Source organism: Mycolicibacterium boenickei, from assembly GCF_010731295.1.
In the GTDB taxonomy this organism is placed as follows: domain Bacteria; phylum Actinomycetota; class Actinomycetes; order Mycobacteriales; family Mycobacteriaceae; genus Mycobacterium; species Mycobacterium boenickei.
Genome location: NZ_AP022579.1, coordinates 2,213,902 through 2,667,404, shown reverse-complemented (window position 1 = coordinate 2,667,404; position 453,503 = coordinate 2,213,902). Strand labels below are relative to the sequence as shown.

General features: G+C 67.0%; 448 protein-coding genes, 7 tRNA genes, 6 pseudogenes and 2 riboswitches (2 of these 463 only partly in view). Of the genes and pseudogenes, 237 read left to right on the top strand and 224 right to left on the bottom strand.

What is annotated here, in order from left to right; translation table 11 throughout:
* Nucleotides 1–272 carry the 5' end (the start) of a lytic transglycosylase domain-containing protein gene (locus G6N57_RS12675; RefSeq protein WP_077742816.1) on the bottom strand. The gene continues 460 nt to the left of window position 1, outside the view, so the window shows 272 of its 732 coding nt (coding positions 1–272); its start codon is at nt 270–272; the stop codon falls past the left edge of the window.
* 210 nt (nt 273–482) lie between these two features.
* On the opposite strand from G6N57_RS12675, the gene efeU reads away from it, so the two are divergent.
* The 3 genes from efeU to efeB are packed head-to-tail and all read left to right on the top strand — an operon-like array spanning nt 483 to nt 3,899.
* Nucleotides 483–1,430 carry an iron uptake transporter permease EfeU gene (gene efeU / locus G6N57_RS12670; RefSeq protein WP_077742815.1) on the top strand — a complete coding sequence of 316 codons (948 nt, stop codon included), beginning with the start codon at nt 483–485 and terminating at the stop codon, nt 1,428–1,430.
* Entirely contained in the window at nt 1,427–2,599 is a 1,173-nt protein-coding gene (efeO, locus tag G6N57_RS12665; RefSeq protein ID WP_077742814.1) for an iron uptake system protein EfeO, read from the top strand. Before efeU ends, efeO begins: the two co-directional genes overlap by 4 nt.
* Nucleotides 2,580–3,899 (top strand): iron uptake transporter deferrochelatase/peroxidase subunit, encoded by a 1,320-nt coding sequence (gene efeB, locus G6N57_RS12660; protein ID WP_077742813.1) that lies wholly within the window; start codon nt 2,580–2,582, stop codon nt 3,897–3,899. The genes efeO and efeB overlap by 20 nt, the downstream gene beginning before the upstream one ends.
* A gap of 9 nt (nt 3,900–3,908) precedes the next feature.
* Here efeB and G6N57_RS12655 read toward each other — a convergent pair whose 3' ends face one another.
* From G6N57_RS12655 to mfd, 4 genes are all read right to left on the bottom strand, one after another.
* A complete protein-coding gene (locus G6N57_RS12655) occupies nt 3,909–4,724 on the bottom strand; it encodes a serine hydrolase family protein (protein WP_077742812.1) in 816 nt (271 codons plus the stop codon).
* A gap of 139 nt (nt 4,725–4,863) precedes the next feature.
* Nucleotides 4,864–5,928, bottom strand: coding sequence for a nucleoside triphosphate pyrophosphohydrolase (locus G6N57_RS12650; RefSeq protein ID WP_077742811.1), 1,065 nt, complete (start codon nt 5,926–5,928; stop codon nt 4,864–4,866).
* 196 nt (nt 5,929–6,124) lie between these two features.
* Nucleotides 6,125–6,838, bottom strand: coding sequence for a hypothetical protein (locus tag G6N57_RS12645; protein ID WP_235680587.1), 714 nt, complete (start codon nt 6,836–6,838; stop codon nt 6,125–6,127).
* Nucleotides 6,839–7,002: 164 nt separating this feature from the next.
* A complete protein-coding gene (gene mfd, locus G6N57_RS12640; protein ID WP_077743233.1) occupies nt 7,003–10,635 on the bottom strand; it encodes a transcription-repair coupling factor in 3,633 nt (1,210 codons plus the stop codon).
* Nucleotides 10,636–10,703: 68 nt separating this feature from the next.
* Here mfd and G6N57_RS12635 point away from each other — a divergent pair, with 68 nt between their 5' ends.
* The gene (locus G6N57_RS12635) at nt 10,704–11,270 is read left to right on the top strand and encodes a hypothetical protein (protein ID WP_077742810.1); all 567 of its coding nucleotides are present in this window, start codon (nt 10,704–10,706) and stop codon (nt 11,268–11,270) included.
* Between the two features lie 81 nt (nt 11,271–11,351).
* A complete protein-coding gene (gene lysA / locus G6N57_RS12630) occupies nt 11,352–12,692 on the top strand; it encodes a diaminopimelate decarboxylase (protein ID WP_077742809.1) in 1,341 nt (446 codons plus the stop codon).
* A gap of 6 nt (nt 12,693–12,698) precedes the next feature.
* Here the strand turns inward: lysA and G6N57_RS12625 are convergent, their stop codons facing one another.
* From G6N57_RS12625 to G6N57_RS12615, 3 genes are all read right to left on the bottom strand, one after another.
* Nucleotides 12,699–13,022: an ArsR/SmtB family transcription factor gene (locus G6N57_RS12625; RefSeq protein ID WP_019343773.1), complete on the bottom strand. Its 324-nt coding sequence runs from the start codon at nt 13,020–13,022 to the stop codon at nt 12,699–12,701.
* Complete coding sequence (locus G6N57_RS12620; protein WP_077742808.1) at nt 13,015–13,464, bottom strand: SRPBCC domain-containing protein; 450 nt, start codon at nt 13,462–13,464, stop codon at nt 13,015–13,017. Before G6N57_RS12620 ends, G6N57_RS12625 begins: the two co-directional genes overlap by 8 nt.
* Nucleotides 13,465–13,554: 90 nt before the next feature.
* Nucleotides 13,555–14,148 carry a TetR/AcrR family transcriptional regulator gene (locus G6N57_RS12615; protein WP_070944701.1) on the bottom strand — a complete coding sequence of 198 codons (594 nt, stop codon included), beginning with the start codon at nt 14,146–14,148 and terminating at the stop codon, nt 13,555–13,557.
* 85 nt (nt 14,149–14,233) lie between these two features.
* On the opposite strand from G6N57_RS12615, the gene G6N57_RS12610 reads away from it, so the two are divergent.
* The 8 genes from G6N57_RS12610 to pth all read left to right on the top strand — a co-directional run bounded on the left by G6N57_RS12610 (nt 14,234) and on the right by pth (nt 20,347).
* Nucleotides 14,234–14,305: transfer RNA gene (locus G6N57_RS12610), tRNA-Gln, on the top strand.
* A 142-nt stretch (nt 14,306–14,447) separates the two neighbouring features.
* The gene (glmU, locus tag G6N57_RS12605) at nt 14,448–15,833 is read left to right on the top strand and encodes a bifunctional UDP-N-acetylglucosamine diphosphorylase/glucosamine-1-phosphate N-acetyltransferase GlmU (RefSeq protein ID WP_234815861.1); all 1,386 of its coding nucleotides are present in this window, start codon (nt 14,448–14,450) and stop codon (nt 15,831–15,833) included.
* Nucleotides 15,834–16,030: 197 nt separating this feature from the next.
* Nucleotides 16,031–17,011 carry a ribose-phosphate diphosphokinase gene (locus G6N57_RS12600; protein WP_065463105.1) on the top strand — a complete coding sequence of 327 codons (981 nt, stop codon included), beginning with the start codon at nt 16,031–16,033 and terminating at the stop codon, nt 17,009–17,011.
* Entirely contained in the window at nt 17,012–17,374 is a 363-nt protein-coding gene (gene arsC / locus G6N57_RS12595; protein WP_065463104.1) for an arsenate reductase (glutaredoxin), read from the top strand.
* Nucleotides 17,371–18,015, top strand: a complete 645-nt coding sequence (locus tag G6N57_RS12590; RefSeq protein ID WP_077742806.1) for an LpqN/LpqT family lipoprotein — start codon at nt 17,371–17,373, stop codon at nt 18,013–18,015. The genes arsC and G6N57_RS12590 overlap by 4 nt, the downstream gene beginning before the upstream one ends.
* Nucleotides 18,016–18,055: 40 nt before the next feature.
* Nucleotides 18,056–18,928 (top strand): oxidoreductase, encoded by an 873-nt coding sequence (locus G6N57_RS12585; protein ID WP_077742805.1) that lies wholly within the window; start codon nt 18,056–18,058, stop codon nt 18,926–18,928.
* A 169-nt stretch (nt 18,929–19,097) separates the two neighbouring features.
* Entirely contained in the window at nt 19,098–19,751 is a 654-nt protein-coding gene (locus G6N57_RS12580; RefSeq protein WP_077742804.1) for a 50S ribosomal protein L25/general stress protein Ctc, read from the top strand.
* A gap of 20 nt (nt 19,752–19,771) precedes the next feature.
* On the top strand, nt 19,772–20,347 hold the full coding sequence (gene pth, locus G6N57_RS12575) for an aminoacyl-tRNA hydrolase (RefSeq protein ID WP_036447900.1): 576 nt from the start codon (nt 19,772–19,774) through the stop codon (nt 20,345–20,347).
* 4 nt (nt 20,348–20,351) lie between these two features.
* On the opposite strand, the gene G6N57_RS12570 is transcribed toward pth, so the two are convergent.
* The gene (locus tag G6N57_RS12570; protein WP_077742803.1) at nt 20,352–21,437 is read right to left on the bottom strand and encodes a metallophosphoesterase; all 1,086 of its coding nucleotides are present in this window, start codon (nt 21,435–21,437) and stop codon (nt 20,352–20,354) included.
* A gap of 70 nt (nt 21,438–21,507) precedes the next feature.
* Nucleotides 21,508–22,542 (bottom strand): 4Fe-4S binding protein, encoded by a 1,035-nt coding sequence (locus G6N57_RS12565; protein WP_077742802.1) that lies wholly within the window; start codon nt 22,540–22,542, stop codon nt 21,508–21,510.
* A gap of 108 nt (nt 22,543–22,650) precedes the next feature.
* On the opposite strand from G6N57_RS12565, the gene G6N57_RS12560 reads away from it, so the two are divergent.
* Entirely contained in the window at nt 22,651–23,178 is a 528-nt protein-coding gene (locus G6N57_RS12560; protein WP_077742801.1) for a DUF6611 family protein, read from the top strand.
* A 386-nt stretch (nt 23,179–23,564) separates the two neighbouring features.
* Here the strand turns inward: G6N57_RS12560 and G6N57_RS12555 are convergent, their stop codons facing one another.
* The 3 genes from G6N57_RS12555 to G6N57_RS12545 form a co-directional block, all read right to left on the bottom strand.
* Nucleotides 23,565–24,131, bottom strand: a complete 567-nt coding sequence (locus G6N57_RS12555; protein ID WP_322790676.1) for a DUF4189 domain-containing protein — start codon at nt 24,129–24,131, stop codon at nt 23,565–23,567.
* 114 nt (nt 24,132–24,245) lie between these two features.
* Complete coding sequence (locus tag G6N57_RS12550; protein WP_077742799.1) at nt 24,246–25,880, bottom strand: fatty acyl-AMP ligase; 1,635 nt, start codon at nt 25,878–25,880, stop codon at nt 24,246–24,248.
* A 413-nt stretch (nt 25,881–26,293) separates the two neighbouring features.
* On the bottom strand, nt 26,294–27,262 hold the full coding sequence (locus G6N57_RS12545) for a 4-(cytidine 5'-diphospho)-2-C-methyl-D-erythritol kinase (protein ID WP_077743231.1): 969 nt from the start codon (nt 27,260–27,262) through the stop codon (nt 26,294–26,296).
* A gap of 55 nt (nt 27,263–27,317) precedes the next feature.
* On the opposite strand from G6N57_RS12545, the gene G6N57_RS12540 reads away from it, so the two are divergent.
* Together G6N57_RS12540 and G6N57_RS12535 are read left to right on the top strand one after the other, a co-directional pair.
* The gene (locus G6N57_RS12540; RefSeq protein ID WP_077742798.1) at nt 27,318–28,181 is read left to right on the top strand and encodes a serine/threonine-protein kinase; all 864 of its coding nucleotides are present in this window, start codon (nt 27,318–27,320) and stop codon (nt 28,179–28,181) included.
* An 80-nt stretch (nt 28,182–28,261) separates the two neighbouring features.
* Nucleotides 28,262–29,752 (top strand): amino acid permease, encoded by a 1,491-nt coding sequence (locus tag G6N57_RS12535; protein WP_077742797.1) that lies wholly within the window; start codon nt 28,262–28,264, stop codon nt 29,750–29,752.
* Between the two features lie 81 nt (nt 29,753–29,833).
* Here G6N57_RS12535 and rsmA read toward each other — a convergent pair whose 3' ends face one another.
* The 3 genes from rsmA to G6N57_RS12520 form a co-directional block, all read right to left on the bottom strand.
* The gene (rsmA, locus tag G6N57_RS12530; RefSeq protein ID WP_077742796.1) at nt 29,834–30,745 is read right to left on the bottom strand and encodes a 16S rRNA (adenine(1518)-N(6)/adenine(1519)-N(6))-dimethyltransferase RsmA; all 912 of its coding nucleotides are present in this window, start codon (nt 30,743–30,745) and stop codon (nt 29,834–29,836) included.
* A complete protein-coding gene (locus tag G6N57_RS12525; protein ID WP_077743230.1) occupies nt 30,742–31,869 on the bottom strand; it encodes a resuscitation-promoting factor in 1,128 nt (375 codons plus the stop codon). Before G6N57_RS12525 ends, rsmA begins: the two co-directional genes overlap by 4 nt.
* A 92-nt stretch (nt 31,870–31,961) precedes the next feature.
* Nucleotides 31,962–32,816, bottom strand: coding sequence for a TatD family hydrolase (locus tag G6N57_RS12520; RefSeq protein ID WP_077742795.1), 855 nt, complete (start codon nt 32,814–32,816; stop codon nt 31,962–31,964).
* Between the two features lie 24 nt (nt 32,817–32,840).
* Between G6N57_RS12520 and metG the strand changes: the two genes are divergently transcribed.
* The 5 genes from metG (at nt 32,841) to G6N57_RS12495 (ending at nt 39,314) form a co-directional block, all read left to right on the top strand.
* Nucleotides 32,841–34,388: a methionine--tRNA ligase gene (gene metG, locus G6N57_RS12515; protein WP_077742794.1), complete on the top strand. Its 1,548-nt coding sequence runs from the start codon at nt 32,841–32,843 to the stop codon at nt 34,386–34,388.
* 1 nt (nt 34,389) lies between these two features.
* The gene (gene gdhA / locus G6N57_RS12510) at nt 34,390–35,739 is read left to right on the top strand and encodes an NADP-specific glutamate dehydrogenase (protein ID WP_077742793.1); all 1,350 of its coding nucleotides are present in this window, start codon (nt 34,390–34,392) and stop codon (nt 35,737–35,739) included.
* Nucleotides 35,740–35,843: 104 nt separating this feature from the next.
* Nucleotides 35,844–37,037: an NAD(P)/FAD-dependent oxidoreductase gene (locus tag G6N57_RS12505; RefSeq protein WP_077742792.1), complete on the top strand. Its 1,194-nt coding sequence runs from the start codon at nt 35,844–35,846 to the stop codon at nt 37,035–37,037.
* The gene (locus G6N57_RS12500) at nt 37,034–37,978 is read left to right on the top strand and encodes an RNA polymerase sigma-70 factor (RefSeq protein WP_077742791.1); all 945 of its coding nucleotides are present in this window, start codon (nt 37,034–37,036) and stop codon (nt 37,976–37,978) included. The genes G6N57_RS12505 and G6N57_RS12500 overlap by 4 nt, the downstream gene beginning before the upstream one ends.
* Nucleotides 37,979–38,069: 91 nt before the next feature.
* On the top strand, nt 38,070–39,314 hold the full coding sequence (locus tag G6N57_RS12495; protein ID WP_097926457.1) for an aminodeoxychorismate synthase component I: 1,245 nt from the start codon (nt 38,070–38,072) through the stop codon (nt 39,312–39,314).
* Here G6N57_RS12495 and G6N57_RS12490 read toward each other — a convergent pair.
* Both G6N57_RS12490 and rsmI read right to left on the bottom strand, forming a co-directional pair.
* On the bottom strand, nt 39,303–39,668 hold the full coding sequence (locus G6N57_RS12490) for a hypothetical protein (protein WP_077742790.1): 366 nt from the start codon (nt 39,666–39,668) through the stop codon (nt 39,303–39,305). The genes G6N57_RS12495 and G6N57_RS12490 overlap by 12 nt on opposite strands.
* A gap of 63 nt (nt 39,669–39,731) precedes the next feature.
* Nucleotides 39,732–40,568, bottom strand: a complete 837-nt coding sequence (gene rsmI, locus G6N57_RS12485; protein ID WP_077742789.1) for a 16S rRNA (cytidine(1402)-2'-O)-methyltransferase — start codon at nt 40,566–40,568, stop codon at nt 39,732–39,734.
* A 24-nt stretch (nt 40,569–40,592) separates the two neighbouring features.
* On the opposite strand from rsmI, the gene G6N57_RS12480 reads away from it, so the two are divergent.
* Both G6N57_RS12480 and G6N57_RS12475 read left to right on the top strand, forming a co-directional pair.
* Nucleotides 40,593–42,143 carry a dolichyl-phosphate-mannose--protein mannosyltransferase gene (locus G6N57_RS12480; protein WP_077742788.1) on the top strand — a complete coding sequence of 517 codons (1,551 nt, stop codon included), beginning with the start codon at nt 40,593–40,595 and terminating at the stop codon, nt 42,141–42,143.
* Between the two features lie 111 nt (nt 42,144–42,254).
* Complete coding sequence (locus tag G6N57_RS12475) at nt 42,255–43,508, top strand: IS30 family transposase (RefSeq protein WP_077739882.1); 1,254 nt, start codon at nt 42,255–42,257, stop codon at nt 43,506–43,508.
* A gap of 81 nt (nt 43,509–43,589) precedes the next feature.
* On the opposite strand, the gene arcA is transcribed toward G6N57_RS12475, so the two are convergent.
* Nucleotides 43,590–44,798: an arginine deiminase gene (gene arcA, locus G6N57_RS12470; protein WP_077742787.1), complete on the bottom strand. Its 1,209-nt coding sequence runs from the start codon at nt 44,796–44,798 to the stop codon at nt 43,590–43,592.
* Between the two features lie 33 nt (nt 44,799–44,831).
* Here arcA and soxR point away from each other — a divergent pair, with 33 nt between their 5' ends.
* Both soxR and G6N57_RS12460 read left to right on the top strand, forming a co-directional pair.
* Entirely contained in the window at nt 44,832–45,263 is a 432-nt protein-coding gene (soxR, locus tag G6N57_RS12465) for a redox-sensitive transcriptional activator SoxR (RefSeq protein WP_065463085.1), read from the top strand.
* A 34-nt stretch (nt 45,264–45,297) separates the two neighbouring features.
* Nucleotides 45,298–45,894 (top strand): alpha-ketoglutarate-dependent dioxygenase AlkB, encoded by a 597-nt coding sequence (locus G6N57_RS12460; RefSeq protein WP_036447879.1) that lies wholly within the window; start codon nt 45,298–45,300, stop codon nt 45,892–45,894.
* Nucleotides 45,895–45,900: 6 nt separating this feature from the next.
* Here G6N57_RS12460 and G6N57_RS12455 read toward each other — a convergent pair whose 3' ends face one another.
* The gene (locus tag G6N57_RS12455; RefSeq protein ID WP_077742786.1) at nt 45,901–46,575 is read right to left on the bottom strand and encodes a DUF5642 family protein; all 675 of its coding nucleotides are present in this window, start codon (nt 46,573–46,575) and stop codon (nt 45,901–45,903) included.
* A gap of 29 nt (nt 46,576–46,604) precedes the next feature.
* Nucleotides 46,605–47,288 (bottom strand): DUF5642 family protein, encoded by a 684-nt coding sequence (locus tag G6N57_RS12450; RefSeq protein ID WP_077743229.1) that lies wholly within the window; start codon nt 47,286–47,288, stop codon nt 46,605–46,607.
* Between the two features lie 151 nt (nt 47,289–47,439).
* Here G6N57_RS12450 and G6N57_RS12445 point away from each other — a divergent pair, with 151 nt between their 5' ends.
* Both G6N57_RS12445 and G6N57_RS12440 read left to right on the top strand, forming a co-directional pair.
* On the top strand, nt 47,440–47,709 hold the full coding sequence (locus G6N57_RS12445; protein ID WP_234815777.1) for a hypothetical protein: 270 nt from the start codon (nt 47,440–47,442) through the stop codon (nt 47,707–47,709).
* A 144-nt stretch (nt 47,710–47,853) separates the two neighbouring features.
* Entirely contained in the window at nt 47,854–48,555 is a 702-nt protein-coding gene (locus G6N57_RS12440; protein WP_077742785.1) for an envelope biogenesis lipoprotein LpqN, read from the top strand.
* Here the strand turns inward: G6N57_RS12440 and G6N57_RS12435 are convergent.
* Genes G6N57_RS12435 through G6N57_RS12420 form a run of 4 tightly spaced genes read right to left on the bottom strand, consistent with a single transcriptional unit; the run spans nt 48,545 to nt 51,607 of the window.
* Nucleotides 48,545–49,396 (bottom strand): shikimate 5-dehydrogenase, encoded by an 852-nt coding sequence (locus G6N57_RS12435; protein ID WP_077742784.1) that lies wholly within the window; start codon nt 49,394–49,396, stop codon nt 48,545–48,547. The genes G6N57_RS12440 and G6N57_RS12435 overlap by 11 nt on opposite strands.
* Before the next feature lie 8 nt (nt 49,397–49,404).
* Nucleotides 49,405–50,406 carry an acetyltransferase Pat gene (locus tag G6N57_RS12430; RefSeq protein ID WP_077742783.1) on the bottom strand — a complete coding sequence of 334 codons (1,002 nt, stop codon included), beginning with the start codon at nt 50,404–50,406 and terminating at the stop codon, nt 49,405–49,407.
* A 32-nt stretch (nt 50,407–50,438) separates the two neighbouring features.
* On the bottom strand, nt 50,439–51,188 hold the full coding sequence (modA, locus tag G6N57_RS12425) for a molybdate ABC transporter substrate-binding protein (protein WP_077742782.1): 750 nt from the start codon (nt 51,186–51,188) through the stop codon (nt 50,439–50,441).
* Between the two features lie 11 nt (nt 51,189–51,199).
* Complete coding sequence (locus tag G6N57_RS12420) at nt 51,200–51,607, bottom strand: TOBE domain-containing protein (protein ID WP_077743227.1); 408 nt, start codon at nt 51,605–51,607, stop codon at nt 51,200–51,202.
* 142 nt (nt 51,608–51,749) lie between these two features.
* Between G6N57_RS12420 and G6N57_RS12415 the strand changes: the two genes are divergently transcribed.
* Nucleotides 51,750–53,207: an aldehyde dehydrogenase family protein gene (locus G6N57_RS12415; protein ID WP_077742781.1), complete on the top strand. Its 1,458-nt coding sequence runs from the start codon at nt 51,750–51,752 to the stop codon at nt 53,205–53,207.
* A gap of 13 nt (nt 53,208–53,220) precedes the next feature.
* On the opposite strand, the gene G6N57_RS12410 is transcribed toward G6N57_RS12415, so the two are convergent.
* The 3 genes from G6N57_RS12410 to G6N57_RS12400 form a co-directional block, all read right to left on the bottom strand.
* A complete protein-coding gene (locus tag G6N57_RS12410; protein WP_077742780.1) occupies nt 53,221–53,775 on the bottom strand; it encodes a hypothetical protein in 555 nt (184 codons plus the stop codon).
* On the bottom strand, nt 53,772–53,987 hold the full coding sequence (locus G6N57_RS12405; protein ID WP_234815776.1) for a hypothetical protein: 216 nt from the start codon (nt 53,985–53,987) through the stop codon (nt 53,772–53,774). The genes G6N57_RS12410 and G6N57_RS12405 overlap by 4 nt, the downstream gene beginning before the upstream one ends.
* A gap of 199 nt (nt 53,988–54,186) precedes the next feature.
* Nucleotides 54,187–54,924, bottom strand: a complete 738-nt coding sequence (locus G6N57_RS12400) for an SDR family NAD(P)-dependent oxidoreductase (RefSeq protein WP_077742778.1) — start codon at nt 54,922–54,924, stop codon at nt 54,187–54,189.
* 154 nt (nt 54,925–55,078) lie between these two features.
* Here G6N57_RS12400 and G6N57_RS12395 point away from each other — a divergent pair, with 154 nt between their 5' ends.
* Nucleotides 55,079–55,891, top strand: coding sequence for an enoyl-CoA hydratase/isomerase family protein (locus G6N57_RS12395; protein ID WP_077742777.1), 813 nt, complete (start codon nt 55,079–55,081; stop codon nt 55,889–55,891).
* Here G6N57_RS12395 and G6N57_RS12390 read toward each other — a convergent pair.
* Together G6N57_RS12390 and G6N57_RS12385 are read right to left on the bottom strand one after the other, a co-directional pair.
* A complete protein-coding gene (locus G6N57_RS12390) occupies nt 55,885–56,499 on the bottom strand; it encodes a TetR/AcrR family transcriptional regulator (protein WP_077742776.1) in 615 nt (204 codons plus the stop codon). The genes G6N57_RS12395 and G6N57_RS12390 overlap by 7 nt on opposite strands.
* Nucleotides 56,500–56,547: 48 nt before the next feature.
* On the bottom strand, nt 56,548–57,384 hold the full coding sequence (locus G6N57_RS12385) for a helix-turn-helix transcriptional regulator (RefSeq protein WP_077743226.1): 837 nt from the start codon (nt 57,382–57,384) through the stop codon (nt 56,548–56,550).
* Nucleotides 57,385–57,471: 87 nt separating this feature from the next.
* On the opposite strand from G6N57_RS12385, the gene G6N57_RS12380 reads away from it, so the two are divergent.
* Nucleotides 57,472–58,434 carry an SDR family oxidoreductase gene (locus tag G6N57_RS12380; RefSeq protein ID WP_077742775.1) on the top strand — a complete coding sequence of 321 codons (963 nt, stop codon included), beginning with the start codon at nt 57,472–57,474 and terminating at the stop codon, nt 58,432–58,434.
* Here the strand turns inward: G6N57_RS12380 and G6N57_RS12375 are convergent.
* On the bottom strand, nt 58,394–59,254 hold the full coding sequence (locus G6N57_RS12375; protein WP_077742774.1) for a helix-turn-helix domain-containing protein: 861 nt from the start codon (nt 59,252–59,254) through the stop codon (nt 58,394–58,396). The two genes, G6N57_RS12380 and G6N57_RS12375, sit on opposite strands and share 41 nt — an antisense overlap.
* 138 nt (nt 59,255–59,392) lie before the next feature.
* Between G6N57_RS12375 and G6N57_RS12370 the strand changes: the two genes are divergently transcribed.
* Together G6N57_RS12370 and G6N57_RS12365 are read left to right on the top strand one after the other, a co-directional pair.
* Nucleotides 59,393–60,310 (top strand): alpha/beta hydrolase family protein, encoded by a 918-nt coding sequence (locus G6N57_RS12370; RefSeq protein WP_077742773.1) that lies wholly within the window; start codon nt 59,393–59,395, stop codon nt 60,308–60,310.
* 43 nt (nt 60,311–60,353) lie between these two features.
* On the top strand, nt 60,354–61,811 hold the full coding sequence (locus tag G6N57_RS12365; protein WP_077742772.1) for a glycosyltransferase family 39 protein: 1,458 nt from the start codon (nt 60,354–60,356) through the stop codon (nt 61,809–61,811).
* Between the two features lie 13 nt (nt 61,812–61,824).
* Here G6N57_RS12365 and G6N57_RS12360 read toward each other — a convergent pair whose 3' ends face one another.
* Together G6N57_RS12360 and G6N57_RS12355 are read right to left on the bottom strand one after the other, a co-directional pair.
* Entirely contained in the window at nt 61,825–62,457 is a 633-nt protein-coding gene (locus G6N57_RS12360; RefSeq protein WP_077742771.1) for a TetR/AcrR family transcriptional regulator, read from the bottom strand.
* Nucleotides 62,450–63,703 carry a cytochrome P450 gene (locus tag G6N57_RS12355; protein WP_077742770.1) on the bottom strand — a complete coding sequence of 418 codons (1,254 nt, stop codon included), beginning with the start codon at nt 63,701–63,703 and terminating at the stop codon, nt 62,450–62,452. Before G6N57_RS12355 ends, G6N57_RS12360 begins: the two co-directional genes overlap by 8 nt.
* A gap of 640 nt (nt 63,704–64,343) precedes the next feature.
* Between G6N57_RS12355 and G6N57_RS12350 the strand changes: the two genes are divergently transcribed.
* A complete protein-coding gene (locus tag G6N57_RS12350; RefSeq protein WP_234815775.1) occupies nt 64,344–66,764 on the top strand; it encodes a polymorphic toxin-type HINT domain-containing protein in 2,421 nt (806 codons plus the stop codon).
* Between the two features lie 5 nt (nt 66,765–66,769).
* Nucleotides 66,770–67,174: a hypothetical protein gene (locus tag G6N57_RS12345; protein ID WP_077742768.1), complete on the top strand. Its 405-nt coding sequence runs from the start codon at nt 66,770–66,772 to the stop codon at nt 67,172–67,174.
* A gap of 324 nt (nt 67,175–67,498) precedes the next feature.
* On the opposite strand, the gene G6N57_RS12340 is transcribed toward G6N57_RS12345, so the two are convergent.
* The 5 genes from G6N57_RS12340 to G6N57_RS12320 form a co-directional block, all read right to left on the bottom strand.
* Nucleotides 67,499–67,571: transfer RNA gene (locus G6N57_RS12340), tRNA-Ala, on the bottom strand.
* Nucleotides 67,572–67,626: 55 nt separating this feature from the next.
* Nucleotides 67,627–68,838 (bottom strand): divisome protein SepX/GlpR, encoded by a 1,212-nt coding sequence (sepX, locus tag G6N57_RS12335; RefSeq protein WP_077742767.1) that lies wholly within the window; start codon nt 68,836–68,838, stop codon nt 67,627–67,629.
* Nucleotides 68,839–69,060: 222 nt separating this feature from the next.
* Nucleotides 69,061–69,714, bottom strand: coding sequence for a GNAT family N-acetyltransferase (locus G6N57_RS12330; protein ID WP_077742766.1), 654 nt, complete (start codon nt 69,712–69,714; stop codon nt 69,061–69,063).
* Between the two features lie 46 nt (nt 69,715–69,760).
* Nucleotides 69,761–70,999: a molybdotransferase-like divisome protein Glp gene (gene glp / locus G6N57_RS12325; protein WP_077742765.1), complete on the bottom strand. Its 1,239-nt coding sequence runs from the start codon at nt 70,997–70,999 to the stop codon at nt 69,761–69,763.
* Between the two features lie 51 nt (nt 71,000–71,050).
* A complete protein-coding gene (locus G6N57_RS12320) occupies nt 71,051–71,980 on the bottom strand; it encodes a UTP--glucose-1-phosphate uridylyltransferase (protein ID WP_077742764.1) in 930 nt (309 codons plus the stop codon).
* Nucleotides 71,981–72,019: 39 nt separating this feature from the next.
* Between G6N57_RS12320 and G6N57_RS12315 the strand changes: the two genes are divergently transcribed.
* The 4 genes from G6N57_RS12315 to G6N57_RS12300 all read left to right on the top strand — a co-directional run bounded on the left by G6N57_RS12315 (nt 72,020) and on the right by G6N57_RS12300 (nt 76,704).
* Complete coding sequence (locus G6N57_RS12315) at nt 72,020–72,607, top strand: 5-formyltetrahydrofolate cyclo-ligase (protein WP_077743225.1); 588 nt, start codon at nt 72,020–72,022, stop codon at nt 72,605–72,607.
* Nucleotides 72,608–72,625: 18 nt separating this feature from the next.
* Nucleotides 72,626–73,861 carry a PucR family transcriptional regulator gene (locus tag G6N57_RS12310; RefSeq protein WP_077742763.1) on the top strand — a complete coding sequence of 412 codons (1,236 nt, stop codon included), beginning with the start codon at nt 72,626–72,628 and terminating at the stop codon, nt 73,859–73,861.
* A 126-nt stretch (nt 73,862–73,987) separates the two neighbouring features.
* Nucleotides 73,988–75,820: an amino acid permease gene (locus G6N57_RS12305; RefSeq protein WP_077742762.1), complete on the top strand. Its 1,833-nt coding sequence runs from the start codon at nt 73,988–73,990 to the stop codon at nt 75,818–75,820.
* The gene (locus G6N57_RS12300) at nt 75,817–76,704 is read left to right on the top strand and encodes a universal stress protein (RefSeq protein ID WP_077742761.1); all 888 of its coding nucleotides are present in this window, start codon (nt 75,817–75,819) and stop codon (nt 76,702–76,704) included. The genes G6N57_RS12305 and G6N57_RS12300 overlap by 4 nt, the downstream gene beginning before the upstream one ends.
* Nucleotides 76,705–76,793: 89 nt before the next feature.
* On the opposite strand, the gene G6N57_RS12295 is transcribed toward G6N57_RS12300, so the two are convergent.
* The gene (locus G6N57_RS12295) at nt 76,794–77,492 is read right to left on the bottom strand and encodes an HNH endonuclease family protein (protein ID WP_077742760.1); all 699 of its coding nucleotides are present in this window, start codon (nt 77,490–77,492) and stop codon (nt 76,794–76,796) included.
* Between the two features lie 126 nt (nt 77,493–77,618).
* Between G6N57_RS12295 and G6N57_RS12290 the strand changes: the two genes are divergently transcribed.
* The 3 genes from G6N57_RS12290 (at nt 77,619) to mscL (ending at nt 79,271) form a co-directional block, all read left to right on the top strand.
* Nucleotides 77,619–77,942 (top strand): FmdB family zinc ribbon protein, encoded by a 324-nt coding sequence (locus G6N57_RS12290; protein ID WP_077742759.1) that lies wholly within the window; start codon nt 77,619–77,621, stop codon nt 77,940–77,942.
* Nucleotides 77,943–78,011: 69 nt separating this feature from the next.
* A complete protein-coding gene (locus G6N57_RS12285) occupies nt 78,012–78,671 on the top strand; it encodes an SAF domain-containing protein (RefSeq protein ID WP_077742758.1) in 660 nt (219 codons plus the stop codon).
* 135 nt (nt 78,672–78,806) lie between these two features.
* A complete protein-coding gene (mscL, locus tag G6N57_RS12280) occupies nt 78,807–79,271 on the top strand; it encodes a large-conductance mechanosensitive channel protein MscL (protein ID WP_036447851.1) in 465 nt (154 codons plus the stop codon).
* Between the two features lie 70 nt (nt 79,272–79,341).
* Here mscL and G6N57_RS12275 read toward each other — a convergent pair whose 3' ends face one another.
* The 7 genes from G6N57_RS12275 to rpmF form a co-directional block, all read right to left on the bottom strand.
* Nucleotides 79,342–79,977, bottom strand: coding sequence for a porin MspA (locus G6N57_RS12275; RefSeq protein WP_077742757.1), 636 nt, complete (start codon nt 79,975–79,977; stop codon nt 79,342–79,344).
* 386 nt (nt 79,978–80,363) lie between these two features.
* Entirely contained in the window at nt 80,364–80,522 is a 159-nt protein-coding gene (locus tag G6N57_RS31665) for a hypothetical protein (protein ID WP_097926249.1), read from the bottom strand.
* 146 nt (nt 80,523–80,668) lie between these two features.
* Entirely contained in the window at nt 80,669–81,247 is a 579-nt protein-coding gene (locus tag G6N57_RS12270) for a MogA/MoaB family molybdenum cofactor biosynthesis protein (protein ID WP_077742756.1), read from the bottom strand.
* Nucleotides 81,244–82,617 carry a S1C family serine protease gene (locus tag G6N57_RS12265; protein ID WP_097926248.1) on the bottom strand — a complete coding sequence of 458 codons (1,374 nt, stop codon included), beginning with the start codon at nt 82,615–82,617 and terminating at the stop codon, nt 81,244–81,246. The genes G6N57_RS12270 and G6N57_RS12265 overlap by 4 nt, the downstream gene beginning before the upstream one ends.
* 197 nt (nt 82,618–82,814) lie before the next feature.
* Nucleotides 82,815–84,287 carry a HAMP domain-containing sensor histidine kinase gene (locus G6N57_RS12260; RefSeq protein WP_077742754.1) on the bottom strand — a complete coding sequence of 491 codons (1,473 nt, stop codon included), beginning with the start codon at nt 84,285–84,287 and terminating at the stop codon, nt 82,815–82,817.
* 4 nt (nt 84,288–84,291) lie between these two features.
* Nucleotides 84,292–84,978, bottom strand: a complete 687-nt coding sequence (locus G6N57_RS12255) for a response regulator transcription factor (protein WP_077742753.1) — start codon at nt 84,976–84,978, stop codon at nt 84,292–84,294.
* 147 nt (nt 84,979–85,125) lie between these two features.
* Complete coding sequence (rpmF, locus tag G6N57_RS12250) at nt 85,126–85,299, bottom strand: 50S ribosomal protein L32 (RefSeq protein ID WP_065020615.1); 174 nt, start codon at nt 85,297–85,299, stop codon at nt 85,126–85,128.
* A 228-nt stretch (nt 85,300–85,527) separates the two neighbouring features.
* On the opposite strand from rpmF, the gene G6N57_RS12245 reads away from it, so the two are divergent.
* From G6N57_RS12245 to G6N57_RS12215, 7 genes are all read left to right on the top strand, one after another.
* Nucleotides 85,528–87,225 (top strand): acyclic terpene utilization AtuA family protein, encoded by a 1,698-nt coding sequence (locus tag G6N57_RS12245; RefSeq protein ID WP_077742752.1) that lies wholly within the window; start codon nt 85,528–85,530, stop codon nt 87,223–87,225.
* A complete protein-coding gene (locus tag G6N57_RS12240) occupies nt 87,222–88,370 on the top strand; it encodes an acyl-CoA dehydrogenase family protein (RefSeq protein WP_077742751.1) in 1,149 nt (382 codons plus the stop codon). The genes G6N57_RS12245 and G6N57_RS12240 overlap by 4 nt, the downstream gene beginning before the upstream one ends.
* Entirely contained in the window at nt 88,367–89,962 is a 1,596-nt protein-coding gene (locus G6N57_RS12235) for an acyl-CoA carboxylase subunit beta (RefSeq protein ID WP_077742750.1), read from the top strand. Before G6N57_RS12240 ends, G6N57_RS12235 begins: the two co-directional genes overlap by 4 nt.
* Before the next feature lie 42 nt (nt 89,963–90,004).
* A complete protein-coding gene (locus G6N57_RS12230; protein WP_077743224.1) occupies nt 90,005–91,942 on the top strand; it encodes an ATP-binding protein in 1,938 nt (645 codons plus the stop codon).
* Nucleotides 91,939–93,096 carry an acyl-CoA dehydrogenase family protein gene (locus G6N57_RS12225; RefSeq protein WP_077742749.1) on the top strand — a complete coding sequence of 386 codons (1,158 nt, stop codon included), beginning with the start codon at nt 91,939–91,941 and terminating at the stop codon, nt 93,094–93,096. Before G6N57_RS12230 ends, G6N57_RS12225 begins: the two co-directional genes overlap by 4 nt.
* An 8-nt stretch (nt 93,097–93,104) precedes the next feature.
* Nucleotides 93,105–93,875, top strand: coding sequence for an enoyl-CoA hydratase family protein (locus G6N57_RS12220; RefSeq protein WP_077742748.1), 771 nt, complete (start codon nt 93,105–93,107; stop codon nt 93,873–93,875).
* Between the two features lie 264 nt (nt 93,876–94,139).
* Complete coding sequence (locus G6N57_RS12215; protein WP_133118361.1) at nt 94,140–95,348, top strand: hypothetical protein; 1,209 nt, start codon at nt 94,140–94,142, stop codon at nt 95,346–95,348.
* Between the two features lie 3 nt (nt 95,349–95,351).
* Here the strand turns inward: G6N57_RS12215 and G6N57_RS12210 are convergent, their stop codons facing one another.
* Both G6N57_RS12210 and G6N57_RS12205 read right to left on the bottom strand, forming a co-directional pair.
* Nucleotides 95,352–95,825: a nitroreductase/quinone reductase family protein gene (locus G6N57_RS12210; RefSeq protein ID WP_077742746.1), complete on the bottom strand. Its 474-nt coding sequence runs from the start codon at nt 95,823–95,825 to the stop codon at nt 95,352–95,354.
* A gap of 10 nt (nt 95,826–95,835) precedes the next feature.
* Nucleotides 95,836–96,438, bottom strand: a complete 603-nt coding sequence (locus tag G6N57_RS12205; RefSeq protein WP_077742745.1) for a TetR/AcrR family transcriptional regulator — start codon at nt 96,436–96,438, stop codon at nt 95,836–95,838.
* A gap of 61 nt (nt 96,439–96,499) precedes the next feature.
* On the opposite strand from G6N57_RS12205, the gene G6N57_RS12200 reads away from it, so the two are divergent.
* From G6N57_RS12200 to G6N57_RS12185, 4 genes are all read left to right on the top strand, one after another.
* Nucleotides 96,500–98,695, top strand: coding sequence for a molybdopterin-dependent oxidoreductase (locus G6N57_RS12200; protein WP_077742744.1), 2,196 nt, complete (start codon nt 96,500–96,502; stop codon nt 98,693–98,695).
* Nucleotides 98,685–99,497, top strand: coding sequence for a nuclear transport factor 2 family protein (locus G6N57_RS12195; RefSeq protein ID WP_234815774.1), 813 nt, complete (start codon nt 98,685–98,687; stop codon nt 99,495–99,497). The genes G6N57_RS12200 and G6N57_RS12195 overlap by 11 nt, the downstream gene beginning before the upstream one ends.
* A 15-nt stretch (nt 99,498–99,512) precedes the next feature.
* Nucleotides 99,513–100,460 (top strand): NADP-dependent oxidoreductase, encoded by a 948-nt coding sequence (locus G6N57_RS12190; RefSeq protein ID WP_077742743.1) that lies wholly within the window; start codon nt 99,513–99,515, stop codon nt 100,458–100,460.
* 211 nt (nt 100,461–100,671) lie between these two features.
* A complete protein-coding gene (locus tag G6N57_RS12185) occupies nt 100,672–101,118 on the top strand; it encodes an ester cyclase (protein ID WP_077742742.1) in 447 nt (148 codons plus the stop codon).
* A 100-nt stretch (nt 101,119–101,218) separates the two neighbouring features.
* Here the strand turns inward: G6N57_RS12185 and G6N57_RS12180 are convergent, their stop codons facing one another.
* Entirely contained in the window at nt 101,219–101,569 is a 351-nt protein-coding gene (locus tag G6N57_RS12180) for a MerR family transcriptional regulator (RefSeq protein ID WP_077743222.1), read from the bottom strand.
* A gap of 134 nt (nt 101,570–101,703) precedes the next feature.
* On the opposite strand from G6N57_RS12180, the gene G6N57_RS12175 reads away from it, so the two are divergent.
* The 5 genes from G6N57_RS12175 (at nt 101,704) to G6N57_RS12155 (ending at nt 107,078) form a co-directional block, all read left to right on the top strand.
* Nucleotides 101,704–102,123, top strand: coding sequence for an Hsp20/alpha crystallin family protein (locus G6N57_RS12175; protein ID WP_077742741.1), 420 nt, complete (start codon nt 101,704–101,706; stop codon nt 102,121–102,123).
* 663 nt (nt 102,124–102,786) lie between these two features.
* Nucleotides 102,787–103,146: a J domain-containing protein gene (locus G6N57_RS12170; protein WP_077742740.1), complete on the top strand. Its 360-nt coding sequence runs from the start codon at nt 102,787–102,789 to the stop codon at nt 103,144–103,146.
* Nucleotides 103,147–103,563: 417 nt separating this feature from the next.
* Nucleotides 103,564–105,594 carry an alpha/beta hydrolase family protein gene (locus G6N57_RS12165; RefSeq protein WP_077742739.1) on the top strand — a complete coding sequence of 677 codons (2,031 nt, stop codon included), beginning with the start codon at nt 103,564–103,566 and terminating at the stop codon, nt 105,592–105,594.
* A gap of 40 nt (nt 105,595–105,634) precedes the next feature.
* Complete coding sequence (locus tag G6N57_RS12160; RefSeq protein WP_077743221.1) at nt 105,635–106,396, top strand: SDR family oxidoreductase; 762 nt, start codon at nt 105,635–105,637, stop codon at nt 106,394–106,396.
* Nucleotides 106,397–106,493: 97 nt separating this feature from the next.
* The gene (locus G6N57_RS12155) at nt 106,494–107,078 is read left to right on the top strand and encodes a DUF1707 SHOCT-like domain-containing protein (protein ID WP_077742738.1); all 585 of its coding nucleotides are present in this window, start codon (nt 106,494–106,496) and stop codon (nt 107,076–107,078) included.
* Nucleotides 107,079–107,126: 48 nt separating this feature from the next.
* On the opposite strand, the gene G6N57_RS12150 is transcribed toward G6N57_RS12155, so the two are convergent.
* The 8 genes and pseudogenes from G6N57_RS12150 to G6N57_RS12115 form a co-directional block, all read right to left on the bottom strand.
* Complete coding sequence (locus G6N57_RS12150; RefSeq protein ID WP_077742737.1) at nt 107,127–107,660, bottom strand: hypothetical protein; 534 nt, start codon at nt 107,658–107,660, stop codon at nt 107,127–107,129.
* Between the two features lie 264 nt (nt 107,661–107,924).
* Nucleotides 107,925–109,505, bottom strand: a complete 1,581-nt coding sequence (locus G6N57_RS12145) for a hypothetical protein (RefSeq protein WP_133118360.1) — start codon at nt 109,503–109,505, stop codon at nt 107,925–107,927.
* Nucleotides 109,506–110,314: 809 nt separating this feature from the next.
* Nucleotides 110,315–111,802, bottom strand: a complete 1,488-nt coding sequence (locus G6N57_RS12140) for a hypothetical protein (protein WP_077742735.1) — start codon at nt 111,800–111,802, stop codon at nt 110,315–110,317.
* A gap of 615 nt (nt 111,803–112,417) precedes the next feature.
* Nucleotides 112,418–113,569, bottom strand: a complete 1,152-nt coding sequence (locus G6N57_RS12135; RefSeq protein WP_077742734.1) for a PE-PPE domain-containing protein — start codon at nt 113,567–113,569, stop codon at nt 112,418–112,420.
* Nucleotides 113,570–113,641: 72 nt separating this feature from the next.
* Entirely contained in the window at nt 113,642–114,322 is a 681-nt protein-coding gene (locus G6N57_RS12130; protein WP_133118359.1) for a hypothetical protein, read from the bottom strand.
* Between the two features lie 64 nt (nt 114,323–114,386).
* Nucleotides 114,387–115,268, bottom strand: a pseudogene (locus G6N57_RS12125) (hypothetical protein).
* A 131-nt stretch (nt 115,269–115,399) separates the two neighbouring features.
* Nucleotides 115,400–117,388, bottom strand: coding sequence for a VWA domain-containing protein (locus tag G6N57_RS12120; protein ID WP_077742732.1), 1,989 nt, complete (start codon nt 117,386–117,388; stop codon nt 115,400–115,402).
* On the bottom strand, nt 117,381–118,796 hold the full coding sequence (locus tag G6N57_RS12115; RefSeq protein ID WP_407665968.1) for a sigma 54-interacting transcriptional regulator: 1,416 nt from the start codon (nt 118,794–118,796) through the stop codon (nt 117,381–117,383). Before G6N57_RS12115 ends, G6N57_RS12120 begins: the two co-directional genes overlap by 8 nt.
* A gap of 146 nt (nt 118,797–118,942) precedes the next feature.
* Here G6N57_RS12115 and G6N57_RS12110 point away from each other — a divergent pair, with 146 nt between their 5' ends.
* Both G6N57_RS12110 and G6N57_RS12105 read left to right on the top strand, forming a co-directional pair.
* The gene (locus tag G6N57_RS12110; protein WP_077742731.1) at nt 118,943–120,799 is read left to right on the top strand and encodes an LpqN/LpqT family lipoprotein; all 1,857 of its coding nucleotides are present in this window, start codon (nt 118,943–118,945) and stop codon (nt 120,797–120,799) included.
* Between the two features lie 36 nt (nt 120,800–120,835).
* A complete protein-coding gene (locus G6N57_RS12105) occupies nt 120,836–121,849 on the top strand; it encodes an alpha/beta hydrolase (protein ID WP_077742730.1) in 1,014 nt (337 codons plus the stop codon).
* 178 nt (nt 121,850–122,027) lie between these two features.
* Here the strand turns inward: G6N57_RS12105 and G6N57_RS12100 are convergent, their stop codons facing one another.
* The 6 genes from G6N57_RS12100 to sfnG all read right to left on the bottom strand — a co-directional run bounded on the left by G6N57_RS12100 (nt 122,028) and on the right by sfnG (nt 129,087).
* A complete protein-coding gene (locus G6N57_RS12100) occupies nt 122,028–122,888 on the bottom strand; it encodes a hypothetical protein (RefSeq protein WP_077742729.1) in 861 nt (286 codons plus the stop codon).
* Nucleotides 122,889–123,164: 276 nt separating this feature from the next.
* Entirely contained in the window at nt 123,165–124,727 is a 1,563-nt protein-coding gene (gene purH / locus G6N57_RS12095) for a bifunctional phosphoribosylaminoimidazolecarboxamide formyltransferase/IMP cyclohydrolase (protein ID WP_077742728.1), read from the bottom strand.
* Nucleotides 124,724–125,353: a phosphoribosylglycinamide formyltransferase gene (gene purN / locus G6N57_RS12090; protein ID WP_077742727.1), complete on the bottom strand. Its 630-nt coding sequence runs from the start codon at nt 125,351–125,353 to the stop codon at nt 124,724–124,726. The genes purH and purN overlap by 4 nt, the downstream gene beginning before the upstream one ends.
* 9 nt (nt 125,354–125,362) lie before the next feature.
* Nucleotides 125,363–126,871, bottom strand: a complete 1,509-nt coding sequence (locus tag G6N57_RS12085; RefSeq protein ID WP_077742726.1) for a cell division protein PerM — start codon at nt 126,869–126,871, stop codon at nt 125,363–125,365.
* A 60-nt stretch (nt 126,872–126,931) separates the two neighbouring features.
* Nucleotides 126,932–127,822, bottom strand: a complete 891-nt coding sequence (locus tag G6N57_RS12080) for a DUF5336 domain-containing protein (protein ID WP_077742725.1) — start codon at nt 127,820–127,822, stop codon at nt 126,932–126,934.
* A 134-nt stretch (nt 127,823–127,956) separates the two neighbouring features.
* Nucleotides 127,957–129,087: a dimethylsulfone monooxygenase SfnG gene (gene sfnG, locus G6N57_RS12075; RefSeq protein ID WP_077742724.1), complete on the bottom strand. Its 1,131-nt coding sequence runs from the start codon at nt 129,085–129,087 to the stop codon at nt 127,957–127,959.
* Nucleotides 129,088–129,217: 130 nt separating this feature from the next.
* On the opposite strand from sfnG, the gene G6N57_RS12070 reads away from it, so the two are divergent.
* Complete coding sequence (locus G6N57_RS12070; RefSeq protein ID WP_077742723.1) at nt 129,218–130,066, top strand: LLM class F420-dependent oxidoreductase; 849 nt, start codon at nt 129,218–129,220, stop codon at nt 130,064–130,066.
* 113 nt (nt 130,067–130,179) lie between these two features.
* Here the strand turns inward: G6N57_RS12070 and G6N57_RS12065 are convergent, their stop codons facing one another.
* Complete coding sequence (locus G6N57_RS12065; protein WP_077742722.1) at nt 130,180–131,706, bottom strand: acetyl-CoA acetyltransferase; 1,527 nt, start codon at nt 131,704–131,706, stop codon at nt 130,180–130,182.
* Between the two features lie 263 nt (nt 131,707–131,969).
* Here G6N57_RS12065 and G6N57_RS12060 point away from each other — a divergent pair, with 263 nt between their 5' ends.
* Together G6N57_RS12060 and G6N57_RS12055 are read left to right on the top strand one after the other, a co-directional pair.
* A complete protein-coding gene (locus G6N57_RS12060) occupies nt 131,970–132,584 on the top strand; it encodes a TetR/AcrR family transcriptional regulator (RefSeq protein WP_077742721.1) in 615 nt (204 codons plus the stop codon).
* Nucleotides 132,585–132,626: 42 nt separating this feature from the next.
* A complete protein-coding gene (locus G6N57_RS12055; RefSeq protein WP_077742720.1) occupies nt 132,627–134,495 on the top strand; it encodes a S9 family peptidase in 1,869 nt (622 codons plus the stop codon).
* A gap of 61 nt (nt 134,496–134,556) precedes the next feature.
* Here G6N57_RS12055 and sucD read toward each other — a convergent pair whose 3' ends face one another.
* Nucleotides 134,557–135,459 carry a succinate--CoA ligase subunit alpha gene (gene sucD, locus G6N57_RS12050; protein WP_077742719.1) on the bottom strand — a complete coding sequence of 301 codons (903 nt, stop codon included), beginning with the start codon at nt 135,457–135,459 and terminating at the stop codon, nt 134,557–134,559.
* A 12-nt stretch (nt 135,460–135,471) separates the two neighbouring features.
* A complete protein-coding gene (gene sucC / locus G6N57_RS12045) occupies nt 135,472–136,635 on the bottom strand; it encodes an ADP-forming succinate--CoA ligase subunit beta (RefSeq protein ID WP_077742718.1) in 1,164 nt (387 codons plus the stop codon).
* A 272-nt stretch (nt 136,636–136,907) separates the two neighbouring features.
* Here sucC and G6N57_RS12040 point away from each other — a divergent pair, with 272 nt between their 5' ends.
* From G6N57_RS12040 to G6N57_RS12030, 3 genes are read left to right on the top strand one after another with little or no spacing between them, the layout of a single operon-like run.
* The gene (locus G6N57_RS12040) at nt 136,908–138,023 is read left to right on the top strand and encodes a M23 family metallopeptidase (protein ID WP_077742717.1); all 1,116 of its coding nucleotides are present in this window, start codon (nt 136,908–136,910) and stop codon (nt 138,021–138,023) included.
* On the top strand, nt 138,024–138,707 hold the full coding sequence (locus G6N57_RS12035) for a hypothetical protein (RefSeq protein ID WP_077742716.1): 684 nt from the start codon (nt 138,024–138,026) through the stop codon (nt 138,705–138,707). It abuts the gene before it with no gap.
* A gap of 40 nt (nt 138,708–138,747) precedes the next feature.
* Complete coding sequence (locus G6N57_RS12030; protein ID WP_133118358.1) at nt 138,748–139,656, top strand: hypothetical protein; 909 nt, start codon at nt 138,748–138,750, stop codon at nt 139,654–139,656.
* Here the strand turns inward: G6N57_RS12030 and G6N57_RS12025 are convergent.
* Nucleotides 139,646–140,848 carry a cytochrome P450 gene (locus G6N57_RS12025; RefSeq protein ID WP_077742714.1) on the bottom strand — a complete coding sequence of 401 codons (1,203 nt, stop codon included), beginning with the start codon at nt 140,846–140,848 and terminating at the stop codon, nt 139,646–139,648. The genes G6N57_RS12030 and G6N57_RS12025 overlap by 11 nt on opposite strands.
* A 205-nt stretch (nt 140,849–141,053) precedes the next feature.
* Here G6N57_RS12025 and G6N57_RS12020 point away from each other — a divergent pair, with 205 nt between their 5' ends.
* The 5 genes from G6N57_RS12020 to G6N57_RS12000 are packed head-to-tail and all read left to right on the top strand — an operon-like array spanning nt 141,054 to nt 145,596.
* On the top strand, nt 141,054–142,013 hold the full coding sequence (locus G6N57_RS12020; protein ID WP_077742713.1) for an ABC transporter substrate-binding protein: 960 nt from the start codon (nt 141,054–141,056) through the stop codon (nt 142,011–142,013).
* Complete coding sequence (locus G6N57_RS12015; protein ID WP_077742712.1) at nt 141,992–142,879, top strand: ABC transporter permease; 888 nt, start codon at nt 141,992–141,994, stop codon at nt 142,877–142,879. Before G6N57_RS12020 ends, G6N57_RS12015 begins: the two co-directional genes overlap by 22 nt.
* Nucleotides 142,876–143,622, top strand: coding sequence for an ABC transporter ATP-binding protein (locus tag G6N57_RS12010; RefSeq protein WP_077742711.1), 747 nt, complete (start codon nt 142,876–142,878; stop codon nt 143,620–143,622). The genes G6N57_RS12015 and G6N57_RS12010 overlap by 4 nt, the downstream gene beginning before the upstream one ends.
* Nucleotides 143,606–145,198, top strand: coding sequence for an FAD-dependent oxidoreductase (locus G6N57_RS12005; protein WP_077742710.1), 1,593 nt, complete (start codon nt 143,606–143,608; stop codon nt 145,196–145,198). The genes G6N57_RS12010 and G6N57_RS12005 overlap by 17 nt, the downstream gene beginning before the upstream one ends.
* A complete protein-coding gene (locus G6N57_RS12000; RefSeq protein ID WP_077742709.1) occupies nt 145,195–145,596 on the top strand; it encodes a 4Fe-4S dicluster domain-containing protein in 402 nt (133 codons plus the stop codon). Before G6N57_RS12005 ends, G6N57_RS12000 begins: the two co-directional genes overlap by 4 nt.
* A 148-nt stretch (nt 145,597–145,744) precedes the next feature.
* Here G6N57_RS12000 and pcrA read toward each other — a convergent pair whose 3' ends face one another.
* Entirely contained in the window at nt 145,745–148,081 is a 2,337-nt protein-coding gene (gene pcrA / locus G6N57_RS11995; protein WP_077742708.1) for a DNA helicase PcrA, read from the bottom strand.
* 19 nt (nt 148,082–148,100) lie between these two features.
* On the opposite strand from pcrA, the gene G6N57_RS11990 reads away from it, so the two are divergent.
* The gene (locus tag G6N57_RS11990; RefSeq protein WP_372514707.1) at nt 148,101–148,394 is read left to right on the top strand and encodes a chorismate mutase; all 294 of its coding nucleotides are present in this window, start codon (nt 148,101–148,103) and stop codon (nt 148,392–148,394) included.
* Nucleotides 148,395–148,397: 3 nt separating this feature from the next.
* On the opposite strand, the gene G6N57_RS11985 is transcribed toward G6N57_RS11990, so the two are convergent.
* Complete coding sequence (locus tag G6N57_RS11985; RefSeq protein WP_174814477.1) at nt 148,398–150,455, bottom strand: SGNH/GDSL hydrolase family protein; 2,058 nt, start codon at nt 150,453–150,455, stop codon at nt 148,398–148,400.
* Nucleotides 150,456–150,487: 32 nt separating this feature from the next.
* Complete coding sequence (locus G6N57_RS11980; RefSeq protein WP_077742706.1) at nt 150,488–151,936, bottom strand: NAD-dependent succinate-semialdehyde dehydrogenase; 1,449 nt, start codon at nt 151,934–151,936, stop codon at nt 150,488–150,490.
* A 50-nt stretch (nt 151,937–151,986) separates the two neighbouring features.
* On the opposite strand from G6N57_RS11980, the gene pgi reads away from it, so the two are divergent.
* Nucleotides 151,987–153,636, top strand: a complete 1,650-nt coding sequence (gene pgi / locus G6N57_RS11975) for a glucose-6-phosphate isomerase (RefSeq protein WP_077742705.1) — start codon at nt 151,987–151,989, stop codon at nt 153,634–153,636.
* Nucleotides 153,637–153,642: 6 nt separating this feature from the next.
* On the opposite strand, the gene G6N57_RS11970 is transcribed toward pgi, so the two are convergent.
* Nucleotides 153,643–154,056: a hypothetical protein gene (locus G6N57_RS11970; protein ID WP_234815772.1), complete on the bottom strand. Its 414-nt coding sequence runs from the start codon at nt 154,054–154,056 to the stop codon at nt 153,643–153,645.
* Here G6N57_RS11970 and G6N57_RS32210 point away from each other — a divergent pair.
* Entirely contained in the window at nt 154,055–154,180 is a 126-nt protein-coding gene (locus tag G6N57_RS32210) for a hypothetical protein (RefSeq protein ID WP_268951060.1), read from the top strand. The two genes, G6N57_RS11970 and G6N57_RS32210, sit on opposite strands and share 2 nt — an antisense overlap.
* A gap of 333 nt (nt 154,181–154,513) precedes the next feature.
* Here the strand turns inward: G6N57_RS32210 and G6N57_RS11965 are convergent, their stop codons facing one another.
* Nucleotides 154,514–155,263, bottom strand: a complete 750-nt coding sequence (locus tag G6N57_RS11965) for an SDR family oxidoreductase (protein WP_077742704.1) — start codon at nt 155,261–155,263, stop codon at nt 154,514–154,516.
* A 44-nt stretch (nt 155,264–155,307) separates the two neighbouring features.
* The gene (locus tag G6N57_RS11960) at nt 155,308–156,162 is read right to left on the bottom strand and encodes an Fpg/Nei family DNA glycosylase (protein ID WP_077742703.1); all 855 of its coding nucleotides are present in this window, start codon (nt 156,160–156,162) and stop codon (nt 155,308–155,310) included.
* Nucleotides 156,163–156,202: 40 nt separating this feature from the next.
* Here G6N57_RS11960 and G6N57_RS11955 point away from each other — a divergent pair, with 40 nt between their 5' ends.
* On the top strand, nt 156,203–157,948 hold the full coding sequence (locus G6N57_RS11955) for an FUSC family protein (RefSeq protein WP_077742702.1): 1,746 nt from the start codon (nt 156,203–156,205) through the stop codon (nt 157,946–157,948).
* Here the strand turns inward: G6N57_RS11955 and G6N57_RS11950 are convergent.
* Both G6N57_RS11950 and cobF read right to left on the bottom strand, forming a co-directional pair.
* Entirely contained in the window at nt 157,919–158,302 is a 384-nt protein-coding gene (locus tag G6N57_RS11950; protein WP_036447798.1) for a phage holin family protein, read from the bottom strand. The two genes, G6N57_RS11955 and G6N57_RS11950, sit on opposite strands and share 30 nt — an antisense overlap.
* A gap of 6 nt (nt 158,303–158,308) precedes the next feature.
* Nucleotides 158,309–159,067, bottom strand: coding sequence for a precorrin-6A synthase (deacetylating) (gene cobF, locus G6N57_RS11945; protein WP_077742701.1), 759 nt, complete (start codon nt 159,065–159,067; stop codon nt 158,309–158,311).
* 124 nt (nt 159,068–159,191) lie between these two features.
* Between cobF and G6N57_RS11940 the strand changes: the two genes are divergently transcribed.
* Complete coding sequence (locus tag G6N57_RS11940) at nt 159,192–160,463, top strand: diiron oxygenase (protein ID WP_077742700.1); 1,272 nt, start codon at nt 159,192–159,194, stop codon at nt 160,461–160,463.
* Here G6N57_RS11940 and G6N57_RS11935 read toward each other — a convergent pair.
* Nucleotides 160,447–161,634, bottom strand: a complete 1,188-nt coding sequence (locus tag G6N57_RS11935) for an MFS transporter (RefSeq protein WP_407665967.1) — start codon at nt 161,632–161,634, stop codon at nt 160,447–160,449. The genes G6N57_RS11940 and G6N57_RS11935 overlap by 17 nt on opposite strands.
* Nucleotides 161,635–161,695: 61 nt before the next feature.
* Between G6N57_RS11935 and G6N57_RS11930 the strand changes: the two genes are divergently transcribed.
* A complete protein-coding gene (locus tag G6N57_RS11930; protein WP_077742698.1) occupies nt 161,696–162,559 on the top strand; it encodes an LLM class flavin-dependent oxidoreductase in 864 nt (287 codons plus the stop codon).
* 62 nt (nt 162,560–162,621) lie between these two features.
* Here the strand turns inward: G6N57_RS11930 and G6N57_RS11925 are convergent.
* A pseudogene (locus tag G6N57_RS11925) lies at nt 162,622–163,874 on the bottom strand (IS30 family transposase).
* 197 nt (nt 163,875–164,071) lie between these two features.
* Between G6N57_RS11925 and G6N57_RS11920 the strand changes: the two are divergent.
* The gene (locus G6N57_RS11920; RefSeq protein ID WP_077742697.1) at nt 164,072–165,307 is read left to right on the top strand and encodes an MFS transporter; all 1,236 of its coding nucleotides are present in this window, start codon (nt 164,072–164,074) and stop codon (nt 165,305–165,307) included.
* On the opposite strand, the gene G6N57_RS11915 is transcribed toward G6N57_RS11920, so the two are convergent.
* The gene (locus G6N57_RS11915) at nt 165,281–165,685 is read right to left on the bottom strand and encodes a DUF5709 domain-containing protein (RefSeq protein ID WP_077742696.1); all 405 of its coding nucleotides are present in this window, start codon (nt 165,683–165,685) and stop codon (nt 165,281–165,283) included. The two genes, G6N57_RS11920 and G6N57_RS11915, sit on opposite strands and share 27 nt — an antisense overlap.
* A gap of 103 nt (nt 165,686–165,788) precedes the next feature.
* On the opposite strand from G6N57_RS11915, the gene G6N57_RS11910 reads away from it, so the two are divergent.
* Nucleotides 165,789–166,769 carry a threonine ammonia-lyase gene (locus G6N57_RS11910; RefSeq protein ID WP_077742695.1) on the top strand — a complete coding sequence of 327 codons (981 nt, stop codon included), beginning with the start codon at nt 165,789–165,791 and terminating at the stop codon, nt 166,767–166,769.
* A gap of 61 nt (nt 166,770–166,830) precedes the next feature.
* On the opposite strand, the gene G6N57_RS11905 is transcribed toward G6N57_RS11910, so the two are convergent.
* The gene (locus tag G6N57_RS11905) at nt 166,831–167,994 is read right to left on the bottom strand and encodes an acyl-CoA dehydrogenase family protein (protein ID WP_077742694.1); all 1,164 of its coding nucleotides are present in this window, start codon (nt 167,992–167,994) and stop codon (nt 166,831–166,833) included.
* An 83-nt stretch (nt 167,995–168,077) separates the two neighbouring features.
* Here G6N57_RS11905 and G6N57_RS11900 point away from each other — a divergent pair, with 83 nt between their 5' ends.
* The 6 genes from G6N57_RS11900 to rnhA all read left to right on the top strand — a co-directional run bounded on the left by G6N57_RS11900 (nt 168,078) and on the right by rnhA (nt 172,243).
* Nucleotides 168,078–168,668 (top strand): TetR/AcrR family transcriptional regulator, encoded by a 591-nt coding sequence (locus G6N57_RS11900; protein WP_077742693.1) that lies wholly within the window; start codon nt 168,078–168,080, stop codon nt 168,666–168,668.
* Nucleotides 168,669–168,801: 133 nt separating this feature from the next.
* Nucleotides 168,802–169,095, top strand: coding sequence for a hypothetical protein (locus G6N57_RS11895; RefSeq protein ID WP_036447792.1), 294 nt, complete (start codon nt 168,802–168,804; stop codon nt 169,093–169,095).
* A gap of 169 nt (nt 169,096–169,264) precedes the next feature.
* Nucleotides 169,265–169,591 carry a hypothetical protein gene (locus G6N57_RS11890; protein ID WP_065463007.1) on the top strand — a complete coding sequence of 109 codons (327 nt, stop codon included), beginning with the start codon at nt 169,265–169,267 and terminating at the stop codon, nt 169,589–169,591.
* Between the two features lie 48 nt (nt 169,592–169,639).
* Complete coding sequence (locus G6N57_RS11885; RefSeq protein WP_077742692.1) at nt 169,640–171,034, top strand: acyl-CoA dehydrogenase family protein; 1,395 nt, start codon at nt 169,640–169,642, stop codon at nt 171,032–171,034.
* A 36-nt stretch (nt 171,035–171,070) separates the two neighbouring features.
* On the top strand, nt 171,071–171,709 hold the full coding sequence (locus tag G6N57_RS11880) for a VOC family protein (protein ID WP_077742691.1): 639 nt from the start codon (nt 171,071–171,073) through the stop codon (nt 171,707–171,709).
* A 66-nt stretch (nt 171,710–171,775) separates the two neighbouring features.
* Entirely contained in the window at nt 171,776–172,243 is a 468-nt protein-coding gene (gene rnhA / locus G6N57_RS11875) for a ribonuclease HI (protein WP_077743218.1), read from the top strand.
* Here the strand turns inward: rnhA and G6N57_RS11870 are convergent.
* Nucleotides 172,232–174,508: an ATP-dependent DNA ligase gene (locus G6N57_RS11870; RefSeq protein WP_077743217.1), complete on the bottom strand. Its 2,277-nt coding sequence runs from the start codon at nt 174,506–174,508 to the stop codon at nt 172,232–172,234. The two genes, rnhA and G6N57_RS11870, sit on opposite strands and share 12 nt — an antisense overlap.
* 125 nt (nt 174,509–174,633) lie before the next feature.
* On the opposite strand from G6N57_RS11870, the gene G6N57_RS11865 reads away from it, so the two are divergent.
* Both G6N57_RS11865 and G6N57_RS11860 read left to right on the top strand, forming a co-directional pair.
* Nucleotides 174,634–175,251, top strand: a complete 618-nt coding sequence (locus tag G6N57_RS11865; RefSeq protein WP_036447787.1) for a cutinase family protein — start codon at nt 174,634–174,636, stop codon at nt 175,249–175,251.
* 23 nt (nt 175,252–175,274) lie between these two features.
* Entirely contained in the window at nt 175,275–176,195 is a 921-nt protein-coding gene (locus G6N57_RS11860) for a carbohydrate kinase family protein (protein WP_077742690.1), read from the top strand.
* Here the strand turns inward: G6N57_RS11860 and pdxR are convergent.
* Entirely contained in the window at nt 176,186–177,613 is a 1,428-nt protein-coding gene (gene pdxR / locus G6N57_RS11855) for a MocR-like pyridoxine biosynthesis transcription factor PdxR (protein WP_097926223.1), read from the bottom strand. The genes G6N57_RS11860 and pdxR overlap by 10 nt on opposite strands.
* A 79-nt stretch (nt 177,614–177,692) precedes the next feature.
* Here pdxR and G6N57_RS11850 point away from each other — a divergent pair, with 79 nt between their 5' ends.
* Both G6N57_RS11850 and gjpA read left to right on the top strand, forming a co-directional pair.
* Nucleotides 177,693–178,328 carry a pyridoxamine 5'-phosphate oxidase family protein gene (locus G6N57_RS11850; protein ID WP_077740569.1) on the top strand — a complete coding sequence of 212 codons (636 nt, stop codon included), beginning with the start codon at nt 177,693–177,695 and terminating at the stop codon, nt 178,326–178,328.
* A gap of 1,019 nt (nt 178,329–179,347) precedes the next feature.
* The gene (gene gjpA, locus G6N57_RS11845) at nt 179,348–180,787 is read left to right on the top strand and encodes an outer membrane porin GjpA (protein ID WP_077740568.1); all 1,440 of its coding nucleotides are present in this window, start codon (nt 179,348–179,350) and stop codon (nt 180,785–180,787) included.
* Nucleotides 180,788–180,857: 70 nt separating this feature from the next.
* On the opposite strand, the gene G6N57_RS11840 is transcribed toward gjpA, so the two are convergent.
* Both G6N57_RS11840 and G6N57_RS11835 read right to left on the bottom strand, forming a co-directional pair.
* Complete coding sequence (locus G6N57_RS11840; RefSeq protein ID WP_234815764.1) at nt 180,858–182,117, bottom strand: hypothetical protein; 1,260 nt, start codon at nt 182,115–182,117, stop codon at nt 180,858–180,860.
* 51 nt (nt 182,118–182,168) lie between these two features.
* Nucleotides 182,169–182,447 carry a hypothetical protein gene (locus G6N57_RS11835; protein ID WP_133118348.1) on the bottom strand — a complete coding sequence of 93 codons (279 nt, stop codon included), beginning with the start codon at nt 182,445–182,447 and terminating at the stop codon, nt 182,169–182,171.
* 10 nt (nt 182,448–182,457) lie between these two features.
* Here G6N57_RS11835 and ku point away from each other — a divergent pair, with 10 nt between their 5' ends.
* On the top strand, nt 182,458–183,336 hold the full coding sequence (gene ku, locus G6N57_RS11830) for a non-homologous end joining protein Ku (protein WP_077740567.1): 879 nt from the start codon (nt 182,458–182,460) through the stop codon (nt 183,334–183,336).
* A 1-nt stretch (nt 183,337) separates the two neighbouring features.
* Here ku and G6N57_RS11825 read toward each other — a convergent pair whose 3' ends face one another.
* Both G6N57_RS11825 and G6N57_RS11820 read right to left on the bottom strand, forming a co-directional pair.
* The gene (locus G6N57_RS11825; protein ID WP_234815763.1) at nt 183,338–183,640 is read right to left on the bottom strand and encodes a hypothetical protein; all 303 of its coding nucleotides are present in this window, start codon (nt 183,638–183,640) and stop codon (nt 183,338–183,340) included.
* A gap of 173 nt (nt 183,641–183,813) precedes the next feature.
* Nucleotides 183,814–184,290: a glucose-6-phosphate dehydrogenase gene (locus G6N57_RS11820; protein ID WP_077740565.1), complete on the bottom strand. Its 477-nt coding sequence runs from the start codon at nt 184,288–184,290 to the stop codon at nt 183,814–183,816.
* Nucleotides 184,291–184,475: 185 nt separating this feature from the next.
* Between G6N57_RS11820 and G6N57_RS11815 the strand changes: the two genes are divergently transcribed.
* From G6N57_RS11815 to G6N57_RS11790, 6 genes and pseudogenes are all read left to right on the top strand, one after another.
* Nucleotides 184,476–185,267 carry an SDR family oxidoreductase gene (locus tag G6N57_RS11815; RefSeq protein WP_077740564.1) on the top strand — a complete coding sequence of 264 codons (792 nt, stop codon included), beginning with the start codon at nt 184,476–184,478 and terminating at the stop codon, nt 185,265–185,267.
* An 8-nt stretch (nt 185,268–185,275) separates the two neighbouring features.
* Nucleotides 185,276–186,352: an NAD(P)H-dependent amine dehydrogenase family protein gene (locus G6N57_RS11810; RefSeq protein WP_077740563.1), complete on the top strand. Its 1,077-nt coding sequence runs from the start codon at nt 185,276–185,278 to the stop codon at nt 186,350–186,352.
* A 24-nt stretch (nt 186,353–186,376) separates the two neighbouring features.
* Nucleotides 186,377–186,643: a hypothetical protein gene (locus tag G6N57_RS11805; RefSeq protein WP_077740562.1), complete on the top strand. Its 267-nt coding sequence runs from the start codon at nt 186,377–186,379 to the stop codon at nt 186,641–186,643.
* A 54-nt stretch (nt 186,644–186,697) separates the two neighbouring features.
* Nucleotides 186,698–186,928, top strand: coding sequence for a hypothetical protein (locus tag G6N57_RS11800; RefSeq protein ID WP_077740561.1), 231 nt, complete (start codon nt 186,698–186,700; stop codon nt 186,926–186,928).
* 93 nt (nt 186,929–187,021) lie between these two features.
* A complete protein-coding gene (locus G6N57_RS11795; RefSeq protein ID WP_077740560.1) occupies nt 187,022–188,248 on the top strand; it encodes an Nramp family divalent metal transporter in 1,227 nt (408 codons plus the stop codon).
* Nucleotides 188,249–188,659, top strand: a pseudogene (locus G6N57_RS11790) (gamma-glutamylcyclotransferase family protein); the annotation flags it as partial.
* A gap of 5 nt (nt 188,660–188,664) precedes the next feature.
* Here the strand turns inward: G6N57_RS11790 and G6N57_RS11785 are convergent.
* Nucleotides 188,665–189,762 (bottom strand): glutamate--cysteine ligase 2, encoded by a 1,098-nt coding sequence (locus G6N57_RS11785; RefSeq protein ID WP_077740558.1) that lies wholly within the window; start codon nt 189,760–189,762, stop codon nt 188,665–188,667.
* Between the two features lie 62 nt (nt 189,763–189,824).
* On the opposite strand from G6N57_RS11785, the gene G6N57_RS11780 reads away from it, so the two are divergent.
* The 8 genes from G6N57_RS11780 to hchA all read left to right on the top strand — a co-directional run bounded on the left by G6N57_RS11780 (nt 189,825) and on the right by hchA (nt 196,994).
* Nucleotides 189,825–190,640: an LLM class F420-dependent oxidoreductase gene (locus G6N57_RS11780; RefSeq protein WP_077740557.1), complete on the top strand. Its 816-nt coding sequence runs from the start codon at nt 189,825–189,827 to the stop codon at nt 190,638–190,640.
* A 43-nt stretch (nt 190,641–190,683) separates the two neighbouring features.
* Nucleotides 190,684–191,985 (top strand): NAD(P)/FAD-dependent oxidoreductase, encoded by a 1,302-nt coding sequence (locus G6N57_RS11775; protein WP_077740556.1) that lies wholly within the window; start codon nt 190,684–190,686, stop codon nt 191,983–191,985.
* On the top strand, nt 191,979–192,716 hold the full coding sequence (locus G6N57_RS11770; RefSeq protein WP_165777784.1) for a DUF1365 domain-containing protein: 738 nt from the start codon (nt 191,979–191,981) through the stop codon (nt 192,714–192,716). Before G6N57_RS11775 ends, G6N57_RS11770 begins: the two co-directional genes overlap by 7 nt.
* Nucleotides 192,713–193,981, top strand: a complete 1,269-nt coding sequence (locus G6N57_RS11765) for a class I SAM-dependent methyltransferase (protein WP_097926221.1) — start codon at nt 192,713–192,715, stop codon at nt 193,979–193,981. Before G6N57_RS11770 ends, G6N57_RS11765 begins: the two co-directional genes overlap by 4 nt.
* Nucleotides 193,982–193,989: 8 nt before the next feature.
* Complete coding sequence (locus tag G6N57_RS11760) at nt 193,990–194,757, top strand: DUF1295 domain-containing protein (protein WP_077741912.1); 768 nt, start codon at nt 193,990–193,992, stop codon at nt 194,755–194,757.
* Nucleotides 194,758–194,759: 2 nt separating this feature from the next.
* Complete coding sequence (locus tag G6N57_RS11755; RefSeq protein WP_165777783.1) at nt 194,760–195,341, top strand: sigma-70 family RNA polymerase sigma factor; 582 nt, start codon at nt 194,760–194,762, stop codon at nt 195,339–195,341.
* Complete coding sequence (locus G6N57_RS11750) at nt 195,338–196,039, top strand: anti-sigma factor (protein WP_097926220.1); 702 nt, start codon at nt 195,338–195,340, stop codon at nt 196,037–196,039. The genes G6N57_RS11755 and G6N57_RS11750 overlap by 4 nt, the downstream gene beginning before the upstream one ends.
* Before the next feature lie 70 nt (nt 196,040–196,109).
* Nucleotides 196,110–196,994, top strand: coding sequence for a glyoxalase III HchA (hchA, locus tag G6N57_RS11745; RefSeq protein ID WP_077741910.1), 885 nt, complete (start codon nt 196,110–196,112; stop codon nt 196,992–196,994).
* Between the two features lie 6 nt (nt 196,995–197,000).
* Here hchA and G6N57_RS11740 read toward each other — a convergent pair whose 3' ends face one another.
* The 4 genes from G6N57_RS11740 to G6N57_RS11725 are packed head-to-tail and all read right to left on the bottom strand — an operon-like array spanning nt 197,001 to nt 201,323.
* Entirely contained in the window at nt 197,001–197,510 is a 510-nt protein-coding gene (locus G6N57_RS11740) for a DinB family protein (protein ID WP_077740553.1), read from the bottom strand.
* Between the two features lie 60 nt (nt 197,511–197,570).
* The gene (locus G6N57_RS11735; protein ID WP_077740552.1) at nt 197,571–197,990 is read right to left on the bottom strand and encodes a hypothetical protein; all 420 of its coding nucleotides are present in this window, start codon (nt 197,988–197,990) and stop codon (nt 197,571–197,573) included.
* A gap of 1 nt (nt 197,991) precedes the next feature.
* On the bottom strand, nt 197,992–200,826 hold the full coding sequence (locus G6N57_RS11730; RefSeq protein ID WP_174814557.1) for an MMPL/RND family transporter: 2,835 nt from the start codon (nt 200,824–200,826) through the stop codon (nt 197,992–197,994).
* A 2-nt stretch (nt 200,827–200,828) separates the two neighbouring features.
* Complete coding sequence (locus tag G6N57_RS11725; protein ID WP_097926219.1) at nt 200,829–201,323, bottom strand: MmpS family transport accessory protein; 495 nt, start codon at nt 201,321–201,323, stop codon at nt 200,829–200,831.
* A gap of 250 nt (nt 201,324–201,573) precedes the next feature.
* On the opposite strand from G6N57_RS11725, the gene G6N57_RS11720 reads away from it, so the two are divergent.
* The 3 genes from G6N57_RS11720 (at nt 201,574) to G6N57_RS11710 (ending at nt 204,979) form a co-directional block, all read left to right on the top strand.
* A complete protein-coding gene (locus G6N57_RS11720) occupies nt 201,574–202,047 on the top strand; it encodes a MarR family winged helix-turn-helix transcriptional regulator (protein ID WP_097926218.1) in 474 nt (157 codons plus the stop codon).
* A 131-nt stretch (nt 202,048–202,178) separates the two neighbouring features.
* On the top strand, nt 202,179–202,640 hold the full coding sequence (locus G6N57_RS11715) for an SRPBCC family protein (RefSeq protein WP_077741906.1): 462 nt from the start codon (nt 202,179–202,181) through the stop codon (nt 202,638–202,640).
* A gap of 224 nt (nt 202,641–202,864) precedes the next feature.
* Nucleotides 202,865–204,979: a hypothetical protein gene (locus tag G6N57_RS11710; RefSeq protein ID WP_133118347.1), complete on the top strand. Its 2,115-nt coding sequence runs from the start codon at nt 202,865–202,867 to the stop codon at nt 204,977–204,979.
* A 19-nt stretch (nt 204,980–204,998) separates the two neighbouring features.
* Here G6N57_RS11710 and G6N57_RS32205 read toward each other — a convergent pair whose 3' ends face one another.
* Together G6N57_RS32205 and G6N57_RS11705 are read right to left on the bottom strand one after the other, a co-directional pair.
* Nucleotides 204,999–205,124 carry a hypothetical protein gene (locus G6N57_RS32205; RefSeq protein ID WP_268951032.1) on the bottom strand — a complete coding sequence of 42 codons (126 nt, stop codon included), beginning with the start codon at nt 205,122–205,124 and terminating at the stop codon, nt 204,999–205,001.
* A 53-nt stretch (nt 205,125–205,177) separates the two neighbouring features.
* Nucleotides 205,178–205,897, bottom strand: a complete 720-nt coding sequence (locus G6N57_RS11705) for an IclR family transcriptional regulator (protein WP_077740550.1) — start codon at nt 205,895–205,897, stop codon at nt 205,178–205,180.
* Between the two features lie 218 nt (nt 205,898–206,115).
* On the opposite strand from G6N57_RS11705, the gene G6N57_RS11700 reads away from it, so the two are divergent.
* Nucleotides 206,116–206,967: a DAPG hydrolase family protein gene (locus tag G6N57_RS11700; protein WP_077740549.1), complete on the top strand. Its 852-nt coding sequence runs from the start codon at nt 206,116–206,118 to the stop codon at nt 206,965–206,967.
* A 139-nt stretch (nt 206,968–207,106) separates the two neighbouring features.
* Here G6N57_RS11700 and G6N57_RS11695 read toward each other — a convergent pair whose 3' ends face one another.
* Genes G6N57_RS11695 through G6N57_RS11680 form a run of 4 tightly spaced genes read right to left on the bottom strand, consistent with a single transcriptional unit; the run spans nt 207,107 to nt 209,527 of the window.
* Complete coding sequence (locus G6N57_RS11695; RefSeq protein WP_077741905.1) at nt 207,107–207,385, bottom strand: cytochrome C oxidase subunit IV family protein; 279 nt, start codon at nt 207,383–207,385, stop codon at nt 207,107–207,109.
* Nucleotides 207,386–207,390: 5 nt separating this feature from the next.
* Nucleotides 207,391–207,999, bottom strand: coding sequence for a cytochrome c oxidase subunit 3 family protein (locus G6N57_RS11690; protein WP_077740548.1), 609 nt, complete (start codon nt 207,997–207,999; stop codon nt 207,391–207,393).
* Nucleotides 207,996–208,802 carry a hypothetical protein gene (locus tag G6N57_RS11685; RefSeq protein WP_097926217.1) on the bottom strand — a complete coding sequence of 269 codons (807 nt, stop codon included), beginning with the start codon at nt 208,800–208,802 and terminating at the stop codon, nt 207,996–207,998. Before G6N57_RS11685 ends, G6N57_RS11690 begins: the two co-directional genes overlap by 4 nt.
* Nucleotides 208,799–209,527 (bottom strand): hypothetical protein, encoded by a 729-nt coding sequence (locus G6N57_RS11680; RefSeq protein ID WP_077740547.1) that lies wholly within the window; start codon nt 209,525–209,527, stop codon nt 208,799–208,801. Before G6N57_RS11680 ends, G6N57_RS11685 begins: the two co-directional genes overlap by 4 nt.
* A gap of 252 nt (nt 209,528–209,779) precedes the next feature.
* Here G6N57_RS11680 and G6N57_RS11675 point away from each other — a divergent pair, with 252 nt between their 5' ends.
* From G6N57_RS11675 to G6N57_RS11660, 4 genes are all read left to right on the top strand, one after another.
* A complete protein-coding gene (locus G6N57_RS11675; RefSeq protein ID WP_077741903.1) occupies nt 209,780–210,454 on the top strand; it encodes a TetR/AcrR family transcriptional regulator in 675 nt (224 codons plus the stop codon).
* Nucleotides 210,455–210,620: 166 nt separating this feature from the next.
* Nucleotides 210,621–210,693: transfer RNA gene (locus G6N57_RS11670), tRNA-Arg, on the top strand.
* Between the two features lie 189 nt (nt 210,694–210,882).
* Nucleotides 210,883–211,824, top strand: a complete 942-nt coding sequence (locus tag G6N57_RS11665) for an oxidoreductase (RefSeq protein ID WP_077740546.1) — start codon at nt 210,883–210,885, stop codon at nt 211,822–211,824.
* On the top strand, nt 211,811–212,335 hold the full coding sequence (locus tag G6N57_RS11660) for a hypothetical protein (protein ID WP_077740545.1): 525 nt from the start codon (nt 211,811–211,813) through the stop codon (nt 212,333–212,335). The genes G6N57_RS11665 and G6N57_RS11660 overlap by 14 nt, the downstream gene beginning before the upstream one ends.
* A 17-nt stretch (nt 212,336–212,352) precedes the next feature.
* On the opposite strand, the gene G6N57_RS11655 is transcribed toward G6N57_RS11660, so the two are convergent.
* Nucleotides 212,353–212,781 carry a rhodanese-like domain-containing protein gene (locus G6N57_RS11655; protein WP_077740544.1) on the bottom strand — a complete coding sequence of 143 codons (429 nt, stop codon included), beginning with the start codon at nt 212,779–212,781 and terminating at the stop codon, nt 212,353–212,355.
* A gap of 104 nt (nt 212,782–212,885) precedes the next feature.
* Here G6N57_RS11655 and G6N57_RS11650 point away from each other — a divergent pair, with 104 nt between their 5' ends.
* On the top strand, nt 212,886–213,599 hold the full coding sequence (locus G6N57_RS11650; protein WP_077740543.1) for a DUF1326 domain-containing protein: 714 nt from the start codon (nt 212,886–212,888) through the stop codon (nt 213,597–213,599).
* 55 nt (nt 213,600–213,654) lie between these two features.
* Here G6N57_RS11650 and G6N57_RS11645 read toward each other — a convergent pair whose 3' ends face one another.
* On the bottom strand, nt 213,655–214,473 hold the full coding sequence (locus tag G6N57_RS11645) for a mycofactocin-coupled SDR family oxidoreductase (protein WP_077740542.1): 819 nt from the start codon (nt 214,471–214,473) through the stop codon (nt 213,655–213,657).
* Between the two features lie 313 nt (nt 214,474–214,786).
* Between G6N57_RS11645 and G6N57_RS11640 the strand changes: the two genes are divergently transcribed.
* From G6N57_RS11640 to G6N57_RS11625, 4 genes are all read left to right on the top strand, one after another.
* Nucleotides 214,787–215,014, top strand: a complete 228-nt coding sequence (locus G6N57_RS11640) for a hypothetical protein (RefSeq protein ID WP_036447756.1) — start codon at nt 214,787–214,789, stop codon at nt 215,012–215,014.
* Nucleotides 215,015–215,127: 113 nt separating this feature from the next.
* On the top strand, nt 215,128–216,342 hold the full coding sequence (locus G6N57_RS11635; protein WP_077740541.1) for an acetyl-CoA acetyltransferase: 1,215 nt from the start codon (nt 215,128–215,130) through the stop codon (nt 216,340–216,342).
* Nucleotides 216,339–217,790: a carotenoid oxygenase family protein gene (locus G6N57_RS11630; protein ID WP_077740540.1), complete on the top strand. Its 1,452-nt coding sequence runs from the start codon at nt 216,339–216,341 to the stop codon at nt 217,788–217,790. The genes G6N57_RS11635 and G6N57_RS11630 overlap by 4 nt, the downstream gene beginning before the upstream one ends.
* Before the next feature lie 34 nt (nt 217,791–217,824).
* The gene (locus G6N57_RS11625; protein WP_077741902.1) at nt 217,825–218,697 is read left to right on the top strand and encodes a winged helix-turn-helix transcriptional regulator; all 873 of its coding nucleotides are present in this window, start codon (nt 217,825–217,827) and stop codon (nt 218,695–218,697) included.
* On the opposite strand, the gene G6N57_RS11620 is transcribed toward G6N57_RS11625, so the two are convergent.
* Nucleotides 218,660–219,832 (bottom strand): Cmx/CmrA family chloramphenicol efflux MFS transporter, encoded by a 1,173-nt coding sequence (locus G6N57_RS11620; RefSeq protein ID WP_077740539.1) that lies wholly within the window; start codon nt 219,830–219,832, stop codon nt 218,660–218,662. The genes G6N57_RS11625 and G6N57_RS11620 overlap by 38 nt on opposite strands.
* Nucleotides 219,833–220,358: 526 nt before the next feature.
* On the opposite strand from G6N57_RS11620, the gene G6N57_RS11615 reads away from it, so the two are divergent.
* Nucleotides 220,359–220,808 carry an Hsp20/alpha crystallin family protein gene (locus G6N57_RS11615; RefSeq protein WP_036447751.1) on the top strand — a complete coding sequence of 150 codons (450 nt, stop codon included), beginning with the start codon at nt 220,359–220,361 and terminating at the stop codon, nt 220,806–220,808.
* Here G6N57_RS11615 and G6N57_RS11610 read toward each other — a convergent pair.
* Complete coding sequence (locus G6N57_RS11610; RefSeq protein ID WP_163646625.1) at nt 220,805–221,410, bottom strand: GNAT family N-acetyltransferase; 606 nt, start codon at nt 221,408–221,410, stop codon at nt 220,805–220,807. The two genes, G6N57_RS11615 and G6N57_RS11610, sit on opposite strands and share 4 nt — an antisense overlap.
* Before the next feature lie 2 nt (nt 221,411–221,412).
* Nucleotides 221,413–221,847 (bottom strand): hypothetical protein, encoded by a 435-nt coding sequence (locus tag G6N57_RS11605; RefSeq protein WP_077740537.1) that lies wholly within the window; start codon nt 221,845–221,847, stop codon nt 221,413–221,415.
* 19 nt (nt 221,848–221,866) lie between these two features.
* On the opposite strand from G6N57_RS11605, the gene G6N57_RS11600 reads away from it, so the two are divergent.
* Complete coding sequence (locus G6N57_RS11600; RefSeq protein WP_065516566.1) at nt 221,867–222,319, top strand: cupin domain-containing protein; 453 nt, start codon at nt 221,867–221,869, stop codon at nt 222,317–222,319.
* Here the strand turns inward: G6N57_RS11600 and G6N57_RS11595 are convergent.
* From G6N57_RS11595 to G6N57_RS11540, 12 genes are all read right to left on the bottom strand, one after another.
* On the bottom strand, nt 222,294–223,067 hold the full coding sequence (locus tag G6N57_RS11595) for a VOC family protein (RefSeq protein ID WP_077740536.1): 774 nt from the start codon (nt 223,065–223,067) through the stop codon (nt 222,294–222,296). The genes G6N57_RS11600 and G6N57_RS11595 overlap by 26 nt on opposite strands.
* Nucleotides 223,068–223,129: 62 nt before the next feature.
* Nucleotides 223,130–224,164 carry an acyl-CoA dehydrogenase family protein gene (locus G6N57_RS11590; RefSeq protein WP_097926216.1) on the bottom strand — a complete coding sequence of 345 codons (1,035 nt, stop codon included), beginning with the start codon at nt 224,162–224,164 and terminating at the stop codon, nt 223,130–223,132.
* Entirely contained in the window at nt 224,164–225,327 is a 1,164-nt protein-coding gene (locus tag G6N57_RS11585) for an acyl-CoA dehydrogenase family protein (RefSeq protein ID WP_077740535.1), read from the bottom strand. The genes G6N57_RS11590 and G6N57_RS11585 overlap by 1 nt, the downstream gene beginning before the upstream one ends.
* Complete coding sequence (locus tag G6N57_RS11580) at nt 225,324–226,247, bottom strand: acyl-CoA dehydrogenase family protein (RefSeq protein WP_077741901.1); 924 nt, start codon at nt 226,245–226,247, stop codon at nt 225,324–225,326. The genes G6N57_RS11585 and G6N57_RS11580 overlap by 4 nt, the downstream gene beginning before the upstream one ends.
* Nucleotides 226,248–226,252: 5 nt before the next feature.
* Nucleotides 226,253–227,407, bottom strand: a complete 1,155-nt coding sequence (locus G6N57_RS11575) for an acyl-CoA dehydrogenase family protein (protein WP_077740534.1) — start codon at nt 227,405–227,407, stop codon at nt 226,253–226,255.
* A 32-nt stretch (nt 227,408–227,439) separates the two neighbouring features.
* On the bottom strand, nt 227,440–228,591 hold the full coding sequence (locus G6N57_RS11570; RefSeq protein WP_077740533.1) for a CaiB/BaiF CoA transferase family protein: 1,152 nt from the start codon (nt 228,589–228,591) through the stop codon (nt 227,440–227,442).
* A complete protein-coding gene (locus G6N57_RS11565) occupies nt 228,588–229,508 on the bottom strand; it encodes an SDR family NAD(P)-dependent oxidoreductase (RefSeq protein WP_077740532.1) in 921 nt (306 codons plus the stop codon). The genes G6N57_RS11570 and G6N57_RS11565 overlap by 4 nt, the downstream gene beginning before the upstream one ends.
* Nucleotides 229,505–230,347 carry a TauD/TfdA dioxygenase family protein gene (locus G6N57_RS11560; protein ID WP_077740531.1) on the bottom strand — a complete coding sequence of 281 codons (843 nt, stop codon included), beginning with the start codon at nt 230,345–230,347 and terminating at the stop codon, nt 229,505–229,507. Before G6N57_RS11560 ends, G6N57_RS11565 begins: the two co-directional genes overlap by 4 nt.
* Nucleotides 230,344–232,197, bottom strand: a complete 1,854-nt coding sequence (locus G6N57_RS11555) for a flavin-containing monooxygenase (RefSeq protein ID WP_077740530.1) — start codon at nt 232,195–232,197, stop codon at nt 230,344–230,346. Before G6N57_RS11555 ends, G6N57_RS11560 begins: the two co-directional genes overlap by 4 nt.
* The gene (locus G6N57_RS11550; protein WP_077740529.1) at nt 232,194–233,366 is read right to left on the bottom strand and encodes an LLM class flavin-dependent oxidoreductase; all 1,173 of its coding nucleotides are present in this window, start codon (nt 233,364–233,366) and stop codon (nt 232,194–232,196) included. The genes G6N57_RS11555 and G6N57_RS11550 overlap by 4 nt, the downstream gene beginning before the upstream one ends.
* A gap of 65 nt (nt 233,367–233,431) precedes the next feature.
* Nucleotides 233,432–234,847 (bottom strand): aromatic ring-hydroxylating oxygenase subunit alpha, encoded by a 1,416-nt coding sequence (locus G6N57_RS11545; RefSeq protein WP_077740528.1) that lies wholly within the window; start codon nt 234,845–234,847, stop codon nt 233,432–233,434.
* Entirely contained in the window at nt 234,847–235,692 is an 846-nt protein-coding gene (locus G6N57_RS11540; RefSeq protein ID WP_077740527.1) for an SDR family NAD(P)-dependent oxidoreductase, read from the bottom strand. Before G6N57_RS11540 ends, G6N57_RS11545 begins: the two co-directional genes overlap by 1 nt.
* 153 nt (nt 235,693–235,845) lie before the next feature.
* Between G6N57_RS11540 and G6N57_RS11535 the strand changes: the two genes are divergently transcribed.
* From G6N57_RS11535 to G6N57_RS11515, 5 genes are read left to right on the top strand one after another with little or no spacing between them, the layout of a single operon-like run.
* Nucleotides 235,846–237,456, top strand: coding sequence for an SMP-30/gluconolactonase/LRE family protein (locus G6N57_RS11535; protein ID WP_077740526.1), 1,611 nt, complete (start codon nt 235,846–235,848; stop codon nt 237,454–237,456).
* Between the two features lie 4 nt (nt 237,457–237,460).
* The gene (locus tag G6N57_RS11530) at nt 237,461–238,198 is read left to right on the top strand and encodes a GntR family transcriptional regulator (protein WP_077740525.1); all 738 of its coding nucleotides are present in this window, start codon (nt 237,461–237,463) and stop codon (nt 238,196–238,198) included.
* 18 nt (nt 238,199–238,216) lie between these two features.
* A complete protein-coding gene (locus tag G6N57_RS11525) occupies nt 238,217–239,773 on the top strand; it encodes an AMP-binding protein (protein ID WP_077741900.1) in 1,557 nt (518 codons plus the stop codon).
* Entirely contained in the window at nt 239,773–240,546 is a 774-nt protein-coding gene (locus G6N57_RS11520) for an SDR family NAD(P)-dependent oxidoreductase (protein WP_077740524.1), read from the top strand. Before G6N57_RS11525 ends, G6N57_RS11520 begins: the two co-directional genes overlap by 1 nt.
* Complete coding sequence (locus G6N57_RS11515; RefSeq protein WP_077740523.1) at nt 240,543–242,015, top strand: acyl-CoA synthetase; 1,473 nt, start codon at nt 240,543–240,545, stop codon at nt 242,013–242,015. The genes G6N57_RS11520 and G6N57_RS11515 overlap by 4 nt, the downstream gene beginning before the upstream one ends.
* 9 nt (nt 242,016–242,024) lie before the next feature.
* Here G6N57_RS11515 and G6N57_RS11510 read toward each other — a convergent pair whose 3' ends face one another.
* On the bottom strand, nt 242,025–243,098 hold the full coding sequence (locus G6N57_RS11510) for an NAD(P)H-dependent amine dehydrogenase family protein (RefSeq protein ID WP_077740522.1): 1,074 nt from the start codon (nt 243,096–243,098) through the stop codon (nt 242,025–242,027).
* 102 nt (nt 243,099–243,200) lie between these two features.
* Between G6N57_RS11510 and G6N57_RS11505 the strand changes: the two genes are divergently transcribed.
* From G6N57_RS11505 to frdD, 13 genes are all read left to right on the top strand, one after another.
* Nucleotides 243,201–243,932 (top strand): hypothetical protein, encoded by a 732-nt coding sequence (locus G6N57_RS11505; RefSeq protein WP_097926215.1) that lies wholly within the window; start codon nt 243,201–243,203, stop codon nt 243,930–243,932.
* A 56-nt stretch (nt 243,933–243,988) separates the two neighbouring features.
* Nucleotides 243,989–244,591 carry a TetR family transcriptional regulator gene (locus G6N57_RS11500; RefSeq protein ID WP_077740521.1) on the top strand — a complete coding sequence of 201 codons (603 nt, stop codon included), beginning with the start codon at nt 243,989–243,991 and terminating at the stop codon, nt 244,589–244,591.
* A gap of 151 nt (nt 244,592–244,742) precedes the next feature.
* On the top strand, nt 244,743–246,272 hold the full coding sequence (locus tag G6N57_RS11495) for a nitric oxide reductase activation protein NorD (protein WP_077741898.1): 1,530 nt from the start codon (nt 244,743–244,745) through the stop codon (nt 246,270–246,272).
* On the top strand, nt 246,269–247,069 hold the full coding sequence (locus G6N57_RS11490; protein WP_077740520.1) for a CbbQ/NirQ/NorQ/GpvN family protein: 801 nt from the start codon (nt 246,269–246,271) through the stop codon (nt 247,067–247,069). The genes G6N57_RS11495 and G6N57_RS11490 overlap by 4 nt, the downstream gene beginning before the upstream one ends.
* Before the next feature lie 15 nt (nt 247,070–247,084).
* Complete coding sequence (locus tag G6N57_RS32200) at nt 247,085–247,216, top strand: hypothetical protein (RefSeq protein ID WP_255740330.1); 132 nt, start codon at nt 247,085–247,087, stop codon at nt 247,214–247,216.
* Nucleotides 247,213–247,947, top strand: coding sequence for a hypothetical protein (locus G6N57_RS11485; RefSeq protein WP_077740519.1), 735 nt, complete (start codon nt 247,213–247,215; stop codon nt 247,945–247,947). Before G6N57_RS32200 ends, G6N57_RS11485 begins: the two co-directional genes overlap by 4 nt.
* A 19-nt stretch (nt 247,948–247,966) precedes the next feature.
* Nucleotides 247,967–248,386, top strand: coding sequence for a hypothetical protein (locus tag G6N57_RS11480; protein WP_077740518.1), 420 nt, complete (start codon nt 247,967–247,969; stop codon nt 248,384–248,386).
* A gap of 8 nt (nt 248,387–248,394) precedes the next feature.
* Nucleotides 248,395–249,615, top strand: coding sequence for a cytochrome P450 (locus tag G6N57_RS11475; RefSeq protein WP_077740517.1), 1,221 nt, complete (start codon nt 248,395–248,397; stop codon nt 249,613–249,615).
* A 165-nt stretch (nt 249,616–249,780) separates the two neighbouring features.
* Nucleotides 249,781–250,026 carry a hypothetical protein gene (locus tag G6N57_RS11470; RefSeq protein WP_234815762.1) on the top strand — a complete coding sequence of 82 codons (246 nt, stop codon included), beginning with the start codon at nt 249,781–249,783 and terminating at the stop codon, nt 250,024–250,026.
* A 9-nt stretch (nt 250,027–250,035) separates the two neighbouring features.
* The gene (gene frdA / locus G6N57_RS11465; protein WP_077740516.1) at nt 250,036–251,778 is read left to right on the top strand and encodes a fumarate reductase (quinol) flavoprotein subunit; all 1,743 of its coding nucleotides are present in this window, start codon (nt 250,036–250,038) and stop codon (nt 251,776–251,778) included.
* 1 nt (nt 251,779) lies between these two features.
* The gene (locus G6N57_RS11460) at nt 251,780–252,523 is read left to right on the top strand and encodes a succinate dehydrogenase/fumarate reductase iron-sulfur subunit (RefSeq protein ID WP_077740515.1); all 744 of its coding nucleotides are present in this window, start codon (nt 251,780–251,782) and stop codon (nt 252,521–252,523) included.
* The gene (locus G6N57_RS11455) at nt 252,520–252,894 is read left to right on the top strand and encodes a succinate dehydrogenase/fumarate reductase transmembrane subunit (protein ID WP_077740514.1); all 375 of its coding nucleotides are present in this window, start codon (nt 252,520–252,522) and stop codon (nt 252,892–252,894) included. The genes G6N57_RS11460 and G6N57_RS11455 overlap by 4 nt, the downstream gene beginning before the upstream one ends.
* The gene (frdD, locus tag G6N57_RS11450; protein WP_234815761.1) at nt 252,891–253,250 is read left to right on the top strand and encodes a fumarate reductase subunit FrdD; all 360 of its coding nucleotides are present in this window, start codon (nt 252,891–252,893) and stop codon (nt 253,248–253,250) included. The genes G6N57_RS11455 and frdD overlap by 4 nt, the downstream gene beginning before the upstream one ends.
* A 54-nt stretch (nt 253,251–253,304) precedes the next feature.
* Here frdD and G6N57_RS11445 read toward each other — a convergent pair whose 3' ends face one another.
* The 5 genes from G6N57_RS11445 to G6N57_RS11425 form a co-directional block, all read right to left on the bottom strand.
* The gene (locus tag G6N57_RS11445) at nt 253,305–253,754 is read right to left on the bottom strand and encodes a type II toxin-antitoxin system Rv0910 family toxin (RefSeq protein ID WP_077740512.1); all 450 of its coding nucleotides are present in this window, start codon (nt 253,752–253,754) and stop codon (nt 253,305–253,307) included.
* Between the two features lie 3 nt (nt 253,755–253,757).
* Entirely contained in the window at nt 253,758–253,937 is a 180-nt protein-coding gene (locus G6N57_RS11440; protein WP_036447720.1) for an antitoxin, read from the bottom strand.
* Nucleotides 253,938–254,005: 68 nt separating this feature from the next.
* Nucleotides 254,006–256,381 carry a cation-translocating P-type ATPase gene (locus G6N57_RS11435; RefSeq protein ID WP_077740511.1) on the bottom strand — a complete coding sequence of 792 codons (2,376 nt, stop codon included), beginning with the start codon at nt 256,379–256,381 and terminating at the stop codon, nt 254,006–254,008.
* 66 nt (nt 256,382–256,447) lie between these two features.
* Entirely contained in the window at nt 256,448–257,563 is a 1,116-nt protein-coding gene (locus G6N57_RS11430) for an MBL fold metallo-hydrolase (protein WP_077740510.1), read from the bottom strand.
* 1 nt (nt 257,564) lies between these two features.
* Nucleotides 257,565–258,299, bottom strand: coding sequence for an enoyl-CoA hydratase (locus tag G6N57_RS11425; RefSeq protein WP_077740509.1), 735 nt, complete (start codon nt 258,297–258,299; stop codon nt 257,565–257,567).
* A 26-nt stretch (nt 258,300–258,325) separates the two neighbouring features.
* On the opposite strand from G6N57_RS11425, the gene G6N57_RS11420 reads away from it, so the two are divergent.
* Nucleotides 258,326–259,798 carry a carboxyl transferase domain-containing protein gene (locus tag G6N57_RS11420; RefSeq protein ID WP_077740508.1) on the top strand — a complete coding sequence of 491 codons (1,473 nt, stop codon included), beginning with the start codon at nt 258,326–258,328 and terminating at the stop codon, nt 259,796–259,798.
* A gap of 67 nt (nt 259,799–259,865) precedes the next feature.
* Here the strand turns inward: G6N57_RS11420 and G6N57_RS11415 are convergent, their stop codons facing one another.
* A complete protein-coding gene (locus G6N57_RS11415) occupies nt 259,866–261,860 on the bottom strand; it encodes a YhgE/Pip domain-containing protein (RefSeq protein ID WP_077740507.1) in 1,995 nt (664 codons plus the stop codon).
* Nucleotides 261,861–261,874: 14 nt separating this feature from the next.
* Entirely contained in the window at nt 261,875–262,615 is a 741-nt protein-coding gene (locus G6N57_RS11410) for a P-loop NTPase family protein (RefSeq protein ID WP_077740506.1), read from the bottom strand.
* Between the two features lie 221 nt (nt 262,616–262,836).
* Nucleotides 262,837–263,009, top strand: a riboswitch (M-box (ykoK) riboswitch).
* A 278-nt stretch (nt 263,010–263,287) separates the two neighbouring features.
* On the opposite strand from G6N57_RS11410, the gene G6N57_RS31660 reads away from it, so the two are divergent.
* The 3 genes from G6N57_RS31660 to G6N57_RS11400 all read left to right on the top strand — a co-directional run bounded on the left by G6N57_RS31660 (nt 263,288) and on the right by G6N57_RS11400 (nt 267,027).
* The gene (locus tag G6N57_RS31660; RefSeq protein ID WP_097926213.1) at nt 263,288–263,461 is read left to right on the top strand and encodes a hypothetical protein; all 174 of its coding nucleotides are present in this window, start codon (nt 263,288–263,290) and stop codon (nt 263,459–263,461) included.
* Between the two features lie 132 nt (nt 263,462–263,593).
* On the top strand, nt 263,594–266,275 hold the full coding sequence (gene mgtA / locus G6N57_RS11405) for a magnesium-translocating P-type ATPase (protein ID WP_077740505.1): 2,682 nt from the start codon (nt 263,594–263,596) through the stop codon (nt 266,273–266,275).
* Nucleotides 266,276–266,334: 59 nt separating this feature from the next.
* Nucleotides 266,335–267,027: a hypothetical protein gene (locus tag G6N57_RS11400; protein WP_077740504.1), complete on the top strand. Its 693-nt coding sequence runs from the start codon at nt 266,335–266,337 to the stop codon at nt 267,025–267,027.
* Here G6N57_RS11400 and G6N57_RS11395 read toward each other — a convergent pair.
* A complete protein-coding gene (locus G6N57_RS11395; protein ID WP_077740503.1) occupies nt 267,024–267,425 on the bottom strand; it encodes a hypothetical protein in 402 nt (133 codons plus the stop codon). The genes G6N57_RS11400 and G6N57_RS11395 overlap by 4 nt on opposite strands.
* A gap of 147 nt (nt 267,426–267,572) precedes the next feature.
* On the opposite strand from G6N57_RS11395, the gene G6N57_RS11390 reads away from it, so the two are divergent.
* Nucleotides 267,573–268,649, top strand: a complete 1,077-nt coding sequence (locus G6N57_RS11390; protein WP_077740502.1) for an asparaginase — start codon at nt 267,573–267,575, stop codon at nt 268,647–268,649.
* Between the two features lie 14 nt (nt 268,650–268,663).
* Here the strand turns inward: G6N57_RS11390 and G6N57_RS11385 are convergent, their stop codons facing one another.
* Nucleotides 268,664–270,280 carry an AMP-binding protein gene (locus G6N57_RS11385; protein WP_077740501.1) on the bottom strand — a complete coding sequence of 539 codons (1,617 nt, stop codon included), beginning with the start codon at nt 270,278–270,280 and terminating at the stop codon, nt 268,664–268,666.
* Nucleotides 270,277–271,974, bottom strand: coding sequence for an AMP-binding protein (locus G6N57_RS11380; protein WP_077740500.1), 1,698 nt, complete (start codon nt 271,972–271,974; stop codon nt 270,277–270,279). The genes G6N57_RS11385 and G6N57_RS11380 overlap by 4 nt, the downstream gene beginning before the upstream one ends.
* Before the next feature lie 59 nt (nt 271,975–272,033).
* On the opposite strand from G6N57_RS11380, the gene G6N57_RS11375 reads away from it, so the two are divergent.
* Nucleotides 272,034–272,873 carry a helix-turn-helix transcriptional regulator gene (locus tag G6N57_RS11375; protein WP_036447694.1) on the top strand — a complete coding sequence of 280 codons (840 nt, stop codon included), beginning with the start codon at nt 272,034–272,036 and terminating at the stop codon, nt 272,871–272,873.
* A gap of 9 nt (nt 272,874–272,882) precedes the next feature.
* Here the strand turns inward: G6N57_RS11375 and G6N57_RS11370 are convergent, their stop codons facing one another.
* Nucleotides 272,883–273,293: a hypothetical protein gene (locus G6N57_RS11370; RefSeq protein WP_036447693.1), complete on the bottom strand. Its 411-nt coding sequence runs from the start codon at nt 273,291–273,293 to the stop codon at nt 272,883–272,885.
* An 82-nt stretch (nt 273,294–273,375) separates the two neighbouring features.
* Between G6N57_RS11370 and G6N57_RS11365 the strand changes: the two genes are divergently transcribed.
* From G6N57_RS11365 to G6N57_RS11355, 3 genes are read left to right on the top strand one after another with little or no spacing between them, the layout of a single operon-like run.
* Nucleotides 273,376–274,494 (top strand): epoxide hydrolase family protein, encoded by a 1,119-nt coding sequence (locus tag G6N57_RS11365; RefSeq protein WP_077740499.1) that lies wholly within the window; start codon nt 273,376–273,378, stop codon nt 274,492–274,494.
* Nucleotides 274,495–274,512: 18 nt separating this feature from the next.
* Nucleotides 274,513–275,820 carry a DUF1214 domain-containing protein gene (locus tag G6N57_RS11360; RefSeq protein ID WP_077740498.1) on the top strand — a complete coding sequence of 436 codons (1,308 nt, stop codon included), beginning with the start codon at nt 274,513–274,515 and terminating at the stop codon, nt 275,818–275,820.
* 8 nt (nt 275,821–275,828) lie between these two features.
* Nucleotides 275,829–276,236, top strand: a complete 408-nt coding sequence (locus G6N57_RS11355) for a FixH family protein (RefSeq protein ID WP_077740497.1) — start codon at nt 275,829–275,831, stop codon at nt 276,234–276,236.
* Between the two features lie 22 nt (nt 276,237–276,258).
* Here G6N57_RS11355 and G6N57_RS11350 read toward each other — a convergent pair whose 3' ends face one another.
* The 3 genes from G6N57_RS11350 to G6N57_RS11340 are packed head-to-tail and all read right to left on the bottom strand — an operon-like array spanning nt 276,259 to nt 281,924.
* On the bottom strand, nt 276,259–278,109 hold the full coding sequence (locus G6N57_RS11350) for an ABC transporter ATP-binding protein (RefSeq protein ID WP_077740496.1): 1,851 nt from the start codon (nt 278,107–278,109) through the stop codon (nt 276,259–276,261).
* The gene (locus G6N57_RS11345; protein ID WP_174814476.1) at nt 278,106–280,007 is read right to left on the bottom strand and encodes an ABC transporter ATP-binding protein; all 1,902 of its coding nucleotides are present in this window, start codon (nt 280,005–280,007) and stop codon (nt 278,106–278,108) included. Before G6N57_RS11345 ends, G6N57_RS11350 begins: the two co-directional genes overlap by 4 nt.
* A gap of 36 nt (nt 280,008–280,043) precedes the next feature.
* Nucleotides 280,044–281,924 carry an ABC transporter ATP-binding protein gene (locus tag G6N57_RS11340; RefSeq protein ID WP_077741897.1) on the bottom strand — a complete coding sequence of 627 codons (1,881 nt, stop codon included), beginning with the start codon at nt 281,922–281,924 and terminating at the stop codon, nt 280,044–280,046.
* A gap of 105 nt (nt 281,925–282,029) precedes the next feature.
* Between G6N57_RS11340 and prrA the strand changes: the two genes are divergently transcribed.
* Both prrA and G6N57_RS11330 read left to right on the top strand, forming a co-directional pair.
* Nucleotides 282,030–282,740 carry a two-component system response regulator PrrA gene (gene prrA, locus G6N57_RS11335; RefSeq protein ID WP_003884623.1) on the top strand — a complete coding sequence of 237 codons (711 nt, stop codon included), beginning with the start codon at nt 282,030–282,032 and terminating at the stop codon, nt 282,738–282,740.
* A gap of 4 nt (nt 282,741–282,744) precedes the next feature.
* Nucleotides 282,745–284,085, top strand: a complete 1,341-nt coding sequence (locus G6N57_RS11330) for a sensor histidine kinase (RefSeq protein WP_077740494.1) — start codon at nt 282,745–282,747, stop codon at nt 284,083–284,085.
* Between the two features lie 56 nt (nt 284,086–284,141).
* Here G6N57_RS11330 and arfC read toward each other — a convergent pair whose 3' ends face one another.
* The 4 genes from arfC to G6N57_RS11315 all read right to left on the bottom strand — a co-directional run bounded on the left by arfC (nt 284,142) and on the right by G6N57_RS11315 (nt 286,474).
* Nucleotides 284,142–284,774 carry a channel accessory protein ArfC, sunset domain variant gene (gene arfC / locus G6N57_RS11325; protein WP_097926212.1) on the bottom strand — a complete coding sequence of 211 codons (633 nt, stop codon included), beginning with the start codon at nt 284,772–284,774 and terminating at the stop codon, nt 284,142–284,144.
* Complete coding sequence (arfB, locus tag G6N57_RS31655) at nt 284,771–284,926, bottom strand: channel accessory protein ArfB (RefSeq protein WP_029110268.1); 156 nt, start codon at nt 284,924–284,926, stop codon at nt 284,771–284,773. The genes arfC and arfB overlap by 4 nt, the downstream gene beginning before the upstream one ends.
* An 11-nt stretch (nt 284,927–284,937) precedes the next feature.
* Nucleotides 284,938–285,993: a channel-forming protein ArfA/OmpATb gene (arfA, locus tag G6N57_RS11320; RefSeq protein ID WP_077740492.1), complete on the bottom strand. Its 1,056-nt coding sequence runs from the start codon at nt 285,991–285,993 to the stop codon at nt 284,938–284,940.
* A gap of 118 nt (nt 285,994–286,111) precedes the next feature.
* Nucleotides 286,112–286,474, bottom strand: coding sequence for an FKBP-type peptidyl-prolyl cis-trans isomerase (locus tag G6N57_RS11315; RefSeq protein WP_075919266.1), 363 nt, complete (start codon nt 286,472–286,474; stop codon nt 286,112–286,114).
* Between the two features lie 31 nt (nt 286,475–286,505).
* Between G6N57_RS11315 and G6N57_RS11310 the strand changes: the two genes are divergently transcribed.
* Nucleotides 286,506–286,754, top strand: a complete 249-nt coding sequence (locus G6N57_RS11310) for a DUF2630 family protein (RefSeq protein ID WP_077740491.1) — start codon at nt 286,506–286,508, stop codon at nt 286,752–286,754.
* Nucleotides 286,755–286,766: 12 nt separating this feature from the next.
* The gene (locus G6N57_RS11305; RefSeq protein ID WP_077740490.1) at nt 286,767–288,323 is read left to right on the top strand and encodes a phytoene desaturase family protein; all 1,557 of its coding nucleotides are present in this window, start codon (nt 286,767–286,769) and stop codon (nt 288,321–288,323) included.
* 8 nt (nt 288,324–288,331) lie between these two features.
* Here G6N57_RS11305 and G6N57_RS11300 read toward each other — a convergent pair whose 3' ends face one another.
* A complete protein-coding gene (locus G6N57_RS11300; protein ID WP_077740489.1) occupies nt 288,332–289,111 on the bottom strand; it encodes a TetR/AcrR family transcriptional regulator C-terminal domain-containing protein in 780 nt (259 codons plus the stop codon).
* Nucleotides 289,112–289,159: 48 nt separating this feature from the next.
* On the opposite strand from G6N57_RS11300, the gene G6N57_RS11295 reads away from it, so the two are divergent.
* Nucleotides 289,160–289,585 carry a nuclear transport factor 2 family protein gene (locus tag G6N57_RS11295; protein WP_234815759.1) on the top strand — a complete coding sequence of 142 codons (426 nt, stop codon included), beginning with the start codon at nt 289,160–289,162 and terminating at the stop codon, nt 289,583–289,585.
* A 13-nt stretch (nt 289,586–289,598) separates the two neighbouring features.
* Here the strand turns inward: G6N57_RS11295 and G6N57_RS11290 are convergent, their stop codons facing one another.
* Together G6N57_RS11290 and G6N57_RS11285 are read right to left on the bottom strand one after the other, a co-directional pair.
* Nucleotides 289,599–290,027: a MarR family winged helix-turn-helix transcriptional regulator gene (locus G6N57_RS11290; protein WP_077740487.1), complete on the bottom strand. Its 429-nt coding sequence runs from the start codon at nt 290,025–290,027 to the stop codon at nt 289,599–289,601.
* Nucleotides 290,017–291,471 (bottom strand): MFS transporter, encoded by a 1,455-nt coding sequence (locus G6N57_RS11285; RefSeq protein WP_077740486.1) that lies wholly within the window; start codon nt 291,469–291,471, stop codon nt 290,017–290,019. The genes G6N57_RS11290 and G6N57_RS11285 overlap by 11 nt, the downstream gene beginning before the upstream one ends.
* A gap of 132 nt (nt 291,472–291,603) precedes the next feature.
* Here G6N57_RS11285 and G6N57_RS11280 point away from each other — a divergent pair, with 132 nt between their 5' ends.
* Together G6N57_RS11280 and G6N57_RS11275 are read left to right on the top strand one after the other, a co-directional pair.
* Nucleotides 291,604–293,364, top strand: coding sequence for an amidohydrolase (locus G6N57_RS11280; protein ID WP_234815758.1), 1,761 nt, complete (start codon nt 291,604–291,606; stop codon nt 293,362–293,364).
* 29 nt (nt 293,365–293,393) lie between these two features.
* A complete protein-coding gene (locus G6N57_RS11275; RefSeq protein ID WP_174814475.1) occupies nt 293,394–293,858 on the top strand; it encodes a YbaK/EbsC family protein in 465 nt (154 codons plus the stop codon).
* Between the two features lie 55 nt (nt 293,859–293,913).
* Here G6N57_RS11275 and G6N57_RS11270 read toward each other — a convergent pair whose 3' ends face one another.
* From G6N57_RS11270 to pdxH, 4 genes are all read right to left on the bottom strand, one after another.
* On the bottom strand, nt 293,914–295,218 hold the full coding sequence (locus tag G6N57_RS11270) for a citrate synthase (RefSeq protein WP_036447678.1): 1,305 nt from the start codon (nt 295,216–295,218) through the stop codon (nt 293,914–293,916).
* Nucleotides 295,219–295,308: 90 nt separating this feature from the next.
* A complete protein-coding gene (locus G6N57_RS11265; RefSeq protein ID WP_077740485.1) occupies nt 295,309–295,980 on the bottom strand; it encodes a TetR family transcriptional regulator in 672 nt (223 codons plus the stop codon).
* 81 nt (nt 295,981–296,061) lie between these two features.
* Nucleotides 296,062–297,369 carry an MFS transporter gene (locus G6N57_RS11260; RefSeq protein ID WP_097926211.1) on the bottom strand — a complete coding sequence of 436 codons (1,308 nt, stop codon included), beginning with the start codon at nt 297,367–297,369 and terminating at the stop codon, nt 296,062–296,064.
* Complete coding sequence (gene pdxH / locus G6N57_RS11255; RefSeq protein WP_077740483.1) at nt 297,369–298,004, bottom strand: pyridoxamine 5'-phosphate oxidase; 636 nt, start codon at nt 298,002–298,004, stop codon at nt 297,369–297,371. Before pdxH ends, G6N57_RS11260 begins: the two co-directional genes overlap by 1 nt.
* A gap of 95 nt (nt 298,005–298,099) precedes the next feature.
* Between pdxH and G6N57_RS11250 the strand changes: the two genes are divergently transcribed.
* The 8 genes from G6N57_RS11250 (at nt 298,100) to G6N57_RS11215 (ending at nt 304,533) form a co-directional block, all read left to right on the top strand.
* Nucleotides 298,100–299,218 (top strand): citrate synthase 2, encoded by a 1,119-nt coding sequence (locus G6N57_RS11250; protein ID WP_077740482.1) that lies wholly within the window; start codon nt 298,100–298,102, stop codon nt 299,216–299,218.
* The gene (locus G6N57_RS11245; RefSeq protein WP_234815757.1) at nt 299,194–299,829 is read left to right on the top strand and encodes a maleylpyruvate isomerase family mycothiol-dependent enzyme; all 636 of its coding nucleotides are present in this window, start codon (nt 299,194–299,196) and stop codon (nt 299,827–299,829) included. The genes G6N57_RS11250 and G6N57_RS11245 overlap by 25 nt, the downstream gene beginning before the upstream one ends.
* A gap of 121 nt (nt 299,830–299,950) precedes the next feature.
* Nucleotides 299,951–300,403 (top strand): VOC family protein, encoded by a 453-nt coding sequence (locus tag G6N57_RS11240; RefSeq protein ID WP_077740480.1) that lies wholly within the window; start codon nt 299,951–299,953, stop codon nt 300,401–300,403.
* A 108-nt stretch (nt 300,404–300,511) separates the two neighbouring features.
* The gene (locus G6N57_RS11235; RefSeq protein WP_077740479.1) at nt 300,512–301,054 is read left to right on the top strand and encodes a GNAT family N-acetyltransferase; all 543 of its coding nucleotides are present in this window, start codon (nt 300,512–300,514) and stop codon (nt 301,052–301,054) included.
* Nucleotides 301,055–301,138: 84 nt separating this feature from the next.
* The gene (locus G6N57_RS11230) at nt 301,139–301,756 is read left to right on the top strand and encodes an ECF transporter S component (protein ID WP_077740478.1); all 618 of its coding nucleotides are present in this window, start codon (nt 301,139–301,141) and stop codon (nt 301,754–301,756) included.
* On the top strand, nt 301,753–303,255 hold the full coding sequence (locus tag G6N57_RS11225; RefSeq protein WP_077740477.1) for an ABC transporter ATP-binding protein: 1,503 nt from the start codon (nt 301,753–301,755) through the stop codon (nt 303,253–303,255). The genes G6N57_RS11230 and G6N57_RS11225 overlap by 4 nt, the downstream gene beginning before the upstream one ends.
* Nucleotides 303,252–303,995, top strand: coding sequence for an energy-coupling factor transporter transmembrane component T family protein (locus G6N57_RS11220; protein WP_077740476.1), 744 nt, complete (start codon nt 303,252–303,254; stop codon nt 303,993–303,995). The genes G6N57_RS11225 and G6N57_RS11220 overlap by 4 nt, the downstream gene beginning before the upstream one ends.
* Nucleotides 303,982–304,533 (top strand): AAA family ATPase, encoded by a 552-nt coding sequence (locus G6N57_RS11215; RefSeq protein ID WP_077740474.1) that lies wholly within the window; start codon nt 303,982–303,984, stop codon nt 304,531–304,533. Before G6N57_RS11220 ends, G6N57_RS11215 begins: the two co-directional genes overlap by 14 nt.
* Nucleotides 304,534–304,535: 2 nt before the next feature.
* Here the strand turns inward: G6N57_RS11215 and G6N57_RS11210 are convergent, their stop codons facing one another.
* Nucleotides 304,536–306,194: a 4Fe-4S binding protein gene (locus G6N57_RS11210; protein WP_077740473.1), complete on the bottom strand. Its 1,659-nt coding sequence runs from the start codon at nt 306,192–306,194 to the stop codon at nt 304,536–304,538.
* Between the two features lie 29 nt (nt 306,195–306,223).
* The gene (locus G6N57_RS11205; RefSeq protein WP_077740472.1) at nt 306,224–307,240 is read right to left on the bottom strand and encodes an AurF N-oxygenase family protein; all 1,017 of its coding nucleotides are present in this window, start codon (nt 307,238–307,240) and stop codon (nt 306,224–306,226) included.
* A gap of 122 nt (nt 307,241–307,362) precedes the next feature.
* On the opposite strand from G6N57_RS11205, the gene map reads away from it, so the two are divergent.
* From map to G6N57_RS11185, 4 genes are all read left to right on the top strand, one after another.
* Nucleotides 307,363–308,127 (top strand): type I methionyl aminopeptidase, encoded by a 765-nt coding sequence (gene map, locus G6N57_RS11200; RefSeq protein WP_077740470.1) that lies wholly within the window; start codon nt 307,363–307,365, stop codon nt 308,125–308,127.
* Between the two features lie 22 nt (nt 308,128–308,149).
* Nucleotides 308,150–309,256, top strand: coding sequence for a phosphoserine transaminase (gene serC, locus G6N57_RS11195; RefSeq protein ID WP_077740469.1), 1,107 nt, complete (start codon nt 308,150–308,152; stop codon nt 309,254–309,256).
* An 80-nt stretch (nt 309,257–309,336) separates the two neighbouring features.
* Nucleotides 309,337–310,152 carry a septation protein SepH gene (gene sepH / locus G6N57_RS11190; RefSeq protein WP_077740467.1) on the top strand — a complete coding sequence of 272 codons (816 nt, stop codon included), beginning with the start codon at nt 309,337–309,339 and terminating at the stop codon, nt 310,150–310,152.
* 156 nt (nt 310,153–310,308) lie between these two features.
* Nucleotides 310,309–311,220, top strand: coding sequence for a class I SAM-dependent methyltransferase (locus G6N57_RS11185; protein ID WP_077740466.1), 912 nt, complete (start codon nt 310,309–310,311; stop codon nt 311,218–311,220).
* A 12-nt stretch (nt 311,221–311,232) separates the two neighbouring features.
* Here the strand turns inward: G6N57_RS11185 and G6N57_RS11180 are convergent, their stop codons facing one another.
* The 3 genes from G6N57_RS11180 to G6N57_RS11170 are packed head-to-tail and all read right to left on the bottom strand — an operon-like array spanning nt 311,233 to nt 312,778.
* Nucleotides 311,233–311,508 carry a DUF2537 domain-containing protein gene (locus G6N57_RS11180; protein WP_077740465.1) on the bottom strand — a complete coding sequence of 92 codons (276 nt, stop codon included), beginning with the start codon at nt 311,506–311,508 and terminating at the stop codon, nt 311,233–311,235.
* Between the two features lie 20 nt (nt 311,509–311,528).
* Nucleotides 311,529–312,350 carry a TrmH family RNA methyltransferase gene (locus tag G6N57_RS11175; protein ID WP_077740464.1) on the bottom strand — a complete coding sequence of 274 codons (822 nt, stop codon included), beginning with the start codon at nt 312,348–312,350 and terminating at the stop codon, nt 311,529–311,531.
* Nucleotides 312,347–312,778 carry an Rv0880 family HTH-type transcriptional regulator gene (locus G6N57_RS11170; RefSeq protein WP_077740462.1) on the bottom strand — a complete coding sequence of 144 codons (432 nt, stop codon included), beginning with the start codon at nt 312,776–312,778 and terminating at the stop codon, nt 312,347–312,349. The genes G6N57_RS11175 and G6N57_RS11170 overlap by 4 nt, the downstream gene beginning before the upstream one ends.
* Nucleotides 312,779–312,863: 85 nt before the next feature.
* On the opposite strand from G6N57_RS11170, the gene G6N57_RS11165 reads away from it, so the two are divergent.
* From G6N57_RS11165 to G6N57_RS11150, 4 genes are all read left to right on the top strand, one after another.
* Nucleotides 312,864–313,127, top strand: a complete 264-nt coding sequence (locus G6N57_RS11165; RefSeq protein WP_077740461.1) for a DUF2530 domain-containing protein — start codon at nt 312,864–312,866, stop codon at nt 313,125–313,127.
* A 9-nt stretch (nt 313,128–313,136) separates the two neighbouring features.
* On the top strand, nt 313,137–313,589 hold the full coding sequence (locus G6N57_RS11160) for an SRPBCC family protein (protein WP_077740460.1): 453 nt from the start codon (nt 313,137–313,139) through the stop codon (nt 313,587–313,589).
* A 116-nt stretch (nt 313,590–313,705) separates the two neighbouring features.
* Nucleotides 313,706–315,145 carry an FAD-dependent oxidoreductase gene (locus tag G6N57_RS11155; RefSeq protein WP_234815756.1) on the top strand — a complete coding sequence of 480 codons (1,440 nt, stop codon included), beginning with the start codon at nt 313,706–313,708 and terminating at the stop codon, nt 315,143–315,145.
* Nucleotides 315,142–315,888 carry an alpha/beta fold hydrolase gene (locus tag G6N57_RS11150; protein WP_077740457.1) on the top strand — a complete coding sequence of 249 codons (747 nt, stop codon included), beginning with the start codon at nt 315,142–315,144 and terminating at the stop codon, nt 315,886–315,888. Before G6N57_RS11155 ends, G6N57_RS11150 begins: the two co-directional genes overlap by 4 nt.
* A 12-nt stretch (nt 315,889–315,900) precedes the next feature.
* Here the strand turns inward: G6N57_RS11150 and G6N57_RS11145 are convergent, their stop codons facing one another.
* The gene (locus G6N57_RS11145) at nt 315,901–316,695 is read right to left on the bottom strand and encodes a DUF3027 domain-containing protein (RefSeq protein ID WP_077741894.1); all 795 of its coding nucleotides are present in this window, start codon (nt 316,693–316,695) and stop codon (nt 315,901–315,903) included.
* A gap of 141 nt (nt 316,696–316,836) precedes the next feature.
* On the opposite strand from G6N57_RS11145, the gene G6N57_RS11140 reads away from it, so the two are divergent.
* Both G6N57_RS11140 and G6N57_RS11135 read left to right on the top strand, forming a co-directional pair.
* Entirely contained in the window at nt 316,837–318,447 is a 1,611-nt protein-coding gene (locus G6N57_RS11140; RefSeq protein WP_234815765.1) for an MFS transporter, read from the top strand.
* Nucleotides 318,444–318,956: a DUF2771 domain-containing protein gene (locus G6N57_RS11135; protein ID WP_077740456.1), complete on the top strand. Its 513-nt coding sequence runs from the start codon at nt 318,444–318,446 to the stop codon at nt 318,954–318,956. The genes G6N57_RS11140 and G6N57_RS11135 overlap by 4 nt, the downstream gene beginning before the upstream one ends.
* On the opposite strand, the gene G6N57_RS11130 is transcribed toward G6N57_RS11135, so the two are convergent.
* Together G6N57_RS11130 and G6N57_RS11125 are read right to left on the bottom strand one after the other, a co-directional pair.
* Nucleotides 318,953–319,969, bottom strand: coding sequence for a glutathione S-transferase family protein (locus tag G6N57_RS11130; RefSeq protein WP_077740454.1), 1,017 nt, complete (start codon nt 319,967–319,969; stop codon nt 318,953–318,955). The genes G6N57_RS11135 and G6N57_RS11130 overlap by 4 nt on opposite strands.
* An 85-nt stretch (nt 319,970–320,054) precedes the next feature.
* On the bottom strand, nt 320,055–320,465 hold the full coding sequence (locus G6N57_RS11125; protein WP_003884584.1) for a cold-shock protein: 411 nt from the start codon (nt 320,463–320,465) through the stop codon (nt 320,055–320,057).
* Nucleotides 320,466–320,627: 162 nt separating this feature from the next.
* Between G6N57_RS11125 and G6N57_RS11120 the strand changes: the two genes are divergently transcribed.
* The 4 genes from G6N57_RS11120 to G6N57_RS11105 all read left to right on the top strand — a co-directional run bounded on the left by G6N57_RS11120 (nt 320,628) and on the right by G6N57_RS11105 (nt 323,568).
* Nucleotides 320,628–321,020 carry a YccF domain-containing protein gene (locus tag G6N57_RS11120; protein ID WP_065460009.1) on the top strand — a complete coding sequence of 131 codons (393 nt, stop codon included), beginning with the start codon at nt 320,628–320,630 and terminating at the stop codon, nt 321,018–321,020.
* Complete coding sequence (gene moaA / locus G6N57_RS11115) at nt 321,017–322,090, top strand: GTP 3',8-cyclase MoaA (RefSeq protein WP_097926208.1); 1,074 nt, start codon at nt 321,017–321,019, stop codon at nt 322,088–322,090. Before G6N57_RS11120 ends, moaA begins: the two co-directional genes overlap by 4 nt.
* Complete coding sequence (locus G6N57_RS11110; RefSeq protein WP_077740452.1) at nt 322,091–322,354, top strand: MoaD/ThiS family protein; 264 nt, start codon at nt 322,091–322,093, stop codon at nt 322,352–322,354.
* 247 nt (nt 322,355–322,601) lie between these two features.
* Nucleotides 322,602–322,786, top strand: a riboswitch (cyclic di-AMP (ydaO/yuaA leader).
* A gap of 8 nt (nt 322,787–322,794) precedes the next feature.
* Nucleotides 322,795–323,568, top strand: coding sequence for a transglycosylase family protein (locus G6N57_RS11105; RefSeq protein ID WP_163646623.1), 774 nt, complete (start codon nt 322,795–322,797; stop codon nt 323,566–323,568).
* 3 nt (nt 323,569–323,571) lie between these two features.
* Here G6N57_RS11105 and G6N57_RS11100 read toward each other — a convergent pair whose 3' ends face one another.
* From G6N57_RS11100 to G6N57_RS11085, 4 genes are read right to left on the bottom strand one after another with little or no spacing between them, the layout of a single operon-like run.
* Nucleotides 323,572–324,000, bottom strand: coding sequence for a molybdenum cofactor biosynthesis protein MoaE (locus G6N57_RS11100; RefSeq protein ID WP_075919232.1), 429 nt, complete (start codon nt 323,998–324,000; stop codon nt 323,572–323,574).
* A 25-nt stretch (nt 324,001–324,025) separates the two neighbouring features.
* Nucleotides 324,026–324,511: a MogA/MoaB family molybdenum cofactor biosynthesis protein gene (locus G6N57_RS11095; protein WP_077740451.1), complete on the bottom strand. Its 486-nt coding sequence runs from the start codon at nt 324,509–324,511 to the stop codon at nt 324,026–324,028.
* Nucleotides 324,508–324,981, bottom strand: a complete 474-nt coding sequence (gene moaC, locus G6N57_RS11090) for a cyclic pyranopterin monophosphate synthase MoaC (RefSeq protein ID WP_077740450.1) — start codon at nt 324,979–324,981, stop codon at nt 324,508–324,510. Before moaC ends, G6N57_RS11095 begins: the two co-directional genes overlap by 4 nt.
* Before the next feature lie 2 nt (nt 324,982–324,983).
* Complete coding sequence (locus G6N57_RS11085) at nt 324,984–325,181, bottom strand: hypothetical protein (RefSeq protein ID WP_036447637.1); 198 nt, start codon at nt 325,179–325,181, stop codon at nt 324,984–324,986.
* 94 nt (nt 325,182–325,275) lie between these two features.
* On the opposite strand from G6N57_RS11085, the gene G6N57_RS11080 reads away from it, so the two are divergent.
* The 4 genes from G6N57_RS11080 to G6N57_RS11065 all read left to right on the top strand — a co-directional run bounded on the left by G6N57_RS11080 (nt 325,276) and on the right by G6N57_RS11065 (nt 331,080).
* Nucleotides 325,276–327,534 carry a helicase-associated domain-containing protein gene (locus G6N57_RS11080; protein WP_097926451.1) on the top strand — a complete coding sequence of 753 codons (2,259 nt, stop codon included), beginning with the start codon at nt 325,276–325,278 and terminating at the stop codon, nt 327,532–327,534.
* A 53-nt stretch (nt 327,535–327,587) separates the two neighbouring features.
* Nucleotides 327,588–329,015, top strand: coding sequence for an alpha/beta hydrolase (locus G6N57_RS11075; RefSeq protein WP_165777804.1), 1,428 nt, complete (start codon nt 327,588–327,590; stop codon nt 329,013–329,015).
* 71 nt (nt 329,016–329,086) lie between these two features.
* Nucleotides 329,087–330,736, top strand: coding sequence for a DNA repair helicase XPB (locus tag G6N57_RS11070; RefSeq protein ID WP_075919227.1), 1,650 nt, complete (start codon nt 329,087–329,089; stop codon nt 330,734–330,736).
* On the top strand, nt 330,733–331,080 hold the full coding sequence (locus G6N57_RS11065; protein ID WP_077740447.1) for a VOC family protein: 348 nt from the start codon (nt 330,733–330,735) through the stop codon (nt 331,078–331,080). The genes G6N57_RS11070 and G6N57_RS11065 overlap by 4 nt, the downstream gene beginning before the upstream one ends.
* On the opposite strand, the pseudogene G6N57_RS11060 reads toward G6N57_RS11065, so the two are convergent.
* The 4 genes and pseudogenes from G6N57_RS11060 to G6N57_RS11045 all read right to left on the bottom strand — a co-directional run bounded on the left by G6N57_RS11060 (nt 331,058) and on the right by G6N57_RS11045 (nt 334,771).
* A pseudogene (locus G6N57_RS11060) lies at nt 331,058–332,576 on the bottom strand (cytochrome P450). The gene G6N57_RS11065 and the pseudogene G6N57_RS11060 sit on opposite strands and share 23 nt — an antisense overlap.
* Nucleotides 332,577–332,664: 88 nt before the next feature.
* Entirely contained in the window at nt 332,665–333,009 is a 345-nt protein-coding gene (locus G6N57_RS11055) for a cupin domain-containing protein (protein WP_077740446.1), read from the bottom strand.
* A gap of 89 nt (nt 333,010–333,098) precedes the next feature.
* Nucleotides 333,099–333,821 carry a hypothetical protein gene (locus G6N57_RS11050; protein ID WP_077740445.1) on the bottom strand — a complete coding sequence of 241 codons (723 nt, stop codon included), beginning with the start codon at nt 333,819–333,821 and terminating at the stop codon, nt 333,099–333,101.
* Nucleotides 333,822–333,964: 143 nt separating this feature from the next.
* Nucleotides 333,965–334,771 carry a helix-turn-helix domain-containing protein gene (locus G6N57_RS11045; RefSeq protein WP_077740444.1) on the bottom strand — a complete coding sequence of 269 codons (807 nt, stop codon included), beginning with the start codon at nt 334,769–334,771 and terminating at the stop codon, nt 333,965–333,967.
* A gap of 83 nt (nt 334,772–334,854) precedes the next feature.
* On the opposite strand from G6N57_RS11045, the gene G6N57_RS11040 reads away from it, so the two are divergent.
* From G6N57_RS11040 to G6N57_RS11020, 5 genes and pseudogenes are all read left to right on the top strand, one after another.
* Nucleotides 334,855–335,763, top strand: coding sequence for an alpha/beta hydrolase (locus G6N57_RS11040; protein WP_077740443.1), 909 nt, complete (start codon nt 334,855–334,857; stop codon nt 335,761–335,763).
* 8 nt (nt 335,764–335,771) lie between these two features.
* The gene (locus G6N57_RS11035) at nt 335,772–336,614 is read left to right on the top strand and encodes an MBL fold metallo-hydrolase (protein ID WP_077741893.1); all 843 of its coding nucleotides are present in this window, start codon (nt 335,772–335,774) and stop codon (nt 336,612–336,614) included.
* Nucleotides 336,615–336,627: 13 nt separating this feature from the next.
* On the top strand, nt 336,628–337,350 hold the full coding sequence (locus G6N57_RS11030; protein ID WP_077740441.1) for a flavin reductase family protein: 723 nt from the start codon (nt 336,628–336,630) through the stop codon (nt 337,348–337,350).
* Entirely contained in the window at nt 337,347–338,474 is a 1,128-nt protein-coding gene (locus G6N57_RS32030; RefSeq protein ID WP_234815859.1) for an alpha/beta fold hydrolase, read from the top strand. The genes G6N57_RS11030 and G6N57_RS32030 overlap by 4 nt, the downstream gene beginning before the upstream one ends.
* A 152-nt stretch (nt 338,475–338,626) precedes the next feature.
* Nucleotides 338,627–339,661, top strand: a pseudogene (locus G6N57_RS11020) (YbfB/YjiJ family MFS transporter); the annotation flags it as partial.
* A 42-nt stretch (nt 339,662–339,703) separates the two neighbouring features.
* Here the strand turns inward: G6N57_RS11020 and G6N57_RS32025 are convergent.
* Complete coding sequence (locus G6N57_RS32025) at nt 339,704–340,636, bottom strand: LysR family transcriptional regulator (RefSeq protein WP_234815858.1); 933 nt, start codon at nt 340,634–340,636, stop codon at nt 339,704–339,706.
* A 116-nt stretch (nt 340,637–340,752) separates the two neighbouring features.
* Here G6N57_RS32025 and G6N57_RS11010 point away from each other — a divergent pair, with 116 nt between their 5' ends.
* Nucleotides 340,753–341,466 carry an SDR family NAD(P)-dependent oxidoreductase gene (locus G6N57_RS11010; RefSeq protein ID WP_077740436.1) on the top strand — a complete coding sequence of 238 codons (714 nt, stop codon included), beginning with the start codon at nt 340,753–340,755 and terminating at the stop codon, nt 341,464–341,466.
* Nucleotides 341,453–341,830: an SgcJ/EcaC family oxidoreductase gene (locus G6N57_RS11005; RefSeq protein ID WP_077740435.1), complete on the top strand. Its 378-nt coding sequence runs from the start codon at nt 341,453–341,455 to the stop codon at nt 341,828–341,830. Before G6N57_RS11010 ends, G6N57_RS11005 begins: the two co-directional genes overlap by 14 nt.
* Before the next feature lie 14 nt (nt 341,831–341,844).
* Here G6N57_RS11005 and G6N57_RS11000 read toward each other — a convergent pair whose 3' ends face one another.
* Nucleotides 341,845–342,231 (bottom strand): hypothetical protein, encoded by a 387-nt coding sequence (locus G6N57_RS11000; RefSeq protein ID WP_133118391.1) that lies wholly within the window; start codon nt 342,229–342,231, stop codon nt 341,845–341,847.
* A 115-nt stretch (nt 342,232–342,346) separates the two neighbouring features.
* Nucleotides 342,347–343,336 carry an LLM class F420-dependent oxidoreductase gene (locus G6N57_RS10995; protein WP_077740433.1) on the bottom strand — a complete coding sequence of 330 codons (990 nt, stop codon included), beginning with the start codon at nt 343,334–343,336 and terminating at the stop codon, nt 342,347–342,349.
* Between the two features lie 56 nt (nt 343,337–343,392).
* Between G6N57_RS10995 and G6N57_RS10990 the strand changes: the two genes are divergently transcribed.
* Both G6N57_RS10990 and G6N57_RS10985 read left to right on the top strand, forming a co-directional pair.
* On the top strand, nt 343,393–343,818 hold the full coding sequence (locus G6N57_RS10990; RefSeq protein ID WP_077740432.1) for a pyridoxamine 5'-phosphate oxidase family protein: 426 nt from the start codon (nt 343,393–343,395) through the stop codon (nt 343,816–343,818).
* A 4-nt stretch (nt 343,819–343,822) separates the two neighbouring features.
* Entirely contained in the window at nt 343,823–344,416 is a 594-nt protein-coding gene (locus G6N57_RS10985; protein ID WP_077740431.1) for a class I SAM-dependent methyltransferase, read from the top strand.
* A 1-nt stretch (nt 344,417) separates the two neighbouring features.
* Here G6N57_RS10985 and G6N57_RS10980 read toward each other — a convergent pair.
* The 4 genes and pseudogenes from G6N57_RS10980 to G6N57_RS10965 form a co-directional block, all read right to left on the bottom strand.
* Nucleotides 344,418–345,364 (bottom strand): annotated as a pseudogene (locus G6N57_RS10980) (LLM class flavin-dependent oxidoreductase).
* A gap of 3 nt (nt 345,365–345,367) precedes the next feature.
* Nucleotides 345,368–346,117 (bottom strand): SDR family NAD(P)-dependent oxidoreductase, encoded by a 750-nt coding sequence (locus G6N57_RS10975; protein ID WP_077740430.1) that lies wholly within the window; start codon nt 346,115–346,117, stop codon nt 345,368–345,370.
* On the bottom strand, nt 346,114–347,376 hold the full coding sequence (locus tag G6N57_RS10970) for an MBL fold metallo-hydrolase (protein WP_077740429.1): 1,263 nt from the start codon (nt 347,374–347,376) through the stop codon (nt 346,114–346,116). The genes G6N57_RS10975 and G6N57_RS10970 overlap by 4 nt, the downstream gene beginning before the upstream one ends.
* Nucleotides 347,377–347,388: 12 nt before the next feature.
* Nucleotides 347,389–348,651: a sulfotransferase family protein gene (locus G6N57_RS10965; RefSeq protein ID WP_077740428.1), complete on the bottom strand. Its 1,263-nt coding sequence runs from the start codon at nt 348,649–348,651 to the stop codon at nt 347,389–347,391.
* Nucleotides 348,652–348,709: 58 nt separating this feature from the next.
* Between G6N57_RS10965 and G6N57_RS10960 the strand changes: the two genes are divergently transcribed.
* Nucleotides 348,710–349,609 carry an IclR family transcriptional regulator gene (locus tag G6N57_RS10960; protein WP_077740427.1) on the top strand — a complete coding sequence of 300 codons (900 nt, stop codon included), beginning with the start codon at nt 348,710–348,712 and terminating at the stop codon, nt 349,607–349,609.
* Nucleotides 349,606–350,616, top strand: a complete 1,011-nt coding sequence (locus G6N57_RS10955; RefSeq protein ID WP_077740426.1) for a zinc-dependent alcohol dehydrogenase — start codon at nt 349,606–349,608, stop codon at nt 350,614–350,616. The genes G6N57_RS10960 and G6N57_RS10955 overlap by 4 nt, the downstream gene beginning before the upstream one ends.
* Nucleotides 350,617–350,619: 3 nt before the next feature.
* On the opposite strand, the gene G6N57_RS10950 is transcribed toward G6N57_RS10955, so the two are convergent.
* The gene (locus tag G6N57_RS10950; RefSeq protein WP_077741892.1) at nt 350,620–352,443 is read right to left on the bottom strand and encodes a S9 family peptidase; all 1,824 of its coding nucleotides are present in this window, start codon (nt 352,441–352,443) and stop codon (nt 350,620–350,622) included.
* Between the two features lie 67 nt (nt 352,444–352,510).
* A complete protein-coding gene (locus G6N57_RS10945; RefSeq protein ID WP_077740425.1) occupies nt 352,511–353,056 on the bottom strand; it encodes a TetR/AcrR family transcriptional regulator in 546 nt (181 codons plus the stop codon).
* 77 nt (nt 353,057–353,133) lie between these two features.
* Between G6N57_RS10945 and G6N57_RS10940 the strand changes: the two genes are divergently transcribed.
* On the top strand, nt 353,134–354,339 hold the full coding sequence (locus G6N57_RS10940; RefSeq protein WP_077740424.1) for an FAD-dependent monooxygenase: 1,206 nt from the start codon (nt 353,134–353,136) through the stop codon (nt 354,337–354,339).
* Between the two features lie 5 nt (nt 354,340–354,344).
* Here G6N57_RS10940 and G6N57_RS10935 read toward each other — a convergent pair whose 3' ends face one another.
* Nucleotides 354,345–355,010 carry a nitroreductase gene (locus tag G6N57_RS10935; RefSeq protein WP_077740423.1) on the bottom strand — a complete coding sequence of 222 codons (666 nt, stop codon included), beginning with the start codon at nt 355,008–355,010 and terminating at the stop codon, nt 354,345–354,347.
* A gap of 154 nt (nt 355,011–355,164) precedes the next feature.
* On the opposite strand from G6N57_RS10935, the gene G6N57_RS10930 reads away from it, so the two are divergent.
* Both G6N57_RS10930 and G6N57_RS10925 read left to right on the top strand, forming a co-directional pair.
* Nucleotides 355,165–355,587 carry a PPOX class F420-dependent oxidoreductase gene (locus tag G6N57_RS10930; protein ID WP_077740422.1) on the top strand — a complete coding sequence of 141 codons (423 nt, stop codon included), beginning with the start codon at nt 355,165–355,167 and terminating at the stop codon, nt 355,585–355,587.
* 9 nt (nt 355,588–355,596) lie between these two features.
* Nucleotides 355,597–356,043 carry a TIGR03618 family F420-dependent PPOX class oxidoreductase gene (locus tag G6N57_RS10925; RefSeq protein WP_179968389.1) on the top strand — a complete coding sequence of 149 codons (447 nt, stop codon included), beginning with the start codon at nt 355,597–355,599 and terminating at the stop codon, nt 356,041–356,043.
* Nucleotides 356,044–356,142: 99 nt separating this feature from the next.
* On the opposite strand, the gene G6N57_RS10920 is transcribed toward G6N57_RS10925, so the two are convergent.
* The 3 genes from G6N57_RS10920 to G6N57_RS10910 all read right to left on the bottom strand — a co-directional run bounded on the left by G6N57_RS10920 (nt 356,143) and on the right by G6N57_RS10910 (nt 360,955).
* Nucleotides 356,143–358,290, bottom strand: a complete 2,148-nt coding sequence (locus G6N57_RS10920; RefSeq protein WP_077740421.1) for a 3-hydroxyacyl-CoA dehydrogenase NAD-binding domain-containing protein — start codon at nt 358,288–358,290, stop codon at nt 356,143–356,145.
* A 15-nt stretch (nt 358,291–358,305) separates the two neighbouring features.
* Entirely contained in the window at nt 358,306–359,517 is a 1,212-nt protein-coding gene (locus tag G6N57_RS10915) for an acetyl-CoA C-acetyltransferase (RefSeq protein WP_044520379.1), read from the bottom strand.
* Nucleotides 359,518–359,848: 331 nt separating this feature from the next.
* The gene (locus G6N57_RS10910) at nt 359,849–360,955 is read right to left on the bottom strand and encodes an alkene reductase (protein ID WP_077740420.1); all 1,107 of its coding nucleotides are present in this window, start codon (nt 360,953–360,955) and stop codon (nt 359,849–359,851) included.
* Between the two features lie 55 nt (nt 360,956–361,010).
* Here G6N57_RS10910 and G6N57_RS10905 point away from each other — a divergent pair, with 55 nt between their 5' ends.
* The gene (locus G6N57_RS10905) at nt 361,011–362,177 is read left to right on the top strand and encodes a pyridoxal phosphate-dependent aminotransferase (RefSeq protein WP_077740419.1); all 1,167 of its coding nucleotides are present in this window, start codon (nt 361,011–361,013) and stop codon (nt 362,175–362,177) included.
* Here the strand turns inward: G6N57_RS10905 and G6N57_RS10900 are convergent.
* From G6N57_RS10900 to G6N57_RS10890, 3 genes are all read right to left on the bottom strand, one after another.
* A complete protein-coding gene (locus tag G6N57_RS10900) occupies nt 362,174–362,500 on the bottom strand; it encodes a WhiB family transcriptional regulator (protein ID WP_077740418.1) in 327 nt (108 codons plus the stop codon). The genes G6N57_RS10905 and G6N57_RS10900 overlap by 4 nt on opposite strands.
* Before the next feature lie 254 nt (nt 362,501–362,754).
* Nucleotides 362,755–364,281, bottom strand: a complete 1,527-nt coding sequence (locus G6N57_RS10895; protein ID WP_077740417.1) for an NCS1 family nucleobase:cation symporter-1 — start codon at nt 364,279–364,281, stop codon at nt 362,755–362,757.
* Between the two features lie 108 nt (nt 364,282–364,389).
* Nucleotides 364,390–365,085, bottom strand: a complete 696-nt coding sequence (locus G6N57_RS10890) for a GntR family transcriptional regulator (protein ID WP_077740416.1) — start codon at nt 365,083–365,085, stop codon at nt 364,390–364,392.
* Between the two features lie 156 nt (nt 365,086–365,241).
* On the opposite strand from G6N57_RS10890, the gene G6N57_RS10885 reads away from it, so the two are divergent.
* Both G6N57_RS10885 and G6N57_RS10880 read left to right on the top strand, forming a co-directional pair.
* Nucleotides 365,242–365,601, top strand: a complete 360-nt coding sequence (locus G6N57_RS10885; RefSeq protein ID WP_133118390.1) for a hypothetical protein — start codon at nt 365,242–365,244, stop codon at nt 365,599–365,601.
* A complete protein-coding gene (locus G6N57_RS10880; protein ID WP_077740414.1) occupies nt 365,598–367,142 on the top strand; it encodes a sensor domain-containing protein in 1,545 nt (514 codons plus the stop codon). The genes G6N57_RS10885 and G6N57_RS10880 overlap by 4 nt, the downstream gene beginning before the upstream one ends.
* Here G6N57_RS10880 and G6N57_RS10875 read toward each other — a convergent pair.
* A complete protein-coding gene (locus G6N57_RS10875; RefSeq protein ID WP_077741890.1) occupies nt 367,139–368,056 on the bottom strand; it encodes a TIGR03564 family F420-dependent LLM class oxidoreductase in 918 nt (305 codons plus the stop codon). The two genes, G6N57_RS10880 and G6N57_RS10875, sit on opposite strands and share 4 nt — an antisense overlap.
* A gap of 459 nt (nt 368,057–368,515) precedes the next feature.
* Here G6N57_RS10875 and G6N57_RS10870 point away from each other — a divergent pair, with 459 nt between their 5' ends.
* Together G6N57_RS10870 and G6N57_RS10865 are read left to right on the top strand one after the other, a co-directional pair.
* Nucleotides 368,516–369,838, top strand: a complete 1,323-nt coding sequence (locus tag G6N57_RS10870) for a hypothetical protein (protein WP_077740413.1) — start codon at nt 368,516–368,518, stop codon at nt 369,836–369,838.
* A gap of 473 nt (nt 369,839–370,311) precedes the next feature.
* Nucleotides 370,312–371,721 carry a hypothetical protein gene (locus G6N57_RS10865; RefSeq protein WP_133118389.1) on the top strand — a complete coding sequence of 470 codons (1,410 nt, stop codon included), beginning with the start codon at nt 370,312–370,314 and terminating at the stop codon, nt 371,719–371,721.
* Between the two features lie 57 nt (nt 371,722–371,778).
* Here G6N57_RS10865 and G6N57_RS10860 read toward each other — a convergent pair whose 3' ends face one another.
* The 4 genes from G6N57_RS10860 to G6N57_RS10845 all read right to left on the bottom strand — a co-directional run bounded on the left by G6N57_RS10860 (nt 371,779) and on the right by G6N57_RS10845 (nt 375,223).
* Nucleotides 371,779–372,222 (bottom strand): SRPBCC family protein, encoded by a 444-nt coding sequence (locus G6N57_RS10860; protein WP_077740411.1) that lies wholly within the window; start codon nt 372,220–372,222, stop codon nt 371,779–371,781.
* A gap of 82 nt (nt 372,223–372,304) precedes the next feature.
* The gene (locus G6N57_RS10855; protein WP_077740410.1) at nt 372,305–373,183 is read right to left on the bottom strand and encodes a universal stress protein; all 879 of its coding nucleotides are present in this window, start codon (nt 373,181–373,183) and stop codon (nt 372,305–372,307) included.
* Nucleotides 373,176–374,081 carry a universal stress protein gene (locus tag G6N57_RS10850; protein ID WP_077740409.1) on the bottom strand — a complete coding sequence of 302 codons (906 nt, stop codon included), beginning with the start codon at nt 374,079–374,081 and terminating at the stop codon, nt 373,176–373,178. The genes G6N57_RS10855 and G6N57_RS10850 overlap by 8 nt, the downstream gene beginning before the upstream one ends.
* 59 nt (nt 374,082–374,140) lie before the next feature.
* Nucleotides 374,141–375,223 carry a CaiB/BaiF CoA transferase family protein gene (locus tag G6N57_RS10845; protein WP_077740408.1) on the bottom strand — a complete coding sequence of 361 codons (1,083 nt, stop codon included), beginning with the start codon at nt 375,221–375,223 and terminating at the stop codon, nt 374,141–374,143.
* Between the two features lie 17 nt (nt 375,224–375,240).
* Here G6N57_RS10845 and G6N57_RS10840 point away from each other — a divergent pair, with 17 nt between their 5' ends.
* A complete protein-coding gene (locus G6N57_RS10840; RefSeq protein WP_077740407.1) occupies nt 375,241–376,908 on the top strand; it encodes an alpha-keto acid decarboxylase family protein in 1,668 nt (555 codons plus the stop codon).
* Nucleotides 376,909–376,920: 12 nt separating this feature from the next.
* On the opposite strand, the gene G6N57_RS10835 is transcribed toward G6N57_RS10840, so the two are convergent.
* Nucleotides 376,921–377,361, bottom strand: coding sequence for an SRPBCC family protein (locus tag G6N57_RS10835; RefSeq protein WP_077740406.1), 441 nt, complete (start codon nt 377,359–377,361; stop codon nt 376,921–376,923).
* Between the two features lie 32 nt (nt 377,362–377,393).
* On the opposite strand from G6N57_RS10835, the gene G6N57_RS10830 reads away from it, so the two are divergent.
* Nucleotides 377,394–377,741: a UBP-type zinc finger domain-containing protein gene (locus G6N57_RS10830; protein WP_077740405.1), complete on the top strand. Its 348-nt coding sequence runs from the start codon at nt 377,394–377,396 to the stop codon at nt 377,739–377,741.
* Here G6N57_RS10830 and G6N57_RS10825 read toward each other — a convergent pair.
* Both G6N57_RS10825 and G6N57_RS10820 read right to left on the bottom strand, forming a co-directional pair.
* Nucleotides 377,738–379,294 carry a phytoene desaturase family protein gene (locus G6N57_RS10825; protein WP_077740404.1) on the bottom strand — a complete coding sequence of 519 codons (1,557 nt, stop codon included), beginning with the start codon at nt 379,292–379,294 and terminating at the stop codon, nt 377,738–377,740. The genes G6N57_RS10830 and G6N57_RS10825 overlap by 4 nt on opposite strands.
* A gap of 49 nt (nt 379,295–379,343) precedes the next feature.
* Nucleotides 379,344–379,949: a TetR/AcrR family transcriptional regulator gene (locus G6N57_RS10820; RefSeq protein WP_077740403.1), complete on the bottom strand. Its 606-nt coding sequence runs from the start codon at nt 379,947–379,949 to the stop codon at nt 379,344–379,346.
* An 88-nt stretch (nt 379,950–380,037) separates the two neighbouring features.
* On the opposite strand from G6N57_RS10820, the gene G6N57_RS10815 reads away from it, so the two are divergent.
* Nucleotides 380,038–380,514, top strand: a complete 477-nt coding sequence (locus G6N57_RS10815; RefSeq protein WP_077740402.1) for a DUF2834 domain-containing protein — start codon at nt 380,038–380,040, stop codon at nt 380,512–380,514.
* Here the strand turns inward: G6N57_RS10815 and G6N57_RS10810 are convergent.
* The 3 genes from G6N57_RS10810 to G6N57_RS10800 are packed head-to-tail and all read right to left on the bottom strand — an operon-like array spanning nt 380,507 to nt 381,965.
* Nucleotides 380,507–381,106: a TetR/AcrR family transcriptional regulator gene (locus G6N57_RS10810; RefSeq protein ID WP_036447581.1), complete on the bottom strand. Its 600-nt coding sequence runs from the start codon at nt 381,104–381,106 to the stop codon at nt 380,507–380,509. The genes G6N57_RS10815 and G6N57_RS10810 overlap by 8 nt on opposite strands.
* Before the next feature lie 24 nt (nt 381,107–381,130).
* Nucleotides 381,131–381,373, bottom strand: a complete 243-nt coding sequence (locus G6N57_RS10805) for a hypothetical protein (protein ID WP_077740401.1) — start codon at nt 381,371–381,373, stop codon at nt 381,131–381,133.
* Between the two features lie 22 nt (nt 381,374–381,395).
* On the bottom strand, nt 381,396–381,965 hold the full coding sequence (locus G6N57_RS10800; protein WP_077740400.1) for a YdcF family protein: 570 nt from the start codon (nt 381,963–381,965) through the stop codon (nt 381,396–381,398).
* A 282-nt stretch (nt 381,966–382,247) separates the two neighbouring features.
* On the opposite strand from G6N57_RS10800, the gene G6N57_RS10795 reads away from it, so the two are divergent.
* The 3 genes from G6N57_RS10795 to G6N57_RS10785 all read left to right on the top strand — a co-directional run bounded on the left by G6N57_RS10795 (nt 382,248) and on the right by G6N57_RS10785 (nt 385,046).
* Nucleotides 382,248–383,159, top strand: a complete 912-nt coding sequence (locus G6N57_RS10795; protein ID WP_163646620.1) for a TIGR04222 domain-containing membrane protein — start codon at nt 382,248–382,250, stop codon at nt 383,157–383,159.
* Entirely contained in the window at nt 383,156–384,022 is an 867-nt protein-coding gene (locus tag G6N57_RS10790) for an MbnB/TglH/ChrH family RiPP precursor modification enzyme (protein ID WP_077740399.1), read from the top strand. The genes G6N57_RS10795 and G6N57_RS10790 overlap by 4 nt, the downstream gene beginning before the upstream one ends.
* Before the next feature lie 262 nt (nt 384,023–384,284).
* A complete protein-coding gene (locus G6N57_RS10785; RefSeq protein WP_407665982.1) occupies nt 384,285–385,046 on the top strand; it encodes a L,D-transpeptidase in 762 nt (253 codons plus the stop codon).
* A 26-nt stretch (nt 385,047–385,072) separates the two neighbouring features.
* On the opposite strand, the gene G6N57_RS10780 is transcribed toward G6N57_RS10785, so the two are convergent.
* The 4 genes from G6N57_RS10780 to G6N57_RS10765 form a co-directional block, all read right to left on the bottom strand.
* Nucleotides 385,073–386,083 carry a hypothetical protein gene (locus G6N57_RS10780; RefSeq protein WP_077740396.1) on the bottom strand — a complete coding sequence of 337 codons (1,011 nt, stop codon included), beginning with the start codon at nt 386,081–386,083 and terminating at the stop codon, nt 385,073–385,075.
* A gap of 128 nt (nt 386,084–386,211) precedes the next feature.
* Nucleotides 386,212–386,285: transfer RNA gene (locus G6N57_RS10775), tRNA-Phe, on the bottom strand.
* A gap of 41 nt (nt 386,286–386,326) precedes the next feature.
* A tRNA-Asp gene (locus G6N57_RS10770) sits at nt 386,327–386,403 on the bottom strand.
* 35 nt (nt 386,404–386,438) lie between these two features.
* A tRNA-Glu gene (locus tag G6N57_RS10765) sits at nt 386,439–386,511 on the bottom strand.
* 133 nt (nt 386,512–386,644) lie between these two features.
* Here G6N57_RS10765 and G6N57_RS10760 point away from each other — a divergent pair.
* A tRNA-Lys gene (locus G6N57_RS10760) sits at nt 386,645–386,720 on the top strand.
* A 181-nt stretch (nt 386,721–386,901) separates the two neighbouring features.
* Here G6N57_RS10760 and G6N57_RS10755 read toward each other — a convergent pair.
* Nucleotides 386,902–387,420 carry a CGNR zinc finger domain-containing protein gene (locus G6N57_RS10755; protein ID WP_234815909.1) on the bottom strand — a complete coding sequence of 173 codons (519 nt, stop codon included), beginning with the start codon at nt 387,418–387,420 and terminating at the stop codon, nt 386,902–386,904.
* 25 nt (nt 387,421–387,445) lie between these two features.
* On the opposite strand from G6N57_RS10755, the gene G6N57_RS10750 reads away from it, so the two are divergent.
* Nucleotides 387,446–388,855 carry an MFS transporter gene (locus G6N57_RS10750; protein WP_097926543.1) on the top strand — a complete coding sequence of 470 codons (1,410 nt, stop codon included), beginning with the start codon at nt 387,446–387,448 and terminating at the stop codon, nt 388,853–388,855.
* Between the two features lie 98 nt (nt 388,856–388,953).
* Nucleotides 388,954–389,304 carry a DUF732 domain-containing protein gene (locus G6N57_RS10745; RefSeq protein ID WP_077741888.1) on the top strand — a complete coding sequence of 117 codons (351 nt, stop codon included), beginning with the start codon at nt 388,954–388,956 and terminating at the stop codon, nt 389,302–389,304.
* A gap of 30 nt (nt 389,305–389,334) precedes the next feature.
* On the opposite strand, the gene G6N57_RS10740 is transcribed toward G6N57_RS10745, so the two are convergent.
* On the bottom strand, nt 389,335–390,345 hold the full coding sequence (locus tag G6N57_RS10740) for an oxygenase MpaB family protein (protein ID WP_077740394.1): 1,011 nt from the start codon (nt 390,343–390,345) through the stop codon (nt 389,335–389,337).
* 80 nt (nt 390,346–390,425) lie between these two features.
* Between G6N57_RS10740 and G6N57_RS10735 the strand changes: the two genes are divergently transcribed.
* On the top strand, nt 390,426–391,010 hold the full coding sequence (locus G6N57_RS10735) for a TetR/AcrR family transcriptional regulator (RefSeq protein ID WP_065512188.1): 585 nt from the start codon (nt 390,426–390,428) through the stop codon (nt 391,008–391,010).
* Between the two features lie 14 nt (nt 391,011–391,024).
* On the opposite strand, the gene G6N57_RS10730 is transcribed toward G6N57_RS10735, so the two are convergent.
* Both G6N57_RS10730 and G6N57_RS10725 read right to left on the bottom strand, forming a co-directional pair.
* Entirely contained in the window at nt 391,025–391,465 is a 441-nt protein-coding gene (locus G6N57_RS10730; protein ID WP_077740393.1) for a hypothetical protein, read from the bottom strand.
* Nucleotides 391,466–391,644: 179 nt separating this feature from the next.
* Nucleotides 391,645–392,100, bottom strand: coding sequence for a hypothetical protein (locus tag G6N57_RS10725; protein WP_077740392.1), 456 nt, complete (start codon nt 392,098–392,100; stop codon nt 391,645–391,647).
* A gap of 205 nt (nt 392,101–392,305) precedes the next feature.
* Between G6N57_RS10725 and G6N57_RS10720 the strand changes: the two genes are divergently transcribed.
* From G6N57_RS10720 to phoU, 4 genes are all read left to right on the top strand, one after another.
* Nucleotides 392,306–393,307: an acyl-ACP desaturase gene (locus tag G6N57_RS10720; protein WP_036391936.1), complete on the top strand. Its 1,002-nt coding sequence runs from the start codon at nt 392,306–392,308 to the stop codon at nt 393,305–393,307.
* Between the two features lie 47 nt (nt 393,308–393,354).
* Nucleotides 393,355–394,488 carry a tRNA dihydrouridine synthase DusB gene (gene dusB / locus G6N57_RS10715; RefSeq protein WP_077741887.1) on the top strand — a complete coding sequence of 378 codons (1,134 nt, stop codon included), beginning with the start codon at nt 393,355–393,357 and terminating at the stop codon, nt 394,486–394,488.
* A 238-nt stretch (nt 394,489–394,726) separates the two neighbouring features.
* Nucleotides 394,727–397,114 (top strand): LCP family protein, encoded by a 2,388-nt coding sequence (locus tag G6N57_RS10710; RefSeq protein ID WP_109552021.1) that lies wholly within the window; start codon nt 394,727–394,729, stop codon nt 397,112–397,114.
* A gap of 86 nt (nt 397,115–397,200) precedes the next feature.
* Nucleotides 397,201–397,872, top strand: coding sequence for a phosphate signaling complex protein PhoU (gene phoU / locus G6N57_RS10705; RefSeq protein WP_036447562.1), 672 nt, complete (start codon nt 397,201–397,203; stop codon nt 397,870–397,872).
* Nucleotide 397,873: 1 nt separating this feature from the next.
* Here the strand turns inward: phoU and G6N57_RS10700 are convergent, their stop codons facing one another.
* The gene (locus tag G6N57_RS10700) at nt 397,874–398,392 is read right to left on the bottom strand and encodes a MarR family winged helix-turn-helix transcriptional regulator (protein WP_077741886.1); all 519 of its coding nucleotides are present in this window, start codon (nt 398,390–398,392) and stop codon (nt 397,874–397,876) included.
* An 82-nt stretch (nt 398,393–398,474) separates the two neighbouring features.
* Here G6N57_RS10700 and G6N57_RS10695 point away from each other — a divergent pair, with 82 nt between their 5' ends.
* Nucleotides 398,475–399,449 carry a quinone oxidoreductase family protein gene (locus G6N57_RS10695; protein WP_077740391.1) on the top strand — a complete coding sequence of 325 codons (975 nt, stop codon included), beginning with the start codon at nt 398,475–398,477 and terminating at the stop codon, nt 399,447–399,449.
* Between the two features lie 12 nt (nt 399,450–399,461).
* Here the strand turns inward: G6N57_RS10695 and pstB are convergent, their stop codons facing one another.
* The 6 genes from pstB to G6N57_RS10665 all read right to left on the bottom strand — a co-directional run bounded on the left by pstB (nt 399,462) and on the right by G6N57_RS10665 (nt 405,222).
* Complete coding sequence (pstB, locus tag G6N57_RS10690; RefSeq protein WP_003884662.1) at nt 399,462–400,238, bottom strand: phosphate ABC transporter ATP-binding protein PstB; 777 nt, start codon at nt 400,236–400,238, stop codon at nt 399,462–399,464.
* A gap of 9 nt (nt 400,239–400,247) precedes the next feature.
* A complete protein-coding gene (gene pstA, locus G6N57_RS10685) occupies nt 400,248–401,162 on the bottom strand; it encodes a phosphate ABC transporter permease PstA (RefSeq protein ID WP_077740390.1) in 915 nt (304 codons plus the stop codon).
* Nucleotides 401,163–401,193: 31 nt separating this feature from the next.
* Nucleotides 401,194–402,246: a phosphate ABC transporter permease subunit PstC gene (gene pstC, locus G6N57_RS10680; protein WP_077740389.1), complete on the bottom strand. Its 1,053-nt coding sequence runs from the start codon at nt 402,244–402,246 to the stop codon at nt 401,194–401,196.
* A gap of 54 nt (nt 402,247–402,300) precedes the next feature.
* Nucleotides 402,301–403,428: a phosphate ABC transporter substrate-binding protein PstS gene (gene pstS / locus G6N57_RS10675; RefSeq protein WP_077740388.1), complete on the bottom strand. Its 1,128-nt coding sequence runs from the start codon at nt 403,426–403,428 to the stop codon at nt 402,301–402,303.
* A 121-nt stretch (nt 403,429–403,549) separates the two neighbouring features.
* Nucleotides 403,550–404,428, bottom strand: coding sequence for a mycothiol synthase (gene mshD, locus G6N57_RS10670; protein WP_097925811.1), 879 nt, complete (start codon nt 404,426–404,428; stop codon nt 403,550–403,552).
* Nucleotides 404,425–405,222, bottom strand: a complete 798-nt coding sequence (locus G6N57_RS10665) for a winged helix-turn-helix transcriptional regulator (protein ID WP_077741885.1) — start codon at nt 405,220–405,222, stop codon at nt 404,425–404,427. Before G6N57_RS10665 ends, mshD begins: the two co-directional genes overlap by 4 nt.
* A 163-nt stretch (nt 405,223–405,385) precedes the next feature.
* On the opposite strand from G6N57_RS10665, the gene lmeA reads away from it, so the two are divergent.
* From lmeA to G6N57_RS10625, 9 genes are all read left to right on the top strand, one after another.
* A complete protein-coding gene (gene lmeA / locus G6N57_RS10660) occupies nt 405,386–406,201 on the top strand; it encodes a mannan chain length control protein LmeA (protein ID WP_077740386.1) in 816 nt (271 codons plus the stop codon).
* Complete coding sequence (locus G6N57_RS10655) at nt 406,198–406,620, top strand: thioredoxin family protein (protein ID WP_077740385.1); 423 nt, start codon at nt 406,198–406,200, stop codon at nt 406,618–406,620. The genes lmeA and G6N57_RS10655 overlap by 4 nt, the downstream gene beginning before the upstream one ends.
* A 29-nt stretch (nt 406,621–406,649) precedes the next feature.
* On the top strand, nt 406,650–406,739 hold the full coding sequence (locus tag G6N57_RS32295) for an Ms5788A family Cys-rich leader peptide (protein WP_350222965.1): 90 nt from the start codon (nt 406,650–406,652) through the stop codon (nt 406,737–406,739).
* A gap of 90 nt (nt 406,740–406,829) precedes the next feature.
* The gene (locus tag G6N57_RS10650; protein WP_065457720.1) at nt 406,830–407,312 is read left to right on the top strand and encodes a DUF4395 domain-containing protein; all 483 of its coding nucleotides are present in this window, start codon (nt 406,830–406,832) and stop codon (nt 407,310–407,312) included.
* A gap of 47 nt (nt 407,313–407,359) precedes the next feature.
* Nucleotides 407,360–408,196, top strand: coding sequence for a sulfurtransferase (locus tag G6N57_RS10645; RefSeq protein WP_065457719.1), 837 nt, complete (start codon nt 407,360–407,362; stop codon nt 408,194–408,196).
* Nucleotide 408,197: 1 nt separating this feature from the next.
* Nucleotides 408,198–408,500: a DUF1416 domain-containing protein gene (locus G6N57_RS10640; protein WP_003884652.1), complete on the top strand. Its 303-nt coding sequence runs from the start codon at nt 408,198–408,200 to the stop codon at nt 408,498–408,500.
* Between the two features lie 227 nt (nt 408,501–408,727).
* Nucleotides 408,728–409,411, top strand: a complete 684-nt coding sequence (locus tag G6N57_RS10635) for a heme-binding beta-barrel domain-containing protein (protein ID WP_077740384.1) — start codon at nt 408,728–408,730, stop codon at nt 409,409–409,411.
* On the top strand, nt 409,411–409,662 hold the full coding sequence (locus G6N57_RS10630) for a hypothetical protein (RefSeq protein ID WP_077740383.1): 252 nt from the start codon (nt 409,411–409,413) through the stop codon (nt 409,660–409,662). The genes G6N57_RS10635 and G6N57_RS10630 overlap by 1 nt, the downstream gene beginning before the upstream one ends.
* A gap of 80 nt (nt 409,663–409,742) precedes the next feature.
* On the top strand, nt 409,743–410,174 hold the full coding sequence (locus G6N57_RS10625) for a hypothetical protein (protein ID WP_077740382.1): 432 nt from the start codon (nt 409,743–409,745) through the stop codon (nt 410,172–410,174).
* A gap of 254 nt (nt 410,175–410,428) precedes the next feature.
* On the opposite strand, the gene G6N57_RS10620 is transcribed toward G6N57_RS10625, so the two are convergent.
* Nucleotides 410,429–411,307 (bottom strand): aminodeoxychorismate lyase, encoded by an 879-nt coding sequence (locus tag G6N57_RS10620; protein WP_097925809.1) that lies wholly within the window; start codon nt 411,305–411,307, stop codon nt 410,429–410,431.
* Between the two features lie 32 nt (nt 411,308–411,339).
* Between G6N57_RS10620 and ygfZ the strand changes: the two genes are divergently transcribed.
* Nucleotides 411,340–412,434 carry a CAF17-like 4Fe-4S cluster assembly/insertion protein YgfZ gene (gene ygfZ, locus G6N57_RS10615; RefSeq protein ID WP_077740381.1) on the top strand — a complete coding sequence of 365 codons (1,095 nt, stop codon included), beginning with the start codon at nt 411,340–411,342 and terminating at the stop codon, nt 412,432–412,434.
* Nucleotides 412,435–412,699: 265 nt separating this feature from the next.
* Nucleotides 412,700–412,873, top strand: a complete 174-nt coding sequence (locus G6N57_RS10610; RefSeq protein ID WP_019342977.1) for a DUF3073 domain-containing protein — start codon at nt 412,700–412,702, stop codon at nt 412,871–412,873.
* 82 nt (nt 412,874–412,955) lie between these two features.
* Here the strand turns inward: G6N57_RS10610 and purM are convergent, their stop codons facing one another.
* The 4 genes from purM to G6N57_RS10590 all read right to left on the bottom strand — a co-directional run bounded on the left by purM (nt 412,956) and on the right by G6N57_RS10590 (nt 418,203).
* Nucleotides 412,956–414,047: a phosphoribosylformylglycinamidine cyclo-ligase gene (gene purM / locus G6N57_RS10605; RefSeq protein ID WP_077740380.1), complete on the bottom strand. Its 1,092-nt coding sequence runs from the start codon at nt 414,045–414,047 to the stop codon at nt 412,956–412,958.
* Nucleotides 414,048–414,131: 84 nt separating this feature from the next.
* Complete coding sequence (purF, locus tag G6N57_RS10600) at nt 414,132–415,676, bottom strand: amidophosphoribosyltransferase (RefSeq protein ID WP_077740379.1); 1,545 nt, start codon at nt 415,674–415,676, stop codon at nt 414,132–414,134.
* 252 nt (nt 415,677–415,928) lie between these two features.
* On the bottom strand, nt 415,929–417,629 hold the full coding sequence (aspT, locus tag G6N57_RS10595) for an aspartate-alanine antiporter (RefSeq protein ID WP_077740378.1): 1,701 nt from the start codon (nt 417,627–417,629) through the stop codon (nt 415,929–415,931).
* A gap of 184 nt (nt 417,630–417,813) precedes the next feature.
* Nucleotides 417,814–418,203: a sterol carrier family protein gene (locus tag G6N57_RS10590; RefSeq protein ID WP_077740377.1), complete on the bottom strand. Its 390-nt coding sequence runs from the start codon at nt 418,201–418,203 to the stop codon at nt 417,814–417,816.
* 18 nt (nt 418,204–418,221) lie between these two features.
* Between G6N57_RS10590 and G6N57_RS10585 the strand changes: the two genes are divergently transcribed.
* On the top strand, nt 418,222–419,430 hold the full coding sequence (locus tag G6N57_RS10585; protein ID WP_077740376.1) for an MCE family protein: 1,209 nt from the start codon (nt 418,222–418,224) through the stop codon (nt 419,428–419,430).
* A 78-nt stretch (nt 419,431–419,508) separates the two neighbouring features.
* On the top strand, nt 419,509–420,777 hold the full coding sequence (locus G6N57_RS10580; protein ID WP_077740375.1) for a hypothetical protein: 1,269 nt from the start codon (nt 419,509–419,511) through the stop codon (nt 420,775–420,777).
* Here G6N57_RS10580 and G6N57_RS10575 read toward each other — a convergent pair.
* From G6N57_RS10575 to G6N57_RS10555, 5 genes are all read right to left on the bottom strand, one after another.
* Nucleotides 420,698–421,348, bottom strand: coding sequence for an Rv0804 family intramembrane glutamic endopeptidase (locus tag G6N57_RS10575; RefSeq protein ID WP_097925808.1), 651 nt, complete (start codon nt 421,346–421,348; stop codon nt 420,698–420,700). The two genes, G6N57_RS10580 and G6N57_RS10575, sit on opposite strands and share 80 nt — an antisense overlap.
* On the bottom strand, nt 421,348–423,075 hold the full coding sequence (locus G6N57_RS10570) for an alpha/beta hydrolase (RefSeq protein WP_077740374.1): 1,728 nt from the start codon (nt 423,073–423,075) through the stop codon (nt 421,348–421,350). Before G6N57_RS10570 ends, G6N57_RS10575 begins: the two co-directional genes overlap by 1 nt.
* Entirely contained in the window at nt 423,072–425,390 is a 2,319-nt protein-coding gene (gene purL / locus G6N57_RS10565; protein WP_077740373.1) for a phosphoribosylformylglycinamidine synthase subunit PurL, read from the bottom strand. The genes G6N57_RS10570 and purL overlap by 4 nt, the downstream gene beginning before the upstream one ends.
* A gap of 132 nt (nt 425,391–425,522) precedes the next feature.
* A complete protein-coding gene (locus tag G6N57_RS10560; protein WP_077740372.1) occupies nt 425,523–425,870 on the bottom strand; it encodes a VOC family protein in 348 nt (115 codons plus the stop codon).
* Between the two features lie 15 nt (nt 425,871–425,885).
* Nucleotides 425,886–427,145, bottom strand: a complete 1,260-nt coding sequence (locus tag G6N57_RS10555; protein WP_077740371.1) for a M18 family aminopeptidase — start codon at nt 427,143–427,145, stop codon at nt 425,886–425,888.
* 50 nt (nt 427,146–427,195) lie between these two features.
* Between G6N57_RS10555 and G6N57_RS10550 the strand changes: the two genes are divergently transcribed.
* A complete protein-coding gene (locus G6N57_RS10550) occupies nt 427,196–428,221 on the top strand; it encodes a Dyp-type peroxidase (RefSeq protein WP_077740370.1) in 1,026 nt (341 codons plus the stop codon).
* Nucleotides 428,218–429,015, top strand: coding sequence for a family 1 encapsulin nanocompartment shell protein (locus G6N57_RS10545; RefSeq protein WP_077740369.1), 798 nt, complete (start codon nt 428,218–428,220; stop codon nt 429,013–429,015). The genes G6N57_RS10550 and G6N57_RS10545 overlap by 4 nt, the downstream gene beginning before the upstream one ends.
* 91 nt (nt 429,016–429,106) lie before the next feature.
* Here the strand turns inward: G6N57_RS10545 and purQ are convergent, their stop codons facing one another.
* The 3 genes from purQ to G6N57_RS10530 are packed head-to-tail and all read right to left on the bottom strand — an operon-like array spanning nt 429,107 to nt 430,663.
* Nucleotides 429,107–429,781 (bottom strand): phosphoribosylformylglycinamidine synthase subunit PurQ, encoded by a 675-nt coding sequence (gene purQ / locus G6N57_RS10540; RefSeq protein WP_075919130.1) that lies wholly within the window; start codon nt 429,779–429,781, stop codon nt 429,107–429,109.
* Complete coding sequence (gene purS / locus G6N57_RS10535; RefSeq protein WP_036450501.1) at nt 429,778–430,017, bottom strand: phosphoribosylformylglycinamidine synthase subunit PurS; 240 nt, start codon at nt 430,015–430,017, stop codon at nt 429,778–429,780. The genes purQ and purS overlap by 4 nt, the downstream gene beginning before the upstream one ends.
* Before the next feature lie 10 nt (nt 430,018–430,027).
* Entirely contained in the window at nt 430,028–430,663 is a 636-nt protein-coding gene (locus tag G6N57_RS10530; protein ID WP_077741884.1) for an ATPase, read from the bottom strand.
* 46 nt (nt 430,664–430,709) lie between these two features.
* Here G6N57_RS10530 and G6N57_RS10525 point away from each other — a divergent pair, with 46 nt between their 5' ends.
* Entirely contained in the window at nt 430,710–431,348 is a 639-nt protein-coding gene (locus G6N57_RS10525; protein WP_077740368.1) for an MBL fold metallo-hydrolase, read from the top strand.
* Between the two features lie 27 nt (nt 431,349–431,375).
* Here G6N57_RS10525 and G6N57_RS10520 read toward each other — a convergent pair whose 3' ends face one another.
* From G6N57_RS10520 to G6N57_RS10505, 4 genes are all read right to left on the bottom strand, one after another.
* Nucleotides 431,376–433,019 (bottom strand): FAD-binding dehydrogenase, encoded by a 1,644-nt coding sequence (locus tag G6N57_RS10520; protein WP_077740367.1) that lies wholly within the window; start codon nt 433,017–433,019, stop codon nt 431,376–431,378.
* A gap of 21 nt (nt 433,020–433,040) precedes the next feature.
* A complete protein-coding gene (locus G6N57_RS10515) occupies nt 433,041–433,745 on the bottom strand; it encodes a DUF2334 domain-containing protein (protein WP_036447521.1) in 705 nt (234 codons plus the stop codon).
* A gap of 79 nt (nt 433,746–433,824) precedes the next feature.
* Complete coding sequence (locus G6N57_RS10510) at nt 433,825–434,313, bottom strand: glutathione peroxidase (RefSeq protein WP_077740366.1); 489 nt, start codon at nt 434,311–434,313, stop codon at nt 433,825–433,827.
* 19 nt (nt 434,314–434,332) lie between these two features.
* Nucleotides 434,333–434,878 (bottom strand): TetR/AcrR family transcriptional regulator, encoded by a 546-nt coding sequence (locus tag G6N57_RS10505; RefSeq protein WP_077740365.1) that lies wholly within the window; start codon nt 434,876–434,878, stop codon nt 434,333–434,335.
* An 84-nt stretch (nt 434,879–434,962) separates the two neighbouring features.
* Here G6N57_RS10505 and G6N57_RS10500 point away from each other — a divergent pair, with 84 nt between their 5' ends.
* Nucleotides 434,963–435,409, top strand: coding sequence for a DoxX family protein (locus tag G6N57_RS10500; protein ID WP_077740364.1), 447 nt, complete (start codon nt 434,963–434,965; stop codon nt 435,407–435,409).
* Here the strand turns inward: G6N57_RS10500 and G6N57_RS10495 are convergent.
* Together G6N57_RS10495 and G6N57_RS10490 are read right to left on the bottom strand one after the other, a co-directional pair.
* Nucleotides 435,338–437,485, bottom strand: coding sequence for a S9 family peptidase (locus tag G6N57_RS10495; protein WP_077740363.1), 2,148 nt, complete (start codon nt 437,483–437,485; stop codon nt 435,338–435,340). The genes G6N57_RS10500 and G6N57_RS10495 overlap by 72 nt on opposite strands.
* Nucleotides 437,482–438,369 (bottom strand): phosphoribosylaminoimidazolesuccinocarboxamide synthase, encoded by an 888-nt coding sequence (locus G6N57_RS10490; protein ID WP_077740362.1) that lies wholly within the window; start codon nt 438,367–438,369, stop codon nt 437,482–437,484. The genes G6N57_RS10495 and G6N57_RS10490 overlap by 4 nt, the downstream gene beginning before the upstream one ends.
* A 30-nt stretch (nt 438,370–438,399) precedes the next feature.
* On the opposite strand from G6N57_RS10490, the gene G6N57_RS10485 reads away from it, so the two are divergent.
* Complete coding sequence (locus G6N57_RS10485; RefSeq protein WP_077740361.1) at nt 438,400–439,023, top strand: hypothetical protein; 624 nt, start codon at nt 438,400–438,402, stop codon at nt 439,021–439,023.
* Nucleotides 439,024–439,139: 116 nt separating this feature from the next.
* On the opposite strand, the gene G6N57_RS10480 is transcribed toward G6N57_RS10485, so the two are convergent.
* The 3 genes from G6N57_RS10480 to purB are packed head-to-tail and all read right to left on the bottom strand — an operon-like array spanning nt 439,140 to nt 442,360.
* Nucleotides 439,140–439,727 (bottom strand): DUF1707 SHOCT-like domain-containing protein, encoded by a 588-nt coding sequence (locus tag G6N57_RS10480; RefSeq protein WP_077740360.1) that lies wholly within the window; start codon nt 439,725–439,727, stop codon nt 439,140–439,142.
* A gap of 9 nt (nt 439,728–439,736) precedes the next feature.
* A complete protein-coding gene (locus tag G6N57_RS10475; RefSeq protein WP_077741883.1) occupies nt 439,737–440,939 on the bottom strand; it encodes a cytochrome P450 in 1,203 nt (400 codons plus the stop codon).
* A gap of 2 nt (nt 440,940–440,941) precedes the next feature.
* Nucleotides 440,942–442,360: an adenylosuccinate lyase gene (purB, locus tag G6N57_RS10470; RefSeq protein ID WP_075919394.1), complete on the bottom strand. Its 1,419-nt coding sequence runs from the start codon at nt 442,358–442,360 to the stop codon at nt 440,942–440,944.
* Between the two features lie 50 nt (nt 442,361–442,410).
* On the opposite strand from purB, the gene relZ reads away from it, so the two are divergent.
* A complete protein-coding gene (gene relZ / locus G6N57_RS10465; protein WP_075919119.1) occupies nt 442,411–444,135 on the top strand; it encodes a bifunctional ribonuclease/(p)ppGpp synthase in 1,725 nt (574 codons plus the stop codon).
* On the opposite strand, the gene G6N57_RS10460 is transcribed toward relZ, so the two are convergent.
* The gene (locus tag G6N57_RS10460; protein ID WP_077740359.1) at nt 444,132–445,571 is read right to left on the bottom strand and encodes an APC family permease; all 1,440 of its coding nucleotides are present in this window, start codon (nt 445,569–445,571) and stop codon (nt 444,132–444,134) included. The two genes, relZ and G6N57_RS10460, sit on opposite strands and share 4 nt — an antisense overlap.
* A gap of 10 nt (nt 445,572–445,581) precedes the next feature.
* Nucleotides 445,582–446,220 (bottom strand): TetR/AcrR family transcriptional regulator, encoded by a 639-nt coding sequence (locus tag G6N57_RS10455; protein ID WP_036447505.1) that lies wholly within the window; start codon nt 446,218–446,220, stop codon nt 445,582–445,584.
* Between the two features lie 127 nt (nt 446,221–446,347).
* On the opposite strand from G6N57_RS10455, the gene G6N57_RS10450 reads away from it, so the two are divergent.
* Complete coding sequence (locus G6N57_RS10450; protein ID WP_077741882.1) at nt 446,348–447,181, top strand: alpha/beta hydrolase; 834 nt, start codon at nt 446,348–446,350, stop codon at nt 447,179–447,181.
* 3 nt (nt 447,182–447,184) lie between these two features.
* Here the strand turns inward: G6N57_RS10450 and purD are convergent, their stop codons facing one another.
* Entirely contained in the window at nt 447,185–448,453 is a 1,269-nt protein-coding gene (gene purD / locus G6N57_RS10445) for a phosphoribosylamine--glycine ligase (RefSeq protein ID WP_077740358.1), read from the bottom strand.
* Nucleotides 448,454–448,562: 109 nt separating this feature from the next.
* Between purD and G6N57_RS10440 the strand changes: the two genes are divergently transcribed.
* A complete protein-coding gene (locus G6N57_RS10440; RefSeq protein WP_174814552.1) occupies nt 448,563–449,789 on the top strand; it encodes a cytochrome P450 in 1,227 nt (408 codons plus the stop codon).
* Between the two features lie 38 nt (nt 449,790–449,827).
* A complete protein-coding gene (locus tag G6N57_RS10435) occupies nt 449,828–450,457 on the top strand; it encodes a TetR/AcrR family transcriptional regulator (RefSeq protein WP_077740356.1) in 630 nt (209 codons plus the stop codon).
* 12 nt (nt 450,458–450,469) lie between these two features.
* Here G6N57_RS10435 and G6N57_RS10430 read toward each other — a convergent pair whose 3' ends face one another.
* On the bottom strand, nt 450,470–451,177 hold the full coding sequence (locus G6N57_RS10430) for a M15 family metallopeptidase (protein ID WP_077740355.1): 708 nt from the start codon (nt 451,175–451,177) through the stop codon (nt 450,470–450,472).
* Nucleotides 451,178–451,296: 119 nt separating this feature from the next.
* On the opposite strand from G6N57_RS10430, the gene G6N57_RS10425 reads away from it, so the two are divergent.
* The 3 genes from G6N57_RS10425 to G6N57_RS10415 all read left to right on the top strand — a co-directional run bounded on the left by G6N57_RS10425 (nt 451,297) and on the right by G6N57_RS10415 (nt 453,265).
* Nucleotides 451,297–452,172: an EspA/EspE family type VII secretion system effector gene (locus G6N57_RS10425; RefSeq protein ID WP_077740354.1), complete on the top strand. Its 876-nt coding sequence runs from the start codon at nt 451,297–451,299 to the stop codon at nt 452,170–452,172.
* Between the two features lie 68 nt (nt 452,173–452,240).
* Nucleotides 452,241–452,798, top strand: coding sequence for a sensor domain-containing protein (locus G6N57_RS10420; RefSeq protein ID WP_077740353.1), 558 nt, complete (start codon nt 452,241–452,243; stop codon nt 452,796–452,798).
* Nucleotides 452,799–452,809: 11 nt separating this feature from the next.
* Nucleotides 452,810–453,265 (top strand): hypothetical protein, encoded by a 456-nt coding sequence (locus tag G6N57_RS10415; protein ID WP_234815599.1) that lies wholly within the window; start codon nt 452,810–452,812, stop codon nt 453,263–453,265.
* A 26-nt stretch (nt 453,266–453,291) separates the two neighbouring features.
* Here G6N57_RS10415 and G6N57_RS10410 read toward each other — a convergent pair whose 3' ends face one another.
* Nucleotides 453,292–453,503: the end of a hypothetical protein gene (locus G6N57_RS10410; protein ID WP_077740352.1), read on the bottom strand. The gene runs 1,015 nt beyond the window's last position; 212 of the gene's 1,227 nt are visible here — the last part of the coding sequence; its start codon lies off the right edge, out of view; the stop codon is at nt 453,292–453,294.

The window sequence follows — 453,503 nt, the reverse complement described above, 5'->3', positions numbered from 1 at the left end:
TTCTCCACCTGGGCGACGCGCGCGGCGTAGGCGTAGGCCTCGAGGGCGTTGACCGGCATGCCCAGCGCGGGAGCCCGCTTCGCGGCCCACTCGGTCAGCTGATCTGCGGGTCTGCCCTTGGCATAGGTGTCGATCGCGGGCACCGGATCCCCGGCCGGCGGCGGCACACCCTCCGGAATTGGGGTCCCCAGATGCCACGAACAGCTGGATGCCAACAGCAGCGCTGTCGCAGCAATTACGGCGACAGCCCGCAGCCAACGCACTGGCGACACCGGACTCCCTCAACCCCGCTATATCTGATTCGCCATCGTCGCATGCGCGCCTATGAACGCGACGAGCGACGGGTCCGTGGCACAAGAACGCCAGGTGAAGTCGGATCGACCCACAGACCCCCCTGCTAAGGTGAGCCACGCCTTGCTATGGCAAGGCAAGGCTTACGCTTTTTTGTGGTGATTTCACCCCGGTCGAACGAGGACGCTTTGATGACTGCCATCTCGGACGTTCCGACCAGCACGCTGGCCGCGTCCAACGTCACGTCACAGGTGTTCGGCAGTGGCCTGATCGGTTTGCGGGAAGGTCTCGAAGCCGCCATCGTCGTGTCGATCCTGGTCGCGTTTCTGGTCAAATCCGAACGCCGGGACGCCCTCAAATGGGTGTGGCTCGGTGTCGGCGCCGCGATCGCCATGACCGTCACGGTCTTCCTGGTGATCCAGTTCGGCGAGAACACCATCAGCGGACTCGGCGCGGAAGCCATCGCCGGCATCGCCTCGCTGATCGCCGTCGTCATCGTCACCACCATGGTGCTGTGGATGAAACGGGCCTCGGCCTCGATGTCGGGCGAGCTGCGTAGCGAGATGTCGCAGGCGCTGCAGACGGGCGGCCTGGCGGTGGCGCTGCTGGCCTTCCTGGCGGTGGGCCGTGAAGGCGTGGAGACCGCGCTGTTCATGGTCGGCTACGCCGAGGCCGAGACGCTGTGGCCGCTGACGGGCCTGATCATCGGCGTGCTGATCGCCGCGGCGATCGCCTACGGCATGTATGCGGGCGCCGTCCGGATCAACCTCGCGAAGTTCTTCAAGTACACCGGCATCTTCCTGATCGTGGTGGCGGCCGGAATCCTCGCCTACGGCATCAAGGCACTGCAGACCGTGGGCTGGATCCCCGGGCTCAGCGCCAAGGCCTTCGACATGAGCGGTGCGTTCGACTGGTCTGCCTGGTACGGCGAGATCATCCAGGGCGTCTTCAACATCGATCCCACGCCGACCGTGCTGCAGTTCGGGGCGTGGCTGGCCTACATCGTCGTGGTGTTGGCGCTGTTCCTGAAGCCGATCCGGACCCCGGGGGCGGCCAGTGCTGCGACTTCGCCCGAGACTTCCTCCGAGCCGACCGTCGAGCCGGAGACCTCCACCGCATCCGAAAGGTCGACCAAGTGAAGATGACCCCTGCCGTCAAGACCGGATTCGCGGCGACCGCCGCGGTGCTGGCCGGCATCTCGTTGAGTGCCTGCCAGGCCAAGGAGGCCGACGGCGGCAGTGCAAGCGGTGACGGCGCCAAGGGCGCTCAGATCACCGTCGACGCCTCCGACACCGAGTGCAAGCTGTCGGGCACCACCGCGACGACCGGGCCGAGCACGTTCGTCGTCACCAACAGCGGCAACAAGGTCACCGAGTTCTACGTCTACGGCGAGGGCGAGCGGGTGATGGGCGAGGTGGAGAACATCTCCCCCGGGCTCAAGCGCCAGCTGATCGTTCAGCTCACCCAGCCGGGCACCTACCAGACCTCGTGCCGCCCCGGCATGGTCGGTGAAGGCATCCGCGGCAACTTCGAGGTGACCGGTGAGGCCGTCAAGGTCGACACCGAGGGCAAGTTCAAGGAAGCCGCCGACAGTTACAAGCGGTACGTGAACAGCCAGGTCGACGCACTGGTGCCTGCGGTCGAGGAGTTCGTCGCCGCCGTCAAGGCCAAGGACGTCGCCAAGGCCAAGGCGCTCTACCCGACCTCGCGCGTGTACTGGGAGCGCATCGAGCCGGTCGCCGAATCCTTCCCCAACGACCTCGACCCGCGAGTCGACCTGCGCGAGGCCGACCTCGAGCCCGGGCAGAAGTGGACCGGGTTCCACGCCCTGGAGAAGCAGCTGTGGGTCACCGGCCTGCAGCCCGACGCCAACGCACTCGGCGACCAGTTGATCGCCGACGTCAAGGAATTGCAGGCCGGCGTCAAGGCACCGGACTGGACCATCGACTCCACCCAGATCGCCGGTGGCGCACAGGGTCTGCTCGACGAAATCGCGATGAGCAAGATCAGCGGCGAAGAGGACATCTTCAGCCACACCGACCTGTGGGACTTCCGGGCCAACGTCGAGGGCTCGCAGACCGCGGTGGCGTCCGTGCGACCGATCCTCGACGAGCGCGACGCCGAGTTGGGCAAGCGGGTGGACCAGCGGTTCGCCGATGTCGAGAAGTTGCTGGAGAAGTATCGTGACGGCGACGGATTCGTCTCCTACGACAAGGTGACCGAGCCGCAACGTCAGGAACTGTCGCGCGCCATCGACGCGCTGAGCAAAGAAGTGAGCCAGGTGCAAGGTGTCATCGCCAAGCAGTGATTCTCCGGAATCCACCCCGGGTGCCGAGCAGTCCGCCGGGTTCTCCCGGCGCAAGCTGTTCGGCGCCGCCGGGGTCACCGCAGCGGTAGTCGGTGCGGCCGGCGCCGGGGCGCTGGCCGGCCGGGCTTCTGCGGCCAGCACTCCGCACGGTGCCCTGCAGGGGCCGGTGCCCTTCCGCGGCGACCGGCAGGCCGGCATCATCACCGAGGCGCAGGACCGCATGCACTTCTGCTCCTTCGACGTCACCACCGACAACCGCGACGACGTCATCGCCCTGCTCAAGCAGTGGACCCAGATGGCCGAGCGGATGACGCGCGGCGAGGAGACCGAGGTCGGCGGCGCCGTGGACGGCAATCCGTATGCGCCGCCGTCGGATACCGGTGAGGCGCTGGGCCTGCCGGCCTCGCAGCTCACCCTGACCATCGGATTCGGGCCGTCGTTCTTCCGCAAGGACGGCAAGGACCGCTTCGGCATCGCCGACAAGCAGCCCGCCGAACTCAAGGACCTGCCGAAGTTCCCCAACGAGACCATGGATCCGGCCCGCTGCGGGGGCGATATCTGTGTGCAGGCATGTGCGAACGATCCGCAGGTCGCGGTGCACGCGATCCGTAACCTGGCCCGCGTCGGGTTCGGCACCGTCGCGGTGCGGTACTCGCAGCTGGGGTTCGGCCGTACCTCCTCGACCACCCGGGACCAGGCCACCCCACGAAACCTGTTCGGGTTCAAGGACGGAACCAACAACCTCAAGTCCGATCAGACCGACCTGCTCGACAAGAACGTCTGGGTGGCCGAGGGCGACGGGCCTGCCTGGCTCACCGGCGGCAGCTATCTGATCACCCGCCGCATCCGGATGCGCATCGAAAACTGGGACCGCACCACACTTCTGGAGCAGGAACGGGTGATCGGGCGGCAGAAGGGCAGCGGCGCCCCCAACGGACTGCAGCAGGAGTTCGACGAGCTCGATTTCGAGATCACCGACGGCAAGGGCAATCCGAAGATCGACGTGGACGCGCACGTGCGGCTGGCCTCGGCGGAGCACCTGGGCGGCATCGAGATCCTGCGCCGCGGTTACAACTTCACCGACGGCTCGGACGGATTCGGGCACCTGGATGCGGGCCTGTTCTTCATCGCGTTCGTGCGCAGCCCCGAAAAGCAATTCATCCCGATGCAGCGGGAACTGGGCCGCAAGGACGCGCTCAACGAGTACATCACCCACACCGGGACGGCCATCTTCGCCTGCCCGCCCGGGCTGCGTGACGGTGACGCGTCGGGATACTGGGGTTCGACGCTGTTCGAGTGAACTCGGGGCTCAGCCCTTGGGACTGAGCAGGATCTGGCTGAGCCGGGTGGTGGTTGCGACTCCTTCGTCGTAACCTCCCTGCCCGTTGAGCCCGTTCATGATGGCCAGCGTGTAGCGCTGGTTGGGGCCGGCGAAGCCGACCGAGTTGATCACCCAGCCACCTTGCTCCTGCGACCATCCGTTCTTGTTGCCGGGGCTCATCGACGGGCCCGCGCCCCATACGCCCCACTGCTGGTCCCCGCCGACCTTCTGCATTTCGGAGACCACGGCAGACGCATCGGCCGGATTCAGTTGGGTCAGTGTGTAGTTCATCAACCGGTCGAGGTCGTTGGTGGTGGATTTCTGGAAACCCCAGTACGGGAAGATGTCACCGAATCCCGGCTGCGGGCGCAGGTCGGCCATGCCGTACCGCGGGAAGCCCGCGTTGAACGCCTTGTGATCCGGCCCGCCATACCGGGTCCACAACGCATCGGCGGCATCGTTGTCAGAGTTGCGCAGCATGTTCACCATGAGCTGCCGGTCGTTGCCCGACAGCCGCAGCGCGCCAGCCCGTTCGCGGGTCAGCAGGTCGACGACCATCGCCAGCTTGATGGTGGAGGCGGTCCAGATCATGGCGTTCGCATTGGCATTGGCGTACCGCGCGCCCGCGACGCGATCGCGCAACACAAAGCCGACGGTGCCGGGCCGCGTCGCGAGGTAGGCGTCCGCGGCGGCGATGCGCGAGCGCAGGTCACACCCGGTGGCCGCGCATTCGGCAGTGGCCTGCGGGGCCGCGATTCCCAGAGTGAGCACGAGGACGACGACCGCGATCCGCAGTACCCGCATGGGCCTCACGGTAGATCTCGCCGGCCCGATCCAACGTCCACACCGCCGGGGCATCCCGAGCCGAAACCGTGCCGTTGTGAGTTCGTGACGCGCGTTCGTAACCTGGTGGCGCAAAAACCGGCTCGAAATCGCCCTGGTGTTACGAGCGCCCCGGCTCGTCCCCGGCATCGTCGTCCTCGTCGTCCTCGTCGGGCTCCTCGTCCTCGGAGTCCTCTTCGTCAACCTCGTCGTGCTCCAGAAACTCCGGCTCCACAACCGCATCCGGCCAGTACGCCCGCCACTCGTCCTCGGTGATCGAGCCCAGCGGCGTCGCGTCGAGTTCCTCGGGCACGTCCTCGCCCCGGCGGCCCGCGGCGACGTCAGACTCCACCACCCGAACGGTGTCCATGAACTCCAAAACCGCACTGCGCAGGTCATTCTCGGCATCGACATCGGCCGAGACCTCCACCGAGGTCAGCTCGGCAGGCACCAGATCGGCAGGCAGCCCAGCCTGAGCCACCCGGGCGAGCACCTTCTGCGCCAGCGCCAGAGCCGGCTGCCCGGTGGGCACGTCATCCATCGACGAACCTCGGGCCTTCACCTTCTGCTCCTGGGCCTTGCGTTCCTCCCACTGTGCCAGCTGCTCGTCCAGTGAGATCGATTCTCCGGCAAGCACTGCCGGCACGCGGTTGCCGAGCTTGCGGACCAGCGAATCGGCGACGTCGTCGATGTTGAACGGGTGTACGGGCGCGTCCTCGGCGATGCGGGCGTGGAACAGCACCTGCAGCAGCACATCACCGAGCTCCTCGCGCAGCTCGTCGGCGTTGCCGCCGCGCACCGCGTCGAACAGCTCGTAGGTCTCCTCAAGCAGGTAACGCCGCAACGAATCGTGCGTCTGCTCGCTCTCCCACGGCCCGTCGGTGCGCAGCTTGTCCATCATCGCCACGGCGTCCACGATGCGCTCCCCCGCCTGTGCCCTGGGAGCCGCGATCAAGCGGTCCCCGGCCGCCAGACGGGCCTTGACCGCCGGATGCTCGGGATCGGACGACAGCAACACGGGCGCCGGGTTGCCTTCGTCGTCGCCGTAGATGGGCCGCGCCGCGGGCAACGTCCACGGCACCTTGATCGGCATTTCCTCGGTGTACTGCACATCGCCGGTCAGGAACTCGATCGCTTCCACCGGGATCAATGCGGGGCGGCGGGGATCGACGAGTACCACGGTCATCGGGCTCCACCCCCTCACCAATTCGACGAGATTTGCTGATCTCGGTTATACCAACACCTTGCCGGACTTCGACGTTCCTGGTGAGCAGGCCAAGGCCGCGATTCGCCGGCACCCGGGGGCCTTCGCACCGGGGGCCTTCGCACGGGATGGCCGCCCTGCCCAAAGGCAAGGCGGCCATCATGTCACAGGCCGTGGTTTACGACTCCGGCGGGAACTGGCCCTCCGGGACGACCCAGTGGCCCGGGGTCTCGTTGAAGAACGGGTTCGCGACCCCGTTCACCGAGGGCAGCGTCTTCAGCTGACCAGGCGGGATGCCGTAGAACGGATTCGCAACACCGTTGATGGTCGGCGAATTCATCAACTGCCCGGGTGCGATATTGCCGTTCGGCTGCCGGAAGAAATTGTCTACCTCGGGAAACCGGACCGTGGGCACGTTCACATCAGGAACGTTCACACTCGGCACGTTCACGTCAGGAACATTCACGCTGGGAACGTTCACATCAGGAACATTCACGCTGGGCACGTTCACATCAGGAACATTCACGCTGGGCACGTTCACATCAGGGACGTTGACACTGGGCACATTCACATCAGGAACGTTCACAGCCGGCACGTTCGCGTCGGGAACGTTCACAGCCGGCACATTCACATCAGGAACGTTGACACCCGGCACATTCACACCTGGCATGGCCGGCCCAGGAACTGGCGGCGGCTGCGGTACGTCCGGAACGGCGTTCGCGAGGCCCGTACCCAGGCCAAACGCTCCGAGGCCAAGTGCACCGGCCATTGAGGTGGTTACTGCGAACTTCTTGAAGTCCATGATCACTCCTTCGCCTTGCGTCACCGCGATCGATCCACCAAATAGCAGCAATCGCGTGATGTTCGGTTTGGGAAATTGCGTGACCGCCATATGTCCGACGACCCCGTCGCCTCTCATTCGGACGACAGCGCAATACCTTCTTGACTCCCCGTACGTATGTCGGATCCGGGCGCCTGCGCGTTAACAACGGTTCGGCGATTAGTCCGGCACGGACACCCAAAAAGCAGCGACGACCAGGCGATTGGTCCGAAGAATTAATCTGGGGAATTCAGTCCGGCGGTGACGTCGAAGGTGCTCTGTGTTTGTCCGTTGAGCACCAGCACCAATCCGGCCACCCACTGCACCAATTCAAGATCACGAATACGCGGCGCACCGACACCGTCACCGGCACGCGGCAACGGGACCTGGACCACCGAGGTGGTGGCCCGATAGTGCCCGCCCGGGTACATCCGCTTGAGCCGCAACTGGGCGGAGTCCGGCAGCACCATCGGAGACAGCTTCACCGTGGAGGCCGACACCGCACCGATCTCGGTGATCCCGTACTCGCGGCACAGCAGCCTCAACCGGGCCACCGCAACCAGACGTTGAGCAGGCTCGGGCAACGGGCCGTAACGGTCGACGAGCTCATCCACGACCGCCCGCACGGCCTCCTCGTCCGTGGCCGCCGCGAGCCGCCGGTAGCCCTCCAGCCGCAGCCGGTCACTGCCGATGTACTCCGGCGGCAGGTGTGCGTCGACCGGCAGATCGACCCGCACCTCCTTCGGCTCCTCCGGTGTGGCAACGGTTTTCCCGTCAGCCGCGGCCCGGTAGGCCTCGACGGCCTCGCCGACCAGCCGCACGTAGAGGTCGAAGCCAACTCCTGCCACGTGACCGGACTGCTCGACACCCAACACGTTGCCCGCGCCGCGGATCTCCAGGTCCTTCATCGCCACGGCCATACCGGCACCCAGCTCGTTGTTCTGCGCGATGGTGGCCAGCCGGTCGTATGCGGTCTCGGTCAGCGGCGAATTGGGCGGGTACAGGAAGTAGGCGTAGCCACGCTCGCGGCTGCGGCCCACGCGGCCACGCAACTGGTGGAGCTGGGACAACCCGAAGGTGTCGGCCCGCTCGACGATCAGCGTGTTGGCGTTCGAGATGTCCAGCCCGGTCTCGACGATGGTGGTGCACACGAGGATGTCGTACTCACGGTTCCAGAAGCCCTCGACGGTCTTCTCCAGCGTCTCCTCGTTCATCTGCCCGTGCGCGACGACGACCCGCGCCTCGGGCACCAGCTGACGGATCCGCGCCGCGGCCTGATCGATGGTGCGCACCCGGTTGTGGATGTAGAACGCCTGCCCGTCGCGCAGCAGCTCACGGCGCAGCGCGGCGGCCACCTGCTTGTCGTCGTGCGGACCCACGTAGGTCAGCACCGGGTAGCGCTCCTCGGGCGGGGTGAGGATGGTCGACATCTCGCGGATGCCCGCCAGGCTCATCTCCAGGGTGCGCGGGATCGGGGTGGCGCTCATGGTGAGCACGTCGACGTGGGTGCGCATCGACTTGATGTGCTCTTTGTGCTCGACACCGAACCGCTGTTCCTCGTCAACGATGATGAGGCCCAGGTCTTTCCACATCACCCCGGTCTGCAGCAGGCGGTGCGTGCCGATCACCACGTCGACCGACCCGTCCTTCATTCCTTCCATGGTGGCGCGCGACTCGGCCGGATCGGTGAACCGCGACAATCCCTTGACGGTCACCGGGAACCCCGCCATCCGGTTGGTGAAGGTCTGCAGATGCTGATCGGCCAGCAGCGTCGTCGGCACCAGCACCGCCACCTGTTTGCCGTCCTGCACGGCCTTGAACGCCGCGCGCACCGCGATCTCGGTCTTGCCGTAACCCACGTCGCCGCAGATCACCCGGTCCATCGGAACCGGCTTCTCCATATCGGATTTGACCTCGGTGATCGCGGTCAGCTGGTCCATGGTCTCGGTGAAGCCGAACGCGTCCTCCATCTCGTTCTGCCATGGAGTGTCAGGGCCGAACGCATGCCCGGGCGCCGATTGCCGTTTGGCGTACAGCGCCACCAGTTCACTGGCGATCTCCCGAACAGCCTTGCGGGCCTTGGTTTTCGTACTGGCCCAGTCGCTTCCGCCGAGCTTGGACAGCGACGGCGCCTCGCCGCCGACGTACCGCGACAGCTGATCCAGCGAATCCATCGGCACATACAGCCGGTCCGATCCGCCACCGCGTTTGGACGACGCGTACTCCAGCACCAGGTACTCGCGCCGGGCTCCGCCCACCACGCGCTCGGTCATCTCGACGAACTTGCCGATGCCGTGCTGATCGTGCACGACGAGGTCGCCGGCGGTCAGTGCCAGCGGATCGACGACGTTACGGCGTTTGGCCGCAAGCTTTTTGCCCTCTGAGGCCGTCACCCGGTTACCGGTCAGATCGGTCTCGGTGATGATGACGAGGTTGGCGCCGGGCAGGATCAGGCCGTCGTGCAACGGCCCCCTGAGCACCCCGACCACACCGGCCTTGGGCGCCTCGCCGGGCTCCAACATCCCTGCGGGCGTATCGGAATCACCCAGCTGCTCCACCACGCGGTGGGCTGTGCCGGTGCCCGGGGTGACCACCGCGGCGTATCCGCCGGTGGCCACGTGAGCCCGCAGCATGGCGAAGATCTCTTCGAGGCTCTGCTGACTGCGGGCCGAAGGCGCGGGCCGCAGATCGAGTTCGGTGGCCTTCCCGTCGGGCAGCTGGCTCAACGTCCACCACGGATGCCCGCCGGCCACGGCGTCTTCGCGCGCCTGCTCGAACGGGACGAATCCGGACGCGCCCAGCGCCTCGATGTCGATGGGCGCATCACCGCCGACCGCGGCCGTCGACCACGAGGCCTCGAGGAACTCCTGCCCGGTCTTGATCAGGTCGGCGGCCCGGGTCCGCACCTTCTCCGGGTCGCACACCAGCACCGGGGCGCCCTCGGGCAGGTGGTGCGTCAGCGTCGTCGGCTGCACGGGGTGCAGCAGCGGCAGCAGCGCCTCCATGCCGTCGACCGGGATGCCCTCGGCGAGCTTGGCCAGCATGTCGGGCACGCTGCCGGGCACGCTGTTCTCATGGGTGGGGTGCTCGGCGGCGAGCACCGCCGCGCGCTCACGCACATCGGCGGTCATCAGCAGTTCACGGCACGGCACGGCGACCACGTGCTGCACCGGGATCTCGGGAATCGAGCGCTGGTCGGCGATCGAGAACATCCGCATCTCGGAGATCTCGTCGCCCCAGAACTCGACGCGCACCGGATGCTCGGCGGTCGGCGGGAACAGGTCGAGGATGCCGCCGCGCACGGCGAACTCTCCACGTTTGCCGACCATGTCGACGCGGGTGTAGGCCAGGTCGACCAGCCGGGCGATGACCGCTTCGAACTCGGCCTCGGCACCGACGGTGAGGGTCACCGGTTCGGTATCGACGACGTCGGGAGCCATCGGCTGCAGCAGCGAGCGCGTGGTGGTGACCACCACGCGTAGCGGCGAACCCAGTGTCGCGTCCTCGGGATGGGCCAGCCTGCGCAACAGCAACAACCGGGCCGCGACGGTCTCCACACCCGGGGACAGCCGCTCGTGCGGCAGCGTCTCCCAGGACGGGAAGAGGGCGACGGCGTCGCCGACAACCCCGCGCAGCTCGGCGGTCAGATCGTCGGCCTCCCGGCCGGTGGCGGCGACCACCAGCAACGGACCCTGCTGGGCCAGCCCGGCGGCCACCAGCACGCGGGCACTGGCCGGCCCGACGAGCGCGAGATCGGCGGGCCGGTCGGCGGCACGGCGAAGGACGTCCTGCAGGGACGGATCGGTCAATGCCAGCTCGACGAGACCCGCAATCGGGGTCTGGACATGGTTGTGCCCCGGTGCGGTCATGATGACGGCCATTCTACGGGGCCGGGGATTCGGCTCCGTAGTGCTCTGTCCGGGGCGATCATGGAGCGATGAAGCGGTGGGCGGCAGCGCTCGTTGTGGTGCTGACGGCGGTGTTCGCGGTGATATGGCTCACCCGGGAGAAGCCGGAGGCCACGCCCGAGCAGGTGCCGACCCACCTCGGCCCCGACGGCGTTCCCGACTTCGCCGCCTACCCCGCCGTCGATCCCGCGCAGTACGTACTGCGCGAGGGCCAGGGGTTCCCGGTGCAGGGCTTCCGCACGCCCGACGGTTTCGTCTGCATGACCACCCAGCACCGGGCGATGTACGCCCTGGACTGCCGCGGGCCGTTCGTCGACGCCCCCGACGACGCCAACCTCGCGCACCTGTTCAGCTACGGCACCACCAACGGCGCGATCCCGATGAGCTTCACCCGCACCGAAGAACCCCTCAGCCCCGTCGACGGTCTCACCGAGGACGAGGCGCCGCTGCTGCCCGCCGGGCAACGCTTCGACTCGGGCAACGCCACCTGCATCCACACCGACGACATCCTGCTGGCCTGCCGGATGGCCGATCCGCAGAAAGGCAACGGGTTCATCGCCACCCGGACGGAGACGAAGTCGTTCGGTAGGAGTTGAGCCCGTCAGGATCCGACCCCGCAGCGTCAAGGAACCGTCAAGCCCGGTGACGCAGGCCCCGGCGGCGCCGACTGTGGAGTCATGACCTTGCTGGACATCCTGCCCTCACTTCGCGGCACCACCCGACCACGCCTCGATCCGAACATCTGGCCGCTGACCACGGGCGTCGACGAGCAGGGCCGCATCACCGTCGGACGGGTGCCTCTGACCGACATCGCCGACGAGTACCGCACCCCCGCCTACGTGCTGGACGAGACCGATTTCCGGACCCGCGCCCGGCGCTACCGCGCTGCCCTCGACCGGGCCGAGGTGGTCTACGCGGGCAAGTCGCTGTTGACCACCGCCGTCGCGCGCTGGGTCGCCGAGGAAGGGCTCGGCCTGGACGTGTGCTCAGCTGCCGAGCTGGCGACCGCGTTGGCCGGTGGGGTCGACCCGGCGCGGATCGTGATGCACGGCAACGCCAAATCGTGCGACGAGCTGCGCGACGCGATCGATGTCGGGGTGGGCCGCATCGTGATCGACTCACCGATGGAGATCACCTACCTGGCCGGTCTGGCGCGCCGGCCCCAGCCGGTGCTGATCCGGGTCACGCCCGACATCGACATCCACGGCCACCGGGCTGTCACCACCGGGGTGACGGACCAGAAGTTCGGCTTCGCCCTGGCCGACCACCGGGCCGCCCGTGCCGCGGCCCGCATCCTGGCCACCCCGAATCTCGATCTGGTCGGGCTGCACTGCCATATCGGCTCACAGATCACCGATCCCGCGCCCTACGGAGTGGCCGTGCGGCGGTTGATCGGCGCCATGGCCGACATCCGCGCCGAACACGGCCTGGTGCTGACCGAGCTCAACATCGGTGGCGGCCACGGGGTTCCGTACGTCCGCGGAGACGCGGCGCTCGACATCGGGACGTTCGCGGCCGTCGTCGACGATGAGCTGACCGCGGCGTGCGCGGCCGAACGCTTCCCGCGGCCGCGCCTGGTCGTCGAGCCCGGCCGCGCCATCAGCGCGCGGGCCGGGGTGACGCTGTACCGGGTGTGCGGGGTGAAGTCCCAGCCCGGAGGGCGCACGTTCGTCGCCGTCGACGGCGGCATGAGCGACAACCCGCGGGTTGCTCTGTACGGCGCGAAATACACCGTGGCCCTGGCAAATCGGCACCCGTTGGGACCGACCATGGTGGCCACCGTGGTCGGACGGCACTGCGAGGCCGGCGACGAGATCGTGCACGACGTCGAGCTGCCCGCCGACATCCATGCCGGCGATTTGCTGGCCGTGGCCTGCACCGGGGCCTACCAACACAGCATGGCCTCGACCTACAACATGGTGGGCCGCCCGCCGGTGGTGGCGGTGCGCGACGGCGCCTCGCGGACGTTGGTGCGCAGGGAGACGACGGCCGACCTGCTGATGCGGGACCTGGGCTGAGCGCCGTCAGCCGTCCTGCTCGACGGCATCCTTGATCCGTGCGAGCCGGCGTTCCCAGCCGGCGGCGATCCCGTCGAGCCGGCGCGCCACCTCGCTGAGCCGGGCTCCGACCGCCTCGTACCTGACCTCACGCCCCACCCTGGTGGCTGCCACCAGGCCGACATCGGTGAGCACCTTCAGGTGTTTGGCGATGGCCTGGCGGGTGATCGGGAGTTCGTCGGCCAGGGCCGACGCCGACGCGGGCCGCCGCCCGAGGGCGACGAGCACCTGCCATCGGCTGTCGTCGGCCAGCGCCGCGAAAACCTGTACCGGCGAGGCACTTTCAGGCATCGGCAGCGGCCCCCACCAGGTACTTCTGGGCGAGGCCGAGCTCGAGTGGCCAGCCGCCACTGTGGTCGTCGAACCGGGAGCGGCGGTTGGCCTCAGGCTCGTCGAGCGAGGCGAACCCGCTCTCGACGACCCGTAGCACCACGCCGGATGGCGCCGGGGTGATCCAGAATTCGACGAGCGTGGACGAGCTGTCGAGATCGTCGGCATCGATGTGCCAGCGGAAGGCCACATAGCGCGGCTCGTCCACCGCGACCGTCCGCAACGCGAACCGCCCGTGCGTGGGGTCGGTGACGATGGCGACGTCGCCGTCCCGCTCGATCTGGTGTTCGGTGATCCGCTCGTCGTTGATGTACCAGCCGGGCTCGCTCACCAGATCCCAGACGCGTTGCGCCGGTGCGTCGATGGTGATCTCGCGCTCGATGCGGTCGAAGTCGGTGGTCATATCGGGGTTCCTCTCTGGCCGGATTGCTGCAACCCAAGGGTTGCACATGAGGAACTCTTGCTGCAACCCCTGAGTTGCAGTTTGGTTGGCCTACTCCTCGTGCAGGACCGGATCCGACTCCAGATGGGTCAGCCCGTTCCAGGCCAGGTTGACCACGTGCGCGGCCACCACTTCCTTCTTGGGCTCGCGGACGTCGAGCCACCACTGCGCGGTCATCGACACCGACCCGACCAGGGCCTGGGCGTACAGCGGCGCGAGATCCGGGTCGAGCCCGCGGCGGGAGAAATCCCCGGCCAGGATCGAGGACACCTGGTTGACCGCGTCGTTGAGCAACGTGGCGTACGTCCCCGAGGTGATGGCCGCGGGCGAGTCCCGGATCAGGATGCGGAAGCCGTCGGTGTGCTCCTCGACGTAGGTCAGCAGCGCCAGCGCCACCCGCTCGACCCGCACCCGGGACCGATTGTTGGTCAGCGACGAGGTGATCCCGTCCAGCAGGGCCGACATCTCCCGGTCGACGACGACGGCGTACAGGCCTTCTTTGCCGCCGAAATGCTCGTAGACCACGGGTTTGGAGACATTCGCGCGCTGGGCGATCTCCTCGATCGAGGTTCCCTCGTAGCCCCGTTCGGCAAACAGCGACTTGGCGATCTCGATGAGCTGTTGTCGCCGTTCATTGCCGGTCATCCGGGCCCGGGGGGCCCGCACTTCCTTCTCGGGTGCTGCCACGCATATCAGGCTAGACCGTTCGACTAGAGTCTCTCCCGGACATTCCGTCGTGGTGTAATCGGCAGCACCTCTGATTTTGGTTCAGATAGTTCAGGTTCGAGTCCTGGCGACGGAGCTCACGATCCCGCGAACGACCGCAAAATCACACAAGGGCCGGCGTGTCGATGTACAGACACGGTCGCTCGGCGAAACAAGGGGATGATGTGTCGACCACCGAGGCCGCAGTCGTCGTACTGGCAGCAGGCGCCGGGACCCGAATGCGCTCGGACACCCCCAAGGTGCTGCACACCCTGGCCGGTCGCAGCATGCTCAGCCACGCCGTGCACACCGTCGCCAATGCCGCCGCCCAGCATCTGGTGGTCGTGCTCGGCCACGACCGGGAGCGCATCGCCCCCGCGGTCGGCGAGCTGGCCGACAAACTGGGCCGCAGCATCGACATCGCCATCCAGGACCAGCAGCTGGGCACCGGCCATGCGGTGGCCTGCGGCCTGAGCTCGCTGCCCGACGAATTCGCCGGCACGGTCGTGGTGACCTCCGGTGACGTCCCGCTGCTCGACGCCGGCACCTTGGCCGGGCTCATCGAAACGCACAGCGCCGCGACGGCCGCCGCCACCGTGGTGACCACCACCGTGCCCGACCCGACCGGCTACGGCCGCATCCTGCGCACCCAGGACAACGAGGTCATCGGCATCGTCGAACAGGCCGACGCCACCGAGTCGCAGCGCGCGATCCGGGAGATCAACGCCGGGGTGTACGCCTTCGACATCGCGGACCTTCGCTCGGCGCTGAGCCGCTTGAGCTCGAACAACGCCCAGCAGGAGCTGTACCTCACCGACGTCATCGCGATCGTGCGGCAGGACGGCCGGACGGTGCGGGCCATGCACGTCGACGACAGTGCCCTGGTGGCCGGCGTCAACGACCGCGTGCAGCTCGCCGACCTCGGCGCCGAACTCAACCGCCGCATCGTGGCCCGCCATCAACGCGCCGGTGTCACGATCGTCGACCCGGCCACCACGTGGATCGACGTCGACGTGACCATCGGCCGCGACACCGTCGTGCGCCCCGGCACCCAGCTGCTCGGCACCACCGAGATCGGGGCCGGCTGCGAGATCGGCCCGGACTCCACGCTGACCGACGTCGAGGTGGGCGACGGCGCATCGGTGGTGCGCACACACGGCCAGCTCGCCGTGATCGGGGCCGGCGCGACCGTCGGCCCGTTCACCTACCTGCGGCCCGGGACCATCCTCGGGTCCGACGCCAAGCTCGGCGCCTTCGTCGAGACCAAGAACTCCACGATCGGCACCGGCACCAAGGTGCCGCACCTGACCTACGTCGGCGACGCCGACATCGGCGACCACAGCAACATCGGGGCCTCCAGCGTATTCGTCAACTACGACGGCGAGACCAAGCATCGGACCACCATCGGTTCCCACGTGCGCACCGGCTCCGACACGATGTTCATCGCGCCGGTCACCGTCGGCGACGGCGCCTACACCGGAGCCGGCACCGTGCTGCGCGACGACGTTCCACCCGGCGCGCTGGCGGTGTCCGACAACGCGCAGCGCACCATCGAGGGCTGGGTGGAGCGCAAGCGTCCGGGCTCGGCAGCCGCCGAGGCGGCGCGCAAGGCCCGCAAGGAGTAGGTCGGCGACCACCCGGCCGCGAGCGTGGCGCGTGTGCACGGTATCCGTGGCAAATGCGTGCACGAACGCCACAGTCGGCACCGCTGGGCCAGGCAATCCGACGTTTCGTGTTGGCAATCTGGTAACCCGGCTACGAACTACCAGAAACGCTACGTACGATTGCTCCGTATCGATCCCCAACCGCGAAGGCAGCCATAGTGGCCACGGACTGGACCGACAATCGAAAAAACCTGATGCTGTTCTCCGGGCGCGCGCACCCGGAACTGGCGGAGCAGGTCGCCAAGGAACTCGACGTCGAGGTCACGGCGCAGACCGCCCGTGATTTTGCCAACGGCGAGATCTTCGTCCGGTTCGACGAGTCCGTGCGCGGCTGCGACGCGTTCGTGCTGCAGTCGCACCCGGCGCCGCTGAACCAGTGGTTGATGGAACAGCTCATCATGATCGACGCGCTCAAGCGCGGTAGCGCCAAGCGGATCACCGCGATCCTGCCGTTCTATCCGTACGCGCGCCAGGACAAGAAGCACCGCGGCCGCGAGCCCATCTCGGCCCGCCTGGTCGCCGATCTGCTCAAGACCGCCGGCGCCGACCGCATCGTCTCGGTCGACCTGCACACCGACCAGATCCAGGGCTTCTTCGACGGCCCCGTCGACCACATGCGCGCCCAGTCGCTGCTGTGTGGCTACATCGCCGAGAAGTACGCCGACACCGACGTCGTCGTGGTGTCGCCGGACTCCGGCCGGGTGCGCGTCGCCGAGAAGTGGGCCGACTCGCTGGGCGGAGTGCCGCTGGCCTTCATCCACAAGACCCGCGACCCGCTGGTGCCCAACCAGGTCAAGGCCAACCGCGTCGTCGGCGACGTCAAGGGCAAGACCTGCATCCTCACCGACGACATGATCGACACCGGCGGCACCATCGCCGGCGCGGTCAAGCTGCTCCGCGAGGACGGCGCCAAAGACGTGGTGATCGCCGCGACCCACGGTGTGCTGTCCGATCCGGCTGCCCAGCGCCTGGCCGAGTGCGGTGCCCGCGAGGTGATCGTCACCAACACGCTGCCGATCACCGACGACAAGAAGTTCCCGCAGCTGACCGTGCTGTCCATCGCGCCGCTGCTGGCCAGCACCATCCGCGCGGTGTTCGAGAACGGTTCGGTGACCGGACTGTTCGACGGGTCCGCCTAGATGGCTGGATCCGATGGGCGGCCCGCCGCCGTCATCTACCACAACCCCAAGTGCTCGACCTCACGCAAGACGCTGGACCTGTTGCGCGAGAACGGGATCGAGCCCGAGGTCGTGCAGTACCTGAAGACGCCGCCGACGCGTGACGAGATCAAGAAACTGATCGCCGACGCCGGGATCGACGTGCGGACCGCGGTGCGCAAGCGCGAATCCCTATACGCCGAACTCGGTTTGGCCGACGCGTCCGACGACGAACTGCTCGATGCGATGGCCGAAAACCCGATCCTGATCGAGCGCCCGTTCGTCGTCACCGGCAACGGCACCCGGCTGGCCCGGCCGATCGATTCGGTGCGCGAGATTCTGTGAAGCGGCTGCTCGCCACCGCCGCCGCGACGGCGGTCCTGGCTTCCGGCTGTGGCGCCGAAACGCCTGACTACAAGTCGATCTGGACCACGAGTTCGACGACTCCGGCCGCCCCCGCCGACAACCAGCCGGTGCCGCTGTGGCAATACCTGGAGGACTCCGGCGTCGTCGGTGAGCCCATCGCCCCCGAGAAGGTCCCCCACCTCACCATCACCATGCCGACCCCGCCGGGATGGCACACCTACAACAATCCGAACCTCGCTCCGGGGACCCGGATGATCGCCAAGGGCAACACCTACCCCACCGCGATGATGCTCGCCTTCACGTTGCACGGCGACTTCGACGTGCCCAAGGCCCTCAAAGAACACGGCTATGCCGACGCGCAGCTGTCGGAGAACTTCAAGCAGCTCAACGCATCCAACGCGGACTGGAAGGGCTTCCCGTCGGCGATGATCGAGGGCAGCTACGACCTCAACGGCAAGCGCATGCAGAGCTACAACCGCGTCGTCATCGCGAACGACGGGCTGCAACCCCCGCAGCGCTATCTCGTCCAGCTGACCGTGACCACCTATGCCGACGAGGCCGCGGCGCAGGGCCCGGACATCGAGTCGATCATCGCGGGCTTCAACATCGCCAAGAAGTGAAGCCGCGAGGAACTGCCTGCACGACCGTAGGGTGGTCAGCATGAGTGGATGGACCAGCGCCGACCTGCCCTCGTTCACCGGCCGCCGGGTGATCGTCACCGGCGCCAACAGCGGACTTGGCCTCGTCACCGCCCGGGAACTCGCCCGCGTGGGCGCCAAGGTCACCGTCGCGGTACGCAATCTGGAGAAGGGCACCGCAGCCGCAGAGACGATGACGGGCGGCATTGTCGAGGTACGCAAACTCGACCTGCAGGACCTGGCCTCGGTGCACGAGTTCGCCGACACCGTCGAGAGCGTCGACGTGCTCATCAACAACGCAGGCATCATGGCCGTGCCGCTCAGCCGCACGGCCGACGGCTTCGAAAGCCAGATCGGCACCAACCACCTCGGCCACTTCGCGCTGACCAACCTGCTGCTGCCCAAGATCTCCGACCGGGTGGTGACGGTGTCGTCGTTGATGCACTGGATCGGGCAGATCAGCCTGCGGGACCTCAACTGGAAATCGCGGCCGTACTCGGCGTGGCTGGCCTACGGGCAGTCCAAGCTGGCCAATCTGATGTTCACCTCGGAGTTGCAGCGCCGGCTGAACGCGTCCGGCTCGCAGGTGCGCGCGCTGGCCGCGCACCCGGGATACTCCGCGACCAATCTGCAAGGGCAGACCGGCAACAAGTTCGGCGAGCGGATGATGGCGACCGCCAACCGGGTTTTCGCCAGCGACGCGACGTTCGGTGCACGTCAGACGCTGTTCGCGGCGTCCCAGGACGTCCCAGGCGACAGCTTCATCGGGCCGCGGTTCGGCCAGTTCGGCCCCAGGCAGCCGGTCGGGCGCAGCCCGCTGGCCCGGCGGGTGGACACCCAGAAGGCGCTGTGGGAGCTGTCCGAGCAGCTCACCAAGACCACGTATCCGCTGTAGGCCGCAGGCTCCGATTTTCCGGAGCAGGTCCGCCTTTGCTACCCTGACCTGGCGTCACGGCGAGGGTGGACCTTATGGCCACCGTTATCGGCGGGAACTTCTTCAAGTGTTGCGCCCCTTGCCGTGCTGACGATCTGACCGCAGTACCGCAATTCAGAGGAGCAACATCATGGCCAAGGCCGCCGCAAAGAACATCCCCAACAAGCTGACCGCGACCGTGCGTACCCGCACCGGCAAGGGCGCCTCGCGCCAGGCCCGCCGCGACGGCAACGTGCCCACCGTGCTCTACGGCCACGGCACCGATCCCCAGCACCTGGAGATCAACGCCCGCGAGTTCGCCGCCGTGCTGCGCCACGCCGGCACCAACGCCGTGCTGACCCTCGACATCGAGGGCAAGGAGCAGCTGGCGCTGACCAAGGCTCTGGACATTCACCCGATCCGCCGCAACATCCAGCACGCCGACCTGCTGGTCGTGCGTCGTGGCGAGAAGGTCCACGTCGAGGTCACCGTCACCGTCGAGGGCGACGCCGCCCCGGGCACCCTGGTCACCCAGGACACCAACAGCATCGAGATCGAGGCCGAGGCCCTGTCGATCCCCGAGCACCTGACCGTGTCGATCGAGGGCGTCGAGGCCGGCACCCAGATCCTGGCCGGCCAGATCGAGCTGCCCGCCGGCGTTTCGCTGGTGTCGGATCCCGAGCTGCTCGTGGTCAACATCGTCGAGGCCCCGAGCGCCGAGGAGCTGGAGTCCGAGGGTGCCGGCGAGGCGGGCGAGGCCCCGGCCGAGGAGCCGGCCGCCGAGGCCACCGAAGCTGCCGAGTAATCAGGTAGGACATCGTCTAGATGGCCGAGCCGCTGCTGGTGGTGGGCCTGGGTAACCCCGGGCCCGCCTACGCCAAGACCCGGCACAACGTCGGGTTCATGGTGGCCGATGTACTGGCCGCCCGCATCGGCTCGGCCTTCAAGGTGCACAAGAAATCCGGCGCCGAGGTGGTCACCGGGCAGCTCGCAGGAGCTCCGGTGGTCCTGGCCAAACCTCGGTGCTACATGAACGAGTCCGGCCGTCAGGTCGGGCCGTTGGCCAAGTTCTATTCGGTGCCGCCCGGCCGGATCGTGGTCATCCACGACGAGCTCGACATCGACTTCGGCCGGATCCGGCTCAAGGTCGGCGGCGGCGAAGGCGGCCACAACGGGCTGCGTTCCGTGGCATCGGCTCTTGGCAGCAAGGACTTTCAACGCGTCCGCATCGGCGTCGGACGCCCGCCGGGCCGTAAGGATCCGGCGGCGTTCGTGTTGGAGGCCTTCAACGCCGCCGAACGCGCCGAGCTACCGACGATCTGCGAGCAGGCCGCCGACGCCACCGAGCTGCTGATCGCCCAGGGCCTGGAGCCCGCCCAGAACACCGTGCACGCCTGGTGATTCGCTACCAGGTGAACGGCTTTTCCAGGGTGAGCGTGCGCTCCGCAGCCGGGTACCAGCCCTGCGGAGCATGTTGGTCGGTGTGCAGATAGCACTGCACCCGTACCTCGTGGCTGCCGGGACGAAATGTGAGCAACCTGCTGATCGGCAGGGTCGTGATCGGCATGTGGTGGCGACTCAATGACGCCACATTCATGAAATAGGTTCCACCCCAGGCCTGCTCGATGTGAGTCTTGCCGCCGTGGGAATCGTCGGGGTTGGTATGGGTATGGCCGGCCAGCCACAGCGCGACCGCACCCGGATGCTCGGTGAGGTACCGCTCGAAAGCCCCGGAGTCCGGCTTACCGCCGACCCAGTACAGGTAGGACGCGCCCTGAGGCGTCCCCTCCGGGAACGGGCGATGGTAGTGCTCATAGAGTTTCCCGTCCGCGCCGCGGCGCACCCCCTCCCACTCCCCCGACGCCACCGTGGTGTCCTTGAGGACGTAGTGGTGCACCGTGATGACGATCGAATCACGGTTCTGTTCAACCATGTTCGCCCACCACTGGAACGTCTCGGCGGAGACCACCCCACCCGGGTTGCCGCCGAGCGTGCCCCGTCCGACGACCTGGGACGGCTCGTTGCGGTCGCTGAGCATCAGGAAGAGCAGATTGCCCACCCGGAACGAATAGCGTTCCCAGGTGCCGGTAACCGCATACGGCCGGGCATCGGCTTCGACGCCGGAGTGTGCGGTGTGCAGGCCCAGCGGATCGATCCACTTCTGCCACCACCACGCGTCGGGTTCGGAAAGACCGCTGCGGTCGTGGTTTCCGCACACCGAATACACGTCCTCGCGGCGGTGCTTGCGCAATGCCGAGAACTGCCGGCGGACCTCCCGCCCTTCGGCGTCGTCGGGCAGGCTGTGATGCGCGCCGGACATGTCACCGACGTCGACGGCGATGTCCCAGTCGAACGGCGGGCCACCTTGTGCTCCACCGAATTCAGACTGCCGGATGGCCTCGGCGAGGCTCTCCCGGCCGGACTGCCTGTCGGTTCCGACATGGGCATCGCCGAATGCCCACAGCCGAAAGTCACCCTGCTGTGTCGCCATCGTCGCGCCACGTTAGCCGTCCCGGCATATCGCGGTCGGGCGTTGCGCTCACGGTGATTCCAACGGCCGGTCAGACACCGCGGATTCCGCTGTCCACCACCTTGACGGTCTTGTGCGGGTACCGCTTCTCGGCGTGTGCCTTGGCCGCCGAGTTCGGCAGCACGTACAGCGTTTCGCGCTTGTCCTGCAGGGGTTTGAGCACCCGGTCCATGAACTCCTTGCGGTCGTCGAGGTAGGGCTCGATGACGTCCTCCCCCGCCGGGCACACCGCCAGGCAGTACGCCGCCTTGTAATTGGCCTTGAAGGACAGGCTCTGCCACATCGACGCGTTCTCCGAATCGCTGACCCGGGACCGGAAGTCGGCGGCATCGTCGCTGTCGGCGATGGTCTGTACCCAGTCGGTGAACCCACCCATGAACTCGCGGTAGTTGTGCACCGAGCAGGCCAGGAAGTCGAACTCGCCGTCCTTACCGATTGCCCCGACCGGGCAGGCCGCCACGCACAGCTTGCATTCCAGGCACGGGGAATAGTCCAGCGGCACCCCGTAACTGCTGATCGGCGTGCCGACCAGGATGGTGGCCAGCAGGATGAAGTTGCCGAATCTCGGGTGGATCACGTTGCGATGGATGCCCATCACCCCCAGCCCCGAGGCCACCGCGACGGGCTTGTGCGCCACCACCCAGATCCGCCCCGGATATCTGTCCATCTCCATCGGGAAGGTGGCCGAGGGATTCACCGCGCGGTGGCCGGCATCCTCCAGCGCACGGGTGATCCGGTGGGCAGCCTCGTTGATGATCTCCCCGCTGCGGTGGAACTCCTGGTTGGCCACGCTGCGGGTGGACGAGCGCACGTTGTCGCGGTTCATCTTCACCACGAGCGAGATGTAGCTGCGAACACCTGGCAGCGCGGCCTCGACGTGCTCGCGCTCGGAGGCCAGGGCGGGGTCGTCCACACCGGCGAAGGCGACGTCGTCGACCCCGGCGTCCAGGCACAACGTGCGCAGCCAGTCGGCGTCGATCACGTCCGGCACCGGAGCCTCCGAACGGGCGCGCACCGCGCGCACAGTCGGGTGGTCGGCCAGTCGTGGCGGGAGCTTCGGCGTCATGAGGCTGAGTATAGTTATCTATACTCAGCGCGCAAGGATGCGGTCCATGGGCGTAAAGAAACCGTTCGAGGCCGATGCGGGCGCCTTCGCAGCGGGTACACCGGAGGTATGGACGCGATCCGACTACTGAGTCCATTGCTCGACGGCTCTCGGGCGTGGGGTTGTGTGCAGGTCAGGCCCGGCCGCTTCGGCATCACCTACTACCGGCTTGTGGTGTACCCGCCCGGCCTGAGTACCTCCGAACGCCGCTTCGTCCGACTGGCCCGGGGCTGGCCGCTGTGGGGAATGTTCCTGTGGCTGCTGTGCCAGCTGTGGCTGGGCGGGCAGATGTCGCCGTGGCCTGCCTTCGGAGTGTCCACTGCGGTGTTCCTCGCCGCCGGAGCGGTGGCGCTCGGCCTGTCCGGCAGCGCATTCCACGGCGTGCGAACGCTGAGCGCGACGACGATGGCCGGCTGTGACGATCCCGGATCCGCAGCGGCCCGCGAGCGCCTGGTCGTGCTGGCCGTCGAGCTCTTACACGCCGACGAGTGCCTCGCCCGCGGCGACATCACCGCCGTCGACCACGAGCTGATCTGGTGGCGGGTCTACAACCGGATGTGCGCCGACAAGCCGGCAAACACCCAGCACAGCAACTGATGTCGGCCGTGCATCACCCCGCCGGAACCACAGTGGGCGGGCGCATCACGAAAGACACGCCCGCCCACCGAGGTTCGGTTCAGCGAAGGACTAGCGGCGAGCCCCCGGCATGCCCAGCCACGGAAACACCGGAATATTCGCCGGCGGCGCCGTCGTTCCCGGCCTGGCCTTGATCGAGGTGCTGCCATTCGTCGTGCAGATCGTCTTGGTGGCAGTGTCCTGGCAGGTCGGTCGGGCGTTCGCAACCGGAGCCGAAACGACCGATACGGCAGCCAAACTCGCCATCAAGAATGCAAACCCGCGACCAGTCATCATGCCCTTCCCTTTCCGCGCCATGACCACCCCCGAAGTCTCATGCGCTGCACGCGCCGACATCTGCCCGCTCATCACGGGCAGGCCGATACGACGACAGGGGAATCCGCATCGAGCGGGGTGTTGTTCGCCGCGGCCTTGTTGAACGCATCCTGACGAGCGGCCTCGACCGTCGCACCGGCACCGCCGGCCACCACGTGATTGCTGTCGCTCGCGACGGACACGATGCAGAGGTTGTCGTTGGTCACCTCGTCAGCGGTGCACTCCACACCTCCAGCGCTCTGGCAGGCCGCGATGACCGCCGCCGAGGCCTCTTCGCTCGTATCACCGGTAGCGGTGAAACCCGCTATGGTGTCGACGAATTCGCCCGTGCCGACAGCGGCAAAAATATCTTCGGGGTCCTCGACATAACCACCGGGACCACCCGCCCACGCGGTGCCCGCGGTAATCCCGGCAGCAATAACGCCCGCGCCGAGGATCGCCGAAACCCATCGGGATTTGGCCATTCCGATCCTCTCTTCAAAAGTGGTTTCCGCGACAGAATACGCAAACATTGCGTGAACGAAGGGCAAATTGACTGCGCTGTCATTGCATTTGATGCCGGCACAGGGTAATCGCCACGTCCGTATCGCGAAAAGCACACCAAAACCTGGTGTGTCGAGAGGGGTGCTCAGTCAGAAGCGCGCGAGCGTGCGCAAAGTGTTGCCCGCGAGCGGCGTGTCGGGCTGCAGACGCGCACGCTCGCGGTGCAAAAACTAGGTGACCAGGGAGACCGAGTTGGCGCGGCGCAGCTTGCCCGACGGAGTCTTCGGGATGCTGCCGGGTCCGAGCACCACGACATTGCGCGGACGCATGTCGACCTCGGAGACCACCTCGTGAGCCACCTGATGCTCGATCCGGCGGACCTCGGCCGGATCCTGCCACGCGTTGGACTCCACCGCGACGGCGAAGGTCTCACGCGAATGTCCGGCGTCCAGACGCACCGCGACGGCACAGCCGGGGCGCACGCCCTCGACGCGGCCGGCCGCTCGTTCGATGTCCGTCGGGTAGATGTTGCGCCCGGCCATGATGATCACGTCCTTGACGCGACCACACACGATGATGTTGCCCTCTTCGGTGATGTAGCCGAGGTCGCCGGTGTCGTACCAGCCGTGCTCGTCCTGGGCCGGCAGGAAACCGCCCATGGTGATGTAGCCGGGGGTCAGCGATTCGCCCCGCAGCTCGATGACGCCGACGCCGCGAGCGGGCATCACATCACCGTGCTCGTCGACGACGCGGGCCTCGAGGTCCTTCAGCAGCGGGCCGAGTGAGGCCAGCCGCTTGGTGTTGCCCTTGGTGGCGGGCACGGCGCGGCGCAGCGCGGCCAGCAGGTCGGCGTCGACCTCGTCGACCACCAGGCCCGCGTTGCACGGGGAGAACGACACCGCGAGGCAGGTCTCGGCCATGCCGTAGGCCGGCAGGATCGCCGACTCCGGAAGACCGAAGGGCTTGCCCGCGTCGAGCAGGTCCTCGACATCGGCCGGCTCCACCGGCTCGGCACCCGAGAGCGCGAACCGCAGCGTGGACAGGTCGTACTCGCCCGGCTTGGCCTGACGGCGCAACCGCTTGGCGAACAGCGCATAGGCGAAGTTGGGCGCCGCGGTCATGGTGCCCTTGTACTTGGTGATGAGCTTGGCCCACAGCAAGGTGTCGCGCAGGAAGTCCATCGGCGTGACCTTGACGAGCTCGGCGCCGAAGTACATCGGGATGGTCAGGAAGCCGACCATGCCCATGTCGTGGAAGCAGGGCAGCCAGCTCACCATGACGTCCTTGTCGACGTCGTACTCCGCACCGATGAACATCGCCTCGGCGTTGGAGTGGATGTTGCGGTGCGTGATCTGGACGGCCTTGGGCGACCCGGTCGACCCCGACGTCAGCTGCATCAGCGCCAGATCGTCCTCGCCGGTCTCCACCGGGTCGATCGGGTCGGCGGCCAGCAGGTCGGCGATCTTGACGACCTTGATGCCTTTTTCTTCGAGCACCGGGATGGCCACCAGGAACGGCTCGGAGACGATGACGGCGTCGGCCTCGATCATGCCGATCACGTTCATGGTGTCTTCGGCCCACACGGCCAGGTCGGTGCGCGGGGTCGGCTGGTGCAGCATGGTCAGGCTCGCGCCCCGCATCCACACGCCCTGCGCCGTCGGCGCGATCTCCACCGGGAAACCGGCCAGCACACCGACCGCGTCGCCGTGGCCGATTCCGGCGGCGGCCAGGCCGCCCGCGATCCGCCGGGCCCGCTCGTGAACCTCACCCCAGGTGTGGCGAACCGGCTCATGCGGCTCGCCGGTCACCATGCCACGCTTGCTCTCCCGAGCGTTGCGGAACATCTTCTCGGTGAATCTGCTCACGACGACCTCCTTGGCTTCCGCGGCGCGGGCACCGGCGACAGTGCGCCAGGTGCAGTTGCCCGGTTATCCATGCTCCGCCCGCTGTGCACCGCTTTTGGGTAGGCGCGCGCACACGATTGGGGAGCAGTTATGTCTCGAAAAGGTGATGCCCCGGTGCCGGGGATACAGCTTCGCGACCGCCCACCGTAACGGGCGGCGGGCGCATATGTCGCATCCGATGCAAGATCGCTAGCATTCACCGCCGCTCATCTTAAGAGACCCTTAAGTAACTGGCCAAACGCTCGCAATAATTGAGGCCTGCGTCACAGCCTCAGGCCGTACGCACCCTGTAGAGCGCCGTTTTCTACCCAGGGGTTGTCCAGCACAGTTTGCGCAGCCCTGACGTCGAAAACGGTGGGCGACAGCCGACCGCGTCAGGCCGAGGTGGAGGGCTCGGGGACGACCCTGGCCCCACTCACCGGACCGCTGGCCACCCGCACCGTGCGGCACACACCGGCCCCGGCCAGCTCCGCGCCGACGTCGACCGCCGACGTCGACGACGGGCACAGGAACGCACACGTCGGACCGGATCCGGACACGATGCCGGCCAGCGCACCGGCCTCCACCCCGGCGCGCAAGGTCCGGCGCAGCTCCGGATACAGGCTCAGCGCTGCCGGCTGAAGGTCATTGCCCAGCAGGGCGGCCAGTTCGGCCGGATCCCCGGACGCCAGCGCGGCCAGCACGGGCTCGGGTTCCTCGGCGCGCGGCGGGCCTCCGGTCGAGGTGTCCGCGCGCAGCCGATCCAGCTCGCCGAACACCTTCGGGGTGGAAAGACCCTTGTGCGCGAATGCCAGCACCCAGTGGAAGGTGCTGCGGGCCAGCACCGTGGCTAGCTCCTCACCGCGGCCTGTGCCCAGCGCCGTGCCGCCGTGCAGCGCGAACGGGACGTCGCTGCCCAACCGGGCGGCCAACGCATGCAGATCCCGCCGGGGCACGCCGAGCTCCCACAGCGTGTTCATCGCCACCAGGACCGCGGCGGCATCGGCGCTGCCGCCGGCCATGCCGCCGGCCACCGGGATCGACTTCTCGATGCTGATCGCCACGTCCGGCGACCGGCCCACGTGCTCGGCCATCAGCTCGGCGGCGCGCCAGGCCAGGTTGCGCTCATCGGTGGGCACCGACTCCACGCCCTCCCCCGCGACCGTCAGCGACAACATGTCGGCGTTGCGCACCGTTACCTCGTCCAACAGCGACACGGCATGGAACACCGTGGTGAGGTCGTGGTAACCGTCGTCGCGTACATCTCCGACGGCCAGGTACAGGTTCACCTTGCCGGGGACGCGCACGGTGACAGAGCCGGTGGGGACCCACTCGGACGCGGTACTGCCGTCGGATGCTGACACGGCCACGACACTATCGCCGCCAACCCGCGGTTGTCGGTGAACTTAAGCTGAGACGGTGCCCTCACCCGAGGTGATCGTCGCGGGATACACCGCGGTGGAAGTCGTGGGACGCGGCGGCTCAGCGGTGGTCTACCGGGCCACGAGCCCCGAAGGCGGCGCCGTCGCGCTCAAGGTTCTCGATGAACACCACCGCGGGCCCACCCAGCAGGCCCGGCTGCGGCGGGAGTTCGATCTCGCCGGCCAGCTCGACCATCCCAACATCGTCAGCGTCTACCAGGCCGGGCCGTACTGGCTGGCGATGGAGCTGGTTACCGGCGGAACCATCAGCGACCTGCCGGCCCTGCCGGTCGCGCGGGATCGGCTCACCGCGTTGGCCCAGATCGCGGATGCCCTCGATTTCGCCCACCGCCTCGGAATCGTGCACTGCGATGTGAAACCCGCCAACATTCTTGTCGATCAACCATTTTCGAGGGCAGTGCTGATCGACTTCGGCGTCGCTCACTCGGTGGCCGAGGATGTCGCGGTCCGGCTCTCCCACGACAGTGGCCGACTCACCCTGGACCCGGCCCGCAAGATCACCCGGCGAGGCCCGGAACCCGCCCCACAGGTCCAAGCCTCACTGCCCTACGCGGCACCCGAGTTGCTCACCGGTCGCGCCCCTTCGGCAGCCACCGACGAGTACGCGCTGGCCTGCACCACCGTCGAACTACTCACGGGCTCCCCGCCGTTTGCAGCAAACACCGCAATCAGCATGATCGAGCAACAATTACACCAGGCGCCACCCCGGATCTCGCGGCGCGCGGCTTGGATTCCGCGTGCGGTCGATTCGATATTGGCCAAAGCGATGGCCAAAGATCCTGATAGACGCTATGACTCAGGTAGAGAGTTCATCGAACTGATCACCCGGGCATTACGCTAGTTCTCAAACCGGCCACCCGTTACGCACGTTTTACACTCGCCGGGCATTCGACGACACAATCGATAGCTAACGTCCGCGAGATGTCATCAGCAATCGAGTACGACACATCGACACTCGCCCATGAGGACGAGGGTTACCACAAAGGCCTCAAACCGCGACAGCTGCAGATGATCGCCATCGGCGGCGCGATCGGCACCGGACTCTTCATGGGGGCAGGCGGTCGGCTGCACACCGCCGGACCCGGGCTGTTCATTGTCTACGCGGTGTGCGGGTTGTTCGTCTTCTTCATCCTGCGCGCACTGGGTGAGCTTGTGCTGCACCGGCCTTCGTCGGGATCGTTTGTGTCTTACGCCCGGGAATTCCTCGGCGAGAAGGCGGCCTACGTCGCGGGCTGGATGTACTTCTTCAACTGGGCGTGCACCTCCATCGTCGATGTCACCGCCATCGCGCTCTACATGCACTATTGGGGCGCGTTCAAGGCCATTCCACAGTGGACCATCGCACTGATCGCCCTGGTTATCGTGCTGACCGTCAACATGATCTCAGTGAAACTCTTTGGTGAGATGGAGTTTTGGGCTGCCTTGATCAAAGTGGTAGCCCTGGTTACCTTTCTGATCGTCGGGATCGTGTTTCTGGCGGGCCGGTTCACCGTAGAAGGTCAGGACACCGGATTCTCTGTGATCGCCGACAACGGCGGGTTGCTGCCCACCGGGCCGCTACAGCTGGTGATCGTCACCTCGGGAGTGATATTCGCCTATGCCGCAGTAGAATTGGTTGGAACCGCCGCCGGCGAGACGGAGAATCCGGCGAAGGTCATGCCGCGGGCAATCAACTCGGTGATAGTACGGATCGCCTTGTTCTATGTCGGATCACTCGTTCTGCTGGCCCTACTGCTGCCGTACACCAGCTATCAGCAGGGCACCAGTCCGTTCGTGACGTTCTTCGCCAAGATCGGGGTACCCGCGGCAGGCGACATCATGAACTTCGTGGTTCTGACGGCGGCGCTGTCCAGCCTGAACGCCGGCCTGTACTCCACCGGGCGGATCCTGAGGTCGATGGCGATGAACGGCAGCGCCCCGGGCTTCACCGCGAAGATGACCAAGCGCGGCGTCCCGTTCGCCGGCATCGCACTCACCGCAGGGTTCACCGTGCTCGGGGTGTTCCTGAACCTCGTGGTGCCCTCAGAGGCGTTCAACATCGCGCTGGATCTCTCGGCGCTGGGCATCATCGCGTCCTGGGCCACCATCGTGATCTGCCAGATCCAGCTGTATCGATGGTCGAAGAAGGGCATCCTGGCGCGACCGTCGTTCCGGCTGTTCGGTACGCCGTACACCAGCTACGCCACCCTGGTGTTCCTGATCGCGGTGACGGCTCTGATGTGTTACGAGAACTATTGGAACCTGGTCGCACTGCTGGTGATCGTGCCGGCCCTGATTGCCGGTTGGTACCTGGTGCGCGATCGAGTGACGCAGATGGCCACCGAACGGATCGGCTACACCGGCAACTACCCCGTGGTGGCCGAGACGCCGCTCATGGACGAGTTTCTGGACAAGGACCGGGCCCAGGACTGAGCGGCGCCGCACCAGAACAACGAAATGGCTGCCCCGAGTCGCTCGGGGCAGCCATTTCGTTGTTGTCGAGTATCCGACCCGCTAGGTGCGGGCCGTGTCGCGTTCGGATTGGCCGGCCGCGGCCTCGCCCTCAGCCTCCTTGGCCCGCTGCAGCAGGCGCACGAAGTCGGCGATGCCGAGCGTCTCACCACGGCGCGACGGGTCGATGCTGGCGGCCAGCAGCCGCTCCGCCGACTCGTTACCCGAACCCGCCCAATCGGCGAACGCGTTGCGGGAGGTCTTGCGCCGCTGCGCGAATCCGATGTCGATGAGCTTGAACACCTCATCGCGGAACGCGGCGTCCGTCGGCCACGGCGACGTCTCGTACCGGTCGATGCGGACCAGTCCGGAGTACACCCGCGGAATCGGCCAGAACACCGTCGGCGACACCATGCCGTGCCTGCGCACGTTTCCGTAGAAACGCACCTTGGCACTGGGGACGCCGTAGTCTTTGCCGCCCGGTTCGGCCGCCAGTCGCTCGGCCACCTCGGCCTGCACCATGACCATCACCGTCCGGATCGACGGGAACTCGGCCAGCAGATGCAGCAGCGCAGGAACCGCCACGTTGTACGGCAGGTTCGCCACCAGCGCCGTCGGCTGTTCGGTCAGATCAGACGGCATCAGGGTCAGGATGTCCTGGTTGATGACGGTGAGCCGGTTGATCTCGCTGTGCGAGTGATCGGCGATGGTGGCAGGCAATTGCTTGGCCAGCACCGGATCGATCTCCACTGCGGTCACCTTGGCGCCACGGTCCAACAGGGGCAGGGTCAGCGACCCCAGGCCCGGTCCGACCTCCAGCACATGGTCGCTCCGGTGAATCCCGGAGGCCGACACGATGCGCCGAACAGTGTTGGCATCATGAACGAAGTTTTGGCCAAAGGCCTTGCGTGGACGAAAGTCGATTTCTTTCGCCAAGCGTCGTATCTCGGTCCGCCCGAGCAGTCGAATAGTCAGCGCGCCCCAATCCTCCCACTACACACTGGCCAAGCTCCCCATCCCTGCCGGGCCTGTGTCACGGTAGCAATCGCAATCTGCTCTTCTCTTGTCGCCAGATCGGCCCTCGGAGCATACCGCAGACCACCCTGTCGCTCCCAGGTGTTTTGGTCGAATTGGACGCCGCCGTAGAACCCGTTGCCGGTGTTAATGGCCCAGTTACCACCCGCTTCACACTGCGAGAGGGCGTCCCAGGCGGCCCCGTTGGTAACCGGCGGAACTTCGGTGCCGGGCTTTGCTCCGACCCGCAGCACGCCGTCGCGCGCCGGGTCGATCACGACATTGGCTACTGGCAACCTGCCGGTCTCCACACCGTTCACCTTCGCCACCGCGTAGGTCACGTCCTGGGTGCCCGGGGCGCCGGGGTCCTCGACGACCTTGCGGCTCATGTTCAGCTCGGGATCTTCGATGCGCTTGTTGCCCGGGGCCAGCGGCACCCGTTCGGTGACCTTCTCGATCCGCATGCGGGTCACCTGGATCTGCATACCCTCCGTGACCGGTGTCGATGCCGCCGGAACCACGGTGTCGTTCTGCTCCAGCGGAGCACCCGCGGCCGCGAGCAGACCTGCCACGTTCGGGGCCGCCAGGTGCACCGACTGCACCTTGCCGCCGTCGTCGATCCGGACCGTCTTGGCGCTCACCACGGGCAGTGCCATCCCGCCCAGCGGCACCCTGCTGCCGCGGGACGCCGCAGCCGGCGCCTTGTCGGTCATCTTCAGCTGCGCCAGGGCCTCATCCACCGTCGAGGCGGTGGTCCACACCTGCTTGCTGTCATTGCCGTCCAGCGACAATTCCAGGGGCCGGCTGCGGCGCAGGACGATGGTGTCGGCCTGGTTCACGGTCTCGTCGGCGGCGGGGTAAAGATCATCGCGATCGCCTACGGAAAATCCGTTCTCCTCGACGACGTCGATCACCCGGGACTTCATCGTCGTCACCGTCATCGGCGCACCGTCGACGCTCAGCGTCACGGTCTTGTGCGATCCGACGGCGTATCCCCCGGCCGCGGTGAGCGTGACCAGAAGGGCGCCGACCACGCCGCGCAGCAGCGGCGATCGGGATTCATGAATTCGGTTGAGGGCGTCCATTATCACCAGCATTTCGGCTCGGACGGCATAGTTCACCGCCGGCGGTTGAGCTTTGATCACAAGACGGTAACGAAAAGGCCTAGCTCCGGCAACTAGACCGGCGGGCTCCCGTTAAGTCCGTACACCCGCGCCGCAGTGGCTGCGGTCTCGGACGCGACCTCCTCGGCGGGCCGGTCCAGCAACTCTGCGAGTGCCCGCACAGTGTATGGGAGGCAGTACGGCTCGTTCGGGGCTCCGCGGAACGGGTGCGGGGTCAGAAACGGCGCGTCGGTCTCCACCAAGAGCTGGCCCGACGGGATCACCCGGGCCGCTTCCCGCAGTTCAGCGGCGTTGCGGAAGCTGACCGTGCCAGAAAGGCTCAGCACCCAGCCGGCCTCGACACAAGTGTGAGCCATCTCCGGTCCCGACGAAAAACAGTGAAAGATCACTGTCTCCGGCGCCCCCTCGGCGCGCAGCACGTCGAGAACCTCGGCATCGGCGTCGCGGTTGTGGATCATCAACGGCTTCCCGGTGCGCTTGGCCAGGTCGATGTGCCACGCGAAACCCTCACGCTGCTCGGCGGGCGTCGCGCAGCCGTCCAACCGGCCCGGCCAGTACAGGTCCATCCCGGTCTCCCCGACCGCCACCACCCGCGGATGAACAGCCAGCCGCTCCAACTCGGCCTTGGCCGCGTCGTCGAGCACGTTGGCCCGGGTGGGGTGCAGCGCCACCGCCCCGAAAACCCGCTCATCAGCCTCGACGGCGGTGGTCACCCACCGTGCCGAGTCCAGATCATCGGCGATCGTGACCGCCTGGCCCACCCCGACGGCGGCCGCACGGTCCATGATCGCGCGGACATCCGCAGCGGTCTGCGCGCCGCAGGCGTCGAGATGGGTGTGTGCGTCGACCAGCGGAGCCAACGGCTCGGGGGCTGGCGGCTTCTCCCTGGCTGTGCGTTTCGAACCCACCGCAACACCATAAGGTGGGACCAAATGAGTGAGCCTTTCTACATAACTACGGCCATCGCCTACCCCAACGGTGCGCCGCACATCGGGCACGCCTACGAGTACATCGCCACCGATGCGATCGCCCGGTTCAAGCGACTCGACGGCTTCGACGTGCGCTACCTGACCGGTACCGACGTCCACGGCCAGAAGATGGCCGAGACCGCCGCCGCCGAGGGCATCTCGGCCGCGGAGCTGGCCAACCGCAACTCCGACGTGTTCCAGCGGCTGCAGGAGAAGCTCAACATCTCCTTCGACCGGTTCATCCGCACCTCGGACGCCGACCACTATGAGGCGTCCAAGGAGATCTGGCGCCGGATGAACGAGGCCGGCGACATCTACCTGGGTACGTACGCCGGCTGGTACTCGATCCGCGACGAACGGTTCTTCGCCGAGGACGAGACCACCGCCGGGCCCGACGGCACCCGCACCGCGATCGAGACGGGCACCCCGGTCACCTGGACCGAGGAGCAGACCTACTTCTTCCGGTTGTCGGCCTACGCCGAGCGCCTGCTGGCCCACTACGAGGCCCACCCCGAGTTCATCGGGCCCGATGTGCGCCGCAACGAGATCGTCAGCTTCGTCTCCGGCGGGCTGAAAGACCTGTCGATCTCGCGGACCACGTTCGACTGGGGCGTGCCGGTGCCCGACCACCCCGACCACGTGATGTACGTCTGGGTGGACGCGCTGACCAACTACCTGACCGGTGTCGGATTCCCGGACGTGGAGTCGGAGGCGTTCGGCAAGTACTGGCCCGCCAAGCTGCACATGATCGGCAAGGACATCATCCGGTTCCACAGCGTGTACTGGCCGGCGTTCCTGATGTCGGCCGGAATCGCACTCCCCGAACGGGTTTTCGCGCATGGCTTCATCAACGTCAAGGGCGAGAAGATGAGCAAGTCGGTCGGCAACGTAGTAGATCCGATCGCGCTCGTCGACACCTTCGGACTCGATCAGGTGCGCTACTTCTTCCTGCGTGAGGTGTCCTTCGGCCAGGACGGCAGCTACAGCGAGGAAGCCATCATCGGCCGGATCAACGCCGACCTGGCCAACGAGCTGGGCAACCTGGCGCAGCGCTCGTTGTCGATGGTGGCCAAGAACCTCGACGGCGTTGTGCCCGACCCGGGCACGTTCACCGACGACGACACGGCCCTGCTCAGTGCGGCCGACGCCCTGCTGGAACAGGTGCGCGCGCACTATGACGTGCCGGCGATGCACCTTGCGCTGGAAGCGATCTGGTCGGTGCTCGGCGCGGCGAACCGCTACTTCTCCGCGCAGGAGCCCTGGGTGCTGCGCAAGTCCGAGGATCCGGCCGACCAACAGCGGTTCGGTACGGTGCTGTACACGACGCTCGAAGTCGTGCGTATCGCAACACTGCTCACGCAGCCCGTGATGCCGGACTCGACGGCCAAACTGCTCGACCTGCTTGGCCAGCCGACCGACGCACGCGACTTCGGCTCGATCGGTACCCGGATCAAGCCCGGTACCGAATTGCCCGCTCCGACGGGGGTATTCCCCCGCTACCAGATGGACTGACATGGCTGGACTACACGAGAAACTGCAGGCGATCTACGAGGAAGTAGGGCAACGCAACGCCGGCGAGAAGGAGTTCCACCAAGCCGTTTACGAGGTGCTGACCAGCCTCGGGCCGGTGGTCGCCAAGCATCCCGAGTACGCCGACGGTGCGATCATCCGGCGGCTGTGCGAGCCCGAGCGTCAGATCATCTTCCGGGTGCCGTGGCAGGACGATTCCGGCGCCTCACAGATCAACCGCGGCTTCCGCGTGGAGTTCAACTCGGCCCTCGGACCGTTCAAGGGCGGCCTGCGATTCCACCCGTCGGTCTACCTCGGCATCGTGAAATTCCTTGGCTTCGAGCAGATCTTCAAGAACTCGCTGACCGGCCTGCCGATCGGCGGCGGCAAGGGCGGATCGGACTTCGACCCCAAGGGCCGCTCCGACGCCGAGATCATGCGGTTCTGTCAGTCCTTCATGACCGAGCTGTACCGCCACATCGGTGAGTACACCGACGTCCCGGCCGGCGACATCGGCGTCGGCATGCGCGAAATCGGTTACCTGTTCGGCCAGTACAAGCGGATCACCAACCGCTACGAATCCGGAGTGCTCACGGGCAAGGGCCTGACCTGGGGCGGGTCACAGGTCCGCACCGAGGCCACCGGATACGGCACGGTGTTCTTCGTCGACGAGATCCTGCGGTCGGGCGGGCAGTCCTTCGAGGGCAAGCAGGTCGTGGTGTCCGGCTCGGGCAACGTGGCGATCTACGCGATCGAGAAGGTGCATGCCCTGGGCGGCACCGTGGTGGCCTGCTCGGATTCCGGCGGCTACGTGCGCGACGACAAGGGCATCGACCTCGACCTGCTCAAGGAGGTCAAGGAACTGCGCCGGGGCCGCATCGAGGACTACGCCGAGGCGCGCGGCGGCGCGGCCGAGGTGGTCACCGGCCGCAGCGTGTGGGAGGTGCCGTGCGACATCGCGCTGCCCTGCGCCACCCAGAACGAGGTCTCCGGCGCCGACGCCACCACGCTGATCAAGAACGGCTGCCAGATCGTGGCCGAGGGCGCCAACATGCCGTGCACCCCCGAAGCGGTGAAGTTCTTCGAGGAGGCCGGGCTGAAGTTCGCCCCGGGCAAGGCGGCCAACGCCGGCGGCGTGGCCACCAGCGCCCTGGAGATGCAGCAGAACGCCTCGCGGGACTCGTGGAACTTCGACGACACCGAGGCGCGGCTGGCCGAGATCATGCGGCGCATCCACGACCGCTGCCTGACCACCGCCGACGAGTACGGCCAGCCAGGCAACTACGTGGCGGGTGCCAACATCGCCGGCTTCATCCGGGTGGCCGACGCCATGCTGGCGCTGGGGCTGGTCTGAGGCATACCCGCCGGTGATGTGGGTCACATAACCTCCGGCGCTGTCACAAACCCGGGACGCGCGGTGTCTTGAGGGCATAAGCCTTTGAGACAGGAGACGCTCCCATGACCGATAGAACTGCGCAGAACACCCGAGTCGTCGTGATCGGCGGAGGTTACGCCGGGGTGCTGGCGGCCAACCGGCTGCAGGGCACCCCGGGAGTGGCTGTCACGCTGGTCAATCCGCGGCCTGAGTTCGTCGAGCGCATCCGGCTGCACCAGTTGGCGGTCGGCGGTGACGACGCCACCGAGGACTACGACACGCTGCTGGGCAGCGGGGTCCGGTTGGTGGTCGACGGGGCCGATCACATCGACGCCGCCATCCGGCAGGTGCAGCTGACCTCCGGCGACGTCGTCGACTACGACTACCTGGTGTACGCCGTCGGCAGCACCGCGGGTGTGCCCGCCTCGGTGCCCGGCGCGGCCGAATTCGCTTATCCGCTTTCGGAACTCGAACAGGCCCAGCGGCTGAACGCCCGCCTGCAGGACGTGCCGCTGTCGGCCCCCGTGGTCGTCGTCGGCGGTGGCCTCACCGGCATCGAGGCCGCCGGCGAGCTCGCCGAGGCGGGCCGCGCCGTCACGCTGGTCACCGACGTGGTCGGGGCGTCGCTGGGCACCGGGGCGCGTCGTTCCGTCGTCAAGGCGCTGACCAAACTCGGTGTCTCGATCGTCGACGGACCCGAGATCCTGGTGACCGGGGTGGAACCCGACGCCATCACGCTGGCCGACGGCAACCGGCTGCCCAGCGCGGTGACCGTGTGGACCACCGGATTCGGGGTTCCCGGGCTGGCCGCGGCCAGCGGCCTGCGCACCGACGAGCTGGGCCGGCTGCTCACCGACGAAACACTCACCAGCATCGACGACGCGCGCATCGTCGGGGCCGGCGACGCCGCCTCGCCGTCGGGGATCCCGCTGCGGATGAGCTGCCAGTCGGCAGGCCCGTTGGGCGTGCAGGCCGCCAACACCGTGCTGGCGCGCATCGCCGGTGCCGAACCCACGGTGATCAACCAGGCCTTCGCCGGGCAGTGCGTGAGCGTCGGGCGGACCTACGGCACAGTGCAGCTCTGCCACTCCGACGACAGCCCGCGCCGCGTCTTCATCGGCGGGCGCACGGCCGCCTTCTTCAAGGAGCAGGTGTGCCGCGCGACCCTGACGTTCCTGCGCAAGGAGGGCGTCAAGCCGGGGACGTACTTCTGGTTCAAGGGCGACAACCGGGCCCGCCAGCTCGCTGAGGCCCAGCAGGGGACACTGGTCCGATGAGCACTCCCGGCGCAGATAACTCGATCTCGAATTCGACTGAACACGCCGAACGGTTCACGCTGCTGCGGCCGTTGTTGTTCACCATCGCCTACGAGATCCTCGGCTCGGCAACCGAATCCGACGATGTGCTGCAGGAGAGTTATCTGCGCTGGGCCGACGTCGACCTGGCGGCGGTGACCGACACCAAGGCGTATCTGGCCAAGTTGGTCACCCGCCAGGCCCTCAACGCGCTGCGAGCCGAATCGCGGCGCCGCGAGGAGTATGTGGGCCCGTGGCTGCCCGAGCCGCTGCTGCTGTCCCCGGACAGTTTCGGCAACGCGGGCGACCCGTCCGCGGATGTGGTTCTGGCCGAGTCGGTTTCGATGGCCATGCTGGTGGTGCTCGAGACGCTCACCCCGGACGAGCGTGCGGTGTTCGTGCTGCGCGAGGTGTTCGGGTTCAGCCACGACGAGATTGCCGCAGCCGTCGACAAGTCCGCCAGCGCGGTACGGCAGATGGCACATCGCGCGCGTGAGCACGTGCAGTCGCGGCGCAAGCGGTTCGAGCCCGTCGACCTCGAAGAGTCCAACCGGGTGACCGAGGAGTTCATGACCGCGGCGGCCACCGGCGACATGGACGGGCTGCTGGCGCTGTTGGCGCCCGACGCGGTGTACACCGCCGACAGCGGCGGCAAGGCCAGCGCGGCCCGGCGGCCCGTCGTGGGTGCCCAGAAGGTCGCGACGATGCTCATCGGCTTGTTCCGGGCGGGCGATCGGGTCCCGGGGCTCGCGTTCGAACGCGTCACCTGCAACGGCGAACCCGCGGTGTTGATCCGCAGCGACGCCGGACTGGAAGGGGTGTTCACCATCGAGGTCATCGACGGCAAGATCACCAACTTCTACGGCATGCGCAATCCGGACAAGCTGGCCGGCGTCGGCATCCCGCGGGTGATCAGCCGGTAGCTCTCTCCCCGCGAGCAGACGCAAAACTGCCCATTTTCACGCGAAAGTCGGCAGTTTTGCGTCTGCTCCCGGAAGGACGCAAGCTTGCTGCATGCGGATCGAGCGGCTCGGCGCCCTGGGCGATGCCCCGGCAGTGCTGCGCGGTGTCGCCGCGGCTGCCCGGGCCGCGGGGCTGGCGCCACCGGCCGCGGTGATCGGCGACTGGTTCGGCTCACGCGCGGTGATCGCGCCGTCGGTATCGGTGGCCCCGGCGGCGCCGGAAACCTGCTTCGAGGTGCCTCAGGACGCCGCAGGCCCGGCCGGCAGTGTGGGGGGCGGCTGGTTCGGATACCTCTGTTACCCGGACCCTGGCGCCGACGGCGCACCCCCGCGCGTCCCGGTGGCCGCGGGCGGCTGGTCGGACTGCGTGCTGCGCCAAGACGCCGACGGCCTCTGGTGGTTCGAAAGCCTCAGTGGCGCAGAACTTCCCGCCTGGCTGAGGGCATTCGAACCGGTTGAGCCACGCGATTACACCCTGGCCTGGGTGGCCCCGGATCGCGACGACCACCGCCGGGGCGTGCTGGCCTGCCTGGAGGCCATCGCAGCGGGTGAGGTGTACCAGGCTTGTGTGTGCACCAGATTCACCGGCCACATCGACGGCGAGCCGATCGATTTCTTCACCGAGGCAGTGGCCCGGACCGCACCGTCGCGGGCCGCCTACGTGGCCGGGGACTGGGGCGCGGTGGCGTCGCTGTCCCCCGAGTTGTTCCTGCGCCGGGCGGGCACCGCGGTCGCCTCCAGCCCCATCAAGGGCACGCTGCCGTCGTCGGCCGATCCGGCCGACCTACTGGCCTCCGTCAAGGACGTCGCCGAGAACGTCATGATCGTCGACCTGGTGCGCAACGACCTGGGACGGGTGGCGACCACCGGCAGCGTGACGGTGCCCGAGCTGCTCGCGGTGCATCCGGCGCCCGGAGTCTGGCACCTGGTTTCGACCGTCACCGCCGAGGTGCCCGTGCACGTGCCGACGAGCGCGCTGCTCGACGCCACCTTCCCGCCTGCGTCGGTGACCGGGACTCCGAAGCGGCGAGCCCGCCAACTACTGCAGCAGTGGGAACCGGACCGACGCGGAGTCTATTGCGGGACCGTCGGTTTGGCCTCACCCGTGGCGGGCTGCGAGCTGAACGTGGCGATCCGCACCGTGGAGTTCGGCTCCGACGGGTCGGCGGTGCTCGGTGTCGGTGGCGGCATCACCGCCGATTCCGACGTCGACGCGGAATGGGATGAATGCCTGCACAAGTCAGCGTCGATCGTCGAGTTGTCCGGTCAGACACACCGGCTTTCGTCAGGGGGCTGAGTCGGGCTGGAGTGCCGATCCCCACATCGCGACCCTCGCGTTGAACGCGCCGGTGTCCGGGGACTCGGGGTGCCAGGCGGAGATGTCGACGGCGACGGGCACGAAGCTGACGCCTTCATAGATGGGCACCGCTGAGTACATCTGCACCTTCCCCTCTCGGATGAGGGAAGCGACGATGTTGAGGTCGACATCCGCCTTCGCCGCCGCCGAGCCGACCGGGCAGTACACCACGTTCCGAACGTGATCCGGCCCGCCGAATTCGGCCGGCGTGAGAAACACCCGCTCCAATTGTCCCTGTGCACAAAGCTGTTCGGCCTTTTCCGCGGAATCGACCATCGAGAAATCCGGACCCATGTCGCCACCCTAACCGGCGTCTCGCACCGTCAGATGCACCAAATGTGCGACGGAGAACGGGCGTCAGTCCCGGGCGCGCAGCACGGCGTCGTAGAGCTCCCGACGCGACGGGGCCCCGGGGTTGGCCGCGATCACCTGCGCACAGGCGTCCTTCACCCGGATCCCGTCGGCCACCAGTTCCTCGACCTCGGCCACCAGGACGGGCAGTTCGACGGTGGGGGTGCCCCCGGCCAGCACCACGGTGATCTCCCCCAGCACACCGTCGGCGGCCCACTCCGCGAGCTCGCCCAGGCTGCCGCGGCGGATCTCCTCGTGGGTCTTGGTCAGCTCGCGGCACACCACGGCGCGCCGCGCCGGGCCCAGCACCTCGACGGCGTCGCGCAGGGTCTCGGCGAGCCGGCGCGGGGATTCGAAGAACACGGTGGTGCGCGGCTCGGCGGCCAGGGTCTGCAGCCAGGCCAGCCGCGCCGCGTGCTTGCGCGGGGCGAAACCCTCGAAACAGAACCGGTCGGAGGCCAGCCCGGACACCGCCAACGCCGTCGTCACCGCGCTCGGGCCCGGCAGGCAGGAGACCGGCAGGTCGGCCTCGGCGCAGGCCGCCACCAGCCGGTAGCCCGGGTCGTTGATCAAGGGCATGCCGGCGTCGCTGACCACGAGCACCGTCGCACCGGCCGCGATCTCCTCCACCAGGCCCGGTACGCGGGTCGCCTCGTTCTGGTCGAAGAAGCTCATGATCCGGCCCGCCGGCTGCACGCCCAGCGACTGGGCCAGACCACGCACGCGCCGGGTGTCCTCGGCCGCGACGATGTCAGCGGTCTGTAGCGCCTCGACCAGCCGCGCGGATGCGTCGTCGGGCCGGCCCAGCGGCGTGGCGCCGATCAGTAGTTTGCCGGGTGTCACGACCGACAGCCTACGATCGCTTGCGTGACCGCCACCGCCACCGAATCGCCGACGGCTGGTCGCTCGGTCCCGTTGATCAGCCCCGCGCCGCTGATCCCGGCCCCGGATTTCGGGCCGACGGACCGGCTGCAGGGCTGGCTGATGACGGCGATCATCACCGGATTGGCCGCGATCAGCCGGTTCCTGAATCTGGGCTCGCCGACCGATGCCGGCACGCCCGTCTTCGACGAGAAGCACTACGCGCCGCAGGCCTGGCAGATGCTGTTCAACCACGGCGTCGAGGACAACCCCGGCTACGGGCTCGTCGTGCATCCGCCGGTCGGCAAGCAGCTGATCTCGATCGGCGAGGCGCTGTTCGGCTACAACGGGCTGGGCTGGCGGTTCTCCGGGGCGCTGTGCGGCGTGGTGATCGTGCTGCTGGTGGTGCGGATCGCGCGCCGGATCAGCCGCTCCACCCTTGTCGGCGGGATCGCCGGGTTGCTGCTGATCGCCGACGGGGTCAGTTTCGTCTCGGCCCGCACCGCGCTGCTGGACGTGTTCCTCGTGGTGTTCGTGGTCGCGGCGTTCGCCTGTCTGATGGTCGACCGCGACGACGTCCGTCATCGCATGCACGTCGCGTTCATGGAGGGCCGCATCGCCGAGACGCCGTGGGGTCCCCGGCTGGGCGTGCGGTGGTGGCGGTTCGGTGCCGGGGTGCTGCTCGGTCTGGCCTGCGCCACCAAATGGTCGGGGCTGTACTTCGTCGCGTTCTTCGGCGTGATGACCCTCGTGCTCGACGCGATCGCCCGCAAGCAGTACCACGTGCAGGCCCCGTGGCGCGGCATGCTGCGCCGTGATGTGGGGCCGGCCGCGTACGTGTTCGGGTTCATTCCGTTCGCCGTCTACCTGGCGTCGTATGCACCGTGGTTCGCCTCCGAGACCGGCGTCGACCGTCACGAGGTCGGCCAGTCCATCGGCGAGAACAGCATCATCCCGCTGCCCGATGCGCTGCGGTCGCTGTGGCACTACACCTATGCCGCTTACCATTTCCACGCCGGGCTGACCAACGCCGACGGCAACCACCACCCGTGGGAGTCCAAGCCGTGGACGTGGCCGATGTCGCTGCGGCCCGTGCTCTACGCGATCGACAACCACGATGTGGCCGGGTGCGGGACGCAGTCATGCGTGAAAGCCGTGATGCTGGTGGGCACTCCGGCGATGTGGTTCATCGCGGTGCCCGTGCTCGGCTGGGCGCTGTGGCGGGCCGTGGTGCGCCGGGACTGGCGCTACGGCGTGGTGCTGGTCGGATACTCGGCCGGTTTCCTGCCCTGGTTCTTCGACATCGACCGGCAGATGTACTTCTTCTACGCGACCGTGATGGCGCCGTTCCTGGTGCTGGCGATCGCGCTGATCCTCGGCGACATCCTGTACCAACCGAAGCAGAACCCCGAGCGACGAACGTTGGGCCTGCTGGTGGTGTGCTTCTACGTGGCGCTCGTGATCGCGAATTTCGCGTGGCTGTACCCGGTGTTGACGGGTATTCCGATTTCCCAGTCGACCTGGAATCTGGAGATCTGGTTGCCTTCTTGGCGTTAGGGCGCGAGACCGTCGCGGGGGGCGGCGCATCGTTTTCTACCCAGGGGTCGCGATCGCACGCTTGAGTTCAAGGGGTCTACGCAACACACCTTCTGATTTGAGGAGTGTTGCATGGCTCGGGGTTCGTTCCAGTCGAGAAAGCGGTTGTTTTGGGAGCGGGTCCGCGAAGGCCTGTTGCCCGGGGATGCCGGTGTGGCCGTCGGCGTGTCAGCGACCTGTGGACGGCGGTGGTTTCGTCAAGCTGGCGGGGTGAAACCGCACGTGAGTAAGCCTTCGGGCACCGGTGCGCGTCGACGGTTGAGTTTGCAGGAGCGCATCGAGATCCAAGCCGGCGTCCACGCCGACGAATCGCTGCGTTCCATCGGTCGACGGCTGGGCCGACCGGCCTCGACGATCAAACGCGAGATCGACGAGAACACCGAACTGCGCACCCGCAAGAATCCACACAAATCGGGGTATCGACGCAAGCATGCCTTCGGGGCTCAACAGAGTGGAGCCTCGGCGAAAGTGGTCTACCGCGCGTTGTCTGCCCACGACCGATCCGCTGATCGGGCCAGGCGACCCAAACAACGCCGCCTGGCGCGCAATGACAGGTTGCGTCAGCAGGTGCAGAGTCGATTGGAGTTGCGGCACAGCCCGGCGCAGATCGCCCAGCGGCTGCGCATCGACTTTCCCGACGATCCGGAGATGTGGGTGTCACACGAAGCCATTTACCAGGCGATCTACGTGCAGGGACGGGGTTCGTTACGCCGAGAACTGCACCAGTGTCTGCGAACAAAACGGGCAATACGACGACCTCAACATCAGCCCGGAACTCGACGCAGCCGCATCCCGGACATGATCAACATCAGCCAACGCCCACCGGAGGTGGCCGACCGCGCAGTGCCCGGGCATTGGGAAGGCGATCTCATCATGGGCAGCACCGCCTCAGGCTCGGCGATCGGCACCCTGGTCGAACGCAGCACCCGGTTCGTGATGCTGCTGCACCTGCCCGACGACCACAGCGCCGAAAGTGTGCAAAACGCCATCGTCGCCAAGATCACCCAGCTGCCCGCGCACCTGCGCCGCTCGTTGACCTGGGATCAGGGCATTGAGATGTCCAACCACCGTGCCATCGCCAAAGCCACCGATCTCGACATCTACTTCTGCGATCCACATTCACCCTGGCAACGTGGCAGCAACGAGAACACCAACGGGCTACTGCGCCAATACTTCCCCAAAAGCACTGACCTGTCGGTCTACGGCGAGCACTACCTCGACTACGTCGCAGCCGAACTCAACGGCCGACCCCGCAAAACCCTTGAATGGAAAACCCCGGCCGAAGCACTCAACGAACTACTCTCAAAACCACCAGCTGTTGCGTAGACCGCTTGAAACCACCACGCTCGCCACAACCCAGGCGTGGAAAACCGCGCGAGGCCGTCGCGGGAGCGCGCACGCCAAGCCCTAGAGCAGGTCCCGCGCCGCCGGACACGACATGCAACGCGGCCCGCCACGGCCCGTGCCCAGCTCCGACGCCTCGATGGGCAGCACCTCGATACCTGAATCAGCCAGCCGGGCATTGGTTTCCGAGTTGCGCTCGTAGGCCACCACCACACCCGGCGCCAGGGCCAGGGTGTTGTTGCCGTCGTCCCATTGCTCACGTTCGGCGGTGACGGGATCGAGCCCGGTGTCGATCACCCGCAGTTGCTCGATGCCCATGGCGTCGGCGGCGGCCGCCACGAAAGGCACCTCGTCGTCGATCCGGATCCCGGCGTCGGTGCGGTGAATGGTGAACGCCGACAACGAGTCCACGATGTTGGGGTACATCACCACGGCATCGACGTCGACCATGGTGCACACGGTGTCCAGGTGCATCTGGGCCCGCTCCTGCCGGATCGGCACCGCCAGCACTGTGTGGGCCAGGTCGTCGTCGAACAGGCTGCGCGCCAGCGCCTCGGCGCCGGCCGGTGTGGTCCGCTCCCCCACACCGACGGCCACCACCCCGGGCCCGAGCAGCAACACGTCGCCGCCCTCGACGGGCGCCGACCGCGACTCGTAGGCCCGCCGGACACCGAGGAAACGCGGATGGTGGGCGTAGATCAGGTCGGTCAGTGACGTCTCGCGCACCCGGGCCGGGAGTGCGAGTGAGGTGATGGCCACGCGTGGGCCGATCCAGAACGACGAATCCCGGGTGAACAACAGATTGGGCAGCGGCTCGATCACGAAATCGCCGCCGTGGTGCATGAGCCGCACCAGTGACAGCTCGGCGCCGTGAAAGGGCACCTCGTTGAAAGTCATGCCGGCCATCAGGATGCGGGCCAGGTCTGCAGGCGGCAAGGTGCGCAGATAGGCCGAAAGTTCCTGGGCCAGTGGCACGCCCAGGCGACGGGCATCGACGGCGGCGGAAATGCCGTGCATCCGGGCGGCCCCACTGTGGGCCAGCGCCTCGGTCAGCAGGTCGGCCAGGAGCAGGACCTCCACGCCGCGCGAGCGCAGCACGGCGGCGAAGGCGTCGTGCTCGCGTTGCGCCTTGGCCACCCACGGCAGGCCGTCGAACAGCAGGGCGTCGTTGTTGCGTGGCGTCAGCCGCTGCAGCTCGGGACCCGGCCGGTGCAGGATCACGGCGCGCAGCGTGCCGACCTCAGAGTTGGAACCGAACGCCGCAGTCTCCACATGATGACGTTAACTCAACTATGGTTGAGGTGTATGGAGACGCACGAGTTAACTCCTGGAGAGATGTCGCTGCGCAGCGGCGTGGCAGTGTCAGCACTGCACTTCTACGAGCGCGAGGGCTTGATCGCAAGCCGCCGCACCTCGGGAAACCAGCGCCGCTACGCGCGCGAGACGCTGCGCCGCGTGGCGTTCATCCGGATGTCGCAGCGCCTGGGCATACCGCTGGCACGCATCCGCGAGGCCCTGTCCAGCCTGCCCGACGACCGGGTACCGACGAGCAAGGACTGGGCCAGGCTCTCGGCCGGCTGGCGCCAGGACCTCGACGACCGCATCCTGCACCTGCAACGGTTGCGCGACAACCTGACCGGCTGCATCGGCTGCGGCTGCCTGAGCCTCAAGACCTGCCTGCTGACCAACCCCGGCGACGTGCTCGCCGAGCAGGGCCCGGGCGCCTCCCGCCTCTAACGCAGTCGAACGTCTGTGCGATACACTCGCGCGCATGGAGCTGGCGTTGCAAGGCTCACTGTTCGAGCACGCTGAACGTCGTCGACTCGGCAACGGCGCCTGGGTGGAGTTGCGCTCGGGCTGGCTGCCCGACGCCGACTCGCTGTTCGAGGAGCTGATGGACGGGATCCCGTGGCGCTCCGAGGAGCGCGAGATGTATGACCGGGTGGTCGCGGTGCCGCGCCTGGTGAGCTTTCATCACCTGCTCAACGAGCCGGTGCCGCACCCACGGCTCAAGCAGATCCGGCGCAGGCTCAACGACACCTTCGGCGGTGAGCTCGGCGAGCCGTTCACCACCGCGGGCCTGTGCCTGTACCGCGACGGCAACGACAGCGTCGCCTGGCACGGCGACACCATCGGCCGCAGCCGCAGCGAGGACACCATGGTGGCCATCGTCGGGCTCGGCGCGACAAGAGTTTTCGCGTTGCGTCCGCGCGGTGGCGGTCACGCCCTGCGGCTGCAGCATCGCCACGGTGACCTGCTGGTGATGGGCGGATCGTGCCAGCGCACCTGGGAGCATTCGATCCCGAAGACCACGAGCCTGGTGGGTCCGCGGATCAGCATCCAGTTCCGCCCGCACGACGTGCGCTGAGGCTCGCTAGCCCCTCACGTCGGCGACGGCGGCGCTGAGCAGATCACGAGCCCGCTTGTCGTCCACCGGCGACACCGGCTTGCCCGGCTCCACCAGCGGGTTGGCGGTGACGATCACCATGAACGTGTCGAAACTGGCGACGTAGTTGAACAACTCACCGGTGCGCGCCTGGCCACCCATCACGGTCTGCACGATGCGGTGAGTCCCGATGGTGCGGGCCCCCTCGATCTGCGGGGCCTCGACCACGTCCACCTGACCGCGCACCCCGGGGCCCAGGAACTTCACCTTCTTGCAGTCGTCACCCGGGGCGTTCACCGGGACCGGCTCAGAGGTCTCGACGGCCAGCACGATGAACCGGTTACCCGCACCTTCGGCCGTGGTGGCGGCCATGTTGCCCTTGAGCCCCTCCGGCAACGACTGGCCCTCGGCGAATTTCGCGCAATCGGCAGGATCGACCTTCACCCCGGGCGGCATCTTGTGCGACGCCAGCATTTTCGGGTCGATCCCGGTGGGCGCCACATCGGTGACCTTGAACTCCGGGCCGAAGGTGGAGCGCACCTTGGCGACGTTGGCGATGTCCGCGTGGGCGGCATCCGACTGGTCCGATTGACCGCACGCGACCAATCCGGTGGCGCAGGCAAGGACGCCCGCGGTGGCGAGTAACACGTTGCGGTTCGACATCGCTGTCAAGATACCTGGGGTCCGTCAAGTTACCGGGAACGTAACGCCGAAACCGTTTTCACCAGCAGGTCGGAGGCGAACGATGGGTCGAGCGCGGGGTTCGGCGAGCCTGGGTCGGTGACCACGCTGACGAACACGTGATAGCCGGCGCCCAGATCCGCGGTGAACGTGTCGGCATGGGACCGGGTTTCGGTGCCCCCTTCGACGATCGTGGTGACGGCCGTGGACATCCCGGCGGTCACCGCATCCTCGATCGACGGCGCCGCGACGGCGGTGACGGTTCCGACGGAATGTCCGCCGGACACACTCCACTGCTCACACGGTGGGTCGCCGCGATCCGCGGGCACACCCGGCCCCAGCTTCGAGACGCCCGCGTACACGATGCCGCCGGGCCCCGATGCCGACCAACCCCGGGTTGGCTCGACTTCACGGGCGGCCAGCGCGCCGCAGGCGGCCGGGTCGGCCCGCCAGTCGGGGCCGAATCCCCACAGCGATACCGGGGTCGCCTGCGGCTCGATGGGTACCACCTCGTAACCGGGCGGCAAGTCCTGCCGCGCCCGCTCGATGCGGGCCGGGTTCACTGTGGCGGCATCGCCGGTGGTGCGCGACGCTGACGATGGCTGCACCGGCTCCGGTGCCTGCTGGGATCCGCATGCCACCCCGCAAGCCAGGGTGCACATCAGCAGGGCCGCCGGGACGGCGAAAGGGCGCACGGCGTTTTGATACCACAGCCCGCGTTTGCTGTCGAGGACGGTCACGAAGCCGCCTGTCAACTCATTTCTGGCCACCGGCAGTGCGACAAGGGTTGCGCTACAGCGGAATTTAATGACTGCAGGTCTGGTTGCCACAAATACGACATCCACGATGACGAGGGGCACCACCGTGTACGGATTGGCCGGAGCTGTGATGGCCGGCAGCGCGCTGTCGGCGTTGGCGGTGGGTTTTCCCGCGGCTGCACCAGCTGCGCCGTCAGGAGTCGGATCGGCGCAGGACACGGCGAACGAGTTGGAACGCCAGGGGTTCCAGGTGGTGATCTACCGCGCCGGGACGGCTCCGCTGGACCGGTGCACCGTGTCGTCGGTCCGCCCGGCTCAGGTCCTCGAACAGACGGTGTACCTGTCCGCGAATTGCTGACGGCCCCACCTGGGCCACCCCGAACATTTCACTGCGCAAACGATCGCGTTACCGGACTGCTCCTTCTGCCAGCCATTTGCCAGCAAAGCGTTTATCGTGCAGGTCAGTTGCGCCTCACCGGGGCGTCCAACCGATGGGAGACCGATGACCACGTCAATGAGGGCCGGCGGAATCGTCATCGCCGCCGTCGCGCTCGGGGTCATGTTGACCGGCTGCGGCGGCAAGACGGTGTCCGGCACCGCAACCGAGGCGACCGGGAGCAGCGAGACGAGCACCGAGACCACCAAGACCAAGGCCGATGAACCGAGCACTCCCTCGGCCGGGCACCAGTACACGATCGTCGACTACATCCGTGACAACAACATCACCGAGACGCCGGTGCACCGCGGCGATCCGGGCACACCCCAGCTGGACATGCCGATTCCCGAAGGCTGGGCGGACGCGACCTCATCGGCTCCCGAATGGGCCTGGGGCGCAATCGTATCCACCGATCCGGAGTTCGCCGCCGATCCGCCCTCGATCATCGCGCTGATGTCCAAACTGACCGGCGACGTGGACCCGGCCAAGATCCTGGAGTACGCCCCGAACGAGATCAGGAACCTTCCGGGCTACGAGAACCAGGGCGACGGGTCGGCAGACGAACTGAGCGGCTTCGATGCGTATCAGATCGGCGGCACGTACGTGAAGGACGGCGCCACCCGGTTGATCGCGCAGAAAACCGTGGTGATCCCCGGAGCCGACGGGCTGTTCGTGTTGCAGTTCAATGCCGATGGCACCGAGGATCAGATGGGCCCGTTGATGGACGCGACCGCGGCCATCGACGAGCAGACGGTCATCACGCCGTAGCAGGCTGCCGGGAGAAGGCCGACGCCGCGGCCACCTGCTCAGGCGTCGGCCGCACACCCGTGTAGCGCTCGAATTGTTCCGCGGCCTGCAGCGCGATCACCTCTGCGCCGGTGATGACCGGCAGGCCCGCGGCCCTGGCCGCGATGATCAGCGGAGTTTCGGCGGGCATCGCCACCACGTCGACCACGGCAACGGCCGCCTCGATGGTGGCCGGATCGAACGCGCTGCGGTGTTCGTCGGGCCCGTCAGCCATCCCGATCGGGGTCACGTTGACCAGGATCGGTGCCGTCAGCGAACCGACCTCGGGCGCATAGCCGTAACCGAGCGTCTCGGCCAGCGCCCGCCCGGCCTCGTTGTTACGCGCGACGACAGTGCCCTTGCGAAACCCCTTGTCCCGCAATGCTGCCCCCACCGCCTTGGCCATGCCACCGCTGCCCCGCATCAGCACCGCATCGTCGGGGTCCAACCGGTCGACGAGTTCCTGGACCGCCAGGTAGTCGGTGTTGGACGCGACGAGGTGGCCGCCGGGCACCGAGAGGTCGTTGACGATCGTGTTGACCGCGTCGATCGCCAGCGCCGACGGTTCGATCTCGTCGACGAGTGCCATGACGTCCTTCTTGAACGGCATCGACACCGAGCAACCCCGGATGCCCAGGGCCCGCACGCCTCCGATCGCCGCGGCGATATCGGTTGTGGTGAAGGCCTTGTAGAGGTAGTCCAGCCCGAGTTCTTCGTAGAGATAGTTGTGAAACCGGGTCCCGATGTTGCTGGGCCGGGCCGCCAGCGAGATGCACACCCTGGTGTCCTTGTTCAAAGGTGGCCTTCGGCCACTGGCGGTCATCGGCGGCGTCACTGGCTCACCGCCCGGATCACCTGGCGCGTCACGTCTGTGATCTTCGCCGCCAGCTCGGGTTCCAGGCTCAACGTGTCGATGGCGGGCACCGCGACGTCGGTGAGTACCACCCCGAGATCCTCACGCTCCCAGACCGCGCCGAGCCGGTCCAGGATGCGCCGCATGGCGTAGTTGTCACTCAGCACACGTGCGGTGAAGCGTTGAATTCCAAGGTAGTTCGCCGACACCACCAGTGCGTCCATCAGGAAGGTGCCGATACCGCGGCCCTGATAGTCGTCACCGACGGTGAACGCCACCTCGGCCGTCGTCGCGTCGTGTCCCTCGCGGACCACGCGGGCGTCGGCGACCACCGGCCCCAGCGCGCCCTCGGTCATCACCCAGACGAAATGGTCCGCGTAATCGACCTCGAACAGATACTCCAGCAGTGCCTTGGTCGGCTTGCGCACGGATTGGAATCGCCGGTAGAGGGTCTCGCTGGAGAACTCGACGGGCCCGTTCAGAGTGCGTTCGACGTCGCCGGGCAGCACCGGCCGTAGATAGAACCAGTCGCCGTTGCGCATCTGCACCGGGATCGGCGTGATGAACCCGGCCAGCCGCTGGCGGGCGATGCGAACCAACCGGTCGAACATTCCCGGCAGGTGAAGGATGACCTCGAATGCGTCGCGGTCACCCACCCAGCCGCTCACCGGATCGAGGGCGGTGACCGTGGCGGTGCGCGCCGCGTCGCGCAGCAGCGCGATCTCGCCGATGATCAGCCCGGGTTCCAGATCGGCGACGACGGCCTGGCCGTCGGCCGCCTCATGGACCACCCGGGTGCGCCCGGAGGCGATCAGCATGAAGGTGAGGGCCGGGTCACCCTGCCGGATCAGCACCTGGCCCGGCACCGCCGCCAGCGGCCGCAGCAGGGCGGTCAGCGGTGCCAGCACGGGCGGCCGACATCCGGCGAAGAATTCCAGTGCCGCCAGGTCGTCGGCGCTGATCTCGGTCAGATCGGCCACGGTCCCAGGCTACGGCGCCGCCGCGGGCTGGGTCAGGGCTTGGCGAATCCGGCCTTGGCGAGCGCCTTTTGGCCGGCCTCACCGGTCACCAGGTCGACGAAACGGTGTGCCAGTTCGGCTTGTGCGGACCCTTTGAGCACGGCGATGGGATAGCTGTTGACGGCCTGGGCGGCCTCGGGAAACGCCACGCTGGTCACCTTGTCTCCCGCTCCGGCGACGTCTGTGACGTAGACCAGACCCGCGTCGGCCTGTCCGCTGGTCACCTTGCCCAGCACGTCGGTGACCGAGGTCTCCTCACTCACCGGGGACAGTGTCACGCCGGTCGCCTTCTCGACCTTTTCGGTCGCGCCACCGCAGGGCACCGGCGGCGCGCACACCACAACGCTGGTGTCCGGCTTGGCCAGGTCGGCGAAAGACTTGATGCCCTTGGGGTTTCCCGGCGCGACGGCGATGGTCAGGGTGTTGGTGGCGAATGTGACCGGGGCACCCTCGACGAGATCCGCGGCCACCGCCTTGTCCATGTTCCGGGTGTCGGCCGAGGCGAACACGTCGGCGTCGGCCCCCTGGGTGAGCTGGGTGACCAGGTCCGAGGATCCGGCGAACGAGAACTCCACCGAGGCCCCCGGGTTGTCGGTCTTGAACTGCTCGCCGATCTCGGTGAACGCCGATTTCAGCGACGCGGCGGCGAACACCGTGATCGAGCCGCCCGCCGTGTTGTCGGACGAGGAGCAGCCCGCGATCAGGGCGGTCGCGCCGACCGTGCTGAGCGCCAAGGCGAACATCCGGGCTGGGTTCACGATTGTCCTTTCGGGGTTTCCACGATCACGGTCGTGGCCTTGACCACCGCGACGGCGATGCTGCCCGGAGCCAGGCCGAGTTCACGTACCGACTGGCTGCTCATCAGCGACACCACGGTGAACGGCCCGCACTGCATCTCCACCTGTGCCATCACCCCGTCGGCGATGACGTCGGTGACCAGCCCGGCGAAGCGGTTGCGCGCCGAGCTGCCGATGCCGAGCGGATCCTTGGGCGCCGCAGCGGCGTTGGCGCGGGCGAACGCCGCCAGCGCGGCGCCGTCGATCACCTTGCGCCCGGATCCGTCGAGATGGGCAGGCAGAGCCCCGTCGTCGATCCAGCGCCGCACGGTGTCGTCGCTGACCCCGAGCAGTTCGGCCGCCTCGCGGACCCGGATGTCTGGCACCGCGTCAGCGTATCCGCACCGCATCCGCCCAACAACCGCAAACACGGGGAAATAGCCGTGAGAGAGCCGCATATGCGGTCTTGACCGCCCCGGTTCCCGACTGCTAGGCAAGTGCTCAGCATTCGACGACGAAGGGAACCCTATGGAACTGCAGACGGTTTTGGAAGAGCTCCGCGACCGACCGGGCACGGGCGAGACCATCGCGGTCATCGACCCCGCGACCGAGGAACAGATCACCGAGTTCCGCGACTGCGGGCCCGACGCGGTCGACGAGGCCGTCGCCGCCGCGAAAGCCGCCTACCAGTCCGGGATTTGGACCGACGTCCCGGCCCGCCACCGCGCCAAGGTGCTCTGGAAGCTGGGCGATCTGATCGACGAGCACGCAGCGGAATTCGCCGAGCTGGAGTCGTTGGACGCCGGGATGCCCCCGATGCAGGCAGAGATGATCGTCTCCACCTGCGCGGAGTTCTTCCGCTACTACGCGGGCTGGTGCACCAAGCTCAACGGCAGCAGCTACCAGGTGCAGATGGAGGGCGGGGTCAACAGCAACTATTCCAACCTGCACGCCTACACCACCAAGGAACCGTATGGCGTGGTAGGCCTCATCTACCCGTGGAACGGCCCGCTGTTCAACGCCTGCGCCAAGATCGCCCCGGCCCTGGCGGCCGGCTGCTCCAGCGTCGTCAAGCCCGCCGAGGAGACCCCGCTGTCAGCGGTGCTGCTGGAGCGGCTGATCGGTGAAGCCGGCGTGCCGGACGGCGTGGCGAACTTCGTCATCGGATACGGCGCCACCGCGGGTGCCGCGATCACCGCGCACCCCGACGTGGAGAAGGTCGCCTTCACCGGCTCGACCGAGGTCGGCAAGCAGATCATGCGGGACTCCGCGGACAACCTGAAGAAGGTGACCCTGGAGCTGGGCGGCAAGTCCCCGGTGCTGATCTACGAAGATGCCGACCTCGACATGGCGATCATGATGGCCTCGATGGGCATCTTCGTGCACTCGGGGCAGGGCTGCGTGTGTGGATCACGAATCTTTGTGCAGCGCAGCGTTTATGAACGTGTGGTGCAGGGGATCGCGATGATCGGAGACAACCTGGTGCTGGGCGGCCCGAAGGACGAGGGCGCGATGATCAGCCCGCTCGTCAGCCAGAAGCAGCTCGACCGCGTGCTGGGCTACATCGACCAGGGCAAGCGCGACGGGGCCGAAATCGTTTCCGGCGGCTACCGATTGGACCGCAAGGGCTACTTCGTCAAGCCCACCGTCGTCACCAACGTCGACCCGGCCACCAGCTCGCTGTACAAGGAAGAGATTTTCGGCCCGGTGGTCACCATCCTCCCGTTCGACGATGACGACGAAGCCGTCGCGATGGCCAACGACACCAGCTACGGCCTGGCCGCGACCGTCTGGACCACCAACCTGGCGCGTGCGCACAGCCTGGGCAGGCGGCTGCAGGCCGGCATGGTGGGGCTGAACTGCCAGCTGACGTTCGACCACAACGTGCCGTTCGGCGGCTACAAGCAGTCCGGCGTCGGCAAGGAATTCGGATACGAGGGCATCGACGCTTATCTCAAGACCAAGTCGATCTGGGCGCAGCTGTAGCCCTTCGCCCCGATCACACCGAGAAGCGGATGGCGGCGAGCTCGAGGGCCTTGCCCTCGAGCCGCTGGCCCAGATAGATCTCAGCCTGGATGAGGCGCTCGCAGTGCCAGCGGATGTCCTCGGCATGCTCGCGAGATGCCGTGTAGCGCACCGCCATGGTGCTCACGTCGATGCGGCGGGTGTCGCGCACCCGCAGGTTCTCGGACACCAGGAAACCGTCTTCCTCGGCTGCCGTGATGGCCTCCAGCACCTGCCCGACGGCCAACCGGATGTCACGGCAGCCGTTCTCGGCGATCTCGGAGGCCTCACGCTGGATGTCGCCCTGCTTGCGGACCACCATCGCGTCGGCGTTGACCTGTTCACCCGCGACCTCATTGGCGGTACCCGACCACTCCGCCCCGCCGGGCGCGCAAACGTTCTGCCGGTGCCACTCGAACAGTTCCTCTGACTCGGCCGCCAACTGCCGCCAGCGCGCGGCAGCATCCGCGAGATACGTTGTGTCCCAACTCTCCAGCTGAGATCGAGTCAGCTCCCCACCCGATGGACCGGCGGCGGCTACATCATTCACATCAACTCCGCCAGACCTCCGGCGTGTTGTTCGTCGATCGCGGCGTAACGAAGCGCGGCCGCGGACAGATGCCCCGCCTGCGCCCTGACGCGACCCGACTGGGAGGCCCGCGCGGTGATCACCGCATCGTCCATCGCCGAGACACCCGTACTGCTCGGATAGCCCCCGGCATCCGGGCGGGCAGGCGATACCCCCAATTCGGCAGCGATCATCTCGCTGCTAGTGGCCCCCGCACGAAGCGCCCCCGGGTCCACTCTCAGATCGTTTGCCATAGCAATCCCCCAACTGGCCAATCTGCTCCCCGAGGCTAACGGAATCGGCTGAGTTGAGCCCAGGGGCTGAGCAAGTATGCCATTGCAAACTGGCGTCAACCAAGAGCGGGATGGTCGCCTTCCGGCCACCGGGCGGCCATCAGCCGGCCATCGTCAAGCCCCCACTGACACTGAGGACTTGGCCAGTAATGAAGCTGGCATCGTCGGAGGCGAAGAAGAGCACAGCTTTGGCGACCTCCTCAGGTTTCGCGACCCGGCGGAACGGGATGGCTCTGATGAGCCCGTCGCGGACCTTGTCCGGAAGCGAATCGAACAGCGGGGTGTCGGTCGGTCCAGGGCAAACACAGTTGACGTTGATCTGATGGCGGGCCATCTCGCGCGCGAGCGACTTGGTGAAGGCGATCAAGCCACCCTTTGTACCGGCGTACACCGTCTCCCCCAGACTGCCCACCCGCCCCGCATCACTGGCAATGTTGACGATCTTTGCCGTACCTCCCTCGGCGAGGATCGTTTCGAGGAAGGCATGCGTGAGCCGGACCGGCCCGAGAAAGTTCACCGCGACCAATCCCTGCCAGAGCGTGTCGTCATTGGACATGAACGGCTCGACCCGATCGAAGCCCGCCGCGTTGACGAGGACGGCGGGTGGACCGTGCACGGCCACGACGGCATCGCGCAGTGTGCTCACCGCCTCCTGGTCGGCCAGATCGACCACGTGCGCGGTGGCGTTCGCGCAGTCGTGCACCGTCCGGATGAGCCCTGCCTCATCGCGGTCGACGGCGGCCACGGTCGCGCCGGACTCCGCCAACGCGATCGCGATGGCCCGACCGATCCCCGAGGCCGCACCCGTGACCACAGCGACTTTGTTGTCGAATCGCATTACCTGACCTTCCGCTCTGCGGTGATGTGGACGCTGAGGCCACTATCGGACGCGCGCACGAGAAAATCAACCATTCGGTCGATAATTGACTTCAATGGTCGAAAAACCGTAAGTTCGGTTGAATCGCAGGTGCCATACGAAAGGGACAGTCCCCATGGATTTCTCCGACTACCAGCAGCTGACGCTGACCCGCCGGGACAACGGCGTCCTGCTGATCACCCTGAACCGGCCGGAGAAGTACAACGCGGCCGACGAAGGCATGCACACCGAACTGGCCAACATCTGGAAGGACGTGGCCGCCGACCCGCAGACCCGGGTCGCGGTGATCACCGGTGCCGGTAAAGCTTTCAGTGCCGGCGGGGACCTGGCCATGGTGGAGCGGATGGCCGGTGACTACGACCGGGTCTCACACATGCTCGGCGAGATGAGCGATCTGGTCTACAACATGATCAACTGCGACAAGCCGATCGTGTCCGCGATCAACGGCGTCGCGGTCGGGGCCGGCGCGGTGGCAGCCCTGCTCGCCGACGTTGCGATCATCGCCGAGGACGCCCGGATCGGCGACGGTCACGTCAAGCTGGGTGTGGCGGCCGGCGACCACGCGGCCATCATCTGGCCCCTGCTGGCCGGGACGGCGAAGGCGAAGTACTACCTGATGACCGGCGAGATGATCGACGGCGTCGAGGCCGAGCGGATCGGCATGGTCGCCAAAGCCCTTCCGCGCGAGGAGGTTCTGGACGAGGCGCTGCGGATCGCGGACAATCTGGCCACCGGCGCCCAGCAGGCGATCCGGCTGACCAAGCGTGCGCTCAACAACTGGTTGCGCAATGCAGGCCCGATCTTCGACCAGTCCGCGGCTTACGAGATGTTGACCTTTCTCGGACCGGACGTGGTGGAGGGTTACACCGCTCTTCGGGAAAAGCGCGCGCCGCACTTCCCGTCGGCGCGGCCGACGACCGGTCAGTAGAACAGGCACAGGGCCCGGTCGACGATCGCGGCGCGCAGTTCCGCGCGGTCGTCGTCGTGCATCCCCGGTCCGATCCAGACCGAGGACTGGTTGAGAATGCCGTGCAGGCACTGCAACGCGACATTGACGTCCGGACAGGTGAATTCGCCTTCGGATACGCCGCGCTGCACCACCTTGCGGAACACCGCGTCGTGACGGCGGCGCATGTCCTTCATCGGCTCGTCGAAGACCGCAGGCCAGCCCCGCGGCCACGAGAACACCGCAGCCACCTCGGGTGCGGTTTCGGTGAGGATGCGAATCTGTTCATCGATCACGGCCGCGAGATGCTCGCGAGCACCGGTATTTCCCAGGGCCTGCTCACGGACCGCCAGCCGCTGCAACACCTCCTGGGTGAGGGTCTCCAGCGCAGCGGACACCAAGGCATCCTTGGACGAAAAGTAGTGGTAGAGAGTGGCCTTGGCGATGTCAGTCTGCTCGGCGACGTCTTCCAGGCTCATCCCCTGATAGCCGGACTCGGTCAGGATTCGGGTGGCCGTCTTGACGATCTCGGCCTTACGCCGGTCACGGCGGCGCGCCACGCGACTGGAGCCCGCCGGCTGATCCTCCACGGTCCCATCCTAACCAGGGTGGGTCGACTACTCGACCACACGGACGAATTACGGCGACGGCACACCGACCACCGAAAGCAGCTGCAGCTTCTCGTAGCTCTCGCTGCCCGGCACCGCGGTGTAGACGAGGAGTGAGTGGGACTGCTCGGGGTCGAGCAGGATCTGGCAGTTCAGTTCGAGACTCCCGACCTCGGGATGCCGATAGCGCTTGATGTCTCGCGGTCTGATGCCGACCTCGTGCTGATTCCACAGCAGCCCGAACTCCTCGCTTTCGGCGGTGAGCAATTCGGCGAATCGAGCCGCCCTGGACCCTGGACCACGCAGTGCGAAGACGCCTCGAAGCCCGGAAACGTACATCCGCGAATAGAATTCGTGGTCCTCGCGCGGATAGAGGCCCCGCACCGACGGGTCGGTGAACCAGCGGTACCCGATGCTGCGCGACGGCCCGGTGTACCGGCACAGGTCTCCGACCAGGGCGACACCGAGCGGGGTCTGCCGCAGGGTCTCCCCCAGCTCGGTGACGATCTCGGCCGGGGTGTCGGTGAGCCGGTCGAAGATTCGCAGCATGCCGGGGCTGATGTGATCACTGCTCGCTCCACGCACCGGCGGTTGATGTCCGGCGAGGCGGAACAGGTGGTCCCGCTCGTCAAGGGACAGATGCAGCCCCTGTGCGATCGAGGCGATCATCTGCTCCGAGGGCTGCGGGCCGCGTTCCCGCTCCAGCCGCGAGTAGTAGTCGGTCGACATGTGGCACAGCGCGGCGACTTCCTCGCGCCGCAGCCCAGTCGTTCGGCGGCGTTGTCCACGTGGGAGCCCGACGTCCTCGGGCTGCAGCGCCCCGCGGCGGCGGACCAGGAATGCCGCCAGGCCGGCTCGATCGATCATGCCTGTCATCTTCTCCCGGGCCGGACCGCTGAGCCACGGATCGTCAGGCCGTGGATACGGCGGAGCCAGGTCGGCACTCTCGAGCACATGCCACATGCTGACGACATCACGATCGACGACCTGTCCGGAAAACGTGCGGTGGTGACCGGCGCGAGCGACGGTATCGGCCTCGGCATCGCGACACGCCTCGCCGCTGCCGGCGCCGACGTGGTCGTGCCGGTCCGCAATCCACGCAAGGGTGACGCGGCCGTCGCCACGATCCGCGAACGGCATCCGCACGCGAAGTTGACGCTGGAGGAGCTCGACCTGTCCTCGCTGGCCTCGGTGGCCGCGCTCGGTCAGAAACTGCGTGCCGAGGGTGCTCCGATTCACGTGCTCGTCAACAACGCCGGAGTAATGACCCCGCCCGACCGGCAGACCACCGGCGACGGATTCGAATTGCAGTTCGGCACGAACCACCTGGGCCACTTCGCGCTCACCGCCCACCTGCTGCCGCTACTCAGGGCCGGCCGGGCGCGGGTGACGTCGCAGACCAGCGTCGCCGCCCGCCGCGGGACCATCAACTGGGACGACGTGAACTGGGAGCACTCCTACGACGGCATGGCCGCCTACCGGCAGTCCAAGATCGCCGTCGGACTGTTCGGCCTCGAGCTCAGTCGTCGCAGTGCGGCCGCCGGCTGGGGCATCACCAGCAATATCGCTCACCCAGGCGTCGCCCCCACCAGTCTGCTGGCAGCGCGCCCGGAGGTCGGCCGCGCCAAGGACACCGTCGGCGTGCGGATGATCCGGTGGTTCTCGGCGCGCGGCCTCATCGTGGGTACCGTGGACAGCGCCAAACTGCCCGCACTGGTGGCTGCGGCGTCGGCCATCGCCAAGGACGGCGCGTTCTACGGGCCCCAGTGGCCGGGCCACGTCGGCGGCCCTCCTGGTGCACAGAAACTGTGGAAACCACTGCGCGACAACGAGAACGCGTCACGCCTGTGGACGGTGTCGGAGGAACTCACCGGTGTCACTTTCGCGTCGGACTGGACGCACTCCAACTGGCCATGATGCTCAACGCTTGCGCAGAAGGGGAATTCGGTTCGGCGGTGTATCCGACGAGGGACAGTCCCGGTGCCGCCGCTAATTCGAAAACGTTGTAGGTGAGCGTGAGATCACCGAACTCGGGGTGCCCGAACTTCTTGACGCCATGCCGGTGGGCGGTCACATTGTGGGCCGCCCAGCGGGTGCGGAACTCGATGCTCTGGGTGGCGAGTTCTCCGACGATCTGGGTCATGGCCGGCGAGTGAGGATCCCTGGCCGCCTCGGCCTGCAACAAGGAGACAGCTTCGTCGGCGCTGCGCCGCCATTCGGGAAATACCTGCGCTGCAGAAGAATCGAGGAAGATGAATCGGGCGAAGTTGGGACGCCCGACGGCCCTGTCGTACAGCGGTGAATACAGCAGCCGGCCCAGCGGGTTCGCGGCCAGGATGTCGAGGTTTCCGTCGAGCACGATCGCCGGGGAGCCGGACATGCCATCGATCAACGCCTGAACGCCCTCCGGCAGTTTGCGAACAGCGGCTCGCTTGTTCCGCGTCGGCGCGCGGGTGCCGGCTGCGGCGCGGACCAGGTTGAAGAAGTGAACCGTCTCGTCCTCCGAAAGCCGCAACGCCCTGCTGATCGCCTGCAGCACCTCGTCGGACACGCCCGTGACGTTGCCCCGCTCGATCTGCGTGTAGTACTCGGCGCTCACCCCGGCGAGCTGCGCGGCCTCCTCACGTCGCAAGCCGGGCACCCGGCGTCGCACGCCGGGGGCCAGCCCGACCTGTTCGGGAGTGATCTTGGCGCGCCGGGACATCAGGAACTCCCTGACGTCCTTCGCGATGTCCACACCCCAACAGTAGGGAAAGGCGGTGGGCATAGGGAGGGGTTGCCAGTACCCCCTATAAGCAGCGTCTCCCCGATCGCATCAGCAAGCCCATAGCGTGGGGATACAGACAGGTTCGTCCAACGGAAACGAGGTTACGAGATGCCCGAGAACAACGAAGCACAGGAAGCATTCGACGGCTTCGTCGAGTTGTGGACCACCGGTACCACGGCGGGCCGTCGCGCACCGGTGTTGCGCCGTCCCGACGAGGTGGGCCTGCCGTACGAGGACGTGGTGTTCCCGTCGATGGACGGTGTGCCCCTTGAGGGCTGGTTCATCCCCGCCGAGTCGGACCGGCTGATAATCCACAACCACTTCCTGCCTGGCAACCGCTACGGTTACCCGGGGCACCTGCCAGAGTTCAGCGGCCTCGGCGGCTTCGAGGTCAACTTCCTGCCGGAGTACAAGGCACTGCACGACGCGGGGTACAACGTCCTGGCCTACGACATCCGTAACCACGGCATGAGCGGTCAGGGCAACGGCGGCATCGCTGGTATCGGGTTGACCGAGTACCGCGATGTCATCGGATCGCTGCGCTACGCTGCGGCACGGCCGGATACCAAGAATATGAAAAAGGTGCTGCTGTCGGTGTGCCTTGGCGCGGACTCCACTGCCGTCGCGTGGTCGAAGCACCCGGAAGAGTTCTCCGAGATCCAGGCCATGGTCATGTTGCAGCCCGTGTCCGGTAGCTACATCGTCGAGGAGTTCGTGAAGGCCATCGGGATGCCGGACGGGTATGCCAAGTTCGACAAGGCCGTGCACGAACGCACCGGGTTCCACCTGGCCGAGCAGTCACCACTGGAGCACGTGAAGGCCGTGACGGTACCGACGCTGGTGGCGCAGGTTCACGACGACGTCATGACGCGACCGCAGGATGTGCAGGACATCTTCGACGCCCTCCCTGTAGAGGAGAAGGCCCTGCACTGGATCACCGGAACCGACCGCCGATTCGACGGCTACAACTACTTCGGAGTGCACCCCGAGGTTCCGATCGAATGGTTCGACAAGCACGTCAATTGACTACGACCAGGTCGCCGTGGCCCGGCCACTAACGTGGGCCTCTGTGACCACCGCCGACGTCGACAGACCTGCCGGTCAGCGCATATCGCCGTTCGCCGTGGGCGTTGTGCTCCCGATCAGCGCCGTCACCGCCTTATTGCATTGCATCGCAGGTGTATTGGACCAGCACTACTGGTTCGACGAGGTGTACATGGTGTCCATCGGTCGCAGTCATCTCGACTGGGGATCGGCCGATCAACCGCCGTTGACGCCCGCGCTGGCGGCGCTGGCGGATGCCGTCGCACCTGGTTCGCTGATCGTGCTGCGGCTGGCCGCCCTACTGGCGACCGCAGGGGCGGTCGTGGTGGCCGGCCTCATCGCCCGCGAGCTCGGATGTGACGGGCGGGCGCAGGGGCTCACGGCCGCCGCACAGGCCACCGCCGCCTGGTCCTCCTTGGTCGGGCATTGGCTGACGCCGTACTCACTCGAGCCCGTCCAGTGGCTGTTGTTGATCTGGCTGTTGGTGCGGTGGGTTCGGCTCCGCGAGGACCGACTGCTTCTCGCGGTCGGTGTCGTGGCCGGTATCGCGGCGATGACGAAGTTCCAGATTGTGTTGTTGGGTGTCGTGCTCATCGCGGCGATCGCGGCCGTCGGCCCGCGAGCACTCTTGCGTCGTCCGCTGTGGTGGGCGGGGCTGGGTATTGCTGTAGCGATCGCCATGCCGACGTTCATCTGGCAGTACCTCAACGGCTGGCCGCAATTGAAGATGGCCCCGGTCGTCGCGGGTGAGGCCGAGGCGCTGTACGGCGGTCGGCCGGGGATCGCCGTGCAGCTGATCGTGTTCGCGGGCGTGCTCGGTGTCGGCCTCGGCGCGTACGGGCTGTGGCTGCTGTTTCGGGTACCGGGGCTACGTGACTACCGCTTCCTCGGTGTCAGTTTCGTCGTGCTCTACGTGGTTTTCGTCGCCACCGCGGGCCGTCCCTACTACATCGTCGGCTTGTATGCGCCGCTGGCTGCGGTCGGTGCGCTGGGCCTGCAATGGCGCCGCGAGGCAGGGGCCCGTGTTTCCCGCTGGCTGGTGTGGCCGGTATACGCGGCAAGCGTCGCGCTGGCCGTCGGGGTACTGGTCGTCTCGACGACGGCCGTGCTCTCCGACATACCCCAGAAAATTGCGCAGCGCGCGGGCGACGTCTACCGCTCGTTGCCCGCCGACCGGCGTGAGCGCACTGCCCTGATCGGCGACTCCTACATCGTCGCGGCGTATCTCGACGGCTACGGGGATCGATACGGCCTGCCCACCGCATACAGCCTCAACCGCAGTTACGGCTACTTCCCGTCGCCGAGCGAAGATCAATCCGAAGCCCTCTACATCGGTAAGGAGCCCGGCGAACTTCGTCAGTACTTCGCAGACGTGCGCATGGCCGGCGACATCGGCGAGGACATGCACGCGTACCTACTGACCGGACGACAGCAACCGTGGGAGCTGATCTGGTCGCGGTTGCGCAATTTGACCGTGTCCTGAATCGGCTGCCCCGCTAGCGCTCCTGCCCGTGGATCGACAGCGACATCAATCTGGGATAGAGCACCGCCGGGCCCAACCATCGAGCAACGAAGTGGCGCAATGCGAGTCCCTGGCGCGGTTCTTGCCCAGGATCCGTCAGCATGGAATGCACGGTGCGCAAAGTCATCTCGGCAAGTTCACGGAGCGCGGCGGTGTCGAAGCCGTGCAGCTGCCAATCGACGTCGAGACGGTGAAAAACGGACAAGCAGAATGCTATTGCCGTGTCGGAGGTCAGCGAGACGACCGCTTCGCCCTCATCTCGCCGGGTCAGCAACCGCTCCAGCTGAGGATCACCGGAGAGGCTCTCGACTCCGAATGAAACGCTCTCGACCACGGCGGTGACCGGGTCGTTGAGCCCGCTGACATGATCTGCGACCTGGTCGATGAATCCGTTGACAGCGCGCATCGCGCTGGCGATGAGCAGGGCGTCGGCGTTCGGAAAGTAGCGGTACACCGTCTGGCGGGTGACTCCGAGTCTGCGGGCCACGTCGGCAAGTCGGATCGCCGGCCCATGTTCGGCGATCTCCTCGTCGACAGCGGTCAGGATGCGCGAAATGGCTTCCTCGTCCGATGAGGGCGTCAAACCCGCCCAGCCACGGCTACGCATCCGCCGTCACAAGTCTTTCGCTGGTGAATTGAATCGGAAGCGTTGTCGGACCGGTCATTCCCAGCAGGGATCTCCACGGGGCCGGGCCGACGCGTTGGGTGCCGGAGAGGCGGCGGGTGAGGACCGTGAGTGCTTCGGCCAGTTCGCGGCGTGCCAGGTTCGCACCCAGGCAGTAATGCGCGCCACCGCCGAACGTCAGGATTGCGGGGACGTCCTTGCGGGTGATGTCGAAGCGATCGGCATCGGTATAGATCGCTGGATCTCGGTTGGCGGCAAAGGTGTTCGCGAGGACGAAGGTTCCGGCCGGGAACAGATAGCCACCGAACTCGACATCCTCGACGGCGGCACGCGGCACGATGCAGGCCGCGGGCGAGTGGCGCATGCTCTCCTCCACTGCCTGCATTGCCAGCTCCGGATTGTCGCGCAGCTTGGCCCATTGGTCCGGATGCTCGCAGAGCACCTGAACCGATGCCGCCAGCTGGTTTCGCGTCGTATCCGTTCCCGCCATCAGGAAGCCGGCCACCAGCATGCGGAGTTCGTCCAGGTTCAGCCGGTCGCCGTCACTTTCAGCGCGAATGAGCTCCGACAGCAGATCATCGGTCAGATTGTCTCGGCGGGCGGCGACCATCCCGTCGACGTACGCGTCGAGTTCACCCCAGGCGCGCATGATCGCCGACTCATCAAAGTCGGCATCCGGCTGAAAGTTGAGGGCTTTGAAGACCTCTTCGGTCCAGTCCGCGAACAACTGCCAATCCCCGCGCGGCGCACCGAGCAACGCGCACATGATCGGGGTGGGGTAAGGACGCGCGATGTCGGTCACGACGTCGCACTCGCCGGAGTCCACCACCCGGTCGATCAGCCCGTTCATCACCTCGTGGATGGTGCCTTGGAGACGTGAGGTCGCGCGGGGCGTGAACGCCTTGGAAACCAGCTTGCGCAGCCGAACATGTGGTGCGCCGTCCAGGCCGAGGAGACTGGTCGTCATCTTGTCGTACAACGGACCTGAGGTGATGCCCTGCGCCGCCAGAGTGATTCCGGGCGGGAGGCGGAACCTGTTGTCGCGCAATATCTCGCGAGCCAGCTCGTAGGAAAGTATTTCCGGGCCGAGAGGTCCGATGGCAATGGGCGCGCGGGCTTGCGCCAGCCGGACATCTTCGAGGATGTCGTGCGGCGTGGCAGTGAGGCTGTACGTGAGCGTCGGAAGCCCAGCCTCGAAGACGTTGGGAGCGGCGCTGTTCACGTTCATTGACGTTCCTGTCTTTCGCGAGACCCACGCGGACACCAAAGCGACATAATTATCCGAAGCGTATGACCACTGCCGTCCGGACGTCAATGCCATCCCGCTTTATCGCCACCTAGGTCCACGCGTCCAACGACTAGGTCATACGTTTTTCCACTATGCGTCCGAACAGACGGACCGCAACGCTGGATGCGGGCGCGGCCACCGCGCCCCACGGTGAGACCGCCTGCGAGTACTCGCGCCTTCCGCCCCGGGAGCTTGGGCACGAGCGACGGGAATCAGCTACCCATCGAGGGCGTGTGAGCAAACACACATAGGACCTTAGCAGACCTGCATTTTTCGATGGCCCACATCACTACCTGCGGGTCGAGCGAACCCAGGATTCTTTGCTACCAACAAAGGTCCGCCGAGCCGATACCAGCACTCAGACAGCCTTAACTGGCAGTTGACGAGTGAGTATGCGCCGGATTACTGTCCCGAAATCACCTGGGAGCAGACGATGAACTGCCTCCAGACATGTTGCTGATCGGGGGATCACATGCGGCACAAACGAGGCGTTCCAACTCGTACAGCAAATTTCCTACCTGAAGATTGGCAAATACTCTGGCTCGGTTGGCCCGCACGGTGGCTAGCCATCGTGTGCGCGGTGGCGGTTACGCTCGGCGGGCTACACCTGATCGCACCCACTGCGGAGCAGGACAGCGACGCAGTGGCGGCGACTGCGGCGTCGGCGATTGAGGGGTTCGCCAATGCCGCAGTCGCCGCGTTCGATGACTCGGCGGTAGGTTCGGACCCTGCCTTGTCCCCGCAGCAGCGCCGAGCCGGACTGCCCGAGGACCCGGTGGCCGGTCTGACCTCACCAACAGCGGCCGGCCCCGTACAGGTGGTGCTGCCCGGTGGCCTCGGACCCGCTCAGCAGGCCGCCGGTGGCCAGGTGATCTATCCGAATGCCGGTGCAGGCTTTGACTTCCTGGCCGAGAACACCACCACCGGCACCCGCACGGTCGCGCGGATCAACGGTCCCGCTGGGCCGCGGATGATCACCACGTTCGTCCGCACCCCTGCTGACACGGTGATGCTGGCCCACACCAACGGCAACCTCACGATCAACCGGGCCACCCCGGCCGCCGAGACCATCGGCCTGTTCTCCCCGGCCGAAACCCGCGACGTCACCGGCGCTTTGGTACCGAGTTCGTATGTGGTCAAGCAGCTCGCCCCGCAGTTGTATGCGTTGGCCGAGGTGTTCGATCCTCAACCGGGCACCACGTGGCCGGTGTATGTCGACCCACCCCTGCACCTCGCCAGAGCCGGCGGGGCCGCACCCCCCGAGGGACTGTTCGATTCGGTCACCAACGCGGTCAACTCCGTCACCAACACCGTGACCTCGGCGGCCTCCACCGCGATGTCGGCCACCGTCTCCGGAGCGAAAGCTGTCGGCACATTCGTCAAAGAAAACCCGCTCGAATCGGCCATGCTCGTCGGCGGCGTCGCCCTCGCGCTCACCGGAGTCGGCGGACCCGCCAGCGCGGCCATGATCGCCTCGGCCACAGTCAACCTGGCCAGCGCCGGCGTGGACATCGCCGCAGCCGCCATGCCCGACAACCAAGCACTTGGCATCGCCTCCAACGTGCTCGGCGCCGCCTCCATGGTCACCCCGCAAGGCGCAACCAAAAAGGTCATCAAAGAAGGCGTTGAGCAAGCGGCCGAACAACTCGCCAAACACACCGCTGACATCGTCGACGTCGCCAAAGCCGCACCCACCCCACCAGCACAACTCGCCGACGAGGTGGCGGCAGCCCGCGCGGCGAAACCGCCCACCGTGCCGGGGTTGTCACCAAAGGCACCCAACGCGCCACCGACTGCGGGTAAAACACCGGAAATACCCTGTGCGGGACAGTCGTTCAGCCCCAATACGTTCGTGCTGCTGGCAGATGGCACCAGTCGCCCCATCGCAGAAGTCAGTATCGGTGATCTGGTGTGGTCAACCGACCCCGCCACCGGCCGGTCAGGACCCCAGACGGTTCAGGCGGTGCTCGTCAATCACGACACCGACCTGCTCGACCTCACCATCACCAACACCGCCGGTGAATCTGCGCTCGTCCACACCACTGAACGCCATCCGTTCTACAGCCCCAGTCGTGCGCAGAACCCGGTTCGTGGCCTGTCAGCCGTCACCACACCCAGTCAGGCCAACGGACCCGGCTGGACCGACGCGGCGGATCTTCGTTCCGGTGACGGCCTCTACACCCCCAACGGTGATGCCGCAGAGGTCAAGTCGGTTACACCCGTGGACGGTGACGCCCACATGTGGGACCTCACCATCGAGAACACGCATACCTTCTACGTCACGACCACGGCAGCGCCGGTCCTTGTCCACAACTGCCCGATGCCGGCCGACTACGGACCGAAGAGCCTGCCCGCCTGCACAAAGCTCGATTGCGGACACACCACCGAGGTGCCGTCGCTTGTTTACAACGAGAGCGTCGTGCCGGGACATTACAACCACAACCTTGACGCAATCGAGAACGGTCGCCCAGAGGTCCTGACGAAAGGCGATCCCAAAGACACCGTTCGACGCCGTCGACAAGCAACTGGACACTTGCCATCCGCTGGCGAGGGAAAGGTCAAACACGAGTACCCCTATGCGTCGTCGGAAGAGGGCGGCAGGGGCGCCCACGTCACGTCCCAGCTGCGCAGCGAATCGGATATCGAGGGCGACTTGGTTCGATCCCTCAGTCGCGATCAGAAGGTACGACCAGGCGATCGGTTCACGACGACATATCGGGGCACTGACGGGAAGACACGCTGCCCAGAGTGTGCGAACAAGCAACGCTACGATTCGCAGGACGCAAGCCGTCAAGGTGTCATTCAACCCTCCGTTCGTCAGCAGGGTTCAGCGGGCGGCACTCGGCAAGGCCAGAGCACGAACCCGACAAAGGCCAAATCCAACAAAAAGCCCGACCGTAAGAAGGTGAAGCAGAAACGCAAACAAAAGCATCAGGATAAGAAGAAGCAAAAGAAGAAAAATAAAAAGAGCAAGCAGAACCACAACAAGCCAAAGGGATAGACATCATGCCGGGTCCGAAGAACTTGTTGATTCTGGAGACGGAAGTATTTCCTGACTACCACCGGGTATACATCGAGGATTTCGACACTCCCGACGGCGCGGAATCTGGCGAGTCGGCTTGTACCTACACGGACCATTCTGTGCTGGTGAGGACTATCACCGCGGATGAAGCTATTGACAGCGACACCGATATTCGCGTGAGGATATACCAGGGAGCTTCCGAACAGCCTCTGGGCGAGCGCATATATTCGGGCGAATTGATGCTTGACAGTGGATATCTAGCGGTAGGCAATGCGGAGGATACGATCGCCAAGTGTCCCTTTGAGCCCGGTGAAACGATCCGCCTCCAGATCTTTGTAGACAGGCCGTCAGCAGCGCGTGAGGTCAACGTTCTCATAGATCCCAAATGATCCCCGCCAGCTGCGCCGCTGCACATATTCAGGAGGACCCAACGCTCTGGGCGCCGATGTGGCCTGTGAGATGACCGGATCGGCCGTCTGACCCGCGTCTCCAAAAATGCTGCGGGCGATCATCATTCCGCACCCCCGGCGGGCCGGCTAGAGGCCCGCGAACCGGACTCGCCTAGCTGGTTCCACGGCAGCTCCGCGTGCTGGGCACCCTCAAACACAGAAGGATCCATCCCGCTCCGCGCATCAGCGGGAGCTTCTCCGCAGCGGCGGCTTGTGGCCGAGTCAAAAAATGGCAGATCAGTTGCCTGACCTGCCATTTGAGAGTGGAGCTAAGGGGAATCGAACCCCTGACCTTCTCGATGCGAACGAGACGCGCTACCAACTGCGCTATAGCCCCTAATACCGAGTGGAAAGGCTACCAGGACTGCCCCCGGGAGACGAAACCGGCCGCCCTACTGCCCGGAAGCACGCGGTAGATCGTATTCGCGCGACATCGACCCGTACGACGCGTAGGCCAGATGCTCGAAGATCGGATCCTCGTCGTCGATGTCGAGGACCACTGCCCCGGGCCTGCGCAGCCGGGCCGGTACGACGTCGAGCTTGTGGTCGTCGGTGTTCTCCACGCCCAGCCTGGAGCGGGCCATGCGCTGCGCACGGCGACGCCTCAGCTGCTCCTCGATGCGCGTCTGACGGCGCAGGTAAGCCAGGTACAGCACGGTCAGCGTGCCGGCAGTGCCACACACCCACCAGGCCGACGGTGTCACCAGGAAGGCGGCTCCCGCCGAGAACAGCAACGTGGCGGCCAGCAGCGCGAGTACACGCTTGCGGAACCGGAACTTGCGGGCGCTGATCTCCGCGGCCTTCTTGGATTCGAACCGGCGTTGCCGGGTCGCGCCCAACGACGCGACGCGTGCCTCGGACTGGTCTTCCTCGACCGGCTCGTCCTCGGCTTCGGGTTCCAGGCCTGTCTCGTCGGCGACGTATTCGTACTCGTCGTCGGCGAAATCCTCCGGGTCCTCAGTCTCCTGGACCGGCTCAGGCTCCTCGGCCTCGTCGAGATCGACTGCGATCCGCTCGGTTTGGGCTTCCGACTCGACGGCGTCGAATTCCTCGACGGGCTCCTCGATCGTTTCTTCGACCGGTTCGTCGACCGCGACGGGCTCCGGCTCGGGTTCGGGCTCAGCCTCGGGCTCGGTCTCGAACTCCAATTCGAGTTCGGGCTCGCCGACTTCCTCGGGCGCCGCCTCGGCCTGAGCCGCCTTGGCCATCGCACCGACCGGCAGGGCACCGGAATCCTCGTCGACGATGTCGACGTCGAGGTAATCGGGTTCGGGGGTCTCGACACTCGCGGCGGCCACCACGACGGTGCGCTGCACGGTCGCGTGCACCCGCACTTCGGCAGGCGCCTCGTCCTCGAGGTCTTCATCGAGATCCTCGTCGAGGTGGTCGGCGCTTGGCCGCCAGTGCGGATCGCTGTGGTGCCCGGCGGCGGGGCCGCGTCGTAAGCGTTGTGCGTTGCGTCCGCTGTTGAGGACTCGGGTCGCCAGGGCGACGTCACTGGTACGACGGACCGAGTCGCGCTTGCTGATCAACATCGGAACCAAAACGAAAAGCCAGAGAACGACGAGGGAAATCCACAGCAGTGACTGGGGGATGCTTGGCATGACGCCTGCTCCTTTCCCCTTCAGGCTAGGTCTGTGACCAGCGCATCCATGGATGGCGCGCCGACACAATTACACACCTGTAATTCGATCGATACAAGCACCAACAGTCACATGTGTCACATTGGTAACAGCGGATGAGAGCCGATTCGCTGAGATTGCTTCCAGGGCTGTGGATCCGGCGAAATCACGACCGTGGGCGCAGTTTCGACACGGCGCGCCGGATCAGCACCAACTGGCCCGGCCGGCCGAAACCAGCGACTGGGCCGCCGAGTGCTTGAGCTCTTCCAACGTGACCGCCACCAGAAGATGGTCGCGCCAGGCGCCGTCCACCTCGAGGTAGCGACGCAGCAGCCCCTCCTCGCGGAAACCCACCCGCGCCAGCACGGCCCGGCTCGCCGCGTTCTCCGGGCGCACCGTGGCCTCCACCCGGTGCAGCTGCACGCCGTTGAAGCAGTGGTCGAGCCCCAGCGCGAGCGCACCGGTCGCCACCCCGCCGCCGGTCTTGTCGCTGGCCACCCAGTAGCCGATCCACGCCGACCGCAGCGCACCGTGCGTGACGTTGCCGATCGTCAGCTGGCCGGCGAACTGCCCGTCGAGCTCGATCACATAGGGCAGCATCCGCCCGCGCCGGGCCTCACTGCGCAGACCTGAGCAGATCGTCGGCCACGACGAAACAGCATGGCGGACATGCCAATCCACACCACTCACCGGCTCCCACGGCTCCAAGTGGGCCTGGTCGGCCAGCCGGATGCGGCTCCACACCGCGGCATCACGCAGCCGCACCGGGCGTAGCCGCACCACCCCGGCCGGAACCCGCAGCGGCCCGACCGGACCGGGCCAGCCCGGGTGAAAAGCGTTGGAGCGGAACAGGCTCATCCGCATTGTCGATTCGTCACACCGTCATTCATCGAATGAAGTCTTATCAGCCGCGCTGAGCCAGGAATGCCACATCCACGGTTTCGCCGGTGCGAACCTCGTCGACCTCACTCGGAATCACCACGAGACAGTTCGCCTCGGCGAGCGTGGCCAGCAGGTGGGTCGACGCGCCCGGCGCCCCGCCTAGGGCCTGGACCAGGTATTCGCCGGTGTCCTGGTCACGCATCAACTGCCCGCGCAGGTACCCCGTACGGCCGGCCACCGAGCTGATCGGGGACAGGGTGCGGGCCTGAACCATGCGGCGCATCGGCTGGCGCTTGCCCAGCGAGAGCCGGATCAGCGGGCGCACCATCACCTCGAACACCACCAGCGCACTTACCGGGTTGGCGGGCAGCAGGAACACCGGAACGCGGTCGCGGCCGAGCTGGCCGAAGCCCTGCACCGAGCCCGGGTGCATCGCGATCCGCGCCACTTCCATCTCGCCGAGTTCAGAGAGCACGGTGCGCACCGACTCGGCGGCGGCTCCGCCCACGGCACCGGCGATGACCACGATCTCGTTGCGATTGACTTGGCCCTCAACGGTTTCCCGTAATTCCCCGGGGTCGGTGCTGATGATGCCGACCCGGTTGACCTCGGCACCCGCGTCGCGGCCCGCCGCGGCCAGCGCATAGGAGTTCACGTCGTACACCTGGCCCGTGCCCGGATTGCGGGACACGTCGACGAGCTCACCGCCCACGCACATCACCGACAACCTCGGCCGCGGATGCACCAGCACCCGGTCCCGCCCGACCGCGGCCAGCAGACCCACCTGGGCCGGGCCGATGATGGTGCCCGCCCGGACCGCGACGTCGCCGGGTTGCACATCGTCACCGGTGCGCCGGACATAGGCGCCCGAGCGCACACTGCGCAGGATGCGGACCCGGCTCTCACCGCCGTCGGTCCATCGCAACGGCAGCACCGCATCGGCCAGAGTGGGCATCGGTGCGCCGGTCTGCACGCGCGCGGCCTGCCGCGGCTGCAACCGGCTCGGGGTGCGGGCTCCCGCCTCGATCGAGCCCATCACGGGCAGGCTGATCTCCCCGGCGCCGTCACCCACGGACAGCACGTCGACGCTGCGCACCGCGTAACCGTCGATCGCGGCCTGATCGAATCCAGGCATGGGTCGTTCGGTGACGACCTCTTCGGCACACATCAGGCCCTGAGACTCGGCGATGGCCACTCGCACCGGTCGGGGGGCCACCGCAGCAGCCGCTACCCGAGCCTGCTGTTCCTCCACCGAACGCACAACACGCCTTTCTATCTACGGGCCCCCGACTGCCGGACACCCGACGCGTTGCTAGCCGTCCTGTCCGGTCAGACCCAATCGTTCGACCAACCACCGCCGCAAATCGGGGCCGTAGTCGTCACGTTCCAACGCAAAGTCAACCGCAGCCTTCAGGTAGCCGCCGGGATTTCCCAGGTCGTGTCGGGCTCCGCGGTGCACGACGACATGGACCGGATGCCCCTCTTCGATCAGCAGCGCGATGGCGTCGGTCAGCTGGATCTCCCCGCCCACCCCGCGCGAAACCCGGCGCAACGCATCGAAGATCGCCCGGTCCAGGAGGTAGCGGCCGGCGGCGGCGTAGGGCGACGGCGCATCGTCGGACTTGGGCTTTTCCACCATGCCCTTGACCCGCAGCACGTTCGGGTTGGCCGCGTCGGGCACGGTCTCGACGTCGAAGACGCCGTAGGCACTGATCTCGTCTTCGGGCACCTCGATGGCGCACAGCACGGTTCCGCCGCGCTTGGCGCGAACCTTGGACATGGTCTCCAGCACACCGGTGGGCAGCACCAGATCATCGGGCAGCAGCACCGCGATCGCGTCCTCGTCGGGAGCCAGCGAGCCCTCGACGCAGCCGACGGCGTGCCCCAGGCCCAGCGGCTCGGCCTGCACCACGGATTCGACCTTGATCAGGGCCGGAGCGCGACGGACCTTCTCCAGCATCGTCTTCTTGCCGCGAGCCTCCAGCGTGCCCTCGAGCACCAGGTCCTCGACGAAGTGCGCGACGACGCCGTCTTTGCCTTCGGAGGTGATGATGATCAAGCGCTCGGCACCGGCCTCGGCCGCCTCGGCGGCGACCAGCTCGATGCCTGGGGTGTCGACGACCGGCAGCAATTCCTTGGGCACCGTCTTGGTGGCGGGCAGGAATCGCGTACCCAGACCGGCCGCCGGGACCACGGCCGTGTAGGGAATCGGCACCTCAGGTGCCTTGTGAGACGTGCTCATCGTTCACACCCTAGTGTCCGTTCTGAAAAGGTGGAGGGCGTGACCCCGCCGACAAAGACCGAGTTGAGAGCTGACGTTCTTCGGGCCAGACGGGCGCTGCCGGCCGACCGCCGCGACAGCGAGGCGCAGGCGCTTTGCCGCTGGCTGCCCTCGTTGGTGCGCGACGGGCAAACGGTGTGCGCCTATGTTCCCGTCGGCTCCGAACCCGGGTCGCAGGCGCTGTTGGACACCCTTCTGGAACTCGGTGTGCGCGTGCTGCTTCCGGTCGCCCGCAACGACGGCGACGGCCGCGGCATGCCGATGCAGTGGGGCCCGTACGAGCCCGGCACGTTGGTGGCGGCGGAGTTCGGCCTCCGCGAGCCCGCACCCCCGTGGTTGCCCGCCGGACGGATCGCGGACGCCGAGGTGATCCTCGTGCCCGCGCTGGCCGTCGACCGCAACGGGAACCGGCTGGGCCGCGGCGCCGGGTTCTACGACCGCAGCCTCATCTACGCCGCACCGCACGCGCGCCTGGTCGCGGTGGTGCGCGACGACGAACTGGTCGACGAGGTGCCGGCCGATCCCCACGACGTACGGATGACGCACGCGCTGACGCCGTCGGGCGGAATCGTGACGTTGCGGCGTTGAACGGTCCAGAATCGTCAGGTGGCCGATCCGGTGAGCGCTGACTTCAGTGGCCGCATGCAGCTGATCGTCGACGCGCTGGCTCAAACCCTGGACCGGGCCGTGCTGCTGGACGACGAGGAGCTGACCCCGATCACCCACAGCCGTCAGCTCGGCGAACTCGACGACGTGCGGGTCCACAGCGTGCTGCAACGCGAGACCCGCGCGGAGGTCAAGGCGGCGCTGTTCGAATTCGGCATCGGGTCGGCGGACTCGGCGCTGTGGATTCCGGCGTTCCCGCAACACAATCTGATGCCGCGGTTCTGTGTGCCGGTACGGTCGGCGTCCGAGCGGTTCGGCTACCTCTGGATCATCGTCCCCGAGGGGTCACTGCCCGAGCACGGCGAGCAGCTGGCCAAGCGGGCGGGTGCCGACTTGCTGGACATCCTCGACCGCCGCAACGCCGCGCTGCGCGCCGAAGAGTCCGCGCAGCAGGGCCTGCTGATGCGGCTGATCGCCGCCGAGGACCCCGGGCAGGCCCATGCGGTGGTCGCCGAACTGCACACCAGGTCGATGGCCGAGCCGCACGACGTGGTCCAGGTTTTCGCGTTCGAGCCAGGCGCTGACGGCGCGGGCGATCCGATAGATCGAGGCCTGGCGCTGCGGTTGCGGTTGACGGCCACCGACCGGACGCGCCGGTGGTACACCATGGCCGGATCCCCGACCACCGTCCTGGCGGTGTCGCGTTCCGACCCCGGTTCCCCCGCGACCGCCGAAACTGTTGCGGAGGCGGTCCGGGCCAGCTACGGAACCCGCCCAGAGATCGGGGCCTCCGGCGCTCCCCTGCCGATAACGCAAGCCGCCCTTGGGTTTCGGCAGGCGCGGCTGGCGCTGATGCTGGCCGGCGTCGGCGTGGGCAGCGTCCAGGTGGTCGACTGGTCCGCCCTCGGCTCGTGGCGCACGCTGGCGCTGCTGGGCCAGGCCTACGACCGGGACCGGCTCGGCGAGCTGGTCCACTCAGGCATCGTCAGCCTGATCGAGCAGGGTCGCGAAGACCTGCTCCGCACGCTCGAGACCTACCTGGCCAACGGCGGCGACGTGCGACGCACCTCCGAGGACATGTATCTGCACCGGTCCACGCTGTACTACCGGTTGGAGAAGCTGACCGAGGCCGTCGGCAGCGATCTCAGCGACGGTGAAACCCGTTTCGATCTGATGCTGAGCCTGCGCCTGGCGCGCCTGGCCGGGCTCTACCGGCCCGATTCGACAAGTGTCTGAACGGGCCGCGCGAGTTTCCTACAGTTTCGGCCCGATTTCGGCTCCGACGAGCCGCCGACGGGCATAGCGTTTCCCTTCTGGCCGTTTGTGAGCTGAGTCACATACCACGGAGGAGTCGGTACGCACATGGGTGAAACACCCGCCCTGAAAAAGGCGCTGAGTCAGCGACAACTGCGGATGATCGCGATCGGCGGCGTCATCGGCGCCGGACTGTTCGTCGGTTCCGGCGTGGTCATCGGCAAAACCGGCCCCGGTGTCTTCATCACCTATGCCCTCGCCGGGGTTCTGGTCATCATGGTCATGCGGATGCTCGCCGAAATGGCCGTTGCCAATCCGTCGACCGGATCGTTCGCCGACTATTCGCGCAATGCGCTCGGCAACTGGGCCGGCTTCTCGGTCGGCTGGCTGTATTGGTACTTCTGGGTGATCGTGGTCGGCTTCGAAGCCATCGCCGGCGCGAAGATCATCCAGTTCTGGGTCGACGTCCCCATCTGGCTGACGGCACTGATCCTGTTGATCGCGATGACCGCCACCAACCTGTTCTCGGTGTCGTCGTTCGGCGAGTTTGAATACTGGTTCGCCGGCATCAAGGTGGCCGCGATCCTGGCGTTCATCGGCCTGGGTTCGCTGTACGTCATCGGGTTGTGGCCGCACAAGGAGATGGACTTCTCGAACCTGACCTCGCACGGCGGCTTCTTCCCGCTCGGCGCCATGGCGGTCACGGTCGGTGTGGTGACGGTGATCTTCTCGATGGTCGGCGCCGAGATCGCTACCATCGCGGCCGCCGAATCTTCCGATCCCGAGCGCGCGGTGGCGAAGGCCGCCAACTCGGTGATCCTGCGCATCGCGGTGTTCTTCGTCGGTTCGGCGTTCCTGCTCGTGACGATCCTGCCGTGGAACAGCGAGCAGGTCGCCGCGTCGCCGTTCGTGTCGGCCTTCACCGAGATAGGCATCCCCTACGCCGATCACATCATGAACGCGGTGGTGCTCACGGCCGTGCTGAGCTGCTTGAACTCCGGGATGTACACCGCCTCTCGGATGCTGTTCGTGCTGGCGGCGCGCCGCGAGGCACCGCCACAATTGGTCTCGGTGACGCGGCGCGGCGTTCCAGCGGCCGCGATCCTGGCATCGTCGGTCATCGGTTTCCTGGGCGTGATCGCCTCGGCGTTCTCGCCGGACTTCATCTTCAAGTTCCTGCTGGATTCCAGCGGAGCGGTGATCCTGTTCGTCTACCTGCTGATCGCGGTCTCCCAGATCGTGCTGCGGTACCGCGCCTCGGCCGACACCCTCAAGGTCAAGATGTGGCTGTTCCCGGTGCTGTCCATCCTCACCGCGACGGCCATCTTCGCGATCCTGGTGCAGATGTTCGTGCAGGGCGGGGACAACCGGACCGCGCTGACCATGAGCTTGTTGTCGTGGGCCGTGGTGATCGTGCTGTTCGTGGCGAACCGCTGGTTCATCTCACACCGTCCCGAGGTGGCCGGCGTTTCCCCGGAGGCCGGTGCCGCGCATCCGCACCGCGTACTGGTGCTGGCCAATCAGACCGTGGAATCCACCGAGCTGCTCGACGAGCTGCGTCGCATCGGAGCCGACCGCGACACCGTCTATCAGGTGGTGGTGCCGGCCAGTCCGATCGACACCGGGGTGGCCGCCACGCACGGTCCTCTCGACATCTCGGAGGCCACCACCCGCGCGGCGCAGAACCGCCTCGATCAGACGCTGAACACATTGCGCTCCGAGCAGTTGCAAGCCGACGGCGAGCTGGGCGACTACCGACCGCTGCGGGCCCTGGCGCACGCCGTCGACACGTTCCGGCCCGACCAGATCGTGATATCGACACTGCCGCCGGAGGACTCGGTGTGGCACCGCTTCGACGTCGTCGACCGGGCCCGCGCCGACTACCAGATCCCGGTGACGCACGTGGTGTCGCGAGTGCGCACCGAGGAGCACGCGTCGTGACCATCCTGGCGGCGTTCAGCGCCAGCCGGCACAGCAGCGCACCGCTGAATCTGGCCATCCAGCTCGCCCGCACCACCGGCGAGCAGGTGATCGCCGCCGCGGTGGTGGAACGGGCCTGGCCACCGCGTGACGACCCGGTCGAGGGCGAGTACCTGGCGTACGTCCGCGCGCAGGCCACGCAGGCCTTGCAGCGCGCTGTCGCGGTGCTGCCCGTCGAGCTGGACGTCATCCCCGTCGTACACGAATCCACCTCGATACCAACAGGTTTGATGGAACTGGCCGATGCTCACCGGGCGACGTTGGTATCGGTCGGCTCGTCCTCATCGGGGATGATCGGCCGGGTCGCCCTGGGTAGTGTGACCGAGCGGCTGGTGCACACCGCCCGGGTGCCGGTCGCCTTCGCGCCCCGCGGGTACACCCAGACCGACGTCCCCATCGGCCGCCTCACCGCGGCCTACGGCGGAGAAGCCGACGTCAACGGGCTCATCCCGGCCACCGCCGAGCTGGCCGCAGCCTGGAAGGCCAGGCTGCGGATCGTATCGTTCACGGTTCGCAACACGGCCGCGTTCGCCGGCACCATCGAAACCTCGGCCGAGGAGTTGGTGGTCCAGCAGTGGTCACGGCGCACCATTGCCGAGATCACCAAGCAGCTCAAGGCTATTCGCGACCAGATGGCGGTTCCCGACGTCGACGTGGTGGTCGGTGCCGGCCACGATTGGAACGCCGCGGTGCAGAGCATCGGGTGGGAATCCGGAGACATGCTCGTGCTCGGTTCGGGTGCGGCGGCCCCAACCGCGCAGGTGTTCCTGGGCTCGGCCGCCGGCAAGATCTTGCGCCGGTCGCCGGTGCCGGTGATGATCGCGCCGCGATACAAGGCGGGCTAAGAGCCTCGGCGCCGCGGGGGTTTACACCTAGGATTCCAGTCACCATTGAGCAGGAATCCTCGGTTTAGAGCGCGGCACCGGCGCTGCGGCTAGCAGTCACCCAGCACCGCTTCCATCGCGTGTTTCTCTTTCGCCGAGACCCACAGTCCGTAGGTATTTTTCACGTCGACCTGACGGGCCACGAACTCGCAACGGAACGCCACGTTGGGCGGCAGCCAACTGGCCGCGTCGCGGAAGGCCTTGTCGAAATTGGGTTGGGCGGCCACGGCGATGAGGTTGCGTGGATCATTCGCGAAGTCCTTGCGCCGCTGCGGGTCCCAGGTCCGTGCGCCCTTGTACCAGGCGTCCGACAGCGACACCAGGTGATCGATCTGCACCGCGCTGGACGTGTCGGGCCCACGGGTGAAGGCGATCTCGACACCGGTGTACGGATCGTGCAGCACACCAGTGGCGGCATAACAGGTGCCGGGACGGACGGTCAGCCGAGCCAGGTCGCGACGCAGGATGTCGTCTCGGGTGTTGCAGCCGTTGTGACCGAACTCGACGTTGACGTCGTCGCTCCACGCCTCGCCAAAGCGGGACCGGGCGTAGTCGGTGTGGCGGTCCCAGCCTTTGACCGGCAGACCCGCCAGCAGCATGCGGGCATGGTCGAAGCCGGGGGTCCGCTGCGAGGGCCCGGGAGGCTGAGCGGAGGGCGGCGGCTGCGCTGAAGGCTGGTCGGCCGACCCGGCCTCCCGCGTGCGGGCCACCACGAGTACGGCCGCCACCGCCAGAATTACCGCCACCACGACCAATACCGCTAGCCTTCCGGTGCGCCGGCGCCTGCGGCCCGCGGGAATGACATGGCCCACGTAGCGGTTCTAGCACTTGAGCCGGTAGAGTGCTAACAAGTTTGACCAACTCGGAGGGTTTTCGTGCCTACCTATTCCTACGCGTGCACTGAGTGCGGCAATCGGTTCGATGCGGTGCAGGCCTTCAGCGACGACGCGCTGACCACCTGCCCCAAGTGCTCCGGCAAGCTGCGCAAGCTCTTCGGGTCGGTCGGAGTGGTGTTCAAGGGCAGCGGTTTCTACCGCACCGACAACCGCGAGTCGGGCAAGAGCTCGTCCAACGGCTCCCCCGCCAAGAGCTCGGAGAGCACCTCGTCGAGCACGTCCTCGGACTCGTCGTCCTCTTCCTCGTCGAGCAGCTCCTCCAGCAGCTCCAGCGCAGCGCCCGCCGCGGCAGCTTCGAGCTAGCCCGGGAGTTATCCACAGGACGGCGAATACGTCGTTCTCACACGGCCGTCGCGCGCCTACCGTTGCGCCATGGCCGAATCTCTCAACCCGCCACCCTGGCGCCGGCTGACTGCCGTTCGGCCCGATTGGACCCGGACGGTGGCCGCACGCCGCGCCGCCGCTGCCGGGCTGGTGGTCCTGGCCGCGATTACGGCCCTGCGCTCCGATCCACACGGCGAGTACACCGAGATCGCGGTGGCCACCCACGACCTGTCCCCCGGCGTCGCGCTGACCGCCGCTGACGTGCGGCTGGAACGCCGCAGTACGGCCACCCTGCCCGACGGCGCCCAGCGTGACGTGGCCCCGGTGATCGGTGCGACGCTGACCGCCCCGGCCCGCCGCGGCGAGGTTCTGACCGATGTTCGGCTGCTCGGGTCACGGCTGGCCGAATCGGCTGCGGGCCCGGATGCCCGGATCGTGCCGGTCAAACTCACCGACTCCGCCCTGCTCGATCTGATCCGCGCGGGCGACGTCGTCGACGTACTCACGGTGACCGGAGATCAGGATGGCAAGCAGCCGGCCCGACCGATCGTGGTGGCCTCCGGGGCCGTGGTGGTGCTCGTCTCGGAGAAGCCCCGAGGTGCCGGAGTGGGCAGCGATCGCGTGGCCCTGGTGGCGCTGCCCGCGCGCCCGGCGAATGAGGTGGCGGCGATCAGCCTGGTCCAGGCGGTTACACTGACCATCCACTGAGACTGGATCCCGCTGCCGGACAACATGATTCGTTCGTTACGAAGATGTTGACCGACAATCACCCAGGCATTCGGCCAACTCGGTTACTGTTTGCTTGTCGCACCGAAAACACCACACTGCAGGAAGGGTCCCCGCATGTTGAAGGGCTTCAAGGAGTTTCTATCTCGCGGCAATGTCATCGATCTTGCGGTTGCTGTGGTCATCGGCGCCGCCTTCACCGGATTGGTCACCGCCTTCACCGAGAAGGTGGTCCAGCCACTGATCGACCGGATCGGCGCCGGCCCGGGCAAGGAATACGGCATCCTCAAGATCTCACTGGGCGGCGACCCCGAGACGTTCATCGACTTCAACGCCGTCCTGTCCGCCGCCATCAACTTCATCCTGGTGGCTGCGGTGATCTACTTCGTCATCGTCCTGCCGTACAAGAAGCTGCGCGAACGCGGCGAGGTCGAACAGGCCCAGGACACCGAGCTGAGCATCCTCACCGAGATCCGCGATCTGCTGGCCGAGAACGGCAGCGTCGACACCGGCAAGCACGTGACCGGCCCAGGCACCGGTCCCAGCCCGGACACGGCCAAGCACACCAGTGCAGACCGCTGACGCGGCACACACCCCGCAAACGAAAGCAGCCCCTGGATTTCTCCAGGGGCTGCTTTCGTCGGGCTTCAGATCAGTTCATATTCCAAGGCTCGCCGTAGGTGGTGACGCTGTCACCGGTCGAGGCGATCAGCCGGGCGAACGGACGCAGCAGCACACCACCGGCCGCACCGGTCACGGTGCCGTGCGCGTTGGACACCGCCACACCGCCGGCCGGACCCTTGACGTCCACCGAGAAGGTGGCCACTTCCTGGATACCGGGGCCGTTGCCCAGGTCGGCGCTGATCGACACACCCGGGAACAGGTTCGGGGTGATCACGGACTCCAGGCCGAAGGGCGGGCCGGTGATGTCACCGTCGTCGATCAGGATGTTCGGGGTGGTGTAGGAGAAGTTGATCCCCACACCCAGCGACCAGGGGAAGCCGATCTGATAACCCAGCTCCAAGGTGCCCTCGAACTCATCGGCGCCCGGCCCGGCCACCACGTACTTGGCGCGACCGGAATGGAACCACTCACGGGTCAGCCGGTTGCGGTCCAGCGGGAACACACCGTTGAGGAAGGTGTCCCACTGCTGAACGGTCAGGGTCCGGTCCTGACCATCGACCAGGCTCAGTTCGTTGTCCAGACCCGCATGAGAAGTGCCTGTGCTCGTAAACAGCGCCGCGATGGTTGCCACCATCGCGACCAGCACCCGACTGAATGCCTTCATGTTCTCCCTAGCTATATCGCCGGCGTTCCCGGAGGCTCACCGTTTGTGGTCGGCTTCCCGGCCCCCGCAGACCGTATCGCCCCGCAAGACCTACATGTGACTGGGATTAGAAACCCCACACGTTGCTCTTACGTAATGCTCATCGTTGACACGAGGAACATAACGGCAGCCCACCGGTGCGGCAACGCAAGCACATATCCGCAGGGCTGCATACGGTCAATCGATCAAAATTTGCTGAAAAGTAGCTGGAAGATTGCGCGCGGCGCCACGACCCTGCGATTTGGGCCACCCGGCAATGCTGTGGTCCCGTTCGCCTCGGTAACGAACTGAGGTGCAGACCACAGTTGAGAACGGGAGTTTCCCACCGCTACAAGCCGTTCACCTATTCATTGATGGTGCGGCGGAATGTTGTTCCTCAGCCACCGGTCACGGTCGGCGTCGTCGTCCGGCGAAGCGGTGTCGCGTTCGTCGGGAGCGATGTCCGGGAGGGCCTCACCGAAGATCTTGTTAACTGCGTGGCGGGACGTTTTGTTCGCTTCTGGCATCTGCAATTCCCTTTGTGACGAAGATCACATCTGATCGTAGGCCCTACTGCGACAACCGTTAACCTGCTCTTAACCAGCACCGTCGTTCTGCCTAACAATCGCCTGGAAACAGAAACGGCGGCCGGTGGCCGCCGTTTCGTTTCTGTTCAGATCTCCAAACTTGATAGCTGGCCTATGACTTGCGCGGCCAGTGGCCCGAGGGTGGCCATCCCGTCGCGCACCGCGGCACGCGACCCCGCGATGTTCACCACCAGCGTGCTGCCCGAGACACCACACAGACCGCGGGACAACCCCGCATCGGGGATCCCGGCGGACAGCCCGGATGCCCGCAGCGCCTCGGCGATGCCCAGCAGTTCCCTGTCGAGGATGTCGAGAGTGGCCTCCGGCGTCACGTCGCGCGGCGTCACCCCCGTCCCGCCGACCGACACCACCAGATCGACGCCGCCGATCACCGCGGTGTTCAGCGCGTTGCGGATCTCGACCTCGTCAGCGGCGACGACGACGACACCGTCGACGACAAAACCGGCCTCGCCCAACAATTCTGTGACCAACGGACCGCTGTGGTCTTCCTCGCCATGTGCGGTGCGATCGTCCACGACGACGACGAGCGCCCGGCCCACCAACTCCCCTGGTTGTTCCATGCCTGCAACCGTATATCCGGCGACAGACAACGGTGTAGCCAGACGGAGTGTGGCCGTCTTGTCGGATCCGATCACCGTGCTCATTGCTCCGCCCTTCCGAGGGTGACCTCGATGGTCTGCGGCTTTCCGCCCTGGTCGAGGAATGTCAGCGTGACCTTGTCACCGGGGGCCTTGGACCGCACCGCGGCCACGAGGGCGTCAGCGCTGCCGATCACCCGGTCGTCGACCTTGGTGACCGTCACACCGCTGGGCAGGCCGGCGGCGGCAGCGGCGCCGCCGTTGGTGACCTCGACGATCTTGGCGCCGTCACTGGTCTTGTCGTTGGCCACCTGCACGCCGAGCGAGGCATGCGAGGCCGTGCCGTTCTGGATCAGCTCGTCGGCGATGCGCTTGGCCTGATCCACCGGGATCGCGAAGCCCAGCCCGATCGAGCCGCTCTGCGCCTGCGGCGAATCCCCGCCCATGGTGGCGATCGCCGAGTTGATCCCGACCAGCTCGCCGTTCATGTTGACCAGCGCGCCACCGGAGTTACCCGGGTTGATCGCGGCGTCGGTCTGGATCGCGTCGAGCACGGTGTTCTGGTTGCGGGTGTCACCGCCGGCCGCGACCGGCCGGTTCAGCGCACTGATGATGCCGGTCGTCACTGTGCCTTCCAGCCCCAGCGGGGACCCGATCGCGACGACGTCCTGGCCCACCCGCAGATTGGCCGACGAGCCGAGGGTGATGGGGGTCAGACCCGAGACATCCTGCGCGCGCACGACGGCGATGTCGCTGCTGGGGTCGGTGCCGACGACGGTGAACGGCTTGGTGGTCCCGTCGGAGAACGTCACCTTGGTCTGCGCGCCGGTCGGTGCCGCGCCGGGGACCGGCGCCGCGGCGGGCCCGCCCGGCTTGGCGGCCTGCACCACGTGGTTGTTGGTCAGGATCAGTCCGTCGCCGGTGAGGATGATGCCTGAGCCTTCCTCGGACGCGCGGCCCAGATCGGTCTCGAGCTTGACCACACTCGGCACAACCTTGGCCGCCACCTGCTCCACCGAGCCGGGGGGCAACGCCGCGGCGGGGACGGTCGGCGCGGCGCCGAGGCCCTGAGTACCCAGGCGCGGGTGGTCGTCGTGCACCAGGGTGGCGACACCGCCGCCGACGCCTGCCGACACCACGGCCACGGCGAGCGCCCCGGCAACCAGGCCGGCCTTGGAACGCTTCTTGGCCGGGACGGGCTGCGGGCTGGCCGGCACACGGTACGGGTCGTAGGGCGCCCGGTATGCCTGCTGCGGGATCTGGTGCTGCTGGGTCTGGTGCGTCGTGTGCTGCTGCGTCTGCTGCGGCTGTTGCCGGGCGTAGCGCCAGTCGTATGGCTGTTGCTGGTAAGGATCAGGCCGCGCACCGGCGTATCCGGGGGCAACGCCGCCGGAATGCTGCTCCGGCTGTTGGGGGTACCTCGGGTGGTTCGTCATTGTGCTGCGTGCTCTTCTCTTGTAAAAGGTCCACCACCGGCCAGTGACGCCGGCCCGGTCCGACCCGTTTGTCCAACCCTCGTGTCTCTCAGTCCGTTAAACGAACTCGTTGTCACTCAGGTTGCCCAGATGGGCTGAGAATCCACTTAGAGATCTCTGATCCATCCATGACTAGTCCCCCGACCGACTTAACTGTCTCACCTTTTCTCCGCGCCGACGGTGTCCCTACCGCCGGCCCGCGGCAACTGTGTCGCATCGCCATTCGGGATCGGCTGCCCCGGCAGCACCATGTGGAACGACGCCCCCGGTGGAGTGCCCCCCGGCACGGTTTCGTCAATCCGCAGTGCGCCACCGTGTTTGAGCACCACCTGCTGGACGATAGCCAACCCGAGGCCGGAGCCCGGCATCGCCCTCGCCGCATCCGACCGGTAGAAGCGCTCGAACACCAGCGCACGTTCCTGCGGCGGAATACCCGGCCCGTGGTCGGAGACCACCAATTCGGCATGCGTCGGGTCGACCTGATGCAACCGCACCCCGACGCGTCCGCCTGCCGGACTCCACTTGGCGGCGTTGTCGAGCAGGTTGAGCACGGCCCGGCCCAACCCGGGTGCGTCGCCGAACACCTGCCACCCGGTGACGTCGACATCGAATTCGATGTCGTTGCGGCGCCGCCGGACCCGTTCCAGGCTGCGGTCGACCACCTCGGACATGTCGACCGGCTCCGGCGTGATGCCGCCTGCGTCGTCACGGGTGAGATCGACAAGGTCACCCACGAGGGTGGACAGTTCCTCGATCTGCGCGATCACGTCCTGCTGCAGCCCGTCCATCTCGTCCTTGGGCAGCGGCGGTGCCCCGGGCGCCTGCGAAGCCATCAGCAGTTCGACGTTGGTGCGCAGCGAGGTCAGCGGCGTTCTCAGCTCGTGCCCGGCATCGGAGACCAGCCGGGACTGGCGTTCCCTCGATTCGGCCAGCGCCCGCAACATCATGTTGAACGCCTCGGTGAGCCGGGCCAGCTCGTCGCTGCCGACCACCGGGATGGGCCGCAGATCGTCGGTGCGGGCCACCCGCTCGGCGGCTTCGGTGAGTCTGCCCACCGGTCTGAGCCCGGCTCTGGCCACCGCGCCACCGGCCATCGCGGCCACCGCCACCCCGACGCCGCCGACGATGAGCAGCACGGTGCCCAGCCGTCTGAGCACTTGGACGGTCGGGGCCAGGCTCTTGGAGATCAGCAGGGAACTGCCGTTGGCCAGGTGCACCGCGAGCACCCGCTGGTGGTTGGCGGTGCGCAGGGACATCAGCAGCTCGCCGGAGATGACGTCCTTCTCGGGCTTGCCGAGCGGCAGCATCTGGCCCTGCTGATTCGCCGTGTAGATGGACCGGCCCGGGATCACCAGCATCGCGTTGACATCGGAGTACGCCGTGCCCTCGATCGCCTTCCCGGGGTCGGCGGCCAACGATCCGCTCTCAATGAGCAGCCGGGCCCGGCTGTGCAGCTGGTTGTCCAGGTCGTCGTACAGCGCGCGGGACACGACGGCGTAGACAGCGACGGCCATGAGCACGACCACCATGGCCACCATCGACATCGCGAGCATCATCACGCGCCAGCGCAATGACAGTGAGCTGGTGTTTCGGAGGTTGGCAGTCCGCCAGGTGTTTGCGTTGAGCGCCATCAAATCAAGGGGGTGTTTCGCGCAGCACGTAACCGACGCCGCGCACGGTGTGGATCAGCCGGGGCTCGCCTTCGGCCTCGGTCTTGCGGCGCAGGTAGCCGATGTACACCTCGAGGGCGTTCCCTGAGGTCGGGAAGTCGAATCCCCACACCTCTTCGAGGATGCGGCTCCGGGTCAGCACCCGCCGCGGGTTGGCGATCAGCATTTCCAGCAGTGAGAACTCGGTGCGGGTCAGGCTGATCTGACGCTGGCCGCGGGTCACCTCCCGGGTGACCGGGTCCAGGGTCAGGTCCGAGAACGACATCTTCTGCGAGTCGGCGCCGTCGTCGTTGACGGTTCGGCGCAGCAACGCGCGCATCCGCGCGAGGAGCTCCTCGAGCGCGAACGGCTTGGGCAGATAGTCGTCCGCGCCGGCGTCCAGTCCGGCGACCCGCTCGGAGACCGAGTCGCGGGCCGTCAACACCAGGATCGGTAGATCGTCACCTGTGCTTCGGAGCTGCCGGCACACCTCCAGGCCGTCGAGCCGCGGCATCATCACGTCCAGAACCACAGCGTCAGGCCGGTCATTGGCAATCGCCTCGAGCGCTTCTACCCCATCCTGGGCAAGCTCGACCGAATAACCATTGAAGGAAAGCGACCGGCGCAGGGATTCGCGCACAGCGCGATCGTCGTCAACGACAAGTATGCGCACAGGCACAGTCTCAACCCGCTATCTGAGAGAGGGCTGAGAGGCGCGCCGCAAATTCGCCGAGCGTTTTTGTGGAGCCTGAACAGCCCTGAGCACGACAAAAAGCGCTATCACGAGTGATAGCGCTTTTTGGGAAAGAGCTCTGAGGTTCTAGCGCTTGTCGAGGTCGACCAGGCCGAGACGAGCGGCCTTGAGCAGACGGCGCGGCACCTTGCGCTGCTGACCGGCGACATTGACGCCGACGAGACCGGTGGCCTCGGCCTTCCACTGCGCGCGCCGGCTACGGGTGTTCGCGCGCGACATTCTGCGCTTGGGCACAGCCATGACGTGCATCTCCTTGCTTTGGGGGTTGCCGCGCGCATCGCAGCGGCAGACGACTGCCCTACAGAGTAACGGTTGACCTGCGTCGGCTCCAAAACGTCGGGATTCCTGCTTCGATGACGTCAGCCTCACCCGTGCCGGCTCGCACAGGAGCACCCCTTGACGTGAGACCGGCGGTACCCGCTAACCTACCGGTTGGTTGGGTCCCTTTCAGCGTTGACGGGAGTACGCGTGCCACCAGTAGTACGGATCGGCAACTGTTCGGGGTTTTACGGCGACCGGCTCTCCGCGATGCACGACATGCTCACCGGCGGTGAGCTGGACTATCTGACCGGCGACTATCTCGCCGAACTCACCATGCTGATCCTGGCCCGCGACCGGGCCAAGAACCCTGACCGCGGCTACGCCAAGACCTTCCTGATCCAGCTGGAGCAATCGCTCGGGCTGGCGCTGGACAAAGGCGTGAAGATCGTGGCCAACGCCGGCGGGCTGAACCCGGCCGGGCTGGCCGCCGCGGTCCGGGCCCTGGCCGAGCGCCTGGGCCTCGACGTCAACGTCGCCCACGTCGAGGGCGACGATCTCGTGGGCCGCGCTTCCGAACTCGGGTTGGGCACTCCCCTGGCGGCCAACGCCTACCTGGGCGCGTGGGGCATCGTGGACTGCCTCAGTTCGGGCGCCGACGTCGTGGTCACCGGCCGGGTGACGGATGCTTCGGTGATCGTGGGTCCGGCGGCCGCACACTTCGGTTGGAAGACCACTGACTACGACGCACTCGCCGGGGCCGTGGCCGCCGGTCACGTGATCGAGTGCGGCACCCAGGCCACCGGCGGCAATTACTCCTTCTTCTCTGAAATCGCAGATCTGGCCCGGCCCGGCTTCCCCATCGCCGAGATCTCCGCCGACGGCTCGTCGGTGATCACCAAACACGCCGGCACCGGCGGGCAGGTCAGCGTCGGCACGGTGACCGCACAGCTGCTCTACGAGATCACCGGGGCTCGCTACGCCAATCCCGATGTGACGCTGCGGGTGGACTCTCTACAGCTGAGCCAGGACGGTCCCGACCGCGTCCGCATCTCCGGGGTGACGGGTGAAGCTCCGCCCCCGACGCTGAAGGTGTCGTGCAACAGCATCGGCGGCTTCCGCAATGCGGCCACGTTCGTCCTGACCGGTCTGGACATCGAGGCCAAGGCGGCGCTCATCCGCAGCCAGTTGGAGGCCGGCATCAAAGTCCGCCCGGCCGAACTGGATTGGACGCTGGCCCGCACGGATCACCCCGACGCCGATACCGAAGAGGCCGCCAGCGCGCTGCTGCACTGCGTGGTCCGCGACCCCGATCCCAACGTCGTCGGACGTCAGTTCTCCTCGGCGGGCGTGGAACTCGCGTTGGCGAGCTATCCGGGCTTCACCACCACCTCGCCACCGGGTGACGGTCAGGTGTACGGCGTGTTCGTTCCCGGCTACGTCGACGCCGGCGAGGTGCCGCACATCGCCGTGCATGCCGACGGCACCCGGATCGGTATCGCGCCGGCGACCGAAACCCTCGATCTGGCACCGGTGTCCGATCCGGACCTGCCCGAGGCGCTTCCGGCCGGCCCGACCCGGCGCATCGCCCTTGGCACGATCGCCGGCGCCCGCAGCGGCGACAAGGGCGGCTCGGCCAATGTCGGGGTGTGGGTGCGCACCGACGAGCAGTGGCGCTGGCTGGCCCACACGCTGACCGTCGACAAGCTTCGTGAATTGCTGCCCGAGACAGCCGATCTGCCGGTCACCCGGCACGTGCTGCCGAATCTGCGGGCCGTGAACTTTGTGATCGAAGGCATTCTCGGCCAGGGCGTGGCCTATCAAGCCCGGTTCGATCCACAGGCCAAAGGGCTGGGCGAATGGTTGCGCAGCCGTCATCTCGATATCCCGGAGGAACTCATCAAGTGAGCATCTGGACTTCGCCCGAGCGTGAGGCATTGCGTAAGACGGTGCGCAGCTTCGCCGAGCGTGAGGTGCTGCCCCACGCCGCCGGGTGGGAGCACACCGGCGAGTTGCCGCGCGAACTGCACCGCAAGGCCGGCGAGGCCGGGCTGCTCGGGGCCAACTTCCCCGAATCCGCCGGCGGTGGCGGCGGCGACGGGGCCGACGCCGTGATCATCTGCGAGGAAATGCATTACGCCGGTGCGCCCGGCGGCGTGTTCGCTTCGCTGTTCACCTGCGGCATCGCGGTGCCACACATGATCGCCTCGGGCGATGAGCGGCTGATCGAGACGTACGTCAAACCCACGCTGCGCGGCGAGAAGATCGGATCGCTGGCCATCACCGAACCGGGCGGCGGCTCCGACGTCGGGCACCTCACCACCAAGGCCACGCGAGACGGCGATGACTACATCCTCAACGGCGCCAAGACCTACATCACCTCCGGCGTGCGCGCCGACTACGTCGTCACCGCGTCGCGGACCGGTGGTCCGGGCGCGGCCGGTGTCTCACTCATCGTGGTGGACAAGGGCACGCCGGGCTTCGAGGTGAGCCGCAAGCTCGACAAGATGGGTTGGCGTTCAAGCGATACCGCCGAGCTGTCCTACACCGATGTGCGGGTTCCGGTGGCCAACCTGATCGGCGCGGAGAACTCGGGCTTCTTCCAGATCGCCGCGGCGTTCGTCTCCGAGCGCGTGGGCCTGGCCGTGCAGGCCTACGCCAGTGCGCAGCGCTGCCTGGACCTGACCGTCGAGTGGTGCCGTAACCGCGAAACCTTCGGCAAGCCACTGATCACCCGGCAGTCGGTGCAGAACACGCTGGCCGAGATGGCCCGCCGGATCGACGTGGCCCGGGTGTACACCCGCCACGTGGTCGAACGCCAGCTCGCCGGGGAACAGAATCTGATCACCGAGGTGTGCTTCGCCAAGAACACCGCAGTGGAGACCGGCGAGTGGGTGGCCAACCAGGCCGTCCAGTTGTTCGGCGGGATGGGCTATATGGCCGAATCCGAGGTCGAGCGTCAGTACCGTGACATGCGCATCCTGGGAATCGGCGGCGGCACCACCGAGATCCTGACGTCGCTGGCCGCAAAGACATTGGGGTTCCAGTCGTGACCACTCTCAAATCCGCCGTCGATCCCGGCTCCCCTGCGTTCGCGGAGGCCGCCGAGGTGATGGCCGCCAAGCTGGCCGAACTCGAGACCGAGCACGCCAAGGCCCTGGCCGGTGGCGGACCCAAGTATGTGGACCGCCATCACGGCCGCGGCAAGCTGACCGCCCGTGAGCGAGTTGAGCTGCTGCTCGATCCCGATGCACCGTTCCTGGAGCTGAGCCCGCTGGCGGCCTGGGGCAGTGATTTCGCCGTGGGCGCCAGCGTCGTCTGCGGTATCGGCCCTGTAGAAGGTGTCGAGTGCCTGATCGTGGCGAACGACCCCACCGTCAAGGGCGGCACCAGCAACCCGTGGACCCTCAAGAAGATCCTGCGCGCCAACCAGATCGCGATGGAGAACCGGCTGCCGGTGATCTCCCTGGTCGAGTCCGGTGGCGCCGACCTGCCGACGCAGAAGGAGATCTTCATCCCGGGCGGACAGATGTTCCGCGACCTGACCCGGCTGTCGGCGGCCGGCATCCCGACCATCTCGCTGGTGTTCGGCAACTCGACCGCAGGTGGCGCCTACATCCCGGGCATGTCCGATCATGTGGTGCTGATCAAGGAACGCTCCAAGGTGTTCCTCGCCGGGCCGCCCCTGGTCAAGATGGCCACCGGCGAAGATTCTGACGACGAGTCGCTGGGCGGGGCCGAGATGCATGCCCGCACTTCGGGTCTCGGTGACTATCTGGCCAACGACGAGCTCGATGCGATCCGGATCGGCCGGCGCATCGTGGCCCGGCTGAACTGGCGCAAGAAGGGGCCCGTTCCCGCGCCGGTGGTCGAGCCGCTGTTCGATCCCGAAGAGCTCATCGGCATCGTGCCCGCCGATCTGCGGATCCCGTTCGACCCCCGCGACGTGATCGCCCGCATCGTCGACGGCTCGGATTTCGACGAGTTCAAGCCGCTGTACGGGTCGTCGCTGGTGACGGGCTGGGCCACGCTGTACGGCTACCCGGTCGGGATCCTGGCCAATGCCCGCGGGGTGCTGTTCTCCGAGGAGTCGCAGAAGGCCACCCAGTTCATCCAGCTGGCCAACCGGTCCGACACCCCACTTCTGTTCCTGCACAACACCACCGGCTACATGGTGGGTAAGCAGTACGAAGAGGGCGGCATGATCAAGCACGGCTCGATGATGATCAACGCGGTGTCGAATTCGACGGTGCCGCACATCTCACTGCTGCTCGGCGCCTCCTACGGCGCGGGCCACTACGGCATGTGCGGGCGGGCGTACGACCCGCGCTTCCTGTTCGCCTGGCCGTCGTCCAAGTCCGCCGTGATGGGTGGCACCCAACTCGCCGGCGTGCTCTCCATCGTCAGCCGCGCTGCCGCCGAGGCGCGCGGCCAGCAGGTCGATGAGGCCGCCGATGCCGCGCTGCGCGCCGCCGTCGAAGCGCAGATCGAGGCCGAGTCGTTGCCGATGTTCCTGTCCGGCCGGTTGTACGACGACGGGGTCATCGATCCCCGGGATACCAGAACCGTGCTGGGAATGTGCTTGTCCGCCATTGCGAATGGCCCGATCGAGGGGACGTCGAACTTCGGCGTCTTCAGGATGTGAGAGAGGCCCGCCGATGAGCGCTTGCGCGAAGAGGAGACCAATTTGATTACCAGAGTGCTCGTCGCCAACCGCGGCGAGATCGCCCGCCGGGTATTCGAGACCTGCCGTCGTCTCGGCATCGGCACGGTCGCGGTGTACACCGAGCCCGACGCCGCATCCCCGCATGTCGCCGAGGCCGACGCGCGCGTGCGTCTCGAGGGCAACAACGGCTATCTCGATTCCGCGCAGATCATCGCGGCCGCCCGGGCCTCGGGCGCCGACGCCATCCATCCCGGGTACGGGTTCCTGTCCGAGAACCCGGATTTCGCGGCTGCCGTGATCGACGCCGGGCTGACCTGGATCGGCCCGCCGGTGAAGGCCGTGCAGGCCATGGGCTCCAAGATCGAGGCCAAGAAGATGATGGCCGCGGCCGGCGTTCCGGTGCTGACCGAGCTCGACCCGTCGACCGTGACGGCCGACCAGCTGCCGGTACTGGTCAAGGCCTCGGCCGGTGGCGGTGGCCGCGGCATGCGCGTGGTGCGCGAACTGTCGGACCTGGCAAGCGAAGTGGCCGCGGCCCAGCGCGAGGCGCAGTCGGCGTTCGGCGATCCGACGGTGTTCTGCGAGCGCTACCTGGCGGCAGGCCATCACGTCGAGGTGCAGGTGCTGGCCGATCAGCACGGCACCGTGTGGGCGGTCGGTGAGCGTGAGTGCTCGATCCAGCGCCGTCATCAGAAGGTGATCGAGGAAGCCCCGTCGCCACTGGTGGAGCGCACTCCGGGAATGCGCGAGAAGCTGTTCGACGCCGCCCGGCTGGCTGCCGAGGCGATCGGCTACGCCGGCGCCGGCACGGTCGAGTTCATGGCGGACGAGCAGGGCGACTTCTTCTTCCTGGAGATGAACACCCGCCTGCAGGTGGAGCATCCGGTCACCGAGGCCACCACCGGGCTCGATCTCGTCGAGCTGCAGATCCTGGCCGCCGACGGCGGACGACTGGACGCCACGCCCCCGGCATCCCACGGCTCTGCCATCGAGGTCCGCCTGTACGCGGAGGATCCGGCCAAGGGCTGGCAGCCGCAGGCCGGCACCGTGCACCGGTTCGACGTCCCCGGGCAGGTGCGTGTCGATACCGGTATCGAGGACGGCTCCGTGGTGTCGATCTTCTACGACCCGATGCTGGCCAAGGTCATCTCGTACGCCCCGACCCGCCGCCAGGCCGCCACCGTGCTGGCCGATGCGTTGGCCCGCACCCGGATTCACGGACTGCGCACCAACCGCGATCTGCTGGTCAACGTGCTGCGGCATCCGGCGTTCCTGGACGGTGCCACCGACACCGCGTTCTTCGACACGCACGGCCTCGACACCCTCGCCGCCCCGCTGGCCGATGCGGGCGCGGTGACGCTCTCGGGCATCGCGGCCGCATTGGCCGACGCCGCGCACAATCGCAGCACCGCACGCGTTTTCGGTGCGGCGCCCAGCGGATGGCGCAATCTCGCGTCGGGCTACCAGTCCCGGTCGTACCGCGACTCCGCGAGTGACGACGTTCCGGTGCGCTACCGGTTCACCCGCACCGGGGTCGAGCTGCCCGACGACGACGGGGTTTCCCTGGTCTCGGCCACGCCGAACCGCGTGGTGCTCTCGATCAACGGTGTCGAGCGGGCATTCGACGTGGCCCGGTATGGCGATCAGGTGTTCGTGGACTCCCCGCTGGGGCCCGTCCAGCTCACCGCCCTGCCCCGCTTCCCCGATCCGGACGACGCGGTCGCACACGGTTCGTTGCTGGCACCCATGCCCGGTTCGGTGGTGCGCGTCGGCGCTGCCGTCGGTGACACCGTCACCGCCGGGCAGCCGCTCATTTGGCTGGAAGCCATGAAGATGGAACACACCATCGCCGCACCCGAGGACGGGGTGCTGGCCGAACTCAATGTCGCCGCGGGACAGCAGGTCGAGGTCGGCGCCGTACTTGCCCGAGTAGAAACCCCTGAAGGAGAACAATCATGAGTTTCATCGAGACCGAAGAGCAGAAGGCACTGCGCCAGGCGGTGGCCGCAATGGTCGCCAACTACGGGCAGGACTACTACCTGGAGAAGGCCCGCGCCGGTCAGCACACCACCGAATTGTGGAACGAGGCAGGCAAAGTCGGGTTCATCGGGGTGAACCTCCCCGAGGAGTACGGCGGCGGCGGCGCCGGCATGTACGAGCTGTCCCTGGTGATGGAGGAGATGGCGGCCGGCGGTTCGGCGCTGCTGATGATGGTTGTCTCCCCCGCGATCAACGGCACGATCATCTCGAAGTTCGGCACCGAGGAGCAGAAGAAACGGTGGATCCCCGGCATCGCCGACGGGTCGATCACGATGGCCTTCGCGATCACCGAGCCTGACGCGGGTTCCAACAGCCACCGCATCACCACCACGGCCCGCCGCGACGGCAGCGACTGGATCCTCAAGGGCCAGAAGACGTTCATCTCCGGTATCGACCAGGCCCAGGCCGTGCTCGTCGTCGGCCGCACCGAGGATCACAAGACCGGCAACCTCAAGCCCGCGCTGTTCGTCATCCCCACCGACACCCCGGGCCTGAACTGGACCAAGATCGAGATGGAGATCGTCAGCCCGGAGAGCCAGTTCCAGGTGTTCCTCGACGATGTGCGGCTGCCGGCCGATGCGCTGGTGGGCTCGGAGGACGCCGCGATCGCGCAGCTGTTCGCCGGGCTCAATCCCGAACGGATCATGGGAGCGGCGTCGGCGGTCGGCATGGGCCGGTTCGCGATCAACAAGGCCGTCGAGTACGTGAAGACCCGGCAGGTCTGGAAGGTGCCGATCGGCTCGCACCAGGGCCTGTCGCATCCGTTGGCGCAGAACCACATCGAGATCGAGCTGGCCAAGCTGATGATGCAGAAGGCCGCGACCCTGTACGACTCGGGCGACGACTTCGGCGCGGCCGAGGCGGCCAACATGGCCAAGTACGCCGCGGGTGAGGCGTCGGTGCGCGCGGTGGATCAGGCCGTGCAGTCACTCGGCGGCAACGGTCTGACCAAGGAGTACGGCATCGCCGCCGCGGTCAACGCATCGAAGCTGGCCCGCATCGCCCCGGTGAGCCGCGAGATGATCCTGAACTTCGTCGCGCAGACCTCGCTCGGTCTGCCCCGGTCGTACTGAGGCGCCCGATGACCGCGTTGGTTCACTACTCGGTCTCCGGCAACGTCGCCCGGCTGACCCTGGACTCTCCGCACAACCGCAACGCGCTGTCCACAGCGCTGGTCGAGCAGTTGCTCCAGGGCTTCTCCGACGCCGCTGCCGAGCCCGGGGTCCGGGTGGTGGTGCTCGGTCATACCGGTGGAACCTTCTGTGCCGGAGCCGATCTCAGCGAAGCCGCCGGCCAGGATCCCGGGGACATCGCCGTGGGGCGGGCCCGTGAGATGACCAAGCTGCTCCGGACGATCCTGGAGTTGCCGGTCCCGGTGATCGGCGCGATCGACGGGCACGTGCGGGCCGGCGGGATGGGACTCGTCGGCGCGTGCGATCTCGTCGTCGCCGGACCACAGAGCACGTTCGCGTTGACCGAGGCGCGGATCGGCGTTGCACCGTCGATCATCTCGCTGACCCTGTTGCCGAAGTTGGCGCCCCGGGCGGCGGGACGCTACTTCGTCACAGGTGAGAAGTTCGGCGCCGCCGAGGCGGCCGAGATCGGGTTGATCACGCAGTCCGCTGACGACGTCGAGGGCGCGGTGGCCGCGCTGGCGGGTGAGATCGCGAAGGGTTCACCGCAGGGGCTGGCGACGTCGAAGGCGCTGACGACGGCATCGATTCTGCGTGGGTTCGATCGGGATGCCGAGGATCTGACCCGACAGTCCGCGCAGCTGTTCGTCTCCGACGAGGCCCGCGAGGGCATGATGGCGTTCCTGCAGAAGCGCCCGCCGAACTGGGTGACCGGCTGAGCCGAGCACGCTGCGCCGAACCGCTGGAACGGGTTGCAACCGCCGACCCCATTGATTGCATTCGCAAGTATCTAGGTTTTGAATTCTTACTTGCCCCTAGCATCGTCAGCGTGGCGACCATAAAGGAGCCAAAGGCTACAGAGTGCAGGTATGCAGTTAGCCGCACCTGCTAGCTTAAATTCATAATCAGCCGAATCGAATCCGCGACGGCGTCTAGTGCGGTTACCTTCCCGGTGTCAAACATCCCTCCGGAAGGAATCGCCGATGCATGCAGCGCTGAGGCCCTACGCAACGGCAGGCCTCGCACTAGCGGGGGCAGGCGTCATCGCCGTGTCCCCCGTCGCACCACCACCACCTACCCCGACACAGCTGTCAACCGCCGCAGTACAACTCTCCGCCGTCGTCGACCCCCTGACCCGTTGGGTTCAGGTCGCCAACGACACCGCCAGTAATGCCGGCGAGATCGCCACCCACTGGTTGAACAATCCATTGCCGCTGACACGGCAGGTGGTCACGAACTTGCAGACCTACGCCGGTTGGCTCGCCACCGGTATGCAGGGCGCCATTCCGGCGCTACAGAACTGGGCGACGGTGACGATGGTCGACGCGCTCGAGACCGCCGGAGAACAACTACAGGCCGGACAGCCCGCGCTCGCATCGGAAACCATCGCAAACGCGTTGTCCTCGGTCCTGTTCGCCGGATTCCCGCTCATGAGCCTGTTGAGCGTGCCCGGCACGATGATCGACCACCTCGAAACCGTGGTGCGGGGGGTCATCGGCATCTCGACCATGTCCACCCTCATGGGACTGGTCGTCAATACCCCGGGCACGGTGCTGAAGTCGCTGGGTAGCACCGCACAAACCGCACTCGATGCCTACGAGGCCGGCGACACCACCGGGGCGTTGTTCGCAATCGCCAATGCCCCGGCCGAGCTGACCGATGCCCTGATCAACAAGCCCGGCGGAATTCTGGATTACCGCAAGATCTTCACCTGCCAGTGCGTGGTCGTCGGCGGTCCGGTCGTCCAGTTGCTGCTCAAGCTGCCGGAACAGCTTGCCAAGCAGATCGCTCTGCCGCCCCCTGCCGCGGCTGCCACCACCTCCGCAGTAGCGGAGGTGGCCACGGAATCCCCCGGAACCGGTGATCCGGCGCCTGCCGCTGCCCCGGAACCCGCGGGGACAGTGCCCGAGGCCACCGCCGACGAGGACGTCGCTCCCGTGGAGGTCGTCAGTTCCAATGGCGCGACGGATCTTTCGGCAGGCAACAAGGCGGTTCCCGGCAAACTCGGCACCACATCGGTCCGCTCGGCCGACCAGGTACGCGCATCACTAGAGTCTGCCGGCAGCCAAATCGGCAAGGGAATCAACGATATTCGCGACAACGTCACCAAGTCCCTGAAGGGACTCAGTGGCAGCTCGGCGAAGTCCACACCGGGAAGCAGTTCGGCCGGCGGGGACGCCGAGACCGGCTGAGATTCAACCCTCCGGCCAGAGTTGGACGCGGATGACCACGCGCGTTTGCGCCGCCCGCGTGAGGTCATCCGCGTCGAACCGCCCCTGCGCAGCCCGGCGCACGTGGTGAAACCGCGCATCGCGGGGCCTGGTCGCCAGGAAGCTCTCGATGACCGCCAGGTTGGCCGCGCCGGTCGACGCCTCGGCATATCCACCAAAGCGTTTGCGCCCCAACAACACCGTGACATCGGCGCCACCGCGTAGGTTCTTCCACCAGGTGTTCTCGATTCCCGTGATACACATGATGGCCGCACCGTCGGCCACGTAACTGATCGGGATCTCGTAGCGTCGACCGGTGCGCCGGCCCGTCACGGTGAGGAGCATCATCGAGCCGCTCAGCCAGCCGTGCGCCGGGGACCGCAGCACGGTCTTGACCAGCGGAGTGACAGCCCGCACCAGCAGCCGCAGATAGGCCGGCGGGGCGGAACTTTCGCTCATCCTCGGTCGATCACCTGCCGTGTGCGGCGATGCCGTTGAGCAGCCTCTCCAGGGCGGCCATCGAATCCCGGCTCTCCCGTTCGGGATCCGAGGACCGGGCGACCGTCATCGCGGCCTCGCACATCGCGCCGTGCAGGAGGTGCGCGAGGGGTTCCACACGTTGTTCGGGAAGGTGACCGTCGGCGATCACCTGGGCCAGCCCCAGCCGTAGCAGTGACGTGACGTGCTCGTCCTCGAGGTCACGCATGGCCTCCCATCCCAGTACCGCGGGCGCGTCGATCAACGTGATGCGCTGAACTCCGGGATCGAGCACCGCCTCGAAGAACCCGCGACAGCCCCGTAGGAACCGCTGCCAACTGTCTTTGGTGCCACGGGCCGCACGGTTCACCGCTTCGCCGATCGCGCGCTGCTCGTTCTCGAAGACGGCGGCGAAGAGGCCTTTCTTACCCTCGAAGTGGTGGTACAGGGCACCTTTGGTCATGCCGGCGCGCTCCGCGACGTTGTCGACGAACGTGTTGTCGTAACCATCAGCGGCGAACCGCTCACGTGCCACCACCAGGATCTGATCGATGGTTGCGCGCGTGCGTTCGGCCTGGGTGCGCGGTCCGGGCATGCCGCCAATCTACACGATTCATACTTGAAGTACATACTTGGCGTATGTTAATACTCGAGGTATGCAAGTTCAACGGCACGTCTGCCCGCTCTGCGAGGCCGGATGCGGGCTTGAGAGCAGCGTGGACGCGGGTGAGGTCATCGCCATCCGGGGCAACCGCGACCACGTGTTGAGCCGTGGGCATCTGTGCCCGAAGGCGATCGGCCTCATGGAACTGCACCGGGATGCCGACCGGTTGCGAAAACCCTTGTTACGCAGGCCCAGTGGCAAACTCGTCTCGGCATCCTGGGACGAGGCGTTCGCCGTGATCGATCAGCGCCTCACCGCGATCATCGATCGCCACGGCACCGACGCCGTCGCGCTGTATCTGGGCAATCCCGTGGCGCACGACTTCGCGACGACGCTGTACGCCAGCACGCTGATGCGGACCCTCGGTTCGCGCAATGTCTACACCGCCAACACCGTCGACGCGATGCCGAAGTTCGTCTCCTGCCAGCTCATGTTCGGCGGCATGTATACCGTCCCGCTCCCCGACATCGACCGCTGCTCGTATCTGCTGATCCTGGGCGCCAATCCTCTGGTGTCGAACGGGAGTCTGCTCACCGCACCGGGAATGCGGGCTCGGCTCCGCGCACTGCGCCGCCGCGGGGGACGTCTGATCGTGGTCGATCCGAAGCGCACGCAGACCGCGCAGGAGGCCGACCGGCATTTCCCGATTCGCCCCGGAGCCGACGCCCTGCTGCTGTTCGCGCTGATCCACGTGCTGGCCGGTGAAAACCTGATCAACCTGCGGGGCCTGGAGGCCCACGTCCGCGACATCGAGACCGTCACTGCGCTGGCGCTGGACTTCTCCCCCGAAGCCGTTGCACCGCAATGCGGAATCGCGGCCGAAGAGATCCGCCGGCTGGCACGCGAGCTGGCGGCAGCGCCCGCCGCCGCCGTGTACGGCCGCACCGGTACGTGCACTCAGCGATTCGGCACCGTGACGAGCTGGCTGATCGACGTGCTCAACGTCCTGACCGGCAACCTGGACCGCCCCGGCGGAGCGATGTTCGCCACTCCGGCAGCCGATCTACGGCGGTTGAGTGGCCGGCCCGACGCCGCGATCGGGCGCTGGCACAGCCGGGTTCGCGGCGCTCCCGAGACGCTGGGTGAACTCCCGTTGGCCTGCCTGGCCGAGGAGATCGACACTCCCGGACCGGGACAGGTCAAGGCGCTCATCACAGTGGCCGGCAATCCAGCGCGGTCGGCCCCGGACAGCACGCGGCTGACTGCCGCGTTCGATCAGCTGGAACTGATGGTCAGCCTGGATCTGTATCGCAACGAGACCGCGACGCACGCCGACGTCGTGCTCCCGGCACCCTCGCCGCTCACGAAGTCCCACTACGACCTGTTCTTCGGCCACTTCGCGATCCGCAACACCGCGACATTCTCACCGCCGGTGCTGCCACCCGAGCCCGGCGACAGGCCGGACTGGCAGTCCCTGCTGCGGCTGATCGGAATCGTTGCGCGGCAGGGTGCCTCGGCCGATCTCGACCTGATCGACGACATGGTGGCGGGGTCACTCGCAAACACGCTCGGGGTCAGTCCAGATCCGGATGCGACGGCGCCGCGCGGGCCCGAACGTCTCCTCGACCTGTTGCTCCGGGCCGGGCCCTATCGCGATCGCGGCGAGCCGCTGACCGTCGCACGGCTGCGTGAGTACCCCGACGGGCTGGACTTCGGGCCTCTCACTCCACAGCTGCCCGCGGTGCTCAACACCCCGTCGGGGCTCATCGAGCTGGCCCCGGAACTGTTGGTGGAGGACGTCGCCCGGCTGCGGGACGACCTTCATGCACAGCATTCGAACGGGATGATCTTGATCGGCCGCCGCCATCTGCGCTCCAACAACTCGTGGATGCACAACCTGCCCACGCTTGCCAAGGGCCCCGACCGTTGCACCTTGCAAGTCCATCCCGACGACGTCGCACGCCTGGCACTGGGGCCGCACGCGACCGTGACGTCGCGGACCGGCGCGGTCGACGTCCCCGTGGAGGTCAGCGACGCCGTCACCCCCGGCGTGGTGTCCCTTCCCCACGGTTGGGGGCACGACGAACCCGAGGCGTCCGTGCACCTTGCCGGCCGACGGCCGGGCGTCAACAGCAACGTTCTGGCCGACGGCACGGAGCTCGACCCCCTGTCGGGGACGGCGGTGCTCAACGGCATCCCGGTCCAGATCCGCACCGCACCAGTGAGAGGAGAAGTCGATGGACACTGACCAGCTTGAGGTGCTGCGCGACAGCTTGCGCAGCTACGCCGAGGCCAAGAACCGGCACGACGTGGAGGCCATCGTCGCCGCCTACGCCCCTGACGGCAGCTATCTGGACCCCGCTGTCCGCCAGCCCGTTTCGGGTCATGCTCAACTGAGGACCTTCTACGAAGCGGTATTCCGGTCGATCCCCGACTACCGGGGTGAGTTCGACGGCGTGGCTTTCGGCGAAGACACCGCGGTGGCGTGGGGCCGGATGACGGGGACGGTGGGTGACGATCTTCTCGGGTTGCCCACCGCGGCGGGCAGCCGAATCGACGTACCCGTCACCTTCGTCTGCACGTTCCGCGATGGCCAACTGGTCAGCGACGTCGGCTATTTCGACCCCGAGCTGCTCCGCCGCCAAGCCGGTGTACGCGCAGCAGGCTCCGACGCCGAATCCTTCGTCGCGGGCTGGGCGAAGTTCTGGGCGTCGCCGGGAGACGCCAGCGGGGTTCACGACCTGGTCACCGACGATGTTGCCCTGCACTGGCCGGGCGCCACCGAGCCGGTACGCGGACGTGATGCGTACGCCGGCCGACTGGCCGCCGCCGTACAGCTCATCCCGGACCTGACCTTGTCGGTGGTCGAGTTCGCCTATCGCGACGGTCTTCTCATGCTCGCGTGGGAAGGCCGCGGCACGATCGCCGGGGAGCTCCGCCGGTGGCCCGGGGTCGACCGGTTTCGCCTGCACGGAAACCGAAGTGCCGAAACCACTGTCGTGTTCGACACCTCGGCCCTGTTGTCCGCCGTTCCCGCAGGCAATCGTTGACCCGAGGAGACCTTCATGCGCGCCATCATTCAAGACGAATGGGACGGTCCGGACTCTGTGCGCCTGGCCGAAACACCCGAGCCACGTCCCGCCCCCACCGAGGTGAAGGTCCGGGTCCACGCCGCGGGCGTCAACCCGGTCGACTACTACACAAGCCGCGGCCTGGCGTACAACCGGATGCTTGAGCTGCCTTTCATCCACGGTTGGGACGTGGCCGGGGTGGTCGAGGAGGTCGGCTACGGTGTCAGCCGATTTCAGGCGGGCGATCGCGTCTTCGGCATGCCCTGGTTTCCGCGGCAGGCGGGCGGCTACGCCGAGTTCGTCACCGCACCGTCGCGCCACTTCGCGTCAATCCCAACCGGACTGAGCTTCACCGAGGCAGCAGCGCTGCCGCTGGCGGGGCTCACCGCATGGCAGATGCTCGTCGACGTGGCCCAGGTGAGCTCCGGTCAGCTCGTGCTGGTCTCGGCCGCGGCAGGCGGCGTCGGCCATCTCGCCGTCCAGATCGCCAAGGCGCGCGGCGCGTACGTCATCGGCACCGCACGGGCCGCCAAGCACGACTTCGTTCGCAGTATGGGCGCCGACGAAGTGGTCGACTACACCACCACTCCGGTCCACGAGGTCGTCAGCGACGTGGATGCGGTGATCCAGATGTTCGGCGGGGATGCCGGGGTCAAAGCCCTGGAGTGTCTCCGTCCGGGCGGGGTCCTCGTCAGTGCCCAGGCCGCCTGGACGCCCGGTCTGTTCCCGCGGGCGAGAGAGTTGAACGTCCACGCGTACGACTACCTCGTCGAGCCCGATGCGGCCGGCCTGCAGTCCATCGCCGGCCTCGCGGCGGACGGACGACTGCGGGTCCATGTCGCCGCCCAGTACCCGCTGTCGGAGGCCGCGCAGGCGCTGAAAGTGATCGGCGAGGGCCGCACCAGCGGCAAGATCGTGCTGGATGTCGAGCCGGAGAACTGACTGGTCGAGCCCCGCCGTCCCTGGCCGAAGCGACGCCATCCGGCAGTGGCGGCGTCGCGAATCACACAGGTCAGCCACCACCCGCGCGGCGGCGGGTAATTCCCTGTGGCAGCACACGTTGCGACGCATCTGTCGCATCGCCGCCGGCGGTTCTACCGTTTTCTGTGCGGACGTACTCTGCCGTGCCGTATCCCCATGAAAGGTCGGAATCATGGCCGATGATCAGAACAAGGCGATTGCGCGACGCGTATGGGAGGTCTTCGCCTCCGGGGAGCTCAACGAGCTGGATGATCTCGTCGCCGAAGGCGCGGCCTACCACGACACCCAGGATCCGTTCGGGGATCAGCGCGGCCCTCAGCACATGAAGAGCCTGATCGACATGTACCGGAAGTCGTTCTCCAACATCAAGTTCGACATCAAGATGCAAATCGCCGAAGGCGACTACGTGTGCACCTTACTCGAGGCCCAGGGCGACAACACCGGCGAGCTCATGGGTCAGCCGGCCACCGGCAAGCACGCGCGGATCAACCTGACCGACACCACCCGGATCGAGGACGGCAAGATCGCCGAGAACTGGGTCACCTGGGACACGCTGGGGATGCTGCAGCAACTCGGGTTGATCCCGGCAGGAGCGCAGCAGCAGACGACACCCGCCTGAGCTTGTTGTCCGCCGGGTCCAGGGCCGGCCGCGGCCCTGGACCCGCACCCTGACTCGCATTGCCCGGCAACGAGCATTGCCGGGACCTGGCCGCGCAGCGTCATCGACGCTCGCGGCGGTGTGCGCTGCGCGGCTTCTGCGATCGCAGTCGCGCATTCTCCGAAGCGAGCTCGCCGTTGGTCGACGCCAGCTCGGCGTTGCGGTCCTGCAGCGGCAGAATCTGGGCGATGCCCGCGATGTTGACACCGTCGGCGACCAATTCGGCTATCCGCTGCAGCCGGTCGAGGTCGTCGTCGCTGTAGCGGCGGGTGCCGCCTTCCGTACGTGCCGGGGTGAGCAGTCCGCGCCGCTCGTACAGGCGCAGGGTCTGCGGGTCGATTCCGCTCAGCTCAGCGGCCACAGAAATGCCGTATACCCCACGCGCCGATCGCGTCACCGCATCGCTCTGCACGTCCAAACGTTTCCCTTCTCCCCGATTTGATGCACATTCATCCTTGCACGAGTCGAAAAGCAGTGCTATAAGAAACTTATGTCATCTGACACAGATATTCTGTGACCAGCAGAGTGGGTTAGGAGGCAGAGATCATGTTGATGCGTACCGATCCGTTCCGTGACTTCGATCGACTGGCCCAGCAGGTACTGGGCACCACGGCCCGTCCGGCGGTGATGCCGATGGACGCCTGGCGCGAGGGCGACAGGTTCATCGTCGAGTTCGATCTGCCTGGGGTGGACGTGAATTCGCTCAACCTCGATGTGGAGCGCAATGTGCTCACCGTGCACGCCCAGCGTCCCGAACTGGATCCCGACCGGGAACTCGTCTCGGCCGAGCGTGCGCGCGGAGTGTTCAGCCGGCAGCTGTTCCTGGGCGAGACGCTGGACACCGACGCGATCGAGGCCAACTACGCCGGTGGGGTGTTGCGGTTGACCATCCCGGTGGCCGAGAAAGCCAAACCGCGCCGCATCGAGATCACGAGCGAGACCGACAAGACCGCTATCAACGCCTGACGAGGCCCACCGCACCCGCGGGGCCCGGGACGCCGCATCCGGGAAAGGGGGTGAGTGACATGGCGCCCGATATCCAACCCGATATCCGTTGGGACCGCAGCCTGCTCGATGAGGCGGCGGCGATCGTGGAGGCCGAGTGGATACGCCTTCGACAGGATGAGGCCCTATGGGAGCGTGAACTCGCCGACCTGCTCGCCGAGGGGTCTGCGCCCCGGCCCCGCCCTGGCCAGCTCGGCACGCGGAGCGCTCGATGCCGGCGCCCACGCCCACCGATACCAGCACTGCGGCGGCGGCTGCGGCGGCGATGGCTGCCCGCACCGGTGTCGGCTACCCAGCGTTCACCTCCGCACCACCTCGTACTGGAACACGTTGCCAGGCAAGGGAGGTGACCTTCATTCGATAGATCATCGAGGCCACCGACGCCGGTGTCGGCCACACCTGTCAGATAGTGGCGTCACCGCGACCGACACCGACGCCGGATGTCGGTCCACGCACGCACCGCCACCGGTAGTGGCGCACCGAACGGGGCGCGTACACACGGCGTCGTGGCCCCACACCAACCACCCTCGCCCACGGGTGGCCGAAGAATCCATCCACCGCGGTGGCTCCCGGCTTCACACGAAAGCCCGGGAGCCACCGCCCCAACGCCGAGAGGTCGCAGCGATGGTGCGCACCCAGCTTGACCCTTACCAGGTGTTGGGCGTGTCACCAGCGGCCACCCAAGACGAGATCACCCACGCCTACCGCACCCGGCTACGTGCCCACCACCCCGACACCCGTCACGCACCGTCCACACACGCCGCCGACCAATACCTCCAGCAGCTCCTGGCCGCCTACGGGCAATTGCGCAACCCCTCCCGCCGCGCCGAATACGACCGCGCCAACGGCACACCGTCACGATCCATCCCCGCCGACAATCCGACCGCAGGCCACGTCTCGATCCCCGTCACCCACCGCCCGACCGCTGACGCCAGCCCAGCCGTGCCGCCCTTGCAGGTCGGCCCCGTGCGCCGTCACCGCTAACACCAAAGCGTGGCCACATACGTAGATCAACAAAGGGCGAGAGCGTCCCCCGCGCTCTCCTCGTACAGCGCCGGTTCACAACCAGAATCGTGATTGACGCGCCCGAACTCAGGGCAGTAACCAGAGTTCGCCAGAAAGGTGCGACGACCGCAACGAGACCGGCCAACTGACGACGGATCGCACAGCCGTCGAACCCCACGTACGACCACGGCGAATCACCCTGCTGCATAGAACATGCCCCTCGGTCGGCGACGGAGTCCGCAGCAGGAGGCTGGGCCGACTACACCCAAGATCGCCATCTCGGCAAATTTGCCCTCGGGGAAATAACTGTTGTTACATTATGCAAATATTTGTAGGCCACATCACACTCCGAAGGCGGCGACATTGACGTCACAGCCCACTCCTCCCCGTCTGTCCATGGCTAAGACCGCTGCCACCACGGCAGCGGTCATTGCTACTGCGGCGGCGTTGACCGCAGGCGTCGCGTCATCCGCGCCGGAGGCACTCGCGGCCCACAACCGCAGTGTGCAAGCGGATGTCGAGCTGACTGCCGGCGTCGGCCAGGTCCCCGATATCGTCGGGATCTACGGCGTGGGCCCGATCTTCTGGACCGCGCAAGCCCTCGGAATCACGCCTGAAAACGTGATCAAGGCCGCCGGCGGGCTGACCGGCAACACCGCATTGGCCGAAACGGTCGTCGGGCTGCTGAACTTCATCGACGCCGTGACGCCGATCGAGGCCGGCGTCAAGGGTCCGATGCCCAACGACGTGTACGACGGTGTCAATGGGCTGACCTACACCACCGACGCCCTGGCTCAGTTGCTCGGCATTCGCGACGGGTCCGTCATGGACAAGATTGTCGACTGGCTCGTCGGCAACGCGCCCATACTGAATCAGCGCCGCGACATCATTCTGTCCGAGAGCCTGGGCGGGCTCACCACATCGCTGGCCTACCGCGACATGATCAATGCGGTCACATCCGACAGCGACGACTGGAAGATCGGGGTCACCGGCCAGTGGCTGATCTTCGTCAACAATGTCAGCCGCCCTGGCGGCGGATTGTTCGCATTGGCAACACCTTTCACCAACTTGTTCGGGCTGAACCTCACCACGCCGGACGCTGGCAGCTATACCAACCCCGACAAGACCAAGGTCCTCAATACCTCGATCCTCGACATCACCTGGGCGTACAACCCGCTGTCGGACGCGCCCACCACGCTGAACCCGCTGGCCTGGGCCAACTCGGCCGCGGCGGGCGTGTTCCTGACGTACCTGTTGCCCGACGAGGACAACAACATCGGCGATCATGTTCTGCCGAAGCTGATCTCCGGCATCGCTGACGGTGTCAAGGTGATGGTCGACCCGACCGGGGGCCAGGGCACCTCGTTGATTCCGGGCCTGGGCAAGCTACTCGACAGTCTTGGCATCAAGCTGCTTGCATTCCCCGGCAAGGCCACCTACATAACGTACGACTCGGGCAATCTCCCGTTGCTCGAGCCGTTCCGGGTTGCCCCGCATCTGCTCAACCTGCTTCCGGGCGTTGACATCCCGACTCCGTTGACCGACAGCATCGAGCCTGCGCTGCGCAAGTTGGTGAACATGGGGTACCAGGACGTCAACCCCAACGACCTGGAGCGTACGTTCAACGAAGCTGGCGAGCAGGCCTATCTGTGGCACTCTCCGCTCACCTCGACGCAACAGCTGGCCGCCGGCGAAATCGTTTTCGACGCACTGATCGACGGCATTCAGGCCAATGCCCTGAACCCGGAAGCCTGGACTCCGACGCTGCCGGGCGCGGACTTCAAGCCGATCGTGCAGAACGCTTTGACGGTGGCGGCCGCCAAGGCGATGAGCGACGCCCTGGAGGCCGTGCAGAAGGGCGCCGACCCCGTCTTCGATGCGGTCGAGAAGGGGCTGGCTCCCGTCACGCACGCTCTCGATGACATCAACGCTCAGATGGAAGCGGCCATCGACGGAATGCTGAAGGTCAACGGCTCGACGGCCAACAAGCAGTCCGCGAAGCAGGCCATCACCTCTGGCCCGACCAGCGACAGCGTGCTGAAGACCCTCAGCCTCGATGCCCCCGCCGCCGATTCCGAAGACACCGAATCCAACGACGCCGACGCGAAGGACACGCCCGTCAAGGACGTCCTCAAAGGCCTTGGTGTGGACAAGGACTCGCTGCAGACCACGGCGAAGGCCCGGGCCAAGGCCCGCCATGCCGCTGACGCGAGCGATCCCATCAAGAAGTCGGTCAAGGAGACCGTCGCCAAGGTGCGCGGTGCGGTCGATGACACCGCGAAGGAAGTCAAGAACGCCGTCGACAATGCCGCCCAAGACGTGAAAGACGCCACCAGCGGCAAGAAGGACACGGAGAAGACGAAGAAGCCCACGACCAAGAAGGCCAAGGCTGACAAGGCCGACAAGAAGGAGAAGTCGGCGGCGTAATCGCTGACAGCCCCGGCGACGCGTCGGTAGCGTGGCCGATATGCCACGCACAGTGCTCGTCACCGGGGCGACCGGCACTCTCGGCCACCACGTGGTGCCTGAGGCGACAGCCGCCGGTCACCAGGTCCGCGCATTGAGTCGTCGGGACAGGGTCGGATACACCGGCGTGCATTGGCACCAGGCCGACTTGCTCGACCCAGACAGTTTGAATGGCGCACTCGACGGCGTCGACGTCGTCATCCACTGCGCCACCCAAGCCACCGGAAGCAAGGACATCAAGGCGGCCCGGAACCTGATCGAGGCTGCGCGACGCAAGGGCGTCGGGCACCTCATCTATATCTCGATCGTCGGCATCGACGACATCCCGCTTCCCTATTACAAGACGAAGTTGCGGGTCGAGCAGACACTCGAAACCTCTGGCGTCGGCTACACGATTCTGCGCGCCACCCAGTTCCACGAGCTAATCGAAAAGACGTTCTCGGTGCAGCGATTCTCACCCGTTTTGTGGACCCTGCGCGACGTCCGATTCCAGCCCATCGACACCCGCGACGTGGCGACACGACTGGTCAATTTGATCGATTCAGAGCCGTCCGGACGGGTACCCGACATCGGTGGGCCCAGCGTCCACACTCACCCAGAACTGGGACAGATGTATCTCTCAGCACACAACAGCGTGCGTCGGGTGGCCAGATTCACCATCCCCGGGCGCATCGTCGCCGGTTACAGGTCGGGAGCCAATCTGACCCCGGAAAACGCGGTCGACGGCGCGTCGTTCCAGGACTATCTGGACGCCCACGGATAGGACATCCGCGTCGGGCGGGGTTCACTGTCGCAACCGTGGCGACACAGTTTGGCCATCGGTCTTGCATGTGCCAGCGATCGTCGTAGGCTCGACAGCGATGAGCACTTCAGCGCCGCAGGGCAGGTCGATGCGGGCTGCCGACACCGACCGCATTCAGGTGGCGCAGCTGCTCACTGATGCTGCCGCCGCGGGCCGGCTGCCGATGACCGAGTATGAGGACCGGCTAGCAAAGGCCTACGCGGCTCAGACCTATGACGATCTGGCGCGGCTGAGTCGCGACCTTCCCGGTGCGGTCAACTGTTCGGCCGGCCATTGTCGCCCGGCCCCCTCGACGCTGCTGTTGGCGATCATGAGCGGGTTCGAGCGCCGTGGTCGGTGGAACGTGCCGAAGAAGCTGACGACGTTCGCACTCTTCGGCGGCGGAGTGGTCGATCTTCGCTATGCCGACTTCACCGCACCCGATGTCGACGTCCGTACCTATTCGATCTTCGGCGGGCAGACCATCCTGGTGCCGCCCGAAGTGAACGTGGATCTACATGGCGTCGGAGTGATGGGGAACTTCGATCAGAGCGTCAACGGCGACGGCACCGACGGCGCACCGCGTGTCCACATCCGCGGCTTCTCGTTGTGGGGCAGCGTCAGCGTCAAACGCAAGAAGCGCCGTAACCAGATCGACGAGTGAACGAAAAACGGGCGGGCCCGAAGGCCCGCCCGTTCTCATGCCGAACGATCAGTGGTTGCAGCTCGCGGCGGCTACACAAGTCAGCGACTTGTTCGTGTTGGACGGCTTGGCGCTCGACACCTTGGCGGTGGGTCCGTCCCCGGCGATGGCAGCGGGCACGGCGCCCGGCAGGTCCTTCTCGTCCGGGAGGATCTTGTTGCCCAGGTACTGCTTCGAGTACTTCTGCGTCTGGTTGTAGTAGTACTTGCCGGCGTTGACGTTCAGCTCGCCCTGGACCACCCCGTTGGTGCCCTTGCTGGGGTCCGCGTAGTTCGCCGTGCCGAAGTTGGTGTGGTAGACCTCGCCCAACGGGCTGTCGTCGAGTGTCTTGTTGACGCCGGGCGTCTGGTTGAACACCTTGTCGCCGACGGCCTGGGCGGCCCGCACTCCCGGTGCGGGGTTGTCGAAGGCCGGCCGGCCCACAGCGTCGCCCGACGCGCTGGAGTCAGCGGACGCCAACCCCGTCGGCAAGGCCACCGCCAACGCGCCGCCCGCGATGACGCCCCCAACCAATGTCCGCGCCCGCACCGAACGCTCAGACATCTTCCGATGTTTTGCCATGCCTGTAACCTCTCGTGATTGGCGTTGCGCCGCAGCTAAATTGGGCCTACCCGGCAGACATTGCCGCTGGCCCGCCAGCGAACCTAAGGCACCGCAGACGCCCGCGATAGGTAGTGGCGATGTTGTTCATTTGCTGTTCGGCACCCGATCATGAGAATTCACAGCTCGTACACAGGGACTCGCCACGTATGTGAAAACGCAACGGCCCCCTCCGGTTTGGAGGGGGCCGTTGCGTCAGATCAGGCGCTACTTGTCCTTGTTGTCCTTGGTGCCCTTGTTGTCATTGGTGTCGGAATGGGCGTTGCCGGCCTTGGCTGCCGAGGCGCTGTCGGTGTCACTCTTGGCGGTGCCACTCTTGGTGGCCTCTTGCTTGCTCGCGCCGGCCTTGGTGGTGGGCTTGAAGGCCTTCTCGAGGTTCTTCGCGGCCTTCTCGACGAACTTCTCGCCGGCCGACTGCTTCCGCTCAGTGACACGCGACTTGGGCTCGAACTTCTTGGAGGTCGTCGCACCAGCACCGCTGGTGGTGGTGGCAGAGTCATCCGTTGTGGCCTCGTTCGACTTCTCCTCGGCCGCAGGCTCTTTGACTTCCTTGACCTCTTTGGCGGTCTCGACCTTCGGGGTCAGGTCGAGGTCGAGCTTCGGCAGCTTGGGCAGCTCGAACTTCGGCGCCTCGGGCTTGGTGACCTCGACGGCCGGCGTGACGGGGACGGTGGTGCCCTCCTCGGCGGTCTCCTCGGCCGCGCCTTCCTCATCCGTGACGTCGACGGTCTTGACGACCTTCGACTCAGCGGGCGCCTCAAGCTGTTCCGCCAGCTTCTTGATCGGCGACTCGATGTCGAGCTTCGGCGTCGGCAGGCTCAAGAGCTTGCCGACGTTCGGCAGAGTCGTTGAGGTAACGCTGGATTCGGTTTCCGTCTCGGCGCCGGCTTTTTCCACTGCCGACAGGAGACTGACGCCGGCGGTGTCCTCTCCCTCTTCCTCTTCGGGCGGGGCCGTCAGCGCCTTCACGGTTTCGACGACGTAGTTGACGACGGCCGTGACGCCTCCATCGAAGAAGCTGTAGTTCAGCCCCTTCACCCACTCGCCCACCGCATCGTCGGGCAGGTTGTCGTTGATGATGCTGTAGGCCACCAAACTGGCACCACCGGAGAAGAATTCGTCGACGCGCTTCGACAGCTGCAGCTTCTGCGTCGGGTCGAACGCATCGACTGCGGCAGCGGCGGCCACCGAACCCAGGTACGCGAAGTCGGTGATGCCACCCTCGAAGAAGATGTTGTCGACGACGTCCAGGGGCAGGATGTTGTCGCTCAGGTAATAGGCCAGGCCGGTGAAACCGTCATGGCACACCGCGCCGGTGGCGGAGCAGTTGCCGGGGTCGTAGAAGTTCTCGTTGACCTTCTTACCGGCCGCGTCGTAGAACTGGACGTCGTCGCCCATGTCGCCGACGGTGGCAGCGACAAGCGTCCCGTTCACGTCTTTGTACAGGGGCTTTCCATCTGGACCGAGGAGAGCCGTGCCTGCGGGAGTGCCCTCCGGCGGATCCACCAGCTTGCCGTCCACGAGAACGTAGCCGGGGGACGGCAGCGGAACATAGCCCTGGTAGTAGTAGCCGCCGTAGCCATCGAGGAAGGAACCCAAGGCCCCTTCCAGCGAAAGCGCTACCAACCGGATCTGTTCCGCCGTCATGGTCCGCTGCGCGGGAGCTTCCGCGGTCGAAGCGGCCACCGTGATCTCGTCGCGGGGAACGAACAACGCAGGTGTCCCGGCAACAAGCGCGCCAGCGCTGAGAAGGGCGACGCCAGTGGTGACGAGCGGACGGACTGCCATGTGGGTGGGGCCCCTTTATCTCGAGCGTGAGCTGGATTCCTGAGAATCCGCGCAGGTACCTGCATAGAACCTTAAAAGTCCTTGAGAAGGGTAATTCCCGTCACCCCCTCCCGCAACCTCCATCTGGGCTGGACACGAGCCTCTGACACACCCCGGTCGGCGCCCTTTTCGTGGAGCGACTCCGACGGATTTTTCGATGCAGAACGAAGCATTCCCGCCGTGCGCAAGACCAGCTAATTACGAATACCGTTGCCGTCCACCCAACTGGACACAAAGACGCGGGTTAACGCCTGCGTAATCCGTCGCACAACGCCCCACCGAGCCGATCCGGCACACTCGCACGTGGGCCGAGTCGGCTCGGACCAAGACTCGTGGAGCGCCTGCCCATTTTCCTAGGTCAGCGCGCATGATGTCCCTACAGTGCCTACGCCGGGACCCGGCCACTCGGCCCCGTCCCGGGCGCCGCCCTCGCGGACCGGCCGAAGCCATTGCGGACCCGAACCGGCCGCCCACCAATTGCCCCACGAAAGTCGGCTAGGCCCGCGTCGCGAATGCGCTGCCGGCCGCCATTGATTCAAAAATGGCTCTCGGGGGAACGGCCAGGGCCTCGAGAGGCCAGGCGCCACCCTTTACGCACCGGTCAATAACTGCTGGTCACAGGCTCGCAGCGAACATCTGAGCGTGCTCGAATCCTGAGAAAAACCTGAGACTGCCCTCAGCGGCAATCGCCGACCCCAGGCCTAATTCGGCACCCAAAAACGCCATGGCCCCTGCCGGCGCGGCAGGGGCCATGGCGCGAGATCGGTTTGCTACTTGTCGCCGCCTTCTCCCGAGTCCGTGCCGGATCCGGTGGCCTTTTCCGCCGCTTCCTTCAGCTTGTTGAGGAACTTCTTGCCGTTGTAGTCACCCTTCGGCTTGCCGTTCTCAAAAAGGATGGGCGGCGCGACCTTATTTCCCGTCTTGGTATCGGCACCCGTGTTCACCTCGTCCTCCGCGGCAGGCTCTTTGTCCTTGACGGTGATCTTCGGAGTGATGTCGGGCTTCACCTCGGGGGTCTTCACCTCCGGCGCCTTGAACTCAGGCAGCTTCAGTTCCGGCGCCTTGAACTCGGGCAGCTTGAACTCAGGAGCCTCGGGGGGCTCGAACTTCGGAGCTTCCGGCGCCGGCGGAAGCTTGATGTCGAGCGGGGAGATTCCGGTGCCACCCTCGACCGGGTTCTCTGTTCCCTCAACGTCCTTGACGAGCGTGGACTCTGCGGGAGCATCCAGTTTCTCCGCCAGCTTCTTCCACGGGGACTCAGTGTCGAGCGTGGGCGTCGGTAAGCTGAGCAGCTTGCCGAAGTTCGGCAGTCCGGTAGAAGTGGGCGCGGTTTCCGTCTCGGTGGTGGTCTTGGCCAGCAGCACGGTGTCCTCGGAGCTCGAGTCGAATGTCTGCACCGGGTTGCCGTCGAGCGGATTGAGGAAGTTCGGATCGGGTGTCGGCGTGCCCTGCGCGATGGCATCCACCACGTAGGTGATCGCGGCAGTGATACCGGTATTGACGCCGTAACCGAAGAAGAACGAGTTGGTCAGTCCGTAGGCGTAACCATCCTGCGGCAGGTTGTCGAGCAGCAGGTTGCCGACGAGTTGCGTTGCGCCGCCTTCGAAGAAGTCATCGACGCGCTTGGTCAGGTCCAGTCGGCCAGTCGGGTCAACCGCATCGATGGCAACAGCGACGGTACGGACGACTTGATGCGCGAGTTCGGTGAAGCCGCCCTCGAAGAAGATGTTGTCGATATCGCCCAGCGGCAGGATGTTGTCGCTGAGGTAGTAGGCCAGCCCGGTGAATCCGTCCTGGCAGACCGCGCCGTCCGCAGTGCAGTTGCCGGGGTCGGGCTGTGTGACGATCTCGCCGTTCTCGTCGAGCTCGTAGACGGGTTTTCCGTCCTGGGTGTAGTACTGGGCACCGGGTTCGAGATCGGCTGTCGTGGCGCGGGTGCCATCCGCGTTGTACAGCGGGGTGCCGTTCGCATCGAAGAGGAACCCGCCCGTGTCTATGGCTGCGGCCGGTTTGGGGCTTTCGCCCGGGAACCAGAGACCGCCATAACCCTGGGTGAACGACTGCCAGGCACCCTGCACCGACAGTGCGAGCAGGTGGATCTGCTGTTGGGTCAACGTCTTGTGCGCCTCGACCGCTGCCGCGGTCGGGGAGGCAACGGTGACCGCACTGTGCGGGACGAATAGCGCCGGAGAGCCGGCGACGATCGCGCCAGCACTGACAAGTGCGACACCAGTGGTGACGAGCGGACGTACAGCCATGCAATGAGCCCCTTATCTAGAGGACGAAAAACGGCCGTTTCCGAGAATCCGCACCAATACCAGCGGCGACTTAGAAACTCCTGAGAATGCTATTGGGCAGTCAGTTCTCCTGCAACCGATAAGCGTCAATATTTCTCAGCTAATCCTGCGGGTGAGTCCGAGAGGCTCGACCGAGGGAAACCGAATGTAGCGACACAAACACTGGACACCACACGCCGAGGACGGCCCTGCCCCACCGCAGGTCAGACCATATTGGTCCGACCAGGTTCGCCGTCACGTCACCGACGTGCGGATTATCTGCACAATGGCTCGACCCCATCTGATTGCCAATGCAATGAATCGAAACTCAAAACCCCCGGGAAAGTTTCCATAAATGTTGCATTACGCAACAGTTGTATGGCCGAAGCCTGGGCGGCGGATGCTCGTCGCATCCGCTTATTCGAATGCAAACGAAGACGCTGCGCTTCGCCGCAATTGCGCGCGGGTTACGGCATTGTTCCGGGCCGGCATTTCGTCAGCCGGGCGTAGAAACACCGTCGTCGTCCGACGGTTCCTGCCGCGGTGTCGCCGCGGCCGCACCACGCCACTTCTTGGCCCACGCTCGCACGCCGTCGATCACGGGGCCGCTCGGCCTACTCGAAACCGAGGCGCGATCGCGCCCCAGGGCCTTCGGGGAAAGTCCGCGCTCTTGCGCAGCAGGGGACGCGTCGCCGCGACCGAAGCCTCGTCCGGCTCGGACTTCGGCCGGGTCGCAGATCCGCCGTCGCGCAAGATGTTCGCGCCCTCCTCGACCCCGGCGGTGAAGTCATGGACAAAGCGCTCGGTCTCCGTGCGCGTCGGGATCAGCCGGGCCGGGGTGTACTTCTGCGGGTTGGCCAACGGGTCGTTGTCGGGGTAGCCGTAATCGACCACGGCCCGCAACGCGGGGGTGGCCGCGTCGGCCAGCAGGTTGCCCGGCTCCCCCAACGCCCGCAGCGGTGAGACCAGCGGCAGGTTCTCGGACTCGTAGCCGACGTAGGTGGTGTCTTCGACCTTGCTGATCCGCACGGTCCCGTCAGCCGTCTGCCGCACCACGGTGCCACCCGAATCCAAGGTCGCGTGGCACGTGGCATCGCAATCACGCACATTGCCCTGGGCGTCGATCGGGAAATCGAGGCTGTCCTGGTTGAGCCGACGGTCTAGGTACGCCATCAACGAGTTGGCCATCGCGGGCGCGTTCCACAGGTAGGCCGGGACGTTGGAGTTGATGTCGTACTCGTAGACCACGTTGACCACCGGCACACCCGGGTCCGTAGGTGTCGGGATCGGATTGACCCCGAGCAGGGCGAAGAACGGCAGCCTCGTTCCGAATCCGCCGTTGGGGCTGGCCACGTTGTTGTCGAGGACATACAGCGTGGGCTGGCTGACCACCGGATCGTGGGTCAGCTTGCCGTAGGTCAGCAGCAAGCTCGCATTCGCCGCGCCCCAGCCCGAGGACAACACCACATTGTTGTCGTCATCGCTGTGCTCCTGGATCGCCTGGTAGATCCCGAACGGACCGGTGAAGAAGTTCGCGACGACGGGCTCGTCCTGCCCCTGCCGGTACAGCCCGCCGTAGAAATCGGCGACGCCGTCGCCGCCGGGGTTCGTCGAGCTCGCGCCGATGATGAGGGACGACAGTTGCACCGCGGTCATCGGCTGGATCGCCCCGAGTGCGGTCACCGTCACCAGCGCCATCCCACCCAGAAACGATGCCGGCACAGCGCGTCCACCCCAGCGTCGTGTCATGCCGCCGCCTCTCAGCCCAGTAGGAATGAGCAGAAGCTACCCGACGGCAAACGGCAGCGTCAGCAAATGCGGTCAGCGGGGCATGGCGATGCGCATGCCGGCCAGCATCACCTGGGCGTCGGCCATATAGGTCTTGTTGTTGGGTGCGGTGCTCTGCGCGAGCGCCACCACGTTCCACACTTTCGACCCGAGCGGCACCATCACCGACACCCCGGTCACGTAGATCGTCTTGCCGCCCTCGCTCGGCGGCACGGTGTAGTTGGCCATCACCGCCGGGAACCCGCAGATCTCGGCCGGAACCTGGGTGACGTTCTGGCCGCCGCCGGCTTGGAAACCCTGGATGCTGTCGTTCAGCAGATCCTTGGGCGACCGGTCGCCGTCGGTCGCGTCCCCGGTGGCCACCGACAGGGCCGGATTGGTCACACCGTCACTGAGCGACACGTTGCGAAGGACCAATTTGACTGCATCCTTTGCCAACTCGGGCACAGGTTCCCAGCCAGGCGGCTGCGCGATACGCACCCTGGGCTCGCCGGAAGCGGTCCCGGGCAGCTCGATCCACCGATCCGAATGCAGCTGCTCACATGTCTGAGCCTTGTATCCCGATCCGGGCGCGTTCGGGTCAGCCGAACCCGACGAATGTGAGGACGGTTCGAACCCGGCCTTCGCGGTGCCGTCGACCGTCGTCGAGCACCCGCTGAGTATCAGCCCGGCCGCCAGTACGACCGAACTCGCGACCCACTTCATGTCCCCCATCGCTGACAGAGACTACGCGAGCCCGCTCAGCACGAATATCCGGCGAGACCTGCGAAACGGTCGTTCACGGCCCGACCATACGACCATTTCGTCGGTTTCGCGGACTGGGTTGCCAACCCCTGGAGAGCAACGCCGTGCGGGCTTCCGTCACGATCGCCGTGGCGCAGTCCTCCTTGACGACGTGAATGACGTGCCAGCCCAGCCGCTGCAACACCCGATTGACGCGCACATCGAGGACATACTGTCGCCGGCTCGTCAGGTGCTGTTCGCCGTCATACTCGGCGCCGACCTTGAAATCCTCTCAACACATGTCGATGCGGCGGACATATGAGCCGTCGTGGTCATAGATCGTGAATTGTGTGGTGGGACGCGGCAGCCCGGCGTCGATGAAAAGCAGCCGCAGTCGGGTTTCTGGCAGCGACTCGGCACCGCCATCGACGAGCGGGAGCGCCACGCGCAGCCGTCGTAGCCCGCGTACACCGGGGTGGTGTTTGGCGATGAGCATGACGCCTTCGGCAGAGAAAGGGTGGGCATTCATGAGCGCATCGAGCCGCTCGACCGCTTTGCCGCGTGAGAGGTGACGGGCGAGGTCGAATGCCGTGCGCTCCACGGTGGTGACCGGGATACCCGCCACGTTGGTGACCTCGTCCTCATGCAGGGTTTCGGCGCGGACGATCAATCCGCGCTGACGTCTAGCGGTCCCGATGAGTTCGACCGGGGAATCGTTGTCCACCCATTTCGCCCCGTGAAGCGCCGAGGCAGCAATGCCGGCGACGACGGCGCCTGGCGAAGCGAGGGTCGCGCCGAGGATCCGGTCACGAAGGGACACCGCGTGACGCAACGGGACGTAGACGCCGTGATAGATCGGCCGATAGCGATGCCTCAGCTGAGATCTGGTCAGGTGGCCGGCGGCGACGGCAGCACTGCCGACGAACGGAATTCGCACACTTTCTTGGACGCACGCGGCACCGGTTCGGCTCCAACTTCATCGAGATCGACGAAATGGTCGATCTGTGCCCGGCGAAACGACCATTTCGCGGGTTTCGGCGCGGCCCGTCGCATTCGAGCAAAAACGAACTAGCGGCGACGCGAGCGCAGGTAGTCGCCGACCACGGCGGCACCCAGGCCATCCAGGTCAGGCACCACCACGCGGCCCTGCACCCGACGGGCCACCTGATCGATGAACCGGGCCAGACCCGGATCAGAGCCCAGCCGGAAGATCGTCACCTGCGCGCCGAGCCGGGCCACCTCGTCGAACCCACGCACGGTGTGACCGATGGTGCGTGGATGTGGTGGGTAGTCGAAGAAGACCTCAGAGCCGTTGCCGTCTCCGAAGTCCTCGAGGTGCGCGGTCGGCTCACCGTCGGTCACCACCAGCACGACCGGCTGGGCATTGGGATGACGACGAAGATGCCGCGTCGCCAGGGCCAGTGCGTGGTGCAGGTTGGTGCCCTGCTCGTACACCCCCTCCAGACCGGTCAGCTCGGCTGCGGTCACGGTGCGGGCATACCGGCCAAAGGCGATGATCTGCAACTCGTCTGAACGGAACCGCGTACTCACCAGATGGTTGAGCGCCAACGCGGTGCGCTTCATCGGCAGCCAGCGGTTCTCCATCACCATCGAGAAGCTGGTGTCCACCAGCAGTGCCACACAAGCCTGGGTGCGGGTTTCGGTCTCGGAGATCTCCACGTCCTCGACCGCGAACCGGATCGGCCGCTCGGCGATCCCGGTGCCCGCCTGCCGCAGGACCGCGTTGGTCACCGTGCGGGTCACGTTCCACGGCTCGGTGTCGCCGAACTGCCAGGGCCGGGTGGCCCCGGTCAGCTCCCCGGCCGCGCCGGCCCGGCGGGTGTCACGTTCCCCGTGCCGGCCCGAAAGCTGTTGCGCCACATCACGCAGCGCGGTCTGACCGAGCTGACGCATCGCCTTGGGCGACAGCCGCCATTGCCCGTCCGAGCCACGGTCGATGAAACCCTGGTTCACCAGGGCCTTTTCGAGCTCGGACAACGTGCGGGCATCGATCGCGGCCTCATCACCGAGTTGCCGGGCCAGCGCCTCCAGGTCCACGTCGTCCATCGACGCCCCGGAATAGCTCTGCGACAACGCGTCCGCCAGCTGCTCCAGCTCGGCGATGTCGGACAGCGCCTGGGCGCCCTCCCCCATGCCCAGCGGATCGCCGCCGGAGAAGCGCTCCGAGCCGCTCCAATCCTCGCCCGGCCGGGCCGCCTGCAGGTGCGCATCGAGCCGGTCCAGCGCGTTCATCAGCGACGGCGACCCGAATGCCTGCTGCGCCAAGGAATCCAGCTCGGCTCGCTGCTCGGCCGACAGGCTGTTGCGGAACCGCTGCGCGGCGGCGGCCCGCTTGGCCAACGAGTCCAGCAGCTCGTCGATGTTCTGCGGGCCCTCCGGGAAGAACTCTCCGTGCTTGTCCATGAAGTCTTGGAAGTCCTGCGGGGTGTCCTCCCCGCGGGCGTGCTTGTCCAGCAGTTCGTTGAGGTCGTCGAGCATGTCGTTGACCCGCTGCCGATCCTCGTCGGTGGCGTTCTCCAACGCCTCCTTCATGCCTGCGAAACGCTGATCGAGCATCTCCCGGCCCAGCAGATCCTTGATCTGCTCGTACTTCTGTCGCGCCTCGGGGCTGCGCCAGTCGTAGTCGGCCAGTTCCTGAACCGCCTTGGCCGGGGATGGCGAGAGCGCCTCCATCTGCAGTTCGCCGAACCGGGCGTCGTCGTCGAGCGCGCGGGCCAGCTCCTTGCGCTCGGCCAGCACGGCCTCGTCGAGCAGCTTCTTGATCTCCTGCAACGTGCCGTCAAGGTTGTGCCGCTGCAACAAATCCCGACGCTTGCGGTTGGCCTCGGCGGCCAGCCGGTCGGTGCCGCGCATCCCCTCGGTGCCGCGACGCATCAGCTCGGAGAGCGCGCGGCGCGGCGAGCTGCCCTCCATCACGCTCTGACCGATCTGCTCGAGTGCGTCGCGCAGATCGATCGGAGGTGCCAGCGGGTCGGGACCACCGGTGTATCGCGAATACCGCGAGGTGTGCCCGTGCCCCCGACCGGGATCAGCCATAGACCGTCTCGCCCTCCCCCGTCACCTTGTCCACGCGCTTGGCCAGATACAGGGCCTCCAAGGCCAATTCGATCGCTGCGGCGCGCTCACCGATCGACACCGCACCCAACCGCGAGGCGAGTGTGTCGACGACAGCCAGATCGGGCAGCGCGGCCAGGACGTCCTTGGCCGACACGCGCTCACCGGTGGTCACCGGTGAGCCCTCCTCGACGGCGGCCACCAGCGGCGCGACGTCGATACCGCCCAGCAGCCGCTGCGCGGTGTCGGCGGTGGCGCGTCGCAGCAGGTGCTCCAGCACCGCCTGCTCGCGCCCCTCCTCACCCGTCTCGAACTCCAATTTGCCTCGCAGCACATCGATCACCGTGGCCAGGTCGACCACGCGGGCCACCGGATCGTCCTCGCCGAGGATCGCCGAGCGGTGCCGCGCCGAGGCTGCCACCGTCTCGGCCGCGGCGATCGCGAACCGGGCCGATACACCGGAACGCTGGTCGATCGAGCTGGATTCCCGCAGATTGCGGGCGAACCGGGCCAGCACGCCGAGCAGATAATCGGGGACCTCGGCGGCCAACTGGGCCTCCTGGCGGATCACCCCGATCTCGTCGTCGATCTCCAGCGGGTAATGCGTCCGGATCTCGGCCCCGAACCGGTCCTTGAGCGGGGTGATGATGCGTCCGCGGTTCGTGTAGTCCTCCGGGTTGGCACTGGCCACGACGAGCACATCCAGCGGCAGCCGCAACGTGTACCCGCGGACCTGAATGTCGCGCTCCTCCATCACGTTGAGCATCGACACCTGAATCCGCTCGGCCAGGTCGGGCAGCTCGTTGACCGCCACGATGCCGCGGTGCGCCCGCGGGATCAGCCCGTAGGCGATCGTTTCCGGGTCCCCGAGGCTGCGGCCCTCGGCCACCTTGATCGGGTCGATGTCGCCGACGAGGTCGGCCACGCTGGTGTCCGGGGTGGCCAGCTTCTCGGTGTACCGCTCGCTGCGGTGCCGCCATTCGATCGGCAGATCGTCGCCGGAATCGGCGGCCCGGCGAATCGACTCCGGGGTGATCGGGCTGTACGGGTGCTCGCCCAACTCAGACCCGGCGATCACGGGCGTCCACTCGTCGAGCAGCCCGGTCAGCGCACGCAGCAGCCGCGTCTTGCCCTGACCGCGCTCACCCAGCAGCACCACGTCGTGCCCGGCGATCAAGGCCCGCTCAAGCTGCGGGATCACTGTGTCGTCGAAGCCCAGGATGCCCGGCCACACATCGCGACGATCCGCGAGCGCGGCCAGCAGGTTCTCCCGAATCTCAGCTTTGACGCCCCGCTCACGATGGCCGGAGGCACGTAGCTCACCGACGGTACGGGGCAGATCGCCGGAGCCGGCTGGCCGGCGACCATCGTTTTTGGGTTGGCTCACCACTCCACGCTACGACTGAATACGCGAGCACACATCGCCACCCGTCAGACTCGAGTCCTCGGGGCCGCTCGCGGCCGCGACCCGCCGCGTGTGACCACACAGCCCGACATAGTCGTTGTCCGAGCGCGTCGACCGGTAGTCTGCGCTCCATGCCGTTGGCTAGCGGTCAGGAATTCGCAGGGTTCACCATCGTGAAGTTGGTGGGCACTGGTGGCATGGGCGAGGTCTATCTGGCGTCCCACCCGCGGTTACCCCGCGAGGACGCTCTCAAAGTGCTGCCCATCAGCGTGAGCTCGGACAACGAATTCCGGCAGCGGTTCATCCGCGAGGCCGACATGGCAGCCACCCTGTGGCACCCGCACATCGTCGGCGTGCACGACCGAGGCGAGTTCGAGGGCCGGCTGTGGATCTCGATGGACTACGTCGACGGGCACGACGCCGCCAAGCTGCTGCACGACCAGTACCCCAAGGGCATGCCCGCCGAGGACGTCATCGAGGTCGTCACCGCCGTCGGCGACGCGTTGGACTACGCGCATCAGCGCAAGCTGCTGCACCGGGACGTCAAACCGGCCAACATCCTGCTCACCAGCAAACAAGGCGCCAAGCGCCGCATCATGCTGACCGACTTCGGCATCGCGCGTCGCGCCGACGAGGTCAACGGGCTCACCTCGACCAACATCACCGTGGGTTCGATGTCCTACACCGCGCCCGAGCAGTTGATGGGCCAGCCTCTCGACGGCCGGGCCGACCAGTACTCGCTGGCCGCCACCGCCTACCGGCTGTTCACCGGTACCCCGCCGTTCGCGCACAGCAACCCGGCCGTGGTGATCAGCCACCACCTGAACTCCCCGCCGCCCAAGCTTGCCGACACGAAACCCGAACTGGCCGTGTTCGATTCAGTGATGGCCAAGGCGCTGTCGAAGGATCCCAAGGACCGGTACGACACCTGCCACGACTTCGCCGTCGCGCTCGCCGAGGCGGCCACCGGCACCACGCCCGAGGTGCGCACCCCGGCGCCCGCTCACGAGCCGGCACCACCGACCACCCCGCTGATCATCCCGAAGCCGGCGAACCCGCCGGCCGCACCGCCGTCGCCGTCGAACCTCAGGCCCGCGTCCCCGTCGGAGCCACCGGTGTTCACCTCGTCGTGGGCGGGCAACGAAACCTCCTCCCGCAAACCTGTTGCGGCAGGCACACCCGTCGGGATGCAAGGCCTCGGCGGACCGGGCGGGCCGGGCGGACCGCCACCGACCAACTTCGGGCCGCCCCCGCTGCCGCACAACCCGATCCCGAAGAAGTCGAGCAACCGGCGCAACCTGCTGATGGCCGCCGGGGTGATCGGCGCGGCCGTTCTGCTGATCGGCGGCATCACGATGGCGGTGACCTCCGGCGGCGACAACGGCGGCGGCGGGGGCGAGACCACCTCCGCCGTCGCCACGGATACGTCCGACGCAGAAACGACGACCGCCCCCAAACCGGCGGGGCACGCGTTCACCATCGCCGACTACATCAAGCAGAGCGGCATCGTCGAAACCCCGGTCCACCGTGGCGATCCGGGCGCACCGGTGTTCACCATGCCGACGCCGCCCGGATGGATCGACGCCGGCCCCCGCACCCCGGCCTGGGCCTACTCGGCGATCGTCAACGACCCGGTGAACCCGACCGAGCCGCCCTCGGTGGTCTCGCTGATCTCCAAGCTGGCCGGTGACGTCGACCCCAACAAGCTGCTCGAATACGCGCCCAACGAGCTGCAGAACCTGGCCGACTACAAGCCCTCCGGCGACGTCAGCCGCGGAGAGATCAGCGGGTTCCCCACGGTCCACCTGGCCGGCACCTACGCCAAGGGCAACCAGCGTCGCGCGATCACCCAGACCACCATCGTGATCCAGGCGCCGGGCAACGTCTACGTGCTGCAGATCAACGCCGACGCCACCGAACGCGACAAGCAAGCGTTGACCGACATCAACAAGGCGATCGAGGCCCAGGCCACTATCGCCCTGCCCTGAGTCGGCCGCGTTCAGGTACCCGGTACCCTGAGTATCGTGAATTCGCTCGATTGGCGTAGCCGGCCGGCCACCGTGCACTTCGGCCCCGCATCTTTGCAGTCCAGGGCACTCGGCTGGACCACCGCGATCTTCGTCCGCCCATTGCTGGGTCTGCTGACCCTGATCGGACTGGGCATCAACCGCGTCGCCCCCGCCCTGCTGCAGCGCGCGCATCTGGACGTCATCGACCGGCCGCTGCGGGCCATCAAGCCGCTGCCGGGCACCGAGGTGACCCCCGTGGCGCTGCCCAACTGTCCGGCCGAATGGGTCGTCGCCCCCGAGGCCCGCGACTCCGATCTGGTGATCGTCTACCTGCACGGCTCGGCGCTGGTGACCCTCGGCCTGAACTCGCACCGCCGTTTCGTGTCGAAGCTGTCGGCCAGCACCGGGGCGCGCGTGCTCAACGTCGGCTACCGCCTGGCCCCGCAGGCCGACATCGACGATGCCGTCGCCGACGGGCTCGACGGCTACCGCCTGGCGTTGTCGCTCGGGTTCGAGCCCAATCGGATTGTGCTGGCCGGCGATTCGGCCGGCGGGCTGATGGCCGCCGACACCGCCATCGCCGCGCGCGACGCCGGACTGCCGGTCCCCGCCGCGCAGGTACTGCTCTCACCGTTGACCTCGTCCGACATGGATCTGAAATACCGTGCGCTGCAAGAGCACAAAGACGTGCTGTTCCCGTTCATGACGGTGAAGTTCATCTACGACGTGTTCGCCACGGTCAACGGCACCCGGCCCACACCGGTGATGCCGCCCGAGGCGGACCTGCACGGGCTCGGGCCGTTCCTGCTCCAGGTCGGCACGCACGAGATGCTGCTCAACGACACCTTCGCCCTGGCCGACAAGCTTCAGGCCGCCGGTGTACCGGCGTGGGTTCAGGTGTGGGACAGGGCAATGCACATGTTCCAGCTGAGCTTCGACATCAACCCCGATGCGCGCCACGCGGTCGAGGAGATCACGTCGTTCATCGCGTACGCGACCACCGAGGTCGAGGACGAGGCGAGCGCGTAGGGGTTGGCTTGGCGGGCGCGGCTTTCGCTTGCGCGCCTTGCCTTGCCTTGCCTTGCGCGCCGTTTTCTACCCCAGGGCTGCCGACAGCGTGGTTCAGCGACCCCTACGTAGAAAACCGTGAGCGGCTGCCGTGCGGGCATGCGCCGCTTTCTACCGCAGGGCCGCCGATAGCGTGGAATCACGACCCACAGGTAGAAATCGGCGAAGCACCACGGCGGGCGAATGCCTCTCGGACTCGGTGCAAGATGAACGCCCTGCTGTGTTCGACCACGACGCGGATGTCTATCCAGCCCTCGCGTTCGATGAGTTCATTACGGCCGATGTCATGCACCACCCGCAGGCGGTCCGTGGCGTGGTGCTTACCTTCGTAATCCAAGCCCACTTGGACGTCGTCGTAGCCCATGTCGATGAATGCCTCGTTGAAACCGTCGCTCACCCGAATCTGGGTACGCGGACGCCGATAGCCCGCGTCGATGAGGAGCAGCCGCAGCCAGGTCTCCCTCGGAGATTGACCACCCGGATCCATTAGATCGAGTGCTGTTCGGGCGCTTCGTATTCCGCGAAGGCCGCGATACCGGGCGGCCAGCTCGAGCACCGGGCCGGCCTCGACGCCAGTTGCGATCGCCAGCGCGTCGAGGTGGGCGACCGCCTCGTCACGGGGAAGGAATCGCGCGAGATCAAGCGCCGTGCGCAACGGTGTGGTGACGCTGAAATCGCCGATCTGGCAGATCTCGTCGGGCTTGATGCGTTCCTCGCGCACGATGACGCCGGGCTGACGACGCCCGTGTTCGGTGATCAGTTCCACCGGGGCATCGTCGTCCACCCATTGCGCGCCGTGCAGTGCTGCGGCTGCCCGGCCGGCGATGATCCCGCGACGACCCGTCCACAGCCATGCAGCCATGGTGTTGGCCTTCAGGGTTCGGCCGGCTTCCTTCGGCAGGTAGACCCGTGGATGCACCGTGGCGTATCGCCATCGCAGTTGGCTTCGGGTAAGGGTGCCCGCCGCGAGCGCTTCTGGTCCGATGAAAGGGGTGCTCATGGCCCCCGAGGATCGGCAGCATGTCCGACGGATTGATGGCGCCCTCAGGGATCTCGGCCCAGGGTGTGGATGAACTCCGCGCTGTGGATCACGCTGCTTCGCCGTTTTCCACCGTGGGGTCGTGACTCCACGCGATCGACAGCCGTGGGGTAGAAACCGGCGCAGACACCAGCGATGGCGATTCGCCGCTTTCTACCCTGGGGTCGCTAAACCACGCGACTCACAACCCAGGGGTAGAAAACGGCGCACCACAACGAGCCGAAACAGCACGCAAAACTAGTGCGCGAAATGCCTTGCACCGGTGAGGTACAGCGTGATGCCGGCAGCCTCGGCCGCGGCCGTCACCTCGGCGTCACGCACCGATCCACCCGGGTGCACGATCGCCTTGACGCCCGCGTTGGTCAGCGTCTCCAAGCCGTCGGGGAACGGGAAGAACGCATCGGAGGCGCCGACGGAACCGGGCACGCGGTCGCCCGCACGCTGCACGGCCAGTCCGGCCGCGTCGACGCGATTGACCTGTCCCATACCGACGCCCACGGTCGCGCCGTCCTTGGCGATCACGATCGCGTTGGACTTCACCGCGCGGCAGGCCCGCCAGGCGAACACGAGATCGCTCAGCGTCTGCGGGTCGGCAGGCTCACCGGTGGCCAGCGTCCAGTTCGCCGGATCGTCGCCCTCGGCGTCGAGCGCGTCCCGCTGCTGCAGCAGTACCCCGCCGCTGATCTGGCGCAGCTCGATGCCACCGACCAGAGGCTCGGAGGCCACCAGGATGCGGATGTTCTTCTTGCGGGCCAGGATCTCGACCGCACCGGCCTCGTATGCCGGGGCGATGATGACCTCGGTGAAGATGTCGGCGACGGTCTCGGCCATCTCCACACTGACCTCGGTGTTGGAGGCGATGACGCCACCGAACGCGCTCAGCGGATCGCACTCGTGCGCCTTGCGGTGCGCGTCGGCGACCGACTCGGACGAGATCGCGATGCCACACGGGTTGGCGTGCTTGATGATCGCCACACAGATCTCTTCGTGGTCGAACGCCGCCCGCCACGCCGCGTCGGCGTCGGTGTAGTTGTTGTAGGACATCTCCTTGCCGTGCAGCTGCTCGGCCTGGGCCAGTCCGGGCCACGCGGAGTCGTCGCGGTACACCGCGGCCTGCTGATGCGGGTTCTCGCCGTAGCGCAGCACGGCACTGCGCTGCCAGGTGCCGGCGAACCAGGCCGGCAGCGGCTGCGCGGGCTCTTCAGGCGCCAGCGTCGACCCCATCCAGCTCGCGACGGCCACGTCGTACTCGGCGGTGTGCCGGAATGCCAACGACGCCAGCTTCTTCCGCTCTTCGAGGGTGAACCCGCCGGCGCGGACTGCGGCCAGCACCCCGTCATAGCCCAGCGGATCCACGACCACAGCGACGCTCGGGTGGTTCTTGGCGGCCGCACGAACCATGGACGGCCCGCCGATGTCAATCTGCTCGACGCACTCGTCGACCAATGCCCCGGACTCGACGGTCTCGGAGAACGGGTACAGGTTCACCACCACGAGCTCGAAGGCCTCGACCTCGAGCTCCTGCAGGGCCGCAACGTGTTCGGGCTTGCGGGTATCGGCAAGCAGGCCGGCGTGCACACGGGGGTGCAGCGTCTTGACCCGGCCGTCGAGCACCTCAGGGAAACCCGTCACGTCTTCCACGGGGGTGACCGGAACGCCCGCGGCCGCAATGGTTTTGGCGGTCGACCCGGTGGAGACGATGGCCACGCCCGCCTCGTGCAGGCCGCGGGCCAGATCGGCCAGGCCGGTCTTGTCATAGACACTGATCAGCGCTCGCCGGATCGGTTTCTTCTCGCTCACCCTATGGTCGCCTTTCGTCCAGTCCAGGTCACGCCGCGGGTTGCCAGCGCGGCCAGCACATCCACCAGCAGTCGACGTTCGACCACCTTGATGCGCTCATGCAAAGTCTCTTCGGTGTCATCATCGAGCACCTCGACGGCCTGCTGGGCCAGAATCGGCCCGGTATCCATGCCGGAGTCCACGAGATGCACCGTGCAGCCCGTCACCCGCACGCCGTACGCCAACGCCTCGGGCACGGCATGCGCGCCGGGGAAGGCGGGCAGCAGCGCCGGATGGGTGTTGACGACCCGGCCGGGGAAACGGGAAAGGAATTGACCGCCCAGAATTTTCATGAACCCGGCCGAGACCACCAGGTCCGGCTCGTGTTCTGCGGTGGCCGCGGTGAGCGCGGCATCCCAGGCATCGCGGTCTTCATGGTCGCCCAGCCGCACGGTGTAGGACGGCACCCCGGCGCCTGCCGCGATGTCGACGGCGGCACATTTGCGGTCGGTTCCGACCGCAACCACGCGGGCCGGATAGTCGTCTGCGGCGGCGGCCAGTAGCGAGGCGAGCAACGACCCTGTCCCCGAAGCCAGCACTACCAGCCGTGCCGGTGCGCTCGGAGGCACATGTAACGGTTGCTGCACGCGAGCAGCCTAGTCGCCCGTACGGCGCGGCTGATCGCCGGTCACTGGGTCGTCGGGCATGTCGTCGACGATGAAGTGGTCCTCGGGATCGTCATCGAGGTTGTCATAGACCCGCGGGCGGGGCTCATGGACGGCTTCCTGCACGTCTTCGTACTCGACGTACGGGTCGACGTACTCGACGGGGTCGGCCTCCCTGACCTCCGGCTCGTCCGTCGGTTCCTCGGCCGACCACGAGACCAGGGGCTGGTCGGGTTCGAGCTCGGGTTCGGACTCCGCCTCGACGTCCTCGCCGTCATCGACCGGCTGATCCTCGTCGACGTCGTCCTCCTCGAACTGAGGCTCCGGCTCCGGCTCGGCCGGCTCAGGTTCGGGCGCGGCCACAGGTCGGGGCTTGCGGGTCAGCCCACCGGACATCGCCACGGTCAGCCCGCCGATCCCGGCGAACCACAGGAACACCGCAGGCGCGAACGTCGACTGGTCCACCCCCACGTCACCGAAATTGCCCAGCCGCCCACCACCGGCGTAGCCGAGCAGAGCCATCGTCGCCGCCGCCAGCGCCGACGCCACCAACAACTTGCCGGTGGCCGCCCCGATCGGCAGCGGACGCCGCGCACACTGCTGGCCCAGTGCGACCGCCGAGGCCGCGCCCACGATCAGCAGGGCCACCCAGATCGGACCGAGCGGCGGCGTGGGCACCGCGGCCAGCACCGGCACCGCGGGGATGTCGCCGCCGAACACCGTGAATGAGCTGAACGCCGCCAGCCCGACATGGGCACTGGATCCGACCGCGATGGCCGACGCGCCGACGATCACGTTCGGGATGTAGAGGATCGACAACAGCGTCAGGCTCAGCTGGCCGAACAGGCTGTCGGTGATCGCGAACAGGTCGTGCATCGTGCCCCAGTGCACCACCAGGGACACCGCCGTCACCGCTCCGGAAAGGCCGAACAGGGCCAGCACACCGGCGATCGCGGCGCGGAACGCCTCGGGCAGCCAGTCCGGCGCCTGCGAAGCGGCGAGCGTGCGTTGGCCGATCTTCGAGCCGACGCCGATCAGGGCACCGATCGCGTGCACGATGAGCACGCTGCAGAACGCACGGAGCGCGCTGGGAGTCTGGAGTTCGCTGATCACCGAGGCAGCGTCGTGGATGACGGCCAACAGGATGGCGGCGATCAGAATCGGTCCGCCCAGGGCTGAGGCGACGACCCAGCGGGTGACGAACCAGGAGGAATTGGGGGCGGTGGCCGCGGCCGTCGTGCGCGCCGTGCCCCAGATCATCGCCAGGACCGGCAGGAGGGGCATCACCCCGAGCTCACGGCCGCCGATCGACACCGGCACCTGGTGCACACCCAGCCACATGCTGGCGATCGCACCGAATGCGCCCGTCATGTCGCTGTTGGCGATCAGCAGCTGCAACAGCACAACCGCGGCGATGACGACCAGCGCGACGACCGATGGCCCGAATGCGACCCGGAGCAGCTCACGTGCCTGGCGGGTGCCGACTGGCCGGTTACTCACTTGCTGGGCTGCTCCTCGCAATGATCGGCGCGTGCGCGGGAAGCGCACGCGCCGATCAGCTTACGACGACGCAGGGCCTGATTGCTGTGAAGGCGACTGCTGTGCCTGCTGCTCGGCCGGGAAGGCAGTGGTCGGCGCCGACGCGCCCGACTGCTGCTGCGGCTGGCCGTAGGTGGGGTAGCCGGTCGGCGGGGTCGGCGGGCCGCTCGGCTGCTGCCCCTGCTGACCCTGCGGGGCCTGAACGGGGAAACCACCGGTGTTCGGGGCGCCGGAGTAGCCGCCGTACTGCGACGGGTATCCGGGGCGCTGCGGCTGAGCCTGCTGGTAGGGCTGGCCACCGTGCTGCGGCTGGTGCTGCTGACCGTAGTACTGCGACGGGCCACCGTACTGGCCGTACTGCGGCTGCTGATCGAACTGCGGCTTGGGGGCCGGAGGCGTGATGATGCCCGCCTCGAACAGGAGCGCGGCGATCGCGGCACCGGCCTGGACCAGGGTCAGCACGAGGATGACGTAGAAGCCCCAGTCGAGCACGGAGCTCATCTCGATCGTGAAGTAGATCGCCGACAGCAGCGCGAACGTCGAGATCACCGCGGCGATCGCGGTCCAGTTCTTCTGCTTCGGCAGCAGCGTGACACCGGCGACGAGTCCGGCCAGCACTGCGGCATCGATCGTCCAGCCGGTCGGGTCTCCGGTGGACACGACCTGCCCACCACCGGCGAGGCCGCTGAGGTCGAGCAGCGGGCCGAACCGCAGCAAGTAGACGAGCAGGCCGGCAACGGCCACGACGGCCAGCAGGATCTCGGGCAACTTGTTCTCACCGGGTTCCGCACCGGCCGGTGCGGCCGGAGCGGCGGGCACAGGAGCGGGGACAGCCTTGGCGAACTGCTGAGTTGCATCGAACTGCGAACCCGCCTGCGGCGGGTATCCGGGATTACTGGGCGGGTAGGTCATGACCTCTCCTGTGCTATCGAGCTTCGCGACGTGTGTTCACGCAGGCATGAATACCGACCACGTGAGCGATTCGAGCTTCCACGCTAGCGCACCCAACTGGGTGCCGGGCGCTCGTGTTTGATGTCAGCGAGGTCTCAAGCCGATACCAGGACGGGCGCGTCGGCGGAATCCGTTTCGGCGGACTCGATTTCGCGGACCAACGGCAGCACCTTCGCACCGAAGTACTCGATTTCCTCTTGGAAATGCAGGAATCCGCCCAAGATGAGGTCCACGCCACGTTTGCGGTACGCGGCAATACGTTCGGCGATCTGCTCGGGTGTGCCGATCAGCTGCGTGCGGAAGCCGTCGTTGTACTGCACGAGATCCTCGAAGCTGGAATCGGCCCACATGCCCTTCTTGTCACCGGTGGAGTTGCCGGCCTGTTGGACCGCGCCGCGGAAGCCCTCGACGGCAGGCTTGTTGGCCTTGGCGACGATCTCCTTGAGCGTCTCCTTTGCCTCTTTCTCTGTGTCACGGGCGATGATGAACCCGTTCAGCCCGAACTTCACCTCACGGCCTGCCTCGCGCGCATGGTCGCGTACCTCGACGACCTGTTCGGTGAGGCCATCGAAGTCTTTGCCGTTCGAGAAGTACCAGTCGGCGTAGTAGCCGCCGTTGCGCCGGGCCGCCGTCGAATTGCCGCCCTGGAACAGCTCGGGGTTGGGGCGCTCAGGTGTGTTGAGCGGCTTGGGCTTCAGGGTGAAGTCATGGATGCGGTAGAAGTCGCCGCGGAAATCCACGTCGTCCTCGGTCCAGATCTTGCGCAGCACCTGCAGGAACTCCGCGCTGCGGCGGTAGCGCTCGTCGTGTTCGAGCCAGGGCTCGCCCAGATGGGTGAACTCGTCTTTGAACCAGCCCGAGACGACGTTGACGGCGAAGCGGCCGTTGCTCAGATGGTCCGCGGTGGCACCGAGCTTGGCCAGCACCGCCGGCTGCCACAGCCCGGGGTGAACCGCGGCGATGACCTTCAGCCGTTCGGTGGCCAGCAACAGCGCCAGGCTGAAACTGGTGGATTCGTGCTGGTACTCGGCACCGTAGCTGGCCTCATAGCGAACCTGACTCAGCGCATACTCGAACCCGTTGTTCTCCGCGGTCTGCGCGAGCTTCTTGTTGTACTCGTAGTTCCAGTCGGTGCGCTGCTCGATATCGCTGGTGACCAGGCCGCCACTGACGTTGGGCACCCAGTAGGCGAACTTGACGTGGTCGGCGATGCGTTCAGTCGTCATGCCGGTGATCCCAGCAAACGCGTTGACGCACGTCGCGGGTATCGCTCGCGGTGAAGTTTTCTCCTTCCCGGACCGCCCAACGAGACGCACCGTCTTGCTACTCGGACTGAAACACGTTCTAATTCTGGTCATGGACTATGGGCTTGTTCTCTTCACCAGTGACCGCGGCATCGCCCCGGCCAAGGCCGCCAAGCTGGCCGACGATCACGGCTTCACCACGTTCTACGTGCCCGAGCACACCCACATCCCGATCAAACGCGAGGCCGCTCACCCCACCACGGGTGACGAATCCCTGCCCGACGACCGATACATGCGCACCCTCGACCCGTGGGTGTCGCTGGGCACCGCCTGCGCGGTGACGTCGCGGGTCCGGCTGTCGACGGCCGTCGCCCTGCCCGTCGAGCACGACCCGATCACCCTGGCCAAGTCCATCGCCACCCTGGACCACCTCTCCGGCGGTCGCGTGTCGCTGGGTGTCGGGTTCGGTTGGAACACCGACGAACTCGCCGACCACAACGTTCCCCCGGGCCGCCGCCGCACCATGCTGCGCGAGTACCTGGAAGCCATGCGCGCGCTGTGGACCGAGGAAGAAGCCTCGTACGAAGGCGAATTCGTGAACTTCGGGCCGTCGTGGGCCTGGCCCAAGCCCGTGCAGTCACACATCCCGGTGTTGGTCGGCGCCGCGGGCACCGAGAAGAACTTCAAGTGGATCGCGAAGTCGGCCGACGGCTGGATCACCACGCCGCGCGACTTCGACATCGACGAGCCGGTCAAGCTGCTGCAGGACACCTGGGCCGCGGCCGGGCGGGACGGCGCCCCGCAGATCGTGGCGCTGGACTTCAAGCCGGACCCCGAGAAGCTCGCCCACTGGCGTGAACTGGGCGTCACCGAGGTGTTGTTCGGCCTGCCGGACAAGTCCGAGACCGAGGTGTCGGCATACGTCGAGCGACTCGCGGGCAAGCTGGCTTCGCTGGTCTAGTTCTGGCGTTGCCGCATTAGCCGGCTGGCGCCGAAATCAACGCTATGGTCGCAGGAGTTCGAGGAGAACGACCATGGCGTTGATATCGTGGTGCGACGGGCGGATTTTCGCCGCTACGCCAGCGACGCGGCGTTTCGCTCGTCGCTGGACCGCACCACAATCGACGCCCCGAGCGGCTCACCGTCGGAGAGCAACGCCACCAGGTCCTCGTCGGTCGTCGTCGCCAGGAAGCGGCTGCCGTCGGAATCCAGGCGGCCGATGATGATGCCGGTGTGCGGAGTCCAGTCGTAGCGCACCGTGTAGGTCTCGATTGTGGCTGGGCCGTCGGCTTTTTCGGTGATGAGCACGCGGTCTTGAGCGTTGAACTCGTCCTGCAGAGCGGCGCTGTTGTCGGCCACCCAGTCGGCCGGTTCGGTGCCGTAGATACCGACCGAGTACTTGCTCGCGATCCCGCCGTTGCCGCCGACGAGCGCGAATTGGCCTGGCTTGTCGCGCATTTCATTGACGGCCTCGGCGATGCCGTGCATCGAATAGTTGTTGCCCGGGCCACCGAAGAAGGGCAGGCCACCGGTGAGGGTCAGGTCGCGTTGGTCATCGGGTGCCAGGCCGGTGCCGTCACAGATGTTGAACACCGGGAACGGGAAGCAGCTGTAGAGATCGAATGCCGCGATGTCGTCGAGGGTGATGCCGGCGACCCGCAGGGCCTCGTTCACCGCGATCACCGCGGCGTCGCTGTAGCCGAGTTCGGCGCGCTCGAGGAGCTTGATCTCCTTCATGTCGGCGTGCCCGCGCAGGTACACCCACTTCTCCTCGGGCACACCGAGTTTCCGGGCGGACGCGACCGACATCAGCAGTACCGCCGCACCCTGGTTGACCTGATCGCGCGCGACCATCATGCGCGGGTACGGGTCACAGATCATCCGGTTGCTCTCGGTGACGGTGGCCAGCTCCTGGGCCGAACGCTCCACCGGGGCGGACGAATACGGGTTCTTCGCGGCGACCTTGGAGAACGGCGCGAACAACTCGGCCATCGCCTGCCGGTAGTCCGCGACCGACAGCCCCTGCCGGGCCCGGCGCGCGTTCTCCAGCAGGCCGTACTGCACCGGAGCCCCGATCAGCCCGTGCTTGATCGTGTATTCATCGAAGATGCCGTCGTAGCCGTAGCCGCGGTCCTCCAGCTGACCGTCGATGGTCTCGGAATGGTCCGGTTTGTCGGCGCGCTTGGCGAAATGGCGCAGCGTCGAGGTGTTCTCCGAGCCGAACAGCAAGACCACCTCGGCCTCGCCCGCGGCAATGGCGGCCGAGAACTCGGTGACGAGATGCTGCGGGCTCTGGCCGCCGATCACCTCGAGGATGGCGCGGGCCGGCTCCGCCCCGACATTGCGTGCCACCGAGCGCGGGTAGTTGTTGGAAATCCCCAGCGTGGGCGTCTGGGGGCCGGAGATCTCGAACTGCCGCGTGCCTGCCACGGTGTCGATCGCCTGCGCCACCGCGGCAGGGTCGGCCCCGGTGTCGTGCAGGGCCGCCTTGGCCGCCTCGGTGGCCAGCTCGACCGAGGACATCCCGCGATAGCCATCGAGGTCGATGCGTTCGGTGAACTGCCCGACGCCGACGATGACTGGGGTGCGCGGATCGACCATGACAATCTCCTTGACGGGTGTTAATTCGCGAGGCTAACCGATTGAGGTTTCCCAGGCGAAATCGGTGGCTCGCATCGCCGATTTCCACCCCTGGGTCGCTCTCCGCGACTCTCTGCCGCCCTGGCGTAGAAAACCGCGACGTAGACACCGTCGACGCAGACCACACGACGCAAAACCGCCTCCCACCTGCACACCTTGACGACACTGTCACTTAGTGACACATTGGAGCTGTCACTAAGTGACAAGTTCTGGAGGTGAGGGCGATGAGCGAGAAACAGGAACAGGCGCGTCTCGCCGTGTCACGACACGCCTGCGCATTGTTCTGGGAGCGTGGCGTCGCCGGCACCAGCGGTGACGACATCGCCGCGGCCGCAGGGCTTTCCACCCGCACGATCTGGCGTTACTTCCGCGCCAAGGAAAGCTGCGTCGAACCGGTGCTGGCCAAATCGGCGGACCGGTTCATCGACATTCTCAACCGCTGGCCGCATGAGCTGTCATTGGCCGAACACCTTGCCGCCGACGGCCTCACGCACCCGATGGCACCCCAAGACGTCGAGGACGAGATCAGCGCGATGCGGATCGCCACCATGACCCCGTCCGAACCGGCCCTGCGCACGGCCTACCTGATGGTGCACGACCGCATGGAGCAGGGCTTCATCCCGGTGATCGCCGACCGCCTGCATCTACCCGTCGACGACCTCACCGTGCGGCTCTGCGCGGCCGCCGTCACCGGGGCGTTCCGCGTCGTCGACGAAGACGTCAGCGTCGCGGTGATCGTCGAAGGCAAGAAAGTCACCCAAGAGCAGGCGCTCGCCCTGATCGACCGGGCGATCCGGGACGCCACCAACGGCCGACTCGGTGGACCCGTCACGTCCTGATCACACCCGAAAGAGCTTGTCCGCACCCGCGAAAGGACTCTCATGGCGTTACCCGAACTCATCTCCGTCGAGGACTTCTTCAGCCCACCAGAGCGCACAGCCGCCAAGATCTCGCCCGACGGAACCAGGATCGCCTTTCTGGCGCCGTGGAAGAACCGCCTCAACGTGTGGATTCAGGACCTCGACGGCGATGCGTCACCACGCTGTGTCACCGCGGACGAAACCCGCAGCGTCTACATCTATTCGTGGACCGACGATCCGCGGTGGCTGCTCTACATGCAGGACAACGGCGGTGACGAGAATTTTCACGTCTACCGCATCGACCTGGACAACCCCGACGCCGCCGCCGTGGACCTCACACCGTTTCCGGGGGCCAGGGCGAGCTTCGACCTCGTCAAGGGCCGGCCGGGCAAAGCGATCGTGCAGACCAACAACCGCGATCCCCAACTGATCGATGCGTACGAACTCGACATCGCCACAGGGGAACTCACCCTCCTGGCTGAGAACCCCGGCAATGTCATCATGTGGCTGTGCGCCCCCAACGGTGATCTGTTCACCAATACGCTGACGGCCGACGGCGACGTCGAGATATCGCAATGGGACTCGGCCACAGCCTCATTGCGCTCCATCAAGGTCTACGACGGCACCGACTACCCGGTGGGCATCTTCCCCGTCGCCATCTCCCCGGACGGAACCGGCATCTGGCTCGGATCGAATGAGGGCAGCGACCGCACCCGGCTGGTCCGCATCGATGTGGCCACCGGCACGGAGACCGAGGTGGACAGCCACCCGACATTCGACCTCGGAAACCAGATGGTGTTGCCGTCACCGTTCATCCTCAGCGAGCGCACGGGTGAGCTGGTGGGTGCGCGTTACTACGGGGAACGCCAGGTGATCCATCCTCTCGACGCCAATTTCGGTGCGGTACTGGAGAACCTGACCAAACTGTCCGACGGTGACCTCGGCGCCATCTCGTCGGACGACTCCGGGCAGAGGTGGGTCGTCAACTTCACCCACGACCGCGACCCCTGGGCCACCTACCTCTACGACCACGCGACAGGCGAGAGCCGGCTGTTGTTCCGGCCGTATCCGAATCTGAATTCAGATTCATTGGCACCGATGACGCCGGTGACCATCCCCTCTCGCGACGGGCTCGACCTCCACTCGTATCTGACCCTGCCGGTCGGGGTCGACGCCACCGACCTGCCGATGGTCTTGCTGGTGCACGGCGGACCGTGGTCCCGGGATTGCTGGGGCTTTCAGCCCGATGTGCAGATGCTGGCCAACCGCGGATACGCGGTGCTACAGGTCAACTTTCGCGGCTCGACCGGCTATGGAAAGGCCTTTACGAAGGCGGCGATCGGCGAGTTCGCCGGCAAGATGCACGACGACCTGATCGACGCCGTGGACTGGGCGGTCAAGCAGGGCTATGCCGACCGCGACAAGGTGGCCATCTTCGGCGGTTCCTACGGCGGCTACGCCGCGCTCGTCGGAGTGACGTTCACCCCGGACGTGTTCGCCGCCGCCATCGACTATGTCGGCATCTCCAGCCTGGCCAACTTCATGCGCACGCTGCCGAATGTCGCGCGGCCGTTCCTGGCCACCAACTGGCACCTGTACGTCGGGGACCACAACGACCCCACCCAGGAAGCCGACATGCTGGCCCGCTCCCCCATCACGAAGGTCGATCAGATCCGCACGCCGCTGCTGGTGGTCCAGGGCGCCAACGACTCTCGCGTCGTCCAGGCCGAATCCGACAACCTGGTCGAAGCCCTGCGCAAGCGCGGCGTCGAGGTCGAATACATGGTCAAGGAGGACGAGGGGCACGGATTCCTCAACCCGGACAACCAGATCGACATGTACCACGCCGTCGAGCGGTTCCTCGCCGAGCACCTGGGCGGGCGGGTCTGACCGCCGAGTGCCGCAAACGAAAAGGCCCCCGCCGCAGCGGGGGCCTTTCCGTTGTAACGACTTACAGGCTTTCGAAGAGCTCGCGAGCCAGCTTGGCGGTCTCAGACGGCGTCTTGCCGACCTTCACGCCCGCAGCCTCAAGGGCTTCCTTCTTGGCCGCGGCGGTGCCCGACGAGCCGGACACGATGGCGCCGGCGTGGCCCATGGTCTTGCCCTCCGGAGCGGTGAAGCCCGCGACGTAGCCGACGACCGGCTTGGTGACGTTGGCCTTGATGTAATCGGCGGCACGCTCTTCGGCGTCGCCACCGATCTCACCGATCATCACGATGATCTTGGTCTCGGGATCCTTCTCGAACGCCTCGATGGCGTCGATGTGGGTGGTGCCGATGACCGGGTCGCCGCCGATGCCGATGGCGGTCGAGAAACCGAGATCGCGCAGCTCGTACATCATCTGGTAGGTCAGCGTGCCCGACTTCGACACCAGACCGATCGGGCCCTTGCCGGTGATGTTGTTCGGCGTGATGCCGACCAGCGACTCACCGGGGGTGATGATGCCCGGGCAGTTGGGGCCGATGATGCGGGTCTTCTGACCCTTGTCGACGTTGTAGGCCCACGCATAAGCGCTGTCCTGCACCGGGATTCCCTCGGTGATGACCACCAGCAGCGGGATCTCGGCGTCGATGGCCTCGATGATGGCGTCCTTGGAGAAGGCCGGCGGCACGAAGGCGATCGACACGTCAGCGCCGGTCTCCTTCATGGCCTCGGCGACCGAGCCGAACACCGGCAGCTCGATGTCGTTGCCGTCCTTGTCCTTGTGCGCCACCTTGGTGCCGGCCTTGCGCGCGTTGACGCCGCCGACGACCTGCGTGCCCGCCTTGAGCATCAGAGCGGTGTGCTTGGTGCCCTCACCGCCGGTGATGCCCTGGACGATGACCTTGGAGTCTTTGTTCAGAAAAATCGACATGTCAAGTGTCCCTTACTTATTCGCCAGCTCGGCGGCCTTGTCGGCACCGGCGTCCATCGTCTCGGCCTGGATCACCAGGGGGTGGTTGGCCTCGGCCAGGATGCGACGGCCCTCTTCGACGTTGTTGCCATCCAGGCGGACGACCAGCGGCTTGTTGGCCTCGTCACCGAGGATCTCCAGCGCCTGCACGATGCCGTTGGCCACCGCGTCACACGCGGTGATGCCGCCGAACACGTTGACGAACACGCTCTTGACCTGGCTGTCGTTGAGGATGACGTCCAGGCCGGCAGCCATCACGGATGCCGAAGCGCCGCCACCGATGTCGAGGAAGTTGGCCGGCTTCACGCCGCCGTGCTTCTCGCCGGCGTACGCGACCACGTCCAGCGTCGACATGACCAGTCCGGCACCGTTACCGATGATGCCGACCGCGCCGTCGAGCTTGACGTAGTTGAGGTCGTTCTCCTTGGCCTTGAGCTCGAGCGGATCGGTCGCGTCCTTGTCCTCGAACTCGGCGTGGCCGGGCTGCCGGAAGTCGGCGTTCGCGTCCAGGGTGACCTTGCCGTCCAGCGCCAGGATCTGGTCGTCGGGCGTACGCACCAGCGGGTTGACCTCAACCAGGGTGGCGTCCTCCTTGACGAACACCTCCCACAGCTTCTGGATGGTCACCGCGGCGGCGTCGAGCACCTCGGCGGGCAGGTGGCCCTGCTCGGCGATCGACCGGGCGAAGGCGAGGTCGACACCCTTGACGGCGTCGACGGGCACCTTGGCCAGCCGCTCGGGTTTGGTGGCGGCGACTTCCTCGATCTCCATGCCGCCCTCAACCGAGCACATGGCGAGGTAGGTGCGGTTGGCGCGATCGAGCAGGAAGGAGATGTAGTACTCCTCGGCAATGTCGCTCGCCTCGGCAACCAGCAACTTTTTGACGACGTGGCCCTTGATGTCGAGGCCGAGGATGTTCTGCGCGTGGGTCAGGGCGTCCTCAGGGGTGGCCGCGTACTTCACGCCGCCGGCCTTGCCGCGGCCGCCGACCTTCACCTGAGCCTTGATCATCACGGGCTTGCCGATTTCGGTGGCGATCGCCTTGGCGTCCTCTGCCGAGTCGGTCACCCGGCCCGGAGTCGTGGGGACGTTGTGCTTGGCGAACAGCTCTTTCGCCTGATATTCGAAGAGATCCATGTGCTTCCTAGATAGGCGTTGTCTGTCTGCGTTGACTTAAAACTGCCCGGTCCATATCTCCTGTGACGGGCCCGCTGGCACTTTATCCACCACCCAGTGATGGATTAGCATCGCCTCCGGCTCATGTGGTAGATCTCACCGCCCATGGGAGGTGATACGGATCACATTCCAGCGCGGAATAGACCCATAAGTTGCCACCATCATTGGGATTTGGTTAACGTGCCTCTGGTCCAGATAACGTTCAGGTCACGACGAAGAAGGATTCTCGAGTCTTGCCGCAGCATCGTTCGTCCGCAGCTCCGCGAGGGGTGCCGACGGACGCGCGCCGCCGCAGACGCCAGGTTTCCCCTGATGAGCTGAGCGCCGCCGAGGTCACGGACGTCATCCCGTTCAGCGCCTTCGAAGCCTTCGATGACCGTTCCGTACCGGACGATCGCGAGTCGGACGACCACGAATCCGGCGTGATCTACGCCCCCGAACTCGATGACATGGACGACACCGACGACTTGGTGCCCGTCCGTCTCGCCGTCCCCTCACGCTTCCGCCCGGACTCGGGCAGCGACCGCAGCTCGACGGCCCCGCGCGGAGCGCGGAATTCATCCCACGCCTACCGCGACAGCCACACCGACGTGAGCGACGGCGTCGCCGCGACGGACGTGATCAACCTGTCCGGCCGGCGCGGTGCCCACCGCAAGGAGCACGCCGGCGCCGTCAAGAGCCGCCTGATGATCGCCGCCATGGCCGCGGGTGCCACCGCTGCCGGCGCCTACTCGTTGGGTAACCCCACCGAGACCCAGGCGGACGACACCATCCTGGCTTCGGAGGGCACCCGCGTCGAAGGCGCTTCCGTCACCGGATCGGTAGACGGCATGCAGATCGTCTCGGTGTCCTCGACCGCCGACACCTCGGTACATGCCGAGGAGATCACCAAGGCCGCGGCCTTCGCGCAGGAGCGTGCCGAGCGCGAGGCCCGGCTGTCACGCCCGCTGTTCGTCATGCCGACGAAGGGCTATGTCTGGACTTCGAACTTCGGCTACCGCTGGGGCGTGCTGCACGCCGGTATCGACCTGGCCAGCCCGATCGGTACCCCGATCGTGGCGGTCTCCGACGGCGTCGTGATCGCCGCGGGCCCGACCGCCGGCTACGGCGCCTGGGTCAAGCTGCGCCATGCTGACGGCACCGTCACGCTCTATGGCCACATCAACACCTGGCTCGTCAGCGAGGGTGACCGCGTAATGGCCGGCGATCAGATCGCCACCGTCGGCAACCGGGGCTATTCCACCGGCCCCCACCTGCATTTCGAGGTTCTGCAGAACGGCACCAGCCGCATCGATCCGGTGCCGTGGCTGAACAAGAGAGGTCTCAGCGTCGGCAGCTATGTTGGCTGAGTGAGCGACGACGGGCAGTTGGCAGCCGATCACCCCGACGAAGACGACGACCGCACCCGCATCATCCGGCGCCAGCCGCAGGACCCCGTTTCCAAACCTGTGCCAGTCGCCGACGAACCGCACACCAGCATCATCCGGCGTCACCCCACGGGCGCCATTCCCACTGCAGCCGCCGCGGAACCCCAGACCAGTCTGATCGCCGGTACCACTGGCAGTGGACCGCAGACGGGCCTCATCGGCCCCGCGGACGACGATGCCAGGACGAGCTACGTGCCGCGTGCCCGGCCCGTGATCATCCCCCGCACGTCGGCGAGCATCAATCCGCGCACGTCGATCGTGGCGGCCACCTTCGCGATTCTCAGCGGCTGGGCCACCGGCGTCATCGCCACCGACCTGATCGCCGGCTGGTGGCGCACCGACCGATTGTTCTGTGTAGCCATCGGTTTCCTGGCAGCGATCTCGGCTGCAGCAACCATCGGAGGGCTCATCGCATTGTTGCTGCGGCGGCGGATGGGCCGGCTGCTGGTCGTCGTCGGCGCGGTGATCGGCCTGCTGATTTTCGCCAGTTTGTTCATCGCCGGGGCAAGACTGCACCCCATCGTCTACGCGATGCCGGTCCTTCCGGTAGCCGCCATCCTGTTCACGATGCTGCCTTCGACCGGCCGCTGGAGCGCGCGCCGATAGGCACCCGGCGGGGCCGGTGGTCCGCTGTTAGGTTTGCGTAGTGCGTCCAACTGCGCTGACCACGATCACCCTCACCTATATATGTGGCCTTCTCGGAATCGTCGCGACGCTGCGAGCGCTCCTCGTGGCCTGGTACACCTTCGGATACGGCTTCGGTACCGCCCCTTTGCGGTTCTGCCATTCGATCCTCAACCTCGTCCTGCTCGCTGCCGTGACCATCGCATTCTTCGCCGGTGCCGTGCTGTTGGGCCGCGGCGAACGTCGTGGCCGCACGCTGGTGATCGCGGCCAGTTCGGTGGTGATCGTGCTGACGCTTATCGAGCTCGCGGTGTGGATCGGCCCAGGTTTCGCGGCATGGACGAATCAAGGTGTGCTCGGTGTGACCCGCTGGGTCTGGTTGGCCCTGTCGATCGTCACGCTGGTCCTCGCTCTCCTCGCCGGAAACGAAACACCCAGCACCGCAGAGGATCCTGACGTTGTGGAGCCGCAGGGCCGGCCGGTGCTCAACCTGCTCGTCGCAGCCCTGGCTGTGGCGATGGCCGCTTACCAACTGTGGCTGGCCAAGAAGCAGTTCGACTACAGCTTGCTCTACATCACCGACCTGACGGACCTGCTGCCCACCACGCCGAGCGCGACGTGGACGCTGGCGATGTTCGAGCCGCTGTCCGCCTCTGTCGTCGCGGCGGCAGTGCTCTTCATCGGTGGGGTGCTGATGGCTGTCGGATTCCCCGCGGCACGCTTGGTCGTGATCGCCGGGTGCATCCTCACCGTGGCGCAGGGGATCTTCGGGTGGACCGACCTGGACCGGCTCTTCCACGAGATCGGGGCCTCCGAACTGGTGACGATCTTCGCGCCGCGGACCTCCTCGGTGGTCGTGCTCACGCTCACCGTGCCCGTCGTCACCGCGGTGCTGGCGGCAGTCGCACCGGTACGTACCGCTAGAACTTGACCGGTAGTCGCGCCCACCCGCGCACACTGGACGTGTGAGCCCGAAAAGCATTGGGGTAATCGACTTCCCAGTCCGTCCACCGCTTGAGCACCTCTTCGAACGCGACCCTGGCCTCCAGTCGGGCCAACGCCGAACCCAGGCAGAAATGCAGGCCCTGACCGAAGCTCAGGTGACCACCGGTGCGGTGGATGTCGAAGCGGTCGGGATCGGTGAACTTCGACTCGTCGCGGTTGGCCGATCCGTTGAGCAACAACATGTATGAGCCCTCGGGGATGGCCTGCCCGTAGTGCTCGACATCCTGCGCGACGTATCGGGCCTGCACCGGTGACGGCGGTTCGAAACGCAGCGTCTCCTCCACTGCGCCCGGGATCAGGCTCGGATCGGCGACGAGTTCGCGGCGCTGGTCGGGATGCTCGGCGAGCAGCTGCCCCATGAAACCGATGAGGCGAGCAGTGGTTTCATTGCCGGCGCCGGCGATCATCGCGGTGTAGGCGAGCACCTCGGTACGGGTCAGCGGCCGTGAGGTTCCGTCCGCCTCCTCTATCTCTGCGGTGAGCAGATCGGTCATCAGGTCGTCGGACGGATGCGACGCCCGCCATTCGATGTACTCGGCGAACATCGTGATGGCGTCCTGGAAGATGGTCGGGCTGACCCCGTCCGCGCTGGCATCGACGGACGCCACCGTGATGGCCTTGTCATTGCGGTCCCGGATGCTCTGCTGCTCCTCCTCCGGGATACCCAGCAGATAGCCGATGGTCCGCATCGGCATGAATGCGCCTAGGTCGGCGACGAAGTCCAGACCGTTCTGCTCGCGCAGGGGATCCAGTGCCTTCGCGCAGAACTCGCGCACCAGGCCCTCGACTGCCAGCATGCGACGCGGCGTGAAGACCCGCGACAACAATCTCCGGTGCAGATCGTGCAGGGGCGGGTCTTCGAACAGCAGGATGCCCGGCGGCACCTCGATGCCGCTGAACAGGATGTCGGCCGTCGTACCCCGGCCCGACCGGTAGGCCTGCCAATTGGGCAACTCCCGGGCCACGTCGTCCCAGCGGCTCAGCGCATAGAAGTTGTACTTCTCGTTGTAATACAACGGCGCCTCGTCGCGCATCCGCTTCCAGACCGGGTACGGGTCGTCGTCGATGTCGTTGTCGAACGGGTCGTAATAAAGCTCCACCGCCTGCTGCGTCGTCACCGATCACTTCCCCATCCACTGGTACCAAATAGTTGTTCCACCGTACTGTGCGGGTCGTCGGGCGGTCAATCTCCGGGTCACCGCGGCTCACAGCGTTTTAACAGTCAGGCTGAGCCAAACCGTCGCCCCGAGTTCGAGGCCGGGCGTCTACTGGGGCGGATTCGCGTGTGTGCTCACGCATTGAGACCCCCGGAGGCCCGCTCCCATGTTCAACCGCCTGCTGCGCACTGCCTTTGCGCTCACCCTCATCGCCACGGCCATCTCCTGCAGCAGCAACGACGACAAGGCCGACGGCTACACGCTGCGGATCGGCGCGACCTCGGTGACCGGCACTCCGGCAGGATCGCTGGGTTGGGGCGACAAGCAGGGCATCCTCACCGAGCAGCTGAAGTCCGCCGGGGTCGGCAAGATCGAGTACTCGTTCTTCCAGTCCGGCAGCGATGTCGCCTCGGCCCTGTTCGCCGGCGCCATCGACGTCGCCGCCATCGGCGACAACCCCGCCCTGCGAGCCCGCAGCCGCGACCCGAAAGTGGTTCTGCTGTCCCTTGATTCGATCAACGGCGACGCCTGGCTGGTGGGCGCCAAGGGCGGACCGACTGATATCAAAGGGCTGATCGGCAAGGACATCACCGCCCCGCAGGGCACCATCCGCGACCGCGCCGCGCGCCAACTGATCGACGCGGCGGGCCTGACCGGCCAGATCCAGGTGCGTGACGTACCGACGCCCGAGTCGATCGCCGGGCTGAGTTCCGGCAAGATCGACGCGGCGATCCTCACCGGCGCCAGCGCGGCCGAGCTGGAATCCAAGGGCTTCCCGATCATCGACAGCCTGTCGCGGCACGGCTTCGGCAGCACGGGCACCAACATCGCCCTCAGCTCCTTCACCGATGCCCACCCGGAGTTCACCGGCGCCTGGCAGGGGGCCGTCACCGCCGTCAACAAAGACATCACCGAGAACTTCGACGATTATCTGGCCTGGGTCGCCCAAACCGACGACACCGACCTGAAGTTCGTCCAGAAGTCCACCCGTGCCGAGGAATTCAACACCGAGCCGTTCCCCCAGGTCGGCGTGGATCAGCTCGATGCGGCCTACAAGTTCCTCAACGCCGACGGCTCGTTCGACAACGAATATTCGGTCCGGGAATGGGCCGGGGCCAAGTCGTGACCGCAGCCGTCGCCGCTGTCCGGGTCCCGCCCGCCGGCCCCGAACTCATCGAGGTCGTCGGCGGTCACCCGCGACGAAAAGGCCTGTGGGCACGCATCCCCCGGCCCGTGCGCCGGCTGATGAGCCCGGCGCTGATCTTGGCGGCCTGGACCATCGGCTCGACGACGGGCCTGCTCAACACCGACCTGTTCCCACCCCCGACAGAGGTGGCGGCCACCGCGTGGCGGCTGCTCGGCGACGGGCAACTCGCCACCCACGTCGGCGCGTCGGCCGTGCGGGTGCTGATCGGCACGGTGCTGGGCATCCTGATCGGTGTCCTCCTCGCGGTGGTGGCCGGGCTGACCCGCACCGGTGAGGACCTGCTGGACTGGACCATGCAGATCCTCAAGGCCGTGCCCAATTTCGCGTTGACCCCGCTGCTGATCATCTGGATGGGCATCGGCGAAGGCCCCAAGATCGTGCTGATCACCACCGGCGTGGCGATCGCGATCTACATCAACACCTATTCGGGGATCCGCGGCGTGGATCGGCAACTCGTCGAGATGGCGCAAACCCTGGAAGCGTCACGGCGGACCCTCGTCTCGCAGGTGATCCTCCCCGGTGCGATGCCGAATTTCCTTGTCGGCCTGCGCCTCGGGCTGTCCAGCGCGTGGCTGAGCCTGATCTTCGCCGAGATGATCAACACCACCCAGGGCATCGGCTACCTGATGTCACGCGCCCAGACCAACCTGCAGTTCGATGTCTCGCTGCTGGTGATCGTCATCTACGCCGTGGCCGGCCTGCTGTCCTACACCCTGGTGCGGGTCTTGGAACGGCTGCTGCTGTCATGGCGCAACGCGTTCGAGGGTCTCGGAGCTCCGGCATGAGCGCCGGCATCAGCACTGTCGTGGAGGTGCACGGCCTGACACGGGCATTCGGCGAACAACAGGTGCTCGAGAATCTCGAATTGCAGATCGCCGACGGCGAATTCGTCGCGATGCTGGGCCGTTCCGGATCCGGGAAGAGCACCCTGCTGCGGGTGCTGGCCGGGCTCGACGATCAGGTCACCGGATCGGTGCGGGTGCCCCGTTCCCGCGCGGTGGTGTTTCAGAATCCGCGGCTGCTGCCGTGGCGGCGCGCACTGGCCAACGTCACGTTCGCGCTGCCCGACTCCGGACCCGACGCGCCGAGCCGGACTGCCCGTGGCCGGGCCGCACTCGACGAGGTGGGGCTGACCGACAAGTCCAAAGCGTGGCCGTTGTCGTTGTCCGGCGGTGAGGCGCAACGTGTTTCGCTGGCCCGCGCGCTGGTCCGCGAGCCCGATCTGCTGTTGCTCGATGAGCCGTTCGGCGCGCTCGACGCGCTGACCCGGCTCAAGATGTACGGCCTGTTGCACGAACTCTGGTCCCGCAGGCACATGGCGGTCCTGCATGTCACCCACGACGTGGACGAGGCGATCCTGCTGGCCGACCGGGTGGTGGTGCTCTCTGGCGGACGGGTATCCCTCGACCGCCGCGTCGAGCTGCCCTTCCCTCGCTCCCGCAGCGATGAGGGCTTCGACGACCTGCGCAGGGCGCTGCTGGCCGAACTCGGCGTCCGAGAGGAGGTAGGCCATGACCGCTCCCGCTGAGCCTGATGCACTGAGCACCGACGTCCTCGTGATCGGTGGCGGCCCCGCGGCGACCTGGGCCGCGATCACCGCCGCCGAATCCGGGGCGCGAGTCATCCTGGTCGACAAGGGCTACTGCGGCACCAGCGGCGCGACGGCCGCAGGCGGCAACAACCTGTGGGCGATCGGGCCCGGCCCGCGGCGCGAGGATTCCGTGCGTGAGCGCGAACTGGCCGCCGGCCGGATCACCGACTCCGACTGGATGTTCCGGGTGCTGGCCACCTCGTGGGACCGCCTCGAGCACCTCTCCCAGTGGGGATACCCGTTCCCGATCGGTGCCGACGGCCGCGAGATGCGCAGCAGCCTGCAGGGTCCCGAGTACATGCGCCGCATGCGCCGCAAGGCCCACCGCAGCGGCGTGCGGATCCTCGACCACCACCCGGCACTGGAACTGACCGCCGATGCCGACGGCGTCGTCACCGGTGCCACCGGTATCGCCCGCCAGGACGGCGGCCGGCCGTGGCGGATCACGGCGGGCGCCGTCGTGCTGGCCACCGGCGGAACCGCCTTCCTGTCCGGAACTTTCGGCACCAACGTCGACACCGGCGAAGGTCTGCTGATGGCCGCCGAGCACGGCGCGCACCTGTCCGGCATGGAATTCTGCACCGCCTACGCGCTGGCCCCCGAGTGGGGCGTGCACACCAAGGGCCGAATGCTGCAGTGGGGCAGCTTCTATGACGAACGCGGTCGCCCGTTCACCACCCAGCGTGGGCTGAGCGGACGTCAGGACGCGCAGCGGGCACTGACCCGCGGTGAGCGCGTGTTCGCCCGGTTGGACCGGGCACCCGAACACATCCGGCAGACCATGCGTGACGCGCAGCCGAATTACTTCCTGCCGCTGGACAAGGCCGGCATCGACCCGTTCACCACCGCGTACCCGGTCCGGATGGTCTACGAGGGGTCGGTGCGCGGCACCGGTGGCCTGCGCCTCGTCGGGCCGGACTGTGCGACAACGGTTCCCGGCCTGTACGCCGCAGGGGACGCCGCGACCCGCGAGCTCATCACGGGGGCACTGTCGGGCGGTGGCAGCCGCAACGGCTCGTGGGCCATCGCCTCGGGCACCTTCGCCGGGCGCGGTGCCGCGGAGTTCAGCCGCGGCCGGCGAGGGCAGGTGAGCGAGCCCGTCACGATCACCCCGCGCTCACGTGTGGGCGCACCCAGCGTCGAAGAGGTGGTGGCCGCGGCGCAGTCGCACGTCCTGCCCCCGCTTCGCAGCTACCTGAAATCCGAAGTCCGGCTGCAAGAGTCCGCCGATGCCTTGGAAGCCGTGTGGCGTGACATCGCCGACGGTCTGGCCCCGGTGGCCGCGCGCGACATCTACAAACTGCGTCAGGCCGAAGCAATGGTCGCCGCGGCCCGCTGGATCACCGCAGCGTCCCTGGCCCGGCCGGAAACCCGCGGCCTGCACCGCCGCGAGGATCTGCCCGAATCAGATCACCGCTACGAGCACCGCATCCTGGTCGGCGGCCTGGAGCAGGTCTGGACCACACCCGATCCCGTGGCCCCGCGCCTCATCTCGTCGGAGGCCGTGGCGTGATCGAGATCGTCAGTGAGACGGCCTGCATCACATGCGACGTCTGCATCAAGGTGTGCCCCACCGACGTGTTCGACCGGGGCACCGACGGGATCCCTGTGATCGCGCGGCAGTCCGACTGCCAGACCTGCTTCATGTGTGAGGCCTACTGCCCCACCGACGCGCTGTACGTCTCGCCGGTCTCGGTACCCGTCGGCGCCGACAGCCCGCATGCTTCCGAATCCGCGGTCAGCGCAGCCGGATTGCTCGGCGGGTACCGGGAGATGGTCGGGTGGGGCGGCGGCCGCACACCCGGGTCGCGCCTGGACCAGAACCCGGTGCTGACGTCCATTCCCCCGCTGGCCGAGCCACGGCTGAGCGCCCCGGCGGCACTCGCCGAGAGCCCGTGGAATCACGCTTGAGGCTTGGCACCGGCCGCCGGCGGCGTCAAAGATTTTGACGATCTTCGCCAGGCGACTACGGCCGTCTCGGAGCGACGTGGCTTGGGTATGCGTGTTGGGTGAATGTGTCTGCCAGAAATTCGTCAAAGTTTTGACGCAGCCGCCCCGCCTAGAGCTTCTGCACCGGAGCGTGGTTGTGCATCAGCTTCACCCGGCCGGCACTGCCGAAGTCGATCAGTGACATCGCGGATTCGCCCACACCCGAGACTTCCTCGACGCGGCCCAGGCCATACTTGTCGTGGGTGACCCGGTCCCCCGGCTCCAGCGTGATCACCGGACGGTTGCGGGCGGGCACAGGACGTGACGGCGACGGCCGCGGGGTCCCGTACCGGCCGGCATTTCCGACCGGCGCACTCATCGACGACGGCTGCTCGATGCGCCGCCAGTTGATCAAGTCCTCTGGAATCTCGCGCAGGAACCGCGATTCCGGGTTGAGCATGGGCTGCCCCCACGACGACCGCACCTTGGCCCGCGACAGATACAGCCGCTTGCGCGCCCGGGTGATGCCGACGTACGCCAGCCGGCGCTCCTCGGACAACTCGTTGGGATCTCCGAGCGCCCGCATGTGCGGGAACATGCCGTCCTCCCAGCCGGTGACGAACACCGCCGGGAACTCCAGCCCCTTCGCGGTGTGCAACGTCATCATCGTCACCACGCCCGCACCGTCTTCGGGGATCTCGTCAGCGTCGGCCACCAGCGACACCCGCTCCAGGAACTGGGCCAGCACCCCGGTGTCCGGGATGTCCTCGTCGACCGGCTCACCCTCGCCCTGCTCGGCCAGTGCCCGGGCATTGGCCAGGTCGGTACTGAATTCGTGTGCGACGCTGACCAATTCGTTGAGGTTGTCCAACCGGGCCAGATCCTGCGGGTCACTGGAGGCCTCGAGCTCACGGCGGTAGCCCGTCCGCTCCAGCACGGCCTCGACCAGGTCGCCCAACTCGTCGTCGAGCTTGGCCCGCAACTGGTCCAGCATCTCCACGAAGCTCGCGATGGCCTTCTCCGAGCGGGTGTTGAGCATCGGCACCCGGCCCTCGGCGGCGGCCTGCAGCGCATCGTTGAAGCTGGCCCCGGTGTTCTCGGCGTACACCGCGACGCAGGCCTCGGCCCGGTCGCCGATGCCGCGGCGCGGCGTGTTGAGGATGCGACGCATGCTCACCGAGTCACCCGGGTTGTCCAGCACCCGCAGGTAGGCCACGATGTCGCGGATCTCGCGGCGCTCGTAGAACCGCACGCCGCCCACGACCTTGTACGGGATGCCGGCGCGGATGAACACCTCCTCCAGCGCACGCGAGGAGTTGTTGGTGCGGTAGAACACCGCGACGTCACCGTATTTGAGGCCTTCGCTGTCGGCGAGGGCGTCGATCTCCTCGGCCACGAAGCGGGCCTCGTCGTGCTCGTTGTCGGCGACATAGCCGACGATCAGCTCGCCCTCACCCTCCTCGGTCCACAGCCGCTTCTCGCGACGGCCCGTGTTGCGGGCGATCACCGAGTTGGCCGCGTTCAGGATGGTCTGGGTGGAGCGGTAGTTCTGTTCGAGCAGGATCGTCGTCGCGTCCGGGTAGTCGCGCTCGAAATCCTCGATGTTGCGGATGGTCGCGCCGCGGAACGCGTAGATGGACTGGTCGGCGTCACCCACCACACACAGTTCGGACGCCGCCACGCCCTCGTTCTCGTCGAGATGGTGACCCACCAACTCACGCACCAGAACGTACTGCGCGTGGTTGGTGTCCTGATACTCGTCGACCAGGATGTGGCGGAACCGGCGGCGGTAGTACTGGGCGATCTGCGGGAAGGCCTGCAGAATCCCGACCGTCTCGCCGATCAGGTCATCGAAGTCCAGCGCGTTGGCCGCACGCAACCGGCGCTGATACTCGCCGTAGACCTGGGCGATGATGCCTGCCATCTCCTCGGCGGCCTCCGAGGCCTCGGCCGCCGCCTGCTCCGGACCGATCAGCTCGTTCTTCAGGTTGGAGATGCCGTTGGCCAGCAGCCGCGGCGAGTACCGCTTGGTGTCCAGCCCCATGTCCTTGCCGATCATCATCAGCAGGCGCCGGGAATCGTCGGAGTCGTAGATCGAGAAGTTGGAGTTCAGCCCCGGCAGCAGCGAAGCCTGGTTGCGCAGGATCCGCACACACGTGGAGTGGAAGGTCGACACCCACATGTTGCGGGCCCGCGGGCCCACCAGCCCGACCACCCTCTCCCGCATCTCGGCGGCGGCCTTGTTGGTGAACGTGATGGCCAGGATCTGCCCGACCCCGACGTCACGCGCGGCCAGCAGATAGGCGATACGCCTGGTCAGCACCGCTGTCTTGCCCGACCCCGCACCCGCGACGATCAACAGCGGCGACCCTTGGTGCAGCACCGCCTGGCGCTGCTGAGGGTTCAAGCCGTCAAGAAGTTCATCAACATCTGCAGCAACTGTGGGGGCGACGGGGGAAGTGGTCATCTTGCGTTCAAACTTACCGCTGAGCGGGGACAGTTTTGCGCTGGCACGGGCCGACTGGGACTATCAGCTTGTGCCTGAGATCGATGACCTGCGTCGGGAGATCGACGAACTCGACGCCACCATCCTCGCCGCAGTCCAGCGCCGCGCCGAGGTCTCCAAGCTGATCGGCAAAGCCCGGATGGCCTCCGGCGGCACCCGCCTGGTGCACAGCCGTGAGATGCAGGTCATCGAGCGCTACAGCGTGCTGGGCCCCGAGGGCAAAGACCTGGCCATCCTGCTGCTGCAACTCGGCCGCGGCCGGCTGGGCCACTAACACCTACCGGCCCGGGGGCGGCGCGGGCGTCTTCAGCGAATCCAGCAGCCACGGCGTCAGCCACTGCACGGCTTCGGACGTCGGGTGCACGCCGTCGCTGCGCATCCGGACCCCGTTGATCTTCGCGGTGTACTTGCCGTCCGGGTTGAGCTTGGCGTTGAAGTCCAGCACCGACACGTTGGGCCGCTGCCCGACCACCGTCCGCAACATGGAGTTCCAGGCCTGCACCCGGCCGGGCTGATCCTCCGGATACAGGGTGCCGTCCGAGCGCTCACCGCGCCGGTTGTAGGGCGCCGTGGTCACCACCACGCGCGCCCCGGTCGAGCTCAGGATGTCCAGCGCGCGCTGCAGCTCACCCTTGAGATAGGCGTCGTAGGCCTCGTTACCGATGTGGGTCCACCGGCCACGCCAGGTGCGGTCGACGACCTCCCAGCGCCCGATCATCAACAACACGGTCTCGGGCCGGTCATGGGCGATCCGCTGGGCCCAGCGCTCCGGCCAGGAATCGCACTCGGGCTTCTGATTCAGCGTCTCCCCGGCCGACCGGTACGGGCCGCCCCGCGCGATACCGCAGCCGATCGTCGTGTAGTCGCTGAAGTGAAAACCGGGCGTGGCGGGCAGGTATCGCATCAGCGTCCAGGCCACCGAGTCGCCGAACACCGCGATCGACCGTGTGCCGGGAGGCAGCGCCGGCGCGGGACCCACCGGAACCGCCCGCTCGGCGCCGACATCCTGCTCGGACGCCGCCGCGGCCAGAACGTCCGGGCCCGCAGGCCGGGTCGGCACCCCGACCGGGACGACCGTCATCGTCACGACCGCGGCGGTGGCCACCGTGGCGGCGGCCAACCGCAGCATCGGGACGTGCTGTGGGCGCCAGTGCCGGACCGGCTGCTCGATCGCCCACCACGACACCCATGACACGGCGATCGTCACCGCGCACCGCAGCGCCAGCAGCGACCAGCCCTCGAGGCCGGTGCGCTCGCCGTTGAGGATCTGGAAGATCGGCCAGTGCCAGAGGTAGACGCCGTAGGAGATGACGCCGAGGGTGACGAGCGGGTACCAGGCCAGGACCCGGGCCACCCAGCCGTCCTGATCCAGCGCGACGGGTGCGACGACGAGCACCGCGCCCAGGGCCACCACGATCAGCAGGCCGTGGTGAAACTCGTCGGCGCTGCCGGTCGCGAAATGCGCGGCCAATGCCAGCACGGCCACCCCGACCACCGGCAGGATCCAGGCGATCCAGCGTCGCCACCGGGCCCGGATCAACGTGCCCGACATCGTCAGCGCCGACCAGTCACGCACCAGCAGAGCTGCGGCCGCGGCACCCAGCAGCAGGGCCTGGGCCCGGGTGTCGGTGCCGAAGTACACGCGGTTGAGTTCGGCGGGATCACCGGACATCCAGATCGACGCCGCGGCCGAGGCGACGACTCCGAGCACCGCGAGCACGAACACCACGAGGCGGACAGCGCCGGTCGAGCGGCGCCGCACCAGCAGTGCGGCAGCCAGCACCAGCAGCGGCCAGATCACGTAGTACTGCTCCTCGACCGCCAGCGACCAGGTGTGCTGCAACGGTGACGGAGGACTGCCCTGACTGAAGTAGTCGGTGTCGGCGGCGACGAACACCCAGTTCGCCATCCAGAAGAACGCCGCCACCGCGTCCTCGCGAAGCGAGGTCACCGCATCCGAGGAGAACAACGGACGGGCGATCACCACGGCCAGGGTCATCAGCACCATGGCGGGCAACAGGCGTTTGGCCCGGCGGATCCAGAACCCCTTGAGATCGATGCGCTCGGTGCGCCGGTACTCGTCGAGCAGCAGCGAGGTGATCAGGAATCCGCTCAGCACGAAGAAGACGTCGACGCCGATGAATCCCCCGGCCACACCCGGCACTCCGCCGTGGCCGGCCAGCACCAGAGCCACGGCGATGGCACGGATGCCATCGAGTGCGGGGATGTCGCGCCGGATCGAGGCACGCCGACGCCGGCTGGCAGCACGGACTGGCGCCGCAGTCACGTCATGCCCTCCCGTCTTGGCGTCCGAGCCCCAGAGTTTAGGGGGCATCGGGCGCCGAGCCGGGAAGGCGCGACGGAGCGCTAACGGGTTAGCGCAATATATTTCGTGTCGAGGTACTCGTCGATGCCCTCGATGCCGCCCTCACGGCCGAAGCCGGATTCCTTGATGCCGCCGAACGGCGCGGCCGCATCGGAGATGACACCGCGGTTGATGCCGACCATGCCGGACTGGATCCCCTCGGCCACCCGCAACGCACGGTCCAGCGACTGCGTGTAAACGTAAGCCGCCAAGCCGTATTCGGTGTTGTTGGCGGCAGCCACACCTTCGTCCTCGGTGTCGAAGCCGGTGATCGGGGCGACGGGACCGAAGATCTCCTCCTTGAGAATGCGCGCGTCGGCGGGCACATCGGCCAGCACGGTGGCCGGGTAGAAGTTGCCCGGCCCGCCCGGAGCGACGCCGCCGACCGCCACCGTCGCACCCCGCGACACCGCGTCGGAGACCAGTTCGGTGACGGTGGAGACCTGCTTGGAATTGATCAGTGGGCCCAACGTGGAGGTGGGGTCGATGCCTTTGCCGAGGGTGAACTCGCTCATCCGCTTGACGAGCTTGTCGGTGAACTCCTCGCGCACCGAGTTGGCGACGTGGAACCGGTTGGCCGCGGTGCAGGCCTCACCGCCGTTGCGCATCTTGGCCAGGATCGCGCCGTCGACCGCGGCGTCGACGTCGGCATCGTCGAACACGATGAAGGGAGCGTTGCCGCCGAGTTCCATCGAGGTGCGCAGCAGCTTGTCGGCCGACTGCTTCACCAGCGCCTTGCCCACCCCGGTCGAGCCGGTGAAGGTCAGCTTGCGCAGCCGGCCGTCGTCGACCAACGCCGAAGTCACCGCGCCTGGGTTGCTGGTCGGCAGCACCGAGAGCACACCCTTGGGCAGGCCGGCCTCGTCCATCAGCTTGGCCAGCAGCAGCATGGTCAGCGGAGTTTCCTGGGCGGGTTTGACGATCATCGTGCAACCCGCGGCGAAGGCCGGACCCATCTTGCGGGTGCCCATGGCCAGCGGGAAGTTCCACGGCGTGATGGCGTAGCACGGGCCGACGGCCTGTTTGGTGACGAGGATGCGCCCGGTGCCCGCCGGCGCCGGGGTGAAGCGGCCCGCGATGCGTACCGCCTCCTCGGAGAACCAGCGGAAGAACTCGGCGCCGTAGGCGACCTCGCCCTTGCTCTCGGCGAGCACCTTGCCCATCTCGAGAGTCATCAGCGCGGCGATGTCGTCGGCGCGTTCGGTGATCTTCTCGAACACCGAGCGCAGGATCTCGCCGCGTTTACGCGGCGCGGTCGCGGCCCACTCGGCCTGGACCGCGCATGCGGCGTCCAATGCGGCGACGGCATCGGCGGCGGTCGCGTCGGCCACCGTGGCCAACACCTGATCGTCGCTGGGATCCAGCACATTGAACGTCGAAGCGGCCTGGCGTTCCTCACCACCGATCCACAGACCCGTGGGCACGGATGAAATCAAGTCTTCAATGGCCATACATCCATCATGTACACCCTTCAACCCACCGCCGCACTAAGGTCAGCGGAATGAGTGCTGACATCACCGCAACCCCCGCATGGCAGGCATTGTCGAAGCACTACGACGCGGTCCGCGACATTCATCTGACAGACCTGTTCGCCGAGGATCCTCACCGCGGTACCGAACTCGCGCTGACCGTCGGCGACCTCTATATCGACTACAGCAAGCACCGCATCACCCGGAAGACCCTGGAACTGCTGGCGGATCTGGCGCGGGCCGCCGGGCTGGAGGCCCGCCGTGACGCGATGTTCGCCGGAGAGCACATCAACACCTCCGAGGATCGCGCCGTGCTGCACACCGCGTTGCGGTTGCCTGCCGACGCGTCATTGACCGTCGACGGCCAGAACGTGGTGGCCGACGTCCACGAGGTGCTCGACCGCATGGGCGGGTTCACCGACCGGCTGCGCAGCGGCGAATGGTCCGGCGCCACCGGCGAGCGCATCAAGACCGTGGTGAACATCGGCATCGGCGGTTCGGACCTCGGCCCGGTGATGGTGTACGACGCGCTGCGCCACTACGCCGACGCCGGGATCAGCGCCCGCTTCGTGTCCAACGTCGACCCTGCCGACCTGGTGGCGACGCTGGCTGATCTGGACCCGGCCACAACGCTTTTCATCGTCGCGTCCAAGACGTTCTCCACCCTCGAGACACTCACCAACGCCACGGCCGCGCGCCGCTGGCTGGTCGATGCGCTCGGCGAGGACGCGGTGGCCAAGCACTTCGTCGCCGTGTCCACCAACGCGAAGCTGGTGCAGGAGTTCGGCATCGACACCGACAACATGTTCGGCTTCTGGGACTGGGTCGGCGGGCGGTACTCGGTGGACTCGGCGATCGGGCTGTCGGTGATGGCCGTGATCGGCCGGGAGCGCTTCGCCGAGTTCCTGTCGGGTTTCCACCTGGTCGACGAGCACTTCCGCACCGCGCCGCTGGCCGAGAACGCGCCGGCGCTGCTGGGGCTGATCGGACTGTGGTACTCGAATTTCTTTGGCGCACAATCACGTGCGGTGCTGCCCTACTCCAACGACCTGTCCCGGTTCGCGGCGTATTTGCAGCAGTTGACCATGGAATCCAACGGGAAGTCGGTGCGCGCGGACGGCTCCGCCGTGAGTACCGATACCGGCGAGATTTTTTGGGGCGAGCCCGGCACCAACGGCCAGCACGCGTTCTATCAGTTGCTGCACCAGGGCACCCGATTGGTTCCCGCCGACTTCATCGGTTTCTCGGAGCCCACCGACGATCTGCCGACCGCCGATGGCACGGGCAGCATGCACGACCTGCTGATGAGCAACTTCTTCGCCCAGACCCAGGTGCTGGCCTTCGGCAAGACCGCCGAAGCCATTGCGGCAGAAAACACTCCAGCCGCCGTGGTACCGCACAAGGTGATGCCCGGCAACCGACCGACGACGTCAATCCTGGCAACCAGGTTGACGCCGTCGGTGGTGGGCCAGCTCATCGCCCTCTACGAACACCAGGTGTTCACCGAGGGAGTGGTGTGGGGGATCGACTCCTTCGATCAGTGGGGCGTCGAGCTGGGCAAGACCCAGGCCAAGGCGCTGCTGCCGGTGATCACCGAACCGGAATCACCTGCCAAGCAGTCGGACTCGTCGACCGATGCATTGGTGCGCCGGTACCGGACCGAACGCGGGCGCTCGGCCTAGCGCTACCTACGGACCAGGGATCGTCGCGCAGCCCACATTCGGGATACAGCCACTGGCGCCGCCAGGACCCGCGGAGCCGCCGGGGCCGTAAGGAATCTGACCACTGGCCCCACCGGGGCCTGCGGTGCCACCGGGGCCGTAGGGGATCTCACCCGTCGCGCCGCCAGGACCCGCCGCGCCTTCAGGGCCGTACGGAATCGAGCCGCTGGCCCCGCCCGGGCCCGCGGTCCCGCCCGGGCCACCCGGAATCTGGCCGCTGGCCCCACCGGGGCCTGCGGTGCCCATGTCGGCACACGGCGTCCCGTCGGCATTCGCGCACGGGGGCGGCGGCGGAGGATCAGCCACGGCGGCGGGAGCGAATGCGACCGCCCCAGCCGCAGCGCCTGCAAAGAACATCGAGGCAATCAGTCTTGAGGTCATGAAGGTGGGCTACCCAGGTTCGCCCGGTGCTGAAACCCGGGCCCAGGTGTGCATGCGGGTGGCCTGGCCGCGGCTGCTCGGTGTGTCGCGCGCCGGAACGGTGTACGAATCTGCCCGCCTGTGAGCGACTTTTCAGCGACAATCGCCCCATAAACACCGTGGGCCACACTGACCACAGCATCGATCAGTACTTGCGTGACAGCAGTGAGGTTCAGCCTCATCAGCACCAGATTTCTCAGTGCCCACCTGTCAGCGACAGTGTCGCTAGTAGCCGGGCACTGGACTGAAGTGACCGGTGAGGCCAATGGTGCACATGTACCGAAATCCGCCGGCGACAATGTGTTTGGTGATACCGATGTTGCTCAGGTGGCGATTGTCGCTGAAAAGTCGCTCACAGGCGGGCACATCGACCCCGGAAATCCGCCGCAGGAAAGTCCAGCCGGTGCGACACCTGCGACTACGCGAAGCGCTTGGTGTACTTCGGCGGCAGCAACCGCATCACCTGGGTCAGCGGCGCCCACGGCCAACGCGGCACGACCGCACGGCCCTTCTCCTTCTCGATGGCCTCGACCATCGCGCGCACACCGGTCTCGTTGTCGACCATCAGCATGGTGGTCGCCGACTTGGCGGTCATCTCCGACTCGATGTAGCCCGGCTCGATGACGGTCACCCGGATCGGCCCCTTGTCGTATTCGGCGCGCAGCGACTCACCGAGCGAGGTCATGCCGGCCTTCGACGCGCAGTAGGCGGCCTTGCCGCCGGGCACACCGGTGTTGCCCAGCACCGACGAGATCAACACCAGGTGGCCGGCGCCGGACTTCTTGAACATCTCAAGCGCCGTCTCGATCTGCACCAACCCGGCGATCAGATTGGTTTCGATGGTGGCCTTGTTCGCCCACGGCTTGCCCTCGCCCAACGGCCAACCCTTGCCGATGCCGGCGTTGACGATCACCCGATCGATACCGCCGAGTTCCTCGGACAGCTCGCCGAACACCCGCGGCACGGCCTCATGGTCATTGACGTCCAGCGCCGCCACCGCGACCTTGATGTAGGGGTGGCGGTCGGCCAGCTCGGCCTTGAGCTCGTCGAGCCGCTCGGTGCGGCGGGCACACAGCGCCAGGTCCCGGCCCTTGGCCGCGAATTGGCGGGCCATGCCCGCTCCCAGTCCGGAGCTGGCACCGGTGATGAGGATCTTCTGACGGGTCATCGCTGCAGGATAACCGAGTTAGACAACTGTCAAAAACGCGGCCGCTACTTCAGCAGGCGCGACATCCGCCGGTCGGCCAGCACCTTGCCGCCGGTCTGGCACGTCGGGCAGTACTGGAACGACTTGTCGGCGAAAGACACCTCCCGCACGGTGTCCCCGCATACCGGGCACGGCAGCCCGGTACGGGCATGCACGCGCAGGCCGGACCGCTTCTCCCCCTTGAGCGTCGCGGCCTGCTGCCCCACCGAACGCGTCACCGCGTCGGTGAGCACCGAGATCATCGCGTCGTGCAACGCGCCGAGTTGAGCGTCGGTCAGCTTGCCTGCGGTGGCGAACGGAGACAGCTTGGCCACGTGAAGGATCTCGTCGCTGTAGGCGTTGCCGATCCCGGCGATCACCTTCTGGTCGGTGATCACCGTCTTGATCCGCCCGGAATTGCCCGCCAACACGCCGGCCAGTCCGGCCGAATCCAGCGACAGCGCATCAGGTCCCAGCGACGCGATCTGCGGTACATCGAGCGGATCGGCGACCACCCACACCGCCAACCGCTTCTGCGTCCCGGCCTCGGTGAGGTCGAAGCCGACCCCCTCCCCCAGGTGCACCCGCAGCGCGATCGGCCCCTTGCCCGGCTTGAGCGGCGTCGGCGCCAACTTGTCCGACCAACGCAGCCAACCGGCCCGGGACAGATGCGTGATCAGGTGCCAGGGACCGACCTCGAGACCGAGGTACTTGCCCCAGCGGTTCGCGCCGGTCACGGTCTGGCCGTGCAACGCCGTCGTCGGTGGATCGAACGTCTTGAGCACCGACAACGCGGATACGTCGATCCGGGTGACCTCCCGGCCGGTCGCATGCCGGCGCAGATGATCGGCCAGCGCCTCGACTTCGGGCAGTTCAGGCATGGCTCCAGTGTGTCAGCGAAACGCCGAGCATGCTGTAGACATGTCCGACCGGCCTGCTCCCAGAGCGACCAACCCGATACGCAACATCTTCGTGCTCAACAGCGTGCCGCGCCGGTGGCCGTTCGCGTTGCGCGCCGGAATCTGCATGGCCGTACCCGTTCTGGTGGGCTGGCTGGCCGGCGACACCACGGCCGGATTGATCGCCACCATCGGCGGATTCACGTCGCTGTACGGCAGCGGCCGGCCGTACCTGAATCGCGGCGCGTACCTCGGCGTGGTCGCGGTGTGCTTCGCCGCGGCGGTGGCGCTCGGCGACTGGGCGTCGTCGACACCGTGGCTGGGCGTACTCACCGTGACCGTGATCGCCGTGGTCGCGACCCTGGTCTGCCACGCCCTGAGCATCGGCCCGCCCGGGGCCTACATGGTGGTGCTGGCCTGCGCGGCGGGCACCGGCACCCCGGCGACGCTGCACCTCAGCCCGGGCCATCACGCCGCCCTCGTCCTGGCCGGTGGGGCGTTCGCCTGGCTGGTGCACATGTCCGGCGCGTTGATCCGGCCCCGCGGGCCCGAGAAGGCTGCGGTGGCCGCGGCGGCCGCCGCCGTCGCCGACTACATCGAGAACCCTGCGGCCGAGACCCGGCACAAAGCGGCACTCCTGCTGCACACTGCGTGGGTCACCCTGGTCACCTATCAACCGGTACAGCCCAAACCCGACCAGGCGCTGTACCGGCTGCGGGTCGTCAACCGGCGCCTGCACGTGCTGTTCGCCGAAGCCATGCGCGCCGCCGACTCCGGCGAGCCGCCGGCATACGACGGCGCGGCCCTGGCCCGGCATCTGGCCACCGTGCCTGCCGACGCGGTCACCGATGAGCATGGCGCCGAAGGGATTCCGCTCGGCAGGCCCAGCGCGTTGCAATTGTTGCGCCGGGCAGTGACGCCGGGTTCGGTGTCACTACAACTGGCGGCGCGGGTCGGGATCGCGGTCGCGATCTCCGGTGTCATCGCCGTGCTGGTCTCCCAGGCCCTGACGATGACGCACGCCTATTGGGCGATGGCCGCCGCGGTGCTGATGTTGCACCAAGGATTCGACTGGCAGCGCACCGTGGCCCGGGGCGTGGAGCGGACGCTGGGCACCTGGCTCGGCCTCGGCGTCGCCGGTGCGATCCTCGCCCTGCATCCGCAGGGCCTGTGGCTGGCCCTGGTGATCGGCACGCTGCAATTCATCATCGAGATGTACGTGATGCGCAACTACACCCTGGCCGTCGTGTTCATCACCCCCGCCGCACTCACCATCGCGTCCGGCGGTCAGCCCGTCGAGGATCTCGGCGAACTGCTGCTCACGCGTGGCAGCGACACCCTGATCGGCTGCGCGGTGGCCCTGGCGGTCTACTGGTCCACCCAACGTCTGCGCCACCCGACCGGCCTGCGCACGGCCGTCACCGCCACGCTCGACGCGATCACCGCCACTCTGCCGCACCTGGCGGCCGACGATGCCACCTCCCCGGCGGCGCGTACCGACCGGCGAGATCTGCAGCTGCGGGCCATGGAACTGCTACCGGCCTACGACGCGGGTGTCGGTGGTTCAGCCTCGCAACGCCTTGGGGCCGAACGCATGTGGCCGACTGTCGTGGCCACCGAACAACTCGCCTACCGCACCTTGGCGGCCTGCTGGGGCGCCGAGCGTGACCGCGACACGGAGTCAGGCGCCGAGGCGGCCGCGGACACCGCGGCCGCGCTCCGGGAACAGGCGACGGCCCTACGCGAGAGCCTTGACGAACGACAGTAGCCAGCTGACCAGCGACAGCACGATGGCCGCCCAGATCGCGGTCCACCAGAACTGGTCGATGTGCAGACCCCAACCCGTGGTGTTGTCGGTGATCCACGACGTGATCCACAGCATCAGCGCATTGATCACGATGTGGATCAGGCCGAGCGTGAGGATGTACAGCGGGATCGACAGGATCTGCACGATCGGCTTGATGAACGCGTTGACCAGACCGAAGATGACCGCGACGAAGAAGATGATGCCGACCCTGGCGACGGTCGTGTCACCTCCGATGAAGTAGATCCCCGGCACGACGAGAGTGACCACCCAGAGCGCGAATCCGGTTATCGCGGCGCGCAGGAGAAATGAGCTCATGGCGGTCTAGTCTGCCGAGCGCAGCAGGTACGTGTCCATGATCCAGCCGTGGCGCGTCCTCGCTTCGGCACGCGCAGCAACGATTTCATCGCCGATCTCCCCGACCGTTCCCGCATACAGCAACTCGTCGGGCGTGCCGAGGTAGGCGCCCCACCAGATCCGGGTCTGCGGCGGGCACTGCTGAAACGAGCAGTCGGCGTCGAGCATCACCACGGCACTGCCGGTCAGTCCGTGCTCGCGCAACTGGCGCCCGGTGGTGATCAGCACCGGTTCGCCGACGTCGTTGAGCGGGATGCGATGCCGGGCGGTCAGCACCTGGATGGCGGTGATGCCGGGAATGACGTCGTATTGGATGTCGAGGTACTCGGCCACTTTTTCCAGGATGCGCAGCGTGCTGTCGTACAGCGACGGATCCCCCCAGGCCAGAAACGCCCCGGTGCCGTCGGGCCCGAGTTCGGTCTCGATGGCCGCCGCCCAGATCCGGGCCCGTTCGGCGTGCCAATCCGCCACGACCTGCCGATAGCCCGGTGCGTCGCCGGCCGCGGCGCGCGGCGGATCGACCAGTTCGACGAAGCGGTAGCCGGGTTCGGTGATGTACCGATCGCAGATCTGCTTGCGCACCGCGACCAGGTCATCGGCCGCGCCTCGACGCGGACCCTTGTCCATCGCGAAAAACACCTGCGTGTCGTTGAGCGCGGAAATAGCCTGTGCGGTGACGAAGTCCGGATCACCGGCCCCGATTCCGATGACGTGGATGCGACGCACTGTCGAAGGTTAACCGAACCGAAACCGGGTACCCGAAGTATCCGGTACCCGGGGTATTGACATCACACATTGTCGGTACCTACCGTCGGAGTGAGGGGGACCACAAACGAAGGGAACGTCAACGGTGACAACTTCGGTCAGACCCGGCGGAGGCTCGGCCCACGCGGAGCGGCGGGACGCATTCTCCGAACGCCTGCTGAAGGGCTCGGTTCGCAAGTCGTACGCGCCGGTGGTGGACATCGACTGGCAGGCGCCGATCGATCCGGACAAGTTCTTCCTGCCACCGAGGATCGTGTCGCTGTACGGAACCCCTTTGTGGGACAGCATGTCCCGCGAGGAGCAGATCGAGCTGTCACGCCAGGAACTGGCGAACACGCTGTCGGCGGGCATCTGGTTCGAGAACATCCTCAACCAGGCTCTGCTGCGCAAGATGATGCACCAGGACCCGACTTCTAACTCCACGCACTACGAGCTCACCGAACTCGGCGACGAGACCCGCCACATGGTGATGTTCGGCAAGGCCATCGACAAGATCGGGGCCAAGCCGGTGCGGCCGCGGCTGTATCAGCGGATGATCATCAACACGCTGCCGTTCTTCTTCCGCGGTTCGGTGCTGTGGGTGGCAGCGCTGGTCGGCGAGGAGATCTTCGACTCGCTGCAACGGCAGATGATGGACGACCCCGAGCTGCAGCCAATGGTGCAGCGCCTCATGCGCATTCACGTCACCGAGGAGGCCCGGCACATCCAGTTCGCCCGTGATGGCCTGCGTCAGCGCACTCCGTCGATGCGCTGGTACAAGCGGGCGTGGGTGGCCAACCTCAACGGCGTCGGCGGGTACTTCTTCCGGTACCTGTTCACCAACAAGGTCCAGTACGCACGCGTCGGCCTGAACGCCCGCGCTGCCCGCCGGATCGCGCGGGCCAGCGCCCACCGTCGCGAGGTACAGATCTCCGGGTTCGCCCCGCTGGCCGCCTTCCTCGAAGAGGTCGGGCTGATGGGCCGCATCGGCAGGCGCATGTGGCGGCGGTCCGGGTTCCTGCCCGCCAAGGCACCGCAGGCGCCGGCAGCCGGCGCCGGGGAGGCGGCAGCCTCCGGGGAGGGCGTCACCGAAGAGGTGTACGACGGGTACGCCATCCTCGACAACGGTGACGGCGATCGTCGGGTCCATGTGCGGCTGACCGGCCACCTCGACCCGATCGACGGCCAGTATCACTGGCGCGGAACGATTCTCGATGCCCCGAGCACCGTCGCGGCCGGGCCCGTGCGGCTCAGCATCGGAGCCCGCACCGTCGACGCCCGCATCACCGAACGCACCTCACAGGGCACGCACACGATCGCCGGCATCGGTGCGCCGCCGTTCGAACTCGACGAGGTGGAAGTCAGCGCCGCCGGGTAAGCACCGAGCGGCCGAGCAAGCCGGCCGCGAACACCGCCCCGGCGATGCCGGAGATCAGCAACGGCAGTTGGCCGGGCTGGCCTGGACCCACAGTCCAGAGCAGCCCGGCCCATATCCCGGCGCCCAGCACGGCAAATCCGCTGAGGCCCTGGAACACTCCTTGCGCACTGCCTTGCAGCCCGGAGCCGACCAACGAGGACACCCAGGCCTTGCTGACCCCGTCGGTGCAGCCCGTGAACAGTCCGTAGGACCCGATCAGCAGCCAGGCCACCAGCGGGTCGGTGGTCAGCCCCAGTCCGGCGTAGCCGATTGCGAAGAACACCAGGCCGAGGCCGAACACCGGTAGACGGCCGATCCGGTCGGCCAGCAATCCGGCCGGGAAGCTGGCCAGGGCGTAGACGGCGTTGTAGGTGACATAGGCCAGGATCACCTCGACGACCGAGAAGCCGATCTCGTTGAGCCGCAACAACAGCAGTGCGTCGGGAAAGTTCACCAGACCGAACGCCACCAGCACGGCCGTCACGCGCCAGTACCGTCCGGGCAGATCCTTCACATGGGCGAAGACCGGCTGGCGCTGTGTGACCGGATCCGAAGGTCGCTTCGCCCTTCCCTTTTCGGAGACCAGGAAGACCAGCGCGACGCTGAGCACCGCGGGCACCACGGCCACCCACAGCAGCAGGGCGATCTGGTGGTCGAGCATTTCGTAGGCCGCCAGCCCCAGCAGGGGGCCCACGACGGCGCCCATGGTGTCCATGGCCCGGTGGAATCCGAAGACCCGGCCGCGGGCGGCGTCATCGATACCGGCGACCAGCAGCGCGTCGCGCGGCGCGCCGCGAATGCCCTTGCCGAGCCGGTCCACCACGCGGCCGGCGAGCACACCCGACCACGCACTCGCGGCGGCGACCATCACCTTGCCCAGGGCCGCCATGCCGTAGCCGGTGGCGATCAGGGGGCGTTTGGAGAATCGGTCGCCGAGTGGGCCCGCCGCCAGCTTCGTCATCGCCGCGGCGCCTTCGGCAGCTCCCTCCACCGCCCCGACCACCGCGGGCGGGGCACCCAGCACGGCGGTCAGATAGATCGGCAGCAGCGGATAGAGGAGTTCACTCGCAGCGTCCTGCAGGAAGGACACGGCAGACAGCACCCGGACGTTGCGGGTCAGCCAGGCGGGCACCCGGTCATCATGCCTGCCCGATCCGCCCCACAGAACTAGAACACGTTCTAGTGTGTACGGCATGCGGTTCACCTACGCCGAAGCCATGACCGATCCCACCTACTACATCCCGCTGGCCCAGGCCGCCGAGGCGGCCGGCTATCACGCCATGACCATTGCCGACAGCGTCGCCTACCCATTCGAATCCGATTCGAAGTACCCGTACACCCCGGACGGCAACCGGGAGTTCCTCGACGGCAAGCCATTCATCGAGGCCTTCGTGATGGCCTCGGCGCTGTGCGCGGCCACCACCACGCTCAAGTTCAACTTCTTCGTCCTCAAGCTGCCGATCCGCCCGCCGGCCCTGGTGGCCAAACAGGTCGGCTCGCTCAACGCGCTGTTCGACAACCGGCTGGGGCTCGGGGTCGGCACCAGCCCGTGGCCCGAGGATTACGAGCTGATGGGTGTGCCGTTCGCGCGGCGCGGCAAGCGCATGGACGAATGCATCGACATCATCCGCGGACTGACCAGCGGTGATTACTTCGAGTACCACGGTGAGTTCTACGACATCCCCAAGACCAAGATGACCCCGGCACCGTCGAAACCGGTGTCCATCCTCGTCGGTGGACACGCCGAGGCGGCCCTGCGACGCGCGGCCCGCAACGACGGCTGGATGCACGGCGGCGGCACCGACGATCTCGACGTCCTCCTCAAGCGGCTGAACGAGATCCGGGCGGAGGAGGGCCAGACCGGCCCGTTCGAGGTTCACGTCATCTCGGCCGACGCGTACACGGCCGACGGCATCAAACGACTAGAGGACAAGGGCGTGACCGATGTGATCGTGGGCTTCCGCCTGCCCTACATCATGGGCGACGACCCCGAGCCGCTCGACCGCAAGATCCGCCATCTGGAGAAGTTCGCCGAGAACGTCATCGCCAAGGTCTAGCGGGTTTTCGTCACGCCGTTTTCCACTCCTGGGTCGTGGCTGAGGCGGTGGTTTCAAGCGGTCTACGCAACAGCTGGTGGTTTTGAGAGTAGTTCGTTGAGTGCTTCGGCCGGGGTTTTCCATTCAAGGGTTTTGCGGGGTCGGCCGTTGAGTTCGGCTGCGACGTAGTCGAGGTAGTGCTCGCCGTAGACCGACAGGTCAGTGCTTTTGGGGAAGTATTGGCGCAGTAGCCCGTTGGTGTTCTCGTTGCTGCCACGTTGCCAGGGTGAATGTGGATCGCAGAAGTAGATGTCGAGATCGGTGGCTTTGGCGATGGCACGGTGGTTGGACATCTCAATGCCCTGATCCCAGGTCAACGAGCGGCGCAGGTGCGCGGGCAGCTGGGTGATCTTGGCGACGATGGCGTTTTGCACACTTTCGGCGCTGTGGTCGTCGGGCAGGTGCAGCAGCATCACGAACCGGGTGCTGCGTTCGACCAGGGTGCCGATCGCCGAGCCTGAGGCGGTGCTGCCCATGATGAGATCGCCTTCCCAATGCCCGGGCACTGCGCGGTCGGCCACCTCCGGTGGGCGTTGGCTGATGTTGATCATGTCCGGGATGCGGCTGCGTCGAGTTCCGGGCTGATGTTGAGGTCGTCGTATTGCCCGTTTTGTTCGCAGACACTGGTGCAGTTCTCGGCGTAACGAACCCCGTCCCTGCACGTAGATCGCCTGGTAAATGGCTTCGTGTGACACCCACATCTCCGGATCGTCGGGAAAGTCGATGCGCAGCCGCTGGGCGATCTGCGCCGGGCTGTGCCGCAACTCAATCGACTCTGCACCTGCTGACGCAACCTGTCATTGCGCGCCAGGCGGCGTTGTTTGGGTCGCCTGGCCCGATCAGCGGATCGGTCGTGGGCAGACAACGCGCGGTAGACCACTTTCGCCGAGGCTCCACTCTGTTGAGCCCCGAAGGCATGCTTGCGTCGATACCCCGATTTGTGTGGATTCTTGCGGGTGCGCAGTTCGGTGTTCTCGTCGATCTCGCGTTTGATCGTCGAGGCCGGTCGGCCCAGCCGTCGACCGATGGAACGCAGCGATTCGTCGGCGTGGACGCCGGCTTGGATCTCGATGCGCTCCTGCAAACTCAACCGTCGACGCGCACCGGTGCCCGAAGGCTTACTCACGTGCGGTTTCACCCCGCCAGCTTGACGAAACCACCGCCGTCCACAGGTCGCTGACACGCCGACGGCCACACCGGCATCCCCGGGCAACAGGCCTTCGCGGACCCGCTCCCAAAACAACCGCTTTCTCGACTGGAACGAACCCCGAGCCATGCAACACTCCTCAAATCAGAAGGTGTGTTGCGTAGACCCCTTGAACTCAAGGGCCGGTCAACAGCCCAGGCGTGGAAAGCGGCGCGCATCGAACAATGAATTTGAGGGAACAGCGGCCGCGCCGTTAGCGTTGCACCGGCCGTTCTCGCCAACGCTGTCCGAGAGCTCCAATCAGTGAACCCTCGGAAAGCCTGCAAATGACGACCTCCCTCGAACGTCCCACCACGATGGACGGCCCGCCGTCGCGTGCCGTTGTCGCACCCGACCCGGCCGTGCGCCTGCTCGCGGTGTTCGCCCTGGCCCTCGGCGGCTTCGGCATCGGCACCACCGAATTCGTCGCGATGGGCTTGCTGCCCGACATCGCGACCGGCTTCGGCATCAGCGAGCCCACCGCGGGTCACGTCATCTCCGCCTACGCACTGGGTGTGGTGATCGGCGCACCCGTCATCGCCGCGCTCACCGCACGCTGGCCCCGCAAGGCCCTGCTGCTCACGCTGATGGCGGTCTTCACCCTCGGCAACCTGGCCAGCATGCTGGCGCCGACCTACCTGACCCTGGTGATCGCCCGCTTCGTCACCGGCCTGCCGCACGGCGCGTTCTTCGGGATTGCCGCGCTGGCCGCTGCCCACCTGATGGGTCCGCAGAACCGGGCCAAGGCCGTGGCCTACGTGCTCTGCGGTCTGACCGTCGCGACGGTGTTGGGCGTGCCGCTGGCCTCCTGGCTCGGCCAGGCCCTCGGGTGGCGCAGCGCATTCGGCCTGGTGGTCGGCGTCGGGCTGGTCACCTTGGCCGCGCAGTGGCTGTGGCTGCCCACGCATCTGCGGACCATGCACGTCACCAGTCCGCTCACCGAACTCGGCGCGCTGCGCCGGCCCCAGGTGTGGCTGGCGGTGCTGGTCGGCATGATCGGCTTCGGCGGCATGTTCGCGGTGTACACCTACATCAGCACCACGATGACCGATGTGACCGGCCTGCCCCGGTCGATGGTCCCCGTCGCGCTCATGGTGTTCGGCCTGGGCATGGTCGTCGGCAACCTGGTCGGCGGCCGGTTGGCCGACACCTCGGTGATCCGCGCGCTGTACCTGTCCCTGGGCTCGCTGGCGGTGCTGCTGGCAGCGTTCTCGCTGGGATCGCACAGCCCGTGGACCGCGCTGCCGCTGCTGTTCGGCGTAGGCGTGGCCGGCTCCGCCGTCGGACCTGCGTTGCAGACCCGGTTGATGGATGTCGCCCGCGACGCCCAGACGCTGGCCGCCGCGCTCAACCACTCCGCGCTCAACATCGGCAATGCCACGGGCGCCTGGGTGGGCGGCCTGGTGATCGCGGCCGGGCTCGGTTACACCGCCCCGGCCGCGGCCGGGGCAATCCTGGCCGTCGGCGGGTTGGTGGTGTTCACCGTGTCGGTGGCGTTAGAACGACGGACCGCCATCCGGTGATGACGGCGGGATGATGTGGACCGCGGCTTCCTCGGCGGAGGCCGCGCCGCCGTCGATGCCGACGTCGGTGCCGAGCAGCTCGGCCTCCTCGTCGGCACCGAAGCCCGCATTGGGGGCCACCAGCCGACCCGAGCGAAAATCCCCGACCTCGTCGTCGCCGGCCTGCTCGTCGGGATACGCGGAGTCGTCGAGCTGCATCGCGGGATCAGGCTCTTCCTCGGCCAGCAGCTCATCGAGGGTCTCGTGGTCCCGAGGCTCGCGCCAGCGGTCCGGCGGTGAATACCCCTCGTCGAGCAAGTCGTCGACGCCCCGATCGATGAGGGCGTCCTCCTGAGTCAACTGGTCGTCCTCATCGACGCTGTACCCGTCACTACTCATGTTTCAACGATAGCCACAGGTCGCGGAGCAATGATCAGAACTTGTGGATGGCCGAAGCCGCCGCGCCGCCCTGGTCCGCGCCGGGAACGTTACCGTTCTGTAGGTGCAGCGGACCCGGCTCGACACAGCACGAATCCGAGCGCTTCGCCATGTCATCGATCCGCTCTTCCTCGACACGCCGCTTTATCGCTGCGATGCGCTCGAGCCCGCTCTGGGCTGCTCAGTGAGCATCAAGCTCGAAACCGCCAACCCCGTCCGCAGCTTCAAGGCTCGCGGTACCGAGGTGGTCGCGACCCTGCTTGTCCAGAACGGACCACACGCCGTGGTGTGCGCCAGCGCGGGCAACCTCGGCCAAGCTCTCGCGTGGTCGGGCAGCAGCCGCGGACTAGATGTCACCGTGGTGGCCTCCCGGTTTGCACCCAGGGTCAAACTCGATCGCATCCGCGCACTTGAGGCCAAGTTGGAGCTCGTAGACGGTGATCACGAGATGGCCCGCGAGCGGGCGGCGGACATCGCCGTCAATCACCGCATCCGCCTGCTCGAAGACAGTTTGGACATCGAGACCTGCGAGGGCGCAGCGACCATCGGTTTGGAACTGGTGGAAAACCCTGGGTCATTCGACGTCGTGCTACTCGCCTTGGGCGGCGGCGCGATGGCGACTGGCGTGGGTCACGTCGTCAAGGAACTCGCGCCCGATGTCGAGGTGATCTGCGTCCAGCCGCAAGGTGCACCGGCAATGACACATTCATGGCATCAACGACGCGTTGTCACCACCGACTCAACCAACACCATCGCCGACGGCGTCGCCGGTCGGCGTCCAATCCCGGCGGTCCTGGACGACCTCCTCATCGTCGCCGACGACGCCGTCCTCGTTCAGGAAGCATCAATCATCGCCGGCATGCGCATGCTTCTCGACCATGGTGGCCTTGTCGTCGAGCCCTCGGCCGCGCTCGGTATCGCCGCGATCCTTGAAGACCGTGAGCGCTTCGCAGGCCGACACGTGGTCACCATCGTGTGTGGCAGCAACGTCGACTTGGACGCCTACCACCGCTGGATCGGTGTGCACCCCATCCACAGGTCTTGACGATTGCTCCGGGGGCCACCCGCGAGGTCGCGCCTACCTGAGCGCCTTTGCAGTTGGAAACTCACAGTGATCGACTGATGATTTCCTTCATGATTTCGCTTGTGCCGCCATAAATCTTGTTGACCCGCGCGGCCGCGTAGGCCCGCCCGATGGGGTACTCCATCATGTAGCCGTAACCGCCGAAGAACTGCACGCAGCGGTCGACCACGGCCACGCCCTTGTCCGCGGCGACCAGCTTGGCCATCGACGCGGTGGCCGGGTCATTGCGACCGTCGATGTAGGACTGGACGCAGTAGTCGACGGTCGTCTTGATCGACAGCACCTCGGCCTTGAGCTCGGCGAGAGCGAACCGGTTGTGCTGGAAGCCGATCAGCGGCTTGCCGAAGGCTTCGCGTTCCTTGGTGTAGCGGATCGCCTCCAGCACCGCGGCTTCGGCCATGCCCGAACACACGGACGCGATGGCCAGGCGCTCGCGGGCCAGCTGTTCCATCAGCTGGTAGAAACCCAGCCCCTCTTGTTCTCCGAGCAGGTTCTTCACCGGAACCCGCATATCGGAGAAAAACAATTCACGGGTGTCCTGGCCGTGCTGGCCGACCTTCTCCAGCACCCGTCCACGCTCGAAACCCGCCAGTGCGTCGGTGGTCTCCGCGACGATCAGTGAAATGCCCGCCGCGCCCTGCGCCGGGTCGGTCTTGGCGACGATCACCAGCAGATCACAATGGGTTCCGTTGGAGATGAACGTCTTCGATCCGTTGATGACGTAGTCGTCGCCGTCTCGCACCGCCGTGGTGCGCACCGCCTGCAGGTCCGAACCGGTGCCGGGTTCGGTCATGGCGATGGCCAGCACTGCCTCGCCGCTGATGATCTTCGGCATCCAGCGCTGCTTCTGTTCGGCGTTCGCGTAGGTGTCGATGTAGTGCGCGACGATGGGCGAGTGCACCACCCAACCCGATGCTGAATCGTGCGCCAGTGCCAGCTCCTCGGCGACCACGGCCGAGAAGCCGAAGTCCCCGCCGGCGCCGCCGTACTCCTCCGGCAGGTCCAGGCCCAGCAGCCCCGCGTCGCCGAGCTTGTTCCAGAACTCGCGGTCGACCTGATGGTTGCGCGCCCAGCGTTCCTGGTGGGGCGTGGCCTCCTTGCGGAAGAACTCCGCCGCGTGGCGACGCAGTTCGCGATGCTGATCGGTTTCCCAGGAAGCCCGGTAGTCGGGGAAAAGCTCGGACATCGTTGCTACCTCATCTTGGTCACAGTCACCGATTACGGTACAGATGTATCGTCGCAAAGTCAGATGTACCGGAGGAGTGCACCATGGTCAACCCGCGGGCCACAGCTGAGGACCTGACGGCGAAGGCCCGCATTCGCAATGCCGCGCTGGACCTGTATTCGAGGTCCGGACCGGACCGAATCTCCTTGCGCGCCATCGCCGCCGAAGCCGGCGTCACGCTCGGCCTGGTGCAGCACCACTACAAGACAAAGGCCGGGCTTCGCGAGGCCGTCGACCAGTTGGTGGTGGACCATTTCGAGGCAGCGCTCGCCGAGGTGCCCGATCCCGGCCGGCCTGCCGAACTCGCCGCCGCCCGTGACGCCGCCGTCCGCAGAATGCTGGAGGCGAACCCGCCGGTGGTCGATTACGTGCGCCGCGCCCTGCTGGATCCGACGGGTGAGAATCTGCATCTGCTCGGCGCCCTGGTGGACCTGACCGCACGGGAGGTCAGCGCGCTGCGGAGGTCGGGGCGCGCATCGACCAAACGTCGCGAGTCGATCCAGATCGTGGCGGTTCTGGTGCGCCAGATGGGCGAGATGCTGCTGGCACCGCTGGTGGATGCGGTGTGGGATCGCGTGGACAGCTCCGGCGCGGCAGGCAAACCGCGGCTGCGAATCGCCGTCGAGGAGAGCTGACCGACACCCTGAGAAATTCCGAAATTTCAGCTGAGAATTCTGGAATTTTCGAACGGGATTCCCAATTAAACGTATTAGGCAGTAGCCGGAAGTAGTGGGACTTCCGGTGCGGCCTGCAACGGAGGGTTGGGAAATGAAGTCATATACCATCGCCACACTAGCCGCGGGCGCGCTGGCCGCGGGAGCATTCCTCGGGGGCGTCGCCGCCGCCGCCCCGACCGGACAATCAGCCGAGCAAACCGTGAAAAGCCTCCAGACCAGCGGCTACCACGTCATCGTCAACCGCACCGGCGCCGCACCACTGGCCAACTGCACCGTGCTCGGCGTGCGCCAGGGGCAGACCATCGCCACCAACGACTCCAGGGGTGGCAGTTCGATCAACACCACTGTGATTTCGAAAACGGCATATGTAGATGTCGCGTGCTGAGTTGGGAATAAAAGAGGGCACACATTTGTTGGACGCGCTAACCCGAACATAGTTGTTCGGTGAAAATCAGTACCTGCAATCGGCCGCACAATGTGTGCGGCCGATTGTTTTTGTCCCGGACCCCAAGCAAGCCACGGACTTGTCGGTGGGTCGACGTACGGTTCCGAACATGAGTTCGATACTGGTCTCTGAGAGAGACATCGAGCGGACGATTGTCGGTGAGGCTCTCGATCACCTCAACGCCGCATGCAAGGAAATCGACGCGCTGTCGGTACACGCCCTGACCCGGTCGGAGCTCCACGAGGTTCTGAGCCGGCTCGATGCCGGGGAGAGACGCCTGGCCACCGCCCAACAACGGCTGCTCGGGCGGATGGTGGCCACCCAAACCGCGTCGCCGCCCCGGTTCGACCCGGCCGCCGTGCTGGCCAGGAGACTTCGGATTTCGCCGGCCGAAGCGCGGCAACGGATCGCGGCCGCCGACCAATCGCCGGACTGAGGTACACCCCGAAGTTCGGGAGCTCCCGCAGTGGGTACTCCACTCGCTGTGGCATTCGACCTCACCCCCACCGCGGCGCAGCATGACCTGGCCCGACGTACGCATGAGTTCGCCGAACAGATCGTCCGGCCGGTCGCCGCCGAATACGACCGGCGGCAGGAGTTTCCCTGGCCGGTGCTCGAAGAAGCCGCAGCCCAAGGCTTCTACAGTCCGCTGTTCTACCGCGACCTCATAGGTGACCCCACGGGGCTGTCCCTCCCGATGTTCATGGAAGAGCTGTTCTGGGGCTGCGCCGGGATCGGCCTGGCCGTCGTCATGCCGGCGCTGGCGCTGTCGGCGATCGGTCAGGCCGCCTCGCCGGAGCAGATGCTGCAGTGGGCGCCCGAATGCTTCGGAACCCCGGGCGACCTCAAGCTCGCCGCACTGGCGATCTCCGAACCCGAGGGCGGCAGCGACGTACGAAATCTCCGCACGTATGCCACCCGGAGCGGTCCGGGGCGCGACGCGGACTGGATCATCGACGGCCACAAGATGTGGATCGGCAACGGCGGCATCGCCCATGTGCACGTCGTCAACGCGGTCGTCGACAAAGACCTCGGCCACAAGGGCCAGGCCCTGTTCGTGGTGGAAGGCGGCACGCCAGGGCTGGAAATGGTGCGCAAACTCGACAAGCTCGGCTGTCGTGCCTCGCACACCGCCGAGCTCAAGTTCAACGGGGTCCGGGTTCCTGCCGGCAATCTGCTGGGCGGTCACGAGAGACTCGAACGGAAGCTGGCCCGAGCCCGCGAGGCGGTCGCGGGCGCCGCACACTCCGGTTCCGCCACCCTGGGAACGTTCGAACAGACCCGGCCGATGGTGGCTGCCCAGGCCCTCGGAATCGCCAGGGCGGCACTGGAATACGCCACCGAGTACGCGAACCGCCGGATCGCCTTCGGCAGCCCGATCATCGACAACCAGGGCGTCGCGTTTCCGCTCGCCGACCTGGCCACCCAGATCGATGCCGCTCGGCTGCTCACCTGGAGGGCGTCGTGGATGGCCGCCACCGGTGTCCCGTTCGAGCGCGGCGAGGGGTCGATGTCGAAGCTCGCCGCCAGCGAGGTTGCCGTCAGAACCACCGAGCGGGCCATCCAGACGATGGGCGGATGGGGTTATGTGACCGACCACCCTGTCGAGAAGTGGTACCGGGACGCCAAGCTCTACACGATCTTCGAGGGCACCAGCGAGATTCAGCGCATCGTCATCGCGAACGCTCTCGGCGCTGCCGACGGGAAGCCGCCGCTGCACGTCGACCTGGAGCCCTCCGGTGGGCCGTTGAACCGGTGGTTCGGTCGCGGCACACCGCTGCGCACCCGCGCGGCCGGTACCGCACTGTCCGCGAAAGACCACGTACCGGAGCCCGTCATGCGCCTGGCGATGAAGGTCCTACGCCCGCCGCGCCGGTGACGGCAGGCAGATCGAAGCCAGATAGATTCGACGTCCATGACCGTCACCGTCGACGAGTTCGAGGTCGCTGACGCACCGGACGCCTGGGAACGAGCGGGGTTTACCGTCGACACCGGTGCCGTCTGCCGGGTGGGGCATGTCCGGATTCGACTGGTCGGGCGCGACCGTGGCACCGGCATCGTCGGGTGGTCGTTGCGAGGCCTGCCACCGCAGGGGCCGTTCGATGATCTCGATGGCGTCCCGACGGTCCGATCGTCCGCCGCCACCGCCCAGCCGGCCACCCATCCCAACGGCGCCACCGCCATCGACCATGTCGTGCTGTTGTCCCCCGACTTGGGCCGCACAGTCTCGTCGCTGACGGCCATCGGCGTGGCTCCGCGCCGGGAACGTGACGCCGAACTCGGCGGACGACGGGTCCGTCAGGTCTTCTTCCGGTTGGGCGAGGTGATCCTTGAGGTCGTGGGATCGCCTGAGACCACGAGTGCCGGGCCCTCGACGCTGTGGGGCATCACCTACGTCGTCGACGACGTAGACGCGAGCGCCGCGTTCTTCGGCGACCACACCACCGGTGTCAAGGACGCCGTCCAGCCGGGCCGCCGCATCACCACGGTCCGGCACAAGGACTTCGGAATGTCTGTCCCGACTGCGGTGATCTCGGCTACCCCTGGCCGTTGACGTGTGTCGGGGCGCCGCCCGCCCGGCGCCGTTGCCTATCCTCAGCGGATGACCGACGCCGAATTCCTGAGCACCGACGTCGTGGTCATCCACACCGACGGCGGCTGCCGACCGAACCCCGGCCCCGGCGGTTGGGGTGCGGTGCTGCGCCACCGTGAGCGCGTTCGCGAGATGTACGGCGGGGATCCGGGGACCACGAGCAACAACCGGATGGAGCTGACCGCGCCCATCATGGCGCTCGAGGCGCTCACCAGACCAGTGGTGGTGCACCTTCACACCGACAGCACCTACGTCCGCAACGGCATCACCAAATGGGTGTTGGGTTGGGAACGCAACGGTTGGCTGACCGCCGCGAAGCAGCCCGTGAAGAACGTCGACCTGTGGCAGCGGCTGCAGGCCGCCTGCTCCCGACACCAGGTCGAGTGGTTCTGGGTGAAAGGCCACTCCGGCATCGCCGACAACGAACTGGCCGACGAACTGGCGACGCGGGGTCTGCTCGAAGCGGTCGAATGTTCCCGCGACCTAGTGCCCTGATTCCCACACCACGTCATCGGGCGTCTTGTCCGGCCGCAGACCGCGCCAACTGGGTTGGCGCAGCCGGTGATCCGAGGTGCGCTCGCTGTAGCGGACCTCGCCCACCAGCTCCGGTCGCACGAACGTGACCCCTTTGGCGTCGAGCTTCGGCAACGGCTTGTCGAAGGGCGAGTCGTCGGTGTGCAGCGGGGCCAGCATGCCTTTGAGCTTGGCCAGTTCCTTCTCGGTGAATCCGGTGCCGACGCGGCCGGCGAATTGCAGGCCATCGGGCCCGGGCACGCCGAGCAGCAGCGCCCCGATGCCGCTGCTGCGCCCGCCCTCGCCTTGGCGCCAGCCGCCGATCACGGCTTCCTGGGTGTTCCAGATCTTGTCCTTGATCCAGGACGCCGACCGTCGGCCCGGCTGATACGTCGAATCCCGTTTCTTGGCGACCACGCCTTCGAACCTGTGCTCGCGGGCGTGGACCATCGCCTCCGGACCGTCCCCGGGCAGCGGTTCCGGGACGATCAGTCCTCCACCGGCGGCCAACGCGTCCAACAGCTTTCGGCGATCGGAGTATTTGGCACGCAACAGGGAACGGCCGTCGAGCCACAGGATGTCGAACGCCCAGAACTCGACCCGGGTGGAGCGGGCCCGGTTCTGCATCTCGCCGAAACTGGGCACCCCATGCTCATCGAGTGCCACCACCTCGCCATCCAGCACCACGTGGTGGTCGGCGAGATCGGCTGCCAGCGCCTGCAATTGCGGATACTCCGCGGTGACATCGCGTCCGCGGCGCGACCGCAATTGCAGCCGGCCGTGCTCGGCCTCGACCAGTAGCCGGTAGCCGTCCCACTTGCCTTCGAACGCCCATTGCGTTGCCTTGAGTCTCTCGACGGACCCCTCGGTGGCCAGCATCGGCGCGAAGTCCTTGGGCTCGGGTGTGGCCGACTTCTGGTCCTTCATGCGGTGCGCCAGCCAGTTCTTTCCCTCGGTCTGGATCAGGGCGTAGCGACCGTCGATCTTCTCGCCGTGCAGCGTGATGATGACCTCGCCGTTGCGGTCCTCGGGGCTGTCGGTGACCCGGAACTTCTCCGTCTCGTATGTGCCGGTGTCCCAGATGACCATGTGGCCTGCGCCGTACTCCCCCTTGGGAATCGCGCCGTGGAAGGTCAGGTACTCGATCGGGTGGTCTTCGGTATGCACGGCAAGGTGATTCACCGCGGTGGTCTCCGGCAGATTCTTGGGCACCGCCCAGCTGACCAGCACACCGTCGCGTTCCAGTCGCAGGTCATAGTGCAGCCGCCTGGCGTGATGCTCCTGGATGACGAAGCGGTCGTTGTTGCCGGTTGCCGGAATTTCCTGAGGCACCGGCTCGGGAGTCTTGGCGGCATCGCGCATGCTGCGGTAGGTGGTGAGCTTGTCGGGACGCGGCGCATCCTCATCCAGTCCGGACAGCAGGTCACCGTCGTCGGAAACCCGTTGCAGCACTTCGTCGAACCGCAGGTGGCGCAGCTCCGGATCGGCAATCTCGTCCCACGTCCGTGGCGCGGCGACGGTCGGGTTCTCCCGCCCGCGCAGCGAGTACGGAGCGATCGTGGTCTTGGACCCGCTGTTCTGACTCCAGTCCAGAAAGATCTTCTGAGCCCGCACGCTGCGGGTCATGGTGGCGGTGACCAGCGTGGGCATCGACTGCTCGAGTTGTTGGGCCACCCGCTTCGCCAGCACCGAGGCACCGCGGGAGCTGATCGGCTCTGCCAGGGGCACATACAGGTGCAGTCCCTTGCTTCCGCTGGTGAGCGGATACGTCGTCAGCCCGATGTCACCCATCAGCTCACGCACCGCCTGGGCCACCTCGCACAACTGCGGCATGGTCACCCCCTCGCCCGGATCGAGGTCGAACACGATGCGGGTGGCCGGGCCCTGACTCCCATCGGCGCCGAATCGCCATTGCGGCACATGCACTTCGAGTGCTGCCTGTTGCGCGATCCAGGCCAGGCCCTCGCGGGTGTTGATGACCGGGTAGGTGGTGGTGCCGGATTTGTGCGCGATGGTGCCGCGCTCCAGCCAACCCGGCGCCGACGACGCCAACTGCTTCTCGAAGAACGATGCCTCGGCGACCCCATTCGGCCAACGCTTTCGGGTCACCGGGCGCCCGGCGATGTGCGGCAGCATCACCTCGGCAATGCTCAGGTAGTAGTCGAAGACCTCGGCTTTCGTGGTCCCGGTGGCGGGATAGAGCACTTTGTCCGGATTCGTCAGCCGAACCCGCTCATAGCGCTCCATGACGCCCGCCATATCGCAAACGTATACCCACATCTGAGACACAGACCCAGTCGACATGTGAGCATGGGCGGATGGCAGTGAATCGCGCGTGCAGTTTGCTCTTCCGATGGGCCGTAGCCATATCGATGCCCGCAGCGGCGGTTTTCACCGGTCCGGCGCCCGCGGCGTCAGCCGATCCGTGCTCGGACGTCGAGGTGGTGTTCGCCCGCGGCACGGGTGAACCACCCGGGATCGGCCGGGTGGGCCAGGCGCTGGTCGACCAACTCGGCCCGCGGATCGCGCCCCGCAGCCTCGGCGTGTACGCGGTGAACTACCCGGCCGGGCTCAACTTCCTGACCACCGCGGACGGCGCCAACGACGCCGCCGGGCACATCGCCTGGCTGGCCGACCAATGCCCCGGCACCCAGGTGGTGCTGGGCGGATTCTCCCAAGGCGCAGCGGCGGTTTCGATGCTGGCCGGTGTGCCGCCGATCGGTGACCGGATCGGCACGATCGGCTCGGCCCCCGCGTTGCCACCGCCCAGCGCCGACCGGGTCGCTGCGGTCGCGGTGTTCGGCAATCCCGGTAACCGGTTCGGCACCCCGCTGTCGAGCGCCGGGCAATTCGCCGGGCGAGCCATCGACCTGTGCAGCCCGGGCGACCCGATCTGTGTCGAGGGCGGGCGCCTCCGCGCCGCGCACAGTGCCTACGAGCTTCCGCCGTATCCAGATCAGGCGGCCGGGTTCATCGCCGGACGGGTCTAGCCCAACCCACCTACCATGGAGCCATGAGCCGGGCTCTGGTCATCGGCGAGGCGCTGATCGACGTCGTCGAGATCGACGGCGTGATCAGTGGCGAATACGTCGGCGGTAGCCCGCTCAATGTGGCCGTAGGCCTCGGCCGGCTGGGCCGCGGCGTCGACTTCCTCACCCACATCGCCGAGGACGACCGCGGCAAGCGCATTGTCGCCTACCTGGAAGACTCTGGGGTAGAACTGGTTTCAGGAAGTACGACTGCCGGTCGAACACCGACGGCAAGGGCGACCGTCGATGCCTCCGGGGCGGCCCACTACACCTTCGACATCGACTGGCAGCTGGCCGGCACGCCAGAGGTGGCCACGCCGCTGCTGGTTCATACCGGCTCGATCGCCACGGTGCTGGAACCCGGGTGTCGCGCGACCGCCGCGCTGCTGGACGCCTACCGCATGTCGGCCACCATCACGTTCGATCCGAATGTGCGCCCCGACGTGATTCAGGACGACGACATCGCCCGTGGGCGCATCGACCGGCTCGTCGAACGCGCTGACATCGTCAAAGTGTCCGAGGACGACCTGCGCTGGATGGACCCGAGGCACTCCCCCGAGCAGATCGCACGGGCCTGGTTGGAGGTCGGTCCCGCAATCGTCACGGTGACCTCGGGTGCGCGGGGTGCGTTCGCGGTATGCCGCGCGGGCACGGTGTCGGTTCCGGCGCGGCCGGTGCAGGTGGTGGATACCGTCGGAGCGGGCGACGCCTTCATGGCAGGTCTGCTCGATGCCGTGTGGTCGCGGGGGTTGCTCGGCGCGGACCGCCGCCGCGACCTGGGCCGGATCGGTACCGAGGACCTCGAAGGTGTGCTGCAGGCCGCGGCGCTGTCGGCGGCGTTGACGGTGGCTCGCGCCGGTGCCGACCTGCCGGATCTCGCGGCACGAGACGCTGCTCAGGGTTGACCGATCACTCCCGCGATGAGCTCGGCCACTGTATCGGCCTGAGTCTCGGGTAGGCGCGCGTAGCCACACACCAGGCCCTGGGCGCCGGCAACACCGGAGAAGTACGTGGACAGCGGCGACACGATGACACCCCGATCGCGCAGCGCCGCGGCGATCGCGACGTCGTCGCTCCCGTCGGTCAGCCGCACGACCATGTGCAACCCTGCCTCGACGCCCTCCAATGGCAGGCCCGGGCACCGTCGTCGGAGTGCACCGACGAGCGCCGACCGCCGCGCCGAGTAGGTGCGTGCGGCCCGGGCCAGGTGACGAGTCAACGCACCCGACTCGATGAACCGGGCCAACGCGAGAGTGGTTACCCCACAGACTGATTCACCGCTGCGCTCCAGCGCGTCAGCGACGGCATCCCGCAGCGCCGGCGGCGGCAGCAACCAGGCCACCCGCAGCGTGGGTGTGAGGATCTTCGACACCGTCCCGATGTAGGCCACGCATGCGCGGCCGTCGTCGATGCCGCGCAAGGCAGGCAGCGCCGAAACGTCGTAGCGGAACTCTCCGTCGTAGTCATCCTCGATCAGGAGTGCGCCGGCGCGGGCGGCCCACTGCACCAGACGCGCACGACGCGCTACCGGCAGCCGTGCACCGAGCGGATACTGGTGTGCCGGAGTGCAATACACGGCTGCGTCAGAATCGCGCAGCGATCCCGGATCGAGGCCGTCTCCGTCGACGGCCACTGCACGTATCCGAGCTCCGGACATCTCGAAAGTCCGCCGCGCCTCGTCGTAACCCGGTTCCTCGAACGCGATGCTGCGTCCGGCCAGTCCGGCCGCCACGGTGACCGTACGCAACGCCGAGGCCACACCGGGCACGATGATCAATTCGGTTGGATCGGCCACGATCCCGCGAGTGCGACGCAGGTGTCCGGCCAGCGCGATCCGGAGCGCGTCGTGCCCGTGCGGCCCGGCGGCGGCTGCAGGGACGGGTGAGGCCGCGGCCGCCCGCCAGGCACGCCGCCAGTCAGTGGCCGAGATCAGCTCCGGATCAGGGTGGCCCGGCGTGAGATCCCAGGCCGACGCCGGTGGACGAGGAGCCGCGGGCAATGCTGTCGCGGTGCCACCCGAGGTGACGTGCGAGGCCGCCCCCGCGTGGGCTGCGGTGTCGGCGCCGACGGCGATCCGCGTACCCGATCCGAGCCGAGCCGTGGTGTAGCCGGCCGCGGCGAGCTCGTCGTAGGCGTCGACCACGGACGAGCGGGCCACTGCGAGTTCGGCGGCCAGGCTGCGGGTCGAAGGCAGCGCGTCACCGGGACCGAGCCGGCCAAGCCGGATCTGCTCGATGACGGCCGTCGCGATGCGCTGCCGCAAGGGTGAGTCATCGGCGGGGAGCTGCAACGCCAGGTGCAGCTCGGGTGCGTGACGCGCCATGAGGCCACAATAGTGGTCTGGGCCTCTTACGCAGTTCTGGATCTTCTAGGTAGGCCGGAATTCCCTCAGAATTCGTGTTGTGAAGCAGATCAGGAGAGAACGCGAGCGCGCCCGCACCGAGCGGCACGACTTGGATGCGGTGCTCGATGCCGCGGCCGTGGGCACACTGGCGACAGTGCTGGACGGACAACCATGGGTGGTGCCCATGCTCTACGCCCGAGACGGTGACCGGATCATCCTGCACGGGTCGACCGGCGCGGGCGCGCTGCGACATGTCGCGGCCGGAGCGCCCGCCGCGTTCTGCGTGACGCTGCTCGACGGAATCGTGGTGGCGGACACGCTTTTCGATTCCACAGCCAACTACCGGTCGGCCGTCGTACGCGGACACCTGACCGTCATCGATCCGGCCGACGCGGCATACGCACTGGATCTGATGAGCGACGCCCTGATTCCCGGCCGCAGCTCGGAGGTGCGGCCCAGCACCAAGAAGGAGCTGTCCGCGACGCTCGCGATAGCACTGCCGATCGAGCCCGAGGGCTGGACCGTGAAGGTTCGCGATGCGCCGCCAGGCCGGCCGGAGGACGCGGCCGACTCCGGCGGATGGGCCGGCGTAGTGCCGCTGCGGACGGTGGCCGGCGATCCGATTCCGGCGCCCTGGGTCAGCGCGGACATCGATGCGCCCAAGTCGGTGCGCCGACTGGTGGAGCGCACCTGATCTGTCCGACTCAAATCAGCTGCCCGGGACCGAAGTTCGTTGCTGCGCGGCGCCTACCAGGCGTTGCCACGGCAGCGGCTTCGGCCTCTGGCGTGTACACCAAAAGCATTGCCCGGCAATCACGTTCGCACGCAAAGCTACGAGGACTCAGCGCCCGATTCATAGCCGCACTTGCATTCATAGCTCGGTCAGACCACTGTGCCCAGCCTCCGCGGCCGACTGAACAGTCGCATCAATTTGTTCAATTTCAAATGCACTTCTTCAATAGGAAATTAGCTGACAACTAACACAGACGCCATCCACATCTGCGCCAACCAACCGGTTGACGCAGATGAATCGCGCCCCATTCCGGGCGACGCCAGGGTCACCCATTTCGGGTGAGTGAACAGGTTCACGGCAGAGTAGAGCGCCACATCTCGGCGCGTCGAAAACCAGTGGCTATCTCATCCATGCCTATCAGCACAGCTCACATGCGTGATTATTTGTTTCAGCAATTCAAAAATGGCCCAGCCAGCAGGCCACTATCATTGCATTCGCAACGACTTCACTAACGATTCTAGTTTGCTGTTTCAGCCACCTCGGCCAACCGACCTGCCACTACCGCCGAGAACCGCATTCCGGCTCTTCGCCGAGAATTGACGCGCATAATCTATTTGCGGAATGTGCAACGGCTCAGGTTCTACTCAGGATATGTTCACCGTGTCCTAGATCACACCCTCGAGGGGGTTCGTCAATGCATGAGGCACTTCGTCCCTGTGCCAGTACCGGTTCCAGCCGTTCCAGCCCGTAATTGCGCGCTCGCCGACGGCGCCACTTAAACGCGTGACCACCGGCGCCACTGACTGAATCACCGGTGGGTACTGGCCTACTCCTCACGGTGATTCCGGTTGGCCCCCTTCCCCCGACTGAGAACCGAAGGGGGCCAACCGCCCAAACGCATTCTCACATTGTTTCATTCGCAGTCAACTGGTGGGCGTTGACTCCACCGCATCTCGACCTGTTTCCAGGGGGTTTCCCACATGCACGCAGCACTTCGTCCGTATGCCACCGCCGGGATTGCTCTGGTGGGGGCCAGCGTCATCGCCGTCACACCCGTCATCGCTCCGCCGGCTCCGCCCGACATCCAGGTCCCCAGGATCGCCGCAGCCGAAGTAGGGCTGACTGCGGCAACGGATGTCCTCAGCCGATGGGTCGAGGTGTTCAACACCGCTTCCGGCAACGCCACCAAGCTCGCTGACTTCTCCTTCGAAGCCCCCGCTACGGCACTGCAGCAGGTCATCGTCAACCAGGTCGGGTACATGGGAGATGTTCTCAATGACCCGGCCAACATCGGCAGCGTCTTCGAGCGCATCGGTGCCAACCTGCAGAAGGCGTTCTCATGGGCCACGATGCAGGGCCTGCCCGACGACATCAACGACCCCGGTTTGGTCCCGGTCTTGGCGCTGAGCAACGACCCAGTGCATACGCTCGTCGTGGCGCTCTTGCCGAGTTTCCTGCCGGAGGGGACACCTGAGTTCGTCACCCCGCTGGTCCATTTCCTGGCGTCACCGCTCAGCGGTGTCCTGATCGGTTTTGCCGGACCGCTGATCAGCCCGGCGGCGGCAGCCCTCAACAGCATCATGGCCGGGGATCTGCTCAACCTGCCCGCCAACGTCGTCGACGGGTTCTTCAACGGGGCCACCCTCAACCTCGATGCGCTGTTGCCGGCGATAAACGGAGCGGGCGTGTTGCCGGAAGGCACCACCTTCGACAAACTGGGGATCGCCTTCGGCGGGCTGCTCAGCCCAGGGACCACGGCGAACACGATCCCCTTCGGCACGCAAGTAGGCGAACCCGGCATCGGCGGCTCGGTCTTCAGCTCCCTTGATCTTGCGATCACGACCAATGCGCTGGGCTTCCCCTTCACCCTGCAAGCTCCGGGTGTGCCGGTCGGACCGATCGGGGCGCTGGCGAGCCTGTCACAGATAGTCGCGGGCGCGATCGGCTGGGACGGAGAGGGCAACCCCCTGACCCACATCAGCTTCCCCACCCTGCCGACCGGTTCGGAGAACACCGCACCGGTGAGTGCCCCGCTCTCAGCGGTCGCGGAAGCACCTGATGTGAACGCAACCACTCTCGCGCTCGATGCGCCGGCACCCGCACCAACCGAAGCGCCGATTACGGAAGCCGCGCCTGCCGAAGACGCTGCGGCACCGGCCGTCACCGCCACCGTCGCCGCAGCCGAGGACGAAGCCGACCGGCCGTCGGTGGTCGACGCCACCAACAAGTTCACGCCCAGATCACTCGTCGTCGACAAGGAGACCGGGTCGGCGCCCCGTGTCGCCACGGCCGCCAAGTCACTCGGCGGCGAGGCGAGCAGGGCCGCCAAGAAGATCGGTGATGACGTCAAGAAGGCGCTCGGCATCAAACCGAAAAAGGAAAAGAAGGCAGCGGCTCACAGCGTCGAGGGTGACAAGTAACCGCGACTGACAGCGGAAGCAGTGACCCCCTGATCCGCGATCAGGGGGTCACCGGTCGTGCGCCTGATTGTTACTCGTCACCACCGCCGCTGGCCGCGCCCGCCTTCTTCTCCGCCTTGGGCTTGCCGCCCAATGCCTTGCTCACTTTGTCACCGAAGTTCTTGACCGACTTCTGGACGTCAGTGCGCAATGACTTGACCGCGTCAGGGCCGCGGTGCTGCCGGTTCGCGTCGGGACCGAGCCTGCCGGGTTTGACCACCGGGCTGGTCTTGACGACATCCTCGCCCGCGTTGGACTTCGCCGTCTCGTCGTCTGCCGCTACGCCATCGCCTGCGGCCACGCCACCGCTGGCGCCGTCGGAGGCGCTGTCGGCGGCGACACCGGTTGACCCCGAGTCCTCGTCGGCCGGCCCGCTCTGCGCTCCGGCGATCTCACCGGTGTCGAGCGTGACGGACGCGGCTTTCAGATCGGGCGCATCTGCGACCGTCCGTGACAGCGGAGTGCTGAGCACCGGCGGATGGATGGCGTCGGCGATCGCTTGCCGGAACGCGAGCAGCCCCGGCACCAGACCACCCTCGGAACCGAGGATGCCGCCGATGCCGATATCGGGATTGCCGTTGAGGACGGTGTTCACCAAATCCGACGGGAAACTGATGACAGCGTTGGCGACCGCTTCGAAGTCACCTGCCTGAATCCCGTCATAGATCGCCTGTCCGGTGAGACCGATCTGCGCGACCGGCGCCAGCACGTTGATCAACAACGGGAACCCGACGTTGACGATGCCCCCGTTGACGGCGGTCTCGATCACCGACGCCGCGTTGACGAACGGGTTCTGCAACACCGCGATGACATCAGGGAGGTGCATCAGTGCACCGAGCGCTCCGCTCAACACGGGGGACAGGAACGCTGTCGCGAGCGCCAAAACACCCTCGTAGATATTGCCTTCCAGGATTCCGTACTGGATGGCGTCATGGATCTGCTGAGGCAAGGTGCCGACCCCGGTGGCGAAGCCGCTGACAAACGTGGTCGCGACCGTTGCGAACACGTCGGCACTGATCAGACCGTTCTCGGCGATCTTGCCCAGTATCGGCGCCGGGTTGGCGAGCACCGTCTCGGCGATGCCCCCGACGTTGGTCACGGTTTTGCTTATGACGTTGGCCCACAACTCGATTGGGTTGACCAGGGCATTCAGCTCTACAGGTACGGCCGACGATGGCATCGCCGGCACCTGGACATCCGGTGGCAGCGGCTGAATGGGTCCGACCGCGATGGCGCCTGCACCGACAAGCGCGACGCCTGCCAACAGATACGAACGAGCAACTGCTTCCATATTGATCCCCTGAGGGTAAGGCGGATGGATGGGAGCCCGGGCAAACAGAAGCTACCCGAGAAACAGCTGAACGAATTCATCTTGCCCGCGCCGCAGCACAAATAAGCCGCAGCCGATCACGGCTCGCAAACCGGATGTATTCAAAATACGCAGGTCGAGCAACCGGAATTCCGATACTGGCCAACTGTTGGCAGGCGAAGACATGTTAAGAGCGAAAATATTATCGGCGTCAAATACCTCGGCCGAGCGAGAGCGGACTGTCCCCGGCAGGCCGGCGGGAAAACCTTCCCAGCAACGTCGATGCCCCCTGCGGGTGACCGGGTAGGCCATACTGGCCTTTATGCGATCCATCTGGAAGGGTTCGATCGCCTTCGGCCTGGTGAACGTGCCGGTCAAGGTCTACAGCGCGACCGAGGACCACGACATCAAGTTCCATCAGGTCCACGCCAAGGACAACGGTCGGATCCGCTACAAGCGGGTCTGCGAGGTATGTGGCGAGGTCGTCGAGTTCCGCGACATCAACAAGGCGTTCGAGTCCGACGACGGCCAGATGGTGGTGATCACCGACGAGGACATCGCCACGCTGCCCGAGGAACGCAGCCGCGAGATCGAGGTCGTCGAGTTCATCCCGGCCGACCAGCTGGACCCGTTGATGTACGACAAGAGCTATTTCCTGGAGCCCGACTCCAAGTCGTCGAAGTCCTACGTGTTGTTGGCCAAGACCCTCGCCGAGACAGAGCGGGTGGCCATCGTGCACTTCTCATTGCGCAACAAGACGCGGCTCGCGGCGTTGCGCGTCAAGGACTTCAGCAAGCGCAACGTCATGGTGATCCACACGCTGCTGTGGCCCGATGAGATCCGCGATCCCGACTTCCCGGTGCTGGACAAGGAAGTCGAGATCAAGCCGGCCGAGTTGAAGATGGCCGGTCAGGTCGTCGAGTCGATGACCGACGACTTCAAACCCGACCAGTTCCGCGACGACTACCAGGAACAGCTGCACGAGCTGGTTCAGGCCAAACTCGAAGGCGGAGAAGCTTTCTCGGTCGAGGAACAACCGACCGAGCTCGACGAGACCGAGGACGTGTCAGACTTGCTGGCCAAACTCGAAGCCAGCGTGAAGGCGCGCGGCGGGGCGACCAAGGAGCCGGCCAAGAAGGCCCCCGCGAAGAAGGCCCCGGCCAAGAAGACCGCCGCCAAGAAAGCAGCGGCCAAGAAGTAGCTCAGCGGCGGCAATCCAGGTCCACGTACACCGTCGTGTATTGCAGATTCTGTCCGGGGTTGAACGACGTGATACCTGCGGCGCCAACGGGTATCTGCGGCCCCGTGACCGAACGCCCTTGGCGCACAGCGCTCACCGTGCAGTCGTCGATGGCCTTGGTGCCCACCTTGCTCAAGATCACCCGGTAGCCCTGCCCCTCGAGCTCGCTGATTGTCTGGCTCGCCGTGGACTCGGTGGGGGCGGCGGCCACCTGTGCCGCCAACGCCGTGCCCAGCCCACACAACCCGACGCCGGCGATGCACACGCTTCTCACGTTTCGTTTCACTGGGTTCAGCCCGTCCTTTCGGTTTCGGTGAAGTGGGCTAAACCTAAAACGGCGAATTCCCTTGTCGGACAATCTCATACCGAATCCACACCGGTTAACGCACAGTGAATACCGCCGTAATCTGGCGTTAACATGAGTGCTCGGAGGCGGCGCTAAACGCTCACGTCGACGCGCAAGGCCTCGTGCTCCTCCAGGATCCGGCGCAGCGCCGCGTCCATGGGATGAGCGGCTTCGAGGTCGTGGCTGCACCGGCGATCGACTGCGACGACCGTGCCCACGCGCAGCGGTGTGTGCTCGATCTGATCGACGAACGCGTCGAACATCGTGTGCGGGGTGGCCAGGTAATACAGATCGTGGTGGGCGTCGGCGAACCGGGCACCGTACATCAGCCCGCACTGGGTGATGACGAACAACTCCGACGCCGGGTGCACGTGGCCGGGATGTCCCAACTCCTCCTCGCCCCACACCTCTGCAGCCAGCCGGGCCTGGGCCAACCGGTCCTGCAGGTCATCGGTGCAGGCGAGCAGGCGGTGAATGAGAGGGCCCGCCGTCGACGGATAGCGGTCGACCCCGGGACTGAAGTACCGCGCGAAAACTTCGCCGAAGAAGTCGTATCGCTGCTGGGTCATCGCGGCTCCCCACCTTGAGCGGACCCCTCAATTGTGCGCCTGCCGCCACCGCCGCGGTGGCGCTTTGGGCGACGGGCCCACGACACGCGGATGAACCGCAAGACAACTAGAACGTGTTTCAGAAACCGCCCACGGCGGCCGACGCGCACTGCTAGCGTGGCGCCCGACTAGGGAACGGAGCGTACGTGATTCTCGATAGATTCCGATTGGACGACAAGGTTGCGATCGTCACCGGGGCCGGACGCGGCCTGGGCGCGGCGACCGCCCTGGCATTCGCGGAAGCCGGTGCCGACGTGCTCATCGCGGCCCGCACACAAGCCCAGCTCGACGAAGTGGCAAGCCAGATCGCCGCGACCGGGCGGCGGGCACATGTCGTCGCCGCCGACCTCGCCCACCCCGAGGCCACCGCCGAGCTCGCGGCCGCCGCCGTGGAGGCGTTCGGGAAACTAGACATCGTCGTCAACAACGTCGGCGGCACCATGCCGGCGCCCCTGCTGAACACGTCCACCAAAGATCTGCGCGACGCGTTCACCTTCAACGTGTCGACGGCGCACGCCCTGACCAGTGCCGCGGTGCCGCTGATGCTCGAGCACTCCGGCGGCGGCAGCATCATCAACATCACCTCCACGGTGGGACGCCTGGCCGGCCGCGGGTTCGCCGCGTACGGCACCGCGAAGGCCGCGCTCGCCCACTACACCCGGCTGTCGGCATTGGATCTGTGCCCGCGCATCCGCGTCAACGCGATCGCCCCCGGCTCGATCCTGACTTCGGCGCTCGACATCGTCGCGTCCAACGAAGCGCTGCGTGACCCGATGGAGAAGGCGACCCCGCTGCGCAGGCTCGGTGATCCGGCCGACATCGCGGCCGCCGCGGTATACCTCGCGTCCCCAGCCGGTAGCTATCTGACCGGCAAGGTGCTCGAGGTCGACGGTGGCCTGAACATGCCCAATCTCGATCTGCCCATCCCCGACCTCTGAGGAGAAGAATGACCATTCGCGTAGCCGCGGTCGGCACCGGAAACGTCGGCAAGCATGCGCTCAAGCAGCTCGTCACCAATCCGGACTACGAACTCACCGGTGTGTGGGTGTCCTCGTCGGCGAAGGCCGGCAAGGACGCCGGAGAGCTTGCCGGCCTTGATGTTTCGACGGGCGTGCTGGCCACCGACGACCTCGACGCGATCCTGGCCGGCAAGCCGGACTGCGTGGTCTACACCGCCCTTGCCGACAACCGGCTGCCCGAGGCCCTCGAGGACTACCGGCGCATCCTGGCGGCCGGCGTCAACGTGGTGGCCAGCTCCGCGGTGTTCCTGCAGTACCCGTGGCAGGTGCTGCCGGCCGAGCTGATCGAGCCCATCGAGACCGCCGCCGAAGCGGGCGGGGCGAGCATTTTCGTCAACGGCATCGACCCCGGCTTCGCGAATGACCTTCTGCCCCTTGCCCTTGCCGGCACGTGTCAGCAGATCGAGCAGATCCGGTGCATGGAGATCGTCGACTACGCGACCTACAACAGCGCCGCGGTGATGTTCGACGTGATGGGCTTCGGCAAGCCGATCGACGAAACCCCGATGCTGCTGCAACCCGGGGTGCTGACCCTGGCCTGGGGTTCGGTGGTGCGGCAACTGGCCGCCGGTCTCGGCATCGAACTCGACGAAGTTACCGAGGAGCACACCCGGGTACCGGCACCGGAGGACTTCGACATCACGGCCGGGCACATCCCGGCCGGCACCACCGCCGCCCTGCGGTTCGAGGTGCGCGGAATGCGTGATGGCAAGGCGGCGGTGGTGCTGGAGCATGTGACGCGGTTGCGCGACGACCTGTGTCCCGAGTGGCCCCAGCCCGCCCAGGAAGGCGGCTCATACCGAGTGGTGGTGACCGGCGAACCGTCCTACACGCTCGACCTGCGCCTGAGCAGTCCGAACGGCGACCACAACCATGCCGGCCTGGTGGCGACGGCGGCACGGGTGGTGAACGCGATCCCGGCGGTGGTGGACGCCAAGCCGGGCATCCGGACCACACTCGATCTGCCCTTGATCACCGGTCGTGGTCTGTACGCTGCCGGATAGAACCCCGCTGGAAGGAGCGCCGCGATGAAAATTCGCCTCACCACGCTGACCGGTTGTCTGATGGTCGGCGGTGCTTCCGCGGCGATCGCCCTGGCCCCGCTGGCCTCGGCCGAACCCAGCGCCCCGAGCGAGCCTCGCCTGCTTCCCCAGTGCGAGGTGACCGGAGGCAGTTCGGTCGAGGGCGGGCAGACCACCGAATGCGCGAGCGAGGGCAACGTGCAGATCGACTCGACCCCGCCGCAGCCCAGCTACGGAATGTTCCCCTGGGACGATGAATTCTTCGTGCTCTGACCAGCGCTGACAGCCCCTTTCAGACGTAGACTTACTCCAGGATCGGAGTAGGTCATGACGAACATGGTTCGGTGTCTGGCTGCAGTGCTCGCGGTGCCGTGTCTGGCGATTCTGACGGCCCCGGCCGGCTCGGCCGCACCGAAATGCACCAACACGACACCGACCACCACGCTGTGCCAGACCAATGGCAGCGCCCAGATCGTGACCTCCCCGCCTGCGCTGAACAACTACGGCCCCTGGTACGGACCGGTATTCGGCTTCGGAGGCATCGGCATCGGGTGGTGACACTCCCCATTGGGCGCCCCCGGCGTGGCTTGGCCAGGAGATTTCGGCTACCCTAACTTTTCTATTCGCAGACCCGGATAGAAGGTAGGGCCGTTGTTAGAGGACACCAAGGCGCGCGTGACCCCGAGCTGGGTGCTGCTCGGGCCGGCATTCGTCGCCGCAATCGCCTATGTCGACCCCGGCAACGTCGCCGCCAATGTGAGCGCGGGTGCGCAATTCGGCTACCTGCTGGTCTGGGTGATCGTGATGGCCAACGCGATGGCCGGCCTGGTGCAGTTCCTCTCGGCCAAGCTCGGGCTGGTCACCGGTCGCTCGCTACCCGAAGTCGTGGCCGCCCACACCCGCACCCCGACCCGCATCGCCTACTGGATCCAGGCCGAATTGGTGGCCGTCGCAACCGATCTCGCTGAAGTCGTGGGCGGGGCGATCGCGCTGCACCTCTTGTTCGACCTGCCGCTGTTGCTCGGCGGCATCATCACCGGCGCGGTATCGCTCCTGCTGCTGAGCGTGCAGAACCGCCGCGGCCAACAGGTATTCGAACGGGTGATCACCGGCCTGCTGATGATCATCGCGATCGGCTTTCTCACCAGTCTGTTCGTCGAGACTCCCCCGGCGGCCGAGGTGGCCGCCGGGCTGATCCCCCGCTTCCAGGGCACCGAAAGCCTGCTGCTGGCCACCGCGATGCTCGGCGCGACGGTGATGCCACACGCGGTCTACCTGCATTCCGGCCTGGCCCGCGATCGGCACGGCCACCCCGAGCCCGGTCCTGCGCGGCGACGACTGCTCCGCGTGACCCGCTACGACGTCGGGCTCGCGATGCTGCTGGCGGGCGCGGTGAACCTGGCCATGCTGCTGGTCGCGGCCACCAACCTGCAGGGTCGCGACAACACCGACTCCATCGAGGGCGCCCACGCCGCGGTCCGCGACACCCTGGGCCCGACGGTTGCCCTGCTGTTCGCCATCGGGCTGCTGGCCTCCGGCCTGGCCTCGACCTCCGTCGGCGCATATGCGGGCGCGATGATCATGCAGGGGCTGTTGCGTCGCTCCTACCCACTGCTGCTGCGCCGGATGGTCACCCTGATCCCGGCGCTGGCCGTGCTGGCCATCGGCGTCGACCCCAGTCGCGCCCTGGTGTTGTCCCAGGTCGTGCTCTCGTTCGGCATACCGCTGGCCCTGATCCCGCTGGTCCGGTTGACCAGTAACGCGGCGCTGATGGGCGACGACGTCAACCACCGCGTCACCACGGCACTCGGCTGGGGTGTGGCCGGATTGATTAGTGTGCTCAACGTGGTGCTGATCTATCTGACCGTCACGGGCTGAATGCTTCACCCGTACTTCGCCTACGGCTCGAATCTGTGCGTGACACAGATGGCCCGGCGCTGTCCGGGCGCGGTCGATCCGACTCCAGCCCGCCTCGACGGTCACAGCTGGCTGATCAACCAGCGCGGCGTGGCCACGATCGAACCGCTCGGCGCAGCCCATGTGCACGGGGTTCTGTGGCAGGTCACCGATCACGACCTGGCCGCACTCGACAGCGCCGAGGGAGTGCCGGTGCGCTATCGCCGGGACCGGCTGACCGTGCACACTGCCGGCGGCCCCGAGCCGGCCTGGGTCTACATCGACCATCGCGTCGAACCCGGGCCGCCCCGTCCGGGCTATCTGGAACGCATCCTGGCCGGTGCGGTACACCACGAGCTCCCGCACCCGTGGGTGGAATTCCTGCGGCGCTGGGCGCACTAGTCGCTGGTCACCGCGGCCGCCAATTCGCCTATCACGTCGGTGATCTCACTGCGCCGACGCCAGGCCTCGCGTTGCCGCATCGCGCCGTTGCCCTCGGCCGCAACGCGGGCAATTTCACCGCGGACCATCTCGTAGTCGCCCAACTGCACCAGGGCCGGCCGCACCGTTTCGACGAATCGGTCGAGCAGGTCCCGCGCCGGGACCGTCGACTGGTCCCCCAGCAGATCGATACCGTCGCCGTTCAGGCCGTCGTGAGCGGCCTTCCAGTGCGCTGCACGGATCTGGCTGTCCGCCAGACGCGGAACCGATTCGCCTTCGGCGTACCCACGCAGCGCCGTCATCACCCCGGCGCGGATCAGCGTGGCGGCAAGCACCGTTTCGGCGACCGTCGCCGGTACGTCGCACACCCGCACTTCCACCGTCGGAAAATTCGCCGACGGCCGGACATCCCAATAGATCATGCCGTCATCCAGCGCGGCGCCGGCCCGCTCCAGCATGGCGACGGCGGCGTCGTACTGTGCGGCCGAATCGAAATGCGGCGGAGGCCCCGAGCTCGGCCACCGCGACCACAGCACGCTGCGGAAGCTGGCGTAGCCGCTGTCGGTGTTGCGGTAGATCGCCGAGTTGGCGGTCAGCGCCAACAACACATGCAGCCACGGCCGCAGCCAGTTGCTGACGTGAATCGCAGCCTCGCGATCGGGCACCGCGACATGGACGTGGCAGCCACAGATGCCCTGCTCGTGGGCGATCATGCCGAACCGGTGAGCGATCCTGCGGTAGCGCGCGGTCGGCGTCACCGGGAATTTGTGCGGCACGGTCGGCGGCAGCCCGACAGCCAGCAGTTGCGCCCCGTTGGCCGCGGCCGCCTCGGTGGCGATCCGCCGCAACCGGTTCAGTTCGCAACGCAACGCACTGCTGGAGTCCATCACATCGGTCGTGGTTTCGACCTGGCAGCTGGTCAGCTCCAGTTGCAGGTCGACCCCGTGCGCGGCGGCGCTCGCGGCGACCTGTTTGTTACAGGCGACCGGCTCGCCGCTCTGTGGGTCGATGAGCAGGAACTCCTCTTCCACGCCCACCGTCGGGTGACTCGTCACGGCTCAGAATTGCCCACCGTAGACGCCCCCAAACCTGCAGGCGTCGTGCCTAAGATCGGGTGATGCCCAACGATTTCCGCTTTGGCGTCAGCCTGCGAGCCACCGGATCCCAGTCGCAGATCGCCGACGAGGCGCGGCGTGCCGAGGACCTCGGGTTCGACGTGCTCAACGTGCCCGATCATCTCGGTGCGCCCGCCCCGTTCCCGACCCTGACGGCGGTTGCCGCAGCGACCAGCACGTTGCGCGTCGGCACGTTCGTGCTCAATGCCGGCTTCTACAAGCCGGCATTGCTGGCCCGCGACGCCACCGCCCTGCGGGACCTGTCCGGCGGACGCTTCGACCTCGGCCTCGGCGCCGGCTATGTGCGCGAGGAGTTCGAGGCCGCCGAACTGCCGTTCCCCAGCGCACGCGACCGTATCGACTATCTGCGCCACACCACCGAGTATCTGCGCGAGCATGCACCCGACATCCCCATCCTCATCGCGGGCAACGGGGACCGGCTGCTGACCCTGGCCGCGCAGACCGCCGACATCATCGGCCTCACCGGGGGCGATCACGTCGACGGCGACCCGCTGGCCAACCGAATTGAGTTCCTGCGCAACGCTTCCGGAGACCGATTCGACGACCTGGAGCTCAACATCGCCATCACCGCGATGCCCGCGCCTGGCACCGAGATGCCCATCCTCAACGTCCCCCGCCATTTTCTGCCAGGGCTCACCGACGAAGAGCTGCTGCGCCATCCCGGAGTGCTCTCGGGTTCGGTCAGTGCCATGGCCGACCACATTCGGGGCCTGCGCGCCAAATACGGCATCACCTACATCATCGTGCAGATCGCCCACGCTGAGGCGTTCGGAAAGGTGATCGCCGAACTCCGATAAAAGTTCTTCCCATCCGGGCCGGGACCGACTCCGAATACCGGGTGTGGAACATATTCATCCCGGCGGGCGTGCCGTTGCGGTGATAGGCAGCGGTGTCGCGGGTCTGACGGCCGCACATGTCCTGTCGGCCCGTGACCGCGTCACCCTGCTCGAAGCCGACACCCGCTTCGGCGGGCATGCCCATACGCAGCACGTCGTCGAGGACGGTCACACCGTCGCGCTCGACACGGCTTTCCTGGTGCACAATGACCGCACGTATCCGACCCTGTGTCGGCTGTTCGACGAACTCGGGATCCGTACGCAGGACACCGACATGTCGATGTCCGTACGAGACGACGGCACCGGTCTGGAGTACGCCGGGGCGCGCGGCCTGGGCGGGTTGTTTCCCAGCTGGTCCAATGCGGGCCGGCCGCGCTATCTGCTGATGCTGGGCGAGATCACCCGATTTCACCGGCTGGCAACGCAATTGCTGCGACGTGAGGCTGCCGGAGACGAGCTGACCCTCGACGAGTTCCTGCACCGGCATGGGTTCTCCCGGTATTTCACCGACCGATTCATGACGCCGTTGGTCGCCGCCGTGTGGTCATGCCCGCCGGGTGAGGCACTGCGCTACCCGGCCCGGTACCTGTTCGTCTTCCTGCAGCACCACGGGATGCTGTCGGTGTTCGGCTCTCCGACCTGGCGCACGGTGGTGGGCGGGTCGGCCAACTATGTCGACGCCATCGTGTCCCGGCTGCCCGAGGCGATCACCGGCGCTCACGTGCGATCGGTGCGGCGATGCGCAGACGGCGTGCTGATCACCGTCGACGGGCAGCAGCCGCGGCGGTTCGATGCCGCCGTCATCGCTACCCATCCGAACCAGGCGCTGCTGATGCTCGACCACCCCAGCGAGAACGAACGTCGCATCCTCGGGGCCATCCCCTACAGCCTCAACCAGGCTCAGTTGCACACCGACGCGTCGGTGCTGCCACGCCTACCGAGGGCACGTGCTTCGTGGAACTACCTGATCGACCCCGTTGATCAGGCCGTCACCGTCAGCTACGACATCACGAGGCTGATGAGGCTGAGTGGCACTCGGCGTTACCTGGTGACCCTGGGCGGCACCCATCGAGTGGACCCCGCGAAGGTCGTGGCCGAGATGGTCTACGCCCATCCCACCTACACCACCGAATCGTTAGCCGCCCAACAACTCCTGCCTCACCTCAACGACGACCGGATAGCCTTCGCCGGGGCCTACCACGGCTGGGGATTCCATGAGGACGGCGCCGCATCGGGATTGGCGGCCGCGGAACGGCTCGGCGCCCGGTGGGCCGGCGGCACCGTTGTGGAGCCGCTGTCGTGCTGACCCCTGCGCTGTACCGGACCAGGATCACCCACGTCCGCCGCGCCCCCGTGCACCATCGCTTCAGCTACCGCGGTTACTGCTGGTACGTGGACCTCGACCGGCTACCGCAGTTGCCGCGCTGGCTGCGGGCGTTTGCCCGATTCGAGGCGGACGACCATTTCGCGGGCGGACCGAAAGACTCACTGCGCCAACGTGTCGACACATTCTTGTGGTCGCACGACGTGGATCTCGCCGGCGGTCGGGTGACCGCGTTGCTCCAGGCGCGGGTGCTCGGGTATGTGTTCAATCCGCTGAGCCTGTACTGGTGCCACGATGCCGCCGGCGCACTGCGATACGTGATCGCCGAAGTCCACAACACCTACGGCCGACGGCACGCTTATCTGCTTCCCGCCGGGCAACCCGCGCGGGTGCCCAAGCGCATGTACGTCTCACCGTTCAATGCCGTCGAAGGCTACTACCAGGTGCGGGCTCCCAAACCCGGCGAACACGTTGCCGTGACCGTTTCGCTGCACCGCCAAGGACATCCGCCCTTCGTTGCCACCCTGCGCGGTGATCGCAGGCCGGCGACCATCTGGGAAGTTCTGCGACTGCAATTGACCGCGCCGCTGGCGCCGCTGGCCGGAGCCCTCGCCATCCGGATCGAGGGAATCACGTTGTGGCTGCGCCGAGTGCCGGTCGTTCCCCGCCCCGCCGAAGAGTCCGTTACCGAGAACCGAGGAAGGTTACTGTGAACACCCGGACCGGAACGTCCCCCGCCGTCGACCCCACTCGCTGGCCAGACGTGGCACACCCACCACGTGGCCCGGTAGCCGCGATCTCCGGTGCGGTGGCCGACCGACTGCTGCGCCGAGCCGCCGCGACATTGCCGGTCCGCCTGGCGTTTCCTGACCGGACCGTGATCGGCGCGGCCGATCCGACACTACCCACCATGGTCATCGAGAGTCCGGAGGCCCTGGCCCGGCGGATCGGCTGCCACGGCCTGATCGGATTCGGCGAGTCCTATATGGCCGGTGAGTGGCATTCCGATGATCTCGTGGGGTTGCTCACCGAATTCGGCAGATCCATGGGTGAACTGGTTCCTGCTGCGCTACAACGGTTCCGGACCGTGACACTGCCTCGGTCACCACGCTCGGCGCACAACGACCCCGCTCAGTCCCGGCGGAACATCGCGGCGCACTACGACCTGTCGAACGAGCTGTTCTCGGAGTTTCTCGACGAGACGATGACGTACTCCAGCGCGCTGTTCCCGCAACTCCCCGGGACGGCAGCCGGACTGGCCGAGGCTCAGCGCCGGAAGATCGACCGCCTGCTCGACGCCGCGGGCGTGGGTCCCGGCAGCCGAGTACTGGAGATCGGTACCGGCTGGGGTCAACTCTGCATCCAGGCCGCCGAGCGCGGCGCCGAAGTCCGTTCGATCACCCTGTCGGCCGAGCAACAACGGCTGGCCCGGCAGCGAGTGGCGGCGGCCGGCCTGGCAGACCGGGTCCGTGTCGACCTGCTGGACTACCGCGACGCCGACGGCTGCTACGACGCAGTGGTGTCGGTCGAGATGGTCGAAGCCGTGGGATATCAATTCTGGCCCACCTATTTTCGAGCGCTGGACCGGCTCGTCATCCCCGGAGGGCGAGTCGCGATCCAGGCGATCACCATGCCGCACGACCGCATGCTGGCCTCACGCGGCACGCACACCTGGATCCAGAAGTACATCTTCCCCGGCGGGTTGCTCCCGTCGACCGAAGCGATCATCGGCCTCACCGAACGGCATACCCGGCTGCGCACCGTCGACATGATGTCGCTGCGGCCGCACTATGCCGAGACCCTGCGACTGTGGCGGGAACGTTTCGTCTCCCGCCGTGACGCAGTGACCGGGCTCGGTTTCGACGAAGTGTTCGCGCGCATGTGGGAGCTGTACCTGGCGTACTCCGAAGCGGGCTTCACCTCAGGCTATCTCGACGTATACCAGTGGACATTCGCCCCGACAGGAGGACACCGGTGAACCTGTTCATCGTCACCGTGGTTTCGCTGGCCGCCATCGCTGTCGTGCACGGGGCGACGTTCGTGATCGGCCGAGCGCTCGGGCGGTACAACGTCGTCGACGTGGCCTGGGGCATCGGGTTCATCGTGGTCGCCGCCGTCAGCGCCGTACTCGGATCCGGCGACCCCGGCCGGCGCATCCTGCTGTTGGTGCTCATCACGCTCTGGGCAGGCCGCCTGTCCTGGCACATGGTGGTCAAGTCCGCGGGCAAGGGGGAAGACCCCCGCTATCGGGAGCTACTGGATGGCAACTACTCGGCCGGTCACGTGCTGCGCAAGGTGTTCGTGATCCAAGGAGCGGCAACCTGGTTCATCTCGCTGCCGGTGCAGCTGTCCTCGACATTGGGGCCGACCCCAGCCGTCGTGCGACCGGTCCTGGTTGTGGGCGTACTGATCTGGGCCGTCGGGCTGGCATTCGAGGCGGTCGGCGACCATCAGCTGCGACGGTTCAAAACCGATCCCTCCCACCATGGCGCGATCATGGACCGCGGATTGTGGTCCTGGACCCGCCATCCCAACTACTTCGGCGACAGCTGCGTGTGGTGGGGACTGTGGCTGGTGACCATCTGCACCTGGCAGTCACTCATGACGGTGCTCTCCCCGGTACTCATGACGTACTTCCTGGTGTACGCGACCGGCGCCCGACTGACCGAGAAGCATATGGCAGGCCGGCCCGGCTTTGACGAATACTGCTCGCGCACTTCATTTTTCATACCCATTCCGCCGAGATGTGGATAAGCATGACGGCGCAGGCCCCGGTGGCTAGGCTGCTGTGGGTGACCGCCGAACTCGACGCGTTGCTGCGGCGGGTGGCCCGACGCGACGTCGACGCCTTCGCCGAACTGTACGACCATACGCGGTCCAGGGTGTTCGGCCTGGTCATCCGGGTTCTGCGGGACCCGGGATACAGCGAGGAAACCACCCAGGACATCTACCTCCAGGTGTGGCGCACCGCAGACAGCTACGACCCGGCAGCCGGATCCCCGACGGCGTGGCTGATGACGCTCGCACACCGGCGGGCAGTGGACAGGGTGCGTGCCGAACAAGCCGCCAGCCAGCGCGAATCGCGCTACGGGGCGTCCAGCGTGGAGTTGCCCGCCGATCAGGTCGCCGACTCGGTGATCACCCAGGATGAACAGCGCCGGGTGGCCGAATGCCTGTCCACGCTGACCGATGCCCAACGCGAGTGCATCCACCTCGCCTACTACGACGGATTGACCTATAGCCAGGTCTCGCAACGGCTGGCAGCCAACCTCGCCACCATCAAATCGCGGATGCGCGACGCCCTCCGCGGCCTACGCGATTGTCTGGGGGCCGCATGACCGAGCCACTTGACTCCGAACTTCTCGATCTGGCGACGCCGTACGCGCTGCACGCGGTGTCCGACAGTGAGCGCGCCGACCTCGAGCGGCGTCTGGCAGTCGCTGCTCCCGAGGTCGCGGCGCAATTCCGAGCCGAGGTGCGGGACGCGCGGGAGACCATGGCCCGGCTGGCGGGATCCACCGCCCTTGAGCCACCGGCGCATCTGCGCGAGCAGCTGCTGGCAGCGGTCTCGGTTCCCGAGCTGCGGCCGAGGGCGCGCTGGCGAAACGCGGCGCTGGCGGCCGCGGCAGCCGTCGTCGTCGCCCTCGCCGGCGTCGGCATCGGTATCGCGCTCAGCCCGCGCCCCCCGGCGACGACGGCCGAGCAGATCTTCGCCGCCCCCGACGTGCGAACCGTGTCAGGGGCCATACCAACCGGCGGCACCGCGACCGTGGTGTTCTCTCGCGAGCGCAACGCCGGCGTGCTGGTGATGAACGGTGTCACGCCGCCGCAAACCGGCACCGTCTATCAGATGTGGCTGCTGCGCGAGGGCGCAGCGACGTCGGCGGGCACCATGGACTCCGCCGCAGTCGCGCCGTCGACCACGGCGGTGCTACCGGATCTCGGCGACGCATCGGCGTTGGCCTTCACTGTCGAGCCGGGCGCCGGCTCGACCACACCAACCACGCCGATATTCGCCGAGCTGCCATTGCGGTGACACGCATGAGGTGGCTCAACGCCGGGTATCACTGACCTCACCGCACGAACCAAAGGAAGTGGTGAACGAGATGTCACACGACACAGACGACCTCAGCAAGGTGCCCACGCCCGATGAGGCCGAGGACAACGCCTACTTCCCGTCGCCCTACTCGTTGAGTCAGTACACCGCACCGAAGACCGACTTCGCCGGCGTCGAACACCCGGGCGCCTACACCGAGGGCCGGTGGAAGGTGCTGATGATCGCCGCTGAAGAGCGATATGTGTTGTGCCAGAACGGAAAGATGTTCTCCACCGGTAACCACCCGGTGGAGATGCTGCTGCCGCTGCACCATCTGATGCAGACCGGATTCGACGTCGACGTCGCGACCATCTCCGGGTACCCGGCCAAACTGGAGCTGTGGGCCATGCCCCACGAGGACGACGCCGTGCTGTCGACCTACGAGACGCTCAAACCCAAGCTCAAGCAACCCCGCAAGCTGTCGGAGGTGGTCGCCGATCTCAAACCGGGTTCCGACTATCTGGCGGTGTTCATCCCCGGCGGACACGGCGCCGTCGTCGGGCTGCCCGGCAGCACAGCGGTAGGCCAGACCTTGAACTGGGCTCTGGACCACGGCCGGTTCATCATCACGCTGTGCCATGGTCCGGCGGCCCTGCTGGCCGCCGGCCTCGGCAAACCCCGGTCACCGTTGGCCGGGTATTCGGTCTGCGTGTTCCCCGACTCGCTCGACGAGGGCCCCAACATCGACATCGGATATCTGCCCGGGCGGCTGCAGTGGCTCGTCGCCGACCTGCTGACCAAGCAAGGGCTCACCGTCGTCAACGACGAGATGGCCGGCACCGTGCATCAAGACCGCCGGCTGCTCACCGGCGACAGCCCACTGGCCTCCGATGCGCTGGGCAAGCTTGCCGTCAACTGCCTGCTCGACGCACTAGGGACGGCATCCAATTCCTGATCGGTCTCAGACGCCCACCCGCCCGTCGACGCGTTCGCGGATCAGGTCCGCGTGCCCGCAATGGCGCGCGTACTCGGCGATCATGTGCGTGTAGATCCAGCGCAAGCTGACCGCACCGCCCATGAACGCGACCGTGTCGTCGAGCCCGTGCGCCGCACAGTTGATCCGCGCCTGCGCCACCTCGTCCTGCCAGGTCTGCGCGGCGACCCGGAATGACGAGTGCGCGGTCACCTCGAAGCCGCCGTCGTGGCCGTCGGGATTCCGAGGACCGAAGATCGGTGGCGCGTCTTCACCTTTGAGCACTCTGCGGAACCAGTTTCGTTCCACTTCTGCCGCGTGCTGCACCAGGCCCAGCAAGGTCAACTCCGACGGTGGCACCGACGCCGAGCGCAGCTGCTCGTCAGTCAGGCCCTCGCATTTCAGGCCCAACGTGGCGCGGTAGAAGTCGAGCCAGCCCTCCAGTGTCGTGCGCTCGTCGGCATTCATGGGCGGCATCGGCCGCTGGTTCGACGTCATGCTCCGTGATGTTGCCAGCGCACCCGGACATCGCCGAATCGCCGACGCCGGATGACTCGGTTACGGGAGCCGCCGCTTCAGCCGTGCGCTGCGGAGTATCTGGACCGCCATGTTGGTCGAGGTGAGCATCGGGAAGACGCCGAGGAACGTGCGCTCCGACGGGGTGTGCCCGTGCAGCTGCTCGAGGCTGCCGAAGACGTAGAAGCATCCGATACAGAACAGGGTGGCCGGAACCGCGAGCGCAAAGACGCTGCCGCGGTCGGAGAGCACCTGCCGCGCGAGGCTCAGTTCGTCGTCCGAGAGGGGCTCGCGCCGGCGGACCTTGCGCAGCGTCGCAGGCAGGGTGCCGATGCCGAGTTCCGACGTGACGTGTGAGTGCCCCCGCATCCGCCTCGTGAACATGAACGCGACGACGGCGAACACCCAGATCAGTACGAAGGAGACGATCGACAGGATGCCGAACAGCGTCGACGTCGTCATGTCATGCCTCCTGTCGCTGTCGTTGCGGCGACCGCTGTCGCAAGGGGCGCTGCCGGATGAAGGTCGGCCACCAGAACCACGGCCCGAGGAAGCGCAACAGGCACGGCACGACGAACGAGCGCACGATCAGCGTGTCCAGCAGCAGACCGATACACACCGTCGAACCCACCTGACCGATGGTGCGTAGATCGCTGATCAACATGGCCAGCATCGTGAACGCGAACACCAGCCCGGCCGATGTCACCACGCCACCGGTGCTGCCCAGCGCGCGGATCAGCCCGGTGTTCAAACCGGCGCCCGACTCCTCCTTCACGCGGGAGATCAGCAGCAAGTTGTAGTCGGAGCCGACCGCGACCAGGATGATGAAGGTCAGCGGCAGCACCAGCCAGTGCAGGTGGAGGCCGATGATGTGCTGCCACACCAGGATTGACAGTCCGAACGCTCCCGCGTACGAGAACGCCACCGTGCCGGGAATGACCAGGGCGGCAACCAGGCTCCGGGTCAGATACAGCATGATCAGGAAGATCAGGACGAACGCGGCGATCGCCACGATCAGCAGATCGGAGGCCGCATAGGCCTTGATGTCCTTGTTGTTCGAGCCGGCGCCCCCGATATAGATCTTCGAACCGGCGAGCGAGGTCTCCTTGAGCGCGGCCTTGATCGCCTCCGGGAACTGTTCGACGTGGTCGATTCCTTCCGGCCCCATGGCATTGCCCTCGTGGGTGACGATGAACCGGGCGGCCTTTCCATCCGGCGACATCATCAACTGCATGCCGGTCTTGACGTCCTCGTTGTCGAATGCCTCCCTCGGGATGTAGAAGAAGTCGTCACTGCGGGACTGGTCGAAGTCGTTACCGACGTTGATCAGGTCGTAGTACGTCTGATCGGTCTGTGTGGTCTGCAGATGAGCCGGGCCGTAGTTGTTGGTGATCACACCCAGCAGGGACCGGCTGTCGGCCATCATCCGCTCCAACTGCGAGATCATCTGCGGCAGCAGCCGGTCGATGGCCTCGAAAGACGTAACCGCATCAGCGATCTGCGCATCGAGGCTGTCGATCCCGTCTAGGGAGTCGAACAGTGATCGCATGGCCCAGCAGGCTGGGATGTCGAAACAGTGTGGCTCCCAATAGAAATAGTTCTTCAATGGCCGCAGAAAGTCGTCGAGATTCGAGATCCCGGCGTTCATGTCATCGGTGACCTGCTTGAGGTTCTCCAAGGTGAGTACGGTCGAATGCAGTTCGTCGGCCATCTGCTGGGTCAGCCCGATCACCTTCTGCAGCACCTCGACCGAACGTGCCTGAATCTCGGCCTGCTTGTCGGTGTTCTGGTTCTGCTGCTCGTTGAACGGCAGCTGCTGACCGCTGCCACTGCCCTGGGTGGTGAACAGGTACGGAATCGTGGCGTGCTCCAACGGCCGCCCCAGCGGCCGGGTGATGCTCTGCACCATGGCGACACCGGGAAGCCGGATCAGGCTCTTGGCCACCCGGTCCAGCGAGATGAAGTCGGCCGAGTTGCGCATGTCGTGGTCGCTCTCGACCATCAGCATCTCACTGAACAGTTTGCTCTGCGAGAAGTGCCGATCGGAGGCTGCGAAGCCGAGATTGGCTGCGCCATCGGACGGTTGGTAGGCACGATCGTCGTAGCTGACCCGATAGGTCGGGACGAAGACCGCTCCGATCATCACGATGGCCGTGCTTGCCACGAAGACGGGTTTGGGCCAGCGCACCACACTGGTGGCGATCCGTCGGTACAGATGCCCCTTGGCCACCCTCCTCGGATCGAACAGACCGAAGAGACTGCCCAGGGTGAGTATCGCCGGCGCGAGCGTCAGCGCGGCGGCGATGGTGAACAGCATGCTGATGGCGACCGCCGGTCCCATGGTGTGGAAGTAGTCCAGCCGGGCCAGGCTCAGGCAATAACATGCGCCGGCGATCGTCAGACCCGAGCCGATGATGATGGGGGCGACACTGCGATAAGCGGTGTAGTACGCGTCTTCACGGCTTTCGCCGTCCTGCCTGGCCTCCTGATAGCGGCCCAGTAGGAAGATGCCGTAGTCAGTGCCTGCCCCCAGCGTCAGCGCCACGACGATGTTCACCGCGAACGACGACAACGGGATGATCCCGAAGTGCCCCAGCGTCGCGATGACGCCTTTGGCGACAAGCATTTCGATCAGCACACTGACCAGCGGCACCAGCAGGTTGGGAACCGAGCGGTAGACCACCAGCAGCATGATCACGATGAGGATGATCGTCAGGATCGTGATGTTGTTGAGGCTGGAGTTGGCGATCGTCAGGGTGTCCGCGGCCAACGGTGCCGCCCCGCTGACGTAGACCTTGAGCCCGGGAGGCGGGGTGTCGTCGGCGATGATGTCCCGTACCGCGTTGACGGACTCGTTCGCCTGGAGCTGCCCGATGTTTCCGGCGAGCCGCAACAGCACGAAAGTCGCCTTGCCGTCCACACTTTGGGCACCGGCCGCCGTGATGGGCTTACCCCACAGATCCATCACGTACTGCACGTGTTCGGGATCCTGCTTGAGCCGATTCATCAGATCGTCGTAGTAGCGGTGGTCGCCGTCGTCGAGCGGCCGGTCGGCTTCGAACACCAGCATGGTCAGGCTGGTGGAGGTGGACTCCTGGAACTTCTCGCCGATGCGCAGCATCGCCACCTGCGACGGTGCGTAGCTCGGGATCATCGACCCGGCGAGTTCCTCGGCGACCCGTTCGACCTGCGGGATGAACGTGTTCGTCGCGACAGCCAGCAGCGCCCAGAACACGATGATGGGCACGGCAAGAACGCGCACGGACCGCGCGACGAAGGGCCGGCCGGCCCGATGCATGCTCACGCGGACTTCACCCGGCAGGTGACGTCGGCTTCGGTATGGGTGGACGATTGTTCGTCGCGCACAACGCCGTTGACCAACATCCGGCACCCCACCTGACCTCCGTTGACCTGTGCCGACATGCTGCCGGACACAACCGTCAACGTCGTCGTCTCGGTATGCGTCCACGGCAGTTCGGTGAGGTCGACCTTGTGCGGATGCCCGTCGATGTCCACGTAGCTCAAGATTCCGCCGTCGCCGACCGACCCGAACAACTCATAGGTGAGCTGTTTGGGGGTGAACTGCTCGGGCGCCTGCGCGGCGAGTACCGACGGCACCGGTCCCGGCTCGGACATCTGATGCACCTTCCAGACCCCGAGCCCGCCCACGCCGAGGGCGACGACGGTGACCAGCGGCAGCCATCCGTTCTCCAGGATGGTCGGGCTTCGCGGCCTGCGCCCGATTGTGTTGGGTTCTCGATCGCCACGCCCGCTCGCGGGTTGCTCGCCGATCATGACGGAAATATATATCGCATATAGGAACCAATACTCAAGACGCCCGCAGTGCACCGCTCCACATTCACAGCATGTTGACAGGCGCTTCCCAAAGCGTGACACCGGCACGTGGCATCGCTACTTACCTGAATCAACAGTCTATTAAGCGAATCGCCCGGCGCGCCGCCGCCCCGGGCGGTCACGCGTCGATCCAATGTCGCGCGGTAAAGCAATGCCCTCATTTAGTTCCCATTGGTGATATAAATGATTTGTGACCAGCACACCCACCGACAGCAGCGTGGAAGCGGTTTCGGCGATGCTCGTGGCGAGCGCCGACCTGATGTGGCGGCATCTCGCCGACCGCAAGGAGTTGAGCGCGAGCGCGACACTGGTTCTGGTCCGCCTCAACCGTGAGGGCCCCATGCGCGTTACCGCGCTCGCCGAGGCGGAGGGTGCCAGCCAGTCGGGCATGACGCAGCTGGTGCAACGCCTGGAAAGCCAAGGGCTGCTGGAGCGCTGCAGCGATCCCGACGATGGCCGCGCCTGCCTGGTGAAGGTCAGCGAGGGCGGCCGCCGCCTGTGGGAGGAACGTGCCGTCGTCCGTAAGCAACGCATCGCCGAACTGTTGGCCGGATTGCCGGAGGAAGACCAGACAACGCTGTGGCTCGCCTCCCAAGTCGCGGCCCGGCTGGTCGATCAGATGCGCGAGATCGCAGACACCCCCGACGTCACCGACACGCTTTAGGGTGACGCCCGAGACCTTCACACGTCGACAATCACACCGGCGACCGTCGCGGCGAACCCCGGAAAGCACGTAGTCCTCGCCCGCATCGGTGCTACGTTGACGCCGATCCTCGGGAGGCGAACGCCATGGGCATGGAAGGCTCGGTCACGGTGCGGATGTCTGCACCGGCGGACCGCATCTGGGACCTCATCTCCGACGTGCGCAACACCGGCAAGTTCTCGCCAGAGGTGCTGGAAGCCGAGTGGCTCGGCGGCGCCACCGGGCCCGCACTCGGTGCCCGGTTCCGCGGACACGTCAAGCGCAACGAGATCGGCCCCGTGTACTGGACCACCTGCGAGGTGACGGCCTGCGAGCCCGGGCGTGAGTTCGGTTTCTCTGTGTTGATGGGAGATCGAGCCGCCAACACCTGGCACTACCAATTGACGCCCGCCGGCACCGAGACCGACGTCACCGAGACATTCCGGATGCCCCCGGGAGCCTTCACCTCCGTGTTCTCGGTTCTCGGTGGCCAGCTCCGACGTCGCCGCAATGTCCGCGACATGCGCACGACGCTCGAACGGATCAAGGCCGTCGTGGAGAGCTCGGGGCAGTAGGCGGCGTCAGCCCGACGAGCGCTTCGGTCCTAGTTGCGCGCGCTGTGGATCGATGAGAATTCCTCCAGAGTGCCGGCCCCGGTGGCGGCACCGCGCGGCATTTAGTTATGCTTAATATTGCTTATGCATACATAAGGGGGTCGCTCCTTGGCGCCCTTACATCTGGGAATCACGCGGTCGGGGAGTGATGTGACCAGGCACCGGTCATCATCGAGGAGAACGGCATGACTGCACTCATCCCCCCGCCTGTCGATTTGAGTTCTCTGCGGCCCGCCGAGCCGCTGACGCGGCGACGCAGGCTCATCCCCCGGTCCCGCCGAGGCAAAGCCGCTGTCGCCGGTGGACTGGTCGTGGTCCTCGTCGCCGGCTTCCTCGGCGCCGCGCATGAGGCCTCCCCAGGAGGCGCACTGTGGGGCGTCGCCGAGACCGTCTTCCCCGACCACACGCAGGACGTTGCCCTGACCGCCGTCGTCGACGACCTGAAGAAGGCGCAGGACATCCTCGGCAGCGGGCAGCAGCCCACAGCCGATCAGCTGACCGACGCGCGCACGGCACTGAATCAGGCCAAGCAGGGCCTGGACTACGTGTCCCCGTCTCCGCAGCGCACCAGCCTGCAGAACCTCTATCTGCAACTGACACAACAACTTCTGCAGTACACACCCGATTCGGTGCAGCAGCTGGTGGCGCTGCCCGCACCACCTGAGGCGCCACCTGAGGCGCCACCTGCGCCTGACGCGACGCTGACGAGCGGATCTGCCCCGACCTGGGGGTACGCGGGCTCGGGTGACAACGATTTCATCCCACCGCCACCCGGTGTGCCCGTCGAACCCGCCGCCGGCTGGCCCCAGCCCGTCGATCCTCCGTTGACTCCCAACCTCGGTTATCTGGGGTACTACGACCCGTCCTGGGGACAGCTCTACGGCTACAACTCCAATGACTGGTACAACTACGACCTCGGCGGCTACAACCGCTACGGCTTCGATTTCCTCGGCTACGACCGCTGGGGCTACGACCGCTGGGGGTACGACCGGTGGGGCTATGACCGCTGGGGGTACAACTGGGCCGGCTACAACTGGGCCGGCTACGACCGCCACGGCTGGGACCGCGATGGCTGGAATGAGTGGGGCCAGCGCCGCGACCACCCCGGTGACCCGCGCAGGCGGGACTGGTACGACCGCCACCACCCGTACCGGCTGTACTTCCAGTGGAAGTTCCACGTCCACAATCCGGTGTACCGCCGCGCGCAGTGGAACCGGGACCACGGGTTCAACCCGGATCGGTACCGGGACTGGAACCGGAACCGGGATTGGCACAATCCGCGCAATCGCGACTGGGCCCGCCTCCCCGACCCGGCCATCAAGGTGGACGTCCGCGTCTCCCTCCCGGTGGTGAACCTGAATACCTCACTGACGCAGTTCATCTCCACCGACAAGGCGACGCGCAGCTCTCAAGCGCTGATGAAGGACCTCGCGGACAAATCCGCCAGGGACTTCACCAAGGACCTCGCTCCTCGGCCGACCCTGCTCACCGGTCCGCCGTCGGTGTCGGCCTTGAAGGACCGGCCTGCCAAACCGGCCGAAAGCCAGGAAACATCTGTTGTTCCACCGGCATTGACGGCTTCTGCGCCGAAGACGCCGCCCTCCAAGGTGTCACCCGAGTTCACCGAACCCAAAGTTCCGCCCGCGCCCGCCTACACTCCCCCGGCGGTCGACAAAACTCGGGAGAAGCCGGAATCCAGGCCGGACAACGGGGCGCCGGAAACAGATCCCGACCGGTCCGCTGGGCAGAAGCCTGACCGCTCGAAGGCGGACGAACCGGAGCGCGCACGAGACCCGCAGGCCGACCCGAGACCGGAGAGCCCGTCCGATCCGGCGGTGACCCCACCGGACGCCCCGAAAGCGGACCGACCGTCCGGCCCTGAGGTGACACCGCCCCGCGAGGACTCAACGCCCCGCCGAGACAATCCGGTTCGTGAAGCACCGGCGCAGGACGCACCTGCACAGGAAGCGCCGGCCCAGGAGGCTCCGGCACGGCAGGCGCCGGTACGGGAGGAGCCACCCCGGCAGCAGCGCACGGCACCGGAACCCCCGGCACAGGCACCTGCGCCTGAGGCTCCGGTCTGGCAACCGCCCGCCCGGGAGGCACCTGTCCAACAGGCACCTGTTCAGCAGGCACCTGTGCGTGAGGCGCCGCCCCAACGCGAGGCACCCGCTCGCCAGAAGCCCGAGCGGCAGGCACCGCAGGAACGCCAGGCTCCGCGATCTGATCAGGGTCCGCGTCAGGCCCCTGAACAGCCGAAGACCAAGGGGCCCAAGTGCTCCTCATTCCCGATGTGCTGACCTCCGGCGTCGTACGCGGTCACTCACGCCTGCGCCGGAACAGCAGGTAGACCACGCGACCGACCAACCCGGGCGTCACCATCGCGACGACCAGCGCCGTCCCGCAATACGGGACGTCGCAGGAATGTTTGCCAGATCGCGCCATAACCTCGGTCGGTGCATCAGCGAAGGACAGCGCGACCTGGGCCGGCCGGTGGCTTACACCGGGTCGGTGTGCCCGGAGAGTGCGCGCAGCGCGGCGACGTAGGCGGCCTCGCGCCGGACGAAGCGCTGTGTCGGCGCGACGATGGTGATCGCTTGGGGTATCCCCTCGGGGTGTGGCAGCGCGATAGCCACGGCGCAGATCCCCAGATCGTGTTCTTCCCGGTCGAACGCGATACCGGTGTTGCGTACCTCGATGAGCTCACGCAGCACAGCATCGATGTCGGTGATCGTGTTCGGGGTGAACGCTTCCAAGTTGTCACCGAGCAGCTGTCGCGCCTGCGCGGGTGGGATCTGAGACAGCAGCGCCTTGCCGATGGAGCTGGCGTGCAGCGCGAACGTGCGGCCGACGACGGTCATGGTGGGGATGGCGTTGGTTGCGGTGATTTGCTCGATGATCAGCATCTCACCGCCGCTGAGGATGGCGAGGTCGACGTTCTCGTTGACTGCGCGCGCCAGCGCGATCAGGGCGCGGCGCATGGGGGCGACGAACTGCCTGCGGCTGTTCAGCCCCAGTTTGAGCACCCCAGGACCGAGTCGATACCCATCCACGCGGCCATTGCTGACGACGTACTGGCACGCCGCGAGCTCTTGAAGGACCCGATGGACCGTCGATTTCGGCAACCCGGTCGCTTCGGCGAGTTCACGCACGCTGAGTCCGCAACCGGTCTCCGCGAGCACGTTGAGGATCTGCGTCGCTCGGGTCAGAACCGACACATCTCACCTACCTCGTCGCAACGGGACCGCGGCAGGGTAAACACTCGTCGCGGCCTCCGTCCGCCACCCAACCTCGTCCGCAACCTGATGAGCTGACCGAGTCAATCACAAGAACCCCACAAAGGCTGGGCACATCCGGGCATTCGATAGCCCTCGACGCAATTCCGACGAGCCGAGCCAACCACCGATACACCGAACCGATGACACAAGGAGAGGCCGTGAACCCCATCACCTACTACGCCGTAGGCACGCAGAAACTCGTGAAGAGCAATGCTGAGCGGATCCGGAAGAAGCCGTATGCGAATTACTTCAACCCCGACGTGTTCGTTCCCGACGAGGTGCTCGACGCGTTGAAGGCACCACTGGACCCGGGGCAGGCGCTGGGCAAGTCCGCCGCGGACCTCAACAGGCTGCTGGAACCGGGCTACCTGGACGGCGAAACCGGCTACTGCGGGTTCGACGATGGAACGGGATACACGGCGAGCCTGGTGAAGTTCCCGGGTGCCACCGCAGAGATGTTCCGGTGGTGGTTCTGGTGGCATTCCTTTGAACCCGAACGTTATTCACTCTGGCACCCCTGGTGCCACGCCGATATCTGGCGCTCGGACCCCGACACCGAAACCGCACCCGGACTTTCCGACGTGCAGCGCTATGTCGGCTCAACCCACCACATCAACGAATACATCGGACAAGATCCCCTCGACATCGAGATCACGTTCATCGACCCAGCGCAGTGGGGATTGGACACCGACCGCTTCGACTCCGCCGGAATCAGCGGCCACGCGTGTGGCAACGTCCTGATGAAGGACTCACACATCCGGCTGGCCACCATGATCCACCTCATCCGTGACACCGACGACGGCTTCGAGCTGCGTTCGCGGTACTGGATCGGTGATGCCGCCGAGCCCCAACAGCCACCCGCGCCCGGTGTCCCCCAACTAACCGAGGTGGAGGGATTCAGCGGCGAGCGGCAAGCCTATGAACAGCTCATCCACGACCAAACCGAATTCACCCACCTCGCCACCTTCCTGCCCGCCATCTACCAGGAGTTCGGGCCCGAGAGGCGTTGAACATCGTGGCTGAGAACGTCGTCCTGACAATGCAATTGGACGGGCAGGTGGGCCGGTCCTCGTAGGCCCGAGCCTTTCCGCCCAAGCCAAACCGGCCGACTGACCGAAACGCGTTGCAGCCCAGTAGCAGTCAGTCGATTCAGATGGCGGCGAAGTACAGGCCCAACAGAAGCCCGAAGAGGGTGACCAGCCATCCGTGGGTGGTCACCTTGAGCCACGTGGGCGCGTGCCGGACCTCCATGAAGTGCCAGATCACCAGCTGCGCTTTGAATGCCGCAATCAGCAGCACGATTGTGGTGACCGTGGCGTTGAGATGGTGCGCCTGGCCGCCGTCACGAGCAGTCAGCCACGATGCCACGGTCACCACCGTGAGCAGCGCCCACACCAAGGTCAGCGGGTTGCGAAGATAGGCCGTCACACCGATCACCTCATCAAGTAGAGCAACGCGAACAGAACCAGCCACAGCACATCGACCATGTGCCAATACGTCGCGCCGGTTTCCACGAATCCGATTCGGGGCGTTGCCGACCCACGCAGGGAACGGATGACGAAGCTGAGGATCACCAGTCCGAGAAGCACGTGACACAGGTGCATTCCCGTCATCACGTAGTAGTACATGAAGAACAGGTTGGTCCCCGGGGTCATACCGGCCGTGATCTCGGGGACGTACTCGAACATCTTCAGCAATGGGAAGACCGCACCGCAGGTCAGTCCCAGGCAGAACAGCCGGTAGGCGTCAGCGGTCTTCCCCGACCGGGCCGCCGAAGTGCCCAGCGCGACGAAGAGCGAACTTGTCAGCAGCACAACGGTATTGACAATGCCGATATCGAGGTTCAGCTTCGACTGGCTTTGCAGGAATACGCCCTGATCTTGGCCGCGGTAGTACATGTAAGCCACGAAGTAGACGCCGAAGATGATCAGATCGCCGATGACGAAGAACCACATGCTCGACTCACCGGGCAGACGCCCGCGGACCTCCGCATTCTGCGAGTCGGCGGTGTCGGTGCTGAAATGCTCTGAGACCTCGGTCATGTGCCCGCCTTCGGCAGGTGATCGGCCGTGACCTGTTGCGGTTCGACCAGCCAAGAGTGTTCGAGTTCGTCGTCGGGCTGGTTCTTGATCGCTCGGTAGATGCAGACGTAGACGATGAATTGCCATGGCACGAACAGCGCCATCCCGAACCAGAACGTCATGATTCCGTTCCAGGCGAACGGACCCGATTTGGCGATCCACACGGGTGCGGCGATCAACTCTGACACGTACTGCCAAACGGTGTAGTAGCCCAGCCATTTCGGCAAGATGTTGTTCTCGTCCAGGATGATGGCCAGCCCGAAGGCCATCCACATCACGCAGAAGCATCCGAGCGAGCCGATGAACGCCAGGTAGCCGAAGTCATAGAGCATCGCCAGGACCGCCGGATCGTAGCCGGGGCGAAATGCTCCCAGTCCGAAGCAGAACAACGGGAAGAGCATGCCGACGATCGTGCCGGTGGTCGCGCCCATCATGAGGGTGTAGCGAAATACCGGGCTGACCGACATCCTCTTGATCTGGATGAGGTAACACGCATTGGACACCGGCCCCAGGCCGAACGTCAGCGTCAGGATGGCGCAGGCGATCAGCAGGTTGGGAGACTGCATGAATTCGACGATCTGCGATTGCGGGCTGCTCGGCGATCGTGGCGGCATCATCCCGCTCAAGGGAACGAAGACCAGACCGAACAGGGTGAAGAAGATCGGGACCGACCAGAACGCGATCCACTGATCCAGTTTCTTGCTCTCGCGCCACGGGGAACGCCCGGTCCCGCGTTGGGATGTCGTCGCCACGCTCTGGGTCATGCCAGAGCCTCCCGCTCTGCGCCCTGGCGTTGGACCACGCCCAGCAGAACGATGAACATCACGACGACGTACACGGCAAAAACGCTGAGCCGCAGGGTGAACGACAGAGCGCCGTTCCACGCGAGCGGTCCTGACGTGTGCAGGATCGCGAACGCGCTCGGCACCAGCAGCACAGCGGTCGCGATGTTGAAGTGCGCCACCCAGCGAGGAAAGATCGGCTCGGGCCGCGCGTCCAGGTAAATGCTGGCGGCCAGGCAGAGGTTCTGCACGATGATCGTGCCGACCGGCGCGATGAAGAAGAACCACGCCATGTCGTTGAGCAGGCTGATCAGCTGGGGATCGCGCTCGGGTCGAAACGCCGCCATGGCCCAGCAGTAGTCGGCGAGGATGAAGGCCGTCAGACCTACTCCGACGCAGATGACGTAGGCGTAGGTGAAAACACTGCTCGACGTGGCAGTTCGGGAGATCTGCACCGCGGTCACCGCGAAGAGCGGAACCAGCGAGCAGGCAATGAGATTGCACAGGATCGCAACGCCGAGTATCCCCGTGACATTCTCGGCGAAGAACGTCGCCACCTGTTCGGGTGTCAGCGCCGGCGACAACGGCGGGGAGAACACGGGGAACAGCAGGAACGCCAACACGAACAGCGCCGCCGCCGGCACGGTGGTCCACAGCAGGATCCGTTGCCCCCTGGTGTTCATCGCTACGGATGTCGTTGTCGCCATGGTCCTGCCTGTCTGGATTGCTGCAACCCGGTCGACCAATCGGCGACCTTCGTCGTCGGGGACGTCACCAGCTGGCGACTACACCGGTGTCCCTAGGTCTAGCACGCTCACTGACAGATGACAATGAAAACGAGCTTGCGCGGCTCAGCTCACGACTTGAAACCACGATCGATACCCACTTGAGCTTGCGGTATGCGCTCGGCGCGGCCTGAACCCGATGCCAAAACGGCCATCGTGTCGACCCAGATCTCAATGACACTCGTCAGCAAAAGCAGCTTCGTACTGCACAATGGACGGGTGCGAGACAGTGCGACGCAGCGCGAGGCCCAGCGTCGGCAGACGCGTGCCCGGCTGCTCGACGCCGCCATCGTGGAGTTTCAGCGTGCCGGCACCAACGCCGCAGACATCAATGCGATCGTCAAGGCCGCCGGCGTCGCCCGCAGCACCTTCTATTTCCATTTTCCGACCAAGGAACACGTGCTTCTGGAGTTGATCCGAAGGGATGAGGTGAGCCTCGCCGACGAACTGGGCCGGTTCCTCGACACTCACCATGACCTGCCGTCGGTGCTGACGACGATCATCAGCTCGGTGATGGCGCTCGAAAGTCGCTGGGGCTCAGCCCTGTTCCACGACGTCATCGGTCTGTACCTGTCACCTACCCGGCCCGAACGAGAACAGTGGACCAGCCACCCGATCTTCCTTCTACTGGCCGCCGAGATCGAGCGTGCGCGTATCCGCGGGGAACTCTACGACGACGTCGACGCCCACCACAGCGCAGCGTTCTTCCTCCTGGGTGTCTATGCCCTGCTCACCACCGTCGGGGAATCCCCATCCGAACGCGATGTGGCACTAGAGAAATTCGTGACCAGCACCCTGCGTAGCCTGCAGCCGGGCCCGCCCCATCGGGACTCTCGGTTGAACCGATGACCCCACCGCCACCCGGCGATGGCCAGTCACACACATCCGACACAGCTCATCAGGTGCCCCGCAACCAACACCAGCTGCGATAGACCCGATGCCACCGATTGGCCTTCGGCCAACTACCATGAGGCGTCCCTATGGGTTTTTCCGACGCCTATTTCGGTAGGTCCCGGCCCCCGTAGCTCAGGGGATAGAGCACGGCTCTCCTAAAGCCGGTGTCGCAGGTTCGAATCCTGCCGGGGGCACTTAACTACTGTATGACGTCGGGTGATGCTTGACGTTTCGTCTCCGGTTGACGCGTGACAGTGTTTCGGCTGATGCTTTACACCTGCTTCGGTTGATCCTTGACACTCGCTTTGGTGCCGCGCGAGTCCCCGATCTTGTCGGCAGACGCCAGTAACGTCAGCGCCAGATCGACGTCAGGGGGATGACTGGTGAACCGCACGGTGCAGTACTGGCGGCTTTTGCAGCCGGACGGTGCTGCCCTGCCCGGCAAGTTTCCGGCCGAGCAGGTGGTCCGGCAGCTCAGCCGGGCTGAGGCCGATGGCCTCAACCGCTACCGTCGCTGTTCCGACGGGATGCTGCTGATCGCACACGGCACGCGTGATGACCGGATGCTGATCCTCGACAAGGTGCGGCGGGAAAACCTGCCCAGCATCGGCAGCGCCGCGGGCGCCCGGCGCGCGATCGGGCTGACTCCTGATGAAGGTCTGCTGGAACCGACGTATTGCCTGTTCGGTGAGCGCAACATTGTTGCCATGCTGACCAGCGGTGACGGGCCCCGGGCGCGGCGGCTGGTCGACTATCTGGAACACAAGCTCGAGATCGCGGTGGGCATCGAGCCGGTGCTCACCCAGAACCTCGACCAGGCACTCGACGAGATGAGCGTGTCGCGGGTGGATGTGGCGATCCCGGCCGACCGGATCAATCGGGACCTCGTGGGCGGTGACTGGGTCCAGGCACTCGACGGCGCCCGCGCGCTCGCGCAGGACGGCGTCGTCCGCATCGGGATCTCGGTCGGCCGTCGGGGCACCGGGACACAGAAGGATGCGATCCGCCGGCGGATCCGCGAACTGGTCGACGCCCTGCGGGGTTCTGGCGCACTGTCGGAGTTCGAGAGCGCGCGCGTCGTCGGGTCGATCAGCGGCAGCCCGCAATCGGTCGACCTGCTCGAAGACAGGTTCGTGGAGAAGACCCAGGTCGATGCCGACCGGTTGAACGATCCGGAGCGGTCGACCACCTATGCGCGAGAGCTGTTGTTGCAGTCGCTGACTCGCAACCGTGAGTATCTGTTTTCGGCCGTGGCCGAGGTTCCCGACAACCCGGCACCGTTTGCCGATACCTTCACAGAAATCCCCGACGATGAACGCGGATAAGCGCCCGGTCGTGCAGTTCAGCCTGCGAGAAAGGCTGCAGCACAACTGGGTTCGCCATCAGTGGGCGGACTGGGCGCTGGCCTTGATTGGAGTCGGAGTCTGGCTGGCGCTGGGCCGGGCCGGTTGGCTGCCATGGGCTCTGACGGAGATACCCCACGACACCCGCCGTACCGCTTACCAGATCTTGGCCACGGTGGCCGCCACGATGGGCGGGTTCACCCTGACCAGCATCTCCATCCTGGTGAACCTGTTGCGGGCACCGATGACCACCGTGGACAAGCTCTTACCCACCGACGACAAACGCCGGGTGGGTACGGCGTTCATCTCGGCGCTGCCCACCCTGTTCGCGTTGTTCACAGTGGCGATTGTCGGCCTGATGACCGACGCCAATCTCGATACCGGTTACTGGCGGTTGCAGGCGACCATCATCGGCGCAGCCATCGCGGCCCTCGCGTCGCTGGCGCGGGTCGTGTGGATCCTGCGTCGTCTGCTCACCCTGTCCACCGACTGAGTCCAGCTGCCCGACGCTCAGTTCCCGACGAGGGGACGACCACTCGCCCGCCAGGCTTTCATCCCGCCCTCGAGTTCGACCACATCGGTGTAGCCCAGCGATTTCAGCGTCTCGGCGGCAGTGGTACTCATCGGCCCGCTTCGGCAGTAGACCGCGATCGTGGCGCCACGATCGGCGGGCAAGCGGCTGGATTGTTCGGCGATTCGATCGAACGGAATCGACAGGTCGGTGCCGGGGATGTCGCCTTCGTACGGCACGTGGACGTTGATGGTCAGCGTGTCGGATTCTCCTATGGCGGCGGCGAATTCGTCGGGATCGAGCAGTCGATGGCCGGTAACGCTCACCGCACCGGAGCTCGCGGGCGGCGGGGCGGCCGAGGCACCGCACGCCGCCAGCGACACCGCGGCAGCGACCGTCAACGCTCCGACACACATTCGCTTCAACATGCCCGAACGATACCCCCTGGGGGTACTTGCGCACCAGGCAGCACCGGTGCTACCTTCGCCGTGTCCATACCCCCCAGGGGTATCAAAGAGAAGGAGCAGGATCGATGACAACTTCGTCGACGCAGGTCGATTGGCATTTGCGCGGAGAATGGTTCGACGTGTGCAGCTGCAAGCTGCCCTGCCCGTGCAGCTTCGCCCAGGAGCCGACGCACGGAGATTGCTTGTTCACCCTGGTGTGGCACATCCGCGAAGGACATTACGGCGACACCGATTTGACGGGTCTCAGCGTGATCGCGCTCGGTGAGTTCGCCGGCAACATGTGGATCGGCGACCCGAACGCGACGATGAAGTTGATGTTCTACATCGACGACAAGGGCGATGGCGCTCAGCGTGACGCACTCGAGCGCATCTTCACCGGCAAGGAAGGCGGCTGGCCCGCCGAATTCGGCAGTCTGATCGAGGAACTGCGCGGTATCGAGTACGCCCCGATCAGTTTCGAGGCCGCAGACGACCTCGCCTACTGGCGCGCCGAGATTCCCGGCAAGGTCGACCTCAAAGTGGAGGCACTGACCGGTCCGACGGCTGACCCGAATCGCCGCGTCACCACCACCAACGCGCCGGGTGCAGAGGTCGGTCCCGGCCAGGTTGCGACGTGGGGCGTGGTCAAGGAAGACCACTCCGTGGGATTCGACTGGTCACATGAGCACAGTGGCGGATCGAGCAAGCACTTCCCGTTCGATTGGCGTCCCGAGTCCGAGGACGCCAACTCGACTGAGGCGCATGGGGAGACGCAGACCTCCTGCACCTGCGGCTGCTGAGGCCCACACCGCGGTCGGGCGGAGGCGCTGAGCCTCCGCCCGACCGCGGCGCATGTCAGTTCAGCCCGTTCGACAGGATCATCGACTCCCCGGTCTGCAGCCGACCCCGGTCCGACACCAGGTACAGCACGGCGTCGGCGACGTCTTGCGGTTCAAGCAGACCCGGCCGCGGCCGCCCCTGGGCGAACATCTCCTCAACGTCAGCCAAACCCGGGTTCTCCAGGTCCGGCCGGATCACCTTGTAGGTGGCCGGGTTGTGGATCATCGGCGTATTCACCCCAGACGGCAGCACCGCGTTGACCGTGATGCCGTACTCGGCGACCTCGAACGCCACCGATTTCACCAGGGCCACCACCCCGGCCTTGGCCGCCGCGTAGTGACCGGAGTTGGTGGCGCCGGTGCCCGCGACGATCGACGAGGTCGCCACGATGCGTCCGGCCCGGCGCTCGATCAGGTGGGGCAACACAGCCCGGAATGTGTTGAACACCCCGGTGAGGTTGACGTCGATCATGGTCTGCCACCGTTGCTCGGACATGGTCGCAATCGGCTCGCTGCTGGCGATCCCGGCGTTGGCCAGCACCACGTCGACCCCACCGAAGCGCGCGACCGCGGTGTCCACCACCGACTGCATGGCCGACAGGTCGCGGACGTCGGCGGTCACCGCCAGACACCGCCGGCCGAGCGCGGACACCTCCTCTACCGTGTGCTCCAGCTCGGCCGGAGTGGGCATCGGATAGTCGACGGATTCGATCGGCGCCGCGATGTCACACACCACGATGTCGGCGCCTTCGCGTGCCAACGTCGTGGCATGCGCGCGTCCCTGTCCGCGCGCCCCTCCGGTGATCAGAGCCGTTTTACCGTCCAGTGCGCCCACGGATATCCCCTTCTGCAGTTTCGGTCCTTCGTATAAAGACCCCGGCGCGGGCAAAATTCATCGGCCCTCCTGGCCACACCACCCGACCCAGCTGTCACAGCAGCCGACTGGCAACACTCCGAGAAGCTCCCCAGCACCCTTATTTTCCTTGGCAAATGAATTCAATGGCCTGACCGGGAAGAGCTCCCTGAGAGCAAATCCGCTGCCCGGCGAGGTTCCAGGCGATTCCCAGGAACATGATGAGATGCACTAATGTTATGTACAGACGGGGGTCTTGAGCTCGTACACAGCTAACAACCCGGAGGCGAGAAAGATGCGTTCGAAACTGAAGAAGGTCGCAGCAATCGGGCTGGGCACGCTGGCGGTGCCGGTCGGCGTGGCGGTTGCGGCAGCAGCTCCGGCTTCTGCCGGTCCTGAGATCTGCGCGACCGGACCGTACGGCTACGTCCAGGCCTGTGTCGAGGGTCCCGGCTGGGGCCGCTGGAACGGCTGGGACAACGGCTGGCACGGTCGCGGGCACGGCCACGGTCACGACGACTAAGCCGAACTAACCACGGGTAACGCCGTGGCGGGAATCCGAGTACGGATTTCTGCCACGGCGTTACTTGCTTTTGGGCCTCGAGTCACTCTCTTAGTTGTAGTAACGTCACCGCCATGGAAGGCGTCTGGATTCTCGGCGGTTACCAGAGCAATTTCGCCCGCAATCTGGCCCGCGAGCGCGTCGACTTCGCCGAGCTCAGCCGCGAGGTCGTCGACCACACCCTGAACAGCGCGCAACTCGACGCCCCAGGCATCGGGGTCGTCCACGTCGCAAACGCCTTCGGTGAGCTGTTCGCCGGTCAGGGGCACCTGGGAGCCATGCCGGCCACCGTGCATCCCGGCCTGTGGGGCACCCCGGCCTCCCGCCACGAGGCCGCGTGCGCGTCGGGCAGCATCGCGGTCCTCGCGGCCATCGCCGACCTGCGCTCCGGCGCCTACGACAGCGCCCTGGTCATCGGGGTGGAGCTGGAGAAGACGGTGCCCGGCGATACCGCTGCCGCCCACCTCGGCGCCGCGGCCTGGACCGGCCATGAAGCCGAGCAGGCCAAGTACGTCTGGCCATCGATGTTCTCCGAGGTCGCCGACGCCTATGACCAGCGCTACGGCCTGGATGCCGCACATCTCCGCGCCATCGCCGCCCTGAACTTCCGCAATGCCCGGGCCAATCCCAACGCCCAGACCCGCGAGTGGACGGTGCCCGATCCGATCGAGGACGACGACGAAACCAATCCGGTGGTGGAAGGCCGGCTGCGCCGTTTCGACTGCAGTCAGATGACCGACGGCGGGGCGGGCCTGGTGCTGGTCAGCGACTCCTATCTGGAGGCGCACCCCGGCGCCCGGCCGATCGCGCGCATCGACGGCTGGGGCCACCGCACGGTCGGCCTGGGCCTGCGCCAGAAGCTCGACCAGAGTGCCGAAGATCCGTACCTGCTGCCGCACGTACGCCATGCCGTGCTCGATGCCTTTGGCCGTGCCGGGGTAAGTCTGGACGATCTCGACGGGTTCGAGGTCCACGACTGCTTCACCCCCAGCGAGTACCTGGCCATCGACCACATCGGGCTGACCGGCCCCGGCGATTCCTGGAAGGCCATCGAGAACGGCGAGATCGAGATCGGCGGGCGGCTGCCGATCAACCCCAGCGGAGGGCTGATCGGAGGCGGGCACCCGGTCGGTGCATCCGGGGTGCGGATGCTGCTCGACGCGGCCAAGCAAGTCAGCGCGACTGCCGGGCCCTACCAGGTCGACGGCGCAAACACCTTCGGCACCTTGAACTTTGGTGGCAGCACCGCCACCACCGTCAGCTTCGTCGTGAGAGGCCTCAGCGCATGAACACCGAGATCGTGACCAAGTTCCTGTCCACGCTGCCCGAGGACGACACCCACCCCTACCGCACCGGGGCGTGGCGCCCGCAGACGACCGAGTTCGACGCCGACGATCTGCGGGTCATCGACGGCGAGATCCCATCCGACCTCGACGGAGTCTACCTACGCAACACCGAGAATCCGCTGCATCCGGCGTTCCAGACCTATCACCCCTTCGACGGGGACGGGATGCTGCACATCGTCGGGTTCCGCGACGGAAAAGCGTTCTACCGCAACAGGTTCATCCGCACGGATGGCTTCCTGGCCGAGAACGAGGCCGGCGGCCCGTTGTGGCCCGGTATCGCCGAGCCCATCGAACTGGCCCGGCGCGACCACGGCTGGGGCGCCCGCACACTGATGAAGGACGCCTCCAGCACCGACGTGACTGTGCACCGCGGGATCGCGCTCACCAGCTTCTACCAGTGCGGCGACCTGTATCGCGTCGACCCCTACACCGGCGACACCCTCGGCAAGGAGGACTGGGGTGGGGCCTTCCCCGCCGAATGGGGGGTGTCAGCGCATCCCAAGGCCGACGACGCCACCGGCGAACTGCTGTTCTTCAACTACAGCAAGCAGGCGCCGTACATGCACTACGGCGTGGTCGACGCCGACAACAAGCTGGTGCACTACGTCGACGTGGAACTGCCCGGACCCCGGCTGCCCCACGACATGGCGTTCACCGAGAACTACGTGATCCTCAACGACTTTCCGCTGTTCTGGGATGCCGCCTTCCTCGAGAAGAACGTGCACCTGCCGAAGCTGCACCGCGACATGCCATCCCGCTTCGCGGTGCTCCCCCGCCGCGGCACGGCCGCCGACGTCAAGTGGTTCGAGGCCGACACCACCTACGTCCTGCACTTCACCAACGCCTACGAAGACGGCGACGAGATCGTGCTCGACGGATTCTTCCAGGGCCATGCGGCACCCGCCCTGGCGCTGGACAAGATGCAGACCAGGCTGCACCGCTGGCGGTTCAACCTCGTCACCGGCCAGACCCGCGAGGAGCAATTGTCCGACAGCATCACCGAATTCGGCATGATCAATCCCGGCTACGCCGGGCGCGACTACCGCTACGCCTATGCCGCCACAGGCAAGCCGGGCTGGTTCCTGTTCGACGGACTGGTCCGCCACGACCTTCGCACCGGATCCGAACAGCGATACGCCTTCGAGGACGGGGTATACGGCAGCGAAACCGCGATGGCGCCGCGGATGGGTAGCCGCGCCGAGGATGACGGCTATCTGGTGACCATCACCACCGACATGAACGACGACGCGTCCTACTGCCTGGTGTTCGACGCCGCCCGGGTCCCAGACGGACCGGTGTGCAAACTCGTGCTGCCGGAACGGGTTTCCAGCGGCACCCACGCCACCTGGGCACCGGGTGACCAGCTGCGCCGATGGTTGGTGCGTGATTGACACACCGGCCGGCGGCACCAACGCCGTCGGGCAGATGCTGGCGCACGTCGGCGATGAGTGGACGCTGCTCGTGATGCAACAGGCGCTCTTGGGCGCCACCCGCTACGGGCAGTTCACGGCCCGGCTGCCGATCTCCAACTCGGTGCTGATCCGCCGCCTGGGTACCCTGACCGAAGGCGGTCTGCTGCAACGCAACCGGTATCAGGAACGCCCGCCGCGCGACGAATACCTGACCACGGCGCGGGGCCGGGCACTGTGGCCGGTACTGGTGTCGATCTGGGAGTGGGAACGCCAATGGGTCCTGGAGCACCGGGAGCCACTACCCGCGATGCGGCACCTGGGCTGCGGCGCGGATTTCAGTCCCGTGCTCACTTGTGGCACTTGCCGGGAGCCCACTGTGGCCGGCGACGTGACGGCCCGGTGGGGACCGAGCGGAGGCTGGTCGCGGTCACTGCCCGCGGTGACGACCCGGCGCCGGTCCGCCGATGACCGGCGCGACTCCCCGTCCGGCCTCTTTCCCCAGACCATGAGCGTGCTGGGCAACCGCTGGGCGTTCGCGATCCTGGTGGCGGCGTTCACCGGCACGTCCCGGTTCTCCGAGTTTCAACGGGTGCTGGCCGCCCCGCCGGCATCGCTCGCCGACCGCCTACAGACGTTCCGGGACAACGAGATTCTCACCACCTCCGACGGCGACCCCGAGTACCGGCTGACTCCGAAAGGATCGGCGTTCCTACCCGTGCTGCTGACGGCACTGGCGTGGGCGCAGCGATCGTTTCCGTCTGCCGAAGGTCCCGCGGTGATCCTCACCCACTCGCGCCGGGGCCACGCCTTTGCCCCGGTGCTGAGGTGCGATCGGTGCGGTGACCGACTCAGCGGGCCAACAGTGTCCGTTGTCGAACGGCCATGAGCACAGCCGCCAACATCGCAGCGCCGGTGAGTGCGACGCTCATCCACACCGGGCCCAGGGTGCCGGCCGGGCCGGCGAGCGATGCGGCGGCCAGCAGCGGTCCGCAGGTGGCCCCGATGTTGAGTGCCGCCGTGGCGTAGGAACCGCCCATGGTCGGCGCACTCGACGCCGCGTAGAGCACCCGGGCGATGAGCGTGCTCCCCACGGCAAAGGCGGACACCCCTTGGCAGAACACCAGGATCAGCACCGCCGCAGGATGGGTTGCCAATGCTGCCAGCGCAATCCAGCCGACGAGCAGCAGCGGACCGCCCACCGCCACGATCAGTCGGGGACGGTCGTCGGAGAACCTTCCCGCGATGGTGACACCGAGGAATGACCCAAACCCGAACAGCACCAGGACCCCCGGCACCCACAGCTCTCCCAGGCCCGCGCTATCGGTGACGATCGGTGCCAAAAAGGTGAAGGTGGCGAACGTGCCCGCGTTGACCAGGGCGGCCAGCAGCATGGCTGATCCCAGCGCCGGCGATCTGAGCTGGGCCAATTCCTCACGGAGCGAAGGGGAATCAGGCACACGTCCCGGATCCACTTCCGACGGTGCCGAAATCCCGCGCAGAATGCCCAGAGCAGCGGGCACGCACAGCAAGGCGACCGTCCAGAACGTCGCCCGCCATCCCAACACCGCACCGAGCATCGCACCTCCCGGAACGCCCGCGATCGTGGCGGCTGTGGTTCCGCCGAGCAGGATCGCCAGCGCCCGTCCCTTCCGGTCCGATGCGACGAGTGTGGCTGCCGTGCTCAGCGCCACCGCCAAGAAGCCGGCGTTGGCGAGTGCCGCGATCACGCGAGTGACGAAGAGGACGATGAAGTTCGGCGTCATCGCACCGACGACGTGACACAACGCGAAGGCGACCACACAGCCGAGCAGGCCGGCCCGCGGTGGCCAGCGACGCGCGAGCGCAGCCATGGACGGTGCGCCGACGACCATGCCGATCGCGAATGCGGAGGTCAGTCCGCCGGCCGCGCCGACCGTGACGCCGAGGTCGGCGGCAATGTCCGGAACGAGTCCGGCGAGCATGAATTCCGAAGTACCCATGGCGAAAACCGCCAGGGCAAGCAGGTACAGAGCAAGAGGCATCGAGGACTCCGAGGCGAGAGAACGAACAGGACACGTCTCGTCACCACGGTCAGCACCCAGGCGCGGAAGGACCGAAGAAAGTCAGGGGTTGCGGGGGCTGACGGTGTGACCGACAGCCCCCAACTCGTGCGCTTCCGGGCTCGACATGCCGCCACCTTACTCAACGCCCAGGGCGCAATGGCAACTGAAATTGCCTAAGCACTCCCGTGGTTGAGGTTGCTAGCTGCCACTCCCAACACCGCCGGTGCGCCTGCGACAGACTCTGGGAACCGCGATCGGCAGCCCCCTGGATGGCTGCCGCATTCCCCATCTAGGCCGCGGCGCGGCCGGCTACTTCGCGCCTGGATCGGCTACGCCAGTTGACTCTGCGTATCCGGCTGCGCACCGGTGACATGCGGAAATCGTTCAAAAATTCGACCTTCAGATTCTGGCACTCTCCCTTGCCGAGTGCTAATATCGGCGTTGCACAGTGATTGGCTGCCTGCCAGGGTGGCGGGCTCTGAGATGACATGGGAGGTGGATTACTGTGCTTCGTTTTGATCCGTTCAGCGACCTTGATGCTTTGACCAGGAGTTTGCTGTCAGGTGATTCCGGGTCAATGCGCACACCCAGGTTCATGCCGATGGACCTCTGCAAGATCGGCGACCACTATGTCCTGACGGCCGACCTTCCCGGTGTCGATCCGGGCTCGGTGGACGTCAACGTCGACAACGGCACGCTGACCATCTCCGCGCATCGGACCGCACGTTCCGAAGAATCCGCGCAGTGGCTGGCCAACGAGCGGTTCTTCGGCAATTTCCGACGACAGCTGTCACTCGGCGACGGCATCGAGACGTCGGCGATCTCCGCCACGTACGAAAACGGTGTCCTCACCGTCACGATCCCGATCGCCGAACGCGCCAAGCCTCGCAAGATCGAGGTGGCTCACGGCGCCGATCGCAAGTCGATCGAAACCAACACTGTCGATGCGGATTAACTGATCCCGCCACGGCGGTCCAGCCTGAACTTCAGGCTGGACCGCGCCGCGGGCCATTCGACATCCAGGATCGAGTAGACCACGGTGTCGCGGCGTGAGCCGTCGGGCGACAGCTGGTGGCTGCGCAGCACACCGTCCTGCTTGGCACCGAGGCGTTCGATCGCCGCGCGGCTGGCGAAATTGAAGAAGTGGGTGCGGAATTCCACTGCCACACAATTCAACTCATCGAAGGCATGGCCGAGCATCAACAGCTTGGTCTCAGCGTTGATGCCGGTGCGCCGCGCGGCAGCCGTGTACCACGTGTGCCCGATTTCCAGCCTGCGGTTCGGGCCGTCGACGTGTAGGTAGCTCGACGATCCGACCAGCTTGCCGCCGAGGTCGCGCACCACGAATGTCACGCCGTGATCGGCGGCTCGCAGTTCGAACATGCGCTGCACCCACGCGGCGGCACCGCCCGGCTGCGGCGTCATCGTGTACCAGAGCGACCCCAACTCACCGTCCGCAGCGGCAGCGTCGATCTCGGGGACGTGCCCGGACGTCAACGGCTCCAAGGTCACCCAGCGTTGCCCGGTCAATTCGACCGGTGTCACGAATTCACCCATCGCTACCTACCCAGCGTCGACAACAGAGACCACACCGAACACAACCCGGCCGACACCGCCAGCGCTCCCCCGAGATACAGCCCGTACCCCGCGGCCACCGAGCCCTTGACGTTGAGCAGGTAATACCACACCGTCAACGCCACCAGCGCCAGCGAAATCAGCAGTCCGGCAGCCGAAGCCCAGCGCTGCGACAGCCCACGTCCGGCCATCGCGCCGGCCACGATGAGGCTTGCCCCGAGCAGAACGATCAGCTGCCCGGCGCCGAATCCGCGTGGCAGCACGATGCTGCCCACCGCCCCGCCGATGGCATTGGCCCGGCCGCCGCCGTGGGCGCTGGTGGTCAGCCATGGCAACCAGGCCACCACCACGAGGACGGCGGCACACAGGGCGATCAGCCACCCCGGGGCCAGGCGCCAACCTGGACGCAGACGAACCATAGCGACGAGACTATCCGGTGTGACCGAACTACCCGACTGGGCCAGACGGCTCGATCTCGCCCCTCACCCCGAGGGCGGCTGGTACCGCGAGACCTGGCGCAGCGAACTGACGGTGAGCCAGGCCTCGCTGCCGACGGGCTACTCGGGGCCCCGCAGCGCCGGCACGGCGATTCTGTTTCTGCTGATGCCCGGCCAGCAGTCCGCCTGGCACACCGTCCGCAGCGCCGAGCTGTGGTTCCACCACCGGGGCAGCCCGCTGGTCCTGGAGATCGGTGAGCAAAAAGACGCCGCGACAAGCCTTCTACTGGGCCCGGACATCGCCGCCGGGCAGCACCCGCAACTGCTGGTGCCGCCCGGCCATTGGCAACGCGCCAAGCCCCGCGATGACGAGCCCGCCCTGGTCAGCTGCGTGGTGGTGCCGGGCTTCGACTTCGCGGACTTCGCGCTCAGCCCTGCAACGACGACAGATTGAACCCGGCCCCGGTCGGATCGGCCACCGCGGCCAGCCGTCCGTAGGGGGTGTCCTCGGCCGCACGCACGACCGAGCCGCCGTTGGCGACCACCAGCTCGATCGTCTTGTCCACGTCGTCGGAACCGAAGAACGTGGTCCACACCGACGGCGCTCCCTCGGGGATGAATGCCGATCCGTCCATCACCCCCACCAGCTCCTCGCCGTCGAATGAAGCTGTGCTGTAACGGAACTCATCGGTATCCGACACGGACTGAGTGGTCCAGCCGAACGCCGTCCGATAGAAGTCCAGAGCCTTGGCGTAGTCGCTGGTGGTCAGCTGGTGATACACCGGCGCGCCGGCCTCGTTGAACAGCGCGAAGCCGTCGTGCCCGCCCGGCTGCCAGATACCGAAGAACCCGTTGGCGGTATCGGTCATCATCGCCATCCGGCCCTTGGCCGGGATGTCCATCACGCCGCCGCAGTTGCTCCCGCCGGCTGCGATGACCGCCGCCACGGCGGCATCGGCATCGGCGGTGTGCAGGTAGGTGGTCCAGGCATCCGGGGCGTTCCACTGCGGGTCGTTGCGCATCAGGCCGGCCACCACATTGCCGTCGACGGATGCGGTGACGTAGCCGCCGTACTCGGGCCCGCCGGTCTCGTAGGTCCAGCCGAACACGGCACCGTAGAACTGCTGGGCACGCTCCAGGTCGGACGTGGTCAGGTCGATCCAGTTGGGGGCGCCCAGCGGCGCACTCTGACGGGTAACCACGATGGTGTCTCCTTCACGATGAGTGGTCGGTCGCTAGGTCTGACCACCCTCGTGCGGAAAACTCATCGGTAGCGCGCGGAGACCTTCGCCCGGTGCTCGGCCGGCGAGCCGAACAGCGACCGGTTGAGCGCCGCGCGCTTGAGGTAGACGTGCACGCCGCTCTCCCACGTGTAACCGATGCCGCCGTGCAACTGCATGGCCTTACCGGCCACCTCGACGGCGGCCTCGGTGACGTAGGCCTTGGCCATCGAGACTGCGCGGGGCTCCGGCAACGCGATCGCCGCATTCACCAGTTGCCGGGCCACCGCGATCGTCACGAGCATGTCCGCGCACGCGTGCTTGACGGCCTGGAACGAGCCGATCGGACGGCCGAACTGCTGACGGACCCCGGTGTAGGCCACTGTGGTGTCGAGCATGGTCTGTGCGACGCCCAGACTGTCGCACGCCACCGCGAGCGCGGCCCGCTCGACGAGCTTTCGCAGCTGCTCCTCGGCGTCGCCGTCGAACCGCCACACCGCGTCCTCGCCGACCTCGACCCCCTCGGCCGTCACGGTGGCGAGCCTGCGGGTCTCGTCGAGCACCGGCTGTTCGGTGACCGTCAGCCCGGGTGCGTCGAGGGCCACGTCGACCAGCACCGCGACCCCGTCGGCATCCCGGGCGGGCAGCAGCAGCCGCTGGGCTCCGGCCGCATCGGGCACAAACGCCGCACGACCATGGACTCGCCAGCCCAGCCTGGTGGTGGCCAGGTCGAAGGGCGCAGGCTCCCCCGTGCCAGGCAGGGCCAATGCAGCACGGGTGTTTCCGGCCACCACCGACTGCAGCAGCACGTCACGGGTGTCGTTGGACTGCACCGCATTCAGTGCACCGACGGCCAGCACCGCACCGCCCAGGTAGCCGGTCGTCGCGGCGGCTCGGCCCAGCTCCTCGCAGATCACCGCCACTTCGGCGACGGTGGCGCCGGCCCCACCGGCCGCCTCGGGCGCGTCCAGCCCGACCCACCCGGCCGAAACGAGCAGTGGCCAGTCAACGGTGTCCTTGGCCAGAAGATCGGCTGCTACCGAACGCAGTTCTTCGTGCAGCTCCGAAAATTCGCTCATCACACCGCACTCGGTTCTCGGGGCAGGCCCAGACCACGCTCACCGATGATGGTGCGCTGGATCTCGCTGGCTCCGCCGGGGATGGTCCATTCCCACGATCCGATGAAATCGAGCATCCAGGCGCCCGACTCCCAGCCACTGGAGGCCGGTTTGGCCAACACGGTGTGGGCGGCCAGCCCTCCGATCTCGGCACCGAATCCGGTCATCCGCTGCAACAGTTCGCTGTAGTACAGCTTGACGATCGACGCGTCGGCCGGGCCGGCCTGCCCAGCCTCGGTGCGCTCCACCAGATCTCGGCACAGCCCGCGCAGCCCGGCCAGTTCGATCTCGAACTGCGCCAACCGATCTGCCACCACGGGATCGTCGAGTGGCGCGGCGTCGAGCAGCCACTTGAACCCGGCATTGCCCAACCGCTCCGACAGTTCCAGCATGGTCATGCCGCGTTCGGCCCCGAGCGTGGCCTGGGCCACCTGCCAACCCTTGTTGAGCGGGCCGATCAGATTGGTCGCGGGAACCGCGACGTCGTTGAGGAAGATCTCGCAGAAATGCGAATCCCCGACGGCGTTTCGGATCGGCCGCACATCGATGCCAGGGGTGGTCATGTCCATCAGGAAGTAGGAGATGCCGTGCCGTTTGGGCGCATCCGCATCGGTGCGTGCCAGCAGCAGACACCAGTCTGCGTGCAGGGCACCACTGGCCCACAACTTCTGGCCGTTGACGATGAAGGTGTCGCCCTCGGTCCGTGCGGTGGTGCGCAGAGCGGCCAGATCAGACCCGGCCTCCGGCTCGGAGAATCCCTGCACCCAGATCTCGCCGTCGAGGATGGCGGGCAGGTGCCGTTGCCGCTGCTCGTCGGTGCCCGCGGCCAGCAGGGTGGAGGCGGCGTGATGGATCCCGACGAAGGCCAGCACCAGGCGCGGCGCATCGTGCGCGGCCAGTTCCTGATACAGCACGATCTGCTCGGCGACTCCCATGCCACCGCCCCATTCGTCCGGCCAGTGCGGCACCGCGTAGCCGGCGGTGTGCAGCTCGGCGAACCAGGATTTCTGGAACGACACGAACTCGTCGGCGCTGACACCGGTCTGAGTGGCGCGCCAGTCTTTCGGGATGTGGGCGGCGCACCAGTCCCGTACGGAGGCGCGGAACCCGTCGATGTCGCTCATGACGAGAACAACCCGGTGAGTCCGCGCCGGCCCAGTCGCGCGGTCAGCGTGTCGCGGGTCTTGGACACTCCGAAGGGCAAGCGGCGCAACGGCTGGCTGTAGCGCGACACCCACGACAGCGTGGTCTCATCGCAGAAGCCGACGGCGCCGTGCAACTGATGGCACACCCGGAAGACAACTTCGGCGGCCTCGATCGCAGCCAGCCGCAAGGCCAGCGCATCGTTGACCGCCTCGTCGGCCGAATTCGTGGCCAGGCTCCACAGTGTGTATTTGGCCAGCATGTCGACGCCGCTGCGCTCCACCTCGGCATCGGTCAGCTGGAACTGCACGCCCTGGAACGATGACAGCGACTGGCCGAACTGCTTGCGCAGGCTCACGTGTGCGACTGTCAGATCGATGGCCCGGTCCAGCATGCCGAGCAAGGTCCACGACGGAAGAGTCAGGGCCAGCGCCACGTCATTCGAGCCTGAACTGTCCGCGGCGGCCAGCTCGAGTGCGGTGGCGAACGACGGGCCCGACGCGCCGATGGCGGTCACGGTGCTACGCGCACCATCCAATGTGACTGCTGCCCAACGGTTGTCCAACCCCTGCAGCGCGGCCTCCGGAGCCTCGCCATCGATCACGACCAGACCGTCGACGTCCAGATCCGCCGGGCGCGCCAATCGCTCGGCGACCGGATAGGGCAGCGCCCAGTAACCGGCGCTGCGGCACACCGCGGCCGCGGCCTCCAATGAGTCCGCGTCGCCGCGCGGTTCGAGCTCGAACACACCCAGGCCGTCGAGCACGGGGGTGACCAGCCCGGCCCGGGTGTCCGGTTTGGCGTCTGCCTGGGCCAGCAGCTGATCACCGCCGGCAGCTTCGAACGCCTTCAGCGCCTCGCGGCCATACTCTTTCGCGTCATCGCTGAGATCCAGAATCATCGCCGTCACGCCTTTCCGGCCAGCATGGTCCGCGACAGCAGGATGCGTTGCATCTCGATGCTGCCGGAGGACACCGTCGACGCCTGCGAGTAGCGCCAGTGATCCTCGACTTCGGCGCGGAAGTACTCGGCCTCCGAACTTCCACCGCGGGGCACCGCCGCGGCGATCTCCATGAGCACCTCGGCACTCTCTTGGTCCAACCGCGTCACCGCGATCCGATATGCCGCGGAGTCACCAGGATTCACCCGCCCACCGGCCTGCATCGACACCACCCGGTAGGCCATCAGGCGGGCCCGGCGGCAGTGCGTGAGCATCCGCGTCCAGCGGCCCCGCAGCTCGGCCGGCAGCTGCTCCCACTTGTCGCCGAGCACTTCGGGAGCAGCCTGCAGCAGCCGCTCGCACCGCGCATAGCGAGCGATGCCGACCCGCTCGAAGGACACCACGTCCTGCACGATCGACCAGCCCTGGTCCACGGTTCCGAGCACATCGGCCTCGGTGACCTTTAGGTCGTCGAAGAACACCTCGTTGAGATGGTGCGGGCCCATCATGGTGCGGATTGGCCTCACCTGGATACCCGGTGCATCCATAGGCACCAGGAAGATCGTCATGCCCTGTTGTTTCTTCTCCCCTTTGGAGGTGCGGACCAGCAGGAAGATCCATTGCGCCATGGTGGCGTAGGAGGTCCAGATCTTCTGGCCGTTCACCCGCCAGCCGTCGTCCTCCCGACGGGCGAACGTGCGCAGCGAGGCCAGGTCCGAACCCGCCTCCGGCTCGGAAAAGCCCTGGCACCAGATCACTTCACCGTTGGCGATCGGCGGCAGATGCTTGCGCTGCTGTTCTTCGGTGCCGTGCCGCATGATGATCGGGCCCACCCAGTTGACGCCCATGTACTGGGCGCCGCGCGGCTCGTGGTGCGCCCACATCTCCTCGCGCACCACGGTCTGTTCCCACACTGACGCGTCGCTGCCACCGAACTCCTTCGGCCACGACATACACAGCAAGTGCTGCTGGGCCAGTGTCCGGCAGAACTGCTGCGCCACCGCCAGATCGGCGGGGTCATCGGTGAACGCGCCGAGGAAGTCGGCGGGCACCTGGTCGGCGATCAGCGCACGCAGGTCCCTGCGCAGCGTGTCGGCCGCCTCACCAAACTCGAAATCCACTCCAGGCCTTTCTGTTCCTGATCTGGTCCGCGCTAGCCGGCGATCTCGCGGGATCTCAGCTCGGCCAGGACCTCGGCGGTATCGGCCCCGAGTTCGGGCGCATACCCGGCGACGTGGCCCGGGGTCCGGGAGAACCAGGTCGGCACACCCGGCATCCGCACGCGTCCGTGCGGGGTGTCCACGGTCTCGAACAAGCCGACCGCATTGAGGTGCTCGTTCTCGAACAACGCATCCGGGGTCAGCATCGGTGCCGCAGGAATCTCCAGCTCCGCAAACAGATCCAGCCACTCCGCGGTCGTGCGCTCCTTGAGGGTCTGTGCCACCAGCCCGTACACGGTGTCGATCTGACGGGCCCGCTGTTCCAGTGTCGCGTATTCGGCGCTGTTCCAGGCGGGTTGTACCCGGTCGATGAAGGCGTTCCAGTGCTTGTCGTTGTAGACCAGCGCCGCGATGTGACCGTCCTTGGTCTCGTACGGCTTGCGGTTCGGCGTCACCGCGCGCGGGTACACCGCCGGACCCAGTGGGGGGTCGAACATGGCGCCGTTGGCATGTTCGACCAGCATGAAGGAAGCCATGGTCTCGAACATGCTGACCTCCACCTCCTGGCCCTCGCCGGTGCGTTCCCGGTGGAACAGCGCCATCGTGGTGGCGTAGAGCGCGGTCAGGCCGGCCACCTTGTCGGCCATGATGGTGCCGACGTAGGAGGCCTCACCGGTCAATTGCTGTTGCACGGCGGGCAATCCGCACTCGGCCTGGATGGTGTCGTCGTAGGCGGGGCGGTCGGCGTCGGGCCCGCGCCGCCCGTACCCGTAGCAGTTTGTGTAGACGATGCCCGGGTTGATGGCCGCCACGTCGTCGTAGCCGAAGCCCAGCTTGCTGATGGCCTTTGCCCGCATCGAATGGATGAACACGTCGGCGTCGCCGATCAGGGCACGCAGGTCTGCCTTGCCCTCGGGCGAGCGCAGGTCCAGCACCACACTGCGCTTCCCGCGGTTGACGTTGACGAACACGCCGCTCATGCCGGGTGCCGGGCCCACCGAGATGTAGCGGGTGTTGTCCCCCGCCGGCGTTTCGACCTTGATGACGTCGGCTCCCATGTCGGCCATGATCTGGGTGCAGTACGGCCCCATCACCATGGCGGTGAGGTCGACGACCCGAACACCCTGCAGTGGACCGGATCTCATGAGCCAACCCCCTCGGTTGCTCGCCCGAAGCTATAGCGGATGTGGTCGGCATGACCGTCGGGAACCACCGGGAAGATCACCGGCTCGGACAGGTCCCGGATCGCGTCGATCTGCTCGCCTACTTGTTCTACTGTCCAGGACGGTTGGTATACACCTGGTGACTCGGCGACGACGGCACGGGCGATCCGACCCGCGATCGCGACGAAGAATTCGCCGGTGACCGAGCAGGATTCATGCGCCAGCCAGCCGACGGCCGGGGCGACGAGGTCCGGGCCCATCGGCGGATACGCCGACGTGTCCAGGCCTTCGGCCATCCGGGTCACCGCGCCCGGGACGATCGCGTTGCACAACACACCGTCGCCGGCGCCCTCCAGTGCTACCACATTGCAGAGTCCCAGGATTCCGGCCTTGGCCGCCGCGTAATTGGCCACCTGGTGGTTGCCGTACAGCCCACCGATCGACGAGGTCAGCACCACTCGTCCGTACCCGGCCTCACACATCCGCGGAAATGCGGGGCGCACAACGTGAAACGCGCCGCGAAGATGCACGTCGAGTACGGCCTCAAAATCGTCGTGGCTCATCTCCTTGAGCGACGCGCGTCTCACCGTGCCCGCGTTGTGGATGAGGATGTCCACGCGACCGAACTGTTCGACGGCGGTGTCGATGATGGCCTGGCCGCCTTCGGGTGTCGCGACCGAATCGGTGGCGGCGACGGCTTGCCCACCGGCGGCGACGATTTCGTCGACCACGCTCTGGGCAGGCGCCGCGTCGGTGCCGTCGCCGGTGAGACTGCCACCGGGATCATTGACGACGACCTTCGCGCCCTTCGCCGCGAGCAGCAGCGCGTATTCGCGGCCCAGTCCCCGGCCGGCGCCGGTGACGACGGCGACGCGATCATCGAATCTGAGAGTGCTCAAGCGAAGGGCTCCTCGCCCTCGAGCTTGGTGCGCTGCAACAACCGCCCCGACGCCGGGTCGTACGGGGTGGCCCGGTGCATCGTTCCGGTGTTGTCCCAGATCACCAGGTCGCCGACGGTCCATTTGTGCCGGTAGGTGAAGTCGGGCTGGGTGGCCCAATCCCGCAGTCGCACCAGCAGTTCGGCACTCCTCCTGAAATCGATCGGACCGTTCGAGTCGACGATGTGTCGTGCGGTGGCACCGAGCACCAGCGACTTGCGTCCGGACTGATGCGTCCACACCAACGGCAGCTCCCGGTCACCGATCGCCATCATGCGACGCAGCGTCTTGGTGCTGGGTTCGGGGTCGTAGTAGAACAGCGTGTTCCACGCCGAGTGCATGACCCGCAGGCCCTCGATGTCGGCCTTGTCCGCGTCGGACAGGTCGTCGTAGGCGGCGTAGGTGTTGCAGAACTCGGTGTCGCCTTCTTCGGGGTTGCCGAGCGCCACGCTCTGCAACAAGGAGGCCAGGATCGGCACCTCGTTCATCGTGCCGTCGATGTGCCAGTAGAGCGAACCCTTGAGGTAATCCGCCTGCTTGTTCACCTCGGTGTCCAACGAGACCTTGTACAACTTCTCGCCTTGGTGCTCTGGAGCGAACGTGCCGAGGGTCTCGGTGAACGCGATCTGCTCGTCGTCGGTGAAGCCGATCTGCGGGAACACCAGCACTCCGCGTTGCTCCAAGAGCTCCCTGATCCGCCCGGCATGCTCGCCGCAGAGCAGCGTGGCCTTGTCTGCGCGGATCTCGGTTCCTATGCGCGGCTTGATGTCCCGCGTTTGCAGGGCCGTAGTGGTCGTCATGAGGTGAGCTCTAGTCCGTCGAGGTCACCCTTGTCCCGCCAGTCGGCAATGAGCTCGTCGAAGGCGTAGAACCCGGGCGAGTAGAAATCACCGAGGAAGGCACCGTTGCGCTCAGCGCCGCCACGGCCCTCGTTGTTGTAGTAGCCGGGCGTGCATGACAGTTCGAACGCCGAGTTGTCGATCGCCAGCTCACGGACCGTGGCCACCCAGGCGTCCTGCCCCTCCTGGCTGGGTTCCACCGTGGTGGCGCCACGGTTCTGGGCCTCGGCGATGATGTAGGCGATGTGCTTGGCCTGCTGTTCGAACATCGCTGTGGTGTTGGCCGAGACTCCGCCCTGGATGAAACCCATGAAGAACTGGTTGGGGAACCCGCGGCTGGTCATCCCGTGCAGGGTCTTGTAGTCGTTCTGCCAGTGGTCGAACAGCGACAGCCCGTCGCGGCCCACAATGTCGTCGATCGCGAACCGGCGGCTGATCTCGGTGGAGATCTCGAAGCCGCTCGCGAAGATCACGCAGTCGACCTCGTACTCGACACCGTCGGCGACGATGCCCTTCTCCGTCAGCCGTTCCACGCCCTTGGACGCCGAGACGTCGACGAGTTTGACGTTCGGACGGTTGAACGTGGCCAGGTAGTGCTCGCTGGAAGTTGGCCGCTTGCACATGAATCGGTAGTACGGCTTCAACGCCTCGGCGGTCTCGGGGTCCTCGACGATCTCGGCGACGTGGCGACGCAGCCGCTCCATGATCTTGAAGTCTTCTTCTTCCCGGAACGCCATGATCTGCTCGATGGTCACCTCGGCGGGGTTTGCGGTGGCAGCAATCCGGGCGGTCAGGTTGCGGCCCAGCTCGGTCCAGAAGTCGCACACCAGGTCCGGTTCACCGAACACCACGCCGACGAACGGCGACCAGTTGTGGAAGTTGCGCTTGCGCTCCTCCTGCCAGCCCGGCTGCAGGGATGCGGCCCACACCGGATCGGTCGGCGGGTTGGACCGCGCGTCGACCGAGGACGGCGTCCGCTGGAAGACGAACAGCTGCTGCGCGTCACGGCCCAGGTGCGGCACCAGCTGGATACCGGTCGCACCGGTACCGACGAGGGCGACCCGCTTGTCGGCCAGCTTGTGCAGGCCGCCGTCGGCATCACCGCCGGTGTATTCGTAATCCCAGCGTGCGGAATGGAATACGTGTCCCTCGTAGTCTTTGATGCCCGGGATACCGGGCAGCTTCGGGCGGTTGTAGGAGCCCTGCGCCATCACCACGAACCGGGCCCGGATGTCGTCGCCGCGGTTGGTCTGGATCTGCCAGCGCTGTGTCTCGTCGTCCCACCGCAGTTCCCGAACCTGGGTGGAGAACAGCGCACCGTCGTACAGCCCGAAGTGCTTCCCGATATTGCGGCAGTGTTGGAAGATCTCGGCACCGTCGGCGAACTTCTTGCTCGGCATGAAGTCGAGTTCTTCGAGCAGCGGGATGTAGCAGTAGGCATCGTTGTCGCACTGGATTCCCGGGAAACGGTTCCAGTACCAGACCCCACCGAAGTCTCCGGCCATCTCGATGACCCGGATCCCCTCGACACCCGCCTTCTTCAGATACGCCCCTGCCAGGAGGCCGGCGAAACCGCCGCCGAGGATGACGACGTCGGAATCCTCGGAGATCGGATCCCGTTCGCTCACCGTGGTGTACGGGTCGACCTCGTAGAAGTCGGCGAAGTCACCTTCCAGCTCCAGGTACTGGTCGCCGCCTTCAGGCCGCAGCCGCTTGGCCCGCTCGGCGGCGTACTTCTCCCGGATTGCGTCGATGTCGAAATCGGTGGGGGTATCGGTGGGCCCGCACGTGGTCGATTCGGGCGTCGTCATGCGTTGGCCTTCTCCGGCAGCGCGGCGGGGTGCAGCGGGGCCGGCATGTCGTGCACCGCGGGCAGCACCTCGGCCGCGAACAACTTGGTGGACTCCATCGCCTTCTCGTACGGCATGGTGCCGAACTGCGGAACGATGGTGACCTCGCAGAACGAGCAGGCCTCCTGCGCGGCCTTGAGCTTCTCGAACACCGTGTCCGGGGTGCCGATCAGCAGGTTGGACGCGTGGTATCCGGGCGGGCCGCCCTTCTTCTGGTTGCCGACCTCCGAGGCCAGCACCGCCGTCGCGCTCGCTTCACGGGCGGCGTACGCCTCATAGCCCTTGACACCCTTGAAGTTCGACGCGTCGGCGAAGCCGTAGTGCACGTTGACGTCCCGGTTGGCGGTCCAGATCCACTCTTCAGTTTGTGCAACCTCATCTTCGGAGCCCACGCAGTACATGAACATCACGTTCTTGGGCTGACACGGCCCCAGGCCCTCCTCGGCCCGGAAGGTGTTGACCTTGCGGACCTCTTCGCCGGCGTCGGTGATCGGCTTGTTGCCCACGAACAGCGGAACCATGCCGCGCCGCGACAGGATCTCCAGCGACTCGGCGGTCGAGGACGAGCTGTAGATGCGGTCGAACAGGTCGGTGCTGATCGGCTCGGGCCGCAGCGACATCTCCGGGAAGCTGAAGATCTTGCCGTCATAGGAGAACCGCTCACCGGAGAAGGCCAGCTTGAGGATGTCCAGCGTCTCGTTGAAGCGGTCGCGGCTCTCCTCCCGCGGCACACCGACCGCGGCGAACTCGCCCTTGGACACCCCGCGGCCCAGACCGATCGTGGTGTAGCGACCGTTGGAGACGATGTCGAGGTAGGCGATCTGGGTGGCCAACCTGATCGGGTTCCACCAGGGCACGACCGCCACGAACGTGCCCAGGCTGACCCGCTCGGTGCGTCCCGCGAAGTAGGTCAGAGCCTGAATCGGGTTGGGGGTCATGCCGTATGGCGTGCCGTGGTGCTCGGGGAACCAGATCCCGTCGAAGCCGAGCGGCTCGGCGAGGTCGCCCAGGGCCAGCGCGGCCTGGACGCACTTGTAGTCCGGCGTGGCCGGCGGGGTGGTGAAGTCACCGGCCAGCACGCGCTCCCAGTCGTGGGAGTTCTGCGCTCCTGTACCCAGATTGACCTTCATGTTGTCTCCTTACTCGGCGATTTGGGGGCAATGGGCGGCGGTGAGCGCCGCTAGATGCACCCAGATCACTGGATGTCTCGGGGCTCTCCGGTGCCCATGTACTTGGAAAGTTGGTAGTGCAGGTTGACCGTGCTGCGTTCGCGGTACGGATTGGGAAGAGTTCCGGGGAAGCCCGCGGATTTCATCCCCTGTTGCACCGCCGCCATGTTCGAGAAATCCTGCGGCAGCACCGACAGCCAGTTCGGTGAGTCCTTCGGGGTGTAGACCCACTCGGTCTGCGGCTCTTCACCTTTGGGGTACAGCTCGAAGACGGCGACCTCGAAGATGCACTTGTCCGGGTTGTAACTCGGATCCGGGCGTGCGCTGTAGCACAACGCACTGGTCAGGCCTTGTCCCACTTGGAAGTTCGGGAAGATCTGCCACGCCGTGCCGCTCTGGCCCAGGATGTCCGGCGGGATGGTCGGCCAGATCACGCCACGTGCCTCGTCGTCGCGACGAGCCGAGGCCAGCCAGTGCTGCAGCACCTCGTCGGCGGGGGTGCCCTCGGGCAGTTCGTCGACCAGGCGCTTGGCGGCGTTCACCAGTGTCTGCGTGGTGGTCGCGTTGGTCTCCTCCATGGTGTAGACCTGCATCTCGGCAGTGGAGATGCGCGGATCCCCGGTTCCCAGGCGGATTTTGGATTTGGTCTCGTCCATGCCTTTCGGCGCGTCGTAGCCGATGTTGCTGTGCTTGCCCTGCGCCTTCGCCCAGCCCTTGAACTCACCGAACTGGTTGAACTCCGGGTGCGTGGTGAACACGTGGTAGGTCTCGTTGAAGGCCTCCATCGCGACCTTCCAGTTGCAGTCGAAGTACAACCACTTGCGCCACTTGTAACGCATGTTCTCCAACCCGAACGGGTCGAGGATCTTGGCGGCCGGGTAGAGGTAGTCGATCAACGGCTCGCAGTGCGGGTCCATGTTGATGAACAGCCATCCGCCCCAGGTGTCCACCTGTACGGGCGCCAGGTGCGTGTTGCGTGGAGTGAGCTTGCCTTGCCAGTCGTCCTGTTCCCGGATGTGGGTGCAGGCGCCGTCGAGACCGTAGGTCCAGCCGTGGAATCCGCAGACGAAGGATTTCCGGGCCCGGCCGGTGGCGTTCTTGGCTCCCTCGGGGTTGTCGATGAGCTTGCGGCCGCGGTGCATGCAGACGTTGTGGTGGGCCGCAAACTCGTTCGGACCGGTTCGCACCACGATGATCGAGTCGTCGAGGATGTCGTACGTCAGGTAGTTGCCGACCTCGGGGATCTCCTCCACCCGGCCGACCTGCTGCCACACCTTGCGCCACAGCCGATCCCGTTCGGCGCGTGCGTAATCCGCGGAGATGTAGGCCTCGACTCCGATGGTCGTCGGCTGAGACAGATCCTCGGCGATGACTCCGGTCGAGTCGTCCGGGTCCGCGTCGACCTCCATCGCGGCGTCGAGATGGGATTCGGTGTGGGCCATTAGATCCTCCTGATGGCTTCGCGGAAGGATTCGTCCTTGAGGAACAGCGAGGTGCTGTCAGCGCCGAGATGGGTCCAGCGCAGGTTCAGCCCGCCGTCGACCAGGATGGTCTGGCCGGTGATATAGCTCGACAGATCAGACAGCAGGAACAGGATGGCGCCGGCCTGCTCCTCGGGCGTGCCGCGCCGGCCCATCGCGATCGCCCGCTGGTCCCGCTCAGGGTCGGCATCGACATAGGTTGCCGAGGCGGCGGTTTCGGTGACGCCCGGAGCAACGGCGTTGACGCGGATACCGGCCTCCGCGAGCTCGACGGCCATGGTTCGGGTGGCCGCCACGATCGCGGCCTTCGCGGTTCCGTAGGCGACGTGATACGGCGCGGTGTTCATCCCGCTGATCGAGGACACCGACACGATCGAGCCCGGCGTCCCCTGCGCCCGGAGCTCGGCGGCCACAGCCTGGCTCATGAAGAACATGGTTTCCAGGTTGGCGGTGAACAATTCGCGCCAGTCGTCCCGCGAGACCCGGGTGGCCGGCATCCAGGTGGACGGCGCCGCGCCGCCTGCGACGTTCACCAAGCCGTACAGCGTCCCCTCGGCGTCGCGTGCCACGTCCAGCACGGTGGCGATGCCCTCATCGGTGGAGGCGTCCGCGGCCACCGTCACCACGTTCAGTCCCTTGTCCGCCAGTGGTGCGACGTGGGTGTCGAGGTTGTCCTGCGACCGGCTTACTGCCACGACCGTGGCCCCGGCCTCGGCCGCCATCCGCGTGACCGTCGTGCCGATGCCGCCGCCGCCGGCGCCCGACACCACCACGACCCGGCCGTCCAAGCTCAGGGAACTGTCCATTCGCAACCCTTGCCGCTTAATTGTCCGGACAACAAATGAGGATCTTCATATTGGAGAACACTATTCCGCAGCACTTATTCAACCGTCAAGGGTCGATCAGAGGTTTATGACGACTATTGTCTGGACTACGGCGAGTTGCTAACGTCCGAGGTCATGAGCGCCCTATCGGCCGACCCTGGCACCGCCAACGCGAGGTACACCGCAAACCCGGCCGTGGCCGAGAACTGGACGCTGCAGCAGGTCACCGGCCCCAGCCGGCTGTTCGGCGCGAACGGCCTGCGCACCGGCCCGGATGGCCGCATCTACGTCGCACAGGTCACCGGCAGCCAGATCAGCGCACTCGACCTCGGGACTGGAGCACTGGAAACGGTCAGCGCCAAGGGCGGCGACATCATCGCCCCCGATGACGTGGCGTTCGACCCGGACGGCAACCTCTATGCCACCGAGGTGATGGACGGCCGGGTCAGCCTGCGCGCGGCCGACGGCACCACCCGCGTCCTGCGCGACGACGTCCCCTCGGCCAACGGCATCACCTTCCATCAGGGCAGGTTGTTCGTCGGCGAATGCCGCGAGGGCGGACGGCTCATGGAATTCGACCTCGCCGGCGGCGCACCGCGCATCCTGCTGGAGGACGTGCCCTCGCCCAACGCCATGGAGGTCGGCCCCGACGGGCTCCTCTACTTCCCAGTGATGGGCGCCAACGAGATCTGGCGCATTGATCCCGACGGCGGCGATCGCCAGGTGGTGGCCGGCGGGCTCGGGGTACCGGACTCGGTCAAGTTCGACGCCGACGGCCACATCGTCTCGACCCAGGTGGCCAGCGGCCAGGTGCTGCGCATCGACCCACGCAACGGCGAACAGACCCTGCTGGCCCAGCTGACCCCGGGCCTCGACAACTGCACCTTCGTCGACGGCCGGCTATTCGTTTCGAACTTCACCGGTGAGATCACCGAGATCCTGGCCGGCGGCGGCAAGGCGGTGCTGCCGGGCGGACTCAACTGGCCGCTGGATCTGGCGGTCGGCTCCGACGGAGCGCTCTACGTCGCCGACGGCACCTACTTCTACCGGGTCGGCCCCGACGGGGACCTGCAGACCGTCGCGATGCTGTTCTCACCCGGCTATCCGGGGTTCCTGCGCGGAGTGATCGCCTCGGGTCCGGGCGAATTCATCGTCACTACCGCCGCGGATACCGTGGCCAGGTTCCGCCCGGCCGGAGCCGAGGACGAGGTGTGCCAGGTGCTGGCCAGCGGCATCGACCAGCCCTACGGCGTGGCGCAGGCTCCGGACGGTTCCGTCGTGGTGGTGGAACAGGGTGCGGGCCGGCTACTTTCGGTGCGCGACGGCGCGGTCAGTGTGCTGGCGTCCGGTCTGGACACCCCTGTCGGTGTGGCGATCGGCCCCGACGGCGCACCGCTGGTGTCGGTGGCGGGCGCTGTTCTCCGGGTGAGCGGAGGGACTGCGCAACCGCTGGTTGACGGATTGCACACGCCGCACGGCATTCTCGTGCGCGGCGGTGTGCTCTACATCGTCGATGCGGGCAGTAAAGAAGTTGTCGAGTGCGAATTCGTATCGGCGGGCCGCACCACGATCGCCACCGGGCTGCCGGTCGGGCCGCCGCCCGGTGTGACCCCAAAGCCGCTCAAGGGCATGCCTCCGTTCTCCGGCCCGCAGGGCCCGTTCGCCGGGATCGCCGCGGGAGCCGATGGGACGCTCTACATATCGGGCGACGGCGACGGCAGCGTGCTGGCGCTGCGCAGAGGCTGACACCGTGACCATCACACCGGCGGACCATCGCTACCTGCAGGTCGCGCGCACCCTGCGCAAGGAGATCGTCGACGGGGTGTACCCGGTGGGCTCGCAGTTGCCCACCGAACACGAACTGTGCGAGCGCTTCGAAGTCAGCCGCTACACCGTGCGCGAGGCGCTGCGCCGGCTGCGCGACGACAACCTCGTCACCTCACGGCCCCGGGCCGGCACCACGGTCGCACCGCGGGCGGCGACGAATACGTATGCGCAGGACGTGGTCTCGATCAACGACCTGCTGGCTTTCGCTACCGGTGCGCAATTCACGATCGAGTCCAATGCCATGGTCACGATCGACAACGAGTTGGCCGGGCGCACCGGTCTCCCACTCGGCGAGCAATGGCTGGCCGTCCGCGGCTACCGGCAGTCCGACGACGATCCTGCGCCGGTCTGCCGCACCGAGTACTACATCAACCGCAGCTTCGCCGCCGTCGGGCGTCTGTTGCAGCGCCATTCCGGTCCGATCTTCCCGCTGATCGAAGATCTCTTCGGAGTCAGCATTGTCGAAGTGCACCAGGAGATCTCGGCGATCGTCACTTCGCCCGAGCTCGCCGCGGGCCTCAAGGTCAGTCCCGGCTCCGCGGCCCTGCAGATGCAGCGCACCTACACCACCTCCGACGGAGAAATCGCCCAGGTCACCGTCAACACCCACCCGTCCGACCGGTTCCGTCATTCCATGACGATGCGCCGGGTCAAGGGCTGAGGAACGGTGCGAAATCTGGTGCGACGGGACGAGGCCCGTGCGGCCGACGCCTACGCCCGCGGGCTATGGGTGTCCACCACCCTGGTCGACGCCCTGGCCGATGCGGCGCGGGACACCCCCGACCGGGCATTGGTGATCGACGGCGGCATCACGCTGACGGCCGGCGAACTCCAGGACCGGGCAACGGCTCTGGCGCTGCAACTGACCGAGTGGATGCCGACGGGCAGCGTGGTGTCCTTCATGCTGCCCAACTGGCACGAGGCCGCGATCATCTACCTCGGCGCCACGCTGGCCGGCATGGCGGTCAACCCGATCCTGCCGTCACTGCGCGATCGGGAACTGTGCTTCATCCTCGACGATGCGCAGAGCCGGGCGATCTTCATCCCCGCCGAGTTCGGTGGCCACGACTACGCAGCGATGCTCACCCGGGTGGTCAGCCAACTGGCCACGCCGCCGGAAGTGGTGGTGCTGCGCGGCGATCCTGGCCCGCACCACGCCTTCGACTCCATGCCGGCCGCACCGGACCGCGAACTACCCACGCTGAACCCGGACGACATCCGGATGATCATGTACACCTCGGGCACTACCGGCCGCCCCAAAGGGGTACTGCACAGCCACAACTCGATCAACGCGCTGATCCGCCAGCTGCGCGACCACTGGATGATCGACCCCGGCGACACCTTCCTGGTGCCCTCGCCCATCGCGCACATCGGCGGCTCCATCTACGCCTTCGAATGCCCGCTGCTGCTGGGCAGTACCGCGGTGCTGATGCAGCGCTGGAACGCCGAGGACGGCGTGGCACTGATGACCGAGCACCGGTGCACCCACATGGCCGGGGCCACGCCCTTCCTCGAGCAGTTGCTGGGAGCCGCCGAACGATCCGGTACCCGGTTGCCCGATCTCAAGGTGTTCATCTGCGGTGGCGCATCGGTACCGCCATCGTTGATCCGGCGGGCGTCGGGCTACTTCGACCGCGCCGTGGTCAGCCGGGTCTACGGCTCCACCGAGGTTCCGGTCACCACCGTCGGATCGCTGACTCCCGGAGGCGTCGAGCACGCCGCCGAGACCGACGGGCGCCCCGGGATCGCCGAGATCCGGCTGGTGTCCGGGGAGATCCGCGCCCAGGGTCCCCAGATGCTGCTGGGCTACCTGCATCCCGACGACGAGATCGAATCCTTCGACGAGAACGGCTTTTTCCGCACCGGCGACCTCGGCCGCTGGGTGGATGGCGACTACCTGCAGGTGACGGGGCGGGCCAAGGACCTCATCATCAGAAACGGCGAGAACATCTCCCCCAAGGAGGTCGAAGACCTCCTTGTCGGTCAGCTCGGCATCGTCGAGGCGGCTGTGGTCGGCCTGCCCGACGAGCGCACCGGGGAACGCGCCTGCGCGGTGCTGGTCACCACCGACGGCAGGCGCCCTGGCGTCACCGACCTGGGTCGGCTCCTGGCCGAGCACGGGCTGGCCCGGTTCAAAGCACCCGAGCGGGTGGAGATCTGGGATGCCCTGCCGAAGAACGACGCGGGCAAAGTGTTGAAGCATCAGATCCGAGCGACGCTGAAGGGGCACGACTAATGCAGGTTGCGATCGTCACCGGAGCCAGCAGCGGTATCGGTTTCGGCTGTGCCACCGCACTCGCCGAGGCAGGCATGGCAGTGCTCGGCACCGGCCGTGACGAAGACCGGCTCACCGAACTCGAACAGGCCGTGGGCGACCCGGAGCGCATCGCCACCGTGGCCGTCGACCTCACCGACGATGACGCCCCGCAGCGCATCGTCGAAGCCGCGTTGTCCCGCTGGGGCCGCATCGACTTCCTGGTCAACAATGCCGGCATCGGCAGCCCCAAACCCCTGCACGAGACCGACGACGAAACCCTCGACCGCTTCCTCGGGATCATGCTGCGGGCACCTTTCCGGTTGGCTCGAGATGTGCTGCCGCACATGGGGCCCGGATCGGCGATCATCAACGTCACCTCCACCTTCGCCGTCGTCGGCGGATTGCGCGGCGGCGCATACTCGGCGGCCAAGGGCGGGCTGACGGCGCTGACCACCCACATCGCCTGCCAGTACGGTGCGCAGGGCATCCGGTGCAACGCGGTCGCACCCGGTGTCACCGTCACCCCGATGGTCGAGCAGCGGCTCAACGATCCCGGCTTCCGCAAGATGCAGACCGAGATGACGCCGCACACCCGGCTGGGCCGGGTCGAGGACATCGCCGCCACCGTGGCCTTCCTGTGCTCGGAGGGCGGCAGCTTCATCAACGGGCAGACCATCGTCGTCGACGGCGGCTGGAGTTCGACGAAATACCTGTCGGAGTTCGCGCTCCACTCTGAATGGATTGCCCCATGAACGTTTTCGCGGTGCTCGAACAGGCCGCGGCCCGGTTCGGCGACCGGGGCGCGGTGTTCCTGGGCGAGCGTCAACTGCTCACCTGGGCGGAGTTGCGCGACCGCGTGTTGCGGCTCGCCACCTCGTTGAAGTCGCTCGGTGATCGCGGCACCCGCATCGCCGTCGCCAGCGAGAACCGGCCCGAGATCGTCGAGCTGATGTTCGCCATCTGGGCGGCCGAATGCGTGTTCGTGCCGATCAACTACAAATTGCATCCCCGCGAGATGGCCGACATCCTGGCCGATTCCGGTGCGGCCCAGGTCTTCGCGTCGGCCAAGATCGCCGACGACCTGGCCGCGGCCACCGACGTGCCCGTCGAGACGATCGGCAGTCAGGACTACTCGGGCCGGTTCGACTCCGAGCCGGCCGACCCGCCGACCACCGACCCCGGCGCCCTGGCCTGGCTGTTCTACACCAGCGGCACCACAGGTAAATCCAAGGGCGCCATGCTGTCCCACCGCAATCTGATGGCGATGACGGTGGCGCACCTGGCCGATTTCGACGACCCGGACGAGAACTGCAGCCTGATCCACGGTGCCCCGATGTCCCACGGCTCCGGTCTGTACATTCCGCCCTACGTGCTGCGCGGCGCCCGCCAGGTGGTGCCCGAATCCGCCGCGTTCGAACCCGACGAGTTCCTGGACCTGTGCGCCCATCACCCCGGCAGCAGCGCCTTTTTGGCTCCGACCATGGTGCAGCGCCTGATCCAGACCGGCCGTCCCCGCCCCGAGAACCTGAAAACCGTGGTCTACGGCGGCGGGCCGATGTACGTCGACAGCCTCAAGAAGTCGCTGGCCGCCTACGGCCCGATCTTCGTGCAACTCTACGGCCAGGGCGAGGCCCCGATGACGATCACCGGGTTGCGCCGCGCCGATCATGTCGGCGCTGACGACGCGACGCTGGGCTCGGTCGGGTACCCCCGCTCTGGCGTCGAGGTGGCCGTGCTGAACGACGACGGCACGCAAGCCGCCGTCGGGGAGATCGGTGAGATCGTCTGCCGCGGCGACGTCGTCATGTCGGGCTACTGGAACAACCCGACCGCCACCGCCGCCACACTCATGGACGGCTGGCTGCACACCGGCGACATGGGTTCCTTCGACGCCCGCGGCTACCTCACGCTGCGCGACAGGTCCAAGGACGTGGTGATCAGCGGGGGCAGCAACATCTACCCCCGCGAGGTCGAGGAAGCACTGCTCGAACACCCCGATGTCGTGGAGGCGGGCGTCGTCGGGGCGCCGGATGCCGACTGGGGTGAGGTGGTGGTCGCCTTTGTGGTCGGTGAAGTCTCCCCCGCAGTCCTGGACGCTCACCTGCTGGAACGCATCGCGCGGTTCAAGCGGCCCAAGCGCTACGAATTCATCGATGCGCTGCCCAAGAACAGCTACGGCAAGGTGCTCAAACGCGAACTGCGGGAGCGGCTGGCTCCTTAGCCCGAGCAATCACCACATCAGCCCGCGGATCAACGCGGTCGGCGGAATATCCTCGGCGGCAACCAATCCTGCCGGAGCATCACACACCCAGTCGATCGCGTTGACCACCCGCGCCGCGGTCGACAGACATCCGGCGTCGGTCACGTCGAGCGTCGGATGGGACAGCTCAGTGCTCACCTCGATGCGTGGCTCGCCCTCCACGGTCACCTTGTGCACGCCGGACTGGCCGTCGGGCGGATATTCCCAATCCGGCGCTGCCGCCGGAGTGAGCCTCGTGGTGTGCTCGACAGTGATGATCGGAACGCCGCTGCGGATGCCTTCGGCGGCGAATCGGGTGCCGGCCAATTGCCCTGGTTCGACGGTCATCATCGTGCACTCGATGCACTCGGTGGCGTACCACGGCTCGAACCGCTGACGAACCTCGTCGAGCTCCACGCCTAGATGATGGGCCAGATTGCGCACCAATCCGCCGAACATCGCCGTGATCACCCCCGGCTGGAATGCCATCGGCAGCTCGTCGTCCGGCGTGGTGCCGAAACCCATGGCGGTGCCAGTGTATTCGTAGTCGTCGTAGTTGCCGTAGTCGAAGATCTCCTTGACGGTCACCGACTCGGCTCGGGTGACCACACTGAGCGCTGCGTACACCGCGGTGTCCCCCGAGTAACCGGGATCGATGCCGTTGACATACAGCGAGGAGTTCCCGACCGAGCACGCCTCCGCAAGCGGTACCCGCAACCAATCGTCGGCCTGGTGCGGTGTCACCAGCCACACCATCGAGGTTCCGACGACATTGATCCCGGCCGCCAGGAACCGCGACATCTGCTCGATGGCCTCCATCGGCCGCGTCTCCCCCAAGGCTGTGTAGACCACGCAATCGGGCCCGAGCGCGATGAGCGCGTCGATGTCGTCGGTCGCGATGACACCCGTCGGCTCGACATGCCCGCACAGTTCGGCAGCGTCACGCCCGATCTTGTCCGGGCCGGAGGCATGAACACCGACCAGCTTCAGGTCGGGCCTGCCGATGATCGCCGCCAGCGAATGCCGACCGACATTGCCGGTGGAGAACTGGACCACTCTGCGCATCGTCAAACCTGCTCCAGTTCCCCCGAATGGTGGTGGAAAAGCCTTCCGGCCCGGTCGAGTAGCCGATTGACTACCGAATTTGGTTGACTATAGTCAGTCGTCATGAACTTGCCAACGCTGAACCTGCGGCGTAGCGGCGACAGGGTCGAGGCGGCCCACCCCTCGCCGAGCGGGCTCGACGAACACTTGGACGCCTCGCTGCGCGCACAGCGGCAGGCCGACAAATGGCTCATCTCCGGCAGCCTGCTCATCGGCACCGCAGCCCTTGGCATCTTCGGCCTGCCCCTGTTCCTCAGGGGGGTCTGGCTGCTTCGCAAGGCTCAGCGGGACGGGTTGTCCGTCCGGCCGATGCTGGTCACGCTGATCGGCTACCTGGTCATCATCGACGCCGCGATCAACACCGTCGGGTGGGCCCTCGACCTCGCCGCCAGCCACACCATTCTCGCCCGAATCCTGTTGAACGGCTGGGGCGCAATGTTCGACGCCGGATACTTCTGGCACTACAACGAACTGTGGATCGGCGGGGCCGCCGGGCCCGGCGAAAAGGCCATGGAAGTCGGGATGATCCTCACCGTCTTCACCATGCGGATCGCCGCGGGCATCGGCTTCCTGCAGATGAAGCGCTGGGGCCACCAGTGGATGATCATCACCTGCTGGATGGGCGTGCTCATCTGGTGCCTCTACGTGTTCAACATGACGATGTTCGCCGATGTCCGCTTCGCCGGCGTCGTACTACCGGTCGTCGGATGGTGGCTGTACGACATCTTCTACATCACCCCGTTCCTCGCGATCCCGTACCTGCATTCCGTCAACCGCGAGATCTTCTCCGACTAGTCCAATGACTTAACTCATTGACTGCAATCAGTTACTGAGCTAGAAAAGGGGGGATCATGACCCCACAGATCAAGCAGTCGGCGCGCGAGTTGCGCCGACTGCAGACGCGGGAACGGATACTCGGCGCGGCCGTCGCCGAGTTCCAGGCGTCGGGCATGGCCGGGGCGGACATCGGCGCGATCGTCAGTGCCGCGGGCGTTGCCCACGGGACCTTTTTCTTCCACTTCCCCAGCAAGGAACACGTGCTGCTGGAACTGGAACGCCGCGAAGAGACGCGCATGGCAGCCGAATTCGCGAGCTTTCTCGAGAAAGCACACGATCTCGCAACGGCGCTGACCGAGCTCGTCCGCCTGGTGGGCAGCCTGGAGCAACGGTTCGGGCCGCTCCTGTTCAAAGAACTCCTTGCGCTGCATTTCTCGCCGACACGCCCCAGCAAGGACGAATGGAGCGACCACCCGATGATCGTCCTGCTCCTCCGCGAGATCGAGCGCGCCCGGGGCCACGGCGAGGTACATCCCGAGGTCGACGCCTTCTACAGCGCCGCATTCTTCCTCCTGGGTATCTACGGCGTCCTGACCACCACTGCCAAGGGCCAACACCGCGACGCGATGCTGGCCAACTTGGTCATCACCGCACGACGAGGACTGGAGGTCCGATGAATCATCCCTTCTGCGAGGAGAACTGACGTGGCCGCCTGGATCTGGGAGATACTCCGCTACGTGGCCGCCTGGGGCGGCACCGGCTTGATCATCTGGTTCTGGTACTGGATGTTCTCCAACATCGGCACCTTCTGAAGGCGTGACGCAGCAGATGCCCGAACTCGACGAAGCCCACGCCATGGCGACCGAGCGCAGTTGCGCCGTCACCGCCGTGGCGTTGAGCGGCCAGCGCCGCACCGGCGCCCGCCTGGTCAGCGGGCAGCACCGCGGCTTCGGTCTGAGTTCCCTGCTCGATGTCGTGCACGTGCCCTATCCACCGCGTCGTGACTGGACCCGGCGAACGCTGACATGCGGTGTGGCACTGCAGTGCTCGCCATCCAAAGAGCGCATCCTCGACTATCGGCTCAACGAGCTCTCGACCCGCGAACTCGCCGCGCTCACCCTCGTCGAGGCCGGCGTCGCGCTGGGCTGGGTCGCCGAGAACTGGCCCGGACTACTGGCCGACCTGCGCTCGGCGCTTCCGCACCTGGAACCGGCCGGCGCGGACACGGACGCCAAAGAGATGCTGAACCGGGCCGTCGCCCTTGCGCGTACCTCTCAGCAGTTCGCCATCGACCCGCTGCTCGGCAGCCTGCCGCGGGCCTACACCCTGCCGCAGGGACTGTCCGACAAGCTGCGCCGTACCTTCGGACGGTTGCCGTGGACCACCAACCAGAAGCGTTCGCCGGCACCACACTCCGTCCCCGCCGGCGGGGACGGCGGGGTCCGCAACTCGAACTTGCCCCCACCGAGCCGGCCTCAGGACAACGACCTCGACATCACCCCCGACCACCGGCCGGGAATCCCCTACCCGGAATGGAACGCGTGGACGAACAGCTTCATGCCGGACCACGTCGCGGTTCTCGAGCAGGCCCGCTCCAGCCGCCACCGGCAGCCCGGCGCGGTCGCCGTCGACGTCCGGAAGTGGTTCGAGGAGAACACCCACCGGGCCATGAAGAACCGGCTGGAGGACGGCTCCGACCTCGACGTCGACCAGTACGTCAACCACTTCATCGACCTGACAACCGGTGAGGCGGTCGAACCGCGCCTCTTCCGTGAACTGTTGCCCGCCAACCGGGACGTGACAACCGCGCTGCTGCTCGACGGCAGCTCTTCGCTGGGTGTACACGGGGGCAGGATCTTCAAACTGGAGCTCGCCTGCGCCGACGCCCTGTCCCGCGCGATGACGTCGGCCCGGGAACGCCACGGCATCTTCACGTTCACCGGGAACACCCGCCATCGCGTGGAAGTCAGTTGCCTCAAGGATTTCGCGGACCGCCGTTTTGTCCCGCCCGGCAGTCTGGGCCTGTCCACCGGCGGCTACACCAGACTCGGTGCGCCGCTGCGGCATATGACCAGCCGCCTGCTCGACCAGCCTTCGGAGCGCAGGTTGCTCATCGTCATCGGGGACGGCCTGATCTCGGACGAAGGCTACGAGGGCCGCTACGCCTGGGCTGATGCCGCGCACGCTGTCGAGGAAGCCAACGATGCCGGCGTCTCCATGTACTACCTCGGCGTCGGGCCCGTCCGCGTCGATCCCCTGCCGGAAGTGTTCGGCCCCAAACGGTCCCAACGCATCCGCCGAATCGAAGAACTTCCCCGCGTCCTCGCGCACGTCCACCGGGAGCTGGTATCCGTATGACTGACACGTATTACGCCAACGCCAACGAGGTGCAGCTCTTCGAGCAGGCCTGCCGCCAGCGCCTACCGGTGATGCTCACCGGCCCGACAGGATGTGGCAAGACCCGCTTGGTCGAGCACATGGGACTGCTGCTCAGCCGTCCGGTCGTCACCATCAGCTGCCACGACGATCTGACCAGCTCGGACCTCGTCGGACGGTTCATGGTCACCGGCGGGGATGTGGTCTGGACCGACGGTCCCCTCACGCGGGCCGTCAAGGCCGGGGCGATCTGCTACCTCGACGAGGTCGTCGAGGCGCGTCACGATTCGTTGGCCGTCCTGCACTCGCTCACCGACCACAGGCGCACGCTCTACCTGGATCGTGCGGGCGAAGTCGTCCATGCGCCAGAGACTTTCATGCTGGTGTGTTCCTACAACCCCGCCTACCGCAGCTCACTCAAGGAGCTCAAACCGTCCTTCCGGCAGCGTTTCGTCACGCTGCCGATGCGGTACCTGCCGCCCGAACGCGAGGCAGAGGTGATCGTCGCCGAGACCGGCGTCGGACTGCCCACCGCACAGCGGCTGGTCCGGTGCGCCACCGCGATCCGTACCGCGGACGAGGCATTCCACTTCGAACCGCCCTCCACTCGGGTACTCGTCACGGCGGCACACCTGATCGCTGCCGGTGCAACGGAACTCGAAGCCGCGGAGGCCTGTGTCCTCGCCCCGCTGTCCAGCGACGGCGCCATCACCGAAGGGCTGCGGGAGGTCGCGTCCGCGTGCCTGTCCGCAGCCGATGCCGGCAGCTCAAGCGCCTAGGAAGGAATCGCCGCCATGGTGGATCAGAAGGAACGCAACCGCAAGAAGGCCCTCATCGTCCTGCAGATCGTCATCTACGGATACCTGCTGGCGATGTTCGGAATCCAGCTGTACATGTCGTTCACCCGAGGCTGGTGGGACCTGTGAACATCCCTCTGCTGAACCGCAAATCGGACGCCAAGGTCACGGCATCCGTGCCGGCAGAGGGTTCTCTCAACCTTGAGGAGCACCACGAACAATCCCGGCTGGCTCAGCGGCGGGCCGACAAGTGGATGATCGTCGGTGCGGCGCTGATGGGCATGTGGGCGCCTGGGCTCATCGGCTTCCCGATCTTCATGCGCGGCGTGTGGTTACAGCGCCAGGCGCTGCGCGCGGGATACTCCGTCCGGCCGATGATCGTCACGCTCATCGGATATCTCGTGCTGATCGACGGCATGCTCAACAGCCTCGGGTGGGCCCTCGACCTCGTCGCCAACCACACGCTGATCAACCGGGTGCTGATGGTCGGGTGGGGCGCCATGTTCGACGCCGGGTACTTCTGGCACTACAACGAACTGTGGATGGGCGGCGCCGCCGGGCCGGGCGAGAAGTCCATGGTGTTCGGCATGATCCTCACCGTCTTCGCGATGCGGTGCGCTGCGGCGATCGGCTTTCTGCAGATGAAGCGCTGGGGCCACCAGTGGATGATCATCACCTGCTGGATGGGCGTGCTCATCTGGTGTCTGTACGTGTTCAACATGACGATGTATGCCGACGTTCGTTACGCCGGCGTCGTGTTCCCGGTCATCGGGTGGTGGCTGTACGACATCTTCTACATCACCCCCTTCCTCGCGATCCCGTACCTACACACGGTGAACCGCGAAATCTTCTCCGACTGAACACATTCAAGGAGCACTCATGACCACCCCCGCGGAAACAACCGAAGAAAACACCGAGGACCTCCCTCCCGGCACCACGCCCTACTACGCGCGCATGCACAAGTGGATCAAGCGCGCGGTCCTGGTGTGCCTGGTCGCCCTCGTCGTCGAGGGCGCCTTCACCCTGCCCTTCATGGCGGTCTACTACGGCTATCCCACCTTGAGCCTGACCCAGATCTGCAGTGAGCTGCTCAAGGTTCGCTATTCCGACGACACCCTCGAATGCAAGGTGCCGTACCCGGCATTCGGGCCGCCCGAGGGCGCCGAGGGCAAGGACACCGCGCAGGACGACTGGGGTATCCAGCCGGTACCCAAGTACCACCGGATCGGATTCCGTGAGCTGGTGCGAATCCACCAGGAACGCGAGGCACGCCAAGCCGCCGAGCAACAGCACCCCTAGGAGCCCCCGTGCCGGAGTCACTCGAACGCCACGCGCAGAACTGGGATCTGCGCCACCAGGATTTCAACGACAACGACTTCCTGTACGACGTCTACTCGGTGATGCGACAGCAGTCGCCGTTCGCGCGCACCGACAAACCGTTTCTCAGCGCGACGCCGGCGGGCGCGTGGGTGGCGGTGCGCTATGCAGAGTGCGTCAAGATCCTGCAGGACTGGGAACACTTTTCCAGCAACCCGACGCCCGAGGGCGCCGAACAGCTCGCCGGGGATCTGGTGATCACCCTCGACCCGCCGCGACAGCAGAAGTTCCGCAAGGTCCTCAACCCGTACTTCTCTCCCGCGCGGATCAAGGCGCTCCGGCCCGAGATCGGCGCCGAGACCGACCGGCTCATCGACGATCTCATCGAGAACGGCTCCGGTGACCTGGCCCAGATCGCCTGGCGCCAGCCCGGAATCGTGTTCTTCAAGTATCTGCTCGGCATGCCGATCGAAGACGTCCCGCTGTGCGTCGAGCTGACCGACACTGCGCTCAACGGCGCCACCGAACAGGACCGGATGACCGCCTGGGGCGGGCTCTATCAGCACCTGCACGACGCCGTGACCGCGCGGATGGACCAGCCACCCCGTGACGACATGATCGACGTGCTGCTGTCCGCCGAGATCGACGGAGAGAAACTGTCCTTCGGCGACGTCGTGTCCAATGCCATGCTCCTGGTCCAGGCGGGTCTCGAGACCACCGCCAGCGCAATGTCTTTCGCCTACCACTATCTCGCCACCAACCCGGCCGAGCGCGACCGCCTGATCGGCGATCCCGACCTCCTCACCTTTGCAGTGGAGGAGTTCATCCGGTTCGCCGGGTCGATCCACGGCATTCCCCGCACCGTGGCCAAAGAGGTGGAACTGAACGGCTGCACGTTCTCACCGGGCGAGTCGGTCATCGTCAACTACGCCGCCGCCAACCGCGACGAAATGGTGTTCCCCGACGCGGCCCGATGCATCCTCGACCGGCGCGAGAACCGGCACCTCGGATTCGGCGCCGGCGTGCACCGCTGCCTCGGGTCCAATCTGGCTCGACTGGAGTTCCAGGTCGGCCTGGAGCGGGTGCTGTCCCGCATGCCTGACTTCACCCTCTCAGAAGACGAAGTCGCACGATTTCACGGCAACTCGGTCACCCGCGGATTCCGCTCGGTCCCCGTCACTTTCACGCCCGGTGGCCGGTCCACCATGTGACCTACCGGGTCGCGCAGTGGACGACGGGCAATGTCGTCACCGCTCGGCCTCAGCGGCCCGTCCAGCCCTCCGCGGGAGTTCGGCCGACGAGATATGGACGGGCGGGTTGACACAGGCATACCCTGATGTGATCTGGATCACTTATGCTGGACCCGAGGAGGCGGGATGATGACCGCCACAACGACACATTTCCCCAGCCAGAAGGCACCTTGCGGCCGCACCACCCAGGGCGATCACCACATCGAGAATGATGACGACGGCCTGAGCTTCGACGACTTCACGTTCGCCTGCGGTTGCCGCGAGACTCGGCACACGTACCACGACGGCTGCGTCAGCATCCGGACCATCAGGCACGACGGCAAAGTCCTACGAGACGAGCGCTGCGGCGAACATGAGGCCTTCGAAGTCTGAGATCAGCCGATGACGGCCTCACACGACATAGTGGTGATCGGCGGGGGCGGCGCCGGTCTGCGCGCCGCGATCGCCATCTCCGAAGCCGACCCGCGCTTGTCCGTGGCGATCGTGTCGAAGGTCTATCCGATGCGCAGCCACACCGTATCCGCCGAAGGCGGTGCGGCCGCCGTGGCCGGGGCAGACGACAGCATCGACGAACACGCCTACGACACGATTTCCGGTGGGGACTGGCTCTGCGATCAGGACGCCGTCGAGGCGTTCGTCGCCGAGGCGCCCCGTGAGCTCATGCAGCTCGAGCACTGGGGCTGCCCGTGGAGCCGTACCCCGGACGGGCACATCGCCGTTCGCGCCTTCGGCGGTATGAAGAAGCTGCGCACCTGGTTCGCCGCCGACAAGACCGGATTCCACCTGCTGCACACCTTGTTCCAGCGGGTGCTCTCCTATCCCGGCATCGCCCGCTACGACGAATGGTTCGCCACCACACTGCTTGTCGACGACGGCGCGGTTCGTGGCCTGGTCGCGATCGAGCTGGCCACCGGACGGATCGAGACGATCCTGGCCGATGCGGTGATCATGTGTACCGGCGGGTGCGGCCGCGTGTTCCCGTTCACCACCAACGCCAACATCAAGACCGGGGACGGGATGGCATTGGCGTTTCGGGCCGGTGCACCGCTCAAGGACATGGAATTCGTGCAGTACCACCCGACCGGGCTGCCGTTCACCGGGATTCTGATCACCGAGGCCGCCCGCGCGGAAGGAGGTTGGCTGCTCAACAAGGACGGCTACCGGTACCTGCAGGATTACGACCTGGGCACGCCCACGCCCGAGCCCAAGTTGCGCAGCATGGAGCTCGGCCCACGAGACCGGTTGTCACAGGCATTCGTCCATGAGCTGGACAAGGGCCGCACCGACGAAACACCTTACGGTCCAGTGGTTTACCTGGACCTGCGACACCTGGGAGCCAAGCTCATCGACGCCAAGCTGCCCTTCGTGCGGGAACTGTGCCGCGATTATCAGCACATCGACCCGGTGTCCGAACTGGTGCCGGTGCGTCCCGTCGTGCACTACATGATGGGCGGAGTCCACACCGATATCACCGGCGCCACTCCACTTCCCGGGCTGTACGCGGCCGGTGAGACCGCATGCGTCAGCATCAACGGCGCCAACCGGCTGGGTTCGAACTCACTGCCCGAGCTGCTGGTGTTCGGGGCCCGCGCCGGATACGCCGCGGCCGAGTACGTGTCCCGGGCCGGTTCCGCGTCCGCTTCGGTTCAGACGCAGGCGCGCGCCGAGGAACAACGCCTCGAGCAGGACCTGAGCCGGCGCACCGAACGCGGTGGTGAGCGCATCGCCGATATCCGTACCGACATGCAGAGCGTGCTGGAGACGGCGGCAGGCATCTACCGCGACGGGCCCGCCTTGACCAAGGCGGGCGAGCAGGTGCGAGAGTTGCAGGAGCGCTTCGCCAACGCCGGGATCGACGATCACAGCCACACCTTCAACACCGAGTTGCTGGCATTCCTGGAGCTCTCCGGGATGCTCGACATCGCCCAGACCATCATCGAATCGGCCTCTCACCGCACCGAATCCCGTGGGGCACACCAACGGACCGACTTCCCCAACCGCGACGACGCAGAGTTCCTCGCTCACACCATGGCCTATCGAGAGCCTGACGGCTCAGCGCGGATCGACCACCTTCCGGTCACGATCACCCGCTGGCCACCGGGCGAACGGGTATACGGGAGATGAGATGGCAGACCGAATTGTCATGGAAGTGGCCCGGTATCGACCAGAAACCGACAGCGAGCCGGTGTTCCAGTCCTACGACGTTCCGCTCACCCGGGAATGGGCGGTTCTGGACGGACTGAACTACATCAAGGACCGGCTCGACGGCACGCTGAGTTTCCGGTGGTCGTGCCGGATGGGGATCTGCGGCAGCTGCGGCATGACGGTCAACGGTGACCCGAAGCTCGCGTGCGCCACCTTCCTCGTCGACTACCTGCCGGGGCCGGTGCGGATCGAGCCGATGCGCAACTTCCCGGTGATCCGCGATCTCGTCGTCGACATCAGCGACTTCATGACCAAACTCCCCCGGGTCAAACCGTGGATCATCCGCGACGACGACGCTGCGCCGGAGGACGGCGAATACCGCCAAACGCCAGCCGAACTGGAGGAGTTCAAGCAGTTCAGCATGTGCATCAACTGCATGCTGTGCTACTCGGCGTGCCCTGTCTATGCACTGGATCCAGACTTCCTCGGGCCGGCGGCGATCGCGTTGGCCCAGCGGTACAACCTGGACTCCCGCGACGAAGGGGCCGAGGACCGTCGCGACGTGCTGGCCGCCGCCGACGGGGCGTGGGCCTGCACCTATGTCGGCGAGTGCTCGGTGGCCTGCCCGAAGGGGGTCGATCCGGCCGGCGCGATCCAGCGCTACAAGCTCACGGCGGCAACACATTCCGCGAAGAGCCTGCTGCTGCCGAGGGCCGCGCGATGACGACCTATCGACAGCCCGTCCCGCTCCTGTGGTGGCTCAAACGAGGTTCCTACCTGCGGTACATGCTGCGCGAGGCCAGCTGCGAGGCCGTGGCCTGGTCGGTGGTGTACCTGGGATTGCTGGTCTGGGCGCTCGGCAGCGGGCACTACGACTGGTTTCAGAACTTCAGCAGGCATCCGCTGGTGATCGCGCTGAACCTGGTGGTACTGGCTTTCCTGTTGTTGCACACCGTGACCTGGTTCGGCCTGGCCCCTCGCGCGATGGTCGTGCACCTGCGGGGCCGGCGGGTGCCCGCGGACGCGGTGCTCGCCGGGCATTACGTGGCATGGCTCGTTGTCTCGGCGGTGATCGCATGGGTGGTGCTGACGTGAGTGCGCCGGCCCGTAGGACGCCGGAACCGTTCTTCTGGCTGTTGTTCTCGGCCGGCGGCATGGTGACGGCGCTGACGCTGCCGGTGCTGATGCTGCTGTTCGGCGTCGTGTTCCCGCTCGGCCTGCTCGACGCACCTGATCCGGCACATCTACTCGCGCTGGCGCGCAATCCGCTGACCAGGATCGTGCTGGCCGGCATCTTCGTGCTCGGGTTGTTCCACTGGGCGCACCGGTTCCGCTTCATGCTCGAACACGGCCTGAAATTGGGCCGCTTCGATCGAGTGATCGCGGTGTGCAGTTACGGCACAGCGGTTCTGGGCTCGATCGCGGCGATCTGGGTGCTACTCACCCTCTGACGCCGAACAGTCCCCGGCGAACGCGAGGCTCGCGGGGACTGCTCGCACGAGAAACTACGACGACGCGTAGAGCGCCTTGAACTTGTTCAGCGACTGCTGGATATCGCCCTTGAGCGCGGCCGCGACCACCATGCCGATCGGCCCGAACAGGGCAGGCCCTCCTAGATGCACGTCGAAGGACACTTTCGCGCCCTCGCCGCCGTCAACCTGGGCCGGAGCGATCTTTCCGATCAGCTTGACCTTTACCCCGCCACGGCCATCGCCGTTGAGGGTCAGGGACTGCGGTGGCTTGTAATTCACCAGCGTCCACTTCACACGGTTCAGCATGCCCTTGACTTCGACGATCGAGTCGATGACCGTGCCCTTTTCCAGGGTCTCGGGCAACTTCGACCGCCAGGCGCGGTGGATGCTGAGCCACTCGTCGTACCGGGACAGATCAGAGGCGTACTCCCACGCCTTCTCCGGCGGCAATGGAACATCGACGGAGACAGACAATTTAGCCATAAGTTACTGCTGCGGTTCTTCCTTGTTGATGGCGTTCTTCGCCGCTTCCTGTGCCTTGTCGACCGCGCCGGAGTACTTGCCCTGCGTCTTCTCGTCGACGATGTCGCCGGCCTTGTCGATGGCCTGCTCTACCTTGTCCGCGTTCTGAGACAGAAGGTCCTTGGCCTTGTCCAGGAATCCCATTTTCCCACCCTATCTTCTCGACATTTCTCGGTGTTCAACCGAACCTCGCACATTGTCCTCGCTGCCAGCTATCTCCACAACCGGCGCTTCTCCCCCAGCACCATGCCCTGGACCCACCACAGCACCTCGATCAACCCGGCCCCGACCAGGCCGATGCCCAGCGCGATGCCGGTGACCTTGAGATTCGACGGATCCAGCATGAACAGCCGCTGAGCCAGTGGCAAACAGAAGATCAGCACATAGGCCAGACCCGAGATCGCGACCAGCGCCACGCGCCACCACTCATATGGCCGGGTCACCACCGACAGCACCCACAGTGAGGACACCAGCAACGTGATCAGTGCCGCCGTCGAGGCCTGGGTCTGCTCCACCGCGCTGGCTTCCCGGCCCTGATAGGCCACCAGGTAGGAGACGAAGGTGACGGTGCCCACCACCAGGCCCGAGGGCAGCGCCGCCGTCATCACCCGGCGCACGAAACCGGAGTGGGCCCGCTCGTTGTTCGGGGCCAACGACAGGATGAAGGCCGGGATGCCGATGGTGAACCAGGCCGCGATGGTGACGTGGATCGGCTGGAACGGGAACAACAGCGGGTCGGTGTCGAACAATTCAGCGGACAGTCCGGCCAGCCCGACCAGGATGGCCAGCAGCACCGAGTACACGGTTTTGGTGAGGAACAGGTTCGAGACCCGCTCGATGTTGCCGATCACCCGGCGGCCCTCGCCGACCACATAGGGCAGCGTGGCGAACTTGTTGTCCAGCAACACGATCTGTGCCACCGCACGCGAGGCCGAACTGCCCGACCCCATCGCGACACCGATGTCGGCGTCTTTGAGGGCCAGCACGTCGTTGACGCCGTCCCCGGTCATGGCCACGGTGTGCCCGCGCGACTGCAGGGCATGCACCATGGCCCGCTTCTGATCCGGACGCACCCGGCCGAACGTGGTGTACTCCTCCAGCGCGTCGGCCAGCTGATCCGGCTCGTGGGGCAGCTGCCGGGCGTCCATCGTCTCGCCGTGCAGTCCGAGCTTGCCGGCCACCGCGCCCACCGACACGGCGTTGTCCCCGGAGATCACCTTCACCGAAACATGCTGGGAAGCAAAGTAATCAAGGGTGTCACCGGCGTCGGGCCGGATCCGCTGCTCGAGCACCACCAGTGCGACGGGAGTGACGGTCCCCGGGGCCTGCGGGGCGTCGACCGCCAGATCGGACGACCCGACCAGCAGCACCCGCAGGCCCTTGGCGCCGATCTCCTCGGCCTGCTCGGCCACCGGCGAGCTGGAGTCCAGCAACACATCCGGGGCGCCGATCACCCAGTTGCCGTGCTCCCCGTAGGACGCGCCACTCCACTTGGTGGCCGACTTGAACGGCGCGGTCGCGGTGGCCGTCCAGCCCGGCGGCATCTTGTAGGCCTCTGCGATGGCCACCATGCTGGCGTTGGGCCGCGCGTCATCGGCGGCCAGCTGCGCCAGCACCTGGGCGACGTCATCTGCGGTGAAGGACTTCAAATCGCTGACCCGCATACCGTTTTCGGTCAGCGTGCCGGTCTTGTCGGCACACACCACATCGACGCGGGCCAGACCCTCGATCGCGGGCAGCTCATTGACCAGGCACTGGCGCCGGCCCAGCCGCACCACGCCGACCGCGAACGCGATCGAGGTCATCAGCACCAGACCTTCGGGCACCATCGGCACCAGGGCGCCCACCATGCGCAGCACCGCGTCGTGCCAGTCGGCGTGGGTGGTGAACAGCTGGGTGTAGATGGTGAGCAGACCGGCGGGCACCAGCAGGTAGGTGATGAACTGCAGAATCTTGTTGATGCCGTTGCGCAGTTCGGATTTCACCAGGGTGAACTTGGAGGCCTCTTCGGCGAGCTTGGCGGCGTAGGCCTCGTGTCCGACCTTGGTGGCCCGGTACGCGCCCGAGCCCGCGACCACGAAACTGCCCGACATCACCGCCTCGCCCACGCCCTTGACGATCGGATCGGCCTCACCGGTCAGCAGAGATTCGTCGACCTCGAGGTTGGATTCCTCGATGATCTCGCCGTCCACCACGATCTGATCACCGGGCCCGAGTTCGATGATGTCGTCGAGCACCACCTCACTGGGCAGCACTGCACGGCTACCGGATTCGCGGCGCACGGTGGGCTTGGCCTGGCCGACGATGGCCAGCTTGTCCAGGGTCTGCTTGGCGCGGATCTCCTGGATGATGCCGATCGCGCTGTTGGCGATGATCAGCAGGCCGAACGCGCCGTTGATCACCGACCCGGTGGACATCACGATCAGGAACAGCACACCCAGGATCGCGTTGATCCTGGTGAACACGTTGCCGCGGACGATATCCGAGATGCTGCGCGCGGCGCGCGTCGGGACATCGTTGCTCTTACCCTCGGCAACCCGCTGGGCCACCTCGGCTTCGGTGAGACCAGTGACATTGATCGTCGTCATACGCGCAAAGTCCTCGTCCCGTCTTCGGTCGTGATGATCAGACGTCAGTTTGCCACCCGGAGGCGGTCAGAACTCCCACCACGGATCGAGCGCCGCGGATTCGGCGTCCACCCGTTGCCCGGGACGCGGCACCGCGATCTGCACCCCCGCCGGGTCGGCGGCCGTCAGCAAGCGTCGCACCGGATCCGCCCACGGGTGCGGGGCCAGCCGGAACGTCGCCCAGTGCACCGGCACCAGCAGGCCGGAATCGGTCACGTCCAGGTGGGCGCGCACCGCTTCCTCGGGGTTCATGTGGATGTCGGGCCAACTCGGGTGATACGCCCCGACCGGCAGCAGGGTCAGGTCGAAAGGCCCGTATTCCGAACCGATTTCGGAGAAACTCTTGGTATAGCCGGTATCCCCGCCGAAGAACGCCCGATGCTGCGGCCCGATGATCGCCCACGATGCCCACAGCGTGGTGTTGCGCTGGAACAGCCGCCCCGAGAAGTGCCGGGCCGGTGTGCACACCAGGGTCAGCTCGCCGATCCGGTGGCTCTCGTTCCAGTCCAGCTCGACGATGCGGTCCTCGGGTATCCGCCACTTGCGCAGATGCGCCCCGATCCCCAGCGGCACCACGAACGGCGCGCGCTGCGTGCGGGCCAGGCCCAGCACGGTCTCGATATCGAGGTGGTCGTAGTGATCGTGGCTGATCACCACGGCGTCGACGGCAGGCAGCGCCTCCAGCGGCAGCGGAGGTTCGTGCAACCGTTGCGGGCCCACCACCCGCGACGGCGAACAGCGCTCGCTCCAGACCGGGTCGGTCAGCACCCGGTAGCCGTCGATCTCGATCAGCGCCGTGGAGTGGCCATACCAGGACACCGCGCACGCCTGACCAGCAGCGTCAGCCGACACGACAGGCTCGGCCAGCGGGATCGGACCGGGCGGCCGGCTGGCCGAGCGCGGGCCGAACATCTCGGCGATCAGCATGCGCCACTCCTCGGAGCTCATGCTGATACCGGGCGAGGCCGGCTCGATATTGACGAACACACCATCGGCGTACTGCGTGGACCGCTGTGCCACGGGGCGGATGTCGCGGGGCAGGGCGCCCACCGAGGCGTAGGTACCGTTCAGCGCGCGCAACAACCACCCGCCGGCCAGCAGGGACGCCGACCTGGCCCCGAACCGCAGCGCAGCGCCCAGCACGTCAGGCCCCGGTGAAGTTCGGCGGACGCTTCTCGATGCGGGCCACCTGCGCCTCGATGACGTCCTTGGACGCCCACGCCTTGTCGAACAGCTCCTTGTGCGCCGGCCACGATTCTTCGTAGGCGCCGTCGTCGTTGAGCACACGCTTGGCGTGCTGCAGCGCCAGCGGCGCGAACCCGGCCAGCTCGGCCGCCCACTTCTGGGCGTCGGCCAGGGTGCCGATGCGGTTGGCCATGCCGGTCTGCAATGCGGTCTCAGAGGTCAGCTTCTCGGCGCCGAGCAGCATGCCCCGCGCCCGGCCGTAGCCAACCAGCGAGGTCAGCCTGCGGATGCTCCAGTTGTCCAAGGCCAGGCCGTACTTGGCGACCGGGAACTGGAAGTAGGCCTCGGGGGCGACGACCCGCAGATCGCAGATCATGGACAAGATCACACCCGCGCCGATGGCCGGGCCGTTGATCGCGCCGATGACCGGCACAGGGGCCTTGTCGATCGCCAGGTTCAACGCCAGCGCCTTGTCGGGCAGCTTCTCGGCCATCCCCGCGGCGTCGGTGAGGTCGGCTCCCGAACTGAACACCGGACCGGCTCCGGTCAGCACGATGGCCCGGATGTCCTGCTCGGCGGCATGCTCGACCGCCTCCCGCAGGGCGTCGACAAGCTCGCAGTTCAGCGCGTTGCGCCGCTCTTCGCGTTGCAGTTCCAGGGTCAGGACACTACCGTCTCTGGTCACACCAATCATGTGGTCAGCCTATATACGCTCAAGCGGTGAGTCGGATCGGCGCCCGCGCGCTTCGTGATGCAGTGCTCGACGAGGGTTCGTTCCAGAGCTGGGACACCCCGCCCCTTGAAATCGCCCGTTCTGCGGACTACCAGCGCGAACTGGCCGAAGCGGCGGCGAAGACCGGGCTCGACGAATCCGTGCTGACCGGCGAAGGCACCATCTTCGGCCGCCGCGTGGCGGTGGTGGCCTGCGAGTTCGACTTCCTGGCCGGCTCGATCGGGGTGGCCGCCGCCGAGCGGATCACGGCCGCGGTGACCAGAGCCACAGCCGAGGGGCTGCCGCTGCTGGCCTCGCCGAGCTCCGGAGGCACGCGCATGCAGGAAGGCACCGTGGCCTTCCTGCAGATGGTCAAGATCGCCGCCGCCGTCGAACTGCACAAGCAGGCCCACCTGCCCTACCTGGTGTACCTGCGCCACCCCACCACCGGCGGGGTGTTCGCCTCCTGGGGTTCGCTCGGGCACGTCACCGCCGCCGAGCCGGGCGCACTCATCGGCTTCCTCGGCCCGCGGGTGTACGAGCACCTGTACGGCGAACCGTTCCCGTCCGGGGTGCAGACCGCCGAGAACCTGCACGCCCACGGTGTGATCGACGGGGTGGTGCCGCTCGCCCTGCTGCGCGACACCCTGGACCGCACGCTGCGGGTGATCTTGGACCCTCCTGCCTCGCCTCCGGCCGCCGTGGTCCCCGAACCTCTGCCCGAAGTGCCTGCCTGGGAGTCGGTGCTGGCATCGCGACGGCCGGACCGGCCCGGCGTCGGGTACCTGCTGCGGCACGGCGCCACCGACCGCGTGTTGCTCTCCGGCACCGAACGCGGCGAGGCCGCGACGATGCTACTGGCGCTGGCCCGCTTCGGCGGACAGCCCGCGGTGGTGGTCGGGCAGCGCCGCAGCGAAGGCGGGCTGGTCGGGCCCGGTGCACTGCGTGAGGCGCGACGCGGCATGGCCTTGGCGGCCGGACTGCAGCTGCCGCTGGTTCTGGTGATCGACACCCCGGGCCCGGCCCTGTCGATCGAGGCCGAGCAGGGCGGGCTGGCCGGCGAGATCGCCCGCTGTCTGGCCGAATTGGTCACGCTGAACACGCCCACGGTGTCGGTGCTGATGGGTCAGGGCAGCGGCGGGCCCGCGCTGGCGATGGTGCCCGCCGACCGGGTGCTGGCCGCCGCCAACGGCTGGCTGGCGCCGCTACCTCCCGAGGGCGCCAGCGCGATCGTCTACCGAGACACCGCACACGCCGCGGAACTGGCTGCCGGACAAGGGGTTCGGTCTGTCGATCTGCTGCGCAACGGCATCGCCGACGCGATCGTGCCCGAACATCCCGATGCCGCCGACGAACCACGGGCCTTCACGGCGCGGCTCTCGACGGCCATCGCAGGCGAGCTGGCCCGATTGCGTGCGGTGCCCGACGACCAGCGACTGCGGACCCGGCTCGATCGCTATCGGCGTATCGGGCTGGGCTGAGTTCGTCGTACGTAACGCCACGGCGAAAATCAGGCGGAAATCTCGCCGTGGCGTTACGCACGCGGCCTCACACTTCGATCGGCGGGTGCAACCTGTCCATCGTGTACTGCCGGTCTCTTCGCGCGGCCCACGAACTGCCCGCCAGCGACACCACCAGCACACCGAGCAGCACCGCGATCGCGATCCACAACCGGGAATCGATCCCGCCCACGATCAGCTGGCGAAGACCGTTGACCGCGTAGGTCATCGGATCGACCGGGTGCAGGATCTGGAACGGTTTCGCGGTGGTCTCCACCGGATAGATGCCGCCTGCCGAAACCAGTTGCAGCATCAGGAACGCCAGCGTCACCACCCGGCCGACCGACACCCCGAACAGCGCGTTGAACGCCTGGATCAGAGCCAGGAACGTGCCCGCGACCAACAGCAGGAACGCCACGGTGGCCAGCGGGTATTTGGCCTGCAGGCCGACCCCGAAGTGCACCACCACGTACATCACCACGACCTGGCAGAACACGATCAGCAGGGCGGGCCAGTAGGAGGCCAGCACCACCCGCAACGCCCCCAGCCCGTTGACCACCGGGCGGGACTGCAACGGCTTCAACAACATCCAGATGATGAGCGCGCCGATGAACAACGCCAGCGGCAGGAAGAACGGGGCGAAACCGGTGCCGAACGTGGCGGCCGGATTGTGCGTTTGGATGTCCAGCGCCACAGGTGCGGCCAGGGTGCGCGCCACCTCGGTGCGCTGCTGCGGGGTCCACGACGGGACCTGGGTCGAGCCCTCCTTCAACGCGGTGGCCAGTTGCTGATTACCCGCCTGTAGCTTCTCCGTACCGGCAGCGAGTTCGCCTGCCCCACTGGACAGTTGACGCCCGCCGTTGGCCAGCTGCACCAGGCCGCTGTTGAGTCGCTGGGCGCCGGTGTTGAGTTGGTGGGCGCCGTCCCGCAATTTGACGACGTCGGAGCGCAAACCGCCGGTGAGCGCCTTGGTGATGAACACCCGCAGTTTGCTGTTCGGATCACCCAGCTCGTTCTCCAGCTGGGCGGCGTTGTCGCGCAGCCGGATCAGACCCTCGTCGGTGGTGGGGTCCAGACCGCGCGCCTGCAGCAGCCGTTGCGCTCCGGCCAGGAACTCCCCCGTGTCGCGCACCGTGGGATCCGGGCTGTTGCGCAGGATCCCGACCGCCTGGTCCACGATCGCCGCGGCCTGGGCCTGGTCGATGTTCAACGCGGCGATCCGGTCGGTGGTCGAGCGCACGGCCCCCGAGAGCCGCTGCGCGGCCATGCCGACCTCGTTGGGGTCCAGGCCGAGCCCGCTGACCCGGTCCAGCACCGTGAGCAGCGGATCGGTGGCGGTGTCGACCGCCGTCGTCAGTTGCCGGGTGCCCGCGGCCAACTGGGAAGAGCCGTCCCGCGCGGTGACCAGACCCGCGGTCAGGGCGTCCGCCCCGGTGGACAACCGGTGCGCGCCGTCATTGGCCGCGGCACTCCCGTCGGCCAATTGCTGCGCGCCGTCGGCCGCCTTGATCAGACCGGCCCCGGCGTCGGTCAGCCCGGTCAGCACGGTGCCGACCGTGCGTTCGCCGATGTTCGCGTTGATCTGGTTGATCACCTCACGGGCCGCGTTCTGGCCGATGATCGAACCCAGGTAGTTGTTGGCGTCGTTGAACGTGAAGCGCACGTTGGCCTGGTGCGGTGATCCACCCGACGGCGAGGAGATGCTGGTGCTGAAATCCTCCGGCAGGGTGATCGAGAAGTAGTACTTTCCGCTGGCCACCCCGTCGGCCGCCTCCTGCGCCGAAACCCGGTGCAGCTGAAGCTGTCCCGAGTCCACCAAAGCATCGGCGACCTCGTCGCCCGCCTTGATCTGCTGGCCCTCGGCGACGGTGCCCTGATCCTCGTTGACCAACGCCACCGGGACCTTGTTCACCTCACCGAACGGGTTCCAGAACGCCCACAGGTACATCGCGCCGTACAGCAGCGGCAGCAGGATCACCGTGACGAGCGCGATCCGCGGCATCGTCCCGCGCGAGAAGCGTTTGAGGTCTGTGCCCAACGACATTCCGGCTAGCACGGCTACTTGCCACCTTTCTGCGAACCGGCCAACTCGGCCAGTGTGGTGTTGGGCACTGTCAGCTGCGCCCGTACCGCCGAAGCCAGATGGCCGGGCACGCCGTTGACCGTCGCGGTGATCACGGTTTGCTTCTCCCCCAGTGCGAACAGCCGCCCGAGCAGGATGTCCCGGTTGCGGTCGTCGGTGAGATGGTCGAGGTTGCCGACCACCAGCAGCGGCGGGGTTCCGGTGTTGGCCAGGGCGATACGCAGCAGGATCTGGTCGAGTTCGGTGAGCCCGTCGAAGTACGACGTCAGCGACGGCAGCGGCAGATCACCGAACACCGGCGCGCACATCGCGGCCAGCGCTTCGTCGTCCGCCCGGCCCACCAGCGTGTACCAGGGTGCGTCCCATCGACGTTGCTCGGTCACCAGGTCGCGTACCGTGACCGACTCCGACACCGTGTCGAGTTCGTCGATCCCGGCGAGCGCGGCGACGCGGAAGATATCGGCCGCCCGGGTACGCCCGAACACGGTCAGCTGCCCGCGCGCGGTTTTCATCCGCCCGGCCAGCGTCATCAGCAGCGCGGTGCGACCGGTACCTGCCGGCGCGACCAGCACCGTGACGCCGCCCTCCTCGATGTCGAGGTCGACCGGCCCGTACACCGGACCCCATGGCCCGCGCATGGCGATCGCGCGCGCGGTGATTGCCGGTGGCTTTCGCTCGTCCTCGTCGGTGTCCGGCTCGAGACTTTGCTCAGGCATAGGCACATCACAACACATCGAGCGGGTGCGCACAGGCAACCGCAAACCCCGGTTGCCTGCCGATTCTCGGGTGAACTCTGCGGAAACGCCCGGAGACTTTCGGTGACGACGGTCACGCTCAGCCCGTGACGTGTCATTGCCGAACTGACACAACCGATTTGGAGTCGGAGGTCCGACGGCGGACGTGTTGACAATCTCCCGGTGTAGGGTTTCTAATGAAAACCGCGCTTCGTTAGGTGAGGCTCCTACACGAACACAGGCCACTGATCCGACGACGTCGAGAGACGCCCAGGGTTAGGACAGGTCTTCCCGGCCTAAGGGATGACCCGAAGTGGCTTCCCACCTCTGGTGGGACACGTCGTGTAGTGCCAAAGCTCTGATGAGGAAGTGCTCGCGCCAGCCGGCGCGTTCGGCCATGTGGCCAACTTCCTCTTCAGCGTTTGTATCTGACGATCGCGTCAAGGCCAGCGCCCCGTGCGCCCGACAGCGAGGAGGTGACGACGACATGACGTCAAGTGACAGTCCGTATCCCAGTCCGATTCGAAAACGTCTGTCCATAAACACCTTTCCGCTGTCGATGACTGCGTAGACCCGCCACCCCGGACAACCCGCGGTGAGTGGTTGCCGCATGCCTACCGACACGGAGAGCTCCGATTCAGATGGAGTTGTCCCATGCAGCGCAACAGCTTTCTTCTTCGTACCCAAGGCCTGGTGAAGGGCCCGATCGCGTGGATCCACACCCGCGCGTCGCTGACCCCGCAGGAGCGGCACAACCTGAGGATGAGCAACACCCCGGTGGCGGTCCTGACCGCTTCCCTGGGCGGCGGCTCACATTCCGCTCGTTGAGCGGGTAGGCCAAATCAATTCGATCAGAACACCTTTCAATCCGAGCACCACCTCAAGTCCACCGAATCCGTCCTCCCCCAGGCGGTTCGGTGTGACTTGTGGTGCGCGCGCACCACCGACAGGAGCAGCCAGATGAACACCGCTGTCGAGCAGACCGCTCTGGCCCCCACCGGGCCCGCCGACCGCCTGTCCCTGCGAGCAGCCGCTGAGGCACACAACGAGCTGGACGTCACGCTGGCCAATGTCAGAGGCCACCTGGACGGCCTGACCATCGAGGATGCCGCCGAGCGGCTGGCCGACGACGGCCCCAACGAGGTCGCCCACGACAAGGCGCCGCCCGCCCTTCTCCAGTTCCTGGAGGCGTTCAAGAACCCGTTCATCGCGGTACTGATGGCGCTGGCCGCCATCAGTTCGGTCACCGACATCTACCTGCCGCTCCGAGCCGGGCAGGACGCGGACTGCACCGGCGTCCTGATCATCGTCACCATGGTCGCGCTCAGCGCCCTGCTGCGGTTCTGGCAGGAGTACCGCTCGGGCAAAGCGGCCGAGACGCTCAAGGCGATGGTGCGGAACACCGCGACGGTGCGGCGCCGGGCCAGCCCGGATGCCACACCCGAACTCATGGAAGTCCCGATGGCACAGATCGTCACCGGTGACATCGTCCAACTGTCGGCCGGCGACATGATCCCCGCCGACATCCGCCTGATCGATTCCCGCGACCTGTTCGTCAGCCAGGCAGCGCTGACGGGCGAGGCCCTGCCGGTGGAGAAGTACGACACCGCCGTCGCCGACGACGAGGCCGACCCGCTCGACCTGCCCGGCATCTGCTTCATGGGCACCAACGTGGTGAGCGGCACCGCGACCGCGGTCGTCGTATCGACCGGCGGACACACCTATTTCGGGTCGCTGGCCACCGCGATCGTGGGCTCACGCGCGGAGACGGCCTTCGACCGGGGCGTCAACAGCGTGAGCTGGCTGCTGATCCGCTTCATGTCGGTGATGGTGCCGATCGTGTTGCTGATCAACGGTTTCACCAAGGGCGACTGGCCCGAGGCGGTCCTGTTCGCGCTCGCCGTCGCGGTCGGGCTCACCCCCGAGATGCTGCCGATGATCGTGTCATCCAACCTCGCCAAGGGTGCCGTCGCACTGTCGCGTCGCAAGGTCGTGGTGAAGCGCCTCAACGCGATCCAGAACTTCGGCGCGATGGACGTGCTGTGCACCGACAAGACCGGAACCCTCACCCAGGACCGGATCATCCTCGAGCATCACGCGGACATCCGGGGCGACCGCGACGACAATGTGCTCGCCCTGGCCTGGCTCAACAGCTTTCACCAGAGCGGCGTCAAGAATCTGATGGACCGCGCTGTCCTGCACTTCGCCGAAGGAACACCCGAGGCGCTGCTCGCCGCCTCGGCCTACCGCAAGGTCGACGAACTTCCGTTCGACTTCGAGCGACGCCGGCTGTCCGTCGTCGTGCAGGACGTCGACCGCAATCACCTGCTCGTCTGCAAGGGAGCGGTCGAGGAGATGCTGGCGGTGTCCACCGAGTTGTGGGACGGCACGGCGGTCAGGCCGCTCACCGATGCCGACCGCGCGGCGCTGGGGGCGACGGCCCGCGACTACAACCGCGAGGGGTTCCGGGTGCTGCTGGTGGCCACCCGGGAGATCCCGCGCATTGCGCGCACACACCGGTACGGCGTCGAAGATGAGCGGGACCTCGTCGTCCACGGCTTTCTCACCTTCCTCGATCCGCCCAAGGAGACGGCAGCGCCGGCGCTGACGGCACTGGCCGAACACGGCGTCACCGTGAAGGTCCTCACCGGTGACAACGAGGTGGTCAGCGCCAAGATCTGTCACGAGGTGGGACTCGACCCCGGCCGGCCGGTTCTCGGCTCCCAGATCGACGCCCTCGACGACGACGAGCTCCGCCGCGTTGCCGACGAGACAACCGTGTTCGCGAAGTTGTCCCCGCTGCAGAAGTCGCGGGTGCTGCGGGCGCTGCAGGCCAACGGGCACACCGTCGGCTTCCTGGGCGACGGCATCAACGACGCCCCGGCGTTGCGCGATGCGGACGTGGGCATCTCGGTGGACACCGGCACCGACATCGCCAAGGAATCGGCGGACATCATCCTGCTCGAGAAGAGCCTGATGGTGCTCGAAGAGGGCGTGGTCAAGGGCCGCGAGACGTTCGGAAACATCATCAAGTACCTGAACATGACCGCCAGCTCGAACTTCGGCAATGTGTTCTCGGTATTGGTGGCCAGCGCCTTCATCCCGTTCCTGCCCATGCTGGCGATCCATCTGCTGATCCAGAACCTGCTGTACGACATCTCCCAACTGGCCCTGCCGTGGGACCGCATGGACAAGGAGTTTCTGCTCAAGCCGCGCAAGTGGGATGCCAGGAACATCGGCCGCTTCATGATCTGGATGGGACCGACGTCATCGATCTTCGACATCACCACCTTCGCGGTGATGTGGTACGTCTTCGCTGCCAACTCACCCGACATGCAGTCGCTGTTCCAATCGGGCTGGTTCATCGAAAGCCTGCTGTCGCAGACCCTGGTCGTGCACATGCTGCGGACCCAGAAGATCCCGTTCATCCAGAGCACCGCGGCGCTGCCGGTACTGCTGACGACCGGGGCGGTCTGCGTACTCGGGATCCTGATCCCGTTCTCGCCGCTGGGCGCGGCCGTCGGATTGCAGCCGCTGCCGTGGGCGTACTTCGGATGGCTGGTCGCCACACTGGTGTCCTACTGCGTTGTCGCCCAGACCGTGAAGACCATCTACATCCGCAAGTTCGGTCAGTGGTTCTGACCAGCTGAGATGCCATCGACCGCGGCGGGGGTCGTCGCGGTCGATGGCATTGTGGAGTTGTGGAACCTCTGTGGCAATTCGCAGGGAACTTCTGGTGGCTGATCTTCCCGCTGGGAGGAATGATCGGCGGCGGCATCCGGGCCGTGGCCGCAGCCAACGAGCGCCGGGCCCAACGGCGGCTGGAGCGTTACCGCATCAAGCAGCAGACGAAGGTCGAGATCGCCCGCGCCGCCGGAGCGGCCAAATCGGCGGACGCCGCATATCAGCGGGAACTGGCCAAGGTGCTCGCACAGCACGACCACACCAACGACCGGTGGCTCGACTACGAGATCGACATCGCCAAGTTGCTCGACTTCCCGCTGATGACCGATATGCGCGATCCGCTGACCATCGCATTCCACCGGGCCCGTGGCCGCGCGGACCTGCTGCGACCTGAGCGTCCCGAGGATCTGCGCGGTGACCGCGCGGCGCAGCTCGAGTACCGCGACGCGGTACACGACTACGTGACGGCGTTCGACATCGCCGAGGCCGAGGCGATTCGCAGGCGGCGCAGCGACTTCTCGGAAGCCGCCCAGGAACGCATCGCCCGGGCACAACAACTGCTGCGGCTCGCCTCCGATGACGGTGCGACACCGGATGAACGGCGCGGTGCCTATGCACGGGCACAGAAGGAGCTCGACGGGCTCATCGTGCTGCCGGGTACCACGCGGGCCAGTATTGAACGCAAGATCCTCGGAGAACTGGAGGCCTAGACCGACGGGCTGATCACCGAGCGGTGCCGGGTACGGACCGTCAACACCGCCGCGGCGATGGCGACTTCGAGCAGGGCCAGGTACACCGTGACGCTCATGAGCGCCGGCTGGGCAGGCATCGGGCCGGCTCCGGCGCCGTGGTGGTGCCCGGGCATCGGGGCGTGCAGAGCGATCATCGCGAGGTTCATCAGCGCCACCGCGCACCAGACCCCCAGCGTGCCGCGCGACCAGAGGTCACGTGCGCAGAACAGGCACCCGATGATCATCGTGCCAAGCACGGCACCCGCGAACAGATTGCCCGAATGGCCGAGCATGACCGCGTGCAACGCCGCCGAGCAGGCAGCCAGCGCGGCGCATGCCCGCCGTCCGAGGACAGCGGGCATACGACCGGTGGGCATGAACCAATCCTCGCAGCAATGTCGGCCGAACGTCGGCTTGTGTGCGAGAAATCAGCCAGATTTCGACAACAACGCGACACTCGGCACCGTGAACGGGGAGCGGGAAAACGCCCGTGCGTCTTCACCTGTCGCCGTAGCGTCTGCCCCATGACGTACTCCCCAGCCCGCCCCGCCTGGTCGCGACTGGCGATGGGCACATTCCTGCTCACGGTCGCGCTCACGGCGTGTTCGACCAACACGACTTCGCCTGAAGCGACGACAACCCCGGACGGCGCCAAGGGCGAATCGACAGCCGGCCGCGTCGTGGTGATCACCACCGGGGGGACCATCGCGACGAGCACCGATGCCAACGGCGTGCGCCGCCCGACCGTCAGCGGTGCGGACCTGGCGGCAGGCCTGGACGTCCAGGTCGTGGATGTCATGAAGAAGGACAGCTCGCAGCTGACCCCGGCCGACTGGGATGTGATCGGAACGGCCGCCAAGAAGGCCGTGGCCGACGGCGCTTCCGGTGTCGTCATCACCCACGGCACCGACACCATGGAAGACACGGCGATGTGGCTGGACGTCACCTACAACGGGCCTGCACCGATCGTGTTGACCGGGGCACAGCGTAGTTCCGACGCCCCGGATGCCGACGGGCCGACCAATCTGCGGAACGCGCTGACCGTGGCGTCCAGTCCGGCTGCCCGCGACCAGGGCGTGATGATCACGTTCGCCGGTGACGTGTTTCAGGCCTTGGGGACGCACAAGGTGAACACCCAGGATCTCCACGCGTTCGGCGGCACCGCGCCGATCGGATCGGTCGCCGAGGACACCTTCAAGCTGGACCACCCCGCGCAGCGGCCCTTCATCGCTGACGTACCGGCGGCCGGCGCCCCGCCGGTCAACGTCGTCGCGGCCTACCCGGGCGACGGCGCCGGGCCCATCGATGCCGCGGTGGCGGCCGGCGCGCGCGGAATCGTCGTGGAGGCACTGGGATCCGGCAACGCCGGTGAAGGTGTGGTCGACGCGGTGCGCCGGCACGCGCCGGCCGGCGTCGCCTTCGGCATCTCCAGCCGGGTCCCGGACGGAGAGGTCATCGCCGAATACGGTCCGGGTGACGACATGGTCAAGGCCGGCGCGGTGATGGTGCCCCACCTCCGGCCGAGCCAGGCCCGGGTGCTGATGATGGCGGCGCTGGCCGCCAAACAGCCGGTGGCGGAGGTGATCAAGCGCTGGGGCTGACCGGCTGCGTCAAGCTACTCGGGCCCGAGTCCGAGCAGCTTGACGCTCTCATCGCGCATGTCGACCTTGCGGATCTTGCCGGTCACCGTCATCGGGAACTCGTCCACGACAACGACATAACGCGGGATCTTGTAGTGGGCCAGCTTTCCGGAGGCAAACGCCCGTAGCGCCTCGGCGTCCAGCGGTGCACGGCCCGGTTTCATCCGGACCCAGGCACAGACCTCCTCGCCGTACTTGGCGTCGGGCACACCGATCACCTGGGCATCGTCGATGTCGGGATGGGTGTAGAGGAACTCCTCGATCTCGCGGGGATAGACGTTCTCCCCGCCGCGGATCACCATGTCCTTGATCCGGCCGACCACCGTGCAGTAGCCGTCCTCCCGCATCACCGCCAGGTCCCCGGTGTGCATCCAGCCTTCGGCATCGATGGCCTCGGCAGTCTTCGCAGGCTCGTCCCAGTAGCCGAGCATGACCGAGTAACCGCGGGTACAGAATTCACCGGGTTGCCCGCGCTCGACCGTCGCTCCGGTGTCGGGGTCGACGATCTTGACCTCGATGTGCGGATGGGCCCGCCCGATGGTGGCGGTACGACGTTCCAGATCGTCGTCGACGAGCGTCTGACACGACACCGGCGACGTCTCGGTCATGCCGTAACAGATCGCGACCTCGGCCATGTGCATGTCGGCCACCACGCGCTTCATCACCTCGACCGGGCACACCGAGCCGGCCATGATCCCGGTCCGCAGTGAGGACAGGTCGAATTGGGCGAAGTCGGGATGCCCCAACATGGCGATGAACATCGTCGGCACCCCGTACAGCGCGGTGCACTTCTCGGATTCGACGGTGGCCAGCGTGATGCCGGGATCGAATCCGGGGGCAGGGATCACGATGGTCGCACCGTGGGTCAGCGCCCCGAGGTTGCCCATCACCATGCCGAAGCAGTGGTAGAACGGCACCGGGATACACACCCGGTCGCCGCGGCCGAAATTGATCAGCCCGCCGACGAAGAACCCGTTGTTGAGGATGTTGCGGTGACTGAGCGTGGCACCCTTGGGGAATCCTGTTGTCCCCGAGGTGTACTGGATGTTGATCGGGTCGGTGTTGGAGAGCTCGCCTGCGCGCGCCCGCAGTTGTGCTTCGTCGGCCTGCTCGGTGTGCAGGCGATCCCAGTCCAGAGTGCCGAGGAAGATGATGTCCTTCAGTGCCGGACACTCCGCCTGTACCTCGGCCACCATCGTCACGTAGTCCGAGGACTTGAACGCAGTGGCCGACACCAGGGTCCGGATGCCGGATTGCTTGAGTACATAGGCCAATTCGTGGGTGCGGTACGCGGGGTTGATGTTGACCAGGATCGCGCCGATCTTGGCCGTCGCGAGCTGCAGCACCACCCATTCGGCGCAGTTGGGCGCCCAGATGCCGACCCGGTCGCCCTTCTCGACTCCCAAGGCCAAGAGACCTCGTGCCACCGCGTCGACGTCGTCGTTCAGCGCGGCGTAGGTCCAGCGCCGCCCGGTCTCCGCCTCGACCAGCGCGTCGGAGTCCGGCGCGGCCGCCACCATGCGCTCGAAGTTCGCCCCGATGGTCTCTTCGAGCACCGGAACGTCCGTGGGTCCGGCATCGTACGACTTCATCCCAGTAGATCCTCGTATCGGAATTCGGTGGAAATCGGTTCGCCCGCTTCATGAGCCGCGTCCTCACGCTTACGCAACTCGACCCGGCGGATCTTGCCCGAGATGGTCTTTGGCAGGTCGAAGAACTCGACCCGGCGCACCTTGAGGTAAGGCGCCAGATGGTCACGCGCGTAGGCCATGACGTCTTTCGCGGTGTCCGCGTTGGCTTCCCAGCCCTCGGCAAGCGCCACGTACGCCTTGGGCACCGACAGTCGGGTGTCGTCGGGCTGCGGCACCACCGCGGCCTCGACCACGGCCGGATGCTCGATCAGCACGCTTTCCAGCTCGAACGGCGACACCTTGTAATCGCTGGACTTGAACACGTCGTCGGTGCGGCCGATGTAGGTGATGTAGCCGTCCTCGTCCCGGCAGGCGACGTCGCCGGTGTGGTAGTAACCGCCTGCCATCACGGCCTCATTGCGTTGCGGGTCACCGAGATAGCCGGTCATCAAGTTGCGCGGATGCGCCGCCAGGTCCAGGCAGATCTCCCCCTCGTCGGCGGGCGTCGAGGTGATCGGATCCACCAGCACCACCGGGACGCCCGGCATCGGACGGCCCATCGAGCCGGGTTTCACCGGCTGGCCCGGGGTGTTGCCGATCAGCAGTGAGGTCTCGGTCTGGCCGAACCCGTCGCGAATCGTCAGCCCCCAAGCCTTTTCCACCTGGGCGATCACGTCGGGGTTCAGCGGTTCGCCGGCACCCAGGATCTCCCGCAGCCCCTCGGGCCGCTCCCCCAGGTCGGCCTGGATCAACATCCGCCACACCGTCGGCGGGGCGCAGAAGGTGTTGACGCGTGCCCGCCGCAACTGGCCCAACAGGGCGGCCGCGTCGAAGCGCGCGTAGTTGTAGACGAAGATCGCCGCCTCGGCGATCCACGGGGCGAAGAAACAGCTCCAGGCATGCTTGGCCCAGCCCGGCGAGCTGATCGCCAGGTGCACGTCGCCGGGTTTGACGCCGATCCAGGCCATCGTCGTCAGATGCCCGACCGGGTAGCTCACCTGGGAGTGCTCGACCAGCTTCGGCTTGCTGGTGGTACCGGACGTGAAGTAGATCAGCATCGGGTCGTCCACGGTGGTGCACGCCTCGAACCGACGCGATGCCGCCTCGTAGGCATCGGCGTAGCGATGCCAGCCCGCCGGGGCCTGGCCGACCGCGATGCGCACGTAGTCACCCGGCACCTCGGCGAACTTGACCGCATCGGCCGTGTTGACGATGACGAAGCGAGCCCCGCCGCGCGCGATGCGATCGGACAGGTCCGCAGGCCCCAGCGCCCCGGTCGTCGGCATGATGATCGCGCCCAGCTTGGCGATGGCCAGCATGGCCTCCCACAACTCGACCTGATTGCCGAGCATCAACAGGACCCGGTCCCCCTTGCCCACGCCGAGCCCCTGCAGCCAGGCCGCGACGCGGTCGGACCGGTCGGCCATCTCGGCAAAGGTCACCCGCTGTTCGGAACCGTCCTCCTCGACGATCCACAGCGCCGTGCGGTCGTTGCCCCTGGCGATCGCGTCGAACCAGTCGGTAGCCCAGTTGAAGGTGCCGCTGATCTGCGGCCAGGAGAACTCCTCGACGGCCGACGCGTAGTCCCCGATGCCCGCAACCAGCTGGTCACGGGCCCTGCGGTAGCGGTCTGTGTTGCTCGCGGCGCAATCCATGACAGTTATGCTCTACGTCACACCGACCCGCCCGCTACCCCCGAAAGTGTGTACCGACGATGCGCTCCTCGTTGCTCCGACCGCGTGACGCCGACGCAGTCCGCGCCGAGCTGCGCCGGATGGCCACCGACACCGGCCTGCCGCTGGCCTTCGGTGGGCAGGTGCACGAGGACACCCTGCTGCTGAGCGAGTTCTTCGGCACCAGGACCGGTGCCATGCGCGGGCTCGCGGTGCTGCCCCGCGCCGGGTTGGGCGGGGCCAGCGTGGTGTCCCGCCGCCCCATCTCGGTGCCCGACTACCGACGCGCCTCGACCATCACCCACGACTACGACGAGCCCGTGCTGTCCGAGGGCATCCGCTCGATCCTCGCGGTGCCGGTGGTCGTCGACGGCACGGCGCGGGCCGTGCTGTACGGGGCGCACCGCACCAGCGCCCCGATCGGCGGACGGACCGCCGCCGCGATGGTGGCCTCGGCACAACGGTTGAGCGAGGAGCTGCGGGTCCGCGACGAGGTGGACCGGCGTCTGCGGATGCGCGAGGCCGCGCTGACCAACTTCGCCGATCAGCCGGCGGATGCCGAACAGATCCGTGAAGTACACGCCGACCTGCGTCGGCTGGCCGCCGACACCCCGGACCTCGCCGGGCCGTTGCGTGACCTCGCCGACCGGCTGGCCGTCGCCCTGCGCGGCGACCCGCCGGCCAGCGCGCCGCTGACCGCCCGCGAGGTCGACGTGCTGGCACAGGTCGCCCTGGGCTGCACCAATGCCGAAGCGGCCCAGCGCCTTTCACTCAAGCCGGAAACGGTGAAGAGCTACCTGCGCAGCGCGGCGGCCAAGCTCGGGGCCCGCAACCGCCACGAGGCGGTCTCGAAGGCCCGGCGCCTGCGCCAGATCCCCTAGCCGGGGACGTCAGCCGGCGCGGCGCACCAGGCGTTCATAGCGCTGCCGGGCGGCCTGCGCGCTGCCGAGGCCCAGGCCGTATGCGATGCGCTGCCAGGTGAATCCGCGTTGATGTGCGACCAGCAGCAGAAGGGCTTCGAGTTCGTCTAGGTCGAGACGAACTTTCGGCATCAGCGTGAGCGCGGCCATCAGGTCGTCCTCATCGATGTCCGGCTCGCCCGGTTCCGGGCTGAACGTGCCCCCGGCCAGCGCCGCCACGATCCGGACGGCCTCGTGCGGTTCTGCCATGTGCGCGTTGACACTTCGGGCTCGCTTCTCAGCGGTGTCGGCGTGACGCTCCGCGATGCGGAACAGCCCGGCGTACTCGCGCTCAGCCCGCTCGCGGCTGGGGTTGGGCGGCTGCAGCGATTCGTTCGACATGCCCCAAGAATGGCTTTTAAACATTTTGTTGTCAACACAATATTGATATCGTTCATCGCGCCGGCACGACAGGATGGGCTGTATGACCCCGAGCGCCCAATCGATCAACCCATTCCACATCGCCATTCCCGACGCCGATCTCGACGACCTCAAGGCCCGGCTGAACCGGACCCGATGGCCCGAGGCGGAATGTGTCGAGGACTGGACCCAGGGCATCCCGCTGGACTACACCAAGGAGCTGGCGGCGTACTGGGCCGACGGGTACGACTGGCGTGCCCGTGAGGCCGCACTCAACCGGTTCGACCACTTCACCACCGAGATCGACGGTCTGGACATCCATTTCATCCATCAGCGGTCCGGACGTGAAGATGCCTTCCCGCTGCTGATCACCCACGGCTGGCCCGGGTCCATCGTCGAATTCCACAAGGTGATCGAGCCGCTGACCGAGGCCGGATTCGACGTGGTCTGCCCGTCGCTGCCCGGCTACGGGTTCTCCGGCAAGCCGACCACCGCGGGCTGGGGAATCGAGAAGATCGCGCAGGCCTGGGAAACCTTGATGACCCGCCTGGGCTACGAGCGCTACGGCGCGCAGGGCGGAGACTGGGGCGCCGCGGTGACGACGCAGATCGGCCGCAACGTCGGTTCGTGCGTGGGCATCCACGTGAACATGCCGATCGCCCAACCTCCGGCCGACGGCATCGGCGAGATGACCGAGGACCTGCAGAAGGCCCTGGCCCGGATCGACTACTACCGCAAATGGGATTCGGGCTACATGAAGCAGCAGTCCACCCGCCCGCAGACCGTCGGGTACGGCCTGGTGGACTCTCCTGTCGGCCAACTGGCGTGGATCGTGGAGAAGTTCTGGTCATGGATGGACTGCGACGGAGATCCCGAGAACGTGGTGTCCAAAGACGAGATGCTCGACAACGTCATGCTCTACTGGCTCACCGCGTCGGCGGCCTCGTCGGCCCGGCTGTACTGGGAGAGCCACAACACCTGGGGCGGCGGCGAATACGTCAGCCTGCCCACCGGGATCGCATCCTTCCCGCTGGAGATCCTGCGCGCCCCGCGCAACTGGTGCGAGACCGGCTACAACGTCACCCACTACACGACGATGCCGCGCGGGGGTCACTTCGCGGCGTTCGAGCAACCGGAGCTGTTCGTCGAAGATGTGACGACGTTCTTCAACACCGTGCGGTGAGGTATTAGCGTCGTGGGCATGGACCCGTTGGTACGTTCCCGTGCCGTCCAGGCCGTGATCTGGGGTATGCCCGCCGTCAACTTCGAGCTGTTGCGTCAGGCCGCGGCCGCAGTCGGGGCGGGCGACAACCAGGTGGTGTTCTGGTCGAAGCTGCCGGACTGGAAGAACCAGACCCTCACGCCCAATCCGGACACGCTCTACTTCTTCCCGTTCTACAACACCGAAGACGGTCCGGTTGTGCTGGAAATCCCGGCTGCAGAAGGCGGTTCGATCACCGGGTCGGTGGACAACGGCTGGCAGGAAGCTCTCGAAGACGTCGGCCCCGCAGGGGTCGACAAGGGCGCGGGCGGCAGGTACCTGATCCTGCCGCCCGGGTTCGACGGCGAGGTTCCCGACGGGTACATCCCGCTGCCGTCGGCGACGTACACCGGGTTCGGCGCGCTTCGGTCCAACATCGCGTCCAGCTCGGACGCCGATGTCGCCGCGGCAGCCGAATACGGCACGCGGATCAAGGTCTACCCCCTCTCCGGGCCCGAGACCACCAGCTTCATCGACGCCGTGGATTCGGTGTACGACAGCACGATTCCCTACGACATCCGCTTCTTCGAACTGCTCGATCAGTTCGTGCAACGCGAGCCGTGGCTGCAGCGGGACCGGGTGATGATCTCGATACTTGCCTCGATCGGCATCGAACACGGCAAGCTGTTCGAACCCAGCTCCGAGTTGAAGTCAGAGCTCGAGGCCGCAGCCGCCGAAGCGCACGACTGGCTCGACACCAACTACCCGCGGTTCTTCGCCTCGCCGTACTTCGACGGGACCCACTGGGCCGTGCCCGCCACCCCGGAGGTGGTGCAGGGCATGCAGACCGGATTCGCCGATCCCGCCGGCTACCCCGTCGACGAGCGCGGAATCCTCTACTCGTTCATCTACTTCAGCGCCAAACACCTCGGGCAAGGTCAGTTCTACGTGATGGCGATCGCCGACACCGACGGCAGGCCATTCGACGGTGCCGCCACCTATCGGCTACGCGTGCCCGCCGACCCGCCCGTGTCGCTGTACTGGTCGGCAACCGTGTACGACCGCGCCACCCACGCGCTGATCCGCGACCTGCCGTACGGCAGCCGGTCCTCACACCGGCCCGATCTCGAGACGAATCCCGACGGCTCCGTCGACGTCTACTTCGGCCCGTCCGCACCGAAGGACAAGGCGCCCAACTGGATCCCGACGAGCCCGGCCGGCGAGTTCGAGGTGCTGTTCCGGCTCTACGGCCCCAAGCCCGCACTGTTCGACAAGACCTGGGCGCTGCCCGACATCGAAAAGCTCTAGCCTGCACCATGAACCGCCTGCGTTGGCTTGGCGTCGCCGTGATCGTCGTCGCGGTGGGCGCCGGCATGCTGTGGCTGTTGTGGCCGCAACCGCGGGGCCCGATCGTCGCCGAAGCCACCGCGGGCCCCTACCTGGTGCGGCTGAAAGACGATCCACCGAAGGTCGGGGTCAGCCAGCTGACCATCGAGATCCTGGGCAGCGCAGGCGAAACCCCGACCCCGGATTCGGTGCGGTTCGAACCACGGATGCCGCAGATGGGACTGGCCGCGCCCGCCGTCGAGGCCACGCCCATCGGTAAGGACGACTACCGCGGCCAGGTCGACCTGCCCACGCCGGGGCGGTGGGACATCAACGTCCACATCGGAGCAGGGCCACAGAGCTACGACGCCGTCCTGCGCATCACCGCCACGCGATAGCAACCGCCCCGCCCGGCAGACGTCAGGCCAGGGAGTCGACCCAGGCCCGGTGCAGCGCCGCGTACGCCCCGTCGGCCCTGCCGATGAGATCGGCCGGGGCGCCGTCCTCGATGATGCGGCCGTGCTCGAGCACCAGCACCCGATCGGCGATCTGCACCGTGGAGAGCCGGTGCGCGATCACCAGCGCGGTGCGGTCGGCCAACACGGTTTCCAACGCGCGCTGCACCATTCGTTCGCTCGGGATGTCCAGGGAGGACGTCGCCTCGTCGAGGATCAGCACCGCCGGATCGGCCAGGAACGCCCGCGCGAACGCCACCAGCTGGCGCTGCCCCGCCGAGAGCCGGCCACCGCGTTTGGCGACATCGGTGTCATACCCGTCGGGCAATGCCGCGATGAAGCGGTCGGCACCGACCGCCGCGGCTGCCTCCCGCACCTGGGCGTCGGTGGCCTCGGGCCGTCCGAACCGGATGTTGTCGGCGACCGTCCCCGAGAACATGAAGTTCTCCTGGGTCACCATCACGACGTGGCGGCGCAGCTCGGACTGCGCGAGCTCGCGCAGGTCGACACTGTCCAGCGTCACCGATCCGGCCGTGGGGTCATAGAACCGGGCGATCAGCTTGGCAATCGTGGTCTTGCCCGCGCCGGTGGTGCCCACCAACGCCACGGTCTGACCGGCCGGCACCGTGAGCTCGAGCCCCGGCAACACCGGGCGGCCCGGCGTGTACTCGAACCGCACATCGTGAAACGCGATGTCGCCCTTGGGCTCGGGTAGTGCGACCGGAACCTCGGGGTCCGCGATGGCGGGCCGCTGTGCCAGCACCCCGGCCAGCTTCTCCAGAGCCGAGGATGCCGACTGGAAGGTGTTGAAGAACTGCGAGATCTCCTGCATCGGCTCGAAGAACATCCGCAGGTAGAGCAGGAACGCGGCCAGCGTGCCGATGGTCATCTCACCCTGCAGCACGCGGTAACCGCCGTACAGCAGCACCACGCCGGTGGTGAGGTTGCCGACCAGTTTGACCCCGGGCATGAAGACGGCCAGCAGTTTGAAGGTCTTCTCGTTGATCGCCCGGTACTCGTCGGCGACGTCGTCGAAGATCTCCTGGTTGCGTGGCTCGCGCCGGTAGGCCTGCACGGCCTTGATACCGGTCATGGTCTCGACGAACTGCACGATCACCAGGGCCGCGCTTTCGCGCACCAGCCGGTAGGTCTTGCCCGACTCGTTGCGGAACCACCACACCAGGCCGACCAGGATCGGGAATGCCGCCAGGCACATCAGGCCCAGCCGCCAGTCGAGCGCCACCAGCAGGATGGCCGTACCGAACAGCGTCAGCACCGCGGTGATCAGGCTGTCGAAGCCGGTCTCCAGCATGTCCTGGATGGCCTCGACGTCGTTGGTGGAGCGGCTGACCACCCGGCCCGAGGTGTAGCGGTCGTGGAAGGCCACGTCCAGCCGGCCGAAATGCCGAAACACCCTGCGGCGCAACTCCAACAGGACCCGCTGACCGACCCGGCCGGACCGGCGCAGGAAGAACATCCGGCTGACGGCCTGGACGATCACCACCACGCACAGCGTTCCGACGATCAGCATCAGCTCACGGGCCGGGCCGCCGTCGAGGATCGGCGGGATGCCGTGGTCGATGCCGCGCTGCACCAGGATCGGCACCGACAGCCGCGCAACGTTCTCCACGATGACCACCAGCGCCAGCGCGAAGACCGTCCACCGGTAGGGGTGCAGCAGCGACATGAGCAGTGCCCGGGCCTCACGGCGCCGCGGCACGCTTTCGTCGATCGGGAGGGCCGACGTGCCGGCCCCGGTGTCGTCGCCGTTGTCTTCCTCGTCGGTGACGCGTCCGCGCCACTCGGTAGTCGTCATCGGCGCTGCACCTCCGCATCCAGACGCGGGAGCCCGCCCACCTCGTCGATGGCCGAGCGTTCAGCGTGCCCACGTTGCAGGCGGCCCAACTCCTCCTCGTCCTCCCACTCACAAGTGCGCTCGCAGGCGTCGTCGAGTTCGTCGTCGGCGGCGAGCAGGTAGCGGTACTGCGGTACCTGCGCCAGTAATTGGGCATGCGTCCCGATGTGGGTGATGGTGCCGTCCTGCAACAGCGCGACCTTGTCGGCCAGCAGTACGGTCGACGCACGGTGCGCGACGATGATGCCCGTCACGCCGCGCAGGACCCGCCCCAGGGCTTCGGTCACCTTGGCCTCGGTGTGCACGTCCAGGGCCGAGAGCGTGTCGTCCAGCACCAGAATCTTGGGCGCCGCCAGGATCGCGCGGGCCAGCGAAAGACGTTGACGCTGACCACCGGACAGGCTCATGCCCTGCTCCCCGATCCGGGTGTCCAGGCCGAACGGCAGGTCGTAGACGAACTGCGCGGCCGCGATCTCGATGGCCTGGGCCAGCTGCTCGTCCGTCGCGTCAGCCCGGCCCAGCCTGAGGTTCTCGGCCACCGACATCGAGAACAGCGTCGGATCCTCGAATGCGGTGGCCACCGCCTGGCGCAGGACCGGCAGGCTCAGCTCTCGAATATCGCGGCCGTCGATCAGGATCGCGCCCTCCGTGACGTCGTACAACCGCGAGAACAGCGCGGCCAGAACGGATTTGCCCGATCCGGTCGCGCCGACCAACGCCACCGTCTCGCCGGGCTCCACGAGGAGGTCGATGTGACGCAGGGCCCAGTCCCCGGAACCGGCGTCGGGGAACTTGAACCCCACATCCCGTAGTTCCAGCCTGCCGCCGCGCGGCGGCTGCGACACCGGGCCGTCGACGATTTCGCTCGGGGCATCGAAGATCTCGGCGATGCGGTTGGCCGCGGTGAACGACTCCTGCGTCATCGACAACAGGAAACCCAACGAGGCGATGGGCCACACCAGCGACAGCATCATCGTGATGAACGCGACCAAGGTGCCCATCGTGACGTAGCCGTGCCCCGCCGCGTACGCGCCGAAGCCCAGCACCACGATCAGCGTGAGGTTGGGGATGACCTCCAGCAGGGTCCAGAACTTCGCCGACACGGTGACCCTGGCGAACTGGGTGTCGTAGAGCTGCGTGGCCTGCTCATCGAACCGGTCGAAAACGTAGTCCTCCCGGCCGAATGCCTTGACCACCCGCAACCCGAGCGCAGCCTCCTCGACATGAGTTGCGACGTGACCGGTCTGATCCTGCGCCAGGCGCGACAACCGGGTGTACTCCCGCTCGAAATGCAGCACCGTCAGCGTGATCGGCACGATAGACACCAGCACCACCACACCCAGCGGCCAGTACATGGCCAGCAGGATCGACGTCACCACGACGATCTGCAGAGCGTTGAGGATCAGGAACACCAGACCGAAGGACAGGAACCGGCGGATCGTGGACAGATCGTTCATCACCCGCGACAGCAGCTGCCCGGACTGCCAGCGGCTGTGGAAGCTCATCGGCAGGATCTGCAGCCGCGCATAGAGATCCTTGCGGATGTCGGCCTCGACGCCCATGGTGGCGCGAGCCACCATCCAGCGCCGGATGAACCAGAGCACCGCCTCGGAGATACCGACCGCCACCGCGGCCGAACCCAGGACCCACAGCCCGTGCGGATCCTGGTGGCGCACCGGACCGTCGATCACAGCCTTGGTCATCAGCGGGATCGCCACGGTCGCGGCCAAGCTGACCACCGCCACCACGACCATCACGATCCACCGGGTGCGGTACGGCAACAGGTATGGCAGCAGCCGCCGCAGATCTGAACTGGTCCGGATCCGCTTCGGTGACGGGGCGATCGCGGGTTGGCTCACTGGATCAATCTTCCCATCAGGGGCAAACGATTAACCTCACGCCGCGGAGACCTCCTCGGAGAACTGGGTGTCGTACAGCTCGGCGTACCGGCCACCGCGGGCGAGCAGCTCACGATGAGTACCGCGCTCGACGATGCGCCCGTCCTCGACGACCAGGATGAGGTCGGCGGCACGGACCGTGGACAACCGGTGGGCGATGACCAGCGACGTGCGCCCACCCAGCGCCTCGGCGAGGGCCTGCTGCACGGCGGCCTCCGAGGCCGAGTCCAGCGACGCCGTCGCCTCATCGAGCACCACCACCCGGGATCGTCCCAACAGCAGGCGCGCGATGGTCAACCGCTGCCGCTGCCCTCCGGACAGACGGTATCCGCGCTCACCGACAACCGTGTCCAAGCCGTCGGGCATCGCGGCGACCACGTCATCGAGCCGAGCCCGGCGCAGCGCCTCCCAGAGTTGGTGTTCTTCCGCATCGGGTGCGGCCAGCAGCAAGTTCGCGCGGATCGACTCGTGGAACAGATGCCCGTCCTGGGTCACCATGCCCACGGTGTCCTTGAGCGACGCGAACGTCACGTCCCGCACGTCGGCCCCGTTGAGCCTGACGGCACCGGAGTCGACGTCGTAGAGCCGGGCCAGCAGCGACGCGACGGTCGACTTACCCGCTCCCGACGATCCGACCAGCGCCACCATCTGGCCCGGCCGGGCCGTGAACGAAAGGCCGTGCAGCACCTCGTCACCGCCGCGGTCGTCCAGCGTCGCCACTTCCTCCAACGAGGCCAGCGACACCTTGTCCGCCGAGGGATAGGAGAAGCGGACATTGTCGAATTCGATCTCAACGGGCCCGGCCGGCACTCCAATGGCGTCGGGTTCCTCGGCGATCAGCGGCACCAGGTCGAGCACCTCGAAGACCCGCTCGAACGACACCAGCGCACTCGCGATCTCGACCCGCGCGTTGGCCAGTGCGGTCAGCGGCGCGTACAGCCGGGTCAGCAGCAGCGCCAACGACACCACCGCGCCCGCCTGCAGCTGCCCGCCGATCGCCAGCACCCCGCCGAGCCCGTAGACCAACGCCAGCGCGAGCGCCGACATCAGCGTCAGCGAGTTCATGAACGTCGCCTGCAGCATGGCCGTGCGCACCCCGATGTCACGCACCCGGTCAGCCCGCACCGCGAATTCGCCGGACTCCCGTTCCGGGCTGCCGAACAACTTGACCAGGGTGGCACCGGGGGCCGAGAACCTTTCGGTCATCTGCGTGTTCATCGTGGCGTTGTGGGTGGCCGCCTCGCGCGACAGCCCGGCCATCCGGGCGCCGATACGCCGGGCCGGCAACACGAACAACGGCAGCAGCGCCAGCGACAGCAGCGTGATCTGCCACGAGATGCTGAGCATCACGACCAGCGTCAGCGTCAGGGTGACCACGTTGGCGACGATGCCCGAGAGCGTGTCGGAGAACGCGCGCTGCGCCCCGATCACATCGTTGCCCAGGCGGCTGACCAATGCGCCGGTCCGGGTGCGCGTGAAGAACGCCACCGGCATGCGTTGCACGTGGTCGAACACCGCGGTGCGCAGATCCAGGATCAGGCCTTCACCGATGTTCGACGACAACCACCTGGTCAGCAGCGCCACCGCGGCCTCGGCGAGGGCCACCGCGGCGATCACGGTGGCCAGCAGCACCACCGTCGACGCCGGGCCGCCCCGCGTGATCGCGTCGACCACGCGGCCGGCCAGCACCGGCGTCGTCACCGTCAGCAACGCACTGACCACGCTGATCGCCACGAAACCACCGAGGGCGCGGTGGTGGCGCGCGGAGAACCGCCAGATCCTCGACAACAGCCGCCGGTCGGCCAGTGCGCGCAAATCACCGTCGCGCGCGTGCGCCTGCCGATACAGCGACTGCCTGGCCACCGTTTCCATACTCATGAGCATCACCGTAAAACCTGAACAATTATTGAGGTCAAAGACTTCCCGGGGACTTCCCTGGGTGCCTACGCGATACACCGCCCGCCATCGGGCAAGATGGCGGTTATGGATAGCGCAACCGGTGGCATGGCCTCGCCCCGGGTCCTCGTCGTGGACGACGACCCTGACGTGCTCGCCTCGCTGGAACGCGGGCTGCGGCTGTCCGGGTTCACCGTCTCGACAGCTGTGGACGGGGCCGAAGCGCTGCGCAGCGCCACCGAGACCCGCCCGGACGCGATCGTGCTCGATATCAACATGCCCGTCCTCGACGGCGTGAGTGTGGTGACGGCGCTGCGCGCGATGGACAACGACGTACCGGTCTGTGTGCTCTCGGCCCGCAGCAGCGTCGACGACCGCGTCGCCGGCCTGGAAGCCGGCGCCGACGACTACCTGGTCAAACCGTTCGTGCTGCAGGAGCTGGTGGCCCGGGTCAAAGCCCTGCTGCGCCGCCGCGGCGCGTCGGCCACCTTCTCGTCGGAGACCATCCAGGTCGGCCCGCTCGAAGTCGACATCCCGGGCCGCCGTGCCCGGGTCAACGGTGTGGACGTGGACCTGACCAAGCGCGAGTTCGACCTGCTGGCCGTGCTGGCCGAGCACAAGACCGCCGTGCTGTCCCGCGCGCAGTTGCTGGAACTGGTCTGGGGCTACGACTTCGCCGCCGACACCAACGTGGTGGACGTGTTCATCGGGTACCTGCGCCGCAAACTCGAAGCCGGCGGCGCGCCGCGGCTGCTGCACACCGTCCGCGGGGTCGGATTCGTCCTCAGGACGCAATAGCGAAATGAGACCGCTGACCCGGATCTTCCGCCGCACACCGTCGCTGCGGACCCGGGTCGCGTTCGCCACCGCCATCGGCGCGGCAATCGTCGTCGTCATCGTCGGCACCATCGTCTGGGTCGGCATCACCAACGACCGCAAGGAACGGCTGGACCGCCGCCTCGACGAGGCCGCAGGCTTCGCCATCCCGTTCCTGCCGCGCGGCCTCGGCGAGATCCCCCGCTCCCCCAGCGATCAGGATGCCGTGATCACGGTGCGCCAGGCCGGGAACGTCTCGTCGAACTCGACCATCGTGCTGCCGGAGCTTCCCGACGGCTACGCCGACACCTACATCGACGGGGTCCGCTGGCGGGTGCGCACCGTTCAGATCCCCGCCCCCGGCCCCATGTGGGTGGCAGTCGGCGCGACGTACGACGCCACCATCGCCGACACCAACAACCTGCACCGCAGGGTGCTCATCATCTGCGTGTTCGCCGTCGGCGCGGCCACCGTACTGGGTTGGGTACTGGCCGCATTCGCGGTCCGCCCGCTCAAACGGCTCGCCGAGCAGACCCGCGAGATCGAGGCCGGCGACGAGGCCCCCGATGTCGAAGTACGCGGGGCCAGCGAGGCCGTCGAGATCGCCGACGCCGTCAACGGCATGCTGCAACGCATCTGGAAGGAACAGGACCGCACCAAGGCGGCGCTCACCTCGGCCCGCGACTTCGCCTCGGTGTCGGCCCACGAGCTGCGCACCCCGCTCACCGCGATGCGCACCAACCTCGAGGTCCTGTCCACCCTCGACATGCCCGACGACCAACGCAAGGAGGTGGTCAGCGATGTCATCCGCACCCAGTCGCGCATCGAGGCCACCCTCGGCGCCCTGGAGCGCCTCGCCCAGGGCGAACTGACCACCACCGACGACCACGTCACCGTCGACATCACCGAACTGCTCGACCGCGCTGCCCACGACGCGATGCGCGTCTACCCCGATCTCGAGGTCTCGCTGGCACCCTCACCGACGGTGATCATCATCGGGCTGCCGACCGGCCTGCGACTCGCGGTGGACAACGCCATCGCCAACGCCGTGAAGCACGGCGGTGCCACCCGGGTGCAGTTGTCGGCCGTGAGCTCACGCGAAGGCGTGGAGATCGCCATCGACGACGACGGGGTGGGCGTACCGGAGGAAGAACGCGAAATGGTGTTCGACCGCTTCTCCCGGGGGTCGACGGCATCGCGGTCGGGCTCCGGGCTGGGCCTGGCGCTCGTGGCCCAGCAGGCCGAATTGCACGGCGGCACGGCCACTCTGGAGTCCAGCCCGCTCGGTGGGGCGCGCCTGTTGCTACGCCTTCCCGGCCCGCACTGAGCACAGATACAAAACGCCCGCCTCCGATTGCCGGAGGCGGGCGATCTGCGTTGCTGTTACTTCTTCTCGCGCTGGGATTTACCGCTGTCCCACCGGTTGAACCCGGCCTTCTCGGCGGTTTCGACGTCGGCGAACCAGATCTCGGCGATGGTCACCGAGTAGGACGGGCTCTCCGGCGAGTGATAGAGCATCGAATCCTCGTTGCCCTTGATCAGATAACCCGTCGGGGTACCCGCACCCGACACCCGGATCGAACCGGCGCCGTACGGCGTCTCCTCGACGACCTTGACGTCGTCGCCGGCTCCCGCGGCGGCATCGTCATCGGCAGCTTCATGGGCACCTCCGCCGGAGGCGAACTTGGCCGCCCCCGCCGCACCGGCGGCAGCGGCACCCGCCGCCGCCGCGCCTGCGCTGGTGACCTTCGGCAGCTGCGTGGTGGGCTCGTCGCCCGAGCTCACCTTCGGCAGCTTGGTCGTGGCGTCATCCGCGACAGCCGTTGCGCCACCGGCAGTTCCACCGCCGGTCGCCTTGGCGGCAGCACCGCCGGCCGCGGCCGCCGCATCGGGACGACGGCCCAGGGCGCCGTACACCGGCACCTCCCGCTTGACCCTGCGCAGGGTCAACGCCAGCGTCAACACCAGCCCGAGCACGAAGGCCAGGGCCATCAACCACCAGTTCACATCGTTCATCGCCGTGCTCCGATCTCACGCGAGCCGGGCAGTTCGGCGAATGCCTCTTCCTCGCTCGTGGGCTTGACGGTCACCACTGAAATCAGCCAGGCCACCAGGGACCCCACCACGAACGCGAGCAGATACCACAACCATTGGATTACGAAGTCCATGTCGAATCTCCCTAATTGACCGTGATCTCGACGCGGCGGTTCTGCGCCTTGCCTTCGGGGGTGTCATTGCTGGCGATCGGATTCGCCGAACCCGCACCGGACGACCTCACGTGGTCGGCGGCCAGCCCCTGCGAAACCAGATAATCGGCAACGGCTTTGGCGCGGTTGCCGCTCAGCGGCACGTTGATCGCATCATTGCCCGAGCTGTCGGTGTAACCGGTGACGGCCACCTGTGCGCCTGCGCAGGTCTTGAGCTTGTCGGCCACCTGCGACAGCAGCTGCTGCGATGCCGGAGCCAGGACGAACCCGTCGGTACTGAAGTTGATCGGGGTACGCAGCAGTGCGCTCACGTCACCTTGCAGCGCGGCGCAGGGCCCTGGCGTGCCACCCGGCGCACCAGGAGCACCAGGAGCCCCCGGCGCCGGAGGCGCGGGCGCAGCCGGAGCGGCTGCAATCTGAATGTTGTTGACCAGCTTGATGTTCGGCCATGCGGCCTTGGCAGCCGCCTCGACCGCATCGCGAACCTCCGCCGACGGGGCGGTACCGGTGAGCGTCACGGTGTCACCGTCGACGCTGAAATTGAAATCCGGAATGCCCTCGGCCGCGGCGTCGAACACCTTGCCCAGTGCCGACACGTCGGGGGTGCTCACACCCGGACGCAGATTGAGGTTGTCGACCAGATTGACGTCAGCACCGAACTTTCCGCGCAGCCAGTCCAGCAGCGAGGCTTTGGCGGCCGCGTCCGGCAGATCACCGGTGAGCGTGAAGTCATTACCGTTACGGGCAATCGACAATGGCGCGAACGAAAGGTTCGGCAAATTGACGTTGGGCGCGTTGACGTCCGGGGCATTCACGTCCGGTGCGGTCAACGTCGCCGTCGGATTCACATCCGGAAGCGTCACATCACCGTTCTTTTGCGAGCGGTCGAGACCGCCCCATCCGATCAGCCCCAGCAACAACGGAACTGCCGCCAGCGCCAACAACCAACCCAAGCCGGGTGGTCGTCGATATAACTTGGAGGCTGTTTGCCAGCCTGTGATTGTCCGAGATTCGTCCGAACCCGACATTTTTGGGCACTCCCTGAAGTCGACGAACAGTTATCTACAGCAGCGAAACAGGTTGACGGTAGCAGCAAATGGAAATTGACGGTTAGGTTCAGCGAATACTTTCCGAACCTATGGAACGTCAGCGAGTGGCGAGCAGATCGATCACGAAGATCAGCGTCTTGCCCGAAAGTCGGTGCCCCGAACCGGCCGGACCGTAGGCCTGTGCCGGCGGAATGACCAGTTGGCGGCGGCCACCGACCCGCATCCCGGGAATTCCGTCCTGCCAGCCCTGAATTAGGCCACGCAACGGAAATTCAATGGACTCGCCGCGATTCCATGAACTGTCGAACTCCTCACCGGTGTCGTATTCGACGCCCACGTAATGCACCTCGACGGTGCCGCCGGGCACCGCCTCGGGGCCGTCGCCGACCACCAGGTCGGTGATGACCAATTCAGCAGGGGCAGGTCCATCGGGAAACTCGATGTCAGGTTTTGTACTCACCTGATCAACGGTAGTCCGGCAGACTGGTTGTGTGGCCAAAGATCAAGACATCCTCGCCGAAGTTCACCGGCTCGTTGCCGAAGAGCAGGAGCTCCGGACCAAACTGCAACGCCGGGAGATCGACGAAACCGAAGAGCAGCAACGGCTGAGATCGCTGGAAGTCGCCCTCGACCAGTGCTGGGACCTGTTGCGGCAGCGCCGTGCGCTGCGTGACACGGGACAGGACCCCGGGCTGGCCCAGAAGCGCCCCGGCGACGAGGTCGAAGGTTATCGGGGCTGACCGGAGCGCGACGTGACGGATAAGGCGTTGGACGTCGTCATCATCGGCGGCGGGCACAACGGCTTGGTGGCCGCTGCCTATCTGGCCCGGGCGGGACGCCGGGTGCAGGTGCTCGAACGCCTCGACCACGTAGGTGGCGCAGCGGTTTCGGCTCATGCCTTCGACGGTGTCGATGCCCGGCTGTCGCGGTACTCGTACCTGGTCAGCCTGTTACCCCAACGCATCGTCACCGATCTGGGCGCCCGGATCCGGTTGTCGCGGCGCCGAATCTCGTCCTACACGCCGGATCCGGCCACCGGCGGCTCCGCCGGGCTGCTGATCGGCCCGCGGCCCACGTTCGATGCGATCGGTGCCGGTGCCGATGCGGCCGGCTTCAGCGATTTCTACCGACGGTGCGGGCTGGTCACCTCCCGAATCTGGCCCACCCTGTTGCAGCCGCTGTGCACCCGGTCGGAGATGCGCCGGAACGTGCTCAGCGGACAGGACGCCGAAACCGCAGCGGCCTGGGAGGCGCTGATCGACCGGCCCATCGGTGAGGCCATCTCCGCCGCGGTGTCGAACGATCTGGTCCGCGGGGTGATGGCGACCGACGCCCTGATCGGCACATTCGCCGGCATCGACGACCCGTCGCTGATCCAGAACGTGTGCTTTCTCTACCATCTGATCGGCGGCGGCACCGGCGACTGGGACGTGCCGGTCGGCGGGATGGGCGCGGTGAGCGGGGCCCTGGCGGCGGCGGCGACCGGCTTCGGCGCCGAAATCATCACCGGTGCAGATGTTTACGCGGTCGATCCGGATGGCGAGGTGCGCTATCGGCAGGCCGGGTCGGCCCGGTGCGTGGCCGCCGACCGGATCCTGGCCAACGTCACCCCCGCCGTGCTCGCCGATCTGCTCGGTGAACCGGCTCCCGCTACTGCCCCGGGCGCGCAGGTGAAGGTCAACCTGATGCTGCGCCGGCTCCCCCGGCTCCGGGACGAATCTGTCACGCCCGAACAGGCATTCGGCGGGACGTTCCACATCAACGAAACCTTCAGCCAGTTGGGCGCGGCCTACGACGAGGCGGCCGCCGGACGCGTCCCCGATCCGCTTCCCTGCGAAATCTATTGCCACTCACTGACCGATCCCAGCATCCTGTCCGACGACCTGCGCGCCTCCGGCGCGCAGACGCTGACCGTCTTCGGCCTGCACACCCCCCACTCATTGGCCGTTGGCGATCCCGACCGGATGCGTGACCGATTGACCTCGGCGGTGCTGAACTCGCTCAATTCTGTTCTGGCCGAACCTATCCAGGATGTTCTCCTGGAGGACGGCGCGGGCCGCCTGTGCATCGAGGCCAAGACCACTGCCGATCTGGAGCAGTCTCTGGGCATGACCGCGGGCAACATCTTCCACGGCGCCCTGCGGTGGCCGTTCGCCGAGGACGACGCTGCGCTGGAGACACCCGCACAGCGCTGGGGCGTGGCCACCGCCCACGACCGCATCCTGCTGTGTGGCTCCGGGTCGGTGCGCGGCGGCGCAGTCTCCGGCATCGGCGGGCACAACGCCGCGATGGCGGTGCTCGAAGGCTGAGCGACGACTCAGTCTCCATCGATGAGCTCGGCCAGCCCGTCCAGCACCCGCGCCAAGCCGAACTCGTATGCGTGCGTGGCACTGTAGGCCGCGTCGAAGGTCTGACCGGCCACCGTGCCGACGCGCGAGGCCAACGGGAACCTGTCCTCGTCGAGGACCCGCTCCAGCAGTGGCCCGACGCGTTCCCACCACTGCCCGTCACTCTGTCCGCTGTCAGCCGCCGCCCGGCGCGAATCGATCGCGATCCGGGCGACAGAGTTCACGAAACCCAGCACATACGTCAGCGCGGAATCCATGTCGAGGTCGGTAAGCCCGAGGGAATCGAACGCGCTCAGTTCATGCTCGTACTTGGCCATCATTCCCGGGCCGAGCGGCGGGCGGGTCGTGGGCAGGTAGGTGATCCAGGGGTGCCTCTCGAACATCGCGAGGTTCTCCTCGGCGATGACGGAAACCCGCTCCCGCCACGGCTTTCCGGTGAAGTCACGACGAGGCATCTGCCGGTACACGGCATCGACCATCAGGTCCAGCAGTTCCGCCTTGCCCGGCACATAGGTGTAGGTGGCCATCGTCGTCACGCCCAGTTGCTCGGCGACCGCCCGCATGGTGAGCGCATCCAGCCCGTCCGCGTCGGCGATCCGAATGGCGGCAGCGATCACCGCATCGACGGTCGTGCGCTGTTTCGGGCCGCGGGTGCGAGCACCCTGACCCGGCTCACGCCAGAGCAGCTCGAGCGTGCGAACCGGGTCGCCGCCGCTGCTGCGGTCTCCACCTGCGCGTTCCTTCACCATCAATTCTTCTCCGTACTATGTACAGTGTATTACGTACAGAATAAACCGATGCCGAGGAGAACCATGGTCACCATGCCGCAGGCCTGCGAATTCACCCCCACCACCGCCGATGTCGACTCGGTGCTGGCCTGGTTCGCGCACTACGACACACTGGCGGTCAACAAGGACGTCGAAGGCATGGCCGATCAGGCGATGTTTCCGCTCAACGAGGTCACCGACGGCAGCGCCGCGACGGTCGACCGCGCCGGGTTCATCGCCCAGATGACCGAACAGTTGGGCCAGAGCACCGATTTCGCGATGGAGTCCACGCGGACGCCGCATTTCATCAACGAGAACCTGGTGTTCGTCATCACCGACGCGACGTTCACCGCCGACGGGTTCAGCCAGCGGGTGCGCTACGGCGATCTGCTGGTCAAGTGCGACGGTGCGTGGAAGTTCCAGACGATGGTGCAGGGCGGGTGGGGCGAGAACTGATCGCCCCACCCGGCTACGGCGCGGTGATCTTGCGCAGGATCACCCGCAAGGCTTCGAGGTCCCCGGCGTCGAGCGCTGCGAGCGCGGGCGGCGCCGGGTCCTCGACCTGGTCGATACGCGCCAGCAGCGCGCGACCGTCGTCGGTGAGCGAGACCAGCTTGCTGCGCCGGTTGGCGGGGTCGACCTCACGCACCACCAGCCCACGCTCCTCGAGGTCGTTCACCGCGACCGTGGCCGCCGGGGCATCGACCGTCGCCGCGTAGGCCAACTGCTTAACGGTCAGCGGTTCGCGCGCAAGCCGTTTCAAGATGCGGATGCGGCTGAACGGAAGCCCGGTCCGCTCGATCACGGCCCGCCGCCAGCGGTCGCGGTGGTCGAACACCAACGCGGTCAGGCCGTGCCACACCTCATCGGCCAACTCAGGCTGCCGGTCACCGGACATGGGCCACCTCCGCGACATGGTGCTGACCGATCAGGGGCGCCAGCTTCTGCGCGGAGCGCAACGCCCACGGCGTGGTGGAGATGACGCCCAGCGCGAAGATCACCAAACCCAGTGCGGCACAGACGAACCACAGCGGGCGGGCGGCCGCGGCGAAATCCACCCCGGTCCCGGCCAGCGCCGCGCCGGCCACCGAACCGCACAGGGCCACACCGACACTCACCCCGACCTGGCGACTGGTGGAGGCCACCGCCGACGCCGCGCCCGCGCGGTCCAGCGGCATCCCGCTGACCGCCGTGGTGGTGATCGGGGCGTTGACCATCGAGAAGCCGATGCCGAACACCGCGAACATCACCAGCAGCTGCCACACCGGAGTGTCCCCGGTCAACCGGGTCAGCAGAATCGTCGCCACGGTGATCGTCGCTCCCGCGACCAGCAGCGAGGGCCTGCTGCCGTAGCGCCCCACCAGGCGGCCCGACAGCGGCGAGAAGATCAGCGCACCCACCGCGACCGGCAGGTAGATCAAGCCGGTGTGCATCGCCGAGTAGCCCCGTTCGGTCTGCAGGTACAGCGACATCATGAACAGGAACGCCCCGTACGCGGCGAACGCACAGACCGCGATCAATGTGGCCGAGGCGAACGGCACGCTGCGGAAGAACCGCAGATCGATAAATGGGTCCTTCCGCCGCGATTCGTAGCGCAGGAACGCCACCAGGGCGGTCAACGCGACCACTGCGACGCCCAGGGTGCGCGGGTCCGTCCAGCCGAATCCGGGGCCCTCGATGAGCACGAAGACCACTCCGAACAGGAAGGCCACACCCAGCGCCTGGCCGACCGGGTCCAGATCGCGCATCGTCGCCGACTTGGATTCGGGCACGAAGATCGCGGTGAGCACGACGGCCAAAGCGCAGATCGGCAGGTTGATCCAGAACACCGCACGCCAGTCCACGTATTGGATCAGCGCCCCGCCCACGATCGGGCCGAGGGCCATCGAGATGCCGACCACCCCGCCCCAGACACCGATGGCCCTGGCGCGTTCCACCCGGTCGGTGAACACCTGGGTGATGATCGACATCGCCACCGGGTTGAGCATCGAACCGCCGATGGCCTGCAGAAATCGGGCCGCGATGAGTGTCTCGATGTTGGGCGCCAGGCTGCACAGCAGCGAGGCCACCGCGAAGATCGTCAGGCCCAGCTGGAACGTCCGCCTGCGGCCGAACCGGTCGCCGGTGGCGCCGGCCAGCAACAGCAGCGAGGCCAGCACCAGCGTGTAGACATCGACGATCCACTGCAATTGCGACGGTGAGGCGTCCAGGTCGTCACGGATGCTCGGGATGGCGACGTTGACGATGGTGGCGTCCATCGACACGATCAGCAGGCTCAGACAGCACGAGACGAGGATGATCGCCTTGCGCCGTGCGCTGAGCGAGCTGACAGTTGCATTCACACAACTATTGTGAAACTACAACTATCTTTCGGGCAAGTCGAAATCCGCCGTCGCGGACGCGCACCCCGCTACAGTGATCGCCACCAGCAAACGCGGACCCACCCATCCGGACGACGACCGGAACGGAAGACCATGCGTGAACCGAGTGATCACCTGATGTCCCGCCGCCAAGCCTTGACCATGCTCGGCCTGCTGGGCGCGGCGCCGGTCGTGCTGGCCGGGTGCAACACCAGACCGAGTCGGCCATCCGCCGAGAGCGCCGAAGTCATCTTCCGCAACGGCACCGTCTACACCGTCGACCCGGCCAAGCCGAGGGCCGAAGCCGTCGCCACCCGGGGCAAACAGATCGTGCAGGTCGGAACGACCGATGAGGTCATGGCCCTGGCCGGACCGTCGACCAGGGTGGTCGACCTCGACGGCGGCATGCTGCTGCCGGGGTTTGCCGAAGGACACATCCACCCCATCGCCGGCAGTGCCATCACGCGTGGCGTCGACCTCCAGTTCGACACCCGCGATGCCATCCTCGACGCACTGCGCAACTACGCGCCCACGGTCGCCGGAGGCGGCCCGGTGCGCGGTTTCGGCTGGCGCTACGACGCGTTCCCCGCCACCGGACCCAGGCGCGAAGACCTCGACGCGATCTGGCCGGACCGCCCGGTGCTGCTGATCGCGATCGATGCCCACTCGGCGTGGGTGAACACCAAGACCCTCGAGCTCGCCGGGATCACCAAGGACTCCGCCGATCCGGTTCCGGGCTTCAGCGTGTTCCAGCGCGATCCGGACGGCACCCCGACCGGGTATCTCGTCGAGGTACCCGCGTACATGCAGGTACTGAATTCGGTGGTGCCGATGGACGAGGCGTTCGTCGCCGAATCGCTGACCCAGTGGGCGCCGAGGGCCTCGGAGGCCGGCATCACCTCGATGTTCGACGCCGGCGTCGAGATCATGCCGGAGGACAAGGCTTTCGGGCATTACCGCAACCTGGAGTCGGCAGGGAAACTGCCGTTCCGGGTGACCGGCAGCTACTACTACAACGACCCGAAGATCGACCCGCTGCCCAAGATCATCGCGCTGCGCGACGGCCCCCAGTCCGAACTCGTGCACGTCAACGTGCTGAAGATCGTGATGGACGGCGTGGACGCCGGACGCACCGCGGCGATGCTCGCACCGTACGCCGATCAGCCCGACACCAGCGGCCAATCGCTGTTCACCGCCGAGCAGGTCAACGACGTCGTCAAACGCGCCGACGCACAGGGTATCGACGTTCACGTGCACTGCATCGGCGATCGCTCGACCCGCATGACGCTCGACGCGATCGACGCCGCCATCGAGACCAACCCTCCACGCGACCGGCGAAACGCCATCGCACATCTGCAATGTGTTGACCCGCAGGATATTCCACGATTGGGCGCGCTCGGCGTCATCGCTCAGATCTCCGCCCAGTGGGCCACACCGGATCCGTACTGGCGCAACGTGACAACGGTCCGGCTCGGGCCGGAGCGGGCCAACCGCATGTACGCGTTCAAGTCGCTGGCCGACGGCGGCGCCCGCTTGTCGTTCGGCTGCGACTGGCCCGCCGCGAGCTACTACAGCACCTTCCGCCCACTCGAGGCGATCGAGATCGCGGTCACCAGACAGGAATTGGGCAAGCCCGACCAGGCGCCGCTGCCTCGTCCCGAGGAACGACTCAGTCTGGACCAGGCGATCGCCGCCCAGACCATGGGCCCGGCCTATCAACTGCGCCGCGAGGACGACCTCGGCTCCATCACAGTCGGCAAGCTGGCCGATCTGGTCGTGCTCGACAAAGACCTGACCGCGATTCCGCCGCACGAGATCCACCAGGCCGCGGTCAAGCTCACGATGATGAACGGTGTTGTCCGGCACGAGAAATAGCGCTGGACAACCAGGAGACAATCGTCACTGTGAACGAACGGAACTCACTCGTCGCCGCTGCTGTGGCCGCCGCGGGCATCGAACCGGCCATCAAGATCCTCGACGCCGACGCCAAGACGGCCGCCGCGGCCGCCCAGCAACTGGGCTGCGAGGTCGGGGCCATCGCCAACAGCCTGGTGTTCGAATGCGACGGCGAACCACTGCTGGTCATGGCCAGCGGCGCCGCCCGGGTGGACACCGGCGTCGTCGCCGATCATCTGGGGGCCACCGCCATCCGCAAGGCCGACCCCAAGCTCGTCCGGAACGCGACCGGACAGGTCATCGGTGGCGTGGCGCCGACGGGCCATCCGGCACCGCTGCGCACCGTCGTCGACCAGACGCTGGCGTCCTACCCGGTGATCTGGACCGCGGCAGGCACCGCCGATTCGGTCATGCCCCTGACCTACGCACAACTACTGGCCCTCACCGGCGGCGTCCCGCTCGCGGTGCGCTGATCCGGCATGGCAAAAGCCCGGGAGCGCAGTGCCCCCGGGCTTTCGTCAGATGATCTCAGCGCTTGTTGATGTCGACGTAGCCGCGCTCGGTGTAGCCGGTGTAGATCTGGCGCGGGCGGCCGATCTTGTTGGGCTCCGAGTGCATCTCCCGCCAGTGCGCGATCCAGCCCGGCAACCGGCCCAGCGCGAACAGCACGGTGAACATGCGCGTCGGGAAGCCCATCGCCCGGTAGATCACGCCGGTGTAGTAATCGACGTTCGGGTACAGCTTGCGCTCGATGAAGAAGTCATCGGTCAACGCGATCTCTTCGAGCTGCTTGGCGATGTCGAGCAGCTCATCGTCGCCGCCCAGCTTGCCCAGGATCTTGTCGGCCTGCTCCTTGACGATCCGCGCCCGCGGGTCGTAGTTCTTGTACACCCGGTGACCGAAGCCCATCAGCTTCACACCGTCTTCACGGTTCTTGACCTTCTTGACGAAGGTCTGCACGTCGTCGTCGCCGGTGCGGATCTTCTCCAGCATCTCCAGCACCGCCTGGTTGGCACCACCGTGCAGCGGGCCCCACAACGCGTTGATCCCGCCGGAGATCGAGGTGAACAGGTTGGCCTGCGACGAGCCGACCAGACGCACCGTCGAGGTCGAACAGTTCTGCTCGTGATCGGCGTGCAGGATCAACAGCATGTCCAGCGCCCGGACGATCTCGGGATCGACCTCATAGGGCTCGGCCGGGAAGCCGAACGTCATCCGCAGGAAGTTCTCGACCAACGTCAGCGAGTTGTCCGGGTACAGGAACGGCTGCCCCTCGGACTTCTTGTAGGCGTACGCCGCGATCGTCGGCAGCTTGGCCAGCAACCGGATCGTCGACAGCTCGACCTGCTTCTTGTCCAGCGGATCCAGCGAATCCTGGTAGTAGGCGCTCAACGCGTTGACCGCACTCGACAGCACCGGCATCGGATGCGCGTTGCGCGGGAACCCGTCGAAGAACCGCTTCAGATCCTCGTGCAGCAACGTGTGCCGCTGGATCTGGGTGGTGAACGCCTCCAACTGCTCGGCCGTCGGCAACTCACCATAGATCAGCAGGTAGCTGACCTCGATGAACGTGGAATTCTCGGCCAGCTGCTCGATCGGGATACCCCGATACCGCAGGATGCCGGCGTCGCCGTCGATGTACGTGATCGCCGACTTGGTGGACGCGGTGTTGACGAAGCCACCATCAAACGTGGTGTAGCCGGTCTTGGCCAGCAACGGACCAAGCGCGATGCCGTCGCTGCCCTCGGTGGCATGGACGATATCGAGATCAATCTCGCCACCGGGGTACTTGAGAGTGGCAAGCTCCTGCCCACTCGACGGGTTTTCGGCCACGGGAATCCCTTCATCGTCCTGGAACCGACAACTGCTCTACAAAAGGTAGTCGCAATCGATCGGCGCTGCCCGCGGGGGGTTACCAATGGGTTAGGAAAGGTGGCTGAGCGCGGGTTCGGGCACCTGCTGAACACCGGCCGCGACCGCCCGGAAATCGGCGTATGTCGCCTCGATCAGACCGACGATGTCATCCACCGTCACCGAACCCCAATTTGCCTGAGATCCCAGGTCAGCGATGGCGGTCATCAGGATCGACCCCCAGACCACGGCGGTCAGCTTGAGGCGGCGGTCGTCGCCGGGCACTCCCATCCGCTCGGCCAGCGCCTCGTTGACCGCGTCCACCCGGAACTCCGAAGCGGACTGCATCAGCGCCGGAGAAGAGGTGACGATGCGCGCCGAGGCCAACAGCCGATCCGACGTGAGCTGAGTGGGCGGCGCGGTCTTGGTCTTCAGGAACGCCTCCACGTGGGCCCGGTACAGCGCCTCGATATGCGGGATCCCGGGCGGCTGGGCGGCGAGCGCGACCGCGACGATCTCGATCACCTCGTCGACGAATGCCAGGACGACGGCATCCTTTGTGGCGAAGTAGCGGCTGAATGTGCGCGGCGACACATCCGCTACCGCGGCGATCTGTTCGACGGTGGTGTGCTCGAACCCCTGGCGGTCGCACAGATCGATGGCAGCCTCGATCAGCATCGCGCGGGTACGTTGTTTTTTGCGTTCACGCAAACCCGTCTCAGCCTGCCGCACAACGTCAACCACGAGATCGGATGCTAGCGCCCAAAGGACTGCTCTTCGGTCCTTTTCGGCAACTAAGTGGCGTTCAGTGCCATTCGCCGATGGTCATACTTTGTCCGGCTCGGACTGTTCTTGCGGCACACCCGCGCTCGTGCTCACCCGGTAGCGCACGAATGCCGGCACCGCCAGGGCCGCGATCACCACGCCGACGACCACGAGGGCACCGCCACCGGCTGCGGCGACCGTCGTGCCCACCGCCGCGGCCGCCGCCCCGTGCAGCGTGTCGGCCAACCGCGGGCCGCCCGCGACCACGACGGTGAACACGCCCTGCAGGCGGCCACGCAGCTCATCGGAGGCCGCCTGCTGCAGGATCGTCGACCGGAACGCGGCCGACACCATGTCGGCCGCACCGCCGATCGCCAAGAACGCCAACGCAATCCACAGCACCAAACCGGCGGAACCGCCCGCCGCCCCACCTGCGATACCGAAGCCGACCATCGCCACACCCCACACCAGGATCGCGACCACCACGGCCAGGCCCTGCCTGCGGATCCGCGGCAGCCAGCCCGAGAAGACGCCGCCTGCCACCGCTCCGACCGACATCGCCGCGGCCAGCAACGCCATGGCGGTGCCGCCCTCGACGGGCCCGCCGAAGCTCTCGTGCGCCATCTGGGGGAACAACGCGCGCGGCATGCCGAAGATCATCGCCACCAGATCCACGACGAACGACATCAACACCACCCGGTTGCCTGCCAGATAGCGGAAGCCGTCCAGCACCGCCGTCAGTCCCCAGCGAGAGGCGCCCTCCTCGGTGCTCACCGGCGGCATCGGCGCCAGCCGGAAGGTCGCCCAGATCGGTGCCAGACAGGTCACTGCATCAATCAGATACAGCGTCGACAGGTCCACCCAGTTCAGCAGGAACCCGGCCATCAGCGGCCCGACGATCGCGCCGAACTGCATGACCGTCATGTTCAGCGAGTTCGCCGCGGGAAGCTGCTCCCCCGGCAGCATGCGCGGGATGGCCGCCGAGCGCGTCGGGCTGTTGATGGCATAGAACGCCTGCTGCACACCCAGCAGACACAGCACCACCCAGACGTTGTTCAGCTCCAGCGCCGCCTGCAGCCACAACAGCACCGAGGCCCCGGCCAAACCGATCGAGGCGATGATCAGCAGCAGCCTGCGGTCCATCGCGTCGGCCCAGGCCCCGCCCCACAGCCCGAAGACCACCAGCGGCACCAGCGCGAACAGGCCGGACAACCCCACGTACGCCGAGTTCTCGGTGAGCACATACAGCTGCACCGGCACCGCGAAGATGGTCAGGTTGGCGCCGATGACGGTCGGGATTCCGGCCAGCCACAGCCGCCGGAAATCCGGTGTGCGCAGCGGCGTGGTGTCGGCGAAGAACCTACGCACTAGGGCTGTAGGCGCTCGGCTTGATTGCCGATCACGCGAATTCGGTTGTGCACCCGGTTCTCCCGGCCCTGCCAGAACTCGACGCTCTCCGGGGCGATCAGGTATCCGCCCCAGTTCGGCGGCACCGGGACCACATCGAAGGCGGCGAACCGCTCGGTCACCTCGGCGAACTGGGCCAGCAGTGCCTCCCGCGACGCGATCGGACCCGACTGCTGCGACGCCCAGGCGCCGAGCTGTGAACCTCGGGGGCGCTTGGACCAGTACGCCTCGGTGTCCTCACGGCTCACCTTGGTCACCGGCCCCCGCACGTGGACCTGACGCCCCAGGCCGTACCAGGGGAAGGTCGCCGAGGCGTAGGGGTTCGCGGCCAGCTGGGTCCCCTTGGCGGAGTCATAGTTGGTGTAGAACGTGATGCCGGTCTCGTCCATGCTCTTGCACAACACCGTTCGGGTGACCGGTCTTCCCTCGTCGTCCGTCGTCGCCACCACCATGGCGTTGGGCTCGGGCGCCCCGGCCCGGTACGCGTCGGCCAACCACGTACGCAGCAGGGTCAGCCAGCCGGTTTCCGGGTCCTCTCCGAGCCAGTCGACGTCCAGGTCGCCGCAGCCGTCCTTCTCGACGTAGTCCACGCGCATGGCAGCCAGGTCATGCTCGTGGTGATCGGGGGTGTGTCCAGAGGGTCTTGCCACCGCGGTAACGCTACGCCTGGAGTTGGTGCAAGAATCTGGCCATGCCAGCTGTACCGGAAGACTTCGTTGCCGGCCTCGAAGGCGTCGTCGCCTTCACCACCGAGATCGCTGAACCGGACAAGGACGGTGGTGCGCTGCGCTACCGGGGCGTGAACATCGAGGACCTGGTCGGCCACCGGGTCACCTTCGGAGACGTCTGGGGACTGCTGGTCGACGGCAGCTTCGGTACGGGTCTGCCTCCGGCCGAGCCGTTCCCGCTGCCGATTCACAGTGGCGACGTGCGGGTCGACGTCCAGGCCGGGCTGGCCATGCTGGCCCCAATCTGGGGCTACGCACCGCTGTTGGACATCGACGACGACACCGCGCGGGACCAGCTGGCCCGCGCATCGGTGATGGCACTGTCCTACGTCGCCCAGTCCGCCCGTGGCATCTACCAGCCCGCGGTGCCCCAGCGCACGATCGACGAATGCGACACGGTCACAGCACGTTTCATGACGCGCTGGCAGGGCGACCCCGATCCGAAGCATGTCGAGGCGATCGACGCCTACTGGGTCACCGCCGCCGAGCACGGGATGAACGCGTCGACGTTCACCGCCCGGGTGATCGCCTCGACGGGCGCCGATGTCGCGGCTTCCCTGTCGGGTGCGGTGGGCGCGATGAGCGGGCCGCTGCACGGCGGCGCCCCGGCCCGGGTGCTGCCGATGATCGAAGAGGTCGAGAAGACCGGTGACGCCCGCGCGGTGGTCAAGGGCATCCTGGATCGCGGCGACAAGCTGATGGGCTTCGGGCACCGCGTCTACCGCGCCGAGGACCCGCGGGCGCGGGTGCTGCGGGCCACGGCCCAACGTCTCGCGGCGCCCCGCTACGAGGTGGCCGCAGCGCTGGAGCAGGCCGCCCTGGCCGAGCTGCGCGAGCGCCGCCCGGACCGGGCCATCGAGACCAACGTCGAGTTCTGGGCCGCGGTGATCCTGGACTTCGCCCAGGTGCCCGCCTCGATGATGCCCGCGATGTTCACCTGCGGGCGGACCGCCGGGTGGTGCGCCCACATCCTGGAGCAGAAGCGGCTGGGCAAACTGGTCCGCCCGGCCGCCATCTACGTCGGCCCGGAACCACGCAGCGTGGAGTCGGTGGCCGGATGGGACAAGATCGCCACGTCATGATCGCCGGTCGCGACGTGTTCGCCTCTGCAGCACATGCTTTCGCCAGATTGGTGCAAGTGCTGCCGGCGGATTCGTTCGCTCGCCCCGGTTTGGGCGAGTGGGATCTGCGGGCCCTGGTGGGCCACACCTCGCGCTCGCTGATCACGGTCAGCACGTATCTGCAGTCCCCGGCGTCGACGGCCGATCTGGCCGGCCCGGTCGAGTACTACGCGGCCATGCGCGGGGTCATGTCCGACGCCGGCGCCGAGGCCATCATCGAGCGCGGCAGGCAGGCCGGGCGTGACCTGGGCTCCGATCCGGCCGCCGCGGTGGACGCGCTGGCGAGCCGGGCCCTGGACGACATCGACGACGCCGGAGACCCGTTGATCACCGTCATCGGTGGCTTCGGCATCCGGTTGAGCGGATACCTGCCGACCCGCATCTTCGAACTCGCCGTGCACAGCCTCGACATCGCCCGGGCCACAGGTCTTTCCGCCGACCTGCCGAAAGAGGTGCTGGAAGCGGCGGGCGTGCTGGCCACCCAGATCGCGGTGGAGCTGGGCGAGGGTGAGACCGTGCTGATGGCGCTGACCGGCCGCACCGAGCTGCCGCGGACCTTCTCCGTCACCTGATCTCTCTGAGCCGTTCGTGCGGATGTCAGACCCCGGTGGTTGCATGGGGCTTGTCCGGCGATGAGATCCGCCCGCCGCGCGGGTCTGCATTGAGTCCGCTCACCAATATCAGGAGAAAACAATGGCGATCGAAGTAACACCCGCAGTCACTCCGCACCTCGTTGTCGACGACGCCGCAGCGGCAATCGATTTCTACGTCAAAGCGTTCGGCGCCACCGAGTTGGGCCGGGTACCCGGGCCTGACGGCAAGCTCGTGCACGCCGCCCTGACCATCAACGGGTCGACGGTGATGCTCAACGACGACTTTCCCGAGTACAACGACGGCAAGCCGTCGACGCCCAAGGCCCTGGGCGGCACCCCGGTGACCATCCACCTGACCGTCACCGATGTCGAGGATAAGTTCGCCCGCGCCGTCGAGGCCGGTGCCGAGGTGGTCGCTGAGCTGGAAGATCAGTTCTGGGGCGACCGGTACGGCGTGGTGCGCGACCCCTTCGGGCACCAGTGGTCACTCGGGCAACCCGTCCGCGAGGTAAGCATCGACGAGATCGAACAGGCGATGAAGTCCGGGCAGTAGCCTCAGCCGCTCGGCTCTGCCTCACCGTCGCCGCTGTGTCGGTGAGGCAGGCCCGAGGGACCCGCGCGGCTACCCGGAAGTCGCGGCGGCCAGTGGCATCCTGAGCGGGTGATCGACGTCGTGGTGGCCGAGCCCGGCGAACTGAGCCCAGAGGTCCTGAGTTCGGCCGAGAAATTGGTCCGCGCGGCATTCGGCGACGCTTTCCGCGAGTACGACTGGCTTCACGGTGTCGACGGCGCACACGTGTTGGTCACCGAGGATCGCGAGTTGCTGGCGCATGCGGCTGTGGTGCCCCGCACGCTGCGTCACGCGGACAAGGTCTTCGACACCGGCTACGTCGAAGCTGTCGCTGTGCGCGGTGACCAGCAGGGCCGCGGCCTGGGCCGTCTGGTGATGGACCACACGGAATCGATCATCCGCACCGGACACGACATCGGCGCGCTCGACGCGGTGGAGAGCGCTGCCCAGTTCTATGCCGGCCGCGGCTGGCAACTCTGGATGGGCCCGACCCAGGCCGATACCCCTGACGGGGTCATCGACACGTACGACCCGGCCGACCGGATCTTCCTGCTCCCGACGGACGCCACGGCTCACGATTTCACGATGTCAGTGCCCCTGATCTGCGACTGGCGCGCGGGCGACCTCTGGTAGCCGGATTCTGGCCGGCTCCGCACCGTTCATACTGAGTGCCGCGCATTCCCGCGGATGCGCCATGCCGGAGCACGAAGGAGACCGATGGACGCCCAGCCGACCGACACCACGCCGGCTGCTCGCGCGCTGCGCTGGCGGGTCGTGGACATCGTCGTCGCCAGCGTCCTCGCGACCGCTGCCGGGTTGGTGTTCGTCGTGTGGAACATCGCGTCCAACCCGATCAGCGCACCGCTCAGCGCGCTGCTCCCCGGATTACAGGCGCTGCTCGCCGGTGGCTGGTTGTTCGCCGGTGTGCTCACCGCTCTGGTGATCCGCAAACCGGGCGCTGCCCTGTACGGCGAGCTCGTCGCCGCCACGGTGTCGGCACTGGTCGGCAACCAGTGGGGCGTGCTCACCCTCGAGTCAGGCCTGGTGCAGGGCATCGGCGCGGAACTGGTCTTCGCGGTGTTCCTGTACCGCCGTTGGGGATTGCCCGTCGCGCTGCTCGCGGGGGCTGTCGCGGGATTGGCGTTGGCCATCAATGACCTCATCCTGTGGTACCCCGGTTCGGCGAACACCTTCGCCGTGATCTACACCGTCTCGGCGATCGTCTCCGGCACGCTCGTGGCCGGCCTGCTGTCCTGGTTCGCGGTCCGAGGTCTGGCCAAGACCGGGGCGCTGAGCCGGTTCGCCTCGGGGCGGATCGGCCCAGACGCTCGATGAGTTCACCGCACGGCACCGGTGCCACCGTCACGGCGCACAACTGGGGTTGGAGCCACGCCGGTCGCGCCGCCTGGGCCGTGCGCGACCTCGAACTGCGGATCGAACCCGGCGAACGCGTGCTGCTCCTCGGTCCGTCCGGCGCCGGGAAATCGACTCTGCTGCACGGCATCGCCGGACTTCTCGGCGGGGCCGACGAGGGCCGACAGACCGGCAGCCTGCTGGTCGACGGGCGCCCGCCGAGTGAACAACGCCACCGGATCGGCATGGTGCTGCAGGATCCCGACTCCCAGGTGATCCTGTCCCGAGTCGGGGACGACGTCGCCTTCGGCATGGAGAACTTCGGCGTCGACCGCGAACAGATCTGGCCTCGCGTCCGCGCGGCATTAGACGCCGTCGGCCTGAATCTTGCTTTGTCCCAATCCACTTCGGAGCTGTCCGGCGGGCAGAAACAGCGCCTCGCACTGGCCGGGGTGATCGCCATGGATCCCGGCCTCATCCTGCTCGACGAACCCACGGCCAACCTCGACCCGGCCGGAGTCCTCGAAGTGCGGGATGCCGTGGCCGCATCGGTGGCGCGCACCGGTGCCACGCTCATCGTCATCGAGCACCGCACCGAGATGTGGCTGCCGGTCATCGACCGGGTGATCGTGCTGGGCGCCGACGGTGAAGTGGTCGCGGACGGAACCCCCGACCAGACCATCCGGCGCAACCATGACTACCTGGTCCGATCGGGCGTCTGGGTACCCGACACCCCGCTGCCCGAGATCGAGCGCCACCGTTATCGTGCAGCCGAATCACTGCTGCATGCAACAGATCTGGCGCTCGCGCACCCCGGCGATCCGCCGATGCACGTCGGGTTGAATTTCGAGATCACCCCAGGGCAGACCACGGTGATCACCGGCCCGAACGGGGCGGGCAAGTCGACCCTGGCCCTCACCATCGGCGGACTGCTGCCGGCGCCGTCCGGCCGGCTGGAGGCGGAAGCCGGCTTCGCCCCCTCCCCGTCGCGGCGCCAACCCATCAAGTGGCGGTCCAAGGAACTGCTCACCCGCATCGGCAGCGTGTTCCAGGATCCCGAGCACCAGTTCCTCACCGGCACGGTGCGCGACGAACTCGCGCTCGGCCCCAAGGCGATCAAGCTCGGCCACACCGAGATCAGCGCACGCACCGACGAACTCATGGAGCGACTGCGCCTGACCCAGCTCGCCGAAGTGAACCCCTACACGCTCTCCGGCGGAGAGAAGCGCCGCCTGTCGGTCGCCACCATGCTGGCCACCGCGCCCAAGGTGATCATTCTCGACGAGCCCACCTTCGGGCAGGACCGCCGCACCTGGGAAGAACTGACCCGGCTGCTGGCCGAGATCGCCGACGCCGGAACGGCCGTCGTCGCCGCGACTCACGATCTCGACTTCGCCGCCCTGCTCGCCGACGGCAGGATCGAGCTGCCGGACTGGGAGCCCACCACGGAGGCCGGGCCCACCCCGGGAACGACGGCATGATCAATCCGGTCGCACGACTGCTCACCGCCCTGATCATCGCGGCGGCGCTGGTGCTCTCGGTGGACTGGGTGTCGGCACTGACCGCGCTGGTCGGTGAGATCGTGCTGTTCGCCGCCATCGGGGTGAAGCTGCGCGCGGCGCTGATCCGGGGCGCCGTGGTCCTCGTCGCGGCCGCACTCACGGCCGTGACCATCCTGCTCTACGGGCAGACCACCGGGACCGTGTACTGGCACTTCTTCCTCGTCACGATCAGCGACGGGTCCATCGCGCTGGCGCTGGCCACCTTTCTTCGCGTGCTGGCCATCGCGCTGCCCTCGGTCATTCTGTTCATCGATGTCGAATCCACCGAGCTGGCAGACGGTTTGGGTCAGGTGTTGCGGCTGCCTGCCCGGTTCGTGATCGGAGCACTGGCCGGGCTGCGGATGGTCGGGCTGCTCGGGCAGGACTGGCAGTACCTCGGTTATGCCCGGCGGGCCCGCGGCGTGGCCGATCACGCCAGGGTGCGACGGATCGCAGGGCAGGCGTTCGCCCTGCTGGTGTTCGCCGTGCGACGCGGATCGAAGCTGGCCACCGCGATGGAAGCGCGCGGCTTCGGCGCCTACCCGGACCGGACCTGGGCCCGCCCATCTCCGTTCGGAGCGCGCGAATTCGCCTTGATCGCCGCGGGAATCGCCATCGCGGCGACCGCGATCGCGGTGTCGGTAGCGTGCGGAACATGGAACTTCATTGGCACTCGATGACATCCTGCGCCGCCTCGGCGCGGCGGCCACGACAGTCCTGATCGACGGCCGGTCCGGGTCGGGCAAGTCCACGCTGGCCGTCGAACTGCACAACGCGTGGGCCGGCAGTGTCGTCGTCCGGCTCGATGACATCTACCCGGGCTGGGACGGATTACTCTGGGCGGCCGATCATGTGCGGCACTCGCTGCTGGAGCCGCGGGCCGCCGGGAACACCGGACGCTGGCGGGAATGGGATTGGGCGACAGACGGACCCGCCGGCTGGCACACCGTCGAACCCGGACAACGACTCATCGTCGAGGGCATCGGCGCGCTCACCCCCGCCACCCGGGCTCTTGCGGACCTCGGTATCTGGGTGGACGCCGACGACGCCGAGCGCAAGCGCCGGGCACTGGAACGCGACGGCGATACCTACCGGCCGCACTGGGACCGATGGGCCGCCCAGGAGGAGGAATACATCATCCGGTTCCAGCCGAGGGTGTGCGCCGACCTGATCGCGCAGCCCACCACACGCGGATTCGAATTCACCGCGCGCGGTTGATCTCAGCGCAGCCCCGCCAGAACCCGTTGCCGCATAGTCGGTTTCGGTGCCGCCGCGGCGACCGCGACCATCTCGTCGACCGAGGTGAACTTGTCGCGCGGCCGGTCCTCGCCACCACGGGCGATCTCGGCGGCGTCGATCGCCTGCCACCCGGCGGCGTCGACCATCGCGGGCTGGCGGGTCCGCACCAGCTTCTCCAGCGCGGCGGCCTTGTGCACCGGATCGGTGAGGACACCGGCGTTGTAATCGTCGACCAGCTGGTGCACGGTCTGCGCCGCGCATGACTTGTTGGTGCCGATGAAACCGGTGGGCCCGCGCTTGATCCAGCCCGCCACGTAGGCACCCACCGCGTCACGGACGCGCCCGGCGTCGTTGGGCACGACGGCCGCGTCGTCGTCGAACGGCAGATCGGCAATTGCCTTGCCGCGGTAACCGATCGAGGTAAGCACCAGCCCGGCGTCGAGCGTGCGCACCTCGTCTGTCCCGGTGACACCGAACTCGATGCCACTCACGCGATCCTCACCGAGGACGCGCTGCGGGGTCAGCCGGTAGGCCAGCCGGATCCGCGGCCGGGTCAGCGGTGCGGAGGCGTTGCCGAGCTTGGCCAGGATCTCCAGCTTGTTACGTGTCAACGGGTCCGTCTCGCGGGCCAGATCCGCCGCCACCAACTGGTGATCGGCCTCGTCGAGCACGACGTCACAGCCGGCGGTCAGACCGATCAGCTCAGGCAGGGTGAAGGCCGACTCCGCGGGACCGCGGCGGGCCGCGATCACCACCTCGGAAACCTTCGAGGTACGCAGGGCCGCGAGCGCATGATCGGAGATGTCGGTGCGGGCCAACACATCCGGATCGGTGGTGAGGATCCGGGCCACGTCGAATGCGACGTTGCCGTTGCCCACGATGACCACCCGCTCGTGGCTCAGGTCCACGGGCAGATCGGTGAACTCGGGATGCCCGTTGATCCACGCCACCATCTCGGTGGCCGTCCCGGTGCCGGCCAGGTCCATACCGTCGATGGCGAGGCGACGATCGTTGGGCGCACCCACCGCGTACAGCACGGCGTGATGGTGCTCCAGCAGGTCGGCATGCGACAGGTGCTGGCCCACCTCGACGTTGAGGAAGAACTTGAACCCCGGTTGCTTGCCGATGACGTCGAACAGTCGCGTCACCCGCTTGGTGCTCTGGTGGTCCGGCGCGACGCCGGCGCGCACCAGCCCGTAGGGGGTAGGCAGCTTCTCGAAGACGTTGACCCGCACGCCCCGCTGCGTCAGCAACTCGTCGGCCGCGTACATGGCCGCCGGGCCGGAACCCACGATCGCCACCGTCAGCGGCGTGCCCCCGCGCGCCTCCACCTTCGGCGCCGCGATGACCGGCGCCAGCTTGGACGTCGGCGGCAGCTTGCCTTCGCGCTTCGGGTAGAAGGCCGCGTTGAGCTCGATGAACGGCAGCTGCTTCTCCGTCAGCCGGGTATCGGCCTCGATCGCGCCGACCGGGCACGCGCTGACGCACGCGCCACAGTCCACACAGGCATCGGGATCGATGTAGAGCATCTCGGCCGTCGCGAAGCCCGGCTCATCCGGTGACGGATGGATGCAGTTCACCGGGCACGCGTAGACACAGGACCCGTCGCTACAACACGACTGGGTGATCACATGGGGCATAACTAACCTTCGACCCTCCGGGGCGAGCTTTAGGCGACGGAGACCAGGTGCTCGCGCTGCGGCTCGCTACGGTAGCGGCTCGGCGGCCCGTCGATCTTGCAGATCCGCCACATCAGCTTGGCGATCGGGTTCATCAGGCCGGTGTCGTGGCACAGCATCCGGACGTCGCCGAACATGTCCCGCAGCATCTTGCGCGACTCGGGCGAACCGAAGAACAGCTCCTTGCGCACCGAACGCGGGATGTCGAATTCCTTCCAGAACGCACGCGGCGGCACGATGATGGCCGAACACAGGATGCGCATGGTCAGCGGCACGAACAGCGACAGGATCCAGCGCTGCCGGCGACGCAGGTTCGGCACCCGCTTGTGCAGGTACTGGTGCGCGAACGAGATGTGCCGCGCCTCCTCGGCGACGTGGATCGCCATGACCCGTTCCATGATCGGGTGCAGGGCCTTGCCCTCGCGCAGCACGTTCTTCTGCGTGTGGTCGATGGGCTCCTCGCCGGCGAGGACGCCGAAGAAGAACGGAATCGGCAGCGGGCCTGCGGCCAGCGGGATGAGCGGCTGCAGCCACTTGAGCAGCCGCGGCATGCCCGGCACATCCATGCCGATCCGGTTCACCATCTCCTGGAACATCAGGGTGTGGTTGCACTCCTCAACGGATTCGTGCAGGCAGTACCGGTATTCCGGCGAGCCGTTGGGCACCCAGAACGAGTACTCCATCAGGCCGCGGATGAGGATGTTCTCGAAGTGCAGGCCGACCTTGGCGACGTTGGCCTGGCGCCACATGCCGATCTGGATCTGCCGCTCGACCGGCTGGGCCTGATACCACGCGTGCCCACCCATCGGGTCGGTCGCAGGCAGGATCCAGCGCGGATCGTTCGGGGTCACCGCGAACTCCGGCGAATCCCACTCGATGTCCTTGTACGGGTTGAAGTTGCGCCGCACCGACCCCTCGGACAGCGTGGAGAGCATCTCGACGTACTGGGTGTCGTCGCTGACGTCCATGTTCTTGCGCCAACGCCTGACCATCTTGGTCCGAGCCATGTTGCAGACCTCTCTATACTCGTCTGAGGTTTACATCTACCCACTTGTTGTACAAACGGTACCGCAGGTATCGAGTAAAAGTCCATGCCTGATTCCATAAGTTTGCCGACAGGTAGCCGCCCGTGGTCAATCTGAAGACCGAAGCCCAGGTAGAGGCGATGGCCGCAGCCGGCGCTGTGGTGGCCGACACATTACGTGCGCTTGCTGCCGAGGCCGCCGCAGGCCTCACCACCACCGATTTGGACCGGATCGCGGCTGAGATCCTGGCCGCCAACGGCGCCACGTCGCCATTCCTCGACTACCACCCGCGCTGGGCGCCCAGGCCGTTCCCCGCAGTGCTGTGCGTGAGCGTCAACGACGCCGTGGTGCACGGCATCCCCGACGACACCGTCCTGGCCGACGGCGACCTGGTGTCGGTGGATTTCGGAGCGATCCTGAACGGCTGGTGCGGCGATGCCGCCCGCAGCTTCGTGATCGGCACACCGCGGCCGGCCGACGCCGCGTTGATCGAGGCCACGGATGCGGCGCTGGCCGCCGGGATCGCCGCGGTGCGGCCCGGCAACACGTTGGGCGACATCGGTCACGCGATCGCGTCGGTGGCCGCCGAGGCCGGGTACGGCCTGCTCGCCAACCACGGCGGGCACGGCATCGGCCGGACCATGCACGAAGCACCGCACGTCCCCAACTCGGGACGGCCCGGGGAGGGCATGGCCCTGCGGCCCGGCCTGGTGATCGCGATCGAACCGATGCTGATCGCCGACGGCAGCACGGGCTATGTCCACGACCCCGACGGGTGGACGCTGCGCAGCGCCACCGGAGCCCGCGCCGCACACAGCGAGCACACTGTGGCCGTCACCACTGCCGGCGCCCGAATTTTGACGCTGTAGCGGCCGACTTTAGGCTGGTCCCATGGCTGAACTGATCATCCCCGCCGACTTGTTGCCCCGCGACGGCCGTTTCGGATGTGGCCCCTCCAAGGTCCGCCCCGAGCAACTGACCGCGCTGGCCGCTGCCGGGGATCTGTTCGGCACGTCCCACCGGCAGGCGCCGATCAAGAATCTCGTCGGTCGCGTCCGCGACGGGCTGCGCGAGCTGTTCTCGGTTCCCGACGGCTACGAGGTGATCCTCGGCAACGGCGGCTCGACCGCTTTCTGGGACGCCGCGGCCTTCGGTCTGATCGACAAGAAATCGCTGCACCTGACCTATGGCGAGTTCAGCGCCAAGTTCGCCTCGTGCGTGGCGAAGAACCCCTTCATCGGCGACCCGATCATCGTCAAGACCGACCCGGGCACCGCGCCGGAGCCGCAGTCCGACCCGTCGGTGGACGTCGTCGCCTGGGCGCACAACGAAACCTCTACCGGTGTCGCGGTGCCGGTGCAGCGTCCGGCCGGCGATGCGCTGGTACTCATCGACGCCACCTCTGCCGCCGGCGGCCTGCCCGTCGACATCGCCGATACCGACGCGTATTACTTTGCGCCGCAGAAGAATTTCGCCGGTGACGGCGGCCTGTGGCTGGCCATCGTCAGCCCCGCGGCGCTGGCCCGGATCGAGGCGATCGGCGCATCCGACCGCTGGGTGCCGGACTTCCTGTCGCTGCCCATCGCGGTGGAGAACAGCCTCAAGAACCAGACCTACAACACCCCGGCCATCGCCACGCTGATCCTGCTCGCCGAGCAGCTCGACTGGCTCAACGGCAACGGCGGACTGGACTGGGCGGTCAAGCGCACCGCCGACTCTTCGCAGCGGCTGTACTCGTGGGCCGAGGCAGCGAGCTTCGCCACTCCGTTCGTCACCGATCCGGCGCTGCGCTCGCAGGTGGTCGGCACCATCGACTTCAGCGATTCGGTGGACGCGGCCGCGGTCGCCAAGGTGCTGCGGGCCAACGGGGTCGTGGACACCGAGCCGTACCGCAAGCTGGGCCGTAACCAGTTGCGGATCGGCATGTTCCCGGCCGTGGAGCCCGACGATGTGAGCGCCCTGACCAGCTGCGTCGACTGGGTCGTCGAAAACCTCTGAGTCGGCCCCTCTCCCGCCAGCGTGTCAGCCCGGTAACGGGCGGATAACGCAGTAGGGTTCGCGCAGGAGGTTTGGTCGGTATGCGAGAACTCAGAGTCGTTGGTTTGAACGTAGACGGCAGACGCATCATCTGTGAATCCGACGACTCCGCCAAGGACATGTTCAGCTTGCGTGTCGATGACCGGCTCCGCGCAGCGATGCGTGGTGACAAGGTCGCCTCGAATCAGACCGAGAGCGATGTAGAGGTGCAGAACGTGCTGCGACCCAAGGAGATTCAGGCAAAGATTCGCGCCGGAGCGTCGGTCGAGCAATTGGCCGAGGCCGCCGGGGTGCCTGTCGAGCGGGTCGAGCGGTTCGCCCATCCGGTGCTGCTGGAACGCGCCCGTGCGGCCGAACTGGCCACCGCGGCGCATCCGGTGCTGGCCGACGGACCGGCGGTGCTGACGCTGCTGGAGACCGTCACCCAGGCCCTGGTGGCGCGCGGCCTCGACCCCGATTCCATCGCCTGGGATGCCTGGCGCAACGAGGACAGCCGCTGGACCGTGCAGCTGGCATGGAAGGCCGGCCGGTCGGACAACGTCGCACACTTCCGGTACAGCCCGGGAGCTCACGGCGGCACCGTGGCCGCCTCGGATGACGCGGCCCGTCAGCTGATCAACCCCGATTTCGGTCGCCCGCTGCGCCCCGTCGCCGCAGTGCCGCACCTGTTCGACCACCACGACACCCACGAGGTCCAGGAAACGCCTGCCGCGGTGCCCGATCAGTTCAGCCGACCGGCCGAGCCGGAACCCGCGCCCGCTCCCCCGGCACCCAAGCGCAGCCGCAAGGCACGCCCGGCGGTGCCGGCCTGGGAGGACGTGCTGCTGGGCGTGCGGTCGTCCGGCACCCAGCCCTAGTCGCTTTCGAGCGATTTGTGCACGGTTTTCCGCGGTAGCCGCCGAAAATCGTGCACAAGACACAGTTAACCGAAGTGTGGCGAACGCGACCTCCAGCACGTGCACAAGTTAGTTATAGTAGCTAATAACTAGCCTTGCTATGCATTTGGAGGGGTCATGCCACGCACCGAGAACGACACCTGGGACCTGGCCACGGGCGTTGGCGCCACCGCGACCGGCGTCGCCGCCTCCCGCGCCCTGGCCTCCAACGCCACCGACCCGCTGATCTCCGACCCGTACGCCCGGCCGCTGGTCGACGCAGTCGGGGTGGACTACTACGTCCGCCTGGCCCAGGGTGACCTGGTTGCCGACGGCGCCGCCGAGCCGCTCGATCCGCAGGTGATCGCCGACGGCATGGCCATCCGCACCCGCTACTTCGACGATTTCTTCCTGACCGCTGTCCAAGCCGGCATCCGCCAGGCCGTCATCCTGGCCTCCGGGCTGGATGCCCGCGCTTACCGGCTGCCCTGGCCCGCCGGGATGACCGTATTCGAACTGGATCAGCCGGCCGTCATCGAGTTCAAAGGCCGGGCACTCGCGGATCTTGGCGCCGCCCCGGCCGCGGAGTTGCACGCCATCGGCATCGACCTGCGCCACGACTGGCCCGCCGCGCTGCGCGCACGTGGCTTCGACCCGCAAGCGCCGACCGCGTGGATCGCCGAGGGCCTGCTCGGCTACCTGCCGCCGGAGGCACAGGACCGGTTGTTCGACAACATCACCGCACTGAGCGCACCGGGCAGCCGGCTCGCCACCGACTGGATGGCCGGGCACTCCGAGCTGGCCGAGAAGCGGATCCGGACGCTCACCGAGCACCAGCGCGAACAGGGCCTGGAGCTGGACGACCTGTCAGACCTGATCTTCGAAGGCGACCGCAACGCCGTGGCGGACTACCTGACCGCTACCGGCTGGCAACCCGAAACCACGACGGCCGAAAAGATGTTCGCGGTCCACGGAAGGCCCTTCCGCCGCGACGAGGCCGTCGCCGGGCTGCTCGACGCCAACTACACCGCGGCAGAGCTGGTGGCCTGAGCCGCGGGGAGGTCAGGCCTGGGTCAACCCGATCGCGAGGAGCACCAGCCAGCCGCCGGCCACGCCGACGCCCGAGCCCAGCACGAACCAGCGCCACACCGGCCGCTGCCGCCAGCCCCACACCGTGGGGGCCAGGCCACCGACGGCCACCATGTTCAGCCCGATCGCCAGCAGCGGGTGTACCCGCAGCAGCCCGACGCCGAGCACCACGATCGCCGCGCCGAGCACCGCGGCCACGAACGCGGCCACCGTCAGGCCCGTACCCCACGGCGTCGAATCGTCGGTCACGGAGTCAATCTAACGCGACATCAGCTCCCGAGCCTGGCACGTTCGTAGAAGGCCAGCGCCGCGGCGGTGGCGACGTTGAGCGAATCGGTGCCACGTGACATCGGGATGCGCACCCGCACGTCGCTGGCCCGCATGGTGTGCTCGGTCAGGCCCGGCCCCTCCGCGCCGACCAGGATCGCCACCCGGTCGCCCTCGAGCTGCGACATGGCCTCGGACAGCGTCGCGGCAGCCGGATCGGGCGTCATCGCCAGCAGCCGAAACCCGTTGTCCCGCAACAGACCAAGATCACCGGGCCACGATGCGGCGCGGGCGAACGGCACCAGAAGGGCATGCCCCATCGACACCCGCACGGCCCGCCGGTACAGCGGATCGGCACATCCCGCGCCGAACACCACCGCGTCGACGGAAAGCCCGGCGGCGTTGCGGAAGATCGACCCGAGATTCTCGTGATCGTTGACGCCTTCGAGCACCGCCACTGTGCGCGCGCCGGAGATCACCTCGGCCACCGACAACTCCGGTGCCCGCGAAGCCGACGCCAGCACGCCCCGGTTGAGGTGGAACCCGACCGCGGCGGCCATCACGTCGGCGCTGGTCCGGTAGAACGGCACATCCACGCCCTCGAGGTCGGCGGCCAGTTCGGTCAGGCGCCTGTCGGTGCCCAGCAGCGCCCGCGGCACGAAGCGGGAGGCCAGCATGCGCTGAGCCACCAGGACGCCCTCGGCGATCACCAGTCCCTTGCCGCTGGGCAGATCGGGCCGACGGTCCACGCTGTTGAGATCGCGGAAGTCGTCCAACCGGGAATCGGCCGGGTCCTCGATATCGATTACCTGCAGCAGACTCACGCGCCTTCGAAAACCATCGCCGACATCAGATCGGTCGCAGTGACCAGGGTCTGCCGTTCATCGGGATCCAACCGGGACAGCTGCGCCTTGAGCCACTCCTGGCTCGCCTTGCGCTCGGCCTCGACCAGGGTCATCCCGGCCGGCGAGGCCGACACCACGACCTGGCGACCGTCCACCGGATGAGCCGCGCGAGCCACCAGCCCCAGCTCGGCCAGGGAGGCGATCACCCGGGTCATCGACGGCGGGCGCACCCGCTCACGCACGGCCAGGGCACCCGGCGTCATCGCACCCTCCTTCGCCAGGGTGGCCAGTGCCGAGAACTGGGTCAGGGAAACGGGGGATTCCGCACGCCGCGTACGTAATTGACGTGCCAGACGGACTACGGCCAGAGCCAGATCGTTCGCGAGACGCGCCTCCGGATCCTTCACATCGGAAATAGTACTGAGGCCGAGGGAGTAAAGGGCTAAAACCAAGACCAATGAATCCCCATCCCATCCGATACGTTGGTCACCGATGACCGAGGACACCAACGACGCGCCGGAGCCCCAGCCCCCGGCCCTGCCCGCCGCGCTGCTGGAACCGTGGCCGGTGATCGTCGTGATCGCCACCGGCTGGCTGATCGCCACCATCGTGGCCTTCACCGTCAGCGGTCTGCAACACTGGCGGCCGTTCACACTCGCCGGACTGGCAATCGGCGTTCTCGGCACGACCATCTTTCTGATCCAGCGCCGTGCCGTGCGCCGCGGATCCCGCGGCGCACAAAGCGGATTGACCTGAGGAGACACCATGGCCGCACCCCTGCTGCAAGCCACCATCGACATCGACGCACCGGTCGAAAAGGTGTGGGGGCTGATCTCTGACCTGAGCCGGATGCCGCAGTGGAGCCCGCAGTGCAGGTACATGAAGACCCTCGGCCCACTGCGTCCTGGAACCCGCACCTTCAATCTGAACCGACGCAAGTTCGTGTTCTGGCCCACCACGTCACGCCTCACCGAGGTCGTCGACAACAAGCGGCTGGCGTTTCTGGTGGAGGGCAACAACACCATCTGGAGCTACGAACTGGAACCGACCGACACCGGCACCCGGGTGACCGAATCCCGGCACGCCGAGAACGGCACCACGGCGGTGTCCAACGCTCTGGTCGGCGCGTTGTTCGGCGGAGTGCCCAGCTTCGAGGACGAACTGGTCGACGGCATGAAGGCATCGCTCGCGCGGATCAAGGCAGCCGCCGAGAACTGAGCCCGCACCGGCGCTGAATTCGTTGGCGCTCAGACTGTTTGCCATCAAAAGTATCTGTGACCTGTATCGATTCGGGTAGCTGACTACTCTAGGCGGCGCCTTCGTCCGGTCCGAGGATGACAGCCATGGTCAAACTCGGTGAGCATGCATTGGTTCTCGGCGGGAGTATCAGCGGCCTGTTCGCCGCCAGGGTGCTCTCTGACTTCTACGACACCGTCACGGTCGTCGAACGCGACGAACTGTCCGATGACCCGGTCCATCGCCGGGGTGTTCCGCAGGGCCGGCACGTGCACGCCCTGTTGGCGCAGGGAGCTCGGACGACCCGGGAGCTCTTTCCCGGGGTGCTCGACGACGTGGTGGCCGAGGGCGCCCCGGTCTGGGACGACGGCGAACTGTCGCGGTTCCACATCTGCTACGGCGGGCACCTCATGCTGCGGTCCGGCAAGGCGCCGGGCACCCCGGCCGACTACCAGGAGATGGCGCTCTACCAGCCGAGCAGGCCGTTGCTGGAATGCCACATCCGGCGCCGGCTGGCAGCCATCGACAACGTCACGATCCTCGGCGGCCAGGACGTGGCCGAACTGACCGCCACGGCGGATCGGGAACGGATCACCGGCGCGCGCGTCGTCGACCGCGCCACCGGGGCCGAACGGGAGCTGACCGCCGACCTCACCATGGACGCCAGGGGCCGCGCCGCACACACGCCGGCCTGCCTCGAACAGCTCGGCTACGGACGCCCGGTCGAGGACCGCATCGTCATGCACACCACCTACGTCAGCCAGGCCATGCGGATCCCGCCGGGTGCGCTCGAGGAGATGCTCGTCATCATCAGCCCCGTGCCCGGCCGGCCGACCGGGATGTTCCTGTTCAACTACGAGAACGACGTGTCGATCTTCACCGCCCACGGAATGCTGGGGCACGAGCCGCCGCGGGATCTGGCCGGGATGATCTCGTACGTCGAGGAATTCGCGCCTCCGCATCTGGTCGCTGCGCTGCGGGCGGGCGAGCCCGTCGCGCCGGTCGTCCAGCATCGGTTGCCGTGCAGCCAATGGCGGCGCTACGACAAGATGCGGCGATTCCCCGCCGGCCTGCTGGTCTGCGGCGACGCGATGTGCAGCTTCAATCCCATCTACGGACAGGGAATGTCGGTGGCCGCGATGGACGCGGTGGCGCTGCGTGAGAGTTTGCGCCGCGGCTCGGCGGACCTGCCCCGGCGGTACTTCCGCGCGGCGGCCAAATCAATCGGCTTGGCATGGGGCCTGGCCGCCGGATCTGATCTGGCCTTTCCCGAAGTGGAAGGACACCGCACCCGATCGATGCGGCTGACCGGCCGCTACGTCGAGCGGATCCTGGCCGCCTGCGAGACCGACGCCGACGTGCACGCGCAGTTCTTCAGGGTCACCGGGTTGGTCGACCCGCCGGCCCGGCTCTTCCATCCGACGTTCGTCTACCGAGTGGCCCGAGCCAATCACCGTCGCCGCCAACGTGGTTCGCAGCCGCGGCAAGAACCATTCGCCGCCCCTGAACTGGCGCGGCGTGATGGGATGCCTACATGACGATCGTCCTGGTGCACGGCAATCCGGAGACCGACGCGATCTGGGGGCCGCTCGTCGATGCTCTCGGTCGCGACGACGTGACGCGGCTGTCGCCGCCGGGCTTCGGCGCCCCGCTCCCCGACGGATTTCCGGCCACCTACCTCGCCTACCGGGACTGGCTCGAAGCGGAACTCGAAACCATCGCCGAACCCGTCGACCTGCTCGGTCACGACTGGGGCGGCGGCCACGTGATGAACCTCGTGATGCATCGCCCCGAACTCGTGCGCAGCTGGGCCAGCGACGTGGTCGGATTGTTCGATCCGGACTACACCTGGCACGACCTCGCCCAGGTGTGGCAGACGCCCGACGAGGGAGAGCAGTTGGTGGAGACCATGCTGGGCGGGTCGGTGGCAGACCGGGCCGCCCAGATGGCCGCGCTGGACATACCCCTCGACGTCGCGACATCCATCGCCTCGGCCCAGGGGCCGGACATGGGCCGGGCGATCCTGGCCCTCTATCGCTCGGCGCGGCAGCCCGCGATGGCCGAAGCCGGGCGCGGTTTGGATCGCGCGCAGGCGCGGCCCGGACTCTCGCTGCTGGCTACCGAGGATCCCTACATCGGTTCCGCCGAGATCCGGCAGCGCGCCGCCGAACGGGCCGGTGCCCGTACCGAAGTGCTCGAAGGACTCGGGCACTGGTGGATGGTTCAGGACCCCGAACGCGCCGCGGAAGTGCTCACCCGTTTCTGGGACAGCGTCGGCTAACGGCCGATCCCGTCACTCGGCGGTGTCGAGCACGCCGTCGTCGTACGGCTCGTACATCGGAGACCCGGTGCCCGGAGGCTGCGGCGTGTCCGAATGGGCCCCGCAGCCGTACTCGGCCTCGACCACATGCCCGTCGGCCGACAAGTCGTTGGCGCACACCCCGAACATCGCGCCCAGCGCGCCGCCGAGCGGCAGATAGAACCCACAATCGCGACAGACCCGGCGCGTCGAGCGGGCCATCGCCGAACCGGGCCCGTACTCGCCGTCGTGCCAGCGCTGCGCCGCCTGCGCCCGGCCCCACTCACTGAGCACCTGGCGCCGGCCGAGGCCGAGGCCGAGCGGCGCGTCGTCGATCAGCGGATCCCCGGTGGCCACGTACCCCGGAACCAGACGAGGATCGTTGGGCGGCGGGGCCAGCAGGTCGCCCGGCCCGAGATCGCCCGGACGGATCCGGTCCTGCCACGGCACCCACTGCGGTGCCAGCAGCGCTGTCGGACCCGGAACGAGGACCAGCTCGCTGATGGTCGCGTGATCGGCGCCCGGGTAGGCCGCCACCACGACAGCCCACTGCCAGCCGCGGTAACCAGGCAGGTCAGCGAGGAATCGGTGCGTGGCCGAGGCGGCATCTTCGATGCTCACGCCCAGGTATTCGCCGACGGCGCCCTCGCCGCTGAACTCGATCAGCGCCGCGCGCGCCTGCTCGGCGGCACCCGAAAGCAACGCCTCCTGTTCCGGCGACGGTGCCGCCGGGCCGGTCTCCCGGTCGGATTCGCAGGCCTGCTCAGCTGGTTCGGTCACGCTTTCCATCGCCTCCATAGTGCCTGATCGGGGCGACCCCGGGCCACACCGGTCGCCTGTCGGCCGCCGGCACCCCGGATAAGAGAGAATCAGGGGGTGACCTACTACCCGCCGCGGCCGCCGGCCGACCACGGCGCGGAACATCCCGGAATGGCCAACTATCCCAGCGATGAGACGCCGCGCCGGCCACGCAGGCACTCGGTGCCCAGCTCCAACCGCTGGCTGCCGCCGCTCGACGAGCAGCACACCGCCGCGCACTCCACGCCCGACGACGCGGCACAGCCCCGCGGGGTCGGGTCGGCCGCGGGCGAGCGGGTCACCGTCACCCGGGCAGCCGCCGCGCGCAGCCGCGAAATGGGTTCCCGGATGTACGGTTTCGTACATCGTGCGGCCACCGCCGACGGCGCCGACAAGTCCGGGCTGACGGCGCTGACCTGGCCGGTGGTGGCGAACTTCGCGGTCGATGCGGCCATGGCCGTGGCCCTGGCCAACACGCTGTTCTTCGCCGCGGCCAGCGGGGAATCCAAGAGCAAGGTCGCGCTCTACCTGCTGATCACCATCGCCCCGTTCGCGGTGATCGCCCCGCTGATCGGGCCCGCACTCGACCGCCTGCAGCACGGCCGCCGCATGGCCCTTGCCGCGTCGTTCGCGTTGCGCACCGTGCTGATCATCGTGCTGATCGCCAATTACGACGGCGCCACCGGGAGCTACCCCTCCTGGGTGCTCTATCCGTGCGCGCTCGGAATGATGGTGCTGTCCAAATCCTTCTCCGTGCTGCGCAGTGCGGTGACCCCGCGCGTGCTGCCCCCGTCGATCGACCTGGTCCGGGTGAACTCGCGGCTGACCACCTTCGGCCTACTCGGCGGCACGGTGGTCGGCGGCGGCATCGCCGCAGGCGCCGAGTACCTGTTCAACGTGGCCGAGTTGCCCGGCGCGCTCTACGTGGTGGCAGCCGTCAGCGTCGCAGGCGCGGTGCTGTCCATGCGGATCCCGAAGTGGGTCGAGGTCACCGAGGGCGAGGTGCCCACGACGCTGAGCTACCACGGTCAATCGGACGGCCATGGTGAGCTGCGCCGACACCCTGGTAAGCCCAAGGCCGAGCGTCAGCCGTTGGGCCGCAACACCATCACCGCGCTGTGGGGCAACTGCACCATCAAGGTGATGGTCGGGTTCCTGTTCCTCTACCCGGCGTTCGTCGCCAAATCCCACGAGGCCAGCGGCTGGGAACAGCTGCTCATCCTGGGCTTGATCGGGGCCGCGGCCGGGATCGGCAACTTCGGCGGCAACATCGCCGCCGCGCGGCTCAAGCTCGGCCACCCCGCGCAACTGGTGGTGCGGGCCGCCGCCGCGGTCACCGCCGTCGCCCTGGCCACCGCGCTGACCGGAAACCTTCTGGTCGCCGCCGGCGCGACCCTCGTCACCTCGGCCGCCAGCGCCATCGCGAAGGCGTCATTGGACGCGTCCCTGCAGGACGACCTGCCGGAGGCCTCGCGGGCCTCGGCGTTCGGCCGGTCGGAATCGGTGCTGCAACTGGCCTGGGTGGCCGGCGGCGCCACCGGGGTGCTGATCTATACAGACCTCACAGTCGGGTTCACTACCATCACGGCGGTGCTGATACTGGGCCTGGCGCAGACCATCGTGAGCTACCGCGGCGAATCATTGATTCCCGGCCTGGGCGGTAACCGCCCGGTCCACGCCGCACCCGAAGGCGGCAGTCATTCCGCCGCAGCCCCGACGACAGCACAGTGGGAGTCCCGATGAAACGCGCTCTGGCGGCCCTGGCCGCCGTGGTCGTGCTGGCGATCGCCGGCACCACGGCCGGGGTCTGGCGACTGCACAGTTCACACGGCGACCAGCTGCCGGAGATCAGTGCGTACTCGCACGGGCACGCGGTGCGGGTCGGGCCGTTCCAGTACTGCGAGGTACTCAACCTCGACGACTGCAAGGAACCGCGGGATGCCGGCGAGCTGCGTGTCACCAAGGAGAGCCCGGTCCAGCTCTCGGTGCCCAGTTCGGTCGCCCGGGCGCCGTGGCGGCTGTTGCGGGTGTACGAGAACCCGATCGACACGACGGTCACGTACTACGCGCCCAAGACGACGCTGGCCGTCACCATCCCGACGGTCGATCCCAACCGGGGCCGGCTCACCGGGCTGGCGGTCCAGATGCTGACCCTGGTGCAGGACCAGAACGGCGAGGAGTTCGCCCTGCCGCACGCCGAGTGGTCGGTCAGCACGGTCTGGCCGGACCGACAGCCGGCCGACGCGCGCTAACCCGCCGAGTGCCCGGCCGGTACCCGCTCCCCCTCAGGTGTCGGCCCCGGCGGAGTGCCGTCACCGAAAGGCCTGCCGCCCAACGATTCCCGACCGTGCGGCGTCAGCCAGTTGGCCAGGTCCGGCCCCTTGGGCACGATCTGTGTCGGATTGATGTCCGAATGCACGATGTAGTAGTGCTGCTTGATCTGGACGAAGTCGATGGTGTCACCGAAGCCCGGCGTCTGGAACAGGTCCCGCGCGTACGCCCAGAGCACGTCCATCTCGGCGAGCTTGGCCCGGTTGCACTTGAAATGACCGTGATAGACCGGGTCGAACCGGGCCAGCGTGGTGAACAGTCGCACGTCGGCCTCGGTGATGGTGTCGCCCACCAGGTAACGCTGGGTGCTCAGCCGGTCGGTCAGCCAGTCCAGCGCGGTGAACAACCGGTCATACGCGGCGTCGTAAGCCTCCTGTGAGCCGGCGAAACCGCACCGGTAGACGCCGTTGTTGACCTCGGTGTAGATGCGCTTGGCCACGGTGTCGATCTCGTCGCGCAACGGCTCGGGGTACAGCTGCGGGGCCCCCTCGCGTTGGTACGCCGTCCACTCGGTGGAGAAGTCCAGCGTCATCTGGGCGAAGTCGTTGGTCACCACCGCGCCCGTGGCGACCTCGACGATCGCGGGCACGGTGATGCCCTTCGGGTAGGACGGGTCCCGCTTGAAGTACGCATCCTGCAACCGCGGGATCTTGAGCTCCGGGTCGAGGCCGTCGGGGTCGAGGTCGAACGTCCAGCTGCGCGCGTCGTGGGTCGGTCCGCAAAAGCCAATGGACAGAACACTTTCCAGGCCAAGCAGCCGCCGCACGATGATGGTGCGGTTGGCCCACGGGCAGGCTCGCGCGACGATCAGCCGGTACCGACCCGGTTCCACGGGATAGCCGTCACGGCCATCGGCCGTGATCCTGGTGGTGATGTAGTTGGTGTCGCGGTTGAACTCACCGCTGCCGGTCGCGACGTAGGAGCCCTGGGTCATGAGCCCAGCATGCCCGTCGAGAGTTGGCTTGTGTTCGAGAAATCAACACATCCTCGAACACAAGCCGACGTTCGGCGCACGGGTACTAGGCGTCGAGCTCCTGCGCGACGGCCTTGACCACCTCGGACACCCGGCGCGCGACCTTGCGGTCGGGGTAGCGGCCCTTGCGCAGCTCGGGCTGCACGATGTCCTCGAGCAGCGTGATCATGTCCGAGACCATGCCGTGCAGCTCGTCGGGAGTGTGCTTGTGCTCGGGACGCTCGGCCTCGCGCCGGGCCCGGCTCAGGCTCGGCGGCGGGTCGATGAGCTTGAGGCTCAACGCCTGCGGGCCACGACGGCCTGCGGCGACGCCGAACTCGACACGTTGACCGGCCTTGAGGCCTTCGACACCCGCGGGCAACGCCGAGGACCGCACATAGACGTCCTCACCGTCCTCCTGGGACACAAAGCCGAAGCCCTTTTCGGCGTCGTACCACTTCACCTTGCCGGTCGGCACTGCACTCACCCGCTCGTCTTGTCAGAACTACATACACACATAAAGTTCGCGTCCCGTCAGCGCCGGGACGCGATGGAGCGATCTTACTCGGCCCTCCCCCGGTGCTTCACCCCTATTACTCGGTAGGCTTGAAACCACCTCTGGAAGAGAGATGCGCCGGTAATGCGAGTGATTCTGAACATCATCTGGTTGATCTTCGGCGGCCTGTGGCTGGCGCTGGGATACCTGCTGGCCGCCCTGATCTGCTTCGTGCTGATCATCACGATCCCGTTCGGGTTCGCCTCGCTGCGCATCGCCTCCTATGCCCTGTGGCCGTTCGGCCGCACCATCGTCGACAAGCCAGGGACCCGGCCCGGTGCGCTGGTCGGCAACATCATCTGGATCATCCTGTTCGGCTGGTGGCTGGCGCTCGGCCATCTGGTGAGCGCGGTGGCCATGGCCGTCACGATCATCGGAATCCCGTTGGCGCTGGCCGATCTCAAGATGATCCCGGTCTCGCTGGTGCCACTGGGCAAGGACATCGTCCCGGTCGACTCGCTGAAGGCCGCGGTATGACCCTGACCCCGCTCGGGCTGCCTTCGATACACCGCCCCGCCCCGCCTCTCGGCCCAGCGCCGACGACGGGGCCGCTGGTCGACACCTACGGCCGTGCCGCCACCGACCTGCGGGTCTCGCTGACCGACAAGTGCAATTTGCGCTGCACCTACTGCATGCCGGCCGAGGGGCTGGACTGGTTGCCCGGCGAGGCGCTGCTGAGCGCCGAGGAACTGAGCCGGCTGTTGCGCATCGCCGTCACCCGGCTCGGCATCACCAGCGTGCGGTTCACCGGTGGCGAACCGTTGGTGACCCGCCATCTGGAGGATGTGGTGGCCGCCGCGGCAGCGCTGCAGCCACGGCCGGAGATCACCCTGACCACCAACGGCATCGGGCTGGCCCGGCGCGCAGCCGGCCTCAAGCAGGCCGGGCTGAACCGGATCAACGTGTCGCTGGACAGCGTCGATGCCACCCACTTCGCCCGCATCACCCGCCGGGACCGGCTGGCCGACGTGCTCGACGGCCTGGCGGCCGCCAAGGCGGCCGGGCTGGAGCCGGTGAAGGTCAACGCGGTGCTCGATCCCATCTCGGGTCTCGACGACGTGGTGAACCTGCTCGGCTACTGCCTGGATCACGGATATCAGCTGCGGATCATCGAGCAGATGCCACTGGACGCCGGGCACACCTGGCAGCGCGGCACCGTGATCGACGCCGAGGCCATCCTGACCACCCTGGGCCGCCACTTCGACCTGCGGCCCGATCCGAAGCCGCGCGGCTCCGCGCCGGCCGAGCTGTGGCAGGTCTCCGCGAGCACCGACCACCCGGCAGGCACCGTCGGGGTGATCGCCTCGGTGTCGCACGCCTTCTGCTCGGCCTGTGACCGCACCAGGCTGACCGCCGACGGCCAGGTCCGCAGCTGCCTGTTCTCCACGGAGGAGAGCGATCTGCGCGGGCTGCTGCGCGGGGGCGCCGACGACGACGCCATCGAAGCAGCCTGGCGGACGGCGATGTGGGCCAAGCCCGCCGGGCACGGCATCAACGACCCGGACTTCGTGCAACCCGTGCGCCCGATGAGCGCGATCGGCGGCTAGATGACCGAGCACACCGTGGCCGTGACGGTCCGTTATTTCGCCGCTGCAGCCGCCGCGGCCGGAGTTGATACGGAAACGTTAGATTTAGCAAAGGATTCCACGATCGCGACGCTCGTCGAGCATCTCAGCGGTCGCGACGCCGAGCTCGCGCGAGTGCTAAAGCGCTGCTCATACCTGTCGGACGGGATGGCGGTCCGCGATATGGACAAGCCGGTATCAACGCATCAGACCATCGATGTGTTACCGCCCTTCGCCGGCGGCTAACGTGATTTGCATCACATAACGAAATGGTCACGAGCTGGCTACGGCGCGGTGGAGCGCCGCACCCACCTGCGACAACGCGAAAATAACCTGCACCTTTAAACAACTTTTAGAGTTTGCTCAGGGGCAAAACGCCCGAGGCCGCTAAAGGTGACGGGATTGCGGGCAGCAGTTACCGTTCATTCCCAAGTCAACGGACCCTAATCAGTTGACCTACCCCATACCGAAGCGCCGAGCTCCATCCATCGGGCAGGGGTTAACGACGAACAACAAGGATGGAGGCGGGGGACCCAACCGGTCCACCGATTTAATTCAGGACCAGGAGCCGCTTGCGGCCCCTTGGGGTGAAGCCGTCGCCGTTTCGACGACGCCGGCCGGGCTACCTCTCCAGCCCGAACCCGACAGCTGACCTCGTGGGCGCATACGAGAGGACCTTCACGCTTATGAGTGGACGGCATCGCAAGCCTGCTTCCGCATCCTCAGCAAAGAATGTCGCCAAGATCGCCTTCACCGGCGCCGTGCTCGGTGGAAGCGGCCTCGCACTGGCCGGACAGGCGATGGCCGCCACCGACGGCGAGTGGGACACCGTGGCTCGTTGCGAGTCCGGCGGCAACTGGGCGATCAACACCGGCAACGGCTACCACGGCGGGCTGCAGTTCTCGCCGAGCACGTGGCGTTCCAACGGCGGTGGCGAGTACGCCCCGGCGGCCTACATGGCCACCAAGGAACAGCAGATCGCCGTCGCCGAACGCGTGCTGGCAGGCCAGGGCAAGGGCGCCTGGCCGGTATGCGGCCGCGGCCTGTCGGGCTCCACCCCGCGCAACGTGGTCGCCGAGCCTGCTCCTGCCCCGCTGGATGCGCCCGCGGTCAACGGTGAACTGCCGCCGCCGCCCGAGGCTCCCGCCCCGGCTCCCGAGGCTGCCCCGATGGACGCCCCGCTGCCGCCCGCCCCCGAAGCGCTGCCGCCGGCCCCTGAGGCCCCGGCTCCCGAGGCCGCCCCGATGGACGCCGCGCTGGCCCCAGCTCCTGAGGCCGCCCCGATCGCCGACGCCGCGCTGCAGGTCCCGGCTCCTGAAGCCCCCGCTCCCGCCCCTGAGGCTCCGGCCCCGGCACCCGAAGCGGCTCCTGCCCCCGTGCAGCCGGTCAGCTACGTCGATCAGATCCAGCAGGCCATCGAGAACCAGGGCCTCGACGGCAACGTCGTCATCAACGGCTGAGTTTCAGGCCGAACCGACCCACTCGTCGGTGCCGTCGGAGAAGTACTGGTGTTTCCACACCGGTAGCCGCTCTTTGACGGTGTCGACGAGGTGGGCACAGGTTTCGAACGCCGCTCTGCGATGGTCCGCTGCCACAGCGGCCACCAGGGCGGCGTCTCCTATATGCAGGGTTCCGATGCGGTGACTGACCGCGATCGCGCGCACGCCGGTGGCCTGCGCGGCCACCTCGGCGGCCACCTCCTGCAAGGTTTGAAGAGCGTTGGGGTGCGCGGAATAGTCGAGCCGGGTGACCGAGCGGCCGCCGTCGTGATCGCGCACCACCCCCGAGAACCCGACCACCGCGCCGGCCGCCTCATGAGCCACCAGTGCCTCGTACTCGGTCAGCGAGATCGGCGTCTCGGTCAGTTCGACACGTACGACGGTTGCGCTCATATTTGTCTCCTCTTCGCGCAAGCGCTCATCGGTGCGACGGATGGTCCATTCCACTGAGCTGGTCCAGGGCATGCTCCAGCACTCCGGCCAGTACGCCCAGCCCGTCCTTCACCCCGCCGGGCGACCCGGGCAGGTTGACGATCAGGGTGCGCCCGGCGACGCCGCATACGCCACGGGACAACACCGCGGTGGGCACCTTGTGCGCGCCGGCCCGCCGGATGGCATCGGCCAGCCCGGGAATCTGATAGTCGAGCACCGACATGGTGGATTCCGGGGTCGCGTCGGTCGGTGAGATACCGGTGCCCCCGGAGGTGATGATCAGGTCGACGCGCTCCGACAGGGCCGCGCGTAGGGCATCGCCCACGGCGTGTCCGTCGGCGACCACCACCTGCTCGGTGACGTCGTATCCGCGGTCGGAGAGCCAGCTGACGATGAGGGGGCCGGTCCGGTCGTCGTACACCCCTGCTGCGGCACGGGTAGAGGCGATGATGACCCGCGCCGAACGCGTCACTGTGTTGTTCTTTCCCACAATCCCGTTTTACCGCCTTCTTTGCGCACCACTTTGATGTCGTCGATGCGTGCGGCGGGGTCGACGGCCTTGATCATGTCGTACAGCGTCAGGGCGGCGACGCTCACCGCGGTCAAAGCTTCCATCTCGACGCCGGTGCGGTCGGTGCTGCGCACGGTGGCGGTGATGGCCACCGCGGCATCGCGGATGTCGAAATCCACGTCGACGCCGGTCAGCGCCAGCTGATGGCACAGCGGGATCAGCTCGGGAGTCCGCTTGGCGGCCATGATTCCGGCCACCCGCGCGGTGGCCAGGGCATCGCCCTTGGGCAGGCCGCCCGAGGCGATCAGGGCCACCACGTCCGGCCGCGTGTGCAGGGTGCCCACGGCCGACGCGGTGCGTTTGGTGACGTCCTTGGCCGAGACGTCGACCATGTGTGCCGCGCCAGACTCGTCGAGGTGCGACAGTCCCACTGTTACCTGTTGACGACGGTGGCCGACTGGATGAAGGGCAGCTCTTCGGCCGGCAATGGGAAGGTCACGTCACCGAACGGGGACAGTGCGCCGGTGCGGTCGGTGGCGAGCTCGCTCACGGCGTGATCATCGCCATCGGAGAGCACGGGCCAGCCGTTGTCGACGTAATGGTTCTTCTTGTTGTCAGCCACGCTCCACATTGTGGCAGGCTCCTTCACCGGAGGCGAGACCGGCGGGGGAGAGCGCAGCGACCGGGGGGAGGTCCAGCGCGGGCTGCTTTACGCTGGTCAGGATATGACCGCCGCACAGACTCCCGGATTCCCGCTGGGTGCCTGGCTGTCCGACCTCGACGACAAGGGCCTCATCCGCCTGCTGGAACTGCGGCCCGACCTGAGCCAGCCGCCACCGGGAACCATCGCCGCGCTTGCCGCGCGCGCCACCTCACGTCAGTCGGTGAAGGCTGCCACCGATTCCCTGGACTTCCTGCGGCTGGCCGTCCTGGATGCGCTGCTGGTGCTGCACGCCGACACCCGCCCGGTCCCGGTGTCCGAGGTGAGCGACCTGCTGGGCGAGCGCGTCGGCGCCGATGATGTGACGACCGCGCTGGAGGATCTGCGCGAGCGGGCCCTGGTGTGGGGCGACGCGACCGTCCGGGTGGCGCCCGAGGCGGCCGCCGGTCTGCCCTGGTTCGTCGGCCAGGCCGCCGTCGAGGTGTCCGACCGCGGCGCCGACGAGATCGCCGCCCTGTTGGAGGGGCTCGACGAAGCCCAGAGCGATCTGCTGGCCCGGCTGCTGGAGGGCTCGCCCATGGGCCGCACGCGCGACGCGGCACCCGGCACCCCGCCCGACCGTCCGGTGCCGCGGCTGGTGGAGGCCGGGCTGCTGCGCCGGATCGACGACGAGACGGTGATCCTGCCACGGGTGGTCGGCCAGGTGATGCGCGGCGAGGCACCCGGCCCGGTGGAGTTGACCGCACCGGCACTCGAGACGACGTCGACGACGCCCGCCGATGTGGACGCGGTGGCTGCCGGTGCGGCCATCGACCTGCTGCGCGAGATCGACCTGATCATCGAAACCCTGGGCAGCACACCGGTTCCCGAGTTGCGCAACGGCGGTCTCGGGGTGCGTGACGTCAAACGCCTGGCCAAGACCACCGGCATCGACGAACCCCGGCTCGGGCTACTGCTGGAGCTGGCCGCGGGCGCGGGGCTGATCGCGGCCGGGATGCCCGAACCGGACCCGGGTGACGGCACCGGGCCCTACTGGGCGCCGACGGTGGCCGCCGACCGGTTCGTCGAGTCCTCCACCGCCGCTCGCTGGCACCTGCTGGCCGCAACCTGGCTGGACCTGCCGGCCCGCCCCGCACTGATCGGCAGCCGTGGGCCGGACAACAAACCCTTTGCCGCGCTGTCGGATTCGCTGTACTCGACCGCGGCGCCACTGGACCGCCGGCTGATGCTGAGCGTGCTCGCCGAGCTGCCGGCGGGCACCGGGGTCGACGGCCCCGAGGCAGCGCGAGCGATGGTGTGGCGACGGCCGCGCTGGGCGGCGCGGCTGCAGCCGGCCACCGTCAGTGGCCTGCTCGCCGAAGCGCATTCGCTGGGCATGGTGGGCCGCGGCGCGATCAGCACACCGGCCCGCGGCCTGCTGGCAGGCGACCCCGACGAGGACGTGCTGGCGGCTATGGAGAAGGCGCTGCCCAAACCGCTCGACCACTTCCTGTTGCAAGCCGATCTCACCGTGATCGTGCCCGGCCCGCTGGAGCGGGATCTGGCCGAGCACCTGGCCGAGGTGGCCACCGTCGAATCGGCGGGTGCGGCCATGGTCTACCGGATCAGCGAACCGTCCATCCGGCGTGCACTCGATGCCGGCCGGACCGCCAGCGAGCTGCACACCCTGTTCGAGAAGCACTCGAAAACCCCCGTGCCCCAAGGGTTGACGTACCTCATCGATGACGTCGCGCGCCGCCACGGCCAGCTGCGCGTCGGCATGGCCACGTCGTTCCTGCGATGTGAGGATCCCGCACTGCTGGCACAGGCGGTCGCGTCGCCGGGCGCCGACCGCCTCGAGCTGCGGCTGCTCGCCCCGACCGTGGCGGTGTCGCAGGCCCCGATCGCCGACGTACTCACGGTGCTGCGGGAGGCCGGGTTCGCTCCGGCCGCCGAGGACTCCACCGGCACCGTCGTCGACATCAGGGCCCGCGGCTCGCGCGTCGTCGCACCGACCCGCCGCCGCGTCTACCGGCCGCCCACCCCACCGACCGCCCAGACCCTCGGCGCGATCGTCGCGGTCCTACGCAAGGTGGCGTCCGGGCCGTTCGCCAGTGTCCGCCTGGACCCGGCGATGGCCATCACCCAGCTGCAGGACGCCGCGATCAACCAGACCTCCGTGGTGATCGGCTACGTCGACCCCGCCGGGGTGGCCACGCAGCGGGTGGTCTCCCCCATCAACGTGCGCGGCGGTCAGCTCACCGCATTCGATCCGGCCGCCGGGCGAGTGCGGGAGTTCGCCATCCATCGCGTCACGTCGGTGGTATCGGCCGACACCGACTAGCCACGACACAGCGTGCTCACAGAGCCGTTCACCAATATGGCGATGTGACAACGATGTTGATGGCAGCGGACCAGGTGCCCCCGGCATACCGAGGAGTGTCGCTGCTGCACGGGTGGCTGCCCCCGGCGTTGCAGGCGCTGGCGGCCGTGGCGTTGCTCGCGGCGATCGGATGGCGCAACCGGCGCTGGCGCATGATCTTGCTGCCGTGTGCGATCGCCGTCGGAGTGGGCCTGACGGTGTGGGCCCGTTGGTTCGTCCGTTCGCAGGGGCTGGCCGGCGATCCGGCACCCGCGGCACTGTGGATCTGGATCGGGCTGACCGGATTGGCCGTGGCCGTGCTGGCACTGGGCTGGCGCGGCAGCCACTGGCGCCGGCGGACCGCCGCGGTGGCCGCGGTGCCGTTGTGCCTGCTGAGCGTGGGCGTCGCGGTCAACCTGTGGGTCGGCTACTTCCCCACGGTCACGGCGCTGTGGAACGAGGTGACAGCGGGCCCGCTGCCCGGCGAGACCGATCTGGCCACCGCGCTCGACCAACGCCGACGAGGTGACATCCCGTCCCACGGTGAGCTGGTGTCGGTCACCATTCCGCCTGACGAATCCGGCTTCAAACACCGCGACGAACTCGTGTACCTGCCGCCGGCCTGGTTCGCGGCGTCGGCGCCCCAGCTTCCCGTGGTGATGATGATCGCCGGGGAGTTCAACACCCCGGCCGACTGGGCACGCAGCGGCAACGCGATCGCCACGATCGACAACTTCGCAGCCGACCACGGCGGCACTACCCCGGTATTCGTCTTCGTCGACGTCGGCGGCTCCTTCAACAACGACACCGAATGTGTGAACGGACCGCGCGGGAACGTCGCCGACCACCTGACCAAGGACGTGCCGCCGTTCATGACCGGCAACTTCGGGGTGCGCGACGCCGGCTGGGGTGTGGTCGGCTGGTCGATGGGCGGAACCTGCGCGGTCGACCTGACCGTGATGCATCCCGAGTTGTTCAGCTCATTCGTCGACATCGCCGGTGACATCGGACCCAACGCCGGCACCAAGGACCAGACCATCGCCAGGCTCTACGGCGGAGACGCCGCGGCGTGGTCCACCTATGACCCGGCCACGGTGATCGACGAGCACGGCCGGTACCAGGGAGTGTCCGGCTGGTTCGTGATCTCCTCGGACGCCCCGAAAAAACGCGGGTCACACCCGGCCAATCCGGACGCCGTCGGCCTCGGCGGGCAGGACGCCGGAGGTAATCCGGGCGACCAGACCGAAGCCGCGCACACCCTGTGCGACCTGGGCCGCCGCCATGGCATCAGCTGTGCGATCACCGCTGTGCCGGGCAAGCACGACTGGCCGTTCGCCGAACAGGTGCTGACCACCACCTTGCCGTGGCTGGCGGGCGCCGTCGGCACCCCCGGGGTGCCGCAGGTGCCGCTGCCGTCCGGCGGTGCACCGCCGCCCGCGCCGACGGGCGCCGCGCCCCGCTGACCCGGATTCGGAATAATGGGCGGGATGAGTTTTACCCGGCATGAGCGCGATGAGTGGATGGGATCTCCCGCATGACCGACGGCCCACTGATCGTGCAGTCCGACAAGACGGTGCTGCTCGAGGTCGACCATGAGCAGGCCGGGGCGGCCCGCGCCGCGATCGCGCCGTTCGCCGAGCTCGAACGCGCCCCCGAGCACGTACACACCTACCGCATCACGCCGCTGGCGCTGTGGAACGCCCGTGCCGCCGGCCACGACGCCGAGCAGGTGGTCGACGCGCTGGTCAGCTTCTCGCGCTACCCCGTACCGCAGCCACTGCTGGTCGACATCGTCGACACCATGGCCCGCTACGGGCGGCTGCAGCTGATCAAGCACCCGGCGCACGGGTTGACATTGGTCAGCCTGGACCGGGCGGTGCTCGAGGAGGTGCTGCGCAACAAGAAGATCGCCCCGATGCTGGGCGCACGCATCGACGACGACACCGTGATCGTGCACAACAGCGAGCGCGGCCGGGTCAAGCAGATGCTGCTCAAGATCGGCTGGCCGGCCGAGGACCTGGCCGGTTATGTCGACGGCGAGGCGCATCCGATCGAGCTGGCCCAGGACGGCTGGCAGCTGCGCGACTACCAGGAGATGGCCGCCGACTCGTTCTGGGCGGGCGGCTCCGGTGTGGTGGTGCTGCCCTGCGGCGCCGGTAAGACTCTGGTCGGTGCGGCCGCGATGGCCAAGGCCGGAGCGACGACGCTGATCCTGGTCACCAACACCGTGGCCGGGCGGCAGTGGAAGCGCGAGCTGGTGGCCCGCACCTCGCTGACCGAGGACGAGATCGGCGAGTACTCGGGTGAGAAGAAGGAGATCCGCCCGGTCACCATCGCGACGTACCAGGTGATCACCCGCCGCACCAAAGGCGAGTACAAGCATCTCGAACTGTTCGACAGCCGCGACTGGGGCCTGATCATCTACGACGAGGTGCACCTGCTGCCGGCACCGGTGTTCCGGATGACCGCCGACCTGCAGTCCCGGCGACGGCTGGGCCTGACGGCGACGCTGATCCGCGAGGACGGCCGCGAGGGCGACGTGTTCTCTCTGATCGGGCCCAAGCGCTACGACGCACCTTGGAAGGACATCGAGGCGCAAGGTTGGATCGCTCCCGCCGAGTGCATCGAGGTGCGGGTGACGATGACCGACAACGAGCGGATGCTGTACGCCACCGCCGAACCCGAGGAGCGCTACAAGCTGTGCTCGACGGTGCACACCAAGATCGCGGTGGTCCGCTCGATCCTGGAGCGCCACCCCGGTGAGCCGACGCTGGTGATCGGCGCCTACCTGGATCAGCTGGAGGAGCTGGGCGAGGAACTCAACGCCCCGGTGATCCAGGGGTCGACGAAGAACTCCGAGCGCGAGGCCCTGTTCGACGCGTTCCGCCGCGGCGAGATCTCCACTCTGGTGGTCAGCAAGGTGGCGAACTTCTCCATCGACCTTCCGGAAGCGTCTGTCGCCGTTCAGGTTTCGGGCACATTCGGCTCCCGCCAGGAGGAGGCACAGCGGCTGGGCCGGCTGTTGCGACCCAAGGCCAGCGGCGGCGGGGCGGTGTTCTACTCGGTGGTCTCGCGCGATTCACTGGACGCGGAGTACGCCGCGCACCGGCAGCGCTTCCTGGCCGAGCAGGGCTACGGCTACGTGATCAAGGACGCCGACGACCTGCTGGGCCCGGCGATATGACCGTGCTGCGGGTGATGCCGGTACTCACGGTGTCGGACCTCGCCACGACCGCAGCGGTGTACACCCAGACGCTGGGCCTGACCGAGGTGATGAACCACGGCTGGATCGTCACCCTGGCCGATGCCGAGCTTCGGCATCAGGTCAGCCTGATGACCAAGGACGCCACCGCACCGGTGAATCCGTCGGTGTCGATCGAAGTCGACGACGTCGACGCCGCGTATGCCGCCGCGGTCGAGGCCGGCGTGGAGATCGTGCATCCGCTCAGCGACGAGGAGTGGGGTGTACGGCGGTTCTTCTTCGCCGACGCGGCGGGCAACGTGGTCAACGTGCTGACCCACCGCTGACAGCGCGCCTGCGCACTGTCATCAGCAGTTCACCGTCCGGGCCACCGGTAAAGGTCAGCTCGCGGCGTAACCGTTGACCCGGCACGAGGTCCAGCTCGAAACGCTGCGCGAGGGTGGCGATCACCAGCGTGGCTTCAAAACTGGCGAAACCCGAGGCAATGCACATCCGCCGGCCCGCCCCGAACGGCATCTGGGCGCGACGCTGCGGTCCGTCCAGGTTCTCCTTCAGGAACCGCGCCGGATCGTAGCTGTCGGCGTTCTCCCACACCCGGCCGTTGTGGTGCACGCTGTGGGTGAGAATGGCGACGCTGGTACCGGCCTTGATCGGGTAATCACCCAGCACGTCATCGGATTTCGCCACCCGGGCCACGCCCATGATGGGCGGGTAGACGCGCATCGCTTCGGCCACCACGGCCTGCGTCCACGGCAGGTTCTCGACATCGTCCGCGGTAGGTTCCCGACCGCCGAGCACATCATCGAGCTCACGTCCCAGCCGGTCGCGGGCGTCGGGGTTCTGCGACAGCAGGTACCAGGTCCACGCCAGTGCCGCCGCGGTGGTTTCGAAGCCCGCACCGAGGAACGTCATGACCTCATCGCGGATCTCCAGATCGCTATAGCGGTAACCGGTTTCGGGATCCTCGGCGGCGATCAGCAGCGCCAGCAGATTGTCCGTACGCTCGATGGTCGGCGATCAGCTGATCGATGAAGCGTTCGATGCGCCGCAAGCCGCGCCGAGCCCTGGGCGCCACCAGCCACGCGCCGCGCCGCAACGCGTTGATCGAGAACCGCGGTGACGAGAACCCCTCGGCGATCCGGCGCAGCGGTCGGGCCGCACCGAGAAGGAATCCGTAGCCGAAAAGCGTGAGCAGACGGGCGAAGTCTGTGCGCATCTGTTCCGCGAGCCTGCCGTTGAGCTCGATGCCGAACATCGTGCGGGCGATGATGTCCAAGGTCACGTAGTTCATCTCGGCGGCGATGTCCACCGGTTGACCGGCAGCCAGGTTCGCCTCCCAGCGCCGGGCTGCGGCCACACTCGCATCGGTCATCTGCGGCGCGAAGGCATCCACCTGCCGCTTGGCGAAGATCGGCTGGACCAAACGCCGGTTGCGTTGCCACAGTTCATCATTGAGATCGGTGACCAGACCTCGCCCGAACGCCACCGCCAGCAGGTCGTACTCGGCATTCTTGGCGTAGTTGTCCTGATTGGAAACCAGCACGTGACGGGCGATGTCGGGATTGCGCACCACAACGAACTTGGCCAACGGCGTGCGGGCGACGACGATGTCGTCCTGGCCCGGCAGTTCGGTGGCGTACTCGTAGATGGTGTGCCGGTAGCCGGCCCGGATCGCCTTGAGGGCCAGCCACCACGATGTGAGGTAGCCGACCTCGGTGCGCTGCCAACGCACCGGCGTCGGCGCCCAGCGCGGTGGGTGCAATGCCCCGGCCCCACGAACTGGGCACGTGCCTTGCGAAGTTTCTGCGCTGGGCACAGTCATCCGGCCACCTCCCCGGTGAGCGCCGGGCAACTGACCCGGACTCGGGGTATACAGTACCGCCGGTATCGGGTTGAGGCCAGGGTCAACCTCAGGTGTGCGGCCCCATGGCCTTGACGACGGTCAGCAGCACCACCGAATCCTCGAGCGCGTGCAGGCTGTGCCGCGTCCGCGGAATCACGATGTGATCGCCGGGCGAACCTTCCCAGCTGGCCTCGGAGTTGGCCAGCTTGACCCGGCCCTCGATCACCTGGAGCGTCGCTTCACCCGGGCTCTCATGCTCGTCGAGCCCGGTGCCCGCGGTCATCGCGATCAGGGTCTGGCGCAGCTGGTGCTCATGCCCGCCGTAGACGGTGTGAGCACTGCGTCCGCTATTGGCCGTGCGGGCTGAGGCCAACTGCTGACGGGCGATCGCGGTGAGCGAGATCTTCTCCATATCCACTGATCGTGCCACTTCCGGCGGCCGCACACGGCGAATCCGCGGCCGGCCCTCACGGAGCCCGACTGGATCACCCACAAGGAGTCTCAGGTGACCGTGACGTCATCGATGTCGATTGTCACGGTGACCATGTCGCGCAGCGGATACCCGGCATCGTCGGCGACGTAGACGATGCGGTTCATCGGCAACACGATGCCGTCGACCATCAGATGGTTGCGCGAATAGTGCGCGGCCGGGGAATCAGCGGCGATGTCGACGCGGTAATCACGCCGGCGGATCAGCCCGTCCGAGTCGACATAGAGGGTTTGATCGGCGCTGTGTGTGGCGATGCTGTCGGGGTAGCGCACGCCCAACCGACGCCAGGTCTCCCCGTCCTCGCGCCACGCACCGAGCTCCTCGGTCTCGACACCGGGAAACGTCAGCGAGTACGGCTCGGACAGGTAGGTCCACATCGCGTAGCCGGCGAAGTAGGCCAGTTGCAGGTGCGTCCACGGCGTCTCGAGCGTGTGCCCGGCGAAAGATTCGCGGGGCGACGACAGGGTCTCCACGACCCGTGGCGACTCCTCATCCGTCTCGATCTGCACGCGCGCCGGACTGTACGACGACCGAAATCCTGGGCGCGGCAGCGGGCTGTGCCAAGCGCGCTGCTCCCTGGGACGGATCTCGACGATCGACTCGTCGAGGATGCCGTCGACGCCCTTGATCTTCCAGAGCGCTCCGCCGATGGTCTGGTGGATGCGGATGGATTCGATCTCGTTCCAGCGATCCAATCCTCCGTAGGCTGCGATGACTTCGTCGAGCAGTTTCATTTCTCTGAGCTCCTTCGTGATGACCGGATTCCCGTGTCGGCTCCGCAGTGGCGCTGATAGGTGGACTTCTCCACCGTGGCGCGGACCGGAACCGGCTGGGGATATCCCACCGATCCTGGGAGCAGCAGGGGCAGGCTCAGCTGCTATCCGGAGCGGAGCTCTTCGAGCGCCCGTTCCGAGGCACTGCCGGGGTCGGCACGGAAGGTGATCACGTGCTGACCGCCCGAGTGGGGTACGTGCAGGCGGTTGCGGTGCAGGTACAGCTCACCGACCCGGGGATGACGCACGTGGGTGATCCCCGGGCGGTACCCGACATCGGCGCGCGCCCACAGCTCACGGAATCGTTCACTGGCAGAAGACAGTTCGTCGATCATCTGACGCAGCCACGGGTCGTCGGGATAACTGCCCGCAACCTCACGTAGCCCGCTCACCGCGATATCGGTGGCCTCATCCCAATCCACGAAGAAATCGCGCGCGGCCGGCTCGAGCAGCCGCCATCTCAGGAAGTTCTCTCCGGGCTCGAATGCCGGGGCGAGGGCCCTGGCAACCGCATTGGCCGCCAGCACATCCTGATACCTGTTGGCCACGATCGCGGGCATCGGGAACTGGTCGATCAGCTCGTCCAGCCCGTCCACCGCCTCTTCGAGATCACCTTGTTCCCAATGGGTTCCGGTCTGGCCGGCCAGCTGGTGCAGATACTCGGTGCCCTTGATGTCCAGTTGCAGCGCCCGGGCGAGCGCCTCGAGAACCTGCGCAGACGGGTTCTTGTCGCGGCCCTGCTCGAGCCGCAGGTAGTAATCGGAACTGATGCCTGCCAACAATGCGAGTTCCTCGCGGCGCAGTCCGGCGACTCGACGCCGGGAACCACCGAGGAGGCCGACGTCCTCGGGGCGGATCTGTTCGCGCCGGGACCGCAGGTAGTCGCCCAGGGCATTGTTCTTCGCCGCCACCTGTTGAGCGTAAGCCTGTCCCTACCGATACCAGGATCAACGTGGCGTTCCCACCCGATGTCGGGAGCGCCCAGCGTAGAGGCATGAGCGAACGACACGACATCGAGTTCACCGGCGAAGGCGCCGTGACGCTGCGCGGATGGTTGTTCCAGCCGACCGGCCCGGGACCGCATCCGGCGATCACCATGGCCCACGGGTTCGCCGGGGTGAAGGAGCACGGTCTGGAGCGATTCGCCCGATTCTTCGCCGACGCCGGGTTCGTGGTGCTGGTACACGATCACCGGGGTTTCGGCGCGAGCGACGGCGTGCCCCGCTACGACGTCGACCCCTGGACGCAGATCGCGGACTGGCGCCGGGCCATCTCGTTCCTGGAGAGCCGACCGGACGTCGACCCCGAGCGGATCGGGGTGTGGGGCACCAGCTACGCGGGCGGGCACGCCATCGTGCTCGGCGCCACCGACCGCAGATTGCGGGCGGTGGTGGCGCAGGTGCCCACCATCAGCGGCTATCAGCAGAGCCTGCGCCGGGTGCCGCCCGATCAGGTCGCGAACCTGCAAGCCCAGTTCATCGAGAACGACCGGGCCGAGTTCCGCGGCGAGCCTCCGACCCTGCAGGCGGTGGTGAGCGACGATCCGGGAGTCCCGGCCGCGTACCGGTCGCCCGATGCCATCGCCTTCTACACCCAGCCGACCACGCCGGAGACCGTGTGGCACAACTGCATGACCGTCCGCTCATCGCGCGCGGCACGGATGTACGAGCCGGGCATCTGGGTCGACCGGGTCTCGCCGACCCCGCTGCTGATGATCGTCGGCCTGCAGGACACCGTCACGGTCGCCGACGTGGCGCTCGCCGCCTACGAGCGGGCACTGGAGCCCAAGAAGCTCGTGACCATTCCCGGCGGACACTTCGAACCCTATCTCGACAAGTTCGACCAGGCCGCCGGTGCCGCCAAGGACTGGTTCACCCAGCATCTCACCCGATCCGAATTATGAAGGGACACATGATGACCGCATTGCGCTACGAGGTCATGGTCCATGACGGCCTGCCGCGCCACCGAGAACAACGACTGCCCGACGGCAGCCCCATCGTTTCCTCGCCGGTGGCATCCACCCTCATCCTGGGTGAGCGCGACGCGGTGCTCGTGGACCCGCCGTTCACTTATGATCAGATCCGCCGCACTGCCGAGTGGATCGAGAACTCCGGCAGGACACTGAAATCCGTCTACGCCACCCACGGCCACGGCGATCACTGGTTCGGCACCGACCAGCTGCTGCAGCAATTCCCCGACGCGGTCGCCTACGCCACCGAGGGCACCATCTCGAAAATGCACGAGCAGGCCGTCGAGGGCCGTGCGCAGATGTGGGACGTCGACTTTCCCGACCAGATCCCACCGAGCCCGGTTGTCTACCAACCTGTTCCGTCCGAAGGATTGCTGCTGGATGGTGAGCGCCTGATCCCGGTGGAGGTCGGCCACACCGACACCGACGACACCACGGTGCTGCACGTGCCCTCGATCGGGCTGGTGGTGGCCGGCGACGTCGCCTACAACGGCGTACACCAGTACCTGCTGGAAAGCGACCACGGCGGGATCAAGTCGTGGCTGCAGGCACTCACCAAGGTGGCGGAGCTACGCCCACGGGCGGTGGTCGCCGGGCACAAGAACAAAGAGCTTCCCGACGATCCGGCCATCCTCGCCGAGACCCGCGACTATCTGCTCGACGCGCAGCGGCTGATCGCCGGAAAGCCCAGCCCTCGCGAGTTTTTCGACTATATGACCCGGCTCTACCCGGACCGGCTGAACGTCGGCCCCGTCTGGTACAGCGCCGTGGCCCTGCTGTCTTGAAAGGAATCTTCACATGATCATTGATGTGGACGACCTCGATCCCACCTCCAGCTACAAGCTGCTCATCGGCAGCGTCCTGCCCCGCGCGATCGCCTGGGTCAGCACCAGTTCGCCCCAGGGCGTGGGCAACATCGCGCCGGTCTCGTTCTTCACCGTCGTCGGCCGGATGCCGCCGATCCTGTCCATCTCGCTACAGCCGCGCTCCGACGGCGTCACCCTCAAGGACACCTTCGTCAACATCCGTGACACCGGCGAGTTCGTCGTCAACGTCGCCACGATCGCCCAGGCCGACGCCGTCCACCAGTCCGCATTCGAATTCGATTCCGGTGTTGACGAATTCGAGGCGCTCGAGCTGACCAAGGCGCCGTCGGAAACCATCTCGGCGCCCCGCATCGCGGAGTCACCGATCTCGTTCGAGTGCGTCGTGGACCGCATCATTCCGATGCCGCCGCTGCCCGACCACGTGGTGTGGGGCCGGGTGACGCGCATCCACGTGCGCGACGACCTGTACCTGTCGCGGGGGCGCATCGACGTCGCCGCGCTGAATGCATTCGGCCGCCTCGCCGGTGAATACACGATGGTCGACAACATCTTCACCACCCCGCTGCCCGAGGGACTTGCCGAGACACTGGCCGTCCAGCGCGCCGAGCGGCTGGACGGCAAGGCAACTGACTTCTCACCCATCGACACCGCCGCATGGTCACCATCCGGCGCGACGAAGGCGGCTGCGAAATGAGGACTCTACTGCTCATCCACGGTTTCCTCGACGACGTCAACGTCTGGGACGACCTGGTTTCCGAACTCCCCGACGACGTGACCGCCGTTCGGTACCAGCTGCCGGGGTTCGGCGCCCGGGCCGCCGAACCGATCCCGCACCTGACCTTGGCGGCGCTCGCCGCCGAAGCCGGCCAGCTGCTCGATGACGTCGACTCCGAGGTCCTCGTCGTCGGACAGAGCCTGGGCACCCAGGTCGCCGAACTGGTCGCCGCCGGTCACGCCGGCAAGGTCACCGGGCTGGTGCTGCTCACCCCAGTCCCGCTGGGCGGCACCCGACTCCCTGACAAGGCCCTGCGCCCCTTCCGGGCCTTGGGCGGTGAACCCGATGCCCAACGCGCGGCACGATCCGCCCTGTCCCCGGCCCTCACCGACGAGCAACTCGATCGATTGACCCACGCCGGGGAGTCGGCACACCCCGACATGGTGAGCCGCTATGTGGATCTCTGGAACAACGGTGTGCCGGATGCGCCGCGGACGAGTGATTTCACCGGGCCGGTACTGGTGATCCGAGGTAGGGCGGACTCCTTCGTCACCGACGAACTGGTCTCGACGATCACCCCACGCTTCCCGGATGCCCGTGAACGGGTGATCGACGCCGGCGGGCACTGGGTGCACGTCGAGTTCGCGAGCGAGGTCGCTTCCGCGATCGTGGGGTTTGCCGACGACATCGCAGGTGGCGCGACGGCCGCGGATTGGCGTCGCGCATTCGCCGAGCAGTCGCAGGCCAGCTTCGCCGAGGCCTTCGCCGACGGTGTGGTGCTCGACGCCACGACCCTCGCAGAACCGATCTCCGGCCGCGAGGCGGTGGCCGCCGTGATGGCCACCGCGAGCTCGATCTACGAGACGCTCGATTTCACCGCGGAGACCACCGACGGTTCCACGAGCTATGTCCAATGGCGGGCAACGGCTTTCGGCGGTATGGCGATCCGGGGCATCACGATCCTGGAACGCGACACCGAGGGACACGTCGTCTCCGCCGCGATCCACCACCGACCGCTGGGAGCCGTGCTGCGGTTCTCTGCCGAGATCCGGAACCGACTCGCCGGAGTCCTCCCGCCAACGCATTTCCTCAAGGAGGCATGATGAGCGCGCTCGCGCACCAGGTTTTCGTCACCGGCCAGATTCCCCAGTCCGGCCCACTGCCCGACGGCAGCCGGCGGCTGGGAGGTCGCGCCTCCCACCTACGAGGCTTTTGATCGTGGAAAGCCCGGCCGGTCGCGCCACACCATGGACGGATGCGCAATCACCCCTGGATGCATGTCGCGCGCACCGCCGCGATCCTGGCCGCGGCGATGGGGATCGGGCGTTTCGCGTACACCCCGATCCTGCCGTTGATGACCGCGCACGCGGGTCTGAGCACGCCGGCGGCCGGGCATCTGGCCACAGCCAACTACGTCGGGTATCTCATCGGCGCGGTGGCCGGCGCGTGCTCGCCCCGGCTCTCCCGGTCGGTCACCGCTTGCCGGGTGTCGCTCATCGCGCTGGTGGTCAGCCTGGCGGCAATGCCCCTGACCGGCAACGTGTTCAGCTGGGCGGCGCTGCGTCTGGTTGCCGGGGTGGCCAGCGCTCTGGTGTTCGTCATCGCCATCAACACGGTGCTGGATCACCTGCACGATCACCCGCCGCATCTGCCGGGCTGGGCGTTCGGGGGCGTCGGCATCGGTATCGCCCTGTCGGCGCTGCTCGTGTTCGGTCTCCCGGGGCACGCTGGCTGGCAGACGGCGTGGTGGCTGGCCGCCGGTCTCACCGCGCTGCTGGGTGCCGCCGCCTGGTTCATGCTCCCCGCCGGACCCAGCGAAAGCACCAAAACAACTGGCGATCAACGCAATACCGCGCGCCGCCCGTTCGCTCTGCTGTTCGGCAGTTACACCCTCGAGGGCATCGGGTACATCATCGCCGGCACGTTTCTGGTGGCGGCCATCGCGCAGCACTCGCCGGGCCGGCTGGGCACCGGCGCGTGGCTGGTGGTCGGTCTGGCGGCGGTTCCGTCCGCTGCTTTGTGGGCGCGGCTGAGCTCGCGCTACACCCACCCCGTTCTGCTCACCGTCGCCCTACTGTTGCAGGCGGGCGGAATCATCCTGGCGTGCACCGGAAGCGGACTCGCCGCGCTGATCGGTGCCGTCCTGTTCGGCGGCACCTTCATCGGGATCAGCACACTGGCCCTGGCCGCGGGGCGGCTGCTGCAGTTCCCAGGCGCCGTGGCACTGCTGACCGCCGGCTACTCCGTCGGGCAGATCATCGGACCGGTCGCGGTGTCACCGTTCGTGCACAACGGATTTCGGCCCGCCCTGGCGGCCGGGGCGGTCGTGGTGCTACTGGCCGCCGGTGCCGCGCTCGCGATACGGGTCGTCAGCGGGCAACCACGCTCCAGTGTCCCCGACCCCGAGGTCCCCGACACTGCGGGTGAAGGCGTCGATCACGGCCCGCACGGCCGGACTGTCCTCATCGCGGCGCCAGACCAATGACCAGGTCCACAGCGGGACCGGCGCCAGCACCGGGCGCCGGACCAGGTCCTTGGGCAGCGGCGCGTCCTGTCCCTTCGGGTTGTTGAGCACCGGCCGCCGCAGTTCCCGCACGTGCTCGAAGAAGGTCGGCCCGGTCACTCCGCCGTCGTCGGTGCGCATGACGCGTGCCCCGGTATCGGCGGCGAACTGCTCGCCGTACCGGTTCCATGAGGACCAGCTGGAGGCGTCGGCATCAACCAGCACCAGCAGATCGGCGGCTTTCACCGGCGTATCGTCCGGCCCGGCGGACAGGGCGTACAGCCGGTCGACGCCCATCAGCCGGGCGTCGAGTCCCAACGCGTTCAGGTCGCTGTTCTGCACCCAGCAGATCGCGAGGTCGAGGCTGCCGTCGGCGACGCGGGCCGCCTGGGTGTGCGACGGCATCACCCAGGTGTCCACGCGCAACTGCGCCAGCCCTGCGACCCGCTCCGCCAAATCTCCGGGACACCAGTTGACGTATCCGACGCGCACCGGCTCTGTCGTCGCCATTCCCATTGCGCTCCTGCGCAATTCGTCGGCCTGCTGAATCAGCGCCCGCGCCCCCGGCAGCAGCGCGGTGCCGGCCGCGGTGAGGGCGACAGAGCGCCGGTCCCGGTCGAACAGCTGCACCTTGAGGTCGCGCTCGAGTGCCTTGATCTGTTGCGAGAGCGACGGGCCGGCGATCCGCAGCCGCTCGGCGGCACGGCCGAAGTTCAGCTCCTCGGCGACGGTGACGAAATAGCGCAGCTGACGTAGCTCCACCGTTGCAGCGTAGTAGGCGCAGCCTCCCACCAGGGAGCCGACAGGTCCCATTCAGCGGACATCACCAGGCACCGCGACCACGTTGAGCAGGGCATCGGACGAGAAAGGACCACCTCATGAACACCACACCGCACGTCGCAGTCATCACCGGCGCCTCGCAGGGCATCGGCGAGGCCCTGGTCGCGGGCTACCGCAAGCTGGGCTACGCCGTCGTCGCCAACTCCCGCACCATCGGCGAGAGCGACGATCCGATGGTGCTCGCGGTCGCCGGCGACATCGGGCAGCCCGGCGTGGGCAAGCAGGTGATCGACGCCGCCCTGGAGCGCTTCGGCCGCGTCGACACCATCGTCAACAACGCGGGCATCTTCGTCGCCAAACCGTTCACCGAGTACACCGATGCCGACTACGACGCCGTCACCGGCGTGAACCAACGCGGGTTCTTCGAACTCACCCGCGCCGGGATCGCCGCCATCGAGTCACACGGCGAGGGCGGGCACGTGGTGACCATCTCCACGAGCCTCGTCGACCACGCCAACTCGCAGGTGCCGTCGGTACTGGCATCGCTGACCAAGGGCGGGCTGAACGCTGCGACCAAAGCGCTGGCGGTCGAGTACGGCACCCGCGGCATCCGGGCCAACGCCGTCGCACTCGGCATCATCCGCACCCCCATGCACGCACCCGAAACCCATGAGTTCCTGTCGGCGCTGCATCCGGTCGGCCACATGGGCGACATCGACGATGTGGTCGACGCGGTGCTGTACCTGGAGCAAGCCGGCTTCGTCACCGGCGAGATCCTGCACGTGGACGGAGGCCAAAGTGCCGGGCACTGAAGAGGTTCTACGCGGGGTCCTCGACGAGTGGCAGGCCGGCATCGCCGGCCACGACCCCCGGCGGGTGGCCGATGTGTTCACCGCCGACGCCATCTTTCAGGGCCTGCGCCCCTACAGCGTCGGCCCGCAAGGAGTGTTCGACTACTACGACGCCCAACCGGCAGGAATGACGGTCGACTACCGGATCAACGAAACCCGCAGGCTCGCCGCCGATGTGGTGCTGGGATACCTGGTAGCGGAATTCGCGTTCCGCGACCAGGATCCCGTTCGCCTCAACCTCAGCGTGCTGGTGACCCGCTCCGGTGAAACCTGGCGCATCGCGCATTACCAGGTCAGCCCGGTGCCGCAGTCTCCCGCGCACTGAAGCGGAGCCGGAGATTAAATCACCCGGAGTGAATCTCCGTCGTAGCCGAACCGGCCCCGCAGCTGGACCAGGAGACGCTCTGCCTCGGCGATCCGCGCGTGCAGCCGGACCAGGGCTTCCGGCATCGGCGCATCGGCCACGCGGCTGCGCTCCCGCACCCGCCGCCACCGCAGTTCGGTGGCGGCGAGATGGTCGCGCAGCTCGGCGATTTCGCCGACCAGAATCTCCTCGAACAGCCGCGATTGGGCGATGTCAGCGCTGTGCACGGGCTTGGAACAGTCAGCGGCAGCTGCCGCGCGAGAAACCATGCGCGGCAGGGGGTTGAGCACCGCGGCCACATCGGCCCCGACTGTCGGTGCGGAGGTGCTCCCGCTCCCGAATTCCCGTGATATCAGCGTCACGTGGGGATCATGAAGCACCCACCCGGCTCACAGCGACCACACAGGAGTAACCCGAGATATCGCCTCTGGTCATCTGCCGGTCACGCGCTGTACGTTTGACGGCCTTTGCGGGCGGCTAGCTCAGCGCGGGGATGACCTTCTGCTCGAACAGCTCGATACCGGACCGGTCATAGGCGGCTTCTGGGAAGTACAGGATCGCGTACTCACACCCGAGGTCGCGCATCCGTTGCAGCTTCTCGATGACCTGCTCGGGGGTTCCACTTGCCGATTCGGGCGCGGTGGCGTTGGCGAGCATGGCATCGACGGCGGCCTCGCCGGCCACCGGCGCCTGCCGGGCCCGCAACCGCGCGACGCGGTCGGCGACGTCGGCTTCGGAGTCGCCGATGACGGCGTTGAAGTTGGCCGACCGCACGATCGCGTCGTAGTCGGTTCCGACCTCCCGGCAATGCCCGGCCAGCACCTCGGACTTGTGCGCGAATCCGTCGGGCTCGGAGGTGAAGTTGGTGTACTGCGCGTACTTGGCCGCGATCCGCAGCGTCACCTTCTCCCCACCGCCGGCGATCCACATCGGGATACCGCTGTCCTGCAACGGCTTCGGCGCGACGATCGCACCGTCGACCTGGTAGTGCTTACCGTCGAAGCTGACCCGCCCGTCACGCCAGGCGTCCCGCATGATCTGGACGCCCTCGTCGAGCCGGCCCAACCGCACCCCGGCCGACGGGAAACCGTAGCCGTAGGCCCGCCATTCGTGCTCGTACCAGCCGCCGCCGATGCCCATCTGCACCCGGCCACCCGAGATGATGTCCGTGGTGGCGGCGATCTTGGCCAGATAGACCGGGTTGCGGTAGCTCATGGCGGTGCACATCTGGCCGAGCTTGATCCGTGATGTCGTCGCGGCGTACGCCGACATCAGCGACCAGGCCTCGTGGGTGGCCTCGTCGGTCGGCACCGGAACGGTGTGGAAGTGGTCATAGACCCACAGCGAGTCCCAGGCGCCTGCGTCGGCATAGGCGGCCAGGTCACGCATCACCGGCCAGTGGTTTTCGGTGGGAATGTCGACGAGGTCAAGGCGCCAGCCCTGCGGGATGAAGAGTCCGAAGCGCATGGACCCCGACTCTACGACGCCGACGCGTGCCGTGGGACGAGGCTAGCCTGAGTTTTATGGCCCTTTCCAAGGAAGAACGCGAACAGTTTCTGGCCGAACCGCACATCGCCGCCCTCTCTGTGTACGCCGGCGACAAGCGCGGTCCGCTGACCGTCCCCATCTGGTACCAGTACACCCCCGGCGGGGAACCGTGGGTGCAAACCGGCCTGGGTTCCCGCAAGCACCGGCTCATCGAGGCCGCCGGGCATTTCTCGTTGATGGCCGAGCGGCTCGAGCCATCGGTGCGGTACGTCGCCGTCGACGGTGCGGTGAGCCGCATCGAACCGTCCACCGACGAGCAGCTCGTCGAGATGACCAAGCGCTACCTGCCGCCGGAGAAGGTGGAGCCGTATCTGGAGTTCGCCCGCCGTGAGCACGGTGAGGGCGTCACCATCTACCTCAAGCCCGAGCACTGGCTGTCGTCTGACCTGGGGTCGCTGTGACGCCATGAGCTCGCGCCAACGGCTGTTCCGGTGGCTCTACCGGCTCGGGTTCACGCCCTGGGACGGCCACCCGTTGGCGCACAGCCTGACCAAGCTCGTCGAAGGCACCACCCACCCGATGTCTCCCGGGACCGCGCTCGATCTGGGCTGCGGCACCGGGGACAACGCGGTCTACCTGGCCCGTCACGGTTGGCAGGTCACCGGCGTGGACTTTGTGGCCAAACCGTTGAAGAAGGCCCGCCGCAAGGCCGCCGGACTGCCCGTGAACTTCGTCAAAGCCGATGTGACACAACTGAGTTCATCGGGTATCGGGGGCGGCTACCAACTGGTCATCGACAGTGGCTGCCTGCACGGCATGAGCTCGGAAGACCGCGACGCCTACGTGCGGGAGGTCGGTGCGGTCGCCGCCCCCGGTGCGCAACTGTTGATCATCGCTTTCATCCCGGGCTCGTCGATGGGTGTGCCCGGCATCGGATTCGACGAAGTGCAACGCCGCTTCAAGGACGGCTGGACGCTGCTCTCCAGCGGGGATGAGCCGGCACTGGACCAGAACGGCAACAGCCGGGCGCGGCATTATCTGTTCGCTCATTCGGTTTGACTCACGCCAACGCGGGCAGCACCTTGTCGGTGAGCAGCTCGACCGATTTCCAGGCCGCCTCGACGGGCATGCCGCCGACCAGTGGATGCATGACGAGCGGCCCGTACTGATCGGCTTCGCGGATCTCGGCGATCAACTGCTCCGGGGTGAGAAAGCGGTACCGTCCAGACGCTTTCACCTCATCCAGCGTGCTGACGCCAGGCAGGTGCATCAACGAGCGTTGGGCGGTGGACCAGCCGCCGTAGGTGACCGCTTCCCAGAGAATGTGCTCGCCGAGTTCGGCCCAGGCCCGGTCAGGATCTTCGTGCAGGTAGATCATGCCGCGGTTGACGGGGCCGGGCATCAGGACCACAGGCGTGACACCCTGCTGTTCACACAGCTCGCGGTAATACGCCGCGAGCTCCGGCAGGTGGTCGACCAGGCTGAGCGGCAGCCCGAACCGAGCCGCGCGACGCGCCGTGGCGCGTACCCCGCCCCCGACGAACAGGGTCGGATGCGGCTGGTCCGGCTTCCGGTGTCGGCCCAGGTGGACAGCATCTTGGTCAGCAGCTCGTCCATCAGCCGGCCGCGTTCGTTGAAATCCACTCCCAGCGAGTGGTATTCGATCTCGCGGTAGCCAAGACCGACGGTGGTGAACAACCGGCCGCGGCTCATGTTGTCCACCAGCGCGATGTCCTCGGCCAGCCGGACCGGATTCCACAGCGGCCCGAGCGCGCAGTCCACACTGGCGATCAGCGTCGAGGTGCGGGCCAGGAACATCCCCGCGGCCAGTATCGGATTGGAGCTCCAGCCGTGCCCGGTGGCGTGGTGTTCGTCGACACTCACCGATGTGATGCCTCGGGACTCACCCCACTGCGCGAGTTCCAGAGCAGCCGACAGCAGCCGACCCTGGGTGCGTGGATCTCCTTGTGGAGAAGCGAAATTGAATCGCAGTACGGTCAGTGTCATGACTTACACGCAGTCCGAGGCACCGTCGACGACGAGGACAGTGCCGGACGTATAGGCACTCTGCTCGGTACACAGGAAGGCGATCGCGGGCGCGATCTCACCGACTGACCCGAAACGGCGCAGCGGGATATGGGCCAGTTCGGCATCCACCAGTTCGGGTGCGAACTGCATGGGTGCGGTCATCGGCGTGTCGATCGCACCGGGCGCCACCGCGTTCACCCGGATGCCCTTGTCGGCCCATTTCACCGCGAGATTGCGCGTGACGCAGATGATCCCGGCCTTGGCAGCGCCATAGCCGGGCACCAGTGGCACCGCACGCAGGGCCGACATGGATGCCAGGTTGACGACGCTGGCGCCGCCCTGCGCAGCGGAGGCCTTGAGCGCCCGGTACAAACCCATCATCAAGCGGTACGGCCCGGTGAGATTCACCGCCACCGATGCGTCGAACCCGTCCGGCTTCGACTCGTCAAGGCCCCCGGGGAAATTCGCACCCGCGTTGTTGACCAACACGTCGAGCCGGTCCAAGCCCTCCGTCAGGGCGTACACCGAATCGGTGTCGGTGATCATCAACTGCCGGTAGGTCATGCCGGACAGGTCGGTGTCGTAATCGGCTGCGGCCGGCTTGGTGCCGGTGACGGTCACCTCCGCCCCGGCGTCGCGGAACAACGTCGCGGTGGCATGCCCGATCCCGCTGGTGCCGCCGGTGATCAGTGCGGTGGTCCCGGTGAAATCGAAACTGACTCGTGCGGTCATGAGTTCCTCGCTGCCAGTTGGCTCAGAGTGTTTCTGAGCCATGCGGATTCCCAGAAGTTGGTGCTCTCACCGAGCAGGTGTTCGTGAGCCTGCCGGAGTACGTCGCGGGCGCCCGGACCGTCCGGCCCGACCAGCTCGGCCAGGTGGATGGCGTGCAGCGGGCGGCCGGCCTCGAGGTGCGCACGGGCCCGCCCGACAACCGCCTCGGCCCCGGCCAGCTCGACCAGGTCGGCGGCGACGGCATCGGACCCGACGGGATACAGCTCGGTGGTGGACCGGTGGTGGAACCACCCCGAGTAGTTCTCCCAGATGGCCCGCACATCCCAGGCCACCTTGCCGTAACCCTGGCCGACCTCGTACTCCGCGGGCAGGGTGATCTCCCGCATCAGCGTGCCGACATCCTTGCCGGCGTTCATCCCGGCGACGGTCTCGTCGTGGATGTACTGGATCGCGTTGCGTAGCCGGGCAAGTTCGGCGTCGATGCGTTGCCGCCCGGCGATGGGCTCGAAGTGCCCGGTCACCAGCAGCTCGGGCCGAAGCGCGCGGACCCGCTCGACCGACGCGACGGCGGTCAGCGCGTCGCGGTACCGGTCACCGCGCATCGTCACCAGGTTGGGGATGTGCCCGAAGATCGGCCCGAACGTGTTTCCGCACAGGCAGATCCCCTCGTCGGGCAACCAGACCACCAGGGAATCGGTGGTCTCGCCGCCGGGTACCGAGATCAGCTCCATGCGCCGCCCGCCGACTTCGAGGGTCAGCGTGTCCTCGAAGTCGAGATCGACCGTCGGCACGCTCTGACCCGCAAGGTGCCGGGTGCCGAGCCGTCGTTGGATGGCTTGGATACCGGTGGCCAGCTTGTCGCTGAAGGCGAAGGCGCTGCGGCTCGCGCGGTACGGGATGAGGCGGTCGTTGTCGTCGCGCCAGGTGGTCCAGTTCGCCTGGGCGACAACTTGCGTGTCAGGATCACGCACACTGTCCAGTCCCCCGACATGATCCACGTGGCCTTGGGTGAAGATGATGTAGCGCACCGGCGACAGGTCGACGGCGTCGAAGTTGGCGCGGTGCACCGGCCCCTCGAAACCCATTCCGGTGTTGACGATCACCCGGCCGTCGTCGGTGGTCAGCAGGTAGGAGTTCGACAGACCGGGCGAGCACCACACCCCTGGCGCGATCTGCTCGGCCTGCTCGGCTGCCGCGGGTGCGAGGGCGTCGGCGCCGGGTCTGGTGCGGTAGACGGGTTCCGGAGTGTCAGTGGCCATCGGGGATCCTCCTCAGCTCTCGGGCCGCACGTCGAACCGGTTGAAGTAGAAGTCGAACCGGCCGCGCAGCTCGTCGGCGGACACCCCGAAATGTCGCTGCAGGTCATAGCGGATACGGCCGTGCTTGCCACGCGGGTTACCGTTCAGGTACTGCTGGAAACGTTTGCGCGCCTTCACCGTCAGGTCGACCCCACCACGGGCGTAAAGCTGTTCCAGCAACGGCATCTCGTTGCCGTTGAGGTGGTGGAACGCGACGTCGATGCTGCGGTCGGCCGGCACCAGCTCGCGGTCCCGCACGCACGCGCTGAGCAGCCGATGCACGCGGTCGCTCCAATAGTCGACCAACCAGGCGGGGTCGATGCTCGTCCGGCGCATCCGGTCGCCGTAGGCCATCATCGTGATGGCCGACTGAATCACCGCCACGGGGTCGCGGTGAGTGAACGCCACCGTCGCATCCGGGAAGGTCGCCATCAGCGGACCCAGCTGCTCACAATGCTGCGGGCTCTTGAGCACCCAGGTCCGCGGGCCCCGCAGGAACGTCAGCGCCTGCAGCACCTTCTTCAGGTAGGCGTAGTGCCCGACCTGGTCCAGCCCGAGGTAGTAGTCGCGCCAATCCGGCACGCGAGCATGCCATTCCAGCACATATGACGCCAGGTCGAGGTCGAGCAGTTCAACCTCCTCCTCGATCGCCTCCGGGAACCTGTCGTGCATGGCGGCCACCAGTGGGGTGCTGGCCATCAACGCGTCGTGTTCGGCTTTCACCCGCGCGTAGCGTGGGTCGACCCCGTAGACGTCCGCACCGTGCCCGCGCGCAGGTATCGGCTCCTGGCTCTCCCAGTACGGCAACGCGCGGCGGCCCGGATCGGCGGCGATGAGGTTCACCAGATGCGTGGTGCCCGAGCGCGGCATCCCGACGACGATGAACGGCCGCTCGATCGGGATCGCTTCGATCTCGGGATAGCGCTTGATCAGATCGTTGAGCGACAGCCGGTTGCGCAGCAGGCGAACCACCCTGCTGCGCAAGGTCATCCGGGCCAGCTGAGTCAGGCCGGTGTCGGCTTCGATCGCGGCGACGTGCGCGGACAAACGGTCACCGAAGCCGGCGGTGTCGGCGAGGTCGGCCACCCCGGCCTGGGTCACCGCCTCGGCCAGCATCGCCTCGATATCGAATTCGACCCGCCTGGCCTCGGTGTACTCCAGGATCTGTCGCTGCGCCTCGCTGAGCCGAGGCGCGGCGAGGTCGTCGAACTCGATGACGTCGGTGACGCTGCCCATCCATCACTCCCGGTTTGCGACTTGTGCGTGTCGAATATTCGACGTACCGTTCGAAAATATGACGCTGAAGGTAGACCGGCAGACCACCGCCAGTCAAGTGCCGTCGCCGCCGACCGAGCGGGTGATCGCGGTGATGCAATTGCTGGGAGCCGAGCCCGATCGGGCGTTCCCGCTCGCCGAGATCTCCCGGCGCCTCGACATCAGCCGCGCCACCGGACATGCCATCCTGACCACGCTCGCCGCACATCAGTGGGCGGTGCGCGACGACACCGGCGGCGGCTACTCCTGCGGGCCGGCGGTGGCAGCACTCGGGCGCCCCTCGAACAACCGCGCCTTCCGCCCTGTCCTACAGGCCCTTTCCGAATCCACTGGTGCACAGGCATTCCTCGCCCGCCGCGAGGCCGCGAGCCTGCACATCATCGACGCGGTCGGCGAGACCCTGACCGCACCGCACATCAGGACCGGGTTCCGCATCCCGCTGGTGGCCCCTTTCGGTCGTGACTATGTGGCATGGGCCGCCCAGTCGGCGCAGGAGTCCTGGCTGGGTGCCGTGGGAGAGCCGGCACCCAAGCTCCGCAAGCGCCTGGCGGCGGTCCTGGCCGAGGTGCGCCGGCGCGGATACGTCATCGAGCGGCTCAGCCCGGAGTACGTCCGGGTCTACTCCGCTCTGCGCGCCCTGGCCGACGAGGGCGAGCCCGACGCCATCACCCGGCGCCTGGCCTGGTCCTTCGCCGACCTCACCCTGGTCGACTACCTCCCCGGCGAGCTCGACGATGCGGGCCCTCACCGGATCGCCACCATCTCCGCCCCGGTCCGGGATGCCGACGGCCTCGTGACGATGTCGGTGACGGCCGCGCCGTTCGGCGCGCTCACCGCCGCCACCGTGGCAGAACTGGGCGCACAGGTCTGTGATGCCGCACAGCGAATCGAAGATCGTCTGCAAGGAGTAAGCGCATGAAGGTGACGATGGTGACCGGTCCCGGCGCGACGGACGTCGTCGACGTGGCTCAACCTGAGATCGGGCCGCGCGACGTGCTGGTGAAGATCCGCGCCTGCGGCATCTGCGGCAGCGACGCGCTCTACATCGCGCTCGGCGGGCTGCCCCCGCACCAGGGTCGCATGCCCCTGGGCCACGAGCCTGCCGGCGAGATCGTCGCCGCGGGAGACGAAGTCACCGGACTCAAGGTCGGCGACCACGTCGTCGTCGACCCCATGGCTTCGCCCGGCGACATCATCGGCAACGGCGGTGGCCGCGGCGCCCTGGCCGAGTTCCTGCTCATCACCGACGCGGTGCGCGGGACACACCTCGAGGTCATTCCCGACCACATTCCCTTCGAGGTGGCCGCACTCAACGAGCCCATGGCCGTCGCGCGCCATGCCGTCAACCGCTGCCGGCCCCGCACCACCGACAAGGTGCTCGTCTTCGGCGCGGGCCCGATCGGCCTCGGCGCCATCCTGGCACTCAAATCCCTTGGTGTACAACATGTCGTGGTGGCCGACCTCATCGCCTCCCGGCTGGAAACGGCACTGGAGATCGGTGCGGACGCCGTCATCAACTCCGCCGAGGAGAACCTCGCGCAGCGCCTCGTCGAGCTCCACGGCCCCGGCGAAGCGATGTTCCCCGGGAAGGCCGGCACCGACATCTACCTCGACGCCGCAGGCGTGCCCGCCGTCGTCCAGAGCGCGGTGACGATGGCCAAGAAGGGCGCGACGATCGGCGTGGTGGCCGTCCACAAGGAACCGGTATCGGTGGACTTCCTGTCGCTCATGAGCAACGAGATCACCATCCTCGGATCGATGGGCTACCCGGACGAGATCTTCGACGTGACCGAGGATCTCGTCGCCAACTGGCAGAAGTACGCCCGCATCGTCAGCCACACCATCCCGTTCGACCGCGTCGACGAAGCGCTGGCCACCGCGTCCACACCGGGCGCCGCCGACAAGATCGTCGTCACGTTCGACTGACGCTCACTCGGCACGACCGCCGAGATGTTTGGCGAGAAACCGGTCTGCCCGGTGGTAGAAATCAAGGCGGTTCTCGGGTTTGACGAATCCGTGGCCCTCGTTCTCATACATCGCATACTCGTAGTCGAGGCCGCGTTCTTCCATGGCCGCCACGATCTGCTCGGACTCCGCCCGCTTCACCCTCGGATCGTTCTCCCCCTGGCCGATCAGGATCGGAATCCGGATGGCGTCCACCCGGGACAGCGGCGAGCGGGACCACAGGAAGTCGGGGTCCTCACCAACGCGCTTGTGCCACAGCATGATCATCGGCCTCCAATACTCGGGGAACGACTCGATGAGGGTGTTCAGGTTGGACGGCCCGACCATCGAGATCGCGCACCGGAACACATCGGGGGTGAAGGTCGCGCCGACCAGCGCCGCATACCCGCCGTAGGAGCCGCCGTAGATGGCGACCCGGTCCCGGTCGACGATCCCCTGGCCGACGAGGTGGTCGATGGCGTCCAGCAGGTCGTCGTGCATCTTGGCGGCCCACTCCCGGTTGCCGGCGTTGAGGAAATCCTTGCCGTAGCCGCTGGAGCCGCGAAAGTTCACCTGCACACACAGGTACCCGCGGTTGGCGAGCCATTGCGCCTCGGGGTCGAGGCCCCAGCCGACCCGGCCCCACGGCCCACCGTGCACGTCGAGGACGGTGGGGAGATTCTTGCGGTCCGCGCCCGGCGGAAAGGACAGGTAGCCATGGATCGTCAACCCGTCCCGGGCGGTGTAGCTGAACGGTTCCATCGGCACCAGCGGGTAGTCGTTGAGCTCTGGACGGTGATCGAAAAGGAATGTCGCCGTTTGCGAACCACGATCCCAACGGTAGAACTTCACCGGTCCCGAGTCCTGGTCGAATGCGACGAGCCACGTGGCATCGGCGTCGTCGCGGTCCCGGATCATCAGCTCACCGGGGTGCAGCCGCTCGAGTGCCTCGATGTCGCCGCGTATCGAGTCGTCGAAGATCCGGTACTCCTGGCGCTCGGCGTACACCGTCACGCCCTGAATTTCTCGGGTGTCGGGATGGATGATCACGCTGTTGATGTCGTAGGTAGGGTCCTCGGCGATCACCTCGGTCGTGCCGGTTGCGATGTCCATCCTGACCAGCCTGCTGGTATTCGAACCAACCGAGGACTGCAGGTACATCGCCGTGCCGTCCTTCGTAAATCCCACCGGCCCGGTCGATTCCGCGTCCTCCGGCCCGACCTCCAGCAGCGTCCGCCACGGAGACGTCTCATCGTCACGCACCACGATGATCAAGCCGCCTTCGGCCGTCGGCGCGGCCGCGCCCCGTACCAACAGGTCATCGTCGACCACCCAGCCCAGATAGCCGGGATTCTCGACAACCTTGCGCAACTCCCCGGTACTCAAGTCGAGGTGATACACATCGTGCAGCTGCGGATTGTCCTTGTTGATCGCGACCAGCACGTCGTTGGGAAACCGCTTGCGATGCGCGATGACTCGACACTGCACACCGTCCATCGGTGTCAGGTCCCGCTCGGCCCCGGTCTGCAGGTCGACGTCATACAGCCGGAAATTCTCACTGCCGTCCTTGTCCCGGATGTACATGAGGTGACGGTTGTCATGCGCCCAGAAGTAGGCCTGTATCCCGCGATCGGTGTCGTGAGTAACCGGCCGCTCGGCGCCCGACGCGACATCACCGACGAACACGTTCAACACGCCCTCGAGTGGGGCGAGATAGGAGAGCCGGGTGCCGTCCGGTGATATCAGGGCACCAGCCCGTTCCGGCTGGCCCAGCAGGACTTCGAGAGGGATGAGTTTCACGTCTCCCATGTCACCGGACATCTGGCCCCCCGTCATCGGCAGTGCCATCCATCATGCCCACTCGACAGTGCAGCGGCTAGAGACCCAATGCGGCCATCGCCCCGTCCACGGTGGCGGCACGCAGCTGTTCATAGGGAGTGTCGGGGAACTGTAGGCAGCAGTCCTGCAGACCGCCGAACGCGATGACCGCGCGGGCGGACTGCTGCAGGGTCGGCTTGCGGCCGAAAACCAGCACGCCGAGCCGGGCCCGCCAGGCCAGCAGTTGGTCGATCAACCCCAGATCGACCAGCGTGGTCAGCTCGGAGACGATCAGGATGAGATCGGCGCGATGCCGGAAATGGAAGTCGAAGTAGCCCTCCAGAAGTTCCCGCGCCGAGGCCCGGGCCGCTCCGCGTTTGCGTTCCTGCTCGGCGATGAAGGCCTCGCCCTCGTCGATCAGCGGTTGCAGAATGCTGCGGACCAGGTCTTCGCGTGACCGGAAGTGGTAGTACAGCGCGGGCTTGGTGATGCCGAGACGGTCGGCGATGTCCTGCAGGCTGGTACGCACCACCCCCTTCTCGGCGAACAGCTCGCGCGCCGCATCGAGGATGCGTTGCCGGGTATCCAAAGCGGGCTTGGCCACGTAGCCACCCTAACTTACTTAACGATAGGTAAGCTCTCGACAAGAGCACTTACCGACCGTTAAGTAAGGGGGAAATCGTGAAGGTACTCATCTCCGGTGCCAGCATCGCCGGGCCCGTACTCGCCTACTGGCTGTCGCGACACGGAGTCGACGTCACCGTGGTCGAACGCTCACCCGCACTGCGCAAGACGGGCGGCCACGCCGTCGACCTGTTCCGGCCCGCCATGGAGATCTCCGAACGCATGGGCGTGCTGCCCGACATCGAGGCGCACGCCACCGGCACCACCGAGATGATCATCCACCGGCCCGGCGCGGCGCGCCCCGCCCGCCTGGACTACCTCAAGATCATCGGGGTGATGTCCGACCGGCACGTCGAGATCATGCGAGATGACCTGAGCGAGATCTATTTCCAGGCCGGCCGTGACGATGTCGAGTATCTCTTCGGGGACACCATCACCGCGATCTCACCGGACGGTGACGTGACCTTCGAGCACAACGCACCCCGGCGCTTCGACGTCGTGGTCGGGGCCGATGGTCTGCACTCCGGCGTGCGGCGGCTGACGTTCGGCGACAACGTTTCCGAGAGCTTCCTCGGCGGATACCTCTCGGTGGTATCGGTGCCGAAAGAGCTGGCCCGTGACGGCGAGATGACCGGCTACTTCAAACCCGGGCACATGGCCGGGATCTACACCGCCGACCATCTGGACGACGCACGCGCGGTGTTCATCTTCCGGCCGAGCCGCCCGCTGGAGTACGACTACCGCGATGCGGACCGCCAAAAAGCGCAACTGCGTGCCGCATTCGAGCACATGAGTGGCGAGGTGGACCGCTGGCTCGACGAAGTACCGCGAACGCCGACGTTCTACTTCGACGCCATCACCCAGCTGGAGATGACGACCTGGTCGCGCGGCCGGGTGACCCTCGTCGGGGATGCCGGCTACTGCCCCGGGCCTGCCGTCGGCGGCAGCACCAGCCTCGCGGTGTACGGCGCCTATGTGCTGGCCGCCGAGATGGTGCGGGCCGGCAACGACTACCCGGCGGCGTTCGCGGCCTACGAACGCACGATGCTGGAGCCGGTGGTCAACAGCCGAAAGCTGGCTCGCGTGAACGCGAAAACCGTGGTGCCCACCAGCAATTGGGGCATCCGCGCATTGGTCGGTGCCGGCCGGCTGATCTCGCTGCTGCCATCAGTCGTCTCCCAGAGGCTCGCCCGGCTCAACGACAAGGGTGTGCGACTCTACGACACCATGCCACTACCGAGCTGGCCGGTCCGATTGAACTGAACCGACTAGTCGTCGATGAACGTGACGGTCTCGTCCAACGGGGCCCGGCCGGTGCGGATGTAGTTGACCGCTGGATCCTCGTACCCGATCGACATGCCGCAGAAAAGCATGAGCTCGTCCGGCGGCGAGACGAACTGCGCGACGGTCTTGCGAACCTTCGCCCACGACATCTGCGGGCAACTGTGCAACCCCTCGGCCCGCAACAGCAGCATGACCGTCTGGAGAAACATCCCCAGGTCCGACCACTGGGGGCGGCCGAGGTCACGATCGATGTAGCAGAACAGGGCAGCGGGCGCGCCGAAGGCATCCCAGTTCGCGATGGCGGCCCGCTGACGTGCCTCCCAGTCCTCGCGCGCGATACCGAGCGCGCTGTACCGCTCCTTGCCGAACTGGGATCGCCGGTCGGCATACGGTGATTTCAACTCAGGCGGGTACATCACGTACTCGGCCTCGTCCCACTCATCGCCGGCAGCCACCCGCTCGACGGCGAGCTTCTTGAGCCGTGCGAGAGGTTCGCCGGTGACCACGAAGATGTGCCAGGGTTGCAGATTCGATCCGGACGGCGCCCAGGCAGCGGCCGACAGGACGCGCTGCAGCACCTCTTTGGGGACCGGCTGATCGGTGAAGCCCCGCACTGCGCGCCGGGTGCTTACCGCCTCGTAGACATCCACGATCGTCCACCTTTCTCGGCAACCGGTTTCGGTCGTTGAACTCAGCCTGCCGGTCACCGACGGCGGGCGCACCCTTGTAAGTCCGTAGTCTGCGTGGCTCAACGTGGCCGTTCAGACGTCTCGCCGACCATCACTCCCGGCGTAGCGTGGCCACATGGGCGAACTTTCCGAGGACGTCATCGCATTCCTGTCCGAAGGCACCCGCACTGCCGTGCTGAGCTGGGTGGCCGCCGACGGGCGGCCGTTGTCGGCGCCGGTGTGGTTCGTCGTCGACGACGGCGAACTGGTCTTCAACACCGGTAAAGACACCGCCAAGGGCCGAGCCCTGGCCCGGGATTCGCGGGTGGTGCTGTGCATCCACGACGACACCCCGCCGTTTTCGTTCGTCCAGGTTCAGGGCGTCGCGTCGACCGGCGAGGACCCCGACGAGTTGCTCGGCACCGCCACCCGGATCGGCGGCCGCTACATGGGCGCCGACCGCGCCGAGGAATTCGGCCGGCGCAACGGGGTACCGGGCGAACTCGTGGTGCGGGTCAGACCGACGAAAGTCCATGCCGCCTTCGACGTGGCGGAATAGGAGGCGGCCGTGACCGACGTTTCCGCATTCGCCGACATGCTGTCCCGCGATCACGGGCTCTGTGCGCTGAGCACCTTGCGCGGTGACGGCAGCATCCAGTCCTCTGTCGTCAACGCCGGTGTGATGGCCCATCCGCGCACCGGTGAACCCGTCGTCACCCTCGTGGCGATCGGCGGGTCGCTCAAACTTCAGCACCTGCGCGCAGACCCCCGCGCCACCGTCGTCGCCCGGGCCGGCTGGCAGTGGGTGACGGTCGAGGGCACCGTCGAGATCATCGGGCCCGATGATCCGAGCCCCGACACCGACGCCGAGGCGTTGCGGCTGCTGTTGCGCGCCGTCTTCGAGGCGGCCGGCGGCACCCACGACGACTGGGACACCTACGACCGCGTCATGCGCGAAGAGCGTCGCGCCGCCGTCCTGATCACGCCGACGCGGGTGTACTCGAACCCCGGCTGACATCTCTGCCGAAAAGACGCGAAAACCCCCGAAACCCAAGAGTTTCGGGGGTTTAAGCTGGGGCCCCTCCCGCTTGCGGGGGACTGGTCGCGGTGAGAGTTAGCTCTCCAACGAGGCCGGCGGCAGGAAGCGGTCGCCATACTTGGCGGCCAGCTCCTTGGCACGGGCGACGAACGCCGCCTTGCCGACCCCGAGCTCACCCTGGTAACCGACGATGAACTGCGCCGAACCACCGGTGTACGGCGGGAAGCCGATACCCATGATCGAGCCGATGTTCGCGTCAGCGGTCGAGGTGAGCACACCCTCGTCGATGCACTTCTGGGTCTCCAGCGCCTCGGCGAACAGCATGCGGTCGATCATGTCCTGCAGCGGGATCTGCGAAGAGCCGGACTTGAACGTCTCCCGCAGGCCGGGCCACAGCTGGGTCCGCTTGCCGTCGACGTACTCGTAGAAACCGGCACCCTTCAGGCGCGACGGGCGACCGAGCTCGATCATCTTCTCCACGACGGCCTCGGCCGGATGCGGCACGTGGGTGCCACCGGCGGCCTCGACACCTTCCTTGGTGGCGACGGCGATCTTGTGCATGAGCTCCAGGTTGAGCTCATCGCTCAGCTGCAGCGGCGCCGCCGGGTAACCGGCCTGCGAACCCGCCTGCTCGATCGACGCGGGCTCGACGCCCTCGCCCAGCATGGCCAGCGCCTCGTTGACGAAGGTGCCGATCACACGGCTGGTGAAGAAGCCGCGGCTGTCGTTGACCACGATCGGGGTCTTGCGGATCGCGAGGGTGTAGTCGAACACCCGGGCCAGCGCCTCGTCAGAGGTCTTCTCGCCCTTGATGATCTCCACCAGCGGCATCTTGTCGACGGGTGAGAAGAAGTGGATGCCGATGAAGTCCTCCTGGCGCTTCACGCCGGTCGCCAGACCGGTGATCGGCAGCGTGGAGGTGTTCGAGCCGAGCAGCGCGTTGGGCTCGACGATGTCCTCGATCTCCTGGAACACCTTGTGCTTGAGTTCCTGGTTCTCGAACACGGCCTCGATCACGAAATCGACGCCCTTGAGATCCTGCGGATCGGCGGTCGGGGTGATCTTCGCGAGCAGCGCCGCCGACTTCTCTTCGGTGGTCTTGCCACGCTTGAGCGCCTTGGCCTCGATGCCCTCCGAGTACGCCTTGCCCTTCTGGGCCGCCTCGATGGTGACGTCCTTGAGCACGACGTCGTAGCCGGCCTTGGCCGACACGTAGGCGATACCGGCGCCCATCATGCCCGCGCCCAGCACACCGATCTTCTTGATCTCCTGCTTGGCGATGCCCTCGGGGCGCGAGGCGCCGCCGTTGATGGCCTGCAGGTCCAGGAAGAACGCCTGAATCATGTTCTTGGCGGTCTGGCCGGTGACCAGCGAGACGAAGTAACGGCTCTCGATGCGGCTGGCGGTGTCGAAGTCGACCTGTGCACCCTCGACAGCGGCGTCCAGGATGGCCCGCGGTGCCGGCATCGGGGCGCCCTTGAGCTGCTTTTTGAGCAGGGCCGGGAAGGACGGCAGGATCGCGGCGAGCGCCGGGGTGGACGGGGTGCCACCGGGGATCTTGTAGCCCTTGACGTCCCACGGCTGGGTGTGGGCCTCGGGGTTGGCCTTGATCCATGCCTTGGCGGCCGGGACCAGCTCGTCGACGCTGGAAACCAGCTCGTCGACCAGGCCGGTCTCCTTGGCCTTGGTCGGGTTGAAGCGGGTGCCCTGGCTCAGGACCTCCATGAAGGCCTTCTGGATGCCGAACATGCGCACGGTGCGGGCCACGCCGCCACCGCCGGGCAGCAGGCCCAGGGTGACCTCGGGCAGGCCGATCTGGCTGCCCTTGACGTCGGCGGCGATGCGGTGGTTGGTGGCCAGCGCGATCTCCAGGCCGCCGCCGAGCGCGGCGCCGTTGATGGCGGCCACGACGGGCTTGGGCAGGGTCTCCAGCTTGCGCAGGTCGGCCTTGATGGTCTCGACCATCTCGAACGCCTCAGCGGCGTCGTCCGGGCCGATGTTCATCATGCCCTTGAGGTCGCCACCGGCGAAGAAGGTCTTCTTCGCGCTGGTGATGACCACACCGGTGATCGAATCCTGCTCGGCTACAAGGCGTTCCACGGCATTGTGCATGGATTCCTTGTAGTGCTCGTTCATCACGTTGGCCGAACCGGTCGGGTCGTCCAGCGTCAGGGTGACGATGCCGTCGGCATCCTTGTCCCACTGAATGGTGTTCTCAGCCATTGTTTTTCAGACCTCTCAGACGCGCTCGATGATGGTGGCCACGCCCATGCCGCCGCCGATACACAGCGTGATCAGGGCACGTCGAGCGCCACGACGCTCGAGCTCGTCGACCATGGTTCCGGTGATCATGGCGCCGGTGGCGCCCAGCGGGTGGCCCATCGCGATGGCGCCACCGTTGACGTTGAGCTTCTCGTCCGGGATGTTGAGGTCCTTCTGGAACTTCAGGACGACGGAGGCGAAGGCCTCGTTGAGCTCGAACAGGTCGATGTCATCGACGGTCAGGCCGGCACGGTCCAGCACCTTCTGGGTGGCCGGGGTGGGGCCGGTGAGCATGATGACCGGGTCGGCGCCGCTGGTGGCGGTGGCCACGACGCGGGCCCGCGGGGTCAGGCCCTGGCTCTGGCCGGCCTTCTCGCTACCGATCAGCACCAGGCCGGCACCGTCGACGATGCCCGAGCTGTTGCCGCCGGTGTGGACGTGGTTGATCTTCTCGACGTAGTGGTACTTCTGCAGCGCCACGTCGTCGAAGCCGCCCATCGCGCCAAGGCCCTCGAACGCGGACTTCAGCTTGCCCAGGTCGGCCGCGGTGGTGCCGGGACGCATGTGCTCGTCGTGGTCCAGGACGACGAGGCCGTTCTGGTCCTTGACCGGGACGACCGACTTGGCGAAGTAGCCGCCGGACCAGGCCGCCGCCGCGCGCTCCTGCGACCGTGCCGCGTAAGCGTCGACGTCGTCACGGGAGAAGCCCTCGATGGTGGCGATCAGGTCGGCGCCGATGCCCTGCGGGACGAAGCCGATGCGGTAGTTGGTCTCCGGGTCAGACGCCCAGGCGCCGCCGTCGGAGCCCATCGGCACGCGGCTCATCGACTCGACACCGCCGGCCAGCACCAGGTCGTCCCAGCCGGAACGGACCTTCTGGGCGGCCAGGTTGACGGCCTCGAGGCCCGACGCGCAGAAGCGGTTGAGCTGGAAACCACCGGTGGTCTCGGGCAGCTTGGCCACCAGACCGGCAGTGCGGGCGATGTCGCCACCCTGGTCGCCGACCGGGGAAACCACGCCCAGGATGACGTCGCTGATCAGCGTCTCGTCCAGGTCGGGGTACCGGCTGCGGATCTCCTCGATCAGGCCGACAACCAGGTTGACCGGCTTGATCTCGTTGAGTGCGCCGCCGCGCTGCTTGCCACGGGGCGTACGGATCGCCTCGTAGATGAAGGCTTCTTCGGACATGTCTGCTCCCCTGCCGTATCGGCGTCCAGGTTCAGGTTGGGTTGTGGAACCGCCCAGCGAATGTGGGCGGTCCTCTGAACGGCAGAGTATCAGCCTCGCCCAACCCGTTGGTTGGGCCTGTGCTCAGCATCATCTTTTGCGGGAGCGATCGCCGCTTTCGACACCAGGGCTGCTCCACGCGCGGCACAGCGACCCCCACGTAGGAAACGACGCCACAGCAGGTATGCGCCACACGTTTACTCGCCACCGTTTTCCACACCAGGGCTGCCCACGCGCGGCGCAGCGACCCCCACGTGGAAAACGACGCGACAGCGGTGGCCACTGGACGGCGTCAGGCCGAGCGAGGCTCCTCGACAGCGAGCAGCGTCGGGTAGTCGGTGTAGCCCGCCGGCCCTGGCGCATAGAACGTCGCCACATCGGGCTCGTTGAGTTCGGCGCCCAACAGCAGCCGGTCGATCAGGTCGGGGTTGGCCAGGAACGCCCGCCCCGCCGCGTACGCGCTGATGGCGCCCCACTGCGCGTAACCCTCCAGCAGGGAGAAGTCGGTGTCGGTGCCCCGGCCCGTGTTGAGCACGAACGTCCCCGACCACAGGGCGCGGATGACACCGAAAGCCCGCGTGGCCGGGTCGATGAGCACGTGCAGGTAGGCCAGGCCGAGCGGTGCGATGCGCTCCAGCAGGGCCTCATAAGTACTGATCGCGTCGTTCTCATGCATACCGCCGGCGGGGTTCCCGGGCGAGATGCGCAGCCCGACCCGGCCCGCACCGATTTCGTCGACGACGGCCTCGACGACCTCAGCGGTGAGCCTGGCCCGGTTTTCGGGCGAACCGCCGTAGGCATCGGTGCGCTGGTTGACCACGTCGGAGGCGAACTGGTGCAGCAGGTAGCCGTTGGCGCCGTGGATCTCCACGCCGTCCATGCCCGCGTCGATCGCGCGGCGCGCGGCGGCCCGGAACTGCGCGACGATCGCGGGGATCTCATCGATGTCGAGCGCACGCGGCACCTCGAGCGGCTTCTTGCCTGCGGGGGTGTGGGTGACCATGTCGGCCGCGATCGCCGAGGGCGCGACGGGCTCGAACCCGCTGATGTCGGAGTGCGCCATCCGGCCGACGTGCCAGAGCTGGACGAACATCTTGCCGCCCTCGGCGTGCACCGATTCGGCGATCTCGGCCCAACCGTCCTGATGGCGGTCGGTGTAGATGCCGGGAGTATTCATGTAGGCGCCGTTGGCGGTCTCGGCCACGGCGGTCGCCTCGCTGATGATCAGGCCCGCACCGGCGCGCTGCGAGTAGTACTGCGCCGCCAGCGGCGAGGGGGTGCCATCGGCATCGGCGCGCGAACGCGTCAGCGGCGCCATGAACAGACGGTTGGTGGCGACGGTGTCGCCGACCTGGATCGGCTGCAACAGTGCGGCGTCGGCGTTCAGTTTGTAGGTCACGCAGCCTTAAAGCGTCGGAGGCGTGGCAATCATTCCCGCACTAGCCTCATGCAACATGACTGTCACACGGCTGCAGCCCTTCGCCGTCACCATCTTCGCGGAGATGTCTGCCCTGGCCAGCCGTCTGGGCGCGGTCAACCTCGGACAGGGCTTTCCCGACGAGGACGGCCCGGCCGAGATGCTCAAGGTGGCGCAGAACGCGATCGCCGAAGGCCACAACCAGTACCCGCCCGGCCTCGGCATCCCCGAGCTGCGCCACGCGATCGCCGCTCAGCGCAAACGCCACTACGGCGTCGAGTACGACCCCGACACCGAGGTGCTGGTGACCGTCGGCGCCACCGAGGCCATCGCCGCGTCGGTAATCGGCCTGGTCGAGCCGGGCTCGGAAGTGCTGGTGATCGAGCCGTTCTACGACTCGTACTCCCCGGTGATCGCCATGGCCGGGTGTGCGCGCGTCGCTGTGCCGTTGGTCGCCGACGGGGCCGGGTTCGGGATCGACATCGAGGCTTTGCGCCGCGCTGTCACCCCGAAAACCAAAGCGCTGATCCTGAACTCCCCGCACAACCCGACGGGCGCCGTGGCCTCCGATGCCGAGTTGCGCGCCATCGCGGCGCTGGCCATCGAGCACGACCTGCTGGTGATCACCGACGAGGTGTACGAGCAGCTGGTATTCGGGGTCGAGCACCTCCCCCTGGCCCGCTACCCCGGCATGGCCGGGCGGACCGTGACCATCTCCAGTGCGGCCAAGATGTTCAACGTCACCGGCTGGAAGATCGGCTGGGCCTGCGGGCCTGCCGATCTGATCGCCGGGGTGCGCGCCGCCAAGCAGTACCTCACCTACGTGGGCGGCAGCCCGTTCCAGCCGGCGGTGGCCCACGCACTCAATCACGAGGACGGCTGGGTGTCAGACCTGCGCCAGTCATTCGAGACCAAGCGGGACCGGCTGGGTAGCGCGCTGGCCGATATCGGGTTCGAGGTGCACGACAGCCGCGGGACGTACTTTCTGTGCGCCGACCCACGACCGCTGGGCTATTCGGACAGCACGCAGTTCTGCGCCGAGCTGCCGCACAAGGCGGGGGTGGCCGCGATCCCGATGTCGGCGTTCTGCGACCCCGAGGCACCGCACGCCGATCTGTGGAATCACTTGGTGCGCTTCGCTTTCTGCAAGCGCGACGACACCATGGAAGAGGCCATCCGCCGGCTCCAGACGCTGCGCGCCTAGCGCTCGTCGCTCAGCGTGATGGCGCGCTCTCGTGCCGTCATCGCCCCCCAGATGCCGTAGGGCTCGGGAGCGGACAGGGCATGCGCCCGGCACCGGGCCAGCACCGGGCAAGTCAGGCAGATCGCCTTGGCCGCGTCCTCCCGACGGCGCAGCGGGCGCCCCCGGGCCTCCTCCGGGAAGAACACCTCGGCCGGATGGTCCCGGCAGAGGCCGTGCTGCTGCCAACTCCACTCATCGAGCGCCGGTGGTGGCAGATTCCGCGGGGAGCGGTAGACCGGGAGTGCCGGGCGAGTGGGGGCGCGATCGCTTACTGCTTGTCTCACAACGAATTCCGGCGCTGGATGTGGATCGAAAAGCGTGCGGGACAAGGCGTTCACCCCTTTGAAGAAAGTCGGGTTGGGCCTGCCATGCTGCCAGCCCAGCCAGAGGCGTCAGGTTGTCATGTTGTAAGGAATTGACCGCAGATCGCGACACTTTGCTGCTCCATTCCGACGCGCGGCCAGCGCTCAGATGGTATGGACCGCTCACAAGATGCCGGCAGCGCATACCGCGCGAGCACACGCCTCGATGCGAGCGGTCATGACAGCGACATTGCGACCCGAGGGTCGCGCTGGGCCAGCACGTAGTAGAGACCGAGGGCCACGCCGCAGCCGATGAACCAGCTGTACTGGGCAGCGGTATGCATGCCCGCTACGCGGCCTCCCAGCAGCACCGGGATGACCGCGAGCACCGCGCCCACAACCGTCGCGATGACCGCTACCTTGTTGTATCCCTTGCTGTACCAGTATTTTCCGGACTCATCCATGGTGAACAGATCATCGACCACGACCTTCTGCTTGCGCACCAGGTAGAAGTCGGCGATCAGCACACCGAACAGCGGACCGATGAACGCACCCAACGTCTCCAGCGTGTAGTGGATGACCTCGGGATTGTTGTACAGGTTCCACGGGGTGATCAGTACCGACCCGACCGCGGCGATCATGCCGCCAGCTCGCCAGCTGATCCGCTGCGGGCTGACGTTGGAGAAGTCGAAGGCCGGACTGATGAAGTTGGCGACGATGTTGATGCCGATGGTGGCGATGGTGAACGTCAACGCGCCCAACACGATCGCGAATGTGCTGTCGATGCGGGCCACGGTCTGGACCGGATCGGTGATCAACTCACCGAACACCGGCAGCGTCAGCGAGGCGGTCACCACCACCAGCACCGAGAACACCAGGAAGTTCAGCGGCAGGCCCAGGAAGTTGCCCCGCTTGACCGCTGCGAAAGTCTTTCCGTACCGGGAGAAGTCACCGAAGTTGAGCATCGGCCCGGAGAAGTAGGACACCACCAGGGCGATCGCCCCGAGCATCACCGGTACCGATGCCCAGCCGGTGTACGTGACGTCACCGAGGTTCAGATCGATCGCGCCCCAACCGGCCTTGGTGATCAAGTAGCCGCACAAAACGAACATCACCACATAGACCGCAGGCCCGCAGAAGTCGATGAACCGGCGAATCGATTCCATGCCACGCCAGAACACGCAGGCCTGCAAAACCCACAAGAGCAAGAAACTTCCCCAACCCAGCACAGACAGGCCGGCGAATCCGAAGTCGGCGACCACGGCGTAGGGCGCGAGCGCGGGGAACAGCTTGACCAGCACGATGTCCAGGGCCGCTGAGGCCAGGAAGGTCTGGATGCCGTACCAGGCCACCGCGATCAACCCGCGGATGATGGCCGGGATGTTGGCGCCGAGCACCCCGAACACGGTGCGGCAGATCACCGGATACGGCACGCCCGCAGCCTGACTCGGCTTGGCCACCAGGTTGCACAGGAAGTACACGAGCGTGATGCCGATCAGCAGCGCCGCCAGCACCTGCCAGCTGGCCAGCCCCAGCGCGAACAAGCTGCCTGCGGTGACGTAGCCGCCGACGCTGTGCACGTCGGACATCCAGAACGCGAAGATGTTGTAGGAAGTCCAGGTCTGCTTGCGCAGCGGAGCCAGATCCTCATTGGTCAGCCGTGGGTCGTAGCCGGGCTTGATCTCACCGCTGCCGACCGGGTGGCCGGCCGCCTCGACGAGATCTGCGGCACCCACGGTTTGGGATACAACGGTGTCGGTCATGGACCGACGCTAGAAACCTTGTGTTTCCCAGCTATTTCGCCAGAGCTATGAGTCAATTTCGCGAAGAATATATTTCGCGACCTGCAGACGGGCCGGCTGGGCCGAAATCTACGCCAACAGCCCCGTCCGCGTCGGCAAGGTGGCGATCACGGCGTTGAGCCTCGCGGCATGCAGTTCGGAAACCGCGACCAGGCGCGGTGCGTCGCCGACCAGGAATGCGTCGAGCATGTCGCCGTGGTCGGCATGCAGCTGGGCCCGAGCTTCCTGACTGACGTGCACCATCGATTGCACAGGTTCGGTGACGTTCCAGGCGGCTTCGAGCATGTGGAGCAGCCGATGCATGCGGGACGGCCGGGTCAGAGCGGCGTGGAAGTTACGGCTCTGACGGTGATACGCCGCGGCATCGTCGTCGGCGATCGCCTGTTGTAGCAGGTGGTTCACCGCGACCGCCGCGGCCCGGTCGGTGTCCGATGCGTTGGCCACCGCAGCCGCCAACGAGGCTGACTCCAAAGTCTCACGCACGATGTATATTTCGCGAAGTTCCTGAGCGGTCAGCAGTGCCACGCGGTAGCCGGCGTTTCGGCGGTGGGCCACCAGACCCTCGCCGATGAGGGTTTTCAGCGCCTCTCGCACCGGGATCTGGCTGACCCCGAATGCGTCGGCCACCTCGGCGAGCGGGATCGGGGTGCCCGGAGGCACTCCGCCGTCGAGGATGGCCCGGCGCAGCTCATCGAGGACCGCCTGCTGCGAATGGCCGGCCGTCACCAGCTGTTCGAGCAGCGCCGATCGTCGCGGAGCCCGCATACGGCCACATGCTAAGGCAGCGCGGCCGCCACCGCCCTGTGGAGCGTACGGGTACTCCGCGTCGGATCTGTCGCGCGGCCCAATTCGAGTAGTCGGATACTCGCGCACAATCAGACCTGATTTGCCACCATCGTAAAGACACTGGTGGGAGGCGTGATGAACCTCGGATCGACGACGCTCGGACGCGCAGCCGGACTCACGGCGGTCGCCGCTGCCGCAGTGCTCGCGGTGGCTTGCGGCGGAGGGCAGGACCACCCCGAGACGACGACCCACGCGCCGACGAGCGGGAACGTGACGTTGCCGTCGACCACGACCACCACGCCCCACGCCACGCGCTCGAATCCGACGACCACCGGCTACGGCAGCGGCGGCTACACCCGCACGACACCGTCGACCACGACGACAGTCGAGGTGCCGTCGACGACCACCACCTTGCCCACCCCGACGATCACCACGACGACGACCGACAATCCACCGGAGCCGTCAGTCCCGTCGCCGCAGGCGCCGCCGGCGTGAGCGACGAGACGAAGTCGCTCACCCAGTCCGCGGAGCGGTGGCTGAGCCTCGCGGCCCTGGTCGTCGCGCCGACATCACTCATCACCGGGTTGTGTTATTTCTTCGGCCTGCTGTTCATCCGGAACAAGTTGCAGTATTTCGGTGTCGATCCGTCGACGCTGGGTTACACCTCGTCCGACTACGCCGTCACCACCGTGGGACTCTTCTTCTTCGCCGCCCTGCGGGTCCTGGCCGTCCTCGCGGTGTTGGCTGTGCTGGCCGTGGCCGTTCGGCACTGGGTGGCGTCAGGGCGCCGAATCACGTTGTTGCGCAGCATCGCATGGTTGATCACGGGTCTGGGCGCAGCAAGCTTGACGGTCGCGGTGGTGTGGCTGACGACCGAGCGCAGCCTCATCAAATGGGTAATCGTCAATCCCCCGGACGTGTACATGGCGGTGACGATCGCCGCCGGGATCGCCCTACTGACCGCAGGCTATTGGACCCTGGCCCTCACCGGCCTGAGCCGGCTGCCCAAGCCCGCGGAGCGGGCATTGCTCGCCCTGGCGGCCACGGGGCTCGTGGTGGCGTTGTTCTGGGCCACCGACCTGTACGCCGTCGCGCAGGGCAAGGGCCACGGCGGCTATGCCGCGAGCCGGCTGTGGGCCGCCGACGGTGATTACACCGCAGTACAACTCGACACCACAGAGGCGCTGAATCTGCCGGACAACCTGGTCAAGACGACGGTGCTCCCCAGCCAAGGGCCGTCGGCCCCGCCGCTCTACCGCTACCAGTGCCTTCGCGTGCTCGAAGCACACGGTGGGCGCTACGTGCTGGTACCGGCCAGGTGGTCGCGGGAGCAGGGTTACGCGATCACGGTGACCCCCGACGCGACGCACCGCATCACCGGAATCGTGGACTCGACCCCGGTTGTGCAAGGCCCCAGCATCGACCCGTTCTGGCAATGCCCGGAACTGGTTCGCAGCTACGGAAAGCCTGACCTCGGAACGATTCTGATCGGGCCAGAGGAGGTACAGACCATCGTGGATGCGAGAGGTCTCCGTGCAGCCGGCCCCGACGTCGACACCGACGACGCACCGGCCACCGGCACGTCCACTCCGGCGGAAGGTTGTGCGCCCGAAGGCGATCCGTCGGGAATCCCCGCGGCGCTGCCGCCGTACCCGGCAAGGGTACCGGCGGCACGGGAACGCGAGATCACCGGTGACATCGTGTGGTTACGGCAACGCGCCATGAGCTTCGCCAACCCCGCCGAGGCCGCGGAGTTCATGGCGCGCGTCCAGGACCGCTGGGGTTACTGTGTCGGCGAGACCGCCGCGGTGAACCGACACGGGCAGGCTCAACCCCGCACCCTCGGCACACACGGATTGCAGGAAGGCATTCTGTCCATGCCTGATTCGGCGCCGTCGACCGCTGTCGAGGACTGCACGCAGGCGTTGGCAGCCAAGTCCAACATCGTCATCGCCGTCGATATCTGCGGAACCAAGGAACCATCGCGTGCCGTTGCCGTCGTCTACGCCATGCGCGATCGGATACCCACCGACTAGGGCAGCGTGGCGGCCACCGCCCACAGCGCGGCCAGATCCTCCGGTTCGGTCCGGATCGGGCTCAGCGCCACATCGGTGGCACCGGCGTCGAGATAACGCTGCAACTGTGCGCGCACCTGCTCCGCTGACCCGACGGCCGCCAGTTCGGCTACGCTGGAAACCTGTTCCCTGGCAATGACTTTCTGATACGACGGGATCGTCGCATAGAACGCGAGCCGTTCCGCGGCGGCAGCCCGGGCAGCGTCGGCGTCGTCGTCGACAAGGACCGGAACCATTGCCACCACCCGCGGTTGTGGCCGGCCGACCGCCGTGGCTGCCTCGGTGATCGTCGGCACGATGAACTCCCCCACCGTGCGCGGGCCGGCCAGGTACGGCAGTGTCCCGTCGGCCAATTCACCGGTCACCTGAAGGGCTTTGGGCCCCATCGCCGCCACGTACACCGGGACCGGGACGCCGCCGGGTACGTGTACGGGCCACTCGGGGCGTGCGGTGAATGCCGAGCCGTGGAAGTCGACGGCTCGATCGTCGAAGATCGCCCGCAGCACCTGCAGGTGCTCCCGCAGCCGGCCCACGGGGTCGGACCACACCGTGCCGAAGGCCCGATGCTCAGGGGCATGCGAACCCAGGCCGAGCCCCAGCGTGAAATTGCCGTGCGCGGCGGCTTGGGCAGTCTGTGCGGCAGAAGCCACCAGCAGCGGGTGCCGAGGATTGATCGGGACCACCGAGGTACCCACCCCGAGGCCGGGCACAGCCGCCCCGATCAACGCGGACAGCGTGATGGCATCGACGTCGAATTGCTGGGCCAGCCAGATCTGACGGACCCCGGCCGCATACGCGGTACGGGCCTGCGAGATCGCCGCGTCGACGACGTTGGGGGCGGACGGGTTCAGGGCGAGGACGACTCCGGTGGGCATGACCGGTACCAACCGGCAGGCAGTCTGGGTTGTTCCGTTCCACTCACGGTGCGCCATACCCGCGACAACTGCTCAGCAAACTTTCCCTCCAATTCTCGGCTACGCCCGACCAAGGCGAGACTTACCGGCTCATTCGGCAGACGGGCGCAATTTATCCCAGCAAATAATTTGCCACGCGCCACAATCAAGTATCGGCAGGTCCGGATACCTGTCGCGCGACACACGCGCAATCGAACTTTCCAACGCAACGATGTGCGCCCATCGCGCGCCGATGGACGCCATCGTCCGTAGTTTCTCGAGACGACCCGTCGACACCGTTGATGAACAGCAATAATTTGGCAGACACCGGCGAAAATATCGCGCCGCGCGATCCCGGTACGAACACGTTCCATTTTGTGATTTTCAGGCATTTCCCAGGTACTCTCCCGGTGTCCAAGATCACCCTCCGAGAGGAACTTGATGCCAGTCACACTGCGTTCACCGCTCGCTACGGGAGTCGCCCTGATCGGCGCCGGTGCCATCGCACTCACGCCGCTATCGGCTCCCCCGGCAGAACTGCCGGCGCCGGCAATCCAGTCGACAGCTGTTCAGCTAACCGCCGCGATTGATCCGCTGGAAGCATGGGTCAAGTTGTTCACCAACACCGGGGTCAGCGCGACGACACTCGCCGAGCAGATCTTGGCCGACCCAGCACCGATCCTGACCCAGCTGCTGCACAACGGGGCCGGGCACGCCCAGACGGTGGGCACCATCGTCCAGGGCATGGGCAACGGCGTGGTGCAGTGGGTCAACGACCTGCCGATGTATGCGGACATGGTGAAAGCCGCACTCGACGAGGGCAAGTACGACCAGGCCATCGTGCAGATGGTGTATCCGGTGTTCGGGCTGGCGATCGGCATGGCGATGCCGCTGATGTCGCTGTCGTCGATCACCGTCGGCATCACCGGCAACCTCTACAACGTCGCCCAGACCATCGCCAACCCGATGACGCTGTTCGGCACCGTGCTCGGCTCTCTGCAGATCATGTCGAGCACCGCCAGCCAGCTCGGGGTCGGCGTGCAGTCTTTCGCCGACGCGGTGAAGGGCGGCGACGCGGTCGCGGCGGTGAACGCCCTGATCGCCACTCCCGCGCTGGTTCTCAATGGACTGATCAACGGCACCGAATTCACACCAGGAATCCTGACACCCGACAAGCCGCTCAGTGAAGGCATGCCCGGCCCCATCGCGGGTGTGATGGTGCAGGTTCGCCGGGCCATCGCCCAGGCGCTCGGCGCCCCGGCACCGACGGCGACAACGGCATTGCGTACCGCGCCAGATTCCGTCGCCTCCGACAGCCCAGCGGCCCTGCCGTCGGCGACGGCCGACACAGTCGCCGTCAGCCTCACCACCGACGCCGCGGTGAAGACCACAGTGACCGAGGCTCCGGCCGAGAAGGTCGTCACCGAGGTAGCCACCAAGACGGAGCCCGCGAGCCCCGAAACCAACGAAAACGCAACGGTTTCAGACGACGCCGCCACCACGGTTACCGAGAAGACCGACACCACCGCTGACGCAACCAACACCAGCAGCACCCGCGTCACAGCCAGGGTGCCGTCCACCATGGCTGCAGAGAAGGTTCGCGGCGACATCAAGAAGTCCGCCGATTCGGTTGGCAAGAACGTGAATTCGACGGTTTCCAAGATCCGCGACGGGCTCAAGAAGAGCATCACCAAGCCCGCCAAGCCCGGCAAGAAGACCGACAGCAGCGCAGGCAACGCCGGCTCCAGCGACGGCAGCGACTAACCACACCCCCGGCCATCGGCCCCGTCATCCTCCGCAGGCGGGGCCGACGTGCCGGAATGCGGCACCCGGCTCGCACATGCCATCCCACAGCAAACATAATGCGAAGATTCCGGCACACCCCGGCCGGGCCGGTCTGTGCATTCAGGGCGCCCCGCCATGTCTCGGCACCGCCCAGCGAGCACATTTGCTACCCCGCCCACGAGCGATCGGCAGGCACTGGGTGAGACTCGCCTGACAGGTGAGCATCCACACTTCATACACACCAGCATCCACCCTTTGGACGCCACCGTTTGCATATATCCGTAGTTCCTGCCCTCCCGGCCATAAAGCGATCTCTACCAGCACGAAGTTGGCATGGACCGACGAAACAATGAGTCCCAAACGGCCAAAATGAACACGTTCTATTCATTCCCTATTCGCGCGTTTCTGGGGTACCGTTTCCGTGTCCAAGACCACTCACCGATAGGAAGTAGATGTCAGTCACACTTCGCTCACCACTCACGGCGGGCGTCGCTCTCGTCGGCGCCGGCGCCATCGCACTCACGCCGATATCACCGATCCCCGCGGATCTACCCGCGCCGGCAATCCAGTCAGCAGCAGTTCAGCTAACTACGTTCCAGAACCCCATCGCGCTGTGGGCTGACGTCCTCGGGGCGGCCGGCGGCAACGTTGCCGGGCTCGCTGGGCAGTGGCTCCAGGATCCGGCGCCGATGCTCACGCAGATCATCGCGAACCAGATCCACGGCCTGGGGGCACTCGCCCAGGCGGGCAACAGCCTTGCCACCGGACTGGCCAACGCGTTCTCACTCGAGAACCCCTCTGGCGTGCCGGCGATTCTCCAGACGGCTGCCGACCAGATCGCGGCAGGACAGTTCGAGGACGGGTTCATCACCGCGCTCTCGAGTGTCGTCTTTCTCGGCTTGCCCATCATCATGGGGGCGTCACAGGCGTGGCCTGCGTTATCCCAGCCGTTCAAAAATCTCGGGAACCTGGTCGACGGGTCGCTGTTCCCGGTTCTCATGGGCGTCGGGTTGGGCATGATCGCGCCGTTTGAGCCGCTACTCCGCGAGGCGGGAACGCGCCTCGAAGTCGCCGTGAGCGCCATCAAGGACATGGACCCGGTCACCCTCGCGAGCACCGTGATCAATGCGCCCGCCGCCCTGACCGGCGCATTCCTCAACGGCTATATGGACCCGGAATTCAACTACCTCTATCCCGGGCTGCTCAGCGCACCACCGAACGCCTCCGGCGCCGCAGCTGGGATCCTGAACACATTCAGCCAGCTGGCGGACCTGATCAAAACGCCGGGCACCGACCGCCACGACCTGGGCGGCGCCATCGCTGACCTCGTCGGCGGCATCTTCGGTGGCGCGCAGGCCAACCGGTCGGCAGTGCAGAAGTTCGCGGACGATCAGGTGCTTGCTGACGGTCCCGCCGCGGTCAACGCCCTGCCGTCGGCTACACCCAAGGCCGTCACGGTGAACCTCACCGCCGATGCCGGGGTGAAGGCTGTGGCCGCCGAAGCTCCGGCTGAGAAGGCCACCGAGACCGAGCCGGTGAGCGCCGAAATTGACGAAAAGGCAACGATTTCAGACGAAGCCACCGCCGACACCGCCACCACCGACGACACCGCTGCTGAGGCGCCCAGCACCAGCAGCACCCGCGTCGCGGCCAAGGCGCAGTCCGCCAAACCCGCCGAGAAGATTCGCGGCGACATCAAGAAGTCTGTCGATTCGGTTGGCAAGAACGTGAATTCGACGGTCTCGAAGATCCGCGACGGGCTCAGGAAGGGCATCGCCAAGCCGGACAAGGCCGGCAGGAAAGCCGACAGCGGCGCCGCCGGCGGTAGCTCCGACTCCGGATCCGGCAAGAGCAGCGAGTAACCGCACCCCTAGCCGTCGGCCCCGCCATCCTCCACCGGCGGGGCCGACTCGCGGGTATCAACGGCGGCGTGAATTACTCATGACGCGCTGACGCAATCGCTCGATGGCGACATCGAGGACGAGTGTCCTGGCGCGGTTGATCAGGAACTCCGGGATGGGCATCGCGAGGTCGACGATGACGTCGAACCGCACCCGAGTCTTGTCCACCTCAGGAGTCAGGTTGTATTCGATATGTTGCCCGCGCTGCTGCAGGTTGGGCTCGGCATCCCACACCATCCAGTAATCGCCCCAGTGGAATTCGAGCGTTTCCTTGTCCGTGATTCCGAGCAGACGCATCGTCGCCTTGACGTGGTGGGGCTTGCCGTCCGGGTAGCGGTCGATGACCTTGATGCGCCGGTGCAATGCAGACCAGGACGGTAGCGCGTCGACATCGGCGAGCACTTCCATGATCGCCTCCGGCGAGGCGTCGAAGACGGCCTCGCGTGATGCCTGCACAGCCACGTCTCCGAATCTAGCGAAGCGTGCCGCTGAAGGCGGGGATTCCGCGATGCGCGCCGGTCAGTCAGCAACCAAACGTCGACGATCAGCTGGTTTGCCGGGCGACGATCACCGGAGCCGTGGACGAATGCACCACCGCGGAACTGACCGAGCCGAGCAGCAGTCCGGTGAATCCACCCCGTCCACGATTGCCGACCACCACCAGCTGCGCGGTTTCCGCCTGCGCGAGCAGCTGCCGGGCCGGCTTGTCGGGCATCACCACACGCCGCACCACCACATCGGGGTAGCGCTCGCACCAGCCGGCCAACTGCTCGGCGAGGGCGCGCTCCGCTTCCGAACTCAGGTCTTCCCACTTCACGTCGGGAAACTCGAAGTTCAGGTCGGTCCAGGTGTGCACCACCACGAGCTCCACACCGCGGCGCGATGCCTCATCGAAGGCGATTTCGGTGGCGAATTCGGAGGCGCGCGACCCGTCGACCCCGACCACCACCGGGCCGTCCTTCGGGTGCTCGCCCTCGGGGATCACCGCGACCGGGCCGTGGGCGTGCGCCGCCAGGCTCGAGCTCACCGACCCGAGCAGCCGGCGTCCCCACTTGCTCAAGCCGCGGGAGCCCACGACCAGCAGATCGGCGTTGCGCGAGTAGTCGATCAGGGTAGCCACCGCGTGCCCGGGTACCGCTTTCGCGATGATCCTGGGTTCCTGCTGGCCGGCGATGGTCTTGACCGCAACACCCCGTGCCGCATCGAGGATTTCCTGGCCCTGCTGATCCTGATAGTCCCAATACTCCTGGGGCAGCGCGACATCCAACCAGACCGGGGATGCGGCGCCGGGGAGCGCGTGCACGAGCGTGAGCCCGACGCCGCGCAGCACCGCCGTTTCCGCCGCCCAGGCCACTGCGGCGTCCGACGAAGACGATCCATCGACGCCGACGACGATGCCGTGGCGGACGTCATGTTCACTCATTCGAACCTCCTTGTGGCGCAGCGCGGCAGATCATCACCGGCACGGGGCTGTGGTGCAGCAGGTTCAGGCTGGTCGAGCCCAGCAGCACCCCGGCCAGCGCGTTGCGACCCCGGGACCCGACCACCACCAGCCCCGAGTCGGCGACATGCTTCAGCAGCGCCTTACCGGGCGAGTCCGGCTCGATGAAGCACTTGGCGTCAACGCCGGGGTGGCGCTTGTTGTGGACGTCGACGGTCTCGGTGAGATCGGCCAGTTCGGCGGACTCGACGCCGTCCCAGTCGATCAGCAGTGGGATGGTGACACCGGTTTCGGCCGGTGCGGCCAACGACAACGAGCGCACTGCGTTGACCGCCAACCCGAACCGGTCGGCGAATTCGAACGCCAGCTCCAGCGCGGCCTGGGCCGCGGGGCTGTCGTCGACTCCGACGACGACGGGCCCATCACCCGGCGCCACCGACTCCCCGCGGAAGGCGACCACGGGGCACGCCGCCCGGGTCGCCACCGACAGCGCCGTCGACCCGAGCAGCAGCGCCGCGGCCGGAGTCACCTTCTTGCCGCCGAGGACGACGAGCCGCGCGCCGGAGCTGGCGTCGATCAGCACCTGGTCGGCGGGCTCGTTGAACGAGACGGTGGACACCGACAACTCGGGATTGTCGGCACGCACGGCCTCGTCAGCCGCCTTGAGGAAGGCCTCGGCCATGTCGCGCTGATACGACATCATCGCCGCGGTGAACGCCGCCGCGGTCTGGGTCAGGTTCCGGCCGACCGACGGCAGCGCGTGCACGATGCGCAGCGGCGCACCGAACCGCGCGGCGACCGCGCCTGCCCAGCGGGCCGCGCTCAGCGCGCCGTCGCTGCCGTCGATTCCGACTACTACTGGTGCGTCCGAGGAAGTCACACCCTCATCGTGGCTGGTTCCGGGCGCGATGGCCAGGGACCAAAGTCTCTAAGTGTCAATCAGGTCCAGCCGATGTCGGCGATGTCGGTGCTCGACTGCGGCGGCTGACCGGGCATTCCCGGGGAGGTTCGGGAGAACCGCGGGGCCGGGGCGGCCTGGGCGACACCGTCGACGGTGATCAACGTCGACCGGTCCAGCAGATGCTCACTCTTGGCAGCTTCGCCCCAGGTGAGCACCGGTGTCACGCAGGCGTCGGTGCCGGCGAAGATCTCGGTCCACTCGTCGCGCGTCTTGCTCGCGAAGCGCTCGGTGAAGATTGCCCGCATCTCGTCGTAACGGGCCAACTCGAACTGCCCGGGGATCTCACTCGCGTCCAGTCCGAGACCCGCCACCAACTGCGCGAAGAACTGCGGTTCGATCGACCCGACTGCCATGTAGCCGCCGTCGGAGGTCTCGTAGGTCCGGTAGTACGGGGCACCACCGTCGAGCAGGAACGACTCACGCTCGTCGCGCAACGATCCGGTGGCCCGCATGGTCCACATCATCTGCGACAGCATGCTGACCCCGTCGACCATCGCGGCATCGATGACCTGGCCCTTGCCGGAGCGCTCCCGCTCGTACAGCGCGGTGACGATGCCGATGACGACGAGCATCGAGCCGCCGCCGAAATCGGCGACGAGATTCAGCGGAGCCACCGGCGGGCGGTCCCGGTAACCGATCGCCGAGAGCGCACCGGTCTGCGACAGGTAGTTGATGTCGTGGCCGGCCGTGGTGGCCAGCGGACCGTCCTGACCCCAGCCGGTGATCCGGGCGAAGATCAGCCGCGAGTTGACGGCCTCACAGTCGGCCGGGCCGATACCCAGGCGCTCACAGGTGCCGGGCCGGAAACAGTCCAGCAGCACATCGGCTTTGGCGACCAGATCCAGCAGCTTGCCCGGTTCGCTCTTCACATCGAGGTCGACGATGCGCTTGCCACGGTGTAGCAGGTCGACGTTCTCGGCGGGCATGGTCAGGCCTCCCGGCCGGCGCACACGCACCACGTCGGCGCCAAGGTCCGAGAGCATCATCGCGGCGTGTGGCCCAGGGCCGATGCCGCCGAGTTCGATAACTCGCACTCCGGCGAGCGGTCCGGTGTTGGTCATGCGAGGCACACTAAGGGATGAGCGAAATCGGCTACACCGTCGGTGACTATCTGCTGGATCGCCTCGCCGAACTCGGGGTGACGGAGGTCTTCGGCGTCCCCGGCGATTATCAGCTGGAGTTCCTCGACCACATCCTGGCGCACCCGACGCTGCGCTGGGTGGGCGGCGCCAACGAACTCAACGCCGGCTATGCGGCCGACGGCTACGGCCGGCTGCGTGGCATGGCCGCCCTGGTCACCACCTTCGGCGTCGGCGAATTGTCGGCCGCCAACGCGATCGCGGGCAGCTACGCCGAACATGTGCCGGTGGTCCACATCGTCGGGGCACCGTCGAAGGATTCCCAGGGCGCCCGACGCATCGTGCACCACACCCTCGGCGACGGCGACTTCGAGCACTTCCTGCGGATCAGCCGCGAGATCACCTGTGCGCAGGCCAATCTGGCGCCGGCGACGGCCACCCGCGAGATCGACCGCGTGCTCTCGGAGGTACGTGAACAGAAGCGGCCCGGCTACCTGCTGATCGCCACCGACGTGGCCCGCTTCCCCACCGAACCGCCCTCCGCACCATTGCCCCGCTACACCGGCGGCACCAGCCCACGCGCGCTGTCGATGTTCACCGCGGCGGCCGCCGACCTGATCGGTGACCACCGGCTGACCGTGCTCGCCGATTTCCTGGTGCACCGGATGGGGTGTGTCGACGAACTCCGCGCGCTGCTGGCGGCCGACACCGTCGGCCACGCCACCCTGATGTGGGGCAAGAGCCTGGTCGACGAGAGCTCACCGAACTATCTGGGTATCTACGCCGGTGCCGCCAGTGAGGATTCGGTGCGCGAGGCGATCGAAGACGCACCGGTCCTGGTCACCGCGGGCGTGTTGTTCACCGACATGGTCAGCGGGTTCTTCAGTCAACGCATCGACCCGGCCCGCACCATCGACATCGGCGTCAACCAGAGTGTGGTGTCCGGGCAGGTATTCGCTCCACTGGACATGTCGGCCGCGCTCGACGCGCTCACCGCGATCCTCACCGAGCGCGGCGTCAGGTCACCCGAGCTGGCCCCGCTGCCCACCCGGACACCTGCCGACCCGCCCGCGCGGGACGCCGCACTGACTCAAGAAGCCCTGTGGGACAGGCTTTCCGAGGCCCTGACCCCGGGCAACGTGGTGCTGGCCGATCAGGGCACCTCGTTCTACGGGATGGCCGGCCACCGGCTGGCCTCCGGGGTGACGTTCATCGGACAACCCCTGTGGGGCTCGATCGGCTACACACTGCCGGCCGCGCTCGGTGCCGGGCTGGCCGATCGGGACCGGCGCACCGTACTGCTGATCGGTGACGGCGCCGCTCAGCTGACCATCCAGGAGCTGGGTGCGTTCGGCCGCGAGGGCCTGTCCCCGGTCGTGGTGGTGGTCAACAACGACGGCTACACCGTGGAACGCGCAATCCACGGTGTCACAGCCGAATACAACGACATCGCCGGTTGGCGCTGGACCGAGCTGCCCGCCGCGCTCGGTGTCCCCGACGCGCTCACCTTCCGGGTCAGCACCTACGGCGAACTCGACGATGCGCTGACCACCGCGGCGGCCACGCCCGATCACATGGTGTTCGTCGAGGTGATGCTGGGCCGGATGGACATCCCGCCGCTGCTGACCGAATTGGCGCAATCCGCGTCGGACGCCAATTCGAGCTAGCGGCCGGGGCGCTCAGCCCTTCTTGACCTTGAGCACCTGCTTGCGCAGGCCCTCGGTCGCGGTTTCCACGCCGCCCTTCATGGTCCGCTTCAGGATGAAGCCCGGCAGCGGTACCGACAGGTCGATCGTGATGTCGAACCGGACCTTGGTCTTGTCCCCCTCGGGGGTCAAGGTGTAGCTGGCGTCCTGGGCCTTGAGCTGGCCCGCGCTGACCAGCGTCCAGCTGACCTTGTTCTCGCTCCAGGTGTATTCGATCACCTGCTCGTCGGTGAGCCCCGCGGCCTTGACCGTCATCTTGACCTGCTTTGGCCGGCCGTCGTCGTAGCTCTCGAGGATCTCGGCGCGCTGGTACTGCGGCGACCAGCTCGGCGTCGCCTCCACATCGGCCACAACATCGAGGATCTCCTGCGGGGTCGCCTCGATGACTACTTCACGGGAATCGCTGGTTGCCATGCGGTGAGATTACTCGGGCTACGCTCGCGGATATGAGCAATGCCGTCGATCCCAGTGCTCGTCCCAGCGGAACCGGATGTGCGGAGTGCACCGCGGCAGGGGGCTGGTGGGTGCATCTGAGGCGCTGCGCGGCGTGCGGGCATATCGGTTGCTGCGATGATTCGTTGGCCCGTCATGCGTCGGCGCACTGGCGCGAAACCGGGCATCCGGTGATCCGCTCGTTCGAGCCGGGCGAGAGCTGGTTCTGGAACTTCGAGACCAACGACTACGCCACCGGACCCGAGCTCGCGTCGCCGCAGCATCATCCGATCGATCAGCCGGTGCCGGGCCCGAAGGGGCGGGTACCCAGGGACTGGGCCGAACAGCTGCGCAACCGCTAGCCGTCGAGCACAGCCTTGGCCGCGTTGTAACCGGGGATGAACGTGATGCCGGGGCCGCCGTGGCACCCGGCGCTGGCCAGATACAGGCCGTCGATGGGAATCGGTTGGCCGACATACCCTTTGGGACCCGGCCGGTTGGGGCCCATCTGCTCGGGATGAATCAGCCCGTGACAGTAGTCGCCGCCCGGCGCACCGAACATGGTTCCCATGTGGCGCGGGGTGAATGTGGTGTGCCGGATGATCCGGCGCTCGAAATCCGGTGCCAACCTGGCGATCTTCTCGATGACGCGCCGGCCCATCTCGGCTTTCATCTCGCCGTACCCGGATGCGGACTCCTCCACCGGGAACCACAGCGCGAACGCCGAGGCCGCGTGCTTGCCCGCCGGGGCCAGCGTCGGATCGTGCGCCGACGGGATCTGGAAGGCGACCGCCGGATCGGCGGGCACGATCCCGTGGCGGGCCTCCTGCCACTGCTGCTGCAGTTCCTCCGGAGTACTGAAAAGACCGATAGCGGCCTGCATTTCAGGGTCGTTGAGCATCTCGTAAGGCGCCTCGAAGGTGGGGGCTCCGTCGAGGGCGAAATGCATCTGCAGGTAACTGCCACGGTGATCGATGCGCGTGAACCGCTCACGCACGTCGGCGGGCAACGCACCGGCGTCGACGAGCTGGGTGACTGTGGTGTCCGGGGCGATCGCCGACACCACGACCGGCGCGGTGATCGCCGTGCCGTCGGCCAGCCGCACTCCGGTGATCCGGCCCGCGTCGACCGATATCCGCTCGACACCGCTGCGTAACCGCAACTCCCCTCCGGCGGCGGTGAGCTGCGCGTGCAGATGGTCGGTCAGCGCACCGATTCCGCCCACCAGTTTCTTCATCAGCATGGCGTTCTCGTCGGGCACCGCGAGACCGTAGGCGAGTGCTGCTGCGCTGCCCGGTGTCTCAGGACCGCGGTAGGTGGTGTTGACCGCCAGGAAGGCCAGCATGCCGCGCAACGCACCGTGCTTGTCCCGGTCGGGCAGATACCGGTCCAGGACGTCGCTGACCGATCCGAACAGCAGGTCATCGATCGCCGCGCGCTCGGATTCCGTTGTCGCACAGGCGTACATCTCATCGAGTGTGCGGGGCGGGCGTCCCGCGTCGAATCGGCCCAGGGCCCGGGTGGGCGCCAGGCTCCACGCCATCAGGCCGGCCATCCCGGCCACCGCGTCGGCGCCGTGGACCTCACCCAGATGGGCCAGCATCTTCATCGGGTCGGCGTAGTAGACGACCGGCGGGTCACCGATGCCGCGCAGCGATACCGACATGACCTCCAGGTCCACCGTCGGCAAGGTGTCCAGCCCGAGCTCGGCACTGACCACCGCAGAGGTGGGGAACTGCAGCGATCCGGCGATCTCGAACCGGTAGCCGTCGAACAACTCGACGGTAGACGCCATGCCGCCGGCATATCGCTTGGCTTCCAGGCACAGGGTGCGCATCCCCGACCGTGCCAACAGGGCCGCAGCGGCCAGCCCGTTGTGCCCGGCCCCGATCACGATCGCGTCGTAGTCCGCCATCGACTGAGGCTGACACCGACCCTGATGTTTTGTCAATAATGACAAAACATCAGACCAACCCGGTGCGGAGCTCCTCCAGCGCGGTCCGGCACATGCGCGCCAGCTCGGGGAGCGTTCGCTCCCCGGCCTCGTCGCCGACCATCCACAGCTCCATCGCGCCGAACACCGCGGCCGCAACGCATCTGGCCGTCACGACGATCCGCAGCCGGTCATCCCCCACCGGCGCCTCGCCGCTGCGCGCCACCAGCAGTTCGGCCACCGCATCGGCGAAGTCGGACTCCACCTGGCGGATGTGCCGCACGATCCGGTCGGGGTCGAGTTCGGCCGCGCGCATGCCGGCGATCTTCGTCACGGCGTCGACGTCATACGGGAAGGCCAGCACCGCGGACTGCACCGAGTCGAGGATCGATTCTCCTGCAGGCCGCTCGGCCAGCGCGGCGCGAAACCAGTGCAGTCCGGCGTCGTAATCGGCGAACAACAGATCGTGCTTGGACGTGAAGTGCCGGTAGAAGGTGCGTAGCGACACCCCGGCGTCGGCAGCGATCTGTTCGGCCGAGGTGTCCTCGACACCCTGGGCCAGGAACCGCACCAACGCGGCCTGGCGCAGCGCCTCACGAGTGCGCTCACTGCGTGCGGTCTGCGCGGGCCTGGCCATGCCAGTGAAAGTACCGCACCGCCGACGATCCCCAGCCGCACGAAATGTCAATATTGACAAAACTTGGGATCGGGAGTGTGCTCACGCCATGGTGTCGCTCATCGTTCATGCAGTACTGGGCGTGGCCGTCGTCGCGCTCGTCATCCGTCTCAACCCACAGGTCTTCTCGCGGCCGCCCGGGCCGGCACTGTCCGGAGTCGAGTTGGCCTTCTACCTCGTCGGCCTCGCCTCGATCCCGATCTGCTGGTACTTCAACATGCGGTTCGTGGCGGATTACGCCCAACCGGGCGGCAACCCGATCTGGGGTCCGGGAAGTTGGCAGGAGTTCATCGCGCTCGGTTACACCAACCCCGCGGCAGGCTCGGCCAGCGCCGACTACACGATCGCCAATGTCATTCTGCTGCCGCTGTTTACGATCATCGACGGACGGCGCCGCGGCATCCGCCAGCCATGGCTGTTCTTCGTGGCGAGCCTGTTCACCAGCTTCGCGTTCGCGTTCGCCTTCTACTTCGCCACCATCGAACGGCAGCGCCGTCACCAGCAGGCGGCGGTCCCCGTCAGCTGAGCGGCGTCAGCATCGCTGTGCACGCCAGCACCGCGTCCTCGGTGATCTCCCCCACCTGACCACCGCTCTCCACCGTGATCGCGGTGAGCTCGCGCAACCCGCCGAGCATCATGATGGTGCGCCGCCGCGAGATCGATACCCCGGCCGAGCGGAACGCCTCGTTGTCCAGCATGGCCTGCACCATCGCGATGAAATTCTCCATCGACTCGCGCTGTAGCGCCCGCGCCGCGGTCCCCAATGTCGGGAGATCGCGAATCCAGGCCAGCATCAACTCGGGATGGGCCTGATACGAGCCGATCCACGCCTCGACGGCCTGGCGGACCTGAGCCTGCCAGGGCGCGGTCCGGTCGACACCGCGGGCCACCTCACGCACATGCTGGGTGTTGACGCTGGTCAGCAACGCGACAAAGCACTCTTCACGGCTCGCGAAATGCTCATAGAAGGTACGGCGCGACGTCTTGGCCCGGCGCACGATGTCAGCGACGGTGGTGTTCTGATACCCGTCCTCGACGATCGATTCGATCATCGCGGAGAGCAGGCGCGACCGGAACGCGCTCTTGTCGGCATCGACCGACGTCGTGGGACTGTTCATATCGGGCAGTCATGGTAATGCCGATCAGCGCCGCACGGTGGGGCTGTGCCCAACACTGGATCGTGCGCCAGGACTGGCGGCCGGCGGGCGGTTCTGCCGGAAACTCAGGCAGACACCCAGATTGCCGCCCACGCACGGCACCCCGTTGACCGTCGGCACCGGCCCACCCGATCGGTTCCCGGTCGGATCCAGGGCCGCCGGTTCAGCGGTGGCCGACGGCGCCAGCAACACGGCCAACGCGCAGACACCGATGACGATCCTGCCCATTTTGGCAGCGTAACCCCGTTGCTCAGCCGATCGGCGTCAAAGGGCTCAGCACGTCGCGCACGAACTGGGCGATGTTCACCGAGGGATTTCCGTCGGGGAAGCTCACGGTGGCCAGCACATTGCCGCCGGCGTCGGCGAAGTTCTGGTCGGCGCGGCCCTGATGCGTCGACGAGGTCACCACGATGATGCCCGTGGCGCCCGCCTTCTTCGCCAGCGGAACCGAGAACTGCGCATTCTGCACGGTGCTGCCGGCCCGGTCCTCGACGATGATGCGGCTCGGCGGAAGACCAAGCATGACAAGCAGATTGCGCATCTGTGCGGCTTCGGTCTGACCGTTCTGCGGGTTCCCGCCGGTAACGATGACCGGCGCCTGCGGAAACGCCTGCGCGATCGCGAGCCCGGTGAGGGTGCGGTGATACAGGATGGCTCGCATCGAGCCGTCGGGCTTCAAGCCGTAGCCGAGGATGACGATGGCGGGCTTGGTGAAGTCCTTACCTGCCACGCGCGGCGCGGCCTGCGCCGGCACCGGACCGGCCGTCAGCGCCAGGGCACAGATCAGCGCGACGACCAGAACCCGCAGGTAGTTACGCATCTCACCCCCAACCGCCGTGACACTTGTGAATGTCGTTGCCAATGGGGTCGATGTTACCGATCTGGTGAATGTGGCGTCGGCGCCAGCGGATCCGCAGGCCCAGCACCGCCCGGATTTTCCTCAGACAACCCCCACCAAGTCCTCAACGACTCCTGTCCCCCGGCGTGCACGCTGGCTGGTTCAGCGGGGCCGCGCGACCGAGGTTTCGCCTGAAAGTTGTGACCGGTAAGGGGCTTTGACGCAGGCAAGGTGATCCACACCGAAGACCCAGGAGGTGATGTGATGTCGATCGAAAACCTGATTGATCGGTACATCGAGGCGATAACCCCGGCGGGGTACGGATATCTGGCCGCATTGGCGACGACGATCGTCTTCGCGGTGGTGTGGCGGATCGCCACGACGCCGCGCCGCCCCGCGGTAACCGAACCGATCAGCGCCACCGAGCTGGCGTTCCTGCGATCGGACATCGCCCCAGTGGTGGCCTCGCTCGCCACCCTGCGCGCCAGTGGGCGGGTCACCGCGAACGGACGGGTGGACCGCGCCGCACTCTTCCCGGAGACGGACCGGTTCATCGGGAAGGTATTGGAACGGGTTGCCGCCGATCCGGAGCACACCGTGCCCGGGCTGTACGCGGCGTCCGGCGACGAGCTCGCCGAGCTCGAAGGACATCTGAGCCTGCGTGGCTTGGTGCGGACCAGTGCCGAACGGGCCCGCATGCGCTGGGGAACGGCGCCGTCGATCGTGGTGATGGCACTGGGTATCGGTTACGGCGTCTACCTGGCGACCCAGTTGTCGCCCCACCACGCCGACTACGCGGTGACCCTCGTGGCAATCGCGAGCGCCACCGTCTTGTACGGAGCGCTGGTGCTCCCACACCTGCTGGGCGTTGATCGCCTGACTCGCGCGGGCCGCCGGCTGCTGGCCGCCCAACAGGAGAAACTGGCCTACTTGGAGCCCGCCAAGCAGCCGGCCTTCGACACCTACGGCCCGACGGCGGTGGCGCTGTCGGTGGCCCTGTTCGGTACCGGTGCACTGTGGGCCATCGACTCCGACTACTCGACCTCGGTGCAGCTGGCCGGGAGCTCCTCCGGCGGTGCGGACGGCGGCGGCTGCGGCGCCTCCTGCGGGGGCGACGGTGGCGGCGGGTGCGGTGGCTGCGGGGGCTGTGGCGGGTGCGGAGGTTGCGGCGGATGAGCACCGCAAGCCGTACCGTGCCCGCCCTCGGCGATGTGGGCATCGGCTGGCGGCGCGAGATCGCCGGAGTGGTCGACGATCTGCGGCCGGGTTTCTGCGAGGTGATCGCCGAGTCGGTCCCGATCCGTCGCCGTCGCGCCCGGCCGGAACCGGCACTGGCGGCTCTGGTCGCCCACGGCGTCCCGGTCATACCCCACGGTGTCGCCCTGTCGCTGGGCGGCGCAGAGCCCGTGCAGCCCAAGCGAGTACACCGACTGGCAGCCTGCGCTCAGGCCCTCCGCGCTCCCGTGGTCAGCGAGCACATCGCCTTCGTCCGGGCCGGCGGGATCGAGGCCGGGCATCTGCTGCCGGTGCCGCGCACCCGCGAAGCCCTCGACGTGCTGGCGGCCAACATCGACCGCACCCGGCGGGACCTGCCGGTGCCGCTGGCCGTGGAGAACATCGCCTCCTTCGTGGAGTGGCCCGACTCGGATCTCACCGAGTCGGAGTTCCTGACCGAGTTGGTGGAACGTACCGGGGTGCTACTGGTCCTCGACGTGGCGAACGTCTACGCCAACGCGCGCAATCGTGGACGTGATCCACTGCGGGAGTTGGCACGTCTACCCGTGGAGCGCGTGGCCTACAGCCACGTCGCAGGCGGTCGCGATGGTGAGGACTTCTACCACGACACCCACACCGCGCAGACTCCTCCGGAGGTGCTGGAGCTCGTCACAGCGCTGCGGGAACGGGTGGACACCCCGTTCATGCTGGAGCGCGACGGCCGGTTCCCCCCGGCCGCAGAGCTTTTCGAAGAGCTGGACGCGATCGCCGCGGCCGCGGGAGCCGCTCCGATCACCGCCGGGGCGCGGGAGGTGTGGGCATGACGGGAACGTTGGCCCAGCGCCAGGAAGCCTTGGTACGGGCGTTGGTGGCAGGCGGACCGGTGCCACCGGGTTTCGATCCGACGGCCGTGGCCGCGGCAGGCGAGGTGTGCCGCCACAAGCGCGATGCGCACGCGGCGCCTGCTACTCGTCGACGCCGGTGGTGGTGGCCAGAATTCCGGACAAGCCATGACACGATGGTGCGATGGGTGACTGGACGAGGGAAAAACTTTTCGGCGCGTTGAGGGCAGCCGGGGCGGCTGCGATGGTGGGCAGCGCCTGCATGCTGGGTGCCGGTGCCGCGCAGGCAGATCCGGCACCGTTCGAGCCGCCCAGGCTCGTCCCGGCCGACGGCGCGACCGTCGGTGTGGCCCAGCCGATCATCTTCAACTTCCCCGGCCCGGTCGATGATGCCGGTGCCACCGAGAACGCCATCCACATCTCGTCGGTCCCGGAAGTTCCCGGCAAGTTCTACTGGATCACCCCGACGCAGCTGCGGTGGCGCCCGCTGAGCTTCTGGCCCGCCCACACCTCGGTCAACGTCGACGCCGGCGGCACGGTGTCCAACTTCAACATCGGGGACGCGCTGGTGGCCACCGCCAACGACACCACCCACCAGCTGACCGTCACCCGCAACGGCGCCGTGGAGAAAACCATCCCAATGTCGATGGGCATGGCATCCGGCGGCCGCCAGACGCCGAACGGCACCTTCTACGTGCAAGAGAAGATGCCCTCGGTGGTGATGGATTCGTCGACCTATGGCGTCCCGGTCAACTCGCCGAACGGATACAAGCTGACGGTCGAGTTGGCCGTCCGATTCGACGACAGCGGCGACTTCGTCCACAGCGCGCCGTGGTCGGTCGACGATCAGGGCAAGCGCAACGTGAGCCACGGCTGCATCAACATCAGCCCCACCAACGCCAGATGGTTCTTCGACAACTTCGGTGCCGGCGATCCGATCGTCGTGCAGAACTCCTCGGGCGGAACCTACTCCCGGTACGACGGTTCCAACGACTGGCAGATCTGATCGGAAGGATCGCGGCGGAGCGGAGGCTAGCGTCCCGCCAAAGCCTCCCGGAACTGATCCGAGAGATAGAACGGGATGAGTCGACGCCGCAGTACCGACTCCAGATAGCCCCGCTCGTCGAGCAAGGCGATCACCGGCGGACCGAAACGTAAGGCTTCCTCGAGCATGTCCTCACGTCCCACCCCGACGTCGAGTAGCAGGTCGTAAAGGCTGACATCGCTGTACTTTTCGAACACCTGGTCAATGCCCTCGTCGAGAAGCGCCCGGAAGTAGGCGGTGTCTCGGAACGTGCGCCAGAACTCGTAGACCGGCACGACAGCGTCCTCGACGTCATCGACGGTAATCACTGAAAGCGCCGACGACAGCGGGGTGTCGAGGTTACCGCGCCACAACTCGTTGACCGCCTCGACGAGCACATTGTCGTCCGCATGAGCATGGGCGAGCAGAAAACGGGCGCCGCGGCGCACCGCCGACTCGGCACGAAGCTCCAACCGTTCGGCCGACCCCTGTGGCATGCGGGCTCCGAGTCCGCTGAGAATCCGGCCCAGCCGACCGCGGGCCAGCGACTTACCTCCCTGCGTGACAGATTCCGTCAGCGCATGTTGAACCAGCGTCACACAGAAGTCAGTGAATGCCTCACTGCTCAGAATTCGCTCCAGCACCCGTTGCGCGACACCCGTCTCGAGCACCATCGAGCTGAGCTCGCCGAAGCGCCGCTCGCCGATAACCTCGCCGAAACGGGTGTCGGTGGTCGCGGTGAGTTCGTACAACTGGACGGCAACATCGCTGACAAGTTCCGCGATCCCGCCTTCGACCGGCACCTGCACGGCGTACTTCGCAGCAACGTTCTTGATCATCGCGGGTGTCACCGCCTCAGCCAGCGTGATCTGCGACGCCTCCGTCAAGGCGTGCTCAATCTCATCGAGCACCAAGCTGTGGTAGTTCTCGCCGCGCAACTGTTGTATCGAGAACGCCACTTGCGCATCGAGGAGGCGCGCTGCGACCGGTTCGAGCTGGGGCTCAGGGATGTCGGGCATTGGCAGCACCCTACCCATCTGGACTCGTCGGCCGCACCGTCGGAATGGGTCACGCTGGGTCATCGGAGGCCTCGCAGCGAAGGTCCGAAGAAACAGAAAAACCCACCGTCACCAGTGGGTTCTCTCAGTGGCCAGGGCCGGGATCGAACCGGCGACCTTCCGCTTTTCAGGCGGACGCTCGTACCAACTGAGCTACCTGGCCGGAAGGCACCGGCTCTCGCAAACCGAACTGCCTCGCCGTGATGGCGACCCTGACGGGACTCGAACCCGCGACCTCCGCCGTGACAGGGCGGCGCGCTAACCAACTGCGCCACAGGGCCTTACTTTCCAGCATGCTCCACGTTTCCGTGTTGCGTACCCCCAACGGGATTCGAACCCGTGCTACCGCCGTGAAAGGGCGGCGTCCTAGGCCACTAGACGATGGGGGCCTAATCCGAATCTCTCCGGGGTGTTCACAACGTGTCCGTTGGGAGCTTCGATAGCTTAGGGTACGGATGCCCAAATCTTCAAACCCGGTGGTCGCAACACCAATTTCGGCCATCTTGTACCCTGTCTTCTCGCGCCCCTATAGCTCAGTTGGTAGAGCTACGGACTTTTAATCCGCAGGTCGTAGGTTCGAGCCCTACTGGGGGCACCAGACACCCGCCGCAAGGCGGGTCAGGTGCGGTTCTGCACTGCCCCGTCTACGCGCTCCGAGCGGTCGCAATCTCGTCGGCCAGCGGCGCGATCGCGGCTATTATCTGGAAACGAGGGCCTCGGGTCCGCCCAACGCGGCGGCGAAGAATTCCACCTGCCGTAGCCGCTCCGCTACAACGCACTCACAACGTTTTGGCGCGGTGCCGTCGGACGGCGTCGCGGTTGGCGCAGTTGTGGGTGCAGTATCTCTGGGTGCCGGGCCTGCTGAAATCCACGAAGGCGTTGGAGCACTCGGCCGACGCGCACCGGCGAATCCGGTGCATGCCCCGGTCGGTGAGGTACTGCGCGGCGGCGGCGCTGGTCGCACCGGCCAGAGTGGCGGTGAACCCGGCGCCGGGGTCGCGGTAGTGCAGATGCCAGCCACTGCCGTCGTGATCGGTGATCGACGGTTTGGCCGTGTGCCGGGACAGCATCTGGTTGAGCAGCCGAACCCTTTCATGCTCGGTCGGCGCGTCAACGACAGCCGCCCACTGACGCAGGAACTTTCGCAGTTGTTCCAGATCCTCGCCGGTGGCCGGACTTTGCGTGGGCATACCCCGTGAGGTCCACCGATCTTCGAGGTCGGCGGCGGTGGTCGCGGGCCGGTTGAGCAGATCGGTCACGTTCTGCAGCAGCGGCTCGATGTAAGGGTTTACACGCACAAGCGCATTACATCAGCCTGGCACCGTGACGTCCACACCCCACCTGTCAGACTCCGCTCACCCTGTCGCGGCCACCGGTCCACGAACAGATTGGCGTCCGCTGCTGGCATGCTGCGCGGCGACGTTCCTGCTGCTCGCCTACACCACCGTCGTGACCGTCAGCGTCGCGGGAATCGCCGACGATCTCGGTGCCGGTTTCGCAGTCGCGCAATGGATCATCGATGTCTACACGCTCGTGCTCGCCGCCCTGGTGCTGGCCATGGGAACCCTCGGGGACCGACTGGGTCACCGGCGGCTGTTCCTGATCGGGCTGGCCGCATTCGCCGCGGCCTCGGTGGCCTGCGCCCTCGCCGGTTCGGGCGCCTTGCTGGTCGGGGCCCGGGCCGCCCAGGGAGTCGGTGGGGCAGCGCTATTCGCCACTGCCGTGCCGCTGTTGACGCAGTGCTATTCCGGTCGCGCCCGCGCGGTGTCGTTCGCGGTGTGGGGTGCCTGCGCGGGCGCCGGTAGCACCGCGGGCACCATCGCCGGCGGAGCGGTCACCGAGTTCGTCGGCTGGCGCTGGCTGTTCGTCGGAGCGCTGCCGGTGTGCCTCGTCGCCTTGGTCGCCGGATTCATCTCGCTACCCCGCGAATCTCACCGAGGCGGGCCGATCGACCTGGCGGGCACATTGCTCATCACCACGTCGATGACCGGAGTCACCTTCGCGATGATCAACGCCGGAGAACACGGGTGGACATCGGTCGGCACCATCTCGGGCGTCCTGGTGGGGCTCGGTTCGGCGGCGGCGTTCGTTCCGAGCCAGCGCCGCGCTGCGCATCCGGTACTGCCCGCCGGTCTGTTTGCCACTCGCGGATTCACCGCCGTGCTCATCGCCGGGTTCTCCTACTACTTCGCCGCATTCGCGGCGCTGCCGGTCTTGTCCCGGTGGCTGCAGACCACCGAGGCCATGCGCCCGTTGCAGGCCGCCCTCATCCTGACCATTCAACTCGTGGCGTTCATCGCGGTAACGCTACTGTTCAGCGCTCGGCTGCACGATGCGCCGCGCAGCTGGGTCCTGGGCGGCGGCACGGTACTCACCGGTCTGGCATGCCTGTCCGGTGCCGCCCTGACTGCACGCCCGGAGTGGACGACGCTGATCGCCGCGCTGGCGATCACCGGCATCGGCGCGGGCATCGTGTCGCCTGTGCTGCCCGCGGTCGCCGCGACCTCGGTGCCGCCTGCGCGCGCGGGCACCGCGGCCTCCGCAGCCAACGCGGCCCGCCAGCTCGGCCTGACCATCGGGATCGCGTTGTGCGGCACTCTCGCCCAGCCGCCCCACCCCGGGGCGGGCATTTCCACGTCCGGCCTGGTCGCAGCTCTCGTCGCCGCTGGGGGTGTCGCACTCTGCGGCGGAGCGCTCAGCATCACCCTGCTCCGCTCCGACGAAGTCACATGAATTGGCGTCATACGAATAAGCCACGTGCCCGCGCGCCGTCGGGAGCACCCCTTTATCGTTGATGGCCACGGGTCGGCAGCCGAATGAAGGAGTCACCGATGTTCTCCCGGGGCGTGAAAACTCGAGTCTTCGCGACGGCGGTCGGCGTTGTCGCGCTGACGGCGTCGTTCGGGGTCTCGCCGGCACGTGCGGACGCCCAGGATGACCAGTTCTTCACCATCGTCAACGACCTGAAAATTCCCACGACTTCGCCCGAGGAGGCCGGCCAGGTCGGTCGCGGAGTCTGCGACGCCCTCACGAAGGGCAAGATCGAACCCGCCCGCACGGTGCGGGGAGTGATCAGCCAGCTGATGAACCAGGCAGGCATCGACAAGCACCAGGCCGCGAACCTGGTGCGCGGGGCGGTCAAGGTCTACTGCCCGCAGAACGCCGCGTTCGTCGGCCGCTGAGGCCCACGAACGCAGCTCTGACGCAACGCGTTAGACGTTGGGGCTGTAGTGCATCCCGTTGTCGCGGTGGCCAATAGGCGGCAGGTTGCGGGCCGGGGTGTGCACCAGCGGGGCGTCGGCCGGGATGCGGCCGGTGGCGCGGTCCCATGCACTGCGGGCTCGCGGATGCATGCGACGGCGCCGGGGTACGAGCTTGAAAATGTGGCCGATCACCTTGCCCAGCAAGCGATGTCGCTTCTCATCGCGTTCCGACCAGGTGTATCCCATCAGCTCGCGCACCGCCGGGTGGTACAGGCCGACGGTGAACCAGACGAACAACGGGTGCACCACATACTTGCGCTGCAGCGCCCACATCCAGTCGGGCATCTTCGACGCGAACGGCGGCTTCGGCAGCTCACTCAGGTCCAGTACATCGCGGGCCGCCTGGTTGTTCTCCAACACGTTGCGGCACATGTGTTCCCAATAGACCTGGAAGTCCTCCCAGGTTTCCGGGACGGGCCGCATGCTCATGCCGTACATCGAGTACCAGCGCTTGTGCTCGTCGAACAGCTGCCGCTTGTCCGCTTCGGAGATGCCGCCGGCGAGCCGGTCCGCCACGATGATCGTGCCGACGAAGAACGTCGAATGCGCCCAGTAGAAGACCTCGGGGTTCAGCGCGTGATAGCGCCGCCCCTGGGCGTCGATCCCTTTGATGTCGACGTGGTAGTCGCGCACCTCGGCGCCGGTCTGCGGCGCCCGGTCGCCGTCGAACACCACGCCGCCGATGGGGTACAACGAGCGGAGCAGCCGCGGCCAGCGCTCCTGGAAGAAGATCGAGTGCTCCGTGACGGCCGCGCCCAGCTGCGGGTGCATGTTCTGCATCGACCCGGCCCACGGGCCCTGCAGCATCCCCCGCCAGTCACCGAAGTACTTCCACGTCAGCGAATCCGGCCCGAGCGGGACAGGCGGCGCCTCGTACCCGCCCGGGGCAGCCGGGCAACCCGCCGCCACCGCAGCGGATCCGCTGGTCACGGGGCATGTCTCAGAAGTATCTTGTGTCACAGGTGCGCTTTCTGCCGGGAAGACGATGGTCCTGTTTCAATTGTGACTACATACGTTGTCATCGGAGCTTAGGAGTAGATGTGCCATCCGGTCAACGACGCGGCCGATGGTCGGGCGTTCCGCTGCAGGAACGCGCGGCGCGTCGCCGCGACGAACTGATCGCCGCGGGCGTCACCCTGCTAGGCAAAGCCGACGGGCCGGCCCTGACCGTCCGCGCGGTGTGCCGGGCGGCCGAACTCACCGAGCGCTACTTCTACGAGAGCTTCGCCGACCGCGACACGTTCGTCCGGGCGGTCTACGACGACGTCTGCGCCCGGGCCATGTCAGCCCTGACCACCGCCGTCACTCCCCGCGAAGCGGTGGAGCGATTCGTCGCACTGATGGTCGACGACCCCACCCGGGGCCGGGTGCTGCTGCTCGCTCCGGAATCCGAACCGGTACTGACCCGGTCCGGCGCGGAGTGGATGCCCGACTTCATCGGCCTGTTGCAACGCAAACTGACCCGCATCGCCGACCCGGTACGCCAGGCCATGGTGGCCACCAGCCTCATCGGCGCCCTGACCGCGTTGTTCACCGCCTATCTCGACGAGCGGCTGCCGGCCAGCCGCGAACAGTTCATCGACTACTGCGTCGACATGCTGCTCGGGCGGGTCGGCAGTTTCTGAGCGACGCTCAGGACCTACTCGTCCGGAGTGCTGGCCTCGGCGATCGGCTCTTGTTCGGCCGCAGCCGCCTCATCTTCGGCGGCCTTGGCCTCACGGCCCGCCGGGCTGGCGACCGACGCGCCCGGATGGGTCTCGGTGGCATGGTCGCCGTCGCAGTTGAGCGCCACCTGGGTCACGTCTTCCTTGTATTCGAAGTAGGTGTCCGACGTCTGCGGCACCAACTGCCGGACCGTCCAGGCATTGGTGACGATGCACTCGTCGCGCGGCAACCGGCTGCCCACGGTGACGGCGACATGCGCGGTCCCCCCGCCGTCCTCGATGGCGGTCACAGCGTCGCTATATGTCTGCCCCACAACATCTGGTGCCGCCTGGGCCGCCCCCGCGCCCATTACCGCGAATGCGAAACCCGCCGCGGACACCCCGATGACACTTCCGAACCCGATCGCGATCTTCATCTGGCCCGACCTTCCCCGTCCGGCGATCTCTCCCGGAGAGGTGGGGCGCCAGGGCTTCCGCCCGCGCGTTCAGCTGCCCCTCGTTCCGCGGCAAGGTGCCACGAAAGACTCTTTGGGAGCTGACGTGAATTTTAGTCGGCAGCGGGGCTCACATCGAGTGATTAACCCCTACTTAACCGCTACTCGTCGGGCGTGCTGACCTCTTCGAGCTGCTCCTGCTCCGCAGCGGCGGCCTCTGCCTCAGCCTTCGCCGCCGCCTCATCTTCGGCAGCCTTGGCCTCACGGCCGGCCGGGCTGGCGACCGAAGCGCCGGGGTGGTTGGCGGTGGCGTGGTCACCGTCGCAGTTCAACGCGACCATGACCTCGCTGTCGGCATGCCCGAAGGAACCGCCGCTGTCACGGACGAAGGGCGCATCCCACGCGTTGGTGACGATGCAATCTCCCTGGGACAGCTTGCTGCCCACGGTGACCGCGACCTTGGCGCTGGCGCCGCTATCCTCGATCGCGCTCGAGGCGTCCGAGTAGGTTTGGCCGACCACGTCCGGCGCGGCAGCCGCGACACCCGCACCGAGCAGCAGGGACACGGCCGCACCGGCGGCGACTGCAGCTCCGGCACCAACGACAAGCTTTTTCACGTGTGCCCAACCTCCGAGCGTGGGTATCCGACAGATGTTCGTGCGGATCCTACAGTCGGCGCGGGCGCGCCGCAGGACTCATGAATTACCCACGGCACGCACCCGCGGGGCAACTTGATGTCACCGGTTTACACAGATATATTGACTGCAACCAACAGGTACAGATAACTGAGCGTCCCCGGGACGCGAGGAGGGTGAGGGCGACATGTCGCAGGAATACACCGACCTGCAGCTCCTGCACGAACTCGAGCCTGTCGTTGAGACCAGCATCAACCGCCATATGCGGATGCGTAAGGACTGGAACCCGCACGACTTCATCCCGTGGTCGGACGGCAAGAACTACTACGCACTCGGCGGCCAGGACTGGGATCCCGAGCAGTCCAAGCTGTCCGAGGTCGCCAAGACCGCGATGGTGCAGAACCTGCTCACCGAGGACAACCTGCCCTCGTACCACCGCGAGATCGCCATGAACATGGGCATGGACGGCGCCTGGGGCCAGTGGGTCAACCGCTGGACCGCCGAGGAGAACCGCCACGGCATCGCCCTGCGCGACTACCTCGTGGTGACCCGCGCCGTCGACCCCGTCGAACTGGAAGAACTGCGCGTCGAGCAGGTCACCCGCGGCTTCTCCCCCGGCCAGAACCAGCAGGGCGACCTGTTCGCGGAGAGCCTGTTCGACTCGGTCATGTACGTGTCGTTCCAGGAGCTCGCGACCCGCGTCAGCCACCGCAACACCGGCAAGGCCTGCGACGATCCGATCGCCGACCAGCTGCTGCAGCGCATCTCCGCCGACGAGAACCTGCACATGATCTTCTACCGGGACGTCTCGGCGGCCGGCCTCGACATCGCCCCCAACCAGGGCATGGCGTCGCTGCACCGCGTCCTGGACAACTTCAAGATGCCCGGATACACCGTGCCCGACTTCCGCCGCAAGGCCGTCGTCATCGCCGTCGGCGGGGTCTATGACCCGCGTATCCACCTGGACGACGTGGTGATGCCGGTACTGCGCAAGTGGCGCATCTTCGAGCGTGAGGACTTCACCGGCGAGGGCGCACGTCTGCGCGACGACCTCGGCCGCATCGTGGAAGAGCTCGAGGACGCCTGCGACAAGTTCGAGGTCGCCAAGGAACGTCGTCTGGAGCGCGAGCGCAAGGTGGCCGAGAAGAAGGCCATGAAGAACCTGTTGGTGTCGTCTTCGTCTTCATGACCCTGACCGCCACGCCCCCTGCAACTGCAGCGTCGGCCCGATCCCAGCTGCGGATCGGGCCGTTCGCATTGCCCAGCCCCGTCGTCCTGGCCCCGATGGCCGGCGTGACGAATGTGGCATTCCGCACACTGTGCCGCGAACTCGAGATCGCTCGCGCCGGCACTGTCAGCGGCCTCTATGTGTGCGAGATGGTGACCGCCCGGGCCCTGGTCGAGCGCCACCCGGTCACCCTGCACATGACCACCTTCGGCCCCGACGAATCGCCGCGGTCGCTGCAGCTCTACACCGTGGACCCGGAAACCACGTACCTGGCGGCCAAGATGATCGCCGACGAGGGCATGGCCGACCACATCGACATGAACTTCGGCTGCCCGGTGCCCAAGGTCACCAAGCGTGGCGGCGGATCGGCACTGCCCTACAAGCGGCGGTTGTTCGGCCAGATCGTGGCGGCGGCAGTGCGCGGCGTCCAGGGCACCGACATTCCAGTGACGGTGAAGTTCCGGATCGGCATCGACGACGCGCATCACACCCACCTGGACGCCGGGCGCATCGCCGCCGAGGAAGGCGCGGCAGCCGTGGCGCTGCACGCCCGTACGGCGGCGCAGCGCTACTCCGGCACGGCCGACTGGGACCAGATCGCGGCGCTCAAGGCCCATGTCACGAGCATTCCGGTGCTCGGCAACGGCGACATCTTCGAGGCCGACGACGCGCTGGCGATGATGGCCGCGACCGGGTGCGACGGCGTGGTCATCGGCCGCGGCTGCCTGGGCAGGCCGTGGCTGTTCGCCGAGCTCTCCGCGGCCTTCACCGGCCGGCCGGCCGCCACCCCGCCGACCCTGGGCGAGGTGGCCGACATCGTGCGCCGGCACGGTGAGCTGCTCAGCGAGCACTTCGGCGAAGACAAGGGCATGCGCGACATCCGCAAACATGTGGCCTGGTACCTGCACGGATTCCCGGCCGGTGCCGACCTGCGGCGCGGGCTGGCCTTGGTCAAGACCCGTGCCGAGCTCGACGGCCTGCTGGACCAGCTGGACGCCGACGCCCCGTTCCCGCCCGCGGCCACCGGTCCGCGCGGCCGGCAGGGGTCGGCCGCCTCGGTGTCGCTACCCGAAGGGTGGCTCGACGATCCCGACGACTGCGCGGTCCCGGCCGGGGCCGATGTGATGCATTCCGGAGGCTGACCTGCACCTCGCATCGAGATGACATCGAGACGGCACTGTCACCGGGTTGGGTCTAGCTCAGCCTCAGGATGCGTCAGTACGATGAAAACCCTGCCGCGGCCGGCTCAAGTAGCCAGTCCGGCACCGTGCTGCTAGAAGAGATGAGGAGAAAAACCTCAGCAGCACCCAGATCACACCGCGGGAACGATGCGCACCGACGCGCACGCGCGAGTTCGAAGAGTCGGAGGCCGGTAAGGACATGAGTGACGGTGATAACGCCACTCCCGGCCGTCGGCACCGCTCGCCGGACGATTCGTCGGACAACCAATGGATTACCCGATCCCGGCAGCCTTTGCCAGGCGCCGCGCCGTGGGAACGCCAGGATGCGCCGTCACCCGATGAATCACCGCTCGACGAGCCGACGGGCAGCCACGCCGACGGCGTAACTGTCGCCGATCTGATCGCCAAGATCGCCGGGACCGGATCCACCCCGTCGCCGTCGCGTCACCGGCTGGAGCCCGACGACCCAGAAGACGTCGAACCGGAGCCAGAGCCCGAGGCACAGCCCGAACCGGCGTACGTCTTCGAGGCGGAGCCGGAACCAGAATTCATCCACGAGGCCGAGCCGGAGCCGGCTTACCTGGAAGAGCAAGAGCCCGAGCCGGTCTACACCCGCCCGCCCGTGCCCGATCCGACGGACGTCATCGAAGCGGTGCGGATCGATCCGGAAGACGATCAGCCCCAGGATTTCCACGAAGCCGAGGACTACCCCGAGCACTTCGACGCCGGTTTCGACGAGCCCTTCCACGAACCGTTCGGCGACGCACCGATCGACGACTCTTTCGAGGAGGCCGTCGACGCGCCGTTCGACGACTCACTGGAGCACCCCGAGACCGAGAACACCGATACCGATGTGCTCCCGGCCCTGCCTGCGGTGTACGACTACGACGCTCCCCAGGAGCGCCCCGCCTGGCGCGTCCGCCCGACGCCACCGGACGAGCACGACCCCGACGAGACCACCGTGTTGGAGGCAGTCAAGCCGCCGCTCAACCGCCGGGTCATGCTGGCCGGCCGCTCCGCCGCGGCGATCCTCGCGGTACTCACGCTGGTACTCACCGGTGGGGCCTGGCAGTGGCAGTCCTCGAAGAACAACAGCCTCAACAAGGTCGCCGCGCTGGATCTCAACTCGCGCGACATCGTCGACCCCAACTCGCAGTTCGGCGACGAGAACTTCCTGATCATCGGTACCGACAGCCGGTTCGGCGAGAACGGCGGCATGGGCGCCGGCGGCACCGAGGACGCCGGTGGCGCCCGATCCGACACGATCATGCTGGTGAACATCCCGGCCAACCGGGAACGAGTGGTCGCCGTGTCGTTCCCGCGTGACCTGTCGATCACACCGATGCAGTGCGAGCCGTGGAACGCCGAGACGGCGACCTACGGTCCGCTGTACGACGAGGAGACCGGGACCTACGGCCCGGACGAGGTCTACACCGAGACCAAGCTGAACTCCGCCTTCGCCTTCGGCGGCCCGAAATGCCTGGTGAAGGTGATCCAGAAGCTGTCCGGGTTGTCCATCAACCGGTTCATGGCCGTCGATTTCTCCGGTTTCTCGAAAATGGTCGACGCGCTGGGCGGGGTGGAGGTGTGCAGCACCACCCCGCTGGAGGACTACGAGCTCGGCACGGTCCTACCCAATGCCGGCCGTCAGATGATCGACGGCCACACCGCCCTGAACTACGTGCGGGCCCGTCAGGTGACCACCGAATACAACGGGGACTACGGGCGGATCAAACGCCAGCAGCTGTTCTTGTCCTCGCTGCTGCGCGCGCTGATCTCGCGGGACACGTTCTTCTCGCTGAACAAGCTGAACAACGTGGTGAACATGTTCATCAGCGACAGCTTCGTGGACAACATCAGGACCAAGGACCTGGTCGACCTCGGGCAGTCGGTGCAGGGTGTGAACGCGGGCCGGATCACCTTCGTCACGGTGCCGACGGTGGGCTACGCAGACGAATACGGCAACGAGGTCCCCCGGACCGACGACATGCGCGCCCTGTTCGACGCGATCATCAACGACGACCCGCTGCCCGGTGAGAAGAATCCGGACAACACCCCCGTGCCCGGCACGCCGGAATCGACCACGTCGTCGGTCCAGGCCGCTGCCCCGTCGGAAACTCCGCAGTCGACGGCGCCGGAGCCCGCCCCGGCCGCGACGGAGGGCGGTGAGATGGTCAACGCCGTCACCACCGAACCGCAGCAGGTCACCGTGCAGGTGTCGAACTCGACCGGCCAGAGCGGCCTGGCCTCGACCGCGGCCACCGAACTGCAGGAACACGGCTTCAACGTCAACACCCCTGACGACTATCCGAGCACGCTTCCGGCGACCACGGTGTTCTTCTCCCCCGGCAACGAGGAGGCGGCCGCGACCGTGGCCAGTTCCTTCCCCAACCCCACCATCGAGCGGGTATCGGGCATGGGTGACGTGGTGCAGGTGGTGCTGGGCTCCGATTTCAACGCAGTGAATGCCCCGACCCCGAGTGGGTCGGAGGTCCAGGTGCACGTGCTCAAGGGCACCAGCACCAGCCCGACGCATCTGCCCGAGGATCTGAACGTCACCAACGCGGCGGACACCACCTGCGAATAGGCCGAGAAAGCCCTGGCGGACGGCATTCACCGTTCGTTCATCGTTGCATCGTGACTACAGGCCCGCTGACCGCATAATCTTGCTGCATGCGTACCCATTACAACGAGCAATTGCGTTCACTGACGGACCAACTCGGCGAGATGTGCGAGTTGGCGGGTACCGCAATGGAGCTGGCCACCCAGGCGCTCTTGCAGGCCGATCTCGCGCTCGCCGAGCAGGTCATCAGTGACCACGAGAAGATGACCACGCTGAGCACCCAGGCCGAGGAGTCTGCGTTCGTGTTGCTCGCGTTGCAGGCGCCGGTTGCCGGCGATCTGCGGTCGGTGGTGGGCTCCATTCAGATCGTCGCCGATGTGGACCGGATGGGCGCGCTGGCGCTGCACGTGGCCAAGATCGCCCGCCGCCGCCACCCCCAGCATGTGCTGCCGGAGGAAGTGAACGGCTACTTCGCCGAAATGGGCCGGGTCGCAGTCGAACTGGGGCACGCCGCACGCGAGGTGCTGCTCACCCAGGATCCGGAGAAGGCTGCCCGGATCCAGGAGGAAGACGATGCGATGGACGATCTGCATCGCCACCTGTTCTCGGTTCTGATGGACCGGGAGTGGAAGCACGGCGTGACGGCCGCCGTCGATGTGACGTTGCTGAGCCGCTTCTACGAGCGCTTCGCCGACCATGCCGTCGAGGTGGCGCGGCGGGTCATTTTCCAGGTCACCGGCTCCTACCCGGCTGACGGGGATTCGGTTTCCTCCAACCAGTGACTCAGGGCCGGTCGTCGGGCGGCACCAGGCGGACCCCGTCTTTGTGCGCCCCGGCCAGGTCTGCCAGCACCTTGACCAGTACCTGCAGGTCAGCCCCGCTGTAGCGCAGCAGGAAATCGCGGGTTCCGCGGTCCATCTCGTCGTGCAGTTCCCGGTGCACGTCGACGACCAGTTCTCCGTCGGCGGTCAGGCCGAGCTCGATCTCCTTGCGGTTGCCGGGTACCGGCGTGCGGGCCACGAGGCCGGCCTCGACCAGCCGCTGCACGTGCTTGGACACCGTGCCCTTGAGCCTGCCGGAGCGCGCTGCCAGTCCGACCACGCTGACCGGACCTTCGGCGATTTCCGCCAGCAGGTGCATCGACGACGTCGGTAGCGTCCGCACCAGCGTCTGCAACCGCTGGGGGCATCTGGCGGCCATGAAATCGCGTTCCGCGTCGCTCTCCCCGTCATTCCCGAGCCGGTCGCCCACCGTGGCCATCAACCCCGCGATGGCGTCGATCAGCTCCAGTTTGGTTTTCACGGAAACCATATTGCCACCCATCCCCTCGCCCGGTAGATTGTTTCTACAGAAACCATATCTGGGGAAACTAAAGGAGCCGCTGATGAAGGCCGCACTGGTCACCGAATGGGGCCGCATTCCCGTCTACACCGACGTGCCCGAGCCCGAGGCACATGACGGCGCCGAGGTGGCCGCCGTCGAAGCATCGGCCCTGACCAATCTCACCCGGGCACTGGTATCGGGGAAGCACTACGCCAGCAAGGAGATCCAGCTACCCGCCATTCCCGGCGTCGACGGTGTGGCGCGGCTTGCCGACGGCCGTCGCATCTACACCGGAGCGCTCGGATACTCCGGGCTGATGGCACAGCGTGCCCTGGTCGATCCCCGCGGCGGGGTCGACATCCCGGAACACGTGGATTCGGTCACCGCCGCCGCCCTACCCAACCCCGGCATCTCGGCCTGGACCGCACTGTCGTACGCCGCGGCGGTCAAGCCCGGCGACCACGTGCTCGTATTGGGCGCCACCGGCGTAACCGGCTCCATGGCAGTGCAATTGGCCTGCGCCATGTTCGGCGCCGAGAAAGTGGTGGCCGCCGGCCGTAACCCCGAACGGCTGGCGTGGCTACGGTCGGCCGGAGCTCACGACACGATCGCCCTCGGCGAGCAGGATCTGGGCGCCCGCGTCGCCGAGATGCACGCGGAGCGTCCGTTCGACGCGGTGCTCGACTATCTGTGGGGCGACCCGGCCGCACAGGTGCTCACGGCCCTGGCCGCCGGCCATCCGGCCGCGCACTACCACCCCACCCGATTCGTACAGATCGGATCGATGACCGGACCGACGCTACCGCTGGACGCGGGAGTGCTGCGCGGCACCGGGATCACGCTCAGCGGGGTCGGCATCGGCAGCGTTCCACCCGAGGTGCTGGGCCGAGCCCGCGCCGAGGCGTTGCCCCGGCTGTTCACCATGGTCGCCGACGGTCAACTCGAATTGCGCACCCAGCCACGGGCATTGGCTGATGTCGCCGAGGTGTGGGCGGGCGGTGAACCGTCGGGCACCCGGGTGGTGCTGACGCCCTGAGCCCAGGAGACCTCAGCCGAAGCGACCCGAGATGTAGTCCTCGGTCGCCTTCTGGGTGGGGTTGGAGAAGATCTTCTCGGTGTCGTCGATCTCGATCAGCTTGCCGGGCTTGCCGGTGGCCTCGAGATTGAAGAACGCGGTCTGATCGCTCACCCGGGCGGCCTGCTGCATGTTGTGGGTGACGATGACGATCGTGAAATCCTGCTTGAGCGTGGAGATCAGATCCTCGATTGCCAGCGTCGAGATCGGGTCGAGCGCCGAGCAGGGCTCATCCATCAACAGCACGTCCGGCTGCACCGCGATGGCACGGGCGATACACAACCGCTGCTGCTGACCACCCGACAGACCGCCGCCGGGCTTGTCCAGACGATCCTTGACCTCGTTCCACAGGTTGGCGCCGCGCAGCGAACGCTCGGCCACCTCGTCGAGGGTCTTCTTGTTGCGGACGCCCTGCAACTTCAGGCCCGCCACCACGTTGTCACGAATCGACATGGTGGGGAACGGGTTCGGGCGCTGGAACACCATGCCGATGGTCTTGCGCACGCCCACCGGGTCCACCCCGGCGCCGTAGATGTCCTCACCGTCGAGCAGCACCGAACCCTCGACCCGCGCACCGGGGATCACCTCGTGCATGCGGTTCAGCGTGCGCAGCACGGTCGACTTACCGCAGCCCGACGGGCCGATGAAGGCCATCACGCTGCGCGGCTGCACCGACAGCGAAACCTCGGAGACGGCGTGGAACGCGCCGTAGTAGATGTTGACGTCCTTGAGGTCCAGCCGCTTGGCCATGGATAGCTCCTACACCTTCTTGGGGGAAAAGAATTTGGCGACCGCGCGTGCTCCGACGTTGAGCAGGGCGACCAGCAGGATCAGCGTCAGGGCCGCACCCCAGAGCCGGTCGGTGGGCACCGGATTGGCGCCTGCACCCGCCGAGATCTGGTCGTACATCATGCCCGGCAGTGATCCCATGAAGCCGCCGAACATGTCGAAGTTCATGGCCTGCGCGTAGCCGACAAGGATCAGCAGCGGTGCGGTCTCACCCATCACGCGGGCCAGCGCGAGCATGATGCCGGTGACGATGCCCGACAGCGCCGTCGGGATCACGATGCGCACGATGGTCTTCCATTTGGGCACGCCCAGTGCGTAACTCGCCTCCCGCAAGTCCATCGGGACGATGCGCAGCATCTCCTCCGTGGCGCGCACGATCACCGGGATCATCAACAGCACCAACGCGAGTGACACCGCGAACCCGGACCGGCCGAACCCGAGCGTGGCCACCCACAGTGCGTAGATGAACAGCGCGGCGACGATCGAGGGCACGCCGGTGAGGATGTCCACCATGAAGGTGGTGATCTTGCCCAGCCGCGTTCCGCCGCCGTACTCGACCAGGTACACACCCACCATGACGCCGATCGGAATCGAGATCAGCGAGCACACCAGGCCTTGCAGCAGGGTGCCGATGATCGCGTGGTAGGCACCGCCGCCTGCGGTGAACGTCGTCATGCCCGCCTGGGAGTTGGTGAACCACGTGGGTGAGCTCAATGCGGCCCATCCCCGGACGATCACCGAATACAGCACCCACACCAGCGGGATCAGGGCGACCAGCAACGACAGGGTCACCAGCACCGTGGCGAAGTGGTTGGTCAGCTTGCGGCGCAGGCTCACGCCCTGGAACGCGGGCGCCTTGACCGGCCGCTCGAGCGTGGAGGTCATCTGTGTTGTCTCCTCTTCGCGCAAGCGCTCATCAGCGTCCCTTTCCGGCGACCGCGGCGCGCGCCAGCGAGTTCACCACGAAGGTGAGGATGAACAGCACCAGGCCGGCGGCAATGTAGGCGCCCGCCTTGTACTGGTCGTTGAATTCGCTTGCGGTGGCCGCGATCTTGCTGGCGAAGGTGTAGCCGCCGTCGAACAGCGTCCAACTGAACGCGGTCTGGGTGCCACGCAGGATGATCAGCAGTGCGATGGTCTCGCCGAGCGCGCGCCCCAGGCCGAGCATGGCGCCGCTGATATATCCGGACAGTCCGAAGGGCAGCACCGTCGTGCGCACCACTTCCCAGCGGGTGGCGCCGAGCGCGAGTGCGGCCTCGATCTGGCCGCGCGGAGTCTGGGTGAAGACCTCGCGGGTCACCGCGGTGATGATCGGCAGGATCATCACCGCCAACACGATGCCCGCGGTGAAGATCGTGCCGCCGCCGGCCACCGACGCGTTGCCGGTCTTGAACAGGAACAACCAGTCCAAGTGCGTATTGAGCCACACCGCAAAGGGTTTGATGGCCGGCGCGAGCACATACAGGCCCCACACGCCGTAGACGATCGACGGCACAGCGGCCAGCAGGTCCACCAGATAGGCCAGCGGACCGGCCAACCGCCGCGATGAGTACTGGGTCAGGTAGATCGCGATACCCAGCGCCACCGGCATCGCCAGCAGCAGCGCGAACACCGAGACGAACACGGTCACCTGCAGCAGCTCGAAGATGCCGAAGTGCATCGCCGAGGTGTCGGTGGTGATCCAGTTGCCGCCGTAGAGGAAGAAGTTCTCCTCGTTGCGGGTCAGCGCGGGAATCGCCCGCCAGAGCAGGAACACCCCGATCGCCGCGATGAGCGCGACGATGAGGATGCCCGAACCCTCTGCGAGCCAGCGGAAAATCCGGTCGCCGAGGCGAACCTTGGCTCCCTTGGACGGATCGGTGGAGATGGGTGCCGGTTCGGGGTGAGGGGACGCGAGCGTCTCCCCCGACCCCGAATCAGCTGGATTCGGCGTTGTCACTGTTGTCCCGTCAGGGCCCCTGTTGGTCATATGGTCGGAAAACCCATCCTCGCCCAGATCCGTCCTCTAACGCCAGCCGGGCTACTAAGCGATGGCCTCGACGGAGGTCAGCAGGCGCTGCTTGAACTCGTCGGGGAGCGCGATGTATCCGGCCTGCGACAGGCTGGCCTGGCCCTCGTTGGCGGCCACGGTCAGGAAGGACTTGACGGCCGCCGCGGTGTCGGCGTCGTAACCCTTGGAGCAAACAATCTCGTAGGTGGCCAGCACCAGCGGGTAGACGCCGGCCTCCTTCGAGGCGTACAGCGCGTTCAGGTCGATGATCAAGTCCTTGCCGTCGCCCTTGAACTTGGCGGCGCCGACGGCCTTGGTGGTCGACTGGTCGTCCAGCGCGACCGCGCCGGCACCGCTGTCGATCTGGGCGTAGGGCAGACCGGCCGCGGCGGCCGGGCTCTTCTCGACGTAGCCGATCGAGCCCGGGGTGGCCTGGACGGCCTGCACGACACCGGAGGACTTCTGCGCGCCCTCACCGGCGCCGCCCTGGAACTCCTTGCCCGCACCCTTGGTCCAGGTCTGCGGTGCGGCCGCGGCGAGGTACTTCTGGAAGTTGTCGGTGGTGCCCGAGGAATCCGACCGGTAGATCGGCTTGATGTCCAGGTCAGGCAGGGTGGCGCCGGCGTTGAGCGCTGCGATCGCCGGATCGTTCCACTTCTTGATCTCGCCCTGGAAGATCTTGGCGAGCACGTCGGGGTTCACCACGAGCTTGTCGACGCCCTCGACGTTGTAAGCCAGTGCGACGGGGCCGAACACCAGCGGCAGGTTCCAGGCCTCGTTGCCGCCGCAGCGGTCGGCGGCCTTCTTGACCTGGTCGTCCTTGAGCGCCGAGTCGGAACCGGCGAAGTCGACCTGCTTGGCGATGAACTGGTCGACACCCGCGCCCGAACCGGTCGGGTTGTAGGAGAGGTTCTTGCCGGAGCAGACCTGGCCCCAGACCTTGTTGAACTCGGCAATGGCATTCTGCTGCGCCGTCGAACCCTCGGCCGTCACCGCGTTCTTGCCCGCGCACTCGGCGGACGCGGACGAGTTGCCGCCCGCGGCCGGGGAGCTGGTGCTGCCGGCGTTGTTGTCGCTGCCACACGCGGTCAGCGTGAGTGCCGCAATCGCCGTCGCGGACAGCGCGACACCGAACGGCTTGCCAATGCTGAAGAGCTTCACTTGTCCTACTTTCCGTTGACGGCTTCAAACTCTCCGGCAACGTATTAGGCCCCAGTGGACGGCTCGCGGACAGCAGGTGAATCGGCAGTGAATAGGTTCAGCGTGTTCACAGCTAAACGGGTTAACCGGCGGCGTACGCCACGTCGACGCCGAACACCTCGAAACCCAAGTTTCGGTAGGTCGCCACGGCCGCCGAGTTATCTGCCTCGACGTAAAGTAGCACCGTCCGCAGGGACCGCTGCGCGAGGTGGTGCAGCCCCAGCAGAGTGAGCACCGAACCCAGTCCCCGTCCCTGTGCCGACGGGTCGACGCCGACGATGTAGACCTCGCCGAGCTCGGGGTTGTGCACTTTGGTCCAGTGGAACCCCAGCAGGGCCCCGGTGTGTTCGTCGAACGCCTCGAAAAGCCCCTCGGGTTCGAACCACGGCTCGCTGCGCCGCTCTTCGATGTCCTGTTCGGTCCAGCCGCCCTGTTCGGGGTGCCAGGAGAACGCGGCGTTGTTGACCCGCAGGATCTCGGCATCGTCTCCCGGTCCGGCATAGGTGCCGATCCGCACGCCCTCGGCGGTGCGCAGCGGCGGCAGATCGGTCAGCGGGCGACGCATCTGCAGCAGTTCGCGGACCGATTTGAGGTCCAGTGCGGCCGCCAGCGCACGAGCCGCCTCGAGGTCGCCGTGTGCCCAGATGCGCGTGTCCGCTGCGCCCTCGGCGAGCCCGGCCCGAGCCAGCGCCGCACCGACGCCGCGCCGTCTGGCCTGCGGATGGACCACCAGCTCGGCCATCGCCGGGTCCGCCTCGCCGGCCGGGGCCAGATTCAGGTACCCGACGAGGTCTGCGCCGTCGGTGGCCAGCAGGTGGCGGGTGCGGTCATGGCCGAGCTCGCGCAGCACCTGGTCGCCCACCGGGGCGACGCCGTCGGCCGCGGCGGCTGCGGCGACGAGTGCACGGATTTCGGCCCGCTCGGCCTCAGACAGCCCGGTCCGCCAGTTGAGTTCGGTCACTGGCTGGGCAACCGCCCCGCCAACGGCTCGTCCGCGTCGTCGGTTGCCGGGTCGAAGTCGTCGTCACCGGAGTCGTCGGGCGCGGCGTCGCCTGCACCGGCCGCCTCGCCCGCGGGAGTGCGGCCCCGGGACGGGCGCACGGCCTTGTATCCGACGTTGCGGACGGTGCCGATCAGCGATTCGTACTCGGGGCCGAGTTTGGCGCGCAGACGACGGACGTGCACGTCCACCGTGCGAGTACCGCCGAAGAAGTCATAGCCCCACACCTCCTGCAGCAGCTGCGCCCGGGTGAAGACCCGTCCGGCATGCTGGGCGAGGTATTTGAGCAGCTCGAACTCTTTGTAGGTGAGATCGAGCGGACGGCCGCGCAGGCGTGCGGTGTAGGTGCCTTCGTCGATCGCGAGCTCACCGAGGGTGATCTTGCCGACGTTCTCCTGGTTGGCGCCGCCTCCGCGCCGGCCGACCAGGAGCCGCAGCCGGGCGTCGATCTCGGCCGGTCCGGTGCCCGGCAGCAGGATCTCGTCCAGGCCCCACTCATGGTTGACCGCCACCAACCCGCCCTCGTTGATCACCGCCACGACCGGGACAGACGTGCCCGTCGTCCCCAGCAGCCGGCACAGGCCGCGAGCGGCCGCGAGATCGGTACGGGCGTCGACGATCGCCACGTCGGCACTGCCCGCTTCCAGCAGCGAGGACACCTCTGTCGGTGCTGTGCGCACGGTGTGGGCAAGCAGGGTCAGAGAGGGCAGGACCGCCTCGGGGTGCGGGTCGACGGTCAGTAGCAGTAGATCCAACAGGTCCTCCGGCGCGCCGGCAATCACTTCCCACGATCGCCCGGACCCCGATGTCCACACGGTCGGATTCATGACTGACATGTAGCCGTTACCGGCCTTTAGTGAACTAACGATAACGCCTCACCTGCTGATTAGCCGCGCCGAGCGCTTCGATCCGGCGGCTGTGGGCGACAATGTGCCGGTGCGCAAACTGCTGATCGGGCTCGCCGCTACCCTGACCGCGCTCGTCGTCGGGGTTGTCGGCACCGATTTCGGTTCGGCGATCTATGCCGAGTACCGCCTCGCCCGCAACATCCGCACCGCGGCCGGGCTGAACTGGGACCCCTGGGTGGCCATCCTCGGCTTTCCGTTCCTGACCCAGGTCCGCAACGATCGCTACCGGGAGATCGAGATCCGGGCCGCGGGCGTCGACCATCCCGTGGTGGGCAAGGCCTCGCTGGAGGCCACCCTGCACGGCATCGACATCACCGACTCGTCGTGGCTGATCCCACCGGACGCGAAACTGCCGGTCAGGAAGACCGAGAGCCGCATCATCATCGACTCCACCCACATCGGCAGGTTCATGGGCATCGACGACCTGCTGGTCGAGGCCCCCTCGCGGGAAACCAACGACGCCACCGGGGGCACCACCGAGTCCGGCATCTCCAGCAGTCAGGGGCTGGTGTTCACCGGGACCCCCAAGAAATCGGGGCTGGACAAGCGGGTCAGCGTCTCGGTCGACCTGTCCTTCGCCGACGGCGACGACACCACCCTGGTGCTGACCGCGACCGGGATCCTGACCGGCCCGGGTACCGCCGACGAGCCCGTTCCCGAGGACAAGACCGCGGCGGTCCTGTCGGAGTTCAGCCACAAGATCAGCGGTCAGAAGCTGCCGTTCGGGATCGCCCCGACCACTGCGGGTGCCCGGGGCTCCGATGTGATCATCGAGGGGATCGCCTCGGGAGTAACCATCGACCTGGCGGGGTTCAGACAATCATGAGCTCTTCGATGGTGCTGGTGGTCGTGGTGCTGATCGCCGCACTCGGGGTGGCCTACGTGATCGGCCGCCTGATCACGCTGCGCGCCGGCATGATCAGGGCGGGTGAAGAGGCCGCCGACGTCGACACGAGCGATCTCGGGCTCTCGCACACGGGTCCGACCGTGCTGCATTTCTCGGCCGAATGGTGCGGCCCGTGCGCCGGGGTACGACGCGTCGTCGACCAGGTCTGTGCCCAGCTACCCGAAGTCGCCCACGTGGAAATCGACATGGACGCCAATCCCGAAGCCGCCAGGCGGCTTTCGGTCCTGTCGCTGCCCACCACCATCATCTTCGACCGTGACGGGCGGCCCCGGTACCGCACCAGCGGCGTTCCCAAGGCCGCTGACCTGCGCTCGGCGCTGGAACCACTGTTGGCCTGACCCCGCGGTTATTGGGTAAGCTGTCGCTCGTGTCAGCCCGCCTTGAGCTTGTGCTCACCAAGCGCCGCGCAGTCGATCTGTGCCGCGTCGCGGGTTGCTGCTGTTGTTGTTGCTGTTGAGGGCAGCCGCGCGCTTTCGCGCGCCCGCTCAGGCCTCGTGCCTGGGCCTGCACACCATCAGACCTTCTACAACAACAGGAGTTCGTTCTCATGTCATCGACATCAACCCAGCCCATCGCTGACGGCCGGCCTGCCCAGGTCGACGTGCGGGGGCCGCGGTTCGCCGCCTGGGTCACCACCGCGGTACTGATCGTCACCCTGCTGGTCGCCGGGGTGAGTGAGCTCGCGGCCGCGGTGCTGCTGGGTGCCCAGGCCGTGGTGTTCGCCATCGGTGCGGTCGGCGGTCCGCGGCGGCACCCGTACGGCCGGCTGTTCGCCACTTTCGTGGCGCCGCGCCTGGCACCGGTCACCGAGCGTGAGCCGGTGCCACCGCTGAAGTTCGCCCAGTTGGTCGGCTTCGTGTTCGCGGTCGTGGGTACCGCGGGGTTCGCCTTCGGTATCACCGCCCTCGGCCTGACCGCCACCGCTTTCGCGTTGGTGGCAGCCTTTCTCAACGCCGCCTTCGGCATCTGCCTGGGTTGCCAGATCTACCCGCTGGTGGCGCGGTTCCGCCGCACCCCCAGTCCCGCATGACACCCGCCTGACCACTCAAATCTGAAGCAACCGAAAGGAATTCGTACATGGCACGTTCCGACGTCCTGGTCTCGACCGAATGGGCCGGGAACAACCTCGATACCCCTGGCGTGGTGTTCGTCGAGGTCGACGAGAACACCAGCGCCTACGACGACGAGGGTCACATCCCCGGCGCCGTCAAACTGGACTGGAAAGACGATCTGCAGGACGCCGTCAAGCGTGACTTCGTCGACCAGCAGCAATTCTCGAAGCTGTTGAGCGACAAGGGCATCAGCAACGACGACACGGTGATCCTGTACGGCGGCAACAACAACTGGTTCGCGGCATACGCCTACTGGTACTTCAAGCTGTACGGCCACGCCGACGTCAAGCTGCTCGACGGCGGCCGCAAGCGCTGGGAGCTCGACGCCCGCCCGCTGGTCAAGGACGCCGTCAGCCGCCCGGCCACCTCCTACACCGCGCAGCCCTTGGACAACAACATCCGGGCCTACCGCGACGAGGTCATCGCGGCGATCGGCACGAAGAACCTGGTCGACGTGCGTTCGCCTGACGAGTTCTCCGGCAAGATCCTGGCTCCTGCGCACCTGCCGCAGGAGCAGAGCCAGCGGCCGGGGCATATCCCCGGCGCCATCAACGTTCCGTGGAGCAAGGCAGCCAACGAGGACGGCACCTTCAAGTCCGACGAGGATCTGGCCAAGCTGTATGCCGCGGCCGGCCTGGACGGCGAGAAGGAAACCATCGCCTACTGCCGGATCGGTGAGCGTTCGTCGCACACCTGGTTCGTGCTGCAGGAGCTGCTGGGACACCAGAACGTCAAGAACTACGACGGCAGTTGGACGGAATACGGCTCCCTGGTGGGCGCCCCGATCGAGTTGGGAAGTTGATATGTGCTCTGCACCCAAGCAAGGACTGACGTTGCCGGCCGGCGTCGACCTGGAGAAGGAAACCGTCATCACCGGTCGTGTGGTTGACGGCTCCGGCCAGGCTGTCGGCGGCGCCTTCGTGCGCCTGCTGGACTCCAGCGATGAGTTCACCGCTGAGGTCGTGGCGTCGGCAACCGGTGATTTCCGGTTCTTCGCCGCCCCGGGCACCTGGACGCTGCGCGCCCTGTCCCCCGCGGGCAACGGCGACGCCAGCGTGGCCCCGACCGGTGCGGGCATCCACGAGGTCGACGTCAAGGTCGCCTAGGACCGTCAGCTCGAACGTGGGCTTGTGTACGAGGATTCGCACGTATCTCGCACACAAGCCCACGTTCGGCGTGTATAGGGGCGTCCCGACCCGGGGCGCCGACACCTTCGACAAGGAACTAGACTCACTCCCGTGGTGCTCTTCTTCGAGATAATGCTCGTCGCGGCCGTCGTGGTCATCACGTGGTTCGCGTTGTACGCGCTGTACCGCCTCGTCACCGACGAGTCGTGACCTCCGACCGAGACATTCCAGCCGAGGCCTCCGTCCCGGAGCCGGGCTCAGGCGACCGAGCCATTGCGGCCGCCGCCGAACGGGCCAAGGCCACGGCCACCCGTAACATTCCGGTCTTCGATGACCTCCCGGTTCCCGCCGATACCGCCAATCTGCGCGACGGCGTCGAACTCAACGATGCGTTGTTGGCGCTCTTGCCGTTGGTCGGCGTCTGGCGCGGTGAGGGCGAAGGTCGCGACACCCATGGCGACTACCGGTTCGGCCAGCAGATCGTGGTCTCCCACGACGGCGGCGATTACCTGAACTGGGATTCGCGGTCCTGGCGGTTGACCGCGACCGGTGAATACGACTCTCCGGGCCTGCGTGAAACCGGTTACTGGCGATTCGTGACCGATCCCGAGGATCCCGCGGGGCGCGACGAGTCACAGGCCATCGAACTGCTGCTGGCCCACTCGGCCGGCTACGTCGAACTGTTCTACGGCAAGCCCCTCACCCAGGCCTCCTGGGAGCTGGTCACCGATGCTCTGGCCCGCAGCAAGTCCGGATTGCTCGTCGGCGGCGCCAAGCGGCTCTACGGCATCGTCGAAGGCGGCGACCTGGGCTACGTGGAGGAACGGGTAGACGCCGACGGCGGGTTGGTACCGCACCTGTCGGCCCGGCTGTCACGGTTCGTCGGCTGATGCGCCGGCCACTCCTCGCGGCAGGCCTGCTTGCCGCAGCAGCACTCCTCGGCGCATGTTCGTCGGAGGGCCCGCAGCCGGCCCCCACTTCACCGCCGCCCGAGCACGGCACCTACGCGCACTGCCTGTCCGAGCACGGTGTCCCGCAAGCGCCCGGGCCGGTCGCCGGTCCGCCGTCCGGGGTCGACGACCAGACGTGGCAGGACGCCACCAAGGCATGTTCGACGTTGGCGCCCGGCCCCAGCAGCTAGCGCGCACCACGGCGCCTCCCACAGCGGACACATAGCCCGCGGATAACTGGTGCTCAGCGGGGCCTCATACGGTCATCGCCATGAAACAGACATTTCTGCGAACCACCTTTTGCGGACTGGCCGCCTTCGCTGTGATCGGCTCGGCCGCTGCCTGTTCGTCGGCTGAGTCGGCCGAGTCGGCCGACTCGTCGACCCCGTCCGCATCCATGTCGGCGTCGTCGGCGCCCGAGTCGTCGTCGGGCGCACCGATCACCCCGGATGCGTTCGGAGAGTGCATGCAGGAGCACGGAATTCCGGCGCCACCCGAAGGAGCACCCGGTGCGCCCGGCGGACCGGAACATCCCGGTGCGCCCGGCGGACCGGAACATCCCGGCGCGCCCGGGCACCGTCCGGACGGCCCTCCGCCCGGCGACGGAGCGGCGCCTCCCCCTCCGCCCGGGGTCGACCAGGCCAAGTGGGAAGGCGCCATGCAGGCCTGCCAGTCACTGGCGCCACAAGCGCCGCAACGGTAAACAGCAGTAACGGATTTGGCCGGCCCCAGATATGGGCAGCCCCCGAGCCTTGGTACCTGGTTGGACAGACCGGGGGCTCGGGGGCCGGGTGGCTGCGGGGAATTCGCCAGCGCGCGCAGGCAATACCCCGGCGCTGCTAGCGGGCAGCCACCTCACATGTCCATAAGTCACTCACTTTGACGGACCACCTCCTTCCCTGTGTGCCCACGAAGCTACCCCCGTCCGCGCACCTCGACAAGCGATTTATTCGCAGGTCAGCGATCGCTGACGATCGCGGCGTCGACCAGGCCGGAGACGTCGGCGGCCAGCGGCGCATCGGGCAGCGGCTGCCCGTCCAGAGTATGCACGCGGGCCGCGAGAGTGATGCTGGAGACCAGCCAAACCCCTTGCGCGGTAAGCAGATCCGATGGCTTGAGGGCGCGGAAGTCGCAGTCGTAGCCCTTGTTGCGAGCCACCTCGAACAGAGCCTGCTGAGTGGTGCCGCGCAGGATCGGATACCACGGCGGCGGCGTGAGCAGCAGCGGTTGCCCGTCCTCGCCTTCGGTCGCGATCACCACCGTGGACCGCGGCCCCTCCAGCAGATAGCCATCGGAACTGACGAAGATCACGTCGCCCGCGCCGTTGCGCTCGGCATGTCGCAGCGCGGCCATGTTCACCGCATAGGACAGGGTCTTGGCGCCTGCCACCAGCCACGGCATGTCGCTGGCGTTGAGGGGCAGCCCGCGCTCCAGCGTGATCGCCGCGAGCCCGTCCCGGCGCACCCCGGCCACCCGGTCGGCGAGCGCGCCGATGGTGGCGAAGGCCGTCGTGGGCCCGCCGCTCTCCCGCCCACGGCTGTACACCAGGCGCAGCACCCCGTCGCCGTCGTTGTCGGCCGTCCAGCGCTCAACCCCCAGCGTCACCGCCGACCGCCAGGCGTCCAGATCCGGCTCGGGCAGATCCAGCATCTTGGCGGACTGGGTCAACCGCCCCAGGTGCGCCTCAAACAGGCAAGGTCCGCCGTCACGCACCAGCAGCGTCTCGAAGACTCCGTCTCCGCGCACGGCGGCCAGGTCGTCGGCATGCAGCAGCGGGACGTTGGGGTCGTGGATCTGCCCGTCGAGGGTGACCAGGACGGCTGGTTGGCTTGCCATGGGGCCAAAGCGTAGACCCGTACAGTTGGCCTATGACTGCACTACCGTCAGCGGTCCCGGCGCCCGAGGCTGGTCCCGACGCCGGCGCCGTCTGGCATTACGGTGATCCGCTCGGTGAACAGCGCGCCGCCGCGAGTGCCGCGGTCTTGGTGGACCGATCGCACCGCGCGGTCCTGACCCTGACCGGCAAGGACCGGCAGACGTGGCTGCACAGCATCTCCAGCCAGCACGTGAGTGCACTGCCGGACGGTGCGGTGACCGAGAACCTGAGCCTGGATCTGCAGGGCCGTGTCGAAGATCACTGGATCCAGACCGAGCTCGACGGCACCACGTACCTGGACACCGAGCCGTGGCGGGGCGAACCGCTGTTGGCGTACCTGCGCAAGATGGTGTTCTGGGCCGACGTCCAGATCGAGCCTGCCGACATGGCGGTGCTGTCCCTTCTCGGGCCCGGGCTGGCCGATGAGCGCGTACTCGCGGCCCTGGGTGTCGAGGAGCTGCCGCAGGAGGCGACGGCGGTGGCCCTGCCCGGCGGCGGGTTCCTGCGCCGGTTGCCCGCCCCCGGCATCGAATTGGACCTGGTGGTGCCGCGCGCGTCGACCGCCGAGCACGCCCGGCGGCTCACCGAAGCCGGTGTCCAGCCGGCCGGTGTGTGGGCCTACGAGGCGCACCGGGTGGCGGCCGGGCGACCTCGGCTGGGTGTGGACACCGATGAGCGGACCATCCCACACGAGGTGGGCTGGATCGGTGGCCCCGGTGTCGGGGCGGTCCACCTCGACAAGGGCTGCTATCGCGGGCAGGAGACCGTCGCCCGCGTGCACAACCTGGGTAAACCACCCCGGATGCTGGTGATCCTGCAGCTCGACGGCTCTGCCGACCGGCCGGTGACGGGCGACGCGGTGACCGCGGGCGGGCGCAATGTCGGCCGGATCGGCACGGTCGTCGAACACGCCGACGAGGGTCCGATCGCGTTGGCGCTGCTCAAACGGGGCTTGCCGGCCGACACCGAGCTGATCGCCGGGGCCGAGGCCCAGGCACCCGCCGTGATCGACCCGGATTCCATGCCGGAGGCGGATGCCACCGCAGGGGCCGGGCGCGCGGCTGTCGAACGCCTCCGGGGCCGTTAGGCCGTAGAACTGGGCTCGAGCACGTAAACTCACTCGGTCACCGACGACGTGACGACCGTCTCTGCGCGGAATCCGCGATCCTGGGGACGGTCGTGCTGTCGTGCAACGAAGCACGACGGCCCGGGCCCCAGCCGCGCACCGTGAGGCAGGGCCTGACAGCACTTCGCGGGCGGGCACGGTAAAGTGTTGGCAGGACAATAAAGACACACAGATCGGAGCCGCCTAGCAATTGGGCCGCTCCGTTATTGCGCGAGGGGGTCCCCCCATGGGCCGCGGCCGGGCGAAGGCAAAGCAGACCAAGGTGGCACGTGAGTTGAAGTACAGCTCACCGAACACCGACTTCAGTCAGCTCCAACGTGAGCTGTCGGGATCTCCCGATTCCGGTGACGTCAATGACGACGCCGATGAATGGTCGGGTGAGGATGACTGGCGGCGCTGAGCCGCCTGCATCCCGTCCCAGAACTTAGACACGGGTCGCGCTGGTTGCGCATGACGCTTACCAGCGCGACCTTGTCTACTGTCTAGAACCGCGGATGCTGTCCGACCAGCTGGGCGCGCACACTGTCCTTGCCGCCCTTCTTGACGGTTCCCAGCGTCCAGCAGTCCAGGTGCCGTGCGGTCAGGATGGCCAGCGCGCGATCGGTGTCCTCCGGGGCCACGACCGCGACCATCCCGACGCCCATGTTGAACGTCTTCTCCATCTCGGCGCGCTCGATGCGTCCGCGCTGGGCGATCATCTGGAACACGGGTGCCGGGGTCCACGTGCCGCGGTCGAGTTCTGCGGTCAGTCCGTGGGGCACCACGCGCTCCAAGTTGCCCGCCAGGCCGCCACCGGTGACGTGGCAGAAGGTGCGCACCTGTGTCTCGGCGGCCAGCGCCAGGCAGTCCTTGGCGTAGATGCGGGTCGGCTCCAGGAGTTCCTCGCCGAGCGTGCGGCCGAATTCCTCGACGTGGCCGGCCAGGTTCATCCGGTCGATCTCCAGCAGCACCTTGCGGGCCAGCGAGTAGCCGTTGGAGTGCAGTCCGCTGGACTTCATGGCGATGATCACGTCGCCGGGGCGGACCCGGTCGGGCCCGAGCACATCGTCGGCCTCGACGATGCCGACGCCGGTCGCGGAGATGTCGTAGTGGTCGGGTTCCATCAGGCCCGGGTGTTCGGCAGTCTCGCCGCCCAGCAACGCGCAGCCGGCCTGGACACAGCCTTCGGCGATGCCGGACACGATCGCGCTGACCCGCTCGGGGACGGTGCGCCCGACGGCGATGTAGTCCTGCAGGAACAACGGCTCGGCGCCGCACACCACGAGGTCGTCGACCACCATCGCGACCAGGTCGAGCCCGACTGTGTCGTGCTTGTCCATGGCCTGCGCGACGGCGAGCTTGGTGCCCACGCCGTCGGTCGAGGCGGCGAGCACCGGCTCGCGGTATCCGCCGCGTAAGGCGAACAACCCGGCAAAGCCGCCCAGGCCGCCCCGGACCTCCGGTCGGGTCGCCTTGGCGGCGAGGGGTTTGAAGAGTTCGACAGCGCGGTCACCGGCTTCGATATCGACCCCGGCTGACGCGTACGAAATGCTGTTGTGTTCGGCGATGCCGTGCTGTTCGGCGCCCTTAGTCATCGCAAGCTAGGCTACCGCCCCGCTGTTGCGGGGGTACAGCGCAGGAGGTGTTAAGGACCCCTCAAGGGCGCCGATGCCAGGACCTCAGGGCCTGCGCAGTGCCGATGCGTTGTCGTTGTCGGCCTGCAGCGGGACGCCGGTGCGGGCCGCGGTGGCCAGCATGTGCTCGATGACGTTCTTGCCGAGCGCGGTCTCGCCGGGCAGTTCGATCGGGTAGTTCCCGTCGAAACAGGCCGAACACAGCCGGGTCGGCGGTTGTTCGGTGGCCGCGATCATGCCCTGCTGGGAGATGTAGCCCAGGCTGTCGGCGCCGATGGCGTGCCGCACCGCCTCCAGCATCTCGCCCGGGTGCTCGGCGGATGCGGCGTTGGCGATGAGCTCGGCCGGGGTGGCGAAGTCGATGCCGTAGAAGCAGGGCCATTTCACCGGCGGCGAGGCGATCCGGACGTGCACCTCCAGCGCCCCGGCTTCGCGCAGCATGCGGACCAGGGCGCGCTGGGTGTTGCCGCGCACGATCGAGTCGTCGACGACGATCAGCCGCTTACCGCGGATCACCTCGCGCAGCGGGTTGAGCTTGAGCCGGATACCGAGCTGACGGATGGTCTGCGAGGGCTGGATGAAGGTGCGGCCCACGTAGGCGTTCTTCATCAGGCCCTGGCCGAACGGGATGCCGGATTCCTGGGCGTAACCGACCGCGGCCGGCGTTCCGGACTCCGGGACACCGATCACCAGATCGGCGTCGATCGGGTGCTCGCGAGCCAGCCGGCGGCCGATGTCGACGCGGGTGGCGTGCACCGAGCGGCCCACCAGCGTGCTGTCCGGACGGGCCAGATAGACGTATTCGAAGACGCAGCCCTTGGGCTCGGGGTTGGCGAATCGGGTGGAGCGCACGCCGTCGGCATCGATGGCCAGCAGTTCACCGGGTTCGATGTCGCGGACGAACGAGGCGCCGACGATGTCGAGCGCGGCGGTCTCCGAGGCCACCACCCAGCCCCGGTCGAGCCGGCCGAGGGCCAGCGGGCGCACCCCGTGCGGGTCGCGCGCGGCGTACAGGGTGTTCTCGTCCATGAAGGTCAGGCAGAACGCGCCGCGCACCTTCGGCAGCAGTTCAAGGGCGGCCTGCTCCAGCGTGGCGTCGGCCGCGCCGTGCGCCAGCAGCGCACCGAGAATGTCGGAGTCCGTTGTAGCGGTGACAGTGGCCGTCGACCCCTTCATGTCGATCAGTCCGGCTTCGCGGGCCTGGGCGGCCAGTTCGGCGGTGTTGACGAGGTTGCCGTTGTGGCCGAGCGCGACGCCCGTCCCCGCGGCGGTGTTCCGGAACACCGGCTGGGCGTTCTCCCAGGTGGTGGAGCCGGTCGTGGAGTAGCGGCAGTGGCCGACGGCGACGTGGCCCGGCATCGCGGCCAGGGTCTGCTCGTCGAACACCTGGCTGACCAGGCCGAGATCTTTGAACACCAGAATCTGCGAGCCGTCGGACACGGCGATGCCCGCGGCTTCCTGGCCGCGGTGCTGCAGCGCGTACAGGCCGTAATAGGTGAGCTTTGCGACGTCTTCACCCGGGGCCCAGACCCCGAATACGCCGCATTCCTCGCGCGGTTCGTTCTCGTCGTCGAGCTGCTGGCCAGTCACGATAGGGCTGCTCCCGGGGCGGGCGGTTTGGTGACGTAACTGAGTCTACGGTCAAGTCGCCCGTAGGACGGAATCCGATCCCGTGTCCGGGAAGGAATCGGGCCGCCTGGGCGGCAAAGGACCGGGTTTCGAATCCGAAAGGCCCAGGCGAACTTCCGCCGACCGCTCGGCAAACGACCGGCGGGCATCACAGTTCGGTCAGATCGTGAGAAAGATCGCACTCTGGGGCCGGCAGCGAACGGAGCGCGAATGTCAGGAGCCCATGGCGTGGGCCATCGCGACCACGACCGGCCCGAGCAGCGGCAGCGCCACATTGGAGAAGGCGTAGACGATCGTGTAGGCCATCAGCGGCGTGGCGTTGCCCGCGGCCTGCTGGACCGCGGTGACGCCCGGCGTCGAGCACTGCTGGCCGGTGATGGCGCCGAGCGTGAGCGGCGCCGGCAGTCGCATGACCTTCCAGGCCACAAACAGCGACACGAACGCCGGGATCGCGGTCATCGCGACACCCGCGATGGGCAGACCGATCCCGAACTGCTTGACCAGCGCCACGGCTTGCGGCCCCGAGGACAGTCCGACTGCGCAGATGAACACGGCCAGGCCCAGCGTCTTGATGACATCGGCGGCGCCCGGGTCGTACTGCCCGAACGTGGGTCGCTTGGACCGGATCCAGCCGAACAACAGGCCCGTCAGCAGGCATCCGCCGCCGGTGCCGAGAGTGAGCGGGATGTTCCCGATCTGCCAGACCAGGCCGCCGATCAGGAAGCCCGCGACGATGCCGACCGAGATGAAGACGAGGTCGATCTTGACCGTCGGGTCGAGCCGGAACCCGACCCGGCCGATCACGCGGTCGAGGTCGCGGGAGGCGCCGACGAGGCGCACGACGTCGCCGTGCTGGATCACGGTCCCGTCGTTGACCGGAAGATCCTGGTCGCCGCGGGTCACGCGCTGCAGGAACACCCCACGCCGGTCTTTCACGCTGACCTCGCGCTTGAACTCGCCCAGCGTCGTGGTCCGGTACTCCTGCGAGGTGAAGACCACCTCTGCGATGTCGATGTCCATCGTGATGTCGTCGCCTGCCACCTCCTCGCCGATGCTGTCCCGCACGAGCACGACGTTGTCGCGCAGGCCGACGACGAGAACTTCGTCGCCTTCGGCGAGTTCGAGGTCGGGGTGGACGTCCAGCGACCGGCCCGCCCTGGAGATGCGCTCGATGGCCGTCGCGTCGCCGAGCCCGTTCTGGACGCTCTCGACCGTCTGGCCGGCTGCCGTCTCGACCCGGTAGACACGGCCGACGATGCGCGGCGCTGCGGGGGTGGCACTGTCCTCGTCGGCTCCTCCGCCGAGCTTCTTCCACAGCTTGGCCGCCTCGTCACGCAGGGAGACCCGCATGATCAGCGGAAAGATCTGACTGGAGAGCAGCACGATCGTGATGAGCCCGCAGATGTACGAGATCGAGTACGCGGTGCCGACGTTGGCCTGCAGCGTCTCGATCTCGGCGTCCGACAGCGGCAGCCTCGCGATGGCGTCGGTGGCCGTACCCACCACCGCGGACTCGGTGGCCCCACCGGCGAGCAGCCCGGCCGCGGTACCGATGTCCAGCCGCATGATGAGGATCGCGACGGCGGTGATGCCCAGGACCGACGCGATCTCGATGACGGTGAAGGCGGCGTACTTCAGGCTCTGGCGGTTGAGGCTGCCGACGAAGGTCGGCCCGGAGATGTATCCGAGCGTGAAGATGAACAAGGCGAACGCGATGGTCTTGACTTCGTCGTTCAGCTTGATGTCGCCGAGCATGCCGACCAGGATCGCGACGACGAGCGTGCCGGCCACACCGCCGAGCGAGATCTTCCAGACGCGCACCTTGCCGACCGCGAAACCGAGTGCGAGGCACAGGAAGAGCGCCATCTCGGGGGTCGATTCCAGCGCGTCGACGAGGCGGTCGGTCAGCGTCATCTCCGGACCGCCCTCAGGGTTTCGCCATCGAGACACGCACGGACCATTCGGGCGGCTCCTCTACTGTCCAGCGGTCATCGCCTGGTGGTCACGGCTCTACGGAGAATGAATGTATCGGGATCCGTCGCTGCACACGGCGCAACCGGCGATTCCATTTCCGCTGGGGTGCAGAACTATCCGCGGTTCACTCGGTGTCGAGACGGACCAGGGGCAGCCACCGGGCCACCTCGGGCGCCCGGGATCCTGACAACTGCACGGCCGCACCTGCCGCATCGAGGTCGAGCAGTCCGGTGGCCAGCAGCAGCCAGGTCCGTGAGTCGGTTTCGACGACGTTGGGTGGGTTGCCGCGGGTGTGCCGCGGGCCTTCGATGCACTGCACCGCGACGAAGGGCGGCACCCTCACCTCGACGCTGGCGCCCGGTGCCAGCGCGGCCAGGGTGCGCGCGGTCAGGCGGACCGCCTCGGCCAACTCGGCGCGGGTGGGTTCGGCGCTGGTGGGTTCGCGTAGCCAGTCGGCCACGGCGTCGACCGCCGCCCTGGTCTTTTGCGGATCTACACTGCCTCGCGCGGCCATGCCATAGAGTCTCGCAAAGTGTTTGCCGATCACCGTAATCCGCCGTATCGCACGGCCGGTGCAGTGCTCTTGGCGATTCTCGCGCTGGTACTCGGGTTGATCGTGGCGCAGTTCCGGGGCGCTTTCGAAGCCAAGACACCGCTGACCCTGCTGGCCTCGCGGGCGGGCCTGGTTCTCGATCCGGGTTCGAAGGTGACCTACAACGGCGTGCCGATCGGCCGGGTGGGCGCGGTGAGCACCGACGGCGGGGATCCGGTGCGGGCTCTGGTGCGGCTCGACATCGAGCCGAAGTATCTGCACCTCCTGCCGGCCAACGTACAGACCTCGATCCAGGCGACCACCGTGTTCGGCAACAAGTACGTGGCGTTCACCTCGCCCGAACATCCGAGTGCGCAGCGGCTTTCGAGCTCCACCCCGATCGACGTCACGGCGGTCACCACGGAGTTCAACACGTTGTTCGAGACCATCACCGCGATCACCGAACAGGTCGATCCGATCAAGCTGAACCAGACCCTGTCCGCCACCGCGCAGGCGCTCACCGGCCTGGGCGGTGCGTTCGGCCAGTCCCTTGCCGACGGCAACACCATCCTCGACGATCTGAACCCGCGCATGCCCGCGTTGCGCCACGACATCGCCGCCCTGGCGGACCTCGGCGAGCGCTATGCGGAGGCCGGGCCCGACCTGTTCGACGGCCTGGGCGACGCCGCGCGCAGTGCGGCCACCTTCAACTCCCAGCGTGGTCAGCTCGACGCCGCGCTGGTCGCGGCGATCGGTTTCGCCGGGACCGGGTCGGACATCCTGGAACGCGGCGGTCCATATCTGCAGCGCGGCGCGCAGGACCTGATCCCGACGTCCAAGCTGTTCGACGCCTACCAGGGCCAGTTGTTCTGCACCATCCGCAACTACCACGACGTAGCGCCGGCGTTCTATGCGACGTTCGGCGGCGACAACGGCTACTCGTTCGACAGCACGGGCACGTTGTCGAGCATCGGTGTGGGCAATGCCTACGTGTATCCGGACAATCTGCCGCGGGTCAACGCCAAGGGCGGGCCCGAGGGCAAGCCGGGCTGCTGGAAGCCGATCACCAAGGACCTGTGGCCGGCGCCGTATCTGGTGATGGACACCGGTTTGTCGATTGCGCCGTACAACCATGTCGAGCTGGGCTCGCCGATCTTCACCGACTACGTCTGGGGCCGTCAGATCGGTGAGCCCACGATCAATCCGTGACAGCTCTACGATCTTGTCCGAGGTCGTTGCACGAAAAGGGGATTTGTGAACGCGTCGCCGGAACCAGAAGTCTGATCGATGCCCAAGCGCGTAGTGCCGGCGAGCTCCGAGCGGCTCTCTGCCTGGCCCCCACCGCTCTCCGCATGGCGGGCCCTCGGCCTGTCGCTCGCGCCGATCGCAACCGCGGCCTTCAACGGGGTGGCCGGCCTGTGCGCCGCGGCCGTCGTCGCGGTGCTGATCTTCGCGTTCGCCCGGCTGCATCGGCATGCCCCGCAGGCGGTGTCGACGGGTGATCTGGTCGCCTCCGCTGTGGGTCCCAACGCCGGGCGGTTCACCAGCCTCGTCCAGCTGGCGGCGTACGTGCTGCTGGGCGCGGTCGCCGCGCTCACCCTCGCGCTGCAACCGTTGACCGGGGCCCCGGATCTGGAGACCGCGCTGGCCGGCTGGTGGTGGCCTGGCTGGTCGGTGGCCGTGGTGGTCATCGCCGGCGCCGTGGTCGCCTACCTGCCGACGCGGGCGGTGGGTGCGACGGCTGCCGCGCTGGCCGGTGTCGGCCTGCTGGTCTTCCTCTACCTGGCGCTGGCGATCATGGCCCGCGTGGCATCCGGCACACCTCCGATGGCGTTCGGCGGGCCCACGTCCGCCGATTCGGTCCTGCTGGTGACCGCGGCAGCCATTCCGCTCGGCCTGGGGTTGGTGGGATTCGAGGCTGCCACCGTGGTCAGCGGCCGCCTGGTGTCGGTGGCGCGCCCGGTGGGCGCCGCGGTGGGGATCACCGCACTGATCGCGGTCGCTCTGCTACTGGCCGCCAACGTCGGCGCGACCGGCGGGTTCTACCCCACCGCCGCGAACCTTGTGCCGATCGTCTCCGAGTTCTACGCCGACGCCGGGTATTACTGGGTCACCACCGGGGCGCTGTGCCTGGCGTCGGCCGCGGTGCTGGCCCTGACATGGGCGGCCACCCGGGTGGCGGGCCGGTTGTTCGGCGCGGGCCCGGAGGTGGCGATCCTCGTGCCCGCGGTGATGGGCGTGCTGGCCGTGGCGTTCAGCCGGTTCCAGGATCACATCGGCCGGGTGCCCGCCGTGGTCGCGGCGTTGCTCCTGCTGGTGGTCTATGTGCTTGTCACCGAGGCCAATTCGCGTATCGACGGATCCGCGGCGGCACAGCAGGCACCTCGGGTGATCCTGACCGTGGTGGTGGTCAGTGTGGTGTTGATCCCGCTGCGGGTCACCGATTTTGCGATACCCGCCTTGCTGCCGCCTGCCGTCACGGCGGCGATCCTGGCGCTGGCAGCGGTGCTGGCCCGGCTTGGTAGGCCAGTGCAGCCAGCGCCCCTGCCTCGTTGACCGCCAGGTGCGCCAGCATCGGCGCGGCCAGGCTGGCCGAGCGCTGCGCGAGCCAGCCGAACACCCACCCGGCGACTCCGGTGACGAGGACGGTCGGGATCACTGGCTCACCCGCGGTGCGGGCATCGGCGATGTGGGACAGCCCGAACGCGGTGGCCTGCAGCAGCTGACCGCCTGCCGGGCCGAACGCGTCGGAGCCGACCTTGCCGAGCGCGCCGCGGAACGCGGCCTCCTCCGGCCAGACGGTCCCGAGCGGGATCCGCAGGGCGATCCATCGGCCCGGTCGTTCGGGCAGCATCTTGCGGCGCATCCCGGTCCGCACCACCGGTACCGTCGAGGTCGCCGCGACACCGGCGCTCACCGCGGTCGCGGCGGCCGCGCCGACTCGCAGACCCGACCACACCGACGGCGGCCGTAGCCCCGGCCGTGCGCCGGTTGCGGCCATCAGCACGCCGCCCAGCCCCGCCCGCACCAGCGGCTGCCACCGGGCCGGCAGCCGGGGGTCGGCCAGACCGTTCCAGGCGACCAGGCCCACGGCCAGCGCCACCGCGCGAATCCGGGTGGACCGCATCAGTATTCGGGCCCATCGTTGGCCTCGGCCTTCTCCAGCGCGACCCTGATGCGCTCGGTGTCCTCAGGCGTCCACCCCTCCGGTGGTGCCACGGCGGCCCAGCCGTCGAGCACCGATTCGCCGTAGTTGTGCCCATGTCCGGCAGGGACGCTCGAGGCGTTCGTGATGTCGGCGGCCACCTGCCAGAACGTGATGATCGGATACCAGCGCATCGAGGCAGTCCGGTCGGTTCCGGGCGATTCGACCAGCCAATCCGGTTCGGAGAACAGCAGATCCGTCGACCACCAGATGATCGGGTCGGACGGGTGCTGCAGGAACAGGACCCGAGTGCCCTCCCACGGGGCCGCGGTGTCCTCGGCGATCTCGGCGGCGCTGGCTGCCTCGGAGAATCGGACCGTGCGGCCGTTGTCGTAGCGGGGTCGGACTTGCGGAGTGCCCGGGTCGCGGCGCGCGGTCAGGCCGCTCCACAACGGGCTGGCGTTGGGCGGGCCGACCCACAACACCGATGAGAAGCCCATTCGCGAGATGTCGGGCAGCCAGCCGAAGGCGCCTTGGCCACCCATCGATCCGAGGCTCTCCCCGTACAGGACCAGCTTGGGGCGATGGTCGGCGGGTAGTTGCGCCCAGCGCGCTTGGATCGCGTCGATCATCAGCCGGCCGATGTCCATGGATTTCTTCCGATCCCCCATGAACGAAATCCAGCTCGGCAGATAGGAATACTGCATACCGACCATGGCGGTGTCGCCGTTGTACATCAGCTCCAGCGCGCGGGCGGCCGTCGGGTTCACCCACCCGGTACCGGTGGTCGGGACGACGACCAGCAGCTTGCGGTCGAAGGCGTGGGTCCGCTCCAACTCGCTGAGCAGCACCGCGATTCGCTGATCGTCGGTCTCGGCGGTGTGCAATCCGGCGTACACCCGGATCGGTTCCTTGGCCGGTGCACCGTTGACCTTTTCGAGCTCGGCGATCCGCGGGCCGCTCGCGACGAAGTTGCGGCCCTGAAAACCCAGAGAGTCCCACGATGCGAATGAGTCTGGACTGCCGGACCTTTCCGGCTCAGTCGGCTGGTTGAGGCCCTCCCGGGTGGTGGAGTTCTGCGGCTGGAACACCCGGCTGGCCCCGGCCAGGAACCCTCGGTAGAGCACGCCGTTGACGAGCGTGACGACGAGCACCACCACGATCGCGGTCCCGATGAACTGGGCCACCTCCCGGTGCAGATGCCAGCGCCGGATGAACACCCTGGCCAGCAGACGCACCGCGTCGCGCAGCAATCGCGCGGTGGCGATCAGTGCCGCGCCCACCGCGACGGCGATGATCAGGGTACGCAGATAGCCGAGCGTGGCCGGGCCTTCCATACCCATCAACGCCGAGACCTGCCGTTGCCAGGCCGCCGCGGGGATCAGCATCAGCACACATGCGGTGATGGCGCCGGTCACGATGAGGGCCTTCAACCAGTAGGCCGTTCGCTTCGACGGCGGCCACCAGGTCCGGTTTCGCAACCCGAAGCGGTACAGCACTTTTCCCAGCAGCAGCCCGATGCCGTAGCCGATGGCGGCGTTGATGCCGCCGATCAGCCCGGCGAACAGCCAGTCGCGCGGCAGCAGCGACGGGGTCAGCGAGAGACAGAAGAACAGGGCTCCGACGGCGATGCCGGCGAAGTCCAGTCGCACCAGGCTCCAGGCCCAGCGCAGCAGAGGATGACGTTCGTTCGGGGCTTTCCCCGTCACCCGAACAGCCCGGGCAGCACGCCTTCTGACGTACTCCGTAGCTCCGCGAGGGTGATGCTGAACTGTCCTTGGACCTCGATCGAGGGTTCTCCGCCTTCGGGGCCCTGGTCGGCGACACCGACCCGGGTCACCGGCAGGTCTCTGGCCTCGCACATCGACCGGAACCGGCTCTCCTCGGTGCGCGGCACGGCGACCAGCACCCGGCCCGCCGACTCGGAGAACAGGAAGACGAAGGGGTCCACACCGTCGGGCAGGATGACCCGGCAACCGGTTTCACCGGCCAGCGAGGCCTCCACCACTGCCTGGATCAGCCCGCCCTCGCTCAAGTCGTGGGCCGCGGAGATGAGGCCGTCGCGCGACGCCGCGGTCAGCACCTCGGCCAGCAGCTTTTCGCGGGCCAGGTCCACCTTCGGCGGCACCCCGCCCAGGTGGTCGCCGGTGACCTGGGCCCAGACCGAACCGTCGAACTCGTCGTGGGTGTCGCCGAGCAGCAGCAGCGTCTCGCCCGGTTCGGTACCGAGGCCGGTGGGGATGCGTCGCTTCACGTCGTCGATCACGCCGAGCACGCCCACCACCGGGGTCGGCAGGATCGCCGTGGAACCGGTCTGGTTGTAGAAGCTGACGTTGCCGCCGGTGACCGGAATGCCAAGGGCGGCACAGCCGTCGGCCAGCCCGCGGACGGCCTGACTGAACTGCCACATCACGCCGGGATCCTCGGGGGACCCGAAGTTGAGGCAGTTGGTCACCGCCACCGGGGTGGCCCCGGTGACCGCGACGTTGCGGTAGGCCTCGGCCAGCGCCAGCTGCGCGCCCGTGTACGGGTCGAGCTGGGTGTAGCGGCCCGAGGCGTCCGTGGAGACCGCGATGCCGCGGCCCGTGGTCTCGTCGATGCGCAGCACACCGCCGTCGGCGTTCTCGGCCAGCACGGTGTTGCCGCGCACGTAGCGGTCGTACTGCTCGGTGATGAACGCCCGGCTGCACAGGTGCGGGCTGCCGATCAGGGCCAGGAGGGTGGCCTTGAGCTCGTCGCCCGTCTTGGGCCGGGGCAGTTTGGCCGAGGTGTCGGCGACCAGGGCGTCCTGGGTGTCGGGGCGGGCCACCGGGCGCTGGTAGACCGGGCCCTCGTGGGCCACGGTGCGCGGCGGCACGTCGACCACGGTCTCGCCGTGCCAGGTGATCTGGAGCCGGTCCCCGTCGGTGACCTCACCGATCACGGTGGCCAGCACTTCCCACTTGCGGCAGACGGCCATGAACGCCTCGACGTTCTCCGGCGTCACCACGGCGCACATGCGTTCCTGGGACTCGCTGGAAAGCACCTCGGCCGGGGTCATGTCCTTGGCCCGCAGCGGAACCTGGTCCAGCTCGATGCGCATGCCGCCGTCGCCGGCGGAAGCGAGTTCAGATGTGGCACAGGACAATCCGGCACCGCCGAGGTCCTGGATGCCGACCACCAGGCCGGCCGAGTACAGCTCGAGGCAACACTCGATGAGCACCTTCTCGGTGAACGGGTCGCCCACCTGGACGCTCGGCAGCTTCTTGCGGCCCGCGCCGGATTCGTCACCGCTGAAGGTGTCCGACGCCAGCACCGAGACACCGCCGATGCCGTCCAGACCGGTGCGCGCACCGAACAGGATGATCTTGTTGCCGGTGCCCGAGGCGAACGCCAGGTGCAGGTCTTCCTTGCGCAGTGCACCGACGCACAGCGCGTTGACCAGAGGATTACCCGCATAGGACGGGTCGAAGATCGTCTCGCCGCCGATGTTGGGCAGGCCCAGCGAGTTGCCGTAGCCGCCGACTCCGCGCACCACACCGTCGAGCACGCGGCGGGTGTCGGGGGCGTCGGCCGCACCGAAGCGCAGCTGGTCCATGACCGCCACCGGGCGGGCACCCATCGCCATGATGTCGCGGACGATGCCGCCGACACCGGTGGCCGCGCCCTGGTAGGGCTCGACGTAGGACGGGTGGTTGTGGGACTCGACCTTGAAGGTGACGGCCCAGCCGTCGCCGATGTCGACGACGCCGGCGTTCTCACCGATGCCGGCCAGCATGCCGGCGCGCATCTCGTCGGTGGTGGTCTCACCGAAGTAGCGCAGGTGCACCTTGGAGGACTTGTAGGAGCAGTGTTCGCTCCACATCACCGAGTACATGGCCAGCTCGGCGTCGGTGGGGCGGCGGCCCAGGATCTCGCGAATCCGCTGGTACTCGTCGTCCTTGAGACCGAGTTCGCGGTAGGGCTGCGGCTGATCAGGGGTGGCGGCTGCCCGCTCCACAGTGTCTTGGGTCGATGTACTGCCGTGGGTGAGCTCAGACGTCACGAGCCCAGTTTAGTAGCTGCTCGGACCTGGGCGCGGGCAGCCGCTGATGCGGCCGCTCCGCGCCCCACCAGCACTTGGGCCGCTGTGGGCTCGGCCACACCGCCGGCGACGGTGCACACCGGCCAGGGGCGACTACCCGCCCGCGATGCAGAACGCGTTGCCGGCCGGGTCGGACAGCACCACCCAGTTGAACTCTTCACCGAAGTTGTGCCTGCCCGTTTCGGTGGCACCGAGGCCCACCAGCCGGGCCACCTCGGCTTCCATGTCCGCGGCGTGGAAGTCGAGGTGTACCCGGTTCTTCCCGGGGGTCGGGTCGGGCACTCGCTGAAAGCCCAGGTTGGGACCGCCGTCCCGTTGCACGAGAACGAATTCACCTGGTGCGTAGGCGTTTACCGACCCGCTGACCGCCTGCGCCCACCAATCGGCGAGCGTGTCCGGGTCCGCGCAGTCGAACGTGATCATTTCCACCGAGAGGGTCATGGCGCCGACCCTAGGTCAGACCGGTGACAAGAACCTCTGTAGCGCCGCCGAGTAGGCCGCCACATCCTTGGCACCCATGAATTCCCGGGCCGAGTGCATGGCGAGCTGCGGCGCGCCGACGTCGACGGTGGGGATCCCGGTGCGCGCCGAGGTCATCGGCCCGATCGTCGACCCGCACGGCAGGTCGGCGCGATGCTCGTAGCGCTGCAGCGGCACCCCGGCCTGCTCGCAGGCCAGTGCGAACGCCGCCGCGGTCCGGCCGTCGGTGGCGTAGCGCAGGTTGGGCTGCACCTTGAGCACCGGACCGGCGTTGACCTCGATCAGGTGTCCGGGCTCGTGCCGGTCCGGGTAGTTCGGATGCGTCGCGTGCGCCATGTCGCCGGAGGCCACCATCGATCCGGCGGTCCGGCGCAGGAAGTCCTCGCGGGATCCGCCCGCGGCGAGCACGATGCGCTCCAGCACGGTCGGCAGCAGCTCGGACTGGGCGCCGTGATCGGAGGTGGACCCGACCTCCTCGTGGTCGAAGAGCGCCAGCACGGGCACGTACGTGCCGGCGTCCGCCGCCAGGAATGCCTCCAGCCCCGCGTAGCAGGTGGCCTGGTTGTCCAGCCGGGGCGCGCTGACGAACTCGCCCTCGGCGCCGGTGATCGCCGACGGTGTCAGATCGTGCGTCATCAGGTCGAACCCGAGCACGTCGCGCTCCTCCACCCCGGCCCGCCCGGCGACGAACCGCAGGAACGACCCCGGCCGCTCCCCCAGACCCCACACCGCGTTGACGTGGCGCTGCGGGTCGGGGCTCACGCCCTTGCGGTCCTCGGACAGGTGGATGGCCAGCTGGGGCACGCGCAGGATCGGATCGTCGATCCGCACCAGCCGGTGTTCGATCCGGTTGCCGTCGCGGACCGAGAGCCGGCCGCTGATCCCGAGGTCGCGGTCCAGCCACGAGTTCAGCCAGGCGCCGCCGTAGGGCTGCAGCGCGACCACCTGCCAGCCTGCGACGACGCGGTCTGGGTGCTGTTTGCCCCGGAGGTTGGGGCTGTCGGTGTGGCCGCCGACCACCCGGAACGGCGCGGCCGGGTCGGTGCCCTCGGTGTTCCAGGTCACCAGCGAGCCCGCCCGCACCGTGAAGAACTTTCCCGTGGCGGTCCAGCTGTCGGTTTCGGCCAGCTCGGTGAATCCCGCGTCGCGCAAGCGTTGCGCCGCGGTGGCGCAGACATGGAACGGAGACGGTGACGCGTCGATGAACTCGCACAGGCCCTTGGCGCTTGCTGGCATCTTTTCATCTTGACCGGCGAACCGGCCGCGGGTGTCGGTAGGGTCGGTTTGTGCCCGATCCGATCCCGCAGCCGGTGCTGAACCTTCTTACGCGGGCGGCCATCTTCCTGGTACTGACGATCGAGGACGGCGGCGAGGAAACCGTTCACGACGTGCTGCCTGACATTTCGGGCATCGTCCGCTCGATCTGGTTCCGAGACCCGGCCAAGGAGCTGTCGCTCGTGGCCGGTATCGGTTCGGCCGCCTGGGACCGCCTGTTCGCCGGACCTCGTCCGGCAGATCTGCATCCGTTCATCGCTCTGGACGGCGGCCGTCATCAGGCGCCGTCGACCCCGGGCGACGTGTTGTTGCACATCCGCGCGGACACGATGGACGTGTGCTTCCAACTGGCCGACCGGATGCTGCAGGAGTTCGGCAGTGCCGTCACGGTCGTCGACGAGGTGCACGGGTTCCAGTACTTCGACAACCGGGACCTGCTCGGCTTCGTCGACGGCACCGAGAACCCCAACGGGTCCACCGCGGCGGCCGCCGTTCGGATCGGCGCCGAGGACCCCGATTTCGCCGGAGCCAGCTACGTGCACATCCAGAAGTACGTGCACGCGATGACGGACTGGCGTTCGCTCTCGGTCGACGAACAGCAGCGGGTGATCGGCCGCACCAAGCTCGACGACATCGAAATGGCCGACGACGTCAAACCTTCCAACTCCCACATCGCGCTGAACGTCATCACCGACGAAGACGGCAACGAGCTGAAGATCGTTCGGCGCAACATGCCGTTCGGCGAGCTCGGCAGCGGCGAGTTCGGCACGTACTTCATCGGATACTGTGCGAACCCGGCCATCACCGAACGCATGCTGACCAACATGTTCATCGGCGATCCGCCCGGCAACACCGACCGGATCCTGGATTTCTCGACCGCTGTGACCGGCGGCCTGTTCTTCGTGCCCACCATCGACTTCCTCGATGATCCACCGCCGCTTCCGATTCCGGTCGAAGAGCCGGAAGCGACCGCAAGCGACACCACGGTGCCCGACCACTCATTGGCGATCGGCAGCCTGAAAGGAACCCCGCAATGAACAACCTGTACCGCGAACTGGCCCCGATCACCGAGTCCGCCTGGGCCGAGATCGAACTCGAGGCGAGCCGGACCTTCAAGCGGCACATCGCGGGACGGCGCGTGGTCGATGTGAGCGAGCCCGGCGGTCCGGTCACCGCGGCGGTCAGCACCGGCCATCTGCGCGACGTCAGCCCGCCCGGCGACGGTGTGGTGGCCCACCTGCGCGACGCCAAGCCGCTGGTGCGTCTGCGGGTACCGTTCACGGTGTCGCGCACCGCAATTGACGACGTCGAGCGCGGCGCGCAGGACTCCGACTGGGATCCCGTCAAGGAGGCCGCCAAGAAACTGGCGTTCGTCGAGGACCGGGCGATCTTCGAGGGCTATCCGGCGGCCTCGATCGAGGGCATCCGCAGCTCCAGCTCCAACCCGGCGCTGGCACTGCCCGACGATGCCCGCGAGATTCCCGACGTGATCGCCCAGGCGCTGTCCGAGCTGCGACTGGCCGGTGTCGACGGGCCGTACTCGGTGCTGCTGTCGGCGGCCATCTACACCAAGGTCAGCGAGACCACCGCGCACGGCTATCCGATCCGTGAGCACCTGAGCCGCCTGGTCGACGGTGAGATCATCTGGGCCCCCGCGATCGACGGCGCGTTCGTATTGTCCACCCGTGGTGGGGATTTCGATCTGCAGCTGGGCACCGACGTCTCGATCGGCTACCTGTCCCACGATGCGGAGAGCGTGCAGCTGTACCTGCAGGAGACGCTGACGTTCCTGGCCTACACGGCCGAGGCCTCCGTCGCCCTCACGGCCTGATCGCTATGCCCCGCGAGCGTGCGTGTCTGCTGCGCGCCACGCCGCTCGCGGGCAGCACTTTGTGCACGCTCGCGGAGCAGCGAGGTGAGACCTAGACGGAAAGAACCGCGTCCAGCGCGGAGTAGAACAACCCGAGCCCGTCGTCGGACGGACCGGTCAACGCCTCGGTGGCGTGTTCGGGATGCGGCATCAGGCCGACGACGCGACGGTTTTCCGAGCAGACTCCGGCGATGCCGCGCATCGAACCGTTGAGGTTCTCGCGGTAGCGGAAGACCACGCGGTCCTCACCCTCGAGCTCGTCGAGCACGGCCTCGGAGGCGACATACCGGCCTTCTCCCGACTTGAGCGGGATCAGCAGGTCGGCGCCGGCGTCATACCGGGTCGTCCAGGCAGTGGTGTTGGAGGCGACCTCCAGCCACACGTCACGGCAGATGAAATGCAGGCCGGCGTTGCGGGTCAGTGCCCCGGGCAGCAGCCCGGCCTCGCACAGCACCTGGAAGCCGTTGCAGATCCCCAGCACGGGCATGCCCTTGCCTGCAGCTTCTACGACCGAACCCATCACGGGGGCGAACTTCGCGATGGCCCCGCAGCGCAGGTAGTCCCCGTAGGAGAAACCGCCGGGGACGACGACGGCGTCGACGCCCTTCAGATCGGCGTCGGCGTGCCACAGGCTGACCGCCTCGGCGCCGGCCAGGCGGACGGCTCGGGCCGCGTCGATGTCATCGAGCGTCCCGGGGAAGGTGATCACCCCGACACGGGTGGTCACGCGTCCTCCCGGCTCACCGAGAAGTCCTCGATAACGGTGTTGGCCAGCAGAGATTCGGCGATCTCAGCCAGGGTCTGGTCGGCTACGGAGTCGTCGACTTCGAGCTCGAACCGCTTCCCTTGCCGGACGTCCGAGATACCACCATGTCCGAGCCGACCAAGTGCCCCGACGATCGCCTGCCCCTGAGGGTCCAGGATCTCCGCCTTGGGCATGACGTGCACAACCACCTTTGCCACGGCGCACACTCTACCGGCACGACCCTATGTAAGCCGTGCACAGTGGGTCCGCCAGCGCATCGAGCACCTGACCGTCCGACGGCGCCGACCACGCGACCTTTGGTGGGGTGGTCGACCACATGGCCAACTCGACCACCGTGCTGTTGTCCGGATCGGCGATCAGGTACTGGTGCAGGACCCGGGTGTTGCCGAAGTTGACGGCCGCCGCGAACCGCCCTGGCCGGTCGGTGGTCACCGATGTACCGGCCCCCTGGCAGGTGCGCAGCGCGCCGACCGCGCCCTGCACCACCGCAAGGGCGGTCTGCCCGCCCTGCCACGTGTCCCCGCGCCAGTGGATCACCTGGACGCGCAGTTGCCAGTGCCCGTCAGGGCGGGAGACCTCGGACCGTGCCGCCACGGCGTAGTCGCGCGGATCTCCGGGGATCGGCGGTGACGCGCATTCCTCTTCGAAGCGGAAGCGTGGGGACACCGCGGTGACGGCCAAACCCGCCAGCCCGGGCCAGCGGTACTCGCGGTTCAGCGGCAGTTTCGAGGGGGCGACCCACGCCGAGTCCGGGATGCGGTCACACAGCGGCGGGCAGTCGGCACCGGGATCCGACCATGCCCGAGGTGGCCCTGCGGCCAGTCCGCAGAGCACGAATGACATCGCCACGATCACCCGCCATATCCCCACCGAGCGCCACAATATAGGTATGCAACTCACGCATTTCGGACATTCGTGCCTACTGGCCAGTATTTCGGACACCACCGTGTTGTTCGACCCGGGCAACTTCTCGCATGGGTTCGAAGGCATCACCGGGCTGTCGGCCATCCTGATCACCCACCAGCACCCTGACCACGCCGATACCGCGCGGTTACCCGCGCTGATCGATGCCAACCCGCAGGCGGCGCTGTACGCCGATCCGCAGACCGCCGCGCAGTTGGGTGAGCCCTGGCAGGCGGTGCATCCCGGTGACGAGTTCCGCGTCGGCTCACTCAACGTGCGCGGGACCGGCGGCAGGCATGCCGTGATTCACCCGGAAATCCCTGTGATCGACAACATTTCATACCTACTGGGCGACGACGAGCATCCGGCCCGGCTGATGCATCCGGGCGATGCGCTGTTCGTCCCCGGCGAACCGGTCGATGTGCTGGCCACCCCGGCGGCCGCCCCGTGGATGAAAATCTCTGAGGCCGTGGACTTCCTGCGTGCGGTGGCTCCGGAGAAGGCGGTGCCCATCCACCAGGGCATCATCGAGCCCAACGCGCGCGGGATCTACTACGGCCGGCTGGCCGAGATGACGAATACCGACTTCCAGGTGCTCACCGAGGAAAACGGGACTGAACTCTGATTCACGGCTCAGCCGTGGCGTTCTGATTCAGGCGATATCGCCCGCCGCACCCCGGCCGGCGGCTCGGCCGGAGAAGATGCAGCCACCCAGGAAAGTGCCCTCCAGCGACCGGTAGCCGTGCACCCCACCGCCGCCGAATCCGGCCGCCTCGCCCGCTGCGTACAGGCCCGCGAACGCCGTGCCGTCGTCCTTGAGCACCCGGGAATCCAGATCGGTTTCCAACCCGCCCAGGGACTTTCGGGTCAGGATGTGCAGCTTGACGGCGATCATCGGCCCGGCCTTCGGGTCGGTGAGGCGGTGCGGGGCGACGACACGGCTGAACCGGTCACCGAGGTAGCCGCGGGCCGCCCGGATCGCGGTGACCTGCCCGTCCTTGGTGAATTTGTTGACCACCTCGCGGTCTCGCGCCGTCACCTCGGCGGCCACGGTGGCGTAGTCGAGTTCCAGGACGTCCGGCACGTCGTTCATCGCGGCGACCAGTTCGCGCAGCGAGCGGGCGCTGACGAAATCCACGCCACGATCGACGAACGCCTGCACGGGTGCCGGCGCGCCGGGACGTACGCGGGACAGCACGTCACGCACGCTGCGCGAGGTGAGGTCGGGGTTCTGCTCCTGCCCGGACAGCGCGAACTCCTTGGCGATGATCCGCGCGTTGAGGATGAACCAGGTGTAGTCCTGCCCCGTGCGGCAGATGTGTTCGAGCGTGCCGAGGGTGTCGAAGCCGGGATACAGCGGCCCCGGAAGCCGTTTCCCGTTGGCGTCCAACCACAATGACGACGGGCCGGGCAGGATGCGGATGCCGTGGTCCGGCCAGATCGGGTCGTAGTTGGTGATGCCTTCGGTGTAGTGCCACATCCGGTCGCTGTTGATGACGTGCGCACCGGCGGTCTCGGAGATGCCGATCATGCGGCCGTCGACGTGCGCGGGGACACCGCTGAGCAGCTGCTCGGGCACCCGGCCCATGCGCGCCGGCCAGTTCTTGCGGACGAGGTCGTGGTTGCCGCCGATCCCGCCGCTGGCGACGATCACCGCGGCGGCGCGGAACTCGAAGTCGCCGATGACGTTTCGCGACGACGGTGCCCCACGCGGCGCATCGGAGGGCTCGAGCACCGCACCCCGGACCCCGACGACGGCGCCCTCGGACACGATGAGTTCGTCGACGCGGTGACGGTGGGCGAACCGCACCCGCGGCTCGCCGAGCAACCGGCGGGCGAAGACGTCGACGATCGCCGGACCGGTCCCCCAGGTGATATGGAATCGCGGCACCGAATTGCCATGCCCCAGCGCGCCGTAACCGCCCCGCTCGGCCCACCCGACCAACGGGAAAGTCTGCAATCCCCGGGCCCGTAGCCAGCTGCGTTTCTCGCCCGCGGCGAAATCGACATAAGCGTGTGCCCACTCGCGGGGCCAGTGGTCCTCGGGCCGGTCGAAGCCTGCGGTGCCCAGCCAGTCCTGCAGGGCCAATTCCTGGCTGTCATGGATACCGAGCCTGCGCTGTTCGGGGCTGTCGACGAAGAACAATCCGCCGAACGACCAGAACGCCTGCCCACCCAGGTTGGCGGCGTTCTCCTGGTCCACGATCAGTACCCGGTGGCCCCGCTCGACGAGTTCGCACGCGGCGACCAACCCGGCGAGACCCGCCCCCACGACAATGACATCGGCGTCTGCCATGAGACGCAAGACTAGCCCTAGTCAGGCGGCGTCGGTCAGTACCGAGAATCCTCGCCACCGGTAGACGGTGGGTACGCACTGGTGCAGCAAAGCCAGGTCGATCGCGTCGAGCATGGCCTGCCTGGGCCCGGGCCTGCGCAGGTGCCGCGCAGCGACCGCGACCCGCACGATGCCTTCGCGGCGCGCGGTGCGTTCGGCGGCCAGCACGACGGTGCGGCACCACCACGGCTCGGACAGGAAACCTTCTCCGATGCCGACCACCCGCGCCCGCGTCGTGGTCTGGCGGACCAGGTCGGTGACGCCGTTCAGGTCGGCGAGCAAACGAAAGCCGTTGCGCGGCAAGGCGGTCACCGTGCCCTGCGACACGGTCCAGCCGGGAGCGGCGAACAACCGGGTGCGCAGGCCCAGGTGTTCGAGCACCCGGTCGGCGCCCATCAGCCGCAGATTGGCCTCATGTGCGGGCAGTGAGGCGAACTCGCCGCGACGCTTCTTGGTCGCGGCCTCGTCGTAGCCGTGCAGGACCACGGCGTCACCGGCGCTGCGCCGGCGGGCCAGCCATTCCACGGTCTCGGCGTCGCGATCTAACCGGTAACCGCCCTTGAGCCGCGGCGCCACCATCATCGAGGCGGGCACGCCGCGGGCGTCGAGTTCGGCGCAGAACGACTCGACATCAGCCATCGTGCGATCGCTGATCTGCGATATCGAGACGATGAGTTGTCCGGTCACGCTGCCAGTGTGGCAACGTCAGATGTCGCGACGGTGTCGAACACTCTGACGCCGAATGTCTATTCGGCTAGAGCCTCGATCAGGCCGGCAGGACCGCTTCGATGGCTTCGATCACCTCGGGTGCGTCGGGTTCGGTGCGGGGCCGGAACCGGTTGGCCACCGTGCCGCCCGGGGCCAGCAGGAACTTCTCGAAGTTCCACTGGATGTCGCCGGCCTCACCTGCCGCATCGGCGGCCTGGGTCAGCTCGGCGTAGAGCGGGTGGCGGTCGGCGCCGTTGACGTCGGCCTTGGCGAGCAGCGGGAACGTCACGCCGTAGGTGGTCGAGCAGAACGTCTGAATCTCCTCGGCGGTGCCCGGCTCCTGGCCCATGAACTGGTTGCAGGGCACCCCGACGACGGTCAGCCCGCGCGCGGCGTAATCCTGGGCGAGCTTCTCCAGCGCGGTGTACTGCGGCGTCAGACCACATTTGGAGGCCACGTTGACCACCAGGACTGCACCGTCTGCCAACTCGGACAGCGTGGTCGGCTTGCCGTCGAGGGTGGTCAGCGGGATGTCGTTGAGGCTCATCGCCCCGACGCTACCGGACCTACTCGTCGAACAGGATCTGGGCCAGACTCTGCACCTTGGCGATCGGGTCACCGGCGGTGTCGATCGCGTCGTTGAGCCACAGCATCGAAAAACCATGCACCAGAGACCAAGCCGCCAGCGCGGCACCGGCCGGATCGGCAGCCGCCTTGGGGTCGGCCAGGGTGCCGACACCGCGGTTCAGCTCGGCCCCGGCGGCTGCGGCGGCAGCGACCAGATCGGGGTCGTTGTCGTCGTAGAGCGATTTGTCGAACATCACCTCGTAGTGGCCGGGGTGGTCGAGGGCGAAGCGCACATAGGCCTTGGCGGCGTCGATGAACTGCGGCCTGGCCTCGGTCAGCGCGGCGGCGAGGAGCTGGAACCCTTCGGTGGCCAGTGCGGTGAACAGCCCGCGCCGGTCGGTGAAGTGATGCGCGGGGGCCGCGTGGGAGACGCCCGCGGCGCGTGCGAGTTCGCGCAGCGAGATGCCGTCGGCGCCACGTTCGGAAACCAGGCCGGCAGCCTGCGCGAGGATCACGGCCTTGAGGTCGCCGTGGTGATAGCCCATGCGGCCATCCTAACCGTGGATCTTGACACCGCCTAGATCCGGCGTAGCGTGACAATCTAGACAGCGACAAGATTGGAGTCTGCGGTGGCCGTCTTTCTCACTCTCATCCTCGCCAGCCTGGCGGCCCGGGCGGTCGGCCTGCTCGGCGTGGACTATGTCGACAGCTGGCCCGCGGCAATCGCGGTCGGGCTGGCCGCGATGTTCGTCATGACCGGCGTCGCACACTTCGTCGACCCGCTGCGGCGCGACATGATCGCGATCGTGCCGCCTTCGCTACCCGCGCCCGGTGTGCTGGTGACAGTCACCGGCGTGCTGGAGCTGGCCGGCGCCGTCGGCCTGCTCTACCCACCCACCCGGGTGGCGGCGGCAGTGTGCCTGTTCCTGCTCATGCTGGCGATGTTCCCGGCCAACGTCTACGCCGCCAGGATGCCGAGCCCGCCCAAGTCGATGACTTCGCGGTTAAGCGTCCGGACCGCCGAAGAGGCTGTCTACCTGGCCGCTGCCGTAGTTGTCGCTGTCGGCGGCAGCTAGCAGCCAGGCGTACTGGAACGCGGCTTCCTTCCACCGCTCGTAACGTCCGGACAGGCCGCCGTGACCGGCCACCATCTCGGTCTTGAGCAGCACGGGATGGCCGTCTGTCTTCGTATGCCGCAGCGCGGCAACCCATTTCGCCGGTTCCACGTAGTACACCCGGGTATCGTTGAGCGAGGTCATCGCCAGGATCGCCGGATAGTCCTGCGCCGCCACATTCTCATACGGCGTGTAGGCCTTCATGTAGCGGTAGACCTCGGGGTCCTCCAACGGATTTCCCCACTCGTCCCACTCGGTCACCGTCAGCGGCAACGACGGATCCAGGATCGTCGTCAGCGCATCGACGAACGGCACCTGCGCCAGGATGCCAGCGAACAACTCCGGCGCCATGTTGGCCACCGCGCCCATCAACAGCCCGCCGGCACTGCCACCGAGGGCCACCAGATTCTGCGGGCGGGTCACCCCGTCGTCGATGAGATGGCGTGCCGCGGCGATGAAGTCGGTGAACGTATTCGTCTTCTCCAGCAGCTTGCCGTGCTCGTACCACGGCCGGCCGAGTTCACCACCGCCGCGCACATGCGCGATCACGAACACCATGCCCCGGTCCAACAAGGACAACCGGGCGATCGAGAACCGCGGATCCTCACACGACTCGTAGGCGCCGTAGCCATAGAGCAGCGTCGGAGCCGGGAACTGCAATCCGGCCCGGTGGATGATCGAGATCGGGACCTGCTCCCCGTCGGGTGCGGTCGCCCAATCCCGGCGCTCCACATAGTCTTCCGGCCGGTAGCCGCCGAGCACCGGCTGCTCGCGGAGCAGGGTCCGCTCGCCCGTGGCCAGGTCCAGGTCGTAGATCCGGGCCGGGGTGATGAACGACGTGGCACCGATCCGCAACTTCGGTGTGGACCAGTTCGGGTTCCCACCCATCCCCGCGGCGGTCAGCTCGGAATCGAAGGTCAGCTCCTCGCGCCGGCCGTAACCGTCCGCGGTGAGCGGCCACAGCGCCATCTTCGGCAACGCCTCACTGCGGTAACTGATCACGAGGAATCCGTCGAATGCGTCGACACCGTCCAGGCGCACGTCCGAGCGGTGCTCGATCAGGGTGCGGAAATCGCTCGGGTCGCTGACCGGAGCGTCGACCAGCATGAAGTTCTCGGCACCGTCGTTGTGCAGGATCAGGAACCGGTCCTCGCCCCCGACCACGGCGTGCTCGACGGAATACTCCACCAGATCACGACGCTCCCACACCGTGGTGAGCTCGGCCGTCGGGTCATTCGCGTCGACGTAGGCGACCTCGGTGGTGACCGCGCTGCCCGATGCGACGAACAGGTACTTGTCGCTACGGCTGCGGCCGATCGCGACCCAGAACCGTTCGTCGGGTTCGTGATACACCTTCTCCGACGGGAGGCCCGAAGCCAGCCGGTGCCGCCACACGGTGTCCGGCCGCCAGGCATCGTCGACCGTGGTGTAGTACAGCGTGCGGCTGTCGGCGGCCCAGGTGCCGCCGGCGCCGATCCCGGTGATCGTGTCGTCGTACAGCTCGCCGGTCCGTAAATCCTTGAACTTCAAGGTGTATCGCTCGTCGCCGAGAACGTCGACCGAGTAGGCCAGGATGTTGCCGTCCAGGCTCACCGTGGCTGCGCCGAGCGAGAAATACTCGTGGCCGTCGGCCTCGACGTTCTCGTCGAGCAGGATCTGCTCGCCGGGGATCTCGGCGTCGCCGTCCAGCTCGGGCGGCGTCCAGTCGTCGGGATCGTCGATCGGGCACCGGCAGTGCACCGCGTACTGCTTGCCCTCGAAGCTGCGTGCGTAGTACCACCAGCCGTTGCGGCGCATCGGCACCGAAAGGTCGGTTTCCTTGGTGCGGGCCTTGATCTCGTCGAAGATCTTCTGCCGCAACGGCTCCAGATGGGCCGTGGATGCGTCGGTGTACGCGTTCTCGGCTTCCAGGTGCGCGATCACCTCGGGGTTTTCCTTGTCGCGCAACCATTCGTACGGGTCGATGAACACATCGCCGTGATGCTCACGGCGATGATTGCCGCGCTTGGCGACCGGCGGCTGCACGGACTTGGTCATGCGCCGATCCAATCGTCGAACCGCAGGCCCGAAATCCGTTCGTACGCCTCGATGTACCGGTCGCGGGTGGCCGCCACGATCTCCTCGGGCAACGGCGGGGGCGGGGTGTCGCCGTGCCGGTCCCAGCCGGAGTCCGGCCCGGTCAGCCAGTTGCGGACGAACTGCTTGTCGAAGCTGTCCTGCACCACACCCTGCTGATAGCTCTCGGCGCGCCAGTACCGCGACGAGTCCGGGGTGAACACCTCGTCGGCCAGCACCACGTTGCCGTGCTCGTCGACACCGAACTCGAACTTGGTGTCGGCGATGATGATGCCCTTGGTCAGCGCATGGTCCGCACCTTGGATGTACGTCTGCAGCGTGCGTTCCTTCAACTGGTTCGCCAGGACCGGCCCGACCAGGTCGATCACGTGGGCGAACGAGATGTTCTCGTCGTGCTCGCCGATGTCGGCCTTGGTAGCCGGGGTGAACAGCGGCTCGTCGAACTTGCTCGCCTCCCCGAGCCCCGGCGGCAGCGGGATACCGCACACCGAACCCGACGACTGGTAGTCCAGCAGCCCCGAACCGGTCAGGTAGCCGCGCGCCACGCACTCCACCGGCAGCATCTTCAGTTGCTTCACCACCAGCGCACGGCCCAGCACCTCGGCGGGGATGCGCTCGTCGTCCGGCGGCCCGGCCAGGTGGTTGGGCGCGCTGATCAGGTCGAAGAAGAACACGCTCATCGCCGTCAGGATCCGGCCCTTGTCCGGGATCTGCGAGTCGAGGACGTAGTCGTAGGCCGAGATGCGGTCGGTCGCCACGAACAGCAGGTGCTCGTCGTCGATGCGGTACAACTCGCGGACTTTGCCGCTGGCCAGGTGCTGGTAGTCGGACAGAGCAGGGCGCATTGGGCCAGCCTATGTGTTGGGATCGGTTTCATGAGATCGCGGTACCTGCCCTATGCCAGCAGACCCGGCCGCTTGTTGGCCCAGTTGTTCAGCGACGTGGCCGTCATCACCTGGATCGCGGTGTGGATATTGGTCGGGATCGCCGTGCATTCGGCGGTGGCGACCATCGCCGAGGTCGGCAGGCAGGTCCAGAGCGGAGCCAACGGGGTTGCTGACAATCTGGGCTCCGCCGGCGACAGTACGGACAACGTTCCGCTGATCGGTGACACCTTGAGCAAGCCCCTGCGCGCTGCCAGTGACGCGGCCCTCGACATCGCCGGTGCGGGCGCCAACCTGGACAGCACGGCCAGCTGGCTGGCCTGGGTGCTGGCCCTGGCGGTGGCCGCGGCGCCGATCCTGTTCGTGGCAATGCCCTGGCTCTACCTGCGGGTGCGGTTCTTCCGGCGCAAGTGGACGGCGATCACCCTGGCCTCGACCGCGGCCGGTGAACAGCTGCTGGCCCTGCGGGCGCTGGCCAACCGGCCGCTGGCCAAGCTCACCGCGGTCTCCGACGACCCCGTCGGCGCCTGGCGCAGTCAAGATCAGCAGGCGATTCGGGGCTTGGCCGCCCTGGAGCTGCGTTCGGCAGGCATGCGTCTGCGCCGCATCGAGTGATTTCGTCAAAAAGTTTGACGAAGTTGCCCACGACATGTCGTGCCGACCCGGCTTTCCCGCCCCACGGTCCTCACCAAGATCGTCAAATATCTTGACGATCGGCCAGGCGGGAAAAGCTATCGAGTACCGCTCAACCGCCGCAGCCAGCTTCCGAACGGGTGCCGCACGGTGACCGACCCCATCCGGGCGCGGCCGCGCACGATGAGATGCAGCTGGCCGGACGGTGGGCTGGTGCGGACATTGGCGGTGACACTGCCCGCGACCGCTTCGACGCCGTTGACATCGGCGGTCGCCGACGCGGGCACGATCAGCTCGGTCGAGCTGCAGTAATCATCCAGAACGATCTCCACCACCGGCCCGGGCAGCGCCGCCGAGGTGAAGTCGAGGGTGGTGCTGCACAACCGGCTTTTCACATGCAGCACGGGCGCCACCGTCCACCGCCCGCGCCGGACGATCGACGACATCCACCCCCGCAGCTCCTCCGGAGGCGCACCCGGCGTCTGTACCGCCGGCACCGTCATCGGCAGATCCGCGACGACCGCGCCCAACTCACCCCGGGTGCGTGCGGCCAGTGCGGCGTCGTAGCGCTCGCTGAACTCGTCGAGCGTGATCATGCCCTCGGCTACCGCGCGTTCGAGCAGTTGCCCCACCTTGGCACGCTCGGCGTCTGAGACTCGGAGATGGTCATTCGGGCCGCAGTCCATGTCCCGAGGTTAGGCGAATTCCGCCACCAGATGCCGGATGCCGGTGTGACGGTTGCTGCGGGTCCACTCGACGGGCTTGACCAGACGAGCCGACGAGAACCGCGACAGCAGCTCCTCGAACAGCACCCGAAGCTCCAGCCGGGCCAGGTTGGCGCCGAGGCAGTAGTGGATACCGTAGCCGAAACCCAAGTGGGGATTGGGCTTGCGCGTGACGTCGAAAACGTCCGGCTGCTCGAAGACCAGCGAATCGCGGTTCGCCGACCCTTCCCAAACCTGGACCTTCTGCCCGGGTTCGATGTCGCAACCGCCCAAAGTGACGGCGCGGGTCGCGGTCCGGCGCTTGGACGGTGACGGTGAAGTCCAGCGCACCATCTCCTCGATCGCCGTGGGCAGTTCGGCGAGATCCTCCCGCAACAACGCCATCTGCGAAGGGTTTTCGATCAGGGCCAGCAGTCCGCCCGCCACGGCGTTGCGGGTGGTCTCAGCGCCGGCGCTGAACAGCAGGCTGAAGAACAGGTACAACTCCAGATCCGAGAGACAGGCGTCAGAAGCGTTGGCCACCACCGAGAGCATGTCGTCGCCGGGCTCGGCGCGTTTGGCCGCAATCAATTCGGAGCCGTAGGTGTACATCCGCGAGCCGGCCTCCTCGGGCGACAGCTGCGCCAGAGCCGCCGACCGGGAGCCGCCGAAGTCGAACTGCGGCTCGATCGCCTGAAACAGCCAATGCCGTTCGGATTCAGGCACGCCCAACAGGATGCAGATCATCTGCATGGGCAGCTCGGCGGCCACGTCGACCAGGAAGTCCAGCGGTTCGCCCGCCACCACATCATCGAGCAGCGGGCGTGTGCGGGCCCGCAGATCGTCTTCGACCCGCCGGATCATCCGCGGGGTCAGGCCCGAACTGACCAGGCGCCGGATCTCGGAGTGCCGCGGGTCGTCCATCATGTTGAGCACCTGCCCGGCGATGGACAGGTCCTGCAGCAGGGTTCCGCCGAATGGTCGGGTGCCGCCGGTCACCGAGGAGTAGGTCTCCGCATCACGCAGTACCGCAAGGGTTTCGGCGTGGGTGGCCACCGACCAGAAGCCCTCGCCGTCCGGGGTGTGTTCGGTGGGCTCGTGCCAGTACACCGGGGCCTCGCGGCGGTGCGCGGCGAACAACTCGTGCGGGAAACCCGACGCGAAGTTGTCCAGGTCGGTGAAGTCGGCCGCCAAACTCACAAGATGGCGCCCGAGGTGTACTTGGCGGCTTCGGGGTAGCGGCTGACCAGTTCGTCGACGGCGGCGACGACGCCGTCCACCTGGGCGCCCGCGGCTCCGGTGAAGGCCTGCTTGTCGGCCAGCGCGGCTTCCAGGGCGGCCCGGTCCAGCGGCAGCCGCGGGTCGGCGGCCAGCCGGTCGAGCAGGTCCGGCTCACGCCCCTGCTCGCGCATCGCCAAGGCGACGGCGACGGCGTGTTCCTTGATCACCTCGTGCGCGGTTTCGCGGCCCACGCCGGCGCGCACCGCGGCGATCAGGATGCGGGTGGTGGCCAGGAACGGCAGGTAGCGGTCCAGCTCGCGCTGGATCACCGCCGGGTAGGCGCCGAACTCGTCGAGCACGGTCAGGAAGGTCTCGGTCTGCCCGTCGATGGCGAAGAACCCGTCGGGCAGCGCGACGCGACGCACCACCGAGCAGAAGACGTCACCCTCGTTCCACTGCGCTCCGGCCAGTTCGGCGGCCATCGACGCGTACCCGCGCAGCACCACCTGCAGGCCGTTGACCCGCTCGCACGACCGGGTGTTCATCTTGTGCGGCATGGCCGAGGAGCCGACCTGCCCGGGCGCGAAGCCCTCGGTGACCAGCTCGTGACCGGCCATCAGCCGGATGGTGTGCGCCAGCGAGGACGGCCCGGCACCCACCTGCACCAGCGCCGAGAGCACGTCGTGGTCCAGCGAGCGCGGGTACACCTGCCCGACGCTGGTGAAAACGTCTGTGAATCCCAGGAATTGGGCGACACGCCGTTCCAGTTCGGCGAGTTTCGCAGTATCCCCGTCGAACAGATCGAGCATGTCCTGGGCCGTGCCCATCGGGCCCTTGATGCCGCGCAGCGGGTAGCGGTCGATCAGCTCACGCAGGCGGGTCAGGGCCACCAGGGTCTCTTCGGCCGCCGAGGCGAACCGCTTGCCCAGCGTGGTGGCCTGCGCGGCCACGTTGTGCGAGCGGCCTGCCATCACCAGATCGCGGTAGACGACCGAGCGTTCGGCCAACCGGGCCACCACGGCGACACCGTGGGAGAACACCAGTTCCAGGGAGCGACGGATCTGCAGCTGCTCGACGTTCTCGGTGAGGTCGCGGCTGGTCATGCCCTTGTGGACGTGCTCGTGGCCGGCCAGGGCGTTGAACTCTTCGATGCGGGCCTTGACGTCGTGGCGGGTGACGCGCTCGCGCGCCGCGATCGACGCGAGGTCGACGTTCTCCAGCACCCGCTCGTAGTCCTCGACCACGCCGTCGGGCACGGCGACACCCAGCTCGGCCTGCGCACGCAGCACGGCGAGCCAGAGTCGGCGTTCGGCGACGATCTTGGCCTCCGGCGACCAGATCGCGACCATTTCGTCGCTGGCGTAGCGGTTGGCCAGAACATTCGGGATCGTCACGAACACACAGCTTACGGCCCGCGCGGGGGGACCAATGAGACAGTGGACGGATGTACTTCGTCGGACTCGACCTCGCGTGGGGCGAGAAGAACCAGACGGGCGTGGCCGCCATCGACTCCGGTGGGCGGGTCCTTCACGTCGGTGTGGCCCAGGACGACGACGAAATCGCGGCGACGATAGAGCCGTACGTCAGCGGTGACTGCCTGGTCGCCATCGATGCACCGCTGATCGTCAAGAATCCGACGGGACACCGGCCGTGTGAGCGGGATCTCAACCGGGACTTCCAGCGGTTCGACGCGGGGGCACGCCCGGCGTTCACCGAGCGGCCCGAGTTCAAGCATCCGCGCGGTGCGCGCATCGCCGCTTCGCTGGGGCTCGACATGGATCCATCGTCGTCATCGAACCGGCGCGCGATCGAGGTGTATCCGCATCCGGCGAGCGTGGTGTTGTTCGGACTCGACAAGACCCTGAAGTACAAGCGGGGCTCGTTCGGCGACCGCCAGCGCGAACTGCTGAGGTTGATGACGTTCATCGAGGAGCTGGACACCGCGACGCCGCGACTGCGGGCCAACCGCAATGTCAACTGGGTGGAACTGCGTCGACGGATCGAGGCGGCCACGCGGCCGGGACAACTCGACCGCGACGAGGACCCCGTCGACGCCATGCTGTGCGCCTACACCGCGCTGTACTGGTATCACCGCCCTGAGGACGTGACGATCTACGGCGACTTCGATTCGGGCTACATCGTCACCCCGTCGCTACCCGCCAGCCGGCTGCCCCGGCCTCGACCGGCGCCGGTGAGCCAGGCCGCGCCGTCGACGGCTGTCGCCGAATACGCTGCCCGGCGCCCTGACCTGGTGGCTGCCACCGAGCAGTACCTCAAGCTGGTCACCGGCCTGCTCGACGAGGCAGGCATCAACTACCTGAGCATCACGGCCCGGACCAAGAGTGTCGATTCGTTCGCCGCGAAGGCCAACCGTCGGGCGGCCGATGGGACGCCCATGTACAGCGACCCGCTGGTGGAGATCACCGACCAGGTGGGTCTGCGGGTCATCACCTATCTGCGTGCGGACGTCGACGCGGTCGCCAACCTGTTGGCCGAGGAGATGCGGCTGCTGGACGACCAGGACATGGGCCTGCAGACCGCACGTCAGGGCCGGTGGGGGTACGCGAGCCGGCATCTGCTGTTCGGGGTCGAGGGCGAACAGTATCCGGCGTCCATCCAGGTCCGTACCGTCCTGCAGCACGCGTGGGCGGAGTTCGAGCACGACGTGCGGTACAAGGGTTCGGTGCCGGCCGAGCACGTCAGCGAATTGGACCGCCGCTTCACGTTGGCCGCCGGGCTTCTGGAATTGGCCGACCGCGAGTTCACCGAGATCCGGGAACGGCTGCGGCAGACCATGACCGAAGAACAAGAGGTCAAGTTCGCCGAGGCCGCCTCCGACGCACGCATCCCCAGCTCGGTGCTGGCCACCTATCTGGGCAACCGCTTCGCCGATGCCGGCTGGTCACGCACGGACCACTACAGCTGGATCTCGGGGTTGCTGCTCGAGCTCGGCATCACCTCATTGGATGCGCTGAAAGGCGTGCTGGATTCGGTGGACACCGACGAGATCAACCGGCTGATGGACTACCGGTTCCCGCCCGGCGCGGTCCGCCGCCTGGACGACGCGTTGCTCGCCATATTCGAGGACCGCTACATCGCCCTGGACGGCAATGCACATCGGATCCCTTTGCTGCAGAACCGAATCGAAAAGCTGCGAAAAGAGACCTAGGGGGCGTCGCCCAGATGGGTCGGGTCGGTGATGCCCGCGCCGCGGATGCCGAGTTGCCGGTTGATCAGCATGGTGATGCCGAACAGGACGATGCCGGTGGCCACCAGCGCCAGCGCCAGGATGTACTGCTCGGACGGCCGCCCCGAGGTCGGCAGCACCAGGTAGAGCGAGGCGATGAAGCCGATGACGGGCAGCGCGGTCGGAGTCTTGAAGTGCCCGCCCTCTTTTCGCACGTCGCGGCGCAGCACCAGGACCGCGACGTTGACCATCGCGAACACCGCGAGCAGCAGCAGCGAGGTGGTGCCGCCCAGTACCGCGATGGCGTCCTCGGAAGCGAACGTCGACACGTAGAAGATCAGGCAGAACGCCAGCAGGGTGGTGAACATGATTGCCACCCAAGGGGTGTGCCGCCGCGGGTGCACGACACCCAGCACCGGGGGCAGCACGTGCTGGCGTGACATGCCGTAGATCAGGCGGCTGGCCATCAGCATGTTGATCAGCGCGGTGTTGGACACCGCGAACATCGAGATGAACGGCAGGATGTTGTCGATCGGCAGGCCGGGCGCGCCTGCGTGGACCACCTCGACCAACGGGGACTTGCTGGCGGCCAGTGTCCCGACCGGGACCAGCGCGACCGCGATGACCGAGACCAGCACATAGACCAGGCCCGCGATACCCAGGCCGGACAGCAGCACCCTGGGGAAGATCCGCACGGGATCCTTTGTCTCCTCGGCCATGTTGACCGAGTCCTCGAAGCCGACCATCGCGAAGAACGCCAGGGAGGTGGCGGCCGTGACGGCAAGGAACGCATTCTTGCCCTCGGGTGTCTCGAAGGCGACGACCCGGCTGAAGTCCACTTCGGCGCTGCCGCCGGTGAATGCCCACAGCCCGACCAGGATCACCAGCAGCAGACCGGTGATCTCGACGAAGGTGAGAAATACGTTGAGCTTGACGCTTTCACTGACTCCGCGCAGGTTCACCACGGCGATCAACGCCATGAAGAACAATGCGAGTCCGATGATGCCGATCTTCTCCCAGCCGGGGGTGTAGTCGAAGTTGACCTCGAGACCTTTGAAGAAGCTCGCCGCGAAGAACCGCGAAGCCGTTGAGGCCGAGGTGATTCCGGAGCACATCACGATGAACGCCACCAGGAAGGTGACGAACTGGACGCCAAAAGCCTTGTGCGCGTACAGCGCTGCACCGGCTGCCTGCGGATACTTGGTGACCAGCTCGAGATAGCTGAACGCGGTGATGGTGGCGATCAGGAACGCCGCGAGGAACGGGAGCCACGCGGCACCGCCGACCTCCTTGGCGACCTGCCCGGTCAGCGCGTAGACACCGGTGCCGAGGATGTCGCCGACGACGAACAGCAATAACAGTCCGGGTCCCATCACCCGCTTGAGCTGTGGCTCCTCCGCGGTTGCGGGTTGCGACATTCCCCCTCCTTCAGCCTGTCAGCCGCGTACCCGCCCGTTCGTCCACGGGCGCCAGCACGTCGATGACGTCGATCAGCGTGGCGCGGGCACTGGCCCTGGGCCCCTCCCCTTCGTCGACCAACGATGCCACAACCGCGCCGTCGACGGCGCATACGAGGGCGGTGACCAGTTCGGCGCGCACCGAACGGCCCGAGCGTTCCACCACCTCGACCACGGCGTCGGTGCGCTGCTGCAGGATGCGCCGTTGGATGTCGCGCAGTCCGGGTTGCCGGGCGCAGGCGATGTAGCGCTCGTAGCGCGAGATCAGTTCCTCGATTCCACGCCGCTCCGGGGATTCCCCGAGCAACAGATCGACGAGGACGTCCGCGGTCGATTCGGCACCGCGCCGCCGCCGCGACAGGGCGGCCACTCCGGCGCTGAGTTGCTCGGCTTCCTGGGTTCCGATGTACTCGACAGCCTTCGCGATGAGGTCGTCGAGTGAGGAGAAGTAGTACGTCGTGGAGGCCAGCGGGAGGCCGGCACGACGCGCCACGGCACGGTGCCGGACGGCGTCGAATCCGCCTTCACAGAGCAATTCAGCGGCCGCCCTGACGAGGGCGTACCGCCGACGCTCCCCTTTAGGAGTGACCGCTGCCGTCACCTTCCACATGCTGCCAGCCGGGTCCCGTCCACATCGGGCTTTCGGTCAATCATCAGGCTCTACTCAGGTTTTTCCGCGCCGCCGGCGATCCGCCCGAGAATGCCACTGGCCGATGCCATTGTGGGGCGATGGCAAGATGGCCCGCATGCCCAACTTGACCCGTCGCGCAGTCCTGCGCCTCGGCGTCGGTGCGGCTGCCGGCGCCGCCGGTGCTGTAGCCCTCGCCTCCGCGCCCGTCTCACCCGCCAGCCCCGTGGCCGCGCCGACGTTCACCAGTGGGTCGTTCGTGTCGGCCGCGCGCGGCGGGACGAACACCAACTGGGCGATCGCGCGCCCGCCGGGACAAACCGGCAAACTCCGCCCGGTGATCGCGCTGCACGGCAAAGGGCAGGATGCCGCCGGTGTGATGGCCGGCGGAGTCGAACAGGGCCTGGCCGAGGCGGTCGCGGCCGGCCTGCCGCCGTTCGCTGTGGTCGCCGTCGACGGCGGTGGAAGCTATTGGCACAAACGCGCATCCGGGGAGGACTCGGGCGCGATGGTGCTCGACGAACTCATCCCGATGCTCGGCGATCAGGGCCTGGATACCTCGCGAGTGGGGTTCCTGGGCTGGTCGATGGGTGGCTACGGCGCGCTGCTGCTGGGTTCGCGGCTCGGGCCGGCGCGCACCGCGGCGATCTGTGCGGTGAGCCCGGCGCTGTGGACGTCATCGGGGGCTGCCGCGCCCGGGGCCTTCGACAGCGCAGCGGACTACAGCGCCAACAGTGTCTGGGGCCAGCCCGCGCTGGGATCGATCCCCATCCGGATCGATTGCGGCAACAGCGATCCGTTCTATTCGGCCACCAAGCAGTTCATCGGCGAGTTGCCCAATCCCCCGGCCGGCGGCTTCTCTCCCGGCGGGCATGACGGCAGCTTCTGGAGTTCTCAGCTGCCTGCGGAGATCGCCTGGATGGCCCCGCTGCTGGTCGCCTAGGACCTAGATACTGATGCGCCCCTCGGCGGCGGCCAGCCCGATGTCGCTGCGGAAGTGGCTGCCCGGCAACCGGATCGACTTGGCGAGCGTGTAGGCCGCTTCGCGCGCGGCGGGCAGGTCCGCTCCGGTGCCGACCACCGAGAGCACCCGGCCGCCCGAGGACACCACCTCGCCGTCCTCGCGGCGCGCGGTGCCGGCGTGCAGCACTCCGTCGGCTTCCGATCCGTGGATGACGTCGCCGACCCGCGGACGGCCGGGGTAGTTCTCCGCGGCCACCACGACGGTCACGGCGTAGCCGTCACGCCACTGCAGGTCGCCGAACGAGGCGAGCTCGCCGGTGGCCGCGGCGTTCAACAGCTGCCCCAGCGGCGAATCGAGCAGCGCCAGAACCGATTGCGTTTCCGGATCGCCGAAGCGGCAGTTGAACTCCACCACCGACGGACCGTTCGAGGTGATCGCCAAACCGGCGTAGAGCAGACCCGAGAACGAGCTACCGCGCGCAACCAGTTCCGCGGCAACGGGTTTGACGACCTCGTCGACAATCTGGTTCTTCACCGAGTCCGGCAGCCAGGGCAACGGCGCGTAGGCACCCATGCCACCGGTGTTCGGACCGGTGTCCCCGTCGCCGACCCGCTTGAAGTCCTGCGCGGGCAGCAGCGGCACCACGGTGGCGCCGTCGACCACGCAGAACAGTGACACCTCGGGGCCGTCGAGGAACGACTCCAGCAGCACCGGGTGCCCCGAGTCGAGCAGGCTGGCGGCGTGTGCCCGGGCGGCATCGCGATCCGCGCTGACCACCACTCCCTTGCCCGCGGCCAGGCCGTCGTCCTTGACCACCCAGGCGGCCTGGCCTGCGGGTGGCCCGAAGCGATCCAGCGCGGCGTCGAGGTGGGCCGGGTTGTCGACGATCTCGCTGCTCGCGGTGCGCACCCCGGCCTTGGCCATGACGTCCTTGGCGAAGGCCTTCGAGCCCTCGATGCGCGCGGCGTCCTTGCCGGCGCCGAAGCAGGCGATGCCGGCAGCCCGGACGGCGTCGGCCACGCCGAGCACCAGCGGAACCTCAGGACCGATCACCACCAGGTCGCTTTCCAGGCGCTTGGCCAACTTCACCACGGCCTCGCCGGAGGTGATGTCGACGTCGTACTGATCGGCGATGGTCTGGGTGCCGGCATTGCCCGGCGCCACCGCCAACTCCTCCACCTGCGGATCGCGGCGCAGGGCCAGCAGCAGGGCGTGTTCACGGGCACCGGATCCGATAACGAGGACGCGCACGGTCGTAGCGTAGCGGGAAACCTGCGGGCATACACTTGACGCCGCAGTGTATGGTCGACAGCAGGAATGTGCTCGCCGTCACACGAGGAGATGATCCGGCTTGACCACCATGAGCGCCTGCCCATTCGGCGCGGGGTACGACTTCACCGATCCCGACGTCCTGCTCCGCGGGATTCCCGTCGACGAGTTCGCCCAGCTGCGCCAGACCGCGCCGGTGTGGTGGAACGCGCAGGACGAGTCGATCTTCAACGACGGCGGTTACTGGGTGATCACCCGTCACGAAGACATCAAGACCATCTCCCGCGACGGCGGCACAGTGTGGTCGACCAACGCCAAGGGGGCCGTCATGCGGCTCCCCGAAGGGGTCACCTCGGAACAACTCGACCTCACCAAGGCGCTGCTGATCAACCACGACGCGCCCGAGCACACCCGGCTGCGCAAGCTGGTGTCGCGACTGTTCACCCCGCGTTCGGTGGCCGCCCTGGAAGAGAAGCTCGCCGTCGCGGCCCGGGAGATCGTGGCCGCGGCGGCCAAGAAGGACAGCGGCAATTTCGTCGACGACGTCGCGATGAGCCTTCCCCTGCTCGCCATCGCCGATTTGATCGGTGTGCCCGAGGAAGACCGCGAGAAGCTCTTCCACTGGACCAACGCGATCATGAACACCGACGACCCGGACTTCGACGCCGATCCGACGATGGCCAACGCGGAGCTCATGGGCTACGCGTACAACATGGCCGAACAGCGCCGGAAGTGCCCGGCCGACGACATCGTGACGCGCCTGGTGCAGGCCGATGTCGATGGTGACTCGCTCGGCGAGGTGGAGTTCGCATTCTTTGTGATCCTGCTCGCCGTGGCCGGTAACGAGACCACCCGCAACGCCATGACGCACGGCATGAACGCTTTCCTCGAAAACCCGGACCAGTGGGAGCTTTTCAAGCGCGAACGCCCCGAGACCGCGGTCGACGAGATCATCCGCTGGGCCACCCCGGTGCACTGCTTCCAGCGCACCGCCCTGGTCGACACCCAGGTGGGTGACGTCACCGTGAAGGCCGGGCAGCGCGCCGGCCTGTTCTACAGCTCGGCCAACTACGACGAGGAAGTCTTCGAGTCGCCCTTCACGTTCAACATCCTGCGCAACCCCAACCCGCACCTGGCGTTCGGCGGCAACGGCGCGCATTACTGCATCGGCGCCAACCTGGCGCGAATGGAGATCAAGCTGATGTTCAACGAGATCGCCGATCAGATCCCGGACATCGCCAAACTGGGTGAGCCGCAACGTCTCCGGTCCGGGTGGATCAACGGCGTCAAGGACCTGCCGGTCTCGTACCACGGCTGACCGGCGGCCTGACCGGCCCGTTGTTCTAGGATTCGCCCATGCGAACGCACGGGTGGTCCGGCTCGGCCCCGGCCACCGATGACGAGGCGATTGCCCGCATCCTGGCCGCGGCCGGGAAGGCCATCGACGAGCGGGGTGCGGACTTCTCGATCGCCGACGTGGCCCGCACCCTCGGTGTCACCCGCCAGACCGTGTACCGCTATTTCCCCAGCACCGATGCCCTGCTGGTGGCGGCTGCGGTGCATGCGGCCAGCGACTTCCTGGACCGGTTGGCCGCCCACATCAAGGGCATGACCGATCCGGTGGAGGCCGTCACCGAGTCCATCGCGACCTCGCTGGCGTGGCTGCCCCAGGACAAGCACATCGGTTTGCTCGTGGCTCCCGGCCGGGCGAACGCCCACACCGAGTCGGTGACCTCGGATGTCGCGGTCGACTTTGCCCGCGCCATGCTGCACAAGATGGACGTCGACTGGGCTGAGGCCGGTTACACCGACACCGAACTCGATGAGCTCGCCGAGTTTGTCCTGCGCATCATCCAGTCGTTCGTCATCGACCCGGGCCGTCCGCCGCGCACCGGCGAAGCGCTGCGCAACTACCTGCTGCGCTGGGTGGGCTCGGCGGTGGCGAGCGGGCATGTGGCATCCGAGAGGCCGTCAGCCGGGGTTTAGGCCGTCGGAACCTCAGCGCCGTTCGAAATGTTGGTAGTCGATCGGGTCGTGCCAGTGCCCGCCCCATCGCCAGCCGTGGCGGGCGAAGGCCCGCACCACCACATCACCGTCGCGGACCATCCCCTGGTCGGTGCGGGTCCGGTCCAGATACGCGCGCGCGGTGGCCGGCTGCAAGTCACCGGAAGCCGAGATGTACGGATTGACCAGCGGGTTGATGTCGACCGCACGCCCGTAGGCGTGCAATGACCACGATCCGCTGGGCAACGGCCGGCAGTTGAACGCCGAGGTGTTGTTGTCCCGCATCGACAGCTCATCGGCCGCGCCGGGATAGTGGTCGACAGTCCGCATCTTCTCGACCGGGAATCGCGCCGAGTACAGGTCCGCGAAGATCTCGATGACCTCGCCGACCACGTCACTGTGTACCACCAACTCACCGCGGTGCGAACGCCCGTCGAAACCGATGTACGACAGGGTGATTCGGCGGAGCTGGGCGGGAGGCACCGGGCATCCCGGCCGCCAGCCGGCCCCCAGCGCCGCCGCATCCACGGGCTCAACCCGCGCGGGTTGCTCGGGCTCTGCGCTCGGTTGCGGATTCTGCGGTGAGGCGGAGATGGTTTCCGGTGCCCGCCCCGATTCCGGTGCACCACCGGCACACGCGGCCGTGCACCCGGTGAACAGGCCCACCACCAGGGCACATGCGCGGACGGTTGCGATGCCCACCCCGCGACTGTAGATCGCGGAACCGGCAGGCCCACCATCGGCCCTTGCGAAGAATTGGCGCCCTACGTGGAGTTTGCCGCGTCATAGACTTGAGACCTCGATCCAGCCGGGGGTGAGCCGTGGGGGCACTCGACGCCTTCTACACAACGTGGTCGCAGGCACGCACCACGTTCGGTGAGGGTGCCCCGACGACGGGTGAGGCGTCCGACGGCAGCGCACGGCTCCGGGAGATGCAATCCACGATCGAGTCGGCAGCGCCCGACGACCGCTGGCAGGGCACGGCCTCGCAGGCCTACGCGGCAAAGAACGCCGAACATGCCGCCGTCTACGGCAAGCTCGCGGATCTCGACCAGCGCATGGCTGCCGAGGTCACAAATTCCGCCTCGGTGGTCTCGGCAGGCCGGCGTAACCTCGACGACCTGCAGAGGTGGGTCGCAGCAGCCGACGCCTCGATCCCCGGTGGGCAGTCCGGAGACAGAATGCGAATGATCCTGGCCCGGAAGGGTCTCAGCCAAGTCAGCGACACCGTGCAACGGTCCACCGAAGAGATGGGCGTCATCGGACGCCGAATCGACGACATCCGAGAGCAGTACGACGCGATCGCGGGCGAAAGCAAGAAGGCGGCGGGATGGAAGGAAAATCCGCCTCCGGTCACGCCAGACGACAACCGCACTCACGACGAGAAAGTTGCGGAGTGGTTCGTGAAGCTGAACGAGTGGAATCAGAAGGTCGCGAAACTCCGAGCGACGAGGCCGCCGGACAGCGCACCTGAAGGTGTGAAGATTGCCTGGAACGAGGAGCGGAGAGCACTGGCCAAAGAACAGGCCGACTTGGCGCACGAGGGTGTCGAGCTCGGTATCGAAGGAGCGGGAGTTGCTCCGCCTGTTGCGCAGGGGGCGGGGCCGAGTAACCAACCGCGCCTTTCCGGCGCGACAGGGGTCCCGACGACGCCCACGGCCGGCTATGCCGACATGCCCAGGATGAGGCGGCTGTGATCCGTACCTGTGCAGCAGCTTGCTGCTGCCTCACGTTCCTGGTAGCGGCCTGCGGACCTGATGCACCGATGCCGTCGGCCACGGTGCAGAGCACGAATGCGACTGCAGCCGCGGTACTTCCCGTCGAAGAAGTGCGAACGATCGCCGGGGTCAACGGTTTCCGCGACGTGCCGGAGTTGGATACCACCGCACCTGCTGCGATCCCGGACACGCCGGAACCATGTCGCGCCGTCTTCGATCCGCCCACGGTTTTCGGAAGTGATTGGAAACAGTTCCGCGCTGTCGGTTATGCCGCTGATCTGGATGCGCCCGTGCTACCCATCATGGCCGATGTCCGCCAGGCGATTGCCGTCTACCCGGACGAGGCGACCGCGCAGGCAACATTCGACCGGGTCGCGGCAGCGATACCGGGCTGCATCAAGACGGGTACCGGATACTACCGCCGCACGGCGGAGAGCCCAGACCCAAACACCTTGCTGCTCAACAGTGACCATGCCGACGGGGCTCACAGCGCGTATCGGCTCGCCGGCACTGCGCTGATCAGCACAGGCGTGCTCGGTCTCCCCGACAGCGCGCGGGTTGTGCTGGCGATACTCGACGGCATCGAACAAGCGGAGCACCCGTGAGGGCACCCCGGATGACGTTCGTCAGGATGCGAACCGCACTCATCGTGTTGGTTCTTTGTCTGTCCGTGACCAGCTGCGACCTGGCCAAGCGGGCGATGAGGCCGTCGATGGATATCGACTACAACGATCAACGACTGAATGACGGCCTGGAAAGCCTTCTACACGAAAAGAAGTCAGGCCGACTCAGCGATTTCACCAGCTGGGATTGGGACGAGGTGCATCTGTTCCACGAATACGCCAGTCGCGAGTCCATCGAAGAGACCGTGGGTTCACCCGTCATCAAGAGCAGCTCCTACGACTCGCAAGCCAGCCTGCTGATCTTCGAGAAGAACGGGAAACCGATCAAAGCCGCTGGAATCAGCGGCGATTACCTGCGGAGCGAAGATCACCGCGCCACCTTCCCGGTCGACGTGATTGTGCAGCCTTGGGGCGACGGGTACCTGATGCTGACGATTCCTACTGACTAGAGACCCCGACGCCGGTCGGCGACGAATCACACCACGGTCAGCGGCAGTGACTTCCGTGGCTCGAACACGAAGGACGCACCGCCGCTGAACTTCGTCACCGCTACCTCGTCGAATTCCTTTGCTGCGGTCTCGGTTTCGAACACCCGGGCGGTCCATTCCGTGTCGGAACCGATGACCTCGACGGACAGATGCGGGTTGACGGCGGCGACCACGGCCCGCAACGGCCGGGTCTCGGCGG

Coding starts and splice junctions, on each gene's coding strand:
- G6N57_RS11610 (WP_163646625.1), bottom strand. CDS start 221,410: ATGGGTGAATTCGTGACACCGGTCGAATTGACCGGGCAACGCTGGGTG.
- G6N57_RS11585 (WP_077740535.1), bottom strand. CDS start 225,327: ATGAGCGACATCGACGGGTTCCGCGCCTCCGTACGGGACTGGTGCGCC.
- G6N57_RS11865 (WP_036447787.1), top strand. CDS start 174,634: ATGCCCGCAGCGGCGGTTTTCACCGGTCCGGCGCCCGCGGCGTCAGCC.
- G6N57_RS12195 (WP_234815774.1), top strand. CDS start 98,685: ATGGACACTGACCAGCTTGAGGTGCTGCGCGACAGCTTGCGCAGCTAC.
- G6N57_RS10815 (WP_077740402.1), top strand. CDS start 380,038: ATGGTGTCGCTCATCGTTCATGCAGTACTGGGCGTGGCCGTCGTCGCG.
- G6N57_RS12110 (WP_077742731.1), top strand. CDS start 118,943: ATGCCGTTGGCTAGCGGTCAGGAATTCGCAGGGTTCACCATCGTGAAG.
- G6N57_RS10780 (WP_077740396.1), bottom strand. CDS start 386,083: ATGCCCGACATCCCTGAGCCCCAGCTCGAACCGGTCGCAGCGCGCCTC.
- gjpA (WP_077740568.1), top strand. CDS start 179,348: ATGCACGCAGCACTTCGTCCGTATGCCACCGCCGGGATTGCTCTGGTG.
- G6N57_RS11455 (WP_077740514.1), top strand. CDS start 252,520: ATGACGACCTATCGACAGCCCGTCCCGCTCCTGTGGTGGCTCAAACGA.
- G6N57_RS10745 (WP_077741888.1), top strand. CDS start 388,954: ATGTTCTCCCGGGGCGTGAAAACTCGAGTCTTCGCGACGGCGGTCGGC.
- G6N57_RS11245 (WP_234815757.1), top strand. CDS start 299,194: ATGGGACAAGATCGCCACGTCATGATCGCCGGTCGCGACGTGTTCGCC.
- G6N57_RS11560 (WP_077740531.1), bottom strand. CDS start 230,347: ATGACGACCACTACGGCCCTGCAAACGCGGGACATCAAGCCGCGCATA.
- G6N57_RS11890 (WP_065463007.1), top strand. CDS start 169,265: ATGAGTTCGATACTGGTCTCTGAGAGAGACATCGAGCGGACGATTGTC.
- G6N57_RS11360 (WP_077740498.1), top strand. CDS start 274,513: ATGGACCCGTTGGTACGTTCCCGTGCCGTCCAGGCCGTGATCTGGGGT.
- G6N57_RS11145 (WP_077741894.1), bottom strand. CDS start 316,695: ATGGAAAGCGTGACCGAACCAGCTGAGCAGGCCTGCGAATCCGACCGG.
- G6N57_RS10845 (WP_077740408.1), bottom strand. CDS start 375,223: ATGACCAACACCGGACCGCTCGCCGGAGTGCGAGTTATCGAACTCGGC.
- G6N57_RS11460 (WP_077740515.1), top strand. CDS start 251,780: ATGGCAGACCGAATTGTCATGGAAGTGGCCCGGTATCGACCAGAAACC.
- G6N57_RS12190 (WP_077742743.1), top strand. CDS start 99,513: ATGCGCGCCATCATTCAAGACGAATGGGACGGTCCGGACTCTGTGCGC.
- sfnG (WP_077742724.1), bottom strand. CDS start 129,087: ATGACGACTGAACGCATCGCCGACCACGTCAAGTTCGCCTACTGGGTG.
- G6N57_RS32205 (WP_268951032.1), bottom strand. CDS start 205,124: ATGGCGCGATCTGGCAAACATTCCTGCGACGTCCCGTATTGCGGGACG.
- G6N57_RS10580 (WP_077740375.1), top strand. CDS start 419,509: ATGCCCAAGCGCGTAGTGCCGGCGAGCTCCGAGCGGCTCTCTGCCTGG.
- G6N57_RS11340 (WP_077741897.1), bottom strand. CDS start 281,924: ATGAGTATGGAAACGGTGGCCAGGCAGTCGCTGTATCGGCAGGCGCAC.
- G6N57_RS12260 (WP_077742754.1), bottom strand. CDS start 84,287: ATGGCGCTCAACGCAAACACCTGGCGGACTGCCAACCTCCGAAACACC.
- G6N57_RS10825 (WP_077740404.1), bottom strand. CDS start 379,294: ATGGCGGACTACGACGCGATCGTGATCGGGGCCGGGCACAACGGGCTG.
- G6N57_RS10520 (WP_077740367.1), bottom strand. CDS start 433,019: ATGGCAGACGCCGATGTCATTGTCGTGGGGGCGGGTCTCGCCGGGTTG.
- ku (WP_077740567.1), top strand. CDS start 182,458: ATGCGATCCATCTGGAAGGGTTCGATCGCCTTCGGCCTGGTGAACGTG.
- arsC (WP_065463104.1), top strand. CDS start 17,012: ATGGCTGGATCCGATGGGCGGCCCGCCGCCGTCATCTACCACAACCCC.
- G6N57_RS11605 (WP_077740537.1), bottom strand. CDS start 221,847: ATGGTTCGTCTGCGTCCAGGTTGGCGCCTGGCCCCGGGGTGGCTGATC.
- sepX (WP_077742767.1), bottom strand. CDS start 68,838: ATGCCAAGCATCCCCCAGTCACTGCTGTGGATTTCCCTCGTCGTTCTC.
- G6N57_RS12620 (WP_077742808.1), bottom strand. CDS start 13,464: ATGACCACCGACTTCGACCGCATCGAGCGCGAGATCACCATCGACGCA.
- G6N57_RS10525 (WP_077740368.1), top strand. CDS start 430,710: ATGCAACTCACGCATTTCGGACATTCGTGCCTACTGGCCAGTATTTCG.
- G6N57_RS10835 (WP_077740406.1), bottom strand. CDS start 377,361: ATGGCAACCAGCGATTCCCGTGAAGTAGTCATCGAGGCGACCCCGCAG.
- G6N57_RS12015 (WP_077742712.1), top strand. CDS start 141,992: ATGGGCCGGGGCCAAGTCGTGACCGCAGCCGTCGCCGCTGTCCGGGTC.
- gdhA (WP_077742793.1), top strand. CDS start 34,390: ATGGCTGGACTACACGAGAAACTGCAGGCGATCTACGAGGAAGTAGGG.
- G6N57_RS10415 (WP_234815599.1), top strand. CDS start 452,810: ATGACGTTCGTCAGGATGCGAACCGCACTCATCGTGTTGGTTCTTTGT.
- G6N57_RS11625 (WP_077741902.1), top strand. CDS start 217,825: ATGCTGGCGCACGTCGGCGATGAGTGGACGCTGCTCGTGATGCAACAG.
- G6N57_RS10985 (WP_077740431.1), top strand. CDS start 343,823: ATGAGCTCGCGCCAACGGCTGTTCCGGTGGCTCTACCGGCTCGGGTTC.
- G6N57_RS12380 (WP_077742775.1), top strand. CDS start 57,472: ATGCCACATGCTGACGACATCACGATCGACGACCTGTCCGGAAAACGT.
- G6N57_RS12415 (WP_077742781.1), top strand. CDS start 51,750: ATGGAACTGCAGACGGTTTTGGAAGAGCTCCGCGACCGACCGGGCACG.
- G6N57_RS12185 (WP_077742742.1), top strand. CDS start 100,672: ATGGCCGATGATCAGAACAAGGCGATTGCGCGACGCGTATGGGAGGTC.
- G6N57_RS11110 (WP_077740452.1), top strand. CDS start 322,091: ATGACCGAGCACACCGTGGCCGTGACGGTCCGTTATTTCGCCGCTGCA.
- G6N57_RS11055 (WP_077740446.1), bottom strand. CDS start 333,009: ATGGAGAAGATCTCGCTCACCGCGATCGCCCGTCAGCAGTTGGCCTCA.
- G6N57_RS11905 (WP_077742694.1), bottom strand. CDS start 167,994: ATGTCCGAGCTTTTCCCCGACTACCGGGCTTCCTGGGAAACCGATCAG.
- G6N57_RS12645 (WP_235680587.1), bottom strand. CDS start 6,838: ATGGCGGTCACGCAATTTCCCAAACCGAACATCACGCGATTGCTGCTA.
- G6N57_RS10530 (WP_077741884.1), bottom strand. CDS start 430,663: ATGTCATTCGTGCTCTGCGGACTGGCCGCAGGGCCACCTCGGGCATGG.
- G6N57_RS11590 (WP_097926216.1), bottom strand. CDS start 224,164: ATGAGCGAATTTTCGGAGCTGCACGAAGAACTGCGTTCGGTAGCAGCC.
- G6N57_RS10495 (WP_077740363.1), bottom strand. CDS start 437,485: ATGACCAAGTCCGTGCAGCCGCCGGTCGCCAAGCGCGGCAATCATCGC.
- G6N57_RS12080 (WP_077742725.1), bottom strand. CDS start 127,822: ATGACCTACCCGCCCAGTAATCCCGGATACCCGCCGCAGGCGGGTTCG.
- G6N57_RS11545 (WP_077740528.1), bottom strand. CDS start 234,847: ATGGCCCACACCGAATCCCATCTCGACGCCGCGATGGAGGTCGACGCG.
- G6N57_RS10965 (WP_077740428.1), bottom strand. CDS start 348,651: ATGGGCAGCGTCACCGACGTCATCGAGTTCGACGACCTCGCCGCGCCT.
- G6N57_RS11660 (WP_077740545.1), top strand. CDS start 211,811: ATGAACGCGGATAAGCGCCCGGTCGTGCAGTTCAGCCTGCGAGAAAGG.
- G6N57_RS11500 (WP_077740521.1), top strand. CDS start 243,989: ATGACCCCACAGATCAAGCAGTCGGCGCGCGAGTTGCGCCGACTGCAG.
- G6N57_RS11165 (WP_077740461.1), top strand. CDS start 312,864: ATGACCGAGGACACCAACGACGCGCCGGAGCCCCAGCCCCCGGCCCTG.
- G6N57_RS11440 (WP_036447720.1), bottom strand. CDS start 253,937: ATGGGATTCCTGGACAAGGCCAAGGACCTTCTGTCTCAGAACGCGGAC.
- soxR (WP_065463085.1), top strand. CDS start 44,832: ATGGAGACGCACGAGTTAACTCCTGGAGAGATGTCGCTGCGCAGCGGC.
- G6N57_RS12055 (WP_077742720.1), top strand. CDS start 132,627: ATGGCGTTACCCGAACTCATCTCCGTCGAGGACTTCTTCAGCCCACCA.
- G6N57_RS11185 (WP_077740466.1), top strand. CDS start 310,309: ATGCCACGCACCGAGAACGACACCTGGGACCTGGCCACGGGCGTTGGC.
- efeU (WP_077742815.1), top strand. CDS start 483: ATGACTGCCATCTCGGACGTTCCGACCAGCACGCTGGCCGCGTCCAAC.
- G6N57_RS11140 (WP_234815765.1), top strand. CDS start 316,837: ATGGCCAACTATCCCAGCGATGAGACGCCGCGCCGGCCACGCAGGCAC.
- G6N57_RS10970 (WP_077740429.1), bottom strand. CDS start 347,376: ATGGCCACTGACACTCCGGAACCCGTCTACCGCACCAGACCCGGCGCC.
- G6N57_RS11965 (WP_077742704.1), bottom strand. CDS start 155,263: ATGACCCGTCAGAAGATCCTCATCACCGGTGCCAGCTCCGGACTGGGA.
- G6N57_RS10455 (WP_036447505.1), bottom strand. CDS start 446,220: ATGTGGAAGGTGACGGCAGCGGTCACTCCTAAAGGGGAGCGTCGGCGG.
- G6N57_RS11035 (WP_077741893.1), top strand. CDS start 335,772: ATGATGACCGCATTGCGCTACGAGGTCATGGTCCATGACGGCCTGCCG.
- G6N57_RS11050 (WP_077740445.1), bottom strand. CDS start 333,821: ATGAAACTGCTCGACGAAGTCATCGCAGCCTACGGAGGATTGGATCGC.
- G6N57_RS11395 (WP_077740503.1), bottom strand. CDS start 267,425: ATGCCCACCGGTCGTATGCCCGCTGTCCTCGGACGGCGGGCATGCGCC.
- G6N57_RS12345 (WP_077742768.1), top strand. CDS start 66,770: ATGCCGGGTCCGAAGAACTTGTTGATTCTGGAGACGGAAGTATTTCCT.
- serC (WP_077740469.1), top strand. CDS start 308,150: ATGGCTGAACTGATCATCCCCGCCGACTTGTTGCCCCGCGACGGCCGT.
- G6N57_RS12395 (WP_077742777.1), top strand. CDS start 55,079: ATGGATTTCTCCGACTACCAGCAGCTGACGCTGACCCGCCGGGACAAC.
- G6N57_RS11070 (WP_075919227.1), top strand. CDS start 329,087: ATGACCGACGGCCCACTGATCGTGCAGTCCGACAAGACGGTGCTGCTC.
- G6N57_RS10545 (WP_077740369.1), top strand. CDS start 428,218: ATGAACAACCTGTACCGCGAACTGGCCCCGATCACCGAGTCCGCCTGG.
- G6N57_RS11220 (WP_077740476.1), top strand. CDS start 303,252: ATGATCAATCCGGTCGCACGACTGCTCACCGCCCTGATCATCGCGGCG.
- G6N57_RS11280 (WP_234815758.1), top strand. CDS start 291,604: ATGCGTGAACCGAGTGATCACCTGATGTCCCGCCGCCAAGCCTTGACC.
- G6N57_RS11105 (WP_163646623.1), top strand. CDS start 322,795: ATGAGTGGACGGCATCGCAAGCCTGCTTCCGCATCCTCAGCAAAGAAT.
- sepH (WP_077740467.1), top strand. CDS start 309,337: ATGCGAGAACTCAGAGTCGTTGGTTTGAACGTAGACGGCAGACGCATC.
- G6N57_RS10450 (WP_077741882.1), top strand. CDS start 446,348: ATGGCCCGCATGCCCAACTTGACCCGTCGCGCAGTCCTGCGCCTCGGC.
- G6N57_RS12370 (WP_077742773.1), top strand. CDS start 59,393: ATGCCCGAGAACAACGAAGCACAGGAAGCATTCGACGGCTTCGTCGAG.
- G6N57_RS11685 (WP_097926217.1), bottom strand. CDS start 208,802: ATGACCCAGAGCGTGGCGACGACATCCCAACGCGGGACCGGGCGTTCC.
- G6N57_RS10490 (WP_077740362.1), bottom strand. CDS start 438,369: ATGCGCCCTGCTCTGTCCGACTACCAGCACCTGGCCAGCGGCAAAGTC.
- G6N57_RS11955 (WP_077742702.1), top strand. CDS start 156,203: ATGTCCGACCGGCCTGCTCCCAGAGCGACCAACCCGATACGCAACATC.
- G6N57_RS12010 (WP_077742711.1), top strand. CDS start 142,876: ATGAGCGCCGGCATCAGCACTGTCGTGGAGGTGCACGGCCTGACACGG.
- G6N57_RS12445 (WP_234815777.1), top strand. CDS start 47,440: ATGACGAGGGGCACCACCGTGTACGGATTGGCCGGAGCTGTGATGGCC.
- pgi (WP_077742705.1), top strand. CDS start 151,987: ATGAGTGCTGACATCACCGCAACCCCCGCATGGCAGGCATTGTCGAAG.
- G6N57_RS12400 (WP_077742778.1), bottom strand. CDS start 54,924: ATGCGATTCGACAACAAAGTCGCTGTGGTCACGGGTGCGGCCTCGGGG.
- G6N57_RS10460 (WP_077740359.1), bottom strand. CDS start 445,571: ATGTCGCAACCCGCAACCGCGGAGGAGCCACAGCTCAAGCGGGTGATG.
- lysA (WP_077742809.1), top strand. CDS start 11,352: ATGACCTTGCTGGACATCCTGCCCTCACTTCGCGGCACCACCCGACCA.
- G6N57_RS11380 (WP_077740500.1), bottom strand. CDS start 271,974: ATGGATTGCGCCGCGAGCAACACAGACCGCTACCGCAGGGCCCGTGAC.
- G6N57_RS10640 (WP_003884652.1), top strand. CDS start 408,198: ATGTGCTCTGCACCCAAGCAAGGACTGACGTTGCCGGCCGGCGTCGAC.
- sucC (WP_077742718.1), bottom strand. CDS start 136,635: ATGGATCTCTTCGAATATCAGGCGAAAGAGCTGTTCGCCAAGCACAAC.
- G6N57_RS11065 (WP_077740447.1), top strand. CDS start 330,733: ATGACCGTGCTGCGGGTGATGCCGGTACTCACGGTGTCGGACCTCGCC.
- G6N57_RS11100 (WP_075919232.1), bottom strand. CDS start 324,000: ATGAGCGCAACCGTCGTACGTGTCGAACTGACCGAGACGCCGATCTCG.
- G6N57_RS10810 (WP_036447581.1), bottom strand. CDS start 381,106: ATGAACAGTCCCACGACGTCGGTCGATGCCGACAAGAGCGCGTTCCGG.
- G6N57_RS12385 (WP_077743226.1), bottom strand. CDS start 57,384: ATGATCGATCGAGCCGGCCTGGCGGCATTCCTGGTCCGCCGCCGCGGG.
- G6N57_RS11155 (WP_234815756.1), top strand. CDS start 313,706: ATGACAGCCATGGTCAAACTCGGTGAGCATGCATTGGTTCTCGGCGGG.
- G6N57_RS10855 (WP_077740410.1), bottom strand. CDS start 373,183: ATGAGTGAACATGACGTCCGCCACGGCATCGTCGTCGGCGTCGATGGA.
- G6N57_RS12565 (WP_077742802.1), bottom strand. CDS start 22,542: ATGACGCCGAAGCTCCCGCCACGACTGGCCGACCACCCGACTGTGCGC.
- G6N57_RS10505 (WP_077740365.1), bottom strand. CDS start 434,878: ATGGGCTATCACCACGGCGACCTCAAGGCCGTGATCCTCGCGCAGGCT.
- pstC (WP_077740389.1), bottom strand. CDS start 402,246: ATGACCAACAGGGGCCCTGACGGGACAACAGTGACAACGCCGAATCCA.
- G6N57_RS11540 (WP_077740527.1), bottom strand. CDS start 235,692: ATGGACAGTTCCCTGAGCTTGGACGGCCGGGTCGTGGTGGTGTCGGGC.
- G6N57_RS12210 (WP_077742746.1), bottom strand. CDS start 95,825: ATGAGCGAAAGTTCCGCCCCGCCGGCCTATCTGCGGCTGCTGGTGCGG.
- glmU (WP_234815861.1), top strand. CDS start 14,448: ATGCGCTCGGACACCCCCAAGGTGCTGCACACCCTGGCCGGTCGCAGC.
- G6N57_RS11210 (WP_077740473.1), bottom strand. CDS start 306,194: ATGCCCCATGTGATCACCCAGTCGTGTTGTAGCGACGGGTCCTGTGTC.
- G6N57_RS10435 (WP_077740356.1), top strand. CDS start 449,828: ATGCGAACGCACGGGTGGTCCGGCTCGGCCCCGGCCACCGATGACGAG.
- G6N57_RS11230 (WP_077740478.1), top strand. CDS start 301,139: ATGGACGCCCAGCCGACCGACACCACGCCGGCTGCTCGCGCGCTGCGC.
- G6N57_RS10630 (WP_077740383.1), top strand. CDS start 409,411: ATGCGCCGGCCACTCCTCGCGGCAGGCCTGCTTGCCGCAGCAGCACTC.
- G6N57_RS11690 (WP_077740548.1), bottom strand. CDS start 207,999: ATGACCGAGGTCTCAGAGCATTTCAGCACCGACACCGCCGACTCGCAG.
- G6N57_RS12005 (WP_077742710.1), top strand. CDS start 143,606: ATGACCGCTCCCGCTGAGCCTGATGCACTGAGCACCGACGTCCTCGTG.
- G6N57_RS12635 (WP_077742810.1), top strand. CDS start 10,704: ATGAAGCGGTGGGCGGCAGCGCTCGTTGTGGTGCTGACGGCGGTGTTC.
- G6N57_RS11240 (WP_077740480.1), top strand. CDS start 299,951: ATGGCGATCGAAGTAACACCCGCAGTCACTCCGCACCTCGTTGTCGAC.
- G6N57_RS10820 (WP_077740403.1), bottom strand. CDS start 379,949: ATGGCCAGGCCCGCGCAGACCGCACGCAGTGAGCGCACTCGTGAGGCG.
- G6N57_RS12285 (WP_077742758.1), top strand. CDS start 78,012: ATGGCCGAATCTCTCAACCCGCCACCCTGGCGCCGGCTGACTGCCGTT.
- G6N57_RS11550 (WP_077740529.1), bottom strand. CDS start 233,366: ATGAAGGTCAATCTGGGTACAGGAGCGCAGAACTCCCACGACTGGGAG.
- G6N57_RS10485 (WP_077740361.1), top strand. CDS start 438,400: ATGAGATCGCGGTACCTGCCCTATGCCAGCAGACCCGGCCGCTTGTTG.
- G6N57_RS12655 (WP_077742812.1), bottom strand. CDS start 4,724: ATGCGGGTACTGCGGATCGCGGTCGTCGTCCTCGTGCTCACTCTGGGA.
- G6N57_RS11385 (WP_077740501.1), bottom strand. CDS start 270,280: ATGAAGTCGTACGATGCCGGACCCACGGACGTTCCGGTGCTCGAAGAG.
- G6N57_RS11290 (WP_077740487.1), bottom strand. CDS start 290,027: ATGTCCGGTGACCGGCAGCCTGAGTTGGCCGATGAGGTGTGGCACGGC.
- G6N57_RS12435 (WP_077742784.1), bottom strand. CDS start 49,396: ATGACCGCCAGTGGCCGAAGGCCACCTTTGAACAAGGACACCAGGGTG.
- G6N57_RS11920 (WP_077742697.1), top strand. CDS start 164,072: ATGACGACCTCCCTCGAACGTCCCACCACGATGGACGGCCCGCCGTCG.
- G6N57_RS10960 (WP_077740427.1), top strand. CDS start 348,710: ATGACGCTGAAGGTAGACCGGCAGACCACCGCCAGTCAAGTGCCGTCG.
- G6N57_RS12225 (WP_077742749.1), top strand. CDS start 91,939: ATGAGTTTCATCGAGACCGAAGAGCAGAAGGCACTGCGCCAGGCGGTG.
- aspT (WP_077740378.1), bottom strand. CDS start 417,629: ATGACGCTGACCGACCGCCTCGTCGACGCGCTGGAATCGACCCCCGAG.
- G6N57_RS32200 (WP_255740330.1), top strand. CDS start 247,085: ATGGTGGATCAGAAGGAACGCAACCGCAAGAAGGCCCTCATCGTCCTG.
- G6N57_RS10805 (WP_077740401.1), bottom strand. CDS start 381,373: ATGGGCAGGATCGTCATCGGTGTCTGCGCGTTGGCCGTGTTGCTGGCG.
- G6N57_RS12460 (WP_036447879.1), top strand. CDS start 45,298: ATGGAGCTGGCGTTGCAAGGCTCACTGTTCGAGCACGCTGAACGTCGT.
- G6N57_RS11620 (WP_077740539.1), bottom strand. CDS start 219,832: ATGCCTCTTGCTCTGTACCTGCTTGCCCTGGCGGTTTTCGCCATGGGT.
- G6N57_RS10480 (WP_077740360.1), bottom strand. CDS start 439,727: ATGGACTGCGGCCCGAATGACCATCTCCGAGTCTCAGACGCCGAGCGT.
- G6N57_RS11735 (WP_077740552.1), bottom strand. CDS start 197,990: ATGACGACGTCGACGCTGTTCGGCATCCTGTCGATCGTCTCCTTCGTA.
- G6N57_RS10790 (WP_077740399.1), top strand. CDS start 383,156: ATGAGCACCGCAAGCCGTACCGTGCCCGCCCTCGGCGATGTGGGCATC.
- G6N57_RS10420 (WP_077740353.1), top strand. CDS start 452,241: ATGCCGTCGGCCACGGTGCAGAGCACGAATGCGACTGCAGCCGCGGTA.
- G6N57_RS11365 (WP_077740499.1), top strand. CDS start 273,376: ATGACCCCGAGCGCCCAATCGATCAACCCATTCCACATCGCCATTCCC.
- G6N57_RS11570 (WP_077740533.1), bottom strand. CDS start 228,591: ATGAGATCCGGTCCACTGCAGGGTGTTCGGGTCGTCGACCTCACCGCC.
- G6N57_RS11535 (WP_077740526.1), top strand. CDS start 235,846: ATGAGCGCCCTATCGGCCGACCCTGGCACCGCCAACGCGAGGTACACC.
- G6N57_RS11960 (WP_077742703.1), bottom strand. CDS start 156,162: ATGCCTGAACTGCCCGAAGTCGAGGCGCTGGCCGATCATCTGCGCCGG.
- G6N57_RS10800 (WP_077740400.1), bottom strand. CDS start 381,965: ATGCGTAACTACCTGCGGGTTCTGGTCGTCGCGCTGATCTGTGCCCTG.
- G6N57_RS12560 (WP_077742801.1), top strand. CDS start 22,651: ATGGACGCGATCCGACTACTGAGTCCATTGCTCGACGGCTCTCGGGCG.
- G6N57_RS10950 (WP_077741892.1), bottom strand. CDS start 352,443: ATGGGAGACGTGAAACTCATCCCTCTCGAAGTCCTGCTGGGCCAGCCG.
- G6N57_RS11835 (WP_133118348.1), bottom strand. CDS start 182,447: ATGGCCTACCCGGTCACCCGCAGGGGGCATCGACGTTGCTGGGAAGGT.
- phoU (WP_036447562.1), top strand. CDS start 397,201: ATGCGTACCCATTACAACGAGCAATTGCGTTCACTGACGGACCAACTC.
- G6N57_RS10870 (WP_077740413.1), top strand. CDS start 368,516: ATGCCAGTCACACTGCGTTCACCGCTCGCTACGGGAGTCGCCCTGATC.
- G6N57_RS10510 (WP_077740366.1), bottom strand. CDS start 434,313: ATGAGCCTCAACGACATCCCGCTGACCACCCTCGACGGCAAGCCGACC.
- G6N57_RS11010 (WP_077740436.1), top strand. CDS start 340,753: ATGAACACCACACCGCACGTCGCAGTCATCACCGGCGCCTCGCAGGGC.
- G6N57_RS11120 (WP_065460009.1), top strand. CDS start 320,628: ATGCGAGTGATTCTGAACATCATCTGGTTGATCTTCGGCGGCCTGTGG.
- G6N57_RS10720 (WP_036391936.1), top strand. CDS start 392,306: ATGTCGCAGGAATACACCGACCTGCAGCTCCTGCACGAACTCGAGCCT.
- G6N57_RS11510 (WP_077740522.1), bottom strand. CDS start 243,098: ATGCGCAGAGTGGTCCAGTTCTCCACCGGCAATGTCGGTCGGCATTCG.
- G6N57_RS11930 (WP_077742698.1), top strand. CDS start 161,696: ATGCGGTTCACCTACGCCGAAGCCATGACCGATCCCACCTACTACATC.
- G6N57_RS10895 (WP_077740417.1), bottom strand. CDS start 364,281: ATGACCGACACCGTTGTATCCCAAACCGTGGGTGCCGCAGATCTCGTC.
- pth (WP_036447900.1), top strand. CDS start 19,772: ATGGCCGAGCCGCTGCTGGTGGTGGGCCTGGGTAACCCCGGGCCCGCC.
- pdxH (WP_077740483.1), bottom strand. CDS start 298,004: ATGCGCGTGGACTACGTCGAGAAGGACGGCTGCGGCGACCTGGACGTC.
- G6N57_RS11640 (WP_036447756.1), top strand. CDS start 214,787: ATGCGTTCGAAACTGAAGAAGGTCGCAGCAATCGGGCTGGGCACGCTG.
- G6N57_RS11490 (WP_077740520.1), top strand. CDS start 246,269: ATGACTGACACGTATTACGCCAACGCCAACGAGGTGCAGCTCTTCGAG.
- G6N57_RS12070 (WP_077742723.1), top strand. CDS start 129,218: ATGGACTATGGGCTTGTTCTCTTCACCAGTGACCGCGGCATCGCCCCG.
- G6N57_RS12215 (WP_133118361.1), top strand. CDS start 94,140: ATGCATGCAGCGCTGAGGCCCTACGCAACGGCAGGCCTCGCACTAGCG.
- G6N57_RS10890 (WP_077740416.1), bottom strand. CDS start 365,085: ATGCGGGCTCCGCGACGATCGGCGCTGCTCGAACAGCTGGTGACGGCC.
- G6N57_RS10955 (WP_077740426.1), top strand. CDS start 349,606: ATGAAGGTGACGATGGTGACCGGTCCCGGCGCGACGGACGTCGTCGAC.
- G6N57_RS12065 (WP_077742722.1), bottom strand. CDS start 131,706: ATGGTCGATCCGCGCACCCCAGTCATCGTCGGCGTCGGGCAGTTCACC.
- G6N57_RS12355 (WP_077742770.1), bottom strand. CDS start 63,703: ATGAACGTGAACAGCGCCGCTCCCAACGTCTTCGAGGCTGGGCTTCCG.
- pstA (WP_077740390.1), bottom strand. CDS start 401,162: ATGACCTCCACGCTCGAGCGGCCGGTCAAGGCGCCCGCGTTCCAGGGC.
- G6N57_RS11030 (WP_077740441.1), top strand. CDS start 336,628: ATGATCATTGATGTGGACGACCTCGATCCCACCTCCAGCTACAAGCTG.
- G6N57_RS12525 (WP_077743230.1), bottom strand. CDS start 31,869: ATGGACGCCCTCAACCGAATTCATGAATCCCGATCGCCGCTGCTGCGC.
- G6N57_RS11750 (WP_097926220.1), top strand. CDS start 195,338: ATGACCGAGCCACTTGACTCCGAACTTCTCGATCTGGCGACGCCGTAC.
- G6N57_RS11330 (WP_077740494.1), top strand. CDS start 282,745: ATGAGACCGCTGACCCGGATCTTCCGCCGCACACCGTCGCTGCGGACC.
- G6N57_RS11985 (WP_174814477.1), bottom strand. CDS start 150,455: ATGCCCCCTAAACTCTGGGGCTCGGACGCCAAGACGGGAGGGCATGAC.
- G6N57_RS12100 (WP_077742729.1), bottom strand. CDS start 122,888: ATGAGCACCCCTTTCATCGGACCAGAAGCGCTCGCGGCGGGCACCCTT.
- G6N57_RS12580 (WP_077742804.1), top strand. CDS start 19,098: ATGGCCAAGGCCGCCGCAAAGAACATCCCCAACAAGCTGACCGCGACC.
- G6N57_RS10795 (WP_163646620.1), top strand. CDS start 382,248: ATGTCGATCGAAAACCTGATTGATCGGTACATCGAGGCGATAACCCCG.
- G6N57_RS10865 (WP_133118389.1), top strand. CDS start 370,312: ATGTCAGTCACACTTCGCTCACCACTCACGGCGGGCGTCGCTCTCGTC.
- G6N57_RS12535 (WP_077742797.1), top strand. CDS start 28,262: ATGTCATCAGCAATCGAGTACGACACATCGACACTCGCCCATGAGGAC.
- G6N57_RS11870 (WP_077743217.1), bottom strand. CDS start 174,508: ATGGAGCGCTATGAGCGGGTTCGGCTGACGAATCCGGACAAAGTGCTC.
- G6N57_RS31665 (WP_097926249.1), bottom strand. CDS start 80,522: ATGCCAGAAGCGAACAAAACGTCCCGCCACGCAGTTAACAAGATCTTC.
- G6N57_RS10915 (WP_044520379.1), bottom strand. CDS start 359,517: ATGTCCGAAGAAGCCTTCATCTACGAGGCGATCCGTACGCCCCGTGGC.
- G6N57_RS10930 (WP_077740422.1), top strand. CDS start 355,165: ATGGGCGAACTTTCCGAGGACGTCATCGCATTCCTGTCCGAAGGCACC.
- G6N57_RS12405 (WP_234815776.1), bottom strand. CDS start 53,987: ATGATCGCTGCCGAATTGGGGGTATCGCCTGCCCGCCCGGATGCCGGG.
- G6N57_RS11085 (WP_036447637.1), bottom strand. CDS start 325,181: ATGTGGAGCGTGGCTGACAACAAGAAGAACCATTACGTCGACAACGGC.
- G6N57_RS11675 (WP_077741903.1), top strand. CDS start 209,780: ATGACACTCGTCAGCAAAAGCAGCTTCGTACTGCACAATGGACGGGTG.
- G6N57_RS11150 (WP_077740457.1), top strand. CDS start 315,142: ATGACGATCGTCCTGGTGCACGGCAATCCGGAGACCGACGCGATCTGG.
- pdxR (WP_097926223.1), bottom strand. CDS start 177,613: ATGGCGCGTCACGCACCCGAGCTGCACCTGGCGTTGCAGCTCCCCGCC.
- G6N57_RS12265 (WP_097926248.1), bottom strand. CDS start 82,617: ATGACGAACCACCCGAGGTACCCCCAACAGCCGGAGCAGCATTCCGGC.
- G6N57_RS11755 (WP_165777783.1), top strand. CDS start 194,760: ATGACGGCGCAGGCCCCGGTGGCTAGGCTGCTGTGGGTGACCGCCGAA.
- G6N57_RS10655 (WP_077740385.1), top strand. CDS start 406,198: ATGAGCTCTTCGATGGTGCTGGTGGTCGTGGTGCTGATCGCCGCACTC.
- G6N57_RS10555 (WP_077740371.1), bottom strand. CDS start 427,145: ATGCCAGCAAGCGCCAAGGGCCTGTGCGAGTTCATCGACGCGTCACCG.
- G6N57_RS11840 (WP_234815764.1), bottom strand. CDS start 182,117: ATGGAAGCAGTTGCTCGTTCGTATCTGTTGGCAGGCGTCGCGCTTGTC.
- G6N57_RS12615 (WP_070944701.1), bottom strand. CDS start 14,148: ATGACCGGCAATGAACGGCGACAACAGCTCATCGAGATCGCCAAGTCG.
- G6N57_RS10730 (WP_077740393.1), bottom strand. CDS start 391,465: ATGAAGATCGCGATCGGGTTCGGAAGTGTCATCGGGGTGTCCGCGGCG.
- G6N57_RS11205 (WP_077740472.1), bottom strand. CDS start 307,240: ATGGCTCGGACCAAGATGGTCAGGCGTTGGCGCAAGAACATGGACGTC.
- G6N57_RS12140 (WP_077742735.1), bottom strand. CDS start 111,802: ATGGCTGTACGTCCGCTCGTCACCACTGGTGTCGCACTTGTCAGTGCT.
- G6N57_RS11445 (WP_077740512.1), bottom strand. CDS start 253,754: ATGGCTAAATTGTCTGTCTCCGTCGATGTTCCATTGCCGCCGGAGAAG.
- G6N57_RS11520 (WP_077740524.1), top strand. CDS start 239,773: ATGCAGGTTGCGATCGTCACCGGAGCCAGCAGCGGTATCGGTTTCGGC.
- G6N57_RS11780 (WP_077740557.1), top strand. CDS start 189,825: ATGCCCAACGATTTCCGCTTTGGCGTCAGCCTGCGAGCCACCGGATCC.
- G6N57_RS32030 (WP_234815859.1), top strand. CDS start 337,347: ATGAGGACTCTACTGCTCATCCACGGTTTCCTCGACGACGTCAACGTC.
- G6N57_RS12275 (WP_077742757.1), bottom strand. CDS start 79,977: ATGAAGGCATTCAGTCGGGTGCTGGTCGCGATGGTGGCAACCATCGCG.
- G6N57_RS10610 (WP_019342977.1), top strand. CDS start 412,700: ATGGGCCGCGGCCGGGCGAAGGCAAAGCAGACCAAGGTGGCACGTGAG.
- G6N57_RS10995 (WP_077740433.1), bottom strand. CDS start 343,336: ATGCGCTTCGGACTCTTCATCCCGCAGGGCTGGCGCCTTGACCTCGTC.
- G6N57_RS12165 (WP_077742739.1), top strand. CDS start 103,564: ATGGCTAAGACCGCTGCCACCACGGCAGCGGTCATTGCTACTGCGGCG.
- G6N57_RS11805 (WP_077740562.1), top strand. CDS start 186,377: ATGAAAATTCGCCTCACCACGCTGACCGGTTGTCTGATGGTCGGCGGT.
- G6N57_RS10590 (WP_077740377.1), bottom strand. CDS start 418,203: ATGGCCGCGCGAGGCAGTGTAGATCCGCAAAAGACCAGGGCGGCGGTC.
- G6N57_RS10885 (WP_133118390.1), top strand. CDS start 365,242: ATGAACCTCGGATCGACGACGCTCGGACGCGCAGCCGGACTCACGGCG.
- G6N57_RS11635 (WP_077740541.1), top strand. CDS start 215,128: ATGGAAGGCGTCTGGATTCTCGGCGGTTACCAGAGCAATTTCGCCCGC.
- G6N57_RS11250 (WP_077740482.1), top strand. CDS start 298,100: ATGCCAGCTGTACCGGAAGACTTCGTTGCCGGCCTCGAAGGCGTCGTC.
- G6N57_RS12145 (WP_133118360.1), bottom strand. CDS start 109,505: ATGGCAGTCCGTCCGCTCGTCACCACTGGCGTCGCCCTTCTCAGCGCT.
- G6N57_RS10840 (WP_077740407.1), top strand. CDS start 375,241: ATGAGCGAAATCGGCTACACCGTCGGTGACTATCTGCTGGATCGCCTC.
- G6N57_RS10710 (WP_109552021.1), top strand. CDS start 394,727: ATGAGTGACGGTGATAACGCCACTCCCGGCCGTCGGCACCGCTCGCCG.
- G6N57_RS11820 (WP_077740565.1), bottom strand. CDS start 184,290: ATGACCCAGCAGCGATACGACTTCTTCGGCGAAGTTTTCGCGCGGTAC.
- rpmF (WP_065020615.1), bottom strand. CDS start 85,299: ATGGCTGTGCCCAAGCGCAGAATGTCGCGCGCGAACACCCGTAGCCGG.
- G6N57_RS11980 (WP_077742706.1), bottom strand. CDS start 151,936: ATGGCCATTGAAGACTTGATTTCATCCGTGCCCACGGGTCTGTGGATC.
- pstB (WP_003884662.1), bottom strand. CDS start 400,238: ATGGCCAAGCGGCTGGACCTCAAGGACGTCAACATCTACTACGGCGCG.
- G6N57_RS12160 (WP_077743221.1), top strand. CDS start 105,635: ATGCCACGCACAGTGCTCGTCACCGGGGCGACCGGCACTCTCGGCCAC.
- G6N57_RS12475 (WP_077739882.1), top strand. CDS start 42,255: ATGGCTCGGGGTTCGTTCCAGTCGAGAAAGCGGTTGTTTTGGGAGCGG.
- prrA (WP_003884623.1), top strand. CDS start 282,030: ATGGATAGCGCAACCGGTGGCATGGCCTCGCCCCGGGTCCTCGTCGTG.
- G6N57_RS11295 (WP_234815759.1), top strand. CDS start 289,160: ATGCCGAGGAGAACCATGGTCACCATGCCGCAGGCCTGCGAATTCACC.
- G6N57_RS10625 (WP_077740382.1), top strand. CDS start 409,743: ATGAAACAGACATTTCTGCGAACCACCTTTTGCGGACTGGCCGCCTTC.
- G6N57_RS10575 (WP_097925808.1), bottom strand. CDS start 421,348: ATGCGGTCCACCCGGATTCGCGCGGTGGCGCTGGCCGTGGGCCTGGTC.
- metG (WP_077742794.1), top strand. CDS start 32,841: ATGAGTGAGCCTTTCTACATAACTACGGCCATCGCCTACCCCAACGGT.
- G6N57_RS12120 (WP_077742732.1), bottom strand. CDS start 117,388: ATGGCTGATCCCGGTCGGGGGCACGGGCACACCTCGCGGTATTCGCGA.
- G6N57_RS12490 (WP_077742790.1), bottom strand. CDS start 39,668: ATGGGTCCGGATTTCTCGATGGTCGATTCCGCGGAAAAGGCCGAACAG.
- G6N57_RS10875 (WP_077741890.1), bottom strand. CDS start 368,056: ATGCCCACCGGAGTCGTCCTCGCCCTGAACCCGTCCGCCCCCAACGTC.
- G6N57_RS12305 (WP_077742762.1), top strand. CDS start 73,988: ATGGGTGAAACACCCGCCCTGAAAAAGGCGCTGAGTCAGCGACAACTG.
- G6N57_RS11740 (WP_077740553.1), bottom strand. CDS start 197,510: ATGACGTCGAACCAGCGGCCGATGCCGCCCATGAATGCCGACGAGCGC.
- G6N57_RS10920 (WP_077740421.1), bottom strand. CDS start 358,290: ATGGCTGAGAACACCATTCAGTGGGACAAGGATGCCGACGGCATCGTC.
- G6N57_RS11555 (WP_077740530.1), bottom strand. CDS start 232,197: ATGACGACGCCCGAATCGACCACGTGCGGGCCCACCGATACCCCCACC.
- G6N57_RS11680 (WP_077740547.1), bottom strand. CDS start 209,527: ATGGCGACAACGACATCCGTAGCGATGAACACCAGGGGGCAACGGATC.
- G6N57_RS11160 (WP_077740460.1), top strand. CDS start 313,137: ATGGCCGCACCCCTGCTGCAAGCCACCATCGACATCGACGCACCGGTC.
- G6N57_RS10695 (WP_077740391.1), top strand. CDS start 398,475: ATGAAGGCCGCACTGGTCACCGAATGGGGCCGCATTCCCGTCTACACC.
- G6N57_RS11725 (WP_097926219.1), bottom strand. CDS start 201,323: ATGATCGGCGAGCAACCCGCGAGCGGGCGTGGCGATCGAGAACCCAAC.
- G6N57_RS10785 (WP_407665982.1), top strand. CDS start 384,285: ATGGTGGGCAGCGCCTGCATGCTGGGTGCCGGTGCCGCGCAGGCAGAT.
- G6N57_RS12220 (WP_077742748.1), top strand. CDS start 93,105: ATGACCGCGTTGGTTCACTACTCGGTCTCCGGCAACGTCGCCCGGCTG.
- G6N57_RS10620 (WP_097925809.1), bottom strand. CDS start 411,307: ATGGCAAGCCAACCAGCCGTCCTGGTCACCCTCGACGGGCAGATCCAC.
- G6N57_RS31660 (WP_097926213.1), top strand. CDS start 263,288: ATGCAGCGCAACAGCTTTCTTCTTCGTACCCAAGGCCTGGTGAAGGGC.
- G6N57_RS11130 (WP_077740454.1), bottom strand. CDS start 319,969: ATGACCCAGGGCTCCTACGTCGCGACCGGCAGCGGTGAGTTCAACCGC.
- G6N57_RS12650 (WP_077742811.1), bottom strand. CDS start 5,928: ATGACCGTGGTACTCGTCGATCCCCGCCGCCCCGCATTGATCCCGGTG.
- ygfZ (WP_077740381.1), top strand. CDS start 411,340: ATGACTGCACTACCGTCAGCGGTCCCGGCGCCCGAGGCTGGTCCCGAC.
- G6N57_RS11300 (WP_077740489.1), bottom strand. CDS start 289,111: ATGGTGAAGGAACGCGCAGGTGGAGACCGCAGCAGCGGCGGCGACCCG.
- G6N57_RS11580 (WP_077741901.1), bottom strand. CDS start 226,247: ATGATTCTGGATCTCAGCGATGACGCGAAAGAGTATGGCCGCGAGGCG.
- G6N57_RS12170 (WP_077742740.1), top strand. CDS start 102,787: ATGGTGCGCACCCAGCTTGACCCTTACCAGGTGTTGGGCGTGTCACCA.
- G6N57_RS11135 (WP_077740456.1), top strand. CDS start 318,444: ATGAAACGCGCTCTGGCGGCCCTGGCCGCCGTGGTCGTGCTGGCGATC.
- frdA (WP_077740516.1), top strand. CDS start 250,036: ATGACGGCCTCACACGACATAGTGGTGATCGGCGGGGGCGGCGCCGGT.
- sucD (WP_077742719.1), bottom strand. CDS start 135,459: ATGTCGATTTTTCTGAACAAAGACTCCAAGGTCATCGTCCAGGGCATC.
- G6N57_RS11630 (WP_077740540.1), top strand. CDS start 216,339: ATGAACACCGAGATCGTGACCAAGTTCCTGTCCACGCTGCCCGAGGAC.
- G6N57_RS10975 (WP_077740430.1), bottom strand. CDS start 346,117: ATGACCGCACGAGTCAGTTTCGATTTCACCGGGACCACCGCACTGATC.
- G6N57_RS11355 (WP_077740497.1), top strand. CDS start 275,829: ATGAACCGCCTGCGTTGGCTTGGCGTCGCCGTGATCGTCGTCGCGGTG.
- G6N57_RS11860 (WP_077742690.1), top strand. CDS start 175,275: ATGAGCCGGGCTCTGGTCATCGGCGAGGCGCTGATCGACGTCGTCGAG.
- G6N57_RS11655 (WP_077740544.1), bottom strand. CDS start 212,781: ATGTTGAAGCGAATGTGTGTCGGAGCGTTGACGGTCGCTGCCGCGGTG.
- G6N57_RS12455 (WP_077742786.1), bottom strand. CDS start 46,575: ATGTCGAACCGCAACGTGTTACTCGCCACCGCGGGCGTCCTTGCCTGC.
- G6N57_RS12270 (WP_077742756.1), bottom strand. CDS start 81,247: ATGAGCACGGTGATCGGATCCGACAAGACGGCCACACTCCGTCTGGCT.
- G6N57_RS11350 (WP_077740496.1), bottom strand. CDS start 278,109: ATGACGACTACCGAGTGGCGCGGACGCGTCACCGACGAGGAAGACAAC.
- G6N57_RS11390 (WP_077740502.1), top strand. CDS start 267,573: ATGACGTACTCCCCAGCCCGCCCCGCCTGGTCGCGACTGGCGATGGGC.
- G6N57_RS12360 (WP_077742771.1), bottom strand. CDS start 62,457: ATGCGTAGCCGTGGCTGGGCGGGTTTGACGCCCTCATCGGACGAGGAA.
- G6N57_RS10905 (WP_077740419.1), top strand. CDS start 361,011: ATGACTGTCACACGGCTGCAGCCCTTCGCCGTCACCATCTTCGCGGAG.
- hchA (WP_077741910.1), top strand. CDS start 196,110: ATGTCACACGACACAGACGACCTCAGCAAGGTGCCCACGCCCGATGAG.
- G6N57_RS11080 (WP_097926451.1), top strand. CDS start 325,276: ATGACCGCCGCACAGACTCCCGGATTCCCGCTGGGTGCCTGGCTGTCC.
- G6N57_RS11425 (WP_077740509.1), bottom strand. CDS start 258,299: ATGATTGGTGTGACCAGAGACGGTAGTGTCCTGACCCTGGAACTGCAA.
- relZ (WP_075919119.1), top strand. CDS start 442,411: ATGTACTTCGTCGGACTCGACCTCGCGTGGGGCGAGAAGAACCAGACG.
- G6N57_RS12175 (WP_077742741.1), top strand. CDS start 101,704: ATGTTGATGCGTACCGATCCGTTCCGTGACTTCGATCGACTGGCCCAG.
- G6N57_RS11810 (WP_077740563.1), top strand. CDS start 185,276: ATGACCATTCGCGTAGCCGCGGTCGGCACCGGAAACGTCGGCAAGCAT.
- G6N57_RS11480 (WP_077740518.1), top strand. CDS start 247,967: ATGACCACCCCCGCGGAAACAACCGAAGAAAACACCGAGGACCTCCCT.
- G6N57_RS11650 (WP_077740543.1), top strand. CDS start 212,886: ATGACAACTTCGTCGACGCAGGTCGATTGGCATTTGCGCGGAGAATGG.
- G6N57_RS12320 (WP_077742764.1), bottom strand. CDS start 71,980: ATGAGCACGTCTCACAAGGCACCTGAGGTGCCGATTCCCTACACGGCC.
- G6N57_RS11410 (WP_077740506.1), bottom strand. CDS start 262,615: ATGCCTGAGCAAAGTCTCGAGCCGGACACCGACGAGGACGAGCGAAAG.
- G6N57_RS11040 (WP_077740443.1), top strand. CDS start 334,855: ATGAGCGAACGACACGACATCGAGTTCACCGGCGAAGGCGCCGTGACG.
- mfd (WP_077743233.1), bottom strand. CDS start 10,635: ATGACCGCACCGGGGCACAACCATGTCCAGACCCCGATTGCGGGTCTC.
- G6N57_RS11515 (WP_077740523.1), top strand. CDS start 240,543: ATGAACGTTTTCGCGGTGCTCGAACAGGCCGCGGCCCGGTTCGGCGAC.
- moaA (WP_097926208.1), top strand. CDS start 321,017: ATGACCCTGACCCCGCTCGGGCTGCCTTCGATACACCGCCCCGCCCCG.
- arfB (WP_029110268.1), bottom strand. CDS start 284,926: ATGGACTTCGTAATCCAATGGTTGTGGTATCTGCTCGCGTTCGTGGTG.
- G6N57_RS11915 (WP_077742696.1), bottom strand. CDS start 165,685: ATGAGTAGTGACGGGTACAGCGTCGATGAGGACGACCAGTTGACTCAG.
- G6N57_RS10650 (WP_065457720.1), top strand. CDS start 406,830: ATGTCATCGACATCAACCCAGCCCATCGCTGACGGCCGGCCTGCCCAG.
- G6N57_RS11730 (WP_174814557.1), bottom strand. CDS start 200,826: ATGCATCGGGCCGGCCGGCCCTTCGTCGCGCGGTCCGTGCGCGTTCTT.
- G6N57_RS12155 (WP_077742738.1), top strand. CDS start 106,494: ATGAGCACTTCAGCGCCGCAGGGCAGGTCGATGCGGGCTGCCGACACC.
- G6N57_RS10990 (WP_077740432.1), top strand. CDS start 343,393: ATGGCCCTTTCCAAGGAAGAACGCGAACAGTTTCTGGCCGAACCGCAC.
- G6N57_RS12020 (WP_077742713.1), top strand. CDS start 141,054: ATGTTCAACCGCCTGCTGCGCACTGCCTTTGCGCTCACCCTCATCGCC.
- G6N57_RS11880 (WP_077742691.1), top strand. CDS start 171,071: ATGACCGTCACCGTCGACGAGTTCGAGGTCGCTGACGCACCGGACGCC.
- pcrA (WP_077742708.1), bottom strand. CDS start 148,081: ATGACCACTTCCCCCGTCGCCCCCACAGTTGCTGCAGATGTTGATGAA.
- G6N57_RS12570 (WP_077742803.1), bottom strand. CDS start 21,437: ATGGCGACACAGCAGGGTGACTTTCGGCTGTGGGCATTCGGCGATGCC.
- mscL (WP_036447851.1), top strand. CDS start 78,807: ATGTTGAAGGGCTTCAAGGAGTTTCTATCTCGCGGCAATGTCATCGAT.
- G6N57_RS12205 (WP_077742745.1), bottom strand. CDS start 96,438: ATGCCCGGACCGCGCACCCAGGCCGAACGCACGCGCGCAACCATCGAT.
- arfC (WP_097926212.1), bottom strand. CDS start 284,774: ATGAACGATGTGAACTGGTGGTTGATGGCCCTGGCCTTCGTGCTCGGG.
- G6N57_RS10645 (WP_065457719.1), top strand. CDS start 407,360: ATGGCACGTTCCGACGTCCTGGTCTCGACCGAATGGGCCGGGAACAAC.
- G6N57_RS12150 (WP_077742737.1), bottom strand. CDS start 107,660: ATGTCTGAGCGTTCGGTGCGGGCGCGGACATTGGTTGGGGGCGTCATC.
- G6N57_RS11710 (WP_133118347.1), top strand. CDS start 202,865: ATGACTGCACTCATCCCCCCGCCTGTCGATTTGAGTTCTCTGCGGCCC.
- G6N57_RS11895 (WP_036447792.1), top strand. CDS start 168,802: ATGAAGTCATATACCATCGCCACACTAGCCGCGGGCGCGCTGGCCGCG.
- G6N57_RS11900 (WP_077742693.1), top strand. CDS start 168,078: ATGGTCAACCCGCGGGCCACAGCTGAGGACCTGACGGCGAAGGCCCGC.
- purM (WP_077740380.1), bottom strand. CDS start 414,047: ATGACTAAGGGCGCCGAACAGCACGGCATCGCCGAACACAACAGCATT.
- modA (WP_077742782.1), bottom strand. CDS start 51,188: ATGTTCGCCTTGGCGCTCAGCACGGTCGGCGCGACCGCCCTGATCGCG.
- G6N57_RS11225 (WP_077740477.1), top strand. CDS start 301,753: ATGAGTTCACCGCACGGCACCGGTGCCACCGTCACGGCGCACAACTGG.
- G6N57_RS11370 (WP_036447693.1), bottom strand. CDS start 273,293: ATGTCGAACGAATCGCTGCAGCCGCCCAACCCCAGCCGCGAGCGGGCT.
- G6N57_RS11415 (WP_077740507.1), bottom strand. CDS start 261,860: ATGTCGTTGGGCACAGACCTCAAACGCTTCTCGCGCGGGACGATGCCG.
- G6N57_RS12500 (WP_077742791.1), top strand. CDS start 37,034: ATGAGCACTCCCGGCGCAGATAACTCGATCTCGAATTCGACTGAACAC.
- G6N57_RS10830 (WP_077740405.1), top strand. CDS start 377,394: ATGAGCAATGCCGTCGATCCCAGTGCTCGTCCCAGCGGAACCGGATGT.
- G6N57_RS12440 (WP_077742785.1), top strand. CDS start 47,854: ATGACCACGTCAATGAGGGCCGGCGGAATCGTCATCGCCGCCGTCGCG.
- G6N57_RS10440 (WP_174814552.1), top strand. CDS start 448,563: ATGAGCGCCTGCCCATTCGGCGCGGGGTACGACTTCACCGATCCCGAC.
- G6N57_RS11075 (WP_165777804.1), top strand. CDS start 327,588: ATGTTGATGGCAGCGGACCAGGTGCCCCCGGCATACCGAGGAGTGTCG.
- arfA (WP_077740492.1), bottom strand. CDS start 285,993: ATGTCGGGTTCGGACGAATCTCGGACAATCACAGGCTGGCAAACAGCC.
- G6N57_RS11495 (WP_077741898.1), top strand. CDS start 244,743: ATGCCCGAACTCGACGAAGCCCACGCCATGGCGACCGAGCGCAGTTGC.
- G6N57_RS11970 (WP_234815772.1), bottom strand. CDS start 154,056: ATGACCTCAAGACTGATTGCCTCGATGTTCTTTGCAGGCGCTGCGGCT.
- G6N57_RS12130 (WP_133118359.1), bottom strand. CDS start 114,322: ATGGGGGACATGAAGTGGGTCGCGAGTTCGGTCGTACTGGCGGCCGGG.
- G6N57_RS11950 (WP_036447798.1), bottom strand. CDS start 158,302: ATGAGCTCATTTCTCCTGCGCGCCGCGATAACCGGATTCGCGCTCTGG.
- G6N57_RS12060 (WP_077742721.1), top strand. CDS start 131,970: ATGAGCGAGAAACAGGAACAGGCGCGTCTCGCCGTGTCACGACACGCC.
- G6N57_RS12625 (WP_019343773.1), bottom strand. CDS start 13,022: ATGCCTGAAAGTGCCTCGCCGGTACAGGTTTTCGCGGCGCTGGCCGAC.
- G6N57_RS11715 (WP_077741906.1), top strand. CDS start 202,179: ATGGAAGGCTCGGTCACGGTGCGGATGTCTGCACCGGCGGACCGCATC.
- G6N57_RS32210 (WP_268951060.1), top strand. CDS start 154,055: ATGAAGGTGGGCTACCCAGGTTCGCCCGGTGCTGAAACCCGGGCCCAG.
- G6N57_RS12330 (WP_077742766.1), bottom strand. CDS start 69,714: ATGAGCCTGTTCCGCTCCAACGCTTTTCACCCGGGCTGGCCCGGTCCG.
- G6N57_RS11470 (WP_234815762.1), top strand. CDS start 249,781: ATGATGACCGCCACAACGACACATTTCCCCAGCCAGAAGGCACCTTGC.
- G6N57_RS11505 (WP_097926215.1), top strand. CDS start 243,201: ATGAACTTGCCAACGCTGAACCTGCGGCGTAGCGGCGACAGGGTCGAG.
- G6N57_RS10560 (WP_077740372.1), bottom strand. CDS start 425,870: ATGACCCTCTCGGTGGAAATGATCACGTTCGACTGCGCGGACCCGGAC.
- G6N57_RS12200 (WP_077742744.1), top strand. CDS start 96,500: ATGCAAGTTCAACGGCACGTCTGCCCGCTCTGCGAGGCCGGATGCGGG.
- G6N57_RS11800 (WP_077740561.1), top strand. CDS start 186,698: ATGACGAACATGGTTCGGTGTCTGGCTGCAGTGCTCGCGGTGCCGTGT.
- G6N57_RS11435 (WP_077740511.1), bottom strand. CDS start 256,381: ATGACGACGATCAATGTCACTGGTCTCACCGAAGCCGAGGTGGCCCAG.
- G6N57_RS12135 (WP_077742734.1), bottom strand. CDS start 113,569: ATGACACGACGCTGGGGTGGACGCGCTGTGCCGGCATCGTTTCTGGGT.
- G6N57_RS11375 (WP_036447694.1), top strand. CDS start 272,034: ATGCGCTCCTCGTTGCTCCGACCGCGTGACGCCGACGCAGTCCGCGCC.
- G6N57_RS12505 (WP_077742792.1), top strand. CDS start 35,844: ATGACCGATAGAACTGCGCAGAACACCCGAGTCGTCGTGATCGGCGGA.
- G6N57_RS12495 (WP_097926457.1), top strand. CDS start 38,070: ATGCGGATCGAGCGGCTCGGCGCCCTGGGCGATGCCCCGGCAGTGCTG.
- G6N57_RS12585 (WP_077742805.1), top strand. CDS start 18,056: ATGAGTGGATGGACCAGCGCCGACCTGCCCTCGTTCACCGGCCGCCGG.
- mgtA (WP_077740505.1), top strand. CDS start 263,594: ATGAACACCGCTGTCGAGCAGACCGCTCTGGCCCCCACCGGGCCCGCC.